This is a genomic window from Rhodococcus sp. 11-3 (assembly GCF_023704055.1).
GTDB lineage: Bacteria > Actinomycetota > Actinomycetes > Mycobacteriales > Mycobacteriaceae > Rhodococcus > Rhodococcus aetherivorans.
In genome coordinates, this window is record NZ_CP080406.1 from 3,064,160 (window position 1) to 3,525,532 (window position 461,373).

The 461,373-nt window shown below is 71.8% G+C and carries 367 protein-coding genes, 4 tRNA genes, 3 rRNA genes, 3 pseudogenes and 1 riboswitch (2 of these 378 only partly in view); of the genes and pseudogenes, 138 read left to right on the forward strand and 239 right to left on the reverse strand.

Going from position 1 to position 461,373, the window contains the following annotated elements:
* The 3 genes from KZJ41_RS14585 to KZJ41_RS14595 form a co-directional block, all read left to right on the forward strand.
* Positions 1–62, forward strand: partial view of a DUF3097 domain-containing protein gene (locus KZJ41_RS14585; RefSeq protein ID WP_065922569.1) — the 3' end only. Its footprint begins 760 nt before the window's first position; only the last 62 of its 822 coding nucleotides appear in the window; the start codon falls outside the window, past its left edge; its stop codon occupies positions 60–62.
* A gap of 62 nt (positions 63–124) precedes the next feature.
* Positions 125–556 (forward strand): NfeD family protein, encoded by a 432-nt coding sequence (locus tag KZJ41_RS14590; RefSeq protein WP_029543671.1) that lies wholly within the window; start codon positions 125–127, stop codon positions 554–556.
* The gene (locus tag KZJ41_RS14595) at positions 557–1,795 is read left to right on the forward strand and encodes an SPFH domain-containing protein (RefSeq protein ID WP_006939305.1); all 1,239 of its coding nucleotides are present in this window, start codon (positions 557–559) and stop codon (positions 1,793–1,795) included.
* Positions 1,796–1,807: 12 nt separating this feature from the next.
* Here the strand turns inward: KZJ41_RS14595 and KZJ41_RS14600 are convergent, their stop codons facing one another.
* Genes KZJ41_RS14600 through KZJ41_RS14610 form a run of 3 tightly spaced genes read right to left on the reverse strand, consistent with a single transcriptional unit; the run spans position 1,808 to position 3,625 of the window.
* Positions 1,808–2,350, reverse strand: a complete 543-nt coding sequence (locus tag KZJ41_RS14600) for a hypothetical protein (protein ID WP_006939313.1) — start codon at positions 2,348–2,350, stop codon at positions 1,808–1,810.
* Positions 2,347–2,928 (reverse strand): hypothetical protein, encoded by a 582-nt coding sequence (locus KZJ41_RS14605; RefSeq protein ID WP_161995982.1) that lies wholly within the window; start codon positions 2,926–2,928, stop codon positions 2,347–2,349. Before KZJ41_RS14605 ends, KZJ41_RS14600 begins: the two co-directional genes overlap by 4 nt.
* 31 nt (positions 2,929–2,959) lie before the next feature.
* On the reverse strand, positions 2,960–3,625 hold the full coding sequence (locus KZJ41_RS14610) for a TVP38/TMEM64 family protein (RefSeq protein ID WP_170914090.1): 666 nt from the start codon (positions 3,623–3,625) through the stop codon (positions 2,960–2,962).
* A 224-nt stretch (positions 3,626–3,849) separates the two neighbouring features.
* On the opposite strand from KZJ41_RS14610, the gene mutA reads away from it, so the two are divergent.
* Genes mutA through meaB form a run of 3 tightly spaced genes read left to right on the forward strand, consistent with a single transcriptional unit; the run spans position 3,850 to position 8,988 of the window.
* Entirely contained in the window at positions 3,850–5,715 is a 1,866-nt protein-coding gene (gene mutA, locus KZJ41_RS14615) for a methylmalonyl-CoA mutase small subunit (RefSeq protein WP_251549241.1), read from the forward strand.
* Positions 5,716–7,962 carry a methylmalonyl-CoA mutase gene (scpA, locus tag KZJ41_RS14620; protein WP_006939328.1) on the forward strand — a complete coding sequence of 749 codons (2,247 nt, stop codon included), beginning with the start codon at positions 5,716–5,718 and terminating at the stop codon, positions 7,960–7,962. It abuts the gene before it with no gap.
* Positions 7,963–7,968: 6 nt separating this feature from the next.
* The gene (gene meaB, locus KZJ41_RS14625; protein WP_006939329.1) at positions 7,969–8,988 is read left to right on the forward strand and encodes a methylmalonyl Co-A mutase-associated GTPase MeaB; all 1,020 of its coding nucleotides are present in this window, start codon (positions 7,969–7,971) and stop codon (positions 8,986–8,988) included.
* On the opposite strand, the gene KZJ41_RS14630 is transcribed toward meaB, so the two are convergent.
* From KZJ41_RS14630 to KZJ41_RS14655, 6 genes are all read right to left on the reverse strand, one after another.
* The gene (locus KZJ41_RS14630) at positions 8,933–10,363 is read right to left on the reverse strand and encodes a CoA transferase (RefSeq protein WP_029543678.1); all 1,431 of its coding nucleotides are present in this window, start codon (positions 10,361–10,363) and stop codon (positions 8,933–8,935) included. The two genes, meaB and KZJ41_RS14630, sit on opposite strands and share 56 nt — an antisense overlap.
* 21 nt (positions 10,364–10,384) lie before the next feature.
* Positions 10,385–11,329, reverse strand: coding sequence for a sulfite exporter TauE/SafE family protein (locus KZJ41_RS14635; RefSeq protein WP_006939331.1), 945 nt, complete (start codon positions 11,327–11,329; stop codon positions 10,385–10,387).
* A gap of 284 nt (positions 11,330–11,613) precedes the next feature.
* The gene (locus KZJ41_RS14640; protein WP_251549243.1) at positions 11,614–12,858 is read right to left on the reverse strand and encodes a trans-acting enoyl reductase family protein; all 1,245 of its coding nucleotides are present in this window, start codon (positions 12,856–12,858) and stop codon (positions 11,614–11,616) included.
* A 10-nt stretch (positions 12,859–12,868) separates the two neighbouring features.
* Entirely contained in the window at positions 12,869–13,255 is a 387-nt protein-coding gene (locus tag KZJ41_RS14645) for a DUF2784 domain-containing protein (RefSeq protein WP_006939334.1), read from the reverse strand.
* A 47-nt stretch (positions 13,256–13,302) separates the two neighbouring features.
* On the reverse strand, positions 13,303–13,701 hold the full coding sequence (locus KZJ41_RS14650; RefSeq protein WP_185712751.1) for a universal stress protein: 399 nt from the start codon (positions 13,699–13,701) through the stop codon (positions 13,303–13,305).
* 141 nt (positions 13,702–13,842) lie between these two features.
* Positions 13,843–15,285 carry an SDR family oxidoreductase gene (locus KZJ41_RS14655; RefSeq protein WP_006939337.1) on the reverse strand — a complete coding sequence of 481 codons (1,443 nt, stop codon included), beginning with the start codon at positions 15,283–15,285 and terminating at the stop codon, positions 13,843–13,845.
* Between the two features lie 146 nt (positions 15,286–15,431).
* On the opposite strand from KZJ41_RS14655, the gene KZJ41_RS14660 reads away from it, so the two are divergent.
* Complete coding sequence (locus KZJ41_RS14660) at positions 15,432–15,656, forward strand: PLDc N-terminal domain-containing protein (RefSeq protein ID WP_006939339.1); 225 nt, start codon at positions 15,432–15,434, stop codon at positions 15,654–15,656.
* A 76-nt stretch (positions 15,657–15,732) separates the two neighbouring features.
* Here the strand turns inward: KZJ41_RS14660 and KZJ41_RS14665 are convergent.
* Positions 15,733–15,818, reverse strand: a tRNA-Leu gene (locus KZJ41_RS14665).
* 225 nt (positions 15,819–16,043) lie between these two features.
* Positions 16,044–16,129, reverse strand: a tRNA-Leu gene (locus KZJ41_RS14670).
* Positions 16,130–16,242: 113 nt separating this feature from the next.
* Here KZJ41_RS14670 and KZJ41_RS14675 point away from each other — a divergent pair.
* Both KZJ41_RS14675 and KZJ41_RS14680 read left to right on the forward strand, forming a co-directional pair.
* On the forward strand, positions 16,243–17,604 hold the full coding sequence (locus KZJ41_RS14675; protein ID WP_050035234.1) for a M20/M25/M40 family metallo-hydrolase: 1,362 nt from the start codon (positions 16,243–16,245) through the stop codon (positions 17,602–17,604).
* 29 nt (positions 17,605–17,633) lie between these two features.
* Positions 17,634–18,167 (forward strand): YbhB/YbcL family Raf kinase inhibitor-like protein, encoded by a 534-nt coding sequence (locus KZJ41_RS14680; RefSeq protein WP_006939343.1) that lies wholly within the window; start codon positions 17,634–17,636, stop codon positions 18,165–18,167.
* Between the two features lie 110 nt (positions 18,168–18,277).
* On the opposite strand, the gene KZJ41_RS14685 is transcribed toward KZJ41_RS14680, so the two are convergent.
* The 3 genes from KZJ41_RS14685 to KZJ41_RS14695 are packed head-to-tail and all read right to left on the reverse strand — an operon-like array spanning position 18,278 to position 20,657.
* On the reverse strand, positions 18,278–19,348 hold the full coding sequence (locus KZJ41_RS14685; RefSeq protein ID WP_161995990.1) for a quinone-dependent dihydroorotate dehydrogenase: 1,071 nt from the start codon (positions 19,346–19,348) through the stop codon (positions 18,278–18,280).
* A gap of 41 nt (positions 19,349–19,389) precedes the next feature.
* Positions 19,390–19,650 carry a DUF5703 family protein gene (locus KZJ41_RS14690; protein ID WP_006939347.1) on the reverse strand — a complete coding sequence of 87 codons (261 nt, stop codon included), beginning with the start codon at positions 19,648–19,650 and terminating at the stop codon, positions 19,390–19,392.
* The gene (locus KZJ41_RS14695; RefSeq protein WP_050035236.1) at positions 19,650–20,657 is read right to left on the reverse strand and encodes a hypothetical protein; all 1,008 of its coding nucleotides are present in this window, start codon (positions 20,655–20,657) and stop codon (positions 19,650–19,652) included. The genes KZJ41_RS14690 and KZJ41_RS14695 overlap by 1 nt, the downstream gene beginning before the upstream one ends.
* A gap of 138 nt (positions 20,658–20,795) precedes the next feature.
* Here KZJ41_RS14695 and KZJ41_RS14700 point away from each other — a divergent pair, with 138 nt between their 5' ends.
* On the forward strand, positions 20,796–21,143 hold the full coding sequence (locus tag KZJ41_RS14700; RefSeq protein ID WP_050035237.1) for a hypothetical protein: 348 nt from the start codon (positions 20,796–20,798) through the stop codon (positions 21,141–21,143).
* Here KZJ41_RS14700 and KZJ41_RS14705 read toward each other — a convergent pair.
* From KZJ41_RS14705 to KZJ41_RS14725, 5 genes are all read right to left on the reverse strand, one after another.
* Positions 21,096–21,998 (reverse strand): heme ABC transporter ATP-binding protein, encoded by a 903-nt coding sequence (locus KZJ41_RS14705; RefSeq protein WP_050035238.1) that lies wholly within the window; start codon positions 21,996–21,998, stop codon positions 21,096–21,098. The genes KZJ41_RS14700 and KZJ41_RS14705 overlap by 48 nt on opposite strands.
* Positions 21,995–23,074: an iron ABC transporter permease gene (locus tag KZJ41_RS14710; protein ID WP_251549245.1), complete on the reverse strand. Its 1,080-nt coding sequence runs from the start codon at positions 23,072–23,074 to the stop codon at positions 21,995–21,997. Before KZJ41_RS14710 ends, KZJ41_RS14705 begins: the two co-directional genes overlap by 4 nt.
* Positions 23,071–24,081, reverse strand: a complete 1,011-nt coding sequence (locus tag KZJ41_RS14715) for a hemin ABC transporter substrate-binding protein (protein WP_006939356.1) — start codon at positions 24,079–24,081, stop codon at positions 23,071–23,073. The genes KZJ41_RS14710 and KZJ41_RS14715 overlap by 4 nt, the downstream gene beginning before the upstream one ends.
* Positions 24,078–24,752: a heme oxygenase (biliverdin-producing) gene (locus KZJ41_RS14720; RefSeq protein WP_006939358.1), complete on the reverse strand. Its 675-nt coding sequence runs from the start codon at positions 24,750–24,752 to the stop codon at positions 24,078–24,080. The genes KZJ41_RS14715 and KZJ41_RS14720 overlap by 4 nt, the downstream gene beginning before the upstream one ends.
* 108 nt (positions 24,753–24,860) lie before the next feature.
* Positions 24,861–25,799 (reverse strand): aldo/keto reductase, encoded by a 939-nt coding sequence (locus KZJ41_RS14725; RefSeq protein WP_029543698.1) that lies wholly within the window; start codon positions 25,797–25,799, stop codon positions 24,861–24,863.
* A 191-nt stretch (positions 25,800–25,990) separates the two neighbouring features.
* On the opposite strand from KZJ41_RS14725, the gene KZJ41_RS14730 reads away from it, so the two are divergent.
* The 6 genes from KZJ41_RS14730 (at position 25,991) to KZJ41_RS14755 (ending at position 30,969) form a co-directional block, all read left to right on the forward strand.
* Positions 25,991–26,836 (forward strand): undecaprenyl-diphosphate phosphatase, encoded by an 846-nt coding sequence (locus KZJ41_RS14730; RefSeq protein ID WP_170914091.1) that lies wholly within the window; start codon positions 25,991–25,993, stop codon positions 26,834–26,836.
* Positions 26,837–26,892: 56 nt separating this feature from the next.
* Positions 26,893–27,573, forward strand: a complete 681-nt coding sequence (locus tag KZJ41_RS14735; protein ID WP_006939362.1) for a histidine phosphatase family protein — start codon at positions 26,893–26,895, stop codon at positions 27,571–27,573.
* Between the two features lie 42 nt (positions 27,574–27,615).
* Positions 27,616–28,200 carry a DUF3090 domain-containing protein gene (locus KZJ41_RS14740; RefSeq protein ID WP_006939363.1) on the forward strand — a complete coding sequence of 195 codons (585 nt, stop codon included), beginning with the start codon at positions 27,616–27,618 and terminating at the stop codon, positions 28,198–28,200.
* Positions 28,201–28,204: 4 nt separating this feature from the next.
* Positions 28,205–29,008 (forward strand): SCO1664 family protein, encoded by an 804-nt coding sequence (locus tag KZJ41_RS14745; protein ID WP_050035239.1) that lies wholly within the window; start codon positions 28,205–28,207, stop codon positions 29,006–29,008.
* A 51-nt stretch (positions 29,009–29,059) separates the two neighbouring features.
* On the forward strand, positions 29,060–30,301 hold the full coding sequence (gene mshC / locus KZJ41_RS14750) for a cysteine--1-D-myo-inosityl 2-amino-2-deoxy-alpha-D-glucopyranoside ligase (protein ID WP_006939365.1): 1,242 nt from the start codon (positions 29,060–29,062) through the stop codon (positions 30,299–30,301).
* Between the two features lie 98 nt (positions 30,302–30,399).
* The gene (locus tag KZJ41_RS14755; RefSeq protein WP_251549247.1) at positions 30,400–30,969 is read left to right on the forward strand and encodes a transposase; all 570 of its coding nucleotides are present in this window, start codon (positions 30,400–30,402) and stop codon (positions 30,967–30,969) included.
* A gap of 447 nt (positions 30,970–31,416) precedes the next feature.
* Here the strand turns inward: KZJ41_RS14755 and KZJ41_RS14760 are convergent, their stop codons facing one another.
* Positions 31,417–31,602 (reverse strand): hypothetical protein, encoded by a 186-nt coding sequence (locus tag KZJ41_RS14760; protein WP_251549250.1) that lies wholly within the window; start codon positions 31,600–31,602, stop codon positions 31,417–31,419.
* 207 nt (positions 31,603–31,809) lie between these two features.
* Here KZJ41_RS14760 and KZJ41_RS14765 point away from each other — a divergent pair, with 207 nt between their 5' ends.
* Positions 31,810–32,454, forward strand: a complete 645-nt coding sequence (locus KZJ41_RS14765; RefSeq protein ID WP_251549252.1) for a hypothetical protein — start codon at positions 31,810–31,812, stop codon at positions 32,452–32,454.
* 719 nt (positions 32,455–33,173) lie between these two features.
* Here KZJ41_RS14765 and KZJ41_RS14770 read toward each other — a convergent pair.
* The 5 genes from KZJ41_RS14770 to KZJ41_RS14790 form a co-directional block, all read right to left on the reverse strand.
* Positions 33,174–37,325, reverse strand: a complete 4,152-nt coding sequence (locus tag KZJ41_RS14770) for a TIGR02680 family protein (RefSeq protein ID WP_251549254.1) — start codon at positions 37,323–37,325, stop codon at positions 33,174–33,176.
* Positions 37,322–38,692, reverse strand: coding sequence for a DUF2398 family protein (locus KZJ41_RS14775; protein WP_029543726.1), 1,371 nt, complete (start codon positions 38,690–38,692; stop codon positions 37,322–37,324). Before KZJ41_RS14775 ends, KZJ41_RS14770 begins: the two co-directional genes overlap by 4 nt.
* Positions 38,689–40,155: a TIGR02677 family protein gene (locus tag KZJ41_RS14780; RefSeq protein WP_006939368.1), complete on the reverse strand. Its 1,467-nt coding sequence runs from the start codon at positions 40,153–40,155 to the stop codon at positions 38,689–38,691. The genes KZJ41_RS14775 and KZJ41_RS14780 overlap by 4 nt, the downstream gene beginning before the upstream one ends.
* Before the next feature lie 183 nt (positions 40,156–40,338).
* Positions 40,339–41,376: a hypothetical protein gene (locus KZJ41_RS14785; RefSeq protein WP_232334189.1), complete on the reverse strand. Its 1,038-nt coding sequence runs from the start codon at positions 41,374–41,376 to the stop codon at positions 40,339–40,341.
* Positions 41,377–41,871: 495 nt separating this feature from the next.
* Positions 41,872–42,477, reverse strand: coding sequence for a helix-turn-helix domain-containing protein (locus KZJ41_RS14790; RefSeq protein WP_065922553.1), 606 nt, complete (start codon positions 42,475–42,477; stop codon positions 41,872–41,874).
* Positions 42,478–42,557: 80 nt separating this feature from the next.
* Between KZJ41_RS14790 and KZJ41_RS14795 the strand changes: the two genes are divergently transcribed.
* Together KZJ41_RS14795 and KZJ41_RS14800 are read left to right on the forward strand one after the other, a co-directional pair.
* On the forward strand, positions 42,558–43,577 hold the full coding sequence (locus KZJ41_RS14795) for an NAD(P)/FAD-dependent oxidoreductase (RefSeq protein WP_251549256.1): 1,020 nt from the start codon (positions 42,558–42,560) through the stop codon (positions 43,575–43,577).
* Positions 43,578–43,801: 224 nt separating this feature from the next.
* Positions 43,802–44,860, forward strand: coding sequence for a tyrosine-type recombinase/integrase (locus tag KZJ41_RS14800; protein ID WP_202917443.1), 1,059 nt, complete (start codon positions 43,802–43,804; stop codon positions 44,858–44,860).
* 6 nt (positions 44,861–44,866) lie between these two features.
* Here the strand turns inward: KZJ41_RS14800 and KZJ41_RS14805 are convergent, their stop codons facing one another.
* Entirely contained in the window at positions 44,867–45,952 is a 1,086-nt protein-coding gene (locus tag KZJ41_RS14805) for a hypothetical protein (protein WP_029543732.1), read from the reverse strand.
* A 365-nt stretch (positions 45,953–46,317) separates the two neighbouring features.
* Here KZJ41_RS14805 and KZJ41_RS14810 point away from each other — a divergent pair, with 365 nt between their 5' ends.
* Complete coding sequence (locus KZJ41_RS14810) at positions 46,318–47,214, forward strand: DUF4436 family protein (RefSeq protein ID WP_251549257.1); 897 nt, start codon at positions 46,318–46,320, stop codon at positions 47,212–47,214.
* Here the strand turns inward: KZJ41_RS14810 and KZJ41_RS14815 are convergent.
* The 4 genes from KZJ41_RS14815 to KZJ41_RS14830 all read right to left on the reverse strand — a co-directional run bounded on the left by KZJ41_RS14815 (position 47,201) and on the right by KZJ41_RS14830 (position 52,163).
* On the reverse strand, positions 47,201–47,536 hold the full coding sequence (locus KZJ41_RS14815) for a Rieske (2Fe-2S) protein (RefSeq protein WP_006931155.1): 336 nt from the start codon (positions 47,534–47,536) through the stop codon (positions 47,201–47,203). The two genes, KZJ41_RS14810 and KZJ41_RS14815, sit on opposite strands and share 14 nt — an antisense overlap.
* Complete coding sequence (nirB, locus tag KZJ41_RS14820) at positions 47,533–50,043, reverse strand: nitrite reductase large subunit NirB (RefSeq protein ID WP_050035254.1); 2,511 nt, start codon at positions 50,041–50,043, stop codon at positions 47,533–47,535. Before nirB ends, KZJ41_RS14815 begins: the two co-directional genes overlap by 4 nt.
* Positions 50,044–50,133: 90 nt before the next feature.
* Positions 50,134–51,273, reverse strand: coding sequence for an MFS transporter (locus KZJ41_RS14825; RefSeq protein ID WP_251549258.1), 1,140 nt, complete (start codon positions 51,271–51,273; stop codon positions 50,134–50,136).
* Positions 51,270–52,163 carry a PAC2 family protein gene (locus tag KZJ41_RS14830; protein WP_043801863.1) on the reverse strand — a complete coding sequence of 298 codons (894 nt, stop codon included), beginning with the start codon at positions 52,161–52,163 and terminating at the stop codon, positions 51,270–51,272. The genes KZJ41_RS14825 and KZJ41_RS14830 overlap by 4 nt, the downstream gene beginning before the upstream one ends.
* A gap of 51 nt (positions 52,164–52,214) precedes the next feature.
* On the opposite strand from KZJ41_RS14830, the gene metH reads away from it, so the two are divergent.
* From metH to hisG, 6 genes are all read left to right on the forward strand, one after another.
* Positions 52,215–55,784: a methionine synthase gene (gene metH, locus KZJ41_RS14835; RefSeq protein ID WP_029543737.1), complete on the forward strand. Its 3,570-nt coding sequence runs from the start codon at positions 52,215–52,217 to the stop codon at positions 55,782–55,784.
* Entirely contained in the window at positions 55,777–56,466 is a 690-nt protein-coding gene (locus KZJ41_RS14840) for an HAD family phosphatase (protein WP_065922552.1), read from the forward strand. Before metH ends, KZJ41_RS14840 begins: the two co-directional genes overlap by 8 nt.
* Before the next feature lies 1 nt (position 56,467).
* A complete protein-coding gene (locus tag KZJ41_RS14845; protein WP_006931162.1) occupies positions 56,468–57,328 on the forward strand; it encodes a rhodanese-related sulfurtransferase in 861 nt (286 codons plus the stop codon).
* A 2-nt stretch (positions 57,329–57,330) separates the two neighbouring features.
* Entirely contained in the window at positions 57,331–58,218 is an 888-nt protein-coding gene (locus KZJ41_RS14850) for a pseudouridine synthase (protein ID WP_251550973.1), read from the forward strand.
* A 77-nt stretch (positions 58,219–58,295) separates the two neighbouring features.
* Complete coding sequence (locus KZJ41_RS14855) at positions 58,296–58,559, forward strand: phosphoribosyl-ATP diphosphatase (RefSeq protein WP_003937712.1); 264 nt, start codon at positions 58,296–58,298, stop codon at positions 58,557–58,559.
* A gap of 150 nt (positions 58,560–58,709) precedes the next feature.
* Positions 58,710–59,573 carry an ATP phosphoribosyltransferase gene (gene hisG, locus KZJ41_RS14860; protein WP_006931171.1) on the forward strand — a complete coding sequence of 288 codons (864 nt, stop codon included), beginning with the start codon at positions 58,710–58,712 and terminating at the stop codon, positions 59,571–59,573.
* 22 nt (positions 59,574–59,595) lie between these two features.
* Here the strand turns inward: hisG and KZJ41_RS14865 are convergent, their stop codons facing one another.
* From KZJ41_RS14865 to KZJ41_RS14875, 3 genes are all read right to left on the reverse strand, one after another.
* Positions 59,596–61,392 carry an alpha/beta fold hydrolase gene (locus KZJ41_RS14865; protein ID WP_251549259.1) on the reverse strand — a complete coding sequence of 599 codons (1,797 nt, stop codon included), beginning with the start codon at positions 61,390–61,392 and terminating at the stop codon, positions 59,596–59,598.
* A gap of 90 nt (positions 61,393–61,482) precedes the next feature.
* Entirely contained in the window at positions 61,483–62,304 is an 822-nt protein-coding gene (locus KZJ41_RS14870; RefSeq protein ID WP_006931174.1) for a thioesterase family protein, read from the reverse strand.
* Entirely contained in the window at positions 62,301–63,182 is an 882-nt protein-coding gene (locus KZJ41_RS14875; protein WP_006931176.1) for a RecB family exonuclease, read from the reverse strand. Before KZJ41_RS14875 ends, KZJ41_RS14870 begins: the two co-directional genes overlap by 4 nt.
* A 70-nt stretch (positions 63,183–63,252) precedes the next feature.
* Between KZJ41_RS14875 and KZJ41_RS14880 the strand changes: the two genes are divergently transcribed.
* On the forward strand, positions 63,253–64,104 hold the full coding sequence (locus KZJ41_RS14880; RefSeq protein ID WP_029543751.1) for a tRNA (adenine-N1)-methyltransferase: 852 nt from the start codon (positions 63,253–63,255) through the stop codon (positions 64,102–64,104).
* Between the two features lie 35 nt (positions 64,105–64,139).
* Here the strand turns inward: KZJ41_RS14880 and KZJ41_RS14885 are convergent, their stop codons facing one another.
* On the reverse strand, positions 64,140–64,613 hold the full coding sequence (locus KZJ41_RS14885) for a nuclear transport factor 2 family protein (protein ID WP_050035259.1): 474 nt from the start codon (positions 64,611–64,613) through the stop codon (positions 64,140–64,142).
* A gap of 174 nt (positions 64,614–64,787) precedes the next feature.
* On the opposite strand from KZJ41_RS14885, the gene arc reads away from it, so the two are divergent.
* The 6 genes from arc (at position 64,788) to prcA (ending at position 70,550) form a co-directional block, all read left to right on the forward strand.
* The gene (arc, locus tag KZJ41_RS14890; protein WP_029543755.1) at positions 64,788–66,563 is read left to right on the forward strand and encodes a proteasome ATPase; all 1,776 of its coding nucleotides are present in this window, start codon (positions 64,788–64,790) and stop codon (positions 66,561–66,563) included.
* A 73-nt stretch (positions 66,564–66,636) separates the two neighbouring features.
* The gene (locus KZJ41_RS14895; RefSeq protein ID WP_050036364.1) at positions 66,637–67,077 is read left to right on the forward strand and encodes a nitroreductase family deazaflavin-dependent oxidoreductase; all 441 of its coding nucleotides are present in this window, start codon (positions 66,637–66,639) and stop codon (positions 67,075–67,077) included.
* 10 nt (positions 67,078–67,087) lie between these two features.
* On the forward strand, positions 67,088–68,581 hold the full coding sequence (gene dop / locus KZJ41_RS14900) for a depupylase/deamidase Dop (protein WP_065922551.1): 1,494 nt from the start codon (positions 67,088–67,090) through the stop codon (positions 68,579–68,581).
* A 138-nt stretch (positions 68,582–68,719) separates the two neighbouring features.
* A complete protein-coding gene (locus tag KZJ41_RS14905; RefSeq protein ID WP_003937722.1) occupies positions 68,720–68,911 on the forward strand; it encodes a ubiquitin-like protein Pup in 192 nt (63 codons plus the stop codon).
* Positions 68,908–69,774 carry a proteasome subunit beta gene (prcB, locus tag KZJ41_RS14910; protein WP_006931184.1) on the forward strand — a complete coding sequence of 289 codons (867 nt, stop codon included), beginning with the start codon at positions 68,908–68,910 and terminating at the stop codon, positions 69,772–69,774. The genes KZJ41_RS14905 and prcB overlap by 4 nt, the downstream gene beginning before the upstream one ends.
* Positions 69,771–70,550 carry a proteasome subunit alpha gene (prcA, locus tag KZJ41_RS14915; RefSeq protein WP_006931185.1) on the forward strand — a complete coding sequence of 260 codons (780 nt, stop codon included), beginning with the start codon at positions 69,771–69,773 and terminating at the stop codon, positions 70,548–70,550. The genes prcB and prcA overlap by 4 nt, the downstream gene beginning before the upstream one ends.
* On the opposite strand, the gene KZJ41_RS14920 is transcribed toward prcA, so the two are convergent.
* Entirely contained in the window at positions 70,538–72,055 is a 1,518-nt protein-coding gene (locus KZJ41_RS14920) for a phosphatase PAP2 family protein (RefSeq protein WP_373566435.1), read from the reverse strand. The genes prcA and KZJ41_RS14920 overlap by 13 nt on opposite strands.
* Positions 72,056–72,086: 31 nt before the next feature.
* On the opposite strand from KZJ41_RS14920, the gene pafA reads away from it, so the two are divergent.
* The 7 genes from pafA (at position 72,087) to KZJ41_RS14955 (ending at position 80,650) form a co-directional block, all read left to right on the forward strand.
* Entirely contained in the window at positions 72,087–73,445 is a 1,359-nt protein-coding gene (gene pafA, locus KZJ41_RS14925) for a Pup--protein ligase (protein ID WP_006931187.1), read from the forward strand.
* 66 nt (positions 73,446–73,511) lie between these two features.
* Positions 73,512–74,603, forward strand: a complete 1,092-nt coding sequence (locus KZJ41_RS14930; RefSeq protein ID WP_084648631.1) for a YafY family protein — start codon at positions 73,512–73,514, stop codon at positions 74,601–74,603.
* Positions 74,600–75,574 (forward strand): YafY family protein, encoded by a 975-nt coding sequence (locus KZJ41_RS14935; protein ID WP_050035262.1) that lies wholly within the window; start codon positions 74,600–74,602, stop codon positions 75,572–75,574. The genes KZJ41_RS14930 and KZJ41_RS14935 overlap by 4 nt, the downstream gene beginning before the upstream one ends.
* Before the next feature lie 95 nt (positions 75,575–75,669).
* The gene (tatA, locus tag KZJ41_RS14940) at positions 75,670–75,930 is read left to right on the forward strand and encodes a Sec-independent protein translocase subunit TatA (RefSeq protein ID WP_006945773.1); all 261 of its coding nucleotides are present in this window, start codon (positions 75,670–75,672) and stop codon (positions 75,928–75,930) included.
* Positions 75,931–76,016: 86 nt separating this feature from the next.
* Positions 76,017–76,976 carry a twin-arginine translocase subunit TatC gene (gene tatC, locus KZJ41_RS14945; protein ID WP_029543765.1) on the forward strand — a complete coding sequence of 320 codons (960 nt, stop codon included), beginning with the start codon at positions 76,017–76,019 and terminating at the stop codon, positions 76,974–76,976.
* Positions 76,977–76,985: 9 nt separating this feature from the next.
* Positions 76,986–79,715 carry an RNA helicase gene (locus KZJ41_RS14950; protein WP_029543767.1) on the forward strand — a complete coding sequence of 910 codons (2,730 nt, stop codon included), beginning with the start codon at positions 76,986–76,988 and terminating at the stop codon, positions 79,713–79,715.
* Between the two features lie 107 nt (positions 79,716–79,822).
* Positions 79,823–80,650 (forward strand): DUF4333 domain-containing protein, encoded by an 828-nt coding sequence (locus tag KZJ41_RS14955; RefSeq protein ID WP_006945769.1) that lies wholly within the window; start codon positions 79,823–79,825, stop codon positions 80,648–80,650.
* Positions 80,651–80,669: 19 nt separating this feature from the next.
* Here the strand turns inward: KZJ41_RS14955 and KZJ41_RS14960 are convergent, their stop codons facing one another.
* Complete coding sequence (locus KZJ41_RS14960; RefSeq protein WP_044476482.1) at positions 80,670–81,653, reverse strand: 5'-3' exonuclease; 984 nt, start codon at positions 81,651–81,653, stop codon at positions 80,670–80,672.
* 27 nt (positions 81,654–81,680) lie between these two features.
* On the opposite strand from KZJ41_RS14960, the gene KZJ41_RS14965 reads away from it, so the two are divergent.
* Entirely contained in the window at positions 81,681–82,811 is a 1,131-nt protein-coding gene (locus tag KZJ41_RS14965; RefSeq protein WP_006945767.1) for a Xaa-Pro peptidase family protein, read from the forward strand.
* A 6-nt stretch (positions 82,812–82,817) separates the two neighbouring features.
* Here KZJ41_RS14965 and KZJ41_RS14970 read toward each other — a convergent pair whose 3' ends face one another.
* Entirely contained in the window at positions 82,818–83,216 is a 399-nt protein-coding gene (locus KZJ41_RS14970; RefSeq protein WP_006945766.1) for a pyridoxamine 5'-phosphate oxidase family protein, read from the reverse strand.
* A 92-nt stretch (positions 83,217–83,308) separates the two neighbouring features.
* Here KZJ41_RS14970 and KZJ41_RS14975 point away from each other — a divergent pair, with 92 nt between their 5' ends.
* A complete protein-coding gene (locus tag KZJ41_RS14975; protein WP_251549263.1) occupies positions 83,309–84,055 on the forward strand; it encodes an SDR family NAD(P)-dependent oxidoreductase in 747 nt (248 codons plus the stop codon).
* Positions 84,056–84,064: 9 nt separating this feature from the next.
* On the opposite strand, the gene KZJ41_RS14980 is transcribed toward KZJ41_RS14975, so the two are convergent.
* Together KZJ41_RS14980 and KZJ41_RS14985 are read right to left on the reverse strand one after the other, a co-directional pair.
* On the reverse strand, positions 84,065–85,531 hold the full coding sequence (locus tag KZJ41_RS14980) for an NAD(P)/FAD-dependent oxidoreductase (RefSeq protein ID WP_251549265.1): 1,467 nt from the start codon (positions 85,529–85,531) through the stop codon (positions 84,065–84,067).
* A gap of 77 nt (positions 85,532–85,608) precedes the next feature.
* Complete coding sequence (locus KZJ41_RS14985) at positions 85,609–86,439, reverse strand: cobalamin biosynthesis protein CobG (RefSeq protein ID WP_006945762.1); 831 nt, start codon at positions 86,437–86,439, stop codon at positions 85,609–85,611.
* Between the two features lie 64 nt (positions 86,440–86,503).
* On the opposite strand from KZJ41_RS14985, the gene KZJ41_RS14990 reads away from it, so the two are divergent.
* Complete coding sequence (locus tag KZJ41_RS14990) at positions 86,504–86,935, forward strand: PPOX class F420-dependent oxidoreductase (RefSeq protein WP_006945761.1); 432 nt, start codon at positions 86,504–86,506, stop codon at positions 86,933–86,935.
* 98 nt (positions 86,936–87,033) lie between these two features.
* Here the strand turns inward: KZJ41_RS14990 and KZJ41_RS14995 are convergent, their stop codons facing one another.
* The 3 genes and pseudogenes from KZJ41_RS14995 to KZJ41_RS15005 all read right to left on the reverse strand — a co-directional run bounded on the left by KZJ41_RS14995 (position 87,034) and on the right by KZJ41_RS15005 (position 90,246).
* Positions 87,034–88,113, reverse strand: a complete 1,080-nt coding sequence (locus tag KZJ41_RS14995) for an ABC transporter ATP-binding protein (RefSeq protein WP_251549267.1) — start codon at positions 88,111–88,113, stop codon at positions 87,034–87,036.
* Between the two features lie 77 nt (positions 88,114–88,190).
* Positions 88,191–89,147 (reverse strand): annotated as a pseudogene (locus tag KZJ41_RS15000) (glycoside hydrolase family 68 protein); the annotation flags it as partial.
* A gap of 16 nt (positions 89,148–89,163) precedes the next feature.
* Positions 89,164–90,246, reverse strand: a complete 1,083-nt coding sequence (locus KZJ41_RS15005) for a LacI family DNA-binding transcriptional regulator (protein ID WP_231385907.1) — start codon at positions 90,244–90,246, stop codon at positions 89,164–89,166.
* 102 nt (positions 90,247–90,348) lie between these two features.
* On the opposite strand from KZJ41_RS15005, the gene KZJ41_RS15010 reads away from it, so the two are divergent.
* The 4 genes from KZJ41_RS15010 to KZJ41_RS15025 are packed head-to-tail and all read left to right on the forward strand — an operon-like array spanning position 90,349 to position 95,166.
* Positions 90,349–91,698 carry an ABC transporter substrate-binding protein gene (locus KZJ41_RS15010; protein ID WP_251549269.1) on the forward strand — a complete coding sequence of 450 codons (1,350 nt, stop codon included), beginning with the start codon at positions 90,349–90,351 and terminating at the stop codon, positions 91,696–91,698.
* Positions 91,695–92,642, forward strand: a complete 948-nt coding sequence (locus KZJ41_RS15015) for a carbohydrate ABC transporter permease (RefSeq protein WP_006945754.1) — start codon at positions 91,695–91,697, stop codon at positions 92,640–92,642. The genes KZJ41_RS15010 and KZJ41_RS15015 overlap by 4 nt, the downstream gene beginning before the upstream one ends.
* Before the next feature lie 2 nt (positions 92,643–92,644).
* A complete protein-coding gene (locus tag KZJ41_RS15020) occupies positions 92,645–93,469 on the forward strand; it encodes a carbohydrate ABC transporter permease (protein WP_029543784.1) in 825 nt (274 codons plus the stop codon).
* A gap of 47 nt (positions 93,470–93,516) precedes the next feature.
* Positions 93,517–95,166, forward strand: coding sequence for a glycoside hydrolase family 13 protein (locus KZJ41_RS15025; protein WP_006945752.1), 1,650 nt, complete (start codon positions 93,517–93,519; stop codon positions 95,164–95,166).
* 163 nt (positions 95,167–95,329) lie between these two features.
* On the opposite strand, the gene KZJ41_RS15030 is transcribed toward KZJ41_RS15025, so the two are convergent.
* The 3 genes from KZJ41_RS15030 to KZJ41_RS15040 are packed head-to-tail and all read right to left on the reverse strand — an operon-like array spanning position 95,330 to position 99,003.
* On the reverse strand, positions 95,330–96,697 hold the full coding sequence (locus KZJ41_RS15030; RefSeq protein WP_029543786.1) for a metallopeptidase TldD-related protein: 1,368 nt from the start codon (positions 96,695–96,697) through the stop codon (positions 95,330–95,332).
* Complete coding sequence (locus KZJ41_RS15035) at positions 96,694–98,205, reverse strand: TldD/PmbA family protein (RefSeq protein WP_006942490.1); 1,512 nt, start codon at positions 98,203–98,205, stop codon at positions 96,694–96,696. Before KZJ41_RS15035 ends, KZJ41_RS15030 begins: the two co-directional genes overlap by 4 nt.
* Positions 98,206–98,235: 30 nt before the next feature.
* The gene (locus KZJ41_RS15040; RefSeq protein WP_006942491.1) at positions 98,236–99,003 is read right to left on the reverse strand and encodes a TSUP family transporter; all 768 of its coding nucleotides are present in this window, start codon (positions 99,001–99,003) and stop codon (positions 98,236–98,238) included.
* A 111-nt stretch (positions 99,004–99,114) separates the two neighbouring features.
* On the opposite strand from KZJ41_RS15040, the gene KZJ41_RS15045 reads away from it, so the two are divergent.
* From KZJ41_RS15045 to KZJ41_RS15060, 4 genes are read left to right on the forward strand one after another with little or no spacing between them, the layout of a single operon-like run.
* Positions 99,115–99,663: an FxsA family protein gene (locus KZJ41_RS15045; RefSeq protein ID WP_006942494.1), complete on the forward strand. Its 549-nt coding sequence runs from the start codon at positions 99,115–99,117 to the stop codon at positions 99,661–99,663.
* Positions 99,664–99,682: 19 nt separating this feature from the next.
* Positions 99,683–101,293 carry an amidohydrolase gene (locus tag KZJ41_RS15050; RefSeq protein ID WP_006942496.1) on the forward strand — a complete coding sequence of 537 codons (1,611 nt, stop codon included), beginning with the start codon at positions 99,683–99,685 and terminating at the stop codon, positions 101,291–101,293.
* On the forward strand, positions 101,290–102,867 hold the full coding sequence (gene lnt, locus KZJ41_RS15055) for an apolipoprotein N-acyltransferase (RefSeq protein ID WP_006942498.1): 1,578 nt from the start codon (positions 101,290–101,292) through the stop codon (positions 102,865–102,867). Before KZJ41_RS15050 ends, lnt begins: the two co-directional genes overlap by 4 nt.
* Before the next feature lie 35 nt (positions 102,868–102,902).
* Positions 102,903–103,682 (forward strand): polyprenol monophosphomannose synthase, encoded by a 780-nt coding sequence (locus tag KZJ41_RS15060; protein ID WP_006942500.1) that lies wholly within the window; start codon positions 102,903–102,905, stop codon positions 103,680–103,682.
* Positions 103,683–103,742: 60 nt separating this feature from the next.
* Here KZJ41_RS15060 and KZJ41_RS15065 read toward each other — a convergent pair whose 3' ends face one another.
* The 7 genes from KZJ41_RS15065 to KZJ41_RS15095 form a co-directional block, all read right to left on the reverse strand.
* Entirely contained in the window at positions 103,743–104,168 is a 426-nt protein-coding gene (locus tag KZJ41_RS15065) for an Hsp20/alpha crystallin family protein (protein WP_006942502.1), read from the reverse strand.
* A gap of 174 nt (positions 104,169–104,342) precedes the next feature.
* Entirely contained in the window at positions 104,343–104,837 is a 495-nt protein-coding gene (locus KZJ41_RS15070) for a hypothetical protein (protein ID WP_168579671.1), read from the reverse strand.
* A gap of 110 nt (positions 104,838–104,947) precedes the next feature.
* On the reverse strand, positions 104,948–105,931 hold the full coding sequence (locus tag KZJ41_RS15075) for a diiron oxygenase (RefSeq protein ID WP_006931060.1): 984 nt from the start codon (positions 105,929–105,931) through the stop codon (positions 104,948–104,950).
* On the reverse strand, positions 105,918–106,769 hold the full coding sequence (locus KZJ41_RS15080; protein ID WP_373566481.1) for a prephenate dehydrogenase/arogenate dehydrogenase family protein: 852 nt from the start codon (positions 106,767–106,769) through the stop codon (positions 105,918–105,920). The genes KZJ41_RS15075 and KZJ41_RS15080 overlap by 14 nt, the downstream gene beginning before the upstream one ends.
* 53 nt (positions 106,770–106,822) lie before the next feature.
* A complete protein-coding gene (pabB, locus tag KZJ41_RS15085) occupies positions 106,823–108,922 on the reverse strand; it encodes an aminodeoxychorismate synthase component I (RefSeq protein ID WP_006931063.1) in 2,100 nt (699 codons plus the stop codon).
* Between the two features lie 8 nt (positions 108,923–108,930).
* Positions 108,931–109,296, reverse strand: a complete 366-nt coding sequence (locus tag KZJ41_RS15090; RefSeq protein WP_006931064.1) for a chorismate mutase — start codon at positions 109,294–109,296, stop codon at positions 108,931–108,933.
* Between the two features lie 247 nt (positions 109,297–109,543).
* On the reverse strand, positions 109,544–109,882 hold the full coding sequence (locus KZJ41_RS15095; protein WP_006931066.1) for an RNA polymerase-binding protein RbpA: 339 nt from the start codon (positions 109,880–109,882) through the stop codon (positions 109,544–109,546).
* A gap of 212 nt (positions 109,883–110,094) precedes the next feature.
* Here KZJ41_RS15095 and KZJ41_RS15100 point away from each other — a divergent pair, with 212 nt between their 5' ends.
* Entirely contained in the window at positions 110,095–110,427 is a 333-nt protein-coding gene (locus KZJ41_RS15100) for a hypothetical protein (protein ID WP_006931067.1), read from the forward strand.
* A gap of 28 nt (positions 110,428–110,455) precedes the next feature.
* Here KZJ41_RS15100 and KZJ41_RS15105 read toward each other — a convergent pair whose 3' ends face one another.
* Entirely contained in the window at positions 110,456–111,064 is a 609-nt protein-coding gene (locus tag KZJ41_RS15105; protein ID WP_006931068.1) for a hypothetical protein, read from the reverse strand.
* Positions 111,065–111,506: 442 nt separating this feature from the next.
* Between KZJ41_RS15105 and KZJ41_RS15110 the strand changes: the two genes are divergently transcribed.
* Entirely contained in the window at positions 111,507–133,553 is a 22,047-nt protein-coding gene (locus KZJ41_RS15110; RefSeq protein ID WP_251549271.1) for a non-ribosomal peptide synthetase, read from the forward strand.
* A gap of 223 nt (positions 133,554–133,776) precedes the next feature.
* Here the strand turns inward: KZJ41_RS15110 and KZJ41_RS15115 are convergent, their stop codons facing one another.
* The gene (locus KZJ41_RS15115) at positions 133,777–134,130 is read right to left on the reverse strand and encodes a VOC family protein (protein WP_006936832.1); all 354 of its coding nucleotides are present in this window, start codon (positions 134,128–134,130) and stop codon (positions 133,777–133,779) included.
* Between the two features lie 215 nt (positions 134,131–134,345).
* On the opposite strand from KZJ41_RS15115, the gene KZJ41_RS28515 reads away from it, so the two are divergent.
* The 4 genes from KZJ41_RS28515 (at position 134,346) to KZJ41_RS15135 (ending at position 138,989) form a co-directional block, all read left to right on the forward strand.
* A complete protein-coding gene (locus tag KZJ41_RS28515) occupies positions 134,346–134,714 on the forward strand; it encodes an HNH endonuclease (RefSeq protein ID WP_044475987.1) in 369 nt (122 codons plus the stop codon).
* Between the two features lie 1,148 nt (positions 134,715–135,862).
* The gene (gene soxR / locus KZJ41_RS15125) at positions 135,863–136,315 is read left to right on the forward strand and encodes a redox-sensitive transcriptional activator SoxR (protein ID WP_006936821.1); all 453 of its coding nucleotides are present in this window, start codon (positions 135,863–135,865) and stop codon (positions 136,313–136,315) included.
* A 123-nt stretch (positions 136,316–136,438) separates the two neighbouring features.
* Positions 136,439–137,470, forward strand: a complete 1,032-nt coding sequence (locus tag KZJ41_RS15130; RefSeq protein WP_006936819.1) for a tyrosine-type recombinase/integrase — start codon at positions 136,439–136,441, stop codon at positions 137,468–137,470.
* 145 nt (positions 137,471–137,615) lie between these two features.
* Positions 137,616–138,989 (forward strand): NAD(P)/FAD-dependent oxidoreductase, encoded by a 1,374-nt coding sequence (locus tag KZJ41_RS15135; RefSeq protein WP_251549273.1) that lies wholly within the window; start codon positions 137,616–137,618, stop codon positions 138,987–138,989.
* Positions 138,990–139,134: 145 nt separating this feature from the next.
* On the opposite strand, the gene KZJ41_RS15140 is transcribed toward KZJ41_RS15135, so the two are convergent.
* Positions 139,135–139,581, reverse strand: coding sequence for a PaaI family thioesterase (locus tag KZJ41_RS15140; protein ID WP_006936807.1), 447 nt, complete (start codon positions 139,579–139,581; stop codon positions 139,135–139,137).
* A gap of 213 nt (positions 139,582–139,794) precedes the next feature.
* On the reverse strand, positions 139,795–140,514 hold the full coding sequence (locus KZJ41_RS15145) for a hypothetical protein (RefSeq protein ID WP_006936805.1): 720 nt from the start codon (positions 140,512–140,514) through the stop codon (positions 139,795–139,797).
* A gap of 142 nt (positions 140,515–140,656) precedes the next feature.
* On the opposite strand from KZJ41_RS15145, the gene KZJ41_RS15150 reads away from it, so the two are divergent.
* The 17 genes from KZJ41_RS15150 to KZJ41_RS15235 all read left to right on the forward strand — a co-directional run bounded on the left by KZJ41_RS15150 (position 140,657) and on the right by KZJ41_RS15235 (position 164,829).
* On the forward strand, positions 140,657–142,075 hold the full coding sequence (locus tag KZJ41_RS15150; protein ID WP_029543814.1) for an iron ABC transporter permease: 1,419 nt from the start codon (positions 140,657–140,659) through the stop codon (positions 142,073–142,075).
* Positions 142,072–143,169 carry an iron chelate uptake ABC transporter family permease subunit gene (locus KZJ41_RS15155; RefSeq protein ID WP_006936803.1) on the forward strand — a complete coding sequence of 366 codons (1,098 nt, stop codon included), beginning with the start codon at positions 142,072–142,074 and terminating at the stop codon, positions 143,167–143,169. Before KZJ41_RS15150 ends, KZJ41_RS15155 begins: the two co-directional genes overlap by 4 nt.
* Positions 143,166–144,089 carry an ABC transporter ATP-binding protein gene (locus KZJ41_RS15160; RefSeq protein WP_050035281.1) on the forward strand — a complete coding sequence of 308 codons (924 nt, stop codon included), beginning with the start codon at positions 143,166–143,168 and terminating at the stop codon, positions 144,087–144,089. The genes KZJ41_RS15155 and KZJ41_RS15160 overlap by 4 nt, the downstream gene beginning before the upstream one ends.
* A gap of 9 nt (positions 144,090–144,098) precedes the next feature.
* Positions 144,099–144,521: a BlaI/MecI/CopY family transcriptional regulator gene (locus KZJ41_RS15165; RefSeq protein WP_006936801.1), complete on the forward strand. Its 423-nt coding sequence runs from the start codon at positions 144,099–144,101 to the stop codon at positions 144,519–144,521.
* A 17-nt stretch (positions 144,522–144,538) separates the two neighbouring features.
* Positions 144,539–145,492: a M56 family metallopeptidase gene (locus KZJ41_RS15170; RefSeq protein ID WP_006936800.1), complete on the forward strand. Its 954-nt coding sequence runs from the start codon at positions 144,539–144,541 to the stop codon at positions 145,490–145,492.
* A 70-nt stretch (positions 145,493–145,562) separates the two neighbouring features.
* On the forward strand, positions 145,563–147,014 hold the full coding sequence (gene gndA / locus KZJ41_RS15175; protein WP_029543818.1) for an NADP-dependent phosphogluconate dehydrogenase: 1,452 nt from the start codon (positions 145,563–145,565) through the stop codon (positions 147,012–147,014).
* Between the two features lie 42 nt (positions 147,015–147,056).
* Positions 147,057–147,926, forward strand: a complete 870-nt coding sequence (locus KZJ41_RS15180) for a DMT family transporter (protein ID WP_029543820.1) — start codon at positions 147,057–147,059, stop codon at positions 147,924–147,926.
* Between the two features lie 10 nt (positions 147,927–147,936).
* Positions 147,937–149,376, forward strand: a complete 1,440-nt coding sequence (locus KZJ41_RS15185) for a GuaB1 family IMP dehydrogenase-related protein (protein ID WP_006936796.1) — start codon at positions 147,937–147,939, stop codon at positions 149,374–149,376.
* Positions 149,377–149,690: 314 nt separating this feature from the next.
* Positions 149,691–151,067 (forward strand): hemolysin family protein, encoded by a 1,377-nt coding sequence (locus KZJ41_RS15190; RefSeq protein ID WP_029543823.1) that lies wholly within the window; start codon positions 149,691–149,693, stop codon positions 151,065–151,067.
* Complete coding sequence (locus tag KZJ41_RS15195; protein ID WP_029543826.1) at positions 151,064–152,149, forward strand: hemolysin family protein; 1,086 nt, start codon at positions 151,064–151,066, stop codon at positions 152,147–152,149. Before KZJ41_RS15190 ends, KZJ41_RS15195 begins: the two co-directional genes overlap by 4 nt.
* 91 nt (positions 152,150–152,240) lie before the next feature.
* Complete coding sequence (locus KZJ41_RS15200) at positions 152,241–153,131, forward strand: hypothetical protein (protein WP_006936790.1); 891 nt, start codon at positions 152,241–152,243, stop codon at positions 153,129–153,131.
* A gap of 117 nt (positions 153,132–153,248) precedes the next feature.
* Positions 153,249–156,353, forward strand: coding sequence for an AAA family ATPase (locus tag KZJ41_RS15205; protein WP_029543828.1), 3,105 nt, complete (start codon positions 153,249–153,251; stop codon positions 156,351–156,353).
* Between the two features lie 97 nt (positions 156,354–156,450).
* On the forward strand, positions 156,451–157,869 hold the full coding sequence (locus KZJ41_RS15210; protein WP_065922545.1) for an FAD-binding oxidoreductase: 1,419 nt from the start codon (positions 156,451–156,453) through the stop codon (positions 157,867–157,869).
* Between the two features lie 34 nt (positions 157,870–157,903).
* Positions 157,904–159,304, forward strand: a complete 1,401-nt coding sequence (locus KZJ41_RS15215) for an NAD(P)-binding protein (RefSeq protein WP_251549275.1) — start codon at positions 157,904–157,906, stop codon at positions 159,302–159,304.
* A 309-nt stretch (positions 159,305–159,613) separates the two neighbouring features.
* Positions 159,614–161,806: a malate synthase G gene (locus KZJ41_RS15225; RefSeq protein ID WP_029543834.1), complete on the forward strand. Its 2,193-nt coding sequence runs from the start codon at positions 159,614–159,616 to the stop codon at positions 161,804–161,806.
* 109 nt (positions 161,807–161,915) lie between these two features.
* Positions 161,916–163,670: a VWA domain-containing protein gene (locus tag KZJ41_RS28450; protein WP_084648630.1), complete on the forward strand. Its 1,755-nt coding sequence runs from the start codon at positions 161,916–161,918 to the stop codon at positions 163,668–163,670.
* 4 nt (positions 163,671–163,674) lie between these two features.
* Complete coding sequence (locus tag KZJ41_RS15235; RefSeq protein ID WP_029543838.1) at positions 163,675–164,829, forward strand: metallophosphoesterase; 1,155 nt, start codon at positions 163,675–163,677, stop codon at positions 164,827–164,829.
* 151 nt (positions 164,830–164,980) lie between these two features.
* Here the strand turns inward: KZJ41_RS15235 and gcvP are convergent, their stop codons facing one another.
* The 11 genes from gcvP to KZJ41_RS15290 form a co-directional block, all read right to left on the reverse strand.
* Positions 164,981–167,833: an aminomethyl-transferring glycine dehydrogenase gene (gene gcvP / locus KZJ41_RS15240; RefSeq protein WP_251549277.1), complete on the reverse strand. Its 2,853-nt coding sequence runs from the start codon at positions 167,831–167,833 to the stop codon at positions 164,981–164,983.
* Positions 167,834–168,003: 170 nt separating this feature from the next.
* Positions 168,004–168,098: riboswitch (glycine riboswitch) on the reverse strand.
* A 73-nt stretch (positions 168,099–168,171) separates the two neighbouring features.
* On the reverse strand, positions 168,172–168,798 hold the full coding sequence (locus tag KZJ41_RS15245; protein WP_006936775.1) for a MerR family transcriptional regulator: 627 nt from the start codon (positions 168,796–168,798) through the stop codon (positions 168,172–168,174).
* Between the two features lie 259 nt (positions 168,799–169,057).
* On the reverse strand, positions 169,058–169,531 hold the full coding sequence (locus KZJ41_RS15250) for a bifunctional nuclease family protein (protein ID WP_029543844.1): 474 nt from the start codon (positions 169,529–169,531) through the stop codon (positions 169,058–169,060).
* Positions 169,532–169,644: 113 nt separating this feature from the next.
* The gene (locus KZJ41_RS15255; RefSeq protein ID WP_050035286.1) at positions 169,645–170,382 is read right to left on the reverse strand and encodes a MerR family transcriptional regulator; all 738 of its coding nucleotides are present in this window, start codon (positions 170,380–170,382) and stop codon (positions 169,645–169,647) included.
* The gene (garA, locus tag KZJ41_RS15260; RefSeq protein WP_006936772.1) at positions 170,382–170,849 is read right to left on the reverse strand and encodes a glycogen accumulation regulator GarA; all 468 of its coding nucleotides are present in this window, start codon (positions 170,847–170,849) and stop codon (positions 170,382–170,384) included. Before garA ends, KZJ41_RS15255 begins: the two co-directional genes overlap by 1 nt.
* 174 nt (positions 170,850–171,023) lie before the next feature.
* Positions 171,024–171,428 (reverse strand): glycine cleavage system protein GcvH, encoded by a 405-nt coding sequence (gene gcvH / locus KZJ41_RS15265; RefSeq protein WP_050035287.1) that lies wholly within the window; start codon positions 171,426–171,428, stop codon positions 171,024–171,026.
* Between the two features lie 43 nt (positions 171,429–171,471).
* Complete coding sequence (locus tag KZJ41_RS15270; protein WP_044475986.1) at positions 171,472–172,212, reverse strand: DUF881 domain-containing protein; 741 nt, start codon at positions 172,210–172,212, stop codon at positions 171,472–171,474.
* Positions 172,213–172,216: 4 nt separating this feature from the next.
* A complete protein-coding gene (locus KZJ41_RS15275) occupies positions 172,217–172,573 on the reverse strand; it encodes a small basic family protein (protein ID WP_029543853.1) in 357 nt (118 codons plus the stop codon).
* A 5-nt stretch (positions 172,574–172,578) separates the two neighbouring features.
* Entirely contained in the window at positions 172,579–173,445 is an 867-nt protein-coding gene (locus tag KZJ41_RS15280) for a DUF881 domain-containing protein (RefSeq protein WP_065922544.1), read from the reverse strand.
* The gene (locus KZJ41_RS15285; RefSeq protein ID WP_006936765.1) at positions 173,442–174,059 is read right to left on the reverse strand and encodes a CDP-alcohol phosphatidyltransferase family protein; all 618 of its coding nucleotides are present in this window, start codon (positions 174,057–174,059) and stop codon (positions 173,442–173,444) included. The genes KZJ41_RS15280 and KZJ41_RS15285 overlap by 4 nt, the downstream gene beginning before the upstream one ends.
* A 76-nt stretch (positions 174,060–174,135) precedes the next feature.
* A complete protein-coding gene (locus tag KZJ41_RS15290) occupies positions 174,136–174,753 on the reverse strand; it encodes a CoA pyrophosphatase (RefSeq protein WP_006936763.1) in 618 nt (205 codons plus the stop codon).
* A 131-nt stretch (positions 174,754–174,884) separates the two neighbouring features.
* On the opposite strand from KZJ41_RS15290, the gene KZJ41_RS15295 reads away from it, so the two are divergent.
* The gene (locus tag KZJ41_RS15295) at positions 174,885–175,823 is read left to right on the forward strand and encodes a MoxR family ATPase (RefSeq protein ID WP_050036365.1); all 939 of its coding nucleotides are present in this window, start codon (positions 174,885–174,887) and stop codon (positions 175,821–175,823) included.
* A gap of 24 nt (positions 175,824–175,847) precedes the next feature.
* Positions 175,848–176,816 carry a VWA domain-containing protein gene (locus KZJ41_RS15300; protein WP_050035288.1) on the forward strand — a complete coding sequence of 323 codons (969 nt, stop codon included), beginning with the start codon at positions 175,848–175,850 and terminating at the stop codon, positions 176,814–176,816.
* Between the two features lie 604 nt (positions 176,817–177,420).
* Here the strand turns inward: KZJ41_RS15300 and KZJ41_RS15305 are convergent.
* The 44 genes from KZJ41_RS15305 to infC all read right to left on the reverse strand — a co-directional run bounded on the left by KZJ41_RS15305 (position 177,421) and on the right by infC (position 224,802).
* On the reverse strand, positions 177,421–177,636 hold the full coding sequence (locus KZJ41_RS15305) for an SMP-30/gluconolactonase/LRE family protein (protein ID WP_082120245.1): 216 nt from the start codon (positions 177,634–177,636) through the stop codon (positions 177,421–177,423).
* Positions 177,637–177,679: 43 nt separating this feature from the next.
* Complete coding sequence (locus KZJ41_RS15310; RefSeq protein ID WP_006936756.1) at positions 177,680–178,117, reverse strand: SRPBCC family protein; 438 nt, start codon at positions 178,115–178,117, stop codon at positions 177,680–177,682.
* Entirely contained in the window at positions 178,107–180,767 is a 2,661-nt protein-coding gene (adhE, locus tag KZJ41_RS15315) for a bifunctional acetaldehyde-CoA/alcohol dehydrogenase (RefSeq protein ID WP_006936755.1), read from the reverse strand. The genes KZJ41_RS15310 and adhE overlap by 11 nt, the downstream gene beginning before the upstream one ends.
* 261 nt (positions 180,768–181,028) lie before the next feature.
* Positions 181,029–181,102, reverse strand: a tRNA-Pro gene (locus KZJ41_RS15320).
* A gap of 83 nt (positions 181,103–181,185) precedes the next feature.
* Entirely contained in the window at positions 181,186–182,607 is a 1,422-nt protein-coding gene (gene der, locus KZJ41_RS15325; RefSeq protein ID WP_006936753.1) for a ribosome biogenesis GTPase Der, read from the reverse strand.
* Complete coding sequence (cmk, locus tag KZJ41_RS15330) at positions 182,604–183,266, reverse strand: (d)CMP kinase (RefSeq protein WP_044475988.1); 663 nt, start codon at positions 183,264–183,266, stop codon at positions 182,604–182,606. The genes der and cmk overlap by 4 nt, the downstream gene beginning before the upstream one ends.
* Before the next feature lie 17 nt (positions 183,267–183,283).
* On the reverse strand, positions 183,284–184,288 hold the full coding sequence (locus KZJ41_RS15335) for a pseudouridine synthase (protein WP_006936744.1): 1,005 nt from the start codon (positions 184,286–184,288) through the stop codon (positions 183,284–183,286).
* Between the two features lie 12 nt (positions 184,289–184,300).
* Complete coding sequence (gene scpB / locus KZJ41_RS15340) at positions 184,301–184,987, reverse strand: SMC-Scp complex subunit ScpB (protein ID WP_006936742.1); 687 nt, start codon at positions 184,985–184,987, stop codon at positions 184,301–184,303.
* Entirely contained in the window at positions 184,984–185,823 is an 840-nt protein-coding gene (locus tag KZJ41_RS15345) for a ScpA family protein (RefSeq protein WP_065922542.1), read from the reverse strand. Before KZJ41_RS15345 ends, scpB begins: the two co-directional genes overlap by 4 nt.
* Positions 185,824–185,826: 3 nt before the next feature.
* Positions 185,827–186,792 carry a ParA family protein gene (locus KZJ41_RS15350; RefSeq protein WP_006936740.1) on the reverse strand — a complete coding sequence of 322 codons (966 nt, stop codon included), beginning with the start codon at positions 186,790–186,792 and terminating at the stop codon, positions 185,827–185,829.
* Between the two features lie 100 nt (positions 186,793–186,892).
* The gene (xerD, locus tag KZJ41_RS15355) at positions 186,893–187,810 is read right to left on the reverse strand and encodes a site-specific tyrosine recombinase XerD (protein ID WP_006936739.1); all 918 of its coding nucleotides are present in this window, start codon (positions 187,808–187,810) and stop codon (positions 186,893–186,895) included.
* A gap of 4 nt (positions 187,811–187,814) precedes the next feature.
* Positions 187,815–188,444 (reverse strand): NUDIX hydrolase, encoded by a 630-nt coding sequence (locus tag KZJ41_RS15360; RefSeq protein ID WP_006936732.1) that lies wholly within the window; start codon positions 188,442–188,444, stop codon positions 187,815–187,817.
* Positions 188,445–188,450: 6 nt separating this feature from the next.
* Positions 188,451–190,217, reverse strand: a complete 1,767-nt coding sequence (locus KZJ41_RS15365) for a CTP synthase (RefSeq protein ID WP_006936731.1) — start codon at positions 190,215–190,217, stop codon at positions 188,451–188,453.
* A 159-nt stretch (positions 190,218–190,376) separates the two neighbouring features.
* Positions 190,377–191,327, reverse strand: coding sequence for a copper transporter (locus KZJ41_RS15370; RefSeq protein ID WP_006936730.1), 951 nt, complete (start codon positions 191,325–191,327; stop codon positions 190,377–190,379).
* On the reverse strand, positions 191,324–192,508 hold the full coding sequence (steA, locus tag KZJ41_RS15375; RefSeq protein WP_050035290.1) for a putative cytokinetic ring protein SteA: 1,185 nt from the start codon (positions 192,506–192,508) through the stop codon (positions 191,324–191,326). The genes KZJ41_RS15370 and steA overlap by 4 nt, the downstream gene beginning before the upstream one ends.
* 55 nt (positions 192,509–192,563) lie before the next feature.
* On the reverse strand, positions 192,564–194,354 hold the full coding sequence (recN, locus tag KZJ41_RS15380) for a DNA repair protein RecN (protein ID WP_050035292.1): 1,791 nt from the start codon (positions 194,352–194,354) through the stop codon (positions 192,564–192,566).
* A gap of 1 nt (position 194,355) precedes the next feature.
* Positions 194,356–195,300: an NAD kinase gene (locus tag KZJ41_RS15385; protein WP_006936725.1), complete on the reverse strand. Its 945-nt coding sequence runs from the start codon at positions 195,298–195,300 to the stop codon at positions 194,356–194,358.
* Positions 195,297–196,121: a TlyA family RNA methyltransferase gene (locus KZJ41_RS15390; protein WP_029543877.1), complete on the reverse strand. Its 825-nt coding sequence runs from the start codon at positions 196,119–196,121 to the stop codon at positions 195,297–195,299. The genes KZJ41_RS15385 and KZJ41_RS15390 overlap by 4 nt, the downstream gene beginning before the upstream one ends.
* A 1-nt stretch (position 196,122) precedes the next feature.
* Complete coding sequence (locus tag KZJ41_RS15395) at positions 196,123–196,347, reverse strand: hypothetical protein (RefSeq protein ID WP_029543879.1); 225 nt, start codon at positions 196,345–196,347, stop codon at positions 196,123–196,125.
* 55 nt (positions 196,348–196,402) lie between these two features.
* A complete protein-coding gene (locus KZJ41_RS15400) occupies positions 196,403–197,398 on the reverse strand; it encodes an HAD-IIA family hydrolase (RefSeq protein WP_029543881.1) in 996 nt (331 codons plus the stop codon).
* Positions 197,395–198,645 (reverse strand): M48 family metallopeptidase, encoded by a 1,251-nt coding sequence (locus tag KZJ41_RS15405; RefSeq protein ID WP_084648629.1) that lies wholly within the window; start codon positions 198,643–198,645, stop codon positions 197,395–197,397. The genes KZJ41_RS15400 and KZJ41_RS15405 overlap by 4 nt, the downstream gene beginning before the upstream one ends.
* 76 nt (positions 198,646–198,721) lie before the next feature.
* A 5S ribosomal RNA gene (gene rrf / locus KZJ41_RS15410) occupies positions 198,722–198,838 on the reverse strand.
* Between the two features lie 146 nt (positions 198,839–198,984).
* Positions 198,985–202,122: ribosomal RNA gene (locus KZJ41_RS15415) — 23S ribosomal RNA — on the reverse strand.
* Positions 202,123–202,415: 293 nt separating this feature from the next.
* Positions 202,416–203,937, reverse strand: a 16S ribosomal RNA gene (locus tag KZJ41_RS15420).
* The 16S, 23S and 5S rRNA genes sit together here, the layout of an rRNA operon.
* Positions 203,938–203,966: 29 nt before the next feature.
* Positions 203,967–204,119 (reverse strand): hypothetical protein, encoded by a 153-nt coding sequence (locus tag KZJ41_RS15425; protein ID WP_157127581.1) that lies wholly within the window; start codon positions 204,117–204,119, stop codon positions 203,967–203,969.
* Between the two features lie 282 nt (positions 204,120–204,401).
* On the reverse strand, positions 204,402–205,679 hold the full coding sequence (tyrS, locus tag KZJ41_RS15430; protein WP_029543887.1) for a tyrosine--tRNA ligase: 1,278 nt from the start codon (positions 205,677–205,679) through the stop codon (positions 204,402–204,404).
* 7 nt (positions 205,680–205,686) lie between these two features.
* On the reverse strand, positions 205,687–206,304 hold the full coding sequence (locus KZJ41_RS15435) for a DNA-3-methyladenine glycosylase (protein WP_006936476.1): 618 nt from the start codon (positions 206,302–206,304) through the stop codon (positions 205,687–205,689).
* Between the two features lie 2 nt (positions 206,305–206,306).
* Positions 206,307–206,540 carry a Trm112 family protein gene (locus KZJ41_RS15440; RefSeq protein ID WP_006936479.1) on the reverse strand — a complete coding sequence of 78 codons (234 nt, stop codon included), beginning with the start codon at positions 206,538–206,540 and terminating at the stop codon, positions 206,307–206,309.
* Positions 206,541–206,583: 43 nt separating this feature from the next.
* The gene (locus KZJ41_RS15445) at positions 206,584–209,547 is read right to left on the reverse strand and encodes an AMP-binding protein (protein ID WP_006936480.1); all 2,964 of its coding nucleotides are present in this window, start codon (positions 209,545–209,547) and stop codon (positions 206,584–206,586) included.
* 127 nt (positions 209,548–209,674) lie between these two features.
* Positions 209,675–211,096: an argininosuccinate lyase gene (argH, locus tag KZJ41_RS15450; protein ID WP_065923466.1), complete on the reverse strand. Its 1,422-nt coding sequence runs from the start codon at positions 211,094–211,096 to the stop codon at positions 209,675–209,677.
* 74 nt (positions 211,097–211,170) lie between these two features.
* Entirely contained in the window at positions 211,171–212,370 is a 1,200-nt protein-coding gene (locus KZJ41_RS15455; protein ID WP_006936483.1) for an argininosuccinate synthase, read from the reverse strand.
* A 59-nt stretch (positions 212,371–212,429) separates the two neighbouring features.
* Positions 212,430–212,945 carry an arginine repressor gene (locus KZJ41_RS15460; protein ID WP_006936485.1) on the reverse strand — a complete coding sequence of 172 codons (516 nt, stop codon included), beginning with the start codon at positions 212,943–212,945 and terminating at the stop codon, positions 212,430–212,432.
* An 11-nt stretch (positions 212,946–212,956) separates the two neighbouring features.
* Complete coding sequence (gene argF / locus KZJ41_RS15465) at positions 212,957–213,886, reverse strand: ornithine carbamoyltransferase (RefSeq protein ID WP_006936487.1); 930 nt, start codon at positions 213,884–213,886, stop codon at positions 212,957–212,959.
* Positions 213,887–213,890: 4 nt separating this feature from the next.
* The gene (locus tag KZJ41_RS15470; RefSeq protein WP_006936489.1) at positions 213,891–215,078 is read right to left on the reverse strand and encodes an acetylornithine transaminase; all 1,188 of its coding nucleotides are present in this window, start codon (positions 215,076–215,078) and stop codon (positions 213,891–213,893) included.
* Complete coding sequence (argB, locus tag KZJ41_RS15475) at positions 215,075–216,019, reverse strand: acetylglutamate kinase (RefSeq protein ID WP_065922540.1); 945 nt, start codon at positions 216,017–216,019, stop codon at positions 215,075–215,077. Before argB ends, KZJ41_RS15470 begins: the two co-directional genes overlap by 4 nt.
* Positions 216,016–217,272 (reverse strand): bifunctional glutamate N-acetyltransferase/amino-acid acetyltransferase ArgJ, encoded by a 1,257-nt coding sequence (gene argJ / locus KZJ41_RS15480; protein ID WP_043799640.1) that lies wholly within the window; start codon positions 217,270–217,272, stop codon positions 216,016–216,018. Before argJ ends, argB begins: the two co-directional genes overlap by 4 nt.
* Positions 217,269–218,342 (reverse strand): N-acetyl-gamma-glutamyl-phosphate reductase, encoded by a 1,074-nt coding sequence (argC, locus tag KZJ41_RS15485; RefSeq protein WP_043799637.1) that lies wholly within the window; start codon positions 218,340–218,342, stop codon positions 217,269–217,271. Before argC ends, argJ begins: the two co-directional genes overlap by 4 nt.
* Before the next feature lie 60 nt (positions 218,343–218,402).
* Positions 218,403–218,789 (reverse strand): PspA/IM30 family protein, encoded by a 387-nt coding sequence (locus tag KZJ41_RS15490; RefSeq protein WP_006936497.1) that lies wholly within the window; start codon positions 218,787–218,789, stop codon positions 218,403–218,405.
* 28 nt (positions 218,790–218,817) lie between these two features.
* Positions 218,818–221,307 carry a phenylalanine--tRNA ligase subunit beta gene (gene pheT / locus KZJ41_RS15495; RefSeq protein ID WP_065922539.1) on the reverse strand — a complete coding sequence of 830 codons (2,490 nt, stop codon included), beginning with the start codon at positions 221,305–221,307 and terminating at the stop codon, positions 218,818–218,820.
* Positions 221,308–221,360: 53 nt separating this feature from the next.
* Entirely contained in the window at positions 221,361–222,431 is a 1,071-nt protein-coding gene (gene pheS, locus KZJ41_RS15500) for a phenylalanine--tRNA ligase subunit alpha (RefSeq protein WP_006936501.1), read from the reverse strand.
* Positions 222,432–222,539: 108 nt separating this feature from the next.
* Entirely contained in the window at positions 222,540–223,352 is an 813-nt protein-coding gene (locus KZJ41_RS15505; RefSeq protein ID WP_043799626.1) for an RNA methyltransferase, read from the reverse strand.
* 55 nt (positions 223,353–223,407) lie between these two features.
* Positions 223,408–223,794 (reverse strand): 50S ribosomal protein L20, encoded by a 387-nt coding sequence (gene rplT / locus KZJ41_RS15510; protein ID WP_003937964.1) that lies wholly within the window; start codon positions 223,792–223,794, stop codon positions 223,408–223,410.
* A 64-nt stretch (positions 223,795–223,858) separates the two neighbouring features.
* The gene (gene rpmI / locus KZJ41_RS15515; RefSeq protein WP_006936506.1) at positions 223,859–224,053 is read right to left on the reverse strand and encodes a 50S ribosomal protein L35; all 195 of its coding nucleotides are present in this window, start codon (positions 224,051–224,053) and stop codon (positions 223,859–223,861) included.
* A gap of 89 nt (positions 224,054–224,142) precedes the next feature.
* Entirely contained in the window at positions 224,143–224,802 is a 660-nt protein-coding gene (infC, locus tag KZJ41_RS15520; RefSeq protein ID WP_029543898.1) for a translation initiation factor IF-3, read from the reverse strand.
* A gap of 357 nt (positions 224,803–225,159) precedes the next feature.
* Here infC and KZJ41_RS15525 point away from each other — a divergent pair, with 357 nt between their 5' ends.
* Positions 225,160–225,513, forward strand: coding sequence for a DUF1844 domain-containing protein (locus tag KZJ41_RS15525; protein ID WP_006936509.1), 354 nt, complete (start codon positions 225,160–225,162; stop codon positions 225,511–225,513).
* A 22-nt stretch (positions 225,514–225,535) separates the two neighbouring features.
* Here the strand turns inward: KZJ41_RS15525 and KZJ41_RS15530 are convergent, their stop codons facing one another.
* Positions 225,536–227,347: a pyruvate kinase gene (locus KZJ41_RS15530; protein ID WP_043799621.1), complete on the reverse strand. Its 1,812-nt coding sequence runs from the start codon at positions 227,345–227,347 to the stop codon at positions 225,536–225,538.
* A gap of 117 nt (positions 227,348–227,464) precedes the next feature.
* Here KZJ41_RS15530 and KZJ41_RS15535 point away from each other — a divergent pair, with 117 nt between their 5' ends.
* The gene (locus tag KZJ41_RS15535) at positions 227,465–228,181 is read left to right on the forward strand and encodes an alpha/beta fold hydrolase (protein ID WP_065923465.1); all 717 of its coding nucleotides are present in this window, start codon (positions 227,465–227,467) and stop codon (positions 228,179–228,181) included.
* 12 nt (positions 228,182–228,193) lie between these two features.
* Here KZJ41_RS15535 and KZJ41_RS15540 read toward each other — a convergent pair whose 3' ends face one another.
* Both KZJ41_RS15540 and uvrA read right to left on the reverse strand, forming a co-directional pair.
* A complete protein-coding gene (locus KZJ41_RS15540) occupies positions 228,194–229,282 on the reverse strand; it encodes a lipase family protein (protein ID WP_044475966.1) in 1,089 nt (362 codons plus the stop codon).
* Positions 229,283–229,382: 100 nt separating this feature from the next.
* Positions 229,383–232,316 carry an excinuclease ABC subunit UvrA gene (uvrA, locus tag KZJ41_RS15545; protein WP_065922538.1) on the reverse strand — a complete coding sequence of 978 codons (2,934 nt, stop codon included), beginning with the start codon at positions 232,314–232,316 and terminating at the stop codon, positions 229,383–229,385.
* Positions 232,317–232,489: 173 nt separating this feature from the next.
* Here uvrA and KZJ41_RS15550 point away from each other — a divergent pair, with 173 nt between their 5' ends.
* Complete coding sequence (locus tag KZJ41_RS15550) at positions 232,490–233,179, forward strand: MBL fold metallo-hydrolase (protein ID WP_006936519.1); 690 nt, start codon at positions 232,490–232,492, stop codon at positions 233,177–233,179.
* 134 nt (positions 233,180–233,313) lie between these two features.
* Here the strand turns inward: KZJ41_RS15550 and KZJ41_RS15555 are convergent, their stop codons facing one another.
* Complete coding sequence (locus KZJ41_RS15555; RefSeq protein WP_065922537.1) at positions 233,314–243,873, reverse strand: type I polyketide synthase; 10,560 nt, start codon at positions 243,871–243,873, stop codon at positions 233,314–233,316.
* Positions 243,874–244,387: 514 nt separating this feature from the next.
* Here KZJ41_RS15555 and KZJ41_RS15560 point away from each other — a divergent pair.
* From KZJ41_RS15560 to KZJ41_RS15575, 4 genes are all read left to right on the forward strand, one after another.
* Positions 244,388–245,770 (forward strand): aldehyde dehydrogenase family protein, encoded by a 1,383-nt coding sequence (locus KZJ41_RS15560; RefSeq protein ID WP_006936525.1) that lies wholly within the window; start codon positions 244,388–244,390, stop codon positions 245,768–245,770.
* A gap of 237 nt (positions 245,771–246,007) precedes the next feature.
* Positions 246,008–246,508, forward strand: a complete 501-nt coding sequence (locus KZJ41_RS15565; protein ID WP_065922536.1) for a DUF427 domain-containing protein — start codon at positions 246,008–246,010, stop codon at positions 246,506–246,508.
* A 304-nt stretch (positions 246,509–246,812) separates the two neighbouring features.
* Positions 246,813–247,268, forward strand: a complete 456-nt coding sequence (locus KZJ41_RS15570; RefSeq protein ID WP_080688533.1) for a universal stress protein — start codon at positions 246,813–246,815, stop codon at positions 247,266–247,268.
* Between the two features lie 239 nt (positions 247,269–247,507).
* Positions 247,508–248,152 carry a hypothetical protein gene (locus KZJ41_RS15575; RefSeq protein ID WP_006936531.1) on the forward strand — a complete coding sequence of 215 codons (645 nt, stop codon included), beginning with the start codon at positions 247,508–247,510 and terminating at the stop codon, positions 248,150–248,152.
* Between the two features lie 83 nt (positions 248,153–248,235).
* Here KZJ41_RS15575 and KZJ41_RS15580 read toward each other — a convergent pair whose 3' ends face one another.
* The gene (locus KZJ41_RS15580; RefSeq protein WP_198163413.1) at positions 248,236–249,075 is read right to left on the reverse strand and encodes an alpha/beta fold hydrolase; all 840 of its coding nucleotides are present in this window, start codon (positions 249,073–249,075) and stop codon (positions 248,236–248,238) included.
* 662 nt (positions 249,076–249,737) lie between these two features.
* On the opposite strand from KZJ41_RS15580, the gene KZJ41_RS15590 reads away from it, so the two are divergent.
* Positions 249,738–251,204 (forward strand): CHAD domain-containing protein, encoded by a 1,467-nt coding sequence (locus KZJ41_RS15590; RefSeq protein WP_065922535.1) that lies wholly within the window; start codon positions 249,738–249,740, stop codon positions 251,202–251,204.
* Between the two features lie 59 nt (positions 251,205–251,263).
* Here the strand turns inward: KZJ41_RS15590 and KZJ41_RS15595 are convergent, their stop codons facing one another.
* Positions 251,264–252,844: an MBL fold metallo-hydrolase gene (locus KZJ41_RS15595; RefSeq protein WP_232334187.1), complete on the reverse strand. Its 1,581-nt coding sequence runs from the start codon at positions 252,842–252,844 to the stop codon at positions 251,264–251,266.
* Complete coding sequence (locus KZJ41_RS15600) at positions 252,841–253,557, reverse strand: hypothetical protein (protein WP_006936541.1); 717 nt, start codon at positions 253,555–253,557, stop codon at positions 252,841–252,843. The genes KZJ41_RS15595 and KZJ41_RS15600 overlap by 4 nt, the downstream gene beginning before the upstream one ends.
* 1,041 nt (positions 253,558–254,598) lie before the next feature.
* Between KZJ41_RS15600 and KZJ41_RS15605 the strand changes: the two genes are divergently transcribed.
* Complete coding sequence (locus tag KZJ41_RS15605) at positions 254,599–258,069, forward strand: serine/threonine-protein kinase (RefSeq protein ID WP_065922534.1); 3,471 nt, start codon at positions 254,599–254,601, stop codon at positions 258,067–258,069.
* A gap of 339 nt (positions 258,070–258,408) precedes the next feature.
* On the opposite strand, the gene KZJ41_RS15610 is transcribed toward KZJ41_RS15605, so the two are convergent.
* The 23 genes and pseudogenes from KZJ41_RS15610 to KZJ41_RS15720 form a co-directional block, all read right to left on the reverse strand.
* Entirely contained in the window at positions 258,409–258,702 is a 294-nt protein-coding gene (locus KZJ41_RS15610) for a hypothetical protein (RefSeq protein WP_065922533.1), read from the reverse strand.
* 389 nt (positions 258,703–259,091) lie between these two features.
* Positions 259,092–260,288 (reverse strand): adenylate/guanylate cyclase domain-containing protein, encoded by a 1,197-nt coding sequence (locus KZJ41_RS15615; RefSeq protein WP_043799585.1) that lies wholly within the window; start codon positions 260,286–260,288, stop codon positions 259,092–259,094.
* Between the two features lie 327 nt (positions 260,289–260,615).
* Complete coding sequence (locus tag KZJ41_RS15620) at positions 260,616–260,897, reverse strand: hypothetical protein (RefSeq protein WP_050035304.1); 282 nt, start codon at positions 260,895–260,897, stop codon at positions 260,616–260,618.
* 154 nt (positions 260,898–261,051) lie between these two features.
* A complete protein-coding gene (locus KZJ41_RS15625; protein WP_065922532.1) occupies positions 261,052–261,270 on the reverse strand; it encodes a helix-turn-helix transcriptional regulator in 219 nt (72 codons plus the stop codon).
* 162 nt (positions 261,271–261,432) lie between these two features.
* Positions 261,433–263,009: pseudogene (locus tag KZJ41_RS15630) on the reverse strand (alkaline phosphatase).
* 482 nt (positions 263,010–263,491) lie between these two features.
* A complete protein-coding gene (nuoN, locus tag KZJ41_RS15635) occupies positions 263,492–265,141 on the reverse strand; it encodes an NADH-quinone oxidoreductase subunit NuoN (RefSeq protein ID WP_065922530.1) in 1,650 nt (549 codons plus the stop codon).
* Positions 265,138–266,772, reverse strand: coding sequence for an NADH-quinone oxidoreductase subunit M (locus KZJ41_RS15640; RefSeq protein ID WP_065922529.1), 1,635 nt, complete (start codon positions 266,770–266,772; stop codon positions 265,138–265,140). Before KZJ41_RS15640 ends, nuoN begins: the two co-directional genes overlap by 4 nt.
* Positions 266,772–268,790, reverse strand: coding sequence for an NADH-quinone oxidoreductase subunit L (gene nuoL, locus KZJ41_RS15645; RefSeq protein WP_084648627.1), 2,019 nt, complete (start codon positions 268,788–268,790; stop codon positions 266,772–266,774). Before nuoL ends, KZJ41_RS15640 begins: the two co-directional genes overlap by 1 nt.
* Before the next feature lie 122 nt (positions 268,791–268,912).
* Complete coding sequence (gene nuoK, locus KZJ41_RS15650; RefSeq protein ID WP_006930999.1) at positions 268,913–269,212, reverse strand: NADH-quinone oxidoreductase subunit NuoK; 300 nt, start codon at positions 269,210–269,212, stop codon at positions 268,913–268,915.
* Complete coding sequence (locus KZJ41_RS15655) at positions 269,209–270,015, reverse strand: NADH-quinone oxidoreductase subunit J (protein WP_170914106.1); 807 nt, start codon at positions 270,013–270,015, stop codon at positions 269,209–269,211. Before KZJ41_RS15655 ends, nuoK begins: the two co-directional genes overlap by 4 nt.
* A gap of 33 nt (positions 270,016–270,048) precedes the next feature.
* Positions 270,049–270,642, reverse strand: a complete 594-nt coding sequence (nuoI, locus tag KZJ41_RS15660) for an NADH-quinone oxidoreductase subunit NuoI (protein WP_029543953.1) — start codon at positions 270,640–270,642, stop codon at positions 270,049–270,051.
* A complete protein-coding gene (nuoH, locus tag KZJ41_RS15665; RefSeq protein ID WP_084648626.1) occupies positions 270,635–272,050 on the reverse strand; it encodes an NADH-quinone oxidoreductase subunit NuoH in 1,416 nt (471 codons plus the stop codon). The genes nuoI and nuoH overlap by 8 nt, the downstream gene beginning before the upstream one ends.
* Positions 272,043–274,514, reverse strand: a complete 2,472-nt coding sequence (locus KZJ41_RS15670; protein ID WP_065922528.1) for an NADH-quinone oxidoreductase subunit G — start codon at positions 274,512–274,514, stop codon at positions 272,043–272,045. The genes nuoH and KZJ41_RS15670 overlap by 8 nt, the downstream gene beginning before the upstream one ends.
* Positions 274,511–275,836, reverse strand: coding sequence for an NADH-quinone oxidoreductase subunit NuoF (gene nuoF, locus KZJ41_RS15675; protein WP_006931004.1), 1,326 nt, complete (start codon positions 275,834–275,836; stop codon positions 274,511–274,513). The genes KZJ41_RS15670 and nuoF overlap by 4 nt, the downstream gene beginning before the upstream one ends.
* A 1-nt stretch (position 275,837) precedes the next feature.
* Positions 275,838–276,701, reverse strand: a complete 864-nt coding sequence (nuoE, locus tag KZJ41_RS15680; RefSeq protein WP_006931005.1) for an NADH-quinone oxidoreductase subunit NuoE — start codon at positions 276,699–276,701, stop codon at positions 275,838–275,840.
* On the reverse strand, positions 276,698–278,011 hold the full coding sequence (gene nuoD / locus KZJ41_RS15685) for an NADH dehydrogenase (quinone) subunit D (protein WP_006931006.1): 1,314 nt from the start codon (positions 278,009–278,011) through the stop codon (positions 276,698–276,700). Before nuoD ends, nuoE begins: the two co-directional genes overlap by 4 nt.
* Complete coding sequence (locus KZJ41_RS15690) at positions 278,011–278,694, reverse strand: NADH-quinone oxidoreductase subunit C (RefSeq protein ID WP_231386022.1); 684 nt, start codon at positions 278,692–278,694, stop codon at positions 278,011–278,013. Before KZJ41_RS15690 ends, nuoD begins: the two co-directional genes overlap by 1 nt.
* Positions 278,695–278,804: 110 nt before the next feature.
* Positions 278,805–279,371, reverse strand: a complete 567-nt coding sequence (locus tag KZJ41_RS15695; protein ID WP_006931008.1) for an NADH-quinone oxidoreductase subunit B family protein — start codon at positions 279,369–279,371, stop codon at positions 278,805–278,807.
* Positions 279,372–279,438: 67 nt separating this feature from the next.
* Entirely contained in the window at positions 279,439–279,798 is a 360-nt protein-coding gene (locus KZJ41_RS15700; RefSeq protein ID WP_003937927.1) for an NADH-quinone oxidoreductase subunit A, read from the reverse strand.
* A 292-nt stretch (positions 279,799–280,090) separates the two neighbouring features.
* Entirely contained in the window at positions 280,091–280,513 is a 423-nt protein-coding gene (locus tag KZJ41_RS15705) for a response regulator transcription factor (protein WP_029543962.1), read from the reverse strand.
* Between the two features lie 178 nt (positions 280,514–280,691).
* Positions 280,692–282,494 (reverse strand): SulP family inorganic anion transporter, encoded by a 1,803-nt coding sequence (locus tag KZJ41_RS15710; protein ID WP_065922527.1) that lies wholly within the window; start codon positions 282,492–282,494, stop codon positions 280,692–280,694.
* An 82-nt stretch (positions 282,495–282,576) separates the two neighbouring features.
* Positions 282,577–282,936, reverse strand: a complete 360-nt coding sequence (locus tag KZJ41_RS15715) for a helix-turn-helix transcriptional regulator (protein ID WP_029543966.1) — start codon at positions 282,934–282,936, stop codon at positions 282,577–282,579.
* Positions 282,937–283,065: 129 nt separating this feature from the next.
* Positions 283,066–283,593 carry an SRPBCC family protein gene (locus tag KZJ41_RS15720; protein WP_065922526.1) on the reverse strand — a complete coding sequence of 176 codons (528 nt, stop codon included), beginning with the start codon at positions 283,591–283,593 and terminating at the stop codon, positions 283,066–283,068.
* 127 nt (positions 283,594–283,720) lie between these two features.
* Between KZJ41_RS15720 and KZJ41_RS15725 the strand changes: the two genes are divergently transcribed.
* The 3 genes from KZJ41_RS15725 (at position 283,721) to KZJ41_RS15735 (ending at position 287,748) form a co-directional block, all read left to right on the forward strand.
* Positions 283,721–284,833 carry a DoxX family protein gene (locus KZJ41_RS15725; protein ID WP_084648625.1) on the forward strand — a complete coding sequence of 371 codons (1,113 nt, stop codon included), beginning with the start codon at positions 283,721–283,723 and terminating at the stop codon, positions 284,831–284,833.
* Positions 284,834–284,999: 166 nt separating this feature from the next.
* On the forward strand, positions 285,000–287,240 hold the full coding sequence (locus KZJ41_RS15730) for an ATP-binding domain-containing protein (protein WP_157127618.1): 2,241 nt from the start codon (positions 285,000–285,002) through the stop codon (positions 287,238–287,240).
* Positions 287,241–287,334: 94 nt separating this feature from the next.
* A complete protein-coding gene (locus tag KZJ41_RS15735) occupies positions 287,335–287,748 on the forward strand; it encodes a DUF732 domain-containing protein (protein WP_232334186.1) in 414 nt (137 codons plus the stop codon).
* Between the two features lie 8 nt (positions 287,749–287,756).
* On the opposite strand, the gene KZJ41_RS15740 is transcribed toward KZJ41_RS15735, so the two are convergent.
* The 3 genes from KZJ41_RS15740 to uvrB form a co-directional block, all read right to left on the reverse strand.
* On the reverse strand, positions 287,757–288,209 hold the full coding sequence (locus KZJ41_RS15740; protein ID WP_006948093.1) for a universal stress protein: 453 nt from the start codon (positions 288,207–288,209) through the stop codon (positions 287,757–287,759).
* A 169-nt stretch (positions 288,210–288,378) separates the two neighbouring features.
* The gene (locus KZJ41_RS15745) at positions 288,379–289,251 is read right to left on the reverse strand and encodes a hypothetical protein (RefSeq protein ID WP_065922523.1); all 873 of its coding nucleotides are present in this window, start codon (positions 289,249–289,251) and stop codon (positions 288,379–288,381) included.
* Positions 289,252–289,261: 10 nt separating this feature from the next.
* The gene (gene uvrB / locus KZJ41_RS15750; protein ID WP_006948089.1) at positions 289,262–291,415 is read right to left on the reverse strand and encodes an excinuclease ABC subunit UvrB; all 2,154 of its coding nucleotides are present in this window, start codon (positions 291,413–291,415) and stop codon (positions 289,262–289,264) included.
* A 238-nt stretch (positions 291,416–291,653) separates the two neighbouring features.
* Between uvrB and KZJ41_RS15755 the strand changes: the two genes are divergently transcribed.
* Both KZJ41_RS15755 and KZJ41_RS15760 read left to right on the forward strand, forming a co-directional pair.
* On the forward strand, positions 291,654–292,247 hold the full coding sequence (locus KZJ41_RS15755) for a DUF3267 domain-containing protein (protein WP_050035313.1): 594 nt from the start codon (positions 291,654–291,656) through the stop codon (positions 292,245–292,247).
* A 49-nt stretch (positions 292,248–292,296) separates the two neighbouring features.
* A complete protein-coding gene (locus tag KZJ41_RS15760) occupies positions 292,297–292,809 on the forward strand; it encodes a DUF402 domain-containing protein (RefSeq protein WP_065922522.1) in 513 nt (170 codons plus the stop codon).
* Positions 292,810–292,833: 24 nt separating this feature from the next.
* Here KZJ41_RS15760 and coaE read toward each other — a convergent pair whose 3' ends face one another.
* Complete coding sequence (gene coaE, locus KZJ41_RS15765) at positions 292,834–294,051, reverse strand: dephospho-CoA kinase (RefSeq protein ID WP_065923460.1); 1,218 nt, start codon at positions 294,049–294,051, stop codon at positions 292,834–292,836.
* A gap of 216 nt (positions 294,052–294,267) precedes the next feature.
* On the opposite strand from coaE, the gene KZJ41_RS15770 reads away from it, so the two are divergent.
* Positions 294,268–294,483: a hypothetical protein gene (locus KZJ41_RS15770; protein ID WP_006948069.1), complete on the forward strand. Its 216-nt coding sequence runs from the start codon at positions 294,268–294,270 to the stop codon at positions 294,481–294,483.
* 169 nt (positions 294,484–294,652) lie between these two features.
* Here the strand turns inward: KZJ41_RS15770 and rpsA are convergent, their stop codons facing one another.
* On the reverse strand, positions 294,653–296,116 hold the full coding sequence (rpsA, locus tag KZJ41_RS15775; RefSeq protein ID WP_029543987.1) for a 30S ribosomal protein S1: 1,464 nt from the start codon (positions 296,114–296,116) through the stop codon (positions 294,653–294,655).
* A 221-nt stretch (positions 296,117–296,337) separates the two neighbouring features.
* Here rpsA and KZJ41_RS15780 point away from each other — a divergent pair, with 221 nt between their 5' ends.
* The 3 genes from KZJ41_RS15780 (at position 296,338) to KZJ41_RS15790 (ending at position 300,856) form a co-directional block, all read left to right on the forward strand.
* A complete protein-coding gene (locus KZJ41_RS15780) occupies positions 296,338–297,186 on the forward strand; it encodes a class I SAM-dependent methyltransferase (protein WP_065922521.1) in 849 nt (282 codons plus the stop codon).
* Between the two features lie 159 nt (positions 297,187–297,345).
* Positions 297,346–297,963 carry a TMEM175 family protein gene (locus KZJ41_RS15785; RefSeq protein ID WP_256997143.1) on the forward strand — a complete coding sequence of 206 codons (618 nt, stop codon included), beginning with the start codon at positions 297,346–297,348 and terminating at the stop codon, positions 297,961–297,963.
* A gap of 97 nt (positions 297,964–298,060) precedes the next feature.
* Positions 298,061–300,856, forward strand: coding sequence for an AMP-binding protein (locus KZJ41_RS15790; protein ID WP_065922520.1), 2,796 nt, complete (start codon positions 298,061–298,063; stop codon positions 300,854–300,856).
* Positions 300,857–300,868: 12 nt separating this feature from the next.
* Here the strand turns inward: KZJ41_RS15790 and KZJ41_RS15795 are convergent, their stop codons facing one another.
* The 5 genes from KZJ41_RS15795 to KZJ41_RS15815 form a co-directional block, all read right to left on the reverse strand.
* Complete coding sequence (locus tag KZJ41_RS15795) at positions 300,869–301,630, reverse strand: amino acid ABC transporter ATP-binding protein (protein ID WP_006941148.1); 762 nt, start codon at positions 301,628–301,630, stop codon at positions 300,869–300,871.
* The gene (locus KZJ41_RS15800; protein WP_006941147.1) at positions 301,627–302,613 is read right to left on the reverse strand and encodes an amino acid ABC transporter permease; all 987 of its coding nucleotides are present in this window, start codon (positions 302,611–302,613) and stop codon (positions 301,627–301,629) included. Before KZJ41_RS15800 ends, KZJ41_RS15795 begins: the two co-directional genes overlap by 4 nt.
* Positions 302,614–302,627: 14 nt before the next feature.
* Positions 302,628–303,491, reverse strand: coding sequence for an ABC transporter substrate-binding protein (locus KZJ41_RS15805; RefSeq protein ID WP_065923458.1), 864 nt, complete (start codon positions 303,489–303,491; stop codon positions 302,628–302,630).
* Between the two features lie 132 nt (positions 303,492–303,623).
* The gene (locus KZJ41_RS15810; protein WP_065922519.1) at positions 303,624–303,953 is read right to left on the reverse strand and encodes an antibiotic biosynthesis monooxygenase; all 330 of its coding nucleotides are present in this window, start codon (positions 303,951–303,953) and stop codon (positions 303,624–303,626) included.
* A gap of 49 nt (positions 303,954–304,002) precedes the next feature.
* On the reverse strand, positions 304,003–305,097 hold the full coding sequence (locus KZJ41_RS15815; protein WP_006941144.1) for an isocitrate/isopropylmalate dehydrogenase family protein: 1,095 nt from the start codon (positions 305,095–305,097) through the stop codon (positions 304,003–304,005).
* Between the two features lie 19 nt (positions 305,098–305,116).
* Between KZJ41_RS15815 and KZJ41_RS15820 the strand changes: the two genes are divergently transcribed.
* The 3 genes from KZJ41_RS15820 (at position 305,117) to trxA (ending at position 307,393) form a co-directional block, all read left to right on the forward strand.
* Positions 305,117–305,635, forward strand: coding sequence for a 2'-5' RNA ligase family protein (locus tag KZJ41_RS15820; protein WP_029544002.1), 519 nt, complete (start codon positions 305,117–305,119; stop codon positions 305,633–305,635).
* Between the two features lie 238 nt (positions 305,636–305,873).
* A complete protein-coding gene (locus KZJ41_RS15825; RefSeq protein WP_029544004.1) occupies positions 305,874–306,881 on the forward strand; it encodes a GlxA family transcriptional regulator in 1,008 nt (335 codons plus the stop codon).
* A gap of 140 nt (positions 306,882–307,021) precedes the next feature.
* Positions 307,022–307,393 carry a thioredoxin gene (trxA, locus tag KZJ41_RS15830; RefSeq protein ID WP_006941139.1) on the forward strand — a complete coding sequence of 124 codons (372 nt, stop codon included), beginning with the start codon at positions 307,022–307,024 and terminating at the stop codon, positions 307,391–307,393.
* A gap of 65 nt (positions 307,394–307,458) precedes the next feature.
* Here the strand turns inward: trxA and polA are convergent, their stop codons facing one another.
* Positions 307,459–310,185 (reverse strand): DNA polymerase I, encoded by a 2,727-nt coding sequence (polA, locus tag KZJ41_RS15835; protein ID WP_065922518.1) that lies wholly within the window; start codon positions 310,183–310,185, stop codon positions 307,459–307,461.
* Between the two features lie 260 nt (positions 310,186–310,445).
* On the opposite strand from polA, the gene KZJ41_RS15840 reads away from it, so the two are divergent.
* Genes KZJ41_RS15840 through KZJ41_RS15855 form a run of 4 tightly spaced genes read left to right on the forward strand, consistent with a single transcriptional unit; the run spans position 310,446 to position 314,581 of the window.
* Positions 310,446–311,732, forward strand: a complete 1,287-nt coding sequence (locus tag KZJ41_RS15840; protein WP_206530975.1) for a branched-chain amino acid ABC transporter permease — start codon at positions 310,446–310,448, stop codon at positions 311,730–311,732.
* A 5-nt stretch (positions 311,733–311,737) separates the two neighbouring features.
* Positions 311,738–312,727 (forward strand): branched-chain amino acid ABC transporter permease, encoded by a 990-nt coding sequence (locus KZJ41_RS15845; protein WP_029544009.1) that lies wholly within the window; start codon positions 311,738–311,740, stop codon positions 312,725–312,727.
* Positions 312,720–313,760: an ABC transporter ATP-binding protein gene (locus tag KZJ41_RS15850; RefSeq protein WP_065922517.1), complete on the forward strand. Its 1,041-nt coding sequence runs from the start codon at positions 312,720–312,722 to the stop codon at positions 313,758–313,760. The genes KZJ41_RS15845 and KZJ41_RS15850 overlap by 8 nt, the downstream gene beginning before the upstream one ends.
* Before the next feature lie 29 nt (positions 313,761–313,789).
* Complete coding sequence (locus tag KZJ41_RS15855) at positions 313,790–314,581, forward strand: ABC transporter ATP-binding protein (protein WP_037201731.1); 792 nt, start codon at positions 313,790–313,792, stop codon at positions 314,579–314,581.
* 62 nt (positions 314,582–314,643) lie between these two features.
* On the opposite strand, the gene KZJ41_RS15860 is transcribed toward KZJ41_RS15855, so the two are convergent.
* Positions 314,644–315,969, reverse strand: a complete 1,326-nt coding sequence (locus KZJ41_RS15860) for an ABC transporter substrate-binding protein (RefSeq protein ID WP_029544011.1) — start codon at positions 315,967–315,969, stop codon at positions 314,644–314,646.
* A 154-nt stretch (positions 315,970–316,123) separates the two neighbouring features.
* Positions 316,124–316,738, reverse strand: a complete 615-nt coding sequence (locus KZJ41_RS15865) for an ANTAR domain-containing response regulator (protein WP_006941125.1) — start codon at positions 316,736–316,738, stop codon at positions 316,124–316,126.
* A gap of 110 nt (positions 316,739–316,848) precedes the next feature.
* On the opposite strand from KZJ41_RS15865, the gene KZJ41_RS15870 reads away from it, so the two are divergent.
* Together KZJ41_RS15870 and KZJ41_RS15875 are read left to right on the forward strand one after the other, a co-directional pair.
* Positions 316,849–316,922: transfer RNA gene (locus tag KZJ41_RS15870), tRNA-Leu, on the forward strand.
* A 202-nt stretch (positions 316,923–317,124) separates the two neighbouring features.
* Positions 317,125–317,907, forward strand: a complete 783-nt coding sequence (locus KZJ41_RS15875; RefSeq protein ID WP_029544013.1) for a hypothetical protein — start codon at positions 317,125–317,127, stop codon at positions 317,905–317,907.
* 4 nt (positions 317,908–317,911) lie between these two features.
* Here KZJ41_RS15875 and KZJ41_RS15880 read toward each other — a convergent pair whose 3' ends face one another.
* Positions 317,912–318,232: a hypothetical protein gene (locus KZJ41_RS15880; RefSeq protein ID WP_065922516.1), complete on the reverse strand. Its 321-nt coding sequence runs from the start codon at positions 318,230–318,232 to the stop codon at positions 317,912–317,914.
* 52 nt (positions 318,233–318,284) lie between these two features.
* Here KZJ41_RS15880 and KZJ41_RS28455 point away from each other — a divergent pair, with 52 nt between their 5' ends.
* The gene (locus tag KZJ41_RS28455; protein WP_256997108.1) at positions 318,285–318,416 is read left to right on the forward strand and encodes a hypothetical protein; all 132 of its coding nucleotides are present in this window, start codon (positions 318,285–318,287) and stop codon (positions 318,414–318,416) included.
* Between the two features lie 14 nt (positions 318,417–318,430).
* Here the strand turns inward: KZJ41_RS28455 and KZJ41_RS15885 are convergent, their stop codons facing one another.
* The 10 genes and pseudogenes from KZJ41_RS15885 to acsA form a co-directional block, all read right to left on the reverse strand.
* Positions 318,431–318,814 (reverse strand): hypothetical protein, encoded by a 384-nt coding sequence (locus KZJ41_RS15885; RefSeq protein WP_084648622.1) that lies wholly within the window; start codon positions 318,812–318,814, stop codon positions 318,431–318,433.
* A 139-nt stretch (positions 318,815–318,953) separates the two neighbouring features.
* Positions 318,954–323,495 (reverse strand): cation-translocating P-type ATPase, encoded by a 4,542-nt coding sequence (locus tag KZJ41_RS15890; protein ID WP_232334184.1) that lies wholly within the window; start codon positions 323,493–323,495, stop codon positions 318,954–318,956.
* Positions 323,496–323,672: 177 nt separating this feature from the next.
* Entirely contained in the window at positions 323,673–325,460 is a 1,788-nt protein-coding gene (locus KZJ41_RS15895) for an ABC transporter ATP-binding protein/permease (protein WP_050035320.1), read from the reverse strand.
* Between the two features lie 409 nt (positions 325,461–325,869).
* Positions 325,870–326,310, reverse strand: a complete 441-nt coding sequence (locus tag KZJ41_RS15900; RefSeq protein ID WP_037200930.1) for a DUF4383 domain-containing protein — start codon at positions 326,308–326,310, stop codon at positions 325,870–325,872.
* A gap of 168 nt (positions 326,311–326,478) precedes the next feature.
* Complete coding sequence (locus KZJ41_RS15905; protein WP_065923456.1) at positions 326,479–327,240, reverse strand: GAF and ANTAR domain-containing protein; 762 nt, start codon at positions 327,238–327,240, stop codon at positions 326,479–326,481.
* Between the two features lie 97 nt (positions 327,241–327,337).
* On the reverse strand, positions 327,338–327,616 hold the full coding sequence (locus KZJ41_RS15910; RefSeq protein WP_006946663.1) for an acyl carrier protein: 279 nt from the start codon (positions 327,614–327,616) through the stop codon (positions 327,338–327,340).
* 9 nt (positions 327,617–327,625) lie between these two features.
* A complete protein-coding gene (locus KZJ41_RS15915; RefSeq protein ID WP_251549280.1) occupies positions 327,626–328,834 on the reverse strand; it encodes a dihydrolipoamide acetyltransferase family protein in 1,209 nt (402 codons plus the stop codon).
* A 9-nt stretch (positions 328,835–328,843) separates the two neighbouring features.
* Positions 328,844–329,818, reverse strand: a complete 975-nt coding sequence (locus KZJ41_RS15920; RefSeq protein ID WP_029544022.1) for an alpha-ketoacid dehydrogenase subunit beta — start codon at positions 329,816–329,818, stop codon at positions 328,844–328,846.
* Positions 329,815–330,750, reverse strand: a complete 936-nt coding sequence (gene pdhA, locus KZJ41_RS15925) for a pyruvate dehydrogenase (acetyl-transferring) E1 component subunit alpha (protein ID WP_373566482.1) — start codon at positions 330,748–330,750, stop codon at positions 329,815–329,817. The genes KZJ41_RS15920 and pdhA overlap by 4 nt, the downstream gene beginning before the upstream one ends.
* 80 nt (positions 330,751–330,830) lie before the next feature.
* A pseudogene (gene acsA, locus KZJ41_RS15930) lies at positions 330,831–332,668 on the reverse strand (acetate--CoA ligase).
* Positions 332,669–333,153: 485 nt separating this feature from the next.
* Between acsA and KZJ41_RS15935 the strand changes: the two are divergent.
* On the forward strand, positions 333,154–333,636 hold the full coding sequence (locus tag KZJ41_RS15935; RefSeq protein ID WP_029544028.1) for an adenosine-specific kinase: 483 nt from the start codon (positions 333,154–333,156) through the stop codon (positions 333,634–333,636).
* Between the two features lie 139 nt (positions 333,637–333,775).
* Here KZJ41_RS15935 and KZJ41_RS15940 read toward each other — a convergent pair whose 3' ends face one another.
* Together KZJ41_RS15940 and KZJ41_RS15945 are read right to left on the reverse strand one after the other, a co-directional pair.
* Positions 333,776–334,435: a uridine kinase gene (locus KZJ41_RS15940; protein ID WP_065922515.1), complete on the reverse strand. Its 660-nt coding sequence runs from the start codon at positions 334,433–334,435 to the stop codon at positions 333,776–333,778.
* Positions 334,436–334,500: 65 nt separating this feature from the next.
* Positions 334,501–335,454, reverse strand: coding sequence for an NAD(P)-dependent alcohol dehydrogenase (locus tag KZJ41_RS15945; RefSeq protein WP_065922514.1), 954 nt, complete (start codon positions 335,452–335,454; stop codon positions 334,501–334,503).
* An 80-nt stretch (positions 335,455–335,534) separates the two neighbouring features.
* On the opposite strand from KZJ41_RS15945, the gene KZJ41_RS15950 reads away from it, so the two are divergent.
* Positions 335,535–336,185, forward strand: a complete 651-nt coding sequence (locus tag KZJ41_RS15950) for a TetR/AcrR family transcriptional regulator (RefSeq protein WP_029544034.1) — start codon at positions 335,535–335,537, stop codon at positions 336,183–336,185.
* Between the two features lie 117 nt (positions 336,186–336,302).
* On the opposite strand, the gene KZJ41_RS15955 is transcribed toward KZJ41_RS15950, so the two are convergent.
* Together KZJ41_RS15955 and pyk are read right to left on the reverse strand one after the other, a co-directional pair.
* Positions 336,303–337,175: an acyl-CoA thioesterase II gene (locus KZJ41_RS15955; RefSeq protein ID WP_029544036.1), complete on the reverse strand. Its 873-nt coding sequence runs from the start codon at positions 337,173–337,175 to the stop codon at positions 336,303–336,305.
* Positions 337,172–338,593: a pyruvate kinase gene (pyk, locus tag KZJ41_RS15960; RefSeq protein ID WP_006947055.1), complete on the reverse strand. Its 1,422-nt coding sequence runs from the start codon at positions 338,591–338,593 to the stop codon at positions 337,172–337,174. The genes KZJ41_RS15955 and pyk overlap by 4 nt, the downstream gene beginning before the upstream one ends.
* Positions 338,594–339,069: 476 nt before the next feature.
* On the opposite strand from pyk, the gene KZJ41_RS15965 reads away from it, so the two are divergent.
* A complete protein-coding gene (locus KZJ41_RS15965; protein ID WP_006947052.1) occupies positions 339,070–339,492 on the forward strand; it encodes a MerR family transcriptional regulator in 423 nt (140 codons plus the stop codon).
* Between the two features lie 119 nt (positions 339,493–339,611).
* Here the strand turns inward: KZJ41_RS15965 and KZJ41_RS15970 are convergent, their stop codons facing one another.
* Positions 339,612–340,151: a Dps family protein gene (locus tag KZJ41_RS15970; protein ID WP_006947051.1), complete on the reverse strand. Its 540-nt coding sequence runs from the start codon at positions 340,149–340,151 to the stop codon at positions 339,612–339,614.
* A 425-nt stretch (positions 340,152–340,576) separates the two neighbouring features.
* Between KZJ41_RS15970 and KZJ41_RS15975 the strand changes: the two genes are divergently transcribed.
* The gene (locus KZJ41_RS15975; RefSeq protein ID WP_029544039.1) at positions 340,577–342,019 is read left to right on the forward strand and encodes a trehalose-6-phosphate synthase; all 1,443 of its coding nucleotides are present in this window, start codon (positions 340,577–340,579) and stop codon (positions 342,017–342,019) included.
* 146 nt (positions 342,020–342,165) lie between these two features.
* On the opposite strand, the gene KZJ41_RS15980 is transcribed toward KZJ41_RS15975, so the two are convergent.
* The 11 genes from KZJ41_RS15980 to KZJ41_RS16030 form a co-directional block, all read right to left on the reverse strand.
* Complete coding sequence (locus tag KZJ41_RS15980) at positions 342,166–342,315, reverse strand: hypothetical protein (protein WP_164528073.1); 150 nt, start codon at positions 342,313–342,315, stop codon at positions 342,166–342,168.
* A gap of 28 nt (positions 342,316–342,343) precedes the next feature.
* Positions 342,344–342,805 carry an SRPBCC family protein gene (locus KZJ41_RS15985; protein WP_006947046.1) on the reverse strand — a complete coding sequence of 154 codons (462 nt, stop codon included), beginning with the start codon at positions 342,803–342,805 and terminating at the stop codon, positions 342,344–342,346.
* Positions 342,806–342,849: 44 nt separating this feature from the next.
* Positions 342,850–344,343: a glutamate synthase subunit beta gene (locus KZJ41_RS15990; protein WP_065922513.1), complete on the reverse strand. Its 1,494-nt coding sequence runs from the start codon at positions 344,341–344,343 to the stop codon at positions 342,850–342,852.
* The gene (gltB, locus tag KZJ41_RS15995; protein WP_065922512.1) at positions 344,336–348,817 is read right to left on the reverse strand and encodes a glutamate synthase large subunit; all 4,482 of its coding nucleotides are present in this window, start codon (positions 348,815–348,817) and stop codon (positions 344,336–344,338) included. The genes KZJ41_RS15990 and gltB overlap by 8 nt, the downstream gene beginning before the upstream one ends.
* A 228-nt stretch (positions 348,818–349,045) precedes the next feature.
* Positions 349,046–349,897, reverse strand: a complete 852-nt coding sequence (locus tag KZJ41_RS16000) for a TM2 domain-containing protein (protein ID WP_006947040.1) — start codon at positions 349,895–349,897, stop codon at positions 349,046–349,048.
* Positions 349,894–350,964 (reverse strand): prolipoprotein diacylglyceryl transferase, encoded by a 1,071-nt coding sequence (gene lgt / locus KZJ41_RS16005; RefSeq protein ID WP_065922511.1) that lies wholly within the window; start codon positions 350,962–350,964, stop codon positions 349,894–349,896. The genes KZJ41_RS16000 and lgt overlap by 4 nt, the downstream gene beginning before the upstream one ends.
* Positions 350,961–351,770, reverse strand: a complete 810-nt coding sequence (gene trpA / locus KZJ41_RS16010; protein ID WP_006936959.1) for a tryptophan synthase subunit alpha — start codon at positions 351,768–351,770, stop codon at positions 350,961–350,963. The genes lgt and trpA overlap by 4 nt, the downstream gene beginning before the upstream one ends.
* On the reverse strand, positions 351,767–353,026 hold the full coding sequence (gene trpB, locus KZJ41_RS16015; protein WP_044475995.1) for a tryptophan synthase subunit beta: 1,260 nt from the start codon (positions 353,024–353,026) through the stop codon (positions 351,767–351,769). The genes trpA and trpB overlap by 4 nt, the downstream gene beginning before the upstream one ends.
* 124 nt (positions 353,027–353,150) lie before the next feature.
* Positions 353,151–353,960 carry an indole-3-glycerol phosphate synthase TrpC gene (gene trpC / locus KZJ41_RS16020; protein ID WP_006936963.1) on the reverse strand — a complete coding sequence of 270 codons (810 nt, stop codon included), beginning with the start codon at positions 353,958–353,960 and terminating at the stop codon, positions 353,151–353,153.
* A gap of 79 nt (positions 353,961–354,039) precedes the next feature.
* The gene (locus KZJ41_RS16025) at positions 354,040–354,729 is read right to left on the reverse strand and encodes a TIGR02234 family membrane protein (RefSeq protein WP_065922510.1); all 690 of its coding nucleotides are present in this window, start codon (positions 354,727–354,729) and stop codon (positions 354,040–354,042) included.
* On the reverse strand, positions 354,726–356,309 hold the full coding sequence (locus KZJ41_RS16030; protein ID WP_006936967.1) for an anthranilate synthase component I: 1,584 nt from the start codon (positions 356,307–356,309) through the stop codon (positions 354,726–354,728). The genes KZJ41_RS16025 and KZJ41_RS16030 overlap by 4 nt, the downstream gene beginning before the upstream one ends.
* Positions 356,310–356,367: 58 nt before the next feature.
* On the opposite strand from KZJ41_RS16030, the gene KZJ41_RS16035 reads away from it, so the two are divergent.
* Positions 356,368–356,838, forward strand: coding sequence for a peroxiredoxin (locus KZJ41_RS16035; protein WP_065922509.1), 471 nt, complete (start codon positions 356,368–356,370; stop codon positions 356,836–356,838).
* A gap of 3 nt (positions 356,839–356,841) precedes the next feature.
* Here KZJ41_RS16035 and KZJ41_RS16040 read toward each other — a convergent pair whose 3' ends face one another.
* On the reverse strand, positions 356,842–357,609 hold the full coding sequence (locus KZJ41_RS16040; protein ID WP_037200939.1) for a dioxygenase: 768 nt from the start codon (positions 357,607–357,609) through the stop codon (positions 356,842–356,844).
* 122 nt (positions 357,610–357,731) lie between these two features.
* On the opposite strand from KZJ41_RS16040, the gene KZJ41_RS16045 reads away from it, so the two are divergent.
* Entirely contained in the window at positions 357,732–358,790 is a 1,059-nt protein-coding gene (locus tag KZJ41_RS16045; RefSeq protein ID WP_006936970.1) for an NAD-dependent epimerase/dehydratase family protein, read from the forward strand.
* 79 nt (positions 358,791–358,869) lie between these two features.
* Positions 358,870–359,364: a MarR family winged helix-turn-helix transcriptional regulator gene (locus tag KZJ41_RS16050; protein WP_006936971.1), complete on the forward strand. Its 495-nt coding sequence runs from the start codon at positions 358,870–358,872 to the stop codon at positions 359,362–359,364.
* A 51-nt stretch (positions 359,365–359,415) separates the two neighbouring features.
* Here KZJ41_RS16050 and pepN read toward each other — a convergent pair whose 3' ends face one another.
* Both pepN and KZJ41_RS16060 read right to left on the reverse strand, forming a co-directional pair.
* Entirely contained in the window at positions 359,416–361,908 is a 2,493-nt protein-coding gene (gene pepN / locus KZJ41_RS16055; RefSeq protein ID WP_065922508.1) for an aminopeptidase N, read from the reverse strand.
* A gap of 85 nt (positions 361,909–361,993) precedes the next feature.
* Positions 361,994–362,173: a 2-hydroxymuconate tautomerase family protein gene (locus KZJ41_RS16060; RefSeq protein ID WP_029544072.1), complete on the reverse strand. Its 180-nt coding sequence runs from the start codon at positions 362,171–362,173 to the stop codon at positions 361,994–361,996.
* Positions 362,174–362,295: 122 nt separating this feature from the next.
* Here KZJ41_RS16060 and KZJ41_RS16065 point away from each other — a divergent pair, with 122 nt between their 5' ends.
* Entirely contained in the window at positions 362,296–362,445 is a 150-nt protein-coding gene (locus tag KZJ41_RS16065) for a hypothetical protein (protein ID WP_006936980.1), read from the forward strand.
* Between the two features lie 72 nt (positions 362,446–362,517).
* Here the strand turns inward: KZJ41_RS16065 and hisI are convergent, their stop codons facing one another.
* From hisI to hisD, 11 genes are read right to left on the reverse strand one after another with little or no spacing between them, the layout of a single operon-like run.
* Entirely contained in the window at positions 362,518–362,865 is a 348-nt protein-coding gene (gene hisI / locus KZJ41_RS16070) for a phosphoribosyl-AMP cyclohydrolase (protein WP_006936996.1), read from the reverse strand.
* Positions 362,862–363,635 carry an imidazole glycerol phosphate synthase subunit HisF gene (hisF, locus tag KZJ41_RS16075; protein ID WP_006936998.1) on the reverse strand — a complete coding sequence of 258 codons (774 nt, stop codon included), beginning with the start codon at positions 363,633–363,635 and terminating at the stop codon, positions 362,862–362,864. The genes hisI and hisF overlap by 4 nt, the downstream gene beginning before the upstream one ends.
* A complete protein-coding gene (locus KZJ41_RS16080) occupies positions 363,632–364,459 on the reverse strand; it encodes an inositol monophosphatase family protein (protein WP_006937000.1) in 828 nt (275 codons plus the stop codon). Before KZJ41_RS16080 ends, hisF begins: the two co-directional genes overlap by 4 nt.
* Before the next feature lie 4 nt (positions 364,460–364,463).
* On the reverse strand, positions 364,464–365,198 hold the full coding sequence (priA, locus tag KZJ41_RS16085) for a bifunctional 1-(5-phosphoribosyl)-5-((5-phosphoribosylamino)methylideneamino)imidazole-4-carboxamide isomerase/phosphoribosylanthranilate isomerase PriA (RefSeq protein WP_029544076.1): 735 nt from the start codon (positions 365,196–365,198) through the stop codon (positions 364,464–364,466).
* A gap of 50 nt (positions 365,199–365,248) precedes the next feature.
* Positions 365,249–365,596, reverse strand: coding sequence for a hypothetical protein (locus tag KZJ41_RS16090; protein ID WP_029544079.1), 348 nt, complete (start codon positions 365,594–365,596; stop codon positions 365,249–365,251).
* Entirely contained in the window at positions 365,593–366,228 is a 636-nt protein-coding gene (gene hisH, locus KZJ41_RS16095) for an imidazole glycerol phosphate synthase subunit HisH (RefSeq protein ID WP_029544081.1), read from the reverse strand. The genes KZJ41_RS16090 and hisH overlap by 4 nt, the downstream gene beginning before the upstream one ends.
* Before the next feature lie 10 nt (positions 366,229–366,238).
* A complete protein-coding gene (locus KZJ41_RS16100) occupies positions 366,239–367,378 on the reverse strand; it encodes an MFS transporter (RefSeq protein WP_029544083.1) in 1,140 nt (379 codons plus the stop codon).
* Between the two features lie 29 nt (positions 367,379–367,407).
* Entirely contained in the window at positions 367,408–367,563 is a 156-nt protein-coding gene (locus KZJ41_RS16105; RefSeq protein WP_006937015.1) for a hypothetical protein, read from the reverse strand.
* The gene (gene hisB, locus KZJ41_RS16110; RefSeq protein WP_029544085.1) at positions 367,563–368,195 is read right to left on the reverse strand and encodes an imidazoleglycerol-phosphate dehydratase HisB; all 633 of its coding nucleotides are present in this window, start codon (positions 368,193–368,195) and stop codon (positions 367,563–367,565) included. The genes KZJ41_RS16105 and hisB overlap by 1 nt, the downstream gene beginning before the upstream one ends.
* Entirely contained in the window at positions 368,192–369,316 is a 1,125-nt protein-coding gene (locus KZJ41_RS16115) for a histidinol-phosphate transaminase (protein WP_006937022.1), read from the reverse strand. The genes hisB and KZJ41_RS16115 overlap by 4 nt, the downstream gene beginning before the upstream one ends.
* A complete protein-coding gene (gene hisD / locus KZJ41_RS16120; protein ID WP_065922507.1) occupies positions 369,313–370,704 on the reverse strand; it encodes a histidinol dehydrogenase in 1,392 nt (463 codons plus the stop codon). Before hisD ends, KZJ41_RS16115 begins: the two co-directional genes overlap by 4 nt.
* Positions 370,705–370,834: 130 nt before the next feature.
* Between hisD and KZJ41_RS16125 the strand changes: the two genes are divergently transcribed.
* The 6 genes from KZJ41_RS16125 (at position 370,835) to KZJ41_RS16150 (ending at position 376,757) form a co-directional block, all read left to right on the forward strand.
* Positions 370,835–371,218, forward strand: coding sequence for a helix-turn-helix domain-containing protein (locus KZJ41_RS16125; RefSeq protein ID WP_029544089.1), 384 nt, complete (start codon positions 370,835–370,837; stop codon positions 371,216–371,218).
* 176 nt (positions 371,219–371,394) lie between these two features.
* Positions 371,395–373,083, forward strand: coding sequence for an alpha/beta hydrolase (locus tag KZJ41_RS16130; RefSeq protein WP_050035341.1), 1,689 nt, complete (start codon positions 371,395–371,397; stop codon positions 373,081–373,083).
* A gap of 84 nt (positions 373,084–373,167) precedes the next feature.
* On the forward strand, positions 373,168–373,584 hold the full coding sequence (locus KZJ41_RS16135) for a hypothetical protein (RefSeq protein WP_006941283.1): 417 nt from the start codon (positions 373,168–373,170) through the stop codon (positions 373,582–373,584).
* Between the two features lie 76 nt (positions 373,585–373,660).
* On the forward strand, positions 373,661–374,785 hold the full coding sequence (locus KZJ41_RS16140; RefSeq protein WP_050036371.1) for an alpha/beta fold hydrolase: 1,125 nt from the start codon (positions 373,661–373,663) through the stop codon (positions 374,783–374,785).
* Positions 374,782–376,092 carry a glycoside hydrolase family 1 protein gene (locus KZJ41_RS16145; protein WP_251549282.1) on the forward strand — a complete coding sequence of 437 codons (1,311 nt, stop codon included), beginning with the start codon at positions 374,782–374,784 and terminating at the stop codon, positions 376,090–376,092. Before KZJ41_RS16140 ends, KZJ41_RS16145 begins: the two co-directional genes overlap by 4 nt.
* 29 nt (positions 376,093–376,121) lie before the next feature.
* Complete coding sequence (locus tag KZJ41_RS16150; protein ID WP_065922506.1) at positions 376,122–376,757, forward strand: LysE family transporter; 636 nt, start codon at positions 376,122–376,124, stop codon at positions 376,755–376,757.
* A 7-nt stretch (positions 376,758–376,764) separates the two neighbouring features.
* On the opposite strand, the gene KZJ41_RS16155 is transcribed toward KZJ41_RS16150, so the two are convergent.
* From KZJ41_RS16155 to nadA, 5 genes are all read right to left on the reverse strand, one after another.
* Positions 376,765–377,061 (reverse strand): DUF2470 domain-containing protein, encoded by a 297-nt coding sequence (locus KZJ41_RS16155; protein ID WP_006941289.1) that lies wholly within the window; start codon positions 377,059–377,061, stop codon positions 376,765–376,767.
* 16 nt (positions 377,062–377,077) lie between these two features.
* Positions 377,078–378,481: a wax ester/triacylglycerol synthase family O-acyltransferase gene (locus tag KZJ41_RS16160; protein WP_084648621.1), complete on the reverse strand. Its 1,404-nt coding sequence runs from the start codon at positions 378,479–378,481 to the stop codon at positions 377,078–377,080.
* Between the two features lie 162 nt (positions 378,482–378,643).
* Complete coding sequence (nadC, locus tag KZJ41_RS16165; protein WP_006941300.1) at positions 378,644–379,513, reverse strand: carboxylating nicotinate-nucleotide diphosphorylase; 870 nt, start codon at positions 379,511–379,513, stop codon at positions 378,644–378,646.
* On the reverse strand, positions 379,514–381,112 hold the full coding sequence (locus KZJ41_RS16170) for an L-aspartate oxidase (protein ID WP_065923455.1): 1,599 nt from the start codon (positions 381,110–381,112) through the stop codon (positions 379,514–379,516).
* A 2-nt stretch (positions 381,113–381,114) separates the two neighbouring features.
* Positions 381,115–382,149 carry a quinolinate synthase NadA gene (nadA, locus tag KZJ41_RS16175; RefSeq protein ID WP_050035344.1) on the reverse strand — a complete coding sequence of 345 codons (1,035 nt, stop codon included), beginning with the start codon at positions 382,147–382,149 and terminating at the stop codon, positions 381,115–381,117.
* Between the two features lie 79 nt (positions 382,150–382,228).
* Between nadA and KZJ41_RS16180 the strand changes: the two genes are divergently transcribed.
* Complete coding sequence (locus KZJ41_RS16180; protein WP_006941309.1) at positions 382,229–382,933, forward strand: NUDIX domain-containing protein; 705 nt, start codon at positions 382,229–382,231, stop codon at positions 382,931–382,933.
* Positions 382,934–383,011: 78 nt separating this feature from the next.
* A complete protein-coding gene (locus KZJ41_RS16185) occupies positions 383,012–383,353 on the forward strand; it encodes a hypothetical protein (RefSeq protein ID WP_065922504.1) in 342 nt (113 codons plus the stop codon).
* 99 nt (positions 383,354–383,452) lie between these two features.
* On the opposite strand, the gene KZJ41_RS16190 is transcribed toward KZJ41_RS16185, so the two are convergent.
* From KZJ41_RS16190 to bioB, 4 genes are all read right to left on the reverse strand, one after another.
* On the reverse strand, positions 383,453–384,154 hold the full coding sequence (locus tag KZJ41_RS16190) for an MspA family porin (protein ID WP_006941310.1): 702 nt from the start codon (positions 384,152–384,154) through the stop codon (positions 383,453–383,455).
* Positions 384,155–384,421: 267 nt separating this feature from the next.
* Entirely contained in the window at positions 384,422–385,720 is a 1,299-nt protein-coding gene (locus tag KZJ41_RS16195; protein ID WP_251549284.1) for a patatin-like phospholipase family protein, read from the reverse strand.
* An 83-nt stretch (positions 385,721–385,803) separates the two neighbouring features.
* On the reverse strand, positions 385,804–385,998 hold the full coding sequence (locus KZJ41_RS16200) for a hypothetical protein (RefSeq protein ID WP_006941314.1): 195 nt from the start codon (positions 385,996–385,998) through the stop codon (positions 385,804–385,806).
* A 9-nt stretch (positions 385,999–386,007) separates the two neighbouring features.
* The gene (bioB, locus tag KZJ41_RS16205) at positions 386,008–387,021 is read right to left on the reverse strand and encodes a biotin synthase BioB (RefSeq protein ID WP_029544097.1); all 1,014 of its coding nucleotides are present in this window, start codon (positions 387,019–387,021) and stop codon (positions 386,008–386,010) included.
* A 132-nt stretch (positions 387,022–387,153) separates the two neighbouring features.
* Here bioB and KZJ41_RS16210 point away from each other — a divergent pair, with 132 nt between their 5' ends.
* A complete protein-coding gene (locus KZJ41_RS16210) occupies positions 387,154–387,816 on the forward strand; it encodes a TetR/AcrR family transcriptional regulator C-terminal domain-containing protein (protein ID WP_065922503.1) in 663 nt (220 codons plus the stop codon).
* 80 nt (positions 387,817–387,896) lie between these two features.
* On the opposite strand, the gene KZJ41_RS16215 is transcribed toward KZJ41_RS16210, so the two are convergent.
* From KZJ41_RS16215 to KZJ41_RS16230, 4 genes are read right to left on the reverse strand one after another with little or no spacing between them, the layout of a single operon-like run.
* A complete protein-coding gene (locus tag KZJ41_RS16215; protein ID WP_006946166.1) occupies positions 387,897–388,643 on the reverse strand; it encodes a succinate dehydrogenase/fumarate reductase iron-sulfur subunit in 747 nt (248 codons plus the stop codon).
* Between the two features lie 2 nt (positions 388,644–388,645).
* Positions 388,646–390,562, reverse strand: a complete 1,917-nt coding sequence (locus KZJ41_RS16220; protein ID WP_006946168.1) for a fumarate reductase/succinate dehydrogenase flavoprotein subunit — start codon at positions 390,560–390,562, stop codon at positions 388,646–388,648.
* Positions 390,563–390,620: 58 nt separating this feature from the next.
* The gene (locus KZJ41_RS16225) at positions 390,621–391,436 is read right to left on the reverse strand and encodes a hypothetical protein (protein ID WP_029544101.1); all 816 of its coding nucleotides are present in this window, start codon (positions 391,434–391,436) and stop codon (positions 390,621–390,623) included.
* Positions 391,433–391,717, reverse strand: a complete 285-nt coding sequence (locus KZJ41_RS16230; protein WP_065923454.1) for a hypothetical protein — start codon at positions 391,715–391,717, stop codon at positions 391,433–391,435. Before KZJ41_RS16230 ends, KZJ41_RS16225 begins: the two co-directional genes overlap by 4 nt.
* Positions 391,718–391,985: 268 nt before the next feature.
* Here KZJ41_RS16230 and KZJ41_RS16235 point away from each other — a divergent pair, with 268 nt between their 5' ends.
* Positions 391,986–392,138, forward strand: coding sequence for a hypothetical protein (locus KZJ41_RS16235; protein ID WP_006946171.1), 153 nt, complete (start codon positions 391,986–391,988; stop codon positions 392,136–392,138).
* Positions 392,139–392,173: 35 nt separating this feature from the next.
* Positions 392,174–392,602 carry a hypothetical protein gene (locus KZJ41_RS16240; RefSeq protein ID WP_029544103.1) on the forward strand — a complete coding sequence of 143 codons (429 nt, stop codon included), beginning with the start codon at positions 392,174–392,176 and terminating at the stop codon, positions 392,600–392,602.
* A 108-nt stretch (positions 392,603–392,710) separates the two neighbouring features.
* On the opposite strand, the gene KZJ41_RS16245 is transcribed toward KZJ41_RS16240, so the two are convergent.
* From KZJ41_RS16245 to KZJ41_RS16270, 6 genes are all read right to left on the reverse strand, one after another.
* Positions 392,711–393,160: an ATP-binding protein gene (locus KZJ41_RS16245; RefSeq protein ID WP_006946173.1), complete on the reverse strand. Its 450-nt coding sequence runs from the start codon at positions 393,158–393,160 to the stop codon at positions 392,711–392,713.
* A 148-nt stretch (positions 393,161–393,308) separates the two neighbouring features.
* Positions 393,309–393,698, reverse strand: coding sequence for an STAS domain-containing protein (locus tag KZJ41_RS16250; protein ID WP_006946175.1), 390 nt, complete (start codon positions 393,696–393,698; stop codon positions 393,309–393,311).
* A 62-nt stretch (positions 393,699–393,760) separates the two neighbouring features.
* On the reverse strand, positions 393,761–395,047 hold the full coding sequence (locus KZJ41_RS16255; RefSeq protein WP_065922501.1) for a PP2C family protein-serine/threonine phosphatase: 1,287 nt from the start codon (positions 395,045–395,047) through the stop codon (positions 393,761–393,763).
* Between the two features lie 245 nt (positions 395,048–395,292).
* Positions 395,293–395,988 carry a dethiobiotin synthase gene (gene bioD, locus KZJ41_RS16260; RefSeq protein WP_029544109.1) on the reverse strand — a complete coding sequence of 232 codons (696 nt, stop codon included), beginning with the start codon at positions 395,986–395,988 and terminating at the stop codon, positions 395,293–395,295.
* Positions 395,985–397,124, reverse strand: coding sequence for an 8-amino-7-oxononanoate synthase (locus tag KZJ41_RS16265; RefSeq protein ID WP_029544112.1), 1,140 nt, complete (start codon positions 397,122–397,124; stop codon positions 395,985–395,987). The genes bioD and KZJ41_RS16265 overlap by 4 nt, the downstream gene beginning before the upstream one ends.
* A gap of 129 nt (positions 397,125–397,253) precedes the next feature.
* Positions 397,254–398,534, reverse strand: coding sequence for an adenosylmethionine--8-amino-7-oxononanoate transaminase (locus KZJ41_RS16270; protein WP_029544114.1), 1,281 nt, complete (start codon positions 398,532–398,534; stop codon positions 397,254–397,256).
* A 103-nt stretch (positions 398,535–398,637) separates the two neighbouring features.
* Here KZJ41_RS16270 and glgX point away from each other — a divergent pair, with 103 nt between their 5' ends.
* Positions 398,638–401,037, forward strand: coding sequence for a glycogen debranching protein GlgX (gene glgX / locus KZJ41_RS16275; RefSeq protein WP_029544117.1), 2,400 nt, complete (start codon positions 398,638–398,640; stop codon positions 401,035–401,037).
* Positions 401,034–403,394 (forward strand): malto-oligosyltrehalose synthase, encoded by a 2,361-nt coding sequence (gene treY, locus KZJ41_RS16280; protein WP_065922500.1) that lies wholly within the window; start codon positions 401,034–401,036, stop codon positions 403,392–403,394. The genes glgX and treY overlap by 4 nt, the downstream gene beginning before the upstream one ends.
* Positions 403,395–403,473: 79 nt before the next feature.
* On the opposite strand, the gene KZJ41_RS16285 is transcribed toward treY, so the two are convergent.
* The 7 genes from KZJ41_RS16285 to KZJ41_RS16315 form a co-directional block, all read right to left on the reverse strand.
* Positions 403,474–403,719: a hypothetical protein gene (locus tag KZJ41_RS16285; protein WP_155951782.1), complete on the reverse strand. Its 246-nt coding sequence runs from the start codon at positions 403,717–403,719 to the stop codon at positions 403,474–403,476.
* Between the two features lie 698 nt (positions 403,720–404,417).
* Positions 404,418–404,675: a chorismate mutase gene (locus KZJ41_RS16290; RefSeq protein ID WP_006935401.1), complete on the reverse strand. Its 258-nt coding sequence runs from the start codon at positions 404,673–404,675 to the stop codon at positions 404,418–404,420.
* A gap of 133 nt (positions 404,676–404,808) precedes the next feature.
* Positions 404,809–405,600, reverse strand: a complete 792-nt coding sequence (locus KZJ41_RS16295) for an ABC transporter permease (protein WP_029544126.1) — start codon at positions 405,598–405,600, stop codon at positions 404,809–404,811.
* Entirely contained in the window at positions 405,597–406,382 is a 786-nt protein-coding gene (locus KZJ41_RS16300) for an ABC transporter permease (RefSeq protein WP_006935399.1), read from the reverse strand. Before KZJ41_RS16300 ends, KZJ41_RS16295 begins: the two co-directional genes overlap by 4 nt.
* On the reverse strand, positions 406,379–407,341 hold the full coding sequence (locus KZJ41_RS16305; protein ID WP_251549287.1) for an ATP-binding cassette domain-containing protein: 963 nt from the start codon (positions 407,339–407,341) through the stop codon (positions 406,379–406,381). Before KZJ41_RS16305 ends, KZJ41_RS16300 begins: the two co-directional genes overlap by 4 nt.
* 32 nt (positions 407,342–407,373) lie before the next feature.
* On the reverse strand, positions 407,374–422,133 hold the full coding sequence (locus KZJ41_RS16310; protein WP_251549289.1) for a non-ribosomal peptide synthetase: 14,760 nt from the start codon (positions 422,131–422,133) through the stop codon (positions 407,374–407,376).
* A gap of 134 nt (positions 422,134–422,267) precedes the next feature.
* A complete protein-coding gene (locus KZJ41_RS16315; protein WP_029544130.1) occupies positions 422,268–422,759 on the reverse strand; it encodes a TIGR00725 family protein in 492 nt (163 codons plus the stop codon).
* Positions 422,760–422,865: 106 nt separating this feature from the next.
* On the opposite strand from KZJ41_RS16315, the gene KZJ41_RS16320 reads away from it, so the two are divergent.
* Positions 422,866–423,768, forward strand: a complete 903-nt coding sequence (locus KZJ41_RS16320) for an alpha/beta fold hydrolase (protein WP_102799765.1) — start codon at positions 422,866–422,868, stop codon at positions 423,766–423,768.
* Between the two features lie 8 nt (positions 423,769–423,776).
* On the opposite strand, the gene KZJ41_RS16325 is transcribed toward KZJ41_RS16320, so the two are convergent.
* The 3 genes from KZJ41_RS16325 to KZJ41_RS16335 form a co-directional block, all read right to left on the reverse strand.
* A complete protein-coding gene (locus KZJ41_RS16325) occupies positions 423,777–424,397 on the reverse strand; it encodes an FHA domain-containing protein (RefSeq protein ID WP_006943787.1) in 621 nt (206 codons plus the stop codon).
* Between the two features lie 21 nt (positions 424,398–424,418).
* The gene (locus tag KZJ41_RS16330) at positions 424,419–424,739 is read right to left on the reverse strand and encodes a chorismate mutase (RefSeq protein ID WP_006943785.1); all 321 of its coding nucleotides are present in this window, start codon (positions 424,737–424,739) and stop codon (positions 424,419–424,421) included.
* A 106-nt stretch (positions 424,740–424,845) separates the two neighbouring features.
* A complete protein-coding gene (locus KZJ41_RS16335) occupies positions 424,846–425,835 on the reverse strand; it encodes a magnesium transporter (RefSeq protein WP_006943783.1) in 990 nt (329 codons plus the stop codon).
* 93 nt (positions 425,836–425,928) lie between these two features.
* Between KZJ41_RS16335 and KZJ41_RS16340 the strand changes: the two genes are divergently transcribed.
* Complete coding sequence (locus KZJ41_RS16340; RefSeq protein ID WP_082120248.1) at positions 425,929–426,336, forward strand: YchJ family protein; 408 nt, start codon at positions 425,929–425,931, stop codon at positions 426,334–426,336.
* A 32-nt stretch (positions 426,337–426,368) separates the two neighbouring features.
* Here the strand turns inward: KZJ41_RS16340 and KZJ41_RS16345 are convergent, their stop codons facing one another.
* The 3 genes from KZJ41_RS16345 to KZJ41_RS16355 form a co-directional block, all read right to left on the reverse strand.
* Complete coding sequence (locus tag KZJ41_RS16345; protein WP_006943781.1) at positions 426,369–426,599, reverse strand: DUF6480 family protein; 231 nt, start codon at positions 426,597–426,599, stop codon at positions 426,369–426,371.
* A 101-nt stretch (positions 426,600–426,700) separates the two neighbouring features.
* On the reverse strand, positions 426,701–426,952 hold the full coding sequence (locus tag KZJ41_RS16350; protein WP_006943779.1) for a hypothetical protein: 252 nt from the start codon (positions 426,950–426,952) through the stop codon (positions 426,701–426,703).
* Positions 426,953–427,802: 850 nt separating this feature from the next.
* Positions 427,803–428,861, reverse strand: coding sequence for an alpha/beta fold hydrolase (locus KZJ41_RS16355; protein ID WP_251549291.1), 1,059 nt, complete (start codon positions 428,859–428,861; stop codon positions 427,803–427,805).
* Between KZJ41_RS16355 and KZJ41_RS16360 the strand changes: the two genes are divergently transcribed.
* Positions 428,766–429,740, forward strand: coding sequence for an AraC family transcriptional regulator (locus KZJ41_RS16360; protein ID WP_051359257.1), 975 nt, complete (start codon positions 428,766–428,768; stop codon positions 429,738–429,740). The genes KZJ41_RS16355 and KZJ41_RS16360 overlap by 96 nt on opposite strands.
* A gap of 15 nt (positions 429,741–429,755) precedes the next feature.
* Here the strand turns inward: KZJ41_RS16360 and KZJ41_RS16365 are convergent, their stop codons facing one another.
* Positions 429,756–430,424, reverse strand: coding sequence for a TetR/AcrR family transcriptional regulator (locus KZJ41_RS16365; protein WP_251549293.1), 669 nt, complete (start codon positions 430,422–430,424; stop codon positions 429,756–429,758).
* 23 nt (positions 430,425–430,447) lie between these two features.
* Between KZJ41_RS16365 and treZ the strand changes: the two genes are divergently transcribed.
* The gene (treZ, locus tag KZJ41_RS16370; protein ID WP_161995589.1) at positions 430,448–432,259 is read left to right on the forward strand and encodes a malto-oligosyltrehalose trehalohydrolase; all 1,812 of its coding nucleotides are present in this window, start codon (positions 430,448–430,450) and stop codon (positions 432,257–432,259) included.
* 64 nt (positions 432,260–432,323) lie between these two features.
* Here treZ and KZJ41_RS16375 read toward each other — a convergent pair whose 3' ends face one another.
* On the reverse strand, positions 432,324–433,847 hold the full coding sequence (locus KZJ41_RS16375; protein ID WP_102799768.1) for an MFS transporter: 1,524 nt from the start codon (positions 433,845–433,847) through the stop codon (positions 432,324–432,326).
* Between the two features lie 94 nt (positions 433,848–433,941).
* On the opposite strand from KZJ41_RS16375, the gene KZJ41_RS16380 reads away from it, so the two are divergent.
* Entirely contained in the window at positions 433,942–434,478 is a 537-nt protein-coding gene (locus KZJ41_RS16380) for a TetR/AcrR family transcriptional regulator (protein ID WP_006943765.1), read from the forward strand.
* Positions 434,479–434,613: 135 nt separating this feature from the next.
* Here the strand turns inward: KZJ41_RS16380 and ilvA are convergent, their stop codons facing one another.
* The 3 genes from ilvA to KZJ41_RS28460 form a co-directional block, all read right to left on the reverse strand.
* A complete protein-coding gene (ilvA, locus tag KZJ41_RS16385) occupies positions 434,614–435,936 on the reverse strand; it encodes a threonine ammonia-lyase IlvA (RefSeq protein WP_037200948.1) in 1,323 nt (440 codons plus the stop codon).
* A gap of 115 nt (positions 435,937–436,051) precedes the next feature.
* On the reverse strand, positions 436,052–436,486 hold the full coding sequence (locus KZJ41_RS16390) for a nitroreductase family deazaflavin-dependent oxidoreductase (RefSeq protein WP_006943762.1): 435 nt from the start codon (positions 436,484–436,486) through the stop codon (positions 436,052–436,054).
* A 55-nt stretch (positions 436,487–436,541) separates the two neighbouring features.
* The gene (locus KZJ41_RS28460) at positions 436,542–436,673 is read right to left on the reverse strand and encodes a hypothetical protein (protein ID WP_255326746.1); all 132 of its coding nucleotides are present in this window, start codon (positions 436,671–436,673) and stop codon (positions 436,542–436,544) included.
* Between the two features lie 1,477 nt (positions 436,674–438,150).
* Here KZJ41_RS28460 and KZJ41_RS16395 point away from each other — a divergent pair.
* From KZJ41_RS16395 to KZJ41_RS16425, 7 genes are all read left to right on the forward strand, one after another.
* Entirely contained in the window at positions 438,151–439,824 is a 1,674-nt protein-coding gene (locus KZJ41_RS16395) for a thiamine pyrophosphate-binding protein (protein WP_065922498.1), read from the forward strand.
* Between the two features lie 20 nt (positions 439,825–439,844).
* Positions 439,845–440,501: a hypothetical protein gene (locus KZJ41_RS16400; protein ID WP_006943756.1), complete on the forward strand. Its 657-nt coding sequence runs from the start codon at positions 439,845–439,847 to the stop codon at positions 440,499–440,501.
* Positions 440,502–440,503: 2 nt separating this feature from the next.
* Entirely contained in the window at positions 440,504–441,559 is a 1,056-nt protein-coding gene (locus KZJ41_RS16405) for a 3-oxoacyl-ACP synthase III family protein (RefSeq protein ID WP_029544146.1), read from the forward strand.
* Positions 441,560–441,615: 56 nt separating this feature from the next.
* Positions 441,616–442,587: an aminotransferase class I/II-fold pyridoxal phosphate-dependent enzyme gene (locus KZJ41_RS16410; RefSeq protein ID WP_373566483.1), complete on the forward strand. Its 972-nt coding sequence runs from the start codon at positions 441,616–441,618 to the stop codon at positions 442,585–442,587.
* 10 nt (positions 442,588–442,597) lie between these two features.
* Entirely contained in the window at positions 442,598–443,998 is a 1,401-nt protein-coding gene (locus tag KZJ41_RS16415) for a cytochrome P450 (protein ID WP_168579741.1), read from the forward strand.
* 73 nt (positions 443,999–444,071) lie between these two features.
* The gene (locus KZJ41_RS16420; RefSeq protein WP_251549299.1) at positions 444,072–446,447 is read left to right on the forward strand and encodes an MMPL family transporter; all 2,376 of its coding nucleotides are present in this window, start codon (positions 444,072–444,074) and stop codon (positions 446,445–446,447) included.
* An 876-nt stretch (positions 446,448–447,323) separates the two neighbouring features.
* On the forward strand, positions 447,324–447,608 hold the full coding sequence (locus KZJ41_RS16425) for a chorismate mutase (RefSeq protein WP_251549301.1): 285 nt from the start codon (positions 447,324–447,326) through the stop codon (positions 447,606–447,608).
* Positions 447,609–448,376: 768 nt separating this feature from the next.
* Here the strand turns inward: KZJ41_RS16425 and KZJ41_RS16430 are convergent.
* Positions 448,377–451,205, reverse strand: a complete 2,829-nt coding sequence (locus KZJ41_RS16430; protein WP_251549303.1) for a LuxR family transcriptional regulator — start codon at positions 451,203–451,205, stop codon at positions 448,377–448,379.
* 1,857 nt (positions 451,206–453,062) lie between these two features.
* Positions 453,063–453,575: a transposase gene (locus KZJ41_RS28520; RefSeq protein ID WP_306430601.1), complete on the reverse strand. Its 513-nt coding sequence runs from the start codon at positions 453,573–453,575 to the stop codon at positions 453,063–453,065.
* Between the two features lie 431 nt (positions 453,576–454,006).
* On the opposite strand from KZJ41_RS28520, the gene KZJ41_RS16440 reads away from it, so the two are divergent.
* The gene (locus KZJ41_RS16440) at positions 454,007–454,234 is read left to right on the forward strand and encodes a hypothetical protein (protein WP_102799770.1); all 228 of its coding nucleotides are present in this window, start codon (positions 454,007–454,009) and stop codon (positions 454,232–454,234) included.
* Positions 454,235–454,286: 52 nt separating this feature from the next.
* Here the strand turns inward: KZJ41_RS16440 and dnaE are convergent, their stop codons facing one another.
* The 5 genes from dnaE to KZJ41_RS16465 all read right to left on the reverse strand — a co-directional run.
* Complete coding sequence (gene dnaE, locus KZJ41_RS16445) at positions 454,287–457,823, reverse strand: DNA polymerase III subunit alpha (RefSeq protein WP_029544158.1); 3,537 nt, start codon at positions 457,821–457,823, stop codon at positions 454,287–454,289.
* A gap of 101 nt (positions 457,824–457,924) precedes the next feature.
* On the reverse strand, positions 457,925–458,848 hold the full coding sequence (rarD, locus tag KZJ41_RS16450) for an EamA family transporter RarD (protein ID WP_006933438.1): 924 nt from the start codon (positions 458,846–458,848) through the stop codon (positions 457,925–457,927).
* A 46-nt stretch (positions 458,849–458,894) separates the two neighbouring features.
* Complete coding sequence (locus KZJ41_RS16455) at positions 458,895–459,458, reverse strand: LemA family protein (RefSeq protein ID WP_029544161.1); 564 nt, start codon at positions 459,456–459,458, stop codon at positions 458,895–458,897.
* A gap of 70 nt (positions 459,459–459,528) precedes the next feature.
* Entirely contained in the window at positions 459,529–461,307 is a 1,779-nt protein-coding gene (locus KZJ41_RS16460) for a DUF2207 domain-containing protein (protein WP_029544164.1), read from the reverse strand.
* A gap of 57 nt (positions 461,308–461,364) precedes the next feature.
* Positions 461,365–461,373: the end of a hypothetical protein gene (locus KZJ41_RS16465; RefSeq protein ID WP_081705100.1), read on the reverse strand. 621 nt of this gene lie beyond the right edge of the window; only the last 9 of its 630 coding nucleotides appear in the window; the start codon falls outside the window, past its right edge — the gene reads right to left on this strand; it ends in the stop codon at positions 461,365–461,367.

The following is a 461,373-nucleotide window of genomic DNA, read 5'->3' on the forward strand; positions in this document are numbered from 1 at the left end:
CGCCGCTGATCGGGGCGGTCGAGCGGCTCGTCGACTTCGTCACCGAGCCCACCGGGGACTGACCGCGCCGGGGCCGTGACCTGCGGAGCCACCCGCGATGTCCGATTTGTGGTTGGATGGCGTCGTGTCGGCATTGATATGGCTGATCGCCGGGCTGGTGCTCGCCGCCGCGGAGGCGCTGACGGGTGATTTCGTCCTGTTGATGCTCGGCGGCGCGGCCCTGGCCACCGCCGGGGTGTCCGCCGCGACGGATCTGCCGGTGTGGGCCGACGCGGTGGTGTTCGCGGTGTCGTCGCTGGTGCTGCTGGGCGGGGTGCGGCCGGTGCTGCGCCGGCGCTACGCCCTGCCGCCGGCGAAGGCGACGAACGTGGACGCCCTGCCGGGCAAGCAGGCACTGGTGCTCGAGGAGGTGGCCGCGCACTCCGGGCAGGTGAAGCTGGACGGTGAGGTGTGGACCGCGCGTCCGCTGGACGTCACCGAGGTGTATCCGCCCGGCACGACCGTGACCGTGATGCAGATCGACGGCGCGACGGCCGTCGTGTGGAAGGGGCCGTAGATGGAAGCGCTGATCGTGCTCGCCGTCGTCGTGGCGTTCGTGGCGCTGGTGGTCGTCAAATCGGTGGCGCTGGTGCCGCAGGCCGAGGCCGCGGTGATCGAGCGGCTCGGCCGCTACTACCGGACCGTGTCGGGACAGCTGACGTTCCTGGTGCCGTTCGTCGACCGGATCCGCGCCAAGGTGGACCTGCGCGAGCGGGTGGTCTCGTTCCCGCCGCAGCCGGTGATCACCCAGGACAACCTCACCCTGAGCATCGACACGGTCGTGTACTTCCAGGTGACGAATCCGCAGGCCGCCGTGTACGAGATCAGCAACTACATCGCGGCGGTGGAGCAGCTGACGGTGACCACGCTGCGCAACGTGGTCGGCGGCATGACCCTGGAGGAGACGCTGACCTCCCGCGATTCGATCAACGGGCAGCTGCGCGGCGTGCTCGACGAGGCGACCGGCCGCTGGGGACTGCGCGTGGCCCGGGTGGAGCTCAAGAGCATCGATCCGCCCCCGTCGATCCAGGAGTCGATGGAGAAGCAGATGAAGGCGGACCGGGAGAAGCGGGCGATGATCCTCACCGCCGAGGGGCACCGGGAGTCGGCGATCAAGACCGCCGAGGGCGACAAGCAGTCCCGGATCCTGTCGGCCGAGGGCGCCAAGCAGGCGGCCATCCTCGAGGCGGAGGCCGATCGCCAGTCGCGGATCCTGCGCGCCCAGGGTGACCGCGCCGCGAAGTACCTCGAGGCGCAGGGCCAGGCGAAGGCCATCGAGAAGGTGTTCGCGGCGATCAAGTCCGGTCGGCCGACGCCCGAGTTGCTCGCGTACCAGTACCTGCAGACGCTGCCGCAGATGGCGCAGGGCGACGCGAACAAGGTGTGGATGGTGCCGAGCGATTTCGGGGACGCCCTCAAGGGCTTCGCCCGGCACCTCGGTGCGCCGGGCGAGGACGGGGTGTTCCGGTTCGAGCCGAGCCCGGTCGACGAGAGGCTCCCGCGGCCGGAGGACGACACCGACGAGGTGGCCGACTGGTTCTCCACCGCGCGCGACCCGGAGGTCGCGCAGGCCGTCGCCGCCGCCGAGGCCGTCGCCCGCAAGCCGGTCGATCCGGCGCTGCACAACCCGACCGGCGCCGAACGCCGGGGCGGGGAGCCGGCCGCGTCCCCCGCGACGGCGTTGCCGCCGTCGGAGCCGATCACGGGCGGATGGGTGCAGCCGCAGCCGGGGCAGCGGCACGGCGAACCCCGGTGACCGGAGGGCCGTTCAGGTGAGCAGGCCCCGCCCGACCCCGCACACCGCGATCGCCCACAGCACGCTGGTGAAGGTGCCGATGATGAACTGCTCGGAGGCCTGGGGTTCGCGCAGTTCGGGGTAGCGGGCCAGGCCCTTGACGGCCAGCACGACGGCGATGCCCTCCGGCCAGCCGGACAGGATCGCGGCGGCGACCGCCGCCCGCTCGAGCAGGCCGATCACCCGACCGCCGCGCAGCGGCCCGGGCGGCGGTTCGGGGCCGGCCGGCGACGGCGACGGGGAGGGGGCCGGTCCCGCGTCGGGCTGGCGGCGGGCGATGCGGAACGAGGCCAGCACGGCGGGGGCGCCCCCGGTGACCGCCGCCAGGGTCGTGAGCACCAGGGTCGCGGCGAGGGCGACGCCGTGCACGGCGGGCGTGGCCGTCGCGGTGAGGGCGGCGCCGGCGAGCGCCGCCGTAGCGAGCCCGGCGACGAGCCACACCGGTGCGCCGCGGCGCAGGCTCAGGGCCGGAGCCAGCGCGGCGACGGCGAGCAGAACCAGGGTGACGACGGTCAACGGTCGGCCCTTTCCAGGAGGCGGCGGGCGAGGTCGCGGCCGGCCGGTTCGGCCTGCCAGCCGGCGGCGGCCAGGCGCTGCGACACCGCCTGGGTGCTGATGCCGAGCCGCGCGGCGGCCTCGGCCTGCGTCAGCCCGCCCCGGACGAGGTCGACGGCCTCGTGCCCGGCGTCGGACCGGCGGGTCACCAGCAGCGCCACCAGGGTGAGGGCGGCGTCCGCGTCGGCGGCCGCGGCGGTGTCCGAGCCCTCCACGGCGACCCGCGCGGGGGCGTTCTTGGCGCGGTCGACGGCGCGGCGGGCATGCTCGAACGCCGGTCCCCGGCCGGCGCGGGTCTGCGCCGGCAGGGGCTGCTCGACGGCGCCGGCGCCGATGCCGACGCTCCAGCAGCCGCGGCGGACGAGGTCGAGTGCGAGATCGACGACGACGGCCGGGTCGTCGGCGACGGCCTGGACCTCGTCGCCGGCGGTGCGTTCGAACGGGCGCAGCAGCTCGGCGTCGCGCAGCTCGGTGAGCAGGTCCGCGACCCGGTCGACGTCGCGACGGCTGCCGCGCTGGTCGACGGTCAACACGAACATGACTCAAGGATGCAGACTTGAATATGGAAAATCAAGGTTTCAGACTTGACCGGTCGGGCGCGGGGCGGGGCGCCGGGAGGCGCGACTCGAGCCACAGTCCCGACGCGCCGAGAGCGATGCACACCGCCGAGACCGCCAGCAATGCGGGATCGGTCCGTCCCGTCAGGGCGTCGCCGAGCAGCACCACGCCCACCGTGCCCGGCAGGATGCCGGCGACCGTGCCCAGCGTGTACGGGACCAGCCGCACCGACGAGACCCCGCAGCAGTAGTTGACCACCGCGAACGGCAGCGGCGCGATCAGCCGCAGCGACCCCACCGCGAGCCAGCCCCGGCGGGCCAGCCGCTCGTCGACCGCCTGCGCCGTCGGATGATTCAGGTGGGCCTCGACCACGCCGCGGCCGATCGCGCGCACCAGCAGCAGCGCCAGCACGGCGCTGACGGTCGTGGCGGCGACGGTCACCGCGATCCCGGTGGCCGACCCGAACAGCACCCCGGCGCTGAGGGTGAACACCGTCCGCGGGAACGGGGCCACGGTCACCACCGCGTGGATCAGGAAGAACAGCAGCGGGAAGAGCGGCCCGGCCGACTCGGCCCACGCACGCACCTCGGCGACGGACGGGTGGGGGAGCAGCACCGCGACGACCGCGAGCGCGGCCAGTACGGCGAGGGCACCGAGGATCCGGCGGTCCCGCAGCATCCTCGTCACGAACGGTCACGATACCGGGGCCGGGGGCCGGACGAGCGGTTGCCTCGGCACGCGGTAGATTCCTTAGGCGACGACATTATCGATCGCTAGGGAAACTGTGGTGATCCCCACAATAGGGCCGGCGTGTATGCGGCTAGCATCACATCGGAATCGGTTTAAGGTTTCCCACGGCCGTGTTCGGCGAGCCCGCCCGCTGCGTACGAGAGGACCCTCACGTGTCATTAGCTTCAGAAGCCGAGGACGCTGCGCGCGCCTATGCGCAGTGGCAGGAGGCGGTGGCGGGGGTGCTGGCCAAGTCCCGCCGCGTCGACCCCGCGGAGCTCGGACCGGAACCGCAGCGGCTGCTCGCGACCACCACCTACGACGACGTCGCCGTCGCCCCCCTCTACGGCGTGCGCGACGAGCGTCCCGAGGCGCCGTTGCCCGGCTCCTTCCCGTTCGTCCGCGGCGGTTCCGCGACCCGCGACGTCAACACCGGCTGGCTCGTCAGCGCCCGCTTCGGCGACACCGCCGGTGACGTGAACGAGCGCATCCTCGACGCCCTCGAGAACGGCGTCAGCGCCCTGTGGCTGCGCGTCGGCGCGGACGGCATCGCGATCGCCGACCTGCCCGCCGCGCTCGACAAGGTCCTGTTCGACCTCGCGCCGGTCACCCTCGACGCCGGCGCCGACACCGCCGCCGCGGCGGCCGCCCTCTACGCCCTGCTCGATGCGCGCACCGACGTCGCCGACCGCGGCGCCGTGCGCCTGCACCTCGGTGCCGCGCCGCTGACCAGCGCGTTCTCGGGTCGGGCCGACGTCACCGTGGCCCAGGCCGTCGAACTCGCCCACGCCGCCGCGGACCGCGCCGAGACCGTGCGGGCCCTCACCGTCGACGGCACCGCGTTCCACAACGCCGGGGCCGCCGACGCCGAGGAACTCGGGGCCGCCGTCGCCGCCGGCCTCGAGTACCTGCGCGAGCTGACCGGCAGCCGCCAGTCCGCGGCCCGTGCGCTCGGCCAGATCGAGTTCCGGCTCGCCGCGACCGACGACCAGTTCCAGACCATCGCCAAGTTCCGCGCCGGCCGGCAGCTGTGGGCCCGCATCGCGCAGGTCGTGGGCGCCGCCGAGGCCGGCCACGCCCCCCAGCACGCCGTCACCTCCGCCGCGATGATGACCCAGCGCGACCCCTGGGTGAACATGCTGCGCACCACCCTCGCCGCGTTCGGCGCCGGCATCGGCGGGGCGGACGCGGTCACCGTGCTCCCGTTCGACACCGCCCTGCCGACCGGTGTGCTCGGCGTGTCGGAGGCCTTCTCCGCGCGCATCGCCCGCAACACCCAGCTGCTGCTGCTCGAGGAATCCAACCTCGGCCGCGTCCTCGACCCGGCCGCCGGGTCCTGGTACGTCGAGGAACTCACGGCGCAGATCGCGGCCAAGGCGTGGGAGTTCTTCCAGCAGATCGAGGCGGCCGGCGGCTACCGCACCGCCCTCGACGACGGCCTGATCGGCGAGCGCATCGCCGCCACCCGCGCCCGCCGGGACTCCGACATCGCCCACCGCCGGACCGCGGTGACCGGCGTCAACGAGTTCCCGAACCTCGCCGAGGCCCCGCTGCCCGCGGAGACCGCCGACGCCGGCGCCGATGTCGCCCGGTACGCCGCGGCGTTCGAGGCGCTGCGCAACCGCTCCGACGTCCATCTCGCCGCGCACGGCACCCGGCCCAGGGCGCTGCTCGCCCCGCTCGGCCCGATCGCCGAGCACAACATCCGCACGACGTTCGCCGCGAACCTGCTCGCCTCCGGCGGCATCGAGACGGTCAACCCCGGCCCGCTGTCCGTCGACGACGACAGCATCGCCGCCGCCGTCCGCGACTCGGGCGCCACCGTCGCCGTCGTGTGCGGCACCGACAAGCGCTACGGCGAACAGGCCGCCGCCGCGGTCACCGCGCTCCGCGGCGCCGGGATCGGTACCGTCCTGCTGGCCGGGCCGGAGAGGGCCGTGAGCGAGACCACCGGCGCCGAGCGCCCGGACGGGTTCCTCACCGCCAAGATCGACGCGATCGCCGCGCTGACCGACCTGCTGACCACCCTGGGAGCGTAAGTGAGCATCGAACACGAGATCGGCAGCTTCGCCGACGTCCCGCTGACGGATCCGGCGGCGCCGGCTCCCGCCGCCCCCACCGAGGAGCAGGCCACGGCGCTCGTCGCATCGGTCGCCGCCGCCAACCACTACACGACCGATCAGGTGGTGTGGTCCACGCCCGAGGGCATCGACGTCAAGCCCGTCTACACCAAGGCCGACCGCGACCGGATCGTCGCCGAGGGCTACCCGCTGGGCAGCTACCCGGGCCTCGAGCCGTTCGTGCGCGGCCCGTACCCGACGATGTACGTCAACCAGCCGTGGACCATCCGCCAGTACGCGGGCTTCTCCACCGCCGCCGAGTCCAACGCCTTCTACCGGCGCAACCTCGCGGCCGGGCAGAAGGGCCTGTCGGTGGCGTTCGACCTGGCCACCCACCGCGGCTACGACTCGGATCATCCCCGCGTGCAGGGCGATGTCGGCATGGCCGGCGTCGCGATCGACTCGATCCTCGACATGCGGCAGCTGTTCGACGGCATCGACCTGTCGCAGGTGTCGGTGTCGATGACCATGAACGGCGCCGTCCTGCCGATCCTGGCGCTGTACGTCGTCGCCGCGGAGGAGCAGGGCGTCAAGCCCGAGCAGCTGGCCGGAACCATTCAGAACGACATTCTGAAGGAGTTCATGGTCCGCAACACCTACATCTATCCGCCCAAGCCGTCGATGCGGATCATCTCCGACATCTTCGCCTACACCAGCGCGAACATGCCGCGCTTCAACTCCATCTCGATCTCCGGCTACCACATCCAGGAGGCCGGTGCGACCGCCGACCTCGAGCTGGCCTACACCCTCGCCGACGGCGTCGAGTACCTCCGCGCCGGCCTCGACGCGGGCATGGAGATCGACAAGTTCGCCCCGCGCCTGTCCTTCTTCTGGGCCATCGGGATGAACTTCTACATGGAGATCGCCAAGATGCGGGCCGGCCGTCTGCTGTGGGCCGAGCTCGTCGAGAAGTTCCACCCGAAGTCGGCCAAGTCCAAGTCGCTGCGCACCCACTCGCAGACCTCCGGCTGGTCGCTCACCGCGCAGGACGTGTTCAACAACGTCGCCCGCACCTGCATCGAGGCGATGGCCGCGACCCAGGGCCACACCCAGTCGCTGCACACCAACGCCCTCGACGAGGCGCTGGCACTGCCGACCGACTTCTCCGCCCGCATCGCCCGCAACACCCAGCTGCTGCTGCAGCAGGAATCGGGCACCACCCGGCCGATCGACCCGTGGGGCGGCTCGTACTACCTCGAATGGCTCACCCACGAGCTCGCCAACCGCGCCCGCAAGCACATCGCGGAGGTCGAGGAGGCCGGCGGCATGGCCCAGGCCATCTCCGAGGGCATCCCGAAGCTGCGCATCGAGGAGGCCGCGGCCCGCACCCAGGCGCGGATCGACTCCGGCCGCCAGCCGGTGATCGGCGTCAACAAGTATCAGGTCACCGAGGACCACGAGATCGAGGTCCTCAAGGTCGAGAACTCCCGCGTGCGGGCCGAGCAGATCGCCAAGCTCGAGCAGTTGCGCGCCGACCGTGATCCCGAGGCCGTGCAGGTCGCGCTGGACGCGCTGACCCGCGCCGCCGGCTCGGCCGACGGCGGCCCGGACCACAACCTGCTGGCCCTGGCCATCGACGCGGCCCGCGCCAAGGCCACCGTCGGCGAGATCTCCGACGCCCTCGAGAAGGTGTACGGACGGCACCAGGCCGAGATCCGCACCATCAGCGGGGTCTACCGGGACGAGGCCGGAAAGGCAGGCAACATCAGCACCGCAACCGAACTCGTCGAGAAGTTCGCCGAGGAGGAGGGCCGCCGGCCGCGCATCCTCGTCGCGAAGATGGGGCAGGACGGTCACGACCGCGGGCAGAAGGTGATCGCCACCGCCTTCGCCGACCTCGGCTTCGACGTCGACGTGGGACCGCTGTTCCAGACCCCCGAGGAGGTCGCGAACCAGGCGGCCGACAACGACGTGCACGTCATCGGCGTGTCGTCGTTGGCCGCGGGACACCTGACCCTGGTGCCCGCGCTGCGGGAGGCCCTCGCCGAGGTGGGCCGCCCGGACATCATGATCGTCGTCGGCGGCGTCATCCCGCCCGGCGACTTCGACGAGCTGTACCAGGCCGGGGCCGCGGCGATCTTCCCGCCCGGCACCGTCATCGCGGACGCCGCGGTGGGCCTGCTGCACAAGCTCGCCGACCAGCTCGGTCACGACCTGGGAGCCTGACCCGGCATGGGCAGCACCCCGGTCGGCAGTCCCACCCGTCGGCCCGCGGTCGACGTCGACGCCCTCGCCGAGGCCGTGCTCGCCAACCGGCGGGCCGGCCTGGCGAAGGCGATCACCCTGGTCGAATCCACCCGGGACGACCACCGGGAGCAGGCACAACAGCTGCTGCTGCGCCTGCTCCCGGAGGCGGGCGGAGCGATGCGCGTGGGCATCACCGGCGTCCCCGGCGTCGGCAAGTCCACCTTCATCGACGCGTTGGGCATGTACCTGCTCGGCAAGGGCCACCGGGTGGCGGTGCTCGCGGTGGACCCGTCGTCGACCCGCACCGGCGGCTCCATCCTCGGCGACAAGACGCGCATGGCCCGGTTGTCGGTGCAGCGCGACGCCTACATCCGGCCGTCCCCCACGGCCGGCACCCTCGGCGGCGTCGCCAAGGCCACCCGCGAGACGATGGTGCTGCTCGAGGCCGCCGGATTCGACGTGATCCTCGTCGAGACCGTCGGCGTCGGGCAGTCCGAGGTCACCGTCGCGAACATGGTGGACTGCTTCACCTTCCTGACCCTCGCCCGCACCGGCGACCAGCTGCAGGGCATCAAGAAGGGCGTCCTCGAACTCGCCGACCTCGTCGCGGTGAACAAGGCCGACGGGCCGTTCGAACGCGACGCGCGGGTGGCGGCCCGGGAACTCGCCGGCGCGCTGCGGCTCGTGCACCCGCACGACGCGGTGTGGAAACCCCCGGTGATCACCATGAGCGGCCTGGAGGGCGCCGGCCTGGACACGTTCTGGGACACCGTCCTCGAACACCGCCGGGTGCTCACCGAGGCGGGCCTGTTCGAGGAGAACCGGCGCCGCCAGCTGGTGGACTGGACCTGGACCATGGTGCACGACCAGCTGCTGCGCCGGCTCGAGACCAACCCGCGGGTGCGTGCGCTCCGCGGCGATGTCGAACGCGCCGTGCGCGACGGCTCCCTCACGGCAGCCCTGGCCGCCCAGCAGATCCTCGACGCGTTCGACGCCGCACCCTAGACACCGGAGCCGGGGCCCAGGCCGCCGGATCGGCGCCCCACGCGCGGGCCGGGAACGGATAGTCCGGATACTCGGCGAGCGCGGGCCGGGCCGCGGTCACCGCCGCGTGCGTGGCCACGGTGCCCGCGCCGGGGCTCGCCGGCGTCGCCGGGTGCGGGTTGCGGCCGGGCGCCTGCAGCAGCCACGCCCCGGTGCGGGCCAGCGCGACCGCTGCGTCGCGGCCCCGCCCGTCCCGGAGCCGCGCGGTGAGCGCGTCGAGCACCCCGGCCGCGAGCAGGTAGCCGCTCGCGTGGTCGAGAGCCTGCACCGGGAGCACTCCCGGCGCGTCCGGGCGGCCCTCGACGACGGCGATCCCGGAGGCGGCCTGCACGATCGAGTCGAAGCCGCGACGGGGCGCCCACGGCCCGGACCATCCCCACGCGCACACCCGGCCGTGCACCACGCCCGGCCGGGCCTGGTGCACGGGTGCGCCGATCAGCGCGTCGAGCGCCCCGGGCCGGTAGCCGGTGAGCAGCACGTCGGCGTCGGCGAGCAGGCGGCGGCACGTCTCCCGGCCGCGGGCGGTGCGCAGGTCCAGCAGCGCGGTGCGCTTGCCCTGCCCGTTCTCGGCGTGCTGCCAGGCGATCTCGGGCAGCGCGGGCGGATCCACCCGCAGCACGTCCGCCCCCAGCATGGCCAGCGCCCGGGCGGCGACGGGGCCGGCGATCACCCGGGTCAGATCCAGCACCCGGATCCCGGTCAGTGGCCGCGCCGGATCGCCGCCCGGCCGGGTCTCGCCGGCACTGTCGGACCGGGCGAGGATCCGTACCAGCGGGCCCGCCGCCGCGCCCCGGCCCTGCGCGCTCGTGGCCCACTCGTGCTCGGTGCGCACCCGCACCGCGATCGCGTCGTGCGCGGCGGCCGCGTCCTCGACCGCCGCGGCGGGCAGCTGCCGGATCCGGGCGGCGCAGTCGTCCCGGCCCGCACCGTCCGGCAGGTCGAGTGCGCGGAGCAGACGCACGCGGTGGTGCGGGTAGTTGGCGTGGGTGCGCACCCACCCGTCGGCGGCGGCGAAGAACCCGGACAGTGCCGCGAACCCGTGAACGGGCCGGCCGGCCAGGCGCAGCATCCGGTCCCCGGCGAACGAGGCGGCGATGCGCTCCGGGTCGAGCCGCGCCCCCTGCGGCTCGAGTCCGCGGGTGTGGCGGTATCGGTCGGCGGCCGACGCGAAGGCCGCCACGGCCCCCGTGGCGAGGTCGCCCACCGGCAGCCGGGCGGCGAGGAAGTGCCCGGCCGGGGCGCAGCGGATGCCGGTGGCCGGGTCGGCCGGGACGTCGAGGCCGGCGTCGGCGAGGGCGGCGCTGTAGTCGTCGAGCAGGGCGAGGGGGCGCGTCATGCGCCGAGCCTAGAGCGAGGTTCAGCTCGTGCGGTCCGCGGCCGGCTCGCGCAGTTCGGGGCGGGCCGGCTCGAGGCGTTCGAGCGCACCGGCGGATTCGGCGCGGGTGAGCCGGGAGCGGCGCCACGAGACCGTGAGCAGCGCGATCCATCCGGCCACGATCAGCAGGTACAGCAGGGTGGAGGCCGTGCCGGAGATCTCGAACGCCGTGAACAGCTTCTGCGCGTTGGTCAGCACGATGACGCCGCCGACGGCGGTGCCGAGCAGGGTGGCCGGCACCCGGCTGACCAGCCATGCCGCGATCGGCGCGGCGATCGCCCCGCCCAGGGCGAGACCGGCCACGACGAGGAGGTTGCCGAGCGATTCCCGGCCGAGACCGACGAGGAAGCCGATGCTGGCGGCGAGCGCGACGAGGAACTCGGAGGCGCTGACCGAGCCGATCACCGTCCGCGGGGCCGTCTTGCCGCGGGAGAGCAGGGTGCTCGTGGTGATCGGCCCCCATCCACCGCCGCCGCTGGCGTCGATGAACCCGCCGAACAGGCCCAGCGGAGACAGGAACCTCGCCGAGTGCGGCGAGGTGCGGGCGTGCGCGACGGCGGGCGGCCGGACGGAGAACCGCAGCGCCACATAGACACCGATGGCCAGCAGGATCGTCGATGTCACCGGAATCGCGGCCTCGGTGGACAGGCTGGAGAGCACGGTGGCGCCGAGGAATGCGCCGACCGCGCCGGGCACGCCCAGCTTCGCGACCACCCCCCAGTCCACGTTCCGGAACCGCCAGTGCGAGGCGCCGGAGACGAGGGTGGTGCCGACCTCCGCGAGGTGCACGGCGGCGCTGGCGTGTGCGGGGCCGATCCCGCTGAAGATCAGGAGGGTGGTGGCGGTGACACCGAAGGCCATGCCGAGGGCACCGTCGACGAGCTGTGCGCCGATACCGACGAGCGTGAACACCAGGAGAGCGAACATGCAGAAGACTCCGACCACGAAGGAGCGAACCGGGGGAGGGTGGGCGGCGGACGCCGCTCAGCAACACTCCTGGTCGAAGCACGCGCCCCGTCGGGTGGGCCAGAACGCCATCAACGCGAGCAGGGTGGCCGGAGCCGCCGCGATGCTCGTCGCCTGCACGTTCGTGTCCCTTCGCCGGTCTGCTGTCCGCCGCGCTCGCGACGATCCGTCCGAGCATAGCCGGTCGTGCGCGGCGGCGGCATCTTCGGGCGGCGTGTCGCGCCCGGGGATGCCGCCGCGGCCGGTCACGGCAGGCGCCGGGCCGTGATCTCGAATCCGGCGGCGCGCAACCGGTCGGTGAGCACGTCCCCGAAGGCCGTCGCGGGGGTGAGCACCCCGCCGCCCGCGTGGAGACGGTCGCCGCCGAGGATCAGCGACAGCGCCGACTCGCCGAGCATCACCGCGGTCGCCTTGTACCCGGGATCGCCCTGGGCGGCGACGCGGGCGGTGTAGCGGGCGCCGGTGCTCGTCGTGGTGTACAGGTCGATGGTGAAGAAGCCGCGTTCGCGCGCCGACTCGGACGGGCCCTGCCCGGGCGCGGGCAGCACCTTGTCGAGCAGGAACCGGGTCGGGGGGAACGCCAGGCCCGCCACCAGCGCCCCGAAGCCGGCCGCGACACCGGTCGCCACAAGGGGCGACAACCGCGACGAGCCGACGTTCATCACCTCCCGGTAGCGGAACCGCGGCCCGTACGCCCAGCCGGTGAGCGCGTTGCTGCGGCGCACCACCCGCGTGTTGTAGGGGCCCATGAAGAACGGTGCGAGCCGGCCGGACAGCTCGGGGGCGACGGACTTCCCGTCGACGGTCGCCAGGTCGTTCTGCCGCCCGAGGTCCGGCTCGCGGGACCGGTCCGGCGACAGCGAGTACGGGGCGAGGGCGACCTTGCGGGCCTCGGCGTCCCGGCGCACCACGTCCACCTGGGTGCGCATCGAGTCGATCGTGCCGCCGCTGACGCCGCCCCGCATCGCACGCACCACCAGGGTCGTGTCGGTCAGGTCGCCGGCGCCGTCGGCCTGTACGGCCCGGTGCAGCGCGTGCACGCCGAGGTCGGAGGGGATCGAGTCGAATCCGCAGGAATGGACGATGCGGGCGCCGGTGCGGCGGGCCACGTCGTCGAACCGGTCGATGCTCTCGCGGTGGAACAGCACCTCGCCGGTGAGATCGACGTAGTCGGTGCCCGCCTCGGCACAGGCCTGCACCAGCGGCAGCCCGTACTTGGCGTAGGGCCCGACCGTCGTGACCACCACGCGGGTCCGGGCGGCGAGGGCGGCGAGCGACTGCGGGTCGCCGGCGTTCGCCGCGAGCACCGGCCAGGCCGCCGCGGCGGCGCCCAGCCCGGTGCGGATCCGTTCGAGGCGCTCGGCGGAGCGGCCGGCGAGCGCGATGCGCACCCCTTCGGGGGCGTGCTCGGCGAGGTAGGCGGCGGTGAGCCGGCCGACGAAGCCGGTGGCGCCGTAGACGACGATGTCGAGATCGCGGGAGGCAGTCATGCGCCACACCCTACTGCCGGGTAAGTCGGGATGCGACGCGGCTCACACGACGGCGCCGCAGCCACCAGCCGAGCCAGGACACCACGATCGTCACCGCCACCGCGGCCCGCACGAGCCCCACCGCCGATTCCGGGTAGATCACCCCGGTCAGGTAGTGGTCGATGAACCCGCTCGGCGGCAGGCCGGCGATCCCGGCGCGGCGCCGCGCCCAGTTCTCCAGATCGGTCAGCGGGCAGTCGAACCCGACGAGGACGGTGGCGAACCCCCACACCACCGCCACGACGTGCAGCACCAGCGTGCGGGGCCACCGCCACGCCAGGAAACCGCCGAACGTCACATACAGCAGGAAGGCCAGGTGCACGACCACGGTGACGTCGGCCAACAGCCGGTACGCCATGCCGCCAGCCTATCCGGATCGGGCGGGGGAGCGGCAGTTCCGGGCTTCTATCCTGCGTCCGCGTCGGTGCCCTTGACGACGAGGACGGGCACCGGCACCTCGAGCAGCAGCCGCTGCAGGCGTCGTTCCAGCAGGAACTTGCCGAGCGCGTTGCGGTCGCGGGTGCCCACCACGAGACGTTCCGCGCCGGACCGCTCCACCAGGTCGACGAGGGCGCCGACCGGGTCCCCGTCGTGCACCGCCGTCCGCAGCTCCCACCCGTCGGCGCCGAGGGTGGCGGTGACGTCCGTGCGGACCGACTCGAGTTCCCGCTGCCCGGACGGGCCGTCGTCGTCGACCGCGACGAGCACGAGGGTCGTGCCGTCGCTGTGTGCGGCCTCGCGGGCGGCCGTGGTGAGCGCGGCATGTCCTTCCGGGGTCGCGGCGTGGACTACGGCAACGGGCATGGGGTCCTCCGGGGGCGGCGGTGACGTGTGCCTTCCAGTATCCCCGTCCGGGGGTCTCCCTGGCCGCTCCCGGCGGTGTGGAACTGGTCTCCACCTGCGGGGACGTGTCGGATGGATCTCAGCTGCCGGGTGCCGGCGCGCTCACCACGGGGCCGGGCGGTAGTCCTTGAGGAAGCAGCCGTACAGGTCCACCCCGGCCTCGCCCTGCACGATCGGGTCGTACACGCGGGCCGCCCCGTCGACGAGGTCGAGCGGGGCGTGGAAGCCCTCGTCGGCCAGGCGCAGCTTCGTGTGGTGGGGCCGTTCGTCGGTGATCCAGCCGGTGTCGACGGCGGTCATGAGGATCCCGTCGGCGCGCAGGTCCTCGGCGCTGGTGCGGGTGAGCATGTTCAGCGCGGCCTTGGCCATGTTGGTGTGCGGGTGCCCGGCGCCCTTGTACCGGCGCCCGCCGAACTGCCCCTCCATCGCCGAGACGTTCACCACGTACGTGCGGCGGGCCGGGGACGCCGCCAGGGCCGGTCGCAGGCGATTGACCAGGATGAACGGGGCCACGGAGTTGCACAACTGCACCTCGAGCAGTTCGAGCGGCTCGACCTCGCCGACCGTCTGCACCCAGCTGTTGGTGTGCACCAGATCGGGCAGCAGGCCGCCGGCGTCGACCGCGACCCCGGCAGCGATCCGTGCGGGAGTCGCCGACCCGGCGACCAGCGCGAGCGAGGTGAGCGACTCGGCGGTCAGCTCGGACGGCAGCGACCCGGCCAGCGCGGCCGGATGGGCGTCCGAGGGTTTGCCGAAGGTGAGCACCTCCGGCAACGGACCCGCCGGCAACGGGCCGGACTCGGACTCGGCGAGGGCGGAGTACGCGCCGGGGGAGCGGCGCACGGTCTGCGCGGCGTTGTTGACGAGGATGTCCAGCGGGCCCTGCGCGGCCACGTCGTCCGCGAGCGCCACGACCTGGGCGGGGTCGCGCAGGTCGATGCCGACGATCCGCAGCCGGTGCAGCCAGTCGGGGCTGTCGTCCATGGCGGCGAAGCGGCGGATCGCGTCGTTCGGGAAGCGGGTCGTGATCGTCAGGTGGGCGCCGTCCCGCAGCAGCCGCAACGCGATGTACATGCCGATCTTGGCGCGGCCGCCGGTGAGCAGCGCCCGCCGTCCCGTCAGATCGGTACGGGCGTCCCGTTTCGCGTGGTTCTCCGCAGCGCAGCGCGGACACAGCTGGTGGTAGAACGCATCGACCCGGGTGTACTTGTCCTTGCACACGTAGCAGCCCCGCGGCCGGATCAGGGTGCCCGCGCTCGCCCCCGGTGCGTTCGAGCTCAGCGCGATCCCGGCCGTCTCGTCGTCGATGCGGGTGGGCGATCCGGTCGCCGTCGCCGCGAGCACCTGCCGGTCCGCGGCGACCTTGGCCCGGCGGGTCTCGTTGCGGCGCAACTGCTTGAGCTTTTTGAACATGCTCCCGACGGCGCGCTGCACCGTCACCGAATCCGGATGGTCGGCGTCGAGCTCGTCCACGAGGGACAGGACGCGGAGGCAGGTGGCGAGGTCGGCCGGGTCGATGCCCGACGCGTCGGTGTGCGAAGTCATGGGCCTGTTCGTCGTGTGGTGCGGTACCGACCGATGGTATCCGGCGGTGCGCGCGGGGCCGACCCCGCGGGACCTGTGGCCCTGCCCACGGCGCCCGAAACCTGGCAGGCTCGGGCCGGAAGGATCCCCGACCCCAGGAGACGACGATGACCGCACGGCGCCGCCCGAAGTTCCGCGACCTGTCCCCGTGGCAGCAGACGCTCGTTCTCACGCTCGCCTGCGTGCAGCTCTCGCTCGCGGCGACGGCATGGATCGATCTGGCGCGGCGCCCGGCGGACAAGGTCGCGGGCAGCAAGGCGAAGTGGGCTGCGATGATCGCCGTGAACTGGATCGGTCCGATCGCGTACTTCCGCCGCGGCCGGATCGGCTGAGCGGCTCCGGCGCCGCAACGGCGAAGGCCCCGAACCTGATCGGTTCGGGGCCTTCGCCGTCTGTCTCGACTCGGAGTGTCCGAGGGGGGACTTGAACCCCCACGTCCGTTAATAGGACACTAGCACCTCAAGCTAGCGCGTCTGCCATTCCGCCACTCGGACATGCTGATGCTCCCCGCTCCCGCGGGTGCCGTTTCAGCGTAACCCACCCGGGCGCGCGGTCCCAATCCGCTGGTCAGCGGCCCGCGTCCGGCCGCCCCGGCGTCCGGGGGGGAACGCTCCGGCGGTGCGCGCCGCCGGGCCCGACGGACGGCCGCGCGGCGCCGCAACGGCGAAGGCCCCGAACCTGATCGGTTCGGGGCCTTCGCCGTCTGTCTCAACTCAGAGTGTCCGAGGGGGGACTTGAACCCCCACGTCCGTTAATAGGACACTAGCACCTCAAGCTAGCGCGTCTGCCATTCCGCCACTCGGACCTGCTCCGCTCCCACTTCCGCGGGCGCTGTGAAAGAGTAACCCACCGCGTCGCGGCGCCCAAATCGCCCCGCCCACCTGCGTGTTTGCCGAGATCGATGGTAGACAGGGGACCGTGTCCACAACATCGAATCCCGCCCAGCCGGCCGGCGGATCCCGCGCCGAGGCCGAAGTCGTCGACCTGGTGTCGCAGCTGATCCGCTTCGACACCTCCAACACCGGAGACCTCGCCACCACCCGCGGCGAACGGGACTGCGCGATGTGGGTGGCGGCGCGGCTCGAGGAGGTCGGCTACACCACCGAATACGTCGAATCCGGGGCTCCCGGCCGGGGCAACGTGTTCGCCCGCCTGCCGGGTGCCGACCCGTCCCGGGGCGCACTGCTGCTGCACGGGCACCTCGACGTGGTCCCCGCCGAACCGGCCGACTGGAGCGTGCACCCCTTCTCCGGCGCCGTCGAGAACGGCTACGTCTGGGGTCGCGGCGCGGTCGACATGAAGGACATGGTCGGGATGATGCTGGCCGTCGCCCGCCGATTCAAGGCCGAGAACATCGTGCCGCCGCGCGACCTGGTCTTCGCGTTCCTCGCCGACGAGGAGGCCGGCGGCACCTACGGCAGCCACTGGCTCGTGCGGCACCGCCCCGACCTGTTCGACGGCATCACCGAGGCCGTCGGCGAGGTCGGCGGATTCTCCCTGACCGTGCCGCGCCGGGACGGCGGGGAGCGCCGCCTCTACCTCGTCGAGACCGCCGAGAAGGGCCTCGGCTGGATGCGGCTGACCGCCAAGGGCCGCGCCGGCCACGGCTCGTTCCTGCACGAGGACAACGCCGTCACCGCCCTCGCCCGGGCCGTCGCCCGGCTCGGCACCCACACCTTCCCGCTCGTGCTGACCGACTCCGTCGCCGAGTTCCTCGCCGCCGTCGCCGAGGAGACCGGACTCGACTTCGATCCAGCCTCGCCCGACCTCGACGGCACCCTCGCCAAACTCGGGTCCATCGCCCGCATCGTCGGCGCCACCCTGCGCGACACCGCCAACCCCACCATGCTCGACGCCGGGTACAAGGCGAACGTCATTCCCCAGACGGCGCAGGCCGTCGTCGACTGCCGCATCCTGCCGGGCCGGCGCGCCGAGTTCGAACGCACCGTCGACGAACTGATCGGCCCGGACGTCACCCGCGAGTGGATCACCGACCTCGACTCGTACGAGACCACATTCGACGGCGAACTCGTCGAGGCGATGAACGCGGCGATCCTGGCCCACGATCCCCTCGGCCGGACCGTGCCCTACATGCTCTCCGGCGGCACCGACGCGAAGGCCTTCGCCAAGCTCGGCATCCGCTGCTTCGGGTTCGCCCCGCTGCAGTTGCCCCCGGAGCTGGATTTCGCCGCGCTGTTCCACGGGGTGGACGAGCGTGTCCCGGTCGACGCGCTGCGTTTCGGCACCCGCGTCATGGAACACTTCCTGCTGCACGCCTGAGCACACCAGCACCCAGAGAAAGGACCGGTATGGCCCACGACCCGTACGCGCCGCTGCCCGACCTGCCCACGTTCGAGCTCACCAGCGAGGACATCACCGACGGTCGGCCGCTGAAGCCGGCACAGGCCAGCGGGATCTTCGGGGTTCCCGGCGGGCAGGACATCTCCCCGCAGCTGTCGTGGTCGGGCTTTCCCCCCGAGACCAAGAGCTTCGTCGTCACCGTGTTCGACCCCGACGCGCCGACCGCGTCCGGGTTCTGGCACTGGGCGGTGGCGAACATCCCGGCCTCGGTGACGTCGCTGCCCGCCGGCGCCGGCGACGACACCGGCTCCGGCCTGCCCGAGGGCGCGGTCACCCTGAAGAACGACGGCGGCCTGCACCGATTCCTCGGCGCGGCCCCGCCGGCCGGGCACGGCCCGCACCGCTACATCGTGGCCGTGCACGCCCTCGACGTGGACAAGCTCGACGGGGTGGGCACCGGCTCGACGCCCGCGTTCCTCGGCTTCAACGTGTTCTCGCACGCGATCGCGCGCGCGACGCTGCACGGCACGTTCGAGCAGTAGACCGCGTTCCGCGGATCGCCTCCGCACCGGAATCGGACAGGCACACCCGTCCGGACGGGTGTGCCTGTCCGGACGGGCGTGTCCCGGCCCGCCGATCCGGGCTCGGCGGATCAAACGCGGGCGTCCGCGCCGACCGCCTCGGCGACCGAACCGAAGCCCGCGGCCCGCACCTTGCGGGCGAGGCCCTTGTGGATGCGGCGCGCCCAGAACGGGCCGCCGTAGATGAAACCGGTGTAGCCCTGCACCAGCGACGCGCCGGCGAGGATCCGCTCCCACGCCTGCTCGGCGGTCTCGACGCCGCCGACCGAGATCAGCACCAGCCGGTCACCGACCCGCGCGTGCAGCCGGCGCAGCACCTCGAGCGAGCGCTCCGCGACCGGCGGACCGGACAGGCCGCCGGCGCCGATCTCCGCGATCCGGGCCGGGTCGGTGCGCAGCCCGTCCCGCCGGATGGTGGTGTTGGTGGCGACGATGCCCGCCAGCCCGAGCTCGACGGCGAGGTCGGCCACCGCGTCGATGTCGGCGTCGGACAGGTCGGGGGCGATCTTCACCAGGACCGGCACGTGCACGGTGTCCAGCACCGCCGCGAGCAGCGGCCGCAGCGACTCGACCGCCTGCAGGTCCCGCAGCCCGGGCGTGTTGGGGGAGGAGACGTTGACGACGAGGAAGTCGGCGAGCGGGCCGAGTAGCCGCGCGCTGGCGGTGTAGTCGTCGGCGGCGTCTCCGGGCGCGACGATCTTGGTCTTGCCGATGTTCGCGCCGATGGGGACGGTGTGCACGCGGGTGCGCAGGCGGTTCGCGGCCTCCCCGGCCCCGTGGTTGTTGAAGCCCATCCGGTTGATCAGCGCCCGGTCCGCGGGCAGGCGGAACAGCCGGGGCGCCGGGTTGCCGGGCTGCGCCTGGGCGGTGACGGTGCCGATCTCGGCGAACCCGAAGCCGAGGGGGCCCCAGGCGTTCACCCCGGCGGCGTCCTTGTCGAAGCCGGCCGCAAGGCCGAGCGGGGCCGGGAACGTCACCCCGAACACCGTGTTGCGCAGCACCGGATCGTCGACGACGAGGACCTTCGCGATCAGCGCCCGCAGCGGCGGGACCCGGGTCGCGAGCCGCATCGCCGTGAACGCGATGTGGTGGATCCGCTCCGGCGGCAGCAGGAACAGCAGTCGAAGGAACAAGCGATACACGTAACACTCCCTGCAGGCCCGGGCGGTGCCCGGGGTCGGCGTCAACGAACGGTGGGTTCGGGAACGTGGTGGCCGGTCTTGCGGCGACGCAGCAGCACCCGGCGGCTGCCGTCGGGATACAGCCGCACCCGCGTCAGCTCCCAGCCGTGGAACTCGGCCTGGATGGCGAGCCGCAGCGACGCGCTGACCCGGGACACGTCGCGCGGCAGCCGCAGCGGCACGTACTCGTACTCGTCGTTGCTGGTGTCCCAGCCCACCGGCAGCCGGGTCCACCGGCCGCCCACCTCGCGTGCCCCTGCCATCACACACCCCCGATCGGGATCCGCTGCAGTCCGTCCCCGGTCGCGGACCCGATCACCAGGACCGCGTCGGTGGCGTCGACCGCCACCGAGTTCGGTTGCCGCACCGTCGCGTACCGGCCCCGCTCCTGCGGAATCCCGGTCGACAGATCGTAGCCGATGACCTCGTTGCTGCCGGTCGAGGTGACCCACACGAGATCGTTCGCGGTGTCGTAGGCGACGCCGTACGGGGCGTTCGGCACCGGGTAACGCTGGCGCAGCACCAGCGGGTCGAGGGTGTACACATGCAGTTCCCCGCCGCGGGTGTCGGTCACCAGCACCCGGCCGAACGGATCGGTGGTCAGCTGCGTGGCGCCTTCCCCGGCGCGCAACGCCAGCCCCAGATCACCCTCGGCGACGTCGACCTCGGTCAGCGAGGTCTGGCGACGGTCCAGGGCGGCGAGCGACGTGCCCACCGCGGCGAGCGCGTCGACCGAGGCCAGGCCGGGGACGGTCTGCGTCGCACCAGACGGGTCGACGACGTGGGTGACACCGTCGGCGGTGCCCACGGCGAGGCGGCCGTCCGCCAGCACGGCCGCGGCGCGGGCGTCGCCGTCGACCGGCACCTCGGCGACGGTGCCCGCCCGCACATCCACCCGCGCGACGACTCCGGGACCGGGGGCCAGGACCTCGCCGTCGGCCCCGGGAACCACGGTCACGGCCGCGGCCGGCAGCGCGACCTCGCGGGGCGTCGCGGCCGGATCGGCGGCCCCGAGCAGCAGTAGCCGCGACCCGTCGTCGGTGAGCGCGGCGACCGTACTCGTGCCAGGATCGACGGTGAGGGCGTCGACGGCACGGCCCAGCGCCTGCACCGTTCCCGCCGGCGGGACGGCCGGCGCCGGAGCCACGGCCGGCGTGGCCGCGTCGATGGTGGGCAGGTTGTCGCCGCTGTTCGAGGAGGAACACCCGGTGACCAGCGCCAACGCGAACCCCACCGCCGCGGCGGCGCCACGTGCTGCCGGTCTGCCCATCGTCTCGCTCCTCGTACTCGTCCACGGTCGGTCCGGGGCGGCACCGTCGCCGGCCCCGCACCCGACCCCCAGTGTTCCTGATCGCCGCGGCGCCGCCGCAGGCGCCTCGCCCGCCCTCCACCCCGCGAGGAGACCGATGTGACCTGGCCCACCGGCTCGGCCGACGTGCCCGCCGACGGCTTCGCCGTCGAATACGTCAGCCCGGGCGTCCACGCGCACGGGTTCGGTCGCACCGACGAGGGACAGCCGTTCTCGTTCCGGGTGCGCCGCAAGACGCTGCGGGTGGAGGTGTACCGGCCCGCGGGCCGTGTCGCCGTCCCCACCGCGGCGGACGTGATCGCCCGGGCCCGGGCGTCGGTCGCGGAGATCGACCTCGCCGACGAACGCAGCGTGGTGGCGGCGGTGCGGGACACCGTCGCGCGCGCCCGGCCGTGCCGGTCACCGACGCTGCTCGACCGCGTGCTCGGGATGCTGCCGGGCCGCTGACCCCGCCGCACCCGCCTCGCGGTGCCGCGGCGGCCGGTGCGGCAGCACCAGCGGTGCGCCGGTCTCGGGATGGGCGTGGACCCGCACCGGGTAGTCGTACACGCGGGTGAGCAGCTCGCCGGTCAGCACCTGCGCGGGCGGGCCGTCGGCGGCGACGCGGCCCCGTTCGAGCACGCAGATCCGGTCGGCGTACGCCGCGGCCAGGTCCAGGTCGTGCAGCACCACCACGACGGCGGTGCCCGCGTCGGCGCGGGCCCGCACCACCTGCATCACCGTCTCCTGATGGCCCAGATCGAGCGCGGCGGTGGGCTCGTCGAGCAGCAGCGTCTCGGTGTCCTGGGCCAGTACCCGCGCCAGCGCCACCCGGGCCCGTTCGCCGCCGGAGAGCGCGGGGAACGGCCGGTGCGCCAGGTGCGTGACGTCGGCCTCGGTCAGCGCGGCTGCCACCAGGGCGTCGTCGTCCCGGCTGCGCCCGGTGCGCGCCCACGCCGCGCGACCCATCCGCACCACCTCCAGCGCGGTGAACGCGAAGCCGACGGCGTGCTGCTGCGGCAGCACCGCCCGTCGACGTGCCAGGGCGGCGGCCGAGAACTCCTCCAGCGGGCGGTCGCCGACCGCCACGCGGCCCGCGGCGACGGGATGGTCGCCGGCGAGCGCGGCCAGCAGGGTGGACTTGCCGGCGCCGTTGGGGCCGACGAGCGCGAGCACCTCCCCGACCCGCACCTCGAGGTCGACGCCGTCGAGGACGACGCGGTCCCCGCGGCGGACCCGCACCCCGGCGGCGCGCAGCGTCACCGCGCCGCGGCCGGCACGGGCCGGCACGTGCCGGTCCGGCCACGGCAGGCGCGGGCTCACGCCCAGCCTCCCTGGCGCGCCCGGGTGCGGCGCAGCATCCAGAAGAACACCGGGCCGCCGACCAGCGAGGTCAGCATGCCCAGCGGCAGGTCCGCGTTCTCCACCAGGGTGCGGGCGCCGAGGTCCGCGGCCAGCAGCACCACCGCGCCGCACAGCGCGGCGGCGGGGATCAGCACGCGGTGCGCGGGCCCGAGCGCGATCCGCATCAGGTGCGGCACCACGAGGCCGACGAACAGGATGATGCCGGTGAACGCGACCCCGGAGCACACCAGCACGGCGACGATCACGATGGCGGCCTGCCGCACCCGTTCGACGTCGACACCGAGATGCCGCGCGACGTGCTCGCCGAGGGCGAGCAGGTCCAGCTTCGGGGCGAGCACGACGGCCGCCGCGATCCCGCCCAGCGCCAGCGGCGCGACCACCACCACGACGTCCCACGTGGCCCCGCCCAGGCTGCCGAGCTGCCAGAAGACGATCTGGTCGCGGGCGGCGGGGGTGGCGACGAAGGTGAACAGGGCGATCAGGCCGCCGGCGAACGCGTTGACCGCCACGCCGGTGAGGATGACCGTCACCACCTCGGTGCGGCCCTCGGAACGCGAGAGCACGTACACCAGGCTCGTGGTCAGCAGACCGGTGGCGAACGCGGCGCCGGCCAGGGCCCATCCGGCGGTGAACGCGCCGCCGAGCACGATCGCGGCGCACGCGCCGACGGCGGCGCCCGCGGACACGCCGATCACGCCGGGCTCGGCCAGCGGGTTGGCGAACACCCCCTGCAACAGGGCCCCCGCGCAGCCCAGCGACGCGCCGACCAGGACGGCCAGCACCACCCGCGGGAACCGCACCTCCCACAGCGTGACCTCCCCGGCCGGGTGGGCGGGCAGCGGCCCCAGGTCGAGCCCGGCGCGGTGCAGCACGCTGCCGATCACCTCGGCCGGCGACGTGGGCACCTGCCCGAGGCACGCCGAGAGCACCGCCAGCACCAGCAGCGCGACCGTCAGGCCCGCGACCACCGCGGCGGTCCGGCCGCGGTGCGCGGCGGGCAGCCGGGCGGGCGCGGCGGTGTCGACGGCGCTCATGCCGGCGCGGCGGGGTAGAGCGCAGCGGCGAGCGCGGCGAGCACCCGCCCGGTGTCCGGGCCGAAGCTCAGCAGCACCGAGTCGGCCATGTCGACGACGTTGCCGTCGCGCCCGGCGGGGGTCTGCGCGACGCCGGGCAGCTGGGCGAGCCCCGCGGGTCCGCCGACGGAGGCGAGGCTCTCGGTCATGATCAAGATCACATCGGGGGCGGACGCGATCATCGCCTCGCTGGTGATCGGGGTGAACTCGGAGGTCAAGCCGGCGACGGTGCCCGCGTCTCGGCCACCGAGGGCCTCGACGAGCGCGTCGGCGCCCGACCCGGGACCGCCGAGCATCTTGATCGCCGACCCGCGCAGGTACAGGAACGCCACGGTCGGGCGGTCGCCGTCGTCCGGCACGGCCGCGCGGGCCGCGGCGATCTCGTCGTCGGTGCGCTGGGCCAGGGCCTCACCCGCCGCGGGCACGCCGAGGGCCCGGGCCACGAAACGGATCTGCTCGCCGACCGTCGCCAGCGTGCGGCGCGGGTCGACGAACACCACCGGCACGCCCGCGGCCCGAAGCTGCTCCTGCACCGCCAGCGGGCCGACCGACGTGTCGGTCAGCACCACCGTCGGGGCCAGGGCCAGGATCGCCTCGGCCGAGAGCCCGTGCCCACCAGGGGTGACATTGGGCACCTGCTCGACGGCGGGGAAACCCGCCGTCGACCGCCCCACCAGCCGGTCCCCCAGACCGAGGGCGAACACGGTCTGCGCGAGGGTGCCCGACCGATCGGCGGTGACGATGCGGGCGACGTCGGTGACGGTGACCTCGGCGCCGTCGACGCTGCGGACCGTCACCGGCAGCGCCGGGGCGGGAGCCTCGGTGATCGGCCGCGGGTTCGGGTCGTCCACCACCGCGGTGCGCGCCCCGGTCCCGGCACCCCCGGTCGGGGCGGCCGAACAGCCGGCGACGAGCGCGACGAGCGCGAGCGCCGCGGCGAGGAACGCGAAGAGGCCGCGCCGCGTCATGGCAGGGGAGGGGTCGTGCGGTACCGATCGAGGTCGGCGGCCAGGTCGGCGAACAGGTCGCCGTTGAGCCCGAACACGAGGTTGGCCTCGTCGATCACCGTGCGCTGCTGCACCTCGTCGAGCGGCGCCGCGTCCAGCTTCGCCCGGTAGGCGTCCTTGAACGGTTTGGGCTTGGGAATGTCGTCGAAGATGTAGAACCGCAGCCCGTCCCGGTCGAACCCGTAGGCCCGCTCGAGCATGCGCCGGATGATCTGGCCGCCGGACAGGTCCCCCAGATACCGCAGGTAGTGGTGGGCCAGGAACACCTCCGGCCGCGCCGCGGCCACCCGCTCGAGCCGCGCGACGTACCGCTCGGCCGCGGGCAGCGGCGCGATCGTCTCCCGCCACCGCGGGCCGAGCAGGAACGTCAGATCCGCCTCGAGCGCCGGGGTGCGCAGCAACGCGTCGTCCAGGAAGGGCCCGGCGATCGGGTCGCCGGCATGGCCCCGGCCCACCCGCTCGAGCGCCTCGTAGACGAACCACGACTGGGCGAGCAGCGCCGCGTAGCCCTCCCGGGTGAGCCGGCCGGCCAGCAGTTCGGTGACGAACTGCGCGTTCTCGGTGTCGCTGTGCGCCTGCGCCGTCTCGCGCCGGAGCCGTTCCGCGAACCCCGTGACCTCGATCGCGGTCATCGACCGGTTCCTCCTCGTGCCCGACGTCCACCGTCGGCGCACCCACGCCGACCTAGAAGACAGGCTAACCTGACCCGGCGGCGGATCCGGGGGGCGACGTGTCCGAGGTCACGCACTGACGTCGTCGAGCGCGGCCGCGATCGCGGCCGGCAACTCCAGCTCCTCGGCCACCAGCACCCCGGTCAGCTGCGCCAGATCCCGCGCGCCGACCACCGTGGACGCCACCGCCGGCCGGTCCCGCACCCACGCCAGCGCCACCGCCAGCGGCGACGTCCCGAGGCCGTCCGCGGCCGTCGCCACCGCCTCGACCACCCGCGCCGCCGGCTCGGTCAGATAGCTGCGCACCTCCTCGGTGTGCACGTCGTCGGCGCCGCGCGAGTCCGCCGGGATGCCGTCGCGGTACTTGCCGGTCAACACCCCGCCCGCCAGCGGCACCGCCGCGAACACCCCCACCCCGTGGTGCAGGGCCGCCGGGATCAGCTCCTCCTCGACCCCGCGCGCGAGCAGCGAGTACTCCACCTGCGTCGCCACCAGCGGCGCGTGGCGCGTCGCCACCGCCGCGGCCGTCGCCAGCTGCCAGCCCAGGTACCCACGCACCCCCACGTACCGGGCCCGGCCGCTGGTCACCGCGAACTCCAGCGCCGCCGCGACCTCGTCGACCGGCGTCCGCGGATCCCACGTCGCCACCTGCCACAGGTCCAGGTGGTCGGTGCCCAGCTCCCGCAACGTGCGGTCCAGCTGCGTGAGCAGGCCCGCACGGGAACAGTCCACCCGGCCCGCCCCGACCTTCGAGGTGTCGATGCCCGAGCTGCCGGACACCACCAGCTGATCCCGCGGCACCACGTCGTCGAGCAGCTCCGCCAGGATCCGCTGTGCCACCCCGTCGCCGTAGGCGGGGGACGTGTCGACCAGGGTGCCGCCGGCGTCGACGAACGCCGACAGCTGCGCCGCCGCCTCGTCCCCGTCCGTGCCGCGTCCCCAGCTCAGGGTGCCCAGACCGAGCCGCGAGACCCGCAGCCCGCTCGCACCCACCGTTCTGTGTTCCATATCCGCCCGCGCCTCGTGACCATCCGACCGACGGGGCCGATCCGCCGCAGCCGCGACCGCCGCCCCTGACCCAGCACCCTAGTGCCGCGAGGCCGCGAAAACCGTTCCGCCGCGCCGCGTACCCTCGCCCAGGTGAAAATCGACCCCACCCCCGGCGACCGTCCCCACGATCACCCGGAGGTCGCCGCGTGATCGGCGAATCCATGACCTGGCTCCAGACCCTCGTCCTCGGCCTCGTGCAGGGTCTGACCGAGTTCCTCCCGATCTCGTCCTCCGGCCACCTGCGGATCGTCTCGGAGATCTTCTTCGGCACCGACGCCGGCGCGTCCTTCACCGCCGTCACCCAGCTCGGCACCGAGGCGGCCGTCCTGGTCTTCTTCGGCAAGGACATCGTCCGCATCGTCGCCGCGTGGTTCCGTGGCCTCGCCCACCGCGAACACCGCAGCGACCTCGACTACCGCATGGGCTGGTACGTGATCGTCGGCACCATCCCCGTCGGCGTCCTCGGATTCCTGTTCAAGGACCAGATCCGCACCGGCGCCCGCAACCTGTGGCTCATCGCCACCATGCTCATCGTGTTCGCCCTCGTCATCGCCGCCGCCGAACGCTACGGCCGCAAGACCCGCAAGCTCGACGAACTCACCCTCCGCGACGGCATCCTCATGGGCAGCGCGCAGGCGCTGGCCCTGATCCCCGGGGTGTCCCGCTCCGGCGGCACCATCAGCGCCGGCCTGTTCCTCGGCCTGACCCGCGAGGCCGCCGCCCGGTACTCGTTCCTGCTCGCCATCCCCGCCGTCGTCGCCTCCGGCCTGTTCAGCCTCCCGGACGCGTTCGAACCCGCCGGGGAGGGCCTCAACGCCTCCGGCGCCCAGCTGTTCGTCGCCACCGCCGTCGCATTCGCCGTCGGCTACGCCTCGATCGCCTGGTTGCTCAGGTTCGTCGTCAACCACTCGATGTACTGGTTCGTCGGCTACCGCATCGCCCTCGGCGCCGTCGTCCTGGCCCTGCTCGCCACCGGCACCATCTCGGCCACCTGACCCCGGGACCCACGCCGGGCCCGCTCGTCGGGCGCCCGGCCCATTAGGCTGGCTTCATGACGGTCATCCTGCTGCGGCACGGGCGCTCGACGGCGAACACCTCCCGGGTCCTCGCCGGCCGCACCCCCGGCGTCGAACTCGACGAGATGGGCCACATCCAGGCCAAGGGCCTCGTCGACCGGCTCGCCGGCCTCACCATCGCCGAGATCGTGCACTCGCCGCTGCTGCGCTGCCGCCAGACGGTGACCCCCCTCGCCGCCGACCGCGGCCTGACCCCCCTCGTCGACGACCGCCTCGTCGAGGTGGACTACGGGCAGTGGACCGGCCGCGAACTCGGTGACCTGCTGAAGGAACCGCTGTGGAAGGTGGTCCAGCAGCACGCCTCGGCCGCGGTGTTCCCCGACGGCGAAGGCCTCGCACAGGTCCAGGCCCGCGCCGTCACCGCCGTCCGCGAACACGACGGCCGCCTCGCCGCCGCCCACGGCGGCGACGTCGTCTGGATCGCCTGCACCCACGGCGACGTCATCAAGGCCGTCCTCGCCGACGCGCTCGGCACGCACCTCGACGGCTATCAGCGCATCGTCGCCGAGCCCGCCTCCCTCAGCGTCGTCCGCTACACCGAGACCCGCCCGTTCGTGCTGCGCGTCAACGACACCGGCTCGGACCTGTCCGGGCTCGCGCCGCCGGCGCAACCGGCGCCCGTGCCGGGCGGGGAGGTCGGTCCCCGCGGCGGATAATGGGAGAGCGACACCGGATGGATTCGACAACGAGGAGGTGCGATGGCCCGCGCGATACATGTCTTCCGGACCCCGGACCGGTTCGTCGCCGGCACCGTCGGTGAACCCGGCGACCGGGTGTTCTACCTGCAGGCCGTGCACGCCTCCCGGGTGGTGAGCGTGATGCTCGAGAAGCAGCAGGTGCAGATCCTCGCCGACCGCATGGGCCTGCTGCTCGAGGAGGTGCACCGCCGCTTCGGCACGGACCTGCCCGAAGACGCGGACGTCGACATCAGTCCGCTTGTCACCCCCATCGACGCGGAGTTCCGCGTCGGGACCATGGGCCTGGGCTGGGACGCCGACAGCGGCAACGTCGTCGTCGAGCTGCTCGCCGTCACCGAGACCGAAGTCGACGAGTCCGTCGTCCTCGACGACGCCGAGGAGGGCCCGGACGCGGTCCGCGTCTTCCTCACCCCCCAGCAGGCCCGCGAATTCGCCGCCCGGTCCGAACTCGTCGTCGCCGCCGGCCGCACCCCGTGCCCGCTGTGCGGCGAACCGGTCGGCGGCGGCCACATCTGCGTACGCACCAACGGGTACCTGCGCACCGAGGGCTTCGACCCCGCCGCCTGGCTCGGCGAGGAGACCTGAGCCGGTGGGCAGCCCCGACGTCCGCACCGTGCTCACCGACGGCGAACTCACCGTGGTCGGCCGCGTCGTGCACGCCAGCAACGCCACCCTGGTGTGCGACGCCACCCTCGACGCGACCACCGTGCGCTGCGTGTACAAGCCCGTCCGCGGCGAACGGCCCCTGTGGGACTTCCCCGACGGCACCCTCGCCGGCCGGGAGGTGGCCTCCTACCTCGTCTCCGAGGCCCTCGGCTGGGGCGTCATCCCCACCACCGTGCTGCGCGAGGGACCCTTCGGGACCGGCATGGTGCAGCGGTGGATCGACACCCCCGACCCCGCCGACCCGCCCGGCCGCCTCGACCTGGTCGACCTGTGCCCGATCGACGCCGTCCCGCCCGGCTGGCTGCCCGTCCTGCGCGCCCGCGATCTCGACGGCACCGACGTCGTCCTCGTCCACGCCGACGACCCGCGACTGCAGCGCATGGCCGTGCTCGACGTGATCCTCAACAACGCCGACCGCAAGGGCGGGCACGCCCTCGAGGGCGTCGACGGCGGCGTGTACGGCGTCGACCACGGCATCTGCCTGCATCGGGAGAACAAGCTGCGCACCGTGCTGTGGGGCTGGGCCGGCAGCCAGGTCGACCCGTCGCTGCTCGTCGACCTGGACAAACTCGCCCGCGAACTCGACGGCGAACTCGGGCAGCGGCTGGGCACCCACATCACCGCCGGCGAGGTCGCCGCCCTGCGGGGCCGCGTCGGCGCCCTGCTCCGCCGCCCCGTCATGCCCCGCCCGGTCGGAGAGCGGCGCATCCCCTGGCCGGCGTTCTGAGGACCCGGCCTCCGTCCGGAGCCGCCCGCGCCCTCTACTAGGCTCGTGCGCATGCTGTCATGGTCCGACATCGCGCTCCCGTCCGTCCCCGGTCAGGGCCCCCCGCTCCGGCTGTACGACACCGCCGATCGCGCGGTCCGCCCCGTCACCCCGGGCCCCACGGCCACGATGTACGTCTGCGGCATTACCCCCTACGACGCCACCCACCTCGGTCACGCCGCCACCTACCTCGCCTTCGACCTGGTCCACCGCGTGTGGCGCGACGCCGGCCACGACGTGCACTACGTCCAGAACGTCACCGACGTCGACGACCCGCTGTTCGAACGGGCCGCCCGCGACGGCGAAGACTGGATCGTCCTCGGCATGCGCGAGACCGCCCTGTTCCGCGAGGACATGGAGGCGCTGCGCGTCCTGCCGCCCCGCGACTACATCGGCGCCGTCGAATCCGTCGGCGAGGTCGTCGAACTGGTCGAGAAACTCGTCGCCTCCGGCGCCGCGTACATCGTCGACGACGCCGAATACCCCGACGTGTACTTCCGCGCCGACGCCACCGAGCAGTTCGGCTACGAATCCGGCTACGACCGCGCCACCATGGAGCACTTCTTCGCCGAACGCGGCGGCGACCCCGACCGGCCCGGCAAGCGCGACCCGCTCGACGCCCTGCTCTGGCGCGCGCAGCGGCCCGGCGAACCGGCCTGGCCGTCCCCGTTCGGCGACGGCCGCCCCGGCTGGCACATCGAATGCGCCGCCATCGCCCTCAACCGCATCGGCAGCGGCTTCGACGTCCAGGGCGGCGGCAGCGACCTGATCTTCCCCCACCACGAATTCTCCGCTGCCCACGCCGAGGCAGTCACCGGCGACCGCCGCTTCGCCCGGCACTACGTGCACACCGGGATGATCGGCCTCGACGGCGAGAAGATGTCCAAGTCCCGCGGCAACCTCGTGTTCGTCTCCAAGCTCCGCGGCCAGGGCGTCGACCCCGCCGCCCTCCGCCTGGGCCTGCTCGCCGGGCACTACCGCACCGACCGCGCCTGGACCGATCAGGTCCTCGCCGACGCCCAGGCCCGCCTCGCCCTGTGGCGCGACGCCGCGGCCCTGGGCTCGGCCCAGTCCGCCGACGACACCATCGCGCGGCTGCGTCAGCACCTCGCCGACGACCTCGACACCCCCAAGGCCCTCGACGCCCTCGACGCCTGGGCCCGCTTCGCCGTCGACCGCGGCGGCGACGACACCTCCGCGCCCGTCGCGTTCGCGAACGCCGTCGACGCTCTGCTCGGCATCCCGCTGCGATAGAGCGCATCGAGTGTGCACATCTCGTCGCGACACGCCGAGGCGTAACGACGGGATGTGCACACTCGACTCTCTACCACCACGCGTTCCTGCTCACGCGGATGCTGGGCCGGATCGATGCGATCGACGCCGACATCGCCGCGGTCGACGAACAGATCGAGGCGCAGCTGGCCCCTTTCGCGCAGGCGGCGGCGCAACTGGATGAGATCCCGGGGATCGGGCCGGTGGCCGCCGCGATCATTCTCGCCGAAATCGGGGTGGACATGTCGCGGTTCCCGACCGCCGGGCACTTGTGCTCCTGGGCGAAGTTCTCTCCCGGTGTCCACTCCTCCGCGGGTAAGTCCAAGGGCAACGGTTCGACCGGGCACGGCAACCGCTACCTTGCCCGGGTTCTCGGGGAGGCCGCCGTGATTGCGGGCCGCACCGACACGTTTCTCGGTGCCAGGTATCGGCGGATCGCCAGACGACGAGGGAAGAAGCGAGCCATCGTCGCTGGCGGGCGTTCGATCCTGATCATTGTCTGGCATCTGCTCTCCGACGAGAACGCAGCCTTTGCCGATCTCGGTGCCGATCACTTCACCCGCCACCTCGACCCGGACAGACAGAAACGCAGTCACATTCGTCAACTCGAAGCCCTCGGGTACTCCGTCACCTTGACACCGGCCGCCTGACCCGCACCACGACACGCCCGCTTCCGCTCCGCTCGGCCGGGAGCTGGCACGTGTTCGCACCCGTGCGCAAGTCACCTCATTTTCGGATTAGGTGGAAGTTTCGGCCGCGGCGGACGCAGTTCCTGCCAGGTCGGGATCCACGCCGCCGCCGAGCGGGCGGGATCTTGTAGTCGATGGCGTTCGAGTGCCGCGCGCACGAGCGCGTCGATGCCGTGGACGTCGACCGCGTGCGCGATCATCGAGGCCTTCTCCGCGGTCAGGGTGTCGAACCGTGCTACGAGGCCGGCCCGGCGGCACGCCACGGCAGTTGCTCGATCTGCGGATGATGCTGCCGATGCGCCGTCTTCGCGGTGCGGGCTGGAAGCGTCGAGCGCGACGCAGCAGGTTCATTTCTTGGTTCAAGGGCGGTTCGGGTGACAGGGGTGTCACCCCGTGGCTGCTCAGCTGTCACCCCGTCGGGTGCACATTTGTCGCCCCGTGCGTGGGAGCGGGGCGACGATGTGTCGCCCGGCGCATCGTCAGGTTGTAACAGGTGGGGCGACGGTCCTCGCGAGCGATGGTGATGGCGACGCGCTGCTGGTCGCCGCGGGAGATGAGACCGAGCTGGGCGAGGGCGGCGAGGCAGCGTTGCACCTGCCGCCTCTGATGGCTTGACGCGGTCGTGCTAGTTGGATGCAGCGACTGCACTGGAGCGGTCTACGCGGTTGTCTGGTCAGCATCATGTAGTTTGCGGTGAACTGCATGCGTGTTCGACGGAGTTCGGAGGTCAATATGGTCCGTGCGCGCCGAGCAGGGGTCCATTTGCATACCGGTGCTCCCGCGAGCAAAGTACGTACGCCCGTGTGGGGTGTCCGAGACATCAAGAGTGCCGTCGTCGATCCGGATGCACCTCGAAAAAGTGCACCGCGAGCGCGGCCCGCGAAGTGCAGTTGGTGCGGTTCACCGAACGCTGTTACCGGATCCGATCCCAAACGTTGCAAACGTTGTGTCAAGCACGAACGCACCATCGTTACAGCGGAGAAGTATCTGGCCTCCAAGGGGCTGCGTCCGCTCAGTGGTTCCTTCGCTTCGGACAGCCCGGAAGAGGAACAGCACCGCAGATCCGCTGCGAAGGCACGTACCGCGCTCAACAATGTGCGTCGGCAACCGTCGAAGAAGAAGTCCGGCAAGAGCGCTGAGAAGTCTCGTTCAAGTCAACCCGAGGCCATGCGTACCGCCAAGGTGCCGGCGACCACCGGCACGACACCCAAGAAGAAGCCGACGAGGAAAACGAAGACTACGGGGAATGCGGTGATACCCGATCCGACGGACGACCGACGACTTCTCGCATCGGTGCAGTTGCGCGTTCGAGACGAAAAGAAGCAAGGCTACGACCAAACGGCGAGCGGTCGAGCGCGCCTTGCCGAACTCCGCGAAATGGAACGCAGATTGCAGCGCCGTCTTGCGAACCGAGGTGACAATTCCGGTGTGACGTATCGACACTGAGCAATGCACAAGAGTGCCGGCCGTCGTCGCTGTGTACCGCTGCCGTCAAGTGTTCTTCCTGGTCATCCGCGATACACGACGTCGCGCCGCACAACCGGTACATCTTGGCTTCATGTTCGGCGATCGACACTGGTCGATCTTTCCGGGGAGAGCGGTGCCACTGGTTCCGTCAGCGGCCCCTGCCCACCGAGCGCGTTACTCGCGGCCCTTGGGCGCCGGTGGATCGGTCCTGCACGACCGGCAGGACGAATTCTCGAGAGTCCGGTGCGGCCCGTATTCTGTCTTCGGAAACCATTGTGTCCCAATGTGTCCGAGACGATCACACGCCTGTCACCGGGCATCCCGGTGAGTGCGGACAGGCGTGTCAATGCGTACCGACCGGGCAGCTCTTCGGTGTGCCCGTCGCCTTTGATTCGAGAGCGTGCAGCGCCGGCGCCCGGTAGCGACAAAATTCTCCGAATCCGGCCCGGTGCTCCTCCGGTATCTGCCGCAGTCGGGAGCCCCGACTTGGGTGTCGGCGGGCCACCGGTCCGCGACGCGACACAACGTCACCGGCAAAATCCGACCACAGCGGAACATTCAAAAAAAGCCGAAAACGAGGCCACTTCCCTGGCTGAACCGCTCACGCAGCCCAGAGACAGGACCCGCCGCCCGGCGTATCCGAGCAGAGGTGGATACACCGACTCCCGCATCGATCCGGTAGGGGAGCGCCCGCACCCCTACGCGAACTCGAGCGCCCCCTCCACCGGCACCGGCACCCGCCGCGTGCCCGGCGACCCCAGCGCCGCCGCCAGATTCGACCCGTCGTGCTCGGCGAGCAACCCGCCCTCCGACCACACCAGCAGCGTCGCCCCGACCGTGTGCTCGGCCACCGAATGCGCCAGATCGTAGTGCGCACACGCCGGCACCCCGGCATACGTGATCCACAGGTCGTAGCCCGTCATGAACAGATCCAGGTCGAACTGCACGCTCAACCCGAGCAGCTCCGCCCGGCCGTTGTCGTCCACCCCGGCGAACGCCTCGTCCAGCGCCAGCAGCCGCGGCGCCTGCGGATCCGCCGAATCCAGCATCACATGCGCCGCCGCGAACAACGGCAGATGCAGCGACACCGACTGCTCACCCCCCGACAACGCCGAATGCCGCGCCACCGTCAGCCGATCCTCCGCGCCGTCCGCCCCGATCAACCCGAACGCGAACACCCGCCACCGCCGGTAATCCAGCGTCGTCGCCAGGATCTCCGGATACGACCGCTCCGGATGCGCCGCCCGTTCCGCCCGGATCCGCGCCGCGAAATGCGCCCGCACCCGCGCCAGCTCCTCCGGCCCCAGCGCCGACACCTCCCGGTCCAGCAGCCGGCACACCGCCCGTGCCTGATCGTCGAGATGATCGGCCGGCACCCACCGCACGCCCACCGTCGTACCCGACGACATGCGCCGCTGCCGCATCTCCGCCCCCATCCGGGCGATCAGCTCCCGCGCGTCCTCGGTGCGCTCGTGGATCTGCTGCGCCAGCCCCGCCAGCAGCGCATCCTCGAGGATGCGCCGCTCCGCGTCGGTCAACAGCAGCTCCTGCTCCCGCCGCGCCGCCCCGATCCGCACCGCGAACTCCGCCACCGACGAGAACCCCTGCTCGTCCTGCACCCGCACCACCGTCAACCCCTCCGGCGCATCCCACTGCAGCCGATAGTCCTGACCGGCCGCGGCGAGCTGACCGTCGAACTCCTGCAACGCCGCCGTCAACGCCGACCGGGCCGCCTTGCGGGCTCCGTCCCCGCCCTTGACCGTCGCCGTCGCCGCCGCCAGCGCCGCGTACAGCGCCCCCACCGCCGCGGGCACCGCAGGCACGTCCCCGCCCGCCCGGGCGAGCCGGTCCACCACCTGCTCCGGCGCCGGCCACGCCGCCGCCGACGGCCACCGCAGCTCCTCCGAGATTCCCAGCAGCGACAGCACGTCCGGCCGCGCATACGGCGCCAGCTGTGCGGCGTCGGCCCGCGTCTCGGTCAGCGCCGACCGCAGCGCCTGCTCCGCCGCGACGTGCGCCGCCTCCGCCTTCCCGAGCCGCTCGACCGCGTCGTCGTGCGCGCGGCGCGCGGCGCGCTGCTCCACCCGCGCCGCCTCGATCCGCTCGCGCGCCTGCGCGAGCTGCGCGTCGATCTGCTGCGCGTCGGCACCCAACGCCTCGCGCAGCGTCCCCAGCCGCTGCTGTTGCTGCCCCAGCGACTCCTCGGCCGTCACCGCCCGCTCGGCGGACTCCTCCGCCGCCAGCCGGGCGTCGTCGCGCCGCACCTGCGCCTCCCGCGCCCGCTCGGCCGCGGCGACGTGCTCACGCCGGGCGCGCAGCACCGCCTGGCCCTGCGACTCGAAGAACCGGATCGCCGCCGCCAGATGCTCGAGCTCGCGGGCCGTGTGCGGCGCCCGGTGCCGGGCCGCGACCGAGCGCACCCGCTGCTCCTTCACGGCGCACTCGGCGATCACCTGATCGAGGTCCCGGTCCGCCGCGGCCGCCGCCTCCCCGGCAGTGCGCAGCGCACCCGCGCACTCGCTGACCTTCCGCAGCGCCGCCAGCACCGCGCCGGTGCGCGGCACCGCCGCCGCGGCCCGCTCCAGCTGCGCGAGCCGTCCGTCGAGCTCCGCCCGCTCCGCCTCCGCGCCCGCCATCCGGTTCTGCGCCGCGGCGATCTCCGCGTCGAGCTCGGTCACCCGCAGGCGACGGCGACGGGCCCGCGCGGTGGCCCCGATGTACTCGACCTCCGCCTTCGTGTGCCGACCCAGCTGCACCCCCTGGCGGTAGCCGCCCCGCTCGTCGACGGCCGGGCCGGTCTCGTCCGTCACCGCATCCCGCACCGCGACGGACGCCAGCACCGCCCGCACCCGCTCGGCCGGCACCCCGGTGTCCGGCTCCACCACCAGCACGTCGGCCAACGTCCGGCCGGTGGGGCGCTGCGCCGGCGGCACCGGCATCAGCGCGACCGCCCCCGCGGGCACGTCCCCCGCACCGCCGCACACCCAGCCCGTCAGCAGGTTCGCCGCCTCCAGCGCGGCCTCGAGTCCCGCGGCCGCCTCCGCGCTCACGTCGTCCGCGAACCGCACCAGCCGCCACAGCGGCGCCCCCGACGGGTCCGACGACCCGGTCGGCCGCATCGGGAACGACGGGGGAGCGTCGTCGCGCTCGGCCTCGACCAGGTCCCGTTCGGCCCGCAACACCGCGATCCGCTCCCGCGCGTGCGTGATCTCCGCCTCCAGGCCGCGGCCGCGGAACCGCAACTCCTCGACCACCGGGGCCGTGCGCTCGGCCAGCGCCGCCGCCGGCGTCGCGGCCTCGTCGTCGCCGGCCGCCGCGATCGCCGCGGCCAGCGCCTCGACCAGCTCCTCCGGCAGGCCGAGCACCGACCACGTGTCCCGGTGACCGACCCACCACTCCCGCAACAGGTTCGACGCCTCCGCGCGGGCCAGCTCCACCACCGCGTCCGCCGTGGCCACCGCCGCCCGGGCCGACTCGAGCTGCGCCCGGCCCCGCTCGGCGGTCGTCTCGGCCCGCACCCGCGCCGCCGCCGCGCCCTCCGCGGCCGCCACCGCCGCCCGCACCGCCCGCACATCCGCGGCCCGCTCCTCCGCACACGCCGCCACCGTCGCCGCGATCTGCTCGCCCGGCGCGTCCTCGGCCGGCGGCGCCCACTCCACACCCGCATCCCGCGCCGCCGCGGCGAGTGCGTCCTCGGCGCGGCCCACCGCGGCCGCCGCGTCCGTCGCCGCGGCCGCGGCCCGCCGCGCCTCCTCGTCGCGCTGCGCCAGCTCCGCCCTCGCGCGCTGCGCCTGCTCCGCCTGCCCGGCCGTGGTGCGCTCGAGGTCCGCCACCACCTGCGCCAGATCGTCGAGCTGCTGCTTGCCCTCGTACGCGCTCGACCGCTGCAGCGCCTCGAGAGTCGCCCGGGCCTGCTCGAGGTCCCGCTCCGCGAGCTCGAGCCGCTCGTGGGCCTGCGCCCGCTCCGCGCCGGCCCGGTCGAACGCCGTCATCGACGCCGTCCACTCCGCACTCCCGCCCTCGACCGCCGCCAACCGCGCCCCGAGCCGGTCGACGTCGGCGCGGGCCTGCTGACCCAGGTAGGTCGCATACACCGCGACGAACCGCTGCGCCGCCTCGTCCGCCGCCGCCAGCGACTCCAGCGCGCGCGAGACCTCCTCCATGTCGGCGAACGACCGCGCCGCCTCGAGCACCAGCTGCTCGTCCAGCGGCCGCAACCCGTCGGTCAGCGCCTGCGACAACCCCTTCGGGTCCAGGTTCTTGGCCAGCTGCGGCCGGCGCAGCGTCAGGATCAGGTTGATCAGCTGGTCGTACCGCTCGATCCCGAGCCCGAACAACCGCGCATCGATCGCCGCCCGGTAGTCCACCGGCCGGTCCGTGACCGCGTCGGCCCCGACCTCCTCGATCAGCTGCCGTCGCGTCAGCGGGCGATCGGCCGCATCCAGCAGCGAGAAGTCCACACCGACCCGGCCGTCGACGACGAAATACCACCGCGTGACCTTGTCGTTGCCGCGCGCCGCCCGCATCCCGACCCCCACGGTCACCGCCTCCGGATCGTCCCGGCGGCCGCGGCAGAACTCCATCCACACATACGAATACGCGCTGTCCTGCCCCTGGTACAGCAGGTTGGACCGCATCGTGCGCTCCTCGCCGGCGAACGGGTTCAGCCGCCGCGGCTCGATACGCCCGTCGAACACGAACGGGAACAGCACCTCGAGCGCCTTGGTCTTGCCCGACCCGTTGGGCCCGCGCAGCACCAGCCGGCCGTCCGCGAACGAGAACTCCTGGTCCCGGTAGTCCCACAGATTGATGATCCCGGCACGTGTCGGCCGGAAACGGGCACTGCTCACGACATCTCCGCTTCGTTCGAATCCTCACCGGCCGGCGCGAGGCGCGGGTCGCGTTCGCGCACCGTCACCACCACTCCCCGGAACCGGGCCAGCGCCGGCAACGCCAGCACCCCGCCCGGCACCCGTGCCACCAACCGTTGCCGCTGCAACAACGTCACCGCCGCCTCCAGCAGGCCCGCCGGGTCGGCCTGCCACTGCGCGGCGAAGGTACGGCCGAACTCGTCGACCAGCTTCGCCGCCGTCTCCGCCAGCCAGCTGTCCTCGACCAGCGGATGCGTCGGCGCCGGCTGCTGCGCCGGTGTCGTGTCCGCCGGCCCGGCGCCGGCATCACCGGCCAGCGACGCGAACACCCCGGCCGCCGGAATCGCCGCGTCCAGTCCCGCCTCGAGTTCCGCCTCCGCATCCGCCGGCCTCGGCAACCGCACCGGTACCGACTCCGGATCCGACACCCGCGCACAGATCTCCCCGGCCAGCAACAACGCCACCTGCGGAACCGTTCCCACCCCCGGGAACCGCAGATCCGACATCCGCCCCGACGAATCGACCAGCGCGACGCCCTCCGCGCGCCGCTCGGCCACCAGCCCCGTCAGCAGCTCGATCCCCGCGGTCGTCCGTGGCAGCGCCAGCTGCAGCCGCGCGTCGTCGTCGAGTTCCTCGGCGTACACCACCGGTCGCTGCACCAGCGCCCGCCGTACCCGCCGTGCCACCTCGGCGGTGTCCGCGATCCGGTCCCCGTCGCGGCCGTCACCGGCGGCGAGCAGGCCCCGCACCGAGCGCAGGTGCTGTAGCGCGCGCGGCGGCCGGAACAGCGCCGCCACCACGGGCCGGTCGATGTCGTAGAGCGCCTCACCCCGGTCCGGATCCGACACCCAGCCGCCGGCGTCGCCGTCCGCCAGCGTTATCGCCCCCCGCGCGGCGAGCCACGCCACCGCGTCGACGAACGCGTCCCGGTCGGTCGCACGCTCGGTGGCCAGCTCCACCCCGGGCACCTGGCCGGCCTCGGACGCGACCTGCTCGGCCAGTTCCGACAGCGTGATCTGCCCGCCGGCGCGTCCCAGCGCCGCCAGCGCCAGCGCCAGGTAGGCGTACCGGCGACGGTCGAAGGGCCGGTCGGTGACCGTGCGCGCGCCGCCCCCGGGATCGAGCCGGTCCGCGACGGTGAACAACCGCGCGGTCGTCTCGGTCACCTCCAGCCGGTATCCGAACAACTCGAGCAGGTCCTCCCGCAGCTCCGTCGCCCACCGGCGCAGCAGCGGCAGCGCGGCCCGGTCCGGGTACTGCGCGGTCACCAGATGGTGCGACAGGATCAGGCGCGCCGCCCGCTGGTACGAATCCCGGTCGAGCGGCGAGATCCGCCGGGCCCTCACTGCACGCTCACCCGCAGCCCGTCCAGATGCAGCCGGCCCCGCGCCGTGCGTACCACCGTGCCCTCCGCGGCCGGGCTCAACGTCAGCCGCACCCCGTTCTGCGTGCCCGTCGCCCCCGGCACGGTGCCGCTGACCGGAACGCGCGCCGACAGTGCCGCGTCGAGCAGGCTCAACAGCACCTCGGTCTCCGGCTCGGACAACTCCCGCTCGTCCACGCCGCCCGCCGCCAGGGATCGCGCCGCCTCGGCCCGCGCCCGCTGCGCCGCCAGCTGCCGCTCCCGCAACCGCCGGATCCCGGATTCGTTGCGCTGCACCCGCGCCGGCGCCCCCGCCGACGGGGTGCGCCCGGTCTCGGCCAGCGTCCGGGCGATCGGGACGGGTGCCGCTTCCCACCACGACGTCGTCACCGGGATCGTCTCCGGGTCGGGATGCACGGCGGAGAAGTGACGCGGGCGGCCCAGGTCGAACACCGCTCCGAACAGCGCGTGCGCCGACTCCTCGCTCGGCGCGGCCGCGAACCAGCCGGCCAGGTGCCGCAGCTGCGACTCGCGGCTCACCCCGCCGCGCCGGGTCTCCGTCACCCGGCGCAGCAGCGCCAGCACCGCCGCGATCGCGCTCATCGTGCCCTCCCGCAACCGCTCCGACTCGCTCGGCACGTCCCCGGCGCCGACGAACCACCGCTCGAGGCCGCGCCATCGGGCTCGCCAGTCCGCCTGCCGTTCGGGTGCGGGCAGCAGCACCCGCTCGTCGTGCGCGGCGGCGAACCCCAGCATGCGGTCGATCCCCGTCTCCTGCACCCGTGCCAGCGCGGCCGCCAGCTTCGGTGCGTAGCGGGCCAGGTCCGTGCTGAACTCGCGCATGTGCGCCAGCACCGCATCCTTGTGCGCCAGGAACGACTCGGGCGTGACCTCGGTGGTGCGCACCAGGTCACCGAGCATCAGATAGAACCCCGCGGCCCGCTCGGCCATGTCCGACAACGTCGTGTCCAGCCGCGACAGCTTGCGATAGATGAGCTCTCCGTCCCCGGCCGCGTTCGCGGCCGCCAGCTCGGTCAGGTCGGCCAGCAGATCCGCCAGCGCGAGACGCGACAGCGACGCGTCCTCGCCGCGCGCCCGCAGCACATCCTCCACGGCCCGGAAGGCGTGATAACCGGCCCGGCCGAACTGATACACGTAGTGCCGGTTGCGGTACTCGGCCAGCGACGCCGCCCGGGTGCCGTCGTAGCTGCGCTCGAGCACACCCCAGGCGTGCAGCTGCTCGAGCAGCGGTGCGACGTCCTGGGCCGACAGCGCCGCCGCCGGATCCGCCGAGCCGGTCCGCTCGAGGATCGCCGCGACCTCGGCGGCGTGCAGCAGCACCACGTAGTTGGCGCGGGCGAGGTCGAAAGCACGCAGCACCCAGAGGTATTCGGCCCGCTTCTCGGCCGTCGCGAACGAGAACAACCGGAGCCGGTCGTGCTGCACCCCGGCCCCCGGATCGGTGGGCCCGGCGGGCGGCTGCGTTTCGTTCACCGTGACAGGGTAGGCGGGGGCGGCCCTCGTGCCGCGCAACCCCCGGTGCCGTGCGCGCCACACCCGGGCGGAGGTGCAGCCCGTGCCCCTCATGGGCGTCCGGCCGCCGCCGGGGTCGGGGATCCCGCCGCCCGGTCAGCTCTCGGCCGGCGCCGTCTGCGTCGTGTCCGCCTCGTGGCGGGACTCGGCCGCTGCGGCGCGCGCCGCGGTGAGGTCGACCCGTAGCCGATCCCGCTCGCCGCGCAGGTCGATGATCTCGGCCCGAAGTTCGTCGCCCCGGTCGCGGGCCGCGGTCTCGGCGGCCTGGGCGGCCGCCGCCGCGATGCGGGCCTCTTCCAGGGCGCCGCGCAGCTTCTCGACGCGGGCGCGTTCCGCGGTGAGATCGGTGTCGAGCCGGGCGGTGGCCGCGGCGGCCGTGGCTGCCTCTTTCTCCGCGGCGGCGCGGGTGTGCACCAGATCGTCACGCAGGGCCGCGAGTTCCGATTCGAGCCGGGCGAGCTGCTGTTGCTGGGTGGTGACGGTCGACCGGTACTCGGCGAGCTCCGCGGCGTGCGCGGCCGCGGTGGCATCGATGCGTTCCTGCCAGGTGCGCAGGGTGTCCGCGTGCTCCTGGGCCGCTCGCGTCGACTCGTCGCGATGTGCGGTCTCCAGTTCCCGGATCCGGGTGTCGTGCGCCGCGTGGGCGTCCGCCAGCTCCCGGTCGACGGCCTCGACGGCGGCCTCCGCGTTGTCGCGGTCCTCGGTCGCCTGGGCGAGTTGCTCGCGCAGGCGGGCGATCCTGGCCTCCGCGTCCGCCTTCACCTTCGCCAGTTCCGTGGTGGCCCGGTTCATCTGCGCCTCGAGCGCGTCCGGGTCGGTGAGCTTGTCGACGGCGGCGGTGATCTGCGCGGCGACGGCGCTGTACTGCTCGAGCGTCGTCGCGCTCAGGGTGCGAAGTGCGGCGACGGCGGACGCCAGGTTGGTGGCTGCTTCGGCCGGGCCCGGGGGAGTGGTCGGCTCGGCCAGCGAGGCCGCCTCCCTCTTCTGTCGTTCCCGTTCCCGGTAGGCCCGGACCCGGTCGGCGGCGGACGCGTACTTCCGCGGTCGTCCCGGCTTCGGGCGCTCGTCGGGTAGGGATTCGCCGGTGCTCGCTTCGCTCACGTAGTCCTCGTCTCGGGCAGTGGTTGCAGCCATATCTATCAGGTGGGGGAAGGGGCCGAAACACGGTTACGGAATCGGATCCATACGGAATAGATTAATTTACCGAATACTCCATCCCAGTCGCTTCTCGAGCGAAACCATCCGCCACACCCACAAGGAGAGGGGGCGTTCCGCCCGGGCCTTCGCGGGCCCGATATCGGACTCCGGAGTGTTCATCCGGGTTATCCGTACGTATCACGAAATGAAAATAATTATGAAATGAAATGAATTAAATATAGTAATGCCAGTTCAAGAGGTTAGTGAGGCGATGCGAAACTCGAAACGTTACGAGCAATCGGTCCAATCGTTGCTCGGGAGAGGCAGAGGTACGCACATATGCATGGGTTGGCTTGATCGTCATAACTCCCCCTTATGGTGAGTCAGGGGTGCGGGGGGTTCGAAAAGTGGGGAGGGTGCCGCGACGGACTCGGCGGTGGCCCGTCGGCCCTTCCTGGCCCACCGCCGGGGCGGGGCGCACCGGGTGCCCGGCTACGGATCAGTCTGGTGCGGAACGATTTTCGAGGCCGGTCGGGCACGAAGGTGCGCCCGTTCGCCCTGCTTGCCGAACAGGCTGTGGAACTCGACCGGTTCGGCATCGGCGGCGCCGAACCAATGCGGCACGCGAGTGTCGAACTCGGCCGCCTCCCCGGGCACGAGAACCAGGTCGTCCTCACCCAGGACGAGTCGCAGCCGTCCGTTGAGGACGTAGAGCCACTCGTAGCCCTCAGGGGTCTGGCGATCCGGTTCCCCGCGGCCGCTGTCGGCGGGGATCACCAGCTTGTACGCCTGGATGCCGCCGGCGCGCCGGGTGAGCGGCACCATGGTCATGCCGTGACGAGTGATCGGACGCAGATGAATGCGCGGGTCGCCGGTCGGTGGGGCGCCCACCAGCTCGTCGAGCATCACCCCGTGCACGCGGGCCAGGGGCAGCAACAGTTCGCGCGTCGGTCGGCGGGTGCCGGACTCGAGTCGGGACAGGGTGCTCACTGAAATGCCCGTCGCTGCCGAGAGATCGGCCAACGTGGTCTCGCGTTTGCGCGGCAGCGCGCGAAGCCGGGGCCCGACCGTCTCGAGCGCTCGGTCGAGGTCGTCCATGCCCCACGCTTTGCCATATCGGCAAACAACGTTGCGGGTTCTTCCCGTCGGCTCGCATAGTCGTCGTGGAGGTGATCGAGATGAGCGATCTGCTCGGAAACAAATACGACGTGGTGGTGATCGGCGGCGGGGCTGCCGGGCTGAATGCGGGGCTGATGCTCGCCCGGGCGCGGCGGTCGGTGGTCGTCATCGATGCGGGCGCCCCACGCAACGCTCCGGCTGCGGGCGTGCACGGATTGTTGGCCCGGGACGGGATCCCGCCGGCCGAACTGCTCGGCCGCGGCCGAGACGAGGTCCGCGGCTACGGCGGTGACGTGGTGCACGCGGACGTGACCGCCGTGACCCGCCGCGAGAGCGGGTTCGAGGTGACCCTGTCCGACGGCCGGGTGACCCGCGCCCGCCGGCTGCTGGTGACCACCGGGCTGGTCGACGAGCTTCCCGACGTGCCCGGGCTGCGGGCGCGCTGGGGGCGAGATGTGCTGCACTGCCCGTACTGCCACGGCTGGGAGGTCCGCGACCGGGCCATCGGTGTGCTGGCGAGCGGACCCATGTCGGTGCACCAGGCCCTGCTGTTCCGGCAGTGGAGCGCCGACGTCACATTCTTCACCCACATCGCGCCGGCGCCTGCCGCCGAGCAGGCGGAGCAGCTGGTCGCCCGTGGCGTCTGGGTGGTCGACGGCGAGGTGACCGCCGTGGAGATCGTCGACGACCGCCTCACCGGGGTACGGCTGAGCAACGGCGGGACGATCGCCCGGGAGGCGCTGGTGGTCGCACCGCGGATGGTGGCGCGCGCCGGTTTCCTCGCGGCGCTCGGCCTGCGGGCCGTGGAGCACCCGGCCGGGGTCGGAGAGCACATCCCCGCGGATGCAACCGCCCGCACCGACGTCCCCGGAGTGTGGGTGGCGGGAAACGTCACCGATCCGGCCGCCCAGGTCGGCGCGGCCGCAGCGGCGGGCGCGGCCGCCGCTGCCCAGATCAACGCCGACCTGGTCGCCGAGGAGACCCGCCGGGCGGTCGACGCCTACCGGGAACGGTTCCCGGCCCGGTCGCAAGCGCGCGTGCCCGAACCCGCGGAGGGTGACCCCCGCTGCGGCGTGTGAACCGCAACGGACCGGTCCCTCGCGCGGCGCGCCCGAGCCGGGCGCGCCGCGCTGATCGGCGTCGCCGAGGCGGGGTTTCCGGCCGAGGCGCGTATCGTCCGTTCCGCGAAGGCGGTCGACTCGGCATGAGGAGTGGTGTCACCGTGACGAATCAGTTGCCGGGCAACGCGTCCCTCGAGGCGTCGATCTCCACGCCGGTACTTCCCGCCGGGGTGGAGGAGGCGATGCGCCGACTCCGAGCCAAGGCCGCGTCGGACAACACCCGAGCGGCCTTGACCAGCGACTGGAGCAAGTTCGCCCGGTGGTGCGACGCCGTGGGCCACGTGCCGCTACCGGCGCCACCCGAACTCGTGGGCTGGTACCTGACCGAGAAGGCGGGCGAGCTTCGACCCGACGGGCGCTGGGCCTACGCCCCGTCGACCCTCGCGCGGTGGGTCGCGACGATCAACAAGGTGCACGCCCTCGCGGGCCTGCCGAAACCGGGACACCACGAGGCGGTGCGCGACGTGGTGCGCGGCATCCGGCGGACCCGTGCGACGCCCCCGGCACGCCGCACCCCACTGCTCACCGACGACATCCGTGCGATCGTCGGAGCGATGCGCGCCGGCGCCACCGAGTGGCCGGACCGCGTAGCCGAGCGCCGCGACTCCGCCCTGCTGCTGCTCGGACTGGCCGGCGCGATGCGGCGGTCGGAGCTGTCCGCCCTCACCACCTCCGACGTCGTCGCCCATCGGTCCGACGGGCTGTACGTGACGATCCGCCGATCGAAGGCGGACCGCGACGCGCGCGGACGCACCGTCACGCTTCCGTACGGCCGCGATCCGCGGACCTGTCCGGTGTGCGCCTACCGGCGCTGGCGCGAGGTGCTCGACGTGTGGGACGCGGACGGTGGGGCGGCGGTCCGGGAGCTGTTGACCGACGATCGTGCCGCCGGCGACGAGCACTGCTGCCGCGGTGTGGCGCCGGGGGAGGGGCGTGCCGAGCGGCCCCTGTTCCGCACGATCCACCGCACCGGTGCCGTCGGGAGCGGTGCCCTGAGCGGGCAGTCGGTGCACTCGATGATCCAGCGGCGGGCGCGGCAGGCCGGGTTCGCCGCCGAGGTGGTCGCCACGCTCGGCGGGCACAGCCTGCGCGCCGGGTTCGTCACCCAAGCCGTCCGCAACGGAGCCACGACTCAGACGATCATGACGCAGACGGGGCATTCCGACGAGCGGATGGTGGCGCTCTACAGCCGCCAGCACGCCGGACTCGTCGGCAATGCCGTCACCACGCTGGGCCTCTGACCGCGGTCAGGTGCGACCGACGGGTCGGCGCCAGGCGCTCTGGTCGGCGGTGAGCGCCGCCAGTAGGTGTTCGGCGGCGTTCAGGTTGCGGAACGGTCCGGCCAGCAGGTCTGCATAGACCTGGGACGGTGCCGCGAAGCGCAGGCCGTCGCGCCGCTGCATCCGCTCGAACACCACCGACGACCACGGCGTGGCCACCACGACGTCGGCTCCGCGATCGACGGGGCGCAGACCGAGTGCCTGGGCGAACGCATCCGGGTCGTCGGCGTACACCTCGAGAAGATCGGCGGCCGCGTAGTCGGTGGCGCCGAGGCCGGTGATCGCATAGCTCAGGTCGAGCGGTTCGGAGAGATCGGCCCGTACGGTGCCGACGCCGTCCGGTGCGGCGAACCCCCTTGTGGTACAGGGTTTGCGGTCCGCTGCCCAGGCTCGCAGCATCTTCTCCCAGTGCACCATGGTGATCGGACCGCGCGGAATGCGGCGGATCAGCTCCCGCTCCCCGAGTACCTCGACGACACGGTAGGTGGCGCCGGTGGAGGCGCCCGACAGCCGGATCAGTTCCGGCACCGACATCTCGCCGGTGAAGTCGGCAAGTGCCCGGACGACTCGCTCGGACGGTTCACCGGTGAGCACGCCCGACGGACGGCCGGGCCCGCGCCACGGGTCGGCGTCGGCGCCCCGGTTGCGCACCCAGATCGCCGGCCGGGACGCGACGAGCGTGAGATTTCCGGTCGCGTCGGAGTACGAGATGCCGTGCTGGTCGAGCTGGCGCCGCACCGGATCGGAAAGGTAGTGCGCGCACACGAATCCCCGGTCGGACTCGGACAGTTCGGCGGCGATGCGCGCGACGTCCCCGCTGAGCACTCCGCGGGACGCGATGACGGCGTACGACACCGACTCGCCGTCGGGTGCGGTCACGAGGATGCGCTCGGGGGCGGCAGGGGAGCGGGGGCGGTCGGACGTGGCAGTCCAGCCCAGGGGCAGACACGCTTCCACCACGGCGATCGAGCGACGGTAGATGTCGATGGGGCGCTCCGGGCGGGGCCCCAGCGCGCTGTCGACCGGTTCTGTGGGCTGGGCGGATGCTGTCATGTCTTCACAATAGGTAATCGGTACGACACGGAAGCTCTTCAATTCACGAACACACCGCCATCCGGCCGACCAGGCCAGGAGAGGAGACCGCGACACGCACCCCACCACGACATCTTGATCCGGAGGGCAACCCGATTCGATCGGGGGAGACGGAACGGCGGAACGGACGCGTGAGGAGAGGGTAGGGCCGCCGGCTGGGGTGAGTCGAGGGTTCCTGCTCTCGACTGGCGCTTTGTAGTATCCATATTCTGAGTCTGACGGAAATAAAACAAATACCGAAATCACCCTCACTTCACAACAAAACCGCACCCAAATACGCCAAGAACAAACGAGTCGGCAGCGGCCCAGCGGGCTACAGTCCGGGAATGCCTGCGCCACGTCCGAATCGCCCGTCTCGCCGGACTCTGCTGGTGTCGCTCGCGGTGGCGGTGACGACCGCATACCTGGGCGTACTCATCCTGTTCGGGGTGAGCACGCACGAGTCGCGGGAATGGCGGCCGGTGGACGTCGATGCCGACTCGGTGCTCGTGGTGGTGACGATGAAGTCGCTGCAGCCGACGGTCGACCGGGTGCATGCGGAGGTCACCATCTATCCCGGGGACTCGTTTCTCGATGCGAACGGGGCCACGCTCGCCGTGCCGCTGAGTGTGTTGCTCGTGCCGGCCGTCTCACAGTCGGAGTTGTTCTTCCCGGCCCATTCCGTGCCCGTCGGCTACCCGGTGGAACTGCTTGCGCGCGGCCAGGCGATCCGCTGGCCGTTCGACACCTTCGATGTCACGCCGGTCGTCGTGGAGGCCGATGTGGGGGAGGGGTCGGAGCGAGAACCGGTGCCATCGGACGTGTTGATCGACGGCCGCATCGACGGGTGGGCGATCGACCAGGGGACCGTCGTCGCCGCTCCGGAGCTCGGCTTTCCCGATGGCGTCGACGGCACCGAGGTGGTGTTCACGCGCACCGGAGGCACTCTCGTGTACGCGGCGATCCTGCTGCTGATGATGGTTGTCCTCGCGGTCCTGGCCGCGTTCGTCGCGGTACAGACGTTCCGGCGGCGCCGCGCGGTGGAGACCGACATGCTGGCGTGGATGGCGGCGATGCTGTTCGCGGTGGTGCCGCTGCGGGGCATCCTGCCGGGCTCACCGCCGATCGGGTCGTGGGTCGACGTGGCGGTGACCATGTGGGTGGTCACCGCCCTCGTCGCGGCTCTGACGCTGTACGTGTTCTGCTGGTGGCGCGACAGCCACCCCTCGCTCACCCGACGGTGACGACGATCCGCCCGTCGTGCACGCGCGCCGGGTAGGTGCGGACCGGGTCGATGCCGGGCGCGGTGCATCGGCCGGTGTCGAACACGAACGCGTACTGGTGCAGGGGGCATACGACGAGGTCGTCGTCGATCTGTCCGTCGGCGAGCGGTCCGCCCCGGTGCGGGCACACCGCGTCCAGGGCTCGGACGGCGCCGTCGCCGAGCAGGAACACGGCGATCTGCCGTCCGCCCACCGTGTACGTGCGGCCTTCGCCCGGGGTCAGGTCGGTCAACGCGCCGACCGCGTACTCCATTGCGGTGGTCCGGCTTTCGGTCGTGGTCATCGGACCGGCACCTGCGGCAGCGGGAGCAACGGCAGCGCGGGGCTGAACTGCGCCGGCGACTTCGGGGTGGTCCGTTCGAGCCAGGGGTCCCGGTATCCCGCCACGGCCGTGGCGACGCGTTCGTCGAGTCCGGTCACGATGTCCTCCTCGTCTCGGACCAGCAGTGCCTGGAGCCGGTCGATGCCGATGCGGGGCACGAAGTCGTAGGTCCGTTCGAGCCACTTGGCGTTCTCGCGGTAGTGCTGGATGAACCGGCCGGCGAGGGCGAGGACTTCTTCGCCGGAGCCGACGGTGGCGAGCAGGTCGCCCTTGCGGACGTGGGCGCCGGCGGCGCCGCCGACGTAGATCTCCCAGCGGCCGTCGCCGACCGCGACGACGCCGAAGTCCTTGCACAGCGCCTCCGAGCAGTTGCGGGGGCATCCGGCCACGGCGAGTTTCAGCTTGGCGGGTGTCTCGAGCCCCTGGAAGCGCTCCTCGAGCGCGATGCCGAGGGCGGTCGAGTCGCCGAGACCGAACCGGCAGAAGTCGCTGCCGACACAGGTCTTGACGGTGCGGAAGCTCTTGCCGTAGGCGTATCCGGAGGGCATGTCCAGGTCGGCCCACACCTTGGGCAGGTCCTCCTTGCGGATGCCGAGCAGGTCGATGCGTTGGCCGCCGGTGACCTTGACCATGGGCACGCCGTACTTGTCGGCGACGTCGGCGATGCGGCGCAGCTGGTCCGGGGTGGTGACCCCGCCCTTCATCTGCGGCACCACGGAGAAGGTGCCGTCGCGCTGGATGTTGGCATGGACACGGTCGTTGATGAACAGCGCACCCCGTTCGTCGACCCAGTCGGGGCCCCACACGGTACGCAGCAGCGACGCGAGCGGCATCTTGGCAGTGGCATCCTCGCGACCGCCGGTGGCGAGTTCGGCGAAGACCTGGGAGACCGCGCGCAGGTCGCGGCGGCGGATCTCGGCGATCAGGTCCGGTTTGGCGAGCGGGATGCACGGCACGTACCAGTTCGCGGCGGGGTCCTCGGCGAGGGCGCCGCCGGCGGCGCAGGCGACGATGTCGGCGACCAGGCCCTTGCACGAGCCGCAGCCCTTCCCGGCGCGGGTGCGGGCGCACACCTGCACGAGGGTGTCGGCGCCGTCGTGGACGCACGCGACGATGTCGCCCTTGCTGACGCCGTTGCAGTTGCACACCTGGGTCTCGTCCGGCAGATCGGCGGCGACGTCGGCGCCCTGCGGGTCGCCGAGGTCGAACAGCAGCACCGCGCGGTCCGCCGGGATCTCGAGCTTGCCGTCGAAGGCCTGGGCGAGGGTGGCGGCCTTGCTCACGTCGCCGAGCAGCATCGCGCCGACCAGCCGGCCGTCGCGCACGACGATGCTCTTGTAGATGCCGCTGCGCGGATCGTAGAACTGGACGAACTCGTCGTCCTCGTGCTCGGGTTCCTTGACCCCCATCGAGGCGACGTCGATGCCGGCGACCTTGAGCTTGGTGCTGGTGCGGGATCCCTGGTAGGCGGCGTGCGCATTCGCACCGGTGAGGTGCTCGGCGAGGACGACCGCCTGCTCCCATACCGGGGCGACGAGGCCGTACACCTCGCCGCGGTGCTGGGCGCACTCGCCGACGGCGTAGATGCTCGACTCCTCTTCGCAGCGCATCTGGTCGTCGACGACGATGCCGCGTTCGACGACGATGCCGCCGGCACGGGCGAATTCGGTGTTGGGGCGGATGCCGGCGGTGACCACGACCATGTCGGTGTCGACGACGGTGCCGTCGGCGAACTGCACGCCGGTGACCCGGCTGTGGTCGTCGCGCAGGACGGCGGTGGTGCGGGTACCGGTGTGGACGGTGATGCCGAGCTTCTCGATCTCGGTGCGCAGCACCCGGCCGCCGCGTTCGTCGAGTTGCTGGTTCATCAGGTGGGTGGGCGAGTGCACCACGGTGACGGTCAGGCCCTGGGTGCGCAGCCCGTAGGCGGCTTCGAGGCCGAGCAGGCCGCCGCCGACGACGACGGCGCGGACGTCGTCGTGGGCGTCGGCCATCTGCAGCATGCCGTTGGTGTCGGCGAGGGTGCGGAAGCCGAAGACGCCGCGGCCGAGCCGGCCGTCGGGTTCGCGCAGGCCGTCCATGTTGGGGAAGAAGGTGTTCGACCCGGTCGCGACGACGAGCAGGTCATAGGGGACCTGCCGGCCGGATTCGCACGTGACGACCTTGCCGAACCGGTCGAGGTGGGTCGCGCGGTCGCCGGCGTGGAGTGTGACTCCGTTCTCCCGGTACCAGCTCATGGGGTTGAGGACGAGTTCGGCGTCGTCGACGTCGGCCTGGCCGGCCAGCACGTGGGAGAGCATGATCCGGTTGTAGTTGCCGTACGGCTCGTCGCCGATCATCGTGATCTCGAACTGGTCCCGGCCGCCGCGCGCGAGGATCTCCTCGACGGTGCGGGCGCCGGCCATGCCGTTGCCGACGACGAGCAGCCGTCGGCGCGGGCCGTAGGGGTGCGACGCGGTTGGGGTCATGCGTCCAGGGTTGCCGGGGGCGGTGACGGATCGGCGGCACCGGGGTTACGCGGCGGTCAGGAAGTGCTCACCGCCGCCGGGGTGGGGGTGTCAGCCGGGGGCGGTGTCGCGGCGTGGCATCGCCAGCGGGGCGACGACGGCGAGCACGAGGGCGGGCACGACGAAGCTCGCGACCGGCGCCGCGGCATAGAGCGGCGTCAGCGCCAGCGGGGCGACGGCGCCGCCGGAGAACCGGAAGGCCTGCACCACGGAGACGGCGCCGCCGCGGTTGCGGCCCCGGGCGCCGAGGACCGCGGCGTTGACACCGACGAGCACGCACTGCGAGGCGATGCCGGCGACGAACCAGGCGGCCGCGACCAGCCACAGCAGTCCGGCGGTGCCGGCGACGACGACGAGGGCGGCGCCGGCGAGTGCGCCGAGCAGGACGGTGCGGCGGGCGCCGATGCGGTCGATGAGGGTGCCGACGCGGCGGGCGGTGAGGATGCCGGCGACCCCGAATCCGGTCAGGAGCAGGCCCCGCTGGGTGGGGGCCAGGCCGAAGACGTCCTCGGCGCGGAAGGCGAGCAGGAAGTTCAGGCCGCCGAGGGCGCCCCAGCCGAGCAGTGCGACGACACCGATGCGCAACACGTCGGGGCGCAGCGCGTCGCGCAGCCGCGGCGGCGGCTCTCCGGTGGGGGCGGTCAGCTGTTCGGGCAGCCCGATCACGGCGAGGACGGCGGCGGCGGCGGCGATCACGACGAACGCCCACCGCCAGTCGACCTCGGCGGCCAGGCCCCCGACGAGCGGGGCCGAGGTCTGCCCGGCGGCCTGCATCGCCCCGAACAGGCCCAGGGCGCGGCCCAGCCGCGCCCGCGGCACGATCGCGGCGAGCGCGGCAAGCAGCAGCGGGGTGGTGAAGGCGTTGGCGACGCCCTGCAACGCGCGGGACGCGAGCAGCAGCCCGAGGGTGGGGGCGAGCGCGGACGCCAGCGACGCGCAGGTGTAGGCGATGTACGCCGTGCGGACGGTGCGGACCCGTCCCCACCGTGCCCCGAGGGTGCCGGAGACGAGCATGGTCAGCGCGAACGGCCCGAGGTACGCGGTGAGCGTGCTCGCGGCCGCGCCGGCGCTCACGCCGGTGGCCGCGCCGATCTCCGGCAGCACGGACGCCACGACTCCACCGCCGAAGGGTCCGAGGAATCCTCCGGCGTAGAGGGCGGCACGCTGCAGCGAGGCGCGTGCCGCGCTCACTGGGTGAAGCCGCCGGGGCCCCGTCGCCGCAGGTAGCGTTCGAATTCGGCGGCGAGGGCGTCGCCGTCGATCTTGGCGATGACCTCGGAGATGTCGGATTCGGCGTCGCCGCGTTCCTCGAGGGCCCGCACGTATTCGGCGATCTCCTCGTCGTCCTCCGTCATCGCGGTGACGGTCTGTTCCCACTCCTCGGCGAGGATCGGCAGTTCGCCGAGAGGCACCTCGAGGTCGAGGACGTCCTCGACACGGCGCAGCAGCGCGACGGTGGCCTTGGGGTTGGGGGGCTGCGACACGTAGTGGGGGACGGCGGCCCAGAACGACACGGCGGGCACGCCGGCGCGGACACACGCATCCTGCAGGACCCCGGCGATGCCGGTGGGGCCCTCGTACCGGGAACCTTCCAGGTTGAAGCGTTTGGCGGCGTCGGTGCTGTAGGCGGTGCCGGTGACGGGGACGGGCCGGGTGTGCGGGGTGTCGGCGAGCAGGGCGCCGAGGATGAGGACGGTGTGCACGCCGATCTCGTCGGCGAGCTCGATGATGGCGTCGCAGAAGCTGCGCCAGCGCATGTTGGGTTCGATGCCGCGCAGCAGCACCACGTCGCGGTCGCTGCCGGGGGGCGAGCACACCGACAGGCGGGTGGCGGGCCATTCGATCTCGCGGGTGACGCCGTCGACGAGACGCACCATGGGGCGGTTGACCTGGTAGTCGTAGTAGTCCTCGGAGTCCAGTTCGGCGAACGGTTCGGCGTCCCAGATGAGCTCGAGGTGTTCGACGGCGCCGCTGGCCGCGTCCCCGGCGTCGTTCCACCCTTCGAACGCGGCGACCAGCACCGGGTCACGCAGGGTCGGCACGTCCGGTTCCGGGGTCTCGGCGAACTCGCTTGCACTCACCTGTCCAGCCTACGGCGAGAGCCGGACGGGCCGCCCACTAGTCTGGAACGCATGTCCACCCCATTGCACTCTGCCTTGCTCGATGCGCTTTCGCAGCGCGTTGTCGTGGGAGACGGGGCGATGGGCACGATGTTGCAGGCCGCGGATCTGAGTCTGGACGACTTCCGCGGCCTCGAGGGGTGCAACGAGATTCTCAACGACTCCCGGCCCGACGTCATCCGGGGGATCCACCGGGCGTACTTCGAGGCCGGGGCGGATGCCGTCTCCACCAACACCTTCGGCTGCAACCTGCCCAATCTCGCCGACTACGACATCGCCGATCGCATCCGTGACCTGTCCGAACGCGGCGCCCGCCTGGCCCGGGAGGTGGCCGACGAGATGGGTCCCGGCCCGGACGGCATGGGCCGGTTCGTGCTCGGCTCGATGGGTCCGGGCACGAAGCTGCCCACCCTCGGTCACGCCCCGTTCGCCACGCTGCGCGACGCCTACACCGAGTCGGCGTTGGGCATGCTCGACGGCGGCGCCGACGCCATCCTCGTCGAAACCTGTCAGGATCTGCTGCAGGCGAAGGCCGCGATCGTCGGCAGCCGCCGCGCGATGGAGCGGGCGGGCCGGCGCATCCCGATCGTCACCCACGTGACGATGGAGACGACCGGCACGATGCTGCTCGGCAGCGAGATCGGGGCGGCCCTGACGGCGCTCGAACCCCTGGGCATCGATCTGATCGGGCTGAACTGTGCGACCGGCCCGGAGGAGATGAGCGAGCACCTGCGGCATCTGTCCAAGCACGCCCGGTTGCCGGTGTCGGTGATGCCGAACGCGGGCCTGCCGGTGCTGGGAGCGAACGGCGCCGAGTACCCGTTGACGCCGGAAGAGCTGGCGGAGGCGCTGAGCGGATTCGTCGCCGAGTTCGGTCTGGCGCTGGTCGGCGGCTGCTGCGGCACCACCCCCGAGCACATCCGGCAGGTCGCCGAGGCGGTGCACGCGACCGAGCGCGCCGAGCGCGGCCCCCGGCCGGAGCCGGGCGTGTCGTCGCTGTACTCGGCGGTGCCGTTCGAGCAGGACTCGTCGATCCTGATGATCGGGGAGCGCACCAATTCGAACGGGTCGAAGGCGTTCCGGGAGGCGATGCTCGCCGGGGACCACCAGAAGTGCCTGGACATCGCGAAGGACCAGATCCGCGACGGCGCGCACCTGCTGGATCTGAACGTGGACTACGTGGGCCGCGACGGCGCCGTCGACATGGCGGACCTGGCGGGCCGGCTGGCGACGGCGTCGACGTTGCCGATCATGATCGACTCGACGGAGCCGGACGTGATCCGGGCCGGCCTCGAGCATCTCGGGGGCCGGTGCGCGGTGAATTCGGTGAACTACGAGGACGGCGACGGCCCCGGTTCGCGGTTCGAGCGGATCATGGAGCACGTCGTCGAGCACGGCGCCGCGGTGGTGGCGTTGACCATCGACGAGGAGGGCCAGGCCCGCACCGCCGAGCACAAGGTGCGCATCGCCGAGCGGCTGATCGCGGATCTGACCGGCAGGTGGGGGCTCGGCGAGGAGGACATCATCGTCGACGCCCTGACGTTCCCGATCTCCACCGGTCAGGAGGAGGTCCGCCGGGACGCCATCGAGACGATCGAGGCGATCCGCGAGATCAAGCGGCGGCATCCGCGGGTGCACTTCACCCTGGGCATCTCGAACGTGTCGTTCGGCCTGAACCCCGCGGCGCGGCAGGTGCTGAACTCGGTGTTCCTGCACGAGTGTGTGCAGGCGGGGCTGGACACGGCGATCGTGCACGCGTCGAAGATCCTGCCGATGGCGCGGATCCCGGACGAGCAGCGCGAGACGGCGCTGGATCTGGTGTACGACCGGCGGCGCGAGGGCTACGACCCGCTGCAGAAGCTGATGGCGCTGTTCGAGGGGGTGTCGGCGGCGTCGTCGCGGGAGTCCCGCGCGCAGGAGCTGGCCGCGCTGCCGCTGTTCGAGCGGCTCGAGCGGCGGATCGTCGACGGCGAGCGCAACGGGCTCGAGGCGGATCTGGACGAGGCGATGCAGACGACCCCACCGTTGGCGATCATCAACGACACGCTGCTGTCGGGGATGAAGACGGTCGGGGAGCTGTTCGGCTCGGGGCAGATGCAGCTGCCGTTCGTGTTGCAGTCCGCCGAGGTGATGAAGGCGGCGGTCGCGCATCTCGAGCCGCACATGGAGTCCACCGGCGACGAGGGCAAGGGCCGGATCGTGCTGGCCACCGTCAAGGGCGACGTGCACGACATCGGCAAGAACCTCGTCGACATCATCTTGAGCAACAACGGCTACGAGGTGGTCAACCTCGGCATCAAGCAGCCGATCGCGACGATCCTGGACGCGGCGGTGGACAAGAACGCCGACGTGATCGGCATGTCCGGGCTGTTGGTGAAGTCGACCGTGGTGATGAAGGAGAACCTCGAAGAGCTCAACCATCGCGGGGTGGCGGAGCGGTTCCCGGTGCTGCTCGGGGGTGCCGCGCTGACCCGCTCCTACGTGGAGAACGACCTGGCCGAGATCTACGAGGGTCAGGTGTCCTACGCGCGTGATGCGTTCGAGGGCCTGCATCTGATGGACCGGGTCATGGCCGTCAAGCGCGGCGAGGGCCCGGCGGCGGACAGCCCGGAGGCGATCGCGGCGCGGGAGAAGGCCGCCGAGCGCAAGGCCCGGCACGAGCGGTCGCGGCGGATCGCGGAGAAGCGTAAGGCCGCCGAGACGCCGGTCGAGGTCCCGGAGCGCTCCGATGTGGCCGCCGACCTCGAGGTGCCCACCCCGCCGTTCTGGGGCACCCGGGTGGTCAAGGGGGTGGCGCTGGCCGACTACGCCGGCCTGATCGACGAGCGGGCGCTGTTCCTGGGGCAGTGGGGGCTGCGCGGGCAGCGCACCGGGGACGGTCCCACCTACGAGGAGCTGGTGGAGACCGAGGGCCGGCCGCGGCTGCGGTACTGGCTGGACCGGCTGTCCACCGAGGGGATCCTGGCGCACGCTGCGGTGGTGTACGGGTACTTCCCGGCGGTGTCGGAGGGCGACGACGTGGTGGTGCTGGCGGAGCCGCATCCGGATGCCGCCGAGCGCTACCGGTTCACGTATCCGCGGCAGCAGCGCGGCCGGTTCCTGTGCATCGCCGACTTCGTGCGGTCGCGGGCGGATGCGCGGGCCGAGGGGCAGGTGGACGTGCTGCCGTTCCAGCTGGTGACGATGGGGCAGCCGATCGCGGACTTCGCGAACGAGTTGTTCGCGTCGAACTCCTACCGGGACTATCTGGAGGTGCACGGCATCGGTGTGCAGCTGACCGAGGCGCTGGCCGAGTACTGGCACCGGCGGGTCCGGGAGGAGCTGGTGCTCGCCGGCGGCCACACCCTGGCCGAGGAGGATCCGGCGGACGTGGCCGAGTTCTTCAAGCTCGGCTACCGCGGGGCGCGGTTCGCGTTCGGGTACGGGGCGTGCCCGAATCTCGAGGACCGCGTCAAGCTGGTCGAGCTGCTCGAACCGGGCCGGATCGGGGTGGAGCTGTCGGAGGAGCTGCAGCTGCATCCGGAGCAGTCCACCGACGCGTTCGTCCTGCATCACCCGGAGGCGAAGTACTTCAATGTCTAGTGCGGTGACCACGTCGACGCTGCGGGCCGTCCTGTGGGACATGGACGGCACCCTGCTCGAATCGGAAACGCTGTGGGACATCGGGATCCGGGAGCTGTCGCTGCGCCTGGGCGGGCCGATGGCGGACGAGACACGGCGGGCGACGATCGGGGCGTCGAGCGCGTTCGCATTGCGGACGGTGTTCGCGTCGCTGGACCTCGAACCGGATCCCGACGCCCTGGCCGCGGCGAAGACGTGGCTGTACGGGCGCATGGGGGAGCTGTTCGCGCAGGGGCTGCCGTGGCGGCCCGGGGCGCGTCGGACGCTGGGGGCCGTGCGCGCCGCCGGGCTCGGGTCGGCGCTGGTCACCAACACCGACCGGACGTTGTGCGAGTTCGCCCTGGACACGCTCGGGCGCGAGCACTTCGACCATTCGGTGTGCGGCGACGAGGTGCCGGCCGGCAAGCCGGATCCGGCTCCGTACCTGCGGGCGGCGCAGCTGCTGGGGCTCGAGCCGGCGCAGTGCCTGGCGGTGGAGGACTCGCCCACCGGGGCGGCGGCGGCGGAGGCCGCGGGCTGCACGGTGCTGGTGGTGCCGTCGCTGACGGAGGTGCCGACCTCGCCACGGCGGGTGTTCCGCGAGACCCTGGACGGGCTGACCGTCGCGGACCTGCACGCGCTGCACCTGCCGGGGGCGTGCTGAGGTGGCGATCCCGAAGATCGTGTTGTTCTATCGGTTCACGCCGCTGGCCGATCCGGAGGCGATCCGCTTGTGGCAGCACACCCTGGCGGCGTCGAACGATCTCACCGGTCGCATCCTGATCTCCGAGCACGGCATCAACGCCACCGTCGGGGGCGACATCGCCGACGTCAAGCGGTACGTGCGCGGCACCCGCGCATACGCGCCGTTCGCCGACGCCGACATCAAGTGGTCGGACGGCACGGGGCGGGACTTTCCGCGCCTGTCGGTGCGGGTACGGCCGGAGATCGTGACCTTCGGGGCGCCGCACGAGCTGAAGGTCGACGAGCACGGGGTGGTCGGCGGTGGGGTGCACCTGTCGCCGCACGGGCTGCACGAGCTGATCGGCGAGCGCGGCGACGAGGTGGTGTTCTTCGACGGGCGCAACGCGTTCGAGGCGGAGATCGGCCGGTTCCGCGGGGCGGTCGTGCCGGATGTGGGGACCACGCGCGAGTTCGTGTCGGTGCTCGACAGCGGCCGCTACGACCACCTCAAGTCACGTCCGGTGGTGACCTATTGCACGGGCGGGGTGCGCTGCGAGGTGCTGTCCGCGTTGATGCGCAACCGCGGGTTCGAGCAGGTGTATCAGCTCGACGGCGGCATCGTCCGGTACGGGGAGACGTTCGGCGACGACGGGCTGTGGGAGGGTTCGCTGTACGTCTTCGACGGCCGCACGAACGTCGAGTTCTCGGACGCGGCGGCGGTGTTGGGCCGGTGCACGCTGTGCCGGGCGCCGACCTCGCGCTACCGCAACCACCCGGACGTCAACGGCCGGGAGCTGAGCCTGGTGTGCGAGGCGTGCGTGCCGGACCCGGTCGGGCCCTGACGGTGGCTGCGTCGCCGCTGCCGGTACGCGACGGTCTCGGCCCGGACCGGCTGCGGCTGCCCGTCACCGATCCCGCCCCCACGATCCTCGGGTTCCTGCGCGGCGCCGAGCCCGGCGAGGACTGGCACCGCCACGTCGCGGCCGGTGAGCTCGTCGACGAGCACGGCCGGCCGGTGACCGCGCAGACCCGGTACCAGTCGGGCCGGTTCGTGTACTTCTACCGGGAGCCGCCGCCGGAGGTGCCGGTGCCGTTCCCGGTGACGGTCCTGCACCGCGACGAGGGGCTCCTCGTCGTGGACAAGCCGCACTTCCTGGCGACGATCCCGCGGGGCGCGCACATCCGGGAGACGGTGGTGGTGCGGCTGCGCCGGGAACTCGGGCTGCCGGACCTGGTTCCGGTGCACCGCCTGGACCGGATGACGGCGGGCGTGCTGCTGTGCACCACCGATCCGGGATTGCGGGGGCCGTACCAGCAGCTGTTCGAGCGGCAGCGGGTGCGCAAGGTGTACGAGGCGATCGCCCCGTACCGGCCGGGACTCGAGTTCCCCCGCACGGTGCGCAGCCGGATCCGTAAGCGGCACGGCGAGCTCACGGCCGTGGAGGAGCCCGGCGAGCCGAACTCCGAGACGCGGATCGAGCTGCTCGACCGGCGCGGGGACCTGGCCCGGTACCGGCTGCATCCGCGGACCGGGCGCACCCATCAGCTGCGGCTGCACCTGAGCTCGCTGGGGATACCAATCGTCGGGGACAACTTCTATCCGCGGTTCCGGCGCCGCGCGCCGGACGATTTCTCGGATCCGCTGCGGTTGCTGGCGCGGACCGTCGAGTTCGACGATCCGCGCACCGGGCGGCGCCGCCGGTTCGACAGCGGCCTCGCCCTCGAGTTCTGACGGTCCGGGCCGGGCGCCCGGGGCGGTCGCGGCACTGGGTGCGGGAGCACGCTGCGGTCATGAAACAATGAACCCCCGTGAAGACCTTCGATTCCCTGTTCGCCGAGCTGTCCGAGCGTGCCGTCACCCGTCCCGAGGGGTCCGGCACCGTTGCCGCCCTGGACGCCGGCGTCCATGCGCAGGGCAAGAAGGTGATCGAGGAGGCCGGCGAGGTGTGGATCGCCGCCGAGTACCAGAGCGACGAGCAGCTGGCGGAGGAGATTTCGCAGTTGCTGTACTGGGTGCAGGTGCTGATGGTCGGGCGGGGTCTGAAGCTCGAGGACGTCTACAAGCATCTGTGACGGCTCGCCGTCGGGCATCTGTGACGGCTCGCCGTCGGGCATGTGTGACGGCTCGCCGTCGGGCAGCCGCCCCGGGGCCGGCCGTCGTGCCCGCGAGACCTTCCGCCTGTTCCTTCCCTGCTCTTCGCACCGTTGCCGAAAGGACCGTCCATGCTGCGCGTCGCAGTTCCGAACAAGGGCTCGCTGTCCGAGTCCGCCGCCGAAATCCTGCGCGAGGCCGGATACCGGCGCCGCACCGACTCGCGCGACCTGACCGTTATCGACCCGGTCAACGACGTCGAGTTCTTCTTCCTGCGCCCGAAGGACATCGCCATCTACGTCGGTTCCGGCGAGCTCGATCTGGGCATCACCGGCCGTGACCTGGCGCTGGATTCGGCGGCGCCGGTCACCGAGCGGCTCGCTCTGGGGTTCGGGTACTCCTCCTTCCGCTACGCGGCGCCGAAGGGCCGGGACTGGAAGATCGAGGACCTCGCCGGCCTGCGGATCGCGACGTCGTACCCCAACCTGGTCCGCCGTGATCTGACGGCGCGGGGGATCGAGGCGACGGTCATCCGCCTCGACGGCGCGGTGGAGATCTCCATTCAGCTGGGGGTGGCCGACGCGATCGCCGACGTCGTCGGCTCCGGCCGGACGCTGCGCCAGCACGATCTGGTGGCGTTCGGGGAGTCGCTGTGCGACTCGGAGGGCGTGCTGATCGAGCAGGAGGGCGCGAGCCGCGGCGATTCGGCGCGCAACCAGCTCGTCGCCCGCATCGAGGGCGTGGTGTTCGCGCAGCAGTACGTGATGCTCGACTACGACTGCCCCAAGCCGGTTCTCGACGAGGCGGTGCAGATCACTCCGGGTCTGGAGTCGCCGACGATCTCACCGCTCGCCGACGACTCGTCGGTGGCGGTGCGGGCGATGGTGCCGCGCAAGGGTCACAACGCGGTGATGGATCGGCTCGCCGAGATCGGGGCGCGGGCGATCCTGGCGACGGACATCCGGTCGTGCCGCGCGATGCGCGGCGCCGAGTAGCCGCGGCCGAGCGTCCGGCGCGTCAGCGCCCGGGGCAGGTGCCGGGGGCGGCGATGCCGACGAGACGCTGTTCGGTCCAGGTGAGTAGTTCGGGTACGAGCGGGGAGTCCTCGGCGACGAGCCCGAGGTGGTCCCGGCCGGGATAGCTGCGGTAGTCCAGGGCCCAGTTCTCGGCGCAGCGGTCGCGCACGTAGCCGTCCTGCACGGCGGCGGTGACGAGGGAATCGGTGGCGCCCTGCGCGAGCAGGACGGGCACGGCCGTCGTGCCGGTGGGGACGTTCTCCGCGAGGCGGCGGCCGAGGGGTCCGGTGGTGGGGTCGGTGCGCAGCACGGACCGGTCGCGACTGAGCGAGAGTGCCGACAGGACCGAGACGTAGACGGCGGGTTCGGACAGGCACCTTGTCGCCATCTCGCGCACGAGGGTGCGGGCGGCGGGCCCGACGTAGGTGTCGCCGTCGACGTCGTCGTAGACCGCGGTGTAGGCGGCGAGGACGTACGAGGCGAACACGCTGCCACCGGGAACGGTGTCGAGTCCGGTGGTCAGCGCGACGGTGTCGCTGGCGGGGGCCATCGCGGCGATCCCGGCGACGGGTGTGTCCGGGGCGTAGGTGGGGGCGAGCAGCCCCGCCCACAGGGCCGCGTGCCCGCCCTGGGAGTGCCCCCAGACGACGGTGCGGTCGGCGAGGTCGAGGTGGTCGAGGCGGTGGGCCGCACGCACAGCGTCGAGCACCGAGCGTCCTTCGCCCTGCCCGATCAGGTACGGGTGCGGGCCTGCGGTGCCCAGGCCGACGTAGTCGGTGGCCACCAGGGCCCAGCCGCGGTCGAGGAGCGCGGACTCGGCGGGCAGGGCGCCGGCGCCGAGCGGGTCGTCGAGGAGGGTGGGCGCACAGGGTTCGGCGAAACCGGTGGTCCCGTGGGCCCAGGCGATCACCGGTCGAGGTCCGGGCGGGGCGTTCTTCGCGACCACGACCAGGGCGCTGGCCACGGCGGGCTGGTCGTCGTCGCGGGTGGTGGTGTAGAGGATGCGCCAGGCCTCGGCGCCGTCGGGGACGGCGCGGGTGAACGGTTCGGCGCGCAGCAGCGCGCCGGGATGATCGGGCATCCGGTGCGGTGCGGTGTAGAACGCGTCGACGACGGGGGAGCCGGCGCGGAGGCGGACCGCCACGCCGGCTGCGGCGACGGCCACGAGCAGCGCGAGAACCGCCACGGCCGGTCGCCGGTACCGGGCCGGGGTGCGGCGGGGCGCCGTCGGGGTGGGTCCGGGGGTGCGGTCGTCGAGGGCGGCGAGTCCGTCGCCGATGCGGGCGAGGCCGAAGAACACGGTGCGGATGCCGAACAGGAAGGCGACGACGAGGACCGTGACGTCGGGCCAGCGCCAGGCGAGGACACCGAACACGATGTCGGCGAGGCCGAGGACTGCGGTGGTGAGTCGCTCGTCGAGGTCGCCGCGGGCGGCGCGGACCAGACGCAGGGCGCCGCCGACGACGAGGGCGAGCGCGACGGCGGGGGCGAGCAGATCCAGGGCCCGGCCGAGCCAGGCGAGGACGGCGATGCCGAACCCGATCCAGGCGAGGGCGGTGGCGGTCGCCACCGCCCCGGCGTGGGAGCGGTACGCGGCGAGCAGGTCGGCGGTGCCGGCGGTGATCGCGGCCAGGCCGATGAGCAGGCCCAGCGCGGACAGTGAGGTCAGCGGTCTCGTCGTGAGCAGCAGGCCGAGCAGCAGGCAGACGAGTCCGAGGAGCACGGACGTCCACCACGGTGCCGTGCGCAGCGCGGCGGTGGCGGCGCGGGCTCTGCGGTGGGGACCGGTCGCGGGCATGTCGTCCTCCCCTTGGTGCCGACCGAAATGTCCGGTCGAGTGTGGCACGGTCCGCCGGCGCCCGCCCGGTGATCGGTGCCCGCGGCGGGGTCAGCGGGGGCGGACCTGCACGGTTTGCGCGATCCGTCCGACGGCGCCGTCCTCGTCGTACAGCACCCCGGCGGTCATGCCCACCCCGTCCGGGCCGGTGGACGTCTCGGCGCTGATGCCGACCCACTCGCCGACCGGTTCCCGGAACAGGTGCACCGTCAGGTCGGTGTTGAGGAAGGTCCAGACGGCGGGGTCGAGTTTGGAACCGACGCCGTTGGCGACATCGGCGACGGTGAACAGCCGCTCGACCGGGGTCGGGGCCTCGCCCTCGACGAGCGCCAGGTCGGTGCGCAGCCACGCCGCCGACGGCCCCGGCGCCCCGATCGGGGTGATCGTGCGCCAGTCCAGGGTGCGCACGAATCCGGTCTGCCAGAACGCCGAGCCGGGGTGTTCGACGACGCCCTGCGCCGGCGGCGGCAGCGGCGCGTCCGCGGCGTGGGCGACCTCGGGCAGGTCGGCGGTCTGCATGCGCCAGGCGGTGCCACGGGCCACCGCTCGGGGGGTGCCGTCCGGGCCGGCGGCCCACAGCTCGGCGACGACGAGTTCGACCTTGCGGCCGGGGCGGTCGATGCGGGTGCGGACCTCGATCTCGGTCAGCGGCACCGGGCCGAGCAGTTCGACGCAGATGCGGGTCAGTCGGGCGTCGGGGCGGCGGCCGCAGCGTTCGAGGGCGCGGGCCAGCAGCGCCGACGGCGGGGCGCCGTGCTGCATCGTCGGTGCCCACGTGCTGACCGTATGGGCGGTGGGCCGAAACCGTTCGACGGCAGTGCCCCCGTCGCCGGGGCCGCCGTCGATCGGCACGAAGTACGCCGCGTCGCTCACTCGCTCGTTTCCTCCTCTGGACGGGCCGCGCCGGCGGGCTCGTCCGGCCGGCCCGGATAGGGCGGGGCGGTGCCGCCGAATGCCGGGCACCGCACCCGATGATCGCACCACCGGCACAGCGGCCCCGGGTTGGGCTGGAAGTCCCGTGCGTCGGTCGCGGTGCGCACGGCCGCCCAGAGGGCGCGCACGGTGCCCTCGAAGCGGCGCAGTTCGTCCCCGTCGGGGGTGTAGTCGAGCACCTGTCCGTCCGCCAGGTACAGCAGCCGCAGCCGCGCCGGCACCACCCCGCGGGTGCGCAGCACCATCAGCGCGTAGAACTTCAGCTGGAACAGCGCCGCCGCCTCGCCGGTCTCGCGGGGTGCCCGGCCGGTCTTGTAGTCGACCACGCGCACCAGCCCCTGGGGGGAGATGTCGATCCGGTCGACGAAGCCCCGCAGCCGCAGCCCGTCGTCCAGTTCGGTTTCCACGCGCAGCTCGCACGCTTGCGGGGTGAACCCGGTGGGATCCTCGAGTGCGAAGTAGCGGGCGACGAGGGCGCGGGCCTCGGTGAGGAACCGGTCGCGCTCGCCCGGGCCGATCACGTCGGCGAGGTCGGGTGCCTCCTCGAGCAGCCGCTGCCACGCCGGTGCCACCAGCTCGCCGGCGGGTCCGGGCCGCCGCTCGGCGGCCGGCAGCGCGAACAACGCCTCGAGGGCTGCGTGGACGACGCTGCCGCGCAGCTGGGCCCGCGACGGGACCTCGGGGATCCGGTCGATCGCCCGGAACCGGTACAGCAGCGGACAGCGTTTGAAGTCGGCGGCGCGCGACGGCGACAGCGCTGGCGTCCGCGGGGCCGCGGGCCGGTCGTCGGTGGGGGGCGTCGTCGCGGCTGTGCTCACACCTGGCAGGGTATGGCCCGGGACCGACACGGTGTCGGTACCGGCGGAGCGGACGAAGGTGGATACGGCGATGGCAGCAGGTGGACTCGGGCGCAGCGGACCGTTCGAGGTCGGTGACCGGGTGCAGCTCACCGACGCCAAGGGCCGCAAGTACACGGTGGTGCTCGAGGCGGGCAAGGAGTTCCACACCCACCGCGGCGGCATCCTGCACGACGCGCTCATCGGCACGGACGAGGGCAGCGTCGTCACCTCCACCAACGGCACCCCCTACCTGGCGCTGCGGCCGCTGCTGACCGATTACGTGCTGTCCATGCCGCGCGGGGCGCAGGTGATCTACCCCAAGGACGCCGCGCAGATCGTGCACGAGGGCGACGTGTTCCCCGGCGCCCGGGTGCTCGAGGCGGGCGCCGGTTCGGGTGCGCTGACCTGTTCGCTGCTGCGGGCCGTGGGGCCGACCGGCCGGGTGATCTCCTACGAGGTGCGCGACGACCACGCCGAGCACGCGGTGCGCAACGTCGAGACGTTCTTCGGGGAGCGTCCCGGGAACTGGGATCTCACGGTGGGCGACGTCGCGGACTACGACCTCGACCGGCACGGTCCGGTCGACCGGGTGGTGCTGGACATGCTGGCCCCCTGGGACGCGCTGCCGACGGTGGCGAAGGCGCTGGTACCTGGTGGGGTGCTGATCGTGTACGTGGCGACGGTGACTCAGCTGTCGAAGGTGGTCGAGGCGCTGCGTGAGCAGACCTGCTGGACCGAACCGCGGTCGTGGGAGTCGATGGTGCGCGGCTGGCACGTGGTCGGCCTGGCCGTGCGTCCGGAGCATCGGATGCAGGGGCACACCGCGTTCCTGGTCAGCGCCCGCCGCCTCGCCGAGGGCACCGTCACACCGAAGCCGCAGCGCCGGCCCAGCAAGGGCTGACCGCTCCGGTCCGCACGGCGGCCGAGCCGCCCCGGTCACGAGCAGTTCAGCGACCCCATCGCCAGGACCTGGCAGGTGCTCTCGTCCGCCAGCCGCCAGGTGCCGTCCTCCCGCTCGAACGTCAGCGGCATCGGGGCGCCGCCGTGCGGACCGGTGACCTGCACGGTTGCCGAGACCGTGTCGTCGTCGACGGCGTTCACGGACTCGACGTCGGCGGTGAGCGGGTAGCCGGCGAGCACCCCGTTGAACTGCTCGAGCAGCGCGCCTCGGTCGTCGCCGTCCTCGACCACCACGGCCTTGTCCGCCGCCGACACCGCCGGGTCGAAGAACGTCGTCAGTACCGCTTCGAGCTCGCCCTCGGTTGCCGCGGCGGCGGGGTCGGCCGCGGACGTCGTCGCGGCGGAGGATGTGGGCGACCCACCGGCGGAGTCGTCGGCGGCGCAGGCGGGCAGCGCGGTCAGTGCGGCGACGGCGACGGCGGCAGCGGCCCGTCTGGTGCGAGTGGTCACGGGAATCCTTTCGACCCGGCAGAGAGAAAGGCAAGGCTAACATCGGTATCGGGGATTCGGGCCCGCGGCCGTGAGGAGTCCGACACGCATTCGCAGCATGCCGATTTCGCGTCGCACCACACAGTCGGCCGTCTGCCGGTAGCGTGGAAAGACCGATAGTGGAGGGAGTCGCACATGAGCTCGACAGAGAACCCGGATTCGGTTGCGGCGGCACAAGAACTCGAAGCGCTGCGCGCCGAGGCGACCGCCCTGCGGCGGCGGCTCGTCGAACCGTCCGAACAGGTCCGTGACCTCGAGGCCCGGATCGACTCCCTGACCGTGCGCAACGGCAAGCTGATGGACACGCTCAAGGAGGCGCGCCAGCAGCTGATCACCCTGCGCGAGGAAGTCGACCGGCTCGGTCAGCCCCCCAGCGGCTACGGGGTGCTGCTCGGCATCTACGACGATCAGACCGTGGACGTGTTCACCTCCGGCCGCAAGATGCGGGTCACGGTGTCCCCGAACCTCGAACCCGATGGTTTCGTCTCCGGCCAGACGGTCCGGTTGAACGAGGCGCTGACCGTCGTCGAAGCCGGCGGATTCGAGCGGGTCGGAGAGATCACCACCCTGCGCGAGGTCCTCGACGACGGCACCCGCGCCCTCGTCGTCGGACACGCCGACGAGGAGCGCATCGTGTGGCTGGCCGCGCCGCTCGCCGCCGCGGCCGCCGCGGCGGCCGGCACCGTCGAGGTGAGCGAGGACGCCGAGCCGTCGTTCAAGCTGCGGCCGGGTGATTCGCTGCTGGTCGACAGCAAGGCCGGCTACGCCTTCGAGCGCATCCCCAAGGCCGAGGTCGAGGACCTCGTCCTCGAGGAGGTTCCCGACGTCGACTACAACGACATCGGTGGCCTCGGCCGGCAGATCGAGCAGATCCGCGACGCGGTGGAACTGCCGTTCCTGCACAAGGACCTGTTCCGTGAGTACGCGCTGCGCCCGCCCAAGGGCGTGCTGCTGTACGGCCCGCCCGGCTGCGGCAAGACCCTCATCGCCAAGGCCGTCGCCAACTCGCTGGCCAAGAAGATCGCCGAGGCCCGCGGCGAGGATTCGAAGGAAGCGAAGTCCTACTTCCTCAACATCAAGGGCCCCGAGCTGCTCAACAAGTTCGTCGGCGAGACCGAACGCCACATTCGGCTGATCTTCCAGCGGGCCCGCGAGAAGGCCTCCGAAGGCACGCCGGTGATCGTGTTCTTCGACGAGATGGACTCGATCTTCCGCACCCGCGGCTCCGGTGTGTCGTCGGATGTCGAGACCACGGTGGTGCCGCAGCTGCTGTCCGAGATCGACGGCGTCGAGGGTCTCGAGAACGTCATCGTGATCGGCGCGTCCAACCGCGAGGACATGATCGACCCGGCGATCCTGCGGCCCGGCCGACTCGATGTGAAGATCAAGATCGAGCGGCCCGACGCCGAGGCGGCGCTGGACATCTTCTCCAAGTACCTCACCGAGGGACTGCCGGTGCACGCCGACGACCTCGCCGAGTTCGGCGGGCACCGCGGGGCGTGCGTGCGCGCCATGATCGAACGGGTCGTCGACCGGATGTACGCCGAGAGCGAGGAGAACCGCTTCCTCGAGGTGACGTACGCCAACGGCGACAAGGAGGTCCTGTACTTCAAGGACTTCAACTCCGGCGCGATGATCCAGAACATCGTCGACCGCGCCAAGAAGTACGCGATCAAGTCGGTACTCGAGACCGGCGCGCCCGGTCTGCGGGTGCAGCACCTGCTCGACTCCATCGTCGACGAGTTCGCCGAGAACGAGGACCTGCCCAACACCACCAACCCGGACGACTGGGCCCGGATCTCCGGCAAGAAGGGCGAACGCATCGTCTACATCCGCACCCTGGTCACCGGCAAGAACGCCAGCGCCAGCCGGGCGATCGACACCGAGTCGAACACGGGCCAGTACCTGTGACGCCGCGCCGGTGGGGTCGCCGCGTCCCGCGGCGGCCCCACCGGCGTGCGACGCGACCGGCAGGAGGCTGACCGTGCCGCTGCCCCGCGCCCTGGCCCGGTTCAACAGGGTCGTCACCAACCGGCTCGCCCGGCCGGTGGCCGGACACCTACCGCTGACGGCGGTGATCGAGCACCGCGGCCGGCGTTCCGGGCGCCGCTACCGCACCCCGGTGCTGGTGTTCGGTCGCGACGGCGGCTACCGCATCGCCCTGACCTACGGCCCCCGCACCGACTGGGTGCGCAACGTCCTCGCCGCCGGCGGCTGCACCCTGCACACCCGCGGCCGCCGCATCGACCTCGTCGACCCCGTGCTCGGCCGCGACCCGGCCGTGCGGTGGGCGCCGCCCGGCGTCCGCACGGTCCTGCGCGCGACCGGCTCGGTCGAGTATCTCGACGCCGCCGTCGCCCCGTCCGCCGCCCGCCCCGGTCCGCCCGCCCCGCCCGGCCCGGCCGGACCGGCACCGATCACCTAATCTCGACGTCATGCAGCGGATCATCGGCATCGAGGTCGAGTACGGGATCTCCTCACCCAACGAGCCCACAGCGAACCCGATCCTCACGTCCACCCAGGCGGTCCTGGCGTACGCGGCCGCCGAGGGGGTGCCGCGCGCCAAGCGCACCCGCTGGGACTACGAGGTCGAATCCCCACTGCGCGACGCCCGCGGATTCGACCTGGGCCGCTTCAACGGTCCGGCCCCCGTCATCGACGCCGACGAGGTCGGCGCCGCCAACATGATCCTCACCAACGGCGCCCGGCTGTACGTCGACCACGCCCACCCCGAATACTCGGCGCCGGAGGTCACCGACCCCCTCGACGCGGTGATCTGGGACAAGGCCGGCGAACGGGTGATGGAGGCCGCCGCCCGGCACGCCTCGAGCGTGCCCGGCGCGCCGCGCCTGCAGCTGTACAAGAACAACGTCGACGGCAAGGGTGCCTCGTACGGCACCCACGAGAACTACCTCATGGCCCGCGACACCCCGTTCTCGGCGGTGGTGGCCGGGCTGACCCCGTTCTTCGTCTCCCGGCAGGTGATCACCGGTTCCGGCCGGGTCGGCATCGGCCAGTCCGGCGACGAGGCCGGATTCCAGCTGTCCCAGCGCGCCGACTACATCGAGGTCGAGGTCGGGCTCGAGACCACCCTCAAACGCGGCATCATCAACACCCGCGACGAGCCGCACGCCGACGCCGACAAGTACCGACGCCTGCACGTGATCATCGGCGACGCCAACCTCGCCGAGATGTCGACCTACCTCAAGGTCGGCACCACTGCGCTGGTGCTGGACCTGATCGAGGCCGGGGTGGACCTGTCGGACCTGCAGCTGGCCCGGCCGGTCACCGCCGTGCACCACATCAGCCACGACCCCACGCTGCGCAAGACCGTCGCCCTGACCGACGGCCGTGAGCTGACCGGCCTGGCGTTGCAGCGGATCTACCACGAGCGCGTCGCGAAGTTCCACGACGGCACCGACGACAAGCGGGTGCGCGACATCCTCGACAAGTGGGCGATAATCCTCGACCTGCTCGAACGCGACCCCATGGAGTGCGCGCACCTGCTGGACTGGCCGGCCAAGCTGCGCCTGCTCGAGGGCTTCCGGAACCGGGAGGGCCTGGCGTGGTCGGCGCCGCGGCTGCACCTGGTGGACCTGCAGTACTCCGACGTGCGGCTGGACAAGGGCCTGTACAACCGGCTCGTCGCCCGCGGCTCGATGGAGCGCCTGGTCGCCGAGCAGGATGTGCTCGACGCGGTGCACACCCCGCCGTCGGACACCCGCGCGTTCTTCCGCGGCGAGTGCCTGCGCCGGTTCGGCGCCGACATCGCCGCCGCCAGCTGGGACTCGGTGATCTTCGACCTCGGCGGCGAATCCCTGGTGCGCATCCCCACCCTCGAGCCGCTGCGGGGCAGCCGCGCGCACGTCGGCAAGCTGCTCGACTCGGTGGATTCGGCGGCCCAACTGGTCGACGAACTGACCAGCTGACCCGTCCGGGCGGGCGCGACACGCGCGTAGTCGCGCGGAGTGTCGCATCTGCTCGGTAGGGTGGAGGTCCGAGCAGTCGGAGCTCGCACCGGCCGAGGCCGGAGCGGGCCCCACGAACGAACGAGGAGGTCGACCGCTATGGCTCAGGAGCGGACCACACGCGGTGGCGGAGGCGACGACGACGAGGTCGTCGGCGACGGCGGTGCCGGTCAGGAACGACGCGAGAAGCTCGCGGCCGAGACCGACGACCTGCTCGACGAGATCGACGACGTGCTCGAGGAGAACGCCGAGGACTTCGTGCGTGCGTACGTGCAGAAGGGCGGCCAGTGACAGCGGAGCGTTCGCCGATCCCGTTCCCCGTCCACCCGCCGCGCATGCCGTTCGGTTCCCCGCTGTCCTCGTTCTCCGACCACCTGCGCATGCATGCGCCGGAACTGCTGCCGGAGAACCGTCCCGGGCTGCGGGGCGCCGACGCGGACATCGCCCCGCACGGCACCACGATCGTCGCCGTGACGTTCGCCGGCGGCGTGCTCATCGCCGGTGACCGGCGCGCCACCATGGGCAACATGGTCGCCAGCCGCGACGTGGAGAAGGTGTTCGTCACCGACAGCTACTCCGCGGCCGGTATCGCCGGCACCGCCGGCCTGGCCATCGAACTCGTGCGCCTGTTCGCGGTCGAGCTCGAACACTACGAGAAGATCGAGGGTGTGCCGCTGACCTTCGACGGCAAGGCCAACCGGCTGTCGTCGATGGTGCGCGGCAACCTCGGGGCCGCGATGCAGGGCCTGGCGGTGGTGCCGCTGCTGGTCGGCTACGACCTCGAGGCCCCGGAACCGCAGCGCGCCGGCCGGATCGTGTCCTACGACGTGGTCGGGGGCCGCTACGAGGAGCGCGCCGGCTACCACGCGGTGGGCTCGGGATCGCTGTTCGCCAAGTCGTCGCTGAAGAAGCTCTACCGCGCCGACGCCGACGAGGCGGCCGCGCTGCGCACCGTCGTCGAGGCGCTCTACGACGCGGCCGACGACGACACCGCCACCGGCGGCCCGGACACCACCCGCGGCATCTATCCCACCGCGGTGGTCATCACCGCCGACGGCGCCACCGAGGTGCCGGAGCAGACCTTGTCGGCGCTGGCCCGCACCGTGGTCGCGGACCGCACCGTCGCCGAGCACGGGCAGGGAGGTGCGCAGTGACGCTGCCGTACTATGCGTCCGCCGAGCAGATCATGCGCGATCGCTCGGAACTGGCGCGCAAGGGCATCGCGCGGGGCCGCAGCGTGGTCGTGCTGATCTACGCCGACGGGGTGGTGTTCGTTGCCGAGAACCCGTCGAAGGCGCTGCACAAGGTCAGCGAGCTCTACGACCGCATCGGGTTCGCCGCGGTCGGCAAGTACAACGAGTTCGAGAACCTGCGGCGCGCCGGGATCGTGCACGCCGACATGCGCGGCTACTCCTACGACCGGCGCGACGTGACCGTGCGGTCGCTGGCCAACGCGTACGCGCAGACCCTGGGCACCATCTTCACCGAGCAGCCCAAGCCGTACGAGGTGGAGATCTGCGTCGCCGAGGTCGGCCGCGCCGACTCCGCCGACACCGCGCAGCTGTATCGCATCACCTACGACGGCTCGATCGTCGACGAACCGCAGTTCGTGGTGATGGGCGGGCACACCGAACCCATCGCCACCGCCCTGCGCGAGTCGTACCGGCCGGGTCTGTCCCTCGCCGAGGCGGTGCAGGTCGCGGTGCAGGCGCTGCAGCAGGTGCCCGCCGCCGGGGCCGAGATCGGCACCCGGGTGCTCGGCCGCGCCGAGCTCGAGGTGGCGGTGCTCGAGAAGCCGCGCCCTCGTCGCGCGTTCCGCCGCATCACCGGCGCCGCGCTCGACCAGTTGCTGCCCGGCACCGGCGAGCGGTCCGGCGACGACACCGGCACCACCGGGCCGGACGGGTCGGGGCCCGTTCAGGGTTCCTGATCGAGGGGCCGGTAGAGGGTGAGCTCGCCGGGGACGCTGCGGAACTCGAACAGCGCGCCCTCGGCGAGCACCTCACCGTCGGTGGCCAGGGCGACCCGGCCGCTGCGCACCCGCACCGACAGCGCCGGCGCTTCGCGCCGCACGTGGATCGGGGATCCGGCGAGGCTGCCGGTGACCGCGGCCGCGAGCAGCCGGGTCCGCGACCAGTGCAGGTCGGCCCGCAGATACCGCACGTCCAGGGTGCCGGTGTCGATGCGGGGCCGTGACATCGGCACCCGGTCGTCCGGCGCGTACCGGCCGCTGCCGACGAACAGCAACCACACCGCGGTGGGCACCCCGTCCAGCGACACCCGCAGCGGGCTCGCGGTCGCGAGGACCGCGGCCAGCGCCGCCGCCGCGGCCGGCCACTTGCCGATCCTCGGCTCCCACCGCTCACGCAGCCGCACCGAGTCCGGATAGCCGCCCACGCTGGCGGTGTTGACGAACACGTGTCCACCCCGGTCGGCACCGTCCGGGCCGGTGCCGTCCACCCACACCCGGCCGAGGTCGACCCGCAGCGCCTGCCCCCGCTCGACCGCGTGCACGGTCTGCTCCAGGTCGAGCAGCCCGGCGTCGCGGGCGAAGTGGTTCAGGGTGCCGCCCGGGAACACCGCCAGCGGCAGCCCGTGCGCGACGGCCGCGCTCGCCGCGGCTCGCACGGTGCCGTCCCCGCCGTGGACGCCGAGCGCTGCGGGGGTGTGCTCGGCGACGAACCGGTCCAGCTGGGCGGTGAACTCCTCGTCCGGGTCGAGGGTGACCACCCGTGCCTGGGGCAGCGCCGCCGCGATCACGCCCGCGTCGTCGTCGCGGCCGGCGCCGGGGTTGACCAGCACCAGCAGGTCCCGGCCCTGCGGCAGGGCCGGGGCCGGGCCGGGCGGGCCCAGCCGGGCGGGCTCGTCGGGGCGCACCGCCCACCAGCGGCGCGTGGCCAGGGCCACCGCCGCACCGACGGCGACGCCGGTGACCACGTCGGCCGGCCAGTGCACCCCGGTGTGTACCCGGGAGTAGGCGACCGCCGCGGCCACCGGCGCGAGCAACGCCCCCGTCACCGGGGATTCGAGGGCCATCCCGGTGGTGAACGCCGCCGCCGACGCCGAATGCCCGGACGGGAACGACGACGAGCGCGGCGTCGGCAGCGAGCGGCGCAGCGGGCCGTCCTGCCGGGCCGGGGGCCGGCGGCGCGGCAGCAGCGGCTTGAGCACCCCGTTGGCCAGGGCACTGGCCCCGGCCAGCGCCAGCATGCCGCGGACGGCGCCGCGGCGGGGCCGGCCGCCGATCGCGGCGCACGCCGCCGCGCAGCTCATCCACAGCCGACCGTGGTCGGCGGCGCGGCTCAGGCCCCGCAGCACGGGGTCGGCGGGGGAGGGACGCAGGGCGGCGCTGCCGGCGAACAGGGACCGGTCCAGGCGCGTCAGCGGGGCGGGAGCGAAGATCACGGGTACAACCGTAATCTCGTTGCGGCTCATGCTCGGTGGTTCCGCGCGGTACTGTCGAAGTGTGCAGCGACGAATCATGGGCATCGAGACGGAGTTCGGCGTCACGTGCACCTTCCACGGGCACCGGCGGCTGAGCCCCGACGAGGTCGCCCGGTATCTGTTCCGTCGGGTGGTGTCCTGGGGCCGCAGCTCGAACGTGTTCCTCCGCAACGGGGCGCGCCTGTACCTGGACGTGGGTTCGCACCCGGAGTACGCGACCGCCGAGTGCGACGACCTCCTCCAGCTCGTCGAGCACGACCACGCCGGGGAGCGGGTGCTCGAGGAATTGCTGATCGACGCCGAACAGCGCCTCGCCGAGGAAGGCATCGGCGGCGACATCTACCTGTTCAAGAACAACACCGACTCGGCCGGCAACTCCTACGGCTGCCACGAGAACTACCTCGTGGTGCGGGCCGGGGAGTTCTCCCGCATCTCGGACGTGCTGCTGCCGTTCCTGGTGACGCGGCAGCTGATCTGCGGCGCCGGGAAGGTGCTGCAGACCCCCAAGGCCGCGACCTACTGCCTGTCGCAGCGCGCCGAGCACATCTGGGAGGGCGTGTCGTCGGCGACCACCCGGTCCCGGCCGATCATCAACACCCGCGACGAGCCGCACGCCGACGCCGAGAAGTACCGGCGGCTGCACGTGATCGTCGGCGACTCGAACATGTCCGAGCCCACCACGATGCTCAAGGTCGGCTCCGCGTCGCTGGTGCTCGAGATGATCGAGGCCGGCGTGGCGTTCCGCGACTTCGCCCTCGACAACCCGATCCGGGCCATCCGGGAGGTCAGCCACGACCTGACCGGGCGGCGGCCGGTGCGCCTGGCCGGGGGCCGGCAGGCCAGCGCCCTCGACATCCAGCGCGAGTACCACGGCCGGGCGGTGGAGTACCTGCGCACCCGCGAACCCGATCCGCACGTCGAGCAGGTGGTGGATCTGTGGGGCCGGGTGCTCGACGCGGTCGAGTCGCAGGACTTCGCGAAGGTGGACACCGAGATCGACTGGGTGATCAAACGCAAGTTGTTCCAGCGCTACCAGGACCGCTACGACCTGGAGCTGTCCGACCCGAAGATCGCCCAGCTGGATCTGGCGTACCACGACATCAAGCGCGGGCGCGGGGTGTTCGATCTGCTCCAGCGCAAGGGGCTGGCGGCGCGGCTGACCGACGACGAGTCCGTCGACGCGGCCGTGCACACCCCGCCGCAGACCACCCGGGCGAAGCTGCGCGGCGACTTCATCGCCGCCGCGCAGGACGCCGGCCGGGACTTCACCGTGGACTGGGTGCACCTCAAGCTCAACGACCAGGCGCAGCGCACGGTGCTGTGCAAGGACCCGTTCCGCTCCGTCGACGAGCGCGTCGAACGGCTCATCGCCTCGATGTAGCGTGCCGCGGGTCGTCCGCGTCCGGTAACCGGGTCGGCCGGCGGGCGGGGGATTAGGCTGCACCGCGTGGCGAATTCCAAAGTCGAGCGGCTGGTGAACCTGGTCATCTGCCTGCTGTCCACCCGCCAGTTCCTCACCGCCGAGAAGATCCGCGCCTCCGTCGCCGGATACGACGAATCGGGCAGCGACGAAGCGTTCAGCCGCATGTTCGAACGCGACAAGAACGAGCTGCGCGACCTGGGCATCCCGCTCGAGACCGGCATGCCGTCGCGGTTCTCCACCGTCGAGGGCTACCGCATCAACCGCGACGCCTACGAACTGCCCGAGATCGAGCTGACCAGCGCCGAGGCGGCCGCCGTCGCGGTGGCGGCGGCGCTGTGGGAGTCGCCGGAGCTCACCTCCGCGGCGCAGGGCGCGCTGCTCAAGCTGCGCGCCGCGGGGGTGCAGGTCGATGCCGACCCGGCGGGCGCGATCACCGCGATGCCGACCCGCAGCCGCGGCTCCGAGCCGGTGCTGGGGCAGGTGCTCGCCGCCGTCGACACGCGCCGCGCGGTGCGCTTCCGGCACCGCAGTTCCCCGACCGACCCGTGGACCGAGCGCACCGTCGAACCGTGGGGCGTGGTCACCGTGCACGGCCGCTGGTACCTGGTGGGGTTCGACCGGGACCGGGGGGCGCCGCGCACCTTCCGGCTCTCCCGCATCGACGACGACGTCACCGCGTTCGGCCCCGCCGGGGCCGTGCGGATCCCCGACGGGGTGGACCTGCGGGCACACGCCCTGACCGCCACCACCTCCGGCGACGTGACCGGGCATGCCCGCGTATGGGTCGCGGACGGGCGCGCGTTCGAACTGCGCCGGCTCGGCACCGAGCACGAGCGCCGCGCGGTCGGCGACCGTCCCGGCACCGTCCTCGACGTGCCGGTGCGGTCGTGGGAGTGGATCGGGCGGGTGATCGCCGGGCAGGGCGCCGACGCGCTGGTGCTCGACCCGCCGGAACTGCGCGCGGAGGTGCGCCGCATCCTCACCCGGGTGCTGGCCACCACCACGACGGCCACCGTCGGTGCCGTCTCGAACAGCGGCGGCGGTGCCGTCTCGAACAGCGGCGGCGGTGCCGTCTCGAACAGCGGTGGCGGTGCCGACCGGGGGGAGAGCCGATGAGCACACGACTGTCCGGGCGGTTGACCCGGCTGCTGAACCTGGTGCCGTACTTCACGGCCCATCCGGGGATCAGCGCCGCCGAGGCCGCCCGCGATCTCGGGGTCACCCCGAAGCAGATCATGGACGACCTGAACCAGCTGTGGGTGTGCGGGCTGCCCGGCTACGGTCCCGGCGACCTGATCGACCTCTCGTTCTCCGAGGACAGCATCGTCGTCACCTTCACCGCCGGGATCGACCGGCCGTTGCGGCTGACGTCCACCGAGGCCACGGCGCTGCTGGTGGCGTTGCGGTCGCTGGTGGAGATGCCCGGCGTGGTCGACCCCACCGCGGCGCTCGGGGCGATCGCGAAGATCGAGGCCGCCGCCGGCACCGCGGCCGCCGCCGACCGCACGCCCGCCCCCGCGCAGCCCGTCGCCGAGGATCCGGTCGCGGCGACCGTGCGCTCGGCGGTGCAGCACCGCCGGGTGCTGCACCTGACCTACTACTCGGCCTCCCGCGATGCGGTGTCCGAACGCGACGTCGATCCGATCCGGATCGTGCTGGTCGGCGAACACACCTACCTGCAGGCCTGGTGCCGGGCCGCCGAAGGGGTGCGGCTGTTCCGGTTCGACCGCATCGACGCCGCCACCGAACTCGACGAACCGGCGGACCCGCCCGAACGGGCGCTGCGCGAGGACGACCACCTCGACCTGTTCGCCGGCGACCCGACGCTGCCGGCGGCCCGGCTGCGGATCGACCCCGGCTACGGGTGGCTGCTCGACTACTACCCGCTGACCGACGTGCGGGTGCACGACGACGGGGTCATCGACGCGGTGATGCACTACGCGTCGCTGGACTGGATGGCGCGGTTGACCGTCGGCCTCGGCGCGGGGGTCAGTGTGCTGGGTCCGCCGGAGCTGGTCGCGGCGGTGCGGGACCGGGCGCAGGCCGCCCTGGCCGCGTACGACGCCCCCGCCGGGAACGGGCTGTGAACCTGCTCCGAACTCGTCGTGAACGCCCCTGTGCGGCGCGCCGGTGCAGGGTCGGTCCGGTAGCATCGACGCCAGCAGATCAGTGGAGGTTGATAATGGGTGCAATGAGCCCCTGGCACTGGGCCATCGTCGCGATCGTCGTGATCATCCTGTTCGGTTCGAAGAAGCTGCCCGACGCGGCCCGCGGTCTCGGCCGGTCGCTGCGCATCTTCAAGAGCGAGGTCAAGGAGATGCAGAACGACGACGCGCGCCCCGCGCAGCAGCAGGCTCCGAGCCCGTTGCCGCCGGCCCAGCCGGCCCCGGCCCCCGTGGAGCCGCAGCCGCAGACGCCGCAGCCCGAATCACGTTCGGCCTGACCGTATTTCCCTGACCGGGGCATCCGTGCGGATGTCCCGGTCCTCCGCTGATCCCGGCGGCCGTGACAGGAGCTGAGAACCGCACCGTGCGCATCCCGTTCGATCCGCGTCGAAGCCGGCGCAAGACCAATCCCGACGGCACCATGTCGCTGGTCGAGCACCTCTACGAACTGCGCACCCGCCTGCTCATCGCCCTCGCCGCCGTGGTGCTCACCACGATCGTCGGGTTCGTCTGGTACAGCGCCGGCCTGTTCGGGCTCCCGAGCCTCGGCGAGATCCTGCGCGGCCCCTACTGTGATCTGCCGGCGTCCGCGCGCGCCGACATCAGCGCCGACGACAGCTGCCGGCTGCTCGCCACGGGACCGTTCGAACAGTTCATGCTGCGGCTGAAGGTGGCGCTGACCGCGGGCATCGTGCTGGCCTGCCCGATCTGGCTGTACGAGCTGTGGGCGTTCATCACCCCCGGCCTGTATGCCAAGGAACGCCGTTACGCGATCGGCTTCGTCGTCTCCGGCGCGGTGCTGTTCGTCGCCGGCGCGGTCCTGGCCTACCTGGTGGTCTCGCACGCGTTGTCGTTCCTGCTCACCGTCGGTAACGACGTGCAGGTCACCGCGTTGTCGGGCTCGGAGTACTTCGGGTTCATCATCAACCTGCTCGTGATCTTCGGGGTGTCCTTCGAGATTCCCCTCGTCATCGTCGCGCTCAACGCCGTCGGGGTGCTGAGCTACGCCAAGCTCAAGTCGTGGCGGCGGGGGCTGATCATGGCGATGTTCGTCTTCGCCGCCATCGCCACGCCCGGCCAGGACCCGTTCTCGATGCTGGCGCTGGCCGCGGCCCTGACCCTGCTGCTCGAACTCGCCATCCAGCTCGCCCGCCTCAACGACAGGCGCCGCGCCCGCCGCGACCGGGAACAGGGCTGGGGCGACCTCGACGACGACGAGAGCTCCCCGATCACGGCACCCACCCCGGTGCCCGCGCCCACCTCGACGGTGCCGCCCGGCCCCACGGCCCGGCCCGCGCCGCCCGACTACTCCGACACCCTCTAGCCGCCGCCTGTGACCGACTCCACCGACACCGGATCCACCGCGACCGCGCTGCCGCCCCGGCTCGCCGAATTCGCCGCCGAGCTGTCCTTCCCGCTCGATCCGTTCCAGGTGCAGGCCTGCCGCGCCCTCGAGGGCGGGCACGGCGTGCTCGTGTGCGCCCCCACCGGCGCCGGCAAGACCGTCGTCGGTGAGTTCGCCGTGCACCTGGCGCTGCGCGCCGGCAGCAAGTGCTTCTACACCACCCCGATCAAGGCGTTGAGCAACCAGAAGTACGCCGATCTCGTCGCCCGCTACGGCAAGGCCTCGGTCGGCCTGCTCACCGGCGATCAGTCCGTCAACCCGGATGCCCCGGTGGTGGTGATGACCACCGAGGTGCTGCGCAACATGCTCTACGCCTCCTCGACCACCCTGATCGGGCTGACCCACGTGGTGATGGACGAGGTGCACTTCCTCGCCGACCGGTTCCGCGGCGCGGTGTGGGAGGAGGTCATCCTGCACCTGCCCGAGGACGTGCGCCTGGTCAGCCTGTCCGCCACCGTCTCCAACGCCGAGGAGTTCGGCGACTGGATGGAGACCGTGCGCGGCGACACCACCGTCGTCGTCGACGAGGTGCGGCCCATCCCGCTGCACCAGCACGTCATGGTCGGCCCCCGCATCTTCGACCTGTTCGAATCCACCGCGCACCCGGACGCCGCGGACGGCACCGGCCGCCGCGGCGTCGTGGTCAACCGCGAACTCGTCGAGCAGGTGCGCCGCCGCGCCGCCCTCGACTCGACCGGCCGGTGGGGCGGTCCCCGCGGGCGCATCGGGTTCCGGCCGCTGCCGCGTCCGGAGGTCGTCGCCCGCCTCGACCGGGAGGGGCTGTTGCCGGCGATCACCTTCGTGTTCAGCCGTGCCGGCTGCGACGCCGCCGTCGGCCAGTGCCTGCGCGCCGGTCTGCACCTGGCCTCCGACGCCGAGACCGCGCAGATCCGGGCCATCGTCGACGAACACACCGGCGACCTGCCGCGCGCCGACCTCGAGGTGCTCGGCTTCCGGGAGTGGCGCGCCGCCCTCGAACGCGGCATCGCCGCCCACCACGCCGGCATGCTCCCGGCCTTCCGGCACACCGTCGAGGACCTGTTCGTCCGCGGCCTGGTGCGGGCGGTGTTCGCCACCGAAACCCTCGCCCTGGGCATCAACATGCCGGCCCGCACCGTGGTGCTCGAGAAGCTGGTCAAGTACAACGGCGAAACCCACGCCGAGCTCACCCCCGGCGAGTACACCCAGCTCACCGGGCGGGCCGGGCGCCGCGGCATCGACGTCGAGGGCCACGCGGTGGTGCTGTGGCAGCCGGGCCTCGAGCCCGCGGACGTCGCCGGGCTCGCCTCCACCCGCACCTTCCCGCTGCGCAGCTCGTTCCGCCCGTCGTACAACATGGCGGTCAACCTGATCGACGCGGTCGGCGCCGAGCACTCCCGGGCGCTGCTCGAACGGTCCTTCGCCCAGTTCCAGGCGGACAAGTCGGTCGTCGGCCTGACCCGCGGCATCGAACGCAACGAGAAGGCCCTCGCCAAGCTCCGCGATCAGCTCGGCGGCGAGGACGGCGACATCATCGACTACCTGCAGCTGCGTGAGGAACTCACCCAGCTCGAACGCCGACGCGAACGCCAGGCTCGGCAGGACCGCCGGCAGGCCGCGGTCGCGTCGCTGCTCGCGCTGCGCCGCGGCGACATCGTCGCCATCCCCGGCGGCCGGCGCACCGGACTGGCCGTCGTCCTCGAAACCGACACCGACGTCACCGACCCCCGGCCCCTGGTGGTCACCGCGGACGCCTGGTCCGGGCGGGTCTCGGCCGCGGACTTCCCGGCACCGGCCACCGCGCTCGGCAAGCTCCGGCTGCCCCGGCACGCCGACGCCCGCACCGCCCGGGCCCGCCGTGACCTCGCGTCGGCGCTGCGCAGCACCGGGATTTCCGCGCCGCGCCGCCCCAAGCACGCCAAGAACGGCGACACCCGCGAGATCGACGACCTGCGGCGGCGCCTGCGCCGGCACCCGGCCCACCAGCATCCCGACCTCGAGCGCCTCGCCCGGCTCGGGGAACGCTACAACCGGCTCGGCCGGGAGGTCGCACAGATGCGCCGCCAGTCCGCGGCCACCACCAACTCCCTCGCTCGCACCTTCGAGCGGATCGTCGCGTTGCTGACCGAGCGGGGCTACCTCACCGCCGGCGACGACCCGTCGACCACCGAGGCGGGGGAGCGGCTCGCCCGCATCTACAGCGAGAGCGACCTGCTCGTCGCCGAATGCCTGCGCCACGGCGTGTGGGCGGGACTCTCGCCCGCCGAGCTCGCCGCGGTGGTCTCGGCGGTGGTGTACGAGGCGCGCGTCGAGGAGGGCGCCACCGAGTACGGGCCCACCGGGCCGCTGCGCCGCGCGCTCGCCGACACCGTCCGCCTGTGCGGGCAGCTGCGCGCCGACGAGGTTCGTTTCAAGCTGCCCCCCACCCGCGAACCGGATCCCGGGTTCGTCGATGCCATCTACACGTGGGTGAGCACCCAGTCGTTGACGGAGGCCCTGATCGCCGCCGGGGCCGCCGGACGCGACCTGTCGGCGGGCGACTTCGTGCGCTGGTGCCGGCAGGTGATCGATCTGCTCGACCAGATCCGCACCGGCGCGGTCGACCCTCAGATCGCGAAGACCGCCGCCCGGGCGATCGGCGCGATCCGGCGCGGTGTCGTCGCGGTCGATGCGGCGTGACGACACCGCGTGTGGTTTGATACGCGCGCTGCCACACGGCTTTCTCGTGGTGGGTGGGGCGCTACGGCTACGGTAATTGGACACAGCGAAGGCAGGTGGAGGCGACAATGAGCGGTCCGCACGACCCGCAGGATTCCGACGATTCGACCAAGCAGTGGGCGCCGTCCCCCCCGCCGTCCTCCGGAGCCGAGCAGGGGCCGGCCCCGACGCAGGCGTTCGGCACGCCGCAGCAGGGGCAGCCCGCCGGCCAGCAGTGGGGCCAGCAGGGCCAGCAGACCCCCGGCCAGCCGCAGCAGGGCCAGCCGCAGTGGGGGCAGCAACCCGGCCAAGGCCAAACCCCCGGCCAGCAGTGGGGCCAGCAGCCCGGCCAGGGCCAGCAGTGGGGACAACCCCAGCAGGGTCAGCCCCAGTGGGGGCAGCCCGCCCAGGGCCAGCAGTGGGGCCAGCAGGGTCAGCAGACCCCCGGCCAGCCGCAGCAGGGCCAGCCGCAGTGGGGGCAGCAGCCCGGCCAGGGCCAGCAGTGGGGACAACCCCAGCAGGGTCAGCCCCAGTGGGGACAGCAACCCGGCCAGCAGTGGGGGTCGACCGGCGCGAGCCAATGGAATGCCGGTGCGCCGCAGCAGAAGTCGAAGACCGGGCTGATCGTCGGCCTGGCCGTCGCCGGGCTCGTGGTGATCGGCGCGATCATCGGCGCCGTGCTGCTCCTCGGCGGCAACGACACCCTCGACCCCGAGGCCGCGCAGGCCGGCGTCGAGAAGGTCCTTACCGAGTCCTACGGCGCCACCGACGTCTCCGACGTGCAGTGCCCGGACGGTGAAGAAGTCAAGGCGGGCAACAGCTTCGAGTGCACCCTCACGGTGGACGGCCAGTTCCGGTCGGTGACGGTGACCTTCACCGACGACGAGGGCACCTACGAGGTCAGCCGCCCCAACTGAGCGCGCCGGTCCGTCGCCCTCACCCCGCGGCCAACGCCGCGGTCAACCGGGCGACGGACCGCCCGATCCCCAGCTCCTGCGCCAGCCGCTCCAGCGCCTGCGGATCGACCGGGGTGGACGGCACCGTGTCCGGCCGCGACACCCGGACGGGGGCGTCGGTGGCGACCCGCACCACCGGCACCGCCGCGTCGAGATACGCGCCGGCGTCGATCAGCTTGCCGCGCACCCCCTTCGCCAGCCCCGACTCCGGGTCCACCGCTGCCGCGCGCAGCGCCGTCAGCGACCCGTACTGCAGCAGCAGGGTCGACGCGGTCTTCTCCCCGACGCCCTTCACCCCCGGCAACCCGTCCGACGGGTCCCCGCGCAGCGCCGCCAGCTCGGCGTAGGCCGCGCCGGCCCGCTCGGGTGGCAGCCCGTACCGCGCCGCCACCTCGGGCGGCCCGAACAGCTCGGCCTTGGCCAGGCCCCGCCCGACGTACAGCACCCGCACCGGCACCGAGCCGTCGCGCACCACCTGCAGCAGGTCCCGGTCCCCGCTGACCACCAGCACCGGATCCCGGGACTCGCCGGCGGCGAGAGTACCGATCACGTCGTCGGCCTCGAACCCGGCCGCGCCGGCGGTGGCGAGGCCGGCGGCGGCCAGCACGTCGGTGATCATCGGCACCTGCGACGGCAACGCCGCCGGCACCTCCTCGACGGTGCCGTCCGAGCCGGCGGCCACCCGGTGCGCTTTGTAACTCGGCACCGCCGCCACCCGGAACGCCGGCCGCCAGTCCAGATCCAGGCACACCACCAGCCGCGCCGGCCGATGCTTGGTGATCAGCGACGCCACCATGTCGGTGAACCCGCGCACCGCGTTGACCGGGCGGCCGTCCGGGGCGGTGAGCGACTCGGGCAGCGCGTGGAACGCGCGGAACCACAGGCTCGCCCCGTCGAGCAGCATCAACGGGCCGGTGGGGGGCACGGGGGCGGCGGACGCCGGCGTCGCAGTCACGACGATCATCCTGCCAAACGCCACTACGCTGTCCGCATGAATTCCCCCGCGCGCCGCTTCCCCGCCTCCGCATACGCCGACCGTCTCGCCCGGGCCGCCGCCCTCGGCCGCGACGCCGGCCTCGACGCGCTGCTCGTCACCCCCGGCCCGGACCTGCGCTACCTCCTCGGTTCGCGGGCGGAATCGTTCGAACGGCTCACCTGCCTGGTGGTGCCCACCGACGGCGCCCCCGCCTCCGTCGTCGTGCCGCGGCTCGAGCTGGCCGCCCTCACCGACTCCGCCGCCGCGGACCTGAACCTGCCGGTGCACGACTGGGTCGACGGGCAGGACCCGTACGCGCAGGTGGCGGCGCTGCTGCCGGAGCGCCCGCGCACCGCGGTCGCCGACGCCATGCCCGCCCTGCACCTGGTGCCGCTCGCGACCCGGTTCGCGGTGCCGCCCGTGCTGGCGACGGAGGTGGTGCGGCAGCTGCGCATGATCAAGGACGACGCGGAGGTCGAGGCGCTGCGCCGCGCCGGCGCCGCCATCGACCGGGTGCACGCGCAGATGGGACGGTGGCTGCGGCCCGGGCGCACCGAGGCGCAGGTCGCGGCCGACATCACCGCCGCGATCGTCGCCGAGGGCCACACCGAGGCCGCGTTCGTCATCGTCGGCTCCGGCCCGCACGGCGCCGACCCCCACCACGAGGTCTCCGACCGGGTCCTCGAACCCGGCGACGTCGTGGTCGTCGACATCGGCGGCCCGGTCGAGCCCGGCTACTACTCCGACTCCACCCGCACCTACAGCCTCGGCGCGCCCGCCGCGGACGTCGCGGCGAAGGTGGCGCTGCTCGAGGCCGCGCAGCAGGCGGCCGTCGACGCGGTCCGGCCCGGGGTCAGCGCTGCCTCGGTCGACGCCGCCGCCCGCGACGTGCTCGCCGCGCACGGCCTCGCCGAGGTGTTCGTGCACCGCACCGGGCACGGCATCGGGCTGTCCGTGCACGAGGAGCCGTACATCGTCGACGGCAACACCGATGTGCTGCGGCCCGGGATGGCGTTCAGCATCGAACCGGGCATCTACTTCCGCGGCGCATGGGGTGCGCGCATCGAGGACATCGTGGTGGTCACCGAGGACGGCTGCGAGCCGCTCAACCACCGGCCGCACGGCCTGACCGAGCTGCCGGGATGACCGGCCCTACCGGTCCAGCACCGAACCCATCACCCGTTCGACGGTGATCTCCACCACCACGCGGGTCGGGTTGGGCCGCGGCGGCCGGTACCGCGCGGTGTAGCGGCGCACCCCCTCGGCGACGGCCTCCGGGTCCGTGCGCACCCGGGCCGGACCCTCGAGGGTGAGCCAGCGGCCGCGCTCGACCTGGCTGACAGCGCCGTACCCGCCGCGCTCAGCGTTGAGCGCCTTCTGCGACGTCGCGTTGGTGATCACCCGCACCACCGCGGCGTCCGGGTCCCAGGTGAAGCCGACGGCCACCACGTGCGGGCTGCCGTCCGTGCGCAGCGTTGTCAGGGTGCCGAGATGGTATTCGGTGAGGAACTGCAGCGCGGCGTCGCCGAGCGCGGCGGGGGTTCGGGCCATGCCTGCGACGGTAGCCGAACTCGGCACCGCCGGACCCGCCCCGAACGGCCCCGCCCCGAACGGACCCGGCGCCGCCCGGGCACACTGGTGCGGTGAGCAACGAGCAGGGTTCGATCGTCGTCTTCGGGGGCCGCAGCGAGATCGGGGCGGCGGTGGCCGTGCGGCTGGCCCGCGGCCGCACCGTGGTCCTGGCCGCGCGCCGCGCCGGGGACCTCGAGCCGCAGCGCCGCGCCGTGCTCGACGCCGGGGCCGCCGCCGTGCACACCGTCGAGTTCGACGCCGACCGGCTCGACACCCACGAGCAGGTTCTCGCCGACATCCGGGCCCTGTACGGCCCGATCGACGTCGCGGTCCTCGCGTTCGGCATCCTCGGCGACCAGCGCCGCGCCGAACACGACGCCGCCCACGCCGTCGCGATCGTGCACACCGACTACGTCGCCCACGTGGCGCTGCTCACGCACCTCGCGGCGCAGCTGCGCGCCCAGGGTTCGGGCCGGATCGTGGTGTTCTCGTCGGTGGCGGGGGTGCGGGTGCGCCGGGCGAACTACGTGTACGGCTCCGCGAAGGCCGGCCTCGACGGATTCGCCACCGGCCTGGCCGACTCGCTGCACGGCAGCGGCGTTTCCCTGCTGCTGGTGCGGCCCGGGTTCGTGATCGGCCGGATGACCGAGGGCATGAGCCCCGCGCCGCTGTCGAGCACCCCGGACCGGGTCGCCGATGCGGCGGTGCGGGCGTTGCACCGCGGCCGCGGCGAGGTGTGGGTGCCGGCGGTGCTGCGGCCGGTGTTCTTCGGGATGCGGCTGCTGCCGCGCCCGATCTGGCGGCGGCTGCCGCGCTGACCGGAGCGGTCAGCGGCGGCGCGACTCGAGCAGCCGCAACCACACCTCGCCGACCGTCGGATATGCCGGTACCGCATGCCACAGCGTCTCGAGCGGCACCGCCCCGACCACCGCGACGGTGGCCGCATGCAGCAGCTCGGCCACGTCGGTGCCCACGAACGTCGCCCCCACCGCGGTGTCGGTCGCGCGGTCGACGACGAGGGCGGCGCGGCCGGTGAAATCGTCCCGGGCCAAAGCGGATCCGGCCACGGCGATGTCGACCTCGAGCACCTCGACGTCGAGGCCGTCGGCGCGGGCGCCGGCGGCGGTGCGGCCCACCGCCGCGACCTCCGGGACGGTGAACACCACCTGCGGCACCTGCCCGTGGTCGGCGCTCGCCCGGTAGCGCGGCGCGTCGAGGTCGCGGCCCTCGGCGCGGGCGGCGATCACGTCGCCGCACACCCGGCCCTGGTACTTGCCCATGTGCGTCAGCGCTGTCCGGCCGGTGACGTCGCCGACGGCGTAGAGCCAGCGTCCGTCCGTCCCGTCGACGGTCATGTGGTCGTCGGTGCGCAGCGGGCCGTCCCCGGCCACCCCGACCGCGTCGAGACCGAGGTGGGCGGTGGCGGGCCGGCGTCCGGTCGCGACGATCAGCTCGTCGACCTCGAGGTCGCCGCCGTCGTCGAGACGCAGCCGCACCGGGCCGCCGTGGAGGCGCCCCACGCCGGTGTCCGCGACGTCCGGGCGGGACACCTCCGCCACCGTGGTGCCGAACCGCAGCCGCACGCCGTGCTCGCGCAGCGCCGCGGCGACCGCGTCGCCGGCGAACGGTTCGGTGCGGGCGAGCAGCCGCTCCCCGCGCACCAGCATCGTCAGGTCCTCGGTGCCCAGCTCGCGCAGCCACGTGGCGACCTCGCAGGCGACGACGCCGCCGCCGACGATCGCGGCGCGCCGCGGCACCTGCTGCAGGTTCGTCGCGTCCCGCGACGTCCACGGCCGGGCGGCGCGCAGCCCGGGCAGGTCGGGGACGGCGGCGGTGGTGCCGGTGGCCACCACCACCGCGTGCCGTGCCCGCAGCCGGCGCGGCTGCGGGCCGTCGACGGTGACCTCGCACGGCCCGCTCAGCCGGCCGTGCCCGCGCACGACGTCGATCCCGGCGCCGCGGGCCCACTCGACCTGCGCGGCGTCGTCGCGGCCGCTGGTGAACGCGTCGCGGCGGGCGAGGACGTCGGCGACGTCGACGCCGTGCGCGGCGACCTTGGCGGCGACGCCGGGCATGTGCCGGGCCGCGCCGAGCACCTGCCCCGGTCGCAGCAGCGCCTTGCTCGGCATGCACGCCCAGTAGGAGCATTCGCCGCCGACCAGTTCGTGTTCGACCAGCACCGCGGTGCGGTCGCTGCCGGCGATCGCATAGTCGGCGGCATTCTCCCCGGCGGGCCCGCCGCCGAGGACGATGACATCGAACACGTCGGACTCGGAACCGGCACCGATGGTCATGACCTCACGGTAGGCCGCGCCCGGACCGCGCGACCCCGGAATGCGGCGACCCCGGAATGCGGCGGCCGCGGCGCGGATCAGCGCAGGGCGGGGGAGTCGGCGTCGAAGATCAGCCCCATCGGGGCGAGCACCCGCACCACCTGTTCGGCGGCCCACTCGTCGAGGTCGCACAGCAACAGCACCGGCCACGGCGTCACCACCAGGGGGCGGTCCACGGCCGCGAGGAACTCCGCCATCCGCGCCGGCAACACCGCCCCGGGCAGACCGCCGCCGAGGGTGACCGCCCCGTCGGGCTGGTCGAGCCATCCCACGGGCCGGGCCGGGGCCGGCGGGTGCGGCGCCGCCGGCTCCGACGGCTCCAGGCCCAGGGCCGCGAGGGTCGCGGCGACGCCGGCGCGGCGGGGCCGCTGCGCCGCCGCGACCAGCGCCTCGACGACGTCGCCGGGGGGCAGGCGCACCCCCGAGTCGGTGCCGTCGAGCAGCAGCGCCCACCGCCCGTCGGGCAACGCCAACGCCCCCACCTCGGGGGCCAGGGCCGCGATGTCGCCGGTGCCGTCGTCGATCCCGACGACGATCTCGCGGTCCGGTACGGTCCCGTCGAGGCGGTCCTGCACCCCGGCCAGCGTCTCCCACACGTCCACGTGCCCGCCGATGCGACCGGACAGCGGCGAGACGAGCAGGCGGTGCCGGTGCTCGCCGGGCAGGTCGAAGCCGTGACCGGTCAGCCGCGCGGTGAGCTCGGTGCGGTCCCCGCGCATCCCGAGGCCGCCGGCGGTGAGGACGAGGGTGCCCCCGGCGTGCTCGTGGGCGAGTTCGGCGAGGACCTGCAGCTGCGCCGCAGTCAGCCGGCCCCCCGGGAGGGGCACCTCGACCAGGTCGGCCACGGCGGGATCATGGGCATGCGGCATGCCCTCCAGGCTAGACGGCGCCGGTCGGCGCGCCGACGGCGCGGTTTTCCGTAGGGTGTGCCCCATGACCCCGACCTTCGCCGACCTCGCCGCCGCGAAGTACGTGCTGCTGACCACGTTCCGCAAGGACGGCACCCCGGTGCCGACCGCGGTGTGGGCGGCCGCCGACGCCGACCGGCTGCTGGTGTGGACCGTCACCGACTCCTACAAGGTCAAGCGGCTGCGCCGCGATCCGCGGATCACCCTCGCGGTGTGCGACGTGCGCGGCAACCCGCGCAGCGACGCGGTCCCCGGCACCGCCACCGTGCTCGATGCCGCCGGCACCGAGCGGGCGCGGGCCGTGATCGCCCGCAGATACGGGATCCTCGGGTGGCTCACGGTCAAGGGCAGCGTGCTGCGCCGCGGCCGCGCCGGCACCGTCGGCATCGCCTGCGCCGTCGACGCGGGCGCCACCGCTCCGGAGACGGGCACCCCGGCCCCCGGGCACGGCGGGTGACGGGAGCGCTGCGATGCCGCACAGCTGAGAGCGCGTCGGCGCACATCCGATGCCGGCGGTCCGGGGTGCGAGGCACGAAGCCCTCGACAGCTGTGCCGCTAGTGCGGTAGCCGGGCGCCGCCGGGGGTGGTGGCGAAGACGTGGGCGTGCGACGGGTCGATGCGGACGTGCACGACCTGGCCCTTCTCCGGTGGATTTCGCCAGTGGACCCTGGCCACCATTGGCTCGTGCCGTCCACCCACCTGAGTGCGTCCGAAGATGAACGCTTCCGAGCCGAGTTCTTCGACCACGTCGACCTCGAGTTTCAGTCCGCCGGAGTCGCCGATCTCGACGTGCTCGGGCCGGATCCCGAAGACAACCTCCCGGCCGGCGGCCGCCAGGGTGTCCCGCGGCACCGGAATCACCTGCCCGCCGAAGCGGATTCCGCCGTCGGTGACGGGCACGGTGAACAGGTTCATCGACGGTGAACCCATGAATCCGGCGACGAAGACGTTCGCGGGCCGGTGGTAGAGCTCGCGCGGTGACGCGCACTGCTGCAGCACCCCGCCCCGGAGGACGGCGACCCGGTCGCCCATCGTCATCGCCTCGACCTGGTCGTGCGTGACGTAGACGGTGGTCGTGCCCAGGTGGCGCTGCAACTGGGCGATCTGCGTCCGGGTCTGCACCCGCAGCTTCGCGTCGAGATTCGACAGCGGCTCGTCCATGAGGAACACCTGAGGCTGGCGGACGATGGCGCGGCCCATGGCAACTCGCTGCCGCTGGCCCCCCGACAACGCCTTCGGCTTGCGGTCCAGATACGCGCCGAGGTCGAGCATGTCGGCGGCCTCGGCGACGCGGCGGCGGATCTCGGACTTGTCGGTACCGTCGAGTTTGAGCGCGAAGCCCATGTTCTCCGCGACGCTCATGTGCGGGTAGAGGGCGTAGTTCTGGAACACCATCGCGATGTCGCGTTCCTTGGGTTCGGCGTGCGTGACGTCGCGGCCGCCGATGGTGATGCGGCCGCCGTCGACGTCCTCGAGGCCGGCGAGCATGCGCAGCGACGTCGACTTACCGCAGCCGGACGGGCCGACCAGGACGAGGAATTCGCCGTCCTCGATGTGCAGGTCGAGTTGGTCCACCGCGGGGCAGTCCGAACCGGGGAACAGTCGGGTCGCGTGGTCGTACGTGATGGTTGCCATGAGAAAAGAGAGTCCCTCCACCGGCAGGAACGTGCCGGACGATCCGAGTGAGGTGAGTGGTGTGGGTATCGGTGCTGTCAGGGCGTCGTGGTCGAACTGTCGGTACCGGTGAACGGCACGTAACTCGAGGAGGAGATGGTGCCGAATTGCGGTCCGTCGCCGTTGTCGAAGCCCCACGTCGTCCAGTTGCCGTCCCGTGTCCGCCGCATCTGCACCGCGTACAGGTCGGCGGTGTCGATGTTCGCCGCCTCGGTGATCTTCCACGGCCCGAGCGGGGACTGTCCTTCGGCGATCCAGGTCCCCGCTTGGTGCCCGGCGTGAACGCTGGTGTTCTTGGGCGCGCAGGAGAACACCAGGACCGGTTTCCCGTTGACGGTGTGTGCCTGCAGGACTTCCATCTCGCCGAATCCGGCGGGCGTCGAGAGTGGGGGGTGGATGTGCCAGTGGCTCAGGTCCTTGCTGGTGGCATGGCCGACGACGGCGCGGCCCTCGGGATCGCCGGAGTTGGCGCGGGCGGTGATCAGCATGTGCCACCGACCGGCGTGTTCGAAGACGTAGGGGTCGCGCCAGGCTTCGTCCGGCCAGGTGCCCTCGCCGAGGCGTTCGTACCAGCGGCCGTCGGCCTCGAGGACGAGGTCGGGGTCCTTGGTCCAGGTGACCAGGTCCGAGGAGGTTGCGCGGCCGATGCGTTGTACGAGGCCGTTCTCGGCCCGGCTCACGCCGGTGTAGAACATGCTCCAGCGTCCGCCGGTGTCGCGGACGACGGAGCCGGTCCAGGTCGCGAGGTCGTCGAACGCCGGGGCGTCGGAGGCCGCCACTGCGTCGGCGGTCAGGGTCCATTGCTCGCCGTCCCGCGAGGTCGCGTGTCCGATGGCCGCACGGTAGTGGCGGCGTTCGCGGTCCTGCAGGGCGCGCGAGGCGCGGAGGAAGAACAGGTGGTAGTCGGTGCCGTCGTCGGTCATCCAACTGTCCCAGACCCAGTGGTCGGGAAGGGCGAGGCGCATCAGGTCTCCTGGGGTGTTCGGCAATCGGGGCGCGACCGTCGTGCTCTCAGCGCGGAGAGTCGTCTGCGGTCGCCGCTGTCGGCCGCCTTCGGTCCGGCGCCGGTCCGGTGCTGGCGCGGACGGTGAGTGTCACCGGGGCCGTGACGGCGGTGGGTACGCCGCCGTCCGCGGTGGGGCTGGGATTCAGCGTTTCGAGGACCAGGCGGGCGGCGATCTCGCCCTGCTCGCGGACGGATTGGTGCACCGTGGTCAGGTCGGTGAGTGCGGCGAGGGGGTGATCGTCGATCCCGACCACGGAGACGTCGTCGGGTATCCGCAGGCCCCGGCGGCGCAGGGTTCTGATCGCGCCGAGGGCGAGTTCGTCGCTGTGCGCGAACACCGCCGTCGGGGCGTGCTCCGGGGCCGCGTCGAGAATGTCGGCCATCGCCGATGCGGCGTTGAGGCCGCCCCAGTCGACGTCGCGGATGAGAGCGTGATCGACCGCGATCCCGGCCTCGGTCAGGGCGTCGACGTACGCCGCCGAGCGGCCCGGGCGGGCCGGCCAGCCCGGCTGGTCCGGGTCGTGGGCGGCGATCATGGCGATGCGCCGGTGGCCCAGTTCCAGGAGATGGTCGACGGCCAGGCGGCCGGCACGATAGTCGTCGATGCAGACGTAGGGGTAGTCGGCGTTCTGCCCGCCGGCGGCGATGATGCTGACGCCCATCAGGGCGAGCCGTTCCTGCTCGTGCTGGTCGACCGGGAATGCGACCACCACGACGGCGTCGACCTTCCGGCGGGCGGGCAGCCGGGTGAAGAAGTCGTGGCGGTCGTCGGGGCCGCCGACCTGGTACAGCAACAGGTCGAAGTGGGCCGCGGAGAGCACCGTTTCGATGCCGCTCACCATCTCGCCGAAGAACCAGCGCTCGAGGTGGGGGACGGCCAGCGCCACCCGTCGTGTCGGGCCGCCGGCGAGGCGGACCGCATCCGGGGAGACGACGTAGTCGAGACGGCGGGCGGTGGCGAGTACCTTCGCCTTCGTCGCCGCGGACACACCGTACGAGTCGTTGAGGGCGCGTGAAGCCGTCGTCAGTGAGACCCCGGCCTCCCGGGCGACGTCGCTGAGGCTCAACGCTGCAGGTCGATTGGACACAAGCCCGATGGTAGACCGATCGACCTTGATTTCGGAAGCGCTTCCGACATACGCTTCGGAAGCGCTTCCGAAATGTGATGCGCATCTCAACGCGGAGGAGTTATGGACTCACACCACTCGACCCCGGCCCGGCGGGCACGCAGATTCGCCGCCCTCGCAGGCGCCGCGGTCCTGCAGACGGTGGTGGCGTGCGCGCCGCCGGGCAGCGGTAACACCGCGACCCTCCCGACCGACCCGGTGCCGGTGAACATCGATCTCGGCACCGACCCGATCGAGTTGACCCTGTACGACGGTGCGGGGTTGAAGAAGATCGACGAGGCCCTGATCGCGGCGTTCACCGAGCGCCATCCGAACGTGACCATCACCCCGCGCTACGACCCGGACGAGGTGCAGGCCGTCAACGCCCCCCGGGTGCTCGCGTCGGAGAATCCGCCGGACATCGCGCGGATCATCGCGCTGCCCGCCGCGGTAGCCAACCACCAGCTCACGGCCCTCGATCCGTGGGCCGACGCCTACGGCTGGAACACGCTTCCACCGGGGCAGAGTGCCATGTACCGGGTCGATGCGAACGGAATCCGCGGCACCGGCCCGCAGTACACGATGGCCAGCGGGTTCACGGTGACCGGGCTCTACTACAACAAGGAGCTTGCGAACCGGATCGGGATGGTCGAGCCGCCCACCACCGTCGCGGAATTCGAGCAGGCCCTGGCGTCGGCGAAAACTGCCGGACTGATCCCGATCATGGCCGGCAACAAGAGCGCGCAGGTCACCTTCCTGGTCCAGATGATGCTGAACAACGCCCTCGGCCCGGACGCGGTCAACGGCTGGGTCTTCAACGCGCCCGGCGCCACCCTCGACACCCCCGCCGCGGTCGACGCGGCCGCGGTGGTGGCCGGCTGGGCAGCGAAGGGCTACTTCCCCGCGGACACCAACGGCACCGACGCCACCGCCGCCGCCGGACGGTTCGCTGCGGGCGAGGCCCTGTTCTATGTCTCCGGGAACTGGGATGCCGCGCCCCTACAGGCCAAGATGGGCGAGAACGTCGGCTTCACCCTTCCACCCGCGCCCGCCGGGTCACCCGTGCTCGCCATGTCCGACCCGGTGTCGAACTTCGCAATACCCTCGGGGTCGGACGACAAGAACGCCGCCGCAGCCTTCCTGGACTTCCTCCGGTCCGACGCGGGCCGGCAGGTCGTGGTCGACGCCGGCTTCGCCCCGTCCGGTACCGGCCCGGTCCCGGCCACCGCACCCGGATCGCTGGGCGCCCAGATCCAGGCGGCCTTCGACATACTGGTCGCCGCCGACGGCCAGGTCCAATTCGTCCAGAACGCCACCAACGGCATGTCCGGCACCTGGCTACCGCAGGTCCAGATGCTCGTCGCCGGCCGAACCACGCCCGGCGAGATGATGGCCGCCGTCCAATCCGCATACGAGCAGGACCTCCTGAGATGACCTCCACCGCACACGCCCCCCAGACATCCCCCACCCGGGCGTTCCCGCATCCCGTCGCAACCCGGCCGGGGCGGGGCCACCGCGCCAAACGGGCCCTGACCGGATGGCTGTTCGTCCTGCCCGCCGCGGCGGTGTACACCGTCTTCGTCCTCCGGCCGCTGCTGAGCACCCTCTGGTACTCCCTCTACAACTGGGACGGCATCTCCGTCGGCAGCTGGGTGGGGCTCGGCAACTACCGCCGCGTGCTCACCGACCCGCAGCTGCTGTCCTCGATCGGGCACGCGTTCTTCCTCATCCTGTTCTTCACCGTCCTCCCGGTGATCGGCGGCCTTCTCGTCGCTGCCCTACTCCAGGAGATCCGCATACGCGGCCTCGGAACCCTCACCCGCACCCTGCTGTTCCTACCGCAGATCATTCCCGGCGCGGCCGCGGCGGTCGCGTGGGTGTGGATGTTCTCGACCAACGGCACCGTGAACCAACTGCTCTCGGCCGTCGGCCTGGGCGGGCTCACCCGCTCCTGGCTCGGCGACTTCGACTGGGCCCTGCCCGCCGTCGGCGTCATCGGCACCTGGCTCGGCCTCGGATTCTGCACCATCCTGCTGATGGCCGGCATCGGGAAGATCGACATCTCGATCTACGAGGCCGCCCGGCTCGACGGCGCCAGCTTCCTCAGCACCTTCCGATACGTCACCGTTCCAGCCCTGCGGGCCGAGATCGGGGTCTGCGTCACCGTCACCATCATCGCCGCCCTCGCCAGCTTCGACATCGTGTTCATGTCCACCCAGGGCGGACCCGGCTACGCGACCACCGTGCCCGGCGTCCTGATCTATCAACTCGGCTTCACCGAATCCCGGGTCGGTCTCGCCAGCGCCCTCGCTGTCGTCCTCACCGGCCTGATCCTGATGGTCATCCTGCCGATCCAGCGCTTCTTCAGAGAGAAATGATCATGAAAACCTCCGCTCGCCAACGGATTCCCGGACTCGTCCTGCTGCTCGGCACCATGATCTTCTCGATCCTGCCGTTGCTCAGCATGCTGTCGGCGGCACTGCAACCGCAGGGCACCGTCCCGCTCGGGCTGTCGTGGCCGTCGAACCCGCACTGGCACAACTTCCTCGACGCCTGGCGCGTCGCGGAGGTGACACCGCTGATGGTCTCGAGCATCATCCTCGTCGCCGGCGTCGTCCCCGTCGCAGCGCTGTTCGCTGCGATGGCCGGTTACGGGCTCGGGCAGCTGCACGTGCCCGGAGGCACCGTCGTCTTCCTGCTCCTGCTGCTGGGGTTGACTCTCCCGAAGGAGGCGACGATCGTGCCGCTCTACTACCAGCTGCGCGAGATGAACCTGCTCAACACCCGCCTCGGACTCATCCTGGTTCTCATCGGCACGTTCACGCCCTTCGCCGTCTTCTGGATGCGAGCCCATTTCCTGTCCATGCCGAAAGAGCTCACCGAGGCTGCGGCCCTGGACGGGGCGGGCCCCTGGCAGGCCTTCCGTCACATCCAGATCCCGCTCGCGGTCCCGGCGCTGGCCTCGCTGTGTCTGCTGCTGTTCCTGTGGACCTGGAACACCTTCCTGCAGGCCATTGTCCTCATCGACGACCCCGGTAAGCGGACCATGGCGGGCGCACTGCAGAACTTCGTCGGCCAATACTCGACCGACGTCGTCCTTCTCAACGCCGGATCCCTGCTGATCATGGCCCCGACCATCGTGGTGTTCCTGCTGTTCCAGCGCCACTTCGTCAAGGCGATGATCGCCGGCGCCGTCAAGGGCTGACCGTGCCCGCCCACACCACCACGCCCACACCACCCGCAGGGGAAACCATGCCCACATCACGACAGTGGTGGCACGACGCTGTCATCTACCAGGTGTATCTGCGCAGCTTCGCCGACGGCACCGGCGACGGCATCGGCGACCTCGCAGGGCTCGCCGAGCGCCTGCCGTACCTCGTCGACCTCGGCGTCGACGCAATCTGGATCACCCCCTGGTATCCGTCACCGATGGCGGACGGCGGCTACGACGTCGCCGACTTCCGCGACATCGACCCGCTCTTCGGCACTCTCGACGACGCGGACACCCTGCTGGCCGCCGCCCACGCTGCCGGACTCCGCATCATCATCGACCTGCCCGCCAACCACACGTCCGACACCCACCCCTGGTTTCGGGAGGCGTTGCGCAGCGCCCCCGGTTCGCGGGAGCGCGCCAGGTACTTCTTCCGCGCCGGCCGCGGCGACACGGGCGAACTCCCGCCGAACGACTGGATCAGCGCATTCGGCGGACCGGCCTGGACCCGCACCACCCGAGAGGACGGACAAGCCGGCCAGTGGTATCTGCACTTGTTCGCACCCGAACAACCCGACCTCGACTGGACCAACCCCGAGGTCCGCACCGAATTTGCTGACGTTCTGCGCTTCTGGTTCGACCGCGGCGTCGACGGCATACGCATCGACGCCGTGTCGGCGATGGCCAAGGTTCCCGGACTGCCGGATGCCGGCCACGCACCGGGAGCCCGGTTCGAATCCAGCACGTGGGTCGACAATCCGCACTGGGATGTCGACGAACTTCACGACATCCTGCGCGAGTTTCGCACCATCGCCGACGAATACGGCCCCGACCGCATGTTCGTCGCCGAGGCGATCGTCCGCAGCCCCGAACGTCTGGCCCGCTACGTGCGTCCCGGCGAGTTGCACACCGCCTTCAACTTCGACTTCCCCAGAGCCGGCTGGGACCCGGCAGCACTGCGCGAGGCCATCGACCGCAGCCGCGAGGCGCTCCGCGAGGTCGGTGCGCCGACCACCTGGGTGCTCTCGAGCCACGACGAGACTCGCCACCTCACCCGATTCGGGCGCGCCGAAACCAGCACACTGCCGATGACCCTGACCGCCGCCACCGACTCCGATCTCACCCTCGGCACCCGCCGCGCCCGCGCGGCGGCCCTGCTCATGCTCGCCCTGCCCGGCGGTGCCTACCTCTACCAGGGCGAAGAACTCGGCCTCGAGGAAGTCACCGACCTCCCTGCGGAACTGCTGCAGGACCCGACCTGGGAACGGTCCGGGCACACCATCCGCGGCCGCGACGGATGCCGGGTCCCGCTGCCCTGGAGCGGTGACCACCCACCCTTCGGGTTCGCCGCCGACCACGTCCAGCCGTGGCTACCCCAACCCGACAACTGGAAGTCGAAGACCGTCGCCGCCGAATCCGACGACCCCGATTCGATGCTCACCCTCTACCGCACCGCACTACGACTCCGACGCACACTGCCCGCCCTGCGCGATGACTCTTTCGGCTGGCAGCCGTCGGCCACCGATGCCCTCGTCTTCGACCGCGGACCGACGTTTCGGTGCGTCGTGAACCTGTCCCGTCAACCGGTTGCGATCGACCCGGACGCAACCGTCCTGCTCGCCTCCGCCGCCCTGACCGATGCCCGTTCTCTGCCACCGGACACCGCAGTCTGGCTGCGCACCAACCGATAGGGCCGTGACACAGCCACTCCATCGAAGAACTTGTCGGATCCGGCGGTGACCACATCGAACGAGCCTTCTCGCCCAATCCGCCCGATTTTCGGGGGACACTACGTCGAGCCCGTAGGTCGGCAGCCCGGCCCGGTTCCACCGCCCCCTGCCCTGAGCGCCGGGCTCAGCGAGCGCGGCTGACCGACGACATGTGGAAGTCGGGGACCCGCAGCGGCGGCATCGCGGTGCGGGTGAACCAGTCCTTCCATTCCCGCGGCAGGGTCCGCTCCGTGCGGCCCGCCTCGGTGGTGCGCCGCAGCAGATCCAGCGGGCTCTCGTTGAACCGGAAGTTGTTCACCTCCGCCGTCACCGCACCGTCCTCGACCAGGTACACGCCGTCGCGGGTCAGACCGGTCAGCAGCAACGTCGCCGGGTCGACCTCCCGGATGTACCACAGCGTCGTCAGCAACAGTCCCCGCTCGGTGCGGGCCACCATCTCGTCCACGTCGGCCGCGCCGCCGCCGGTCAGCACCAGGTTCTCCCCGGGCGCCGCCACCGGCGCCCCGAACTCGGCGGCCGCGGCCCGCGGGTACGCCAGCGCGTGCACCGCGCCGTCGCGCACCCAGTCGACCCGCCCGGCGTCCATCCCGTTGTCGAACACCGACACCGAGTTCGACGAGGCGGTGGCCGCGACGAACGGCGCGTACTCCAGGCCGGGGGCGGCCGGATCGGAGAACAGGGTCAACGGCAGCGCGGTGAGCCGTTCGCCGACGCGGGTGCCGCCGGGCCGCGACAGCGCGGTGTGCCCCTCCTCGGCGCCGCGGCCCTCCATCGACCACATCAGGTAGATCATCAGGTCCGCCACCGCCGACGGCGGCAGCAGCGTCTCGTAGCGCCCGGCCGGGAGGTCGACCGTGCGGCACGCCCAGTCCAGCCGCCGCGACAGCTCCGCGAGCAGGGACGGTGTGTCGACGTCGGTGAAGTCGCGGGTGCCGGCCCCGGCCCACGCGCTGGCCCCGTTCAGCCCGCCCCGCTTGCCGTTGATCTCCACCGATCCTTCCGGCTCGGTGAACCGGCGCCGCACCCCGCTGGAGGTGCCCAGCCAGGTCGTCGACACCCGGTGGTGGGCGAAGCCGTAGAGCTGATCGGCGCCGTCGAATCCCGCGGCGAGATCGTCGACGAGCCGCCCGAACACCGAGATGTCCGTCCCGGCCGCGGCGTCGGCCCAGTCGCCGGGCACGCCGTCGCCGCCGACGAGCGGCATCGCGTCCTCGGCCGGGGACGCCGCCGCGGCCGCCGCCCCCGCCGCCCGCACGGTCGGGGCGATGTCGGCCGGGTCGACGCTGCTCGACGTCACCACCCCGACGCGGGGGGTGTCGCCGCGCTGCACCGCGATCACCGTCCAGCTGCGCGAGCGCGAGATCCCGTTGGTGGTCATCGAATTTCCGGCCCACCGCAGCGACGCCTCGCCGGTGTCGGTGACCAGCACGATGGTCTCGTCGGCGGTCGAGCAGCGCAGCGCCCGCTCGAGCAGTTCCTGCGCCTCGATCATCGCCCGCCCTCCGCGCGTGTGTTGAGCACGTTCACCGACCGCAGCAGCGCCGACGGGCAGCCGTGGCTGACCGGGGCGACCTGACCGGGCTGGGCCTTGCCGCAGTTCACGGCGCCGCCGAGCTGCCAGGTCGACGGCCCGCCGACCGCCTCGAGCGACCCCCAGAAGTCCGTCGTGGTGGCCTGGTACGCCACGTCGCGCACCTGCCCGGCGAGTTCGCCGCCGCGGATCCGGTAGAACCGCTGACCGGTGAACTGGAAGTTGTAGCGCTGCATGTCGATCGACCAGGACTTGTCACCGACGACGTAGATCCCGTCGTCGACCCGGGCGATGAGGTCGGCGGTGGTCGTGTCGGCCGACGGGTCCGGCTGCAGCGATACGTTCGCCATCCGCTGGAGCGGTACGTGATGCGCCGAGTCGGCGTACGAGCAGCCGTTCGAGCGTCCCAGGCCCAGCCGCGGCGCGAACACCCGGTCGAGCTGGTAGCCCACCAGGATCCCGTCCCGCACCAGGTCCCAGGACTGGGCGGCGACCCCGTCGTCGTCCCAGCCGACGCTGGCGAGCCCGTGCGCGACGGTGCGGTCCGCCGTCACGTGCATGACGTCGGTGCCGTAGCGCAGCGTGCCGAGCCCGTCCGGGGTGGCGAACGAGGTGCCCGCATAGGCCGCCTCGTACCCGATGGCCCGATCGTATTCCGTTGCGTGCCCGACCGATTCGTGGAGGGTCAGCCACAGGTTGGTGGGGTCGATCACCAGGTCCGTCGGCCCGGCCTGCACGCTGGGGGCCGCCGCCTTCTCCGCCAGCCAGCCGGGGATCCGCTCCAGCTCCTCGTTCCAGTGCCAGTGCGCGTCGCCGGCCAGATACTCCCAACCCCGCCCCACCGGCGGGGCGAGGGTGCGCATCGTCTCGAACTCGCCGGTGCGCCGGTCGACGGCGGTGGCCTCGAGCTGCGGTGCCACCCGCACCCGCTGCTGGGTGATCGTCGAGCCGGCCAGGTCCGCGTAGAACGTCTGCTCCTTGACCTGCAGACAGCTCGCCGTCACGTGATCGACCCCGTCGGTGTCGAGCAGCCGCCGCGAGAAGTCCGTCAGCCGCGCCACCTTCTGCGCGGTGGGCACCGTGAACGGATCGACCTCGTACGGTGACACCCACACCGCGTCCGGGTAGACCGGTTCGTCGGCGAGCTCGACCCGTTCCCGGTTCAGCGCCCGCAACGCCCGGGCCACCTCGATCGCCTGCCCCGCGGTCGCCGCCGCGACGGCGGGACTCAGCTCGGCGTGCGAGGCGAACCCCCACGTGCCGTCGACCACCACCCGCACGGCCAGCCCCGTGTCGACACTGTCGACGGCCGCCTGCACGGCGCCGTCCCGCAGGCTCAACGACTGGCTGTGCACGCGATGCACCCGCAGGTCCGCGTGGGAGGCGCCCGCAGCGCGGGCGACGGACAGCGCGGCGTCCGCGAGCGCCCGCAGCGGCAGGGCGAGGAAGTCGGCGTCGACGGTGCTCACCCGCAACACCGTAGCGGCCCGTGCGCCGGCTCAACCGAACTGCTGCCATCCCAGCCGCACCACCATCACCAGCACCACGGTCAGCAGCACCACCCGCACGAACCCCGAGCCGCGCCGCAGCGCCGTCCGCGACCCGGCCACCGCGCCCGCGATGTTGCACACCGCCAGCGCCAGCCCCAGGGACCACCACACGTGCCCGGTCGCCGCGAAGTACACCAACGCCCCGAGGTTCGACCCGAGATTGATCACCTTCGCCATCGCCGCCGAGCGCACGAACTCGGTGCCGAGCAGCGTCGCGAACGCGATGATCAGGAACGTGCCGGTGCCGGGGCCGAGCAGCCCGTCGTAGAAACCGATCACCGCGGCCGCCAGCAGCACCACCAGCACCGTGCGCCGCAGCGTCGGGCGTTCGTGCGCCAGCGTCGTGCCGACCTGCGGTCGCAGCGTCACGAACACCGCGACCGCCACCAGCACCACCATCACGATCGGAATGAACAGGTCCCTGTTGATCCGCGAGACCGTCGCCGCACCCGCCGCGGCCGCGACTGCGGCCAGCGCCGCCGCCGGAGCCAGGACCGGCCACTGCAGCCGGATCCGACGGGCGAACGTCACCACCGCCGCGCCGGTGCCGCAGATGGCGGTGAGCTTGTTCGTCGCCAGCGCGGCCGCCGGCGTCAGTTGCGGGGCGACGACGAACAGTGCCGGCAACAGGATCAGCCCACCCCCACCGACGACGGCGTCGACCCACCCCGCGGCGGTCGCCGCCACCATCAGAACCGCCCAGTCGCCCGCACCCACGCGGCCATTCGATCACAGTGGTCGGGAGCAAAACCGCCGCGCCGTTCGTTGACCGGGTGTGACCGTCGCATCCGCATTCGTGCCGCCCCCGGCGCCTGGGAGGATCACCCCATGATCGCGCTGCTGTTCCTGGCCTACGTCGTCGTCGAGATCGGGGTGCTGGCCTGGCTCGGCTCCACCCTGGGCATCGGCGCGACGATCCTGCTGTTCCTCGGGGTGAGCGTCCTCGGCTACCTCGTCCTCGGCGCGCAGGGCCGGCGTGCCCTGCAGAACCTGGGCCGCGTCCGCAGCACCGCCGCCGACCGTGCCGGATTCGCCGGCGCCGCCGACCGTGCCCTCACGGACGGCGCCCTGATCGGTGTCGGTGCCGCCCTCGTCCTCGTGCCCGGCCCGGTCACCAGCGCCGCCGGAATTCTGCTGCTGCTGCCCCCGACCCGGGCCCTGCTGCGGCCCGCCGTCCGGGCCGTCGCCGCCCGCAAGGTGGCCGCGGCCGCCGCCCGCGGCGGCGGATTCCGCGGCGAACGGCTCGTGGTCGTCGACGGCGAGGTCGTCGAGCACACCGTCGTCGGCACCCCGCGCCTCGGCGCCGCGACACCCGGCGCGGGCACCGTGCTCGAGGGGGAGATCGTCGACCCCCCGCAGCGCCCGCACCTGCCCTGACGGGGCACACTGGGTAGCCGTGAGTTCCCCAGCCCCCCGCACCCAGCTTCTCGTCGGCGGCCGCATCTACAGCGCCAGCGCCCCCGACGCCACCTCGATGGCCGTCACCGACGGGCAGGTCGTGTGGGTGGGGGAGGACCGGCCCGGCCGCGCCCTGCACCCGGACGCCGAGACCATCGACCTTGACGGCGCGTTCGTCGCACCCGCGTTCGTCGACACCCACGTCCACGTCACCGCGCACGGCCTGGCCCTGACCGGCCTCGACCTGTCCGGCACCCCCTCCCGCGAGGACGCGCTGCACCGGCTGCGCGACCACGCCGCCCGGCACGCCGACGCCGTCGTCTGGGGCCACGGATGGGACGAGACCCGCTGGCCCGACCCCACCGCACCGACGACCGACGACCTCGACGCCGCCGCCCCGGGCCGCGCCGTCTACCTCACCCGCGTCGACGCCCACTCCGCGGCCGCCTCCACCGCGCTGCGCGCCGCCACCGACCTCGTCGGACTCGACGGCTACCACCCGCAGCGTCCGCTCACCGCGGCCGCGCACCACACCGTCCGCGCCGCCGCCCGCGCCCTGCTCACCCCCGCCCAGCGGGCCCGCGCCCGCGCCGCCGCCCTCGACGACTACGCGGCACACGGCATCGTCGCCGTCCACGAGTGCGGCGGCCCGGACATCGCCGGCCGCGACGACTTCGCCGAACTGCTCGCCACCGACCACGCCGTGCAGGTCCGCGGCTACTGGGGCGAGGCCGTCACCACCGCCGACCAGGCCCGCGCGCTCCTCGCCGCCACCGGCGGCCACGCCCTCGGCGGCGACCTGTTCGTCGACGGCGCCCTCGGGTCGCACACCGCGTGGCTCGCCGCGCCCTACACCGACCGCCCCGACTGCTGCGGCACCGCCTACCTCACCGTCGAGCAGATGGCCGCGCACCTGCGGGCCTGCACCGAAGCCGGCATCCAGGCCGGCTTCCACGTCATCGGCGACGCCGCCGTCGACGCCGCGGTGCAGGCGTTCGCGGCCGTCGTCGCCGAGCTCGGCGGCCCGGCCGTCGCGGCCCGCGGGCACCGGCTCGAACACCTCGAGATGGTCACCGCCGAGCAGACCGCCCGGCTCGGCGGCTGGGGCGTGATCGCCAGCATGCAACCGGCCTTCGACGCGCTGTGGGGCGGGCCGGACGGGCTGTACGCCACCCGCCTCGGCGCCGACCGCGCCGCCGGGCTCAACCCGTTCGCACCGCTCGCCGCGACCGGCATGTCGCTCGCCTTCGGCTCCGATGCACCGGTCACCGCGGCCCGGCCGTGGCCGATGCTGCGCGCCGCCGTGCACCACCGCACCCCGGGCAGCGGAATCTCCCCCCGCGCCGCGTTCGCCGCCGCGACCCGCGGGGCGTGGCGCGCCGGCGGGGTGCGCGACGGAGTCGCCGGCACCCTCGACCCCGGCGCGCCCGCGTCGTACGCGATCTGGGAGGCGGACGAGCTCGTGGTCAGCGCCCCGAAGGACAGCGTGCAGCGCTGGTCGACCGACCCGCGGTCGCGGGTGGCGCCGCTGCCGGACCTCGAGCCGGGCACGCCCGACCCGGTGCTGCTGCGCAGCGTGCACCGCGGCCGCGTCGTGTACGCACGGTGATCGGGCCGCGCGCCGCCGCCCGGCCGGTGGTGGCCCGCAGCGTCGCCGCCGTCGCGGCGGGGCTGCTGTTGTTCACGAGTTTCCCGCCGCGTCCGCTGTGGTTCCTCGCGCCGCTGGGCATCGCGCTGCTCACCACGATCCTGGCGGCGCCGACGCGGCGCCGCCGTGCCGGCTTCGGCTACGGCTACCTCGCCGGCCTGGGGTTCTTCGTGCCGCTGCTGCCGTGGGTCGGCGAGTACGTCGGCCCGCTGCCGTGGCTGGCGCTCGCGGCCGCCGAATCCGTGTTCGTCGGCCTGTTCGGGGTGATCGCGGTGCAGGTGCGTGCCCTGCCCGGTGCCCCGGTGTGGATCGCGGCCGGCTGGAGCCTGACCGAATACCTGAGGGCGAGCGTGCCCTTCGGTGGCTTCCCGTGGGGCCGGCTCGCGTTCGGGCAGCCGGACGGGCCGCTGGTCGGTCTCGCCGCGGTCGGCGGGGCGCCGCTGGTGTCGTTCGCCGTGGCGCTGACCGGCACCGGCCTGTGGGCGTGCGGCCGCGCCGGCCTGCGCTACGCCCGCGGGCACCGGGAGCGGTCACCGCTGCTGCGGGCCGCCGCGGTGACCGTCGCCGCGCCGCTGCTCGCGCTGGCGACCTGGCCGGCGCTGCCCGCCCCCGAGTCGGGCGAACGCATCGTCACCGTCGCCGCGATCCAGGGCAGCGTGCCGCGGCTGGGACTGGACTTCAACGCCCAGCGCAAGGCCGTGCTGAACAACCACGTGGCCCGCACCCTGGAGCTGGCCGACCGGGTCCGGGCCGGCACCGCGCCGCGCCCGGACGTGGTGATCTGGCCGGAGAACGCCTCCGACATCGACCCGCTGCGCAACCGCGACGCGGCCGCCGACATCGGCGCCGCGGCGGCCGCGGTCGGCGCCCCGATCCTGGTGGGCGCCGTGCTGGTCAACGGGGACGGCACCACCACCAACTCGGTGATCGTGTGGGACGCGGCCGGCGGGCCGGGGGAGCGGCACGACAAACGCATCATCCAGCCGTTCGGCGAGTACCTGCCGTACCGCTCGTTCTTCCGGTTGTTCTCCGACTACGCCGATCGGGCCGGGCACTTCGTACCCGGCGACGGCGACGGCACCGTCCACGCCGCCGGCATCCCGATCGGCGTGGCCACCTGCTACGAGGTGGCGTTCGACCGGGCGCTGCGGGACTCGGTGCGCGCCGGCGCGCAGCTGCTGGCCGTGCCCACCAACAACGCCACCTTCGGCGACACGGAGATGACCTACCAGCAGCTGGCGATGTCCCGGGTGCGGGCCGTCGAGCACGGCCGTGCCGTGGTGGTGGCCGCCACGAGCGGGGTCAGCGCGATGGTCGCGGCGGACGGTACGGTCACCGAGCGCAGCGCCCTGTTCGTGCCCGAGGTGCTGGTGGCGCAGGTGCCGCTGCGCACGACGGCTACGCTGGCTACTCGGCTCGGACCGATTCCGGAGCTCGTGCTCTGCGTCGGTGCCGTCGCCGCCGTCGGCGTGGCGCTGGTGCGCTCGCGCGGGCGGGGCACCACCGTGCCGGCCGCAGCCGGCACCGCGAGATGACCGGTCCACGGCCGGTTCGACAGGAAGGACCTTCGATGGCAGCGGCGACGCCGGCCGGGAACGACAGTGCGCCGAGCGCCCGGACCCTGGTGATCATTCCGACGTACAACGAACGCGACAACATCGGCCTGATCGTCGGCCGGTTGCACGCCGCGCTGCCGCACACGCACGTGCTGATCGTCGACGACGGCAGCCCGGACGGCACCGGGGACGTGGCCGATCGTCTCGCCACCGCGAGCGAGGGCCGCATCCACGTGATGCACCGCACGGAGAAGAACGGTCTCGGCGCCGCGTACATCGCCGGGTTCCGTTGGGGACTCGAGCGCGGCTACACCGTGCTGGTGGAGATGGACGCCGACGGCAGCCACGCCCCCGAGCAACTGCACCTGCTGCTCGAGCGGATCGACGCGGGCGCCGACCTGGTGCTGGGCTCGCGGTACGTGCCCGGCGGCACGGTCGTGAACTGGCCGTGGCACCGGGAGGTGCTCTCCCGCGGCGGCAACATCTACTCGCGGCTCGCGCTGGGGGTGAGGATCCACGACATCACCGGCGGCTACCGCGCCTACCGCCGCGAGGTGCTCGAGAAGCTCGATCTCGCCGCGGTCGCCTCGCACGGCTACTGTTTCCAGGTCGACCTCGCCTGGCGGGCCGTGCAGGCCGGGTTCACCGTCGCCGAGGTGCCGATCACCTTCACCGAGCGGATCATCGGCGAGTCGAAGATGAGCGGCAGCATCGTGCAGGAGGCCCTGATCAAGGTCACCGTGTGGGGTGTGCGCAACCGGTGGACGAAGCTGCGCGGTCTGCTGCGCCGCTGAGCAGCGGCCGGGGGGAGGGGTGGACGCCGACGGGCGTGCACCCCTCCCGGGTGCCGGGGCTCATTCGACGTTCTTGACCTCGATCTTCTTCCCGGCCTCCTGCTGCTCGGCGAGACCGATCGACACGGTCAGGATGCCCTTGGTGTAGGACGCCTCGACGTCGTCGTCCTTCGCACCCGGGGGCAGGGTCACCGAACGGCGGAACGAGCCGTAGTGGAACTCCGAGCGTCCACCCTCGGACTTCTCCTCGGTGCGTTCGGCCGTGATCTCGAGCTGCCCGGCGTTGATCGAGACGTTGATGTCCTTCTCGGGGTCGAGCCCGGGCAGTTCGGCCCGCAGGACGTACCGGCCGTTCTCGACGCGGTCCTCGACGCGGATGAGGTTGCCGCCGAGGGCGGGACGCAGGCCGGTGAAGGGGAAGGCGTCGAAGAACTCGGACAGGTCCGGGAACACCGAACGGGGACGGCGCGCTGGCACAGTGGACATGTCTGCTCCTCTCTGGGAGTCGGATCGATGGGGAGGTCGTTCCGACTCCATTCGACTCCTCTCGACGAGGTCCCGACAGGGCCGGAAGTCCCGGACCCGGCGGCGCCGAACGTTCGAAGAAGAGGTACTAGGGCAATCGATCGTTCGGCACCGAACAGGACCGCCGAACGTTCGTCAGGCCGGGTCCGCGGTGCGACGATCGCGTTCGCGCCGCAGCTCGGCGACCTGCACCTGCAGCTCGGCGATGTGCGCGCGCGCCTCGCGCAGCTGGGTTGCCCGCTCGTCGGCCAGTTCGGCGCGCACCATCGCCAGATCCGCCTCGAGTTCGGCGACGCGCTGCCAGGCCTCGGCCGCGGCCCGCAGCGCCTCGTCGCGTTCGGTGCGCAGCCGTGCCGCCTCGAAGTCCACCGCCCCCGTCCCCGCCGCCCGGGGGGCTGCCGGCACGGCGCCGATCCGGGCCGCCGCGGCCTCCGGTGGCCCCGGATCCGGTACCGCCGGGGGCGGCGCCGGATCCGGGGAGGGGGCGGCACCGGCGGGGGCGGAGGTCCGGCGTTGACGCTCGCGCCAGGCGCGCGCACGTTCGGCGCTGTTGGCGTACTGCTTGCGGCGGCCGCCCGTCGCCGGGGTCTCCCCGATCGGTGTGCCGCCCGACGAGGCTGCATCGCTCACGACCGCAGGTTACCAGGGCGAACACCTCCGAACGTTCGAAACAAACGTTCGGAGGTCACGAATGGGTCATCTTTGCGAACGTTCGAATCGTTCGTTCGGTTTCGGTCGTTCTACCAGGTGACGGACAGATCGTCGGCGACACCCAGGTCGGCGCACAACCGGCGGATCGCGCTGCAGTCCTGCACCACCCGCCGCGGATGCGGCGCCGCCGCGGTGTCCGCGAGCATCTCCCGCCCGCCCGGAACGCGCTCCGCCTCCACGATCGCCGCCCAGGTTCCCAGATCGCTGCCGGTGAAGGCCTCGATGCCCGCCGCCAGGGCCTCGACCAGCTGCGCCCGGTCGCCGGGCCCGAGATCGGTGAACACCATCTTCAGCAGCTCGGCCGCGAGGGAGGCGTGGCTGAGCTCGTCGCGCCGGTGCAGGGCCACCGTCGTGCGGTTGACCGGCTGCAGATCCTCGTCCTCGGTCATCAACCCGAGAAACGCGCTGATGGAGGTCTCGGCGACGGTGGTGAACGCCAGCCGGATCAGGGCCTGCGCCCGCGGATCCGGCGCCGCGTCGACTGCGGCGCGGTGCTCGCGCACGGTCCGGCACGGCGGCAGCGCCGACTCGGGCATCCGCCAGCCGCGACGCCGGCGGATCACCGCGCTCGCGTTGAGATGCATCAGGGTGTGGTACTGCTCGTCGACCATCGCCTGCAGCACCCCCGCGGTGACGGTGTCCGACGGTCCGACCTCGAAGAAGTCCGTCGTGATCAGCGCGAAGCCGGGGTTGACCACGTACTGCTCGATGTCCATGACGTTCTTGTTGTACGCGATCCACCCCCAGCCCCGCAGCCGGGCCCGGCGCTCCTCGTCCAGGGCACGGTACGCGGGGTGGGTGTGGAACGGCACGAGTTCGTCCGGGAAGTCCAGCCGGGTCGGATCGAACAGCTCGTCGAGATCGGGTTCGCGCTTCTTGACCGTGGCGCGCCGCCCCCATGACCGCGCCAGGCCCCGCACGACGGCGCTCTCGACGACGTCGTGCGGATCGTGGTCGGGCAGCGCGGGCGCGAGCAGCGGGCCCCGCGCCCCGGACAGATCAGGCTCGGCCATGGCGGCTCTCCGTTTCCTCCTGCGTCAGCTCCGCGAACAGTCCCGCACACAGCTCCCGATACCGGTCGGCGTCCGCGCCCAGCGGCGTTCCGGCCCGGGCCAGCAGGTCCGCGAACCCGGCCACCGAACCGGCGCCGACCACTGCGTCGAGTTCGTCGAGGGAGGCGCGCAGCGCCGCCCGGGCGGCGGCCGCGTGCGGATTGCCGGCCTGCACGTCGAGATACACCTCGGGCGCGCCGGCGGTGATCCGCGCGAGCAGCGCCCGCAGCAGCACGTGCGGCGGCGGTGCCGTCGCCCCCGCCACCGACGGGGACACGTCGAGCCGGCCCAGCGCCAGCCCGAACGCCAGAACGGCCGCGTGGGTGGCGGCCTGGGTGGCCGCCGCGACCCGGTCGTGCTCGTCCGCCGTCAGCCGCACCACCTGCGCACCCCACCGGCCCAGCGCCCCGACCAGCGACTCGACCGCCGGGCCGGGCCGGTGCTCGACCACCGCCACCGGCCGGCCGGCCATGCCCAGCGCCGGCGCGAACATCGGGTTCAGCCCCACGCACTGCGCGGACCACCCCGGCTCGCGCACGGCCCGCGCCCACGCCGACTTCACCGACAGCGTCTCGACGAGCACCGCGGCCGGCGACAGCAGCGCACCGAGCGGGGCGGCGGCGGCGAGTGCGGTGGTCTCGGGCAGGGCCAGCACCACTGCCGGAGCGACCCGGACCGCGTCCCGCATCGCCGCCGTGGGGGCGGTGACATCGCCGCGCAGCGCGGCCGGGTCGTCGCCGGCGGCCGGGTCGATCACCACCACGGCGGTGCCGTCGCGACGGAACGCCTCGACCAGCATCCGGCCGACCGCGCCGGCACCGCCGGCGACGACCACGGGACCGGCCGCGGCGTTCACGCGCGGGGGCCGTCCTCGGGCGACTCGTTCACCGACAGGGTGCGGCGCATCGCCACCGCCTTGACCATCGTCTCCTCGAGCTCGTCCGCCGGATCCGACAACGCGACGATGGCGCCGCCGATTCCGAACCCCACCTCGTGCTCGGTGGCGACCATGGTGCGGATGACGATCGACAGATCCGCCGCCCCCGTCGGGGACAGATATCCCAGCGCCCCCGAATACACGCCGCGGGGGCCGTCCTCGAGCTTGTCGATGATCTCCATGGTGCGCAGCTTCGGAGCCCCGGTCATCGACCCGCCCGGGAACGCGGCCCGCACGCAGTCCACCGCGGTCGCATCCGGGCGCAACGTGCCCCGTACCGTGGAGACCAGTTGGTGCACGGCCGCGTACGTCTCGACGTCGAACAGCTTCGGCACGTGCACCGAGCCGGGTACGCACACCCGCGAGAGGTCGTTGCGCACCAGGTCGACGATCATCAGGTTCTCCGACCGGTCCTTCTCGCTGTCGAGCAGGCTCTGCCGCAACGCCCGGTCCGCGTCCTCGGTGGTGCCGCGCGGCCGGGTGCCCTTGATCGGCTTCGACTCGACCACCCGGTCCGGGCCGATCCGCAGGAACCTCTCCGGCGAGGCGCTGAGCACCGACACCTCCGGGAACCGCAGCAGGGCGCTGTACGGGGTCGGGCTGAGTTCCCGCAGCGTCTCGTAGGTACGCAGCGGATCCACGCTGCGCTCCACGGTCGCCGCATTGGTCAGGCACACCTCGTACGTCTCGCCGCTGCGGATCTCGGCGATCGACTGGGCGATCAGCTCGAGGTACCGCTGCGGCTCGTGCCGCAACCGCACCTGCGGATCCTGCTCCGCCCGCACCAGCGGCGCCGTGGCCGGCGCCGTGGCGGACTCCGGCAGGGACTCGAGCACCGCGGCGGTCTCGTCGAACCACGCGGTCGTGGCCGGCTCACCGGTCCGCTCGCTCAACGCCAGCAGATAGCAGCAGCGCGCCTCGTGGTCGAGCACGACCGCGCGGTCGGCGAACACCATCGCCGCGTCCGCGATGGGGGACGTGTGCACCAGCTGGCCGCCGGTGTCGGCCTTGAGCTCGTACCCCAGGTAGCCCACGTACCCGAGAGCGAACGCGAACGGCAGGTCGTCCCGCCGGGCGACCGTGCGCTCGGCGAGGCGACGGTCGACGTGGTCGAAGAAGGTGGTGTGGAACTCGGCGACCGGTTCCCCGGCCCGCTGTTCGCGCACCAGGGTCTCGGCGACGCTGTAGGTGACGAACTCGGCGCGTGGTCCCGATCCGTCCCCGAGGATGGAGAACCGCGAGTTCGGCTCGGTGGCGGCACTGCCGTCCAGCCAGAAGCTGTGCGGGCCCTCGGCGAACAACGCTTCGAACACCCGCTGCGGGTCCGGGTTGTGTGCGATCCGGCGGCTCTCGAGCACCAGCGCCGGGGGCGGGGCCGTCGGCGCTGGCGGTAGGGCCGGCTCCGGCGGGTGGGGCCGGGCCGGGGTCGCGTCGCGGAAGTTCGCCAGCAGTTCGCGGCCGTACTCGGTGCAGATCGATTCGGGGTGGAACTGCACCCCCCACAGCGGACGGGTCCGGTGGGCGACCCCCATGAGCAGCCCGTCCTCGGTCCAGGCGACGGCCTCGAGCTCGTCGGGCACCCGGTCGACGACCAGCGAGTGGTATCTCACCGCCGCGAACGGCGAGGGAATGCCGGCGAACAACCCGGTGCCGGTGTGCCGGATCCGCGAGAGCCGTCCGTGCACCGGATGCGGGGCGCGCACCACGTCGCTGCCGAACAGGTTGCACAGGCCCTGGTGGCCCAGGCACACCCCGAGCACCGGCAGACCGGAGTCGAGCAGGGCGTGGGAGCTGATCCCGAAGTCGCGGGCCCGGTCGGGCCGCCCCGGCCCGGGGGAGACGACGACGTTGTCGAACCGGTCGAGGTCCAGGCACTCCCACGGGGTGTCGTTGCTGACGACCGTGGGCGCAACACCGTTGACCTCCGCAAGCAGGCTGTAGAGGTTGTAGGTGAACGAGTCGTAGTTGTCGATCAGCAGGGTGCGGATCGAACCGGCGGGCGGCGGCGCGGCCATGACCGGCCTCAGGTCCGGGTCTCGCGCAGCTCGGCCGACGCCGAGCCGGTGCCGTCGATGATGAGGTCCTCGACCCGGCACGCCTCCGCGATGAGCAGCGCGTACAACGAGTGCAGGAACTCGGGCGACATGGCGTTGCGGTGCGCGTAGGTCTCCGCGCGGTCGTGCACGACCTGCATCCGCCCCGGCTGCAGCATCGGGATGGCGTGCCGCTGTTTCAGGTGCGCGATGCGGGCGCAGATCCGCAGCCGGTCCCGGACGTCGTCGAGGAGCCGGGCATCGACGCGGTCGAGTTCGGTGCGCAGCCCGTCGAGCAGGCGGTCCGGCGTGGATTCGGCGGTGCCGCCGGCCCTGCGGTCGTTGCTGTTGTCCATTGCTTCTCGCCCCCTGTACCACGTCCCGAAACCCCAGTGGGTCATTCCGTTTCGCGTCGTCCGAGGTCGCCGGTCCGAGAATCCGGCCGGTGTTCGATCATGATGACACGCGCGCGAAGGCGCTGTCGGCGTTTGATCTTTTTGTGCCGTGCGCGCAACACGGCCGACCCCTGGGGGCCCGTGATACGCGATGCCGCCCCCGGGACGGATCCCGGGGGCGGCATCGTGAGGTGCCGGTGGGGGCGGGTCAGGCGCCCCGCCGCTTGGTCTTGAGCAGTTCGAGGCGCTCCTTGAGCAGTTCGTCGAGCTCGTCGATGGAGCGGCGCTCGAGCAGCATGTCCCAGTGGGTGCGCGGCGGCTTGACCTTCTTAGTCTCCGGTGCCGCGCCCTCGACCAGGGAGCCTTCCAGGCCGTTCTTGCAGATCCAGGTGCCGGGGATCTCCGCGTCGTCGGCGAACGGAACGTCGAACTCCTCGCCGTTGTCACAGCGGTAGCGGGCGATCCGCCGCGGCGCCAGATCGTGGTCACGGTCGGTCTCGTAGCTCACCGCCCCGAGCCGGCTGCCTCGCAGTACACGATCTGCCATGGTGGTGTCCTCTCTTGTGTGCTCCGCCCGGTGCGCTCGCCTCCGAGGGAAGCGAGCGTCCACAGTGCGGTCGACATCGGCGGATGCCGACCACTCTTGTCAACGCCCGCGCGGTCGAATCGGTTCCCGACCGCCCCGGGGCCGTGGGCGCGGGTCATTCTACCGGGCTGCCCCGGCCGCTCCGGCGCCGCGGGCCGGTAGGGTGTGCGGCCATGACCGGACGTACCCGTAAACCGGAGAACTGCCTCTGGTGCGGCCGGCCGGTCGCCGACGCCCCGCTCGGGCGCCGCCGCCGCTATTGCCGCCGCTCGTGCCGCCAGCGGGCCTACGAGCACCGCACCCTCGCCCGGGAGGCGGGCCTGCCGGAGGACGCGGTGGTCCTGACCGCCGACGAGGCGAGCGCGGTCGCCGACCGCGCCTTCGAGGTGCGGTGCGCGGCCGAGGACGTCGCGACCGCGGTGGGCGAGGGCGCAGGTCCGGAGGAGCTGGCGCCGCTGTGCGCCGACCTGGTGCGCCTGGCTCGCGCCGCCGAGCGGCTCCGCTGAACCGGGCTCCGCCGAGCCGGCGGCGGCCTCAGGCGAAGAACGCCCCCATCGTGTACACCACCTGGCAGAAGGTGCCGTCGACGTACTGCACGGAACCGAACAGTGCCGACAGCACCGGCCCGGTGCCGGTGTCGAGGGTCTTCGACAGCTGCGGCACCCCGCCGACGGTGTCGTCGAGGGTGGCCACGCCGCCGCGGAAGTTCTCCATGTTCAGCCATACGAACTTCAGGTCGGCCCGCGCCGGCAGGGTGGGGATCGTGGGGGAGACGAAGATCTTCAACTGCCCGATCTGCACGGGCGGCACCGCGTTGGGGCCGGGCTGGGCCCAGCCGGTGGTCATCGCGTACGGGGTGAAGCCGCCGCCGCAGCCGAGCCCGAACGTGGGGGCGGGCTGCATGAACGGCTGCGGCGTGTTGCGCGGCGGCGGCTCGAACAACGCCGGGGTGCGGGCCGCGTCGAGCAGGGACTCCACCGCCCGCAGCGCCTCGGGGGAATCCGCGGCGGCCGCCGCCCGCAGCGCATCCGGCGGCAATCCCGGGGGTGCCGGCTCCGCGACTGCGTGGGCGGGCACGGCCACGGCGACAGCCGCGGCTGCCGCGGCGGTGAGCGAACGAACGGTCCATCGACGCTGCTGCATCCAGAGCTCCTCGAGGATGGGGCGGGCACGGGCGACGGCGTGGTCGGCTCGACAATAGGGGGACCGGGGCCGCCGCGGGGCGTTTCCGGGGTCCGGTTCGAAAAGCGGTTACCGAAACTGTGATTCGAGCGCATCCGGTGACCGGATCGCGATCGAACGGTAACAAATCCTCGTCGATTCGCCGCGAGCGCCGCGACAGGTCCCCCCTCCGGTCTCGACTCGGGATCGATGCGGCCCGAGGGGTCGATTTTTCGGTCCGGTTTCGGGCCGAGACGTCGTCGCGGTGGTCTAGCTTGAGGGAGCGCTCCTGTCACACATTCGAGGGCGCGGACGATCGAAGGGGAAAGAGCTACAGCCACGTCGATCCGACCGAGGGGTTTTCCTGCACGGTGCCGGGGGGTGCCAGGACATCACTGGAATCACTTTCGTGAAGGGGAGTTCGTTGCAAGAGCGGCTGCACATTCCGCCCGGGGCCTTCCCGTTGTCCTCTGCCCAGCGCTCGATCTGGTTCGCACAACAGCTGGCACCCGAGGTGCCCGTCTGCATCGCCCAGTACGTCGACCTGCCCGGGGACCTCGATCTGGATCTGCTGCGCGAGGCCGCGCACGAGGCCGCCCGCGAGTTCCAGTCGCCGTACCTGCGGGTCGTCGAGGTCGACGGTGAGCCGTACCAGTACGTCGATCCCGACCTCGACCTCAGCGACATCCCGCTGCTGGACTTCTCCGATGCGCCCGATCCGATGGCCACGGCGCAGCAGTGGATGAACACCGATTACGCCACCCCGGTCGATCTGGCCGACGACTCGCTGGTGAACATGACGATCCTGCGGATCGGTGAGCGACGGCACCTGTGGTACAGCCGGATCCACCACGTCGCCCTCGACGGCTTCGGTGCCATGACGATGGTCAACCGGATCGCCGCGCTGTACTCGGCGGCCCACGAGGACCGCGTCCCCGAGCCACCCACCGCCGCCGACCTGCACGACCTCTACCAGTCGGATCTCGACTACCGCGGTTCGAACCGGTACGCGAGCGACCGGGACTACTGGATCGGGCGGGTCGCCGGGCTCGAGGACGGATCGACCCTGGCGCGGCGGGCGGTGCCGACCGCCGCGCGCAGCACCCTCGAGAGTGTCGCCCTGCCCGACGACCTGGTCGCCCGGTTGACCGACGCCGATGCCACGAGCGGATCCTCGGCCGCCGCGACGGTGGTCGCGGCGGCCGCGTGCTATCTCTCCCGGCTGACCGGCCGCGCCGACGTGATGCTCAATCTGCCGGTGTTCGCGCGCACCACCGCGGCGGCGAAACGCTCCGGCGGCATGCTCGTCAACACCGCACCGCTGCACATCCGTCTCGAGGACGACGACACCCGCGCCGACCTGGTGCAGCGGGCCCAGCTGGAACTGACCGGTGCGCTGCGCCACCAGCGGTTCAGCCTCGAGGACCTCCGCCGCGAGACCGGCACCGCCGGCCGGGCCCACAGCTACGGCGGACCGATGATCAACGTGATGCTCTTCCGGCAGGAGATCACCCTGGGCCCGGTCCGCGGCGAGTTCCACATCATGACCTCGGGTCCGGTCGACGACCTGCTGGTCAACATCTACCAGAGCGGCACCCCCGCGCGGACGTTCCTCGACTTCCGCGGCAACCCCAACCAGTACGAGCCGGACGAGCTGCGCGCACACCACGGCAGCTTCGTCGAACTGCTCGCCGAGTTCCTGCGGGCCGACCCGGACACGCCGGTCGCCCGCATCCATCGCGCGACCGCCGCCGTCGCCGAGCGCCTGCGGCGCGATGCCGACGTCGAGCGGTTCTGGCGTGCCGCCCTGGCCGGGGCGCCCGAGCACCTCGAGCTGCCTGCCGACCGCCGCCGCACCGGCCCGCGCGCCCCCACCGCCGCCCACCTCGAGGTGCCGGTCCCCGCCGCGCTCGGGGACCGGCACGTCGAGCTCGCCCGGCGTCACGGCGCCACCTCCACCGAACTACTGCACGCCGCCGTCGCGGTGCTCGTCGGCCGGCTCACCGCCGGCACCGACACTCTCGTCGGCGTCCCCGGCCCCGCCGGGGTGCTGCCGCTGCGGGTGCAGCTCGACGAGAGCGAGCCGTTCGCCGCGCTCCTCGGCCGGGTCACGGCGATACACGCCGCCGCGACCGCCCACGCCGACGTGCCGGCGGACCGGCTCGCCCGGACCTTCGACGGGCGGCACGTGCCGACCCTGCCGGTGCTGCTCGACAGCGGCGAGCCCGCCGAGGGCGGCGGGCTCGCACACGCCGAAGTCGCGGTGCACACCGCGACCGGCCCCGAGGGCACCCGCCTGAGGTGTACGTACGCCGCCGACCTTTTCGACGCCGATACGGCACGATCGTTCTGCGAACGTTTGCTGCGGATCCTCGACGCCGTCACCGCCGACCCGACGGCACCGATCGGGGACGTCGACATCGTCTTCCCCGACGAAGCCGCGGAGCTGAGCCCGGTCCGCGGACTGCCCGGCTCGTCCCCGCAGCTGTGGCCCGAGATCCTCGCCTCCGTGGCCGCGCACGTGCCCGACGCGACGGCCCTGGAATTCGAGGGCCGCACGATGACGTACGGGGAGCTCGACGCCTGGTCCAACCGGGTCGCCCGGGTGCTGATCGACGCCGGCGCCGGCCCGGAGACGTTCGTTGCCCTCGGCATCGCCCGGTCCCTCGAATCCGTGGCCGCGATCTGGGCGGTGGCCAAGTCCGGCGCCGCGTACATGCCGGTCGACCCCGCCTACCCGGCCGAGCGGATCGAGTACATGCTCGCCGACTCCGGAGCCGTCCTCGGCGTGACCACCACCGCCCACCGCGACGGCTTGCCCGCCGACGTGCCGTGGCTGGTGCTCGACGACGCGGAGTTCGTCGCGGCGCTGGACTCGGTCTCCGACGGGCCGCTGTCGGACCTCGACCGTCACGGCGCGCTGCATTTCGACCATCCCGCCTACCTGATCTACACCTCCGGGTCCACCGGCCGCCCGAAGGGCGTGGTGGTGCCGCACCGCGGGCTGGCGAACCTGTGCGCCGAACTGCACGGCCGGCACAGCCCCACCCCGCACTCGCGGGTCTCGCACTTCTCGTCGCCGAGCTTCGACGCCTCGGTGTACGAGTACATGACCGCGTTCGCGATCGGCGCCACCCTCGTCGTGGTGCCCCCGACGATCTACGGCGGCGAGGAACTGGCCCGCTTCTTCCGCGAGCAGCGCATCACCCACGCCTTCTCCACCCCCGCGGCGCTGGCCTCCGTCGATCCGGAGGGCGTCGCCGCCGAGTCGGTCACCGTCGCCGGCGACGCGTGCCCGCCCGAACTCGTCGCCCGCTGGTCCCGGGGCCGGCGGATGTTCAACGCGTACGGCCCGACCGAGTGCACGATCGTCGTCAACATCTGCGGTCCGCTCGCGCCGGCCCCCACGATCCCGATCGGCACCCCCGTGCGCGGCACGCACGAGGTCGTCCTGGACTCCCGGCTGCGGCCGGTGCCGATCGGCGTCGCCGGCGAGCTGTACATTGCCGGCCCGGGTATCACCCGCGGCTACCGCGGCAAGCCCGGGCTCAGCGCCGGCCGGTTCGTCGCCGACCCGTTCGGCGCGCCGGGGGAGCGGATGTACCGCACCGGCGACGTGGTGCGCTGGCGGCGCGACGGCGCCCTCGAATACCTCGGCCGGTCCGACTTCCAGGTCAAGGTCCGCGGCTTCCGCATCGAACTCGGCGAGATCGACGCGGTCCTGACCGCCCACGAGGACGTCGCGTTCGCGGTGACGATCGGGCACACCGCCCCGTCCGGCGACACCGTGCTGGTGTCCTACGTGCTGCCCGCGACCGGGCGCACCGCCGAACCCGCCACCCTCACCGCGCACCTGTCGCGGAGCCTGCCGGCGCACATGGTGCCCACGGCGATCGTCGTCCTCGACGAGATCCCGCTCACCCCGGTCGGCAAGCTCGACCGCCGCGCCCTGCCCGTGCCCGTGTTCGCGGCGGACGGCACCACCTACGTCGCGCCGTCCACCGACGCCGAGAGGACGGTGGCGCGGGTGTTCGCCGAGCTCCTCGGCGTCGACCGCGTCGGTCTCGACGACAGCTTCTTCGACCTCGGCGGAAACTCGCTGATCGCCACCCGTGTCGTTGCCCGCATCAACGCCGCCCTCGGCACCGACCTGGGGGTCCGGGCACTGTTCGAGGCCCCCACGGTGCGGACCCTCGCCGCCCTCACCGCCGACGTCGGCACGGGCACCCGGGTGCCGCTGGTCGCCGGGCCCCGTCCGGGGGTGCTGCCGGTCTCCGCGGCCCAGCAGCGGATGTGGTTCGTCAACCAGCTCGACACCGCCTCGCCGGCCTACAACATCCCGATGGCGATCCGGCTGCGCGGCCGGCTCGACCGGGACGCGCTCGTCACCGCCGTCACCGATGTGCTCGCCCGCCACGAGGCGCTGCGCACCGAGTTCCCGGCCACGGCCGACGGTCCCGTCCAGCGGATCCGCCCGGTCGAGCAGGTGCGCCTCGATCTCACCGCGACGACCGTCGCCGCCGAGGAGCTGCCGCAGCGTCTGGCCGCCGAGGTCACGGCCGGGTTCGACGTGGCGGTGCAGGTGCCGGTGCGGGCGCGGTTGTTCGCGCTCGGCGACGGGGAGCACGTGCTGGTGTTCGTGGTGCATCACATCGCGGCGGACGGGGCGTCGATGGCGCCGCTGGCCCGGGATCTGATGACCGCGTACGCCGCCCGCACCGGCGGCCGCGCCCCCGACTGGACGCCCCTGGAGGTGCAGTACGCCGACTACGCGCTGTGGCAGCGGCAGGTCCTCGGCGATCCGGCCGACCCGGATTCGCTCGCCGCCGCCCAGCTGCGGTACTGGCGCGAAACCCTTTCCGGCGCACCGGAAGTGCTGGCGTTGCCCACCGACCGGCCCCGCCCGCCGCAGCAGTCGTTCCGCGGCGCCACCGTCCGCTTCGAGGTCGGCGCCGAACTGTACCGGGCGGTCGGCGACCTGGCCCGCACGCACGGCGCCACCCCGTTCATCACGGTGCACGCGGCCCTGGCGGTGCTGCTGGCCCGGCTCTCGGGCAGCGACGACGTCACCGTCGGCACCCCGGTCTCCGGTCGCGGCGACCGCGCCCTCGACGATCTGGTCGGCATGTTCGTCAACACCGTCGTCCTGCGCACCCCCGTCACCGCACAGCACACCTTCGCCGAGCACCTGACCCACATCCGCGACCGCGACGTCGACGCCCTCGCCCACGCCGACCTGCCGTTCGACGCCCTCGTCGACGCCGTCACCGACCACCGATCCGAGGCCTACGCGCCCCTGTTCCAGGTGATGCTGGCCTTCCAGAACACCGAGTCCGCCCACTTGCGGCTGCCCGACCTGACCGTCGACGTCTCCGAAATCGACACCGGCACCACCAAATTCGACCTGCACCTGATGCTGGCCGAGGTCCCCGGCGACGACGGCGCCCCCGCCGCCCTCACCGGCGCCCTGTCCTACGCGACCGACCTGTTCGACGCCGGCACCGTCACCGCCCTCGCCGACCGCTTCGTGCGGCTGCTCACCGCCGTGACCACCACCCCGCACGTGCCCGTCGGCGACCTCGACCTGCTCGAGCCGGGCGAACGCGAGCTGATCCTGCGGCGCTGGAACGCCACCGACGCCCCCCGCGGCCCGCACACCCTCGCCGACCTGTTCGCCCGGCAGGCCGCCCGCACCCCCGACGCCGTCGCCGTCGTCTTCGGCGACGAGGCCCTGACCTACGCCGAGTTCGATGCCCGCACCAACCGGCTCGCCCGGCGGCTGATCGCCGAGGGCGTCGGCCCGGACCGCCTCGTCGGGCTCGCGATGCGCCGCTCGATCGAGCTGCTCGTCGGGATGTACGCGGTGATCAAGGCTGGTGGCGCCTACCTGCCGCTCGACCCCGACCACCCCGCCGACCGGCTCGAATACGTTCTGGGCAACGCCCGTCCGGTGTGCGTGCTCACCACCGCCGCCGACCGGACGGCGCTGCCCACCCCGGCCCCGATCCTCGAGGTCGATCGCCTCGACCGGACCGGCGCCTCCGACGCCCCCGTCGCCCCGGAGGAGCGCGCCGCCCCGCTGACGGGGGACCACCTCGCCTACGTGCTGTACACCTCCGGCTCCACCGGCCGGCCCAAGGGTGTCGCGGTCGCTCACGCCGCGATCGTCAACCGGTTGCGGTGGATGCAGCACGCCTACCCGCTCACCGCCGAGGACACCGTCCTGCAGAAGACACCGTTCACGTTCGACGTGTCGGTGTGGGAGTTCTTCTGGCCGCTGCAGACCGGGGCGCGCCTCGTCGTCGCCGCACCCGACGGGCACCGCGATCCCGCCTACCTCACCGCCGTCGTCGAGCAGCAGCACGTCACCGTGGCGCACTTCGTGCCGTCCATGCTCGCGGTGTTCGTCGCCGCCACCGACCCGGCCCGCTGCACGTCGCTGCGGTTGCTGTTCTGCAGCGGCGAGGCGCTGCCCCCGGCCACGGTCGCCGCCGCCCACGCCGCGTTCCCCACGGCGGACCTGCACAACCTGTACGGGCCCACCGAGGCCGCCGTCGACGTCACGTTCTGGGCCTGCACCGCCGACGACGTCGACGTCGTCCCGATCGGCGCCCCGGTGTGGAACACCCGCGTCCACGTCCTCGATGCGCGGCTGCACCCGGTTCCCGTCGGCGCCGTGGGGGAGCTGTACCTGTCCGGCATCCAGCTCGCCCGCGGCTATGTCGGGCGCGGCGACCTGACCGCCGACCGGTTCGTCGCCGATCCGTTCGGTCCGTCCGGCACCCGCATGTACCGCACCGGCGACCTCGTGTCCTGGCGCCGCGACGGCAATCTGATCTACCTGGGCCGCACCGATTTCCAAGTCAAGCTCCGGGGCCTGCGGATCGAGCTCGGTGAGATCGAGCAGGCGTTGCTCGCCGACCCGGCCGTCGCGCAGGCCGCGGTCGTGGTGCACCGGCACCCCGCCGGCGCCGCCGACGGCTCCGACGGGGTGCTCGTCGCGTACGTCGTGCCCGAACCCGGCCGGAACAGCGATACCGCGGCGAGCCGCGCATTCGATACCGCGGCCCTGCTCGGGGCCGCCGCGGCCCGGCTGCCCGGCTACATGGTGCCCGCCCACGTCGTCGTCCTCGATCGGTTCCCGCTCAACCCCAACGGCAAGCTCGACCGCAAGGCACTGCCCGCCCCGGACCTCATGGCCGTGCGGGCGGCGGAGCACGTCGCGCCGCGCACCCCGGTCGAGCAGGTCCTGGCCGAGGTCTTCGCCGGCCTGCTCGGGGTGGAGCGTCTCGGCGTGCACGACAGCTTCCTGGATCTGGGCGGCAACTCGCTGCTGGCCATGCGGCTGGCCGCGCGGATCGCCGCGGCGACCGGCACCGACGTGGGCGTGCGTGATCTGTTCGACGCGCCCACCGTCGCCGCCCTCGCCGAGCGGCTCCGCGACCGCGATGCCGCGGCGCGGCCCGCGCTGACCGCCGCCGCGACCCGGCCCCCCACGATCCCGCTGTCGCCGGCCCAGCAGCGCATGTGGTTCATCAACCAGTTCGACACGACCTCCCCGGCCTACAACATCGCCGTCGCGCTGCGTCTGACCGGGGAGCTGGACCTCGCGGCGCTGCGGGCCGCTGCCGCCGACGTCGCCGCGCGCCACGAGACGCTGCGCACCCGCTACCCGCTCACCGACGACGGCCCGATCCAGGTCGTGCTGCCGGTCGCGGTGGCGCAGCCCGACTTCACCGTCACCCGCGTCGAGACCGAGGACACGGTGCCCGCGCACATCGACCGGATCGTCGGCGCCGGGTTCGACGTCGCCACCGAGGTGCCGGTGCGGATCCGGCTGCTCACCCTCGCCGACACCGACCACGTGCTGGTCCTGGTCGTGCACCACATCGCCGCCGACGGGTTCTCGATGGGACCGCTGGGTCGGGATCTGATGACCGCGTACGCCGCCCGCGCCGGTGGTCACACCCCCGGCCGGTCGCCGCTGCCGGTGCAGTACGCCGACTACACGCTGTGGCAGCACACCGTGCTGGGCGACGAGTCCGATCCCGCCTCCACCGCCGCCCGGCAGCTCGCGTTCTGGCGCGACGCGCTGGCCGGGGCGCCGGAACTGCTCGAGCTGCCGTGGGACCGGCCCCGCCCGGTGCAGCAGTCCGGGCGCGGTGCCCGCGTGGCGTTCGAGATCGACGCCGACACCCACCGCGGCATGCTCGCGCTGGCCCGCGAGCACGACGCGTCGTTGTTCATGGTCGTGCATGCGGCGCTGGCGGTGCTGCTGGCCCGGCTGTCCACCAGCGACGACATCGTGGTCGGCACCCCCGTCGCCGGGCGCGGTGACCGCGCCCTCGACGATCTGGTCGGCATGTTCGTCAACACCGTGGTGCTGCGGGCCCGGGTGGACGAACGCGAACGGTTCGACTCGCTGTTGCGGCGGGTCCGTTCGGCGGACCTGGCGGCGTTCGGCCAGGCCGACGTCCCGTTCGAGCGGCTCGTCGAGGCCCTCGACCCGCCCCGGTCGACGTCCTACCCCCCGCTGTTCCAGGTGCTGCTCGAGTTCCAGGACATCGAGCGCCCCGAGATCGCGCTGCCGGGGGCGACGGCGCGGGTACTCGACCTCGATCCCGGCCTGTCCCCGTTCGACCTGCAGCTGTCGATCGCCGAGCGGCCCGGCGGCGGATCCGGCGTGCGGGCGGCGTTCACCTACGCCACCGACCTGTTCGACACGGACACGGTCGCCTCGTTCGCGGACCGGTTCGTGCGGATCCTCGACGCGGTCACCGCGGATGCGTCCGTGACGGTGGGGGACGTGGAGATCGTCACCCCGCGTGAGCTCGCCACCCTGGCCCCGGCGCGGGGCCGGCCCGCGGTTTCCCCGCAGCTGTGGCCCGAACTGCTGTCGTCGGTGGCGGCGATCGTGCCGGAGGCGGTCGCCCTGTCCTTCGAAGGCCGCACCGTCACCTACGGTGAGCTCGACGCCTGGTCCAACCGGCTCGCCCGCGTCCTCACGAGCCACGGGGTCGGACCGGAATCCTTTGTTGCCCTGGGAATTTCGCGTTCGATCGAGTCGGTCGCGGCGGTGTGGGCGGTGACCAAGTCCGGGGCGGCGTTCGTCCCCGTCGACCCCGGCTACCCGCCCGAGCGGATCGCCTACATGCTCGACGACTGCCGGGCCACCCTCGGCCTGACCACCACCGCCCACCGCGACGTGTGGCCCGCGGACGCGGTGTCGTGGCTGCTGCTCGACGACCCCGGCCTGCGCCGCCGCCTCGACGACGTCTCGCCCGCCCCGGTCACCGACGACGACCGCCGCACCCCGCTACGGTACGACCATCCGGCATACCTGATCTACACCTCCGGCTCGACCGGCCGCCCGAAGGGCGTCGTCGTCACCCACCGCGGCCTGACCAACCTCAACGCCGAAGTGCGCGAACACTTCTCGATCACCCATCGGGCCCGCGTCTCGCACCTGGCGTCGCCGAGCTTCGACGCGTCCCTCTTCGAGCTGACCAAGGCGTTCTGCGCCGGCGCCACCCTCGTCATCGTGCCGCCCAGCGTCTACGGCGGCGAGGAACTCGCCCGCATCCTGCGCGAGGAACGCATCACCCACGCGTTCGTCACCCCCACCGCCCTCGCGTCGCTCGATCCCGCGGGCCTCGACGAGCTGCGCGTGCTCGTCGTCGCCGGGGAGGCCTGCCCGCCGGAACTGGTCGACCGCTGGGCGCCGGGCCGCCACATGTACAACGGCTACGGCCCGTCCGAGGCCACCATCGAGACCAGCGTCAGCCCCGACATGCGCCCGGACACCACCGTCACCGTCGGTGGCCCCGCCATCGGCTTCCACGAGGTCGTCCTCGACGAACGGCTGCGGCCCGTCCCCATCGGGGTCGCCGGCGAGCTCTACATCGCCGGCGCCGGCCTGGCCCGCGGCTACCACCGCCGACCCGAGCTCACCGCGTCCCGGTTCGTCGCCGACCCGTTCGGGGCGCCGGGGGAGCGGATGTACCGCACCGGCGACGTGGTGCGCTGGCGCACCGACGGCACCGTGGAATACCTCGGCCGCTCCGACTTCCAGGTCAAGGTCCGCGGCTTCCGCATCGAACTCGGCGAGATCGACACCGCCCTCGCCGCTCACGACGACGTCGCCTTCGCGGTGACGATCGGGCACACCGCCCCGTCCGGCGACACCGCCCTGGTCGCCTACGTCCTGCCGGAGACCGGCCACCACGTCGATGCCGCCGCGCTGCGGGGGCACGTCGCCGGGCAGCTGCCGGCGCACATGGTGCCCGCCGCGATCGTCGTCCTCGACGAGATCCCGCTCACCCCGGTCGGCAAGCTCGACCGCCGCGCCCTGCCGGTACCCGACCTGTCGGCCACCGGCGAATACCGCGCCCCGGCCACCGACACCGAGGCCACCCTCGCCGACATCGTCGCCGAGGCCCTCGGCCACGAGAAGGTTTCCGTCGACGACAGCTTCTTCGACCTCGGCGGCAACTCGCTGATCGCCACCCGTGTCGTCGCCCGCATCAACGCCGCCCTCGGCACCGACGCCGGCGTGCGGGTGCTGTTCGAGGCCCCCACCGTGCGGACCCTCGCCGCCCGCATCCTCGACGACCACGCCGGTGGCACCCGCGTCCCCCTCACCGCGGGCCCGCGCCCCGACCGGATCCCGCTGTCCCCACCCCAGCAGCGGATGTGGTTCGTCAACCAGTTCGACACCGCCTCGGCCGCCTACAACATCCCGATGGCGATCCGGCTGACCGGCCGCCTCGACCGGGCGGCGCTCACCGCCGCCGTGCACGACCTGATCACCCGCCACGAAACCCTGCGCACCTGGTACCCGAACGAGAACACCGGCCCGGTGCAGCTGGTCACCGACCCCGCCCAGGCCACCCCCGACCTCGATCCGGTCCCGGTGTCCGCCGACGAGCTGCCGCAGCGTCTGGCCGCCGAGGTCACGGCCGGGTTCGACGTGGCGGTGCAGGTGCCGGTGCGGGCGCGGTTGTTCGCGCTCGGCGACGGGGAGCACGTGCTGGTGTTCGTGGTGCATCACATCGCGGCGGACGGGGCGTCGATGGCGCCGCTGGCCCGGGATCTGATGACCGCGTACGCCGCCCGCACCCGGGGACAGGAGCCGGCGTGGGCGCCGCTGCCGGTGCAGTACGCCGACTACGCGCTGTGGCAGCGGCAGGTCCTCGGCGATCCGGCCGACCCGGATTCGCTCGCCGCCCGGCAGCTCGAGTTCTGGCGCACCGCCCTGGCCGACCTGCCCGAGATCCTGTCCCTGCCCACCGACCGGCCCCGCCCGCCGCACCAGTCGTTCCGCGGCGCCACCGTCCGCTTCGACGTCGAGCCCGAGCTGCACCGCCGGCTCGCCGACCTCGCAGCCGCCCACGGCGCCACCGTGTTCATGGCCGTGCACGCCGCCCTCGCGGTGCTGCTGGCCCGGCTCTCCGGCAGCGACGACATCGCCGTGGGCACCCCCATCGCCGGCCGCGGGCACCGTGCCCTCGACGATCTGGTCGGCATGTTCGTCAACACCCTGGTGCTGCGCACCCCCGTCGCCCCCGGCCTGCCGTTCGCCGATCACCTCGAACGCACCCGCGAGGTCGACCTCGCCGCCTTCGGGCACGCCGACCTGCCCTTCGAGAGGCTCGTCGACGCCCTCGCCCCCACCCGCGCCACCGACCACGCCCCGCTCGTGCAGGTGGTCCTCGAATTCCAGAACAACGAACGCGCCCACCTCGCCCTGCCCGACCTGACCGTCGACGCCCTCGACGCCGACGCCCCCGTCGCCAAGTTCGACCTGCAGCTGACCATGGGGGAGAACCCGGCCGCCGGCACCGACCCCGCCGGCATGACCGGGGCCTTCACCTACGCCACCGACCTGTTCGACGCCGACACCGTCACCGCGTTCGCCGACCGGTTCCTGCGGGTCCTCACCGCCGTCACCGCCGACCCCGCCCGACCCGTCGGCGATCTCGACCTGCTCGACCCCGCCGAACGGCCCGCCGCCGCGCGACGCCCCGACCCCGACCGGCACGCCGAGACCCTCCCCGCCCTCTTCGCGCGGTCCGTCGCCGCAGCACCCGACACCGTCGCGATCACCGCCCCCACCGACCCGGCCACCCCGGCGCTGACCTACCGCGAACTCGCCGCGCGGGCCCGTCGCCTCGCCCGCGCCCTGATCACGCACGGCGCCGGACCCGACCGGCTCGTCGCCGTCGCCGTGCCCCGCTCGACCGACCTGATCGTCACGCTGCTCGCCGTCCTCGAGACCGGCGCCGGATACCTGCCCGTCGACGTGTCCTACCCGCCGGAACGGCTCGCGTTCCTCTTCGCCGACGCCCGGCCGGTCTGCATCGTCACCACCGGCGCCGACGCCGCCACCCTGCCCGCGGGGGACGCCCCGGTGCTGCTGCTCGACACCCAGGACACCGCCGCCCGGCTCGCGGAACTGCCCGACGGCCCGCTCACCGACGCCGACCGGCTCGGTGTGCTGCACCCCGACCACACCGCCTACGTCATCTACACCTCCGGCTCGACCGGCCGCCCCAAGGGCGTCGTCGTCCCGCACCGCAACGTCGTCACCCTCCTCGCCGAAACCCACGACAGGTTCGGATTCGACGAGCACGACGTGTGGACCATGTTCCACTCGTACGCCTTCGACTTCTCGGTGTGGGAACTGTGGGGCGCACTCGCCTACGGCGGCCGCCTCGTCGTCGTCGACCACCACACCGCCCGCTCCCCGGAGGCATTCCTCGACCTGCTGCGCCGCGAGCACGTCACCGTGCTCAACCAGACACCCACCGCGTTCTACCAGCTGATCGAGGCCGACCGCGCCGCCGGCGAGCACACCCTGTCGCTGCGCTACGTCGTCTTCGGCGGCGAAGCCCTCGACCTCGCCCAGCTCGAACGCTGGTACCGCCGCCACCCGGACACCGCGCCGGTGCTGGTGAACATGTACGGCATCACCGAGACCACCGTGCACGTGACCTTGCAGCCGCTGGACCGGCAGTTCGCCGCGACCGCCTCGGCCAGCGTCATCGGCGACGCCATTCCCGGCCTGACGGTGCACGTCCTCGACCGGCGGCTGCACCCGGTGCCGGCCGGCGTGATCGGCGAGATGTACGTCTCCGGCGGGCAGGCCGCCCGCGGCTATCTCGGCCGCCCCGCCCTGACCGCCGCGCGCTTCGTCGCCGACCCGTTCGGCGGGCCCGGCGCCCGCCTGTACCGCACCGGCGACCTCGCCCGCCGGCGCCGCGACGGCCGGCTCGAATACGTCGGCCGCAGCGACTTCCAGGTGCAGCTGCACGGTTTCCGCATCGAGCTGGGGGAGGTGGAGGCGGCGCTGCTGCGCTGCCCCGGCGTCGCCCGCGCCGTCGTGGTGCTCCACCGCGACGACCGCGCCGCCGACCGCCTCGTCGGGTACGTGGTTCCGGAGACCGCCGCGACCGTGGATGTGGCCGCCACGCTGAACCGGGTCGCCGGTGACCTCGCCGCCTACATGGTCCCGGCCACTCTCGTCGTCCTCGACACCCTGCCGGTCACGGCCACCGGCAAGCTCGACCGCAAGGCCCTGCCCGACCCCGACTTCGGGGCGCTGGCCACCGAGACCCGTGCCCCCGCCGGCCACCTCGAAAAGCAGCTCGTCGAGCTGTTCGCGCAGGTCCTCGGCCTCGAGACGGTCGGAGTGGACGACTCGTTCTTCGCGCTCGGCGGCGACAGCATCATGTCCATCCAGCTGGTCTCGCGCGCCCGGGCCGCCGGGATCGAGCTGACCCCTCGGGATGTGTTCGAACGCAAGACCCCCGCCGCGCTCGCCGCCGTCGCCACCCTCGGCGACGGCCCGGCCGTCCTCGCCGAACTGCCCGGCCGCGGCGTCGGCCCCGTGCCCCTGACCCCGATCGTGCGGTGGATGCTCGAACGCGGCGGCAGCATCGACCGCTACTCCCAGGCCGCGCTGCTGCGGCTGCCCGCCGGCCTGGACCGCGTCACCCTCGCGGCCACGCTGCAGACGGTGCTGGACCGGCACGACATGCTCCGCGCCCGCCTCGTCCCCGACGTGGACGACCCCGCCGGGGTCGGCCTGCAGGTCCGCGGTCCCGGCGCGGTCACCGCCGACACGCTCATCCACCGCGTCCCCGTCACCACCGCCGCCGACACCGACGACTTCTTCGCCCTCGCCGCCGCCGAACTCGACGCCGCCGCCGACCGGCTCGACACCGCCGCCGGAATCCTGCTGCAGGCGGTGTGGTTCGACGCCGCCGCCGGCTCCGGGCGTCTGCTGCTGGTCGTACACCACCTCGCCGTCGACGGCGTGTCCTGGCGCATCCTCGTTCCCGACCTCGCGGCCGCGTGGGCCGCCGCCCTCCACGGCACCGCGGTCGAGGAGCCCCCCGCCGGCACCTCCGTGCGGCGCTGGGCGCACGCCCTCGTCGAGGCCGCGCACCGGTCCGACCGCGTCGCCGAACTCGACCGCTGGACCGCGAGCCTCGACGGTGACGACCCGCTGCTCGGGGACCGTCCCCTCGACCCGGTCGTCGACACCAACGCCACGGTCCGCACCGTCTCCACCGACCTGCCCGCCGACGTCACCGCCGCGCTGCTGACCGCGGTGCCCGGCGCCTTCCACGGCACCGTCAACGACGGCCTGCTCACCGCCCTGGCACTGGCGGTCACCGCCTGGCGCCGCGACCACGGCACCGACGTGGACGACGTGCTGGTCGGCCTCGAGGGACACGGCCGGGAGACCGCCGTCGCCCCGGGCGCGGACCTGTCCCACACCGTCGGCTGGTTCACCACCATCCATCCGGTCCGGCTCGACCTGAGCGGTGTCGACCTGCCGGACGCGCTGCGCGGCGGCGACGCCGCCGGTGCCGCGATCAAGGCCGTGAAGGAACAGCTCGCCGCCGTCCCCGACCACGGCCTCGGGTTCGGCCTGCTGCGCTACCTCAACGCCGGCACCGCCGTCCGGCTGCGGACCCGCCCCGCCCCGCAGATCAGCTTCAACTACCTCGGCCGCCTCACCCCGGCCCTCACCGAAGCGGACACCCCGTGGCTGCCGGTGGACGCCTTCGACCGTGGCGGCGCCCAGAGCCCGGACATGCCGGCCGCCGCCGCCGTCGACATCAACGCCGTCACCGTGTCCACCCCCGACGGGCCGGTGCTGCGCGCCACCTTCTCCTACCCGCAGCACCTGCTCGCCGACGCCGACGTCGTCGCCCTCACCGACCGGTGGGCGGCCGCGGCCGCCGCCCTGGCCCGGCATGCCCGCGACCCGCACGCCGGCGGCCTGACCCCGTCCGACGTGCCCCTCGTCGCCCTCGACCAGCCCACCCTCGACCGCCTCGAACGCCACTACCGGGCGGCCGGGCACGACACCGGCCTGGCCACCGTGTGGCCCGTCGCCCCGCTGCAGGCGGGGTTGCTGTTCCACGCCCTGCTTTCCGCGCAGTCCGCCGACGCCTACGTCGTGCAACTCGTCCTCGACCTGCACGGCACCGTCGACCCGGACCGGCTGCGCCGCGCCGCGCAGGTGCTGCTCGACCGGCACCCCAACCTGCGGGCCGCGTTCGCCGACGACGGCTCCGGCGGCTTCGTCCAGGTCGTCCCCGCCCGCGTCGAACTGCCCTGGACGGTGCTGGACCTGACCGGCCTCGACGATCCGGACCGTCAGGCGGCGCGCCTGCTCGACGAGGACCGCCGCACCCGATTCGACACCGCCGTCGCCCCGCTGCTGCGCGCCACCCTCGTCCGGGTCGCCGCCGACCGGTACCGGCTGGCCCTGACCAATCACCACATCCTGCTCGACGGCTGGTCCACGCCGCTGCTGGTCAAGGACCTGCTGCTGCTGTACGCCACCGACGGCGACACCGCCGCCCTCGACCGGCCCCGCAGCTACGGCGACTATCTGCAGTGGCTGGCCGGGCAGGACCCCGACACCGCCGCGGACGCCTGGGCCCACACCCTCGCCGGTCTCGACGAGCCCACCCTGCTCGCCCCCGCGCACCGCCCCGGCCGCACCGCCGCGGTCTCGCAGGACCTCGACCTGGACCTGCCGTCCGGTCTCGCCGCGCGCCTCGACGCCGTCGCCACCGACCGCGGCGTGACCGTCAACACCGTGGTGCAGACCGCGTGGGCGCTCGTGCTCGGCGCGCTGACCGGCCGCCACGACGTCGTCTTCGGCGCCACCGTCTCCGGCCGACCCCCACAGGTCGCCGGCATCGAGTCGATGGTCGGGCTGTTCATCAACACCGTCCCCGTCCGGGTCACCGTGCGGCCCGCCGAGACCCTCGGCGCCCTGCTCGACCGGGTGCAGGCCGAGCAGGCGGCCATGCTCGACCACCACCACATCGGTCTGAGCGCCATCGAACGCCGCGTCGGCGCCGCCGCCGGCTTCGACACCCTCACCGTGTTCGAGTCCTACCCGGTGGACCGGGCCGGGCTGACCGAGGACACCGACATCGCCGGGATGCGGGTGGCCGGCATCAGCGGCCACGACGCCGCGCACTACCCGCTGAGCATCGTCGCGCACCCGGCCGGCACCGGCGACACCGCGACCCTGCACCTGCGGCTGAAGTACCTGCCCGAGGTGTTCGACCGCCCGGCCGTCGAGACCGTCGCCCGCCGCATCGAGCGGGCCCTGACCACCCTGGCCACCGATCTCGACGCCCCGGCCGCGGCCGTCGACGTGCTCCTCGACGACGAACGCGCCGTCCTCGCCCCGGTCCGCGGTCCCGCCGGCGGCACCACCCGCACCCTGCCGGAGCTGTTCACCGCGACCGCCGCCGCCCATCCGGACGCCGTCGCGATCGTCGACGGCGCCGCCCGGTGGACCTACCGCCGGCTCGACGAATGGTCCACCCGCGCCGCCCGCGTCCTGCTCGACCTCGGCGTGGGTCCGGAAACCTTCGTGGCCCTGGGGATTTCGCGATCGTTGCACTCGGTGGCCGCGATGTGGGCGGTCACCAAGACCGGCGCCGCGTTCGTGCCCGTCGACCCGAACTATCCCACCGACCGCATCGCCTTCATGCTCGCCGACAGCGGCGCCACCCTCGGCGTGACCACCGCCGCGCACCGCGACACGCTGCCGGACACCGCCCGCTGGCTCACCGTCGACACCGACGCCTTCGCCGCCCGGCTCGCCGACGCCTCGACCGACCCGATCGGCGACGCCGACCGCCGCAGCCCGCTGCGCCTGGACCACCCCGCCTACCTCATCTACACCTCCGGCTCCACCGGCCGCCCGAAGGGCGTGGTGACCACCCACCGCAGCCTCGAGAACTTCGCCCTCGACCAGCGCAGCCGGTTCGGCGCCGGCCCCGGCGCGACCGTCATGCACTTCTCCTCGCCGAGCTTCGACGCCTCGATCTTCGAATACCTGCTCGCGTTCGGTTCCGGTGCCACCCTGGCGGTCGTACCGCCCACCGTGTACGGCGGCGACGAACTCGCCCGCGTCCTACGCGCGCACGGCGTCACCCACGGCTTCATCACCCCCGCCGCCCTGGCCTCCCTGCCCCCCGACAACCTCGACGCCTTCGCCGAGCTCGCCGTCGGCGGCGAGGCATGGCCGTCGGAACTGCGCGACACCTGGGCGCCCGGCCGGCGCCTGGTCAACGCCTACGGCCCCACCGAAACCACGATCATGGCCGCCATCAGCGCCCCGATGACCGTCGCCGGCCCCATCACACTCGGCGGCCCGCTGCGCGGCGTCCGCGCCCTCGTCCTCGACGCCGCCCTGCGCCCCGTGCCCGCCGGTGTCGCGGGCGAGCTGTACCTCGGCGGCCTCGGCCTGGCCCGCGGCTACCACGCCCGCCCCGACCTGACGGCCGGCCGGTTCGTCGCGGATCCGTTCGGGGCGCCGGGGGAGCGGCTGTACCGCACCGGCGACGTGGTGCGCTGGACCGACGCCCTCGAACTCGAATACGTGGGCCGCTCCGACTTCCAGGTCAAGGTCCGCGGCTTCCGCATCGAACTCGGCGAGATCGACGCCGCGATGTGCAGCCACCCGGGCGTCGCATTCGCCGCGACCCTCGGCCACACCGCCCCGTCGGGGGAGACCGTGCTCGTCGCCTACGTCCTGCCCACCCCCGGACACGACATCGACGCCGACGCCCTGCGCGCGCACGTCGGCGACCGGCTGCCGGCGCACATGGTGCCCACCGCGGTCGTCGTCCTCGACGAGATCCCCCTCACCCCGGTCGGCAAGCTCGACCGCCGCGCCCTGCCCGCACCGGACCTGTCCGGCGGCAGCGGCGACTACGTCCCACCCGCCGACGCACTCGAAACCGCCGTCGCCGGGGTGTTCGCCGACGTCCTCGGCGTCGACCGGGTCTCGGTCACCGACAGCTTCTTCGACATCGGCGGCAACTCCCTCGTCGCGACCCGCGCCGCCTCCCGCCTCGGCGCCGCCCTCGGGGTCGACCTCGGGGTGCGGGCCCTGTTCGAGGCCCCCACCGTCCGCGCCCTCGCCGCCCGCCTCGCCGAAACCCCGGGCGCCGAACCCGCCATCGGCACCGGACCGGCCCGGCGCCCGCGTCCCGACCGCATCCCGCTGTCCCCGGCCCAGCAGCGCATGTGGTTCGTCAACCAGTTCGACACCAGCTCCCCGGCCTACAACATCCCGCTCGCGATCCGGCTGACCGGCCATCTGTCCGTCGCCGCGCTCGACACCGCCGTCCGCGACGTCCTGGCCCGGCACGAGAGCCTGCGTACCGTCTACCCGGCCGGCCCCACCGGGCCCGTGCAGCGGATCCTCGACGCCGACGACGTCGGCCTCACCGTCGACGTCGTGCCCGCCACCGAGGACACCGTCGTCGCCGCCGCCGGAGAGTTCGCCGCCACCGGATTCGACGTCACCGTCGACGTGCCGCTACGGGCGCGGGTGTACACCCTCGGCCGCGACGACCATCTCGCCGTCCTCGTCGTGCACCACATCGCCGCCGACGGCTTCTCCACCGCCCCCCTGGCCCGCGACCTGATGACCGCCTACCAAGCCCGCACCCGCGGCGACGCCCCCGCCTGGGCGCCGCTCGAGGTGCAGTACGCCGACTACACCCTCTGGCAGCTCGGCCGTCTCGGCGACGCCGACACCCCCGGCTCCCTCGCCGCCACCCAGCTCGACTACTGGCGCACCACCCTCGCCGACCTGCCCGAGGTCCTCACCCTCCCCGCCGACCGGCCGCGGCCCGCGCAACGGTCCTTCCGCGGCGACGTCGTCCGCTTCCCGATCGACGCCGCCCTGCACGACCGCCTGACCCGCCTCGCCCACGCCCACGGCGCCACCGTGTTCATGGCCGTGCACGCCGCCCTCGCGGTGCTGCTGGCCCGGCTCTCCGGCAGCGACGACATCGCCGTGGGCACCCCCATCGCCGGCCGCGGGCACCGTGCCCTCGACGACGTCGTCGGCATGTTCGTCAACACCCTCGTGCTGCGCACCCGCGTCCCCGGGCAGATCACCTACACCGACCTGCTCACCGACGTCACCACCACCGACCTCGACGCCTTCGCCCACGCCGACGTCCCCTTCGAACAGGTCGTCGACGCCGTCGACCCCGCCCGCTCCACCGCCCACGCGCCGCTGTTCCAGGTCTCCCTCGAATTCCAGAACACCGAACGCCCCCGCCTGGAACTGCCGCACCTGACCGTCACCGGCCTGCCCCTGGATCCGAAGGTGGCCAACTTCGACCTCGAACTGTTGCTCGGCGAGAACCACGACGACACCGGCGCCCCCACCGGCTTCGACGCCGCCCTCGTCTACGCCACCGACCTGTTCGACGCCGACACCGTCGCCGCCGTCGCCGACCGGTTCGTCCGCCTCCTCGACGCCGTCACCGGCGCCCCCGACACCCCCGTCGGCGACCTCGACCTCGTCACCGCCGACGAGACCCGCGCCCTGGTCCCCGCGCACGGCCCGCACACCCTCGGCACCCGGCTGTGGCCACAGATCCTCGCCGACGCCGTCGCCGTCGATCCCGACGCCCTCGCCGTCGTCGACGGGCCCCGCCGCGCCACCTACCGCGATCTCGACGCCCACTCGAGCCGCCTCGCCCGGATGCTCGTCGACTACGGCGTCGGCCCCGAGACCGTCGTCGCCCTCGGCCTGCCCCGCAGCCTCGACTCCGTGACCGCGCTGTGGGCCGTGACCAAGACCGGCGCCGCCTTCGTGCCCGTCGACCCGAGCTACCCCCGGGACCGCATCGAATACATGCTCGCCGACAGCGGCGCCGCCCTCGGCCTCACCGTCACCGCCCACCGCGACGGGCTGCCCGCCACCGTGCCGTGGTTCGCCCTCGACTCCGCCACCACCGTCGCCGAACTCGCGCCGTACCCGCCCGAACCCCCGACCGACACCGACCGCACCGCGCCCCTCGAACCCGACCATCCCGCCTACCTGATCTACACCTCCGGTTCGACCGGCCGGCCCAAGGGCGTCGTGCTCACCCACCGCGGCCTGTCCGACCTCGCCGTCGAGGAACACCTCCACCTCGACGTCCGGCCCGGCAGCCGCGTCTCGCACCTGGCCTCACCGAGCTTCGACGCCTCGGTGTTCGAACAGATGATGGCCCTCTCGGCCGGCGCCACCCTCGTGATCGTGCCCCCGACCGTGTACGGCGGCGACGAACTCGCCGACGTCCTGCACACCGAACAGGTCACCCACGCGTTCATCACGCCCACCGCGCTGGCCTCCCTCGACCCGGACGCCGTCGACAGCCTGGAGGTGCTCCTCGTCGCCGGCGAGGCGTGCCCACCCGAACTCGTCGCCCGCTGGGCCCCCGGCCGCCGCATGGTCGACGCCTACGGCCCCACCGAGGCGACCATCATGACCTCCATCAGCGACCCCCTGACCCCGGGCGAACCCGTCACCATCGGCCGGCCGACCCGCGCCTTCCACGCCGTCGTCCTCGACACCCGGCTGCGCCCCGTGCCCGTCGGCGTCGCCGGCGAACTGTATGTCGCCGGGCCGGGCCTCGCGCGCGGCTACCACGCCCGACCCGACCTGACCGCCGCGCGCTTCGTCGCCGACCCGTTCGGGGTGCCGGGGGAGCGGATGTACCGCACCGGCGACGTCGTGCGCTGGACCAAGGAGCACGACCTCGAGTACGTCGGCCGCTCCGACTTCCAGGTCAAGGTCCGCGGCTTCCGCATCGAACTCGCCGAGATCGACGCCGCACTCACCGGACACCGGGACGTGGCGTTCGCCCACACCATCGGCCACACCGCCCCGTCGGGGGAGACCGTCCTCGTCTCCTACGTGCTGCCCGCCCCCGGCACCGCCCCCGGCCCCGCCGACATCAGAGAGCATGTGTCGCAACACCTTCCGGCGCACATGGTGCCCACGGCCGTGATCGTGCTCGACAGGATCCCGCTCACGCCCGCCGGCAAACTGGACCGGCGCGCCCTGCCGGAGCCGGACTTCTCGGCGCTCGGCGGCGCCTACCGCGCCCCGGCCACGGACCTCGAGCGCACCGTGGTGGGGGTGTTCGTCGAGCATCTCGGCCTCGACCGGGTCTCGGTCGACGACAACTTCTTCGACCTCGGCGGCACCTCGCTGCTCGCCACCCGGATGCTGCCGGCGCTCGGCGAACGTCTCGGCCGTCCGGTCCCGCTGCAGTCGATCTTCGTCCATCCGACCCCCGCCGGCCTCGCCGCCCACCTCGGCGGCCCGCAGGAACGCACCGGCATCGACGAGGCCCTGCAGGTGCTCGTGCCGCTACGTGAAGGCACCGGCGCACCGCTGTTCTGCCTCCACCCGGCCGCCGGCCTGTCGTGGGCGTACGCGCCGCTCGCACAACGCATCGGCGGCGACCGGCCGGTCTACGGGCTGCAGCTGCCCACACTCAGCGGCGGCCCCGCCCCGGAGTCCGTCACCGCGCTGGCCCAGCGGTACGTCGAGGAGATCCGGCGCATCCAGCCCCACGGCCCCTACCACCTGCTCGGCTGGTCGCTCGGCGGCGTCGTCGCCCACGCGGTCGCCGTGGACCTGCGCCGGGCGGGGGAGCGCGTGGACACCCTGGCCCTGCTCGACAGCCACCTCAGCGTCCGGGGCGCCGGGTCGGTCGGGGTCCGCGACATGCTCCGCGACCTCGGCGTGCCGGTCGACGCCGAGCAGGACCCGACCTACGACCAGGCGTCGGCGCTCCTCGACGCCGCGCTCGGCGGCGGCACCGGCCTGACCGCCGCGCACCTCGAGCGGATCCACCGCGGCTCGGCCGCCGCGTTGCGGGCCGCCCGCCGGCACACGCCCGCCACCTTCGACGGGGACGTGCTGTTCTTCACCGCCACCCGGTCCGCGGCACCGGCGCCGGCGGTCGCGGCCTGGCACAACGTGGTGTCGGGGGAGATCCACCAGTACCGGATCGACTGCGACCACCACGAGATGGTGGCCCCGCACGCGGTCGAGGCGATCGTGCGGGTCCTGTCGGCGCGGCTGGCGGACACCGCGATCACCGGCGCGGGCCCGCGGGGCTGAGACCACCGCCCGGCACATCGGGGCGGACCGGATCGACCTCCCGGTCCATAACGTCAGAAGGCGACCGCGCTTGCGCGGCCGCCACGTCCCGGCGATCTCGCCCTCGATGAGCACTGCGCGCGGCCCTGACGAGCTGCCGCCGGCCCCTCCGGTCATATATCCGATCCGGCGCGTCGACCCAGAACAGGTCGGCACGCGGCGGGGACGTGGGGTCTGCGACCGATCACCGCCCGAGCGGGCTGTAGAAGACCAACCCGTTGCCCTTGTTGTCGTACACCACGGCGCGGCGCTCGTGCGCGTCGTCGTACGGGCCCTTCACGATGCCGCCGCCGGCTTCTTCGATGGCCTTCGCGGCGGCGTCCACGTCGGCGGTCTTGATGCCGACGACCACCTGGCCGTGGATCGGATGGTCGATTGCGGTCGCGAGTGCGAGGGTGACCCCGCCACCGTCGAGGGCCGCGAAATGAGCGCCGTCGCGGAACTTCAACGCCATGCCCAGGGTCTCGCTGTAGAACTTGATCGACTCGTCGAGATCGTCGGTCGACAGCACGATCATCTTCACTTCATGGCCGCTCACGAAAGTCCTCCTTCGGCGAATGTCCGGAAAGCCTAACGGGATCGACACCAGGGCAGCGAGAGTCGATCGTCCCTTCGAGCGCCGCCGGTCGACCCCTCCCAGTCCGATTTTTGTCACAGTGACGTATTAGGGTCGATGAATTTTGTGCGGCGCGAGGGGAGGGGAGGCGGTTCGAGGCCGGCGGTGTCGGCAGCGCCGCTGGTTACCATCGACGAGTGGACCGTGCCGCCAGACTCGTGCTCGCTGTCGACCGTCAGGGCGGCCGATGCCTGTGGTGCGGCAGACGGTTCGGGCCCCTGGTACCACCGACCACCGAACACCTCGTGCCGCGAGTCAAAGGCGGTCCCAGCATCGCCGCCAACGAGGCTGCCGCGTGCCCGCGGTGCAACGCGGATCGCGGACACATGGGCCCGATCGACTGGCTCGCACAGTGCCGACACCGACACGGATGGACCCCTCAGGCGAGTCTGCTGGCAACGCTGCTGACCGAGTTGAACCTCGAATTCGACAGCGCGGGTGGACATCGCCGCGCCAAGCGCTACCTGTCCGGCCAGCTGCGGCGTTGCCGACCCGGCGACCGCTGAGGGACGCTGACCGGGATTCACCCCAGCAATCGTCACTGTGACGAATTCCTTCGCGAGAGGCCCGCAGGGGGGCGAGGGCACGCCACGCCGGAGCACGTGGTCGATTGCTGATCCCGGGGTGGCATCCGGCCGCTCGGCGGCAGGCACGTCCGGGCTCTGGGCGGCGCGGTTCGGCAGCGAGCCCGCGATACAAAGTGCCCGACGTTGCGCCGCGACGCCGAAAGCCGAGCAGATGAACGTCGTCACGACGGGCAGGCTCGCGACATCCTCGACACCCGACCGGATCCCGCGTCGGCGAAAAGGCTGGTCACGGCCGGTACCCTTATTGCCGATAATCCACATTATGTCAACTAACGGATCGGAGAACTCCCCAGCCGGGATCGAATACAGTGCCGAGGTGGTCGACGCCCCGCGTCGCGACGGCGGAGGTGATCGAGCCGACGGCGGATTGGATCCGCTCCGGCAGCGACGCCCGCCGCCTCGGCAACGCCGGGAACGGCGGGAACGGCGGGCCGCCCCATGGAACGGCCGGTGCGCTGCTGCGACGTTCTTCGGCGCGACGGCCGATCGCCACATACGGGATCACGACGTCTCGCAGACGATCCGACCTGCCGTGAAGATATACCGCACGGACCCGTCCCGACGCCCCTGCGGCGCGCGACGTTCGGCATGGACGAGGCCTCCTCCCCGATGCCCGAGCACCCCGACGGCCGGGAATGTCCCGCGCCGCCGGCGACCGGCCGGCATGCCCGGCCCCACGGCGCACCGCGTCGATCCTCTCGTCGGGGTCGGCGCCGCACTCCTCGCCATTTATAATAACGATTATGATGGATAATCACCGTTATCCATCATGCGCGGCAGAGGTCGCGGCGGGTACGCTCCCCGGATGCCGGCGGAACGCCGCCGTGTGGGCAATCCCGGGGTCGCCGTCCTCCCTTGCGCCCCGGGCGCGACGAACCGGCCCGCCGTGCGGGCGAGCGCCGGGAAGGCAACCCTCGCGCTCGTCCCCGGGCGGCGATACGTCTCGCCCACCCCCTCCCGTCCCGGACCTCTCCCCGCACGGCACCCCCTTCCGCGTCGACGTAGATTCGGGTTCGACAGGTATGGTCGGTTCCGCCGGGCCGGCCCGGGGTACGGGAGGGACGTCGATGCGGCCGAGCGTGTGGTTGACCCCGGGCGAGCTGTCCGCCCGCTCCGGGGTGGCGGTGTCCGCGCTGCACTACTACGAGGCCCGCGGCCTGATCGACAGCAGGCGCACCTCCGGGAACCGGCGCACCTACCGGCGCGACACGCTGCGTCGCCTGGCGTTCATCCGGGTCGCCCAGGGCGTCGGAGTCTCCCTCGACGAGATCCGGGAGGCGCTCGATTCGTTGCCGGACAGCCGGGTGCCCACCGCCGCGGACTGGGCCCGGCTGTCGCGGCAGTGGCACGACCGGCTCACCGAGCGGATCGAGGCGCTCACCGCCCTGCGGGACAGTTTCACCGACTGCATCGGTTGCGGCTGCCTGAGCCTGGCCTCGTGTCCGCTGGCCAACCCCGGCGACGTGCTGGGAGCGCAGGGGCCGGGACCGCACCGGCTCGGCAGGTCCGTGCCCCGATAGGAGTCCGGCACCCGCGCCCCGCCTCGGGTCTCCACTCCCCTTTCCTGTTGTCACACCGTTCCCGTCGGTCCCGGATGTCACACTGGTATCGCACAGGTGTACGACCGGTACGTGAGGAGGGGCATGACGAGCCGGGTGGATCCGGGGTTGCTGGACTGGGTCGCCGCGTATCTCGAGACGTTGCAGACGGCGAAGCGGTCGGCGCACACCGTCAAGGCGTACCGACTGGATCTGCAGGCGGTGTGCGAGGAACTCGGCGTCAAGCTCTCGGTCGCCCCGGAGGACCTGTGCGTGCAGGACATCACGATCCGGGCGATGCGCTCGGCGTTCGCCGCGTTCGCGCGGGAGCGGCAACCGGCGTCGGTGCGGCGGGCCTGGTCGGTGTGGAACAGCTTCTGCAACTTCCTCGTCTCCGAGGGGGTGTCGGAGGGCAACCCGATGGCGTCGATCGCCCAGCCGAAGCGGCCGCAGCACACCCCGAAGTCGTTCACGCCCAAGGCGATCGGTCAACTCGTCGACACCCTCACCGTCGAGGCGCAGCGCCCCGCCGCCTCGGGCCGGGAGTGGCCTCAGCGCGATCTGGCGCTCATCGCGACCCTGTTGCTGACCGGCATCCGCTCGGAGGAGCTGATCCGCCTCGATCTCGGCAGCGTTCTCGGCGGCACCGAGGCGCCCGTGCTGCGGGTGATGGGCAAGGGATCGGTGGAACGGCGGATTCCGCTCGAGGAGAGCTGGACGGCGATCGTCTCCGGGTACCTCGAGGAGCGCTACACGCGGTTCCCCCCGTCCCAGCGGTCCCGGCGCGGCGACGACGAGACGCCGGCGGTGTGGGAGCGCTATCCCCCGTCCGATCCGTTGTTCGTCGGCGCCGACGGCCGGCGCATCACCCGCGGCACGCTGCAGTACCGGGTGCGGCGGATGTACCGGATGGCGGGCATCGAGGGTGAGCGCAAGCGGGGCGCCCTCGCGCACGCGCTGCGGCACACCTTCGCCACCAGTCTGGCCGACGGCGGCGCGACGATGGTGGAACTGCAGCAGTTGCTCGGACACCGGTCGCTGCAGACCGTGCAGATCTATACGTCGGCGACGGACGACGCGGTCCGGCACGCCGCGCGGCACAATCCGGTCTACGGGCTGCTCGACCGGCGCGAGTGAGGCCCGGCGCGCGGGGCCGGCCGGTGGCGGGACGCGTAAGCCTGTGGTGAGCGGGTATTGCTGACAGACTGGGGGCGGCGCGGGAGCCCCGTCGCTCGTCCCGCCACCGGTTGCCCGGTCGACCCGAGACATCGAGGAGCACGGAATGAGCATCCAGTCGGTTGAGCCACGTCGTCACCATGTCGTGGTGATCGGATCCGGATTCGGGGGCCTGTTCGCCACCAAGGCCCTCGCACGTGCCGACGTGGACGTCACCGTCGTCGCTCGGACCACGCACCACCTCTTCCAGCCGCTGCTGTACCAGGTGGCGACGGGCATCCTGTCGGTGGGCGACATCGCGCCCCCGACCCGCCTGGTGCTGCGCAAGCAGAAGAACGCGCAGGTGCTGCTCGGCGACGTCGAGTCGATCGATCTGACGCAGCAGACCGTCACGTCCCGGTTCCTCGAGCACGAGACGGTGACGCCGTTCGACAGCCTGATCGTCGCCGCCGGTGCCGGGCAGTCGTATTTCGGCAACGACCAGTTCGCCGAGTTCGCGCCCGGCATGAAGACGATCGACGACGCGCTCGAGCTGCGCGGCCGGATCCTCGGGGCGTTCGAGCAGGCGGAACTGTCCGAGGATCCGGCCGAGCAGCGGCGGCTGCTCACGTTCGTGGTGGTCGGGGCGGGCCCCACGGGGGTGGAACTCGCCGGGCAGATCGCGGAGCTGTCCCATCACACGCTCCGGGGCGCGTTCCGCACCATCGATCCGTCGTCGGCGCGGGTGGTGCTGCTCGACGGGGCACCGGACGTGCTGCCGGTGTACGGGGGCAAGCTCAGCGCCAAGGCCCGTCAGACCCTCGAGAAGCTCGGCGTGGAGATCCAGCTCAACGCGATGGTCATCGACGTGGACGCGACGGGCCTGACGATCAGGGAGAAGGACGGCACCGAGCGCCGGATCGAATCGCAGTGCAAAGTGTGGTCAGCGGGCGTGTCGGCGAGCCCGCTGGGCCGGCAGCTCGCCGAGCAGTCCGGCGCCGAGGTCGACCGGGCGGGCCGGGTCCAGGTGAATCCGGACCTGTCGCTGCCCGGTCACCCGAACGTGTTCGTCATCGGCGACATGATGTCGTTGGACAAGCTGCCCGGCCTGGCGCAGGTGGCGATGCAGGGCGGTAAGTACGCGGCGCGGCAGATCGTGGCGGGCCTGTCCGGTCACAGTCCGGCCGAACGCAAGCCGTTCAAGTACTTCGACAAGGGTTCGATGGCCACGATCAGCCGGTTCAGCGCGGTCGCGAAGGTCGGCAAGCTCGAGATCAGCGGGTTCGTCGGCTGGGTGGCCTGGCTGGGGATCCACCTGCTGTACCTGGTGGGGTTCTCGAACAAGCTGTCAACCCTGCTGTCGTGGGCCACGACGTTCCTGACCCGGGGCCGCAACGAGATGGCCTCGACGGAGCAGCAGGTGTTCGCCCGCAACGCGATCGATCGGCTGCAGCGGCACACCGAGGAGGCCGAACGCGGCAGCCGCCGCGCCGCGGGCTGAGACGCGGCAGCCGCCGCGCCGCGGGCTGAGACGCGGCAGCCGCCGCGCCGCGGGCTGAGACGCGGCCGCCGCCGCGCCGCGGGCTGAGTCGCGGCCGCCGCCGCGCCGCGGGCTGAGGCCGGTTCCGGCGGCCCCACCGCTGTGGTCAGCCCCCCAGGGCGTCGGGATCGAGGATGTTGGCGAGGCGCACCTGCCCGTGGGCGACGGTGCGGTCCTGTTCGTCGGTGATGGCGACCTGCCACAGCTGCTGGCTGCGCCCGCGCTGGATGGGGGTGGCGGTGGCGGTGAGCACACCCTCGCGGGTGGCGCGGATGAAGTCGGTGTTGTTGTTGACCCCCACCACCTTGCCGCGGTCGCCAAGCCAGATGCTGCCGGCAAAGCTGGCGACGGACTCGACGACCGCGCAGTAGACGCCGCCGTGGACGATGCCGAACGGCTGGTGCTGGGTCGGGGTGACGGTCCAGTGTGCGCGGACCCGGTCCGGGCCGAGTTCGGTGAACTCGAGGCCGAGGACGGAGCCGAAGCCGTTGTTGTGCTGTTCGGTGACGGCCGCGGGGTCGGTCAGGTGCTCCTGCGTGGGCAGATCGGTCATGTGTCACTCCGTCCGGGTCGTGCCAGCTCCCTGGCGCGGGCCCGGCGGCGGTCGCCGGGTCTGGAAGGGATGCTAGGACATCGCCGGTGGCACGCAGTGCCGGGACGAGCCGGCGGGCCTCGCGTCGTGGACGCGAGGCCCGCCGCGGGAAGGACCGGGAGTCTCTGCAGCCCTCAGGACTCCGGCGCGGTCCGGCGGTCGCAACACTCTCGACTATAGGGAAGGCTTGCCTAATTTGGCAAGCCCTCGGACCGGCAGGCCCAGCGTCAGGAACGCATCCAGCAGAAGCTGGCCGCGACGCGCCGCGACGGAGCGGGAGGTGCCGGCCAGCAGGGGAATCTGGGCCGCACCCGCCACGACGGCGCGGCCCAGGAGGGACCAGAACCGCAGCGCGTCGGTGGGGGCGCACAGTGCCAGCGAGGCGTGCGCGGCATGCAGCGCGGTGCCGGCCCGGTGGGCGGTCCACCGCGCGAGCGCCTCCTCGCACGGCAGCACGACGACCGTGTCGTCGGCGGCCGCGGGATCGTCGGGCAACACGCGCAGGGTGTCGTCGGCGACCGCGGCCCAGTCGATGCCTCCGTCGCTGTCCTGGTGGATCCACAGGTTGTCGAGTCCGGGGTCCCAGCAGCGCGCCTCGAGCAGGTAGGGGGCGAGCACCCGGCCCGCGACGACGTGGACGAGGGCGCCGGCCACCTGGTCGGCGGCGATCCGCGGGTCGGCGACATCCTCGAGCGCGCGGGCGTGGAGCAGCGCGATCCGCCGGTCCCGCTCGGCGTCGGCGAGCCGCCACCAGCGGCGGCGCGGCTCGTCGTCGATGCGGGCGACGGCGTAGACGCGCGGGGCGTGCGGCGTCAGCAGGCGCAGGCGGGCGTCCGTGTCCACGAACGCGCGGACCTGCGCTGCGGTGGATCGGGGTGGCAGCAGGGTTGTCATCCACACCTCCTGATCGGCGAGCTGCTGTGGTTAGGTAAGCCTAACCATTACATTACGGGCCGGCGGATGCAACCCGGAAGATAGGGTTCGGTAACCTAACCTCCGTTCGGCCGAGTTCGCGTCCCCCGAGGAGCCCGCCCCTGTGACCACCCTCCGCCCCCCGGACACACCGGCCTCCGCCGCTGTACCTCCCTCCCTGGCCCGACGCCTCGTCGCCGAGGCCCTCGACCTGGCCCTGCTCGCCGTTCCCGCCGGCATCGGCCTGCTGCTCGTGCAGGCACTCGCCGACGCCAACGGCGGCGGGCAGACCGACCGGGTCGTCTTCGGGGGCACCGCACTGGCCGCCACCGTCGGCCTGCAATGGTGGAACCGCGGGCACCGCGAGGGCAGCACCGGGTGCAGCCTCGGCAAGCAGTGGACCGGCCTGATCACGCGCGACGCCGCGGACGGCGGCCCGGCCGGCACGCGGCGCAGCCTGCTGCGGCGCGGCACCGAGGTCGTCACCGACCGCGTCGCCGCCGCCGCGGGCTTCACCCCCCGCGCCGCCGACACGAGCCTCGCGGCGCTCCGCCGTCGCCGGCTCCTCGGCCTGCTCGCCATCGGCGGCGTCCTGGGGGTGGTGCTGCTCGCCGGGATCGCCGTCGGCGCGCGACCGATGACCATCGCCGAGGTCGTCCACGCGCTGACCGTCGACGACGGCTCCGACACCGACGTCATCGTGCACACCCTGCGGATCCCGCGCACGGTCCTCGGACTCGTGGTCGGCATCGCACTCGGCGTCGCCGGCGCCCTCATCCAGGGCCACACCCGCAATCCGCTGGCCGACGCGGGACTGCTCGGCCTCAACGCGGGCGCCGCGTTCCTGGTGGTGCTCTCGATCTACCTGCTGGGCATGTCCACCCCCGCCCAGTACCTGTGGTTCGCCTTCGCCGGGTCCCTCGCCGCCAGCGTCGTGGTCTTCGGGCTGTCCTCCCTCGGCGGTGGCCGCGCCGGGCCGCTGAGCCTGGCCCTGGCCGGCGCCGCCGTCGCCTTCTTCCTGCAGGCCATGACGCATGCGGTGGTGCTGCTCGACCAGACCACCCTCGACGGATACCGGTTCTGGATCGTCGGCTCCGTCGCCGGACGCGACCTCGAGGTGCTGTGGCAGGTGCTGCCGTTCCTCGCGGCCGGGCTCGTCATCGCGGTGGCCAACACGCCCGGCCTCAACGTCCTCGGACTCGGCGAGGACGTGGCCCGCTCCCTCGGCACGAACGTCGTCGCGGCCCGCACCGTCGGCATCGTCGCCATCACCCTGCTCACCGGCGCGGCCACGGCGGCGTGCGGGCCGATCGCGTTCATCGGGCTCGTGGTCCCGCACGTGGCGCGGGCCGTCACCGGACCCGACTATCGCTGGCTGGTCCCCTATTCGGGCCTGCTCGGCGGCGCGCTGCTCGTCCTCGCCGACGTGATCGGCCGGATCGTCGTGCGGCCCGGCGAACTGCAGGTCGGCATCGTGCTCGCGCTGATGGGGGCGCCGTTCTTCATCGCCCTGGTCCGCCGGCGCCGGCTGGTGGCGCTGTGACCGCGCCCGCGACGACGCACCCCGCACCGGACCGGCCGACGGTCCCGTCCCGTCCGGCCCTGCGGCTCGGCCCGGTCTCGCTCGTGTGGCGCCCGCGCATGGTGGTCGTGTGCCTGGCGCTGGTGGTGGCGACGTTCCTGCTGCTGTGCGTGGGCCTCGGCCGGGGCGACTATCCGTTGTCGGTGCCGCAGGTGCTCGCCGTCCTGGCCGGCGGCGGGGAACAGCTCGACCGGTTCATCGTGCTCGAGTTGCGGCTGCCCCGTGGCCTGGCGGCGGTGCTCGTCGGCGCGGCCCTGGCCGTCTCCGGGGCGCTGACCCAGACGGTCTCGCGCAATCCCCTGGCCAGCCCCGACATTCTGGGCATCACGGCCGGGGCGAGCGCGGCCGCCGTCGCCCTGATCGTCGCCACCGGGTCCGGAGTGCTCGGCGGGGCGCTCGGCGCGCTCGGCCTGCCGCTCGCGGCGCTGCTGGGGGGCCTGCTCACCGCGGCGGCGGTGTACGTGCTGGCCTGGCGCGGCGGCGTCGAGGGCTTCCGGCTGGTGCTGATCGGCATCGGCGCCAACGCCCTGTTCGTCGCGCTGACCAACTGGATGCTCGTCTCGGCCGACATCAACGACGTCTCGCAGGCCCAGGTGTGGCTCACCGGGTCGCTCAACGGTGCCGGGTGGTCCCAGGTGGTGCCCACGGCGCTCGCGCTCGCCGTGCTCGGCGGCTGGCTCGTCACCGGCGCGTTCACGATGGGCGCGCTGCGGCTCGGGGACGACACCGCCCGCTCGCTCGGGGTGCGGCTGCAGACCCAGCGGGCGGTGCTGCTGCTCTCCGCGTGCGCGCTGGCCGGGATCGCCACCGCGGCGGCCGGCCCCATCGGGTTCGTCGCATTGGCCGCCCCTCAGGTCGCGTTGCGGCTGGTCCGCTCCCCCGGCCCGCCGCTGATCGCCTCGGCCCTGACCGGGGCGGCGCTCGTCGTCGCGGCCGACATCCTCGCCCGGACGGTGCTGCCGGTGGCCCTGCCCGTCGGGCTGGTCACCTCCGCGCTCGGCGGCCCGTTCCTGCTGTACCTGCTCGTGCGCTCCAACCGAAAGGTCTCCGTATGACCGGCATCTCCCGCGACATCGGCGCGCCCGCAGCCCAACCGGCGGCGGCCGCGGCGCCGCGGCTCGTCGCCGAGCACCTGGCCCTGGGCTACGGCGACCGGCTCGTCGTCGACGACCTGGATCTCACCGTGCCCACCGGCGTGATCACCACGGTGATCGGTCCCAACGGTTGCGGCAAGTCCACCCTGCTGCGGGCCCTGGGCCGGCTGCTGCGCCCGCGTCGCGGCACCGTGCTCCTCGACGGGCACGCGATCTCCTCGATGCGCACCCGCGACGTCGCGCGGGTGCTGGGGATGCTGCCGCAGGCCCCCGTCGCGCCGGAGGGCCTGACCGTCGCCGACCTCGTCGCACGCGGACGGCATCCGCACCAGTCGTGGCTGCGCCAGTGGTCCGCCGACGACGAGGGCGAGGTCGCCGTCGCGCTGGAACGCACCGGCATCGCGGATCTGGCCGACCGCCCGGTCGATCAGCTCTCGGGCGGGCAGCGGCAGCGGGCGTGGATCTCGATGGCGCTGGCGCAGGGCACCGACATCCTGCTGCTCGACGAGCCGACCACCTATCTGGATCTGGCGCATTCGGTGGAGGTGCTCGACCTCGTCGACCGCCTGCACTCGGAGCTGGGGCGCACCGTGGTGATGGTGTTGCACGATCTGAATCTCGCGATCCGCTACAGCGACCATCTCGTGGTGATGAAGGACGGGCGGATCGTGCGGTCGGGGGCGCCGGCGGAGGTGATCACCGAGGAGTTGCTGCGGGAGGTCTTCGCGCTCGACGCCGCGGTGATCGACGATCCGGTCTCGGACCGGCCGCTGATCGTGCCGATCGGCACCCGCCACGTCGTCGGCACCGCGGGCGGCCCGGCGGCCACGAGAACACGTACTACTTCGGGTAGTACGACACGTACGTCGGAGACCCGGTAAACTCGTGTCATGGCAGCACTCGGAGAACTCGAACGCGCAGTGATGGACCACCTGTGGTCCTCCACCGAACCCCAGACCGTCCGGCAGGTCCACGAGGCCCTCGCCGCCCGGCGCTCCCTCGCGTACACCACCGTCATGACCGTTCTCCAGCGCCTCGCGAAGAAGAACCTCGTCATCCAGCAGCGCGACGACCGCGCCCACCGTTACGTGCCGGTGCACGGCCGCGAAGAACTCGTCGCCAGCCTCATGGTCGACGCCCTGGATCAGGCCGACGAGTCCGCCGGCCGGGTCGCCGCCCTCGTCCACTTCATCGGGCGTGTCAATCCCGACGAGGCCGCCGCGCTGCGCGAGGCCCTCGCCGCCCTCGAGGCCGAGGAGGAAGGGCACGCCCGTCCCGCCGTCGCCGACCCGGGTACCGGTCGGGCGAGCTGACTGGCACACTCGGTGCCATGAACGCGACCACTGCGCTGGTCTTCGGCATCCTTGCGCTGCTGCTGGCAGGACCGGTACCGGCCCTGCTCAGCCGTGCCACCTGGCCGTACCGCAACCCCCGCGCCGCCCTGGTGCTGTGGCAGGCGGTGGCCCTCGCGGCCGTGCTGTCCGCGTTCAGTTCCGGCCTGGCCATCGCGTCGCTGCTGCTCGTCCCCGGCGAGGACGGCCGCCCCACCACCGCCCCGCTGCAGGAGATCGACGCGCTGGGCCTGCCCCTGTGGCTGACCTACGTGGTGGTCTTCGCCCTCACCCTGCTGATCGGTGCACGGTTGATGTATTCGATTCTGCGGGTCGGCGTCCGAACCCGCCGCCGCCGGGCCCGGCACCGCATGCTCGTCGACCTGCTCGACCGGCGCGACAGCGGCGCGTCGGTACGCCAGCTGTCCTACGTGCGCGTCCTCGACACCGCCGAACCCGTCGCCTACTGCCTGCCGGGCCTGCGGCACCGGGTCGTGCTCAGCGAAGGCACCCTCGACCACCTCGGCGACGACGAGATCCGCGCCGTCCTCGGCCACGAGCACTCGCACCTGCGGGCCCGGCACGACCTCGTGCTCGAGGCGTTCACCGCCGTCTACGAGGCGTTCCCCCGCTGGGTGCGGTCCAAGTCGGCGCTCGGCTCGGTGCAGCTGCTCGTCGAGATGCTCGCCGACGACTCCGCCGTGCGCGTCACCGGACCCACCCCGCTGGCCCGGGCCCTGGTGGCCTGCGCCGGCGCCCGCACCCCCCAGGGCGCCCTCGCCGTCGGTGGCCCCTCCACGCTGCTGCGGGTCAAACGCCTCGCCGAACCCGGACCGGACCTGCGCACCGCCGTCATCGCGTACGCCGCCGCCGTCGCGATCCTCGTCGTGCCCACCATCGCGGTCGCCGTGCCGTGGCTGACCGAACTCGGCCGCCTGCTGCGCGCCTGGTGAACCGGCGCCGGCCCCACCCGTAGCACGCCCCCGATTTCGATCCCGTCCGGGTTCGGGGGAAGCTGTACCCATGACCGTCGAACGCACCGAGAATCCCCGCGCCCAGATCGGCGTGACCGGCCTGGCCGTCATGGGATCGAACATCGCCCGTAACTTCGCCCGCCACGGCCACACCGTCGCGCTGCACAACCGCAGTGTCGCCAAGACCGACGCCCTGCTCGAAGCCCACGGCGACGACGGCGACTTCGTGCGCACCGAAACCATCGAAGAGTTCGTCGCCGCCCTGCAGAAGCCGCGCCGGGTGCTCATCATGGTCAAGGCCGGCGAGGCCACCGACGCGGTCATCGAGGAACTCGCGAACGCGATGGAACCCGGCGACATCATCATCGACGGCGGCAACGCCCTCTACACCGACACCATCCGCCGCGAAGCCGCACTGCGCGAACGCGGCCTGCACTTCGTCGGCGCCGGCATCTCCGGCGGCGAGGAAGGCGCCCTCAACGGGCCGTCGATCATGCCCGGTGGCCCCACGGAGTCCTACGAGGCCCTCGGCCCCCTTCTCGAGTCCATCTCCGCCCACGTCGACGGCACCCCGTGCTGCACCCACATCGGCCCCGACGGCTCCGGCCATTTCGTGAAGATGGTGCACAACGGCATCGAGTACGCCGACATGCAGCTCATCGGCGAGGCCTACAACCTGCTGCGCGACGCCCTCGGCTACGACGCCACGACGATCGCCGACGTGTTCTCCGAGTGGAACACCGGCACCCTCGAGTCCTACCTGATCGAGATCACCGCCGACGTCCTGCGCCAGACCGACGCCACCACCGGCAAGCCCCTCGTCGACGTCATCGTCGACGCCGCCGAGCAGAAGGGCACCGGCCGCTGGACCGTCAAGTCCGCCCTCGACCTCGGCGTCCCGGTCACCGGCATCGCCGAGGCCGTCTTCGCCCGCGCCCTGTCCGGCTCCCGCACCCAGCGCGCGGCGGCCCGCGGCCTGGCCTCCGGCGCCCTCGGCGACAAGCCCGCCGACGCCACACAGTTCACCGAGGACATCCGCCGCGCCCTGTACGCGTCGAAGATCGTCGCCTACGCCCAGGGCTTCGACCAGATCGCCGCCGGCAGCGCCGAATACGGCTGGAACGTCGACCGCGCCGCCCTGGCCACCATCTGGCGCGGCGGCTGCATCATCCGCGCCCAGTTCCTCAACCGCATCAAGGAGGCCTACGACGCCGACCCGCAGCTGCCCAGCCTGATCCTCGCCCCCTACTTCCGCGAGGCCATCGAAGCCGGCATCGACAGCTGGCGCCGCGTCGTGGCCACCGCCACCATGCTCGGCATCCCCGTCCCCGCGTTCGCCTCGTCGCTGTCGTACTACGACGGGCTGCGCGCCGAACGTCTGCCCGCGGCCCTCACCCAGGGCCAGCGCGACTTCTTCGGCGCCCACACCTACGAGCGCATCGACGCCGACGGCAAGTTCCACACCCTCTGGAGCGGCGACCGCAGCGAGATCCGCGCCTGACCGCGCCCGCACCGACGCCGACGTAGGGCATAGTTTGTGCCCATGAGCGGCACCGTCACGGCGTCCGTCGTGTGCGCGCTGGCCGCCGCGATCCTGTTCGCGGCGGCCAGCGTCGCCCAGCAGCGCTCCGCCGAAGCCGTCCCCGCCGGCGAGTCCCTCGTCGCCGCCCTGATCCGCAGCCCCCGCTGGTGGGCCGGGGTACTCGGTGACGGCGGCGGCTACCTGCTGCAGGTCGCCGCGCTCGCCCTCGGGCCGGTCCTGGTGGTCCAGCCGCTGCTGGTGTCGTCGCTGCTGTTCGCCCTCCCCCTGTCCGCGGCGTTCTCCGGGTCTCGCATCACCCGTCCCACCTGGCTGACCGCGGCGGCACTGTGCGCGGCTCTCGTCGTGTTCCTCGTCGTCGGCGACCCCACCGCCGGGGAGATCGACGCCCCCGGGCACGAGTGGGTGCTCCCGCTCGGCGTGGTGTGCGCCGTCGTGCTCGCCGCCACCGCGATCGGGCTGTTCGGCCGCGACCGCGGCACCCGGGCGCTGGCCCTCGGCGCGGCCAGCGGCCTGCTCTACGGGGTGGCGGTGGCGTTCACCAAGTACGTCACCGACCTGTTCGAGCACGGCCTGCGGCCCGTGGTCGGCGCCTGGCAGACCTGGGCCCTGGTCACCGCCGGCCTCCTCGGCGTCTACCTGCAGCAACGCGCCTTCCAAGCCGGCCCGCTCGCCGCATCCCTGCCGGCCGTCACCATCGGCGAGCCCCTCGCCGCCGTCTTCCTCGGCATGACCGTCCTCGACGAACGGCTCCGGGTGGACGGCCCGGGACTCGCCCTCGTCGTCGCCTCGGTCGGCGTGATGCTGATCGCCACGGTGGCGCTCTCACGCAGCCAGGCCCGGCTCACCGCACCCGCCGGCGCCGGCGCGTAACATTCGCCGGGTGCGCTTCCTCGACGGTCACCAGCCCCCGTACGACCTGACGTACGACGACGTGTTCCTCGTCCCGGACCGATCCGCCGTCGCATCCCGGTTCGACGTGGACCTGTCCACGGTCGACGGCTCCGGCACCACCATCCCCATCGTGGTCGCCAACATGACCGCCGTGTCCGGCCGCCGCATGGCCGAGACCGTCGCCCGCCGCGGCGGGCTCGTCGTGCTCCCCCAGGACCTGCCGGCCGGCACCGCCGCCGAGACCGTCGCGTTCGTCAAGAGCCGCCACCTCGTCGCCGACACCCCCGTCACCCTCGGCCCCGAGGACTCCGTCTCCGACGCCCTCGCCCTGCTGCCCAAACGCGCCCACCGCGCCGTCGTGGTGGTCGACGAGAACCGCCGCCCCGTCGGCGTCGTCACCGAGGCGTCCTGCCGCGAGGTGGACCGGTTCGCGCGGCTGCGGTCGGTCGCCATCCGCGACTTCGCCACCGCCCCCGTCGGCTCGTCCCCGCGGGAGGCGTTCGCGCTGCTCGAGGCCAAGCACGACCCGTTGGTTGTCCTCACCCACGACGACGGCACCCTCGCCGGGGTCCTGACCCGCACCGGCGCCGTCCGCGCCGGCATCTACAGCCCGGCCGTCGACGCCGACGGCGCCCTGCGCATCGGTGCCGCCGTCGGCGTCAACGGCGACGTCGCCGCCAAGGCCGCCGGACTGGTCGACGCCGGCGTCGACCTGCTCGTCCTCGACACCGCGCACGGGCACCAGGAGAAGATGCTCGACGCCCTGAAGCGGATCAAGGCGCTCGATCTGCCCGTCCCGCTCGTCGCCGGCAACGTCGTCTCCGCCGCCGGCACCCGCGAACTGCTCGACGCCGGCGCGGACATCGTCAAGGTCGGCGTCGGCCCCGGCGCCATGTGCACCACCCGCATGATGACCGGCGTCGGGCGCCCCCAGTTCTCCGCCGTCGCCGAATGCGCCCACACCGCCCGCGACCTCGGCGCGCACGTGTGGGCCGACGGCGGTGTGCGTCACCCCCGCGACGTCGCGCTCGCCGTCGCCGCCGGCGCCGCCAACGTCATGATCGGGTCCTGGTTCGCCGGCACCTACGAATCCCCCGGCGAGCTGCGCTACGACGAGACCGGACACCCCTACAAGGAGAGCTTCGGCATGGCCTCCAAGCGCGCGGTGGCCGCACGCACCGTCGACGACTCCGCCTTCGACCGCGCCCGCAAGGCCCTGTTCGAGGAGGGCATCTCCACCTCCCGGATCCGCATCGACCCGCAACGGCCGGGCGTGGAGGACCTGATCGACCACATCTGCTCCGGGGTGCGCAGCACCTGCACCTACGCCGGCGCCCGCACCCTCGAGGACCTGCACGAGCGGGCCGTGCTCGGGGTCCAGTCGGCGGCCGGCTTCGCCGAGGGACGGCCCCTGCCCACCGGTTGGTGACCGCGCCGCCGCTGCGGAGCCGGACACGGCCCGTAGAATGAGGCCTCACCGTGAAACGCCCGCCCCTTTTCGATGATCGGGCCCGACGAGAGGAACCCGGTGCCCGCGGCACCCACCACCACTTCGACAGGACCCCTGGCCACCGCGGCCGACGCGGAGTCCGACTCCGCCGGTTCGGAGGGCTCCCCTAGCGAGCCGGGTGACAAACCCGGCGGGACCTACTCGACACCGGAGCGCAGCTTCCATTCGGCACCGGAGCGGAGCTCCCGGTCGGCACCGGAGCGGAGCTCCCGGTCGGCACCGGGACGGTGCTGATGTCCGTCTTCCTGTCCATTCTCAGCCTGGTCGGCTTCATCGCCCTCACCGCGGGCACCGCCGTGTTCGTGGCGGCCGAATTCTCCCTGACCGCCCTCGAACGCAGCACCGTCGACGCCCACGCCCGCGACGGCGACCTGCGCGCGCGACAGGTGCAGCACGCCCACCGCACCCTGTCCTTCCAGCTCTCCGGCGCCCAGCTCGGCATCACCATCACCACCCTGATCACCGGCTACCTCGCCGAACCGGTCCTCGCCCGGTTTCTCGACCCGCTGCTGCGCGCGGCCGGGCTCGGCGCCGGCGTGGCCTCCGGCATCTCCCTGGCCCTGGCGCTGATCATCGCCACGTCGTTCTCGATGATCTTCGGTGAGCTCGTGCCGAAGAACCTCGCCATCGCGCGGCCCCTGGCCACCGCCCGCGCCACCGCGGGCCTGCAGGCCGGCTTCTCGCTGGTCTTCAAGTGGGCCATCGTCGGGCTCAACGGCGCCGCCAACCGGATCGTGCGGCGATTGGGCATCGAACCGGCCGAGGAACTGCGCTCGGCGCGCTCCCCGGAGGAACTCGGTTCCCTGGTCCGGGCCTCGGCGGAACGCGGCGCCCTCGACGAGAACACGGCGCTGCTGGTCGGGCGCTCGCTGCGCTTCGGGGAACGCACCGCCGAGGACCTCATGACCCCCCGCGTGACCATCGAGTCACTCGACGTCCACGACACCGTCCTCGACCTCATCGACGCCTCGTCACGCACCGGCTACTCCCGCTTCCCCGTCGTCGACGGCGATCTCGACGCCACCGTCGGCGTCGTGCACGTCAAGCACGCGTTCACCGTGCCCGCCCGGCGCCGCGCCCACACCCAGCTGCGCACCCTCGCCCGGCAGGTGCCCGTCGTGCCGTCCACCCTCGACGGTGACGCGGTCATGGAACGGGTCCGCTCCGACGGCATGCAGGTCGCGCTCGTCGTCGACGAGTACGGCGGTACCGCCGGCATCGTCACCATGGAGGACCTGATCGAGGAGATCGTCGGCGACGTCCGCGACGAGCACGACGAACCCGAGCCCGAGGCGCAGCGCGTCGAGCAGGGCTGGTCCTGCTCCGGGCTGCTCCGCATCGACGAGGTGGCCCACCTGACGGGATACCTCGCCCCGGACGGCGAGTACGAGACCCTCGGCGGCCTGATCCTCACCGAGCTCGGGGAGATCCCCGCATCCGGCGACGAGGTGCTGCTGCCGCACCGGCCCGGCGACGCCCATCACCGGTGGCGTGCCCACGTCCTCGAGATGGACGGGCACCGCATCGACCGGGTCCTGCTCGTCCCCGTCGACGAGCCCGCCGGCGAGGACGACCACGCACCGGACGACGAGAGGGGGGACCGGCGATGAACGACTGGCTCGCGGTGCTGCTCACCGTCCTGCTGCTCGCCGGCAACGCCTTCTTCGTCGGCGCCGAGTTCGCCCTCATCACCGCCCGCCGCGACCGGCTCGAAACCCTCGTCGGGCAGGGCAAGAAGAGGGCACGGACCGTCATCGACGCGGGCGAGCACCTGTCGCTGATGCTCGCCGGGTCCCAGCTCGGCATCACCATCTGCTCGATCCTGCTCGGCCGCGTCGGCGAACCGGCGATCGCCCACCTGATCGAACAACCCATGCATGCGCTCGGCGTCCCGGACTCCCTGCTGCACCCGATCGGCTTCGCGCTCGCCCTCGCGATCGTGGTGGTGCTGCACATCCTGCTCGGCGAGATGGTCCCGAAGAACATCGCCATCGCCGGACCGGAGCGGTCGGCGATGCTGCTCGTGCCGGCACACCTGCTGTTCATGAAGGTGGCCCGGCCGCTGATCGCCTTCTACAACCTGTGCGCCAACGTCAGCCTGCGGTTGCTGCGGGTGGAACCGAAGGACGAACTCGACGTCACCGTCACCGAGATCGAACTGTCCGAGATGATCGGTGAGTCCCGCTCCGAGGGGCTGCTGGACGAGGAGGAACACCGGCGCCTGACCAAGGCACTCGCGACGAGCGGACGAACCGTCGCCGACGTGACGATCCCCCTGTCCGGGGTCCGCACCGTTCCGCTCGGCCCGGCCGGCACCACCCTCGGGGCCGTCGAGCGGGCCGTCATCGAGACCGGCTACTCCCGGTACCCGGCGGAGACCCCGGCCGGGGAACTGGCCGGCTATCTGCACCTGAAGGACGTGCTCGACCTCGTCCGCGACGAGTCCGCGGGACCGGACACGATCATCGCGACCGCGGAGATCCGGCCGTTGCCGCCGGTGCCGGTCGACGCCCCCCTCGACGACGCCCTGTCGCTGCTGCGGCGCACCAGTTCCCACCTCGGCGGAGTCGTCGACGAGCACGGCAGGGTCATCGGCATCGTCGCGCTCGAGGACCTCGTCGAACAATTCGTCGGCACCGTGCGCGACACCACCCACCGGATCGCCGACCCGGGACCGGGACCCCGGACGTGAACCCCGCCCCGACCACCCCGGCGCCCGCCGGCCGGCGCAGCACCGCGATGGAATCATTGCAGCACCGATGCAGTCGTTACGGGCGGGAACCATGAGTGCGGTCCTGGCACCCGAGCAGTGGCTGCCGCGCCGGGAGCGGCACCGCCACCGGCTGACGGCGCTGCTCGGCCCCTACCTCGACCGGCGAGCGCGCGGCGCCACCCACCCGGTGATCGACTTCCTGTTCACCTACTACAGCTTCACGCCGTCCCAGCTCATGCGCTGGCACCCCGGCTTCGGATCCACCCTCACCGGCTCCGCGTCGGCGGAGTACGCCACCCTGCGGGGCTACCGGACCACCGGCACCGGGGTCACGGTCGACCCCACCCACCTGGCCCGGCGGCGCGAGACCGTCCGATACGTCGCCGGCCTGCTCGAGGCCACCGCATCCCGGCCCGCGCACTTCGGCTGCTTCGGTCTCCACGAATGGGCGATGCTCTACCGCACTCGGCCCGAAGACGTCCGCCACAGCTCCGTACCCCTGCGCCTCGGCCACACCGGCACCGACACCGTCGTCGAGTCGTTGCAGCTGCGCTGCACGCATTACGACGCGTACCGGTTCTTCACCCCGGACGCCGGCCCCCTCAACATCGAACCGCTCACCCGCGACGACCAGGTACGGCGGGAACAACCGGGCTGCCTGCACGCCGCCATGGACCTGTACAAATACTGCTACAAGCTCACCCCGCTGCTCGACACGGACCTGACGGTCGACTGCTTCGAGCTGGCCTACGCCGCCCGGGAACTCGACATGCGGGCCAGCCCGTACGACCTGAGCGAGTACGGCTACCCCCCGGTACCGATCGAAACACCCCGCGGACGAGCGGAGTACGTCCGCGAGCAGACGGTCCTGGCCGAGCGGTCCACCGCGCTGCGCGCGGCGCTGCTCGACCGGTGCCACCGGCTGCTCGACGCCGACCGGGAGCACGCCGGCCGCCGCTGAGCGGACACCGCCGCCTGCCCTCTCCCCGGGACGTCCCCGGCGCGCGACTCGGCACCCGCGACGATCGATATCCCTCCCCGCCGGGTCTACGCTGAAGTCTGGAGAGGCCACGACCCGATGCTGTACGTCTCCGTCCTGGGTGAGCAGTCGATCACCGACGACACGACCGGCGCCGTCGTGACGCGGTCCCCCCGCGGCACGACCCTGGTCGCCTACCTCGCCCTCCACGCCGGAGTTCCACAGCCCCGCCAGCTCATCGCCCCCCTGTTCTGGCCCGACTCGACGACCGCCCAGGCCCTGACCAACCTGCGCCGCGAACTGCACCACCTGCGCCGCGCCCTCGACGACGACCCGGCCGTCGGAGTGACCTCCCGGGATCTGTGCTGGCGCGACACCGAGACCAGCCGGGTGGACCTACGGACCTTCACCGTCGAGTACCACGCCGCCCTGGCGGCCGCGACGAGCGGCGACGACGAGGCGGCGCTGCGGCACGCCACCACGGCGCTCGCCGAATACCGCGGCTCCCTGCTGCCCGGCATGTACGACGACTGGATCCTCGAGGCCCGTTCGGATCTCGAACGGCACTGCGTCGACCTGTGCGATCTGCTGTGCCGGCTCCGGGCCCGCACCGGCGACCTCCCCGGGGCGATCGACGCCGCCCGCCGCCGGATCCACCTGCGGCCCCTGGAAGAGGGCGGATACCGCACCCTGATGCACCTGCAGGCCGAGCACGGCGACCGCGCCGCCGCGGTGAGCACCTATCACCGCTGCGCCGCCCTCCTCGAACGTGAACTCGGGGTGGCACCGGACCCGGCGACGCGCACACTCGCCGACCGCCTGCTCGCCCACGCGGCCCCCACCGCGGCCGCCCGCCCGACCGCCGAGCCGGCGGCCCGGCGGCCCGGACTCGCCGCCCCGGCACTCGTCGGACGCTCACGCGAACTCCGTCGGCTGCACGAGGCGTGGCGCACGGCGGCCGCCGGCCGCCCCACCCTCGTCCTCGTCACCGGCGGCGCCGGCGTCGGCAAGACCCGCCTGGTCGCCGAGATCGCCGACACGGCCCGCGCACAACCCGCAGTGGTGGCGAGCACCCAGTGCTTCGGAACGTCCGGACGGCTCGCCCTCGCCCCGGTCGCGGACTGGCTCCGCACCCCCGCGGTCCAGCCCACGCTCGCCGCGCTCGACCCGCTCTGGCGCGCCGAGGTCGACAGGCTCGTACCGTCCGGCACCACCCGCCCGGAACCCGGCGCCGGCCTCCGGGCGATGGTCGACGCCTGGCAGCGCCTCCGGTTCTTCGAAGGCCTGGCGCGGGCCCTGATCGGCGGCGGCCGCCCGGTCCTGCTGACCCTCGACAGCATCCAGTGGTGCGACCCGGAGACGCTGACGTTCCTGACGTTCTGCCTGTCCCTGACCCCCGACGCGCCCCTGATGGTGGCCGCGACAGCCCGCACCGACGACACCGACGAGAGCCGGGACCTCGAGCAATGGGCCGTCCGGATGCGGACCGCCGGTCTGCTCACCGAGCTGCCACTGCAGCCCCTGGGGGTCTCCGGCACCGCCCGCCTGGCCGAGGCGCTCGGCGGGTGCCCGCTCGACCTGCAGGACGCCGAACTGCTGCACGCGACCACCGGAGGCTTCCCGCTCTACATCATCGAAGCGATGCACAGCGGACCGGACCTCGCCCCCGCCGGCAGCCTGGCCGACGTGCTGCACGACCGGATCGAGCAGGTGAGCCCCGCCGCACGGGACGTCGCCGGACTCGCCGCGGCGGTAGGCCGCAACTTCACCCTCGACCTGCTCACCGAGGCCAGCGACCTCGACGCCGACGCCGTGGTGCGCGCCGTCGACGAGCTGTGGCAACGCAGAATCCTGCGACAGTTCCGCGACGGCTACGACTTCTCCCACGACCTGCTCCGCGACGCCGCCTACGCCCGGATCAGCCCGCCCCAGCGCTGGCTGCTGCACCGCCGTCTCGCGCAGAGCCTCGAATTGCTGCACGCCGACGACAGCGACAGCGTCTCGGCGCAACTCGCCGAGCAGTACGCCCGCGGGGGACGACCGGACCGGGCAGTGGCCTACTACCGTCGCGCGGCCGATGTCGCCTCGAGCACCTTCGCCCACACCGAGGCGATCCGACTGCACAAGAAGGCGCTCGTCATCGCCCGCACCCAATTCGAGGGGCGCAGCGCCGCCGTACAGGAACTCGCCGTCCGCGAAGCGATGGCGGCGCCGCTCAACGCCAGATACGGCTACTCCTCCCCCGAACTGCAACAGACCCTCGAGCGCTCGATCCGGCTGGCCGCATCCCTCGGCCGCAAGGACTCCCTCCTGGCCGGCCTCGTCGGGCTCTGGTCGTCGCGGTTCGTGCAGGGAAACATTGCCGGCGCCCACGAGGTGGCGACCCGCGCCCTGACCCTCGTCGACCCCGGCTCCCCGCTGAGCGGATCGGCCCACTTCGCATTCGCCGGTTCGGCGGTCGAGCTCGGCCGCCCCGAGGAGGCGCTCCACCACTTCGACCGCGCGGCCGCACTGACCCGGGGCGCTCCCTCGTTGACCGTCGGCACCCGGCCCGACGTGCACGGCAGCGCCTGGGCGGCACACGCCCACTGGCTGCTCGGCCACAACGACGCCGCACTGACCTGCTGCAACGAGGCCGTCCGGCTGGCCCGGACGATCGATCATCCGTACAGCCTGGCCGTCGCCCTGGCCTACAGCGGCATCACCCACCACCTGCGGGCAGACCCCGCCGCCCTCGACGTCGCCGTCGCGGAACTGACCGACCTGTGCGTCCGGTACGGATTCGCCTACTACAGCGAGTGGGCGCTGATTCTCGGCGGTTGGTCCCGCGGCGGCGAGGCCGGCCTCACGCAGGCGCGGCGCGGCATCGACACACTCCGAGCGGCCGGTTCGTTCGCCCGGATGCCGTACTGGCTCTCGCTGCTCGCCGACCTGTCGGTGCGGGAAGGAGATCCCGGCGCCGCCCGCGCCGCGCTCGATGCCGCCCTCGTCGCCGGACAGGCCCGCGACGACCTGTGGTGGCTGCCCGAGGTGATGCGGATGCGCGCGGCGCACGACGACCACGACGCCGCGATCGCGCGGCTGCGCGCCGCCGCCCGGACCGCGGCCGCCCACGGCAGTGCCGCCCTGCTCCGGCGCTGCGCGCGGGACCTCGCCGAACACGGCGTTCACCTGCCGCTCCCGGGAGTTCCCCCGGCCCCGTGACCGGCTGCGCGCACTCGAACGCTGCGCGAACGCCCCCTTCCTAGGGTCGACGGTACAACGCCCGCACCGGCGAGCGACCGACCCGAAAGGGACTCCCGTGACCACCATCTCGACCCGGTCGGCCGGCGCCGTGCCGTACGACGACCTGGCCGCGGCCCTGCGCGGCGACCTGATCACCCCCGGCGACACCCGCTACGACACGGCGCGTGCCGTCTACAACGGCATGATCGACAAACACCCCGCGGCGATCGCACGCTGCCGGGACGCCGCCGACGTCGTTTCCTGCGTCCGCTTCGGCCGCGCCCACGCCCTCACCCTGGCCGTGCGCGGCGGCGGGCACAACGCCGGCGGCCTCGGCGTGTGGGACGACGCGCTCGTCGTCGACCTGTCCCTGATGCGCAGTACCACGGTCGATCCGGCACACCACACCGTCCGCGTCGACGGCGGATGCACCTGGGGCGACGTCGACCACGCCACGGTCGCCTTCGGCATGGCCACCCCGTCCGGCTTCCTCTCGTCCACGGGTGTGGGCGGGCTGACCCTCGGTGGCGGCATCGGCTATCTCTCCCGGCGCTTCGGGCTGACCGTAGACAACCTTCTCTCCGCCGACGTGGTGCTCGCCGACGGCACACTCGTGACGGCCGACGAGAGCTCGCACAGCGACCTGTTCTGGGCGCTGCGCGGCGGCGGCGGGAACTTCGGCGTCGTCACCTCCTTCACCTTCCGCTGCCACGACATCGGCGAAGCCGGCATGATCGTCGGCGGCCCGGTGCTCTACGACCTCGCCGACACCGCCGACGTCATGCGCTGGTACCGGGAACTGCTGCCGGCGCTCCCGGAGGAACTCAGCGGCTGGATCGCGCTGCTCACCGTCCCACCCGCCGCCCCGTTCCCCGAGGACCTCTGGGGCCGCAGGTGCTGCGGCATCGTCTGGTGCTACACCGGACCGCACGCCAAGGCCGACGAGGTGCTCGAGCCCATCCGGACCTACGGCTCGCCGCTGCTGGTCGGCCTGCACGACATGCCGTTCACCGTGCTGCAGAGCGCATTCGACGCCCTCTACCCGCCCGGCCTGCAGTGGTACTGGCGGGCGGACTTCTTCGACGAGATCACCGACGCCGCGATCGACGTGCACTGCCGGTACGGGCAGCAGTTGCCGACCGGTCACTCCACCATGCACCTCTATCCCATCGACGGCGCCACCAGCCGCGTCCCCGAGGACGCGACCCCCTTCGCGTACCGGGGCGGCGGATGGGCGGGAGTCATCGTCGGCGTCGACCCCGACCCCGCCAACGCCGGCCTCATCACGCGGTGGGCCCGCGACTACTGGGAGGAACTGCACCCGACCTCCGCCGGCGGCGCCTACGTCAACTTCCTGATGAGCGAGGGACAGGACCGGGTCGAAGCCGCCTACCGCGGGAACTACGACCGGCTCACCCGGATCAAGCAGCGCTACGACCCGGACAACGTCTTCCACATCAACCAGAACATCCGGCCCGCCGCCCCCGACCGGTAGCCCGGAACCGCACCTGCGCGGAGAGGAACGGGACATGCCCACCCACAGGCTGGAAACGGACTATCTGGTGATCGGCTGCGGCGCGGCCGGCATGGCGTTCGCGGACGCATTGATCACCGACTCCGACGCGGACGTCGTCATGGTGGACCGGCGGCACGCACCCGGCGGACACTGGCAGGAGGCCTACCCGTTCGTCCGGCTGCACCAGCCGTCCGCGTACTACGGCGTCAACTCACTGCCGCTCGGTACGGACACCATCGACGACGTCGGCCCGAACCGGGGCATGTACGAGCAGGCGGGCGCCCCCGAGATCTGCGCGTACTACGACCGGGTCATGCGCCGGCGTCTCCTGGCATCGGGATCCGTGCGGTACTTCCCGATGAGCGAGTACGTCGGCGGCCACCGCTTCGTCTCCCGGGTCGCCGCCGACCGGTACGAGGTGACGGTCCGGAAGGCGCTCGTCGACGCCACCTACCTCGAGCCGGCGGTCCCGGCGACGTTCGCCCCGCCGTTCGACGTCGCCCCCGCCGTCCGCTGTGTCCCCGTGAACGCGCTCGCGCGGGTCGCCGAGCCTGCCGAGCGGTACGTCGTCATCGGCGCCGGCAAGACAGCGATGGACGCATGCCTGTGGCTGCTGCAGATGGGGGTGCCACCGGACGCCGTCCGCTGGATCAAACCGCGCGAGGCCTGGCTGCGCAACCGCTGGTTCGCGCAGGGCGGCGAACTGGTCGGCAACCTGATCGACGGACTCGCCCGGCAGATGGAAGCCGCAGCGCAGGCGACGAGCACGGACGACCTGTTCGCCCGGCTCGAGGCGAGCGAACAGCTGCTGCGCGTCGACGAGCGAGTCACCCCCACCATGTACAAGGGCCCGACGGCGAGCACCGCCGAACTCGCCCAGCTCCGGCGCATCGACGACGTCGTCCGCCTCGGGCACGTCCGGCGCATCGCACGCGACGAGATCGTGCTCGACCACGGAACGATCGGTACCGGGCCCGACCACCTGCACGTGCACTGTGCCGCCCCGGGCCTGAACCCGGCCCCGGCCGTCCCGATCTTCGAGGAGGGCCGTATCACGCTGCAACCGATCCGGACCGGGCTCATCCCGTTCAACGCCGCCCTCGTCGGATTCGTGGAGGCCACCGGCCGGGACCTGGCCGAGAAGAACCGGCTCTGCCCACCGAACCGGCTACCGGACGTCCCCCTCGACTGGATCCGCGGAACGCTCGTCGAGACGAGCGCCGAGTACGCGTGGTCGAAGGAACCGGACATGGCGGACTGGCTCGAGCGTTCCCGCCTCAACACGTCCCGGGGGCTCCGGCACCGCGCCGACCGGCCCCTTGTCCGGGAAGCGACGAGGCGATTCGGCACCCACATCCGCCCCGCCCTCGCCAACCTCACCGGACTGCTCGACGACGCCCGGCGGGCCGCGTGAGCGCCCGGCCGCCCGGCCCGCCCGGGCGGGCCGGGTTCGCGGGCCACCCCGTATGATCTGAGCGATTACGGCTACTCGCCGATCACGATCGAGACCGCTTCCGGGCGCGCACAGTACGCCCGCGAGCGGTCGGCGCTCACCATCGCGCCGCGGCCCTGGAGAGGAGCTGCTGAATCGATGTACCGCCCCGGCGGCGGGTCGAACCGACCTGCCCGAAACTACCGGCGGGTAACGTGAGTGCTGTTCGTCGTGCTGCCCGTCGGCACCGCCGACGCGAGCGCACAGGTCCCGGAAAGAGTGAGGCAGGTAATGACTGAACGCGTGCAAGTCGGTGGACTCCAGGTCGCCAAGGTGCTCTACGACTTCGTCGTCGACGAGGCGATCCCCGGCACCGGGGTGGACGCGGCCGAGTTCTGGGCCGGCGCCGACAAGGTGATCCACGACCTCGCCCCCCGCAACCGCGCCCTGCTCGCCGTGCGCGACGACCTCCAGGCGCAGATCGACACCTGGCACCGCGACCGCAAGGGCCAGCCGCACGACGCCGCTGCCTACAAGGCGTTCCTCCAGGACATCGGCTACCTCGTCCCCGAACCCGCCGACTTCCAGGTCACCACCGGTGGTGTCGACGCCGAGATCGCCACCACCGCCGGGCCGCAGCTCGTGGTGCCCGTCCTCAACGCCCGCTTCGCCCTCAACGCCTCCAACGCCCGCTGGGGCTCGCTGTACGACGCCCTCTACGGCACCGACGCCATCTCCGAAGAAGGCGGCGCCGAGAAGGGCACCGGCTACAACAAGGTCCGCGGCGACAAGGTCATCGCCTGGGCCCGCAACTTTCTCGACACCGCCGCCGCCCTCGCCACCGGATCGCACGCCGACTCCACCCGGTACTTCGTCGACGGGAAGGAGCTGAAGGTCGAACTCGGCGACGGCACCGTCACCACACTCGCCCAGCCCGAGAAGTTCGTCGGCTACCTCGGCGAGAAGGACGCCCCGACGTCCGTGCTGCTGCGCAACCACGGTCTGCACGTGGAGATCCAGATCGACCCCGAATCCCCGATCGGCAAGACCGATGCCGCCGGTGTCAAGGACGTCGTCCTCGAATCGGCCATCACCACCATCATGGACTTCGAGGACTCCGTCGCCGCCGTCGACGCCGACGACAAGGTCATCGGCTACCGCAACTGGCTCGGCCTCAACCGCGGCGACCTCGCCGAGGAGATCTCCAAGGGCGGCAAGTCCTTCACCCGCGCCCTCAACGCCGACCGCGTCTACGTCGCCCCCGACGGCTCCGACCTCACCCTGCACGGCCGGTCCCTGCTGTTCGTCCGCAATGTCGGCCACCTCATGACCAACCCCGCCGTGCTCGACTCCGAGGGCAACGAGGTCCCCGAGGGCATCCTCGACGCGCTGATCACCAGCCTCGCCGCCGTGCACGGCCTGTCCGTCGGCGAGGACACCGGGCCGCTCGCCAACAGCCGCACCGGCTCGATCTACATCGTCAAGCCCAAGCAGCACGGCCCCGAGGAAGTCGCCTTCACCACCGAACTCTTCGGCCGGGTCGAAGAGGTGCTGGGCCTGCCGGCCAACACCCTCAAGGTCGGCATCATGGACGAGGAACGCCGCACCACCGTCAACCTGAAGGCCTGCATCAAGGAGGCCAGCGAGCGCGTCGTGTTCATCAACACCGGATTCCTCGACCGCACCGGCGACGAGATCCACACCTCCATGGAGGCCGGCGCCATGGTGCGCAAGGCCGAGATGAAGAAGCAGAAGTGGATCCTCGCCTACGAGGACTGGAACGTCGACACCGGCCTGGCCACCGGCCTGCAGGGCAAAGCCCAGATCGGCAAGGGCATGTGGGCCATGACCGACCTCATGGCCGACATGCTCGAACAGAAGATCGGCCAGCCCAAGGCCGGCGCCAACACCGCCTGGGTCCCCTCGCCCACCGGCGCCACCCTGCACGCCACCCACTACCACCAGGTCGACGTGTTCGCCGTGCAGGACGAACTGAAGGGCAAGCGCCGCGCCACCGTCGACGACATCCTCACCATCCCCCTCGCCCCCAGCACCGACTGGACCGACGAGCAGAAGCGCGAGGAGCTCGACAACAACTGCCAGTCGATCCTCGGCTACGTCGTGCGCTGGATCTCCCAGGGCGTCGGCTGCTCCAAGGTGCCCGACATCCACGACGTCGCGCTCATGGAGGACCGCGCCACCCTGCGCATCTCCAGCCAGCTGCTCGCCAACTGGATCCACCACGGCATCGTCACCGCCGACGACGTCGTCGCCGCCCTGCAGCGCATGGCCCCCGTCGTCGACCGGCAGAACGCGGGCGACTCCACCTACCTGCCGATGGCCCCCGACTTCGACGGCAGCATCGCCTTCCAGGCCGCCAAGGAACTGATCCTCGAAGGCACCACGCAGCCCAGCGGCTACACCGAGCCGATCCTGCACCGCCGCCGCCTCGAGTTCAAGGCCGCCCACGGCTGCCGAGCCTGAGCCACGGCCCACGGCCCCCGATCCACCGGATCGGGGGCCGTGGCGTCTCACCGGCCGATCACTAGACTCCGGGAACGGCGGGGCAGGCACGACGACAGGCAGGAAACACGTGGGTCGACATCGCGGCACGGGCCGCGCCAGAGGCGTCAGCAAGGGCCCGATCATCGCCGTCGCCGTAGCACTCGCACTCGTCCTCGCCACCGTCGGCTGGTTCCGCCTGCGCGAACGCATCGACGCGCAGGCCACCGAAGCCGCGCATACCTGCGTCGAAGGCGACGCGCTCCTCGACGTCGCCGCCGATCCCGCCGTCGCCCCCACACTGACCACCCTCGCCGCCCGGTGGGTCACCGACACCCGCCCCGTCGTCCGCGACCACTGCATCGACGTGCGCGTCACCCCCGTCGCCACCACCCCGGCCACGACCGCCCTCACCGCCGATCCCCGCTGGGACCCCACCCTCGGCCCCCCACCCGCACTCTGGGTCCCTTTCAGCAGCGACGCCACCGCGCGCGCGGCACAGGCCCTCGACGGCCAGACCCGCTCCCTCGCCACCTCCCCGGTCGTGCTGGCCGTCCCGGCCGAGCTCGAGCGCGCCCTCAGCACCGCCGGCACCGGATGGCGCCAGCTGCCCTCCCTCCAGTCCGACGGCAGCACCCTCGCCGGCCTGGGCCTCGACGGCTGGGCCGGCCTCCGCCTGGCCCTGCCCACCGGCACCGACGCCGACGCCACCACTCCCGCCCTCGAGGCCGTCGCCGCCGCAGCCACCGACGCCGGAACCGGTCCCCTGACCGCCGAACAGGCCGCCTCCCCCGCAGCCACCTCCGCCGTCGGTGCGCTCGCGCTCGGCGCCGACGCCCTCGGAGACGGCGCCGGACCGACCACCGCCGCAGCCCTGACCACCCTCGCCGACGGGCCCGGCGCCGACGGGGCGGTGCACGCCGTACCGATCACCGAGCAACAACTGCACACGGCGGTCGCCTCGGGTGGCGCCGCCGGCCTCGTCGAATTCGTTCCCGCCGGCCCCACCCCCACCGCCGACTTCCCCGCCGCCGTGGTCGACGCCCCGTGGGTCGACGAGACCCTCTCCCGCGCCGCCGCCGAACTCGCCGGCCACCTCCGCGAACCCGACGCGGCCCGCGTCCTCGCCGACGCCGGCTTCCGAGTCGACGGCCAGCCCGTCCCCCGCACCGACGCGGTTCCCTTCCCCCGCATCGAACAGAACCTGAACCGCGCCGCCCCAGCCGTGGCCGACATCCTCCTCGACCACCGGCGCGCACCCGTCGCACCCCGCGCCACCACGATCCTCCTCGACACGTCCACGTCCATGGGAACCGTCGAGGGTGACGACACCCGTCTCGCCCACATCGCCACTGCCCTGGACCAGCACGTCTCCCGCTCGCCGGATGCCTCGACACTCGCCGTGTGGGTCTTCGCCCGCGACCTCGACGACACGACTCCGTACCGCGCCACGGTGGCGCGCGGCACCCTCACCGCGGACCAGCGCACCGCGCTGACCGCCGCCCTGACCGGTGCCGACACCACCGACGGTTCCGCCGTCTACCGGTCTCTGGCCGCCGCCTACGTCGACGCCGTCCGCAACCACACCCCCGGCAGGCCCAACTCCGTCCTCCTGATCACGGACAGTGCCAACGACGACGACACCTCCCGCCAACGCATCCTCGACCTCGTCGCCGCCGCCGGCGACCCCGATCGACCCGTCCGGATCGACGTCGTGGCGCTCGGCGACGACACGAACCGCAACACCTTGCAAACACTCGCCGACCGCACCGGCGGTGCGCTCGTCCCCGTCGCCACGACCGACGGACCCGATCTCGCCGCCGCCATCCGAAAGCTGATGTCCTGACACCGTGATCCGCCTTCTCGTCGCGGGGACGTTCCTCGCCCTCGTCACCTTCTGGCTCCACCGCCGTCTCGTCCGAGCCCCCGGCCTGCGCGGCCGCTCGGCAATCGCTGCGAACACCGCGCTCGGCGTCCTCCTCGTCGTCGCTCTGATCGGCGCGCAGAGCGGCACGTCGCTCGACCCGCGCTGGGCCCGCCCGTTCGGATTCCTCGGCTGGACCTGGCTCGGCGTCGTGCTGTACCTGGTCCTCGGCACGCTCCTGATCGGGATCGTGTGCCTCGCGGCGCGAGCGGTACGCCGTTTCCGGCGCGGCGACGCCCACCCCCCGGATCCCTCCAGGCGGCGCGCCCTGCAGATCGCGACGGGCACGCTGACCGTCGCCGCGGTCGCCGCGGTCGGCTACGGCACGGTCGAGGCCGCTCGGCCCCGGGTCGTGCACACCCGGATCCCGTTGCGCCGGCTTCCGGCCGGATTCGACGGGATGCGGGTCGCCCTCGTCACCGACCTGCACGTCGGCCCGTCCCGCGGCCGCGAATTCACCCGTCGCGCGGTGGACCTCGTCAACGCGCAGCAGCCGGACCTGATCGTTCTCGGCGGGGACCTCACCGACGGCACGATCGCGTTCGTCGGGCAGGATCTCGCTCCCCTCGCCGACCTGCGGGCTTCCCTCGGGGTCTACGGAGTCAGCGGCAACCACGAGTACTACGCCGACGACGCGCTGTCCTGGCTCGATTTCTGGGAAACCCTCGGCGTACGCACCCTCCGCAACGAACGAGTCGCCCTGGAGCGCGGCGGCGATGTCATCGATCTCGCGGGCATTCACGATTACTCGGCACCGGCCCCGAACGAAGCGGATCTCACCGCAGCGTTGCAGGGCCGCGATCCCGAGCGCTTCGTCCTCTTGGCCGCCCATCAGCCCCGGCAGGTGTTCGAGGCCCGCGACCACGGCGTCGACCTGCAATTGTCCGGCCACACGCACGGCGGACAGATGTGGCCGCTCGGATACGTCGTGCCTCTGCAACAGCCGACGGTGACGGGACTCGACCGGTTCGGCGACACTCTCGTGTACACCTCCCGCGGTACCGGCGCCTGGGGTCCGCCGGTACGGATTGCCACCCCTCCGGAAGTGGCAATCCTGGAACTGAAGACCTTCCCGGGCTGACCTTTTTGTCTGGGCTGTTTTTGTGCGGTTGTTTCGCGGTTGAGGTGGCGTGGGGTGTTGTTCGGTTATTTATAAAGTTCCGTTAGGCTCGGAATACTGTCCGTAGTCTTTCGGGGGCTGGGCTACCGACACCCAGCCCCCGAAAATGCGCTCAGCTGCTGTAGGCCTCCAACGGCGGGCACGAGCACACGAGGTTCCGATCCCCGTACGCCCCGTCGATGCGGCGCACCGCGGGCCACACCTTCGCGCGGCTCTGCCCCAGCGGATACACCGCGATCTCACGGCTGTAGGGGTGGGTCCACTCCCCGACCAGGCACTGGGCGGTGTGCGGTGCGCCGCGCAGTGGGTTGTCGTCCACCGGCCACTCCCCTGCCCCGACGCGATCGATCTCGCCGCGGATGGCGATCATCGCGTCGATGAACGCGTCGAGTTCGGAGAGATCCTCGCTCTCGGTGGGTTCGACCATCAGGGTGCCCGCGACGGGGAAGCTCATGGTCGGCGCGTGGAAGCCGTAGTCCGCCAGGCGCTTGGCCACGTCGTCGACCGTGACCCCCGTATCCTTCGTCAGGGGGCGCAGATCGAGGATGCACTCGTGCGCCACCATGCCGTTCTCGCCCGTGTACAGGACGGGAAAGTACTCGTCGAGCCGGCGCGCGATGTAGTTCGCCGACGCGATCGCCGTCAGCGACGCCCGCCGCAGGCCTTGGGCCCCCATCAGCTTGATGTACGCCCACGTGATCGGGAGGATGGAGGCCGATCCGAACGGCGCCGCCGACACCGGCCCACCGCCCCCGAGACCCGGTTCGGCCGGGTGGCCGGGCAGGAACGGCACCAGGTGCGCGCGCACGCCGATCGGCCCCACGCCGGGGCCGCCACCACCGTGCGGGATGCAGAAGGTCTTGTGCAGGTTCAGATGACTCACGTCGCCTCCGAACTTGCCGGGACGCGCCAGCCCGACGAGGGCGTTCAGGTTGGCGCCGTCGATGTACACCTGCCCGCCGGCGTCGTGCACGGCACCGCAGATGTCGGCGATCTCGTGTTCGTAGACCCCGTGGGTCGACGGGTACGTGATCATGATCGCGGCGAGACGTTCGGCGTGGTCGGAAATTTTCGCACGCAGATCGTCGAGGTCGACGTCACCGTTGGACCGGCACGCCACGACCTCGACGCGCATGCCGGCCATGACCGCGGAGGCGGCGTTGGTGCCGTGTGCACTCGACGGGATCAGGCAGGTGTCCCGATGCTCGTCACCCCGGCTCAGGTGGTAGTGGCGGATGGCGAGCAGCCCGGCGTACTCGCCCTGGCTACCCGCGTTCGGCTGCAGACTCACCGCGTCGTACCCGGTCACCGCGGCCAGCCACCCTTCCAGGTCGCCGATGAGCCGGCGGATGCCCGCGGTCTGCTCTGCAGGGGCGAAAGGATGCAGCGCCGAGAACTCGGGCCAGGTGATCGCCTCCATCTCGGTGGCGGCATTGAGCTTCATCGTGCACGAACCCAGCGGGATCATGGTGCGGTCGAGCGCAAGGTCCATGTCCGACAGGCGGCGCAGGTACCGCATCATCGCGGTCTCGGTGCGGTACCGGGTGAACGCCTCGTGCTGCAGGTACGCGCTCGTGCGCGCGAGCTGCCGCGGCACGGCGGGTGTGGCTGCGGCCGAGGTGTCCTCCGCCCCGAACGCGGCCAGGACCGCGGCGACGTCCGCGTCCCGGGTCGCTTCGTCGCACGAGATCCCCACGTGGTCCCCGTCGACGCGACGAACGTTGATGCCGGCCTCGAGAGCCGCCGCGACGACCGCGTCGGCGCGGCCGGGAACGCGGGTCAGCACGGTGTCGAAGAAGCTGTCGTGCACCACGTCGATACCGGCCGCCTTCAGCGACGCCGCGATACGGGCGGCCTGGCCGGCCACGCGGGTCGCGATCCCGGCCAGGCCCTCGGCCCCGTGGTACAACGCGTACATGGCAGCGAGCACCGCGAGGAGAACCTGTGCGGTGCAGATGTTGCTGGTCGCCTTCTCGCGCCGGATGTGCTGCTCACGCGTCTGCAACGCCAGCCGATAGGCCGGTGCGCCGTCCGCGTCGACCGACACACCGACGAGCCGGCCCGGAAGGTTGCGGGCATGGGCGGCGTGCACGGCGAGATAGCCGGCGTGCGGCCCGCCGAACCCCATCGGCACGCCGAAGCGCTGGGTGGTGCCGAAGCACGCGTCCGCGCCCTGTTCCCCGGGCGGGGTGAGCAGAGTGAGCGCCAGCAGGTCCGCGCCCACCGCGACGAGCGCCCCACGCTCGTGCGCCGCCCCGACGAGGGGGCCCGCGTCGAACACCCGGCCGGAGGCACCCGGGATCTGCAGGACGACGCCGAAGAACTCTCCCTCGGGCAGGCCGTCGTCGACGAGGTTCGCGGTGACGATCTCGATCCCCAACGGTTCTGTCCGGGTCGCCAGGACCGCGGCGGTCTGGGCGAACAGGTCGGCGTCCACGACGACCCGCGCACTCCTGGACTTGCGGTTGGCGCGCTTGAGCAGCGTCATCGCCTCCGCGGCGGCGGTCGCCTCGTCCAGCATCGACGAGTTGGCGACCTCCATACCGGTCAGGTCCGAGACCATGGTCTGAAAGTTGAGGAGCGCTTCGAGGCGCCCCTGGCTGATCTCCGGCTGGTACGGGGTGTATGCGGTGTACCAGGCGGGATTCTCGATGATGTTTCGCAGCAGTACCGGCGGGGTCAGCGTGCCGTAGTACCCCTGGCCGATCATCGATGTCGCGACGGTGTTCCGGCCCGCGAGTTCCTGCAGCGCCGTCAGTACCTCGTGTTCCGACATCGGCGCGTCGAGCGACTCGAGTCCGTCCGCGACTCCGTCGGCCCGGGCGTCGAGGATGCCGGCGGGCACCGCCTTGACGGCCAGCTCGTCGAGGGATTCGACGCCGATGACGTCGAGAATGCGGCGCAGTCCCGCCGCGTCGGGGCCGACGTGGCGGTCGGCGAAGGTGTACGTAGCGGCGTCGGTCATCGCGACTCCCTGAGGTCGGAGGTCCGCATCCGCGCAGGGGGTCGCACGGTGCGTGTCCTCCCCCTCTGTCGCGAGCTCGCCGGGGCGAGCGCCTGAGAGATTCGGTACCGGAGCGAGCCGGCCCTTTCCCCGTGGGCGGGTGGGTGCTCCCACCGCTTTCCAGAGACGTCGGTGCCCGCACGGTCCTCGATGCCTGAGAGATTGACGGGGAGGTGCTGCTCCTTCGGCGTCCGGAACAGGTCCGGAACTCTCCCGCACGGCGGCGACGTATCACCGATTCTAGGGCACGGGGACACCCGGGCAGCACCGAGGCCGCAGGTGTTTCGTGTGACGAGCGTCTAGCCGATCCGCCGATTGACACGTTCGCGACGGCGGGAGGCCAGTTCGTCCTCGGGACGCTGCTCGATGTCGCCGCCGTCCGCCCGCTCGGCCGGGAAGTCGGCGATGCTGCCCGTCAACTCCCGCATCGCGCCGCTCACCGCGATCCCGAACACGCCCTGTCCGCCCTGCAGTAAATCGACCACCTCTTCCGGTGAGGTGCACTCGTACACGGTGGTGCCGTCGGAGAACAGGGTGATCTTCGCCAGGTCCCGCACTCCGCGTTCCCGGAGGTGGTCGACCGCTACCCTGATGTTCTGCAGGGAGATGCCCGTGTCCAGCAGACGCTTGACGATCTTCAGGACCAGGATGTCCTTGAACGAGTAGAGCCGTTGGCTGCCCGAACCCGCCGCGCCCCGGATGGACGGAACGACCAGATTCGTCCGCGCCCAGTAGTCGAGCTGACGGTAGGTGATGCCGGCGATCTGGCAGGCGATCGGCACGCGGTAGCCGACGAGCTCGTCAGGCACCGAATCGTCCGGGAACAGACCCGGCTGCATCTCGTCGGCGTCGAGAGATGCCCGTGACGGGGCCTCGCGGTCGACGGCGTCGAAGCTGAGCTGCTGTCCCTGCGGCCGATCTCCCACTGTTGTGACTCCCTCTCGCGTGCACAGGCGTGCCCCGGAACGAACGACGGGCGGATCCCCCACCCCATCCGATCGTCGAGCGCCCGCTTGACCCACCGAGTCGATCCGTAGCGATTCACTCAGCGTACGCCCCGTGCGAAAAGTTGGGCAGCAACACGCCGACCGGACAACGATCTTCCGGTCCTGTACCACTCGTCGCAGAGCGCGCCCCGGCCACCGTGACCGGGAGTCGCGACAGAACCTCGGCGATGGTCGACGATCAGCCGTCCGTCGCCTTGAAGTCGTCGGGGGACACGGATTCGAGAAACTCCTTGAACTTCTCGACCTCGTCCTCCCGCTCATCCGGCATGACGAGGCCCGCTTCCACCAGCACCGGCTCCTCCACGAAGACCGGCGCGCCGATGCGCAAGGCTACAGCGACCGCATCGGAAGGACGGGACGACACGCGCAGACCACCGTCGAAGACGAGATCGGCGTAGAACGTCCCCTCTTTGAGATCCACGATCCGGACCTCCTGGAGGGTGCGGCCGAACGCATCGACCAGATTCTTGATCAAGTCGTGCGTCAGAGGCCGGACCGGCTCGACACCCTGCTGTTCCAGCGCTATCGCCGTGGCCTCCATCTGGCCGATCCAGATCGGCAGATACCGATCACCGTCGACCTCGCGCAGCAGAAGGACAGGCTGATTCTGCGGTTGCTCGACCCGAATCCCCACTACTCGCATCTCGCTCATCGAGCCGCCTCCCATCCCTGCTGTGCGTCGGTGGCGAACCGTCCGCCGATATCCCCCTGAATTCTAGTGCCAACGAGCCGCCGTCGTCAGAGTCGTTGCCACCGCTGCCACACTCACCGATCGAGAGCGCCCCGAACGGCCGCCTTGACGAGGCACGTGTGCATCGTCAACGACAACGCCGCCAATTCCCGCACCATTTCCTCGGCCCGGGCGCGCGCCCCGACGTCCCGGCCCTTCGCGACCGGACCGGCGATCTGCGCCACCAGGCCCGCCTCCCGGTCGGCCGCGAGCTTGAAGGCACGCAGGTGCCGGACCTCGAGGCCGAACTCGGCCATGGCCTTGGCGGTGCGAGCCAGTAGCACCGCATCCTCGTCGAAGAAGCCGGCCGCGCCGGGCACGATGAGCCCGGCGCGGATCAGCTCCGTGAGGAAGGACGATTCGATGCCCGCCTGCCGGCACAGGTCCTCCCGGCCGACCCGCACCTCCCGGTCCGTGCGCAGATCCTCCGGCGACACCTCGCCCGGCGCCACCGCCAGGGGCCGGGGCCGCTTCGGGCGGCTCTCCACCGAGCCCACCGTCGCGACACCACGGTCGATCGCCTCGAGCTGTTCCTTGATCACCTTCAGCGGCAGGTACTGGTCCCGCTGCGCGGTTAGCACGTACCGCAGGCGCTCGCAGTCCGCGATCGAGAAACGTCGATAACCCGACGGGGTGCGTTCCGGACTGATCAGTCCCTCGGATTCGAGGAAGCGGATCTTCGAGATCGTCACGTCCGGAAACTCGGGACGGAGCCGATCGAGCACGGACCCGATCGACATTCCCCCCGGTGACGGCTGGCGGGCAGCGGTCATCAGCTACCCGTGCCCTGCGAACCCCGCGGGCCGGTGAGGAACACCAGCCGGAACTTTCCGATCTGCACCTCGTCGCCGTTCGCGAGAACCGCCGAGTCCACCGGCTCGCGGTTGACGTAGGTGCCGTTCAGGCTTCCCACATCGACGACCTGGAACTCGCCCTCGTCCTGACGGAACTCGGCGTGCCGGCGGCTCACCGTCACGTCGTCGAGGAAGATGTCGCTGTCCGGGTGACGCCCGGCCGACGTCGTCGGCTGATCGAGCAGGAAACGCGACCCGGCGTTCGGGCCGCGCTTGACGACGAGCAGCGCCGATCCTGTGGGAAGCCCCTCGACCCCCGAGACGGGGGCCTCGGTCGTCCCCGTGCCCGCGCCGGTGGTATCGAGTTCGTTCAGGAAGTCGGCACGAAACACCGAAGTGGTTTCCGCAGGGGTTTCCTCGTAGCCCGCGTTGCCGTTCTCGCTCACCGTATCTCCTTATCCGTTCGACCCTTCGGGATCGCTCCCCCTGGGCCGCAGTTTCGTTCAGCCACGATCACTTCCGGTACGGACCCGCGCCCCGACCCGGCACACGCCTACCGTTGACCGTACCCTGCGCAACGTCCTTCGTGCAGGCAGACGCGGTCCCGGCCGGACGCGGCGTCAGTTCTGCGTGATCGCGCGGTACCCGTCCGCGTCGAGCGTGCTCGCCAGAGCGGCGTCGAGCTCGTCCTTGCTGCCGACCTCGAGGTCCACCAACCAGCCGGCCTCGTACGGGTCGCTGTTGACGAGCTCGGGATTGGCATCCAGATCCGGGTTCACCCCAACGACTTTCGCCGTGAGCGGCGCGTACACGTCGGAAACGCTCTTGGTCGACTCCACCTCGCCGAACGAGTCGCCCGCGGTGATCTCCGCTCCCGTCTCCGGCAATTGCACGAAGACGACGTCGCCGAGCTGTGACTGGGCGTAGTCCGTGATGCCGACGCGCGCAGTCGCGTCACCGGTTCGGCGAACCCACTCGTGCTCCGCCGTGTAACGCAGATCGGCGGGTGTTCGGAACTCACTCACGACAGGTCCTTTCGGGCAGCGACATTCGCGTGGAACGCCGGGTTCAATTACCGGGCTGAGAGTATTGTCGCGGCTCGATCTCCCGCAAGGCGGGTACCTCGACCTGCGGCGACTGTTCGATCTGTACCGACCCGCCCGCGCGCGCCACCGTGTCGACCACGCCGCCGGGGATGTTCAGAGCCGCCGCCAGCGTGGGCGCGTCCCCGATCGCGGCGACGGCGTAGGGCGCTGCGATCGATCGATCGTCGACGACCAGCGCACCGGCGGTGCCGCCCACCCAGGAGTCCACGCCGATACGGACGGCGGGGCCGCCGGTTCCGGCGACCTGGACGGCCTCCGCCCCCGCGGCGCGCAGCTCCTGGATCGTGTCGAGGAGGACTTCCGGTCCCACGCCGCGCCGAGGGTCGGCAATGGTCAAGATCACTCCCGGACCGGCCGCCGGGGCGGTACCCACCTGGATCTCCAGGGCCGAGAGGCGCTGCTGCGCCTCCGCGAGTGCGGCTTCGGAGCCGTTCCGTTCCAGGCTGGCCAGCGTCTGTTCCAGTGTGGTGATCTCCTGCCGCAGCTCCGCTTCGCGGCGGTTGAGGTTGTCGAGCACCACCAGCAGGTCGGCCGGCCGAGCGGAGTCGAGCGCGTCGCCCGAACCGGTGTTCCTGACCTGCGTGGCGATTCCCACGCCCAGCACCACCATGAGCAGCGCCGCCAGGGCGGAGAAGACGATCCGCGAGCGGCGCGCCGCGCCGCTCTCGGCCGGTTCGTGCCATTCGTGCTTGCCCTCATGCATCCGGCTACGCCCCGAACAGTCTGCGTCGCAGCGCGGATGCATTGCCGAAGATCCGGATACCGAGGACCACGACGACCGCGGTGGAGAGCTGGGTGCCCACCCCGAGCTGGTCGCCGAGCCAGACGATCAGTGCGGCGACGAGCACGTTGAAGGTGAAGGAGACGACGAACACCTTGGCGTCGAAGATCTCGTCCAGATAGGCGCGTAGTCCCCCGAAGACCGCGTCGAGCGCGGCGACCACCGCGATGGGCAGGTAGGGCTGGACCACGTCGGGCACCTGGGGGCTGAAGATCACACCCACGGCGATGCCCACGCCGAGGGCCAGCACCGCATAGAGGGCGTATCCGCGCTTGGTCGCCACAGTCTTCACCGCTCTCCCGTTTCCCGTGCCGATGCGACGTCGCGTACCGAGGCGCCCGGCAACGCGAGGTCCGTCGCCTCCGTGATGGTGAAACCTACCCCGTACAGCTGTTGCACCCCCGACATACGCAGGTAGGCGTCGCTGACGACGAAGCCGGTCTGCAGTTCGGCCGGTGACCCGACGGCGGCGACCGTGTAGGGCGAGAAGACCGGCTGGTTGTCCACGAGCATCGCTCCCCCGGCCTGCCGGACGGTGACACCGGGACCGACCCGTACCCCGTTGATCGCGACGGCCTCGGCCCCGCCGGCCCAGAGGGCGTTGACGACCGACTGCAGGTCGCGGTCGAGGATCACCGAGGTGCTGCGGGCGCGGTCCTTCTCCGCGGAGTCCGTCAGGTCGGGACGCGAGGTCGGATCGGCGAGGGTGACTGTGATGCCGGGGCCGCGCACGGGAGCCGCGGCGGCGGCCTCCTCGGCTCGGGCGAGCCGGTCGAGCACCGCCGCACCCTGTTCGTCGTCGGCGAGCACCTCGATGCGGCGCTGTTCCACCTGGGTGGCCACGTCGTCGCGGGTGGCCGCGAGTACGTCGTTGCGGTCCTCGGCGGTGCGGACGGTGGCGAGGATCTCGTTGCGTGCCTGGTCGGTACCGGATTCCCGCTCGATGTTCTGGGCGTAGGCCACTCCGAGGACGAGTCCGGCGAGCAGGCCACCGAGGACCAGCCAGAGCCCGATGCCGACCCGGGTCGGCCGGGCGTGGCCGGCGGCGCGGTCGTGCGCCGCGGCCGCGTAGCCGGGGTCGAGGTGGTCCTCGAGAAGCGCCTTGAGCAGCGACGGCACGGGGTTGCGGCGGATCTGCTCCCAGTTGCGGCTCATTCGGTGGCAGGCCCTCCCGGGGTGGGTACCGCACGGGCCGTCCGCACCGCCTGCGACAGGTAGAGCACGCCCGTCCACACGTAGAGGGCAGTACCCCAGAGGAGGGCGGCCCACCCCGCGGGCGCGAGGACGCCGGCCGCGGCGGGAAGCGCTTCCGCGGCCAGCAGGAGCGGCAACGCGAACATCAGCAGGAAGGTGGCGCCCTTACCCAGGTACAGCACCTCCGGGGGCGGCAGGCCACGGCGACGGTAGACGGCCAGGGTCGGAGCGAGGACCAGCTCCCGGCCGATCAGAACCACGGCGATCCACCACGGCACTATGCCGCGGGCCACCAGGGCGAGGAGGGTGGTGACGACGTAGAGGCGGTCGACGAGCGGATCCAGCACCGCGCCGAGCCGCGAGGCCTGGTCGAGCAGCCGCGCGAGCTTGCCGTCGGCCCAGTCGGTGATTCCGCTGAGCATGAGGACCGCAAGCGCCCATCCGTCGGCGTGCCGGACGAGGACCAGATAGAGGAAGATCGGGATGCCGACCAGGCGGACGACGCTCAACACGTTGGGGACGGTGACGATGCGGTCGGATCGAGCCGGCGCACCGGCCGTCGTCGCGTCGTTCATCGTCCGTCCTGTCGTTCGGGTGGGGTCGGTTCCGACAGCCTTGCACACACCTCGTCGCCGCCGGCCGGCCGACTCGTCACCTCCACGCGAACACGGGCTGTTCCAGGTCGTCGATGCGGGTGCTGCGACGGTGGAGCACGACTTCCCGGAACTGGTACACCACCGCCGCGGTGGGGGCGTGGACGAGATGTCCCCGGAACGGCCACTGGATCACCGGCTTGTCCGATTCCGGTATGGCGACGAACCGGGGTTCGCTGTCGAGCTCGGATGCGGTGACGGCATAGAGTGCGGCCACCTCGTCGGGGTTGGGCACGAGATCGTCGATCGCGGCATCCGCCCAGACGACGTACGGGGAGATGACGTAACCCGAGCGGGTGATGTAGTCGTCGAGGCGGCCGAGAATGCCGCCGGGGTCGGTGCGCAGGCCGAGTTCCTCGTGCAGCTCGCGCAGCGCGGCCACCTCGGGTGTCTCCCCGTCGTCGAGACGTCCGCCCGGCAGGGCGAACTGGCCGGGGTGCGCTCGCAGACGGGTCGGGCGGCGGGTGAGCGGCACGACAGGGTTGCCGTGCCCGTCGTCGAGTACGGCGACGACCACCGCCGCGTGACGCCGGCCTTCCAGCGGCAGGGAGCGGGGTTCGAACGCGGCGAGCGCCGACCCGATCTCGGTCGGGTCCAAGGGGTTCGGGACGGTCATTGCGTCGACATTAGGGGGTGGGGACTGCGATTCTGCGCATGGATCGCCGAATCGGTCCGCCCCGTGGGTCCACCCGGTGCATAGTTGTCCGAGGAAACGAACGGATCCCAGGGGTACACGAGGACGTGAGCATGCAGCGCACCACCCGACCGATGGCCGAGGTCCGCCGGGGAGTCGCGGACCGGGTGGTGGGCCGGGCCCGGGAAACCGACCTCCTGCTCGCTGCCATCGGCGCGGGGCGCGACGTGCTGCTCGAGGGGCCACCGGGCACCAGCAAGTCCACCCTGCTCGGCGCCATCACCGCCGAGCTCGGCAGTCCGCTGATGTTCGTCGAGGGGAACGCCGATCTCACGCCGGCACGCCTGGTCGGCTATCACGATCCGGCACGGGTGCTGTCGGAGGGCTACCACGAGGACAACTTCGTGCCCGGCCCGCTGGTGGCGGCGATGCGGGCCGGCGGGGTGCTCTACCTCGAAGAGTTCAACCGCTCGCCCGAGGACACACTGAACAGCCTGCTGACCGCGATGGCGGAGCGGCGGATCACGGTGCCGCGGGTGGGCACGGTCGAGGCCGATCCGGCGTTCCGCGTGGTGGCCTCGATGAACCCGTTCGACAACATCGGCACCGTCCGGTTGTCGATGAGCGTGCACGACCGGTTCTGCCGGCTGGCGGTGGACTATCAGGACACGCAGGCCGAACGTGAGATCGTCGTCCGGCGCACCGGGTGCGGGTCGGCGCGGCTCGTCGCCGACGCGGTAGCCCTCACCCGCGCCACGCGCGGGCACCCTGACCTGCGCGGCGGGTCCAGCGTCCGCGGCGCGATCGACCTGACGCTCGTCGCGATGCAGCTGATCGACATGCGGGACGTGCGCGGCGAGCTGCCGGACTCGGCCGACCCGCCGCGCGATCTGCCGCCGGCCTACACCGGCGCCGTGCTCGACGCCCTGCTGGTGGCTTTGTCCGGGCGGATCGCGGTGGACGAGGTCGCCGAGACCACACCCGAGGCGGTGTTGCGGGAGATCTGGCAGGACCACTTCCTCCTTCGCCCCAGCTCCGCGGCCCCCGGTTGAAGAGCCGTCCCCGCGGACGGCCCCGTGCACCGGCGCGCCCAGCGTCACTCCACCGGTCGGGGAAAGCCTTTCCGGCGCAAGCCGAAGCAGCTGTCGACGGTCCCGACGCTGTACGAGAACCGAGGCAGCGGCCAGGGTTTGGCGATGGTCGGCGGTCCGCATCGTCAGGGGCGCAGCCCCGGAACGGGTCCCGGTGCGGGTCCCGGGATGACCGACGAGCCGGCCGAGGTGCTGACACTGGGCGAACTCGATGCGTCGGGCCCTGCCGGCGACGCCGAGGTCCGACGCCGGGCCCGCGAGATCGCTGCGCGCCTGTCCGTGCCGCGCCCGCGGCACCGTCGCCTGCCTCGGCGGGGCGTCGGCAGACTGCGAACCCTGCCGTATCAGGACGGCGCCGAGGAACTCGATCTCGACCGCACCGTCGAAGTGCTCGCGGAGGACCCGCTCGCGCGGTCGACCGATCTGGTGATGCGGGACCGGATCCGCGACCGCCGGAAGGTGGTGCTGGTCGTCGACATCTCCGGGTCGATGCGCGGCGAACGCATCCGCACCGCCGCGGCCGCGGTGGGTGCCGTGGCCGGCGAGCTCGGCCACGACGATCTGGCGGTGGTGGCGTTCTGGTCCGAAGCCGCCGTGCTCAGCGCTCTCGGTGAGCCGGTCTCCCCGGCTCGGCTCGTGGACCTGCTGCTCCGGATCCCGAGCAAGGGTCTGACGAACGTCGGCTTCGCGCTCGAGGTGGCGGCGCGTCAGCTCCGGGACGTACCCGCCGACGAGGGACGGGTGCTGTTGCTGTCCGATTGTGTGCACAATGCCGGGCCCGATCCGCGGACCGCCGCCTCCCGGCTCTCTCGGCTCGACGTGCTCGCCGACATCTCCGGCGAACACGATCTGCTCACCGCCCGCGATCTCGCTCATGCCGGCCGTGGGCTGGCCCTGCCGATCCGGGGCCACCGCGACGTCGCTGCGGCCATCTCCCGCGCGTTCGGCGCCTGACTGTGCGCGGTGCCTCTTGGGGGGTTTCGGTGGGGAGCGTGGAGTCGTGATGAATTTCGGAAAATACTTCTGTTCCGTACTGGTCGGATAATGTAAGCCGGACTTGGGTGCGCCGAGCGGTCTTCTTCTTGAAATTATTGTGTTCCGTTTGCTTCGAATTCGGATGCGGCGGTGTCAGCGGGGGCCCGCGCCCCTCCCCTCTCGTGCCCGAGGGGGCACCGCTCGGAACGGGCGGGAGAACCGCGCCGTCGTGGCTCGCTCATCGCGCCCGGTCCACGTCCACGCACAGGATCGCCGAGTCGCTCAGGGGCTTCCCAGGTACAACCGCCCGGCATGCTCGACGACGCCCGTCACCTCGCCGAAGGGCACATCCCGGCACCCGAAGTCGTGCAGCAGGCGGCCGTCCTCCCCCACCCCAGCACCCAGGTCGTGCGAGCGGGACGAGCCAGTCGCGCCACCGGCAGCCGCCACAACGCCCGGCGTACCACGGGTCAGCTGCCTCCGAGCCGGTCGAGGACACCATTGCGGGGCGCAACCATCGCCACCCACATCCGGCCGCCGCGCGCCCGGGAGACGTTGTCCGGCATTCCCGGAAGGTTCGTCATCAGCGGCCGCGGGGCGTGGGGGCACGGACCGGCAGTCCGGTCAGGCAGTAACCGCCGGTTTCGGCGAACAGGACAGTGGATTCGTCCTCCGTGAGAGTGATGCCATTCGGGAAGTGGAGCCGGTCGAGTACGACAGGGACCGAACCGTCCGGGTCACGGCGCAGCAGCCGGCCGCTGCCGCGGTGCTCGGGCAGGGCGCCCACGTAGTGGTCCAGACCGTGGCGGGTGTGGACCGGGTGGGCCCCGCGCCGCCCGCGTTCAGCTCTCCAGGCGCTTCTTCAGACCGGTGAGCGTACTGTCGACCAGGCCCTTGATCACCCGATTCCGCAGGAAACCGGGCAGCGGCAGGTTGTGGTGGATGGTCAGCTCGTACGTGACGGAGGTGCTGGCCGGACCGACCGCGTCGAGTTGGTAGCGCCCTTCCTGCCCGGTCTGCAGGCGTCCTTGGAGCATCGACCAGCTCATGCCGTCGTCGCGGTGCCGGTAGGTCAGGGTGTAGCTGTCGGTACCGACGGTGGCCGACGCCTTGAACCGGGCGGTGCGCGGCAATCCGGTCTCCTCGTCGACCTCGAGCACCTCGGCCTCGAGGATCTCGGGGATCCACTCGGTCTGGCTCTCGAGGTCACGGATGGTCGCGAGCACGGTGCCCAAGGGCGCCTCGACCTGGACGGTCTTGGTGGCGCTGTCAGTGGGCATGCTCGCCGTCCCCGTAGTAGCCGAGCCGGAGCAGGGTGGTGATCTCGCTGATCAGCGGCATCCGCGGGTTGGTGCGGTTGCTCAGGTCCTGGAACGCGGTCATCGCCAGCTCCGGCAGGGCGGCGAGGAACTCGTCCTCCGCGATGCCGATCTCCTTCAGGGTGCGCGGCACCCCCATGCGGCGGAGCAGGTCCTCGACACCCTGGAAGAGCCGGCGGCGGCTCTCCTCGGGTTCGTGCCCCCCGAAGACGATCCGCCCGAGCTGAGCGTACTTCTCGGGCGCGACGTACGCGGAGTAGCCCGGGGCCGGCATGAACTTGGTCGGCAGGCTGGCGTTGTAGCGCAGGGTGTGGGGCAGGAACACGCCGTTCACCCGGCCGTGGGCGATGCCGAACCTGGCGCCGACGGAGTGCGCGAGGGCGTGGTTCGTGCCGACGAAGGCGTTCGAGAAGGCGAGTCCGGCAAGAGTGGCGGCATTGGACATGTCGGTGCGGGCGGACAGATCGTTCGGGTCGTCGTACACCCGCGGCAGCGCCTCGAAGATCAGGCGCGCGGCCTGGACACAGAACGCATCGGTGTAGGGCGAGGCGAAGATGGAGGCTACCGCTTCCAGCGCGTGGGTCAGCGCGTCGATGCCGGTGTCGACGGTCAGGGTGCGCGGCATCGAGAGGGTGAGCATCGGGTCCACCACCGCCATATCCGGAACCAGCGAGTAGTCGACGAGGGTCTCCTTGCGGCCGGCGACGGTGAGGACGGCCGCGGGTGAGACCTCCGATCCGGTGCCGGCGGTCGTGGGGATTGCCACCAGCCGCAGCTTGTGTGGATCCTGCGGGTATTCCGCCATGCGCTTGCGGGGGTCGAGGAACGGCAGCGTCAGCTCCGCGAGATCCTTCTCCGGGTGTTCGTAGAACAACCGGATCGCTTTCGCCGCGTCGATCACCGACCCACCGCCGATGGCGATGAGCAGGTCCGGCGGGTACCCCTCGAGCAGCGCAACGCCGCGGCGGATGGTGGCCTCGTCCGGTTCCGGTTCGACCTCGCTGAACACCTTGATGTGCTCCGCGCGCAGGTGGGCGCGGAGCTCGTCGACGACTCCCCGCTGTTCGCTCAACGCGTCGGTGACGACCACAACGCTCGTACACGGGACCTCGCGGAGGTTCTCGAGGGCACCGGCATTGAAGTAGGTGTTGGAGGGCACGCGGAACCACTGCGGCGGGGTGCGCCGGTGCGCGACGGTCTTGATGTTGAGCAGCTGCTGGTAGTTGACGTTCTCGGTGGTGCTCGATCCGCCCCAAGTGCCGCAACCCAGGGAGAAGGTGGGGGTGAGGTTGTTGTAGATCCCGCCGAGCGCGCCGACCGCGGTGGGGGCGTTGACGAGGATCCGTCCGGTGCGCACGGCCAGACCGTAGGCGTCGATGACCGCCGGATCGGTGGCGTAGATGGCGGAGGTGTGGCCGAGGCCGCCGTGTTCGGTGACGAGCACGGCGGCGTCGATGCCGTGCTGGACGTCGCGGGCGCGCACGAGACCGAGGACGGGCATCAGCTTCTCCTGCACCAGAGGGTGCGCGGCGAGCTGGTCGAGGTCGGAGGGCAACGGCGCCAGGAGCACCTTGACCGCTGGATCCACGGTGAAGCCCGCGCGGGCGGCCAGTTCGGGAGCCTGCTGGCCGAGAGCGGCGAGGTTGACCTTGTCGCCGCAGCCGAAGGCGAATTCGGCCACCGCGGCGGCCTGCTCGTCCGTGAGTACGTGCGCCCCCATCCGCTCGAACTCGGCGACGGTGGCGTCGTAGATCTCGTCGTCGATGATGCAGGTCTGTTCGGCGGGGCAGATCACGGAGGCATCGAAGGTCTTCGAGATGAGGATGTCGACGACGGCGCCCTTGATGTCGGCCGTGCGGTGCAGATAGATGGGGGCGTTGCCGGGTCCCACGCCGAGCGCGGGTTTGCCGGCCGCGTTGGCGAGGGAGACGATCTTCTGCCCGCCGGTGACCCAGATGAAGTCGACCCGAGGATGCTTGAACAGGTAGTGGGTGACCTCGTGGGCGGCGTCGGGAATGACCTGCAGCGCGCCGGGGGGCATACCGGCCGCTTCGGCTGCCGCACGCAGGATCTCGACCGTGCGTTCGCACGACCGCACGGCGAAGGGCGAGGGCCGGAAGATGACGGCGTTGCGGGTCTTTGCCGCGACGATCGCCTTGTACAGCACCGTGGAGGTGGGGTTGGTGACCGGGGTGATCGCCAGGACCACGCCGATGGGTTCGGCGACGCGGACGATGCTGCGCTCGACGTCCTCCTCGATCACGCCCACGGACTTCTTGTCCTTGAGGTAGTCGTAGAGGAACTCGGTGGCCACGTAGTTCTTGACGACCTTGTCCTCGAAGACGCCGAATCCGGTCTCCTCGATCGCCACCGATGCCAGTTCCGCGGCCGCCCGGATGCCGGCCTGCGCCATGGCTTCGACGATCGCGTCGACCTGTTGCTGGTCGAGGGTGCGGAACTCGGCCGCCGCGGTGGTCGCCGTGTCGACGACCGCGTCGATCTGCTCGTGCCGGACCGGGCCGGTGTCGACGGCGGGAGTCGCCTCCGCCGTGGCGGCGTCGCCGGTGCTGTTGGTGGCCTGGGATTCGGTGCCGATCCGGGTTTCGGTCATGTTGTCTCCTCGGACTGGAGATGCCCGTCGCGCCTCGGTGTGGCCGCGGCTCCTGTTCGCGACAGTACTCGCGGCTCGAGGTGTTGACTGCGGTCTTTGGACCCTGACCGTGGGCCTTTCGCGGAGCTGCCGCTGCCGCACCCTGGGCGGCTGGTTCCGGGGTGGGCCGGAGCAGCACGGCAGTCCTGGAACCGGGCCGCGGAGGGTGGCCCGCACGCGAACGAGGCGGTCCCGGTGAATTCGGGACCGCCTCGTCGTGGGTCGGGCTGACAGGATTTGAACCTGCGACCACTTGACCCCCAGTCAAGTGCGCTACCAAGCTGCGCCACAGCCCGTCCGCGCTCTCGTCGAGCGCTCGTTGAGATTACAACAGGGACGGACCGATTCACCAATCGCCTGGTCAGGACCGTTTCGGGTGCTACTTGCCGCGGCGGTCCCGTTTCTCGCGCACGCGCACGGAGATCCGCACCGGGCTGCCCTCGAAGCCGAACTCCTCGCGCAGCCGCCGCTCGAGGAATCGGCGGTAGCCGGCCTCGAGGAAGCCGGTGGTGAACAGCACGAACGTCGGCGGCCGGGTGCCGGCCTGGGTGGCGAACAGTACCCGCGGCAGGCGGCCGCCGCGCATCGGCGGCGGAGTCGCGGCGACGACCTCCTTGAGCCAGGTGTTGAGCCGGCCGGTGGAGATGCGCTTGTCCCAGGACTCGAGGGCGGTCTCCATGGCCGGCACGAGCTTCTGCACGGCCCGGCCGGTCTTGGCGGAGATGTTGACGCGCGCCGCCCACGGCACGCGCAGCAGATCGCGTTCGATCTCCCGGCTCAGCTCGTAGCGGCGATCCTCGTCGACGAGGTCCCACTTGTTGAAGGCGATGACGAGGGCGCGGCCCGCGTCGGCGACCATCGAGATCACCCGTTGGTCCTGCTCGGTGATGGGCTCGGAGGCGTCGATCAGCAGCACCGCCACCTCCGCGGCCTCGATGGCGCCGCGGGTGCGCAGCGAGGCGTAGAACTCGGCCCCGGAGGCGGTGTTGACGCGCTTGCGCAGGCCGGCGGTGTCGACGAACCGCCAGGTCTTTCCGCCGAGCTCGACGAGGGAGTCCACCGGGTCGACCGTCGTGCCGGCGACGTTGTGCACCACCGACCTTTCGTCGCCGGCCAGCTTGTTGAGCAGGCTGGACTTGCCGACGTTGGGCTTGCCGACCAGCGCGACACGACGCGGGCCTCCCCCGCCGGTGCCTTCGCGCGGGGTCTGCGGCAGCACCGAGAGCAGCTCGTCGAGCAGGTCCCCGGTGCCGCGACCGTGGGTGGCCGACACCGAGTACGGCTGCCCCAGGCCCAGCGACCACAGGGCGGCCGCTTCGGACTCGACGCGGTCGTCGTCGACCTTGTTCGCGACGAGCAGCACCGGCGTCTTGGAGCGGCGCAGGACCCTGGCGACCGCCTCGTCGACGGCGGTGGCGCCGACGGTCGCGTCGACGACGATCAGGATCGCGTCGGCTGTGCGCATCGCAATCTCCGCCTGCCGCGCGACGGACTGTTGCAGGCCCTTCGCGTCGGGCTCCCAGCCGCCGGTGTCCTGCACCATGAATCGGCGGCCGTTCCAGTTGGCCTCGTACGAGACGCGGTCGCGGGTCACGCCCGGCACGTCCTCGACGACCGCTTCGCGGCGGCCGATGATGCGGTTGACCAGGGTCGACTTGCCGACGTTGGGTCGTCCGACCACGGCGACGGTCGGCACGGGCACGAACTCCTCGAGTTCGTCGTCCCCGACGAGCTCGAGGTCCCAGTCCGCTTCCTCCGACCAGGTGCCGTCGCCGGCGAATTCCGTCACATCCTCGCTCACAGGGTCGCTCCCGTCTGCTCGGCGACCACGGCGGCGAGCGCGGCGATCACTTCGTCGATGTCCATGTCGCTCGTGTCGACGACGACCGCGTCGTCCGCCGCGCGCAGCGGGGAGACCGCGCGGGTGGAGTCGAGGTGGTCGCGGCGCTGCACCGCGGCGAGCACCGCCTCGTAGTCGTCGCCGCGGCCTTCGGCGATGTTCTGCCGGTTGCGCCGCTGTGCCCGGGCCTCGGCGGAGGCGGTGAGGTAGATCTTCACATCCGCGTCGGGGAACACGACGGTGCCGATGTCGCGCCCCTCGACGACGATGTGCCCGGCGTCGCGGCCGATGCTCTGCTGCGCTGCGACGAGGGCCCGACGCACCGCGGGGACGGCGGAAACGGCGGAGACGGCGCCGGTGACCTCGCCGCCGCGGATGATCTCGCGGACGTCCTCCCCGGCGAGCCGGATGTCCTCGACTTCCGGGTCGGTGCCGATCGACCAGGGCAGGGACGCGGTGGCGGCGGCGATGGCGGCGGGATCGGTCAGGTCCGCCCCCGCTCGCAGGGCGTGCAGGGTCGCGACCCGGTACATGGCGCCGGTATCGAGATAGGCGGCGCCGAGGCGGCGGGCGAGCCGCTTGGAGACGGTGGACTTGCCGGTGCCGGACGGGCCGTCCATGGCGACGATCAGGGAGCTCACAGGCCCACCGCCTGGTAGAGGCCGCCGACTTCCTTGCGGCCGAGCACCCGCAGGGTGCCGGGTCGCTGGTCGCCGAGCGCGACGGGTCCGATGTCGGTGCGCACCAGGCGGATCACGGGGTGGCCGACGGCGTCGAGCAGGCGGCGCACGATGTGCTTGCGGCCCTCGTGCAGTTCGAGGCGGACGAGGGACTGGCCCTCGTTTACCTGCAGGAGCGCGAAGGAATCGACCTTGGCGGGGCCGTCGTCGAGTTCGACGCCGGCGCGCAGCTGCTTGCCGATACCGCGCGGGAGGACGCCCTTGACGGTGGCGAGGTAGGTCTTGGTCACCTCGTAGGAGGGGTGCATGAGCCGGTGGGCGAGCTCGCCGTCGTTGGTGAGCAGCAGCAGCCCTTCGGTGTCGGCGTCGAGCCGGCCGACGTGGAAGAGGCGTTGTCCGGCGGCGACGCGTTCGGAGACGATGTCGCCGACGCAGGGGCGCCCGAGGTCGTCGGACATGGTGGACTGCCAGCCGCGCGGCTTGTTGAGCACGAGGTGGACGAGGTCCTTGTTGACGACGACGCGCACGCCGTCGACGCGGACGACGGCGTTCTCGGGGTCCACGCGCAGGCCCTGTTCGGTGACGATGGAGCCGTCGACCTCGACGCGGCCGGCGGCGATGAGTTCCTCGGCGGCGCGGCGGGACGCCACTCCGGCCTGGGCGAGGACCTTCTGCAGGCGCATGCCTTCGCCGGCGGGCAGTTGGGGGCGCTCGGCGGCGTGCTGGTGCCGGGCGGGTTTGGCGTTGCTGATCTTGGGGAGGGCCGCCGGGCGCTGGGCCTGGGGCTTGGGGGCGGCGGGACGGCCGCGCTTGTTGAGCGGGGTGTCGCCCTTGCGGTGTGCCTTCTTGGGCGTGGCCGCGCGGGCGGCGGGTTCGCCCCGTCGTTCGCGCGGGGGGTTCCCCGCGCGGGAGGTGGTCTTTCTGCGGTCCGGTGTGCCATCACGGCGAGCGGGCTTGTGCACTTTTTTCCTGTCTCAATCGGGATCGAACGGCGCGGGCGAGGTGGACTCGGTGCGCGGGTTCCTTCCCATTCTCGCAAATCGTGGGTCGGCCTCGAGACTTTCGCTGATGTCGTCGATCACATCGACGTCCGGGAGCAGCGGCGCGAGGGGCGGCAGGTCCTGCAGGGAGGCCAGGCCGAGGCGTTCGAGGAACAGTTCGGTGGTGACGTAGCGGGTGCCGCCGGTCTCGGGGTCGGTGCCGTCCTCGGCGATCAGGTCGCGGGCCAGGAGGGTGCGCATGACGCCGTCGACGTTGACGCCACGGACGGCGCTGACGCGGGCGCGGGTGACGGGCTGGCGATAGGCGACGACGGCGAGGGTTTCGAGGGCGGCACGGGTGAGCTTGGTGCGGGCGCCGCCCTGCAGGAGCCGTTCGACGTACGGGGCGTAGTCACGGCGGGTGTAGAAGCGCCAGCCGTCGCCGGCGTAGCGCAGGTCGATGCCCGAGCCGCGCGCGTCGAGGTCGGCCGCCATGCGGTGCAGGGTGGTCTCGACGCGGGTGGCGGTGACGCCGATCGCGTCGGCGAGCTGGGCGTTGGGGGCGGGGGTGTCGACGACGAGGAGCAGCGCCTCGAGGGCGGCGGCGAGTTCGTCGTCGGTCATCTCGAGCAGTTCGGCGTCGAGTCCGCGCGGGTCGGGGTCCGGCGTGTCGCTGCTCACCCGTAGTCCTCCTCGAATGTGGTGACGGCGTCGTCGTTCTCGCCGGTCCAGGCCACCTGGAGCGGCCCGAGCGGCTCGGGTTGGTCGAAGGTGACGGCTCGTTCGCGGTAGAGCTCGAGCAGCGCGAGGAACCGGGCGACGATCTGCAGGCTGTTGTCGCATTCGGCGACGAGTTGGCCGAAGGTGGCCCAGGTGCCGGCGCCGTGGGCGCGCAGCAGGGTGAGCAGGCGGGCGGCCTGCTCGGGGACGGAGACCCGGGGGGTGTGGAGGTGGTCGAGGCCGACGCGGGGTGGCGGCTTGGGCCGGAAGGCGGCGGCGGCGATCTCGGCGAACCGGGCCGCGTCGACGCCGAGGACGACCTCGGGCACCAGGTTCTCGTACTGCGGTTCGAGCGAGACCGCGCGTGGGTAGCGGCGCAGGGCGGCGGCTTCGAACTCGGCGAACAGGTCGGCGATCTGTTTGAAGGCGCGGTATTGCAGCAGGCGGGCGAAGAGCAGGTCGCGGGCCTCGAGCAGGGCGAGGTCCTCGGGGTCGTCGACGTCGCCGGAGGGCAGGAGGCGGGCGGCCTTGAGGTCGAGCAGGGTCGCGGCGACGACGAGGAACTCGGTGGTCTGGTCGAGTCCCATCTCGGGGCCGCGGGCGCGGGTGTAGGCGATAAACTCGTCGGTGACCTCGTGCAGGGCGACCTCGGTGACGTCGAGGCGGTGCTGGGAGATCAGGGTGAGCAGCAGGTCGAAGGGGCCCTCGAAGTTGCGCAGCCGTACCTGGAAGCCCGCGGGGGGCGGGGCGGGGCGGGCAGGGTCGGGCGCGGCCGGGCCGGGGGTGTCGACGGTCACGGGCTATCGGCCGGAGCGGTGGATCACTTCGCGGGCCAGGGCCCGGTAGGACTCGGCGCCGGCGGACTTCGGCGCCCAGGTGGTGATGGGTTCTCCGGCGACGCTGGTCTCGGGGAACCGGACGGTGCGGGCGATGACGCTGTCGTAGACGAGGTCGCCGAAGACCTCGACGACCCGGGACATCACCTCGCGGGCGTGCAGGGTGCGCGAGTCGAACATGGTCACGAGGATCCCGGCGAGGCTGAGCTTGGGGTTGAGCCGGTCGCGCACCTTGTCGACGGTGTCGTTGAGCAGGGCCAGTCCGCGGAGGCTGAAGTACTCGCATTCCATCGGGATGATCACCGCGTCGGCGCAGGCAAGGGCGTTGACGGTGAGCAGGCCGAGGGACGGCTGGCAGTCGACGAGGATGTAGTCGTAGCGGTCGAGGACGGGGTACAGGGCGCGGCCGAGGGCTTGTTCGCGGCCGACCTCGGAGACGAGCTGGATCTCGGCGGCGGACAGGTCGATGTTGCTGGGCAGCAGGTCCAGGCCTTCGACGCGGGTGTGCAGCAGTACGTCGTCGACGGAGACGCCGCGTTCGACGAGGAGGTTGTGCACGGTCAGGTCGAGGTCGTGGTGGGCGACACCGAGACCGGCGGACAGGGCGCCCTGCGGGTCGAGGTCGACGAGCAGGACGCGGCGGCCGTATTCGGCGAGGGAGGCACCGAGGTTGATGGTCGAGGTGGTCTTGCCGACCCCGCCCTTCTGGTTGCACATCGCGATGATCTTCGCGGGCCCGTGGCTGGGCAGCGGCTGCGGTTCCGGGACGTGCCGGCGGGGCCGGCCGGTGGGGCCGAGCTCGGCCTCGGGTTCCGCGGTGTGGGTGTGCTCCGGGCCGGCGTGTGCCGCGTCGGCGCCGGGGCGGCCGTGGAGCAGGGCGTGCTGTGCTGCCGGCGCTGTGTCCGCTGCGGGCGGTTGTGGTGTCCCCACTATCCCCTGCTCCCCCTGTCCTGCTCGCTCGGCTGTCGGATCAACGCTACCGCTTCGGGTGGTGCGATGGCGCCGTGGACACGCCCTGCCGTCGCGGGCGCTATCGGGCGCGGGGGTGGGCCCCGGCCCACACCTCGCGCAGCGCACCGGCTGTGACCTGCGTGTAGATCTGTGTGGTGGTCACCGAGGCATGGCCGAGCAGTTCCTGCACCACGCGCACGTCGGCGCCGCCGTCGAGGAGGTGGGTGGCGAAGGAGTGGCGCAGGGTGTGCGGGGAGACGGCGGCGGTGACCCCGGCGCGGGTGGCGGCGGTCTGCAGCACCTGCCAGGCGCTCTGCCGGGACAGGCGGCCGCCGCGGGCGTTGAGGAACAGTGCGGGGGTGCGGCCGGTGGCCAGCGCGGGCCGGCCCCGCACGAGATAGGCGTCGACGGCGGCCAGGGCGGGACGGCCGACCGGCACGACGCGTTGCTTGCCGCCCTTGCCGCGCAGGAGCACCGACCGGTTGGTGGTGTCGAGGTCGTCGACGTCGAGGCCGACGGCCTCGGAGATGCGTGCCCCGGTGGAGTACAGCAGTTCGAGCAGCGCCCGGTCGCGCAGGTCGCGCGGCCCGTCGGCGCTGGTGCCCGCGGAGCCGAGGATGGCCAGCACGTCGGCGACGGACAGGGCCTTGGGCAGGCGCCGGCCCGCGGCGGGGGGTTTGACGGCGCGGGCGACGTCGACGGGGGTGCGGCCTTCGGTGGTGGCGAAGCGGTGCAGTCCGCGCACGGCGACGAGGGCGCGGGCGGCGGAGCTGGCCGCGAGGGCGGGCCTGCCGCGGTCGGGGTCGCCTCGGCGCAGCGCGGTGACGAAGTCGCCGACGTGCTCTTCGCGGACGTCGGCGAGGTCGTCGATGCCGCGGTCGGTGAGGTGGTCGAGGTAGCGGGTGAGGTCGCGCCGGTAGGACGCCAGGGTGTTGGGGGCGGCGCCGCGCTCGACGGTGAGGTGGTCGAGGTAGGCGTCGAGCTGGCGGGCGAGCACCGCGTCAGTTCCCGTCGCGCTTGGTGCGCAGCAGGGCGCGGGGCCGGTCGGGCCACTCGGCCTCGGCGGGGCGCAGGGCGCCCGCGTCGCGGCGGGTGGCGGCGAGGGCGAGGATCCCCGACACGGCGGTGGCGTTGACGATCCGGCCGCCGAGCACCATGGCGACGGCCTCGTCGACGGGGACGCGGCGGATCTCAAGGTCCGCCTCCTCGTGTTCGGGGTCGGGCCGGTCGGCCTCGGACAGGCCCCGGGCCGCGTACACGCGCACGGCCTCGTCGGTGAATCCCGGCGAGAGGGCGAGGTCGACGAGCAGGTCCCAGCGGGCGGCGGCCAGGCCGGTCTCCTCGGCGAGTTCCCGGCGGGCCGCGTCGAGCGGGTCCTCGCCGGGCGCGTCGAGCAGCCCGGCGGGCAGCTCCCAGAGGCGGTGGCCGAGCGGGTGGCGGTACTGGTGGATCAGGATCAGCCGGTCCTGCTCGTCGACCGCGGCGATCGCGACGGCGCCGTGGTGTTCGACCACCTCCCGTTCGGCCTCGTGCCCGTCGGGCATGGCGACCCGGTCCACACGCAGCGACACGATCGCGCCGGTGTAGATCCGGCGCGTGGACAGCGTCCGGAACTCGTGTCGCTGCGTCACGGTCGGCTACTTGCCGCCGGCGGTGGCGTTCTCGGACGTGGTGACCACCGCGTCGCCGCCGTCCACGTCGACCTCGTCCGCGTCGTCGCCGTGCACGTCCACGGGCAGGCGCTCGGCGGCCTTGTACCGCAGCGCGGCTGCGATGAACGCGGAGAACAGCGGGTGCGGGCGGGTGGGGCGGCTCTTGAGCTCGGGATGCGCCTGGGTGGCCACGAAGAACGGGTGCAGGTCGGCGGGGTACTCGACGAACTCGACGAGATGCCCGTCCGGGGAGGTGCCCGAGAACCTCAGGCCCGACTTGGCGATCCGGTCGCGGTAGGCGTTGTTGACCTCGTAGCGGTGGCGGTGCCGCTCGGAGACCTGCTCGCCGCCGTAGGCGCGGGCGACGACCGAGCCCTTGGCGAGTACGGCCGGGTAGGCGCCGAGCCGCATCGTGCCGCCGAGATCGGCCTCGCCGGCGACGGCCTGCTCCTGATCGGCCATCGTGGAGATCACCGGATGGGTGGTGTCGGGATCGAACTCGGCGGAGTTCGCGTCGGTGATGCCCACCGAGCGGGCCGCCTCGATGACCACGCACTGCAGGCCCAGGCACAGGCCGAGCAGCGGGATCTTGCGGGTGCGGGCGTAGCGGATCGCGCCGAGTTTGCCCTCGATGCCGCGGATGCCGAAGCCTCCGGGGATCAGGACCGCGTCCACGTCGCCGAGCGCGGCCTGGGCGCCGGCCTCGGTCTCGCAGTCGTCGGAGGGCACCCAGCGGATGTCGACCTTGGCGCGGTGCGCGAAACCACCGGCGCGCAACGCCTCGGTGACCGACAGGTAGGCGTCGGGCAGGTCGACGTACTTGCCGACGAGCGCGACCCGCACGGTCTCACGCGGCTGGTGCACCCGGTCGAGCAGGTCGCCCCACACGGTCCAGTCCACGTCGCGGAACGGCAGGCCGAGCTGGCGGACGACGTAGGCGTCGAGTCCTTCGCGGTGCAGGACCTTGGGGATGTCGTAGATCGACGGGGCGTCGGGGCAGGAGATGCAGCCGTCGACGTCCACGTCGCACATCAGCGCGATCTTCGCCTTGAGGGCGGCGGGGACCTCCCGATCGCAGCGCAGCACCAGCGCGTCGGGCTGGATGCCGATGTTGCGCAGCGCCGCCACCGAGTGCTGGGTGGGCTTGGTTTTCAGCTCACCCGACGGGGCCAGATAGGGCACGAGGGAGACGTGCAGGAAGAAGACGTTGCCGCGGCCGACGTCGTGACGGACCTGACGGGCCGCCTCGAGGAACGGTTGGGACTCGATGTCGCCGACGGTGCCACCGATCTCGGTGATGATCACGTCGGGAACGTTGCCGTCCTTGTCGGGGCCGGCCATCGCCATGATCCGGTTCTTGATCTCGTCGGTGATGTGCGGGATCACCTGGACGGTGTCGCCGAGGTATTCGCCGCGCCGCTCCTTGGCGATGACCGTGGAGTAGATCTGGCCGGTGGTGACGTTGGCGGCGGCGTTGAGATCGCGGTCGAGGAAGCGTTCGTAGTGGCCCACGTCCAGGTCGGTTTCGGCGCCGTCCTCGGTGACGAAGACCTCGCCGTGCTGGAAGGGGTTCATGGTGCCGGGGTCGACGTTCAGGTAGGGGTCGAGCTTCTGCATGGTCACGCGCATGCCGCGCGCGGTGAGAAGAGCGCCCAGGCTCGATGCCGTCAGCCCCTTGCCCAGTGAGGAGGCGACGCCCCCGCTGACGAAGATGTGCTTGGTGGCGGTACGCGAGTGGCGTGACTGTGGCAAAGAAGCTCCCGTGACGTCTGGTGCAGGACTTCGGACTGATGACGGAACTGCTGGGGCCTGCACGACCCACGGAACTTCACGGTAACACCTGTCGTGGGTCCCGCGTGCACGACTCGCCCGGATCGGACGGGGATCACACCGTTCGCCGCGCCGCGCCCCTCAGCGGGCGGCGGTTCCGACGGTGACGGCGCCGGCGTTGGGGCCGGTTCCGTACCGGCCCGACACCCCGGCGAGCTGTTCCTGCAGCGCCAGCACCGTGGTGATGCGGCCGGATTCGCGGTCGACGGTGTCGACGGTGGACAGACCGGCCGACAGCGCCGCGTCGGCCCGCACCACCGCGACGGCCCCGTTGCCGACGGCGGCGCCGGGCCGCCCGGCCAGGACCGTGCCGGCACCGCGGGAGTCGAACGCGGCGGCGAAGCGGGCCAGCAGCGCACCGCGGTTGCCGCCGCCCTCGGCGCCGGCTCCCCCGTCGCCGGTGACGACGATGGCGGTCTGGGCGGGTTCGACGGTCCCGTCGTCGTACGCGACGAACCCGCCGCCCCGCAGCGTGGAGAGCGCGAGGTCACGTTCCTGGGGGGTGCTGCGCGGCTGCCCGCTCGCCGGCTCGACGAGCAGCACGGCTCCGAGCAGGTCCCCGGCCAGGCTGCCCTGATCCACGGCGCCGGTCTGCAACTGCACCCCGGCGGGGACGACGTTGGTGACGGTGGTGCGCAGCTGGTCGGCGCCGGCGGCGTCGACGAAGGGCTCGGTCAGCGAGATCCGGCCGGTCACGGCGGCGCCCGCCGCCTCGACCGTGCGGATCACCGCGTCCAGGTCCGCCGGGTCGGTGTCGGGAGTGGCGATCATGAGCACCGTGCGGCCGGCGAGCGCGTCGCGCACCACACGCCCGGACACCGCGGCGTCGAAACCGTCGGCCGCGTTGAGCTGCTCGGTGAGCACGTTGGTGCGGTCCTCGGCGTCCTGTAGCCGGCCCTGCAGTTCGGACCGGTCGTCGCGGAGCCCGGCGACGACGCTGTCCGACAGCAGCCCGGAGCCGAGGACGATGCCCACGGCGAGGGCGAGGAAGACCGCTGCGATCGAGATTGCGTGGTGACGCAACGAGATCACGCGGTCAGCCCCTGCACCCACACCACGAGACTGTCCCAGCTCTGCACGGCCCAGTCCACGACGTCGCCGCCGAGGTTGGACACGATCAACGCGACGATCACGGCGATCAGCGCGGCGAACACCAGCAGGGCGATCACCCCGCCGGAGACGCGGCTGCGGTAGAGGGTGGCGACGGCCTTGGCGTCGACCAGTTTCGGCCCCACCTTCAGCCGGGTCATGAACGCCGACGGGTTGCTGTCACGGCGGCCCTGGTCGAAGAACTCGTCGAGCGAGACGGTGCTGCCGACGGTGACGATGAGGGCGGCGCCGTGATGGTCGGCCAGCAGCAGCGCCAGGTCGGCGGGGGCGCCGGTGGCGGGGAACGTCATCGCGCCGATGCCCAGGTCCTGGATGCGTTCGAGACCGGGGGCGTGGCCGTCGTGATCGGCGGGCAGCACCACCTCGGCGCCGGACTTGAGGGTCTCGGTGCCGATCTCGTCCGGGTCGCCGACGATCAGATCCGGCCGGTATCCGGCCCGGACGAGGGTGTCGGCGCCGGTGCCGACGCCCACGAGGATCGGCGAATACTCCTTGATGAACGGCTTGAGGTTCTTCAGGTCCTGCTCGTGGTCCGGCCCGTCCGCGACCACCACCACGTGCCGGTCGCGCAGGTCCACGTCGACGTCGGGCACTCCGACCCCGTCGATGAGCAGCGGGCTCTCCGAACGGATGAACTCGATGGTGTTGCCCGAGAACGCCTCGAGGTGGTCGACCAGGCCGGTCTTCGCCTCGATCATGCGGTCGGAGATCTCGGTTTCGGTCTGCTCCTCGCCCTGGATCAGCAACCGTTCCCCGGAGTAGACACCGCCCTCGTGCAGGCGGACCTTGGCGCCGTCCTTGACCTTCTTGAACACCTCGGGACCGGTGTTGTCGATCAGGGCGATGCCGTTGGCGACGAGCACCTCCGGGCCGAGGTTCGGGTAGCGGCCGGTGATCGACGTCGAGGCGTTGACCACGGCGGTGACCCCGGCCTCGACGAGCGCGTCGGCGGTGACGCGGTCCATGTCGACGGCGTCGAGAACGACGATGTCGCCGGGACCGACCCGGCGCAGGAGCCTGGCCTGGTTCTTGTCGACCCGGGCAATGCCGCTCACTCCGGGCAACGTTTCGTTATTGCGTGACAGCAGCGCCGGCATCTTCATGGCATCGATGATGAACCCGGGCCGGGGCCGGGCAACGGAGGCGCGCCGGGCGGGATCAGCCTCGTCGTTCGGCGTGCGCGGTGGCGAGCAGTTCCTCGGCGTGGGCCCGGCCCGTCTCGGTGTCGCCGAGGCCGGCGAGCATGCGGGCGAGCTCCGCGACCCGCTCGGTATCGGTGAGCGCGCGCACCCCGCTGCTGACGACGCCCCCGGCATCGTCGACTTTGTCGACGACGAGGTGGGTGTCGGCGAACGCGGCGACCTGCGGCAGGTGGGTGACCACGATGACCTGATGGGTGCGCGACAGGCGGGCCAGGCGCCGGCCGATCTCGACCGCAGCCCGACCGCCCACCCCCGCGTCGACCTCGTCGAACACCATCGTGGCGCCGCGTTCGGACCCGGCCAGCACCACCTCGAGCGCGAGCATGACGCGGGAGAGCTCACCGCCGGAGGCGCTGCGCGCGATGGGCAGGGACCGGGCCCCGCTGTGCGCGGCGAGCCGGAACTCGACGTCGTCGACGCCCGAGGTGCCGGCGTGCAGCACCCGCCCGCCGACCTTCAGCGGTGCGGTGTCCTGCGGCCCCGCCTCCCGGTCCCGCACCTGCACGTCCAGACTCGCCCGGCCCATCGCCAGGCCGGACAACTCCTTGCTGACCGCCCTCGCGAGCTTGTCGGCGGCCTTCCTGCGGGCGGCGGAGAGGGCGGTCGCGGCCTCGGCGGCGGCGGCCGCCTCGCGATCGGCGCGCGCGGCGAGGTCGGCGACCGCATCGGCGGACACGTCGATCCTCGACAGCCGGTCGCGGGCCTCGCGAGCCCACTCGAGCACACCGTCGATGTCCGCGGCGTACTTGCGGGTGAGCGATTTCAGCTCCGCCTGGCGGTTCAGCAGCGTCTCGAGGGCCCCCGGGTCCGACGGCAGGTCCGACAGGTATCCGGACAGCTCGCCGGCGACGTCGGTGACCACCGCGATGGCCTCGTCGAGCCGGGGACCGAGCTCGCGCAGGGCCGGGTCCTCGGCCGCCTCGAGCCGCGCCCGCGACTCCCCCAGCAGATCCAGAGCCGCCGCGGCCACGTCGTCGCCGTCCCCGCCGGTGAGCGCGGCCTGCGCGCCCTGCGCGGAGTCTCGCAACGAATCGAGGTCGCCGAGCCGGCGCACCTCGGCCACGATCCGGGTGTCCTCCCCCGGCTGGGGGTCGACGGCGTCGATCTCGTCGAGCGCGAACCGCAGGCGGTCCGCCTCCTGCGCGAGCTCCCGGGACCGCTCGGTGCGTTCGCTCAGCTCGGCCCGCGCGGTCAACCACCGCTGGCGGTGCTCCTGGTACGCCGCCAGCAGCGGCGCGATCGCCTTGCCGGCGAACCGGTCGAGGGCGGCGCGCTGCTGGTCGGGCCGCAGCAGCCGCAACTGGTCGTTCTGGCCGTGCACGGTCAGCAGCGGATCGGTGAACTCCGACAGCACCCCCACCGGGACGCTGCGCCCGCCGAGGTGGGCGCGGGAGCGGCCGTCGCTGCCGACGGTGCGGACCGCGATGATGCTGCCGTCGTCGTCGCGCTGGGCGCCGGTCGTCTCGAGCAGGCGTGCCACTTCCCGCTCGACGTGGCTGGGCACCCCGCCCGCCGCGCTCGACCCGGCGTCGGCATCGATGCAGAAGCGACCCTCCACGACGGCGCGGGAGGCGCCGACACGGACGCGGGTGGGGTCGGCGCGCGCCCCCGACAGCAGGTGCAGGCTGGTCACGACCATGGTCTTGCCGGCTCCGGTTTCGCCGGTCAGGACGGTCAGCCCGCCGTGGAACTGGGCGCCGGCCTCGGAGATGACCCCCAGATTGTCGATCCGGATCTCGGCAAGCACCTCACAGTCTCCTTCCCCGCCAGCCCTTCACCGGAAGATCGAACTTGCGCACCATGCGGTCGGCGAACGGCGCCGAGTCCAGCCGCACCCACCGCACCGGGTGCTTGCCGCGCACCACCTCGAGTCGGCCGCCGGCGGGCAGGTCCAGGGTGCGGCGGCCGTCGCAGAACACCAGCCCGTCGTGGCTGCCGGCGAGGGTCTCCACGGCGATCAACGACTCCGGGCTGGTCACCATGGGCCGGGCGAACAGGGCGTGCGCGTTGCTGGGGATCACCAGCAACGCCTCGAGTTCCGGCCACACGATCGGGCCGCCGGCGGAGAACGCGTACGCGGTCGATCCCGTCGGGGTGGCGATCAGCACGCCGTCGCACCCGAACGCCGACACCGGCCGGCCGTCGACCTCGAGCACCACCTCGAGCACGCCCAGACGGGACTTGTTCTCGAGGCTGGCCTCGTTCAGCGCCCACCCCCGGTCGACGATCACGTCGTCGACCCGGATCGCGACGTCCAGCGTCATCCGCTCCTCGACCCGGTACTCGCGGCGCACCACCTGCGCCAGTGCCTCCTCGAGATGTTCGGCCTCGGCCTCGGCGAGGAAACCGATGCGGCCCAGGTTGATTCCGAGCACGGGCACCCCGGCGCGCTGGGCCAGTTCGGCGGCGCGCAGGAAGCTGCCGTCCCCGCCGAGCACGATCACCATCTCGCAGCCCCGGGCGGCGTCCGGTCCGGGTTCGACGATGCGGACCCGTCCGTCCGGGCCGGCGAGCGGACCCAGACCGGTGCTGGCGACCTCGTCGTCGAGCACCCGCAGCCCGATGCCGGCCTCGCCGAAGATCTTCGCCATGCGCTGCGCCGTCGCGGCGATCTCGACCCGCCCCGAGTGGGACACGAGCAGGACCTCGCGGGTCGCCCGCTCCGGGCCGGTCGCTGCACTATCTGCGGTCACTGGGGTCCTTCCTGCACGGCTCGTTCGACGAGTTCGACCACGTCCGCGCCCAGTTCGACCGGGCCGGGTTCCCCGGCGCGCAGCCACAGGAAGTACTCGACGTTGCCGGACGGGCCGGGCAGCGGACTGGCCACCACCCCGAGCGTACGCAGCCCCAGAGCCTGGGCCTCCCGGGCGACACCGAGGACCGCCTCGGTGCGCAGAGCCGCATCCCGGACGACGCCGCCGCTGCCGACCCGCTCCTTCCCGACCTCGAACTGCGGTTTGACCATCGGCAGCAGATCCGCGCCCGGAGTCACGCACCGCACGAACGCCGGGAGCACCAGCTTCAGCGAGATGAACGACAGATCCGCCACCACCAACTCGACCGGCCCTCCGATCGCGTCCGCACCGATGTTACGCACGTTTGTTCGATCGATCACGTGGACGCGCTCGTCGGACTGCAGCCGCCACACCAACTGGCCGTAGCCCACGTCGACGGCGACGACCTCGCGGGCGCCCTCGTGCAACAGGACGTCCGTGAAGCCGCCGGTGGAAGCCCCGGCGTCGAGGCACCGCCGTCCGGTGACCCGCAATCCCTGGGGGGTGAACGTCTCGAGGGCGCCGAGCAGCTTGTGGGCCCCTCGCGAGGCCCACGCCACCTCCTCGGCGACCTCCGTGACCAGCAGGGGCGCCCCCGGATCGACCTGGGTCGCGGGTTTCGTCGCGACGGTGCCGTTGACGAGGACCCGCCCAGCCGTGATCAGTTCACCGGCGTGCTCGCGGGACCGGGCGAGGCCCCGGCGCACCAGCTCCGCGTCGACTCGCGCTCGCCGGGCCACGTCAGATCTTGTCCACGGTCGCGAGCGCCTGGACCAGCAGGTCGTGCGCCTGTTCGAGCAGCTGCGCCTGCCGCGGGATGATCTCGGACGGATCGGGCTCACCGTCGGCGGTGACGTCGCGGGCGCGCGTGAGCAGACCCTCGACCTCGATATGGATCGACGCGGGATCCACGCCCGGATGGGGGCGTGGAAGGTGGTCGCCTGGGCGTGGAATCGACGTGCTCATCGTCGACCACGCTAGTGCATGCCGGTGACGAACCGGCACACCACGCAGACCCGACTCAGCGGGATATTCCCCACCGTGCCAGCAGGTCGTCCGCCGCCACGACCCGACCGAAACCGGGGTTGGCCCAGGCGACGTCGAGCACGGCCCGCAGCGCGGCCATCGGGTCCGCCGCGAACTCCGAAGCCAGGTGCACATCCCGTCCGTCGAACGACACCGCTCCCGGCTCGCGCGGTCCCACCCGCAGCGCGGCCGCCTCGGCGTCGAGACCGGCGAGCGAGTCGGCCACATAGGTGGGGCGCTGATCCTGCGGCGCCCGGAGCAGGTCCGCGACCGTGCTGACGCCGGTCAGCACCAGCAACGAATCGGCGCCCACGGCGTTCGCACCGGCGATGTCGGTGTCGAGCCGGTCGCCGACCACGAGCGGACGCGAGGCGCCGCTGCGCACGACGGCGTCCTCGAGCAGCGGCGCGGCCGGTTTGCCCGCCACCAGCGGCTCACAGCCCGTCGCCGACCTCAGGGCCGCGACCATGGAACCGTTCCCGAGCACCAGGCCCCGCTCGGTGGGCAACGTCGAATCGACGTTCGTCGCCACCCACAGGGCGCCGGAGCGCAGTGCGAGCGTCGCCTCGGCGAGGATCGCCCACCCGGTCTCCGGGGAGTGTCCCTGCACGACCGCCACAGGCTCGGCGTCCGCGGAACGCACCGGAGTCAGACCGACCGCGGCGACCTCGTCGACGAGGGCCTCGGTACCCACAACCAGCACCGGGGCGCCGACCGGGACCCGCTCGGCCAACAGCCGGGCCGCGGACTGGGAACTGGTGACCACGCTCGACTCGTCGGCCGCGAAACCGAGTTCGCGCAGGTGTTTGGCGACCTCCGCCGGGCGACGGCTCGCGTTGTTGGTGACATAGAACAGCCGCTCGGCACCCTCCGACAATGCCTCGCGGGCCCCGGGCACCGCCTCGGCGCCGCGGTAGACGGTGCCGTCCAGATCGAGGAGGAGTACGTCGTAGAGCGCCCGCAACGACGCGCCGCCGGATGTACCGGTCACTGATCCTCTCCGGTGAGCTCGGCGACGCGTTCCTCGGCGTCGGTGTCCCCCTCGAGATCCGCCGCGGCGGCGTTGAGGAACCACTTCAATCCGTCCTCGGTACGTCCCGCGGCCACGAGTGCATCCGCGTACGCATAGAACAGGCGCGCGGCGGACGGGCCGGTGCGCGAGGCATCCAGGTCCGGGGTCTGCAGGGTGACCACCGCCTGGTCGAACTGTCCCAGATCCATCCGGGCGCCCGCCACGACGATGCGCAGCTCGGTGGCCTCGTCGCCGGTCAGCGCCCGAGCCTCGTCGCTGCGGCCCAGCTCGATCGCGCGCTCCGGCCGGCCGAGACCGCGCTCGCAGTCCGCCATGACCGCCAGCAATCCCGGTCCCCCGGCCATTCGTCGGGCGGCCCGCAACTCGGACAGCGCCTCCGCCCATTCGCCGGCGTGGTAGGCCGTGATGCCCGCTGCCTCACGAACCACGGCGATACGGCCGGCGCGCTGCCGCGCAGCACGAGCGTGCGCCAGCGCCAGACGGGGATCGTCGTCGATCAGGCGGCCGGCCATGACCAGGTGCCGGGCCACTGCATTGGCGTTCGACTTGTCGAGACTCAGCAGGTCCCGGCGGATCGTCGGATCGAGGTCCGACGCTTCGACGTCCTCGGGCAGGTCCGGCTCGTCCGGCCGGGCTTCGCGACGCGGAGCCGGAGCACCCTCGCGGCCACGGCTCGGGCCGAATCCACCCTCGCCGCCACGGCGACGCGGAGCGCCCCCGTCTCGCCGTTCGGGTCCGTGGCCAGCACGGGACGTGCCCGTGCGCCGATCGTCACGGCCCCGATCGTCGCGCCGGTCACCGGTGCGCCGATCGTCCCGACGGTCGTCGTTTGTGCCTCGATGCGGGCGCTCGCTGCGGGAACGGTCGTCGCGGGAACGGTCGTCGCGGGAACGGTCGTCGCGCCGCTCACCGTAGGGCCGATCTCGCCGGTCCCCCGACGGGCGATCGCTGTGGGGTCGCTCCGAGCGGCTACTCCCGCGGGAGTCGTCCGCGGAGCCCTTCGCCGGCTCGCTTCGCCGTTCCCCGCGGAAAGTGCGGTCCTCGCCGCGACGATCCGGTCGGCCGGCGACTCCCTGCCGGCGATCCTCGCCGCGGGCCGGGCCCCGGTCGCCACCCTGGCGGCGCTCGCCGCTGTCTCCGCGTCCCGACCTGGGAGTGGACCCTCCACTCCGGAAGGATCGACGCTCACCATCGTTGTCGGACACAGAAAAATCCTTTCATGAAAAACCAGAAAAACCACGAGAGGGGACCCAACTGGTGGGTCCCCTCTCGTAAACGGGTGTTCGGCGGTGTCCTACTCTCCCACACCCTGTCGGGTGCAGTACCATCGGCGCTGGAGGGCTTAGCTTCCGGGTTCGGAATGGGACCGGGCGTTTCCCCTCCGCTATGGCCGCCGTAACTCTGTGAAACTGTCCACACTCCTTCGGAGTGAATGGAGTGAACGCCGCCCTCTTTCACGGGGGCTGCGCCCACTCGATTCCCCGAAGAACATGGTGAATCGAGTGTGTTGTTTCAGATACCGCACAGTGGACGCGTAGCTTCTTTGTGGTAAGTCCTCGGCCTATTAGTACCGGTCACCTGCATGCGTTACCGCACTTCCAGTTCCGGCCTATCAACCCGGTGGTCTGCCGGGGGCCTTACCCCCTCGAGGGGGTGAGAAACCTCATCTTGGAACAGGCTTCCCGCTTAGATGCTTTCAGCGGTTATCCCTTCCGAACGTAGCCAACCAGCCGTGCCCCTGGCGGGACAACTGGCACACCAGAGGTTCGTCCGTCCCGGTCCTCTCGTACTAGGGACAGCCTTCCTCAAGTTTCTAACGCGCGCGGCGGATAGAGACCGAACTGTCTCACGACGTTCTAAACCCAGCTCGCGTGCCGCTTTAATGGGCGAACAGCCCAACCCTTGGGACCTACTCCAGCCCCAGGATGCGACGAGCCGACATCGAGGTGCCAAACCATCCCGTCGATATGGACTCTTGGGGAAGATCAGCCTGTTATCCCCGGGGTACCTTTTATCCGTTGAGCGACACCGCTTCCACATGCCGGTGCCGGATCACTAGTCCCGACTTTCGTCCCTGCTCGACCTGTCGGTCTCACAGTCAAGCTCCCTTGTGCACTTGCACTCGACACCTGATTGCCAACCAGGCTGAGGGAACCTTTGGGCGCCTCCGTTACATTTTGGGAGGCAACCGCCCCAGTTAAACTACCCACCAGGCACTGTCCCTGAACCCGATCAGGGTCCGAGGTTAGAGGTCCAATACGATCAGAGTGGTATTTCAACAACGACTCCACCCACACTGGCGTGCGGGCTTCCCAGTCTCCCACCTATCCTACACAAACCGAACCGAACACCAATACCAAGCTGTAGTGAAGGTCCCGGGGTCTTTTCGTCCTGCCGCGCGTAACGAGCATCTTTACTCGTAGTGCAATTTCGCCGAGTCTGTGGTTGAGACAGCAGAGAAGTCGTTACGCCATTCGTGCAGGTCGGAACTTACCCGACAAGGAATTTCGCTACCTTAGGATGGTTATAGTTACCACCGCCGTTTACTGGGGCTTAAATTCTCAGCTTCGCGGAGTGAACTCCGCTGACCGGTCCTCTTAACCTTCCAGCACCGGGCAGGCGTCAGTCCGTATACCTCGTCTTACGACTTCGCACGGACCTGTGTTTTTAGTAAACAGTCGCTTCTCTCTGGTCTCTGCGACCACCCCCGGCTCACGGAGCAAGTCCGGTCACCGGGACTGGTCCCCCTTCTCCCGAAGTTACGGGGGCATTTTGCCGAGTTCCTTAACCACAGTTCTCTCGATCGCCTCGGTATTCTCTACCTGACCACCTGTGTCGGTTTGGGGTACGGGCCGTGTGAAAGCTCGCTAGAGGCTTTTCTCGGCAGCATAGGATCATGGAATTCGCCTCATTCGGCTACGCATCACCTCTCAGGCTGTGTGCGACACGGATTTGCCTGTGCCGCGCCCTACGGGCTTACACCGGTACAACCACTGACCGGCCCCACTACCTTCCTGCGTCACCCCATCGCTTGGCTACTACCACCGAAGGTCCCGTGCAGCAGGCTCTCGGCTCCCGAAGGAACTCGATCACCCTTTGGACGGTTAGTACCGATGATTCACCAGGGGCGCGTTCACACGGGTACGGGAATATCAACCCGTTGTCCATCGACTACGCCTGTCGGCCTCGCCTTAGGTCCCGACTCACCCTGGGCGGATTAACCTGGCCCAGGAACCCTTGGTCATTCGGCGGACGAGTTTCTCACTCGTCTTTCGCTACTCATGCCTGCATTCTCACTCGCGCAGCCTCCACACCTGGATCACTCCGGCGCTTCCCCGGCTGCACGACGCTCCCCTACCCACCCGCACCACTGCCGGACGATCCGTGGACCCTCCGGGGTGTTGTGCGAGTGCCGCGGCTTCGGCGGTGTACTTGAGCCCCGCTACATTGTCGGCGCAGAACCACTTGACCAGTGAGCTATTACGCACTCTTTCAAGGGTGGCTGCTTCTAAGCCAACCTCCTGGTTGTCTCAGCGATCCCACATCCTTTTCCACTTAGTACACGCTTAGGGGCCTTAGCCGGCGATCTGGGCTGTTTCCCTCTCGACTACGAAGCTTATCCCCCGCAGTCTCACTGCCGCGCTCTCACTCACCGGCATTCGGAGTTTGGCTGATTTCGGTAAGCTTGTGGGCCCCCTAGACCATCCAGTAGCTCTACCTCCGGTGAGAAACACGCGACGCTGCACCTAAATGCATTTCGGGGAGAACCAGCTATCACGGAGTTTGATTGGCCTTTCACCCCTACCCACAGCTCATCCCCTCAGTTTTCAACCTAAGTGGGTTCGGGCCTCCACGACGTCTTACCGTCGCTTCACCCTGGCCATGGGTAGATCACTCCGCTTCGGGTCTAGAACATGCCACTACAGACGCCCTGTTCGGACTCGCTTTCGCTACGACTACCCCACACGGGTTAACCTCGCGACATGCCACTAACTCGCAGGCTCATTCTTCAAAAGGCACGCCGTCACCCCCAGCAGACCAAACTGCTCGAAGGCTCCGACGGATTGTAAGCGCACGGTTTCAGGTACTATTTCACTCCCCTCCCGGGGTACTTTTCACCTTTCCCTCACGGTACTAGTCCGCTATCGGTCACCAGGGAGTATTCAGGCTTATCGGGTGGTCCCGACGGATTCACAGCAGATTTCACGGGCCCGCTGCTACTCGGGTATTCGAATCGACAGTCACCGCGTTTTCGTCTACGGGATTCTCACCCTCTACGACAGGCCGTTCCAGACCATTTCGACTAACACAGGCGATTTCTCACTGTCGGCCGGCGCGGCAGCACCGACACATCGAACCCCACAACCCCGAACACACAACCCCTGCCGGGTATCACATGTATCCGGTTTAGCCTCTTCCGTTTTCGCTCGCCACTACTCACGGAATCACATGTTGTTTTCTCTTCCTGTGGGTACTGAGATGTTTCACTTCCCCACGTTCCCTCCACACGCCCTATATATTCAGGCGCGGGTAACACGACATCACTCGTGCTGGGTTTCCCCATTCGGAAATCCTCGGATCACAGCTCGGTTGACAGCTCCCCGAGGCATATCGCAGCCTCCCACGTCCTTCATCGGCTCCTGGTGCCAAGGCATCCACCGTACGCTCATAAACACTTACAACAAAGATGCTCGCGTCCACTGTGCAGTTCTCAAACAACACACAACAACCGGTACCGGAAGAAGAAACAACCCCTTCGTTCCCGATCATCGTCGCTGACAAAACACTCGCGTGTTCTCTCAGGACCCAACAGTGCACCGATATAACCACCGCAGAAGGACACTCGGGTCCTTCCCGCGCGGTGATGACTGTCAGCGTTCCACCCATGAGCACCACCGGATTACGTGTGAATCCGAAATGGCTCTGCCCGCGGCGGAGTCACCTGTGTGACCCACCGACGGGAGTTGCTCCTTAGAAAGGAGGTGATCCAGCCGCACCTTCCGGTACGGCTACCTTGTTACGACTTCGTCCCAATCGCCGATCCCACCTTCGACGGCTCCCTCCCACGAGGGGTTAGGCCACCGGCTTCGGGTGTTACCGACTTTCATGACGTGACGGGCGGTGTGTACAAGGCCCGGGAACGTATTCACCGCAGCGTTGCTGATCTGCGATTACTAGCGACTCCGACTTCACGGGGTCGAGTTGCAGACCCCGATCCGAACTGAGACCGGCTTTAAGGGATTCGCTCCACCTCGCGGTATCGCAGCCCTCTGTACCGGCCATTGTAGCATGTGTGAAGCCCTGGACATAAGGGGCATGATGACTTGACGTCGTCCCCACCTTCCTCCGAGTTGACCCCGGCAGTCTCCTGCGAGTCCCCAACCGAATTGCTGGCAACACAGGACAAGGGTTGCGCTCGTTGCGGGACTTAACCCAACATCTCACGACACGAGCTGACGACAGCCATGCACCACCTGTACACCGACCACAAGGGAAACCCCATCTCTGGGGCGGTCCGGTGTATGTCAAACCCAGGTAAGGTTCTTCGCGTTGCATCGAATTAATCCACATGCTCCGCCGCTTGTGCGGGCCCCCGTCAATTCCTTTGAGTTTTAGCCTTGCGGCCGTACTCCCCAGGCGGGGCGCTTAATGCGTTAGCTACGGCACGGATCCCGTGGAAGGAAACCCACACCTAGCGCCCACCGTTTACGGCGTGGACTACCAGGGTATCTAATCCTGTTCGCTACCCACGCTTTCGCTCCTCAGCGTCAGTTACTGCCCAGAGACCCGCCTTCGCCACCGGTGTTCCTCCTGATATCTGCGCATTTCACCGCTACACCAGGAATTCCAGTCTCCCCTGCAGTACTCAAGTCTGCCCGTATCGCCTGCAAGCCCGCAGTTGAGCTGCGGGTTTTCACAGACGACGCGACAAACCGCCTACGAGCTCTTTACGCCCAGTAATTCCGGACAACGCTCGCACCCTACGTATTACCGCGGCTGCTGGCACGTAGTTGGCCGGTGCTTCTTCTGTACCTACCGTCACTCGCGCTTCGTCGGTACTGAAAGAGGTTTACAACCCGAAGGCCGTCATCCCTCACGCGGCGTCGCTGCATCAGGCTTGCGCCCATTGTGCAATATTCCCCACTGCTGCCTCCCGTAGGAGTCTGGGCCGTGTCTCAGTCCCAGTGTGGCCGGTCGCCCTCTCAGGCCGGCTACCCGTCGTCGCCTTGGTGGGCCGTTACCCCACCAACAAGCTGATAGGCCGCGGGCCCATCCTGCACCGGAAAACCTTTCCACCCCGGAACATGCATCCCGAGGTCCTATCCGGTATTAGACCCAGTTTCCCAGGCTTATCCCGAAGTGCAGGGCAGATCACCCACGTGTTACTCACCCGTTCGCCACTAATCCACCCAGCAAGCTGGGCTTCATCGTTCGACTTGCATGTGTTAAGCACGCCGCCAGCGTTCGTCCTGAGCCAGGATCAAACTCTCCGTTGAAGACTCACAATCAAACCCCGAAGGGCCGATCAGTCATAGACATCGAGCCAAATCACCAGCAAAAAACTCAAACCAGCAAAAAACACTGACCACCACAGACGGAAGAATGCGGCAGCCAGCAACAACCACCCCCCCGAAAAGAGAGGCGGTCGCACCAAAAATATTTTGGCACTGACATTCATCGGCACACTGTTGAGTTCTCAAAGAACACGCACACACCATCGCTCCGCGCCTTCGCGCCTTGCTCCGGGGCAACCGTTCTAGCCTAACACTCTGAACTCGCGGACGCAAACACTGTCTGCGATCTTCGTGTTGGCTGCTCGACCGATCAGGGCGCAACCGCTTTCCGTACCTCTCGGTCCGGGTCGGCGTCCGTGTCGCTCGAACGACGACAAAGTTACGCCACCGCTAACGGGCCGTCAAATCCGCAGGTCAGCGGCCCGTCGGCGGTGGCGGCAGTGCGCTCAGCCGCGTTCGACTCGCACGCCGGCAAAGTTGCGCTTGCCTCGCCGCAGGACAAGCCAGCGGTCGTGCAGCAGATCCGCGCTCGACGGGGTCCACTCCTCGGATGAGATCCGTTGGTTGTTCACGGAGGCACCCCCCTCCTTGATCGTGCGTCGGGCAGCGCCCTTGCTCTCGCACAGGCCGGTCGCGACGAGCAGGTCCACGATCGTGCCGGGCTGCCCGTCGTGCACTTCCGCGACGGAGGCCTCCGCCAGCGCGGCCGAGAGGGTCGCTTCGTCCAGGTCCGCCAACTCTCCACGACCGAACAGCGCCCGGCTCGCAAGTTCGACCGCCCGGGTGTTGGCCTCGCCGTGAACGAGGGTCGTCATTTCGGCCGCAAGGCGGCGCTGCGCCTCGCGCGCCTGCGGCCGCTCGGCCGTCGCCGTCTCGAGTTCGGCGAGTTCGTCCTGATCCAGGAACGTGAACCACCGCAGGTACTTCACGACGTCGGCGTCGGCGGCGTTGACGAAGTACTGGTACCAGGCGTACGGCGTGGTCATCTCCGGGTCGAGCCAGAGGCTTCCGCCGCCGGTGGATTTCCCGAACTTCTTGCCGTCGGCCGAGGTGACGAGCGGGACGGTGAGCGCGTGCACGGCGGCACCGTCGGTCCGTCGGTTGAGCTCGACGCCCGCGATGATGTTGCCCCACTGGTCCGACCCCCCCACCTGCAGCGTGCACCCGTGCTCGCGACGCAACTGCACGTAGTCGTTGGCCTGCAGCAGCATGTAGCTGAACTCGGTGTACGAGATGCCGTCGCCCTCGAGCCGGCGCTTCACCGTGTCGCGAGCGAGCATGACGTTGACGGAGAAGTGCTTGCCGATATCGCGGAGGAAGTCGACGACGCTGAGCGAGGAGGTCCAGTCGGCGTTGTTCACGACGATCGCGCTGGTCGGCGACTCGTCGAAGTCCACGAACCGCTCGAGCTGACCGCGGATGCGTTCGGCCCATTCGGCGACCGTGTCCGCCGAGTTCATGGTCCGCTCCCCTACCTCCCGCGGATCTCCGATCATGCCGGTAGCGCCGCCCGCCAGCACGATGGGCCGGTGGCCCGCTCGCTGGAAACGCTTCAGGGCCAGCAACGGCACGAGGTGACCGGCATGCAGACTCGGCCCGGTGGGATCGAATCCGGCATAGAGCGTGACCGGGCCCGCGGCGAGATCGCGGCGGAGTGTGTCGAGGTCGGTCGATTGGGCGATCAGTCCACGCCAGGTCAGTTCGTCGAGGATGTGCTCAGTCACCGCTCGATCATCCCATCCGACGGGGAGCGGCCGGCGCGCGCGGGCTGCGCCGGTACGCCGACACCCCCACGGCGCCGGGGATCCACAGCCGCCACGGTCGTTCGGCCGCGACACTGATGCCCACGCGTGGGCCCGACGCGACCCGGTCGACGTCACCCAGAGTGAGTTTCGCGGTTGCGCCATCGTCGAGCACATCGATCCCGTTGTCCGCCAGCGTCAATCCCAAGGCGGCCGCGAGGTTGCCGGGTCCGCGGGCAAGGTTCGGTGCGGGAGTCCCGGCCGTTCGCCGGGAACGGACGATCTCCTCCCCCGCGACTACTTCGGCACCTCGCAGCAGTACCGCCGCGGCCACTCCGTCGGGCCCCACGGAGATGTTCGCGCAGTGGTGCAGCCCATAGCTGCGGTAGATGTAGAGATGGCCGGCAGGGCCGAACATCACCGCATTCCGCGGCGTACGTCCCCGGTAGGAGTGCGCCGCCGGATCGGGCCAGGGACCGTCCTCGGGCCCGCCGTAGGCCTCGACCTCCGTGATCCGCAGGACCACCTCGCCCGCGCACAGCGTGGCGCCGAGGATCGTGTGCGCCGCAGTCAGCGGGTCGACCCCGGTGAGCCGCTCGAACGCCACGCTCAGTCCGCCACCCGGTCCTCGGTCCAGCCGGCCACGCCGCGCGCGACGAAGTCCTCGTGTTCGGCCTCGGTCACCGCTCGGGCCTCGTCGACGAGGAGGACGGGGATGCCGTTCTCGATCGGATACGCGCGGCGCAACCGCGGGTTGTAGAGAACCGAATCGTCCACGAGGAGCAGCGGCCCCTTGTCCTGCGGGCAGGCCAGGATGCTCAGCAGCGTGGGATCGACAGCCACGGTGGTCCTCTCGACGGTGGTGCGGGACTCGGACGGCCCCAGGCTACCGTGCGCCCGGTGCCGGACCTGTGCCGACGCCGGTGAATCTCGCCGCGACCGCTTTGGTGAACCGCTTGTAGGTTCCGGTCGCCGGGTCGGCGAACCACGACCGCACGGTCGGCTTCGGCAGGCCCCGCGCCGGCAGGTCACCGGACATCGGCCGATACGTGGGCCCGAGTGCGATGTGCGGCACGACATGGACCAGGTCGGGCCGTTCCGGAGCGGGAACCGCGTCGAGTGCCGCCGTGATCTCGGCGGCGCTCGGCGCGCGGTTCTCGCGCAGGGTGCACGCGGCCACGGCGACTTCGGTGTCTCCGGTGCGCACGCCGTATACGACGCAGAGATCGACCCGCGGGATACCGCCGAGGGCATCCACCACCGGCTGGCCGTACACCGGTCCGTGCGGGGTGCGGATGACACTGTGCTTGCTGTCGAGCAGCCAGTAGTCACCGTCCTGGTCTCGTCGGAAGAGGTTCTCGGTGGGCACCCACACGTCGCCGAGTTCGAACACTCCCCGCATGACGCCGGGCAGCGCTTCCGTCGACGCGCTGGGCCGGCCGAGCAGGAGGCCGACCTCGCCGGCGGCGCTCTCGCGGACGAAGCCCCGCGCGTCCTCCACCAGACGACCGGTGGTCGGGTCCCACGCCGCCAGGCGTGCCTCGGCGCTGCCGGGCAGCGGCCGTCCCTTGCATCCGATCTTGGCACCCGAGACGTTGGCCAGGACGATCTCGCCGTCGGTGGAGGCATAGAACTCGAGCACCTGGGCGGGAGCGAAGCGTTCGAGGGTCCGCCGCCACAGGCCGGGCGTCATGCCCGAGCCGATGAAGAGGCGGACGGGGTGGATCTCGTCGATGTGCAGTGCCGGGCTGTCGAGGACGTCCCGCATCATCGCCCAGGTGTAGGTGACGACGGTGACGCCGTAGCGGTGCACTTCCTCGCTGAAGCGGGCGGGGTCCAGGCCGTGGGACAGGGCTATGCGGCAGCCGCCGGCGAGCGCGCCACCGAAGCTGACCAGGAGACCGGACGAATGATGAAGCGGGGCAAGGCAATACACCGTGTCACCACGCCCCAGTGCGGCGGCGGTGGCGGTGCCGAAGGCCGAGAGCGCCCATCGGTGGTTGGAGATCTGACGCATCTCCAGGGTGTCGCCGCTCCCGGTGAACAGGAGGAAGGCGAGTTCGCGCGCGACGCCGGGGTCGGGCGCATACCAGCCGGGGAGTTCGACCGTGGTGATGTCGAGGTGTTCGAGATCGACGACGTCGGCGCCGGCCGGGATGTCCAGTTCGCGGATGCTGCCACCACCGAGGACCAGGGCCGGGATGCCGGTGGCGATCGCCTGCTGGAGGTTCTCGGGATCGGTGATGATCTTCTGGACGGCGCCCAACCGGATGGCCTCGTCGAGGTCGGGGCCGGGCGGGAGCAGGACCGACACCGCGCCGATGCGGGAGACGGCCGTGACCGCGGCCATCGCACTGGGACGGGTGTCCATGAGGACACCGATGTGGGCGGCGGGGCGGACACCGGAGTGCACCAGCCCGCGCACCACGTTGTCGATCCGCCGATTGACGTCGGCGAAGGTGTAGACGCGGTCCTCGTAGATGAAGCACTCGCGGTGCGGCCCCTTGCGGCACTGCTCCGTCAGGACGCCGGCGAGCGAGATGCGGGTTCGTGGCTGAATCTGTCCGAGCCGGGCCAGGCGCGGAAGGGCCCGGGCCGCCTCCCCCGACAGCTCCCGGGCCCCGCGCACCGTTTCGGAGGCCAGGTCGGCGATGCCCTTGCCGACCTCCACACCGACCTCGGCGATGGTGGCGACGGTGTGGGTGAGGCGGGCCGCGACGGACACCCCGGTCTCTCCTTCTGCGTGGAGCTCGGGGATCGCCATCCGGCCGACGCCGACCGGCCGGTCGCCGTGCCCTTCCCGCCACTGCACCCATTCGCCGACGGCGGGCCAGGTCTGCCGCGCCGCGGTGCCGCCCACGACGAGCCCGAAATGGCCTGCGCGCAAGGAGTATTCGAACACCTGAGCCCGGGGGGCGGCCTTGCGTATGCCGCGCACCGCGAGGGGCTGCCCGATGTCGTCCACCTCGCCGACGAACGCGAGGATGGGGCAAGTGATCTCGGCCAGGCTCACGGCCCGGTCGTTGATGACGAAGCCGCCGCTGACCATGCGGTTGTGCACGATGAACTGGCGAAGCAACTCGGCCACTGCAGGACCGGACCAGGCCACCCACCCCTCCGTGTCGAGGAAGCGGCGCTGAGGTTCGCGCGGCAGGAGGGCTTCCCGGTCGTGCAGCTGCATGAGGAACTCGATGCGCGAACGCACGGTCTTGACGGGGTCGAGGAACTGGAAGCCGGTCTTGGCCATCCACCCGGTGATGGCGAGCCGGTTGAAGACGTGGTCGGCGAGGAAGTCGGCGGCCCGGACGGCGACGCCCTCGGGAATCCCGAACGGCAGGGCGGCCAGGGTGTCCACGGGGCTGCCGAAGGTGATCAGGCTGGCGACGTGCCGACTGCGGCGGTAGGCCGCGGCCTGATAGCAGAACATGCCGCCCTGCGAGTACCCGGCCAGGTGGATGTCCCGGCCGGTGTATTCGTGCACGTGATCGATGATCTCGTCGAGGGCGATGATGTGGTCGGTGAGGGTGCGGTCCCACCCGCCTTCTTCCCGGTCCGGGGAGCCGAAGTCGACCACCCAGGGGTCGAGACCCATCGAGTGCAGGATGCCGACGGCTCCGGTATCGCGGGTGACGTCGTAGACGTCCGCCGACATCATCATCGGGGGGACCAGCACCACCGGAGCAGCATTCTCGGCGGCGTCGGATTCCGGGTAGTAGTGCCGCAGCCTGTACATGCCGGTCCGCTCGACGATCTGGAACGGCGACGGTGTCGCCCCCGTTTCCAGACCGCCGTGACGGACCACCTCGAGGCCGTTCTGCGCGGTCGCCACCACGCGCCGCAGGGGCCCCATCACCGATCCACCGCCCAGTGCCACGAACCTCTTCCCATCCGCCGAGTTCTGCGTGTGTCCACCCTGTCAGGAATGACAGCCTGCCACATTACGTCGAGGCGATGGCCCTGTTCACCGAGCGGGCCGGTCAGCTGCGCACCCAGTCCCGCAGCGCGCGAGCGGCGGCACGAACTCCGACGAGCTGTTCACCTACCCGGGCGCCCGCGGTGCCGCCGCGGGCGTTGCGGGAAGCGATGGAGCCCTCCACGGTGAGCACCTCGCGGACCTTCGGCGTCAGCGCGGGGTCGACCGCCGTCAGCTCGTCGTCGGTGAGTTCCTCGAGGCCGACGCCGCGCGCCTCCGCCGCGCGCACGCACGCCCCGGCCGCCTCGTGTGCGACGCGGAACGGGACACCCTGGCGCACCATCCACTCGGCGATGTCGGTGGCGAGGGTGAATCCGGCGGGTGCCAACTGGGCCATACGATCGGTGTGGAAGGTCAGGGTGGACACGAGACCGGTGATCGCCGGCAGCAGCAGCTCGAGCTGCAGGACCGAGTCGAACACCGGCTCCTTGTCCTCCTGCAGGTCCCGGTTGTACGCCAGCGGTTGGGCCTTGAGGGTGGCGAGCAGGCCGGTGAGGTTGCCGATGAGGCGACCTGCCTTGCCCCGGGTCAGTTCCGAGACGTCCGGGTTCTTCTTCTGCGGCATGATCGACGATCCGGTGGACCACTCGTCGGCGAGGGTGATGTAGCCGAACTCCGGGGTGCTCCAGAGGATGACCTCCTCCGCCATGCGGGAGAGGTCGACCGCGATCATGGCGAACACGAACGCGGCCTCGGCGGCGAAGTCGCGCGCGGAGGTGGCGTCGATCGAGTTCTCGGCGGCGGAGTCGAAGTTCAGTTCTGCCGCGATCGCGTCGGGGTCGAGGCCGAGGGAGGAGCCGGCGAGCGCTCCCGAGCCGTACGGGGACACCGCCGCACGCGCGTCGAAGTCCCGCAGCCGCTGCACGTCGCGCAGCAGCGGGTGGGCGTGCGCGAGCAGGTGGTGCGCGAGCAGTACCGGCTGTGCTGCCTGCAGGTGGGTCTTGCCCGGCATCACCGCGGCGGGATGCGCGGCGGCCTGGTCGGCGAGGGCGTCGACGACGGCGAGGACACCGTCGGCGATACGTCGCGCCGCGTCGCGCAGCCACATCCGGAACAGGGTGGCGACCTGATCGTTGCGGGAGCGGCCGGCTCGCAGCCGGCCGCCGACGTCGGGACCGACCCGCTCGATGAGCCCACGTTCGAGGGCGCCGTGGACGTCCTCGTCGGACTCGGCCGGGGCGAACGCGCCGGAGGCGACGTCGGCGCCGAGCCGGTCGAGGCCGTCGAGCATGGTGGCGAGGTCGGCCTCGCTGAGCAGGCCGGCCTTGTGCAGCACGCGCGCGTGCGCCTTGGAGGCCCGGACGTCGTAGGGGGCGAGCGCCCAGTCGAAGTGGGTGGACTTGCTCAGTGCCGCCATGGCGGCGGCCGGTCCGGATGCGAACCGGCCGCCCCACAGGGCGCCCTCGTTGGTGCCGTGACTCTGGATGCCTTCGGCATCGTGACTCTGGATGCCTTCGGCATCGTGACTCCGGATGCCATCGGCGTCGTGGGCGGTCATGACTACAGGCCCAGGTCCCGCTTGGCGGCGACCTTGGAGGACAGGCCGTGGATCTGGACGAAGCCCTTGGCGTTGGACTGGTCGAAGCTGTCGCCCTCGTCGTAGGTAGCGAGGTTGAAGTCGTACAGCGATTCGGCGCTGCGGCGGCCGTTGACGGCGATGTGGCCGCCGTGCAGGACGAGCCGGATGTCGCCGGAGACGTGCTCCTGGGTGTTCTGGACGAACGCGTCGAGCGCGTACTTCAGCGGCGAGTACCAGAGACCGTCGTAGACCAGCTCGCTCCAGCGCTCCTCCACGCGGCGCTTGTACCGGCCGAGCTCGCGTTCGAGGGTGACGTGCTCGAGCTCCTGATGGGCGTGGATGAGGGTGAGAGCGCCGGGGGCCTCGTAGATCTCGCGGCTCTTGATGCCGACGAGGCGGTCCTCGACCATGTCGAGGCGGCCGACGCCTTGGGCGCCGGCGCGGCGGTTCAGTTCCTGGATGGCCTCGAGCACGGTGACCGGCCGGCCGTCGATCGCGGTGGGCACGCCCTTCTCGAAGGTGATGATCAGCTCGTCGGGGGCCTGCCAGTTGAGGCTGGGGTCTTCGGTGTAGTCGTAGACGTCCTTGGTGGGGGCGTTCCACAGGTCCTCGAGGAAGCCGGTCTCGACGGCACGGCCCCACACGTTCTGGTCGATCGAGAACGGGGACTTCTTGGTGACGTTGATCGGCAGGTTGTGCTCGCCGGCGAAGGCGATGGCCTTCTCGCGGGTCCAGGCGTAGTCGCGGACGGGGGCGATGACCTCGAGGTCGGGGGCGAGGGCGCCGAAGCCGACCTCGAAGCGGACCTGGTCGTTGCCCTTGCCGGTGCAACCGTGCGAGACGACCGTGCCGCCGTGATCGCGGGCAGCCTTGACGATGTGCTTGACGATCAGGGGGCGGCTGATCGCGGAGACCAGCGGGTAGCGGTCCATGTAGAGGGCGTTGGCCTGGACGGTCGGCAGGCAGTACTCCTCCGCGAACTCGTCCTTGGCGTCGACGACGACGGATTCGACCGCGCCGCAGTCGAGGGCGCGCTGGCGCACGACCTCCATGTCCTCGCCGCCTTGGCCGAGATCGATGGCGACGGCGACGACCTCCTTGCCGGTCTCCTTGCCGATCCAGCTGATGGCGACGGAGGTGTCCAGCCCGCCCGAGTAGGCGAGTACGACGCGATCGGCCATTGTGTTTGTGCTCCTTCTTGATTGAACTTGCGTCTATCGGTGCTCGGTGCGCGATCGGATCAGGCCAGGGATTCGATCTTCGCGGCGAGGTCGGCTCCGGTGAGGGGCTCGCGCGCGATCACCGCGATGGTGTCGTCGCCGGCGATGGTGCCGACCACTTCGGGTAATGATGCCCGATCGAGTGCGCTGGCCAGATAGTGCGCTGCTCCGGGTGGGGTGCGGAGCACGGCGATGTTGCCGCTCGAGTCGGTGGAGACCAGCAGTTCGCCGAGGAGGCGGGAGAGCCGGTCGGTGCCTCCGGACACGCCGCGGACGGGGCTCCCGTCCTCGGGGACGACGTACACGCCGGGCCCGCCGTCGGCCCCGCGGAGCTTGACCGCTCCGAGCTCCTCGAGGTCGCGGGAGAGGGTGGCGTTGGACACCTCGATGCCTTCGGCGGCCAGCAGCGCGGCGAGTTCCGGCTGGCTGCGGATCGCGTGGGTGGCGACGAGCGCGGTGATCCGGGCCTGCCGGGCCGCGCGGGTCGGGGCCGCGGCGGCGCCGGCCGGTCCGGCGCCGCTCGACGGTTCGGCCACGCTGCTCACGGTTACCGTTCGCGCTGCTCGAGCAGCCACACGAGCAGCGCCTTCTGTGCGTGGAGGCGGTTCTCGGCCTCGTCCCACACCACCGACTGCGGTCCGTCCAGGACCTCGTCGGTGACCTCGTCGCCGCGGTGGGCGGGCAGGCAGTGCAGCACGACGGCGTTCGGGTCGGCGAGCGCGAGCAGCTCGGCGTTGACCTGGTACGGGCGGAAGGGACCGACGCGGTCGAGTCCGTCGTTCTCCTGGCCCATGGAGGTCCAGGTGTCGGTGACGAGGGCGTCGGCGCCGGCGACGGCGGCGCGCGGGTCCTCGGTGAGGGTGATCCGCGCGCCGGTTTCGGCGGCGCGGGCGCGGGCCGCGTCCACGACGGCGGGGTTCGGGACGAAACCGGCGGGGGCGGCGATCGTGACGTCGATGCCGGCGGTGACACCGCCGAGCAGCAGCGAGTGCGCCATGTTGTTGGCACCGTCGCCGAGGTAGGTCAGCTTCAGCCCGTGCAGCTCACCCTTGTGCTCGCGGAGGGTGAGCAGGTCCGCGAGGACCTGGCAGGGGTGGTACTCGTCGGAGAGGGCGTTGACGAGGGGCACGGTGGCGCCTTCGGCCATCGCCTGGAGCCGGTCCTGGCCGAAGGTGCGCCAGACGACGGCGTCGACGTAGCGGGACAGGACGCGGCCGGTGTCCTGCAGGGTTTCCTCGCGTCCGAGCTGGGTGGTGCGGCCGTCGACGACGACGGCGTGGCCGCCGAGCTGGGCGATACCCATCTCGAAGGAGAAGCGGGTGCGGGTCGAGTTCTTCTCGAAGATGACTCCGACGCCGCGCGGGCCCTCGAGGGGACGGGCCGAGAACGGGGCCTTCTTCAGGGCCGCGGCGAGGTCGAGGACCTCGCTCTGCTGCGCGGGCGTGAGGTCGTCGTCCTTGAGGAAGTGCTTCACCATGGGTCTAGTTTCCTTCCTGCTGGGCGGCGTCGAGCACGCAGGGCAGCGTCGCGACGAACCCGTCGGCCTGTTCCTGGGTGAGGATCAGCGGCGGCGCGAGGCGGATGACGTCGGGGGCGGCGGCGTTGACGAGATAGCCGGCGTCCCGGGCGGCCGCTTCGACGGCGGGTGCCTTGGTGTCGGTGAGGACGATGCCGAGCAGCAGGCCGGCGCCTCGGACGTGGTCGACGAGGGGGTGCCCGAGCGCTTCGATGCCGGTGGCGATGGATTTGCCGACGGCGTCGACGTGGGCGAGCAGGTGCTGTTCGTCGATGGTGCGCAGGACGGCGAGCGCGGCGGCGGCGCACACCGGGTTGCCGCCGAAGGTGGTGCCGTGCTTGCCGGGCTGGAAGAAGTCGGCGGCCGGTCCGGTGGCGACGACGGCGCCGATGGGCAGGCCACCGCCGAGCCCCTTGGCGAGGGTCATCACGTCGGGCACGATGCCGACGGCCTGGTGGGCGAAGAACGTGCCGGTGCGGGCGATGCCGGTCTGCACCTCGTCGAGGACGAGCAGCGCCCCGCGTTCGGCGGTGATGCGGCGGGCGTGGGCCAGGTAGCCCTCGGGGGGCACGACGACGCCGGACTCCCCCATGATCGGTTCGAGGAACACGGCGGCGGTGTTCTCGTCGACGGCGGCGTCGAGGGCGTCCGCGTCGCCGTAGGGGACGAATTCGACGCCGGGGGGCATGGGTTCGAACGGGGCGCGCTTGTCGGGCTGGCCCGTGAGTGCCAGGGCGCCCATGGTGCGGCCGTGGAAGGCCTTCTCGGCGGCGATGATCTTGGGGCGTCCGGTGAGCCGGGCGAGCTTGAACGCAGCCTCGTTGGCTTCGGTGCCGGAGTTGCAGAAGAACGCCCGGCCGGGGTGCCCGAAGTGCGCGAGGAGACGCTCGGCGAGTTCGACGACGGGTCCGCTGGCGTAGAGGTTGGACACGTGGCCGAGCGTGTCGAGTTGCGCGGTGACGGCCTCGCGGATGGCGGGATGGCGGTGACCGAGGGCGTTGACGGCGATGCCGCCGAGCAGGTCGAGGTACTGCTTGCCGTCGGCGTCGGTGACGACGGCACCGTCGCCGGCGACGAGGGCGACCTTGGGGACGCCGTAGTTGTTCATCAGCGACCCGGCCCAGCGCTGCTGGAGTTCGGAGGTGCCGGTCATGAGGTGCCTTCCTGGGTGGGTGCGGTCGTCCGGGGGTGGGTGGGAGTGACCATCGTGCCGATGCCTTCCTCGGTGAGGAGTTCGAGCAGCACCGAGTGCGGCTGGCGTCCGTCGATGACGTGGGCGGTGGGCACGCCGCCGCGGACGGCCCGCAGGCAGGCCTCCATCTTCGGGACCATGCCGGCGTCGAGGGACGGCAGCAGATCGGCCAGGGCGTCGGCGTCGATGCTGGTGGCGAGGGAACTGCGGTCGGGCCAATCGGTGTAGAGGCCCTCGACGTCGGTGAGGACCACGAGCTTCTCCGCGCCGAGGGCCTCGGCGAGGGCGGCGGCGGCGGTGTCGGCGTTGATGTTGTGGACCACGCCGTCGTCATCGGGGGCAATGGTGGAGACGACGGGGATGCGGCCGGCCGCGATGAGGTCGTGGACGGCGGCGGGGTCCACGGTAGTGACGTCGCCGACGAGACCGATGTCGGTGTCCTCGCCGTCGACGACGACCGTGCGGCGGGTGGCTGTGAAGAGGTGGGCGTCCTCGCCGGAGATGCCGACGGCGTACGGGCCGTGGGCGTTGATCAGGCCGACGAGTTCGCGGCCGACCTGGCCGAACAGCACCATGCGGACGACGTCCATCACCTCGGGGGTGGTGACGCGGAAACCACCGCGGAACTCCCCTGCCATGCCCAGTCGCTTCAGCATGGCGTTGATCTGCGGTCCGCCGCCGTGGACGACGACGGGATGGACGCCGACGGTGCGCAGGAACGCCATGTCGGCGGCGAAGGCGCGCTTGAGGTCGTCGTCGATCATGGCGTTGCCGCCGTACTTGACCACGACGATCTTGCCGCGGAACTTCTGCAGCCACGGCAGGGCCTCGGCGAGGACGTACGCCTTCTGGTGGGCGGTGAGCTGCGCGATGGGATCGGTGGCCATATCGGTTCCGGTCATGACGAGTAGGCCGAGTTCTCTTCGACGTAGCCGTGGGAGAGGTCGGTGGTGCGGATGGTCACCTCGGCGTCGCCGACGCCGAGGTCGATGTCGAGGGCGATGTCGGGGCCGGAGAGGTCGACCTCGCGGGCGCCGGGGGCGCCGACACCGTCGATGCACACCGGGGAGCCGTTGAACGTGACGGAGATGCGGTTCGGGTCGAGGTCGATCGGGGCGATGCCGATCGCGGCGAGGACGCGACCCCAGTTGGGGTCGGAACCGAACAGGGCGGTCTTGACGAGGTTGTCGCGCGCGACGGTGCGCGCGCCGACGAGGGCGTCCTGTTCGCTTGCGGCGCCGCGGACGGTGACGGTGACCCGCTTGGTGACGCCCTCGGCGTCGGCCATCATCTGCCCGGCGAGGTCGTCGCACACCGCGAGGACGGCGGCGTCGAGCTGTTCCTGGGTGGGGGCGATGCCGCTGGCACCGGACGCGAGCAGCAGCACGGTGTCGTTGGTGGAGGTGGACCCGTCGACGTCGAGGCGGTCGAATGTCAGCCGGGTGGCGGCGCGCAGGGCGCGGTCGAGCTGCTCGGCGGTGGCGACGGCGTCGGTGGTGACGACGCACAGCATGGTGGCCAGAGCGGGGGCGAGCATGCCGGCGCCCTTGGCCATGCCGCCGACGTTCCACTTGTCGGCGTGGTGCAGGGCCGCCTGCTTGGGCACCGTGTCGGTGGTCATGATGGCGTAGGCGGCGTCGGTGCCGCCGGAGATGCCGCCGGCGAGTTCGTGGACGATCTCCTCCACGCCGGCGAGGACCTTGCCCATGGGCAGCCGGTCGCCGATGAGCCCGGTAGAGCACACGGCGATCTCGCCCGCACCGGTCTCGGTGCCCCAGTTGCTGAGGGTTTCGGCGACCTTCTCCGCGGTGGCGTGGGTGTCCTGGAACCCGCCGGGGCCGGTGCAGGCGTTGGCGCCGCCGCTGTTCAGGATCACCGCGCGCAGGGCGCCGGAGGTGAGGACCTGCTGCGACCACAGCACGGGTGCGGCCTTGATCTTGTTGGTGGTGAACACGCCGGCGGCGGTCAGCTCCGGACCCTCGTTGAAGACCAGCGCGAGGTCCGGGTTGCCGGAGGCCTTGATGCCGGCGGGGATGCCCGCGGCGCGGAACCCGGCGGGCGACGTGACGCCCTGGGTGCGGATCAGGCGTCCGCCGGCGATGTCGACGGCGTCGACGTAGACGTGCTCGTCGGTGGAGTGTCTGTCGATGCTCACGGGGCGACTCCCACGGTGGACAGGCCGGCGGTCTCGGGCAGGCCGAGTGCCAGGTTCATGGACTGCACCGCCGCGCCGGCGGTGCCTTTGGTCAGGTTGTCGAGCGCGGCGATGGCGACGAGGACGCCGGCGTCGGGGTCGACGGTGACGGCGAGCTGCACGGCGTTGGAGCCGAGCACCGCACCGGTGGTGGGCAGCACCCCTTCGGGCAGCACCTGGACGAACGGCTCGTCGGCGTAGGCCTTCTCGTACACGGCCCGGGCCTCGTCGGCGGTGGCCGTGGTGGGGGCTGTGCAGGTCGCGAGGATGCCGCGGGGCATCGGCGCCAGCACGGGGGTGAAGGAGACGGTCACGGCGGCGTCGGTCAGGGCGGCGAGGTTCTGCTTGATCTCCGGCGTGTGCCGGTGCGCTCCGCCGACGCCGTAGGCCCGCACCGAGCCCATCACCTCGGAGCCGAGGAGGTCGACCCTGGGGGACTTGCCGGCGCCGGAGGTGCCGGACACGGCGACGACCTGGACCCTCGGCTCGACGATGCCGGCCGCGACGGCGGGGGCCAGGGCGAGGGTGGCCGACGTGGGATAGCACCCGGGGACCGCGATGCGGGTGGCGCCGATCAGGTGCTCACGCTTGCCGGGCAGCTCGGGCATGCCGTAGGGCCAGGTTCCTGCGTGGTCGCCGCCGTACCAGCGTTCCCAGTCGGCCGACTCGGACAGACGGAAGTCGGCGCCGCAGTCGATGACGACGGTGGTGTCGGGCAGTTGCTCGGCGATGACGGCGGAGTGGCCGTGGGGCAGGCCGAGGAACACGACGTCGTGGCCGGCCAGGGTGTCGAGATCGGTGGCGCCGAGGATGCGGTCGGCCAGCGGAAGCAGGTGGGGATGGAACTCGCGGAGCGTCGCGCCGGCGTTGCCGCCGGCGGTGAGCGCGCCGACGACGAGCCGGCCGTCCTGATAGGCGGGATGACCGAGAAGCAGGCGCAGGATTTCGCCGCCCGCGTACCCGCTGGCCCCCGCGACGGCGACCCGAATCGGTGACTGTGCGGTCGCCGTGAATTCCGGTGAGTTACCCATACGATTGATTATGCATCATCATGCAACTTCATTCATACGGGTGGGTCGGACCGGACCGGCTCACCCCTCGGCCAGCGAACGGCGGATCTCGGTCAGCTTGTCGGCGGCGGCCCGTCGGCGCTCGTCGAACTGTTCCTCGAGCGTGCGCCCCGCCGCGCTCTCGCGGGCGAGTTCCTCCGCACCGATCGCCGTGCCTGCGCGGCGTTCGATCTTCTCACGCACCGAGTCGAACGTGGGCACTCCGGCCGAGGTGTAACCGGCGGCCGCCCCCTCGGCGGGTGTCACGTCCGGCCCGACCGGGGACGGCGGGACGTCCGGCACCGACGGCGAGCCCGGTTCCGCCGGTGTCACGTCCGGGACCGACGGAGAACCGGGCTCGGCCGGGGTGACGTCGGGCACGGGCGCGTCCGGAGCGTCGGGGTCGGGGGACGACGGATCCGTGGTCATGCTCCCAGGCTACGTCCGCAGGCCCGGGTCAGTGCCGCAGTTCGGCACCGACGGCGGCGGACGCCGACGCGACGGCGGCGGCGCGGGCGGCGCTGGCCTCGTCCTCCGTGAGCGTGCGGTCTGCCGCCCGGAACCGCAGCGCGAAGGCGAGCGACTTGCGGCCCTCCCCGACCTGCGCCCCCTCGAACACGTCGAACAGGCGAATGTCCTCGAGCAGCTCGCCGCCACCCGCGCGCAGCGCTTCCTCGACGTCGGCGGCCGGGACCTCCTTGGCCACGACGACGGCGACGTCCTGCAGGACGGCGGGGAACGGGGAGACCTTGGGCGCCGGCAGCGACTCCATGATCGGCAGCGCGTCGAGGTCCAGTTCGAACGCGCACGTGCGGGCGGGCAGGCCGCCGCGCTCGAGCACCGCCGGGTGCAGCTCGCCGGCATGGCCGACGACGACACCGTCGACGAGCAGCTCGGCGCAGCGGCCCGGATGCCAGGGCAGGTACTGCGCCGCGCGGCGCTGCAGCCGCACACCGGCGGCGGCCGCGACGGTCTCCGCCGCGGCGAACGCGTCGGTCGCGTCCGCGGGCCGGCCCGGGCCCCACGGCCCGGCGGGCTCCCGCAGGCCGCACAGCACCGCCCCGACATGGACGGGCTGCGCGGGCAGCGATCCTTCGAGCAGCGCGATCTGCTCGTCGGTGGGACGCCGGTCCACCGGCAGCGGCGGCACGGGCCGGGTGCCGGGTCCGGGCAGGACGACCTGCGCGATCGCATAGAGCGACAGGTCGCGCTGGCCACGGGAGACGTTGCGGGCGAGCACCTCGAGCAGGCCGGGCAGCAGCGTCGTCGCCAGCTCGGGGCGGTCGGCCTCGAGCGGGTTGAGAACCTTGGTGGTGGTGCGGCGCGGGTCGTCGGCGTCGAGACCCCACGTGTCGAACACGTGCGCCGGCAGGAAGACGGGGGCGAGGACCTCGACGTGGCCGTCGGCGGCCAGGGCGCGGCCCACGGCGCGGCGGCGCTTCTGGCTCGGGGTCAGTCCGCGGCCGGCGGGGGCGGCGGGGAGCACGGACGGGATCTGCTCGAGTCCCTCGAGCCGCAGCACCTCCTCCACCAGGTCGGCCGGCTGGCGCAGGTCGGGTCGCCACGTGGGCGGCGTGACCACCAGCTGGCCGTGCCCGTCCGGGCCGACGCCGACCTCGACGCCACATCCGATCTGGGTGAGCCGGCGGGCGGCGGTGCCGGTCGGGTAGGCGACCCCGGCCATGCGGTCGGGCAGGTCGATGTCCATGCGGATCGAGACCGGCTCGACGGGGACCGAGATGTCGGTCAGGACCGGCTCGACGCGGCCACCGGCGATCTCCACGAGCAGCGACGCGGCCCGGTCCAGCGCCGGCAGCGCCACTTCGGGGTCGACGTTGCGCTCGAACCGCTTGCCCGCCTCGCTGACCAGCTTGTGGCGCCGCGCGCTCCGGAACACGGCCAGCGGATCCCAGGTGGCGGCCTCGAGGAGGACGTCGGTGGTGGTGCCGCTCACCTCGGTGGCGACGCCGCCCATGATCCCGGCCAGGGAGATCACGCCGGAGTCGTCGGTGATGACGACGTCCTCGGGGTCGAGGTCGCGTTCGATGCCGTCGAGGGTGGTCAGCTTCTCCCCCGCCTTCGCGCGCCGCACGACGAGCTCACCCTGGAGGGTGGCGGCGTCGAAGGCGTGCAGCGGCTGGCCGAGTTCGAGCAGCACGTAGTTGGTCACGTCGACGGCCGGGGAGATCGGGCGGATGCCGGACAGCAGCAGCCGCCGCTGCAGCCACCACGGGGACACGGCCTTGGGGTCGATGCCGGTGACCTTGCGGGCGGCGAAGCGGGTGGCGTCGGTCTCCGGCTCGAGCCGGATCGGGTAGGCCTGGCCGCCGTCGGCCGGATTGGGCACGACGTGCGCGGGGTCGGCGAACTCGAGGTCGAAGCCGCACGCGAGTTCGCGGGTCAGGCCCCGCAGCGAGAAGCAGTAGCCGCGGTCGGGGGTGATGTTCAGCTCGATGACGGTGTCGCCGAGGCCGAGCAGGTCGTTGGCGTCGGTACCCGGTTCGGCGGTGCCCTCCTCGAGGACGAGGATGCCGGAGTGGTCCTTGCCGATGCCGAGCTCGGCGACGGAGCAGATCATCCCGTCGGAGACCCTGCCGTAGGTCTTGCGGGAGGCGATGGCGAAGCCGCCGGGCAGCACCGCGCCGGGCAGCGCGACGACCACGAGGTCGCCCTCGGTGAAGTTGCGGGCGCCGCACACGATGCCGCGCGGGGCGTCTTCGCCCACCTCGACCTGGCAGAAGCGGATGGGCTTCTTGAACTCGGTGAGCTCGGTGATCTCGAGGACGCGGCCGACGACGAGGGGGCCGTCGAGGCGCGCGAGGGTGTCGACCTCCTCCACCTCGAGTCCGACCCGGACGAATCCCGCATCGAGTTCCTCGGCGGTGACGTTCCACTCGGGGGTGGCCCGCTGCAGGATCTCGGTCAGCCAGGACTGCGCTACTCGCACTTGTGCTCAGCTCTTTCGGTCGGTTCGGTGGTCGGGTCTCGGGTCGGGCGGCGTCAGCCCTGCACGCCGAAGGGCATGGTGAATCGGACGTCGCCCTCGACGATGTCGCGCATGTCGGAGATGCCGTTGCGGAACTGCAGGGTGCGCTCGAGGCCCATCCCGAACGCGAAGCCGGTGTACTCGTCGGGGTCGATGCCGCTCGCGCGCAGCACGTTGGGGTTGACCATGCCGCAGCCGCCCCATTCGACCCAGCCGGCACCGCCCTTCTTGTTCGGGAACCACACGTCCACCTCGGCGGACGGCTCGGTGAACGGGAAGTAGTTCGGGCGCATCCGGGTTCGGGTCTCGGGTCCGAACAGGGCACGGGCGAACGCGTCCAGGGTGCCGCGCAGGTGGGCCATGGTCAGCCCCTTGTCCACGGCCAGGCCCTCGATCTGCGAGAACACCGGGGTGTGGGTGGCGTCGAGCTCGTCGGTGCGGAAGGTGCGGCCGGGGCACACCACGTAGATCGGGATGTCGCGGTGCAGCATGGTGCGCACCTGCACCGGCGAGGTGTGGGTGCGCAGCACCTGCCGTGAGCCCTCCGGCGCGATGTGGAAGGTGTCCTGCATCGTGCGGGCGGGGTGGTCCGGCAGGAAGTTCAGCGCGTCGAAGTTGAAGTGCTCGGTTTCGACCTCGGGGCCCTCGGCCACCTCCCAGCCCATGCCGACGAACACGTCGGCGATCTGGTCGGAGATGATCGTGATCGGGTGCCGCGCGCCGGCGGGCCGGCGGTTGGCGGGCAGGGTGACGTCGATGGCCTCGGCGACGAGGACCGCGGCGTCGCGCTCGGCGAGGAGCTCGGTGCGGCGTTCGTCGAAGGCTGCGGTGACCGCGCCGCGGGCCGCGTTGACCCGCTTGCCGGCGTCGGCGCGCTGGTTGCCGGGCAGGCCGCCCAGGGCGCGCTTGGCGAGGGAGACGGGGGCCTTGTCGCCGAGGTGGTCGATCTTGGCCTGCGCGAGCGCGTCGAGGTCGGGGGCGGCGGCGAACGCGGCCAGCGCGGCCTGCGTGGACGCGGCGAGCGACTCCTCGCTCAGGGCGCTCGGATCGACTGCCGGCGGGGTGCCGCCCTCATTCTTGGCCACGACCGGTGCAACTCCTTCTTCGGGCGAACGGTGGGTGTGGTGCCACGTTCGGCGTCGAACGGATCGCGCCAGCGCAGCACCCAAATCCTAGGCGATGGCCGGGCCGCGCTAGGGCACGGCCCTGTCGGCGCGATGCTGCACGCGGGCGCTTGCGTACAGGCAGATCGACGCGGCGGTGGCAAGGTTCAACGATTCGGCGCGGCCGCGGATGGGGATGCGCACCCGGTGGTCGGCCCGCGCCGCGACCGCCGGGTCGAGGCCGTGGGCCTCGTTGCCGAACAGCCACGCCGTGGGGGCGGCGAGCAGCTCGTCGGCCTCGTCGAGATCGACCTCGCCGTCGGCGGCGGTGGCGAGCACCTGGAGTCCGGCGGCGGCGAGCGCGTCGAGGACGGTGCCGGTGTCGCGTTCACGGGCGAGCGGGAGGTGGAACACGCTGCCCGCGGAGGCGCGGACGCACTTGCCGTTGTGCGGGTCGACGCTGTCGCCGGCGAGGACCACCGCGTCGGCGCCGACCGCGTCGGCCACGCGGATGACGGTGCCGGCGTTGCCGGGCTCGGCGATCTCGACGGGCACGGCGAGCAGCCGCGGCGGCGGGGTCAGGGCCCGGGCGAGCGGCACGTCGAGCAGATCGCACACGGCGACGATGCCGGGCGGGGTGACGGTGTCCGACAGCCGGGCGGCCGCGCGCTCGGTGACGGTGGAGACCCGCACGTGTCGGCGCCGGGCGGCGCCGAGCAGATCGGGGTAGCGGGCGGCGGCGGCCTCGGTGACGAACACCTCGTGCACGACGGCGGTCGTGAGGGCCTCGCCGACGGAGTTCTCGCCCTCGGCGAGGAAACGGCCGGCCTTGCGGCGGTCGGAGGTGCGCAGGAGTTTGACAGCAGAAACGACCCGTGGGGTGCGCTCGGTGAGCGGGTCCACGGGTCGTTCCTGTGCTGGTCGGTCGTTCAGCGTCGTCTCGGCGTTCGCGCTGCGCTCAGGCGGCGTCGGCCGGCGCGTTGACGTCGGCGGGCAGCGCGGCCTTGGCCACGGCGACCAGGCCGGCGAACGCCTCGGCGTCGGAGACGGCGAGCTCGGCGAGGATCTTGCGGTCCACCTCGACACCCGCGGCCTTCAGGCCCTGGATGAAGCGGTTGTAGGTGATGTCGTTGGCGCGGGCAGCGGCGTTGATGCGGCTGATCCACAGCTTGCGGAAGTCACCCTTGCGCGCGCGACGGTCGCGGTAGGCGTAGGTCAGCGAGTGGAGCTGCTGTTCCTTGGCCTTGCGGTACAGACGCGAGCGCTGCCCGCGGTAGCCCTTGGAAGCCTCGAGGATCGAACGGCGCTTCTTCTGGGCGTTGACGGCCCTCTTCACGCGTGCCACTGATATGTCCTGTCAATCTCGGGGGGCAGTCGATCGCCCCCGGGGGTCGGTCGGGGAAAGAAGCTCAGATGCCGAGCATGCGCTTGACGCGCGGGGCGTCGACGTCGGAGACGGCGGCCTTGCCGTCGAGGCGACGCGTCACCCGGGAGGACTTGTGCTCGAGCAGGTGGCGGCGGCCGGCCTTCTGGCGCAGGATCTTTCCGCTGCCGGACACCTTGAATCGCTTCGCGGTGCCGCTGTGGGTCTTCGACTTGGGCATGGAGTCCTCAGTTCGTCGGGGATTTACTCGTGTTCGTCCGGCTTGCGCGCAGCGGCCGGCCGGGCGGTGAGCCCGGTCGACCGGCGGAGCTACGCGGTGCCGTCGCCTGCCGCGGGCTTGTCCGCGGCAGGAGCCGGCCTGGCGACGGAGGCCTGGGCGGTCTCCTGCGCCTTGGCGCGGGTCTTGGCGCCCTTGTGCGGGGCCAGGACCATGGTCATGTTCCGACCGTCCTGCTTGGGGGCGGTCTCGATGAAGCCGAGATCGGCGACGTCGGCGCCGAGGCGCTGCAGCAGCCGGAACCCGAGCTCGGGGCGGGACTGCTCGCGGCCGCGGAACATGATCGTCACCTTGACCTTCGACCCCGCCTCGAGGAAGCGCACCACGTTGCGCTTCTTGGTCTCGTAGTCGTGGTCGTCGATCTTCGGCCGGAGCTTCTGCTCCTTGATCACGGTCAGCTGCTGGTTCTTGCGCGACTCGCGCGCCTTCTGGGCAGCCTCGTACTTGAACTTGCCGTAGTCCATGATCTTGCAGACCGGCGGACGGGCGTCAGGGGCCACCTCGACCAGATCGAGATCGGCTTCGAATGCCAGGCGGAGTGCATCTTCAACACGCACGATTCCGACCTGTTCCCCACCCGGTCCGACGAGTCGGACCTCGGGAACTCGGATGCGTTCGTTGATGCGGGTCTCAGCGCTGATGGGGCCTCCTAGGTAGAGCGGTGCGGTCCGGGTGACCGCGCCGCAGCACATGGGGCCGACTTCCGACGAAAAACCCCGCCGACGGTGCTTGCGCACCGGGCGGGGTCCGAATACCGACCGGCCCGACGGACCCCACGACGCGAAGGCCGTGCGCTCTCGTCCCCCGATCACTCGGGGTGCACGCTCCCCGGATACCCCGGTGGGCGGCGGACCGGACCACTGAGCGAAGGTCATGACCAGGTCATGTGCCGCGCAGAGGTGGGAGTCGGACTCCACTTTGCTGCCCACGCGCAGAGCACGCGGACGGTCGTAACTCACAGCTTAGCAAACTTCGGGCCGTCGATCGAATCGCCGGCCGCGGCCCGACCCGCCCCAGCGGCAGCGAGGCGCGGGTGGGATCGTGGACCCATGACCGACACCCCCGATCCGACCGTGGCCGGTGACGTCCGGCACCTGGGCGAGATCCCGGCCGTCGAGGTGATCAGCCGCGCCGCCGTGATGCTCATGAGTTCCGCCGCCGAGAAGCTCGGCCTGGCCGACGAGGATCCCGAGGCCGGCACCCACCGCGACCTGGACGAGGCGCGCCGGGTGATCACCGCCCTCGCCGGGCTGGTCACCGCGTCCGTGGAGTACCTCGGCCCGCACGCCGGGCCGCTGCGCGAGGGGCTGCAGGCGCTGCAGCGGGCCTTCCGGGAGGCGTCGGCCTACCCGGACGAGCCGGGCAAGGGCCCGGGCGAGAAGTACACCGGCCCGGTCTTCTGACCCGGCCTCGGCCACCCCGGTCTCAGCGCAGCGGCACGCCCGGCTCCTCCCAGGCCCGCAGGCGCCGCAGCAGCGAGTCCTTCTTGCGTTGGTGGTCGGCCATCCGGCCCAGCACGTCGTCGAGGAAGCGCACCGCGTGGTCGACGTACGGGCCCTTGTTGAGCATCACGCACTCGGCCCGGCCCGACGCCGCGGCGTCGGTGATCTCCGCGCGCGACGGCCGGCCGGTCCGGGCGAGGGTGTCGAGGACCTGCGTCGCCCAGATCACCGGGACGTGCGCCGCCTCGCACACCCACAGGATCTCCTCCTGCACCTCGGCCAGCCGGCCGTAACCGGCCTCGACGGCGAGGTCGCCGCGCGCGATCATCACGCCGACCCGCGGCGAGTGCAGGGCCGCGAACAGGATGGACGGCAGGTTCTCGAACCCCGCCACCGTCTCCACCTTGAGGATCACCCCGAGCCGCGCGCCGCCGAGTTCGGCGAGCCGGTCCTGCAGGCGCGCGACGTCGGCGGCACTGCGCACGAAGGACAGGCTGACCGCGTCCGCGTGCGCGACCACGAACGGCAACCGGTCCAGGTCCTCGTCGGTGAGCGCCGGCAGCCGCAGCTCGGTGTCGGGCAGGTTGATGCCCTTGGCCGTCCCCAGCCGGGAGCCGCGCAGATCCGCGTCGGTGATGCGGATCCGCAGCCGCCCCGGAGCGGCCTCCTCGACGATCCCCCCGATCCGGCCGTCGTCGAAGAAGATCCGGTGCCCGATCCGGGTGTCCTCGAACACCCGGGGCAGGGTGCAGCCGATGCGGGGCGGGTGGGCGTCGGGGTCGGCGGGCGTGAGGTCCGGATCCAGGATCAGCTCGTCGCCGACGTGCAGGGTGAGCCGCCGTTCGCGCGGCGGGAGGGCCGCGACGGCGGTGGCGTCGCCGTGCGCGGTCAGCCGGGTGCCGGGCACGAGGTAGGCGGTGTCGGTCAGCTCGGTGCGCACGTCACCGGCGGCGGTGCCGGTGACGACCAGCATGCGCTTGGAGCCGCGGGTGTCGCGGAAGGCGATGCGGTCGCCGGGTCGGCGACGGGCCAGCCACAACTCGTCGGTGACGGGGACGACGACCTCGCCCGCGGCGGCCGCGGGGCCCGGGCGGGTGAGCCGCACCTGGACGGGTGCGACGGTGCGGCCGAGCGCGTCCCGTTCGGGTTTGGCGTGCACGACCGCGGGACCGGGCGCGACGGGGCCCGTGCGCAGCTTCGGGCCGGCGAGGTCCATGGTGACGGCGACGTGCCGGCCGTGGGCCCGTTCGGCGCGGCGCACGTGGTCGATCATGGCGGCCCACGCGTCCGGGCCGTCGTGCGCGCAGTTGATCCGGACGAGTTCGGCGCCGGCGCCGACGATCCGGTGGACGAGTTCGGCGTCGGTGGCCGCCTCGCTCGGCAGCGTCACCATGATGCGGGTCCGGCGGCCGCCGTGGACGGGACCGAGCAGTGCGGTGGCGTGGCGTTCGAGCAGGCGCTCGCCGGTGACGAAATCGACCGGACAGGGCCGGGCATCGATCTCGGGCAGGTCGGCGAGGCTGCCCACGGCCCGGCGCACCGCGTCGACGGAGGCCAGCACGTGGGCCTCGGCGCGCCCCAGGGACGAGAGCCCCCACGCGGCGAGGTCGGACTGCAGGTCGCGGATGTCCCGGCGCCGCAGGGCGACGTAGTGCGCCAGGTTCTCCGCGCCGGGCCGGTGAGCGGGGTGGGCCTGGGCCCAGCGCTCGTCGGCGTCCGCGGCGGCGACGAGCCCGTCCCGCAGCTCGTCGAGCGCGGCGGCGAGGGCCGCGAGGTCGCCGTGCGCACCGGTCATGCGCCCACCGTAGGGGCGCGGAGTTTCGCGGGGTTTGCGCCCGGTTGAACAATGTCGTTCCGGCAACGACCGTGTCGGTGACCCGCACCGTCGCCTGCATCCCCGAGGATGGGTGTCGTGGGCGCACACGTGATCCTCGTTCCCGGATTCTGGCTCGGCGCATGGGCATGGGAGGCCGTCGCCGAGGACCTGCGGGCGCGGGGGCACAGGGTCGACGCCCTGACTCTGCCCGGGCTCGGGTCCGTCCGGACCGACCGCTCCGGCATCACCCTCGACGACCACGTCGGTGCCGTCGTGGATGCGGTGGCGGGCGGTGCGATCGTCGTCGCGCACAGCGGCGCCGGCCCGGTCGCGTACGCGGCGTCGGACCGGGTCCCGACGGACGTGGCCCGCCTGCTGTACGTCGACTCCGGTCCGCTGCCGGATGCCGCTGCACTGCGACCGGATCTCGATGCCGCCGTGGCGGAGATCCCGCTACCGCCGTGGGCGGAGCTCGAAGCCGACGGCAACAGCCTGCACGGGCTCGACGACGCTGCGCTGCAGCGGTTCCGGGAGCGGGCGGTGCCGCATCCGGCCGGTCCGGCGCGGACTCCGCTCGCCCTGCACGACGACGCCCGCCTGAGGGTGCCGACCACCGTCGTGTGCAGCAGCTTCCCGTCCGGGGCGATCCCGCGGATGGCGCAGTCGGGGCATCCGGTGGCGTCCGAGCTCGGCCGGTTGACCGACGTGGAGTACGTCGACCTGCCGACCGGTCACTGGCCGATGTGGTCCCGTCCCGCCGATCTCGCGGCGGCGATCGATACGGCGACGATCGATACGGCGGGGCGCCGCTGACGCGGTCGCTCGCTACCGGCCCGCGGCGAACAGGTCCTCAACGAACGCTGTGACGTCGTCCAGGGACGCCCGCATCGTCTCCAGGTGGCCGACGGGATACGACCGGAACACGAACCGCTCCCCGGCCGCGGTCAGGTCGGCGACGAGCTTGAACGTGAACGGCGCCGGGGTGACGGTGTCCGTCAGGCCCTGGCCGAGGAACAGTGGACGGTCGTAGCCGCGGGTGGGGATCTCGAGCATGTCGCGGGCGGCCCGGACCAGGGCCGGATCGTCGGTGCGTCGCGCCAGCAGGTCGCCGATCGACAGATCCCCGACCTCGGCCGCCGCCTCCTGGTAGCACAGGTCCTCGAGCCGGGCGAGGACCTCGCGGCCCCGCGGGCTGAGGAAGCGGTCGACGTCGACGTCGGGGCGGGTCGCGCGCATCCCGGCCAGCAGGTAGGCGATGAACACGGTGGTGCCGGTCAGCGGCAGCGGCGGAAGGCGCGGGTCACCGAACGGCACGAGGTGCTCGATGTTCGACGGCACGCCCAGCGCGACGGCGCCGCGGTAGTCGAGCTCGGGTGCGTACCGGGTCGCGAGGGAGGCCGCGACCATCGCGGCTTGACCGCCCTGCGACTGGCCGAGTGCGACCCAGCGGGACCCGAGGGACGGTTCCACCGCCCGCGCGGCGCGCACCATGTCGATCAGGGCGTGGGCCTCCGACGGCCCGTCGAGGTAGGCGTGGAGGCCGGGGGTGCCGAGACCGGGGTAGTCGGTGGCGACGACCGCGTATCCCTGGGCGAGCCAGTGCGCCAGGTATCCGTTGTCGATGCGGCCGTCGACGGTGGGGGCGCACCGGTCCGCGATTCCGACCGCGCCGTGTCCCCACGACACCACCGGCCAGCCGCCGGTGGGCGCGGCGCCCGACGGCACGAAGACCGCGCCGGTGCTCAGGGCCGGCACCCCGCGCGGTCCGGTGGTGCGGTAGGTGAGCACCGACGCGGCGGACGCACCCGGCAGCCACCACTGCCGCGGCAACGGATCGACCCGGACGACGGTGCCCGGCGGGTCCGCCTCGCTGCCTGCGGGCCGGGCCGCCGCAACCCCGGCCGTGAGCAGCATCGCCGTCACGAGCGCGGCGACGATCCCGCGGACACGACCACCGGAGAACGTCCGTGCCACCCCATCCCCCTTCGCGGTCCGCGGCGCGTCGGCGCCGAGGTCAGCTCGCGGCCGCCACCTTCCGCGGCGCGCGCTTGCGCGCCGGCTTGCGGGCGGGCGCGGGCTCCTGGGCGACGGACTCGGCGAGCGCCTCGCGCAGGAACGTGCCGGTGTAGCTGCCCTCGACCGTCGCGACGTCCTCGGGCGTGCCCTGCGCGACGACGGTGCCGCCGCCGGAGCCCCCTTCGGGGCCCATGTCGATGATCCAGTCCGCCGTCTTGATCACGTCGAGATTGTGTTCGATCACGATCACCGTGTTGCCCTTGTCGACGAGCCCGTTGATCACGCCGAGCAGCTTGCGGATGTCCTCGAAGTGCAGACCGGTGGTCGGCTCGTCCAGCACGTACACGGTGCGGCCCGTCGACCGCTTCTGCAGCTCCGCGGCGAGCTTGACGCGCTGCGCCTCGCCCCCCGAAAGGGTCGGGGCCGGCTGGCCCAGGCGCACGTATCCGAGGCCGACGTCGACAAGGGTGCGCAGGTAGCGGTGGATCGAGGTGACCGGCTCGAAGAACTCGGCGGCCTCCTCGATGGGCATGTCCAGCACCTCGGCGATGGTCTTGCCCTTGTAGTGCACCTCGAGGGTCTCGCGGTTGTAGCGGGCCCCGTGGCACACCTCGCACGGCACGTACACGTCGGGCAGGAAGTTCATCTCGATCTTGAGCGTGCCGTCACCCGAGCAGGCCTCGCATCGGCCGCCCTTGACGTTGAACGAGAACCGGCCCGGCTGATAGCCGCGCACCTTCGCCTCGGTGGTCGCGGCGAACAGGGTGCGGATCTTGTCGAACACGCCCGTGTAGGTGGCCGGATTCGACCGCGGGGTACGGCCGATCGGCGACTGGTCCACCTGCACGAGCTTGTCGAGCTGGTCGAGCCCGTTGACGCGGGTGTGCCGGCCGGGCACCTGCCGCGCGCCGTTGAGCTTGTTGGCCATGACCGTCGCGAGAATGTCGTTGACTAGGGTCGACTTGCCGGATCCGGAGACACCGGTGATGGAGGTGAGCACGCCGAGCGGGAAGGCCACGTCGATGCCGCGCAGGTTGTTCTCGCGGGCGCCGACGACGGTGACCTGACGCTTGCGGTCCACCGGCCGGCGCTGCTCCGGCACCTCGATCCGCTGACGTCCGGACAGGTACGCGCCGGTGAGCGACTCGGTGCACTCGAGCAGTTCCTTGTAGGGGCCGGTGTGCACGACGCGACCGCCGTGCTCGCCGGCGTACGGCCCGATGTCGACGACCCAGTCCGACGCGCGGATGGTGTCCTCGTCGTGCTCGACGACGATCAGGGTGTTGCCGAGATCACGCAGCCGCGTGAGGGTTTCGATGAGCCGGCGGTTGTCGCGCTGGTGCAGGCCGATGGACGGCTCGTCCAGGACGTACAGGACACCGACCAGGCCCGAGCCGATCTGGGTGGCGAGACGGATGCGCTGTGCCTCCCCGCCGGACAGGGTGCCGGCCGCGCGGGACAGGGTGAGGTATTCGAGTCCCACGTCGAGCAGGAACCCGAGACGCGCCTGGATCTCCTTGAGCACCTGCCCTGCGATGGCCTCCTCCCGCGCCCCGAGGGTCAGGGCGTTCAGGAACTCGGCGCACTCGGCGATGGACAGGTCGGAGACCTCGGCGATGGACTTGTGTCCGTGCTCGCCCGCGGCGATCGTCACCGCGAGGATCTCCGGACGCAGCCGCGCGCCCTCGCACGTGGGGCACGGGATCTCCCGCATGTACCCGTCGTAGCGTTCCTTCATCTGCTCGGACTCGGTCTGTTCGAGCCGGCGGTGCAGGAACGGCATCACGCCCTCGAACTCGGCGTAGTACGACCGTGTCCGGCCGTACCGGTTCTTGTAGCGGACGTGGACCTGTTCCGGGCTGCCCTCGAGGATGGCCTTGCGGGCCTTGGCCGGCAGCTTGTTCCACGGGGTGGACATCTCGAAGCCCATGATGTCGGCGAGCCCGGACAGCAGCCGGGTGAAGTACTCGGAGGTCTGCCCCATCGACCAGGGCGCGATCGCACCGTCCTCGAGGCTGAGTTCCGGGTCCGGCACGACGAGCTCCGGGTCGACCTCCTTGCGGATGCCGAGGCCGGTGCATTCGGGGCAGGCGCCGTACGGGGAGTTGAACGAGAAGGACCGGGGTTCGAGTTCGTCGATGGACAGGGGGTGCCCGTTCGGGCAGGCGAGCGTCTCGGAGAAGCGACGCTCGCGGTCGGCGGCGTTCTCGTCCCGGTCCACGAAGTCGAGGACGACGATGCCCTCCGCCAGGCGCAGCGCGGTCTCGATCGAATCGGTGAGCCGCTGCTTGGCGCTCGCCTTGACCGCGAGGCGGTCGACGACCACCTCGATGTCGTGTTTCTCCTGCTTCTTCAGCTTCGGCGGATCGGTGAGGGGATAGACCACTCCGTCGACCCGCACGCGGGCGTACCCCTGCACGGTCAGCTGCTCGAACAGGTCGACGAATTCCCCCTTGCGGGTGCGCACGACCGGGGCGAGCACCTGGAACCGGGTGCCCTGCTCCATGTCGAGGACCTGGTCGACGATCTGCTGCGGCGTCTGCCGGGCGATCTGCTCCCCGCACTGCGGGCAGTGCGCCGTGCCTGCGCGGGCGTAGAGCAGGCGCAGATAGTCGTAGACCTCGGTGATGGTGCCCACCGTCGAGCGCGGGTTCCGGTTGGTGGACTTCTGGTCGATGGACACCGCCGGCGACAGGCCCTCGATGAAGTCGACGTCGGGTTTGTCCATCTGGCCGAGGAACTGGCGCGCGTAGGCGGACAGCGACTCGACGTAACGGCGCTGCCCCTCGGCGAAGATCGTGTCGAACGCCAGGCTCGACTTGCCCGACCCGGACAGGCCGGTGAAGACGATCAGGCTGTCACGCGGCAGGTCCAGGTCGATCCCCCGCAGGTTGTGCTCCCGCGCGCCACGCACGATCAGGCGATCCGCCACGCCACGTCCCTCCTCGTCGGATCCCCTGGACGGTCGGATCCGGTCGCATCTCGATTCACCGACGTCACGTCGCGCAACTCGGCCCTGGACCATGGTAGGCGCGCCCACCGACACGTTCCGGTTCCCGACCGCCGCGCACGCGGGCGACGGGCCTCGGCGGTAACGTGCCTCACATGTCGCAGCAGCCCTTGGTCATCGACGACGACTACACCGGCGAGGTCACCCCCGGCGGTCCCGCGCAGCGCCGCACCGTGCCCGGCGCGACCATCGTCAAGCTGTCCGTCGGACCCATGGACAACAACACGTACCTGGTCACGGATTCCGCCACCGGCAGATCTGTGTTCCTCGATGCAGCGAACGAGCCGGAGTTGCTGACCCGGTTCCTCGCCGAGCACGCCCCGAAACTCGAGCTGATCGTCACGACCCACCAGCACTGGGACCACTGGCAGGGCCTCGAGGCGGTCGCGGCGTCGACCGGGGTTCCCACGGCGGCGCACCCGCTCGACGCCGAGCAGCTCCCGGTCACGCCCGATCGGTTGCTCATGGAAGGCGACACCGTCGCCGTCGGCGAGCTCGGTCTCGAGGTGATCCACCTGTCCGGGCACACCCCCGGCTCGATCGCGCTGGTCCTCACCGAGGCCGGCACCGGACGGCACCACATCTTCACCGGTGACTCCCTCTTCCCCGGCGGCCTGGGCAAGACCGCGGACGCCGAGAAGTTCACCTCGCTGTACGACGACGTCGACACCAAGCTCTTCGGCCGCTTCGGTGACGACACGGTGATCTACCCCGGCCACGGCAAGGACACCACCCTCGGCGCCGAGCGCCCGCACCTCGCGGAGTGGCGCGAGCGCGGCTGGTGACCGGGTGGGCTGCGGGAGGCCGCCGTTCTCACGCGGCGCGTTCGCGCAGCTGCGACGGCGGCAGCTCGATGGCCGGGGCCGGTGTCCACTGCGCAGACCGCATCCCGGCGGTCACCGGGAGATTGCTCGTCGGCTCACAGACCCCGGTCGATGATGTCGAGGATCTCGTCACCGGTCGCGGCGTGAATCCTGTCCACCGTGTCGGCGCGGCCCCGCTCGGCTCCCGCGAGGTCGGCGAGCAGGGCTTCGAGCCGCTGCGCGACCGCCGCGCGTGCCTCGTCGTCGGCACCGAGGTCGGCGACGACCGCCTGCAGGCGGTCGATCCCGGCGACGGCCACCGACACCGGGTCCGGGACCAGCTCCGCGCGCAGGAACTCGGCGACGGCCCGGGGGCTGGGGTGATCGAACACCACCGTCGGCGGTAACCGCAGACCGGTCGCGGCACCGAGATGGTTGCGCAAGGCCACTGCCGCGAGCGAGTCGAAGCCGAGTTCCTTGAACGCCTGGTCGGGATCGACCGAGTCCGACGCGTCGTGGCCGAGGACTGCGGCAGCTCCGGCTCGCACCAGCTCCAGCACGAGGTGCCGCTGTTCGGGCACCGACCGGTCCGTGAGCCGCTGCGCCCACTCCAACGGCCCTGATCCGTTCGGTCCGGACAACGCCGACCCCGAGCCGGCCGCGCGCGGCCGCGCTTGCCGCACCAGTCCCCGCAGCGGAGCGGGAACGGACGTCGCGGCCGCACCGGGGTGCTCGAACCGAGCCCCTACCACGGCGGAGAGGTCGGACGCCAGGGCGCTGTCGAACAGGTCCAGGCCGTCGGCCTCGCTCATCGGAACCAGTCCGCTACGGCGGGCCCGGGCGAGATCCACCGCGCCGAGCCTGCCGGTCATGGCGCTCGGCGGTGCCCACATGCCCCACGCGATCGAGACCGCGGGCCGGCCGTGGGCTCGCCGATGCTGGGCGAGGGCGTCGAGGAACCGGTTCGCCGCCGCGTAGTTCCCCTGCCCGGGCGCGCCGAGCACACCGGCGAGCGACGAGAACAGCACGAAGGCGTGGACCCCGGCGGTCAGCCGGTGCAGGTGCCAGGCCGCGTCGACTTTCGGCCGCAGCACCGCGTCGAGCCGGTCGGGGGTGAGCGAGGTGAGGGTGGCGTCGTCGAGGACTCCGGCCGCGTGGATCACCGCGGTCAGGGGGTGCTCGGCGGGGATCCGGGCCAGCAGACCGGCCAGTGCCGCCGCGTCGGCGGTGTCGCAGGCGACGATGCGCACCTCGGCGCCCGCATTGCGCAGTTCGCGGCGTAGCCGGTCGCTTCCGTCGGCGTCGGGTCCGCGTCGGCTGGTCAGCACCAGATGCCGCGCCCCGTGCGTGCTGACGAGATGGCGCGCCACCGACCCTCCCACGGTGCCGGTGCCGCCGGTGACGAGCACGGTGCCGCGGGGGTCGAACAGCGGACCGGATCGCTGCACGGCCGGTATGCGCCGCAGGCGGGGCACGAGCACGGCCCGGCCCCGGACCGCGACCTGCGGTTCCCCGCTGGCCAGGGCCGACGTGATCGCCGTGTCGACGTCCGTCTCCCGGTCGAGGTCGAGCAGCACGAACCGCCCGGGGTTCTCGTTCTGCGCGGAGCCCACCAGACCCCACACGGCGGCGGCCGCGAGGTCGATGTCGACCCCTTCGCCCTCCTCGCCGGTGGCCGTCGCGTTGCGGGTGACGACCACCAGCACACTGTCGGCGAACTCGGCGTCGTCGAGCCAGTCCTGCAGCAGTCGCAGCGTCCGGGCGCACAGGTGGTGGGTCGCCTCCGGGCCCGGGTCGCCGTCGGTGCCGCACCCCACCAGCACCGTCCAGGGCCGCCCGTCGTCGGGCGTGGCTGCCCTCGCGGTGCGCAGCGCCGCCGCGTCGGGACAGCGCGACAAGCTCGATTCCAGATCCGCGGCGCCGAGTACCACCATCGGGCCGGGCGGCGGCTCGGACGGGAGGTCGTCGATTCGGGTCCATGCCAGGCGGTGCAGTCGCCGCGCGCCGGACGGGCCCGCGCCGTCCCCGTCGCCCGTCCGGGGCACCACGTGCAGCGCCTCGACGGTCAGCACCGGCGCGCCGTCGGCATCGGTGGCGTCGACGCGGTACCGCCCGTCCTCGCCCGTCGCGCACCGCACCGACACCGCCTGCGCACCGGTGCGGTGCAGCCGGGTTCCCGACCAGGTCAGCGGCCAGTCGTCCGGCCCGAAGACGGGGTCGAGCGCCGCCTGCAGCAGTTGCGGATGGATCCCGAAGCCGCTCGGGTCGACGCCGTCGTCGAGGCGCACCTCGGTCGTGGTGTCGCCCGGGAGCCGGTCCGGCTGCGCGGCGAGCACGTCGTCGACGGTCGCCGACGCGTTCCGCACCCAGGGGCCGTCGGCCGGTCCCATGTTCGACGAGACGGTGACGGTGCGCGCGCCGTCCTCATCGGCCGGTGACACGAGCACCCGGATCGGCAGCGACCCCGCGGCCGGCAGGCCCAGCGCGTGGTGCAGCGTGAGAGCGGCGATGCGGTCGCACCCGACGTGGTGGGCGGCGTGCAGGGTCAGCTCGACCAGGACGGCCGGTACCAGGGTCTGCGGAGCGTCGGTCGGCGGATCGCCGGGCTGCGGCGCCGCGAGCGACGAATCCCGGTGCCGGGACAGCGCTCCGGTGAACACGGTGGTGTCGTCGTCGAGGGTCACGGCCGCGCCGAGCAGCGGATGGTCCGCCGGGCTCAACCCCAACTCCGTCGGATCACCGCTGGTGCGTGCGGGCGCCGACGGCCAGAAGGAGCGACGCCGGAAGGCGTACGTGGGCAGGTCCACCCGGCGGCGGCCGGGCAGTACCCGATCCCAGTCGATCGCCAGGCCCTGCACGGACGCAGCGGCGACCGCCTCGACGAAGCCCCGTGCGTCGTCCCCGCGCCCGGGCAACGTGGCGATCGGGTGCGGGACGACCTCGGCGGCGTGAGCGGCCAGGGCCGCGCCGGGTCCGATCTCGACGCAGCGGGAGACGCCGAGTTCGGCGAGGGTGCGCATGCCGTCGTGGAAGCGCACGGCTCGGCGGATGTGCCGGCGCCAGTACTGCGGCGACGTCAGTTCCTCGGCCGTGGCGACGCGCCCGGTGAGAGTGGAGACGACGGGGATCGTCGGCGGCTGCGCCGCCGGCCGCGACACGACGGTGGTGAACTCGTCGAGGACGGGGTCCATCAGCGCCGAATGGAACGCGCGTTCGACCTGCAGCGTGGTGACCGCGATTCCCGCGGTGGACAGTTCGGCGGCGACGGCGTGCACGTCGGCTGCAGCTCCCGCGAGCACCACGGATTCGGCGCCGTTCACCGCGGCAAGGTCGACTCGGCCGTCGATCCGCGACCGGACGTCCTCCGGGTGGGCCCGGACGGCGATCATCGCCCCGGGGGCGGTGGCCTGCATCAGCCGTCCGCGCGCGGCCACCAGGGCGGCGGCGTCGGGCAGGCTGAACACGCCCGCGACGTGGGCCGCGGTGAGTTCTCCGATCGAATGTCCGATCAGGTAGTCGGGGGTGAGGCCCCATTCCCGCAGTAGTCGGTAAAGGGCGACCTCGACGGCGAACAGGGCCGGCTGGGTGTACTCGGTGCGGTCGAGTCTCGCGGCGGCTTCGTCCGCGTCGCCCCAGATCACCTGCCGTATCGGGGTGTCGACGTGCTCGTCGAGGGCGGCGCAGGTCTCGTCCAGGGCCCGGGCGAACACCGGGTAGGTGTCGTAGAGGCCGCGGCCCATTCCGATCCGCTGCGCGCCCTGGCCGGTGAACATGAATGCCGTCCTCCCGCGGGCGCTCGTCCCGGCGACGGCGTTGCCGCCTGCGCGTCCCTCGGCGAGGCGGGCCAGGCCGTCGCGTAGGTCGGCGAGCGTCTCGCCGGTCACGGCGGCGCGGTGCGTGAAGCCGGACCGGGTGGTGGCCAGCGAATAGGCGAGATCGGCCGGATCCGGCGGGGCCCCCGTGTCGAGGGCGTCCCTGTCGAGGACGTCCGTCAGCCGGGCGGCCTGCGCGCGCAGCGCCTCGTCGGTCTTGGCGGAGAGCACCCACACCAGGGGCGACGCCGACCGCGGCGGGGCCGCCGGTGCGGCGACGTCGGGCGGCTCCTCGAGGATCATGTGGGCGTTGGTGCCGCTGATGCCGAACGAGGAGACGCCGGCGCGGCGGGGGCGCCCGGTCTGCGGCCATGCCACCGCCTCGGCCAGCAGCGCGACCTCGCCGGAGGTCCAGTCGACGTGCCGGGTCGGGGCGTCGCTGTGCAGGCTCGGCGGCAGCACACCGTGTCGCATCGCCATCACCATCTTGATCACGCCGGCCACCCCGGCCGCCGCCTGGGAGTGGCCGATGTTCGACTTGACCGACCCCAGCCACAGCGGCCGGCCGTCGCGTTGCTGCCCGTAGGTGGCCAGCAACGCCTGGGCTTCGATCGGGTCGCCGAGTGTCGTGCCGGTGCCGTGGGCCTCCACCGCGTCGATGTCGGCGGGGTCGAGGGCAGCGTCGGCCAGCGCCTGCCGGATCACCCGTTCCTGCGACGGACCGTTCGGGGCGGTCAGGCCATTCGAAGCGCCGTCCTGATTGACCGCGGAGCCGCGGATCAGTGCCAGCACCCGGTGGCCGTGGCGCTGGGCGTCGCTCAGCCGCTCGAGCACGACCATGCCCGCGCCCTCGCTGAGCCCGGTGCCGTCCGCTCGATCGGAGAACGGTTTGCACCGCCCGTCCGGGGCGAGTCCGCGCTGGCGGCTGAATTCGATCAGCACGCCGGGGGTCGCCATCACCGTCGCCCCACCGGCCAGCGCGAGGGTGCATTCGCCGTCGCGCAGGGCCCGCGCCGCCAGGTGCAGCGCCACCAAGGACGACGAACACGCCGTGTCGACGGTGACCGCGGGACCGGTGAAGCCGAGCGAGTAGGCGATCCGCCCGGAGGCCACGCTGTTGCTGGTGCCCGTCATGAGGTAGCCCTCGGCGTCGGTGCTCCGCCGGGTCATGAGGTGGAATCCGTAGTCGCCGCCCATCATTCCGACGTACACGCCGGTGTCGGTGAGCCCGGGCGAGTTCGGCGGGATTCCCGCGTATTCCAGTGCTTCCCAGGCGCTTTCGAGCAGCAGTCGGTGCTGCGGATCCATCGCGACGGCCTCGCGGGGGCTGATCCCGAAGAACGCGGCGTCGAACCGGTCGGCGTCGTAGAGGAATCCGCCGGCCCGCATGTAGGTCGTGCCGCTGCGCTCGGGATCCGGGTGGTACACCTCGTCGAGGTTCCAGCCGCGGTTGTCGGGGTACGCGCCCACCGCGTCGCGGCCGTCGCGGACGAGGCGCCACAGCTCGTCCGGGCATGAGACCTGGCCGGGGTATCGGCAGGCCATCCCCACGATCGCGATCGGGTCGTCGTCGTGGCGCCGGCGCGCCGTGCGGGTCGGTTGCGGGGCGTCCTCGGGGCCGAGCAGCCGTGCCGCGATCTCGCGGGCGAGCGCGTCCGCGGTGGGGTGGTCGAACACCACCGTCGCGGCCAGCCGCACCCCGGTGGCCGTCGTCAGCTGGTTGCGTAGCTGCACCGCGGTGAGCGAGTCGAAGCCGAGTTGCTTGAAGGCCCGTTCCGGATCGATGGCCTCCTTCCCGTCGTGGCCGAGTACCGCCGCGACGTGCGTGGTGACGATTTCGAGGACCCGGGCGTGCCGCTCGGCGGGGTCGAGCGCCCGCAGTTCGTCGGCGAGGCCGGGGGCCGACGGGGCGGCCGCGGCGCGCCGACGGGACGTGCCGAGCACTCGGCGCAGGATCGGGGGGAGGGCCTCGCCGTCGGAGCGGCGGGCGGGCGCCGAGAGCCGTATCGGCACCGTCAACGGACGGTTCGCGGCGAGCGCCGCATCGAACAGGGCCAGCCCCGCTTCGGGGGTGAGGGTGTCTATGCCGGTGCGCTGGAGCCGATCCAGATCGGCCGCATTCAGATGGGAGGTCATCCCGCTGGGGCGGTCCCACAGTCCCCAGGCCAGGGACAGTCCCGGCAGTCCCTCGGCGCGGCGGTGCTGCGCGAGCGCGTCGAGGAAGACGTTGGCCGCCGCGTAGTTCGCCTGGCCGGCGCCGCCGAGCACACCCGCCGCGGAGGAGAACAGCACGAACGCCGCGAGACCGCGATCGCGGGTGAGCTCGTGCAGATGCCACGCACCGTCCACCTTGGGGCGCAGGACGGCGTGCAACTGGTCCGGAGTCAAGGTGGCGGCGGTGGCGTCGTCGAGCACCCCGGCGGCGTGGACGACACCCGACAGGTCGGGGACGGCGTCGAGCAGGGCCGCCACCGCGGCTCGATCGGCCACGTCGCAGGTCACGGCGCGGATCTCGGCGCCCGCCTCGGCGAACTCGGCGCGCAGGTCCGTCGCCCGCTCGCCGCGGACCGCGTGTCGGCCGGTCAGCACGAGCCGGCGCACCCCGTACCGCCGCACGAGGTGACGGGCGACGAGCCGGCCGATGGTTCCGGTGCCGCCGGTGACGACGACGGTGCCGTCGGGGCCGAACGGCACCGGATCCGCGGCTGCGTCGGTGGCGGTCGGCACCGCCGCGAGCACGGGCGCGAGGAGTGTCCCGGCGCGGACCGCCAGTTGTGGTTCGTCGCAGGCCAGGGCCGCGGACAGCACGGTGGGATCGGGCAGGTCACCGGGCGGCCGGTCCAGGTCCACCAGGGTGATCCGGTCCGGGTGTTCGTTCTGCACGGCACCGATCAGCCCCCACACGGGCGCGGCGCCGACGTCGATCGGTTCGTCGTCGGTGACCGCCACGGCGCGGCGCGTCGTCACCAGCAGTCGGGTCTCGGCGAGCCGCTCGTCGGCGAGCCAGGCCTGTACCGCCCGCAACGCCGCCTCCGCGGCGGCGTGCGCGCGCGTCGGCACGTCGGATTCGTCGTCCGGTTCCCCGGCCAGCAGCAGGGTGCGGCCGGCGGGATCGCCGCCGGTGAGTGCCTCCCCGAGCGCGGCGAGGTCCGCCGTCGGGGCCGCGCCGGCCTCGACCGGGATCCATTCCACGCGGTAGAGGCCGGTGCCGGTCGTGGCGGCCGGCGCCCGCGGACCTGCGAACGGCCGCAGCGCCAGCGAGCGCGCGGTCAGCACGGGCTTGCCGGCGGTGTCGTACGCGGCCACCCGGTACCGTTCGGGTCCGGCCGGGGCGATGTGTACGCGCAGGGCGGTGGCACCCACGGCGTGCAGTTGCACGTCGTCCCATGCGAACGGCAGTCGCAGGTCGCGGGCGCCGGCCTCGGCGGCGGCGAACGCGATCAGGTGCAGCGCCGCGTCGAACACCGCCGGATGGATCCCGTACCCGGCGACCGCCGCGGCGGGGTCCTCTCCCCCCAGGCGCACCTCTCCGTACAGGTCGTCACCGCGGCGCCACGCCGCGCGCAGGCCCCGGAAGACCGTCCCGTACCCGTATCCGGTCTCGTCGAGCGCGTCGTACAGACCGCTCACGTCGATCGGCGTCGCATCGGCCGGGGGCCACTGCCGGATCGGAACCTGCGCGGTGTGCACCGCGCCCGTGAGTGTGCCGACGGCGTGCCGGGTCCACGGTGTCTGCGCCGGGGCGTCCGCCGGGCGGGAGTGCACCGACACCGTGCGGTGCCCGGCGTCGTCGGCGGTGAGGACGGCGACCTGCACCGCGAGCTCCCCACCGGTGGGAACCGTCGCGGGCGTCTCGAGGGTGAGTTCCGCGAGGCGGCTGCAGCCGGCGCGATGCCCGGCGTGCAAGGCGAGTTCGACGAACGCCGTGCCGGGCAGCACCACGGTGCCGTCCACGGCGTGCTCGTTCAGCCACGGCAGTCGGTGCGGCGACAGCACGCCCGTGAACACCGCGCCGCGACCGTCGCCGAGTTCGACCGAGGCGGCGAGCATCGGGTGGTCCCCGGCATCCATGCCGGCTGCGGCGGCATCACGTTGCGGCGCGCCCCCGTCGAGCCAGTAGCGGCGATGCTGGAAGGCATACGTGGGCAGGTCCACCCACGGCCGGTGACCGGCGCGGCGAGCCCACCCGACCCGGTCCCACTCGATGTGCGCCCCGGACACGTGTGCCTCGGCGAGGGCGGTGGTGAACTGGCGCAGGCCTGCCCGGTCGCGCCGGAGGGTGCCGAGGGCGCGACCCGCGATGCCGGCCGCGTCCAGGGTCTCCTGCAGCGGCACGGTCAGGACCGGATGGCTCCCCGACTCGACGAACAGCCGATACCCGTCGCGGGCCAGAGATCTCGTCGCGTCCTCGAAGCGCACCGGCCGGCGCAGGTTCCGGTACCAGTAGTCGGCGTCGAGTGCGGTGCCGTCCATCATGTCCCCGCTCACCGTCGAGTAGAACGGGATCCGCGAACGCTGCGGGGTGATCGGGGCGAGAGCGTCGAGAATGGGCCTGCGCAGCACCGAGACGTCCGCGCAGTGGGAGGCGTAGTCGACGGTGATGCGCCGGGCCTGGACACCGTCGGCCTGCCACCGCGCGACCAGTACCTCGAGGGCGTCGCCGGGGCCGGACACGACCGTGGCGGCCGGACCGTTGATCGCCGCCACCTCGACGGTCCCGGCCCAGGGTTCGATCTGCTGCCGCACCGCGTCCGCCGGCAGACCCACCGACGCCATGCCACCGCCGCGCCGGGCCGATTCCGTGATCACCCGGCTGCGGGCCGCGACGACGAGCGCCGCGTCGGGCAGGGTCAGCGCGCCGGCGACGTGGGCGGCGGCGATCTCGCCCTGCGAGTGCCCGACCACGGCCGCCGGTTCGACGCCGTGTGCGTGCCACAGCCGCGCAAGACCGACCATCACCGCGAACAGCGCGGGTTGCACGACGTCGGCCCGGTCCAGGGCCGCCGGATCGCGGTCGCGGAGCACGTCGAGCAGCGCGAACCCGGTGTGCGGGGCCAGGGCGTCGGCGCACTCGCGCAGGCTGTCGGCGAACACCGGGGAGGACTCCAGCAGTTCGGTGGCCATGCCCACCCACTGCGCGCCCTGCCCGGGAAAGACGAACACCGGCCGGTCGCCCGCCTCGACCGCCACGCCGGTGATCACACCGGGGTCGGGGGCGCCTCGGCCGAGCGCGTCGAGACCGGACAGCAGGGTCGTCCGGTCGGTACCGAGCACGGCGGCACGGTGGTCGAAGGTCGCGCGGGAGGTCAGCAGCGGGCCGGCCACCTGGGCGGGTGTCAGCTCGGGGTGGTCGGCGACGTAGTCCCGCAGCCTGTGGGCCTGCGCGCGCAGCGCCGGTTCGGTGTGGCCCGACACGAACCAGGCCACGACGTCGTCCGATCCGTCGATCCCGTCGGTGGGCGCAGCGTCCGGCGGTGGGGCCGGCCGCTCCAGCACGACGTGGGCGTTCGTGCCGCTGATGCCGAACGAGGAGACCGCCGCCCGGCGGGGCCGGTCGGTCGCCGGCCATTCCCGGTTCTCGGTGAGCAGGGACACCGATCCGGCGGACCAGTCGACGTGGGGGGTGGGGCGGTCGACGTGCAGCGTTCTCGGCAGCACACCGTGCCGCATCGCCATGATCATCTTGATCACTCCGGCCACTCCGGCGGCTGCCTGGGTGTGCCCGAGGTTCGACTTCACCGAGCCGAGCCACAACGGCCGGTCGGGGGGCCGATCGCGGCCATAGCCGGCCAGCAGGGCGGACGCCTCGATGGGATCGCCCAGCGTGGTGCCGGTGCCGTGGGCTTCGACCGCGTCGACGTCGGCCGGGCCGAGTCCGGCGTCGGTCAGGGCCTGCCGGATCACCCGTTCCTGGGCCTGCTTGCTCGGGGCGGTCAGGCCGTTGCTGGCGCCGTCCTGGTTCACCGCGCTGCCGCGGACGACGGCGAGGATCCGGCGGTCGTTGCGCTCGGCGTCGGACAGGCGTTCCAGCGCGAGGATCGCGGCGCCTTCGCCCCACGCCGTACCGTCGGCCGCGGCGGAGAACGCCTTACAGCGCCCGTCGTGGGCCAGTCCACGCTGCCGGCTGAACTCGACGAACACCGCGGGCGTCGACATGACGGTCGCCCCGCCGGCCAGGGCGAGTTCGCACTCGCCGTTGCGCAGTGCCTGCATGGCGAGGTGGACGGACACCAGGGACGACGAGCATGCCGTGTCGACGGTGATCGCGGGTCCGTTCAGTCCGAAGCTGTATGCGACACGGCCGGAGGCGACACTCATGGCGGTGCCGGTGATGAAGTAGCCCGCGAGTTCCTCGGGCGGGGCGCCGCCCGCCCGTGCCGAGTAGTCGATTCCGGACAGACCGGTGAAGACGCCGATCTGCCTGCCGTGCACGGACCGCGGATCGATGCCGGCGTGCTCGAAGGTCTCCCAGCTCGTCTCGAGCAGGAGTCGCTGCTGCGGGTCCATCGCCAGTGCTTCGCGAGGCGAGATTCCGAAGACCTCCGGGTCGAAACCCGCTGCATCGTCGAGAAAGCTACCTTGCACCGTGTACGTCCTGCCGGCCTGCCGGCCCGTCGGATCGTAGAGATCCGCCGCTTCCCAACCCCGGTCCGTGGGGAACCCGGAGACGGTCTCCGAACCGGATTCCACCAGGTGCCACAGATCCTGTGGGGAGCGGACGCCGCCGGGGAACCGGCACCCCATCCCGACGACGGCGATCGGTTCGCGACTCACCCCCTCGACCTCGCGGAGCTTCTCCCGGGCCTGATAGAGCTCTGCGGTCACCCGTTTCAGATAGTCGAGGAGTTTCGCGTCATCGGCCATAATCGAGCTCCAATCCGAGAGCCGTCGTGCCAGCGCCGAGAACTCGATGGTATCCGCCGCCCCCACCCGGACACAGCGATCTGCTCGTGCGATCGTGACCGGTGCGTCGTGCGAGACGACTGTGGGCACGCCTCGGACGCATACCGTCCGGAGCGCTCGGCGACCTCCGAGGCCTTCCGATCGAGTTGCCCGTCGGGCTCCTGCCGTGCACTGAACACGTAATCGGCCGACACGTATCCGCAGGCACCAGCGGGTCCTAGACTGTGGCGATGGGCATCGCTCCGGATGTCGGGGCACCGCGTCGGCGCGGCACCGCCCGATTCGGTGCCACCCGCCGCCGCGGGCTCGGGCCACCGTCCGGGTGCCGCTTGCGCCGGCGCATCCCCACGACCCGCGCCCGAGGCCCTGTCGTCGACGACCTCGCCCCGGCCCCCGTGCCGCCGTCCGCCCATTCGCCGTTCCGCCGCGACAGGCCGACCGCACATCCACTCTCGACTTCCGCCTGGAGGACCACATGACCGTCACATCCACCGACACATCGACCGAACTCCTGACCCGACTGCGGAAGGCCTACGCGACCGGACGCACGCGCGATGCCGGATGGCGCATCCGCCAGCTCCGCGGCATCGAGAAACTCGCCGACGAGCGCGAAGCCGAGATTGCGGCCGCCCTGCAGGAGGACCTGGGCCGAAACGCGGTCGAAGCCTGGCTCGGCGACGTCGCTTCCACCCGGGCCGAAGCCGCCTACGCCCGCAAGCGGGTCCGGCGATGGATGCTTCCTCGACCGAAGTCCTTGTCGATCAACCAGTTTCCCGCACTCGGCTGGGTGCAGTACGAGCCGATGGGAGTGGTCCTGATCATCGCACCGTGGAACTACCCGGTGTATCTGACGCTCGGTCCGCTCGTCGCGGCAGTGGCCGCCGGAAACTGTGCCGTGATCAAACCGTCGGAGCTGGCCCCCGCCACGTCCGCGCTGCTCGCCCGGCTGATTCCGCAGTACCTCGACCCGGAGGCCGTCGTGGTCGCCGAAGGCGATGCCGAGCTCACCCAGAGCCTGCTCGCGCAGGGATTCGATCTCGCCCTGTACACCGGCGGCACCGAGGTGGGCCGCAAGATCATGGCCGCCGCCGCCCCGCAGCTCACGCCGGTGATCCTCGAACTCGGTGGCAAGTCTCCGGTCATCGTCGCCGAGGACGCCGATCTCGAGGTCACCGCGCGGCGCATCGCCTGGATCAAACTCCTCAACTCCGGACAGAGCTGCATCGCGCCCGACTACGTACTGGTCGAGCGGTCCGTCCGCGACGGGCTCGTCGACAAGATCGTCGACACGATCGCCCTGTTCCGCAGCGAGGAACCGCAGCCGGGGATGCGGGTGGTCAACCACCGTCACTTCGATCGGCTCGAGGCGTATCTGGAGTCCACAACCGGACGCATCGTCACCGGCGGCAGGTGCGATCGTGACACTCTCACCGTCGAACCGACCGCGATCGTCGATCCGGCACCCGACGACCCGGTCATGACGGACGAGATCTTCGGGCCCATCCTGCCGATCCTCACCGTCGACTCGGTCGACGCAGCCCTCGACTTCATCGGTGCCCGCCCCAAACCCCTTGCAGCGTACGTGTTCTCCAAATCCCTGAACACCCAGAAGAAGATCACGCAGCGAATCAGCGCGGGTGGCGTGGTGGTCAACCACGTCGGCATGCACGTCCTCGCCCCACAACTGCCGTTCGGTGGCGTGGGCGCCAGCGGAATGGGGGCGTACCACGGGCGCTACGGTTTCGAGGCGCTCAGTCACCGCAAGGCGGTGCTCGTCAAGCCGTTCCGCCCGGATCCGGCGATGAACTACCCGCCCTACACCCAAGCTGCGCTGAAGATCATGCGGCGCCTGTTCTGAGCGGTCCACCGACACCGTCGGGAGTGGAGGGCACCGGCACGGCCGAGGAGGGATCGGCCGGTAGCGTAGTGGACGGCCTCGACGACTCGGAACCGACGAGCCGCGCATTGCTGCGGTCCTGACTCGTCGCCCACGGACGCAGGGGCCGCAACTCGGTTACCCGGCACCCTCGGTCCCGACAGCCCCGGCCCCGCGGTCGTGCCCGTACCCTGGGGAGGTGACCACGAGGAGGTCGCCGTGACAACCCGTCCGAGACCCGTCGAACCTGCCGCCGGGCAGGAGTCGGTGTGGGACTACCCGCGCCCGCCCCGCGTGGAGACCTTCACCGGCTCGATCACCGTGGAACGGGGCGGCCGGACCATCGCGTCGAGCACGCGCGCCTGGCGGGTACTGGAGACCAGCCATCCGCCGACCTACTACCTTCCCGCCGACGCCTTCGCCGAAGGGGTGCTTCGGGAGACGCCGGGCTCGTCGTGGTGCGAGTGGAAGGGCAGGGCGAGCTACTACGACTTGGTGACCGACTCGCGGGTCGCGCCGAAAGCGGCATGGACCTACCGTGATCCCACCCCCGCCTTCCGCGCGATCGCCGGGGCCGTCGCGGTGATGGCCGCCCAGGTCGACCGGTGCACCGTCGACGGCGAGGAGGTCGTCCCGCAACCCGGCGGGTTCTACGGCGGCTGGATCACCAGCTCGGTCGTCGGCCCGTTCAAGGGAATCCCCGGATCGGCGGGCTGGTAACCGCTCCGCAGTACGTCGACGCCGATGCGTACCTGCGGGCGAGCGCGAGCATAGACTGGGTCCATGGGCATCGTTTCCGATGTCGATACGCACCGCGTCGGTACAGGGCACTCCCGCTGCGCGGTGGTCGAGTCCAGCTTTCCTTCCGGCACGAGCTTCGAGAGTTCACCCGGGCGGTCACGCACCGGCCCGCACGAAGCCGTACCACCCGGATGCGGCGGCGAACGACCGTCCCTCGGCGCCGCCTGCGTCGAGGATCCCGGCGCCGACCGTTCCGACCGCGCCGGGCAGGAGAGGAGTCGTCGTGACCGATGACGGAATGACCGGCCGCGTCGTGGTCGGAGTGGACGGTTCGGAGCCGTCGAAGGGGGCACTGCGCTGGGCACGATTCGTCGCCCGCTCGGCAGGGTTCGAGGTCGACGCCGTGGCGGCATGGGAGATTCCCTGGGCCGCCGCGGAAGGCTGGCCGAGCGATTGGGATCCGGAGCGGGAAACGTCCGGGATGCTGCACGAGACGGTCACCGGGGTCCTCGGGAGCGAGCCCGGCGTGTCCGTGCAGGAACTGGTTCGCCGCGGCGGAGCCGCGCGCGTCCTGCTCGACGAGAGCCGCGACGCGCAGTTCCTGGTGGTGGGAAGCCGGGGGCACGGCGGCTTCAGCGGCCTGCTGCTCGGTTCGGTCAGCGCCGCATGCGCCGAGCACGCACACTGCCCGGTGCTGGTCATCCACGGCGATACCCCGCCTCCGCCCGTCTCGCCCTGAGGCGATCGCGGCGACGATCCCGCGCCCCCGTCGCACCGCTGTCCCCGATCTGCCGGTCCGGTCGTTCCCTTCCCCGGATCGGTCCCCGCCGCGTGTTCTCGTCCCGGAAAACGCTGCGAACAGCACCCGGTGCGGCGGATGATCGAGAAACAGCGCCCGAGGGCGGTGGATCGTACGCGCGACCCTCCCGTTCCTGCGCGTGTCCGACTCGTTCGCTCGACCTTCGGGAGAGGCCCGCCATGAGACTCGGCATCCTCGTTCTCGCCGTCGGCGCGTCGCTGCTCGCCGGCACCGGTGTTGCAGCGGCCGCCGATCCGGCCGTCCTCGGCGGCGGTTCCGGTATCGTCATGGACGGCCGGAACTACTGCACCCTCACCACGATCGGCCCCGATTCCGGGGGCCGGCTGGTCGGATTCACGGCGGGGCACTGCGGAAACGCCGGGTCCACGGTCGCCTCGGAGGCCGATCCGGACGCCGGTGTGGTCGGCACGATCGCCTACACCGATGCGGACTTGGACTACGCGGTGATCGTGTTCGAGCCGGCGAAGGTGGCGCCCGTGAATCGGGTGGGAAACACGACGATCACGGGGATCGGGGGACCGGCGCAGTTCCCGGACATCGTCTGCAAGCAGGGCCGCACCACGGGGCATACCTGCGGGGTGGCCTACGGCGATGTGTTCGGTTCGGGGCAGACCTGGACGCAGACGTGCGTCGACCTCGGCGACTCGGGAGGTCCGGTGGTGGTCGGAACCACGCTCGTGGGCATGGTGAACGGCTATCTCAGCGTTGCCTGCCTCGGTCCGGAGGTCGGCACGAGCATGACGGCCGTCGTCGGTGACGCCGATGCGCGGGGCGGCGCCGGGGCGGGGTTCCGTCCGATCTAGGAGGCGCAGGTCGAGACGATGTCGCCCGGGTGAGGGGCGGACCTGTCGGACCGGCGGCCACGCACCCCGGGGGTTCTCCTCGGTCAGCCGACCTCGGCGAGAAAACGCTCCAGGATGCCGGTGACCCGGGCCGGGTCTTCCAGCGTCGAACTGTGGCCCACCCCGTCGAGTTCCACCAGTCGCGAGCCCGGGATCAGCGCGTGCATTTCGCGGGAGAGATGCGGCGGCATCTCGACATCCAGTTGTCCCGCGACGATCAGCGTCGGCACGCTCACCGCGGGGAGCTCGTCCCGGATGTCGGGGCGGACCATCATGCCGAGCATCGTGTTCGCCAGTGACGACCGGTCGGCCTGCGCCCACCGCCTGCGCCACGCCTGACGCTCGGGTTCCCGGGCGGGGTCGGTGCGGAACGGTGCGCCGTAGAGTTCCTTCTCGATGCCGCGCAGCACGAGGGCAGGTGACGGCCCGAGGAGCCGGGCCACGGCCGTCAGGGCCAGGTGCAGCGGGTACTTCGCGGGCGGGTGCGGGGTTGCGCCGGTGTTGAGCAGGGTCAGCGAGCGCACCTGGTCCGGTTCCCGCGCTCCGATGCGCATCCCGACGAAGCCGCCCATCGACAGCCCCACCAGATGCGCGGGTGCGAGGTCGAGCCGCCGGATCACGGTGAGCACGTCGGCGGTCAGTTGCTCGAGCTGGTAGCCGCTCCGGGCGTGCCCGGAGCGGCCCTGTCCCCGGAAATCGAGGGTGAGGCAACGGTATCGATCCCTCAGCGCCGCGATCTGCGCCTCGTACATTCGCCCGTCGAAGAAGAACCCGTGCAGGAACAGGATCGGCTCGCCCTCACCGCCGGTGTCCTCGCAGTACAGGTCGACGTCCCGCACCCGCAGGTACGACCGGCGCATGTCCGGAACTCGGGGCGTTGTCATGGCATGCTCCGTTTCGAGCTGTGACGGGGACCGTCGCGGAATGAGGTCGAGGATCGGTTCCGAGCACCGCCGGTGTCAAGGGGGGCCGCAGCAACCGCAGTGGCGCCGTGGATCCGTGTGCCCGCGATCTCGCGACACCACTTCAGCACGTGCAGTTGTGCCTCGGTCAGATTCGTGAAAGCCTGATCGGCCCAAGAGCTTCCGCGCACATACTGCACCGCGCGTTCGACCCGGGGTTTACGCTTCGGTGACCGCACCCGCGCCGGATCGGGCCGGGCCGTCCGGTCCGTCGCCGGCGTCGGCAGGGGCCTCGGTGCGACCGTCGCCGCATTCTCCGGCTGCGTCGACGACCGCGCCGGCGCAGCAGCGGTGGTGGTACCGGACTGGACTCGGGTGGTGGGCCGGTACGGGATCAGCCGTTTCGCGGCCGGTGCCCCGTCCCCGACGGCGGCCGGCACCGGCCAGTCCACCAGCCCGGTGCTGCCGAGGGCGGCCAGCGTCGCCGCGGCCGCCGGGGTCGAGTCGGTGACCAGACGAGCGGATGTAGCACGTATTCCCGGAGATCCTCGACCGTCGATTGGCCCACTGCCGAAGACCATCCTGCGGCGGGAACCCGGCGCGTTCACTGCCGAAGCCCGGCCGGATGCGACAGACTCGAAGTCATGGCCTCGTCCGCGCCCGCCCACACCACGTATCTCGCGTCGTCCCGGGGGGACCTGCCGCGATGGCAGGACATCCTGCCGAAGGCACGGCACGTCGAGCACCCCGGCCCCGAGCGCCACAGCATCTACCTCGACACCGACGACCGCGATCTGCGGCACTGGGACAGCGTCCTCCGGTACCGAAATCCCGGCCCCGACGACGAGCCCGGCTGGGAACTGGCCGTTCCCGGCGGCACGCTCGGTACCGAACTGCACCTCGCCTCCACCGACAGCGACCTCGTGCCCGACGAACTCACCGCGGCGGTGGCGGGCCTGACGGGCGGGCGGCCGCTGCGACGCTCGGTCACCCTCGGCATCGGCGAGCACCGGCACGAGTGGTACGACCGCAAGGACCGGCTGCTCGCGCAGATCATCGTCGAGACGGTCCAGGCCACCGTGATCGGCCGGGTGGCAACCGTCGAACAGTGGCACCAGCTCCACCTCGACCTCGGTACGGCGGCGACGAAGAAGCACCGCACCGCCGTCACCGCGGCCCTGGCCCGCGCCGGCGCCGCACCGGCCCCGCACCGCAGCGAGCTCGAGCACGCCCTCGCCGCAACCGACCCGGCCCCGGGCCCCCACACCCCCACCGGGAAGGCCCCCACAGCGCGGCGGATGCTCGGTGCCTACCTCGACGCCCAGATCGAGGCGATCGGCGCGGGGGACGTGTGGCTGCGCCGCGGTCTGGACCCGATACATCCCACCCGGGTCGGTATCCGGCGGCTGCGCAGCACCCTCCGGGTGTGGCAGGACCTGTTCGAACCCGCGCAACGCACCTGGCTCGATTCCGAATTGTCTTGGTATTCCGGGCTGCTCGGTCATGTTCGGGATCGGCAGGTGCAGCGCGCCCGGCTGGCCGCCGCGCTCGAGACACTGCCGCCGGAAGTGGTGATGGGCCCGGTGGCGTCCCGGCTCGACACCGATCTGCTCGCCGACGAGCGCCGCCACCTCGACGAGGTGCTGCGCGCCCTGGACTCCGACCGGTATCGCATGCTGCTCGCCGCGCTGGCACGCTGGCGCACGCAGCCACCGCTGACCGACCATGGGGACGGTGCGCGGGTGATCGAGAAGGCGGTGCGCACCGCCGAACGCACGGCCCTGAGCCGGGTGCGGGCCGCCGCCGACGAGGACGAGGCGGCGCCGAGTCGGGCCCGCAAGGCCGCCGAGCGGGCCCGCTACGCCGTCGAGTTGGCTGCCCCGCTGCTGGGCCGCACACGCGCGAAGCGCAAGATCGCCCGCTACACGAACATCCAGCAGGTCCTCGGCGAACATCGGGACAGCGCCGTCGCCACCGACCTGCTGCGCGAGTTCGGTGCCCGGGCCGGGACCACACCCGGGGAGAACGGGTTCACCTTCGGGTTGCTGTACGGGCTCGAGCTGCAGGCGGCCGAGCGGGCCCGTCGCCACGCCGCCGACCTGGCCACCTGAACGGCACCCCCTGGTCCGGTCGAGGCGGCGGCGCGCCTCGTCGAGGCTGCCGGCCTCGGTCACCGTGTGCACCACCGCGCCGATCCCCGGGAGCCGTCACTGCACCACCGCGGCGAGGGTCGGTCGATCCATGATCCGAGCAAGGTCGTGATCGACCTGGCGATGGCGACGACCGCCGCGATGCCGCACAGCACCCGCATGGCGGCGTATGCCGCGATGGGGGTCCGACCCCCGGCGGAGCACAGGGCGGGTGCTCGACGTCGAGCAGGCTGCGACGGTAGCCGGCCATGGGCCGCCAGGTCCCCCGGAGGTGGGCGAATGTCGGGGAACGCAGTACCGGGCGGGGCCGCTCTTCGGGTGACGGTCATCGCGGTGCTCTCGTCTGGTGGGCCGGCTGTCCGCTGTCGGTGACCCGGAACACCGGGTAGCGCGGTGCCACAGCCGCCAACTCTTCCCCGCAGCAAGTAGGCGCGGAGGAGGCCGGCCCGGTCGGCGACCGGCACCTCGACCAACGTGACAGCCCTGCGTCGGCGGCCGCGGGCCAGCACCGCGCGCCCGCCGGCGGCCCCCACGTTGCGGGCCCACTGGGACTGCCCGGCCAGCGACAGCAGGTACTGCTCGCCGTCGTGGTCCAGCAGCACCAGGTTGGTCCGGCGCACGACACCGGAGCGGCGCCCGGGAACCTCGAGCGTCACGACATATCGCGGGCTGAGCCGCAGCCGGGTCAACGCGTGACCCAGCCACTGCAGCCGGGCGTACACCAGCGGTGGGGGCCGATACCGGCCCGCTCCGCCGTACCGGGGTGCGGCCACAGCGACCCGGAGCGTGCGCAGCCCCCGGCGCAGCCGACCGGCCCGAGGCCGGTCCAGTTTCCGGGCCAGGTGGTGCAGTGCCTCGGCCGCTGCGGTGGCCAGCGGCAGCCCGTGCCCGGGAGCGAGCACCCGCGGCTCCAGCGCCGCCAGGGCAGCGACGGACCGCACCGCCGCCGGCTGGTCCCAGGTGGTGTACCGGGGTGGTCCGGCGAGCCGCCGCCGGCCGGTCAGCGTCCCGAGGACCGAGTTCAGGTCCACGGTCACCGCGGCGTCCCCGGCGATCAGCACGCCGTCGCTGCGTCGCAGGTAGGCCACGTGACCCGGGGTGTGCCCGGGAGTGTGCACCCATTGCCAGTCGGGCAGCGCCGGCACCACGCCGCCCGGCCCCAGCGGACGCACCACGTCGGTGAGGCTGCCCGCCTGTTCGATCCGGGCCCGAGTCCGCCGGGGCAGCAGCCGCATCAGCGGGATCACCACCCACCGGTCCAGCGGCATCGTGTACTCCGGCAGGTACCGGCCCGGGGCCATCGGCAGCTCAGCGGGGTGGACGTACACCGGCACCCCCCAGGTCCGGGCCAGGGCCCCGGCGGCCCCGGAGTGATCCGGGTGGAGGTGGGTCAGCAGAATCGCCGCCGGCTTCGTGCCCGTGCCGAACAGTGACTCCGCCGCCGCGGTGATGGTCTCGGCGCTGCCGGCCCAGGCCGCGTCCACCAACACCCACGTCGACCCCGACGCGATCAGGTAGACGTTGGAGGCGGCGGCGCTCCGGCCGGCCCGGAGCAGGTGGACGCCGGGGGCGATCTGGTGCGGTCGGGCACGGAAGGTCATCGGGTGCCCCTGCTGCGGTGGCCGCTGCCGGGTTGCGCGTGTGCGACGCCGCGCCCGGCCTCGAGCCGGTCGCGGGCCCGGGCCGCCGGCAGCGCCAGGATCACCCCGCCGAAGGCCAGCACCATCAGCCCGTACACCCCGGCAGGACTCGTCGAACCCCACACCGCGTGCATCACCAGAGTGCCCGGGACCAATCCCAGGTAGCCGACCACGCCGGCTCCCAGCGCCCACGGCCACATCCGTGCCAGGGAGCGCCTGGCTGCGCCGAAGTGCTGCGGGGATACGGCCGGCCAGGCTGCGCCCAAGCCCAAGACGATGCCCAGCAGGGGCGGCCCGAACCCGCCGCCCACGGCCAACAGCAGCAACGACAGCCCGAGCAGCAGCGGCCCTGCGTGCCGGCGGTGCACGCCGACGATCGCCCAGGCACCCAGCGCGGTCGCCACCACCACGGTGACGACCCCGGAGACCAGCAGGTCGGGGAGCACGGTCAGGGCGGGCTCGCCGCCGAGGGCCTCGAACGCCGCGTGCTCGGGCCAGGACCGGATCACCCACCCCGGCGGTGGGCCCGAGCCCTGAAGCATCTCCCCGACCCCGTGCTCGATGCCGGCCAGGGCGGCCAGCGCCCCGAACACGGCGACCACGGTCCCGGTGGCGGCACCCGGCCGGACCTGCTGCCGGCTGCCGCCGGACTCGGCGTTCTCTGCGGTGGTCACCCGAATCACCCCGGGGCGGTCACGGGGGCGCCGGTCGACTCGACTACGTATTCCGCGGAACCGGCTTCGGATGCAGTCATCTCTCACCTCGGATCCTCGAAGGTGTGCACGGCGCCCTTCTCCGACCGCGGTTGCGGTGGGTGCACCCACTGTAGGTGCGCATCGCGGCAGATCGGCACGAGATCTCGTGCCGATCTGCCGAAGAAGCCACACGACCCCAGAAACCGCCACTACAGGCGGCGAGCGGGAACGCCGCCCAGCTGCGGGCCGGTCCCGCCTTCCACCGCGGGAGTGCGGTGTGCGCAGGCGCGGTCATGACTGCCGCGGTGGGTGAAAGTCCAGTTCCTGCAGCGTGGTCAGGGAGGTCGACGGCAGGTCGGGGAAGCGAATCGCTCTCATCGAAAGAGCCATTGAGGTTCGACGTCGAGTTCCACACCCTCCTCGCACACGCCGCCCAGAATCCGCTGCGGGTGACGCTGCACGGTGCCCTCCGAGCCTCGAGCGGCGTCAAACCCGCCCGACGCCCGGACCCGGTCCCCGCCGGCCCCGAACTGCCGGATACACCATCGCCGGCCAAGACGAGGTGAACAGTCTTGTCCCCGGCTACCCGATCATCCTCGAGGACCCGTTCCGCGCCGAATCCTGGCGACAGACGAGGCCCCTCGTACCAGCTCCAGCTCTGGGGTGCGGCCAACACACCGACGTCGCCGCCGCGCGGCCAACCGCTCGCTGAGCGTCCGCTGAGAAGGCGGTGCGTCACGCGTATCGGCGAATGGCCAACCGGGGCCGACAACCGGCCGACAGCCGACTTCGGCGTCGCGGCCGACGCCGCCGCGACGCCGACGCGTAGGTCGACGAGTCGGGTTCTGCTGCCGCACAATGGTTCTCGGGGAACATGCGACCCCAGGCGTGGGTGCCCGCCGACAATGCCCACTCCCTCGATGGACAGGCCGCTGGTCGTCCGTTCGATCGCCCCGCCTCCGATCCCACGGGGATATGATCAGGGCATTCGACCAACCCCGGCTATGAGTGAGGCAGCCGATGGCCGAGAGCGATCCGCTGGCGACGCAGCGGGAGACCCCGCCGCGCATCGTGGCCGAACTTGTCGCGGCCGGGTTCGAGGACGTGCACGAGATCGGCCGGGGTGGTTTCGGCGTCGTCTACCGGTGTCGGCAGCCCGCCCTGGACCGCACCGTGGCGATCAAGGTGCTGACCTCGGAACCGGACCCCGACAACCTCGAACGCTTCCTGCGTGAGCAGCGCGCAATGGGGCGGCTGTCCGGCCACCCGAATATCGTCACCGTCCACGAGGTCGGCGCCACCGCATCCGGTCAGCCGTACATCGTGATGGAGTACCACCGCCGCAACTCGCTCGAGGCCCGGATCCGGGAGCAGGGCCCACTGCGGTGGGAGGACGCACTCGGGATTGGCGTCAAGATCGCCGGCGCGTTGGAGACCGCGCACCGCATGGGCATGCTGCACCGGGACGTGAAACCGGCGAACATCCTGCTCACCGACTATGGTGAGCCGCAGCTGACCGACTTCGGAATCGCTCGGGTCGCCGGGGCTTTCGAGACCGCCGCCGGCGCGGTCACGGGATCTCCGGCGTTCACCGCCCCGGAGGTGCTCGCCGGACAATCCCCCTCCCGCTCGGCGGACGTGTACGGGCTCGGCGCGACTTTGTTCTGTGCCATCACCGGGCACGCGGCGTACGAGAGGCGCCGCGGCGAATCCGTGGTCGCGCAGTTCCTACGGATCACCCGCGGGCCGGCACCTGACCTGCACGGCGGCACCGGCATCCCGGATGATGTCGGCGAGATGCTCGAGCGCGCGATGGACCGGGATCCGACCTCACGCACCGGCACCGCCGCCGCATTCGGCGAGCAGTTGCGTGCGGTCGAGGAACACCACGGGCTGCCGGTGGACGAGCTACCGGTGCCCGATGCCAGCGAGCCCACCGACCTCGGCGCCGCGCACCCCCGCGCCACGACCGGCACCGGCCGCCGGCGGCGGACCGGATCCGGCCGGCTGACCCCACCGGTGCCTGCCACGCGGCTGCGCCCACCGACGGCGACCCGCCCCCTGGTGGTCCGCGAGCGCCTGCTGCGGCTGCTGCGTGTGGGTGGGCGGCGCATCCTGACGGCCATCACCGCCCCGCCGGGCTTCGGCAAGACCACCCTGGCCGCACAATGGTCGCGCGAACTGGCCGACAACGGCGTCCAGGTGGCCTGGCTGTCCGTCGACAGTGACGACAACGGGGCCGTGCGGCTTCTGGCGCATCTGCTCGAATCCCTCCGACAGGTGCGGCCGGCCCTGGCCCAGGATCTCGGCGCGGTCCTCGAGGAGTACGGCGACGACGCCACGCAGTATGTGCTCACCGCGTTGATCAACGAAATCCAGGAGTCCGAGGAGCACGTCGCGCTGATCATCGACGACTGGCACCGAGTCTCCGACTCCGCGACCATCGCTGCGATGGCGTACCTGTTGGACAACGCCGACCCCAATCACCTGCAGATCATCGTGACCAGCCAGGCGCGCACCGGACTGCCGCTGAGCCGCATGCGGCTGCGCGACGAGCTGATCGAGGTGGACGCGGCCACCCTGCGGTTCGACCCTCCGGAGGTACGACGGCTGCTGGTCGAGCTGGCCGGACTCCGCCTGACCGACAACGACGTCGACGCACTGACCCGCGCCACCGGCGGCTGGGTGGCCGCGCTGCAGCTGGTTTCGCTGTCGCTGCGCGACAGCGACGATCCGGCAGAGCTGATCCGCGGAATCACCGGCCGCCACCATGTCATCGGGGAGTACCTCGCCGAGAACGTCCTCGACACCCTCGAACCCCGAATTCTCGAGTTCCTGCTCGCCACCTGCATCTGCGAATACGTCTCTGCAGAGCTGGCAACCGTGCTCACCGGAACGACTCGATGCCAGTCGTTGCTCGAGGAGATCGAGGACCGCGGCCTGTTCCTGCGCCGGATGGACGAGGACCGCACCTGGTTTCGCTACCACCACCTGTTCCGAGAGTTCCTGCAACGCCGAATCGAACGCGAGACCCCCGAACGCGTGACGCAGCTGCACCGCACCGCGGCCCAATGGTTCGCCGAGCACGCGATCATCCGCGACGCGGTGACCCACGCCCAGGCCGCGGGGGATCAGGAGATGGCCGTCGACCTGGTCGAACGGCACGGCGCGAGCCTGCTCGAGCACTCCCAGGTGACGTCCACGCTGGCGCTTCTCGACAAGCTACCCCCGGCGGTGCTGTCCAACCGCCCCCGCTTGCAACTGATGGTGGCATGGACCACGATCCTGTTGAACCGCGTTCGCCCCGCCGAACAGGCCCTCGAGGCCGTCGAATCCCTCCTCACCACCGCGCCTCTCACCGCCGACGAGACCGAGGACCTGCGAGCCGAAGTCGGGGTGGTGCGTGCCGTCGTAGCGGCCCGGTGCGACCGCTTCGACACCATCGACGAGCTGGTCCGCCCCAGCCTGGCCCGGGCCGACTCGCTCTCACCCTGGGTAGTGTCCGCGGCCGCGAACCTCGCCAGCATGGCCGCGATCTACCGGTTCGATTTCGACGCGACGGAGCGGCTTCAGGAGTGGGCCGCGCCATACCACGCCCGCAACCACGGGCCATACGCCCACATGCACAGCTATTGCTGCCTCGGCCTCGCCGCGCACGAACGACTCGACATCGCCACCGCCGAGGAGCGGTTCCGGCAGGGTCTGCGGGTATCCCGCAGCCGGGGCGACGGGCACTCTCTCGCCGCCCGACTCGCGGCGTCACTGCTCGGCGAGCTGCTGTACGAACAGGACCGCCTCGACGAGGCGGAACGACTCCTCGACGAGGCCTACCTGCTCGGCTACGAGGGCGGTGCCGTGGACTTCAAGGTGGCCCGGTACGCGATCGGCGCCCGGATCAAGGCGGTGCGGGGCGATCGCGCGGCGGCCGCGCAGCGCCTGGATGCGGGCGCTCGGGCCGCGCACACGCTGACGTTGCCCAGGCTGCGGGCCCGGATCGAGGAGGAACGCGTACGGTTGCGGCTGCCCCCGACCGCCGGCATTCCCCCGCGCCCCCCGATCGCCTATGCGGAGCGGCGCCGGCCGGTGCACGGGGTCGACGCGATCACCGCCCAACTCGACGAGACCGTCGCCATCTGGGCACTGCTCGACGACGACACACCGGCGGCGACGGAGTTGGCCTGCACCTGGGCGCAGGAATGGGTGGACATGCTCGCAGACGCCGGCCGGCCGCGGGCGCTACTGCAGGCACGGCGGCTGCTGGTCGACACCCTCGCCGCGGCCGACCGCGCCGACGAGGCCAAGGAGTTGCTCGCGACGATCACCGCGCAATGCGCCACGCTCGGCATCGTGCGCTACCTGCTCGACGGCGGGCCGCACCTGGTGGCGCTGCTCGCGGATCTGCGCGCGGCCTGGGAGGCCGGGCGGTGGCGAGACGAGTGGCCCTCGGTGCCCGACCGATTCTGGGACGCGCTCACCCCGACAGAACCGTGATGCCCCGCCCATGCGCTCATCGCATCGTCCACAACGTCAGCGGCGCCTCCACCCGCATCCCGCGGCCCCACTCCGACCGCGAGAGGGCGCGAACCTGCGGACCAACGCCCGGCCTCGTCGCGCCACCCGCCAGACTGGTCGATGCGTTGGTCAGAATCTGCCGCGCGGGGTGTTCGGCCGACGATCGGGTGTGCGAGAGGATGAAGCGTTCCTGACGCTCTCCGTCACGGTGCGTTGTTCGAGGTAAACCGCCGCAGTGGCCGAATCCGAATTCCGGCATTCTGCCCGATGCGGTCACCGATGCCGTGGACGCAGCGCACGGCCACATCCGGGCCCTGCTCATCCGTCGTCCTCCACGTGGGCGGGGATCGCTTCGCGGCCACCATGGTGGTCCTGCCGGAAGGGCTGTACTTCGGCCGGCTGGGCACCGACAGCGCCGACGACCTCGTCGACACGTATCCGGCCGGCACCCTGGCCCTGCCCCACGTGCGCGGCCGCGCCGCGTTCTCGCTTCCGGCGAAGGCCGTCGAGCACGCCGCACGCCAGGCCGGCGGCATCACCGCCGTCGACGCGCTCGAACACCTCCGCGAGACCGTCGGACCCGATTCGGACAGCCCCACGGTCGACGCGCATCTGGCGCAGCGCCGGTACCGGGTGGTGGTGCGCGCAGGGAAGCCGCAGACTCCGTCCACCACGGATACGGAGCCGGCGCACCGGTCGCCTGGAATCGGTGGATCGTCGAGGAACTACACACGATCCCGTCGAGCCGACTTGTCCACGCCGCTCCCCTCACCGGCGCGGTCCACCTACAGAAAAAACTCTGCGGCTCAATTACATCCGGTTGGTGAACATGGTGGATCTCGTCTACCTCGCCGTGGCAGCGGAAGTGCCGGCAGCAGACCTGCTGCAGCCGCGGCCCAATTATTGCCGGATGACCGGGGAACTCCGACTTCGCGGGCGGCCGCGGGATTGCTCCAACCGCGGGCGCAACTCACCACCCGATCCTCTATCGGGAGGAGCCGCTACGGGGAGTGCTCGAGTCCCGTCTCGCTCGGTGACCTTCGGACCGCATGGACCCGATAAAGCTCGTGCTCGCCGGCGAAGCCTTTCAGCGTGTACCTGCCCGCCGGCTCCGCGGCCACTGCCGCGCTGTCCAGCCGACGCATCGCCGCGACGTCGACAAGCACCTCGAGTGGTTTGGCGATCGAAGCGATGCGGCTCGCCCGGTTGAGCGGTCGACCGATCCAATCACCGGCACTGCGCACGGCAGTGCCCCATGCGATCCCGGCATGCAGCGGCGGAAGACCCTGCCGGTGCGCGGCAGCAAGGAGCTCCAGCACCACCGTGGCCAGACTCGTCGGGTCCGGGGACAGCAGCAGCACCGCGTCCCCGACGGTCTTCACGAACCGCACCGGCGGGGCCACCACATCCGTGGTCAGAGCATCGAGTCGATCGGCCAACTCGCCGAGCTCCGATGGCGACAGTTGCTCCCCGAGACCGGTGAACCCGACCAGATCGGCGAAGCACACCGCGACCTCGTGTGCCCCGGGATCACGGTGATCGACCGTATCGGCGTGGATCTGCTGACGCAGATACTGCCGAAGGCGCGTGGTGACGGCGCGACCGAGCAAGCGGGATTGAAACTCCGCGAACCGTCGCAGCTCGCGGGCATAGCGCAGTGCCATCTCGGGGTGATCGGCGTCGGCATCGAGCTGCCGCTGAATCAAGGACACGGTCGCGCCGGCGAGGGTCGCGGTATTTCTGCCCACAATCCGGGCGAACGCGAATAGGTCGGCGTCCGCGCCGCCGAGAGCGCGGTACTCGGCCAACAGCCGGGCCAGACGCAGGTCGTCCTCGCTGTAGTCCGCCGCCCCCGCGGTCGACACCCCACGGCCCATCGAGCGAAACCACCGCTCCACATCCGACCTGGAGAGGCCGGTCCGGCCCGAGATCTGTTCGATCGTGTAGGTGACCCCGCGGGGAGTCAACGCATCGTCGAACAGCAGATATCCCAGCTGGCCTCGCCGGGTGGCCTCGGTCAGCGCTGCCACGTTTGCGCCATGGTCGGCGAGGTGCAGCAGGACGCGGATGCGGCGTGCTCTGGCTACTCCCCCCAGCCCGTCCAGCAAGCCGGCCGCCGCGAACTCACGAACGCGACGTCGGCGGCGGCACAGCCGGGACGGCGCGGACAGCAGACGCCTCGCCAACGAAAGGAGCACTTCTGGATTGTCCCGGCTCGCGCCGCCTCCTGTCCCAGGAGTCTCGCGTCCATGACGACGACGTCGAAACGACCGGCGTCGGACATGGCCACTGCTGCCGCAAACGTCACTCGGTACCTCGGGGTGACCCGGATGCCCTTCAGGATCAGCACTCGGTACCGGTGCCTCACATGCAGCACACAGAACCCGGTCGGTCGATCGGGGCGGTCGCCTCGACGTCGACGAGCCGTGCCTGAACGCCGTGGGCGAGCGCACCGAGAATCCGGGGCACCGCACCGCCGAGGATGCGATCCCTCGCGCTACCGGCTCCGGCCGACGGCCGGTGCTCTAATTCCTCCCCGACTCACACGGCCGCAACCCCCGAAAAAGCCTGTCCGGGTCGAGTTCGGCGGCGGGGGGAACGACCACACCGATCGCCCGGGCCTCGGTCACCGCCCGGGCGAGCAACAGGCGGGCCTGCTCGTAGCGGCACCGAAGGTCCTCGGGCAACGCAACATGGCGCAGTGCGACTCCGGCGGGGACCTCGTCGAGCGCCTCTGCGACCAGGGATCGCACGATGAGAATTCCTGTCTGCACACCCTCGACCGCCCAGCGTTGTTGCCAATCCATGCCGACCGCCCTCGACTCGGCTCAGCACCGATTTCACCTGCCGCAATTATCCGCCCCACAAGTCCCTGTAGTCACGCCTCGAAACTGGGCATCGCCGTCGGCGTCGGTGCACATCGTCCGTAGCTGCTCGAGGGGGACCGCTTCCGCGAGGGGTCTACTCCGCTTCGGCAGTGAAGTACCCCGCCAGGCGCGCCTCCGCGAGAGCGCGCCTCAACAGATCCGTTGCCTGCACCTCCAACACCAGGCCGATATAGACGAGATCCACCATGTCGGTGATTCCTTCGCCTCGTTCCAGGCGCAGGATCGTGTGGTGGCTGACGCCGCTCGCCTTGGCGAGAGCGCCGTGAGTCAGGTGCCTGCGGAGTCGCTCCACTCGAAACTCCTCGGCAACCGGTCGCTGTGGTCGATTCCGCGGTCGTCGGGACAGATGACCCGGCCATGACTCGAACCTACGTCACCGAACGTGCAGGCGACAGAAGTGCGGCCGACGAAACGGGCCCGCCGCCGACCGGCCGAGGATCAGTGCTGAACCCCGTCAGGCCTCGGTGACACTGGGCTTCTGATCCTCGACAACAAAGCTGGCACGGGTGTGGATGGGCGCGCCCGGGCGCCGGACATAGGGAACGACGCGGAAGTCGTTTCGCCACACCTGATGATCCAGGGTGACGCGCACGTATCCACGCTGCGCGTTGAAGAACTTCATGTCGGGATTGGCGGCCAGCAGGCGGCGCCCGGTGTCGTTCATGTCGGCGCCGTCGCCAGCTGAGGTGATCGACGTTCCCGAGAATTCCGCCGCAACGACCGGTGATTCCGGATCGGCGTAGTCCCGGCGCAAGTCGGCGACGATGTTCTGGTGACGGTCCCCGGTGATCACCACCAGATTGCGGACGCCGCGATCCGCCGCAGCGCCGAGGACGGTGTTGCGATCGGCGACGTACCCGTCCCAGGAATCGGACGACACGACCGTCTCCGGCCCGGGATCGTTGTCGGTCTGGCCCATCGCCACCTGATTGCCGATGATCTGCCAACGGACCGCCGAGTCGATGAATCCATCGATCAGCCAGTCCCGTTGCGGTGCACCCAATATCGTGCGGTCGGTGTCGAGCCGGTCGGCGCAGTTCGCGGTGACGTCCTCCCCGCAGGCCTGCCGGTCCCGATATTGCCGTGTATCGAGCATGGTGATCTGCGCGAGATCACCGAAGCGATAGCGACGGTGCAGGCGCATCCCCGGCCCGGAGGGCCGCTGCGCGAGTCGCAGCGGCTGATGCTCGTACAGCGCCTGGAAGGCAGCGGCTCGGCGCCGACGGAACAGCGCGGAGATGCGATAGATGTCGATGCCCAGTCCCGGCGCATCGGCGGCCCAGTTGTTGTCGACCTCGTGATCGTCCATGGTCACAATCCAGGGAAAAGCTGCATGTGCGTCCCGCAGCGGCTGCTCCGCTTTGTACTGTGCGTAGCGCAACCGGTAGCCGGGCAGATCGACGGCTTCGTCACGGTCCACTCCCATCGACATTCCCTCACGGCCGCGCCTCCACCCGCGTTCGTAGATGTAGTCGCCCAGATGGACGACCAAATGAGGTCCTCATCGCTCATGTGCTCGTATGCGGTGTAGAACCCCGAACTCCACGATTGACAGGAGGCGAACGCAAACCGCATCCGCGAGGTGGGTTGTCCCGGAGCAGGGGCCGTGCGGGTCCGGCCCACCGGAGAGATCGCCGAGCCGGCACGAAACCGGTAGAAGTACCAGCGAGAGGGCTCCAAGCCGTGGATCTCCGGGTGCACGCTGTGGGCGAGTTCGCGCGTCGCGACAGCCGTTCCGCGCGTCACCACCTGCCGGAAGCTCTCATCGTGCGCGACTTCGTATTCGACGGTCACCGGATCCCACCCCATGCCGCCGCGCCCGCCGGGGGCAAGCGGGTCCGGTGCCAGACGGGTCCACAGGACGACACCGTCCGGTGTCGGATCTCCCGATGCCACACCGAGTACGAACGGGTCATCTCCTCGCCACCGCGGCGCCGGCAAGCGCGCGCTGCTCACCCCCGACGTACCCACCAGCACCGCAGCCGCTCCGGCCATACCGACTCGCAACACCTGCCGACGGGAGAGGGACATACACCACGGTATATCCCGGCTGCGGTCAGCGAGCCGGACGACGGGGTGCATCACTATCGAGACTGCTCCAGGCCCGCTTCGGCCGCCGGTGCCGCCCTGGCAGCCCGAACCTCACCCGCCTGCCCCCGCACCGGCGCAGTACACGTCGCTCGTCGCCCCCGGCCCCGATTGGCTGGCCGAGCGGCTGTGCGACCGACGGATCGTCCGGCTGACGGGTCGTCTCGACCACGCTCGCGCTGCTCGACACCTCCGGCGACGACCCGGTGCAGCTGTGGCCGCACGACGTCGAGCCCGACCGGCAGCAGTTGCGGGCACTGCAGCAACACCTCGCGGACGTCTGCCGGCGCCCCGTGGAAGAGATCGCCGAGAACATGCGCGCACACCGGATCCTGACCGCCGAGCAGGCCCGTGACTACGGCCTGATCGACGCGGTCGGCGGAAACCGGACGCCGCCGCGCCGCGACCGCCGGGTGACGCGGCGGTCAGCCGAGGAACACCGCGAAGCGATCCGCGAGATCGAGCAGCGGCTGCGGGAAGACGCCGAGCACCACCGTTATCACCGCCCCGGCGGCGACCGCGACGGTTGTCAGCACACTGGGCACCACGACCGTCGGGGCGTCGCGGTCCGGCTCGTCGAAGAACATCAGCACGATGACGCGCACGTAGAAGTACGCCGCGATCGCGCTGCTGACCACGCCGACGATCACGAGTGGAACGGCTCCGCTGCCCGCCGCCGCCCCGAACACGGCGAACTTGCTGACGAACCCGCTCGTGAGCGGGATGCCGGCGAACGCGAGGAGGAACAGGGCGAAGACCGCGCCGACGAGGGGTGAGCGCCGGCCGAGCCCCGCCCAGCGGGACATGTGGGTCGCCTCCCCGAGATCGTCGCGGACCAGGGTCACCACGGCGAACGCGCCGAGGGTGCTGAATCCGTAGGCGAACAGGTAGAACATCGTCGACGCCAGCCCCGCCCGGTCGGCGGCGATCAGGCCGGTGAGGATGAAGCCGGCGTGGGCGACCGACGAGTAGGCCAGCATCCGCTTCACGTCGTTCTGCGTCACGGCCAGCACCGATCCCGCCACCATCGTCAGGATCGCGACGCCCCACAGCAGGGGACGCCAGTCGTCGCGCAGCCCGGGCAGCGCCACGTAGAACACCCGCAGCATCGCGCCGAACGCCGCGACCTTGGTGGCCGCCGCCATGAAGGCGGTGATCGGTGTGGGCGCCCCCTGATAGACGTCGGGGATCCACGAGTGGAACGGCACCGCCCCGATCTTGAACAGCAGGCCCACCGCGAGCATCGCCGCGCCGATCAATGCCAGTGTGTCCCCGTCCGCGCGGCCCGCGACGGCGTCGGCGATGCCCGCCAACCGGACCGTGCCCGCGTAGCCGTACAGCAGCGCCACGCCGAAGAGGAAGAAGGCCGAGGAGAACGCGCCGAGCAGGAAGTACTTCAGTGCCGATTCCTGCGAGAGCAGGCGCTGCCGCCGGGCCAGGCCGCACAGCAGGTACAGGGGCAGCGACAGGACCTCGAGCGCGATGAACATCGTGAGCAGGTCGTTCGAGGCCGGGAACAGCAGCATCCCGCCGACCGCGAACAGCACCAACGGGAAGACCTCGGTCTGCGACATCCCCACCGCGGCGGCCTCGCGCTCGGCGAGGCTGCCCGGCACCGCGGACGCCTGCGGGGCGAATGCGTCGGCACCGCCGGCGCCCGTCGCCGCCGCCGCGCCCGGTCCCCCCGCAGTGGCGCCGCGGGCGCCCGGCTCGATTCCGCGTTCGGCGACGAGCAGCACCGCGAGGATCGAGACGAGCAGGATGGTGCCCTGCAGGAACAGAGTGGGCCCGTCGACCGCCACCGCGTCCACCGCGGCGGTGTACCCGGGCGCGGCCTCGGCGGAGAAGTCCAGCCCCGCGGCGAGCACGACGACGGCCACGAACGCGGCCACGAGACCGCCGAGCGCGAGCAGCAGCTGGCTCGCGTACCGGCCGCGGCGGGGAACGAACGCCTCGACGAGCACTGCGGCGACGGCCACCCCGAACACGATCAGCATGGGAGAGAGCGGGCCGTATTCGAGGTCGGGGGCCGGAATCGCCTGAGCGAGAACGGTGGTGCCGTCCGAGAGAGTCACCTGTGCGTCCCTCCGTGAGTGTCGGGCCCGGTCCCGCCGCCCGCGACGGGCTCGGCCGGCGCGGGCGGCGCCGGATCGGGCTGGTCGACCGTGACCAGGACCCGGCTCACCGCCGGGGTGATCACGTCGAGGGCGGGTTTCGGATACACGCCCAGGACGAGGAGCAACGCGATGAGCGGCACCACGACGGCTAGTTCGCGGGGCACCAGATCGGACACGTGCTCGTTGCCGTCGGTGACCGGTCCGGTCATCATGCGCTGGTACAGCCACAGCACGTAGATCGCCGAGAGGACGAGTGCGAGCACTGCGAACACGGCAGCGACCTGGTAACGCGGATACGTGCCGATCAGCACCAGGAATTCGCTGACGAACGGCGCCAGGCCGGGAAGGGACAGGGTCGCCAGTCCCGCGACGAGGAACGTGCCGGCCAGGACGGGGGCGACCTTGCGGACGCCACCGTAGGCGGCGATCGCGCGGGATCCCCGCCGGGAGACGAGGAACCCGGCGATCAGGAACAGCGCCGCGGTGGAGATGCCGTGGTTGACCATGTACAGCGTCGAACCGGCCTGCCCCTGGCTGGTCATCGCGAAGATGCCGAGGATGATGAACCCGAAGTGCGAGATGGAGGTGTAGGCGATCAGGCGCATCACGTCCGTCTGGCCGATGGCGACCGCCGCGCCGTAGACGATGCCGATCACCGCGAGCGTGACGATCACCGGCGCGAAGTACACCGACGACTCGGGAAACAGTTGCAGGCAGTAGCGCAGCATGCCGAACGTGCCGACCTTGTCGACCACGGCCATCATCAGCACCGCCCCGGCCGGGGTGGCCTGCACCGCGGCGCCGGGCAGCCAGGTGTGGAACGGCCACAACGGTGCCTTCACGGCGAAGGCGAACATGAAGCCGAGGAACAGCGCGTGGAGCACCACGGCGTCGGCGCCGAGACCGCCGCCGGTCACGGCGGCGACGATGTCCCGGAAGTCGAAGGTGCCGGCGCCCTGCCGGGCGGTGACCACGTACAGCCCGATGACCGCGGCCAGCATGATCAGTCCGCCGAACAGGTTGTAGAGCAGGAACTTCACCGCCGCGCGGGAGCGCTGCGTGCGATCCCCGAGACGATCCCCGAATCCTCCGATGAGGAAGTACATCGGAATGAGCATCGCTTCGAAGAAGATGTAGAACAGCAGCACGTCGAGGGCGGTGAACGACACCATCACCATCGCCTCGACCGTCAACATCAGCGCCATGTACAGCTGCGTGGTGCGCCGCGGCGCGGATCCCCGGGCGGTCGCGGCGGACTCGGCCTGTGTCGCGTCGTTCCAGCCCGCCAGCATCAGCAGCGGAAGCAGCACCGCGGTCAGCAGCACCAGCACGAGCGCGATACCGTCCACGCCCAGCGTGTATCGGGTGCCCAGGGCCGGAATCCACTCGTGGGATTCGACGAACTGGTACTGCTCACCTGCCGGATCGAATCCGACCGCCAGTGCGCAGGCCAGTACGAGCACCACGGCCGCGACCGCCAGCGCCGTCGTCTTGGCGAGGCTTCGCATGCCGGCGGGAAGCGCCAGCACGACGACGGCACCGACGAGCGGAACCACCCACAGGGTCGTCAACCAGGGAAAGTCGTCCACTACAGCCTCCCCAGCACCATCGTCGCGACCACGACGGCCGCGCCTACCAACATGGACAAGCCGTAGGACCGCACGAAACCGGTCTGCAGGTGCCGCATCCGGGCGGACAAGGCGCCGACCGTGGCGGAGATCCCGTCGACCGCGCCGTCGACGCCCTTGTCGTCGACGGTCACCAGGGTCGAGGTCAGGGACCGTCCGGGCCGCATGAACACCGCCTCGTTGACCGCGTCGCCGTAGAGATCCCTGCGGGCGGCGACGGTGAACACCGATACCTCGGCGGGGGCGACCTCGGGAATGTCGCGCCGAGCGTACTGCCGGTAGGCCACCGCGGCACCGGCGAGCACGACGGCGAGGGTGAGGGCGGTGGTCACCCACACCGGCAGCAGGTGTTCGGCCTCGTACGTCCCCACCACCGGCTCGAGCCAGTTCTGCAGCGCTCCCCCCAGGCTGAGCGCAGCACCGGCGCCGACCGAACCCACGGCCAGCACGATCATGGGCACCGTCATCACGGCCGGCGCCTCGTGGGGATGGACGTCGGCGGCCCAGCGACGCCGGCCGAAGAAGGTCATCAGCATCACCCGCGTCATGTAGAACGCGGTGATGCCGGCACCGAGCAGGGCGGCCGTCCCGAGGACGACGCCTTCGGCGCCGCCCGCTCCGAAGGCGGCCTCGATGATCTTGTCCTTGGAGAAGAAGCCGGCGAACGGCGGGATGCCGATGATCGCGAGGTAGCCGAGGCCGAAGGTGACGAACGTGACGGGCATGACGGTGCGCAGGCCGCCGTAGCGGCGCATGTTCACCTCGTCGTTCATCCCGTGCATCACCGATCCGGCACCGAGGAACAGTCCGGCCTTGAAGAAGCCGTGGGTGAGCAGGTGCATGATCGCGAAGGCGTACCCGGCGGGACCGAGGCCGGCGGCGAGGACCATGTAGCCGATCTGGCTCATCGTCGACGCGGCGAGCGCCTTCTTGATGTCGTCCTTGGCGCAGCCGATGACGGCCCCGAACAGCAGGGTCACCGCGCCCACGAGCACGACGGCGAGTTGCGCGGTGGGGGCGAGGTCGAAGATCGCATCGGACCGGACGATCAGGTAGACGCCCGCGGTGACCATGGTAGCGGCGTGGATCAGCGCCGACACCGGTGTCGGGCCTTCCATCGCGTCACCGAGCCAGGACTGCAGCGGCACCTGCGCGGACTTGCCGCAGGCGGCGAGCAGCAGCACGAGGCCGAGTGCGGTGAGCACGCCGTCGCTCGCACCCTCGGCCCCGCCGAAGACGTCGTCGAAGGTGACGGAACCGAACGTCGCGAACATGATCATCATGGCGACGGCCAGGCCCATGTCGCCGACGCGGTTGACGACGAACGCCTTCTTCGCGGCGGTTGCGGCGGACGGCTTGTACTGCCAGAACCCGATGAGCAGGTACGAGGCGAGACCGACACCCTCCCAGCCCACGTACAGGCCGAGGTAGTTGTCGGCGAGGACGAGCAGCAGCATCGCCGCAAGGAAGAGGTTGAGGTAGGCGAAGAACAACCGGCGCCCGGGAGCGGCGGAGCGACCCGACGCATCCGGAGCGGGGCCGGCGGAGCGACCCGACGCATCCGGAGCGGAGCCGGCGGAGCGACCCGACGCATCCGGAGCGGAGCCGGCGGAGCGACCCGAGGGGTCGGGGCCGTGTGCCATGTACCCGACCGAGTAGATGTGGATGAGTGAGCCGACGCCGGTGATCAGCAGCACGAAGCACATCGACAGCTGGTCGAGCTGGAGCCCGAAGTCGATCTGCAGGCCCGCGACCGGTATCCATTCGAAGAGGCTCTGGTTCACGGCACGGTCGGCGGCGTCGCGGCCGAGCATGTCGACGAAGAGGGCGACCCCGAGCGCGAACGAGGCGAGTGCCGTCGCGCATCCGAGCAGGTGTCCCCACGTGTCGCTGCGCCGGCCGGCCAGCAGCAGCACGGCCGCGCCGAGCAGCGGCAGCGCGGGCAGCAGCCAGACGGTGGACGAGATTCCGCCGTTCATGCCGGTCCGCCCGTCGGGGCGCCGCCGGCGCGGGCCGTCGTCTCGGGCGCGGTCGTCTCGGGCGCGGTCGTCTCGGGCACAGTCTCCTCCTCGTGCGTGTGCGGACGGGCTGTCCGGGGTCGTCAGTACTTCAGGAGGTTGGCGTCGTCGACGGACACCGAACGCCGGGCGCGGAAGATGGTCATGATGATCGCCAGGCCGACGACGACCTCCGCGGCGGCGACGACCATGGTGAAGAACGCGATGACCTGACCGTCGAGGTTGCCGTGCATGCGGGCGAACGTGACGAACGCCAGGTTCGCGGCGTTGAGCATGAGCTCGATGCACATGAACACGACGATCGCGTTGCGGCGCAGCAGGACACCGGCCGCACCGATGGTGAACAACAGGGCGGACAGGTACAGGTAGTTCTCGGGGTTCACCGCGATCCCTCCTCACCGGACGAGCCGCGTCGGGGTGCGTCGCCCGCGCGTGGGCCGGCTGCTCCGTCGGCGGACATCGCCCGCCGCCGGAGCACCTCGCTGACCGACAGGTCCGAGTACGATCCGTCGGGCAGCCGGGCCGGCACGTCGACCGCGTTGTGGCGGGCGTAGACCCCGGGACTCGGCAGCGGGGTGGCGCGGCCGCCGGCGCGGAAGCGTTCCTGCGACAGTTCCTGCTGGGTCTTGCGCAGCCCGAAGCGTTCCCGATGGGCGAGGACCATGGCGCCGATCGTGGCGGTGATCAGCAGGGCTCCGGTGAGTTCGAACGCCCAGACGTACCGTACGAAGATCAGCTCGGCCAGGCCGGCGATGTTGCCTGCGGCGTTCGCGTCGTCGAGGCCGGCGAACTCCCCGACGGCGGCGTTGCCGAGACCGCCGACGAGCAGCAGCCCGAATCCGAGGCCGGCCGCGATCGCGGCGACCCGCTGGCCGCGCAGGGTCTCGACGAGCGCGTCGGAGGAATCGACGCCGACGAGCATGACCACGAACAGGAACAGCATCATGACCGCCCCCGTGTACACCACGATCTGCACGACGCCGAGGAACAACGCGTCCTGGGCGATGTAGAACACCGCGAGGATGATCATGGTGACGGCGAGGAACATCGCCGAGTACACGGCCTTGGTCGCGGTGACGACGCCCAGTGCGCCGATCACCGCGAGTGTTCCGAGGATCCAGAACAGCACGGCCTCACCGGTGGACGTGCGGGTGAAGGCCTCGGCCGCCAGCAGCGCCGGAGTCATCGGGTCCATCGAGACCACTCCCCTCTCCGCCGGTCACGCCACATCGCGGCCGCCTCGCGGCTGCGTCGGTTCCCGGTCGGCTTCGACGGTTCCGTCGGCGGCCGACGTGGTGCCGGGCGCGGCCTCGGTCACCGTGCCGAGGTAGTAGTCCTCGTCCGTCGTGCCCGGGTACATGTCGTGGGGCGGGGCGGCCATGCCGGGCGCGAGCGGCGCGAGCAGCCTGGTCTTGTCGTAGATCAGGTCGGTCCGGTTGTCGTCGGCCATCTCGTACTCGTTGGTCATGGTCAACGCCCGCGTCGGGCAGGCCTCGATGCACAGCCCGCACCCGATGCACCGCAGGTAGTTGATCTGGTAGACGCGTCCGTAGCGCTCCCCCGGCGAGTATCGCTCGGTGTCGGTGTTGTCCGCACCCTCGACGTAGATGGCGTCGGCGGGGCACGCCCAGGCACACAGTTCGCACCCGATGCACTTCTCCAGTCCGTCGGGATGGCGGTTGAGCTGATGTCGGCCGTGGTAGCGCGGTGCGGTCGGTTCCTTCTGCTCGGGGTAGCGCTCGGTCTGGGCCTTGTGGAACATCGCCCTGAAGGTCACTCCGAATCCCGCGATGGGATCGAGGAAGTCAGGCATCGCGGTTCTCCTCGGTGGTCGGATCGGAACGGCGCCCGGCGCCGCCCTCGGCGGCTGCGGCGACGGGGGTGCGTCGCTGCCGCGGCGGCAGCGTCTGGCCGGGCAGCGGCGGGACGGGGAAGCCCCCGGCCATCGGGTCGAACGGCTCGGCGGTCGCCGCAACCGGAGGGGCCGCCGTCCCGCCGGGGGTCCCGGTGGGCCGGGGGCGGCCGGCGCGCATGCGGTTCCACATGAGCGACGGCACCGCCAGGGCGACGACGACACCCGCCGCGGCGAGGACGATCTGCCACCGGTCCAGGCCCTCCGTGCGCAGGACGCGGATCACGGCGACGACCATGATCCAGGCGAGCGCCACCGGAATCAGCACTTTCCAGCCCAGGTTCATGAACTGGTCGTACCGCAGCCGGGGCAGTGTGCCGCGCAACCATACGAACAGGAACAGGAATCCCCACACCTTGAGGACGAACCAGAGCAGCGGCACCCAGCCGGAGTTCGCGCCCTCCCACATGTTCAGCGGCCACGGCGCGCGCCAGCCGCCGAGGAACAGGGTGGTGGCCAGCGCCGAGACCGTCACCATGTTGACGTACTCGGCGAGCATGAACATCGCGAACTTCAGCGACGAGTACTCCGTGTGGAAGCCGCCGACGAGTTCGCCCTCGGCTTCGGGCAGGTCGAACGGTGCCCGGTTGGTCTCGCCGACCATCGCCGTGACGTAGATCAGGAACGAGGGCAGGAGCAGGAAGACGTACCAGACGCCGTCCTGGGCGGCGACGATGCCGGAGGTGGACAGCGTGCCCGACAGCAGGAAGACGGCCGCGAACGAGAGGGCCATCGCGATCTCGTAGGAGATCACCTGCGCCGTCGAGCGCAGACCGCCCAGCAGCGGGTAGGTGGACCCGGACGCCCAGCCGGCGAGCACGATGCCGTAGACGCCGATCGAGGTGGCCGCGAGGATGTACAGCACGGCCACGGACAGGTCCGTCAACTGCAGCGGCGTGCGCTGGCCGAACACGGAGACCACCGGCCCGAGCGGGATGACGGCGAACGCCATGAACGCCGGCACTGTCGCGATGATCGGCGCGAGGACGTAGATGGGTTTGTCCACGCCCGCGGGCACGATGCCCTCCTTCAGGGCGAGTTTGACGCCGTCGGCGAGGCTCTGCAGCAACCCGCGCGGGCCCACCCGGTTCGGGCCGACCCGCATCTGCATGCGCGCCAGGATCTTTCGCTCCGCAAGGATCGCGACGAGCACCGTCAACACCAGGAAGGCGAAGACGGCCACCGCCTTGACGACGACCAGCCACCACGGATCCTGACCGAACGACGCCGGATCGGGGTACCCGGACTGCGCCGACAGGGCACCGGGAACCGGCACCGCCGCGGCGCCGAACAGAACGGCGTCACTCATCGGTCACCTCCTGCGACCGGGCGTCGCCCCGGCGGATCCGGACGGTGTCCCCCACGGACGCGGCCAGTTGCCGATGCACCGCGCATCCCGGCGAATTGAGCGGCACCCACACGACCCGGTCGGGCATGTCGGCGATCGCCAAGGGCAGCGTGATCGAGCCCCGGTCCGTCGCGACGGTCACCGGATCCCCGGCGTCGGCGCCGATCTCGGCGGCGGTGACGGCGGACAGCCGGGCCACCGGCCGGCGGGCGGTCCCGGCGAGATGCGGTTCGCCGTCCTGCATCCGTCCGCGGTCGAGGAGCATCCGCCATCCCGCGAGCACCGCCTCACCGGGGCCCGGCTGCGGGCGGTCCCGCGGCGCGACGTCCGGCGGACCGGCAGGTGCGCCGTCCCAGGAACCCAGCGCCACGAGCTCGTCGAGAGCCGCCGCGGCGTCGACGAGGCCGAGGCGGACGCCCATCTCGTCGGCGATCGCGCCGAGGACCCGCTGATCCGGCAGGGCGCCGGTGTTGCGCAACGCGGCGGCGAAGGGGCGCGCCCGGCCCTCCCAATCGAGGAAGGTTCCCGGTTTCTCCATCGCGGGTGCGACGGGGAAGACGACGTCGGCCCGGTCGGTGATCGCGCTGCGCCGCAGTTCCAGGCTGACGACGAAGCCGGCGGCGTCGACCGCGGCGACGGCGGCGTGCGGGTCGGGCAGGTCGTCGACGTCGACCCCGCCGATCACCAGGGCTCCGAGCGTGCCCGACGCGGCGTCGGTGAGGATCTGCGCCGTGTCCCGGCCGGCGGACGGCGGCAGGTCCGGCACGCCCCAGACGGCGGCGACCTGGCGTCGGGCGTCGGCGTCGGTGACCGGTCGGGCGCCGGGCAGAAGTCCCGGCAGGGTCCCGGCCTCCAGCGCACCGCGTTCACCGGCCCGCCGCGGGATCCACGCCAGCCGCGCGCCGGTGTCGTCGGCGAGACGGCCGACGGCCGACAACGCCCCCGGCACCGCGGCCAGCCGCTCCCCCACCAGGACGACCGCACCGGGTCGGCGCAGGAGCTCGGCGGTGTCCGCTTCGTCCCGGTGTCCGGGCCGACCGGCGAGGCGGAGGGTGTCGAGCAGGTCCGGTTCGGCGCCCGGGACGGCCGGCAGGAGCCGGCCGGACAGCTTCTCGAGGCCACGGCTCGCGAACGGTGCGATCGCGCGCACCGCCAGCCCCCGCCTGCGGACCGCCTTGCGCAGCCGCAGGAACACGATGGGCGACTCGTCCTCGGGCTCGAATCCGGCGAGCAGCACCGCGGGGGCGTTCTCGAGGTCGTCGTAGGTCACGGCGCCGGCGCCGGGCCACCGCCCGGCGACCCGGGCCGCCAGGAATTGTGCCTCCTCCGCGGAATGCGGACGCGACCGGAAGTCGATGTCGTTGGTGTCCAGGCCGATACGCGCGAACTTGCCGTACGCGTACGCGTCCTCGACGGTGACGCGGCCGCCGACGAGCACGCCGGTACGGCCGCGCGCGGCGGTGAGTCCGCGGGCGGCGACCCGCAGGGCGTCGCGCCACGAGGCGGGTGCGAGCGTGCCGTCGTCGCCCCGGACCAACGGGGTGGTGAGGCGGTCGGGCTGGGTGGCGTAGGTGAAGGCCCACCGGCCCTTGTCGCAGTTCCATTCCTCGTTGACCTGCGGGTCGTCACCGGCCAGCCGGCGCAGCACCGTGCCGCGCCGGTGGTCGGTGCGCTGGGCGCAGCCGCTGGCACAGTGTTCGCACACGCTCGGGCTCGACACCAGGTCGAACGGCCGGGCGCGGAACCGGTAGGCCGCCCCCGTGAGCGCGCCGACCGGGCAGATCTGCACGGTGTTGCCGGAGAAGTAGGACTCGAACGGTTCCTTCTCGTAGATGCCGACCTGCTGCAGGGCGCCGCGTTCCATCAGTTCGATGAAGGGGTCGCCGGCGATCTGCTGGGAGAACCGTGTGCACCGGGCGCAGAGCACGCATCGCTCGCGGTCCAGGAGGATCTGCGAGGAGAGCGAGATCGGTTTGGGGAACGTGCGTTTGACCTCGGTGAAGCGGGACTCGGCACGCCCGTTCGACATTGCCTGGTTCTGCAGGGGACATTCGCCGCCCTTGTCGCAGACCGGGCAGTCCAGCGGATGGTTGATCAACAGCAGCTCCATCACGCCCTTCTGCGCCTTGTCGGCCACAGGCGACGTCAGCTGCGTGTGCACGACCATGCCGTCCGTCACCGGGGTTGTGCACGAGGCGACGGGCTTGCGCTGGCCCTCCACGTCGACCAGGCACTGGCGGCACGCGCCGACGGGTTCGAGCAGCGGGTGGTCGCAGAATCGGGGAATCTGGACGCCGAGCAGTTCCGCGGCGCGGATGACGAGGGTGCCCTTCGGGACGCTGATCTCGACGCCGTCGACGACGACGGTCACCAGATCGGGCGGGGTCGGCAGGCCGGTGGTGTCGTGGTTGGTGTGGACGCTCATCGCGTACCCCCGTCGTTCGGTCGGCCCGCACCGGCCCCCGCCATGAGGGTGGACAGGTGCGGGTCGAACGGGCAGCCGCCGTGCTCGAAGTGCGCCAGGTACTCGTCGCGGAAGTATTTGATCGACGACGTGATGGGGCTGGTCGCGCCGTCGCCGAGTGCGCAGAACGACCTGCCGAGGATGTTGTCGGAGAGGTCGAGCAGCTTGTCCAGGTCGGCTCCGGTTCCGTCGCCTCGCTCGAGCCGCCGCAGGATCTGCACCAGCCAGTAGGTGCCCTCCCGGCACGGTGTGCACTTGCCGCACGACTCGTGCGCGTAGAACTCGGTCCAGCGCAGCACCGCGCGCACCACGCAGGTGGTCTCGTCGAAGATCTGCAGTGCCTTGGTGCCCAGCATGGAGCCGGCCCCGGCGACGCCTTCGTAGTCGAGCGGGACGTCGAGGTGCTCGTCGGTGAAGAGCGGCGTCGACGAGCCGCCGGGGGTCCAGAACTTCAGCCGGTGCCCGGCCCGCACGCCGCCCGCGTAGTCGAGCAGTTCCCGCAGGGTGATTCCCAGGGGCGCCTCGTACTGGCCGGGTGTCGTCACGTGACCGGACAGGGAGTAGAGCGTGAAGCCCGGTGACTTCTCGGTGCCCATGGAGCGGAACCACTCGATCCCGTTGTGGAGGATCGACGGCACGCTCGCGATCGACTCGACGTTGTTGACGACCGTCGGGCGCGCGTACAGGCCCGCGACGGCGGGGAACGGCGGGCGCAGCCGGGGCTGGCCGCGTCGGCCCTCGAGGGAATCCAGCAGCGCGGTCTCCTCACCGCAGATGTACGCCCCGGCGCCGGCGTGCACGACGAGTTCGAGGTCGTAGCCGCTGCCGAGGATGTCGCGGCCGAGGAAGCCTGCGGCGTAGGCCTCGGCGACCGCGGCCTGCAGCCGGCGCAGCACCGGCACCACCTCGCCGCGGACGTAGACGAAGGCGTGCGCGGCGCGGATGGCGTACGCCGCGATGACGGCGCCTTCGACGAGCGCGTGCGGTGTGGCCAGCAGCAGGGGCATGTCCTTGCAGGTGCCCGGCTCGGATTCGTCGGCGTTGACCACCAGGTAGTGGGGTTTGCCGTCACCCTGGGGGATGAAGCTCCACTTCACGCCGGTGGCGAAGCCGGCGCCGCCGCGGCCGCGCAGGCCCGCCTCCTTGACGGTGGCGATCACCTCGTCCGGGGGCATGCGCAGTGCCTTGCGCAGGCCCTCGTATCCGTCGTGGCGGCGGTAGGTATCGAGTGTCCAGGACTCGGGCTCGTCCCAGTACCGGCTCAGGACAGGGGTCAACGGCACGTCAGCCTCCTTCGGATCGGGGTCCGGCGACCGGGCCCGGGTCGGAGGACTGGTCCGGCTCCGGCGCGGGGGCCCGCATGCCCCGCTCACGGGCGATGCGCAGGCCCGCGAGCGATGCCGCACCCGCGCTGCCGCCCGCCGCCAGGGCGCCGGGACGCTCGTCCGGGAACCCGGCGAGGATGCGGGCGGTCTGCCGGAAGGTGCACAGCGGTGCGCCCCGGGTGGGCGTGACGGGGCGGCCGGCGCGCAGGTCGTCGACGAGCGCGCGGGCCGAGTCCGGGGTCTGGTGGTCGAAGAACTCCCAGTTGACCATCACGACGGGTGCGAAGTCGCAGGCGGCGTTGCATTCGAGGTGCTCGAGGGTGATGGTGCCGGCCTCGGTGGCGTCGCCGGCGGCGTCCTCCGCGGTGCCGGCGGCTGCGGTGCGCAGCCCGAGGTGTCCCTCGAGCGCTTCGAGGATCTCGTCGCCGCCCATGATCGCGCACAGGGTGTTGGTGCAGACGCCGACGAGGTAGTCGCCGGTGGGCTCGCGCCGGTACATGGAGTAGAACGTGGCCACCGCGCCGACCTCGGCGCCGGTGAGCCCGAGCCGGTCGGCGCAGAACTCGACGCCGGCCGGGGTGATGTACCCGTCCTCGGACTGCACCAGGTGCAGCAGCGGCAGCAGGGCGGAGCGTGGCTGCGGGTAGCGGCCGATGATCTCCGCGGCGTCGGTCTCGAGGCGGGCCCGCACGTCCGCCGGGTACCGCTCGCGGGCGCCCGGCCGCACCAATCGGGTCCGCTCCTCGGGTCGTGGGCCGAATTGGATGAACACCGGGCCGGGGGCCGGGTCCGGCTCGATCGCTACTCGCTGCTCCTGCGTCAACGGTCCACTCCCCCCATCACGGGATCGATGCTGGCGACCGCGGCGATGACGTCGGCGACCATGCCGCCCTCGCACATCGCGGACACCGCTTGCAGGTTCGTGAAGGACGGGTCCCGGAAGTGCACCCGGTACGGCCGGGTGCCACCGTCGCTGACCATGTGCACGCCCAGTTCCCCGCGCGGGGACTCGACGGCGGTGTACACCTGGCCGGGTGGGACGCGGAAACCCTCGGTGACGAGCTTGAAGTGGTGGATCAGGCCCTCCATCGAGTTGCCCATGATCTTCCGGATGTGCTCCGGGGAGTTACCGAGACCGTCCGCGCCGAGGGACAGGTCGGCCGGCCACGCGATCTTCTTGTCCTCCACCATGACCGGCCCGGGTCGCAGGCGGTCGAGACACTGCTCGACGATCCTGATCGACTGCTTCATCTCGTCGATCCGGATCAGGTAGCGGCCGTAGGCGTCGCATCCGGTGTCGGTGCACACGTCGAACTCGTAGGTGTCGTAGCCGCAGTACGGTTGCGACTTGCGCAGGTCGTGCGGCAGGCCGGTCGAGCGCAGGACGGGGCCGGTGATGCCGAGGGCCATGCAGCCGGTCAGGTCGAGGTAGCCGATGCCCTGGGTGCGGGCCTTCCAGATGTGGTTCTCATTGAGCAGGTCCGCCATGTCCCGCAGCCGCCGGGGCAGCAGGTCGAGCAGGTCGCGGATCTTCTCGACCGCCCCGGCCGGCAGGTCCTGCGCGAGCCCGCCCGGACGGATGTAGGCGTGGTTCATGCGCAGACCGGTGATCGTCTCGAACACGTCGAGGATCAGTTCCCGCTCCCGGAAACCGAGGAACATCGCGGTCATCGCGCCGAGTTCCATGCCGCCGGTGGCCAGGGCGACGAGGTGCGAGGAGATCCGGTTGAGCTCCATGAGCAGCACGCGGATCACGGTGGCCCGTTCGGGGATCGCGTCGGTGATGTCGAGCAGCTTCTCGACGCCGAGGCAGTAGGCGGTCTCGTTGAAGAACGGCGACAGGTAGTCCATCCGGGTGACGAAGGTGACGCCCTGGGTCCAGGTGCGGTATTCGAGGTTCTTCTCGATGCCGGTGTGCAGGTAGCCGATTCCGCAGCGGGCCTCGGTGACGGTCTCGCCCTCGATCTCGAGCACGAGCCGCAGGACGCCGTGGGTCGACGGGTGCTGGGGCCCCATGTTGACCACGATGCGTTCGTCGCCGCGGTCGGCGGCCGAGGCGCGGGCGGCCTCGACGATGCTGTCCCAGTCCTCGCCGACGACGGTGTGGACCGGCCCCTCGGTGATGTCGGTCATCAGCTGTACGCCCTCCGCTCGTCGGGCGGCGGGATCTCCGCCCCGTGGTACTCGACGGGGATGCCGCCGAGCGGATAGTCCTTGCGTTGCGGATGCCCCGACCAGTCGTCGGGCATCTCGATGCGGGTCAGCGACGGGTGGCCGTCGAACACGATCCCGAAGAAGTCGTAGGTCTCGCGCTCGTGCCAGTCGTTGGTCGGATACACCCCGTACAGCGACGGGATGTGGGGGTCGGCGTCCGGGGCCGACACCTCGAGCCGGATGCGGCGGTTGTGGGTGATCGACATGAGCGGGTACACCGCGTGCAGTTCGCGGCCGGTGTCCTGCGGGTAGTGCGCCCCGTCGACGCCGAGGCACAGTTCGAAGCGCAGGTCCGGTTCGTCGCGCAACCGCCGGGCCACCTCGGGAAGGTGCTCGCGACGGACGTGGAAGGTCAGCTCACCGCGGTGGACGACGACCTTCTCGATCGCCGCCTCGACATCCACCCCGGACTCGGTGACGGCGGCGTGCAGGGCGTCGGCCACGTCGTCGAAGTACCCGCCGTACGGGCGCGGGGTGCTCCCGGGCAGGGTCACCGGGCGTACGAGCCGCCCGTAGCCGGAGGTGTCGCCGCTGCCGCGGACCCCGAACATGCCCGTGCGGACGCCGATCACCTCGGCGCCGCCGTCGGGCCGCGCCGGCAGCGTTCCCTCGGGGCCGGTGGTGGCCGCCCGGTCCACCGGCAGTGCGGTGTCCTGCGCGCGCGTCGCGGGATCCGTAGGGCGCGAGGACCGTTCGTTGTCGGAGGAGGAGGTCACCGGGCCGACCCCCGCACCTGGAGGGTGGGCACGACGGGCCGGGCGGCGGCCAGGGCCGCCTCCTCGGCGGCCTGCACGGCCTTCTCCCGGTCCACGCCGAGCGGCATCTGCTGGATCTTCTCGTGCAGCATCAGGACGGCGTGCAGCAGCATCTCCGGCCGGGGCGGGCACCCGGGTAGGTAGATGTCGACGGGAACGATGTGGTCGACACCCTGGACGACGGCGTAGTTGTTGAACATGCCACCCGAGGAGGCGCACACACCCATGGCCAATACCCATTTCGGCTCGACCATCTGGTCGTAGACCTGCCGCAGCACCGGGGCCATCTTCTGGCTGACCCGGCCGGCGACGATCATGAGGTCGGCCTGTCTCGGCGAGGCGCGGAACGCCTCCATCCCGAACCGTGCGATGTCGAACCGCGGCGACACGGTGGTCATCATCTCGATCGCGCAGCACGCGAGCCCGAAGGTCGCGGGCCACAGCGAACCCTTGCGCGCGAAACCGGCGAAACTCTCCACCGTGCTCAGCAGAAAGCCGCTCGGCAACTTCTCCTCGAGACCCATGTCCGACTCTTATCACTTTCGGTCGGTGTTCGAATCCATTACGGCACAATCCCATTCCCTGTCGCGGTCATTCCCAGCCGAGACCACCCCGCCGCCACTCGTAGACGTAGGCGACGGCGACGTTGAACACGAACAGCGCCATCGCGGCCAGCCCGAAGACCCCCAGGGCATCGAGGTGCACGGCCCACGGATAGAGGAACACGATCTCGATGTCGAAGATGATGAACAGCATGGCCGTCAGGTAGTACTTCACCGGGAACCTGCCGCCGCCCGGCGGCTGCGGCGTCGGGTCGATCCCGCACTCGTAGGCTTCGAGCTTGGCTCGGTTGTAGCGGCTCGGGCCGATCACCGAGGACACGACGACCGAGAACACCGCGAAGGCGACCGCGATCCCTCCGAGCACGAGGATCGGGATGTAGACGTTCATGGCGCCTGGCTCCTCTCCGTGCGAGCCGGCCACCCGCGCCGACCCCGTTGCCCTTGCCGACCTCCACCGGCCGCTGGGGCCGAACGATCACGATACGGAGACAGTGCCGTGAGTCACTTCAACCGCATCATTGTGATGTACGGCTCAGCCTACCGGCGCGGTGTCCCGCCGAGGCGGATACGACGCGGCGTGATTTCTCCGTTTCGCCCGACCCTTGCGGGGGTGCCGGGACGCCGGGACCGCCAGATCGCCCGGACCGTGGGCCGATGCCGGCGCCCGCTTCGCGCCGCCCTCAGGTGGTGCTGCGGCCGCGCAGCAGCGCGACGACCGTCTCCGCGAGGCGGAACGGGTCGAGAGGCCGCGGCACCGCGGCCTCGGCGCGGGACCAGTCGGCCAGCCACGCGTCGTCCGCCCGGCCGGTCAGCACGACGACGGGCGGGCACTGTTCGAGTTCGTCCTTGAGTTGCTTGGCGATCCCCATCCCACCGGCGGGGGCCGCCTCGCCGTCCAGGATCGCGAGGTCGATACCGCCGGCGTCCATGCGGCGGATCACCATCGGCTCGGTCGCCACCTCGACGAAGTCGAGTTCGGGGAGTTCGGGATCGGGTCGCCGGCCCAGCGCCCGGGTGACCTGCTCGCGCGTGTCGGCGTCGTCGCTGTAGACGAGAACGCGCAGGGCGGCAGGACGGCTGGTACTCGCGGTCGAGTCGGTCACGGAGCAGATGCTACTGGCCGGAACGGAGGGGCCCGGGAGGCGAGCCGCGGCACGCACGGCTCGCGGCCGCCTGCGCCCCGCCGGTCCCGCCGACGGCAGGCGACCGGTCCCCGTGCTCACCTGGCGTTACCGGGTGAGGAGAGCCAGGCTGCCACGAGGGCCGGTCACACCGCCGATTCTACTCGCCCGGAAGAGCTTCGGAATCTCCCGGCCCCTTCCCCTCGGAACCGGCGGCGGCCTGGGCGTACCGGTGTTCCGGCAGCACCAGCATGCGGGCGTACGCGATCGCTCGGGGCGTGGTCGCGAAGACGTGCCGCTCCTCGCTGTCCTTGGTGGTGAAGACACCCAGCGCGGACAGCGGCCGCAGGTGCTCCGGTTTGGCCCCGGAGATCAGGACCGTGATGTGCCGGTGCTCGAGCTTGGTGATGGCGTCCTTGAGGACGAGGGCGCCGGTGGCGTCGATGGCCGTCACCCGGGACATGCGCAGGATCACGACCTTGACGTCCGTGACGTCGGCGAGCTCGAGCAGGAATCGGTGGGCCGCGGCGAAGAACAGAGCGCCGTCGATCCGGTACGCGACGATGTGCTCACGCAACAGCTCGTGTTCCTCGGCGGCGTGATCCCCTTCCTCGTCGAGGGGAACCTGCTCGATCCGGGCGGACTTCGCGACCGCCCGCAGCGCGAGCACCGCAGCGAACCCGACACCGATCGCGACCGCCGTCACGAGGTCGAGGGCGACGGTGACCAGGAACGTCACCGTCATGACGATCGCATCCGCGCGGCTCGCCCGTGTGATCGCGACGATCGAGGCGGTCTCGACCATGCGCACCGTGGTGGCGAGCAGAACGCCGGCGAGCGCGGCAAGGGGGATCTGGGCGACGAGCGGCGAGGCGAGGTAGACGATCCCGGCGAGGATGACGGCGTGGGTGAGGGCGGACAGCCGGGACCGCGCCCCCGAGCGGACGTTGACGGCCGTCCGGGCGATCGCGCCCGTGGCCGGAACGCCGCCGAACAGGGGGGCGGCGATGTTGGCCAGGCCCTGCCCGAACAACTCCCGGTCCGGGTCGTGCCGGGTGCCGACGCTCATCGAATCCGCGGCGGTCGCGGACAGCAGCGATTCGAGGGCCGCGAGCGCGGCCACCGCGAGCGCCGGCGCGAGAAGCGACGTCAGCTCACCCAGGTCGAGGAATCCGAGGCTGGGGGCGCTGAAGCCGGACGGGATGGACCCGATCCGCGTGACGTTCAGATGGAACAGCTGTGCGACGACGGTGGCCACCACCACCGCGACGAGCGAGAACGGCAGCTTCGGCAGGTACCGGCCGCCGATCAGGATGGCCGCCGCGACAAGCACCGCCACGACCGTGGGCAGAAGGGACGGCTGGTCGACGAACTGCCGGGCGGCGTCGAACGCGCTCTGCCACACCTTCTCCCCCTCGGCGTGGGCGATGCCGAGCGCGGCCGGAACCTGCTGCAGGGCGATGACCACGGCGATCCCGGCGGTGAAGCCCTCGATCACCGGGGCGGGCATGAACCGCACCGCCCGGCCGATGCCGGCGAAGGCGAGGACGACGAGAACGACGCCGGCGACGAGTCCCACCGCGAGGACGCCGGAGGCGCCGTGCTCATGGAAGATCGGCACCAGGACGACGGTCATCGCGCCGGTCGGGCCCGACACCTGGAAGCGGGAGCCGCCGAACACGGCGGCGACCGCTCCCGCGACGACGGCGGTCGCGAGGCCCGCCGCGGCCCCGAGACCGGAGCTGATGCCGAAGCCGAGCGCGAGGGGCAACGCCACGAGGGCGACGACGAGTCCGGCGGTCAGATCGGCGCGGGGCGAGCGCAGGGCCGGTTTCCACTCGACCCAGCGCGGCATCAGCGCGGCGACCGACCGCGCGGCGCGAGCCACGACGGTGCCGGCTCCCGCCGCCTCTTCCTCGGTGCGCCCGGTCACCGCATCCTGCTGCTCTGTCGACATCGACATCGTGCCTCCACCACAAACAATAAATAAGCACTTAATAAAGTCTGCAATCAATGCGCGCGAAGCGCCCCGGTGCGCGACCGGCTCAGCGGCGCGCTCGGCCCGCCGGTTCGGCTACGTCGTCCTCGAGCAGCTCCGCCTGTCCGGCGACCACCCCCGTGAGGATGGCGCGGGCGACGCCCAGCAGTTCCGCGACCCGCGGCGACGTCAGCGCGTACGTCACCGACAGCCCCTCCCGGCGCGCGGTGACCAGGCCTGCGCGCCGGAGGATCGCCAGTTGCTGGGAGAGATTGGCGGGTTCGATCCCCACCTCGGGCAACATCTCGGAGACGGCATGCTCGCGCTCGCTGAGCAGCTCGAGGACGCGGATGCGCGCCGGATGTCCGAGCGTCTTGAAGAAGTCGGCCTTCATCCGATAGAGGGGCTGACGCGCCTGCGCGACCATCACCGTTCCCGTCGTCCGAGCCACCGCCGGCGGGCGATGCCGTTACTTGCGTAGTTTAGCAATCAAAGAGGTAGGGTGTGCGTGACATGCGACACACCGGACACCGACACCGTCGGCACCCGGCGCGGTTCAGGAACGCGCCGCACGCCCGAGCCGGGCGAGGCTCGCGGACATCTGCGCGGGCAAGACCCGCGGAAGCCGCACGCGACGCAGGTACGCGGTGTCGGTCACCGCGGACCAGTCGCACGTCTGGCTCACCGCAGCGCCCCCGGTCGTCCCGGTGAAGGACCACTCCCACCGGATGCCGAGCGGCGGCGTGTCCGGGTTGGCCGGCAGCCACGCCAGCAGCCGGTCGGGTTCGAACGCCACCACGTGGTTGACCACCGGATACGCGCTGCGCCCGGGCAAGTGCACCTGCGCGGAGAAGCGCCGGCCGACGGCGGTGATCGGGGGCTGCCCCGCGGGCACCTGCACCGTGCCCGAGCCGTCGATCTCGCTGTGCCGCAGCGGGTCCCGCATCACCCCGAACAGCGCCGCGGCCGACACCGGTATCGTGGCCTCGACCCGGACCGATGTCGTCGTGCGCACCACGCGCACCCCGGCCCCACCGATGTCGCCGCCCCCTGCCGCGTCTCCCCCATCGTTCACGCCGCACATCGTGCCACCTCGGCGCGCAATCGTTGCGCGGCGTCCGGAGCGTGATCCGGGTCGAACGCGCATATCGCGCCGGGCGGCGGGGTATGCGTGCAAAGGTGGAACCGCCACCGATCACGGGAGGAAGCACATGATTGTCCGCAGAATTGCCCGCCCCATGCTCGCGTCGGTCTTCGTCGCCGGGGGCATCGACGCGCTGAGAGACTCGTCCACCAAGGCGGCGGCAGCGCAGCCGGGACTCGACCGGGCGGTGGGCATGCTGCCCGACACGGTGACGCAGAAGCTCCCGGACTCGGTGAGCGAGAAGCTCACGAACGATCCGGAGACACTCGTGCGGATCAACGCGGCCGTGCAGATCGGGGCGGGTGCGCTGCTCGCGGTCGGGAAGGCACCGCGGCTGGCGGCTCTTGCCCTGGCCACCACGCTCGTGCCCACGACGGTGGCGGGTCACGACTTCTGGAACGTCGAGGATGCGGAGGCCCGGGCCATCCAGCGCACCCAGTTCCTCAAGAACGTCAGCCTGCTCGGCGGGCTGATCATCACCGCGGTGGACACCGAAGGCAAGCCGTCGCTGGGGTGGCGCGGACGGCGGGCCGCACGGCGCGCCCAGGAGGCCGTCGCCGGTGTCCTGCCTCATCAGGACGACGGCGCGGGCGATGCGGTCACCGAGAGCCTGCACAAGGTGGCCGAGCGGGTCCGGGTCCTGTCGGAGGAGGCAGCGGAGGTGGCCGGCACCGCCCGTGAGCGTGGAAGCCACCTGCTGGGCGTTGCCCGCGAGCGCGGACCCGAGCTCGCCGAGGTCGCCCGCGAGCGCGGCACGCACCTGCTCGACGTCGCCCGCGAACGCGGCCCCGAACTCGCCGACGTCGCCCGCGAACGCGGCACCGAACTGCTCGACGTCGCCCGCGAACGCGGCCCCGAACTCGCCGACGTCGCCCGCGAACGCGGCACCGAACTGCTCGACGTCGCCCGCGAACGCGGACCCGAACTCGCCGACGTCGCCCGCGAACGCGGCACCGAACTGCTCGACGTCGCCCGCGAACGCGGACCCGAACTCGCCGAGGTCGCCCGGGAACGGAGTTCGCTGCTGTGGGGCACGGCCCGTGAGCGCGGCCCGGAGCTGGCGAAGGTCGCCCGCGAGCGGGCGCTGACGGCGGAGGAGCGTTCCCTGTTGCTGGCGCAGCAGGCCCGTCACCGCGCCGAGGAGGCCCTCACCCGCGCCCGCCTGCAGTTGCAGCGCTGACAGCACGGTCCCGCACCCGGCGATTCTGCGCCGGTGCGGGACCGCCACTAGACTTCTTGGGCACTTCGTGGCGACGCACCCGCCGCCCGTCCGACCCCGAGGAGACCCCTTGCCGGCCGATGGCCTGTCCCACCCCGACCATGAGCGTGAGCAGGTCTACCTGTCGATGCTGTACGGCCACCTCGACTCCATGCGGGCCTACGCCAAGACCCGGCTGAGCCGGGTGCTGCTCGACACCGGCGGCACTCCGCAGGCCCGCAGCGAGCGGGAGTCCTTCACGCAGCTGTACACCGAGGACATCGCGAAATACGACGCGGCCGAGCACGGGCTGTGCTTCGGCCGGATCGACGTGCGCGACGGCGAGGACGGCGACGGGACCGAGGTGCGGTACATCGGCCGCATCGGCATCCTCGACGAGGCGAACGACTACGAGCCGCTGCTGCTGGACTGGCGGGCGCCGTTGGCCCGGCCGTTCTATCTGGCGACGCCGGCGGCGCCGGAGGGCGTGACGCGGCGCCGGCACATCCGGTCGCGCAGCCGCGCGATCACCGCGCTCAACGACGAGTACCTCGATCTCGACGCGGCCCAGGCGCACGACGCCACCGTCTCGGCGGGGGGTGTCGCCGGCGAGTCGGCGCTGCTGGCCGCGCTGAACGCCGCGCGGACCGGGCAGATGCACGACATCGTCGCGACGATCCAGGCCGAGCAGGACGCGATCATCCGGTCCGAGCACAAGAGCGTGCTCGTCGTCCAGGGCGGCCCGGGCACCGGGAAGACCGCGGTGGCCCTGCACCGGGCGGCGTTCCTGCTGTACACGTACCGTCGGCAGCTCGCGAAGAGCGGTGTGCTCATCGTCGGACCGAACTCGACGTTCCTGGACTACATCGGGCAGGTGCTGCCGTCCCTCGGCGAGACCGGCGTGTTGCTGTCCACGATCGGTGACCTGTACCCCGGGGTGCGCGCGAGCGTCGAAGACTCCCTCGAGGCAGGCGCCATCAAGGGCTCGCTCGGCATGATCGAGGTGCTGAAGAAGGCGGTGCGGGACCGTCAGGAGATCCCGACGACGCCGATCCCCCTGGTCTTCGACACCTACCGGCTGACCCTCGACCGCAAGACGGTCACGCGGGCGCGGGGCCGGGCCCGGTCGTCGCGCCGGCCGCACAACCTGGCTCGCCCGATCTTCGTCTCCGCGGTGGTGGACGCGCTCGCCGACCAGCTCGCGTCGATCATCGGTGCGAATCTGGTCGACGGCGGAAACCTGTTGAGCCGGGACGACATCGACGACATCCGGGCCGAGATGCGGGCGGACCGCGACATCACGGCGGCGATCGACTCGCTGTGGCCGCAGCTGAGCCCGCAGCAGGTGCTCGCGGAGCTGTTCGCGTCCCGGGAGCGGCTCGCGTCGGCGGCGCCGGAACTCGACGAGGACCAGCGCGCACTGCTGCTGCGCCCCTCGGCGACGCGGGTGTTCAGCGCCGCGGACGCGCCACTGCTCGACGAACTCGCCGAGTTGCTCGGCGTCGACGACGCGGCCGAGCGGGAGCGCGTCGCGCGGCAGTGGCGCAAGCAGATCGCCGACGCGCAGGGCGCCCTGGACATCCTGACGGGGTCGGCCCCGCAGGATCTCGAGGACGAGCTGGATCCGGAGATCCTGATGGCGTACGACCTGATCGACGCCGACCAGCTCGCGCAGCGACAGAGCCGCTCGAGCCACGAGACCACGGCCGAACGGGCCGCCGGGGACCGGACCTGGACGTACGGGCACGTGATCGTCGACGAGGCGCAGGAGCTGTCCGAGATGGCCTGGCGGATGCTGATGCGGCGCATCCCGAACCGTTGGATGACCCTGGTCGGCGACACCGCGCAGACCGGGGATCCGGCCGGCAGCTCGTCCTGGCAGCGGATCCTGGAGCCGTACGTGGCCAACCGGTGGAAGAAGGCCGAGCTGACCGTCAACTACCGCACGCCCGCGGAGATCATGGAGATCGCACATGCGGTCCTCGCCGAGATCGATCCGCACCAGGTGCCGCCCCGCTCGGTGCGCGAGTCCGGGTTCACACCGTGGGTCCGGAACGTCGACGCGGACGGCCTTCTCGAAGCCGTGCACGGCGCCCTCGCGGCCGAGGACGGCCCGGGCCTCACGGCGGTGATCGTGCCGCACGATCTCGCGGCGCAGTGGGCGCATCTGCGGTCGGATTCGGTGCGGGTGTCCACCGTGAAGGACGTCAAGGGACTGGAATTCGATTCGGTGCTGCTGGTGGAGCCGACCGCCATCGTGGCGGAGTCGCCTCGCGGGCTCAACGACCTGTACGTGGCGCTCACCCGCGCCACCCAACGGCTCGGGGTGCTGCACACCGGGGAAGTGCCCGAGGCACTGGCGGCGCTGGTGGCGCCGGCCCGGCTGTGACAGGTCACCGATGTGCCGTTTCACCGACTGCGCCGTTCGGCCGGGCGGTATGTTGCGGACGAACGTGCGACCGGTCGGAGCGGGAGGCGGGGCGGTGAGAGCGGTGTGGCCTCGGGGGCGCTGGGCGCGCATCCTGGCAGGGTTCGGGGTCCTCGCCACCACCGCGGGTTGTGCGGGGACCGCGGCCTCGGAGGACTCCGCGGCCGCCATCCCGGTCACGGTCCCGATGGCGGCCGCACCGGTCGAGGCGGAGGCGCTGGACGGGCCGGCCCTGCGGTTCAAGCAGGCCCTGGCCGAGGCCGGGCTGGCCGCCGGGGTGCCCGACGAGACGCTGGTGGCACTGGTCCGGGGGACGTGTGCCCAGCTGGCCGCCGGCCTGCCGGAAGAACAGATCCTCGGCTCGGTCCGGTCCGTCGCGGCCTTCGCGGCGTCCGTCTCGCGGGCGGAGTTGCAGGGCGACGACGCCGCCCGGTTCTACGTGGGTGCCGCCCGCGAGACCTACTGCTGATCGACGCGTCAGCGGACGGTGTGCACGATGAGCACGTCCGAGGTCGACTTGCGGGCCAGATCCGAGGGTACGGAGCCGAGCAACCGGCCGGTGAGGGTGTTCAGGCCCCGGTTGCCCACGACGAGCAGGTCCGCCTCCACCTCGTCGACCAGTTCGAGGAGCGAGTCGACGGGAGCCCCGACGACGGCCCGTTCGAGGACGTTCTTGGCGCCGGCTGCGTGGGCCTTCTCCCGGGCGGTGCGCAGGATGTCGTAGGTGGGCGCCGATCCGGTCACCTGGTAGGCGTCCTCACCGAGCACGTCGGCGGCGCGGGCGCTGTCCTTCGGATCCACCGGGTAGTAGGCGCACGCGATGACGAGACGGGCCTCGGCGTCACCGGCGAGAGCTGCTGCCTTCTCGACGGCGCGGTACGACGACTCGGAACCGTCGGTTCCGACGACTACGGTCCGGTAGGCGCTCATGCATTCCTCCATGAAATTGGTCGGGTTTCGCCGGCGGGCGACCGTCGTTGCGTCCCCCTTCCGACTGCTGCGTCGACAGTAGCGGCCGACCGGACGGGGTTGACGGCCTTTGGGGTGGATCCCACAGGGCCCGCCGCCGTGCGCTCGACGCCACTGACGACCGTTGACGTTACCGTGCGTCACCGTAACGCGGGCCGAACATCTGCGCGGGGAACACGCCGGACTCCACGATGGCGTCCCGCCACGGCAGCGCGAGCTCCGTCAGCCGGTCGGCCTTGTCTTCGCCCAGCGTCGCCCACGGCACCGCCGCGAGGTCGTCGGTCAGGTCCTCGACGAGTTCGCGGACCTCGAAGCCCTCGTCCGTGAGCGCACCGGAGCGGTCGAGCAGTCCGCGCGAGCGCAGCGCCGTCTCCGCGTCGGCCCACTCCTCCTTGCTCCAGCCGCGGCGCGCGCGGGCGAAGTCCTCGCTGAACCCGATCCCCGCGGCGGTGTGGGTGACGAGGGCCTCGATCCCGGTCAGGCCGGCGGTCTGCAACGCCGCGACGTGCCCGTCGCCCCGGTATTCGCGCAGCAGGGTCAGCGCGTGCCACAGGATCAGGTGCGGGGCGTCCGGCCACGGCAGGTCGGCGTGCCCCGCGTACAGCGGCCGGCCCTCCGGTCCCGGGACGGCCCGGGCGGCGCTCGCGGCGAGGTCCGCCGCCTCGCGCATCTCCGGCGAGTCCAGCACCTCGGGCCCGAGGATTCCGGCCAGCGACTCGTCGATGCCGCGCAGCCGGGCGGCCACGACGGCCTCCGGGGTGGCGAGCCGCCAGGCGTGCGGGATCGCGGACGCGACGAGACGGGGACTGAAGTTGTAGAAGGTGGCGGTCACGACGCCCGCCCCGACCGCCCCGAGCGCGGCGGAACGCGCCGCGAAGTACCGCATCCGGCCGGCCTCGAGGCCGGTGTCGCCGAGCGCGGCGTCCACTTCGGGGGCGAAGTACCCGACGGAGTGGATCAGTTCGAGGGCACGGGCGATGCGGCCGGCAGACTGTGGGTCCATGCCGCAGACGCTACGCGAGGCCGGCGGCGTCCATCCCGCGCAGTTCCTTCTTCAGGTCGGCGATCTCGTCGCGCAACCGCCCGGCCAGTTCGAACTGCAGCTCGCGGGCCGCGTTCATCATCTGGTCGGTCAGTTCCTGCACGAGGTCCGCGAGTTCGGCCCGGGGCATGGACTTCACGTCGCGGCCCTCGTAGACGCCGGCGCTCACGGCGCGACCGGATTCCCCCTGGGCGCGGCGGCCGCGGGAGGCGTTGCGGCCCGAGCCCCCGACCTCCACGGTGTCGTCGGCCTCCTCGTAGACCTGGTCGAGGATGTCGGCGATCTTCTTGCGCAGCGGCTGCGGGTCGATGCCGTGCTCGCGGTTGTACGCGATCTGCTTCTCGCGGCGCCGCTCGGTCTCCTCGATGGCACGCGCCATCGAGTCGGTGACCTTGTCGGCGTACATGTGGACCTCGCCGGAGACGTTGCGGGCGGCCCGGCCGATGGTCTGGATGAGGCTGGTGGTCGAGCGCAGGAACCCCTCCTTGTCGGCGTCGAGGATCGCCACGAGCGAGACCTCGGGTAGGTCGAGGCCCTCGCGGAGGAGGTTGATGCCGACGAGGACGTCGTACTCGCCGAGCCGCAGCTGCCGGAGCAGCTCGACGCGCCGGAGGGTGTCGATGTCCGAGTGCAGGTAGCGCACCCGGATGCCGAGCTCGAGCAGGTAGTCGGTGAGATCCTCGGACATCTTCTTGGTGAGGGTGGTGACGAGCACCCGCTCGTCCCGGTCGGCGCGCTCGCGGATCTCGTGTACCAGGTCGTCGATCTGGCCCTTGGTGGGCTTGACGACGACCTTCGGGTCCACCAGTCCGGTCGGCCGGATGACCTGTTCGACGAACTCGCCGCCGGCCTGCCCGAGCTCGTACGGGCCGGGGGTGGCCGACAGGTAGACGGTCTGGCCGATGCGGGCGGCGAACTCCTCCCAGGTCAACGGGCGGTTGTCGACGGCCGAGGGCAGCCGGAACCCGAATTCGACGAGGTTGCGCTTGCGCGACATGTCCCCCTCGTACATGGCGCCGATCTGCGGGACGGTGACGTGGGACTCGTCGATGACCAGCAGGAAGTCCTCCGGGAAGTAGTCGATCAGGGTGGCCGGCGCGGAACCGGCGGGACGGCCGTCGATGTGCCTCGAGTAGTTCTCGATGCCGGAGCAGAACCCGACCTGGCGGATCATCTCGAGGTCGTACTGGGTGCGCATCCGCAGGCGCTGCGCCTCGAGCAGCTTGCCGCGGTTCTCGAGGTCGGCGAGACGGTCCTCGAGTTCGGCCTCGATGTCGGTCACAGCCCGTTCCATCCGCTCCGGCCCGGCGACGTAGTGGGTGGCGGGGAAGATCCGCAGCGAGTCCACCTTGCGCACCACGTCCCCCGTCAGGGGGTGCAGGTAGTAGAGCGCGTCGATCTCGTCGCCGAAGAACTCGATGCGCACGGCGAGTTCCTCGTACGCGGGGATGATGTCGACGGTGTCGCCCTTGACCCGGAACGAGCCGCGCGTGAACGCCATGTCGTTGCGGGTGTACTGCACGTCCACCAGCAGGCGCAGCAGGGCGTCGCGGGGCACCTCCACCCCGACCTCGAGCGCGATGGAACGGTCCAGGTAGGACTGCGGCGTGCCCAGGCCGTAGATGCACGACACGGACGCGACCACCACGACGTCGCGACGGGAGAGCAGCGCGGAGGTGGCCGAGTGCCGCAGCCGTTCCACGTCGTCGTTGATCGAGGAGTCCTTCTCGATGTACGTGTCGGTCTGCGCGATGTACGCCTCGGGCTGGTAGTAGTCGTAGTACGACACGAAGTACTCGACGGCGTTGTGCGGCAACATCTCCCGCAGCTCGTTGGCGAGCTGCGCGGCGAGGGTCTTGTTCGGCGCCATCACCAGGGTGGGGCGTTGCACCCGCTCGATCAGCCACGCGGTGGTGGCCGACTTGCCGGTGCCCGTGGCGCCGAGCAGCACCACGTCCTTCTCCCCCGCCTGCAGGCGGCGCTCGAGTTCGTCGATCGCGGCCGGCTGATCCCCGGCAGGCTTGTGGTCGCTGACCACCTCGAACCGGCCCTCGGCCCGTTCGATCTCCCCCACGGGGCGGAACTCGGAGTGGGCGACAACGGGATGCTCGCTTGCGAACGCCATGGGAACCAGGGTAGGCGGCGGCACCGACAATGCCGATCGGCGGCGGCAGGGACCCGGTGCCTGGCCGCCGGGACACGGAGTCATCCGCCGGGACACGGAGTCATCCGCCGGGACACGGAGTCGTCCGCCGGGACACGGAGTCGTCCGCCGGGCATGATCGGTCGGACCGGCCCGCCCGTCCACCGTCGGCTCTCGTCGGACCGTCCGCCCGGGAGACCGCGAAATCCAGGGGGTACACGTGAACGCTCGCAACGACCCGAAGCCCGCGGTGGCGCCCCCACCGGACTATCGGGTCCACACCCGGCTGGACCTGAAGAACGACACGCGGGCGGCCGCGGCCGTCCGGACCGTCCTCGTCCTCACCGTCGCCGTGCTCCTCGGCGCGGCAGTGGTCCTGGGCCTGCCGCTGCGGAGCGGGTGGGGCACGGCGCCCACGGTCGTCGTCACCGTCGTGGCGTGCCTCGGCTACCTGGCGGTGCACGAACTGACCCACGGCCTGGTCTCCCGGATCCTCTCCGGCGTGCGCCCGACGTACGCGGTGCGGTTCCCCTTCCTGACGACGGGCAGCGACGCCTGGCTCACGCGGAACGCGGCCGTGACCGTCACGCTCGCCCCCGTGGCGCTGTGGGGCGCGGTCCTGGTGGCCTTGCTGTTCGCCGTGCCCGTCGACTTCGTCCTCACCGTCTTTGTCGTCACGGTGGTGAACTTCGCGGGGTCGGCCGGCGACTACGTCCAGGCCGGCGCGCTGTGGCGGCTGCCCGCCTCCGCGCTCGTGCAGGACAACGGGCACGAGACGACGACGGTGGTGCCGGCCGGGCCGGCGGGCCGGTAGGTCCGGCACCGGCGGGTTCGCCGGCCCGGACCGCAGTAACGTTCAGCCCATGTCCGAGGCGAAACTTCACCACGTCAAGGTCGAGACCTTCGATGTGGCCGCGCACACGAACGTCGACCCGAAGGGCATCGTGCGGGAGGTGGAGGTGTACCGGGTCGAGCGGTGGGGCCTGTACATGGCGCGGCCCGCCGACCACCCGCAGTTCGGGTATCTCGAGTCGTGGCTGCTGCCGGACCTCGGCCTGCGCGCGTCGATCTTCCACTTCCGGCCCGGTTTCGAACGCGACCAGGACCGGTACGTCGACGTCGGCGAGTTCTGGTGCGAGGGGAACGTGTGGCACTCGCGCGACCACTACCTCGATCTCGTGGTGCGCACCGGCCGCGACACCGCCGTCGAGGACGTCGACGAACTGCTCGCCGCCGCGGCGGCGGGACTGCTGGATCCGGGGACCGCCGAGCGCGCGGTGCAGCGGGCGTTGCGGGCGGTGGACGGCATCGCCACGCACGGCCACGATCTCGATGCCTGGCTGGCCGCGCTGGCCATGCCGGTCAGCTGGCGCTGAGCGGGTCCCGCCTCGGTCCGGGCGTCAGGCCGACCAGCCGGTCTTCTCTGCCCACTCCCAGGCACGCGTGTAGGCGCCGTCGAACCAGGGGGCCTTCTCCCCGGCGTAGACGGCGGCGGCCTCGGCCGGGTCGTGCCGGGCGGCCGCGTCACGGGCCGCGGCCTGCTTGATCTCGGCGAATTCGGCGACGGCCTCGGGGTTCGCGCGCAACCAGTCCCGCAGCAGCAGGGCGAACTGCTGGCCGGGCCAGCCCTGCACCCGCAGATGCACGTACGCGGGCCGACCGGGGTCGGCGCTGCCGTGCAGGCGCGCGCCCCACACGGCCGGGTCGGTCTCGCCGCCGGCACCGTACGACGGCCGCGGGTCGTCGTGGTCGACGTGGGCGATGCGGGGGAATCCGGCGCCGGCGAGGGGGTCCTCGAGTGCGTCCGCCGCGGCGAGGTCCGGCACGGTGATCTGGAGGTCGAGCACATCGACGGCGGCCAGCCCGGGCACGGCGGTCGAGCCGATGTGGTCGATCCGCACGGCGCCGCCCCCGGCGGCGAGCGCGAGCCGGCCGATCAGCCGCTGCGCCTGCCGGTGCCAGTCCGGATTCGGGTCGCGGAGCACCGGCGCCGGCTGCACGGGGGTGCGGCTGCGCAGGTTCGCCTCGAACGGCACGAGCCGCTCGGTCCACAGGGCGCGCACGGCCGCCGCGAGGGCGTCCCGGTCGCCGTTGTTGTCCAGCCAGACGTCCGCGGCCGCGCGGCGCTGTTCGTCGGTGGCCTGGGCGGCGATGCGGGCACGCGCGTCGCCCTCGGGCATCGCACGCAGTTCGACCAGGCGGCGCAGGCGCTCGCCGGCGTCGGTGTGCACCACGGCGACGAGATGGAACGCGGGCGCCATGCCGCCCTCGACGAGGAGCGGGATGTCCTGGACGACGATGGCGTCGGCGGGTGCGGCGGCGACCAGTTCGGCGGTGCGCGCCCCCACCCGGGGATGGGTGATCGCGTTGAGCACCGCCCGCGCCTCGTCGCTGGCAAAGGCCTTGGCGGCCAACGCCGGTCGGTTCAGGGATCCGTCCGGCAGCAGGATGTCGTCACCGAAGGCCGCGGCGAGTTCGGCCAGGCCCTCGCTGCCCGGCGCGACGACTTCGCGGGCGATGGTGTCCGCGTCGACGAGCACCGCCCCCAGCGCGACGAGTTCGTGGGAGACGGTGGATTTGCCCGCTCCGATGCCTCCGGTCAGTCCGAGTCTCAGCACGTCGAACAGTGTCGCATCACCGATCCGGGTGCCGGACACCGGCCGGTCGTCACACTGCAGTCACAACGGGGTCACGGACTGGTCGCGACCTGGGATTTCGTCGGCAACACGCCCATCTCACCCGCCTCGCCTGCCCCAGTATCATCGGCGCGTCGGATATCGTCGGACCGAGCGTCCGACCATCGTCATTACCCGCCCCACTCGAAAAGGCACCGCATGCGATCCTCCCCTCAGCTGCCCGGTCGGCATCGCCTCGGCATGGAGAACGGTGTTCACTGCATCCTCATCCCCGAGGTCGCCGCCGCGCTCGCCGAGCACCGGCGTAACTGGTTCACCATGCTGCTCAGCAACGCCCGCCACAGCCAGGCGGCGATCCGCAAGCGCGCCGCCGAACTGCCGGCCCAGTGGGCCAGCACCCCGGCGGTGAGCTGAGCACCTCCGGCATCCGGTCGGCGCGACGCCGAAGGCCGCGGCCCCGCGCCTCGAGGAGCGGGGCCGCGGCCTTTTCCGGGGGGACCAGCGTCCGGTGCAGGCTGTCTGCCGGCGCGGAAAACGCGAGGGGCCCCGCACCGGCAGGTGCGGGGCCCCTCGCTCGAACGTGTCAGGCGTTGCCGGACAGCTTCTCGCGCAGCGCGGCGAGCTGCGCGTCGCTGGCCAGCGAACCACCGGTCGACTCGGCGGTGCCGGTCTCGGCACCCGTCTCCGACGAGTAGTTGGTGCCGGAGACACCCGCGGCAGCCTCGGCGGCCTCGTCGGCAGCCATCTTCTCGATCTGCGCGGTGTGCATCTTGTGGCGACGCTCGGCCTCCGCGTAGCGGGACTCCCACTCCTCACGCTGCTTCTCGAAGCCCTCGAGCCATTCGTTGGTCTCGGGGTCGAAGCCCTCGGGGAAGATGTAGTTGCCCTGCTCGTCGTAGCTGTCGGCCATGCCGTACTTCGACGGGTCGAACTCGGCGTTGTAGTCCTCGTTCGCCTGCTTCAGCGACAGCGAGATGCGGCGACGCTCCAGGTCGATGTCGATGACCTTGACCATCGCGTCGTCGCCCACGGCCACGACCTGGTCCGGAACCTCCACGTGGCGCTCGGCCAGCTCGGAGATGTGCACCAGGCCCTCGATGCCCTCCTCGACGCGGACGAACGCGCCGAACGGAACGAGCTTGGTGACCTTGCCCGGGACGATCTGACCGATCGCGTGGGTCCGGGCGAACTGACGCCACGGGTCTTCCTGGGTGGCCTTGAGCGAGAGCGACACGCGCTCCCGGTCGAGATCGACGTCGAGAACCTCGACCGTGACCTCGTTGCCGACCTCGACGACCTCGGACGGGTGGTCGATGTGCTTCCAGGACAGCTCGGAGACGTGCACCAGACCGTCGACCCCGCCCAGATCGACGAACGCGCCGAAGTTGACGATGGAGGACACGACGCCCTTGCGGACCTGGCCCTTCTGGAGCTGGTGCAGGAACTCGCTGCGGACCTCGGACTGGGTCTGCTCGAGCCAGGCGCGACGCGACAGGACCACGTTGTTGCGGTTCTTGTCGAGCTCGATGATCTTGGCCTCGATCTCCTTGCCGACGTACGGCTGCAGATCGCGGACGCGGCGCATCTCGACGAGCGACGCGGGCAGGAAGCCACGCAGGCCGATGTCGAGGATCAGGCCGCCCTTGACGACCTCGATGACGGTGCCCTTGACGGCCTCGTCCTTCTCCTTGAGCTCCTCGATCGTGCCCCACGCGCGCTCGTACTGCGCACGCTTCTTCGACAGGATCAGGCGGCCTTCCTTGTCCTCCTTGGTGAGAACCAGGGCCTCGACCTCGTCGCCGACGGAGACGACCTCGTTGGGGTCGACGTCGTGCTTGATGGAGAGCTCGCGGGACGGGATGACGCCTTCGGTCTTGTAACCGATGTCGAGCAGCACCTCGTCGCGATCAACCTTGACGATGGTGCCTTCCACGATGTCGCCATCGTTGAAGTACTTGATCGTGGCGTCGATGGCGGCGAGGAAATCCTCGGCGGAGCCGATGTCGTTGACGGCTACCTGCGGCGAGGTGACGGTGGTGGAGGGCATGTGTTGAGTTGCTCCGGACGGGTTGGTGTCGGTTGATGAAGTTCGGTCGGACAAGCGGACCGCGCGCCGCGCGAACGCCACGCACACTCCGCCGCGGGCGCCCGCGCCGGATCCTTATCGGGCCACGGGCGGACACTCGCGATCATCAGGCTACGCGTCCCGGTGCTAGCTGGGCAAACCCGGCCCGGGCGCGGCGGGCCCGCGGCTCTACGCTGAACGACATGTCCGACGACCGTCACGCCCACGCCCAGTCCGTCCTGGGAGCCACCCGCGCAGGTCGGGCCCGCCTCGGCACGCGGGACAGTGAGCGCGCGAGCCGCACCTGGTGGGACGCCGACGCCGCGGACTACCACCGCACCCACGGCGAGTTCCTCGGCGTGGACTCGGCGGAGGGCGAGTTCGTATGGTGCCCGGAGGGGCTGCACGAGGGCGACGTGCACCTGCTCGGCGACGTCGCCGGCAAGGACGTCCTCGAGCTCGGCTGCGGGTCGGCGCCGTGCGCCCGCTGGCTCGCGGGCCGGGGCGCCCGGGCGGTGGGTCTGGACATCTCCATGGGGATGCTCGCGCGCGGGCTGACCGCGATGGACCGCGGCGGGCCGCGGGTACCGCTCGTGCAGGCCGGCGCGGAGGACCTGCCCTTCCCGGACGCGAGCTTCGACATCGCGTGCTCGGCGTTCGGGGCGGTACCGTTCGTCGCCGACTCGGCGCGGGTCATGCGGGAGGTCGCGCGGGTGCTGCGCCCGGGCGGGATCTGGGTGTTCGCGGTCAACCACCCGATCCGCTGGATCTTCCCGGACGACCCCGGTGAGCGGGGACTGACCGCGATGCTGCCGTACTTCGACCGCACCCCGTACGTGGAGGTCGACGAGGCCGGCGTCCCCACCTACGTCGAGCATCACCGCACCGTCGGGGATCGGGTCCGAGAACTCGTCGCGGCCGGCCTCGAGGTACGCGACATCGTCGAACCCGAATGGCCGGAGGGGCTCGACCGCGAGTGGGGCCAGTGGAGCCCGCTGCGCGGGGAACTGTTCCCCGGCACCGCGATCTTCTGCAGCCGTAAACCGGACTGACCCGCCCGCGACCGCCCGCCCGGCCGATCACCCGTCCGGCCGATGCCCGGTCCCCGCCTGTGTCATGGTCGTGGGGTGACGCCCGCCGAGGACGACTCCGGCGCACCGCGAGCGCCCCGCGCCGATCACCGCGACCCGCCGCGGCACGGCGGCCGGTAGCTGCCCACCACGCGGCTCGACGCGTTCTCCGACGGCGTCTTCGCGATCGTGATCACCCTGCTCGTCCTCGAACTGGACGTACCCGACTCCGCAGCCCGGCTGCTCGAGGACCTGCGCGCCGAGTGGCCCTCCTTCCTGGGATACCTGGTCAGCTTCGCCTTCATCGGTGGTGTGTGGGTCGCCCGCAGCAACCTCACCCGGTTGCTGCGGGCGACCGACGGGGTCTTCCTGCGCCTGAATCTGCTGCGGTTGCTGTTCGTGACCGTCCTGCCGTTCACCACCAGCCTGATGGCGACCCACCTGTCCGACGCGGCGCGAAGGTCGGCCACGGTGGCGTTCGGCCTGAACCTGGCCCTGGCGATACTCATGAGCAACGTGCTGATCGCCTACGCCGTGCGCAACGCCGACCTGACCGACGAGGCGGGCCGGGCCGAACTGCCGGCGCTGGCCCGGGAACGATGGTCGGTGGCGGTACTCATGGCCGCATCGACCCTCCTGGCGGCGTTCCTGCCGCAGCTCGCGGTGGCGTTCTACCTCGCGGTGGCGGTGCTTCTGCTCGTCGAGCCGTTCCGGCTTCTCCGGGTGCCCCGGCACCGAGCAGGCACCGGGTCCGCGTGAACCGGCACCCGGGGGCCTTCGGCCCTTCTGGTCGCCGGAGCGGCCGCCTATGTTGGGCAGCAGGACGACCCGTCCCTCCCACAGACGGGAGACGACCGTGAGCGAGCCTGCGACCCCGGGGCAGGACGATGCCCTGCTGCTCTCGGTGGTCCGGGATCTGGTGGCCGAGAGGTACACGGTCGATCGCGCGGCCGGCACACGGCTCGACAGCGTCTTCGATCGTGATCTCGGGCTCGACAGTCTCGCGGTCACCGAGCTGATCTCCCGCGTCGAGGATGCGTTCGGGGTGAGCCTGGATCATGGGGTGCTCGGCACCGTGACCACCCCGCGTCAGCTGCTGACGGCGGTGCACCACGCACCCGCGCGGGAGCGCCGCCGGCCGGTGCCCGCGCGACGGGCGGCGCCCCCATGCACCGACCGGACGCCGGACGCGACCGCGACCCTGACCGAGGCGCTCTCGTGGCACGCCCGCACCCATCCGGATCGGGTCCACCTGCGCATTCTCACCGAGGGACACCAGAGCGAGATCAGCTACGGCGAGCTGCATTCCGCGGCTGCCACGGTGTCCGCCGCGCTGCTCGCCCACGATCTCCGGCCCGGTGACGCGGTCGGCCTCATGCTTCCCACCAGCCGGGACTACTTCACCACGTTCACCGGCGTGCTCCTGGCCGGGGGCGTCCCGGTACCGGTCTATCCGCCGGCGCGTCCCTCCCAGCTCGCCGAGCACCTCCGTCGGCAGGTGCACATTCTCGACAACGCACGGACCCGTGTGCTGGTCACCGACCCGGAGGCCGCCCGCCTGGCCCGGTTGACGCGCGGCCAGGTGGAGACGGTGCGCCACGTCCTGACCCCGGGCGACCTGGCCGGCTGCGGGGAGGCGACCGGCGGACCGCGCGGCGCCGGCGACATCGCCCTGTTGCAGTACACCTCCGGCAGCACCGGCGACCCCAAGGGCGTGACCCTGACCCACGCGAATCTGCTCGCCAACATCCGTGCGATGGGCAAGGCAGCCGAGGTCTCCACCTCCGACGTCTTCGTCAGCTGGCTGCCGCTCTACCACGACATGGGCCTGATCGGCGCCTGGTTGTCCGGCCTGTACTTCGGGGTGCCGCTGGCGGTGATGTCCCCGCTGGAGTTCCTCGCCCGCCCGGCGCAGTGGCTGTGGGCGATCCACACCCACCGCGGCACCCTGTCGGCGGCTCCGAACTTCGCCTACGAGTTGTGCCTGCGCCGAATCGCCGACGCCGACGTCGAGGGGCTCGACCTCGGCTCGCTGCGCATGCTGTTCAACGGCGCCGAAGCCGTGAACGCGGACACCGTGATCCGGTTCGGCGAGCGGTTCGCCGCCTACGGACTCCGCCGCGAGTCCCTGGCCCCGGTCTACGGGCTGGCCGAAGCATGTGTCGGCCTCACCTTCCCGCCCGTGGGACGGGGACCGGTGATCGATTCGGTCGCCCGCGAACGTTTCCTGCGCACCGGCCGGGCGGCCCCCGCCACCGACGAGGACCCGAACCCGCTGCGCTTCGTCGCCTGCGGCCGGCCGATCCCGGATCACCGGATCCGGGTGGTCGACTCGGCTGCGAACGTGCTCGGCGACCGGCGCGAGGGCCGGATCGAGTTCCGCGGCCCCTCGGCCACCGCGGGGTACTTCCGCAACCCGCAGGCGACCAAGGCGCTGTCCCGGCACGGCTGGCTCGACACCGGCGACCTCGGCTATCTCGACGACGGCGAACTCTACGTCACCGGCCGCATCAAGGACCTCGTCATCCGCGCGGGCCGCAACCTGCACCCGGAGGAGCTCGAGCGGGCGGTGGGCGAGATCCCGGGACTCCGGAAGGGCTGCGTGGCGGTCTTCGCGACCTCCGCGCAGACCGCCGGCACCGAACGCCTGGTCGTGCTGGCCGAGACGCGCGAGACCGAGACAGCCACCCTGGACCGGCTCCGGGAGCGCATCGTCGGGGTCTCCGTGGATCTGCTCGGAACACCGCCGGACGACATCGTGCTCGCCCCACCCGGAACGGTGCGCAAGACCTCGAGCGGCAAGATCCGGCGTTCCGCCACCCGGCAACGCTACGAGCAGGGCGACGTGCGGGCCCGTCCCCGGCCGGTGTGGTGGCAGCTGACCCGCTTCGCGGTCCGCGGCGCGATCCCGAGCCTGCGGCGGGCGGCGCAGCTCGTCCGGACCGGTGCGTTCGCCCTGTGGTGCTGGTCGATGGTCCTCGCGGTCGGCCTGCCGACCCTGATCGCCATGGCGGTGCTGCCCCGCCTCCCGGCGCGCCGCGCGGCCGCGCGCAGGGCCGCCCGCGGTCTCGCCCGCCTGACCCGCACCCCGGTGACCGCGCAAGGGGCCGAGCATCTCGTGCGGCTGCCGAACTGCGTAGTGGTCGCCAACCACGCCAGCTTCCTCGACGGCATCGCGTTGTCGACGATCCTGCCGGGCCGCTACACGTTCGTGGCCGGGGAGGTCTTCGAGCGCAAGCCGTTCATCGGTTTCCTCCTGCGGCGGATCGGTACGCGGTTCGTCGAACGGACCGAACGTGAGCAGAGCGTGGCCGACGCCGATCGGCTGGTCGAGGAGGCACGCGCCGGGGGCCGCCTGGTGGTGTTCCCCGAAGGCGCGCTGTCGCCGGTGCCCGGGCTCCGGTCCTTCCACCTGGGTGCGTTCGTGATCGCCGCACGGGCGGGTCTTCCGGTGGTCCCCGTCGCGATCACCGGCACCCGCGCGATGATGTGGCCCGATCACGGCAGGATCATCCACCGCGGAGCGATCCACCTCGTCGTCGGCGAGCCGATCCTCCCGTCCGGAGACGGCTGGGACGCGGCCGTCGCGCTGGAGCGCGCAGCGCGGGCCGTGATCGCCGAACACTGCGGAGAGCCCGACAGCGGCCGCTGAGGGGCCCGACCGCTAGAGCAGCTTGGACAGGAACGACTGGGTTCGTTCGTGCTGCGGATTGCGCAGCAGTTCCCTGGGAGCACCGGCTTCGACGACCACGCCGCCGTCCATGAACACCAGTTGGTCGGCGACCTCGCGGGCGAAGCCCATCTCGTGGGTGACCACCATCATCGTCATCCCGCCGGCGGCGAGGTCCCGCATCACCGCGAGAACCTCGCCGACGAGCTCGGGGTCCAGGGCGGAGGTGGGCTCGTCGAAGAGCATGAGCTTCGGCTCCATGGCCAGGGCGCGGGCGATGGCCACGCGCTGCTGCTGGCCGCCGGAGAGCTGGGCCGGGTAGGCGTCGGCCTTGGCCGCGAGCCCGACCTTGTCGAGCAGTTCCCGCCCCAGCGCGACGGCGTCGGCGCGGCGCATCTTCTTCACCAGCATCGGCGCCTCGATGACGTTCTCGAGGGCCGTGCGGTGCGGGAACAGGTTGAAGTGCTGGAACACCATGCCGATCTCGCGGCGCTGCTTGGCCGCCGCCCGCGGGCTCAGCTCGTAGAGCTTGCCCCCGCGTTCGGCGTAGCCGACGAAATGGCCGTCGACGTGCAGGCGGCCGGCGTCGATGTTCTCGAGGTGGTTGATGCAGCGCAGGAAGGTGGACTTACCGGAGCCGGAGGGCCCGATCAGGCATGCCACGGTGCCGTCGGGCACGTCGAGCGACATGCCGTTGAGCACCCGCAGGGCACCGTAGCTCTTGTAGACCCGGTCGGCCTGGACCATCGGTGTCATCGGCGTTCTCCTCCGGGGATGTCGGGTGCCTGCGCCGCGCCGGGCTCGACGGGGACGGGCTTGCCCTGCGCGTCGGCGAGAGCCTGCAACTGCCGCGCGGTGAGCTGGCGGCTCAGGCCCTTCGAGTAGTGCCGTTCCAGGAAGTACTGGCCCACCATGAGCAGGCTCGTGATGGCCAGGTACCACGTGGCGGCGACCAGCAGCAGCGGGATGGGCTGGAAGTTGGCGCCGGAGATGTCCCGGGCGCGGCCGTAGAGCTCGAGGCTGTACGGCACCGCCGCGACCAGCGAGGTGGTCTTGAGCATGCTGATGAGCTCGTTGCCCGTCGGCGGAATGATCACCCGCATCGCCTGCGGCAGGACGGTGCGGCGGATGGTCTGCGACCACGACATGCCGAGCGCCACCGAGGCCTCCGTCTGGCCTTCGGGGACCGAGCCGATCCCGGCGCGCACGATCTCGGCCATGTAGGCGGCCTCGTTCAGCCCGAGGCCGATCACGGCGAACAGGAAGGCGGCGTTGATGCCCTGCAGGTCGATGTGCACGAACTGGTGCACGAACGGGATGCCGAGGTCGAGCTGCTTGTAGATCGAGGGGAACAGACCCCAGAACACCAGCTGCACGTAGACGGGGGTGCCGCGGAAGATCCACAGATACACCCACGAGACGGTCTTGAGCACCGGGTTCGGTGACAGGCGCATGACCGCGAGGAGCACGCCGAGGAGCACGGCGAGCAGCATCGCCAGCACGGTCAGCTGCACGGTCTTCCAGGCCGCCTCGGTGATGCGGCGGTCGAACAGGTACTGCGCGTACACGTCCCAGCGGTACGCCTCGTTGGTGGCGGCGCCGTAGAGGAACAGCGCCAGCAGCACGGCGACGACGATGCCGGCGATCCAGCGGCCGGGCCGGCGCAGCGGCACGGCCTTGATGGTTTCCGGTTCGGTCTGCGGTTCCGGTCCGGTGACGGATGTCGAGCGGTCGCTCATCGCACCCCTTTCGCTCAGCTCGTCGCCGCGTTGATCTGCGCGGTGTCGATGGTTCCTTCTTCCATGCCCCACCGCTGCGCGATGCGCGCGTAGACGCCGGAGTCGATGAGGTGCTGCATCGCCTGCTGCAGCACGGGTCCGAGGGGCGAGCCCTTCGCGACGACGAAGCCGTAGGGGGCGGCGTCGAACACGGCTCCGGCGGTTTCGAGCCGGCCGTCGCTACGGGCGATTGCGTACGCGGTGATCGGCGAGTCGGCCGAGAGGGCGTCGACACGGCCGAGGATGAGGGCGTTGGTGGCCTCGTCCTGGCTGTCGTACTTGACCTTGTCGATCGGCGGTTTGCCGGCGGCGACGCACGCCTCGCTCTTGGCGGGCACCTCGTCGATGTCCTCGTAGGTGGTGGTCTGCACCGCGACCCGCAACCCGCAGGCGTTGTCGGGGTCGACGTCGTCGCCGACGCGCTGGGCCCATTGCACGCCGGCGCTGTAGTAGGTGACGAAGTCGACGGACTGTTCGCGTTCCTCGGTGTCGGTGAACGACGACGAACCCATGTCGAACGTGCCGGCCTGGACTGCGGGGATGATGCGGTCGAAGTCGGATTCGCTGAACACCGGACGGACGCTGAGGACGTCGCCGAGGGCGTCGACGAGTTCGACCGCGAAACCGACGATGCGCCCGTCGTCGTCCTTGAACTCGTTCGGGGCGTACGGCACGTTGACGCCCACCTTCAGCTCGCCGGTCGCCGCGACGGGCGCCGGCAGCTGGTCGGCGATCGCCTCGACCCGTTCGGCGCCGACCGGTTCGCCGGGCGGCACGGTCGACTCGGTGTTGACGACGCAGCCGGACAGGACCGCGGCCGTCAGCAACGTCCCGAGCAGCCCCGCGACGAGGCGTCGGCGGCCGGTCGGTCCGGTAGGTGCTGGTTCGTCCACAACCGCACAGTATCCATCGGCGGGCCCGGATTACGGAATCCGCGCCGGACGGCCCTCGGTGTCGACGGCCGCACCTGCCTACCGGTCGCCGGCGGCGACCGGTACGTAGTTGCCGAGGTCGGCGACGACGCCGAGCTCGAGCCGGAACGCGGCCGGGTCGAACCCCCGGCGTGCGTGGCTCTCCTGCAGGGCCGCCCGGGCCCGCTGCAGTGCCGAGTGGTCCGCCCAGCGCACCACGGTGACGATGTTGTATTCGCTCGGGCCGGAGCACAGTTCGACGACGTCGTCGCCGTGGAACCCGGGCTGGGTACGCAGCTCGCGGTGCGTCTCGTGGACCGCGGCGAGGAAGGTCTCCCGTGCGGCCGCGGGCACGGAGAACTTGTCGATGCGCAGGATCTCGGTCGTCATGGCGGCCACGGTAGGACCTCGAGCCGACTCGAGGTCAAGAGCTGCGAGCTCAGCGGCGACGAGTGCGGGCGACGACGGCCTCGGTGAATTCGGCGGTCGAAGCGAGGCCGCCGAGATCCGCGGTGGCCACGCCCGCCTCGACGGTCGCGTCGACGGCGTGCTCGATCCGGCGGGCCGCGGCGGCGAACTCCGGCAGGTCGTGGGCGGTGCCGAGCCGGTCGAGGAGCATCGCGGCGGACAGGATCAGTGCCGTGGGATTGGCGCGGTTGCGGCCGGCGATGTCCGGGGCGGCGCCGTGTGCGGCCTGCGCCATGGCCTGGGTGTCGGATGCGTTGATCGACGCCGCGGTGCCGAGCGAGCCGGACAGTTCGCCCGCGAGGTCGGAGAGGATGTCGCCGAACATGTTCTCGGTGACGACGACGTCGTAGTCGGCACCGTGGCGGACGAGGTGGGCGGCCATGGCGTCGACGTGCTCGTCGTCCACCGTCACCGACGGATACTGTGCGCCGATCTCGCGGCAGACGTCCCGGAACAGGCCGGTGGTCAGGGACAGGACGTTGGCCTTGTGCACGATCGTGACGCGGCGGCGGCGACGGGTGGCGAGCCGGAAGGCCGTGTGGGCGATGCGTTCGCAGGCCGCCCGGGTGACGACGCCGACGGCGAGCGCGACGTCGGGGGTGGGCATGAATTCGCCGCTGCCGACGACCATGTTGCGGTCCGCGTAGAGCCCTTCGGTGTTCTCCCGCACGATGACGAGATCCATGCGCGGGGACACGGCGCGGACACCGGGCAGGGCGCGGGCGGGACGGATGTTGGCGTACAGATCGAACCGCTTGCGGATCTGTCCGCCCGGGGTGAGCTGCGCGCGGAACGGGTCGGGATAGGCGGCGCTGTCGTGCGGTCCGAGGATCCACGAGTTCAGGCCCGCGAGTGCGTCGAGGGTGGATTCGGGGGTGGGTGTGCCGTGGGTGGCGATCGCATCGGCGCCGAGCGGCAGCGGCACCCAGTCGATCTCCGGGCCGTGCACGGCGGCGACGGCGGCGTCGACCACCCGGCGGGCGGCCGGGACGATCTCGTGACCGATCCCGTCTCCTTCGAGCAGTCCGATGCGGTGCGGGGCGGGGATTGCGACGGCGTCGGTCATGCGGCAATCATTACCCACCATGGTGCAGTCGGTGGAACTGCTCCTCGACGACCGTCTGGATCAGGCGGTCCGCGAGGAATGGTCGCGGTTGCTGGACGTGGGACTGTCCAGTCAGGCCCGCAATCGGTCCGAGTCGAACCGCCCGCACATCACGCTCGCGGTCGCCGCGTCGATTCCGCCGGGCGTGGAAGGGGCGATGCGGGAGCAGATCACGGGCGAGCCGTTGCCGGTGCGGCTCGGGGGGATGGTGCTGTTCGGCTCGCGTACCGCGACGGTGGCGCGGCTGGTGGTGCCCACGGCCGAACTGCTCGAGCTGCAACGGATGGTGTTCGCGCTGATCGACGGTTGTCCGGGTGTCCCGGCGCACATCCGGCCCGGCGAGTGGACCCCGCACGTGACCCTGGCCCGCCGGGTGCCGCCCGGCCGGCTCGGATCGGCGCTGACGGCGACCCGAGCGGGCACCCGGGAGCTGACGGGCGTGTCGGCCGGCATCCGGCGGTGGGACGGCGAGGCGCGACGCGAGTGGCGGGTGGTGTGACGCCGCGCCGCCGCGGCCCGGTGCCGGGTCAGACGCGGTAGTCGCCGAACTGGGTTTCCTCGCGGTGGGTATCGGGCGTCCGGCCGGCCAGCGCCAGGGCGTCGAGCGCCACGAACACGACGAGGACGAACAGGAGGACGGTCATGGTCTCAGCCTGGTCCCCGGACCGACCCGCCGACAGCGGCAGAAACGACACGTATCGTCGATTTCCGGCCAACCTGGTGGCAGACTGGGCGGCATGCTGACGACGGTGGTCGTGCCGCTGCTGCCCCGCACCGAGGCCTTCGAACTCGGCGTCGCCTGCGAGGTGTTCGGCTTCGACCGATCCGACGACGGGCTGCCCGTGTACGACTTCAGCCTCGTCGCGGGCAGCCCCCGCCCGGTCACCACCCGGTTCGGGTACACGATCGACGTCCCCTACGATCTCGATCGCCTCGACGACGCGGATCTGATCGTGATTCCCGCCGGCGGCACCGGAATCGCCGACCTGGACGAGTCGTTCGTGTGCGGCGTCGCCGACGAGATCGCCGACCTGCAGCCGCTGTTCGCCAAGCTGCGGGCGGCGGTGGACCGTGGCACGCGGGTCGCGAGCCTGTGCACGGGAGCGTTCGTGCTGGGCGCCGCCGGCCTGCTCGACGATCGCCGCTGCACCACCCACTGGCGCCACGCCCCGCGGCTGGCCGAACGCTTCCCGGCCGCGAAGGTCGATCCGGACGTGCTCTACGTCGACGACGACCCGGTGTTCACGAGTGCCGGCACCGCCGCCGGAATCGACCTGTGCCTGCACATCGTCCGCAAGGAACAGGGCTCCGACGTGGCCAACGGCATCGCGCGCCGGATGGTGGTCCCGCCGCACCGCGACGGCGGGCAGGCCCAGTACGTCGCCATGCCGCTGCCCACGGCACCCGCCGAGACACTCGCACCCCTGCTCGACTGGATGACCGAGCACCTCGACGAGGATCTGCCCGTGGCGGCGCTCGCCGCGAAGGCGCACATGTCCGCGCGGACCTTCGCGCGGCGGTTCCTGGCCGAGACCGGGACGACGCCCGCCCGCTGGCTGCGCGATCAACGGGTCCTCGCGGCCCAACGGTTGCTCGAGACCACCGACCTGCCCGTCGACGTCATCGCCGACCGCGTCGGCTTCGGGACGGCCGCGGTCCTGCGGCAGCACTTCCTGCGCCTGCGCCGCACCACCCCGCACAGCTACCGTCGCACCTTCCGCACCGAACCCGCCCGCGTGCGGTGACCCACCGGGTGCCCACGGACGCGCTCGGAGCCGGCGCAGCAGGTATCGACGGGGGTATCGACGGGCAGAACGGGTACCCGCGGGAAGAAACGGTCGCGACACGACGTTGACGCGATCAGTACCCGACCGAAAGGATCCCCGTGGCCACCCAGACTCTCACGCAGCAGAACTTCGACGACATCATCACCGGTAACGACGTGGTTCTCGTCGACTTCTGGGCATCGTGGTGCGGGCCGTGCCGCTCCTTCGCCCCCACCTTCGAGTCGTCGTCGGAAAAGCATCCGGATGTCGTGCACGCCAAGGTGGACACCGAGGCCGAACAGGGCATCGCGGCGGCGGCGAACATCCGGTCCATCCCGACGATCATGGCGTTCCGCGAAGGCGTCCTCGTGTTCAACCAGGCCGGCGCCCTGCCCCCGGCCGCGCTCGAGGACCTCGTGACCCAGGTCAAGGCCCTCGACATGGATGAGGTGCGCCGCCAGATCGCCGAACAGAACCAGAAGCAGGGCTGAGCGACCCCGGGTGCGCACGTCCCGCCGCGACAGGGCGACGGGACGTGCGCACCGCCGTGTCGGGGTCAGTGCGCGGCGGCGTCCCAGCTGCGCCCGAAGCCGACCGAGACGTCCAGCGGAACCGACAGGTCGATGACCGAGGCCATCTTGTCCCGCACCAGCTGCTGCACCTGTTCGCGCTCGTCGGCGGTCACCTCGAGCACCAGTTCGTCGTGCACCTGCAGGAGCATGCGCGACCGCAACCCGGCCCCGCGCAGCGCCGCCTGCACGTCGATCATCGCGACCTTGATGATGTCGGCGGCGGTGCCCTGGATCGGGGCGTTGAGCGCGGCCCGCTCGGCGACCTCCCGGCGCTGACGGTTGTCGCTGTTCAGGTCCGGCAGGTAGCGCCTGCGGCCGTAGAGGGTGGAGGTGTAGCCGTCCTTGCGGGCCTGCTCGACGACGGCGTGCAGGTAGTCGCGCACGCCGCCGAAGCGGTTGAAGTAGGCCTCCATCTGTTCGCGGGCCTCTTCGGTGGAGATCTTCAGCTGCTGCGCCAGCCCGTACGCGCTGAGCCCGTAGGCCAGCCCGTACGACATCGCCTTGACCCGTCGCCGCAGCTCCGGAGTGACCTCCTCGATCGGCACCCCGAACGCCCGGGAACCGACGAAGCTGTGCAGGTCCTCGCCGGTGTTGAACGCCTCGATCAGGCCCTCGTCGCCGGAGAGGTGCGCCATGATCCGCATCTCGATCTGGCTGTAGTCCGCGGTGAGCAGCAGGTCGTAGCCGGGGCCGACGACGAACGCGTCGCGGATGTGCCGGCCCGCCTCCGTGCGCACCGGGATGTTCTGCAGGTTCGGCTCGGTCGAGGACAACCGGCCGGTGGCGGCCACGGTCTGGTTGAAGGTGGTGTGGATCCGGCCGTCGTCGGCGATGGACTTGACCAGGCCGTCGACCGTGGTCTTCATCTTCATCGCTTCCCGGTGCGCGAGCAGGTGCTCGAGGAACGGGTGCCCGGTCTGCTCGAACAGATTCTGCAGCGCCTCGGCGTCGGTGGTGTAGCCGGTCTTGGTCTTCTTCGTCTTCGGCATCCCCAGCTCGTCGAACAACACCACCTGCAGTTGCTTCGGTGAGCCGAGGTTGATCTGCTTGCCGATCACGTCGTAGGCGGCCGACGCCGCGGCGGCGACGTCCGCGGCGAAGCCGGACTGCAGGTCGTCCAACCGTCCGGCCTCGACCGCGATTCCGGTCGTCTCGAGGTCGGCGAGCACACCCAGCAGGGGCAGTTCCATGTCGGTCAGCAGGGCGGTGGACTCGATCCCCTCGAGCTCGGTGTCCAGGGCCGCGGCGAGGTCCACCACCGCCCGGGCCCGCAGAATCGCCGCCTCCGCGGCCTTCGCGTCGGCGGCGTCGGCGTCGTCGAGCAGCGAGAGCTGCTGCTCCCCCGACTCCTCCACCCGAAGCTCCCGCTTGAGGTAGCGCAGGGACAGGTCGTCGAGGTTGAAGGTGCGCTGACCGGGACGCACGAGGTAGGCGGCGAGGGCGGTGTCGCTGGTGACCCCGGCCAGCGTCCACCCGCGGCCCCGCAGTGCGTGCAGGGCCGCCTTCGCCTCGTGCAGCGCCTTGGGCACGGCCGCGTCGGCCAGCCAGGCGGCGAGCGCCGCCTCGTCCTCGGGCGTGAGGGTGGTGGTGCTCACGTACGCGCCCTCACCGTCGGCCGCGGCGATCGCCACGGCCGTGGCGTCGCCGCCGTACGGGATGCAGGAACCGAGCACCGCCATGCCGTGCCGCACGCCCGGCACGGCGTGCGCGGCGAGCCATCCGGCGAGCGTGCCCGGCTCGAGCACGCCGCCGCGCACCTCGAAGCCCTCCTCGGCCTCCGGCTCGACCGAGCTGAGGGTCGCGAACAGCCGGTCGCGCAGCACCTTGAACTCGAGGTCGTCGAACAGCCGGTGGATGCGGTCACGGTCCCAGGGGGTCAGGGCCAGCTGATCGGGGGTGTAGGGCAGGGCCATGTCCCGCACCATCTCAGTGAGCTGACGGTTGAGCAGCACGCTGGACAGGTGTGCGCGCAGGGCGTCACCGGTCTTCCCGCGGACCTCGTCGACGCGGTCGACGAGCTCGGTGAGGCTGCCGAACTCGCGGATCCATTTGGCGGCGGTCTTCTCCCCCACCCCCGGGATCGAGGGCAGGTTGTCGCTCGGATCCCCGCGCAGCGCCGCGAAGTCGGGGTACTGCTGCGGGGTCAGGCCGTACTTCTCCTCCACCGCCCCGGGCGTGAACCGGGTCAGGTCCGACACCCCGCGCCGAGGATAGAGGACGGTCACGTCGTCGGTGACCAACTGCAGCGAGTCCCGGTCGCCGGTGACGACGAGCACCCGGTACCCCTGGGCGGCGGCCTGCGTGGCCAGGGTCGCGATGATGTCGTCGGCCTCGTAGCCGGGCTCGGCCATCACCGGGATGCCCAGCGCCTCGAGCACGTCCTTGGTGATGTCGACCTGACCGCGGAACTCGTCGGGCGCCGAGCTGCGATTGGCCTTGTACTCGGGGTACGCCGCCGCCCGGAACGTGTCGCGGTTGACGTCGAAGGCCGCGGCGACGTGGGTGGGCTGCTCGTCGCGCAGCAGGTTGATGAGCATGGAGGTGAACCCGTACACCGCGTTGGTGGTCTGGCCGCTGTGGGTCTTGAAGTTCTCCGCCGGCAGGGCGTAGAACGCGCGGAACGCCAGGGAATGCCCGTCGAGCAGCAACAGGGTCGGTCGGTCGCCGGCGGTGGCGGCGGCGGGCGCGGAGGAGGTGGATGCACGAGTCACGGTTCCTCAGTCTAGGGACCGGCTCGGACAACCCGGGCCCCTCCGCGACCGTGCGCTCGGCGCGGCACCCGAAACAGAACAGATACGCGGCGGAAATCGCAGAGCCCCGTGGAAAGCGGTTGCAGCCGCTAAAGTCCGGTTCCACGACGCCGGTCCCCCGGCGCCGCGCTCGACGACCCGACGTGATCCGGAGGACCTGCGTGGCCCCATCCGTGCCGCTCCGGGGGCGACCACCGATACCTCGGCTCGCCCCGACGCTCCTGCTCCTGCTCGTCGCACTCGCGCTCGCCGGTGTCGGAGCCGGGGCGGCCTCCGCGCAGGAACCCACCCCACCCCCGGCGCCGACCACCACCGCGCCGCAGCCGAGCGAGGAGGTGCGGGTCAGCGGCAGTCTCAACAACGCCGGGCAGCGCCTCGGCGGGGTCACGGTCCGGGCCCGCGACGCCGCGGGCGCCGAGGTCGCCCGGGCCACCTCGGCGCCCGACGGGCGCTGGCAGATGACCGTACCCCCCGGCACCTACACGTTCGAGGTGGACGAGCAGTCCCTTCCCGAGGGGGTGAGCGTGCAGGCCGCCGTGCAGCGCGACGTCGCCGCCGGCCGGGCGAACACGGTCATCTTCTCGTTCGGCGAGTCGCGGTCCGGGTTCGCCACCTCGGGGTGGGAGACGCTGATCCGCACCGTCGTCGACGGACTGCGGTTCGGCCTCGTGATCGCGATCGCCGGGGTCGGGCTGAGCCTGATCTTCGGAACCACCGGCCTGACGAACTTCGCGCACGGCGAGCTCGTGACCCTCGGCGCGGTGGCCGCGTGGATCTTCAACGTCAGCCTGGGTATCCAGTTGATCCCCGCGACGCTGCTCGCGATCGTGGTGGGCATCGTCATCGGCCTGCTCAACAACGGGCTGATCTGGGCGCCCCTGCGGCGCCGGCGCACCGGCCTCATCGCACAGCTGGTCGTGTCCATCGGCCTGGCGATCTCGCTGCGCTACCTGATCCTCGCGCTGTTCTCCGACCGGGCCGAGGCGTTCGCCGACTATCAGGGCCAGCGCCAGCTGGAATGGGGTCCGATCGCGATCACCCCGGTGAACCTGGCCTGCATCGTGGTCAGCCTCGTCGTGCTGGTCGGGGTGGCCCTGCTCATCCAGCGCACCCGCATCGGCAAGGCGATGCGGGCGGTGGCCGACAACCGGGATCTGGCGGCCGCCTCCGGCATCGACGTCGAACGCGTCGTCCGGTTCGTGTGGGCCCTCGGCGGTGGGCTGGCCGCCCTGGGCGGCGTGCTCTTCGGCCTGTCCGAGCTCGGGGGCCGCGTGCAGTGGGAGATGGGTTTCAAGCTGCTGCTGCTGATGTTCGCCGGGATCACCCTCGGCGGCCTCGGCACCGCGTACGGGGCGTTGCTCGGCTGCGTCATCGTGGGCCTGCTGGTGCAGTTGTCGACGCTGGTCATCAACCCCGACCTGAAGTACATCGGCGGCCTGCTCGTGCTGATCCTCATCCTCGTCGTCCGGCCCCAGGGCATCCTGGGCAGCCGGGCAAGGGTCGGGTGACCGCCGTGGACATCGCTGCCGTTCTCCAGGTTTCCTTCGCCCAGTTGATCGGGCCGTCGGCGATCTTCTACGCGCTGCTGGCCATCGGGCTGAACCTGCACTTCGGGTACGCCGGACTGCTCAACTTCGGCCAGATCGGGTTCGCCCTGCTCGGCGGGTACGGCGTCGGGATCATGACCGTCACCTACGACCAGCCGCTGTGGCTCGGCATCCTCGTGGGCCTGGCCGCCTCGGCCCTGCTGGCCCTGGTGCTGGGCATCCCCACGCTGCGGCTGCGCGCCGACTACCTCGCCATCGTCACCATCGCCGCCTCCGAGATCCTGCGGCTGGTGTTCCGGTCCACCGCCTCGGATCCGGTGACCGGCTCGACGAACGGCCTGTTCGGGTTCGCCGGGCCGTTCACGCAGCTCAGCCCGTTCGACTCCGGGCGGCAGTACTCGCTGCTCGGGATGCGGTTCTACGGCGACGACCTGTGGGCGATGGTCGTGGGCTGGACCCTGGTGCTGCTGCTGTGCGGGCTGGTGTATCTGCTCAGCCACAGCCCGTGGGGCCGGGTCCTCAAGGCCGTCCGCGAGGACGAGGACGCCGCCCGATCGCTCGGCAAGAACGTGTTCGTGTACAAGATGCAGGCGCTGGTGCTCGGCGGCATGATCGGCGGGCTCGGCGGCGTCTTCAACGCGCTGCAGACCAAGTCGATCAACCCCGACTTCTACTCCACCGCGCAGACGTTCTTCGCCTTCGGCGCCCTGATCCTCGGTGGCGCCGCCACCGTGTTCGGTCCCGTGCTCGGCGCGATGCTGTTCTGGTTCCTGCTCACCGTTCCCGATGCCCTGCTACGCCAGTCCATCTCGGGCCCGGACCCGCTGCTGGCCCTGTCCGAGCAGCAGGTCGGGGCGATGCGCTACATCCTCCTCGGTGTGCTCATCGCAGTCATGATGGTGTTCCGGCCCCAGGGCATCCTCGGCAACAAGCGGGAGGTGCAGCTCGATGCCTGACGCGACCCTCTCCGCGGCGCAGCGCTCCGCGCTGTTCGACTCCGTGGCACGCGAGCCCGGCGCGGCCAAACCGGATCCGATCCTCGTGGTGGACGGGCTCTCCCGCACCTTCGGCGGCCTCAGAGCGGTCGACGTGGCGCACCTCGAGATTCAGCGGGGGTGCATCACCGGGCTGATCGGGCCGAACGGCGCAGGCAAGACCACGCTGTTCAACCTGCTCACCGGCTTCGACCGCCCCGACACGGGGACCTGGAGCATGGACGGAATGCCGCTCGGCGGCCTGCACCCGCACCAGCTGGCGCGCCGCGGGATCGTGCGGACGTTCCAGCTGACCAAGGCGCTGTCGAAGATGACGGTGCTCGACAACGTGCGGCTCGGCGCGACGGGCCAGCGCGGGGAACGGATGCTCGGTGCGCTGCTGCCGTGGATGTGGCACCGGCAGGAACGCGCCGTCACCGAGCGGGCTCGCGAACTGCTGGCGCGGTTCGCCCTGGACGCGAAGGCCGACGACCTGGCCGGCTCCCTGTCCGGCGGGCAGCGCAAGCTCCTCGAGATGGCGCGGGCCCTGATGACCGAGCCGACGGTGGTGATGCTCGACGAGCCGATGGCCGGAGTCAATCCCGCGCTGACGCAGAGCCTCCTCGGGCACATCAAGGCCCTGCGCGACGACGGGATGACCGTCGTGTTCGTCGAACACGACATGGACGTCATCCGCGACATCTCCGACTGGGTGGTGGTGATGGCCCAGGGCTCGGTGATCGCCGAGGCCCCGCCGGACCAGCTGTCCTCGAGTCCGGCCGTCGTCGACGCCTACCTGGGCAGCCACCACGACCAGGCGCTCGAGTTCGACGACGAGGGCAACCCCGTCGGCGCCACGGCCGCGCTCGCCGTGGCGATCGAGGAGGCCGAGGCCCACACCCTCGAGTCCGGCGGCGACCTGTCCGAACCGAGCGCCACCGTCCTCGCCGACATGCCCGGCGCGGCCGGGCAGCCCGAGACCGGTACCGAGCCTCCGACGCAGGAGAAGCCGTGAGCGAGACGCCCTCCCCCAGCCCGGCGCAGATGACCGCGGCCGAGCGCGCGGCCACTCCCGAGGAGCACGCCCGTCTCGCCGAGGGGGCGCTGGTGCGCGCCGACGACATCGTCGCCGGGTACTTCCCCGGTGTCGACATCCTGCGCGGCTGCAACTTCTTCCTCCGCGACGGCGAGATCGTCGGCATCATCGGACCCAACGGCGCCGGCAAGTCGACCCTGCTCAAGGCGCTGTTCGGGTTGATCCCGGTGCGCCGCGGCACGGTGACGCTGCGCGGCGACGACATCACCGCCGCGCCCGCGCACGTACTGGTGCGCAAGGGTCTCGGCTACGTGCCGCAGACCCGTAACGTGTTCCCGTCACTGACCATCGAGGAGAACCTCGAGATGGGAATCTACTTGCGGCCCAAGAAGTTCGAGGAACGTTTCGCGTTCGTCGCGGAGCTGTTCCCGCTCCTCGGTGAGCGCCGCAAGGTCAAGGCCGGTGCCCTGTCCGGCGGTGAGCGGCAGATGGTGGCGATGGGCCGGGCGCTGATGATGGATCCGTCCGTGCTGCTGCTCGACGAGCCGTCGGCGGGCCTGTCGCCGATGTTCCAGGACGAGGTGTTCATCCGCTGCAAGAAGATCAACGCCGCGGGGGTGTCGATCATCATGGTCGAGCAGAACGCGCGACGGTGCCTGCAGATCTGCGACCGCGGCTACGTGCTCGACCAGGGCCGCAACGCGTATACCGACACCGGGCCGAATCTCATGCACGACCCGAAGGTCGTCGAGCTGTACCTCGGGACGCTCGCGGGCAGCCAGGAGAAGAAGCGCAGCTGACGGGTGGACGACGGACGGGGCCGGGAACCGATCGGTTCCCGGCCCCGTCCGCGGGGTCGTCGCTACTCACCGACCACGATGTAGTCCTCGGTGGTGAGCCTGTTGTCCGGCCCGAACACCAGGTGCCCGTAGGACCCGATGCCGGGCTCGCCGGCGTCGGTGAAGTTGAGCCGGCCGGTGACACCGTCGTAGTCGATGTCCTGGCCCCCGCGCAGCAGATCCAGGCACTGCTGGTAGCTGGTGCACGTCGTGCCGTCCTTGGTGACGCTGTTGATGTTCGCGGCGATGTCCACCCCGGCGGTGGAGCCGGCCTGTTCCGCGGCGAGCGCCGAGATCACCACGGCGTCGTACGATTCGCCGGCATAGTTGAAGTCGATCAGCGCGGGATCGATGGCCTTGAGCCGATTCTGGAAGTCCGGGCCGACGTCCGTGAGCGGAGTGGTGCCGCGCATCGTGTCGACCAGCCCGGGCGCGACGGCCTCACCGAGGGCGTTGCCCATGTTTCCGTCCACGCCGTAGACGAGCATGCCGTCGGACGGCCCGATACCCACCTCGTGCATGCGGGTGAGGATCTTCGCGGACTCCTCGAACCCGATGATCGCCACGGCGTCGGGGCCGAAGTTCTTGATCTGGTCGACCTCGGCGTTGAACGACTGCGCGTTGGGGTCGTAGATGATCTTCTGGACCTGGTCCTCCGGCACGCCGGCCTCGACGAGGTTGTTCTGGGTGTTGGTGGCCAGGCCGGTGCCGTACGGGTCGTTGAGCGCGATGATCGACACCCGCTGGGCACCGTCGTCCGAGATCAGCTGCGCCAGGGCCTGCGCCTGCAGCACGTCGGTGGGGGCGGTGCGGAAGTACAGCCCCTTGTCGGGATAGCAGACGAACTGGTCGGAGGTGTTCGCCGGCGAGAACATCACCACCCCGGCGCTGGCGATCTTGTCGAGCACCTTCAGCGACACCGACGACGAGGCCGCCCCCACGATCACCTGCGTTCCCGCCGCGAGTTCCCGGTCCACCGTGGAGTTCGCGGTGTCGGTCGTGGTGTCGCCCGAGTCGCCGGTGATCAGCTCCACCGGCTGGCTCAGCACACCGCCGGCGGCGTTCACGTCGTCCACCGCGAGCCGCACCGCCGCCACCTCCGGGGGCCCGAGGAAGGCGAGGCTGCCGGTCTCGGGAAGCAGGGTGCCGATCTTCAGCGGGGTCGTCACCGGCGTGGCACCGGCGGTCGCCTGCGCGGGTTCGCAGTCGGTGGTCACGGTCGTCGCGGACGCCGCGCTGTCACCGGAACCGCCCGCGGCGGAATCGTCGCTGTCCGAGCTACAACCCGCGAGGGCGAGAGACGCTGCTCCGAACACCGCAGCGGCGCGGACGAAGGTCCGTCTGGCCATCCAACTCTCCTTCGATCGGCATGCACACCGTCCCGGATGCGTCACCGGGACGTGGCCAGAAACCTATCCGTCCCGCGCCGTCCGTGAACCCGGGCGAAATCCTTGTGACGCGACCGTTATCGAAGAATTAACGCCGGTGTGACGGGGAGCTCCGTCATCCCGCCGCGGCACCACCCAGCGTCTCGATGACCACCTCGGCGACGTGCTTCATCGTGGTGCGCCGATCCATTGCCGCCCGCTGGATCCAGCGGAACGCCTCCGGCTCCGTCATCGCATGCTTGTCCATGAGCAGGCCCTTGGCTCGGTCGACGAGCTTGCGGGTCTCGAACCGCTCGGTCAGCCCCGCCACCTCGCGCTCGAGTTCACGGATCTCCGCGAACCGGCTCGCCGCCACTTCGATGGCCGGAACGAGATCGGACTTGGAGAACGGCTTGACGAGATACGCCATGGCGCCGGCGTCCCGGGCACGTTCGACAAGCTCGCGCTGACTGAACGCCGTGAGGATGACCACAGGCGCGATGCGGCGGGCGGCGATCTCCGAGGCGGCGTCGATGCCGTCGCGCCGGGGCATCTTCACGTCCATGATGACCAGGTCGGGCTTCAGCTCCTCCGCCAGCTCGACCGCCCGCTGCCCGTCGCCGGCCTCACCGACGACCTCGTAGCCTTCCTCGCGGAGCATCTCCACCAGATCGAGCCTGATCAGCGCCTCGTCCTCGGCCACTACGACGCGCCGCGGCTGAGCGGGATTCTCGTGCGGGGCGGCTGTCATCGTCGGCCATCTCCTGTCGCTCGGGCGGCCCCCGCGGAGGGGGTGGAACGTTAGAAGGGTACCGGTGGTCGACGGCAGTTACCGATCTTCTACAGTGGTCTCCGCACGACGCCCCCGTATCCCAATTGGCAGAGGAAACGGATTCAAAACCCGTACAGTGTCAGTTCGAGTCTGACCGGGGGCACCCACAGTGCGCCGCCTCATCGGAGCGGCGCCCCGAGCGACCCGCGGGTCCCCGCCCCGTCGCCCTCTCGACCGGTGCGCCGCGCCGACGTCCGGGAACGCTGGTAAGGTGCCGATTTCGGTTGCGCCGGCCGGTGTTCCGGTCGGGACCACCGCCGACCGTTCCCGGGCCCTGCGGAACGCGGATCGAGATCGGAGAAGGCATGGGACGCGCCCTTCCCGTCGTGGCGGCCTGCGCGGCTGCGCTGCTCGCCCCGGCTCCGGGTGCGGCCGCGCACGTGCCGGACGATCGGATCGTGCTGCGCCCGGGCGACGGCATCACCTTCACCGCCGCCGATCCCGCGCCGGGTTGGTGCTCGGTCGCCGCGGTCGGCCACGACCGCGCAGGGCGGCTCGTCGCCATCACCGCCGGCCACTGCCGGCAGACCGGCTCGGCGGCCGTGTGGAAGGCCGGCGAGCAGAGCCGCGGGCCTGTCGGCACCGAGACCTCCGTCCACAGCCCCGGGTCGGTGGACTGGCTCGGAATACCGACCGACGCGGTGCCGGACTATGCGGTGCTCCAGCTCGACGAGACGAGGGTACGCGGCTCGAACACCTCGGCGCCGGACGCCGACGGCGAGGTCGTGGTGCTCGAGTCGATCGGCTCGCTGCCGGACGGCGACCAGGACATCGGCAGGCACTGCGCGGCCGGGCACACGACCGGGATCGCGTGCGGGCCCGCCCCGCTCGTCGACACGCTGGACGTCGCGGGCACCCGCGACGTGCTGGTGAACCCGAACTCGGTCAACTCGTGGCTCGTGATGCAGCAGGGCGACTCCGGCGGCCCGCTGGCCCGCACCGACACCCACGAGTGGCTCGGCCTCGCGGTCGGATACCGGCCGAACGACGTGCGCTTCGCGGTGTACCAGCGGGCCGACCGGATCATCGAGGACCTGGACGCCCGGGGCGGGATCGGCGCGGGATTCACGCTCGTGTGCACCCCGTGACGAGTCAGGTCGTCGCCTCCGCGGACGTCGTCGCCGTGCCTGCGCCGGCGGCGGTCGGCGTCCCGGGGCGGTGCGTCGCGGCCGCGGCACCGCGGTGGTTGTGCTCGGTGACCACTACCTGGCCCGCGGCGATGGCCACCGCCACCGGCCACTCGATCAGATCCAGCGCCACCAGCGCCGCCAGCCCGGCGAAGTAGGCGAGCTGGTCGGGCCGTGGGATCCCGACTCGGCCGACGAGGGGCAGGTGCACGGCGAAGCGTTCGGCGTCGCGGGCGAGCCGCGCCATCGTTCGGTGGGATTCCCAGAAGGACTGTTCGTCGGCCATTCTTTCCTCGCTCGTCAACTTCGGTTCACCTGACGTCCCTACCGTCGGGGGCATGTCGAACCCGATGGCCGCCGTGGGCCCGGATGCGGTGGTCGGCGCCGTGGTCCGGCTGCTCACTCCCCCGCTGTGCGAGCTGTACGCCGTGTTGATGCGCGCCGGCGTGGTGGTCGTGGTCGACGACTGACACCACCGGCCGAACTAGCTCGTCGCCACGGGGGGAGTCTTCCGTGCCGGCTGCGCCGTCGGTGCGGGTGCGGTGACCGCCCCGGGGGCGGCGGCGGTCGCGCCGGGACGCGCCGGGCCGGGGCGGGGCGCGAGGAGCCGGACGGCGAGCGCGCCTCCGCCGACGGCGACGACGACCGGCCATTCCACGAGCCCGGTGAGCCCGAGCGCCGCGAGGGTCAGCGCCGCCGCCGGGGTGGAGCCGGAGCCGCTGCTCACACCGGAGCGGGCGCCGTCGAGCGCACCGCGCACGCTGCCGACGAGCCCGCCGACAGCGGCGCCGCCGACGGCTCCCGCGGCGCTGGTGGTGGCGTACGCGGTGCGGGTGACCAGGTGGCCGGTGGTGTCCAGTAGCTGCATGGCACGTCCCTGCTCTGCTTTCGGTCGCCAGCGTGCGCGGGGTCTCGGCGGGACGGTGGCGCGGGGGTCTGCGGCGAGCTCGGCGCCTCGAGGAGCCGTCGTTCCCGGGGCACGGCGGCCGTGACGGTCGGACTCGCCCCTACTGTAGTCCCGATGTCGGCGAGAGCCGAGCGGTCGGCGCCGACGTTTTCCCGGAAGCGCCACCGGCATCCCGGGACTCGAGCACCGATGTCACCACCTCCCCGATCGCCGGCAGCCGGAGCGCGGCGGTCGGTGCGACGGCGGCGGCCACGGTGGCCGCCGCAGCGCACCCGAGTGCCTGCGTCCATCCGACCGGACCGACCGGCACGCAGCCCAGCAGCCCGCTGACCCCCGGCGTGCTGATCAGTGCGGCCATGGCGGCGAGCGAGCCGAGGACGGTGGCGACGACGAGGGGGCTGCGGGACTCGAGCAGTGTCTGCCCGAGCTGAGCGCCGACGAGCGCGACGAGCGCCACGGTCGACGCGCGCGGGTTCGAGCCCGTGACCCTGGCCATCGCCCACGCCGCGGTGGCCGCGGCCGCGGTCGTGGCGCCGCGGGCGGCCATGGCGTGCAGCAGCACCGACTCGTCGGGCCGGGGCGCGGGGCCGGAGCCGTCGGTGCGGGGGGTGCTGACGGCGAGGGCCGCCGCGGGCAGCGCGTCGGTGAGCATGTTCACCAGCAGCAGCTGGCGGGCATTGAGCGGCGAGCGGCCGGTGATCAGGCTACCGAGCAGCGCGAAGGCGACTTCGCCCGCGTTGCCGCCGAGCAGGACCGACACGGCGGCCTGGACCCGCTGCCACAGCACGCGGCCCTCGTCGAGCGCGTCGAGCAGGCCCGCGACGCGGCCCTCGAGCAGCACGACGTCGGCCGCGCCGCGCGCGGGGTCGCTGCCGCGGGAGGCCACGCCGATGCCGACGCTCGCGGCCCGGATCGCGGCGGCGTCGTTGGCGCCGTCACCGACCATGGCGCACACGTGTCCGGTGTGCTCGAGGGCCTGTACGATCTGCACCTTGTGCTCGGGGGACATCCGGGCGAAGACGAGGCGCTCCTCCACGGCTCGTTCCCGTTCGGTGTGCGAGAGTCCGTCCCATTCGGCACCGCTGAGCACCTGATCCGTCGTGACGGGCAGGCCCAGTTCGCCGGCGATCGCGACGGCGGTCACCGGATGGTCGCCGGTGACGAGCCGGACGGCGACGCCCTGCTCGAGCAGCGCGGGCAGCAGTCCGGCCGCGTCGGCCCGCGGTGTGTCGGACAGCCCGATGAGGCCGACGTGCCGCAGCCCGTTTCCGGACAGCTCCGCGAGGGCGTCGGGATCGTCTGCCGCCCCAGCGGTTTCGGCATCGGTCAGGTCGCGCTGTCCCACGGCGATGACCCGCAGTCCGTCGGCGGCCAGGGCGTGCACCCGCTCGCGGACGTCGGGATGGTCGTCGCCGTAGGCGCCGAGCATCATCTCCGGCGCACCCTTGACCGCGAGGCGGTTTCCGGCGATCGCAGCCGCGTAGGCCCGGCCGGACCGGAACGGCAGGTGGGCCGTCCGTTCGGCGGCCCGGTCCGCGACGGCGGCGGCGTGCGCGGACTCGACGATCGCGACGTCGGTGGCGTGCTCGGGTGGTCCCCCGTTTGCCGGAATGCCGGTGCGGGCGGCGCAGGCCAGCACGTCCTCCCGGGTGAAGCCGGGGGCGGGTTCGACCGCCGCGACCCGCAGGCGGTTCTCGCTGAGTGTGCCCGTCTTGTCGAAGCAGACGACGTCGACCCGGCTGAGGGCCTCGATCGAGCGGGGCGCCCGCACGAGGGTCGAGCGCTTGGTGAGCCGGCGGGCGGACGCGACCTGCGCGAGGGTGGCCACGAGCGTCAGCCCTTCCGGCACGGCCGCGACGGTGACCGCGACCCCGCTGGTCACCGCCGCGCGGACCCCGGTGCCGCGGAGCAGGCCCAGCGCGGCGACGAGGACGCCGCCGCCGAGGCTGACGGGCAGCGCCCGGCGGGTGAGGGTGCTCAGCCGTGCCTGCAGGCCCACCTCCCGGACCCGCGCGGGCGCCATCGCGGTGGCGCGACGGGTCTCGGTGGCCCCGCCCACCGCCGTCACGACCGTCACCGCGGTGCCGGTGAGCACGGTGGTGCCCGCGTAGAGCATGCAGGCGCGTTCGGCCAGCGGGGCCCCCGGCGTCGAGTCGCTCTGCTTGACGACCGGGAGCGACTCCCCGGTCAGTGCCGACTCGTCGACCTCGACCCCGTCGGCGTGGAGGATGCGCCCGTCCGCGGGCACGACCTCGCCGGGACGGACCTCGACGACGTGCCCGGGACGCAGCCGGGCCGCGGGGACTCCGACGTATCGCCTGCCGCCGCGTGGTCCGGCGACGCGGCGCGCGGGCGGATCCTGCACCGCCAGAAGCCTTTTCAGAAGTCGCTCGGCACGCAGGCGCTGGGCGGCCGAGATCGCGGCGTTGAGCAGCAACACCGATCCCACGAGCACGGCGTCGAGCGGCGAACCGAGCACCGCACTCGCCGCGGAACCGGTGGCGAGGACGGGGGTCAGCGGGTCGGACAGCTCGGTGCGTACCGCACGGGTGAAGTCGACGGCGGAGCCGACCGGGCGGGTGCCGACCCGCCGCACCACCCGCACCGCCCGCGTGCGGGTCCGCACCCGCCAGCCGGAATCCTCCGCGGGCAAGAACAACTCGTCCGGCGACGGCGCGGGGAGGAGCGCGCACACCTCGGCCACCGACAGCGCATGCCAGTCGTGGGCCGAACGCGGTGGCGGCAGCGGCGCGGCGAGCGCGGTGCGGGCCGCCGACGTTCCGGCCCACAGCCCGGCCGCGGCACCGGCGGTGACCGATTCCGGACCGGTGCCCGGCACACCGGGCAACATGAGCAGCGCTCCGAGGGCGGAGGCGTCGCGGGCGATCTCCACGCCGCGCCGGCTCGCGGTCCGGGCGGCCGGGAGCGCGTGCAGGATCCGCCACGCACCGGTGAGGTCGCGGACCATCAGGTCCGCCGGCCAGGGCGGCCGGCTGCCATCGCGCAGGACACCGATGCCCACGTCGGCCAGGGCGAGGGCCTGCGCCGCCTCGGCGGTGAGGACCACGACGGTGCCGCCGCCGCGCTGCAACCTCTCGACGATGCCGAGCAGTGCGGCGTCCATCGACTCGACGAGAGGTTCGAGGCGATCGAATCCGTTCCGCAGGGAGCCCGCCCCCTCGTCCTCGACGGAGACCACGACGATCCCGGCGCGCCGGGCGGCGGCGAGCACGGCGGACGCGTAGCGGTCGTGGACGGGACCGATCAGCACCCGCGCGTCGGCGGGAAGGTGCCCGGGCACGTCCGGCACGGCGGAGACGGGGTGCCAGCCGGGGGTGAGGACGCCGCGTTCGACCGCCGTCCGCGCCCGGTCCCACACCACGCTGCGGTCGCGGTCGGGCACGCCGTTCAGGCGCGTCACCGCGAGCCCGGGGGTGTACAGGGCGCGGGGGTCGACGACGATCGCGTCGACCCGGTCGAGGCGGCGCAGCACGGCCGGTCGCAGGGTCAGCACGCCGCGGGCGGCGAGCCCGCGCGCGAGGGTGGCGGCGAAGGATTCCCGCGCGGTGCGGGTGGCCTTGGGGACGGCGACGAGCGCCGCGGAACCGGCGGTGGTGGGTCGGCCGGTCAGGAGCCCGGCCGCCGCCGCGCCGGCGAGGCCGGCCCAGCCGGCACGGTCGGTGTAGCGCTCGACCGGACCGGCCGGGGGTTCGGTGGGACGGACCGGCCGGCGCGGGCAGCGGGCCGTGGCCGCGTGGGGGGCGAGGTCCGGTTCGAAGTCGCGCCAGGCGCGCCGCATCGCCAATGTCTCGCCCACGAGGACGGTCCGGGTGGCGGCCTCGACGGCGGAGGAGGCAGGCGAGAGGGTCAGGGTGTGCAGCACGGAGGTCCCGGCGGCCAGCAGCAGGTCGGCCCTGCCGGGGCCGAGCGCGGACTCGACGAGAGCGCGGATCCGCGGGTGGTAGTCCGACACCAGGACCGGAGCGGCTGCGCCGCCGTGCAGGCGCGGCAGGCGCAGGTAGCGCCCCGCCGCGGTCAGCGCCAGTCCGGTGCCGGCGGTCGCCGCGGACACGCCCCGCCGGACGAGCAGGACGTCGTCGCCCGGCAGCTCGTGCGGAACACCGCGGGGTGCGGTTGCGGCGCCCTCCGCTTCGGCGTGTTCGACGAGGCGCCGGAGCGTGCCGGCCGTCGGTCCGGCCGGGTCCGTGGACACCACGAGACGGCACCAGGGGCGGTGCAGTTCGGCTGTGGCCACGCCCGGTGTGTCCCGGATCGCGGCGAGCACCCGGTCGCCGAGCGCCTCCCCGTCCGGGCCGTCGAGGCCGCGGACCTCGATCCACGTTCGGGCACCGTTCGCTGCGCAGCGCCGGGCGGGGCGGCCGCCGGCCGCCTCCCGGGCGACGTCCGCGACGAGCTGGACAACGGCCGCGGGGGCGGGGGCCGCGGCGGCGGTGACGGGTGCGCGCAGCAGGGCCGCCCCCACGCCGGCCGCCGTGGCGGCGCCGACGATCGCGGTGTCGAGGGCGACGCCGGCACCGGCGGCCGCCACCCGCACGCCGGCCCGCAGGGCGGATCCGGGAAGGGCCACGAGGGTGGCGACCGAACCGCGCGGACGCCGCCGGTAGGAAGTGCTGTGGTGCATGGTGTCCTCCTCGGCTGCCGCACGAGCATCCCGGCTCGGGACCGGACACCGGGTGCCGACGCTCGGACATGCCCGCCGGCAGTCGCCGGCATCGAGGTCACCGCGCTTTCAGCGTAGTTCCGCCGTCGGGCGGTGGACACGTCTCGGGGTGATTCGCCCGGTGACCTCGCGTGGAGCTCAGCGGACGCTCTCGGTGACCGTCCAGCGACCCTCCCCCTGCAGTTCGAGCACCCGATCGTGGAAGCTGTCGAGGGTGCTGCGGTGCCCGACGCTGACGAGGACGCTGTCCGGCAGCGCCTCGCGCACGGTGCGATAGAGCGCGTGCTCGAGTCCCTCGTCGACGGCGGCGGTGGCCTCGTCGAGGAACACGGTCCGCGGCCGGGCCAGCAGCACCCGCGCGAACCCGAGGCGCTGCTGCTCCCCGGGGGACAACACGCGCGCCCAGTCGGTGTCGTCGTCGAGGCGTTCCCTCAGGTGCCCGAGGTGCACGCGTTCGAGCACCTCGCCGAGTTCCGCGTCGTCCCGTACGGGCGGACGAGGATACGACAGCGCTTCGCGCAGCGTCCCGAGCGGCACATACGGGTCCTGGGACAGGAACAGCGCGTCGCCGTCCGGGCGCGCGATCCGACCGTGGGCGTACGGCCAGAGCCCGGCGAGGGAGCGCAGCAGCGTCGTCTTGCCGCTGCCGGACGCGCCGCGGACGAGCAGCGCCTCGCCGGGGGACACGTGGATGTCGAGGCCGGTCACGAGCGGCCGGCCGGCCGGGGTCCGCACGTCGAGACCGCGCAGGTCGAGGGTGTCACCCTGCTCGGTCGCGACGAGGACGGGCAGCTTCGCGGACTGGTCGGTGGCGTCGACCAGGCCGTTGAGACGGATGGTGGTCGCCCGGAACGCGGCGAAGTCGTCGTAGGACTCGCGGAAGAAGGACAGCGATTCGTGGACCTGACCGAAGGCGTTGCCGGTCTGCATCACGTCACCGAGGGTGACCTGACCGGCGAACAGCCGCGGCCCCTGGATGAGAAACGGGAAGATCACCGCGATCTGGTTGACGGTCAGGTTGAAGCCGTCGAACTTCAGGATCCGGAACACGATGCGCCACCAGTTGCGGATCACCGCGGCGAATCGGCCCAGCAGGCCACCCCGCTCGACGTTCTCGCCGCGGTAGAAGGCGATGTTCTCGCCGTACTCGCGGACGCGGACCAGGGCGTAGCGGTAGGTGGCGCCGAGCTTCTCGTTGAGGAAGTTCAGCCGGATCAGCGGCCGGCCGATCCAGAACGCCACCGCGGTGGTGACCAGCACGTAGATGTAGACCAGGAACACCATTCCGCGGGGGATCTCGGTGCCGAACACGGTGATCGGGCCCGACAGGTCCCACAGGATGCCGGTGAAGCTGACGATGGACAGCACCGCGGTGACCGCCCCCATCGACAGGACGCGGGTGGTGGTGACGAAATCGGTGACGTCGACCTGGATGCGCTGGTCGGGGTTGTCCACCGGCTTGTCCACGAACCGGTCCCGGTAGAACGCCCCGGTGTCGAGCCAGGTGTCGACGAGCCGGTTGTTCAACTGGGTGCGCCAGTGGATGTCGAGGGTCTGACCGAGCAGGTACGCGACCAGGCTGCGCGCCACGTGGATGGTGGCGAGCACGGCGAAGACCCGCATGAACCGCCAGAACGCGGCCTCGTCGAGGTCCTGGATCGCGGTGTAGAAGTCGTTGTACCAGTACGAGAACAGCACGTTCATCCGCACCGCGAAGACGGTGAACAGCAGAACCAGGGCCACGAGTCCGAGCGGGCCGAGGCCCCGACGCGGATCGAAGTAGGGCCACGCGATGCGCCACCACTGCCGTCCCCAGTGGGTCGTTCGCGCGAGCAGCGCCACCACGACGACGAACACCACCGTTGTGATCACATACGCCTTCAGCGTCCACCAGACGCTGTCGACGAGCACACTTCCCCATTCCATCCGTCGCCGCTCCCGTCTCCCGCGCGATCGCGCGGTCCATGCGAGAGATTGTGGACCCCGCCCCGGGGTGCGCGACGCCGATTCCGCGACCGATCGTGGGGCTGCCCCCGCGGCGGAGCCGGTGGCCGGCGCGCGCCGGGCACCGGACCGCTGCTTCGTCACGGGTTCTGCGGGTATCCGACGGTCATGGAGGTTCTGGGCATTCTCATTCTCGTCGGGGTGGTCGTCTACGTGGTGGTCCAGCGTCGCAGGAGCGGGCCACGGAGGTGACCACGGCTCGGCCGGGCTCGCCGTGCGGTCGAGCCCGGCTGGGCCGTGCCCGCAGGACGGAACGATCCGCGGGTGCACACGAACGTCGCCGGTCCTCGCTCCTGGCGGCGAGGACCGGCGACGGGTCGGTGGGTGGCTGTCAGCGGGTGCCGGGCACGGTGCGGTGCGTCGTGGTCCGGCGGGTGAGCAGGAAGCCGAGGGCGATCATGGCGGCCCCGAGCACGAAGTGCAGCCAGTCGTCGGCGGAGTTGACCGGCACGAAGTTCGCCGAGCTGTCCTTGTCGATCACCAGTCCGTAGAGCCACAGCACCAGGTAGATGATGCCGCCGCCGATGAGGTAGGACCGAGCGGCACCGACCGTGCGGGCCATCGCGACGCCTGCCACACCGAAGAGCAGATGCACGATGTTGTGGAGGATGGAGACCTCGAAGATCCCGAGCAGCAGCGCCCCGGACTCGTGCCCGGCGAACGTCATGGTGTCGTAGTTGGTCGTGATTCCGGGAACGAACCCGAGAATGCCGACGAGGAGGAACACCACACCGACAGCGAGGGCGGCTGTCTGCACCGGTGTCCGGGTCATAGTTCGTCCTGCGTGCTCGGCCATGGCCGGCTCCTTTCGTTCGAACAGGTGACCGGAGCGGAGTGGCTGCGGCTGCCGGAGAGATACCTCCGTGGGCGTTCGTGAAACCTTGCCCGCGAGGATTTTCGTGGGACGGCGACGGGCCGTGCGTGCTGCCGATAGGAACGGTCACCGGTCCCGGGTCATCGGCCCCGGCCGCGGGTCGGTTCCGGCGGGGGTGAGCTGGGCGACCAGTCGGGCAGCGACGTCGCGCAGCTTGACGTTCTCGTGCTGGGACTGGCGCACCAGCACGGCGAAGGCCTCCTCGGCGGTCAGACCGCGCGCGGCCATGACGATCCCGACGGCGTGGTCGATGGTCGGACGCGAGCGCAGGGCCCGATCGAGTTGCGTGATCTCCGCCCGGGCCCGGGCACAGCGACGGGCCTGCCGCAGTGCGGTCTCCACGGCCGTCGTGAACACCTCCACCAGCGTCTCGTCCAGAGAATCGAACCCGTGGTCGTGTTCGCTGTAGAGGTTGAACGATCCGGCCGTCTCGTCGTCGATCCGCAGCGGCGCGGCCAGCGAACTCGCCGTCCCGAACCGTTCCGCGCGCTCGGCGAACGCCGGCCAGCGTCGCCGCATCTCGGCGCGGTCCGCGCGCACCACCTGGCCGGTCCGCACGGCGTCGAGGCCCGGGCCGGCGCCGGCGAGGTACTGGGCGTGGTCGAGTTCGTAGAGCAGCGGATTGCTGCAGGCCTCCGTCTCGGGGCGGCCGCCCCGCAGGACCGTCACCCCCGCCATGCCGGTCTCGGGCACGATCTTCACGACGTTGCCGACGAGCAGGTGCAGCAGCTCGGGCAACTCGTCGCCCTCGTCGAGCGCGGCGGACAGCCTGCGCAGCGCCACGACGATCTCCCCGACTCGTCCACACAGTGGATCGTTCCCGGCCATGTCCCCGTCCACGACTGCATCCCCGTCGGTCGTTCTTCTCACAGAATGCACCCGGTGAGACCGGCCGGGCACAGTTCTCGGGTCATCTGGTGCGGCCTCACCGCCCGAGGCGCTGCGCCAGGTATCCGACCAGGCCGTCGAGGGTGCTCAGGTGCGCGTAGTCCGCCTCGGGGATGTCCACCCCGAGCGACGAACGCAGTCCGATCAGCACGTTCAGCCAGTCCATCGAGTCGAGGTCGACCTGCTGGCGCAGCGGCCGGTCCCCCGCCAGTTCGATGTCCTCGATCTCGGGGGCGACGTCGGCGATCGCGGCGACGACGGCGGCGCGGATGTCGGCACGGGCGGTCTCGCCGGTATTGGTCTCGTCGGTGGTCACGATCTCACCTCACAGTCGTTCCGGGTGCTGGAGCAGTTCAGCGATCTCGGCCAGGAACAGGGCGCCACGCCGGCCGTCGCTGACCCGGTGGTCCGCGGCGAGGGTCGCGGTGACCACCGGGACGGGCCGCACCGCGTCGCCGTCGACCCACGGGCGCCGGGTCGGCTTGCCGAAACCGACCAGTGCGACCTGCGGCGGGTAGATCACCCCGTACACCGAGTCCACGCTTTCCTCCCCCAGGTTGGTCACGGTGACGGTGGGGTCGGACATCTCCGAGCTGCGCAGCGAGCCCGCCCGGGCGCGCTTGACGAGGTCGGCGAGGGCCGCCATGAGCTCGGGCAGGGCGAGGTCGGCGACGTCGTGGATCGCCGGGGCGATCAGCCCGCCCTGGCGCAGGGAGACCGCCACCCCCACGTGCGCGGCCGGGGCCGGGTGGAACTCGCCGTCGGTCCAGAATCCGCTCATTTCGGGGTACCGGCGGGTGGCCAGGGCGACCGCCTTGAGCAGCAGCGCCGCAAGCAGGACGCGCTCGGTGACCGGGCGTTGCGCGTTGTACTCGGTGAGCCAGTCGAGGGCCCGCGCGAGCGGGATCTGTTCCGACAGGTAGTAGTGCGGAATCTCCCGCTTGGAACGTCCCATCGCGGACGCGATGGCGCGGCGCATCTCGGCGGCCTTGTCGATCGGGGCCCTGGCCGGTGCCGCCGCGGCGGCAGCTCGTGCCGGCGCCGGCGCGGCGCCCGCACGAGCCGCCGCCCGATCGACGTCCTCGATCGTCACCGACTCCCAGGGTCCGGTGCCGGTCACGGTGTCGAGGTCCACGCCCAGCTGCCGGGCCTGCCGGCGGGCGGCCGGCGAGACCCGCCGCCGCGCGGCCGGGGCGGCCGGAGCGGGCGCCGGCGGCGCCTCGGTGACGGGGGCGGCGCCGCCGGCCGCGGCGACGGGGGCCACCACCGGGGCCTCGGCGACGGGCGGAGCGTCCTCCCCGGGCTCGAGCAGGGTTGCCATCACCGCGCCGACCGGCAGCGTGACACCCGGTTCCGCGACCAACCGGTGGACGACCCCGTCCCGCCAGATCTCGACCTCCACCTCGGCCTTGGCGGTGTCCACCGAGGCGATCACCTGGCCGCGCTCGACCGTGTCCCCGGGCGCGACGCGCCATTCGGTCAGGGTGCCCTCGTCCATGTCGGCGCCGAGGGACGGCAGGGTGAACTCGAACACGTCGCCTCCTCAGCTCTCGCCCATCAGGGCCTGCACGGCGGCGACGATCTTCTCCGGCTGGGGAATCGCCGCCTGCTCCAGGTGCCGGGCGTAGGGCACCGGCACCTCCTCGCTGCACACCCGCGCCACGGGTGCGTCGAGGTCGTAGAACGCCTCCTCGGCGATCCGGGCGGTCACCTCCGCGGAGAGGCCGACGCTGCGCCAGCCCTCGTCGACGACCACCACCCGGTGGGTGCGACGGACGGAGTCCACGACGGTGGCCGTGTCCAGCGGGCGCAGCACCCGCAGGTCGACGACCTCGGCCTCGATTCCGCTGCCCGCCAGGGTTTCCGCCGCGACGAGGGACTTGCCGACGGTGCCGCCGTAGGCGACGAGGGTCACGTCGCCGCCCGGCCGGAGCACCCGCGCGCTGTCGATGTCGACCGGTTCGTCGGGGTCGATGTCGGCGGTGGTGTTGTAGAGCAGTGCGTGCTCGAACACGACGACCGGGTCCGGATCCGCGAGAGCGGGGGCGAGCATGCCGCGGGCGTCCCGCACGGTCGCCGGGGCCAGCACCCGGATGCCGGGGATGTGCGCGTACCACGCCTCGAGGCTGTGCGAATGCTGCGCGGCCAGCTGCCGCCCGGCGCCGGTGGCCATGCGGATCACGATCGGCACGGAGAACTGGCCGCCGGACATGTGGCGCAGTGCGGCGGCGGTGTTCACGATCTGATCGAGGGCCAGCAGGCTGAAGTTGACGGTCATGATCTCGACGATCGGCCGCATCCCGCCGAGCGCCGCACCGATGCCCGCACCGACGAAGCCCAGCTCGGACAGCGGGGTGTCGCGGATGCGTTCGGGTCCGAACTCGTCGAGCAGGCCCTTGGTCACGGCGTACGTGCCGCCGTATCGCCCGATGTCCTCGCCCATGAGGAACACCCGCGGATCGGTGCTCAGGGCGTCGTGCAGCGCGGCGCGCAGGGCCTCGCGGTAGCTGAGTTTCACGGTGCCTCCCCGGCCGGTGTGGTCACGTCGCGGAGCAGGTCGGACTCCGGCTCCCAGGTGCCGGCCTCGGCGAAGGCGACGGCGTCGTCGACCTCGGCCACGGCCTGGGCGTCGAGCTGCCGGAACTGTTCCTCGGTGAGCAGAGTCAGCGCCTTCAGCCGCGCCGAGAACGTGTGGATGGGGCCGCGTTCCTTCCACCGTTCGACCTCGGCCTTGTCGCGGTAGAGCTCGGGGTCGAACATCGAGTGGGCACGGAATCGGTAGGTCTGGAACTCGAGGAACATCGGTCCGCCCGTGCTGCGGACGTGGGAGACCCCGGCCCGGGCCGTCTCGTGGACGGCGAGCACGTCCATCCCGTCCGTCCGGAGTGTGGGCACCCCGAACGCGGCGGCCTTGGCGCACAGGTCGGTCTGCGACTCGGACCGGGCCAGGGCGGTGCCCATGGCGTACAGGTTGTTCTCGCAGCAGAACAGCACCGGCAGCTGCCACAGGGCCGCGAGGTTGAGCGCCTCGTGGAACGCGCCCTCGGCCATCGCCCCCTCACCGAAGAAGCACGCGGTGACCCGCGGGATCTTCTGCATCTTGTCGGCCAGCGCGAGGCCCACCGCCAGCGGCAGGCCCCCGCCGACGATCGCGTTGCCGCCGTAGAAGCGGGTCGCGGCGTCGAACAGGTGCATCGAGCCGCCGCGCCCGCGGGAGCAGCCTTCCTGCTTGCCGAACATCTCCGCCATGATCGCGTTCATGGACAGCCCGTGGATCAGGGCGTGCCCGTGCTCACGGTAGGTGCCCACGACCGTGTCGCCCGGGTCGAGCGCGTGCAGCGCGCCGACCGCCACGGCCTCCTCCCCCACGTACAGGTGCAGGAATCCGCGGATCTTGCCGGCGCCGTAGAGTTCGGCGGCCTTCTCCTCCATCCGGCGGATGCGCAGCATGTCGGCCAGCAGCGCGAGCGCGAAGTCGCGGTCGTAGGGGAATCCGGCGGCGCCCCCGCCGGCCTGCTCGGTGTCGCTGGTCATCCGGCCACCTCCGGGGTCTCGAGCGTCGACGTGTCGCCTTCCGCGAGGCCGAGTTCGCGGGCCTTGAGCAGCCGGCGCAGGGTCTTGCCGCTGCGGGTGTGCGGCAGCGAGTCGACGAACGTGAGTTCCTTGGGGGCGACGGCCGCACCGAGCCGGACGCGGGCGTGCCCGATCAGCTTGCGGCGCAACGCGTCGTCGGGTTCGACGCCGCGCTCGAGGACGACGAACGCCTTCACCCGTTCGCCGAGGATCTCGTCCGGCACACCGATCACGGCGGCTTCGAGGACGGCCGGGTGTTCGGCGAGCGCGCTCTCGACCTCGAACGGTCCGATGAGATGGCCGGCGGACTTGATCACGTCGTCGGCGCGGCCGACGAACCAGAAGTATCCGTCGGCGTCGCGGCGCGCGAGGTCCCCGGTGAGGTAGAGATCGCCGGCGAAGCACTTGCGGTAGCGCTCGTCCTGGTTCAGGTAGCCACGGAACATCGACGGCCAGCCCGCCCGCAGCGCCAGTTCACCCTCGGTGTCGGCGGCGGTGACCTCGTGCACCGTGCCGTCCTCGTCGCGGCGGACGATCCGGGCGTCGACGCCGGGCAGGGGCCGGCCCATCGATCCGGGCTTGATGTCGAACGCCGGCGTGTTGGCGATCATGATGCCGCCGGTCTCGGTCTGCCACCAGTTGTCGTGGATGGGCAGCCCCAGCACCTCGGTGCCCCACCACACGGCGTCGGGTGCCAACGGCTCGCCGACGCTGGCGACGAACCGCAGGTTCGGGAACCGGTAGCGTCCCGCGACCTCGGGTCCGGCGCGCATGAGCATCCGGATGGCGGTGGGGGCGGTGTACCACACGCTGATCTGCTGGTCCTGCAGGATCCGGTACCACCGTTCGGCGTCGAACTCGGCTTCGTCGACGATCGAGGTGACGCCGTGCAGCAGCGGCGCGACGATGCCGTACGACGTGCCCGTCACCCAGCCGGGATCGGCGGTGCACCAGTAGATGTCGTCGGGATGCAGGTCGAGGGCGTAGCGGCCGGTGGCGTAGTGGGTGACGACGGCGCCGTGCACGTGCAGCGCCCCCTTGGGGGTGCCGGTGGTGCCGCTCGTGAAGTGCAGCAACGACGGGTCGCCGGCGGTGGTGGGTGTGGGATCGGCGGCCGGCTCGGCGGCGTCGAGCAGGGCCCGTAGGTCGAGGGTGCCGGGAACGTCGGTGGCGGCGGCTTCGTCGTCGCCGACGAGCAGCACGTGCTCGAGGGTCGGCACCCGGTCGCGCACCCCCGCGACGCGCCGGTGGTACAGCGCCTCCGTGGTCACCAATACCTGTGCGGAGCCGAGTTCGAGGCGGGTGAGCAGGGGTTCGGGACCGAAGGCCGAGAACAGCGGGGTGACGACCGTGCCGTTGCGCAGGGCACCGAGGACGGCGATGTACAGCTCGGGGATCCGGCCGGAGAACACGAACAGCCGGTCGCCCTTGCCGATTCCGAGGTCGCGCAGGACGCGGGTGAAGCGGCGGACGCGGTCTGCGAGGTCGCCGTACGACAACTCCGTGACGTCGATACGGCCCGTCGCGTCACCGGCACCGAGGAACCGGAGGGCGGGACGGTCCCGCAGCGGGCCGTCGGCGTGCCGGTCGACCGCCGACCAGGCGATGTTGCACCCCCCGCCCGGGGGCCCGGCACCTGCGCCGCCGCCTCGTCCCACGTGAACCGGGCACAGGTGGCCTCGTAGTCCGACAGGTTCGGCGGGACCCGCAGGTCGTCGGCCGTCTTGCGGATCACCGCGTCGCTGCTGGTCGTCACGGCCGCTCCCTCCGGTGCAGATCGCGTCGAGCCGATCATGCGCCGCCCGGAACGGCCGGCATAGGGGCATTGGTCCCTCGGGCATCCGCCGCACGGGCGTGCGGGTGCTGCCGCGGACCCGCACGGACACGACGGGGAGCCCTCCGGGCCTTCGACCGTCCCGCGTTGCCGGCGCGCGCAGCGGTGCATGCCGGTGTGACTCACGGTGACGGCGATCCTGCCGAGGACCCCGTCGACGCAGGCTTCGGCTTCGGGCAGCCCCACCAGCCGAAGCCCGCGCCGGCGTCGGTCGCTGACGCGGTGCGGGACCGGCTGGGCGAGAACACCATCCGGGATGTTGCGTGCCGAGAACCCGAGCCGGTCCGATCCCGGATCCGGCCCTGCCAGCGCCGCACCCCAGCCGGGTTCGGCAGATCCGCTCCGGTCCTCTCCCGTTCTCCCGTCGTTGCCCCCGGGTTGCCCAGCGGGGCAGACTGTCTGTCGACGCTGGCCTGCCGAGCCGCAGGGCATCCGAGGAGGCGATCGTGGAGCTGCACATCGTGGCGATCGACAAGCCCGACGACATGAACGTCGTCGTCGGGCAGGCCCACTTCATCAAGACCGTCGAGGACCTGCACGAAGCACTGGCCGGGGTGAGTCCCCACCTCCGGTTCGGAGTCGCGTTCTGCGAAGCCTCCGGACCTCGCCTCGTGCGCTTCTCGGGCAACGACGACCGGCTCGTCGAATTGGCCAGGCGCAACGCCCTGGCGGTCGGCGCAGGCCACTCGTTCTTCGTGTTCGTGGAGGACGGCTATCCGGTGAACATCCTGAACACGCTGAAGCAGGTACCGGAGGTATGCGGCATCTTCTGCGCCACGGCCAACGCCGTCGAGATCATCGTGGCCGAGACGGAGCTCGGCCGAGGCATTGCCGGGGTGATCGACGGGAACCCACCCCTCGGCGTGGAGACGAGCGCCGACGTCGCCGACCGCAAGGCACTGCTGCGCACGATCGGTTACAAGCTGTGACCGCCCGTGCGCCCCATGACGCGCACAGGGCCCCCGGGGGGAGGATGTAGCGCTCGTTGACCGGTCGAGGCTCGACGTCGGGGCCCGGTGTGCGTGCGATCGCCCGCCGCCCGGGATCGGGACCCACCCGCCGACCGGCTCATTGCCGCTGACCGGATCGCCGGTCCCCGTTCCCGGACCGGATCGCACCGGCGGCGTGCATCGCCGGGCGATCCGGATGGTCGTACCGCACGACGATGTCGGCCTCCGCGGCCGCGGCGGCGTCGTGCTCGAGCAGCGGCGGGATCGTCCAGCAGTCCTCGTCGGGCGTCAGCCGGCCCAACGCGGCCCGCGACATCGCCAGGTGCACCGCGACGTCGAAGGCGAGTCCGCGACCGAGCAACATCGGGCCGGCGACCACGAGCACCTGACCGTCGGGAGCGTCCACCCGGCGGGCACGAGCCGACCGGTCCCCCGCCTCGTCCCACAACCGCGGCAGCCATCGCTTCTTTTCGTGAAGTCCCCGAACGACTTCGCGGTCGAGCGCGCCGTAGTCGAACCAGTTCGTCCGGTAGCTCTCGTAATCGGTGCGTCCGTGCTCGAAACGGAGCGAGGCCGGGCGCACGAAGTCGTGGAGCGACAGCACTGCCGCCGGCCGGCCCTCGACGCGCAGGCGCGCGGCGACCTCCTCCGCAAGGTTCAGCGGTGCGGCCGCGTCGGCGGCAGAGATCCCGACGCACACCCGTCGGCGGTGCCCGGCTGCGCGTTCGGCGATGACGCCGGCCAGGTCGGCCGGGTTGATCGGGGTGAACATCGTCATCGGCCCAGTTTCCGCCATCGCAGGGCCACCCGCTCGACAGAATCCTCGGCTTCGGCGTGGTGCCGTCACCCCGCGGGCCGGACGATGATGTTGCCGACCTTGTGGCCGGAGTCCACTCGCGTGTGGGCCGATACGATCTGGTCGAGACCACCGATGTCGTCGGTGACGGCGACGAGCCGACCGGCGGCCGACAACTCCAGGAGGAACTCGACGTCCTCGGGTCGCTCGGGCGCAGCACCCGTCTTGACATCGACGCCGGGGCGCATGGTCTCCCACAGGTTTGCCACCGCAAGCAACAGAACGCCCCCGTCGGTGAGGAGCTTCCGTCCGGACGAGGGGGTGAGGTTGCCGACAGTGTCGAGTACGACGTCGAAGCGGTCGGTCAGGTCGGACACATCGGTGACCGTGTAGTCGATGACCTTGTCGGCGCCGAGGTCGGAGACGAGGCCGAGGTTGGCGGTGCTGGTGACGGCCGTGACGGTGGCGCCGAAATGCTTGGCCAGCTGAACGGCGTTGGTTCCGATCGCGCCCGACGCCCCGTTCACGAGCACAGAATCGCCGCGTCCCGGTGAGGCCTTGTCTCGCAGGAAGTGCAACGCGGTGGTCCCGCCGAAGAGCAGCGCCGCCGCATCCGGGTGAGTGACCGCTGCCGGTTTGCGAACCACCCGCTCCGCCGGGACCGTGACGTATTCCGCGTGCGCCCCCATTGCGAGTCCGGTCATGCCGCACACTTCGTCGCCACGGGTGTACCCGCCGGCCCTCGCGCCGACCGACTCGACGACACCGGAGAAGGTGCCGCCCAGGATCTTTCGCCTGGGCCGGAACACGCCGAACATCAGCCGGGCGAACGGGCCGAATCCGCGGGGGAAGCGGGCCGCGCGGATCCGCGAGTCCGCGGCCGTCACGGCCGCGGCGACGACGCGGACGAGGACTTCCGTGTCCCGGGGGACCGGAATGGGCACCTCCGCGACGCGGACGACGTGCGGTGGCCCGTACCTGTCGACGATTGCGGCCTTCATGAGCCCTCCCTTACGGATGTAAGTCTTGTCCGGGAAGACTAGGCTTACGCCTGTAAGTACGCAAGAGTCGTGAGGGAGACATGAACGAACGGCCGGGGCTGAGCCGCATCGGGATCATCGAGGCCGCGGTTCGCGTAGCCGACCGCGGCGGCCTCACCGCGGTGAGCATGCGCAACGTCGGCAAGGAACTCGGCGTGGAGGCAATGTCTCTCTACCACCACGTCGCCAACAAGGACGATCTGCTCGATGGGCTCGCGGACTGGATCTTCGCGGGAATCGTGCTGCCCGGACCGGGCGAACCGTGGCGGCCTGCGATGTTGCACCGGGCGACCTCGGCGCGGAACGTGCTCGCCCGGCATCCCTGGGCGCTGACCTTGATCGAGTCCCGCCGTTCGCCCGGTCCGTCACTCTTGCGGCACCACGACGCCGTGCTCGGTTGCCTGCGCACGAACGGCTTCCCGGTTGCCCTTGCGTCCCACGCCTTCTCGGTGATCGACGCATACGTGTACGGCTTCGTGCTCACCGAACTGAAACTGCCCTTCGCGTCGGCGGACGGCGCCGAGGAGTTCGCCTCGGAGATCGACGTGCCGGCCGACGCCTACCCCTACCTGGCGGAAATGGTCGGCGAACTGGTGATCGGAAAGGACTACTCGTTCGCGGACGAGTTCGACTACGGACTGGGGCTGATCCTCGACGAACTCGACCGCCGCCGTCGCCGGGTGGAGGAATGAGAAGCGCCCCACGCGGGACGAGGGACTGCGCGGCAGGCGGCGGACCGGGCGGTGACGGCGAGGGCGCGTGTGTCCGCGCCCCCGCGGCCGGCGGGGGCGCGGACACGGTCGCCCACGTCAGCCGCGGCGCGGGAAATGACGGATCAGTCCCTCCTGCACGACCGTCGCCACGAGTTCCCCCTCGAGGGTGAAGTAGCGGCCCGTCGCCAGCCCGCGCGATCCCGCCGCGACCGGGGACTCGGTGGCGTACAGAATCCACTCGTCGAACCGGACCGGCCGGTGGAACCACATGGAGTGGTTGACGGTGGCGGCGACGATCCGGTCCAGCCCCCAGGACAGCCCGTGGGTGGTGAGGATCGAGTCGAGCACGGTGGTATCGGAGCTGTAGGCCAGGGTGGCGGCGTGCAGGAGCGCATCCTCGGGCAGCGCGCCGTCGGCGCGCATCCACACCCGGTTGTGCGAGAGACGTTCCCCGGTGCCCTTGAGGATCCAGGCGGGGTCGTTGGCGTACCGCATGTCGATCGGCTTGAGGGCGTTGACGAAGTGCGGCAGGTGATCCTCGAACCCGGACAGGTGGTCCCCGAGCGGCGGCAGCACATCGGGGTAGGGCACCTCGGGAACGCTCACCGCATGTTCGAGCCCTTTGCCCCACCGCTGGAAGGCGGCGAGCATGACGAACAGCTCCTGGCCGTTCTGGGAGGCGGTGACCATGCGGTTCGCGAAATCCCGGCCGTCGCGGTGCCGGACCACCCGGTACTCGATCGGCGCCTTGACGTCGCCGCCGCGGATGAAGTGGGCGTTGAGCGCGTGCACCGGCCGGTCCCCGACCGTGCGGCCGGCCGCGATCAGGGCCTGAGCGACGAGCTGGCCGCCGAAGGTGCGGCTGCCCACCTGGATCGGGTGCTCACCCCGGTAGAGGTCCTCGTCGACCTGCTCGAGATCGAGCAGGTCGACGAGGACCTCGAGATCGGTCGCGGTGCGACGGCTCAATGGGTGTCCTTCTCCCCGATCCGGTGCACGTGGATCAGGTTGGTCGACCCGGAGCGGCCGGGCGGGGACCCGGCCACGATGACCACGAGGTCGCCGCGCTGGTACCGGCCGAGCGAGAGCAGCGCCGCGTCGACCTGCTGCACCATCACGTCGGTCGTGTCGACCGGCTCGACGGAGAAGGTCTCGGTGCCCCATGTCAGCGCCAGCTGGCTGCGGATGTGCGGGACCGGGGTGAACGCCAGCAGCGGCAGCCGGGTGTGCAGCCGCGCCAGGCGCCGCACCGTGTCGCCGGACTGGGTGAACGCCACCAGCGCCTTGGCGTCGAGCCGCTCGCCGATGTCGCGCGCCGCGTAGGAGATCACCCCGCGCTTGGTGCGCGGCACGTGGGTCAGCGCCGGCACCCGGGTGGGATCGGACTCCACGGCCGCGATGATGCGGGCCATCGTCCGCACCGTCTCGACCGGGTACTTGCCCACCGACGTCTCGCCGGAGAGCATCACCGCGTCCGCACCGTCGAGGACCGCGTTGGCGACGTCGGAGGCCTCGGCGCGGGTCGGCCGGGAGTTCTCGATCATCGACTCGAGCATCTGCGTGGCCACGATGACGGGCTTGGCGTTCTCGCGGGCGATCTGGATCGCCCGCTTCTGCACCAGCGGCACCTCCTCGAGCGGCATCTCGACGCCGAGGTCACCGCGGGCGACCATCACCGCATCGAACGCCAGCACGACCGCCTCGAGATTCTCGATGGCCTCGGGCTTCTCGAGCTTGGCGATCACCGGCACGCGGTGGCCCACCCGATCCATCACCTCGTGCACGAGCTCGATGTCGGCCGGGGAGCGCACGAACGACAAGGCGACGAAGTCCACGCCGAGCCGCATGGCGAACTCGAGATCCTCGATGTCCTTCTCCGACAGCGCCGGAACCGAGATGTTCATCCCCGGCAGGGACACGCCCTTGTTGTTGCTGACCGGCCCACCCTCGGTGACGCGGCAGACCACATCCCTGCCCTCGACGTGCTCGACGACCAGGCCGACCTTGCCGTCGTCGACGAGCAGGCGATCCCCCGGGCGCGCGTCGTCGGCGAGCTGCTTGTAGGTGGTCGAGACCCGGTCGTGGGTTCCCTCGACGTCGTCGACGGTGATCCGGACGATCTCGCCGGTATTCCACACCGTCGGCCCCTCGGCGAACCGGCCGAGGCGGATCTTCGGGCCCTGCAGGTCGGCGAGGATGCCGACGGCATGCCCGCTGGTATCGGAGGCCTCCCGCACGCGGCGGTAGTGGGCCTCGTGATCGGCGTGTTCGCCGTGGCTGAAGTTGAGGCGGGCCACGTCCATCCCGGCGTCGACGAGTTCCCTCAGGACCTCGGGGTCTGCCGTGGCCGGGCCCATGGTGCAAACGATCTTGGTGCGTCGGGTCACGCGGTCGAGCCTAGTACCCGTGCGGCGGTGGCGGAGCACAGCCGGTGCAGCGCCGACGCCGTGCCCGCTCGGCCGAGGGCCGACGTCCGGTTGCCCCGGGCATCGGTCCGGCCGTCCCCGTACCTCCGCCGGATGCGGCGCCCGATCTCGTCGGTGCCGGAGCGGCCCGCGGAACCCCCTGTGACGGAGACGGATCCGGCGGGGTGCGCCCGCGGCGCAGGACGGCACTCCCGTCCGGACGGCGGGGGCGGGGCACGGAAACGGCGCGGCATCGATCGCGGCCACCCCACGCGATGCATAAAATGTGTGTCATACAAGAGAGATATTCGTACCGGAGAGCCCGCTTCCCGGCGGTCCGGGTCCGCGCCGGCGTCGCCCGGGAATTGTCTCCGGCACGGAAGGTTTCCTGTGGCGATCGGGTAGATTCGGCACACCGGAGGCCATGGCAGCGAGGACACCGAACGAGGGAATCTGAAATGGAGAAAACGAGGAAGGAGCCGCTACCGCACTCCCGCCGCGGTGTCTACGGCATCTCGGTGGCCTCCGAGCTGTCCGGGGTCGATCCGCAGTCCATGCGCCTGTACGAACGCCGCGGACTGCTCAGCCCCGCGCGCACCGAAGGCGGCACCCGCCGCTACAGCGACGAGGACGTGGCGCGCCTGCGACGCATCGGCGAACTCCTCGCCGAGGGCATCAATCTGGCCGGCATCGCCCAGATCTTCCGCCTCGAGTCGAACCACGCCGAACTGGCGTCCCACAACGCACGTCTCGAATCCCACAATGCCCGGCTCGAATCGGACAAGGCTCGCCTGGAATCCGACAAGGCCCGGCTCGAGGATGCCAATGCGCGACTCGAGTCGGACAACGCGCGCCTGCGGGCGGACAACGGCAACAGCTGAGCGACCTCCAGCGGACACCCCCGGCCGCCGGACGGCGCGGGGTGTGCAATGCGCTGTCCGGCGACCGGTGATGTCTGCGCGCAGCGGCGGGCGAAGGACCCGGCCGGCGGCTCGCCCGCTCAGCGGGCTTCGTCCGCGGCCTGCCGTTCGGTGCGCGCGCCCTCGTGCGCGAGGGTTCCGGCCGAGTTCTCGAGATGTGCCCGGACGAACCACTGGAACTTCTCGAGGTCGCGCGTCTGCCCGATGAGCAGGTCCTCGGTGATCGGATCGATCTCCCCGACCTCCGAAATCGCCTTGCGGCAGTCCCCGATCACGCCGTCGTACACCAGGTCGAGGGCGGCGAGGTGGGCCTGGGCGGTGTCCCGCCCCACCGAGTAGTCGTCCCACGAGCGGTCCTTCTCGATCGCGCCCGCGGTCCCCTTCGGGGACGACCCGAGCGCGGCGATGCGTTCGGCGACGTCGTCGGCGAATCCGCGGACCGCGTCGACCTGCGGATCGATCATCTCGTGCACGCCGATGAAGTTCGGTCCCACGACGTTCCAGTGAACGTGCTTGAGGGTGAGGTGCAGGTCGTTGTAGGCGCTGAGCCGATTCTGCAGCACTTCGGCCACCCGGACGCCCTCGCTGTCGCTCAGGCCGGGGACGGTGAACTTCGCCATCTTCGATTCCTCCTACAGGCTCGTGTGTAGTACCTCCGCGGGCCGTCTCGCCGGCCCGCCGGTGTCGGCACGTAGGTGCCGGGCACCCCGCAGCCGGATTACCCCGGCACCCGGGCGCCGAAACCGCCGGCAAGCAAGCCCGTGCCACCCTCCGCGGGAAGGACATCGTCGATACCCTCCCCGTCGCACCGCACCGGGCCGGTGTTCCGCGGTAATTGCATCTTCCATTTGACAAAATTTCTATTGTGCGAGACAGATTATCTACCAGCGGGGTGCGGGGGCGTCGCTTCCCGGGATACCGAGCGCGGCGAAGTGCCTCCGCGCCCCGCCCCGAGTGATACACAAAAACTACTTGTCATAAGTACGAGTTCGACGGCAGTTGCCGGAGCGACCGGCCCCGGTGTCGAGCAAGGAGGCGCGACGCGATGACCGCAGCGGACCTGGTGGTGGTGGCCAATCGGCTCCCCGTGGACTACGACCCGTCGGCCGACGACGGGCGCGGCGGGTGGCGCCGCAGCCCGGGCGGGCTCGTCACCGCCCTGGAGCCGGTGCTGCGCGCCGCCGACGGCGCGTGGGTGGGCTGGCCCGGCGCCCCCGACGTCGCCTTCGATCCGTTCACCGAGGACGGCATCACGCTGCATCCGGTCTCCCTCACCGAAGGCGAGGTCGCCGGCTACTACGAGGGATTTTCCAACGCGACGCTGTGGCCGCTGTACCACGACGCGATCGTCGCTCCCGCCTACGACCGCACGTGGTGGCGGACATACGTCGCGGTCAACCGCCGCTTCGCCGAGGCCGCGGCCGACGCGGCCGCCCCGGGCGCGACGGTGTGGGTGCACGATTACCAGCTCCAGCTCGTGCCCAAGATGCTGCGCGACCTCCGGCCCGACCTGAAGATCGGCTTCTTCCTGCACATCCCCTTCCCGCCCACCGAGCTGTTCCTGCAACTGCCGTGGCGAACCGCCGTCGTGGAGGGCCTGCTCGGCGCCGACCTGGTGGGCTTCCACCTGCCCGGCGGCGCCCGCAACTTCCTGTTCCTGGCACAGCGGCTGCTCGGTCTGCACACGAGCGCGCACTCCGACCTGGACTCGTGCGTGGGCACCGTCGACGTCGGCGACCGGCGGGTGCAGGTCGGCGCCTTCCCCATCTCGATCGACTCGGCCCACTTCGCCGAACGCGTCCGGTCCCCCCACATCCGCGAGCGGGCCGCGCAGGTTCGCGAGGAACTCGGCAACCCCGAGACCCTGCTGCTGGGCGTGGACCGGCTCGACTACACCAAGGGCATCGACATTCGGCTCGAGGCGCTGCACGAGCTGCTCGACGAGGGCACCCTCGACCCCGAGAAGGTCGTCATGGTGCAGCTGGCCACCCCGAGTCGCGAGCGCGTGTCCGCCTACGCCCAGTTGCGCGAGGACATCGAGCGCAAGGTCGGCCACCTCAACGGCGAGTACGGGCAGCTGGGCCGGCCGGTGGTGCACTACCTGCACCGGCCCGTCGACCGAGACGAGCTCATGGCCCTGTACAGCGCGGCGGACGTCATGCTCGTCACACCCCTGCGCGACGGCATGAACCTCGTCGCCAAGGAGTACATCGCCTGCCGGACCGACGGCACCGGTGCCCTCGTCCTGAGCGAGTTCACCGGGGCGGCCAGCGAGCTGCGCCGCGCTCATCTGGTCAACCCGCACGATCTCGACGCCGTCAAACGCGCGATCGTCATCGCCGCCACCGAGGAACCGGCGACGGCGGCGCGCCGGATGCAGTCCCTGCGCACCCAGGTGCTCCACCACGACGTCGACCGGTGGGCCAACGCCTTCCTCACGGACCTGCGCGCGAGCGGATCCGGCGCCACCGCGGCCGCGAGCGCCTGAATCACAGCCGGGCGCGGGCTCGAAGCGGGGTCGGCGGCGCCGACGGAGGACGCCCTCGACCCCGGCATGCCGTGACCGTCGACAGCCCGTGCGACGGCGGAAGGGGCGATGCGGTTCGGCCGCATCGCCCCTTCCGGCCTCTGCGATCAGTCGTCGGTGGAGTTCTCGGCAGTGGGATTCTCGGCGATTTCCGGGGCGTGCTCCCGAGTCGCCATGCCGCCGTTCTTGCCCTCGTCCACCGGGCCGGGCCGGCCCCCCTTGGGCCGGTTGCCGTCGGTCGGCTTCTTCTCCGTCACGGGGTCTCCTTCGGTCGGAAGTCCACGGTCACGGGCCGGGACGATCGACCTCACCGCGCCATGCGCCGTCGGCGACGCCGCGTTCCTCGATGAACTGCTTGAAGTGCCGCATGTCGCTCTTCACGCGGCGATCGAGGAGGCCGAGCTTGTCGGCGACGTTCTCGAAGAAGCCCTCGGGGTCGATGTCCATCTGCGCGGTGACCCGCGTGGTGGTGTCGTCGAGCCGGTGGAAGGTGATCACGCCGGCGTGGTCCGGCCCGGCGTCGGACCTCCATGCGACGCGCTCGTCGGGATGCTGCTCGGTGATCGTGGCGTCGAACTCCTTCGTCCCGCCGGCGACCTTGACGACCCAGTGGGTGTGGGTGTCGTCGATCTGGCGGATCCGCTCGACGCCCTCCATGAAACGGGGGAACTCCTCGAACTGCGTCCACTGGTTGTAGGCCGTACGGATCGGGACATGGACGTCGACCGACTCGGTGATCGTGCTCATGACGCTCCTTTCCTGCGGCGACCGGTGCGCCGCTCCCGGGTGGCCTACCCGGGCGGCCGAGCCGGGAAACGCCGGGGGTCCAGATGCAGCGACCGGGGATGGACCGGCGCCGGCAGCGCCGACTCGCCCGTGAGGAACGCGTCCACACCGCGCGCCGCCGCGCGTCCCTCGGCGATCGCCCACACCACCAGCGACGCACCGCGGTGGGCGTCGCCGCACACGAACACCCCCGGGGCCGAGGTCTGCCAGCGCTCGTCGCAGTCGAGAGTGCCCCGGACGCCGGGGGTCAGGCCGAGGGCGTCGAGGAGCGGTCCGCGCTGGACCCCCTCGAAGCCGACGGCGAGGAGGGCGAGGTCGCAGGGAATCTCGAAGGGGTCCCCGAGGGGGAGGCGGCGCGCGTCGACCTCGGCCAGTTCGAGCGCCCGCACCCGCCCACGGGAACCGACGAAGCGCTGCACCGTCACTTCGAACCGGCGGGTCCCGCCCTCCTCGTGCGCGGGCGCCGTTCGCAGCACCCACGGCGCGAGCGGCCACGGCGTGACGTCCTCGTCGCGGCGTCCGGGCGGCCGGGGCCGATAGTCGAGCTGGGTGACGGAACGCGCGCCCTGACGCAGTGCGGTGCCGAAGCAGTCGGCGCCGGTGTCCCCGCCGCCGACGATCACCACGTGCCGTCCGGCGGCGGTGAGGGCCGCGGGCCCGTCGCCCTCGCACTCGTGGTTGGCGGCGACGAGGTACTCCATCGCGGGGTGCACCCCGCCGAGTTCCCGCCCCGGGACGGCCAGGTCGCGGGCGCGGCCGGCCCCGACCGCGAGGACCACCGCGTCGAAGCCGGCCCGCAGCGTGGCGACATCCGGGTCGATCCCGGCCTCGGTGCCGGTGCGGAAGACCGTGCCCTCGGCGCGCATCTGCGCGAGGCGCCTGTCGACGAGGGCCTTGTCCATCTTGAACGCCGGGATGCCGTAGCGCAGCAGTCCGCCGAGCCGGTCTGCGCGCTCGAGGACGGTCACGGCGTGTCCGGCGCGGGTGAGCTGCTGGGCCGCGGCGAGACCCGCCGGTCCGGAGCCGACGACGGCGACGGATCTCCCGGTGCCACGGGCCGGGGGGCGCGGCGGCACGCGGCCGTCGGCCCAGGCCCGGTCGGCGATCGCCCGCTCGATCCGTTCGACGGTCACGCCCGCGGTGTGGTCGTCCCGGGCGAGCACGCAGGCGGATTCACAGGGTGCCGGGCACAGCCGGCCGGTGAACTCGGGGAAGTTGTCGGTGGCGTGCAGCCGGTCGGCGGCCTCGGCCCACAGGTCACGACGCACCAGGTCGTTCCATTCGGGGATGAGGTTGCCGAGCGGGCAGCCGGTGCCGGCGCTGTGGCAGAAGGGGATACCGCAGTCCATGCAGCGGGCGGCCTGCTCCCGGATCGAGAGCGCCTCCTCGTCCGGGGGCTGCGCCCGGTGCACCTCCGCCCAGTCGCGGACGCGCTCGGCGGCGGGCCGGCGCGGCGGTTCGCGTCGGTCGTAGCGCAGGAATCCGCGGGGATCAGGCACCGTCGGCTCCCACCGGGGTGGGGCGCTCGCACGCCGCGGCGCGGACGCGGATCAGATCCTCGGGCACCACCGCGGTGAACCGGACCGCACTGCCGGGCCATTCGGCGAGGATCTCCCCGGCGACCGCCGATCCGGTGCGCGCGTGGTGGCGGGCGATCAGGTCACGCAGCGGAGCGAGGTCGCCGTCGTCGACGGGCTGCAGTTGCACGGAGGCGGTGTTGACGCGGCCGGGCTCGAGGTCGAGGACGTAGGCCAGCCCCCCGGACATGCCGGCGCCGAGGTTGCGGCCGGTGGCGCCGAGGATCACGACGCGGCCCCCGGTCATGTACTCGCAGGCATGGTCGCCGGTGCCCTCGCACACGGCGTCGGCGCCGGAATTGCGCACCGCGAAGCGCTCCCCCACCCGGCCGTGCAGGAACAACTCCCCGGAGGTGGCCCCGTACAGGACGGTGTTGCCGGCGACGATCTGCTCGTGCGGGTCGAACGGCGCGGCCGGGTCGGGGCGCACCACCACCCGTCCGCCGGACAGACCCTTGGCGACATAGTCGTTGGCGTCGCCGGTGACGGTGACGGTGATGCCGACGGGCAGGAAGGCACCGAGGGACTGCCCGGCGCTGCCGTACAAATCGATCCGCACCGTGTCGTCGCTCAGGCCGGTGGCGCACCGTCGACCGGCGGTCCAGCCGAGCAGGGTGCCGACGGCGCGGTCACGGTTGGTGACGGCGGCGGTGAGATGCACGGGACGGCCGTCGTCGAGGGCGGGGGCCGCGCGGGCGATGAGGTCACGGTCCAGCGGCGCGTCGGGCGGTCCGGCGGCGGGGCGGGTGCGGCGGCGCTGCGGGGGTGCCCCGAGGGCGTCGGCCGGCGGGGTGAACAGGGGTGCGAGGTCGAGTCCCCGGCGACGCCAGTGCTCGAGTGCCGCGTCGGGTTCGAGCAGGTCGACCCGGCCGACGGCGTCGTCGAGGCGGGACAGGCCCAGCGCCGCGAGCCGCCGGCGCACGTCCCCGGCGACGAACCGGAAGAACTGCTCCACGAATTCCGCTCTGCCGGTGAACTTCTCCCGCAGTTCGGGGTTCTGGGTGGCGATGCCGACGGGACACGTGTCGAGGTGGCACACCCGCATGAGGATGCAGCCGAGGACCACCAGGGGCGCCGTGGCGAACCCGAACTCCTCGGCGCCGAGCAGCGCCGCGATCATCACGTCGCGGCCGGTGCGCAGCCCGCCGTCGCACTGCACGGTGATGCGGTCGCGCAGGCCGCTCAGCACGAGGGTCTGCTGGGTTTCGGCGAGCCCGATCTCCCACGGGGTGCCGGTGTGCTGCAGGGCGGTGAGCAGGGCCGCCCCGGTGCCGCCGTCGTGGCCGGAGATCAGCACCACGTCGGCATGGGCCTTGGCGACGCCGGCGGCGACGATGCCGACGCCGACGCCGCTGACGAGCTTGACGTGGATGCGGGCCTGCGGGTTGGCGCACCGCAGGTCGTGGACGAGCTCGGCGAGGTCCTCGATGGAGTAGATGTCGTGGTGCGGCGGCGGGGAGATCAGTCCGACGCCCGTGGTGGCGTGCCGGGTACGGGCGATCCACGGGTACACCTTGTGGCCGGGAAGCTGGCCACCCTCACCGGGTTTCGCTCCCTGCGCCATCTTGATCTGCAGGTCGGTCGCGTCGGCGAGGTAGGCGGCGGTGACACCGAAGCGGCCGCTGGCGACCTGCTTGACGGCGCTGCGGCGCAGCGGGTCACCGAGGCGGTCGGGATCCTCCCCGCCCTCCCCCGAGTTCGACCGGCCGCCGAGGCGGTTCATCGCGACGGCGAGGGTCTCGTGCGCCTCACCGGAGATCGAACCGTAGCTCATCGCCCCCGTGGCGAAGCGGCGCACGATGTCCTCCACCGGCTCGACCTCGTCGAGCGGGATCGGATCCGCGGCGACGGTGCGCAACAGCCCGCGCAGGGTTCCGCCCGCGGCGGCGAGCCGGTCGATCTCGGCGCAGTACCGCGCGTAGACGTCCGCCCGCCCGGTGCGGGTCGCGTGCTGCAGCAGGAACACCGTCTCCGGGGTGAACAGGTGAGGTTCGCCGTCGCGTCGATACCGGTAGACGCCCCCACTGTCGAGAGCCGTTTCGGCGCACCGGTTCTCGAAGGCGGTCCGGTGCCGGCGACGGGCGTCGCGGGCCAGGTCGGCGAGGCTCGCGCCGCCCAGCCGGGAGACGGTGCCGGGAAGATACGCGTCCACGACCTCGCGGGCAAGGCCGACGGCCTCGAATGTCTGCGCCGCCGTGTACGAGGCGAGGGTGGAGATTCCGAGCTTGGCCATCACCTCGCGAACCCCGGAGACGACGGCGCGCCGGTAGTTCGCCGCGGCCGTCGCCGGGTCCGTGCCGGGGATGCGCCCGGCGGCCGCGAGTGAGCGCACGGTGTCGAGGGCGACGTAGGGGCACACCGTCGCGGCGCCGAATCCGACGAGCGCGGCCACGTGGTGGACCTCGCGCGCATCCCCGGATTCGGCGATCAGCGCGACGCGGGTGCGCCGCCGCGTGCGGACGAGGTGGTGGTGCACGGCGGAGACGGCGAGCAGGGAGGGGATGGGGACGCGGTCCGGCCCGCAACCGCGGTCGGTGACGATCAGGATGCCCCGGCCGGCGTCGATGGCGGCGTCGGCGGCGCGGCGCAGGTCCGCGAGCCCGGCGGCGAGGGCCTCGCCGGGGTCGCCGCCGGCCGCGAAGTGCGCGGGCAGGACCCGGGAGGCGAGGTCCGGGCGCGGCCCGTCCGGGCCGAGTGCCGCGACGGCGGCGAGTTCGTCGGTGTCGAGGACCGGGCCGGGCAGCACCAGTTGCCGGCACGACTTCGGGGACGCGTCGAACAGGTTGTCCTCCGGGCCGGCGACGCGCCGCATCGAGGTGACGACCCGTTCGCGGATCGCGTCCAACGGCGGGTTGGTGACCTGCGCGAACAATTCGACGACGTAGTCGTAGAGCAGCCGGGGACGCGGCGACAGCACCGCGGGGGCGATGTCGGCGCCCATCGAGCCGAGCGGTTCGGCACCGGTCGCGGCCATCGGTTCGAGCAGCACCTCGAGGTCCTCGCGGGTGTACCCGAACAGCCGGTGCGTCCGGCCCTGGTCGTGGTCCGGGGCGGGGTGCCCGCCCGGGCGGGGCAGATCCGCCAGGTCGATCTGCCCGTCACGCAGCCACCGACCGTAGGGGTGGGCGGCAGCGAGGGTGTCGAGCAGTTCGTCGGGCGGCACGATGCGGCCGGCGACGGTGTCGACGAGGAGCATCCGGCCCGGCTCGAGTCGGCCCTTGTGCACGATGTGTTCCGGTGGCAGGTCGAGGATTCCGGTTTCACTGCCGAACAGGACGCGGTCGTCGGCGGTGCGGCACCACCGGCCGGGTCGCAGCCCGTTGCGGTCGAGCACGGCACCGAACAGCCGTCCGTCGGTGAAGGGCAGGCACGCCGGCCCGTCCCACGGTTCGAGCAGCGCGGCGTGGAAGCGGTGGAAGGCGCGTCGCCGGGGATCGAGGTCGGGCTCGTTCTCCCATGCGGGCGGGACGAGCATGGTCACCGCGTGCGGCAGCGAGCGCCCGGCGAGGTGGAGCAGTTCGAGGACCTCGTCGAGGGAGGCCGAGTCCGACATGTCGGGGGCGCAGACCGGGAACAACCGGGTCAGGTCGCCGGGCAGCAGGCCGGTGCGCAGGAGTCCCTCGCGGGCGTGCATCCGGTTGCGGTTGCCGCGGATCGTGTTGATCTCGCCGTTGTGGGCGCTGTACCGGAACGGTTGGGCGAGCCGCCACGACGGGAAGGTGTTGGTGGAGAAACGGCTGTGCACGAGCGCGATCGGGCTGGCGCAGCGCGGATCGCGCAGGTCGGGGAAGAACGCCGGCAACTGCTGTGCCGTGAGCATGCCCTTGTAGACGACGGTGCGGGCGGACAGCGACGGGAAATAGACGTCGCCGGTGTGCTCGGCGCGGCGCCGCAGCGGATACACCCGCCGGTCGAGGTCCACGCCGGCGGGCCGGACGCCGCCCGTGCGGGGGGCGGCGACGAACAGCTGGCTGATGTGGGGTCGGCACGCTCCGGCGGTGCGCCCGAGGCCGGACGGGTCGACGGGAACCTCGCGCCAGCCGAGGATCTGGAGATCCTCCTCGGCCGCGAGCGCGTGGATCCGCCGTCGCGCCGTCGCCCGGCGCCGCGGGTCGCGGGGCAGAAAGCACAGGCCGGTGGCGTAGTACCCCGGCGGCGGGAGTTCGAAGCCGGTGACGGCGTCGAGGAGCGCGGCGGGGACCGCGAGGGTGATGCCGGCGCCGTCACCGCTGGCGGGTTCGCGACCGCAGGCGCCGCGGTGGCCGAGGTTGCGCAGCGCGGTGAGTGCGTCGGCGACGGTGCGGTGGGTGCTGCGGCCGCGCAGGTCGACGATCGCGCCCACGCCGCAGGAATCCGATTCGCGGTCGGGGTCGTAGAGTCCGCGGGCCTCGGGCATCCCGGAATGCCGCACCGGTCCACCTCCACGTCGCCGGTGTGGCGGCGACGTCGCGCGTCGTCGGATGGGCGGCCCCGACGGGGTCGCCACGACGGGCGTGCGCTGCGGTATGGGTGGCCGGACCAGTTCCGCCCGACGATCGAACCGGGGATCGGTCCCGGTGGCGGCCAGTCTACGCGCGCGACGGCCCGCCGCGCGAGAGGCGCGACCGGCCGTCGGGTGGGTGGGTCAGGGCCGCAGCGGGCGGCCGTCGGAGTCGCGGACGCTGCCGGTGAGCATCATGATCCCGTCGATGACGGACCACACCCAGATCACCGGGATGATCACGAAGCCGACCAGGAGGATGGTCAGCAGTCCGCCGATCCACAGCCCCAGGAGCTGGATGAGGCCGACCGCGGTGCTTCCGAGGTAGAGCCGCCCGACCCCGCAGATCCCGACGAAGGGCAGCAGCAGCTGCAACAGGCCCGCGGTGGTCTTCGACTTGTCGGAGTAGGGCTCGCCCGTCGCCGGATCCCGTCCGTACGGCGCGGAGGGATCGCCGTAGGCGCCGTAGCCGGTGGGACCGTAGCCGCCGGTGGGACCGTAGCCCGGCCCGCCCGGGGACGGGTGCTGCGGCCCGCTCTGGAACTGCGGGTCGGGGGCCCCGTAGACGGGTCCGCTGCCGGCGTACTGCCCGCCGGTCGGCGCCTCGGTCCCGCCGGTGTGTGCGGTGCCGTACTGCGCTTCGCTCGACGGCGGTGGATAGCTCGGCGTGGTGCCCCAGCCGGGACCGTTGCCCATTCCGGAGTAGGTGTCCCAGCCCGGTCCGGCCGTGCCCCATGTGGGCGCGGTCGACTCGGTGGTGGGCGGCGGAACGGACAGCGACGCCTGGGCGGTCGGATCGTAGTCGGCGGTGCCGCCGAACGTGGGCAGCTCCGCGGTGGGGGCCGGCTCGCCGCCCTGCGGCGCGGCGCTCGACCCGGCAGCGGGGGCGGCCTCGGCGTCGGACTGTTTGCGCAGGTCCGGTCCGGCGGACGTCTCGTCTTTCTTCCGCAGATCCGGGCCCGTGGGGTCCGGGGATCCCGCGTCGGATGTGGTCACGACTTGTCCCCTCCGTTCTCGCTGCGCCTACCTGTCTCGACCTTACCGCCGGCCTCGGCCGATGCCACGGGCCCGGATGCGCCGTCCCGCTTCTCGTCGTCGGCCGCCCCACCGTCTCCGATCCCGTCGCCGGTTGCGGTGGCATCGGCTGCAACTGCGGCTGCGGTGGCGCCGTGCGGGTGACGGGACTTCAGTTCCTCCGGCGCTTCGCGACCCTTGCGGGCGAAGACGACGTAGGCGACGGCGAGGACGAACACGATGGCGGAGGTGAAGGAATTGATCCGGATACCGGCGATCTCGGTGGCCGGGTCGGACCGCATGAGTTCGACGAAGAAGCGGCCCGCGCTGTAGCCGGCCACGTAGAGCGCGAACAGCCGGCCGTGTCCGATACGGAAGCGCCGGTCGACGAACACGAGCAGCAGCACGACGAGCAGGTTCCACACCAGCTCGTACAGGAACGTCGGATGCACCACCGCCGCGACCTGCCCGGTGGAGATCCCGTCGATCAGGTCCGGGCTGGTCTGTCCCGCGTCGTTGCGACGCTCGTAGATCTCGAGGCCCCACGGCACGGTCGTCTCCCGGCCGTAGAGTTCCTGGTTGAACCAGTTGCCGAGCCGGCCGATGGCCTGCGCCAGCAGGATCGCCGGGGCCACCGCATCACCGAGGGCGGGCAGCGGCACACCGCGGCGCCGGCACCCGATCCAGGCGCCGACGCCGCCGAGGGCGACCGCCCCCCAGATCCCGAGTCCGCCCTGCCAGATCTTCAGCGCGTCGACCGGGTCGGCGCCCGCGCCGAAGTACTTCTGCCAGTCGGTGGCGACGTGGTACAGGCGCCCTCCGATCAGGCCGAACGGCACCGCCCACACGGCGACGTCGAGGACGGTGCCCGGCTCGCCGCCACGGGCGACCCAGCGGCGGTCGCCCCAGAAGATGGCGACGACGATCCCGACGATGATGCACAGGGCGTAGGCCCGCAGCGCGATCGGCCCGAGGTACCACACCCCCTGCGGTGGACTGGGCAGATACGCCAGGACGGTAGCGGCGGCGGGTACGGCGGTGGAGGTCACGTGGCCACGCTAGCCGAGCGCACGCCCTCCGCGAGTTCCGTGGTGAGCGTGCGCAACGCGTCGGGGCCCTGCGCCACGGCGGCCACCAGCGCCGAGCCGACGATCACCGCGTCCGCGTAGGCGGCGATCTGCGCGGCTTGTTCCCGGGACCGCACGCCCAGGCCGACACCCACGGGGATCTGCGAGTGCTCCCGCACCCGGGCGACGAGTTCGGGCGCCATGTCGGAGACGGCGTCGCGGGCGCCGGTCACGCCCATCGTGGAGGTGGCGTAGACGAACCCGCGGCAGGAGTCGACGGTCATGACGAGGCGCTCGGCGGTCGACGACGGGGCGACCAGGAAGATGCGGTCGAGCCCGTGCCGGTCCGCCGCCGCGATCCACTGCTCGGCCTCGTCGGGGATGAGGTCCGGGGTGATGATCCCCAGTCCCCCGGCGGCAGCGAGGTCGCGGGCGAATTCGTCGATCCCGTACTTGAGGACGATGTTCCAGTAGGTCATCACGACGGCGTGGCCGCCGGCCGCGGCGACGGCCTCGACGACGCGGAACACGTCCCGCACCCGGAAGCCCGCGGTGAGCGCCTCGTCGGCGGCGGCCTGGATGGTGGGTCCGTCCATCACCGGGTCGCTGTAGGGGATGCCGACCTCGACGATGTCGCAGCCGGCCTGCACGAGCGCTTCGAACGCCTCGATCGAGCGCGGCAGGTCGGGGTATCCGGCGGGCAGGTAGCCGACGAGCGCGGCGCGGTTCTCGGCCTTGCATCGGGCGAAGACCTCACCGAGGCGGGACTGCGGCTGCTGGGCGCTCACTGCGCGGATCCTTCCGTCGTGTCGGAGGTGGCGGGGTCGGCGGGAAGGAGCCCGAACCACCGCGCGGCGGTGTCGACGTCCTTGTCGCCCCGGCCGGACAGATTGACCAGCACGACGGCGCCGGAGCCGAGTTCGCGGCCCAGCTTCAGGGCCCCGGCGACGGCGTGCGCCGACTCGATGGCGGGGATGATGCCCTCGGTGCGCGAGAGCAGCGAGAACGCCTCCATGGCCTCGGCGTCGGTGACGGGCCGGTAGTCGGCGCGGCCGATGTTCTTGAGGTAGGAGTGCTCGGGTCCGACGCCGGGGTAGTCCAGGCCGGCGGAGATCGAGTGCGACTCGATGGTCTGGCCGTCCTCGTCCTGCAGCAGGTAGGAGTAGGCGCCGTGCAGCGCGCCGGGCGTGCCGCCGGTGATGGTGGCGGCATGCCGCCCGGTTTCCACCCCGTCGCCGCCGGCCTCGAAGCCGACCAGGCGGACACCGGGGTCGTCGATGAAGGCATGGAAGATGCCGATGGCGTTGGATCCGCCGCCGACGCAGGCGGTGACGGCGTCGGGCAACCGGCCGGTGAGCGCCTGCACCTGCGCGCGCGCCTCGAGGCCGATGATGCGCTGGAAGTCGCGCACCATCATGGGGAACGGGTGCGGGCCGGCGGCGGTGCCGAAACAGTAGTAGGTGTTGTGGGCATTGGTGACCCAGTCGCGCATGGCCTCGTTGATCGCGTCCTTGAGGGTGCGCGAACCGCTGGTCGCGGCGACGACCTCGGCGCCGAGCAGGCGCATCCGGGCGACGTTGAGGGCCTGCCGCTCGGTGTCGACCTCGCCCATGTAGACGACGCAGTCGAGGCCGAGCAGGGCGCAGGCGGTGGCGGTGGCGACGCCGTGCTGCCCGGCACCGGTCTCCGCGATGACCCGGGTCTTGCCCATCCGCTGGGCGAGCAGGGCCTGCCCGAGCACGTTGTTGATCTTGTGCGAGCCGGTGTGGTTGAGATCCTCGCGCTTGAGCACGATCCGGGCGCCGCCGGCGTGTTCGCTCAGCCGCTTGGCCTCGTACACCGGGGAGGGCCGGCCGGTGTAGTCGCGCTGCAACCGATCGAGTTCGTCGAGGAATCCGTTGTCGACCCGCGCCTTGTCGTATTCGGCGGTGACCTCCTCGATCACCGCCATCAGCGCCTCGGGGACGAACCGGCCGCCGAAGACCCCGAAGTGGCCGCCGGGGTCGGGTTCGTGCGCGGTGTGCTCGGCCACTGCGGCGCTCATGCGGGGCAGACCGCGGCCCTTGGCGGAAAGTACGGGATCGTCTGTGCTCACCCGTCCAGTCTGCCCCAACGGCGGCCCCGGCCCGTCGCCGGGTCCGGCCCGTCGGCGCCGCGCCGGAATGCGGTCAGCGTGCGGGCTTCGGGCAGGACGGATGGGTGCCGGCGGTGACCAGTTCGGCGACCGCGTGGCGCGGGTCGCCGCTGGTCACCAGTCCCTCGCCGACGAGCACCGCGTCGGCACCCGCGCCGGCGTAGGTGAGCAGGTCGGAGGGACCGCGCACGCCGGACTCGGCGATCTTGACGACCTCGGTCGGCAGTCCCGGCGCGATGCGGGCGAACGTGCTCTTGTCGACCTCGAGGGTCTTGAGGTTGCGGGCGTTGACCCCGATGACGGTGGCGCCGGCCTCGAGGGCACGGGTCGCCTCCTCCTCGGTGTGCACCTCGACGAGCGCCGTCATGCCGAGAGATTCGACGCGGTCGATCAGCGACGTCAGCACGGGCTGCTCGAGCGCGGCGACGATGAGCAGCACGATGTCCGCGCCGTGGGCACGCGCCTCGTGGATCTGGTACGGGCCGACGATGAAGTCCTTGCGCAGCACCGGGATCCGCACCGCGCGCCGCACGGCGTCGAGATCGTCGAGACTGCCCTGGAAGCGGCGCTGCTCGGTGAGCACGCTGATCGCGCGGGCACCGCCGGCCTCGTAGGCCTTGGCGAGTTCGGCGGGGTCGGTGATGTCGGCGAGCGCCCCCTTCGACGGGCTGGCCCGCTTGACCTCGGCGATGACGGCGATTCCCGGCTCGAGCAACGCGGCCTTGGCGTCGATCGGCGGGGGCGCGGCAGCAGCGGCGGCCTTGACCGCGGCGAAGTCGAGGACCGCCTCCCGGGCGGCGACGTCGGCGCGCACCCCTTCGAGTATCGAGTCGAGAACTGTCATCGTGGCTCGAAGTCCTTTCGCCCCTGTCAATCCGATGTGAGAAAACTCATCGGAGTTTCTTGAAGAGTAGTGTGCGCGCTCACCGGCCCGTGCGGCGGGTCCCCGAATCGTCGGCGCCGCCCTCTCCCCCTCGATCGGCGGCCGGGTCGTCGGCGACGTCCACCGTGGGGTCCTCGCCCGCGTCGAGCGCGTCCCACAGGGTGCGTTCGGTGACCGGCTCGTCGGCGGTGTCCCGGCGGGTGGTGGCCTCGCGGCGGGCGGCCGGGCTGTCGTACTTCGACGACAGTCCGGCCTCGGCCCGCGGGGTGCGCCACAGCTGCACGGCGGCGGCCAGCGCGGCCACGGCGCCGGCGAGGGCGAGCACGGCCGGCCCGGCCGCGACGGTGAGGGAGGTGACCTCGGCGCGTGCGGGCAGCTCCGCGATGCGCGCCGCGGTCGCGTCGTCGGCGCCGCCGGCGAGCAGCCCCACCGCCGGGACGGCGGCGGCGACCGCGACGACCGCGACGAGCACGGCCAGTATCCGCAGCGCCCATCCGCGCACCGCGAACGACGCCGCGACGGCCGCCAGCAGCGTCAGCGCGAGCGGAGTCAGCGCCGCCGCCCAGGTGCCGCCGACGAGGGTGGTGACCCGGTCCTCGCCGAGGCCGTCGGAGGACGTGACGGTCACCCAGGTCAGGCGGCTCGCGCCCCACAGCGCGACGGCGCCGATCGCGAGCAGCAGCGCGGCGACCGCGCCGGCCCGCCGCCGGGGCGCGCGGGTGGCGCTCACCTGCGGTCCCCCTCGTACGGGGTGAGGGTGCCGGCCGCGGCGACGGCGGAGAGCACGGCCATGGCCTTGTTGCGGGCCTCGGTGTCCTCGTAGACCGGATCGGAGTCGGCGACGACGCCGGCACCGGCTTGCACGTAGGCGACGCCGTCCTTGACCAGGGCCGAGCGGATGGCGATGGCGGTGTCGGCGTCGCCGGCGAAATCGAGGTAGCCCACGATGCCGCCGTAGATGCCGCGGCGGGTCGGCTCGAGTTCGTCGATCAGTTCCATCGCCCGGACCTTGGGCGCGCCGGACAGGGTGCCGGCGGGGAAGCACGCGGTGACCGCGTCGAGGGCGTGCCGGCCCGCGGCGAGGCGGCCGGTGACGGTGGAGACCAGGTGCATGACGTGGCTGTAGCGCTCGATGTGCCGGTAGTCGTGGACCTTGACGGTGCCGGGCTCGCACACCCGCCCGAGGTCGTTGCGGCCGAGGTCGACGAGCATGAGGTGCTCGGCGTTCTCCTTCTCGTCGGCGAGGAGGTCCTTCTCGAGGAGGATGTCGTCCTCCTCGCTGGCGCCGCGCCAGCGCGTCCCGGCGATGGGATGGGTGGTGGCGACCCCGTCGGCGACGGTCACGAGCGCCTCCGGGCTCGAGCCCACGATGGAGAACGCCGTGCCGCCGGAGCCGTCGGGGACGTGCATGAGGAACATGTACGGACTCGGATTGGAGGCGCGCAGCATCCGGTACACGTCGATCGGCGCCGCGTGACAGTCGATCTCGAAGCGCTGGGACAGCACCACCTGGAACGCCTCGCCGGCCTCGATCTCGCCGATGAGCCGGCGCACGTCGGCGCCGAAGCTCTCGGTCGTGCGCTGGCGCCGATAGTCGGGGGCGGGCCGGGCGAACGTGGAGACGGTCGACGGGGCGGGCGCGGCCAGGGCCGCCGTCATCCGGTCCAGCCGGGCCACCGCGTCGTCGTAGGCCTCGTCGACGCGTTCGTCGGAGCCGTCCCAGTTGACGGCGTTGGCGATGAGCGTGATCGCACCCTCGTGGTGGTCGACGGCGGCGAGGTCGGTGGCGAGCATCATCACCGTCTCGGGAATCTGCAGGTCGTCGACGGCGTGCTCGGGCAGCCGCTCGATGCGTCGCACGACGTCGTAGCCGAGGTAGCCGACCATGCCGCCGGTCAGCGGCGGCAGGCCGTGCAGCCGCTCGGTGTGCAGCAGCTCCAGGGTCCGGCGCAGCACGTCGAGCGGGTCGCCCCCGGTGGGGGCGCCGGCGGGCACGTGGCCGTACCAGGTGGCCTCCCCGTCGACGACGGTGAGCGCGGCCGGGCTGCCGGCTCCGATGAACGACCACCGCGACCACGACCGGCCGTTCTCGGCGGACTCGAGCAGGAAGGTGCCGGGCCGGTCGGCGGCGAGCTTGCGGTACGCCGACAGCGGGGTCTCCGCGTCGGCGAGCACCTTGCGGGTCACCGGAACGACGCGGTGCTCGGCGGCGAGCAGCCGGAACTGCTCGCGGGTGGTGGTGGAGTCGGGTCGGCCGCCCTCGGTGAGGTCGGGGGCCGCTGCGGGGATGGTGGTGGGCTCGCCGGACATGGCGCCCATCATCCCAGGGCCTGCCGCGGCGGGCGCGGCCGCGGTAGCGTCGCCGGACATGAGAGCCGGTGACATCGCCCCCGATTTCACGTCGAGCGACCAGGACGGCCGTCCGCGGACGCTGTCCGCGCTGCTGGCGGACGGGCCGGTGGTGCTGTTCTTCTACCCGGCCGCGTTCACCCCGGTCTGCACGGCCGAGGCGTGCCACTTCCGGGATCTGGCGGCCGAGTTCGCCGCCGTCGGCGCCACCCGGGTCGGGATCAGCACCGACCCGGTGGACCGGTTGGGCGCGTGGTCGACGCGGCAGTCGTTCGACTACCCCCTGCTGTCCGATCCGGACGGCGCGGTGGCGGCGCAGTTCGGGGTGCGCCGGGGGCTGCTCGGCCGGCTCTCGCCGGTCAAGCGGACCACCTTCGTGCTGGACACCGACCGCACCGTCCTCGAGGTGATCGCCAGCGAGGTGCGCCCCGGCGTGCACGCGGACCGCGCGCTCGCGGTGCTGCAGGCCCGGCGCGCGAGCCGGGACTGACGGTCAGTCCACCTGGACGGAACGCTTGGCCAGGCCCATCCAGAACCCGTCGATCACCTGCCGGGGCGCCTGCTCCGGGTCGCTCGACGCGCCGAGGGTGACGAACAGCGGGGCGAAGTGCTCGATCGTGGGGTGGGCGTACGGCATGCCGGGCGCCCGGGTGCGGAAGTCGAGCAGGCCGTCGACGTCGCCGGCAGCGAGCCGCTCGGCGGCCCAGGCGTCGAACTCGGCGGACCAGCCGGGCGCGACGGCCTCGGGGCGCGGGTCGCGCAGGAACGGCAGGCCGTGCGTGGTGAAGCCGGAGCCGATGACGAGCACCCCCTCCTCCCGGAGCGGGCGCAGCCGCCGGCCGAGCGCGAGCAGGCGCTGCGGATCGAGGGTGGGCAGCGAGATCTGCAGGACCGGGATGTCCGCGTCCGGGTACATGACGGTGAGCGGCACGTACGCGCCGTGGTCGAGACCGCGGTGCGGCTGCTGCACGACCGGTTCGCCGTCGGGCATCAGCGCGGCCACCTTGCGTGCGAGGTCGGGGGCGCCGGGCGCAGGGTAGGTGACCTCGTAGAAGCGGCGGGGAAAGCCGCCGAAGTCGTACACGAGCGGGGTGCCGGTGGTGGTGGCACCGATGGTCAGCGGCGCGGACTCCCAGTGCGCGGAGACCACGAGGATCGCGGTGGGGGTCGGCAGGTCGGCGGCCCAGCGTTGCAGCTGCGCCACCCACGTCGCGCTGTCGACCAGGGGCGGTGCGCCGTGGCTGAGGAACAGGGCGGGCATGGGGCTCACACGGACTCCTAAGGTTGAAGCTTCAACAATACTACCCGATACAGCACCGGCACCGTCCGAAATGTTCCCGGCCTGCGGGGATGGATCGGCGCGGGCGCGGGTATCCGCCCCCCATGACCGGAACAGAGGGCCTGAAGGTGGTCGTCACGGGCGCGACCGGAAACGTGGGCACCAGCGTCACGGCGGCGCTCGGCGCCCAGGACGCAGTCGGATCGGTGGTCGGCATCGCCCGCCGCCCCACCGACTGGCGCTGCCGCAAGACCGAGTTCGTCGTCGCCGACGTCGCCGACGACGACCTGCACGAGCTGCTGCGCGACGCGGCGGCCGTCGTCCACCTCGCCTGGCTCTTCCAGCCCACGCACAAACCCGAGATCACCTGGCGCAACAACGTGCTCGGATCGATCCGGGTGTTCGAGACCGTCGCCGAGGTGGGCGTGCCCACCCTCGTCCACGCGTCGTCGGTCGGCGCCTACTCGCCGGGACCGCAGGACGAACGGGTCGACGAGCGCTGGCCCACCCACGGCTGGCCCGGCGCGGCGTACCCGCGGGAGAAGGCGTACCTCGAACGCTGGCTCGACACGTTCGAACTGCGGCACCCCGACATCCGGGTGGTCCGGATGCGTCCCGGATTCCTCTTCAAGCGCGAGTCCGCGACCGCGCAGCGCCGGTTGTTCGCCGGGCCGCTCCTCCCCGGCCGCCTCGTCCGGGCCCTGCCGGTCGTCCCCCGCACCGCCGGACTGCGGATGCAGGTCCTGCACACCGACGACGCCGCCGACGCCTACGTCCGGGCCGTGCTCCGGCCGGTGCGGGGCGCATTCAACCTCGCCGCCGAACCCCCCGTCGACGCCGAGGTCCTCGCCGAGATCCTCGGCGCCCGCACGGTGCCCGTCCCGCCGGCGGCGCTGCACGCGGCCGTCGCCGCGGCCTGGCACGCACGGCTCGCCCCCGCCTCCCCCGGCCTGGTCGACACGGTGCTGCGGCTGCCGCTCATGGACTGCACCCGCGCCCGCACCGACCTCGAGTGGATTCCCCGGTTCTCGCCGCGCGCCACCCTCGAGGAGTTCCTCACCGGGCTCCGCGACGGCGCCGGGCTGCCGACACCGCCGCTGGCGGAGGACAGCGTGGGCCGCCGGCTGCACGAGGTCGCCACCGGCATGGGGCAGCGCCCCTGACCGCCCGCCCCGACGGACGCCCGGCGTCCCGCGCCGGCCGTCCCGATAGGGTGGACGATCGAGAAAGGACGGTGCATCAGTGGGCTCCGCACAGATCGACGACACCGAGTGGCTGACCGCATCCCAGCAGCGGGCCTGGCGGAAGCTGGTGGCGCTGATCACCCGCCTGCCGGCCGCGCTGGACACGCAGCTGCAGCGCGACTCCGCGCTCACCCACTTCGACTACTCGGTCCTCGCCGAGCTGTCCGAGGCACCCGAGCGGCGGCTGCGGCTGTCCGAGCTGGCACAGCTGTCGAACGCGTCGCTGTCCCGGCTGTCGCACGTGGTGACCAAGCTGGAGAACGCCGGATGGGTGTGCCGCCGGAGCGTGCCCGGCACGCGCGGCTCGTACGCGGTGCTCACCGACGCCGGCATGACCAAGCTCGTCGAGGCGGCACCCGGTCACGTCGCGACCGTCCAGGCCCTGGTGTTCCAGGGCCTCGACGACGATCAGGTCGCCGCGCTGACCGACCTCGGTACCGCGCTGCTCACCCAGCTCGACAAGGGCATCGCCGCCGGCACCGGGAAGGCCTGACCGGGCAGGGTGCGCCCCCGCTGTGGCCGCGGCCGCGCACCCGTCGAACCCTCACCCGTTGAACCCCTGGGCCCGCAGATCGCGGGCCAGATGGTCGCGCTGCTCGATCACCAGGCGCCGCAACGCCGCCGGGGCGTCGGCGTGCGCGTCGAGCCACCGGTCGCACGGCCCGAGCGTGTTTCCGGCGGGGAACAGACCGACCACGATCCGGCGCGCGATCTCGATGCTGCGCTCGGACCACACCGCCCGGAGCGCGGCGAAGTAGTCGTCGTCGTACGGGGCGATCAGATCCCGGTGCGCCCCGGCCCGGAACCCCGCGATGGTGGCGTCGAGGTGCTCGTTCGACAGCGCCGTGTCGGAGAAGACCGCACTCCAGGCCTGCGCCTTGACCGCGGCGAGCGGTCGCGCGGCCAGGGCGCGCAGGTGCGCGGTCCGTCCGGAACCGGTGTCGTCGCGGGCGAGTTCGCCGTCGAGATCGGCCGGCTCCGCGTGCCCGGTCGCCGCCAGCGCGGTCCACATCTGCCAGCGCAGATCCGGGTCCAGCGGCAGCCCCGCGGGTGCCGGACCGGTGCCGTCGAGGATCGCGCGCAGGTCGGCGGCGTGGGCGTCGTCGACAGTGGCGGCCGCGGCGACCGCGCGGGCCCAGGCGAGCTGCTCACCCGATCCCGGGGTGGCGGCGCACACGGCCGTCCATGCCGCCTCGAGCCAGACGCGACGCTGCCGGGACCGGCTCGCGGCGGGCAGAAAGTGCTCGATCGCGTAGGGTGCGTTCGCCAGCAGTGCGGCCAGCAGGGCCGGATTCGGTTCGGCCACCGCGAATCCGCGGACCATGGACAGGTACCGCGCCGCGGTCAGCTCGCTGTCGCGGGTGGCGTTCCACAACGCCGACCAGATCAACCCCCGGGCCAGCGGGTCGACGACACGATCGAGCGAATGCTCCACCGTCTCCAGCGACCGCGGGTCGAGCCGCACCTTGGCGTAGGTCAGGTCGGCGTCGTTGAGCAGGATCAGCGGCGCGGCCGCCGACTCGATCGGTGTGCGCTCGGCCTCCAGGTCGACCTCGACCCGCTGCCGGCAGACCAGGTCGCCGGCCTCGTCGAAGTCGTAGTGGCCCACAGCCAGCCGGTGGGGCCGCGCCGGCGTCTGGACGATCGCGGACCGTCCCTCCCCCGCGTCCTCGAGCATCAGGGTCGACACGCCGGTGGTCTGCAACCAGGCGCGCGCCCACCCCGAGAGGTCTCGTCCCGAGGTCGCCGACAACTCGGTGAGCAGATCGGCGAGGGTGGTGTTCCCGAAGGCGTGCCGGCGGAAGTAGCGCCGTGCACCCTCGAAGAAGGCGTCCCGCCCCACGTACGCGACGAGTTGTTTGAGGACTCCCGCGCCCTTCGCGTACGTGATGCCGTCGAAGTTCAGTTTGGCGGCCTCGAGGTCGACGATGTCGGCGACGATCGGGTGGGTCGTGGGCAACTGGTCCTGCAGATAGGCCCAGGCCTTGCGCCGGTTGGCGAAGGCGACCCAGGCGTCGGTCCACTCGGTGGCCTCGGCACTGACCAGCGAGCCCATGTAGTCGGCGAACGACTCCTTGAGCCACAGGTCGTCCCACCACTTCATGGTGACGAGGTCCCCGAACCACATGTGGGCCATCTCGTGCAGGATCGTGTTCGCGCGGGCCTGGTACTGCGCGGCGGTGGCGGCTCCGCGGAACACGTACGCTTCGGTGAAGGTGACGCACCCGGGGTTCTCCATGGCACCGAGGTTGTATTCGGGGACGAACACCTGGTCGTACTTGCCGAACGGGTAGGGGTAGCCGAAGTGGTCGGCGTAGAAGTCCATTCCCTGCCGGGTCACTTCGAAGATCGTGTCGGCGTCGAGGTACCGCGCCAGGGAGGCGCGGCACAGCACGGCGAGCGGCACCGCGAGTTCGTTCCGGCTCCAAGAAGATTCGGCGTGGTGGTACGGGCCCGCCACGATCGCGGTGATGTAGGTGGAGATCGGCAGCGTCGGTGCGAACACCACCTTCTGCGCGTCGCCGATCGACTCGCGTTCGGCGACATGCTGATTGGACAGCACCTGCCATTTCGCCGGGGCGGACACGACGAACGTGAACGGCGCCTTCAGATCCGGCTGCTCGAAGCACGCGAACACCCGTCGCGCGTCCGCGGGTTCGTACTGCGTGTACAGGTAGGTCTGCCCGTCGGCCGGATCGACGTACCGGTGCAGGCCCTCACCGGACCGGCTGTACTCCGCGGCGGCGACGACGGTGACGACGTTGTGCTCACGCAGGCCGCTCAGCGCGATGCGCGCGCCGTCGTAGCGGACGGGCACCGGCTCGCCGTTGAGCACGACCGACTCGACGCCGGCGCCGAGGAAGTCGAGCCACGTCGCGTCCGCGGCTGCCGTGAACTCGACCGTCGTCGTGGTCGCGAAACAGGCGCTCCCGGCATCCGGGGCGCCGCGCAGGTCGAGTTCCACCCGGTAGCTGCGGACCGTCACCGCCCGGGAACGCTCGGCGGTTTCGGCTCGGGTCAGATTCGCGGACGCCATACGCCGATCCTGCCAGGATCCGCTCGCCGAGATCGACGGCCGGCAGCGCCCGTCGCGGGGCGCCCTGTCCCGGGGGCGGTGCACCTCACCCGAGCGGGACACCCCCGACGCCCCACTGCTCCCGCGGCACCTCGGTGATGGTCACCCACACCGACGTCGCATCCTTGCCGGTTGCCTCGGCGTAGGCCTTGGTCACCGCCTCGATGGTGGCGCGCTTCTGTTCGACGGTGAGACCGGGGGTCTGGCTGATCTGGATGAGAGGCATGGGGAGATTGTGCCGCACCGCCGACGGAGCGGGCACCGGGAGGTGTAACGAAACAATCCGGTCGGTCGATTTGGTTCACGACCGCCGTTCACGACCTGCCTCGCCTCTCGGAAGGATGCAGCATGGGATCCTCGGAACTGTTCACGGAGTTCGTCGGTTGGGCCGCAGAAGGTTTCCTCACGGACGATCCGATCCGGTCCGCCATCGGCACCGTCGTGTACCTCGGCCTGGGTCTCTGGAGCCTGCTCACCGGCGCGCCGATCGTCATCTGACGCCCGCGACACCGCCGGTGTGTCCTTTGGACGGCTGGAGCCGCCCAAAGGACGCACCCGCGCCGAAGGCGCCTACTCGCCGGCGAGCAGGACGTCGGCGTCGAAGCACGTGTGGGTGCCGGTGTGGCACGCGGCCCCGACCTGGTCGACGACGAGCAACACCGTGTCGCCGTCGCAGTCGAGCCGCACCTCGTGCACGTACTGGGTGTGGCCGGAGGTCTCGCCCTTGACCCAGTACTGGCCGCGCGAACGCGAGAAGTAGGTGGCGGTACGGGTCTCTAGGGTACGGGCGAGCGCCTCGTCGTCCATCCACGCCATCATCAGCACCTCGCCGGTGGCACGTTCCTGGGCGACGGCGGCGAACAGCCCCGCCTCGTTGCGCTTGAGCCGCGCCGCGATCGCCGGATCCAGCCTGCTCATCGCACCTCGATCCCCTCGGCGCGCATCGCCGCCTTGACCTGCGGGATGGTGAGTTCCCCGAAGTGGAACACGCTGGCCGCGAGGACCGCGTCGGCGCCGGCGTGCACGGCGGGGGCGAAGTGCTCGACAGCTCCCGCGCCGCCGCTGGCGATCACCGGCACGTGCACCGCGGCGCGCACCGCCTGGATCATCGGCAGGTCGAAGCCGGACTTGGTGCCGTCGGCGTCCATCGAGTTCAGCAGGATCTCCCCCACGCCGAGTTCCGCGCCGCGGCGTGCCCATTCGACGGCGTCGATGCCGGTGCCGCGGCGGCCGCCGTGCGTGGTGACCTCCCATCCCGACGGGGTGTCCTCCTCGCCGTCGGGCACGGTGCGGGCGTCGACGGACAGCACGATGCACTGCGACCCGAACCGCTCGGACATCTCGCGCAACACCTCCGGGCGGGCGATGGCGGCGGTGTTGATGCTGACCTTGTCCGCGCCGGCCCGCAGCAGCCGGTCCACGTCCTCGACGGTGCGGACGCCGCCGCCGACGGTGAGCGGGATGAACACCTGCTCGGCGGTGCGGCTGACCACGTCGAGCATGGTGCCGCGGTCGCCGCTCGACGCGGTGACGTCGAGGAAGGTCAACTCGTCCGCGCCCTGCAGGTCGTACGCCGCGGCGAGTTCGACGGGATCACCGGCGTCGCGCAGGTTCTCGAAGTTCACCCCCTTGACGACGCGGCCGGCGTCGACGTCCAGACACGGGATCACCCGGACTGCCAGGGTCATGGAATTCGGTCCTCCTCGGGGACGGGACCGGGAAGCGATCCCACGATGTCGAGTATCTCCTCGTGCACGCCGGGGGCGCCGGCGACCACAGAGCCGGAGCCGATGCGCCAGGGCTTGCCGGCGAAGTCGGTGGCGAGACCACCGGCCGCCCGCACCAGGGCCACGCCGGCGGCGTTGTCCCACGGGTGGTGCCCGAAGACGACGGCGGCGCCGAGCACCCCGGCCGCCGTGTACGCCAGGTCCACCCCGGTGGAACCGTGCATGCGCAGGCGCGACACCCGGCGGCTCAGCTCGGTGATGACCTCGAGCCGGCGCCGGCCCGGGATACGCCCGCGGCTGTCGATGTCGAAGCTGCCCACGCCGACCATCACGTCCGCCAGCGCCGCCGGCTGCAGCGGCGGCTGGGGACGACCGTTGCGCAGCAGCGGCCCGTCCGCGGCGGCCGCGAACCGGTCGCCGACGAACGGCAGCCAGGTCAGCCCGAGGATCGGGTCGCCGTCGCGGACGAGTGCGAGCAGGATTCCCGCGGTGGGCAGCCCGGCGGAGTAGTTGACGGTGCCGTCGATCGGGTCGAGCAGCCACACCGTGCCCGAATCGGCTTCGGGACCGCCGAACTCCTCACCGTGCACGGCAATGCCCGTGCGCCGCTCCAGTTCCGTGGAGATGCGCCGTTCGAGTTCGAGGTCGAGGTCGGTGGCGAAGTCGTTGGGCCCCTTGTTCACCGAGCGCGGCGCGCCGCGACCGGCGACGAAACGCTCCGACGCCGCGTCGAGCACCTCACCGGCGACGGCGAGCAGGCTGGACAGATCGGCGGGCGCGGTCATCGGATCAGCGTGAGACCGCGTCGAGGGCCTCGGTGAGCGTGAACCGGCCCGCGTACAGCGCCTTGCCGACGATGGCGCCCTCGACGCCCCGGTCGACGAGGCCGGCGATCGCCCGCAGATCGTCGAGGGCGGACACGCCGCCGGAGGCGACGACGGGAGCGTCGGTGGCTGCGCAGACCTGGGCGAGCAGATCGAGGTTGGGGCCGGTGAGCGTGCCGTCCTTGGTGACGTCGGTGACGACGTAGCGGCTGCAGCCGTCGCGGTCGAGCCGCGCGAGGACCTCCCACAGGTCGCCGCCGTCGGAGACCCAGCCGCGGCCGCGCAGGCGCCACTGCCCGTCGATGAGCTTGACGTCGAGCCCGACGGCGATGCGGTCGCCGTACTCGGCGATGGCGCGGGCGCACCAGTCGGGATCCTCGATGGCGGCGGTGCCGAGGTTGACGCGAGCGCACCCGGTGGCCAGCGCCGCCTCGAGGGACTCGTCGTCGCGGATCCCGCCGGAGAGCTCTACCTTCACGTCCAGTTCGCCGACGACCTCGGCGAGGAGTTCGCGGTTGGAGCCGCGTCCGAAGGCGGCGTCGAGATCGACGAGGTGCACCCATTCGGCGCCGGCGTTCTGCCACTCGAGGGCGGCGTCGCGGGGAGAGCCGTAGCTGGTCTCGCTGCCCGCCTCTCCCTGGACGAGGCGAACTGCTTCACCGTTGGCGACATCGACTGCAGGCAAAAGGACCAGGCTCACTGCGCCCATGCTAGTGGGTCGCGGCGGTCGCGGAGAACCGGCCCCGACGGTCACCCCGCACCGTCGCCGCGCGGCGTGTCGTCACCGTCGCCGCGCGGCGTGTCGTCACCGTCGCGGCGCGGCGTGTCGCTGCCGTCACGGCGCGGGGTGTCGTTGCCGTCGGGACCGAAGGCGCGGCGCGTCGTCCGGGTCGAGACGACGCCCATCGCGGCGATCGCGCCGGCCACGCCGGCGAGGGCGACGATCAACCCGACGACGGGCCCCGGTCGCAGCACCACGATGACGACGGTGGCGAGCAGGAGCACGCCCGTGGCGGCGCCCAGTGCCGTCAGCGCGAGCCGGCCGAGCGAGAACTCCGGCCGGGCCGGGTCGTCGCCGCCGGCCCCGCCGCGGTTCACAAACTGCCGACCCAATTGCGCAGCAGCTCGGCCCCCGCGTCGCCGGACTTCTCGGGATGGAACTGCGTCGCAGACAACGGGCCGTTCTCGACCGCGGCGAGGAACCGCCCGCCGTGCTCCGCCCAGGTCAGCGCGGGCGGGGCGAACAGCTCCGACGGCGGCAGCTCCCACTTCTGCGCGGCGTAGGAGTGCACGAAGTAGAACCGGGTGTCGCGGTCCATGCCGGCGAACAGCACGCTGTTGTCGGGGGCCTCGACGGTGTTCCAGCCCATGTGCGGCAGCACCGGCGCGTCGAGACGTTCGACGGTGCCGGGCCATTCGCCACATCCGTCGGTCTCGACACCGAATTCCACGCCCTTGTCGAAGAGGATCTGCATGCCGACGCAGATGCCGAGCACCGGACGGCCGCCGGCGAGTCGCTGCCCGATGATCCGGTCCCCGCGCACCGCCTTCAGTCCCGCCATGCACGCCGCGAACGCGCCGACGCCGGGCACGACCAGGCCGTCGGCGGCGAGCGCGACCTGCGGGTCGGCGGTCACCTCCACCTGCACGCCGGTGCGCGCCACCGCGCGCGTCGCCGAATGCAGATTGCCGGAGCCGTAGTCGAGGACGGCGACCTTGGTTGCGCTCATGGGCTCGATTCTATGGGGCCGCGGCGGGCCGCTCCGACGGCCCGGCGATCCGGGCGAGCAGCGGCAGGATCGGCACGAGCAGCGCGGCGGTCGCGAACGCGGCGGGATAGCCTGCGACGGTGGCGATCCCGCCGAGCAGCAGCGATCCGGCCCCGGTGCCCGCGTCGAAGCCGATGTTCCAGGCGGCGCTCGCGGCGCCGACATGGGCGGGCCCGGCGCGACGGAACGCAAGCATCAGGGCGTCGTTCTGCACGACGCCGAAGCCGAGGCCGAATGCCACCGCCGCACCGAGCAGGACCGCCGCGCCGCCGCGATCGTCCGCGGCGAGCGCGAACGGCACCATCGCCACGGCGGCCAGGCCGAGCCCGGCCGGCAGGAGCCGGCCCGCGCCGATCCGGTCCGCGACCGCACCGGCGCCGTAGCGACCGACGAGGGTGGACGCGCTGATCAGCGCCAACGCGAGCGCCACCTGGCCCGAGGCCGCGGGCACGGCGATCGACAGCAGCGAGGTGAGGCCGCCGTAGGCGACGGCACCCGCGGCGATCGCCACCGCCGGCAGGGCCAGAGCCCGCAGCGGCGTGCGGCTTCCGGCCGCGCCGGTCTGCCGGGTGACCACCTGCGGCAGGCGCGCGATCGCGACGAGCGCGAGCGTGGGCACCGCCGCGCCGAGCACGAACACGGGTGCGGTGGAGGCCCGCTCGGCGACCGCCAGTCCGAGCGGCAGTCCGACCATCTGCGCCGCGGCGATCGCGATGCCCTGTGCGCCGGTGGCGCGGCCGAGCAGCCGGGCGGGCGCGAGTTCGGCCACGAGGGCGGCGCTGGCCACGGTGATCATGCCGAAGCCGATCCCCCGCACCGCGGAGGTCGGCAGCACCACGGCCGGGTGCAGCGACAGCAGGAGCAGCAGCGACGGCAGGCCCAGCAGCAGGCATCCTGCGGCGAGCACGGGCCGGTAGCCGCGGGCCCGCACCAGGCGCGGCACCGCCGGTTGGGTGAGCACCGTCGCGCCCATGAACACCGCCGTCACCGCGCCGGCGAGGGTGCCGCTGCCGCCGGCGTCGGCGACGGCCCGGGGCACTACGGGCAGCAGCAGGGAGAACCCGGCGAACGCGCCCGCCGCCATCGCCCAGGCGGCGGGCAGCCCCGGCACCGCGAACAGGCCCGGCCGATCCGACGACGTCAGAGCAGCCTCAGCACACCGGCGATCGCGGCGAGCAGGGTCAGCGCCAGCAGCACCCCGGCGAAGAGGGTGTTGCCGCCCCGCCACGTCGACCAGGTGCCACCCGCGGCGAGGCCGGCGAGCATGAACAGGCCGTACGTCAGGACGACGTCCACTACAGGGTGCCCTTGGTCGACGGCACGCCGCTGACCCGGGGATCCGGTTCGACGGCCTGGCGCAGCGCCCGCGCGACGGCCTTGAACTCGGCCTCGGTGATGTGGTGCTGGTCGCGGCCGTAGAGCACGCGTACGTGCAGGGCGATGCGGGCGTGGAAGGCGAGGGATTCGAACACGTGCTTGTTGATCACGGTCGAGTACGGCACGCCGGGGTAGCCGCCGATCACCGAGTGCACCATGTAGTCCGGTTCGCCGGTGTGCACGCAGTAGGGCCGGCCGGAGACGTCCACCGCCGCGTGCGCGAGGGTCTCGTCCATCGGAATGAACGCGTCGCCGAAGCGGCGGATGCCCCGCTTGTCCCCGAGTGCCTGATTCAGCGCCTGACCGAGGACGATCGCGGTGTCCTCGACGGTGTGGTGCGCCTCGATCTCGATGTCGCCCTGGGCGCGCACGGTCAGGTCGAAGCTGGCGTGCTGACCGAGCGCGGTGAGCATGTGGTCGTAGAACGGGACACCGGTGGTGATGTCGGTGCGGCCGGTGCCGTCGAGGTTCAGCTCGACGACGATGGACGACTCCTTGGTGGCACGCTCGATCCGCGCGGTGCGCGGGGTGGGGGTGGTCTGCTCGCTCATCGCCCGTCCTCGATCTCGGTGGCGGCGAGCTTCTCGCTCACCCGTAGCAGTTCGTCGTTCTCGTGGGCCAGGCCCACGGTGGTGCGCAGGAACCCGGGGATACCGACGTCCCGGATCAGCACACCCTCGTCGAGGTAGCGCTGCCAGGTCGCGGCGGCATCGGCGAAGCGCCCGAACAGGATGAAGTTCGCGTCCGAAGGCACCACGTGGTAGCCGAATCGGGTCAGCTCGGTCGCGATGCGGTCGCGTTCGGCGCACAGCCGCGCGACCGAGCCGAGGGTCTCGTCGGCGTGCCGCAGCGCGGCCCGGGCGGCAGCCTGGGTGATCACCGACAGGTGGTAGGGCAGCCGCACGAGCAGCAGTGCCTCGACGAACGCGGGCGCGGCGGCGAGGTAGCCGAGCCGGCCCCCGGCGAACGCGAACGCCTTGCTCATAGTGCGCGAGACGATCACCTTGGCCGGGAACTCGTCGATCAGCGCGAGCGCGCTGGGGGCGGCGGAGAACTCGGCGTAGGCCTCGTCGACGATCACGATGCCGGGCGCGGCCGCGCAGATCGCGCGCAGCTCGTCGAGCGGGATGCTGTGCCCGGTGGGGTTGTTCGGGCTGGTGACGAACACCACGTCGGGTTGCTGCCGGCGGATCGCGGCCACCGACGAGTCGAGGTCGAGGGTGAAGTCCTCGCCCCGGTAGGTCGGCAGCCACTCGGTCTGGGTGCCGTCGGCGATGATCGGGTGCATCGAGTAGGACGGCACGAATCCCATAGCGGATCGGCCCGGCCCGCCGAAGGCCTGCAGGATCTGCTGCAGGATCTCGTTGGACCCGTTGGCGGCCCAGACGTTCTCGACGCTCACGCCCACCCCGGTCTGCCGGGTCAGGTAGGCGGCGAGGTCGGTGCGCAGCGCGACGGCGTCACGGTCGGGGTAGCGATGCAGCTGCGCGGCGGCCTCGCGCACCGACTCGGCGACGTCGTCGATCAGGGCGCGGGTCGGTGGGTGCGGGTTCTCGTTGGTGTTGAGCTGCACCGGCACCGTCAGCTGCGGCGCACCGTAGGCGGACTTGCCGCGCAGGTTCTCCCGCAGCGGCAGGTCGTCGACGGTGATGCCGGATCCCGGGGCGCTCACTGCAGGTCCTCGAAGCGCAGCCGCACGGCCTCGCCGTGCGCGGGCAGGTCCTCGGCGGTGGCGAGGGTGATCACGTGCCCTGCGACGTCCTCGAGCGCCTCGCGGCTGTACTCGACGACGTGAATGCCGCGCAGGAACGTCTGCACGCTCAGTCCGGACTGGTGCCGGGCGCAGCCGGCGGTGGGCAGCACGTGGTTCGAGCCGGCGCAGTAGTCACCGAGGCTGACCGGCGCCCAGGGGCCGACGAAGATCGCGCCCGCGGCCCGTACCCGCGCGGCGACCGCGGAGGCGTTCTCGGTCTGGATCTCGAGGTGCTCGGCGGCGTAGGCGTCGACGACCTTCAGGCCCTGGTCGAGGTCGTCGACGAGGACGATCCCGGACTGGCTGCCCGACAGCGCGGTCCGTACGCGTTCGCGGTGCTTGGTGAGCTCGAGCTGGGCGGCGACGGCGGCGTCGACGGCGTCGGCGAGCTCGGCGCTGGTGGTGACGAGGACCGACGCGGCCATGACGTCGTGCTCGGCCTGGCTGATCATGTCGGCCGCGACGTGGACCGGATCGGCGGTGTGGTCGGCCAGGATCGCGATCTCGGTGGGGCCGGCCTCGGCGTCGATGCCGACGACGGCGCGGCACAGGCGCTTGGCGGCGGTGACGTAGATGTTGCCCGGGCCGGTGATCATGTCCACGGGCGCGAGTTCGGCGTCGTCGACGGCGGTGCCGTCCGGTGTCACGACGGCGGTGCCGTCCGGTGTCACGACGGCGGTGCCGTCCGGTGTCATGTCGGTGCCGCCGTAGCTGAGCAGCGCCACGGCCTGGGCACCGCCGACGGCCCACACCTCGTCGACGCCGAGCAGGGCGGCAGCGGCGAGGATGGTCGGGTGCGGCAGGCCTCCGAAGTCCGCCTGCGGCGGGGACGCGACGACGAGCGACTCGACGCCGGCGGCCTGGGCGGGCACCACGTTCATCACGACCGACGACGGGTAGACGGCGTTGCCGCCGGGCACGTACAGCCCCACCCGCTCGACCGGCACCCAGCGTTCGGTGACGGTGCCGCCGGGCACGACCTCGGTGACGGTGTCGGTGCGGCGCTGGTCCTGGTGCACCGTGCGGGTGCGTTCGATCGCGACGACCAGCGCCGAGCGCACGGCGGGATCGAGTTCCTCGAGGGCCCGGTCGAGTTCGGCCTTCGGCACCCGCACGCGGTCGGGGCGCACCCCGTCGAACTTCTCGCTGTAGTCGAGGGCGGCGGCGGCGCCTCGGTCGCGCACGTCCTCGACCACGGGCCGCACCTGATGCAGCACCGCGTCCACATCCACTCCGCCGCGGGGCAGCGCGCCCCTCAGCTCCGCAGTGGTGGGGGTTCGACCACGCAGGTCGGTGCGGGCAAGCATGAGGTGTCCTCTCTCGCGAACGGGGGTCCGTTCCATTATCCGTGATGGCGGCGATCGCCCTCGACGGCAGTCCCCGAACGCGCCGTCCGTGCGCCTCGGGGCGGCCGGCGGCCGGACCTATGCTGACCACATGGAGGACGATGTGTCGCACCCCCCGACGTTGGGGGAGCTGATCCGCCGGCAACGTGAGCTCGCCGAGTTGCCCATGCGGCAGCTCGCCGCGATGGTGGGGATCTCGAACCCGTATCTGTCGCAGATCGAACGGAACCTGCGGGCGCCGAGCGAACGCGTGCTGCAGGCCATCGCCGAGCAGCTGCATCTGTCGGCGGATGCGTTGACGGCCGAGGCGGGGCGGCCGGATCCGGGAGAGTCCGCGGTGGTGCACGCGATCCGGGAGGATCCGGATCTGACGAACGCGCAGCGGCGGTCGCTGGTGGAGATGTACGAGGCGTTCCGGGAGGTGACCGTGGGTAAGCGGCGCCGGGGTGCGCGCTCCGACGACGATGCGGAGTGAGTAAGGTCACATCGGACGGCATAATGTGAGCCATCCTCAGGTTTCGGCTGGTGGGGCGCCGCGTCCCCGCCCGCCCGCCCCACGTGCAGCTCGCATGTACTTCGCGGTAAGATGCGCGACCCGGCACGCGGTGTCACCCTCGGGGCACACCCCTCTTCCCCATCTGGAGATGTCCCTTGCTCGACCACGTGCACAAGAAGTTGAAGTCGACCCTGGACCCGATCGGCTGGGGTCCCGCGGTGAAGTCGGTGGCCGGACGCGCCGTCCGCAACCCCCAGGCCGTCACCGCCGCCACGACGGAATACGCGGGCCGGCTGGTGAAGATCCCCGCGGCGGCCACCCGCGTGTTCAACGCCGACGATCCCAAGCCGCCGATGCCGCTCGACCCGCGGGACCGCCGTTTCTCCGACACCGCCTGGCGGGAGAACCCCGCGTACTTCTCGCTCCTGCAGAGTTATCTCGCCACGCGGGCCTACGTCGAGGAACTCACCGACGCCGGCGCCGGCGATCCGCTGCAGGACGGCAAGGCCCGCCAGTTCGCGAACCTGATGCTCGACGTGCTGGCCCCGTCGAACTTCCTGTGGAATCCGGGCGTGCTCACCCGTGCATTCGAGACGGGCGGGGCAAGCCTGCTGCGCGGCGCCCGATATGCCGTGCACGACGTGCTCAACCGCGGCGGCCTGCCGCTGAAGGTGGACTCGGACGCGTTCACCGTCGGCGAGAACCTCGCGGCCACCCCGGGCAAGGTGGTCTATCGCAACGACCTGATCGAGCTGATCCAGTACACGCCGCAGACCGAGCAGGTGCATGCGGTGCCGATCCTCGCCGCGCCGCCGTGGATCAACAAGTACTACATCCTCGATCTCGCACCCGGTCGCAGCCTCGCCGAGTGGGCGGTCCAGCACGGCCGCACCGTGTTCATGCTCTCGTACCGGAACCCGGACGAGTCGATGCGGCACATCACCATGGACGACTACTACGTCAACGGCATTGCCGCCGCGCTGGACGTGGTCGAGGAGATCACCGGGTCGCCGAAGATCGAGGTGCTGTCCATCTGCCTCGGCGGCGCGATGGCCGCGATGGCCGCCGCGCGCGCATTCGCCGTCGGCGACAAGCGCGTGACCGCCTTCACCATGCTCAACACCCTGCTCGACTACAGCCAGGTCGGGGAACTCGGGTTGCTGACCGATCCGTCCACGCTGGACCTCGTCGAGTTCCGGATGCGGCAGCAGGGCTTCCTGTCCGGCAAGGAGATGGCCGGCAGCTTCGACATGATCCGCGCGAAGGACCTCGTCTTCAACTACTGGGTCTCGCGGTGGATGAAGGGCGAGAAGCCTGCGGCCTTCGACATCCTCGCGTGGAACGAGGACAGCACGAGCATGCCCGCGGAGATGCACTCGCACTACCTCCGGTCGCTGTACGGCCGCAACGAGCTGGCCGAGGGCCTCTACGTGCTCGACGGACAGCCCCTGAACCTGCACGACATCACGTGCGACACCTACGTCGTCGGCGCGATCAACGACCACATCGTGCCCTGGACATCGTCGTACCAGGCGGTGAACCTGCTGGGCGGCGACGTGCGCTACGTGCTCACCAACGGCGGGCACGTCGCCGGCGCGGTGAACCCGCCCGGCAAGAAGGTGTGGTTCAAGGCCGTCGGGGCGCCGGACGCCGAGACCGGCTCGCCGCTGCCCGCGGATCCGCAGGTCTGGGACGACGCGGCCACCCGCTACGAGCACTCGTGGTGGGAGGACTGGACGGCCTGGTCGAACAAGCGCGCCGGGGAGCTGGTGCCGCCGCCGGCAATGGGCAGCGCCGCCCACCCGCCGCTCGAGGACGCTCCGGGCACGTACGTCTTCAGCTGAGGACTTGCGCGTTAGCATTCATCTTGCTAACCTGCTAACAGCGTCCTCCGAGGCGCCCTCACACACCCGAACGGAAGGTACGCCATGACCACCGCCAAGACCCCCGTCGACGCCGCTGTCGCCAAGACCACCGCCGACACCGCCAAGGCCAACGAGGCTGCTGCCAAGGCCACCGCGGACGCCACCGCCGCCGCTCAGAAGATCGCCGAGTCGGCCACCACCGCCGCGAACCAGGCCACCGCCGAGTTCACCAAGGCTCTCGACGAGAGCGCCGCCCGCCTGAGCGAGTTCAACGACAAGGTCGTCGACGCTGCCAAGCAGAGCGGCAACCTCACCGTCGACACCTACGAGCGCGCCGTGACCAGCCTGCTCGACCTGCAGGAGAAGATCGCCTCCGCCACCCCGATCGCCTGGGTCGAGGACCTCACCAAGGCGCAGGTCTCCTTCGCCCGTGAGCTCACCACCACGGTGACCACCACCGCACGCGATCTCCTCAAGTGATCGATTGTGCGTCTGTTCCGACGCGATCGCGTCGGAAGAGGGGCACCACGCACCGGGCGCCGGTTCAATGAACCCCATGAACGCCCTGCAGACCGTCGCGATCGCCGCCGCCCCGTTCCGTCTCGGGGCGGCGGCGATCGCCGGCTGGAGCACCTACCTGGCCACCCTGAGCCGACGCGGCGCGCACCCGCTCGACGTCGCCGGCGACATCGCCGACTGGTGGCGCGTGCTCACCGACCGCGAACCCCCGCGCTGGGCCCACCCGTGGCCCGTCGCGCACTCCTGGCCGCTCGCCCGGCTGCGTGACTGCAGCGACCCCGACGCTCCCGCCCCCGAGGCCGTCCCCACCCTGCTGCTGCCGCCGCAGTCCGGATCGCACTCGTGCATCGTCGACCTCTCCTCCGACCGCAGCCAGGTCTCCGCCCTGCGCAGCGGCGGGTTGTCGCGGCTGTACTGCCTGGACTGGGCGCCCGCCGGCCCGGTCACCGACGGCGCCTCCCTCGACGACCATCTCGCCGTCCTCGCCGAGGCCGTCGAACTGCTCGGCGGACGGGTCAACCTGGTCGGCGGCAGCCAGGGTGGCTGGCTCGCGGCGATGCACGCCGCACTGCATCCGCGGACCGTGCACAGCCTCACCGTCGCGGGGGCCCCGATCGACTTCCACGCCGACCGTCCCGGTGCCGGCGCCCTCGAACACGTGCCACGCTCGGTGTCCGCGTCCGTGCTGAACCTGTGGTACGACGCCTCTCGGCTGTTCGGGGTGCTGCCCACCGACCCGGTGAGCGAGGTCCAGCGCAGCCTCGAACTGCTGGGCCTGCTGAACGACCCCGACACCCTCGGACAGGCGATCGACGAACGACGGTGGTTCCTCTGGCGCCAGGAGATCCCCGCCGCATTCCGCACGTGGATCCTCGAGCACCTGTTCGTCGGCAACGACCTCGTCGCCGGGGCCGTCACCACCGCGGCCGGTCCGGTGGACCTGGCCGCGATCGAGTGCCCCGTGCACATCGTCCTCGGCCGGCACGACCTCGTGGTGCCACCGGGACAGGTCCTCGCCCTCGCCGACCACGTCAGCACACCCGCCGGCGACATCACGGTGCACGACGTCGACGCCGGCCACCTCGGCTTGTTCGTCGGCCGGCGCGCCCTCACCGAGCTGTGGCCTCGGCTTGCGGCCGGGATCGCCGCGCACTCCCGATGAGGACCGCCGACGCGGCGGTGCGGAGGGCCGCCGTCGCGGCGGTGCGGAGGGCCGCCGTCGCGGCGGTACGGAGGGCCGCCGTCGCGGCGGTACGGAGGGCCGCTGCCGCGGTGGTGCTGACGGCCGCCCTCGCGGCCGCCGCCGCGGCGGGGTCCTCCCCGCCCGCCCACGCCGCGGGAGACGGGTTCCTGTGGGGCGTGTCGAGTTCCGGCTTCCAATCCGAAGGCTCCCCGCCGGACAGCAACTGGACCAGGTACGCCGCGTCGGGCCGCACCCACGAACTCGTCGGCACCTCGGTGGATTTCCGTCACCGCTACCGGGAGGACATCGCCGCGGCCGCGGACCTCGGGGTGGACGTGTTCCGGTTCTCGGTCGAGTGGTCCCGCATCCAGCCCACCCCGCACGGCTGGGACGAGGCCGAACTGCGCTACTACGACGACGTCGTCGCGACGGTGCGCGGGCACGGCATGATCCCGATGATCACCCTCGACCACTGGGTGTACCCCGGGTGGATCGCCGACCGCGGCGGTTGGCGCGATCCCGCCACGGTCGGGGCATGGCTCGCCAACGCCGAGCAGGTCGTCGCCCGGTACGCCGGGCTGGGCGCGATGTGGGTGACGATCAACGAACCGACGATCTACGTCCAGAAGGAACTCGCCTTCGGCGGGATCGACGCTGCCGACGTCCCCCGCATGTTCGACGCCCTGGTCGCCGCGCACCGCTCGATCTACGCCCGGATCCACGAACTGGACCCGGGCGCGCGCGTGACGTCCAACGCCGCGTACATCCCCGGGGTGCAGACCGGACTCGACGCCCTGTTCGTCGACCGGGTCCGCGACACCCTCGACTTCCTCGGGCTCGACTACTACTACGGGGCCACCCTCGCCAACCCGAGCGCGATCCACGCGCTCACCGACGACTTCGCCTCGATCGTCCCGCATCCCGACGGGATGTACGAGGCGCTGATGCACTACACCCGCCGTTTCCCGGGGCTGCCGCTGTACGTCGTGGAGAACGGAATGCCCACCGCCGACGGGGCGCCCCGCGCCGACGGCTGGACCCGGGCGCGACACCTGCGCGAGCACGTCGACCGGATGCGCCGCGCCGCGGCCGACGGCGCCCCCGTCTTCGGGTACAACTACTGGTCGATCACCGACAACTACGAATGGGGAAGCTACACACCACGTTTCGGCCTGTATACCGTCGACGTGCGCACGGATCCGAACCTGACGCGCCGTCCCACCGACGGGGTCGACGCCTACCGGGCCGTCACCGGTGAGCCGTGGCCGGTGCCGGTGCCGGGCTGACCGGCCCGGCCCGGTCGTAGAATCGCCCGATGACCTGGCAGACGTGGGTGGCCCTGCTCGGCGCCGCCTGGGTGATCAGCCTCTCCCCCGGCGCCGGCGCGATCGCGTCCATGTCCTCGGGCCTCGCCCACGGACTGCGGCGCGGCTGGTGGAACATCGTCGGGCTGCAGTTCGGCCTGCTGCTGCAGATCGTGGTGGTCGCCGCCGGCGTCGGCGCGGTCCTCGCCGGGTCCGCGGCGGCATTCACGGTGATCAAGTGGTTCGGCGTGGCCTACCTCGTGTACCTGGGGGTGCGCCAGTGGCGCACTCGCCCCACCGAGGTCGACCCCGGCGCGGCGCCGGGACTCGGCTCGGCGCCGGCGCTGGTGGCGCGCGGGTTCCTGGTCAACGCGAGCAACCCCAAGGCGGTGGTGTTCATGCTTGCCGTGCTGCCGCAGTTCCTCGATCCCGCAGCCCCGCTGCTGCGGCAGTACCTGATCATCGCGGCGACGATGGTGACCGTCGACATGATCGTCATGACCGGCTACACGGGCCTGGCGGCGCGGGTGCTGACGCTGATGCGCTCGCCGCGCCAGCAGCGCATCACGGGCCGGGTGTTCTCCGGGCTGTTCTTCACGGCCGCCGCGTTCCTGGCCACCGTGCGCCGCGCGGCCGCCGCGGCATAACGGCCGGTCAGTGCGGCCGCGGCGCCACCCCGAGCCGCTCGCACGCGGCGTGATACAGGGCGACCACTGCGGTGCGGATCCCCGCCCGGTCGGAGACGGGCTCGAGCCACGGCACCCGCACCGTCGTCTCGATGCCGCCGACCTCGACGACCCACTCGCCGAACTCGGTGTGCACGCCGGTCATGCGGGCGGCGCCCGCCGTGGGTTCCGCGAACGCGCGGACCACGAGCAGGTTGTCGTCGGCGTGGTCGTCGTTCATGTGCCCGGTCACGGCCGCGACGACGGCGGCGTCGAAGGAAGTCACGCCGGCGAGCCTAGCCTCACCGATCGCCGTCGGCGCCCGCCACCCCGACGGTGCGTTCGAGCGCGGCGAGCTCGTCGTCGAGGTGCGCGATCAGGCGATCGAGCTGCGGGACGCTGCGGCTGCACGAGGTGAGCCCGAACGCGATCCGATCGTCGGTGCTGGTGCAGGTGATGTTCAGGGCCTGCCCGTCGACCGGCACCGACAGCGGGTACAGGGCGTCGACGCGGGCGCCGTTCCAGTACAGCGGCTCGACCGGGCCCGGCACGTTGGAGACGATCACGTTGAACGGCGGCCGCACCACGGCCCGGTTGCCGGTGAGCACCCCGACCGCGAGCGGAGCCATGCCGAGAGCGCTCGTGGCCAGCAGCGCGGTCTGGGACCGGCCCCGCATGGACTCCTTGCCGTCGACCATCGCGTCCCGGATGGCGGCCAGGCGGGCCGCCGAACCGTCGACGTGGGTGGCGAGCGGGCACATCAGCACGCCCACGTCGTTGCCGCCCTCGGTGGTCTTCCCGCGACGCAGCGACACCGGCACCATCGCGACGAGCGGATCGTCGGGCAGGGCCTCGTGGTCGAGCAGGTAGGCGCGCAGCGCTCCCGCGGACATCGCGAGGACGACATCGTTGACGGTGGCGCCGGCGGCCTCGGCGACGCGCCGCAGCCGCGTCAGCGACCAGTCGTGCGCGGCGAAGCGGCGGCCACCGGCGATGGACACGTTGAGCATCGTGCGCGGCGCCGTGAGCGACACCGCGCCGCCGCGGCCCCGCAGGGCCCGGTCCACGGTCCCCACCAGCGCGGGCACCATCCCGGCGGCCTCGTCGACGACGCCCCGCACGGCCCGCACGGTCATGCTCGGCAGGTCGAGCGCGGTCCCGACCGCGGAGTGCGGCGGGTCGGCGGACGGGAAGCGCGCCCAGGGCGGCGGCATGTCGGTGCGGTCCGCGTCGGAGCTCAGGGCCCGGTGCAGCAGCCGCATCGCGCCGACACCGTCGGCGAGGGCGTGGTGGATCTTCGTGTAGATCGCGTACCGCCCGTCGGCGAGGCCCTCGATCAGGTGCATCTCCCACAGCGGCCGGCTGCGGTCGAGGAGGGTGCTGTGCAGCCGCGACACCAGGGCGCGCAATTCGGCGATGCCCCCGGGGCGTGGCAGGGCGTCGCGACGGACGTGGTGTTCGAGGTCGAAGTGCGGGTCGTCCTCCCACGTCCACATCCCCAGGGTGGCGAGGGAACGGACCGCGCGCCGGCGCCACAGGGGCGCGACGTCGTCACCGGCGAGGGCCGCGTCGAACAGCGCGCGCAGGGAACGGGCGTCGCCGCCCGGCGGCGGCTGCAGCAGGATCAGCCCCCCGACGTGCATGGGATGCTCGCGCGACTCGCCGAGCAGGAACATCGAGTCGATCGGGGACATCGGCAAACGCATGCGAGGTCTCTCCGTTCCCCGGCGACGGGGAACTGGTTAGTGGCGGACCCCCTGTGACCCGCCGGACGCGCGCCGCCGCCGTGAGGTGCCTCACGGCGGCGGATACGTAGCCAGTTGTACGCGATCGATGCGGCCGGTGCCAAGCGCGGCCCCGGCGTGGCGTCACATGTCGAGACCGAGGTCGAGGACGGTCACCGAGTGGGTCAACGCGCCGACGGCGAGGTAGTCGACCCCGGTGCGGGCGTAGTCCGCGGCCACGTCGAGGGTCAGGCCCCCGGAGGACTCGAGGCGGGTCTGCGGCGCGTGCGTGTTGCGCCGTTGGACCGCGATCTGCGTCTGCCACAGCGGGAAATTGTCGAGCAGGATCAGCTCGACGTTCTCGGCGAGCACCTCGTCGAACTGCTCGAGGCTGTCGACCTCCACCTCGCACTCGAGGTCGGGGGCCTGGGCCCGCACGGCCCGCAGCGCCGCGACCACCGAACCGGCGGCGACGACGTGGTTGTCCTTGATCAGCGCGGCGTCGCCGAGACCCATCCGGTGGTTGACACCGCCGCCGACCCGCACCGCGTACTTCTGCAGCGCCCGCAGGCCCGGCAGCGTCTTGCGGCTGTCGCGGATCTTCGCGTCGGTGCCGGCGACGGCGTCGACCCACTGCGCGGTGGCGGTGGCGATCCCGGACAGGTGGCACATCAGGTTCAGCATGGTGCGCTCGGCGGTGAGCAGGCCCCGGGTGGGGGCCTGCACCGTGAGCACCGCCTCCCCCGCCGCGGCACGATGCCCGTCGACGGCCCGGTCGAGCACCTCATAGTCGCCGGCACCGAGGACCTCGTCGAGTACCAGCAGACCGATGTCGATCCCGGCGACGGTGCCGGGGCTGCGCGGCACCACCGACGCCGTGGCCACGGCGTCGGCCGGCACCGTGGCGGCGGTGGTCACATCCGGGCCGTAGCGCAGGTCCTCGTCGAGGGCGACGCGCACCAGCGCGAGCGTCTCGTCCCGATCGAGTCCGGCGGGCAGCTCGGTGCTGGCCATTCAGTGTGCTCCTGTGAGTTGTGGTGTGCGCAGCGTGATCTCGCCGTCGGCGTCGAGACGCGTCTCGAGGCTGCGACGCTGCGCGGGGTCGGATGCGGGATGGTCGTCGCGGGTGTGGCACCCGCGGCTCTCGGTGCGGGCGCCGGCCGCGAGGGTCAGGGCCCGGGCCGCGACGGTGAGCGCGGCGTCCTCGAGCGCCGCCGCGTCGGTGCACCGGCCGGTCGGGGCGGCGGTGAGGCCCGCCCCGGCGACGGCGAGCCCGGCGGCGTCGCGGACGACGGAGGCGTGCCGGGTCATCAGCTGCTGCAACGCCGCCCGGTCCGCGCGGGGCCGGACGGGCAGGTCGGCGTCGGCGGTCTCGACGCGCAGCCCCCCGCGCTCCTCGGCCGCGGCCAGACCGGCGCGCTCGCCGACGACGAGGCCCTCGAGCAGGCTGTTGGAGGCGAGCCGGTTGCCGCCGTGCAGGCCGGTGCGGGCGACCTCGCCCGCCGCGTACAGCCCGGGTACACCGGTGCGGCCGCACACGTCGGTGACGACCCCGCCGCACGAGTAGTGCGCGGCCGGAGCGACGGGAATCAGGTCGCGGGCCGGGTCCAGGCCCACCTGCGCCAGGGAGGCGGTGACGGTCGGGAAGCGCCGCGCGAACCCGTCCAGGTGCCGGGCGTCGAGCAGGACGTGGTCGTCGCCGAGCTCGGCGAGCCGGGTGGCGATGGCACGGGAGACGACGTCGCGCGGCGCGAGGTCGCCGAGGGGGTGCACCCCGGCGGTGACCGGGCGGCCGGCACTGTCCACGAGGCGGGCACCCTCGCCGCGCACGGCCTCGCTGACGAGCGGGCGGCGGCCGACGGATCCGGCCGCGAACAGCACGGTCGGGTGGAACTGGACGAACTCGAGGTCGGCGACGGCGGCACCGGCGTGCAGGGCCAGCGCGATACCGTCGGCGGTGGCGCCGGGCGGGTTGGTGCTGCACGCGTACAGCTGCCCGAGGCCGCCGGTGGCCAGCAGCACGGCCGGGGTGTGGACGACACCGAGGCCCCGGTCGTCGAGGACGAGCAGGCCGGTGACGCCGCGCGTGTCGGTGAGGACGCGGGCGGCGGCGGCACCGAAGAGCACCGGCAGTCCGGCCGCGCCCAGGGCACGCTGGATCTCGGCACCGGTGGCGTCGCCGCCGGCGTGGATGATGCGGCGGGTGCTGTGGCCGCCCTCGCGGGTGCGGGCGATGCCGCCGTCACGGCCGCGGTCGAACACGGCTCCCAGGTCGGTGAGGGCCGCGACGGCGTCCTGCCCGCCGGAGACGATGGACCGCACGGCCGTCTCGTCGCACAGGCCGGCGCCGGCGGCGCAGGTGTCGGCGACGTGGGAGTCGACGGAATCCGCCGGCCCCGGGGCGACGACGGCGATGCCGCCCTGCGCGTACTGGGTGGCGGTGTCGGTGGGGCCGCCCTTGCTGACGGTCAGCACCCGCAGTCCGCGCCGGGACGCGGCGCGGGCTGCGGTGAGGCCGGCCACGCCGCCCCCGACCACCACGAGGTCGGCGCGGGCTTCCCAGCGGATCGTGTCCCGCCGCTCCGCTCGACCCGCGCCGACGCCGGAGGACATCGTCACTCCCCGCCGCCGGGGTTGCCGATCGCGATCATCCGCTGCACCGACTGCCGGGCCCGCTCGGCGACGGCCGGGTCGACGTGGACCTCGTCCTTGCCCTCCTGCAGGCAGCGCAGCAGCGCGGCCGGAGTGATCATCTTCATGTAGGGGCAGGACGCGCGGTCGTTGACGGCCTGGAAGTCCACGCCGGGCGCCGCCTTGCGCAGTTGGTGCAGCATCCCCACCTCGGTGGCGACGAGGACCTGCTTGGCGCCGGTGGCGCGGGCCGCGTCGAGCATGCCGCCGGTGGACAGGATCTTGACCTTGTCGTCGGCGACGAAGCCCTCACCGGCGAGGTACAGCGCGGAGGTGGCGCAGCCGCACTCGGGGTGGACGAACAGCTCGGCGTCGGGGTGCGCCTTGGACTTGGCGGCGAGCTCGTCGCCGTTGATCCCGGCGTGCACGTGGCACTCGCCCGCCCAGATGTGCATGTTCTGCCGGCCGGTCACGCGCTTGACGTGGGCGCCGAGGAACTGGTCGGGCAGGAACAGCACCTCGCGGTCGGGGTCGATGGAGGCGACGACGTCGACCGCGTTCGAGGAGGTGCAGCAGATGTCGGTCAGGCCCTTGACCTCGGCGGTGGTGTTGACGTACGAGACGACGACCGCGTCGGGGTGGTCGGCCTTCCATTCGCGCAGCTGGTCGGCGGTGATCGAGTCTGCGAGCGAGCACCCGGCCCGCTCGTCCGGGATGAGGACCGTCTTGGCGGGGCTGAGGATCTTCGCGGTCTCCGCCATGAAGTGCACGCCGCAGAAGACGATGGTGTCCTCCTCGGCCTCGGCGGCGATGCGCGAGAGGGCGAGGGAGTCGCCGACGTGATCGGCGACGTCCTGGATGGCGGGCAGCTGGTAGTTGTGCGCCAGCAGCGTGGCGTTGCGTTCGCGCGCCAGTCGCCGGATCTCCTCGGCCCACTCCGGGGTCGCCTCGACGCCGGTGTAGCCGCCGGGTCCGTCCTGGATCGGGGTGTGCGCGCCCGCCCACGTCGTAGTGGTCATGGCCTGCTCCTTCGCCGTGCACCGGGCGGGCTTTGCCCGGATTTCCGTATTCGGGGGTTTTCGACTTAGGATCGAAAACATGACACATGGTAGCACCCTTCACGAAGTGCTCATCGTCGTGTTCCAGGTTCGCCGATTTCCGGACACCCAGGGCGGCACGAAGACCGAGCTCGGGGTGCTGTTGTGGCAGCGCGCCCTCGACCCGGAGGCGGGCACCTGGTCGCTGCCCGGCGGCCGCCTCCGCGACGACGAGGACCTCACCACCTCCGCCCGTCGCCAGCTCGCCGAGAAGGTCGACGTGCGCGAGGTGGCGCACCTCGAGCAGCTCTCGGTGTTCTCCGATCCGCACCGGGTGCCGGGACCGCGCACGATCGCCTCGACCTACCTCGGGCTGGTGCCGATCACCTCCGATCCCCACCTGCCCGAGGACACCGCCTGGCATCCCGTGTCGGACCTGCCGGCGATGTCCTTCGACCACGGGGTCATGGTCGAGAACGCACGCACCCGCCTGGCCGCCAAGCTCTCGTACACCAACATCGCCTTCGGGCTGGCCCCCGCCGAGTTCGCCATGTCCACGCTACGTGAGATCTATTGTGCGGCACTCGGATACCAGGTGGATGCCACGAACCTGCAGCGCGTGCTCAAGCGCCGCGACGTCCTGACCCCCACCGGCACCACCGCCCCGCCGGGGCGTGCCGGCGGCCGTCCCCCGGCACTGTTCCGCTTCACCGAGTCGCGCCTGCGCGTCACCGACGAGTTCGCCGCCCTGCGCCCGCCGGGCTGACGGTTGGTGTGGTTCTCTGTTTCGGTATCGGCAACTGCAGGACGGCCCGGCCGAGTGGACGGTGGCGGCGAGCGCGTAGTGAGCTACCTCGAGGAGGTCGGTGCCGGCAAACGCGCCGAATCCGCGGAGCCGCTCGTCGCGGTGGCACAGGGCTGCGGCGAGCCGGCCGAGCCGGTTCGGGGGCTCGGCGAAGAATCGCAGGCGCGCGTCGCGTTCACCGAGATGCTCGGCGCCGTCGCCGGCCGTTGGGGGCTCCGGCGGCAGACGGCGGCGTCGGCCGGCAGCGGGTGCCCGCAAGTGGGCCCGCTCGAAGGCCTGAGAGTCGTCCGGGCGGATGCGGACCGCGTCCCCCTCAGGGGCGACATCGAGAATCCGGTAGGTGTCGTCGATCAGCGTCATCGCCACGGCAGTGCACGGTAGAAGCTCGACGTCAACGCTCGGTCACACGCCGATGAGCATCGCCTCCGCCTCCGTCGGTGGTGACCCGCTGGGATCCAGGGCCACCACCGACGGAGCCCGTCAGTTGAGGCGCTGCGGGACGCCGTAGGTGACCACGGTGTCGTTGTTGGCGGTGATCGCGCGAGCGAACGGCCGGACCGTCACCGGCCCGACGGCACCGGAGACCGAGCCGTGCACGCCGGCGATCCGGACGGTGACCGAATCCCCGTCGAACTCGTGATCCTCGACGATGGCGACCTCGGTGATGCCGCCGGGGGCGAGTTCGACCTCGATCTCCTGCTCGGGAATGATCGAGCCGCCGATCGTCGCGCCGGTGCTCGCGTCGAGGCCCAGCGCGAATTCGGGTGCCAGTTCGACGTTGACGCCCACCTCGTTGCCGACCTCCCAGTCCAGGCTGGGGGTGAAAATGTGCACCACCGCACCGGGCACCGCGACCGGGTAGCCGATCTGATATCCGAGGGTGAGCTTGGTGCCGGTGTAGTCGGCGGCACCGGGCCCGGTGATGTTCACGGTGGCGGAACCGTCGTGGAAGAACTCGACACTGAGCGGGGAGCTGTCGAGCGGGAGAACGCCCTGGATGGAGGTGTCGGCCTGCAACACCTCGATCGCGTTGCCGTCCGCGAGGGGCAGCACGCGGGCGTTGTCGACGGCGGCGGTGGCGGCGCCCGGGCCGACGAGCACGCTCAGCGCCACGGCTGCGGTGAGCGCGGTGCCCCGGACGACATTCGGACGGAATCGGTTGCCGGAGAATCGGTGGACCATCGTGACGACCTCGTTCCTGGAGGGTGGGAAGCGGCGTGACCTCCGACACGCAGGCACAGCCTAGAAGCAGCGCACGCGATTTCGCCGGACGAACCGGGGCGCGGCGTGTCCTGAACGTGACGCCGCCACGGGCGCGCAGGCAGGATCCGCGCAGGCAGGATCACAGCACTCCGGCAGCGCCTGGTTCACACCGCAATGGCACCGACCGGCCGCTCATAGATGACAAGTTCCGCGAGAACCTACAGCGAGGTCCGGCACATGCCGGCCTTACGTATACCGGGCGTCGGCCGGGTACCGGGGGAAGCCGTCGCCGGCCGCGCGCCAGTCGGCCAGCCACCGCTCGGTGAGTTCCGTGCCCTCGGCCCGCAACGCCGCCAGGTGCCGCGGACTCCGGTCGAGTTTCGAGGCGTGGTCCAGCGTCCACGCCGAGTCCCGGCTCATCTTGATCGTGCGGACCACGACGGTCTTGCGGTCCGTCAGGGGCGGGGCGTCGTTGCCGTACTTGTCGATCCACCGGTTGACGGTGAGGATGTGGTCGAGTTCCTGGTTCAGCGACAGGTTGCCGGCCAGATCGTTCTCCCGGTCGCGGATCTCCTCGAGACCGACGCGCAACGAGGTCGGCGAGTACTCCTGCGGGTTGATCCGCACCACCCAGATCTCGTCGGGCTTGTCGTCGCAGGTCTCGGTGTCCAGCAGGTCCCGCACCGGCGGGTTCTGCGAATACAGGCCGTCCCAGTAGTAGCCGGTGCGCCGGACGGTGGTGCCTTCGTCCGCAGTGGGGAACTCGAGGTTCTCGATCGGTTGTGCGGGCAGCAGCTCGGGCAGCGTGCCCGACGCCGCCACCCCGTCGAGCGACAGGGCGCGTCGCATCCGCCACCGCGTCGCGCCGTACTGGTCGCGCTCCGGCGGGGGCTTGAGCCCCAGTTCCTCCAGGGTCTTGTCCGAGTCGAAGGTCTCGAAGTTGCCGCTGAGCACCTCGATCGCGCCGGCGATGACCCGGACATTGTTCTGGGCGAGGAGCTTCCAATCGACCGAGTCGAAGTCCGGGCAGAGCGAGGCGAGCAGGCCCTGGAATCCGAGGTACTCCGGGCGGGCACCCACCGATCCCAGGCCGAGCAGCCCGAGGCGGCCCGCCGCGGCGTACGGACTCGATTCGGGGAGGGCCACGCCCGCGGCCTTCCAGCGCAGCAGCACCTGCCCGGCCAGGTTGTGCAGCGTCTCGGCGGGGTTGGTCGCCGCGAACACGGTCCACAGGTGGTCGAGTCGTTCGACGGCCTTGTCGACGGTGCCGCAGTCCGGGTCGGATCCGTTGGGGGCCAGGCCGTACCAGGTCGCAAGCGCGCACAACGCGCCGGCGGACGTGCCGCTGAACGAGACCAGATCGAAGGAGGTGCCGCCGTCGGCGTCCCATCGCTGCTTGGCCCGCAGAATCGAGGTGAGCGCACCCCAGGTGAAGGCGACGTGCGTGCCTCCACCCTGACAGGCGATGGCAATCTTCTTGCGCCGCACGGACTGCACCGACACGTTGATCCTTCCGGAGGGGACGTCGCGCTGATTGTGTCGCATCTCCGGCCGCCTGTCCGCGCGGGCCCCGGGCGCGGCGGTCCCTCCCCGGCCGCACCCGCCACGGTCGGCGGGCGCGGCCACGCTCAGCGACGTTCCGTCAGGCTCGAGTCGAGCGTCCCGTGCCGGGAGCACCGGGCCCACCAGCCGTCGGGGGCGACCTGCACGATCATCCGGCGCCCGCACTGCTCGCAGAACCGGGGCGGCTCGAGACCGAGCCGGGCCGCGGCCGGGACCGGGGCGTTCTCGTCGACGGGCCGGCCGGTGAACGGGTTGAACACGCCGGCCTCCTAGAGGGTCTCGCCGAGCGCCTTGATCGGCATCTTCAGCTCGCCGAGCAGGTCGATGTCGGACTCGGCCGGCCGGCCGAGGGTGGTGAGGTAGTTGCCGACGATGACGGCATTGATGCCGCCGAGGATGCCCTGCTTGGCGCCGAGGTCGCCGAGGGTGATCTCGCGGCCGCCGGCGAAGCGCAGGATCGTGCGCGGCAACGCGAGCCGGAACGCGGCAACGGCCTTGAGCGCCTCCGCCGCCGGCAGGACCTCCAGATCCCCGAACGGGGTGCCCGGGCGCGGGTTGAGGAAGTTCAGCGGCACCTCGTCGGGCTCGAGCGCGGCCAGGTCGGCGGCGAATTCGGCACGCTGTTCGAGGGTCTCCCCCATGCCGAGGATGCCGCCGCAGCACACCTCCATGCCGGCCTCGCGGACCATCCGCAGGGTCTCCCACCGCTCCTCCCAGCTGTGGGTGGTGACGACCTGCGGGAAGAAGGAGCGGGCGGTCTCGAGGTTGTGGTTGTAGCGGTGCACTCCCATCGCGGCGAGCTGGTCGACCTGCTCCTGGGTGAGCATGCCGAGCGAGCAGGCCACCTGGATGTCGACCTCGTTGCGGATCGCTTCGACCCCGGCGGCGACCTGGGCCATGAGCCGCGCGTCGGGCCCCCGGACGGCGGCGACGATGCAGAACTCGGTGGCACCGGTCTTGGCGGTCTGCTTGGCGGCCTCGACGAGGCTGGGGATGTCGAGCCATGCCGAGCGGACCGGGGAGGCGAACAGCCCCGACTGGGAGCAGAAGTGGCAGTCCTCGGGGCAGCCGCCGGTCTTGAGACTGATGATGCCCTCGACCTCGACCTCGGGGCCGCACCAGGTCATGCGGACCTCGTGGGCGAGGCCGAGAAGATCCTCGAGCCGCTCGTCGGGCAGCTGCAGCACCTCGAGGACCTGCTCACGGTCGAGTCCCTCGCCACGCCCCAGCACCTGTTCGCGGGCGAGGGTGAGGATGTCGGCACGGGCGGGGGCCTGGGTCACGGTCGTCTCCTGGAGGGTGCGGGTCACGGCGAACTTGAACACCGTTCACTTGAACGCTGTTCAGGCTAGGGTGGCGGTGGTCTACTGTCAACGCGACGAATGGTCGGGAACCAGGTACGACGGGAGCGAACGGTGCAGTTGCGACGCGGCGACGTCCTCGACGGCGCGATGGCGATCCTCGACGAGTACGGTCTCGGCGACCTGACGATGCGCAAGCTCGCCACGTCGCTCGGCGTCCAGCCCGGGGCCCTGTACTGGCACTTCCCCAACAAGCAGACCCTGCTCGGCGCGATGGCCGACCGCATCCTCGACGGCGTCGACGCCCCGTCCACCGCCCCCGCCTGGGACGGCGCACTCACCGAACTCGCGCACCGCTTCCGCGCCGCACTGCTCGCCCACCGCGACGGCGCGGAACTCGTCGCCGCGACCTACGCGTCGCGCCTGACCACGTCGCGCGTGCGGGAGGCGTTCGTCGCGGCGGGCCTGCGGGCGCGGTTGTCCCGCGCCCACGCCGAACTCGCCGGGTACGCGCTGCTGCACTACGTCCTCGGCCACACCGTCGACGAGCAGTCCCGTCTGCAGCTCGCCGAACTCGGGGCGCTGACCCGCAAGCCCGTCTCGCCCGACGTGTCCACCGAGACCGCGGCCGGCTCGGACGACGACCTGCTCGACGGGGATCCGTCCGTGCGGTTCGACTTCGGCCTGACCCTGTTCGTCGACGGCATCCGCAGCCGCCTGCGCGAGGGCGATCCCGCTGCGTCGCGGCCGAATGTCACACCGGTGCAACCCACCTGAACGCATGTGACATTCGGCCACCAGGACGGACGGGGGTCGGCCGCGCGGTGGCCTGCTACCGGTGGGCCGAGCGGGTGGGGTCAGCGCCGGAACAGCTTGTTGCCGAGCCAGACGATCGGGTCGTACCGACGGTCGACGACGCGTTCCTTCATCGGGATCAGCGCGTTGTCGGTGATGTGGATGTTCTCCGGGCACACCTCGGTGCAGCACTTGGTGATGTTGCACAGCCCGAGTCCGTGCTCCTCCTGCGCGGCGGTGCGCCGGTCGGCCACGTCGAGCGGGTGCATCTCGAGTTCGGCGATCCGCATCAGGTACCGGGGACCGGCGAACGCCTCCTTGTTCTCCTCGTGGTCGCGCACCACGTGGCAGACGTTCTGGCACAGGAAGCACTCGATGCACTTGCGGAACTCCTGCGACCGCTGCACGTCGATCTGCTGCATCCGGTACTCCCCCGGCGCCAGGTCGGGCGGGGGCGCGAACGCCGGGATCTCCCGGGCCTTCTCGTAGTTGAAGGACACGTCGGTGACCAGATCGCGGACCACCGGGAACGTGCGCAGCGGGGTCACGGTGACCACCTCGTCCTCGGCGAAGACCGACATCCGGGTCATGCACAGCAGCCGCGGACGGCCGTTGATCTCCGCCGAGCAGGACCCGCACTTGCCGGCCTTGCAGTTCCACCGCACCGCCAGGTCGGGAGCCTGGGTCGCCTGCAGTCGGTGGACGATGTCGAGGACGACCTCGCCCTCGTTGACCTCGACGGTGTAGTCACGCAGTTCACCGCCACCGCCGTCGCCGCGCCAGATCTTGAATGCCGCCCGGTACCCCATGGCTACGGCCTCCGTCCCGGATGTTCCGCGAGTTCGTCGTCGGTGTAGTACTTGGCGAGTTCCTCGAAATCGAACAGCGCCAACAGGTCCGGTCGCATGGGCACCTGCTGTTCGGGTGCCACCGTGACATCCGGGATCGACTCGTCACCACCGTCCGTGCGGCACACGAGCAGCGTCCGGCGCCAGTTCGGGTCCATCGACGGATGATCGTCGCGCGTGTGCCCGCCGCGGCTCTCCGTGCGCAGCAACGCCGCCCGGGCCACGCACTCGCTCACGAGCAGCATGTTGCGCAGGTCCAGGGCGAGGTGCCAGCCGGGATTGAACTGCCGATGCCCCTCCACGGCGACGTTCCGGATCCGCGCCCGCAACGCGCCGAGGACGTCGAGGGCACGGGCGATCTCGTCGGCGCGCCGGATGATGCCCACCAGGTCCTGCATGGACTGTTGCAGCCCGGTGTGCAGGGTGTAGGGGTTCTCCGCCGTCGCGGGCTCGGCGGGATCGAACGGGGCCAGCGCCGTGCGCGCCGCGGCCGTGACGTCCGCCTCGGCGACGCGCGGGCGGTGCCCGAGGCCCTGCACGTAGTCGGCGGCGCCGAGGCCGGCGCGCCGGCCGAACACCAACAGATCCGACAGGGAGTTGCCGCCGAGCCGGTTCGACCCGTGCATGCCGCCCGAGCACTCGCCGGCGGCGAACAGTCCGGGCACGGACGCGGCACCGGTTTCCGGATCGACCTCGATGCCGCCCATCACGTAGTGGCAGGTGGGGCCGACCTCCATCGCCTCCGCGGTGATGTCGACGTCGGCGAGCTCCTTGAACTGGTGGTGCATCGACGGCAGCCGCCGGACGATCTCCTCGGCGGGCATGCGCGAGGCGATGTCGAGGAACACCCCGCCGTGCGGGGTGCCGCGACCGGCCTTGACCTCGGAATTGATGGCGCGGGCGACCTCGTCGCGCGGCAACAGGTCCGGGGTGCGGCGGTTGTTCTCCTGGTCGGTGTACCAGCGGTCGGCCTCCTCCTCCGTCTCCGCGTACTGGCCTTTGAACACCGGTGGGATGTACGAGAACATGAACCGCTCGTTCTCGGAGTTCTTCAGGACCCCGCCGTCGCCGCGCACCCCCTCGGTGACGAGGATGCCCTTGACGCTCGGCGGCCACACCATCCCGGTGGGGTGGAACTGGACGAACTCCATGTTGATCAGGGCGGCCCCGGCCCGCAGCGCGAGAGCGTGACCGTCGCCGGTGTACTCCCACGAGTTCGACGTCACCTTCCAGGACTTGCCGATCCCGCCGGTGGCCACGACGACGGCGGGCGCCTCGAACAGCACGAACCGGCCGGACTCGCGCCAGTACCCGAACGCACCGGCGATGCGGCCCTCGGCGTCCTTCAGCAGTTCGGTGACGGTGCATTCGGCGAACACCCGCACCCGGGCGTCGTAGTCGCCCGTGGCGGCGTGGTCCTCCTGCTGCAGGGACACGATCTTCTGCTGCATCGTGCGGATCAGCTCGAGGCCGGTGCGGTCACCGACGTGCGCCAGCCGCGGATAGGTGTGACCGCCGAAGTTGCGCTGGCTGATCCGGCCGTCGGGGGTGCGGTCGAACAACGCACCGTAGGTCTCGAGTTCCCACACCCGGTCGGGCGCCTCGCGGGCGTGCAGTTCGGCCATGCGCCAGTTGTTGAGGAACTTGCCTCCTCGCATGGTGTCCTGGAAGTGCACCTGCCACGAGTCGTGCGGGTTGGCGTTGCCCATCGCGGCGGCGCAACCGCCCTCCGCCATGACGGTGTGCGCCTTGCCGAACAGCGACTTGCACACGACCGCGACCCGCAGTCCGCGTTGACGCGCCTCGATGACGGCGCGCAGCCCCGCCCCGCCCGCGCCGATGACCACCACGTCGTAGCTGTGCCGTTCGACGTCCGCCATCCAGTCCTCCTTCGCTGCCGAGTCGGCCCGGGGCCGGCGCCCGGGCCGTCGTCGTGGCTCAGCCGACGAACCGCAGGTCCGAGATGGTGCCGCTCGCCACGAGCATGATGTAGAAATCCGTGATCATCAGGGTGCCCAGCGTGGTCCACGCCAGTTGCATGTGCCGGGTGTTGAGCCGGGAAACCGCCGTCCAGATCCGGTAACGCAGCGGGTGTTTCGAGAAGTGCTTGAGCCGGCCGCCGGTGACGTGCCGGCACGAGTGGCACGAGACGGTGTACGCCCACAGGAGCAGCACGTTCCCCACCAGGATGAGGTTGCCGAGGCCGAAGCCGAACCCGCCGCCGGAACCGTGGAACGCGACGATCGCGTCGTAGGTGTTGATCGCCGAGATGACGAGCGCGACGTAGAAGAAGTAGCGGTGCGAGTTCTGGATCAGCAGCGGCAGCCGCGTCTCCCCCGTGTACCGGGCGTGCGGCTCGGCGACGGCGCAGGCCGGCGGCGCCAGCCAGATCGAGCGATAGTAGGCCTTGCGGTAGTAGTAGCACGTCAGCCGGAATCCGAGCAGGAACGGCAGCGACAGGAACGCCAGGGGGATCCACATGGGCAGCTCGCCCACCCACGTCCCGAAGTGCCGGGCGCCGGGCACGCACGACGCGCTGACGCACGGCGAGTAGAACGGCGTGAGGTAGTGGTACTCCTCCACCCAGTACGCGGTGCGCACGAAGGACCGAATCGTCGCGTAGACGACGAAGACGGCCAGCCCGAGCGTGGTGAGCACGGGCGGTTGCCACCACCGGTCGGTGCGTAGCGTGCGCGCCGCGATCCGGGCCCGCGTCGAGGACCGGACGCCGGCGCCTGCCGCGGGGGCGCTCACCGCGAGCCGTGCAGGCCGCCGAGCCCCTCGTCGTCACAGTCGACGCCGCGGAAGATCTCGTCGTACGGGGTGTCGGGGATCGGAATCCGCTCGCCGGACGGCCGGGACGTCTCGCGCGGCGGCGAGGCCGCCAGATCCTGCGCGTCGATGTCGAGCCGGTCCACGTCGTTGATCAGGCGGCGCACCGCAGCGGCGTCGCCGTACCTCGACCGGAGCGAGGTCAGGCAGTGCCGAAGGTGACCGATGGTGCGGTGCAGTTCCTGCATTTCGGTGGTGGACATTCGTACCTCCGAGAGGGCGGTCGGCACGTCGACACCTGCCGACTCGATGTGACAGCTATCACAGTACGACATTCGCGCGGCAACACATGCGAATCCGGCGATCGGCGCGTAAACGCCCCGCCGGGCGGCCTATCCGCCCCGGATCCGGACATTTCAGTCCAGGAAATGTGAAATCTCTGCTACAGGTTTCGAAAATCCCGCATCCGGGAAAGCTTTGGTGCCAGTGTGAAAACAGCTCGCGCTGAAGAGAGTAAGGACCGAAACCGTCATGCAGACCACCTTGTTCGCCTCCGCCGCTTCCCGTCGCGCCACGGCCTCGGCCGGCTCGGCCATGAGTACCGAGGAGATCAAGCGCCGCATCGAGGCGATGTTCGCCGAACCACGCACCGACGAGCGGTCGGCGAGCACCGGGCGCGCATGAGGTCGACGACGTCGATGTGGAAAGCAGGGGATCAGATGAGTTCAGGATCGATCGAAGGGGTACCGGCCGGCGAACTGCTGATCGTCGGTGACTGCTCCCGGGTGCTCGACGGCGCCCGCGGTGCCGAGCTGCGGACGTGGGCGCGTCACCACGGACTCGGTTTCACCGACACCTTCGCCCCGGGCCGGGTGGTGTGCGCGATCGTCACCGAGGAGGTGCTCGACGGCGCCTGCTCTCCCGCCGAGGCGATGACGATGCAGTCCGTGCGCGCCGCCGGCATCCCCTGCGTCTGCGTGCACGACGCCCCCGAACGGATCCTCGAGGCACTCGTCGAACACGACCTGCTCGGCGACACCGTGACCCGGTCCCGCGGGGACGTCACGGTGCCCGCCGGGACCGTGTGCACCTCGGTGTTCGCCCTGAACGGTGACGCCGGGGCCCGCCGGGACCCGCAACCGGCCTGACTCCGTCCACGAAATCGACTCCGGCCCCGGCGCGTCGTGCGCCGGGGCCGGAGTCGTTCGGTCGACCAGCCGTCGGGCGAGCAGGAGACGCCGCCCCGGCGGCCCGGATCAACCCGAGAAGGCCGAGGCCTCCTGCGGCAGGTGCCAGCGCATCGCCACCACGGTGCCGTCGGAATTGACGGCCAGGTCGGTGTCCGCGGCCAGGTTCCGGATCAGCGTCAGGCCGTGCCCGCGCGAGCTCCCGGCGGTCGGCACGGCCGATTCCCGCCAGTGCCCGCGATCGGTGACGACGATCTCGACGCACCGGTCCTGAGGCGAGTACTTCGCCTCGAGGTCGACCGTGCCGTCACCGTCGGCGTAAGCGTGCTCCACCGCGTTCGCGAGCGCCTCGTAACTGGCCAGCAGCACATCCTGGCCACCGACCTCGGCGAGCCGCAGGCCGCTGAGCCACCGATCGAGAGCCTGCCGCAGCATCGTCACCTGCGAGGCCTCGGCGCGTACGCCGCGGTAGTACAGTCCGGTCGTCAGAAAGGCTGGTGCTACGCCTCGCGTCTGCATCCTCGTTCCCTCGTCGTCGACAGGTCCCCGACCGGTTCGTGTCCGGCGTGCCAGGTCTCCGCCCGGCGCATGCCTCCCTGCCGCCCTTGTCGGCTCATGCCTCCCTGCCGCCCTTGTCGGCTCATGCCTCCCTGCCGCCCTTGTCGGCTCATGCCTCCGTGCCGGCCTTGTCGGCCTGCAGGGCGGCCAGCGCCTCGTCGAGGCGGCTGTGGATCGGGAACACCTCGTCGAGCCCGAGCAGCGACAGGGGCCGCGCGGTGGCCGAGCCCTGCGCGACGACGGCGTAGGGGATCGTGCCGGCGGTCTTCTTCGACAGGTCCACCAGCACGGCGATGCCCACCGAGGCAAGGAAGTTGACGGCACCCAGGTCCACGATCAGACCCCGGCACTTGTCGTTACCCAGGGTGGCGACGGCTTCCTCCTCGAGCTGCGGGGCGCTGACCAGATCCACGTCACCGGCCACCGACAGCACCGCGATGTCGCCGCTCCACGTCTGGGATACGGCCATGATCGGCTGTTCGGAAGTCGCTTCGTTCATCTGTCCATCATGCAAGACTCTGTCCTCCTGTGCGATAGCGGGTCCGATCCGGGGATCGGAAGTCAACGGGGTACACCCACGGCGAGCAGGGCGATGTCGTCCTGCGCCCGCAGGCTGGGAATCAATTCGGAAAGCTCGGCGACGAGGCTGATCGGGGTGGCGTCCGGCACTCGCGCGGAGAGGAATGCGACGACGTTTTCCTCCCCGAAGATCTCCCGCCCGTCGGGGCGGGCCTCGGTGAGTCCGTCGGTGTAGAGCAGCAGCGTTTCCCCCGGCTCGAGGTCGACGGTGCACGCTCCGAAGCGGGCCTCGGGCAGCGCGCCCACCAGCATGCCGCGCACGCCGACCGCAGCGCAGACCGCCCCCGAGCGCCGCAGCAGCAGCGCGGGCGGATGCCCGCCGGTGGCGAGGGTCACCCGGGCGCCCTCGCGACCCTCGAGGTTCGGTTCGATGATCCCGAGCATCACGGTGCAGAACCGGTGCTGCTGCGGGTCGAGCAGCAGGACGGTGTTGAGTTCGGCCAGCGCCAGCCGCGGGTCGGAGAATCGCACGGCGGCCGCCCGCAGCGTGTACCTGATCAGCGAGGTGACCGAGGCCGCGACGGGCCCGTGCCCCTCGACATCCCCGAGGAAGAACGCCCACCTGTCGTCACCGAGGTGGAACACGTCGTAGAAGTCGCCGCCGACCTGCTGGGAGGACGCCGCATGGTAGTGGCACGCGAGCTCGATGCCCTCGATGGCCGGCAGCGACGGCGGCAGCAGGGTCCGCTGCAGGGTCGTGGCGAGTTCGGCGAGCACGTGCCGGTCGCGCTCGGCCTGCAGCCGCAGGTCCCGTTCGGCCCGGACGGTGGCCAGCGCCGACAACCGCAGCTCCAGCTGATCCATCACCACCGACGCGAGGTCCTCGAGGACGGACAGGTCCGCGGTGGAGACCTCCCGGGGCCGGGTGTCGAGGACGTTGACCGTGCCGAGCCGGTAGCCGTCCGCGGTGGTGATGGGGGCGGCGGCGTAGAACCGCACCCCCAGCTCGCCCTGGACGAGGGGATTCTGCGCGGTCCGCGGGTCGGTCCGGGCATCGGCCACCACATAGGGACGGTCGCAGAGAATCGCGGAGGCGCACAGGCCCGGGTCGCGGTCGATCTGCCGCACCCCCTCGAGGCCGTGGGCGGCCTTGAACCAGATGCGGTCCTCGTCGACGATCGTCACCGTGGCGATCGGGGTGCCGAACCAGGACGCAGCCAGTCGGGCGATCCGGTCGAACGTGCCGTCGGCCGGGGTGTCGAGAATGTTGTAGCGGGAAACGGCCCGCATGCGGGCAGTCTCCCACTGCTGGTGATCGAGCACCGTCATCGCCTGCGCTGTCTCCTACACCGACTTCCGGTCCTGCCTCGGTCGGTGAAACGCAGCAGTCGACACCCAACGCGACGAGCACTGCGTAGCACTGACGTAGGGACGCGTAGTCGGAACGCGTACCTCACAGGCACTACGGCTGGTGTCTCAACCGCATCGGACACCCTACCCGAACTCGCCGTCTTCGCACATTCGTTCACCTGCAGGAAACGTGCCGGGGCGCCGAGCGCGGGCCGCGACGGGCGTCAGGATCGCATCGGCAGCCCGGTCCGGTCGGCCGGCAGCCAGCGTGCGGCCTGCTCGCCGAAGGCCACGGCGTCGAGGGCACCACTGCCCGCCGGGATACGCCCGACGACGGGCACGCCGGTCACCTCGGGCAGGTCCTGCAGATTGCACCGCTCGGCCAGACCGGGCTGCTCCGGCCACGCGCCGATCACCAGGCCCGCGCACTCGACGCCGCCGGCCTGCAGCGCGGCGACGGTCAGCGCGCTGTGGTTCAGGGTGCCCAGGGCGGGGGCCGCCACCACCACGGTGGGGGCGCTCAGCGCGGCGGCGACGTCGAGGAGGGTGAACCCGTCCGCCCCCAGCCGGACGAGCAGCCCGCCGGCCCCCTCGACGAGCACCAGGTCGTACGCGTCCGCGAGTGCCCGCACGGCGGTGACGACGTCGGGCAGGTGCAGCGGCGGCCGCCCGCTGCGCCGCGCCGCGGTGTCCGGTGCGAGCGGCTCCGGGTAGCGGGCCAGTTCGACGGTGTGGACCCGGTGCCCGGTGAGCCGGGCGATCTCGGCGAGGTCGCCGGGTGCGTCGTCGGCGACGCCGGTCTGCGCCGGTTTGCACACGGCGACCCGCAGGCCCGCCGCGGCGGCCACGGCGGCGTAGGCCGCCGTGACGACGGTCTTGCCCACCTCGGTGGAGGTGCCGGTCACACACAGGACGGTCATGCCCGCACCCCGGCCAGCACGTCGGTGAGGACGCTTTCGATGCGGGCGAGCTCGTCGGCGCCGAGATTCGCGCGCGCGGTCAGCCGCAGCCGGGACGTGCCCTCGGGGACGGACGGCGGCCGGAAGCAGCCGACGTGGACGCCCCGGCTGCGGCACGCCTGGGCGGCGTCGAACGCGACCTGCGGGTCACCGAGGATCACCGACACCACCGCCGACGTGGGGGCGGCGACGCCGGTGATCCGGGCCAGGTCGGCGGCCCGTTCGAGCACGGCGGTGGCCCGTTGCGGCTCGTCGCGCAGCACGCGCAGCGCACCGCGGGCGGCGCCGACGGCCGCGGGCGCGAGACCGGTGTCGAAGATGAAGGTGCGGGCGGCGTCGATCAGGTGGGCCCGCACGCGGGTATCGGCGAGGACCACGCCGCCCTGCGAGGCCAGGGACTTCGACAGCGTGGCGGTGACCACGACGTCGGGTTCGCCGGCGAGACCCGCCTCGTGGACGAGTCCGCGGCCCCCCTCACCGCGGACTCCGACCCCGTGGGCCTCGTCGACGAGCAGCAGTGCGCCGTGCGCGCGGCACGCCGCATGCAGTTCCGGCAGCGGCGCGAGGTCTCCGTCGGCGCTGAACACGGAGTCGGTGAGCACGAGGGCGCGCCGCTCGGTGCGGGTGGCGAGGGCCGTCCGCACGAAGTCGACGTCGGTGTGCGGGGCGATCTGCACCCGCGCGCGGGTCAGCCGGCATGCGTCGACCAGGGACGCGTGGCAACCCGCGTCGGAGACCACGAGGGTGTCGCGGTCGGCGAGGGCGGTGACGGCGCCGAGGTTGGCGGCGTAGCCGCTGGCGAATACGAGGCCGGACTCGGCGCCGGTGAACTCGGCGAGTTCACGCTCGAGCAGTTCGTGCTCGCTGGTGGTGCCCGTGACGAGGCGGGATCCGGTGGCGCCGCCGCCCCACCGGCGCAGCGCGGCGGTCGCGGCGGCGAGGACCTCGGGGTGCCGGACGAGCCCGAGGTAGTCGTTGGAGGCGAGGTCGACGGTGCCCGGTGCCGGGGTGCGCGGATGCAGGGTGCGGCGCAGGCCCGCCGCGCGACGGGCGTCGGCGACGTCGTCGAGCCACTGGAGGCTGGCGAAGGCGGTCATGTCGGCAGACCATACCTGAACACTGTTCAAGTGACGCTCCGGGCGGCCGATTCCTCCCCGTGCGGTGGCTGCCGGCGGTGACCGCCGCCCCGCGAGTTCCCCGCTCGTGACCCGGCGTGCCGGGCCGGATCAGGCCCGGGCCGCCGCGCACATCCCCGCGGCGATCCTCTGCACGTCGTCGGCGCTGCAGACGTAGGGCGGCATCGCGTAGATCAGGTTGCGGAACGGGCGCAGCCACACTCCGGCCGCGACGGCGGCCGCCGTCGCGGCGCCCATGTCCACCGGCCGGTCCAGTTCGAGCACGCCGATGCCGCCGAGCACCCGCGCGTCCACCACGCCCGGCAGCTCCCGCGCCGGCGCCAGGCCCGCCTCGAGGCCGGCGGTCAGCGCGGCCACTTCGCCGCGCCAATCCCGTGACAGCAGCAACTCCACGGCAGCGACGGCAACCGCGCACGCGAGCGGATTGCCCATGAACGTCGGGCCGTGCATGATGCCGCCGCCCTCGCCCGCGCTGACCACTTCGGCGACGGCCGATGTGCACAGCACCGCGGCCAGGGTCAGATAGCCACCGGTCAACGCCTTGCCGACGCACATGACGTCCGGCGCGACGGCCGCGTGGTCGGCGGCGAACAGCTCCCCGGTACGGCCGAACCCGGTGGCGATCTCGTCGAAGATCAGCAGCAGCCCGTGTGCGTCGCACATCCGGCGCAGCTCGTTCAGATAGCGGGGGTCGTGGAAGCGCATCCCGCCCGCCCCCTGGACCACCGGCTCGACGATCACGGCGGCCAGCTCGTCCGTATGGGCTTCGAGCAGCGCTTCGAACTCGGCGACGTACGCCGGATCGAACTCGCGGGGCGGCGCCGGGGCGAACACCTGCCGCTGCAGCACGCCGGTCCACATCGAGTGCATGCCGCCCTCGGGGTCGCACACGCTCATCGGCGCGAACGTGTCGCCGTGGTAGCCGCCGCGCCACGTCATGAGCCGGTGACGTCCCGGCCTGCCGGCCGCGCGCTGATACTGCAATGCGAGTTTGACCGCGACCTCCACCGACACCGACCCGGAATCGGCGAGGAAGACCTTGTCCAGACCGTCGGGGGTGATCTCCACGAGCAGCTCCGCGAGCCGCGCGGCCGGCTCGTGGGTGAGGCCCCCGAACATGACGTGGCTCATCCGGCCCAGCTGCTGCGTGACCGCCGCGTCGAGGACCGGGTGGCGGTATCCGTGCACGGCGGCCCACCACGAGCTCATGCCGTCGACGAGTTCCCGGCCGTCGGCCAGCCGCAGCCGGGTCCCGTGCGCCTCGTCGACCACGAGCGGCGCGGTCGATGCAGGGACGGCTCCGTAGGGGTGCCACAGGTGCGCCGCGTCGAGCGCGGCGACCCGGTCGGGACTCAGACGACGAACGGTCACGAGGATCGACTGTAGGCGTCCCCGCCCCGGGGCCGATCGTCGCCCGTGCCGGGGAGGATCGCTCGCCCCGTACGCGACCGTCGATCCGGTTAGGGTTGCGGTCATGGAACCCACCGAGCCGAGCACGTCCACGGAGGCCCTCCCGGCCGACATCCCGGTGTGGCCGGGGAGCGCATATCCGCTCGGCGCGACCTACGACGGGGCGGGCACGAACTTCGCCCTCTTCTCCGAGGTCGCCGAGAAGGTCGAACTGTGCCTGATCGCCAAGGACGGCACCGAGACCCGCGTGCCGATCGAGGAGGTCGACGGCAACGTCTGGCACGTCTACCTGCCCACGGTGACCCCCGGCCAGCGCTACGGCTACCGGGTGCACGGCCCCTACGACCCGGCGCAGGGTCTGCGCTGCGATCCGAGCAAGCTGCTGCTCGACCCCTACGGCAAGGCCTACGACGGCGCGTTCGACGGCGATGCGTCCCTGTTCTCGTACGCGATGGTCGGGGCCGAGGACGCACCGTCCGAACCGGAGCATTCGGCAGGAGCCGAGGAGGCACAGTCGGCGCCGGAGCCGGCGGCCCGGGCCGCGGAGGACGCCGGCGCCGAGGCCGCCGGGGACACGACCGCCGACGAGGCGGACGACTCGGACGGGACCGGGTCCGGCGAGACCGAGGGCGACGGGACCGGGGACGACGGGGCCGGGGACGACACGGCGGCCGAGTCCGCCCCCGAGCCCGCCGCACCGGCGAATCCCGATTTCCCGCAGCTCGATTCGCTCGGGCACACGATGACGACCGTGGTGATCAACCCGTTCTTCGACTGGGCCTCCGACCGGCACCCGCGCCGGCCCTACTACGAGACCGTCATCTACGAAGCCCACGTGAAGGGCATGACCGCGACCCATCCCGGCGTGCCGGAGCAGCTGCGCGGCACCTACGCCGGACTGGCGCACCCGGTGATCATCGACCATCTGCAGAGCCTCGGGGTCACCGCGATCGAACTGATGCCCGTGCACCAGTTCATGCACGATCAGGTCCTGCTGGACCGTGGGCTGCGGAACTATTGGGGCTACAACACCTTCGGCTTCCTGGCCCCGCACCTGGACTACTCGTCGGCGAGCAACCCGAGCGGCGTCGTCGCCGAGTTCAAGGCGATGGTGCGCGCCTACCACGAGGCAGGCATCGAGGTGATCCTCGACGTGGTCTACAACCACACCGCGGAGGGCAACCACCTGGGACCGACCATCTCGTTCCGCGGCATCGACAACGCCGCCTACTACCGGCTGGTCGACGACGACAAGTCCTACTACATGGACTACACCGGCACCGGCAACAGCCTCAACGCCCGCCACCCGCACACCCTGCAGCTGATCATGGATTCGCTGCGCTACTGGGTGACCGAGATGCACGTCGACGGCTTCCGCTTCGACCTGGCCTCCACCCTGGCCCGCGAACTGCACGACGTGGACCGGCTGTCCGCGTTCTTCGACCTGGTGCAGCAGGATCCGATCGTCTCGCAGGTCAAGCTGATCGCCGAACCGTGGGACGTCGGCGAGGGCGGCTACCAGGTGGGGAACTTCCCCGGCCTGTGGACCGAGTGGAACGGCAAGTACCGCGACACGGTCCGCGACTACTGGCGCGGTGAACCGGCCACTCTCGGCGAGTTCGCCTCCCGGCTCACCGGCTCGTCGGACCTGTACGAGGCCACCGGCCGCCGCCCGAGCGCCTCGATCAACTTCGTCACCGCGCACGACGGCTTCACCCTCGCCGACCTCGTCTCCTACAACGAGAAGCACAACGACGCCAACGGCGAGAACAACATGGACGGCGAGTCGCACAACCGGTCGTGGAACTGCGGCGCCGAGGGCCCCACCGACGACCCGGAGGTGCTGGCCCTGCGGCAGCGGCAGAGCCGCAACATCCTGGCGACGCTGATGCTCTCCCAGGGCACCCCGATGATCGCGCACGGCGACGAGTTCGGGCGCACGCAGCAGGGCAACAACAACGTCTACTGCCAGGACAACGAGCTGTCCTGGATGGACTGGTCGCTCGCGGAGACGAACGCGGACCTGCTGGACTTCACCCGCAACGTGATCGCCCTGCGCCGGTCGCACCCGGTGTTCCGGCGGCGGCGGTTCTTCGAGGGCCGGCCGATCCGCAGCGGCGAGCAGTCCCGCGACATCGCCTGGCGCACCCCGGCGGGCGAGGAGATGACCCCGGAGGACTGGGACAGCGGGTTCGGCAAGTCGCTGTCGGTGTTCCTCAACGGCGAGGGCATCCACGAGCCGAACCAGCGCGGCGAACGCGTCGTCGACGATTCGTTCCTGCTGTGCTTCAACGCCCACGACGAGCCGATCGACTTCGTCACCCCCGACGGGCCGCACGCACAGGAATGGTCGGTGGCGCTGGACACGGACGTGCCGGACGGACTGCGCGAACAGGTCGTGACCGCCGGGGGGTCGGTGCGGGTGCAGGCCCGTTCGCTGCTGGTGCTGCGGAGGACCGCATGAGCCCGCGCCCGGTGTCGTCGACGTATCGGCTGCAGCTCACCGGCGACGGGACGACCTTCGCGGACGCGATCGCGCTCGTGGACTACCTCGAGGCGCTCGGGGTCTCACACGTGTACCTGTCCCCCGTGCTCAGCGCCGCGGCCGGATCGACCCACGGCTACGACGTGGTGGACCCGACCACGGTGTCGGCGGCGCTCGGCGGCCGCGCGGGCCTCGAGGCCCTCGCCCGCGAGGTCCGCTCCCGCGGGATGGGTCTGCTGATCGACATCGTGCCCAACCACGTCGGCGTCGGCGATCCCCGCGAGAACCCGTGGTGGTGGGACGTGCTGCGGCACGGCCGCGACTCGCGGTACGCGACCTACTTCGACGTCGACTGGGCCGCGGACAACGGCACCGACGGCCGGATCGCCCTGCCCGTGCTGGGTTCGGCGGCCGACGTCGAGGAGCTGACCGTCGACCGCACCGGCGACGAGCCGACGCTGGCCTACTACGAGCGGCGCTTCCCCGTCGCCCCGGGCACCGACGCCGGGACCGGAGCGGAAGTACATGCGCGGCAGGCGTATCGGCTGGTGCCGTGGGACAGCGGCCTGATCGGGTACCGCCGGTTCTTCACCGTCGACGACCTCGCCGCGGTGCGGGTGGAGGATCCCGCGGTGTTCGACGCGGTGCATGCCCAGGTGGCGTCGTGGATGGACGACGACCTCACCGACGGCGTCCGCGTGGACCATCCCGACGGCCTGGCCGACCCGACCGGCTACCTGCGGCGGCTGCGCGGGCTCGTCGGCCCGGACCGGTGGCTGGTGATCGAGAAGATTCTCGGCGACGGCGAACCGCTCGACCCGACCCTGCCCGTCGACGGCACCACGGGCTACGACGCGCTCGGCGAGGTCGGTGCGGTGTTCCTCGATCCGCGGGGCGAGAAGGACCTGAACGCGCTGTCACTCGACCGCACCGGCACCCCCGGCGACGCGGAGTGGCTGCACGCGCAGGAGAAGCAGATCAAGCGCGCGGTGCTGCAGACGGGGCTGGCGCCGGAGGTGCGCCGGCTGGTGCGGGCCGTGCGGCGAGATGCCGCCGATGCGACCTGCCCGGACGAGCGGCTGCGCGACGCCGTGATCGCGGTGGCGGCGGAACTGCCCGTGTACCGGTCGGACTATGCGTCGCTGGGCGGGATGCTGCCCCGCATCCTGGGTGACCGCGCCCGCGCCGACGCCGCGCTCGAACCCGCCCTCGAGGTGCTGGCCCGGGCCCTGGCCCGCGGCGGAGAGGCGGGGGCCCGGTTCGGCCAGGTGTGCGGCGCCGCGACGGCGAAGGCCGTCGAGGACTGCCTGTTCTACCGGGCGGCGCGGCTGGTGTCGCTGCAGGAGGTCGGTGGCCACCCGGGACGGTTCGGGTTGCCCGTCGCCGAGTTCCACCTGGCGTGGGCGGAGCGGGCGCGGCGGTGGCCGCGGGCGATGACGTCGCTGTCGACGCACGACACCAAGCGGGGCGAGGACGTCCGCGCCCGCATCGGGGTGCTCTCCCAGGTGCCGCAGCTGTGGGCGGCGTGCCTGTCCGAATTGGAATCCGTCGCCCCGCCGCCGGACGCCGCCACCGGGCTGTTCCTGTGGCAGAACCTGTTCGGCGCGTGGCCGCGCGACGGCGTGGTGACCGGGGAACTGCGGTCGCGGCTGCGCGAGTACGCCCGTAAGGCGTTGCGGGAGAACGGCTTGCGCACCACCTGGACCGAGGTGGACGAGGAGTTCGAGGGCGCGGTGGCGGCCTGGCTCGACGCGGTGTGCGACGGGCCGGTCGGCGCGTCACTGACCGAGTTCGTCTCGTCCCTGACCCCTCATTTCTCCGCCGATTCGCTCGGGCAGAAGCTGCTGCAGCTGCTCGGACCCGGCATCCCCGACGTGTACCAGGGCACCGAACTGTGGGAGGACTCGCTCGTCGACCCGGACAACCGGCGGCCCGTGGACTTCGCCACCAGACGCCGGCTGCTCGCACAGGACGCACCGCCGGCCGTGGACGACGCCGGCACCGCGAAGCTCGCCGTGGTGCGGACGGCGCTGCGCCTGCGCCGCGAGCGGCCGGCGAGCTTCGTCGGCGGGGCCTACGTTCCGCTGTCCGCGTCGGGGCCGGCCGCCGGTCACCTGATCGGGTTCGGGCGGGGCCCGGCGGCCGAGGAGGTCGACGTGGTGGCGCTCGCGTCGCGGCACACTGTCACGCTGGAGGAAACCGGGTGGGGCGACACGACGCTCGACCTGCCGCCGGGACTCTGGGTCGATCGGCTCACCGGGCGGCGGCTGTCGGGAACGGTGTCGCCGGCGGAGGTGTTCGCGGATCTTCCCGTTGCGGCGCTGGCCCGCGATTAAGAATTCTCCTCCTGGGGGTGGACGGCCCTCGGCCGGCGACGCCGGCCGAGGGACCCGGCGACCGGGACGAGCCGGCGGTTCAGCCCACACCGGTCGGCGGTGGCCCCGTGGGGGTCTCGAGGCCTGTGCGCCCTTGCGCGAGGAGGACGCGCGTCACCTTACGCAACAGCCATCCCTTGATCCCGGGAAGACTCGCGGCGATCTGCTCTTCGATGGCCAGCTTGTCGTAGTACGAGCGGAGCCGGTGGATCCGGGCCGACCCATCGAACTCGTAGACCGTGACCACCGGAGCTCGATATGCGATCCCCCGGTACGTCTGGGTCATCCGACCTGGGGTTACCCCAGGGTCGTGTGGCGGGAGGGGTCCCCCCTTCGGCGTGGCGTGGCCCGGACCGAGCGGTGCTTGTCACCGGTCGGGGCCACCGCCGAGGTACTGCGCGACAGGGGCGCTACAGCGTTGGTAGAGGAGCTGACGGAGGACGTCGTGGCAGTGTCGGCCTCGCTCTCCGGCAGGGGCAGGAGGTAACCGATGAGTACCACGGGAGATCGTCGGTCTGCCCGGAAAGCGAAAGCCCGTGCCGATCGCGCGTTGTGCCCGGTCGCGGTATCAGCCACCTTGGGGCTTCGGGTCGCTGATGTGGCGGAGGCGATGCGCGCCCACGCCGTCGCGAGGCCACTCGACGTCGCGACCGCCGGGCGCCGGCTCCGCGGCGCGGAGCCCATGCCGGACCGGGTCTGTCAGCTGCTCGCCCGCAAGGCCGTACGAGCAGCTCGGCGGTGCGCCGGCAACGGAGCCGGGCGTTTCGAGGAGGAGCATGCGAACCTGCTCCGGTCCGAGCGGGTGCACCGGCTCCTCGAATCCGGCAGGCGCCGACGCTTCGACGAGCCGGCGATGATCACGGTGCGGGACGTCGCCTTCCGGGCGGCGAGACCTTGCGCGCGGCGCGACGGCGGGCGATCTCTCGGACGGCGAGCGGGCGGCTCTGCGGATTGTGGGTGTGGACCCGGGACTGCCCCGCACCGCTAACGCAGGCGCAGCAGGACCAGGGCCAGGGCCGTGCCGTCCTCGCCGAGCTCCGCGGCGTATCGGCGGATCACGCTCATGTCGTGGGCGTGGGTGACGCGGGGCGCGCCCGTCCCGACCCGGAGCTGCCCGATCCGTCGTTCGAGCGCGATGCGGCGCCGCACCACGGCGAGGAGCTCGGCGTCGAGGCCGTCGATGTCGGCGCGCAGACGGGGCAGTTCGGAGTCGGTGGTGCCTGGTTCGGCAACGGCGGTCATGATGCCTCCCTTCGGGATTCGGTGTGTTCGCTGCATCGATACTCCCGCGCGGGCGCGGCGGGTAACAGCCACCCCAGGTGGCGGATTCGCCACCCCGACGGGGTCACTGTCACCGGCGCGCCGTCGGATCCGGTCACAGTGCCCGCCGGTAACCGCGGATCACCGGCACGGCGCACACCGCGAGCAGGGCGACCGACCAGGCCACGGTGCGCAACAGCGGCCCCTGGACGGCGCCACCGAGGGCGAGCGCCTGCATCGTCTCGACGGCACTCGTCATGGGCTGGTTGCGGATCACCGGCGCAAGCACCTCCGGGTACGCACCGATCGGCACGAACCCCGGGTTGAAGAACAGCATCAGCGTGCACAGCAGCGAGATCGATTCGATGACAACGGTTTTCGCGGCCATGAGCGCGGCCGCGGTGACCAGCGCGGCGAACGCCACCCCGAACAGCACCGGCACCGCCAGGAAGCCGATCGCGGCGAGCGGGCCCCGCTGGAAGCGGAAGCCGAGGACGAAGCCGGCGGCGACGATGACGACGGTGGTCACGGCGATGCGCACCGCCTCGGCGAGGAACCGCGACGCCAGCGCCGACGCCCGGTGGACGGGCAGCACCCACAGCCGCGCGGGCAGCCCGGCCGCGCATTCGCGGCCGAGCGTGACGGCGCCGGCCAGCGAGCCGAGCAGGGCGCTCATCACGACGACCATCGGCACCGTCCCATACAGGGCGTCGTGCCCGGCGAACGCCGAGACCTGCCGGCCGAGCACCGCCTCGAGCATGAGCAGCAGCAGCACCGGGTAGGCGAGGCTCTGCAGCATCGTCATCGGATCCCTGCGCCACCGGGTGAGCAGGCGCCCCGCCTGCAGCCAGGTGTGCCTGACGAGAGCGGGTACCGAGTTCTCGGGTGCGGTCACGGTGGTGCTCATCGCTGTCTCCGATTCGTGCGGGCCGCCAGGGGGACGACGACCAGAAGGATCCCGCCGAGCCACAGCAGCGTCGGCGTCAGCGCGGTGGCGGTGGCGGTGCCGTCGGCGAGACCGCGCAGGCTCGACGCGAACTGTGAGACGGGCTGGTTGCGGACGAACGGCTGGATCCAGGCCGGAAACTGGTCGATCGGGACGAAGCCGCAGGAGAGCATCCCGAGCACGAGCTGCGGCAGCATCAGTGCCTGGGTCGTGGCTTCCGGGCTGCGGAACAGGGTGCCGATCACGTCGGCGCCGAGCGTGAGGACCATCCCGACGGTCAGCGCGAGTGCGCAGAACCCGACGGCTGCGGCGGTTCCGGCGAACCGGAACCCGATCACGTGCCCGCAGCCGATCGCCGCCGAGAGCGACAGCGCGCACTTGACGGCGCTCGCGGACAGGCGCGCGGCGAGCGGCACGGCCGCCGCGATCGGCATCGTCGCGAAGCGGCGGTCGATGCCGTGCACCGCGTCGGTCGCGGCCAGGAAGGCGGCGGAGATCGCGGTGAAGGACACGGCTTGCAACGCGATCAGCGGCATCAGGAACTGCCCGTAATCGACGGTTCCGCCGGTGAACAGGGCGATCACGCGTTGCAGCGGCACGTAGAACCCGACGGTGAACACGAGCGGCGCGACGAGCGCGGTGACGAGTTCGCCGCCGCGGATCGCCGGGATCAGGGTGCGTACGGACAGCACCCACCACTGGTAGAGCGGCGAGGGAACCGGTGCGACGGTCGTCGTGGTCATGCCACCACCTCGAATCGCGGCCGGGCGGCGGTGAGGGCGAGGAAGACCTCGTCCAGCGACGGTTGCCGCAGCGCGATGTCGGAGACGGCGACGCCGTGGGCGGCGACGGCGGTGGCGACCTGCGCCAAGGTGCCGGCGCCGTGCGGCGCGGGGATCGTGACACGGTCGGCGGCGACCTCGATCGCCGCGGCCGGCGCGAACCGGCCGAGCACGTGCGCCACGGCCGGCACGTCGGCCACCCGCACCGGGACGACCTCGCAGAAGGTGGCGCCGACGCGCTGCTTCAGCTGGGCGGGGGTGCCCTCGGCGACGACGGTGCCCCGGTCGATGACGACGATCCGGTCGGCGAGCAGGTCGGCCTCCTCGAGGTACTGCGTGGTGAGCAGCGTGGTGACGCCCTGGGATTTGAATCCGGCGATCAGGTCCCAGACCCGTTGGCGGCTGCGCGGATCGAGCCCGGTGGTCGGCTCGTCGAGGAACACCACCTGGGGCGGGACGACGAGCCCGCAGGCGATGTCGATGCGGCGGCGCATGCCGCCGGAGTACTTGCCGACCCGCCGGTCGGCGGCGTCCTCGAGGTCGAATTCGGCGAGCAGTTCCCGCGCCCGGGCGCGAGCCGCGCGGCGCCGCAGCCCGAGCAGCCGGGCGAACAGGACCAGGTTCTCGAAGCCGGTGAGCATATCGTCGAGGGCGGCGTACTGGCCGGTGAGCATCACCGCGCGGCGCACCCCGGCCGCGTCGGCGACGACGTCGTGGCCGGCGACGACGGCGCGACCGGAATCCGGCCGCAGCAGGGTGGACAGGATGTTCACGGTGGTGGTCTTGCCGGCGCCGTTGGGGCCGAGGACGCCGAGGACCTCGCCGGCCTCGGCGGTGAAGCTCACGCCGCACAGGGCCGGGACCGGCCCGAAGCTCTTGGTGACGGCGTCGACGAGGACGGCTGGGGTCGAGGGGGACATGGTGCTCCGTTCGGAAGGGGTGGACTGCGGGATCAGGACGCGGCGAGGTACCGGTCGTCGCCGAGGTGCCGATCGAGCACCGCGGCCAGGGCGGGCACCGCGTCGGGTGCGGTCATCCGGTCGTGCTCGACGTCGAGCAGGTGGTTGTGCATCGCGCCGGTGACGTAGGGCCCCCAGCCGGCGAAGCCCCCGGCATGGTGCGTCTTGTCGGCCGTCGCGGTGACGAAGACGAGATCGCCGTCGTAGAGCGGCGGCCGGTACCCGGCGAGCAGCGATGCCGAGCCGTTGTAGGCGGCGGTCATCCGGTCGAGGTGACCGGCGTCGACGGGGGCCCCGGTGTGGGTCCGGATCAGCGCGGCGGCCTCGGCCGCCGTCAGCGCCGGATCGGCGTCGGGCAGGCCCAGCGACGAACCGAGGGTGGCGACGAGTTCGCCGACCGTCAGCGGTTCCGGCGCGGCAACGTCGCGGGCGATCAGGTCCGCGTCGAGCAGCGCGAGCAGCGCCACCTCCTCGCCGGTCTCGCGCAGCCGCGCGGCGACGGCGTGGGCGATGAATCCGCCGAGGGACCAGCCGAGCAGGTGGTACGGGCCGCTGGGTTGGACCGCGCGGATCTCGTCGACGTATCGCTCGGCGTACGCGGCGATCGTTTCCGGGGCGTCCTCGAGGCCTTCGAGATGCGGGGACTGCAGTCCGTACACCGGCCGTCCGGGGGCGAGTTGCGCGGCGAGCCCGGCGTAGCACCAGGCCAGTCCGGCCGCCGGATGCACGCAGAACAGCGGGGCGCCGTCGCCCTCGGTGCGCAGCGGCAGCCGCACCGCGAACGGTGAGTCCGGCTGCCCGGCGGTGTCCGCGGCCTCGATGCGGGCGGCCAGGGCCACCGGGGTGGGCGCCGAGAACAGCTGGATCACCGGCACGGTGGTCCCGAGGGCGGCGCCGAGCCGATCGCAGACCCGGGTGGCGTCGAGGGAGTTGCCGCCCAGGTCGAAGAACGAATCGTCGATCCCGACCTGCGCGAGGCCGAGCACCTGCGTGAACGCGGCGACCACCGCCTCCTCCGTCGGTGTGCGCGGAGCGCGCCCCGAGCCGGCCGCGAACACCGGCTCGGGCAGCGCCGCCCGGTCCAGCTTGCCCACCGGGGTCAGCGGCACCTCGTCGAGCACGACGACCGCCGCCGGCACCAGGTGTCCGGGCAGCAGCTCGGCCGTCCGGCGCTGCACCCGGGCCGGGTCGAGTTCCTGCCCCGGAGCCGGGAGCACGTACGACACGAGCACCTGGGCGCCGGACGGGCCGGGCCGCCCCACGGTGACCGCGTAGTCGACCTCGGGCAGTCCCGTGAGCGCCGCGTCGATCTCCCCGACCTCGACCCGCATCCCGCGGACCTTGACCTGATGATCACCCCGGCCGAGGTACTCGAGTTCGAGCCGGCCCCCGGCCCGCACCCACCGCACCAGGTCGCCGGTGCGATACATCCGCGCCCCCGGGACCTGCGGATGCGCCACGAACCGGCCCGCGGTCAACCCCGCCCGCCCGTGATAGCCCCGCGCCAGCCCGTCCCCGGCCAGGTACAACTCCCCCACCACGCCCACCGGGGCCGGCCGCAACCGCCCGTCGAGCACCAGCGGCGTCACTCCGCGCACGGCCGATCCGATCGTCACCGCCCGTCCCGGCGCCAGCGGTCCCGCCGTCGCCCAGATCGTCGCCTCCGTCGGCCCGTACAGGTTCAGCATCGTCCGCCCCCCGGCGAACCGCTCGACCAACTCGGCTCCGACCGCCTCCCCGGCCACCGCCAGCACCTCGACCGACGTCAATGCCGCCGGCTCCAGCGTCGACAACGCGGCGGGGGTGACGACGAGGTGGCTGACCTGGGCCGCGCGAAGCCGGTCGGCGAGTTCGGCGCCGCCGACCACCGTGGGCGGTACGACCACGAGCCGCGCGCCGACCGCGAACGCGGCGAGCTGTTCGAACACCGCGGCGTCGAAGCTCGGCGAGGCGATGTGCGCGATCCGGGCCTGCGCGGTCAGCGCCAGGGTTTCCCGCTGCGCGGCGACGAGGTTGCCCAGTCCGCGGTGGGTGACGGCGACCGCCTTCGGGGTGCCGGTCGAGCCGGACGTGTAGATCAGGTAGGCGGGATCGTCCACGTGCACGGCCGCGGCGCGCGGCCGCTGCGGGACGAGTGCGAGACGCGTGTCGGCGTCCGGGCCGTCGAGCACCAGCCACCCGACCGAGCCGGGCAGGCGGTCGTGGTGCGCGGTCACGGTGACGCCCAGGACGGCCCCGGAATCGGCGAGCATGTACTCGATCCGTTCCTGCGGGTGCCGCGGGTCGACGGGCACGAACGCCGCTCCGGTCCGTGCGACCGCCCAGACCGCGAGCACCGATTCGAACGATCGGGTCAGTGCCAGGGCGACGAGGGTGCCGGGACCGGCGCCGCGCGCGGTGAGCGCGTCGGCGAGCAGCGCCGCGCGGGCGTCGAGCTCGCGATAGGTGACCTGCCGGTCGTCGGTGACCACGGCGACGGCGTCGGGTCGCGCGGCCGCGGCGGCGTGCAGCAGCTCGGGCAGGGTCACCGGGGTGACGGGCTGCGGGCCCGCGCTGGTGCGCAGGTCGTCGGCCTCCTGCGCGTCGAGCAGGTCGACGTCGCCGATCGCGGCGTGCGGGTTCTCGGCGACCGCCGTCAGCAGCCGGCCGAAGCGGGCGGCGAGGGTCCGCGCGGTGCCGTCGTCGAACAGGTCGGTGGCGTAACCGAGCGTCACCTCGAGACCGGCGGGTTCGCCGTCGGCGGTCGTGCGTTCGCGCAGTGTCAGGCTCAGGTCGAAGGGTGAGGCCTCGTGGGCGACGTCCTGCAGCTCGATGCGCAGGCCCGCGACCTCGAGCTCCGGCTCCTCGAAGTTCGCCAGCGCGAGCGAGACCTGGAACAGCGGGTGGTGCGCGGTGGACCGGGCCGGGCGCACCGCCTCGACCACCTGATCGAACGGCAGGTCGGCGTGGGCGAACGCGGCCAGGTCGGCCTCGCGCACCTGCGCCACCAGGTCGGCGAAGGCGACGTCCGGCCGCACCGGGGTGCGCAGGACCACGGTGTTGACGAACATCCCGACCAGGTCGTCGAGTTCGGCGGCGCCGCGGCCGGCCACCGCGGTGCCCACCGCGATGTCGTCGCCGGCGCCGAGGCGGGACAGCAGCGCCGCGAGCGCGGCGTGCAGGGTCATGAACATCGTGGCGTGTTCGGTGGCGGCGACGGCCCGCAGCCGGGCGTGCACGTCGGCGTCGACGGCGAGGTCCACGTCGGCGCTCGCCATGGACTGCACGGCCGGGCGCGGCCGGTCGGTGGGCAGGGTGATGCGGTCCGGGAGCCCGGCGAGGGTCTCCACCCAGAATTCGCGCTGTTGCGCGGCCGTCGATTGCGGATCGGTCTCGTCGCCGAGGATGTCGCGCTGCCACAGCGTGTAGTCGGCGTACTGCACCGGCAGCGGCGCCCACGCCGGGGCCGCACCCGCGGTGCGGGCGGCGTACGCGGCGATCAGGTCCCGGGCCAGCGGCGCCACCGACACCCCGTCCGCGGCAATGTGGTGCAGCACCAGCACCAGCACGTGCTCCTCCGCGCCCAGACGCAGCACCCGGGCCCGCACCGGCAGGTCCACGGTCAGGTCGAAGCCGGCCCCGGCGAAGCCCGCCACGGCGGCATACACGTCGGCAGGTGCCTCGGTGAGGTCGAGGGGGACGCCGGCGTCGACGGCCACCTGGTGCGGGCCTTCCGCGTCGGCGGGGAACACGGTGCGCAGGCTCTCGTGCCGGTCGGTCACGTCCCGCCATGCCGTGGTCAGGGCCGCGGCGTCGAGGGGCCCGGACAGGCGCAGCGCCACCGGGATGTTGTACGCCGCGGAGGTGGGGTCGAGCTGGTTGAGCACCCACATGCGCTGCTGCGCCGGGCCGAGGGGCACGCGGGCCGGCCGGGGCCGGGCCGTGAGGGCGATCCGCGGGGCGGGACGCTCGAGCAGCCGCACGGCGAGCCCCGCGGGGGTGGGCGCCTCGAACAGGTCGCGCACCGCCAGGGCGGAGCCCGCGGAGTTCAGGCGGGCGACGACGCGGGTGGCGTCGAGGGAGTTGCCGCCCAGGTCGAAGAACGAATCGTCGATCCCGACCTGCGCGAGGCCGAGCACCTGCGTGAACGCGGCGACCACCGCCTCCTCCGTCGGTGTGCGCGGAGCGCGCCCCGAGCCGGCCGCGAACACCGGCTCGGGCAGCGCCGCCCGGTCCAGCTTGCCCACCGGGGTCAGCGGCACCGCGTCGAGCACGACGACCGCCGCCGGCACGAGATGGGCGGGCAGCAGCTCGGCCACCTGCGCCCGCAGTGGCTCGGCCTCGAGCTCGCAGCCCGGCGCCGCCAGCACGTACGACACCAGCACCGGCGACCCGGCCGGACCGGTCCGGCCCACCGTCACCGCATAGTCCACCTGCGACAACCCGGCCAGCACCGCGTCGATCTCCCCGACCTCGACCCGCATCCCGCGGACCTTGACCTGATGATCACCCCGGCCGAGGTACTCGAGTTCGAGCCGGCCCCCGGCCCGCACCCACCGCACCAGGTCGCCGGTGCGATACATCCGCGCCCCCGGGACCTGCGGATGCGCCACGAACCGGCCCGCGGTCAACCCCGCCCGCCCGTGATAGCCCCGCGCCAGCCCGTCCCCGGCCAGGTACAACTCCCCCACCACGCCCACCGGGGCCGGCCGCAACCGCCCGTCGAGCACCAGCGGCGTCACTCCGCGCACGGCCGATCCGATCGTCACCGCCCGTCCCGGCGCCAGCGGTCCCGCCGTCGCCCAGATCGTCGCCTCCGTCGGCCCGTACAGGTTCAGCATCGTCCGCCCCCCGGCGAACCGCTCGACCAACTCGGCTCCGACCGCCTCCCCGGCCACCGCCAGCACCTCGACCGACGTCAATGCCGCCGGCTCCAGCGTCGAGAGCACCGACGGCGTGAGGACCATGTGCGTCACCTGCTCGGCATCGAGCAGCGTGGCGAGTTCGGCGCCGCCGACGACGCCGGCCGGAACCGACACCAGGCAGCCCCCGGAGCCGAACGCGGCCAGTTGTTCGAAGATCGCCGCGTCGAAGCTCGGCGAGGCGAAGCCGAGGACCCGCGCGTCCGGTCCGACCGCGAGCGAATCATCCTGGGCGCGAACGATGTTCGCCAACCCGCGGTGGGTGACCGTGACGGCCTTCGGGGTGCCGGTCGAGCCGGAGGTGTAGATCAGGTAGGCGGCGTGGTCGGGATGCAGCGGCCGGGTCCGGTCCGCGTCGGTCAACGGCGCGGCGGATTCGGCGGCGGATGCGGCCCGCAGCGCCGGGTCGTCGAGCTCGAGCCAGGTGAGCGCGCCGGGCAGCGCGGACCGGTGCGCGGTCGTGGTCAGCCCGAGCGTGGCACCGCAGTCGCCGAGCATGTGCGCGATGCGCTCGGCCGGATACGCCGGGTCGACGGGCACGAAGGCGCCGCCGGCCTTGGCGACCGCCCACACGGCGAGCACCGACTCCGCCGAGCGGGGCAGCGCGAGGGCCACGCGCACGTCCGGGCCCACCCCGGCGGCGACGAGCAGGCGGGCGAGCCGGCCGGCGGCGGCATCGAGTTCCCGGTAGGTCCAGGTGGTGCCGTCGGCACGCACGGCCGGGCGCTCGGGGTGCGCCGCGGCGGCGGCCCCGAGCAGCGTGGGCAGCAGCCACGGCCCGACACCGGCGGGACCCGCCGTCGCGTGCAGGGCGGCGGACTCGGCGGCGTCGAGCAGATCCACGTCCCCGACGGGCACGGCCGGGTCGGTGGTGACGGCGGTGAGGAGCCGCACGAACCGCGCGGCGATCGTGCGCGCGGTGGCCTCGTCGAACAGGTCGGTGGCGTAGGTGAGGGTGGCGTCCAGCCCGGCGGGCCGGCCGTCGTCGCCGGTGTGTTCGCGCAGCTCGAGCCCGAGGTCGAACTGCGAGGAGCCACGCTCGACGTCCTCGACGGCGATCTCGAGCCCGTCGATCTCGAGGGTGGGTGCCGCGAAGTCGGCCAGCGCGAGGGAGACCTGGAACAGCGGGTGGTGCGCGGTGGACCGGGCCGGGCGCACCGCCTCGACCACCTGATCGAAGGCGACGTCGGCGTGGGCGAACGCGGCCAGGTCGGCCTCGCGCACCTGCGCCACCAGGTCGGCGAACGTGGCGTCGGGCCGCACCGCGGTGCGCAGGACCACGGTGTTGACGAACATCCCGACCAGGTCGTCGAGTTCGGCGGCGCCGCGGCCGGCCACCGCGGTGCCCACCGCGATGTCGTCGCCGGCGCCGAGACGGGACAGCAGCGCGACGAGCGCGGCGTGCAGGGTCATGAACACGGTGGCGTTCTCGGCGCGGGCGAGGCGGCGCAGCGCGGCGTGGACGCCGGCGTCCACGGTGAAGGCGACGTCGGCGCTCGCGCCGGACTGCACCGCGGGTCCGGGCCGGTCGGTGGGCAGGACGACCCGATCCGGCAGGCCGGCCAGGGTGCGGGTCCAGAAGTCCAGTTGCCGGGCGGTGGTCGAGTCGGGGTCGTCGGGCTCGCCGAGCACCTCGCGTTGCCACAGCGTGTAGTCGGCGTACTGCACCGGCAGCGGCGCCCACGCCGGGGCCGCACCCGCGGTCCGGGCGGCGTACGCGGCGATCAGGTCCCGGGCCAGCGGCGCCACCGACACCCCGTCCGCGGCGATGTGGTGCAGCACCAGCACCAGCACGTGCTCCTCCGCGCCCAGGCGCAGCACCCGGGCCCGCACCGGCAGGTCCACGGTCAGGTCGAAGCCGGCCCCGGCGAAGCCCGCCACGGCGGCATGCACGGCGTCCGCGGGGACGTCGACAAAGTCCGGACCGGTGGGCGCCGCGTCGACGATCACCTGGCGGGGGCCCTCCGCGTCGGCGGGGAACACGGTGCGCAGGCTCTCGTGCCGGGCGGTCAGGTCGCCGAAGGCGGCGGCGAGCGGGGCGATGTCGAGCCGGCCCCGCAGGCGCAGCGCCACCGGGATGTTGTAGACGCCGGACGCGGGGTCGAGCTGGTTGAGCACCCACATCCGGTGCTGCGCCGGGCCGAGGGGCAGGCGGGCCGGCCGCTCCCGTCGCCCGAGTGCGACGGCGGCACCGGTGCGGCCCGCGGCGCGGGTGGCCAGCGCCGCGGGGGTGGGCGCCTCGAACAGATCGCGCACCGCCAGGGCGGAGCCCGCGGTGGCGTTGATGCGGGCGATCACCCGGGTCGCGTCGAGGGAGTTGCCGCCCAGGTCGAAGAACGAGTCGTCGGCGCCGAGCCCGTCCAGGCCGAGGACGTCGGCGAAGGCGGCGGCGGCGGCGGTCTCGACCGGTCCACGCGGTGCGCGGGCCGGGCGCCGGCTGCGGCCGAAGTCCGGCTCCGGCAGCGCCGTCCGGTCCAGCTTGCCGACCGGGGTGAGCGGAACCTCGTCGAGGACGACGACCGCGGCGGGCACGAGATGGGCGGGCAGCTGTTCGCCGAGCCGGTCCCGCAGCCGGTCCGGGTCCAGCCCGCGGCCCGGCACGGGCCGCACGTAGGAGACGAGGACGGCCGAGCCGGTGGGACCGGGACGGCCGAGCGTGGCCGCGAAGTCCACGTCGGCGACGGCGGCGAGGGCCGCGTCGACCTCCCCGAGCTCGACGCGGATGCCGCGCACCTTGACCTGGAAGTCGGTGCGGCCCAGGTATTCCAGCACCGGGCCGCCGTCGGCGGCGCGGGTCCAGCGCACGAGGTCACCGGTGCGGTACATGCGCTCCCCGGGCCGTCCGGGATGCGCGACGAACCGGCTCGCGGTCAGCTGCGGACGGCCGTGGTAGCCGCGCGCCAGCCCGGGACCGGCCAGGTACAGCTCTCCGGCGGTGCCGAGCGGCACCGGCCGCAGCCAGCCGTCGAGGACTTCGGTTTCGGTGCCGGGCACACCGGCGCCGAGGGTGACGGGCGCATCGGCGGTGAGGGGGGCGACGGTGGCCCAGATGGTGGTCTCGGTGGGGCCGTAGAGGTTGAACATCGTGCGGCCGGGCGCCCACCGGCGCACCAGGTCGGTGGGGACGGCCTCACCGCAGACACCGACGACCCGCACGGTGTGCGCGGCGGCCGGGTCGAGGGTGGCCAGCACCGCGGGGGTGAGGACGAGGTGGGTGACGCCCGCGTCGGCGAGCCGGTCGGTCAGTTCGTCGCCGCCGACGACCGTCGGGGGTACGACGACGAGCCGGGCGCCGGCGGCGAACGCGGCGAGCTGTTCGAACACGGACGCGTCGAAGCTCGGCGACGCCACGTGCGCGACCCGTGCCGACGGGGTCGGCTCCAGCACGGCGAGCAGTGCGTCGACCAGGTTGCCGAGGCCCCGGTGGGTGACCGTGACGGCCTTCGGCGTCCCGGTCGAGCCGGAGGTGTAGATCAGGTAGGCCGGGTCGTCGAGCCGGGCCGGTGACGGCACCGCGGGGCCGGCCGGGGTGCGGCGGGCGGTCGCGGGATCGTCGAGCACCAGCCACGTCGTCGCGGAGCCGGGCAGCCGGTCCCGGTGGGCGGTGACGGTGACGCCGAGGCGGGCGCCGGAATCGGTGAGCATGTGCTCGATCCGGTCCAGGGGGTGGCGCGGGTCGACGGGGACGAACGCGGCGCCGGTCTTCGCGACCGCCCACACGGCGAGGACCGATTCGAGCGAGCGGGTCAGCGCGAGCGCGACCAGCGTGCCGGGTCCGGCGCCGTGCGCGGCGAGCAGCCCCGCCAGGGCGGCGGCCCGGTCGTCGAGTTCGCGGTAGGTGAGCTCGGCGGTGCCGGCGACGACGGCGACCGCATCCGGGTGACGGGTGGCGGTGCCGGCGAGGATGTCGGCGAGGGTGACGGCCCGGTCGCGGGCCGGCACGAATGGGGCGTCGACGCCGGGGGCGCCGAGCGCGGCGATGCGGCGGTCCGGGGTCCGGGCGAGCGCACCGAGCAGCTCCGCGCACCGCTCGAGGATGCGGCGCGCGACGCCGTCACCGACCGAGGCGGGGCGGTAGCGCACGCTCAGCTCCGGCCGGGCGCCCGGCTCGACGATCAGGCTCACGGGGTACGGGGTGGCTTCGGCGCCGGTGACGCCGAGGACCCGCATTCCGGCGCCGTCGGCGGTCGCGGACAGGGCGTCGCGGTCGAGCGGGTAGGACTCGACGACGGCGAGGGTGTCGAACAGTTCGGTGACGCCGGCCGCCCGGTGGATCTCGGCGAGCCCGAGGTGCTGGTGCTCGAGCAGCGCCGCCTGTTCGGCCTGGAGGCGGCGCAGCAGGTCGGCGCCGGTGTCGGTGGGCTGCAGGCGCACCCGCACCGGCACGGTGTTGACGAACAGGCCGAGCACGGCGTCCACGCCGGGCAGCTCGGGCGGGCGGCCGGAGACGGTGGAGCCGAACACCACGTCGGTGCGGCCGGTGAGCTCGGCCAGGGTCAGCGCCCACGCCGCCTGCACGACGGTGGCGAGGGTGACGTCGTGGGCGCGGGTGGCAGCGTCGAGGGCGGCGGCGGTTTCGGCGCTCAGCGCGACGGTGTGGGCGGCGCCGCCGGTGTCGGCGGGGTCGTCGTGCGGGGCGACGAGGGTGGGGGCGTCGATGCCGTCCAGGGCGCGGGCCCACGCGGTCCGCGCGGCGACGAGGTCCCGGCCGGCGAGCCAGGCCAGGTGGTCCCGGAACGACGGCGCCGGTCCGGGCACCGCCGCGCCCGCCGCGTAGGCGGTGAGCAGTTCGGCGACGAGCAGCGGGGTGGACCAGCCGTCGAGGACGAGGTGGTGGTTGGTCAGCAGCAGCCGGTACCGGTCGGCGGCGGTGCGGACCAGGTGGACGCGCAGCAGCGGCGCGGCGGCCAGGTCGAACCGGTCGGCGCGGTCCGCGTCGAGAATGCGCGCCAGCTCGCCGTCGGTGTCGGCACGGCCGCGCAGATCGGTTTCCCGCCAGGTCACGTCGGCCGTGCGGAGCACGACCTGGAGCGGGCCGGCGGCCGTGTCGCGGAAGGCGGCCCGCAGGCTGTCGTGCCGGTCGACCACGGACTGCGCCGCGGCGCGGAGCCGGGCGGGGTCCACGGTGCCGGCGAGTTCGAGCACGGTCTGCACGGTGTAGTCGTCGGGGGCGTCGGTGGCGGCGTACCCGGTGTGGAACAGCAGCCCGGCCTGCAGCGGGGACAGCGGCCACACGTCGGCCAGGCCTCCGCGGTCGCGCTCCCACGCGTCGATCCGGTCCTGGTCGACGGCGACCAGCGGGAAGTCGGAGGGGCTGTGACCGCCGGCGGCCGGGTCGCCGACGTGCCAGGCGAGCGCGGCGAGCGCGGCCACCCACAGCTGCGCGAACTCGTCGACGGCGTCCTCGTCGAGCAGGCCGGTCGCGTAGGTGAAGGTGGCGGCGAGGCCGTCGGCCTCGACGGCGGCGTCGATGTCGAGCACCGCGGGCAGCGGCATCTGCGGTTCACGGGTGGCGGCGGTGCCGAGCGGCAGCCACGGTCCCTCGACCGTGGTGTCGATGCGGCCGAGGAAGTTGAACGCGATCTGCGGGGCCGGATGCGCGGGCAGGGTGCCGGCGACGTACCGGAGCAGGCCGTAGCCGATGCCGTGGTCGGGAACGGCGGCGAGCCGTTCCTTGACCGACCGGATCGCCGCGCCCGCCGCGGCACCGCCACCGAAGGCGTCGTCGACGTCGATGCCGGTGAGGTCCACGTCGAGGGGGTGCACGGTGGTGAACCATCCGACGGTGCGGGACAGGTCGGCTCCGGGGACCGCCGCCTCCTCGCGGCCGTGGCCCTCGACCCCGACGAGCGTCGCGGGGGCGGTGCGGCCGCGGTTGCGGCGCCACCGCTCGGCCGCCAGGCCGAGCGCGGCGAGCAACGCCTCGGCGGTGCCGCAGTGGAAGCGCTGGGGCACGGCGGTCAGCACGGCGTCGGTGACCTCGGCGGGCACGTGCACGCGCAGCTGGGCGGAGGTGGCGACGGTGTCGCGCGCCGGATCGAACGGCCGCTCCCCCAGTGCCGGGTCGGGCGTCGCGAGAATCCGCTCCCACAACGGCAGTTCGTCGCTGCGGTCGGCCTCGGTCAGGCCGTGCGCCCACCGGCGCAGCGACGTGCCGACCGGGGCGAGGGCGGGCGCGGCACCGCCGGCGAGGTCGGTGTAGGCGGCGGCCAGGTCGGGCAGCAGGATGCGCCAGGACACCGCGTCCACGGCGAGGTGGTGGACGACGGCCACGAGCAGGTCGTCGCGGCCGTCGGGCGAGGCCAGCCACTCGAACTGCGCGACGATCCCGGCGGCCGGATCGAGTCGGTCCGCCGCGGCCTCCAGCGCGGCCGCGGCGGCGCCGCGTGGCTCGTCGACGGCGGCGCGGCGCAGCACCGCGTCGGCGGCGACCGCGCCGACGGGGAGCACCTCGAGCGTGCGGGCAGCGGTCAGCCGCATCCGCAGCGCGTCGTGCCGATCGAGCAGCGCCTGCACGGCCCCGGCCAGGTGCGCCGGGTCGGGATGCTCGGGCAGCCGGATCAGCACGGCCTGCCCGTACCGGTCGACGGGCCCGCCGCCGGCCAGCAGTTCGGCGACGATCGGGGTGGTGTCGACCGGACCGGTGCCGCCGCCGGGGAGTTCGGCAAGGACTGCGCCGGCTCCGGTGTCCGCCACCGCGACGGCGGCCAGAGCGGCGACGGTGCGGCGCTCGAAGACGTCGCGCGCGGTGAACCGCAGTCCGGCGGCGCGGGCGCGGGAGACGAGGGTGATCGCGACGATGCTGTCGCCGCCGAGGGCGAAGAAGCTGTCGTCGGCGCCGACTCGTTCCACGCCGAGCACCTGGGTGAACAGGGCGGCGATCACTTCCTCGCGGGCGCCCTCGGGGGCGCGGCCGGCGGTGGGGGTGCCGAAGTCCGGGGCGGGCAACGCGGCGCGGTCGATCTTCCCGACGGGGGTGAGCGGCAGTTCGGGCAGCACGGTGATCGCCGCGGGCACGAGGTAGGCGGGCAGGGTGTCGGCGAGTTCGCCGCGCAGGGCGTCGACGTCGACGGCGGCGCCGGCGTGCCCGACGACGTAGGCGGCGAGGACGGTCGCGCCGGCGGGCGTGGTGGCGCCGACGGTGACGGCCCGGGCAACGGTGTGGTGCCGGAGCAGCGCGGCGTCGACCTCGCCGAGTTCGACGCGGAACCCCCGGATCTTGACCTGGTGATCGGTGCGGCCGGCGAACTCGAGCGCGGCGGCTGCGCCGCCGGTGTGTCCTTCGGGCTCCCCTGGCAGCCCAAAGGACGCACCGCGCCAGCGCACCAGGTCACCGGTGCGGTACATGCGTTCTCCGGGCGCGTACGGGTCGGCCACGAAGCGGGCGGCGGTCAGGTCGGGGCGGCCGAGATAGCCGCGGGCGATCCCGGCGCCGGCCAGGTACAGCTCGCCGGTGACCCCTGCGGGCACGGGCTGCAGCCGGCGGTCCAGGACGAGGGCGCGCATGCCGCGGATCGGGGTGCCGACCCCGACCCGGTCGCCGCGGTGGTGCGGAGCCGCGAAGGTGGCGGTGACGGTGGCCTCGGTGGGGCCGTACGCGTTGAGGAACGCCCGGCCCACCGACCACCGATCGGCCAGGTCGGGCGGGCAGGCGTCGCCACCGACGACGACCGTGCCGATCTCGGGGTGGTCGTCGGGGTCGAGGGTGGCGAGCACGGCCGGGGTCGCGTCGAGGTGGGTGACTCGTCCGGCGCGGAGAACCTCGGCGAGCTCGGTGCCGCCATAGGCCTGCGGCGGCACCACCACCAGGGTGGCGCCGGCGGTGAAGGTCACCAGCAGCTCCTCGATCGAGGAGTCGAAGGCCGGCGAGTACAGGTGGGTGGCGCGCGAGCCGGCGGCGACGGCCAGACGCGCGCGGGCGTCGTCGGCGAGGTTCGCCAGGCCGGCATGGGTGACGACGACCCCCTTGGGGGTGCCGGTGGAACCGGAGGTGTAGACGACGTAGGCGGCGTGCTCGGGCCGCAGCGGGATTCCCCGCTCCGCGTCGGTGACCGGGCCGGCGTCCGCCGCCGTGACCGCGGCGACGGTCGCGGGGTCGTCCAGGGCGATCCAGTCGGTGTCGTCGGGCAGTCCGTCCCGGTGCGCGGCGACGGTCAGGCCGATGCGGGCGCCGCTGTCGCGCAGGACGTGCTCGAGCCGGGCCCGGGGGTGACCGGGGTCGACGGGCACGAACGCGGCTCCCGTCTTGGCGACGGCCCACACGGCCTGCACCGATTCGACGGACCGCGACAGCGCCAGCGCCACCGTGGTCTCCGGGCCGGCGCCGCGGGCGAGCAGCAGCCGGGCGAGCCGGTCGGTGGCGGCGTCCAGGTCGGAGTAGGTCACGGTGCGCGCACCGTCGATCACCGCGACGGCGCCGGGGTCGAGGGCCGCCCCGGCGGTGAGCAGGTCGGCCAGGGTGCGGGGCGGCACCGGATCGGCGCCGCGGGCCGGGACGAGGGCGGCGCGCTCGTCGTCGCCGAGCAGGTCCAGGTCGGCGAGACGCCGGTCGGGTGCGGCGGTGGCGAAACGGTGCAGGAACGCGAGGAACCGCCGGTGGTGCGCGGCGAGCTCGTCCCGGTCGTACAGGTTGGGGTTGGCCTGGAAGTCGAGGTGCGTGCTGTGGCCGCCCGGATAGAGGTTGACGAACAGGTCCTCGATGAGCCCGGAGGTGAGCACGTGGACCCGCCCGGTGAGCGCGCCGAGCCGGACCCGGTGGTCGAACAGCATGAGGTTGACCGAGGGGCCGAACCCGGCGGCGTGATCGCCGGTGAGACCGAGGTCGCGGGCGATGTCCTCCTGCCGGTACCGCTGGCGGCGCAGTGCCCCGGTCAGCTCGAGTTCCGCCGCGGCGATCACGGCGGCGACGGTGGCGGCGTCGGTGCGCAACCGCAGCGGCACCACGTTGGCGAGCATGCCCCCGGAGCGGCGCAGCGTGGCGGTGGTGCGGGCCGAGACGGGCAGGCTGAGCATCACCTCGTCGTGGCCGGTCATCCGGGCGAGGTAGGTGCCGAACGCGGCGACCACCAGCGGTGCGAGGCTCGACCCGCGCCGGGCCGCGGCGTCGCGCAGGGCCTGCTCGGTGTCGGCGGGCAGCTCCGCGCCGACCAGCAGCGGGTGCGCGTCGGCGGGGGCGGCCCGGCCGGCCAGCGACACGGGATCGCTCAGCCCGGCCAGGTGCTCGGTCCAGTACGCACGGTCGGCCTCGAACCGCGGGGAGCGGCGGTAGGTCTCGTCCGCGGCGACGATGTCGGGCAGCGCGGCGGTGCGCGGCGTGTGCACCGCGGTTCCGGTGACGGTGGCGGTGTAGAGCTCGGCGGTGCGCGCGACGAGGGTCATCGCGCCGACGCCGTCGAGGGCGATGTGGTGGATCCGGGCGTACCAGAACCAGCGGTCCTCGGCGATGCGGAGCACGGCGGTGACGGCGAGCCGGTCGGTGCACATGTCGACCGGGGCGGTGTAGTCGCGCTCCATCCATTCGCGGGCCGCGGCCACGGGATCGGCCTCGCCCCGCAGATCGACCACCGTCAGCCGCTCGCCGGTGTGCACGACCGTCTGGAACGGGTGGCCGTCCTCCTCGACGATGCGCAGGAAGCCGGTGCCGAACTCGCGTCCGACGGCACGGGCGGCACCTTCGAGGGCGTCGAGGTCGAGGTCCCCGGCGATGTCGACGTACTGGGCGATGTTGACGGGCGTGGCGCCGGCCAGGTGCTGTGCGAACCAGATCCCGCGCTGGGCCGCCGAGAGCGGGAACGCGCCGGCGGGCTGCGGGGCAGCGAAATGTTCTTGGGCGACCGGGCTTTCGTGCAACACGGGGGTACTCCTGACGACCGGTGGACTGTGCTGCTTCCACGGTCGTCCGCAGACCCCGGTGCCGATACCGACCCCAGCGGTGGGCGCGGCACCCGCAGGGGTGGTCGAGAATCACCCTCGGGTGCGAGAACTCCTCAGCCGGTCCAGCCCGCGGTGGGATCGCGCCGCCACAACAGGTCGTGGATGGCGTCGACGGCGTCCCCGGCGGAGGTCACGGCGAGCACCCCGGCGGCGGGCAGCGGCCACCCCCCGATCGAGATCACCGGGACGCCGGTGCGGACGGCGAGCGCGATCTCGCTGAGCGTGCCCCAGCTGCCGCCGACCGCGATGAGCGCCTCGCAGGTGCGTACCAGCAGGGCGTTACGCATCTCGCCGAGACCGGTCGGGATCGACACGGTGAGGTACGGGTTGGCCTCCGCGCGGTCGTCGCCGGGCAGCAGGCCGAGGGTGGTGCCGCCGGCCTCCGCGGCTCCGCGCGATGCCGCGGCCATCACCCCGCCCAGTCCCCCGGTCACGACGACGGCGCGTCGCGCCGCGAGCAGCCCGCCGACCTGACGGGCGATCCGGCGTTGTTCGGCCGTGGCCTCCGCGGGCCCGACCACGCCGACATACCGCTGCGCATCCATGACGCGATTGTCCACCACCCAGGGTGCAGAAGTGGCCCCCTGAGGTGAAATCCACCACCACCGGGGTTGCTCGCCCGGCACCGGCATCCGGCGGATCCTTGTCCGCATGTCCACCCTCCGCACCGAGCGTCTCGTACGCCGCCATACGGTGATCGCCGACGACGGCGTGCCGCTCGCGGTCCACGAGATCGGCGCGGCCGGCGCACCGCTCACCGCCGTGTTCGTCCACGGGCACTGCGGCCGCACGGAAACCTGGTCGCCTCTTCGGGATTCGCTGCTCCGGCGCCGCAGAGCGACGCTGCGGATGGTGTTCTTCGACCACCGCGGTCACGGCGCGTCCGGCACCGCCGGGCCGGAGACGTACACCGTCGAGCAGCTCGGGCGCGATCTCGCGGCGGTGCTGCGCGCGGTCTCCGCCGGTCCGGTGGTGCTGGTCGGCCACTCGATGGGCGGCATGACGATCCTGTCCTACGCCCGTCAACATCCGCACGAGATCGGCACCCGGGTCGCCGGGATCTGCCTGATCGGCACCGCCGCCGGTGATCTCGGCCGGTCGGGGCTCGGGCGGTACCTCGAGAGCCCCGCGGTCGAGTTGTTCCACCGCGCGGTGCAGCACGCACCCGGCGCCGTGCAGCACGCGCTGCACCTGGGCGGACGGGCGGTGCGGCCGCTGAGACGGGCGGCGCAGCGACGCGCCCCCGGTTCCCGGTGGGCGGCCCTGCTGGCGGTGCTCGCGAACGACACGCCGGTGGTGACGATGGCGGCGTTCCTGCGATCGTTCGCCGTGCTCGACGAATCCGCCGCGTTGGCGGTGCTCGCCGCGGTCCCCGCGCTCGTGCTGTGCGGGTCGGCGGACGAGTGGACCCCGTTCGAGCTGTCCGCCGGTCTCGCAGCGCGGCTGCCGCGCGCCGAGCTGGTGCGGGTCGACGGCGCCGGGCACTCGGTGATCGCCGACCGCCCCGCGGAGGTCGCGCGGGCCCTCGGCAGGTTGCTGCAGCGGGTGGGGTGAGCCGCAGGTCAGAGGTCGCGTTCGGTGATGACGCCGCTGTGCAATGCGAGCTCGGCGAGCCGGACCCGCTTCTGGTTCTGCGGCAGATCCTCGACACCGAACTTCGCGAACAGCGCCCGCAGATGCGTCTTGACGGCGTCGACGCTGAGGAACAGCTCGGTGGCGATGTCCTGGTTGGAGGCGGGGGTGGCGAACGCGGCGCCGTGCTTGTAGGGCCGGCACAGCGCGAGCAGGATTCCGCGTTGCGTCTCCGTGAGCGAACGCACCGTCGGCAGCTCCGACGCGACGCGGGTCGCCTCGTCCGGTCCGGCACCGATCTCCTGGAAGGTCAGTCGGATCGAGCCGATCCGGATGCTGTCGCCCTCCCGCAGGCGGCGGCGTCCGGTGATGCGTTCCCCGTTGAGGAACGTGCCGTTGCGGGAGAGCCCGTCGTCGAGGATGGTCCAGTGGGTGCCGATCCACTCCACGACGGCGTGCAGGCGGGAGACCTCGTTGTCGCCGGTGAACGCCACGTCGGAGCTCGGAGCACGGCCGATGGTGACGCGCGGCGACTCCGGCGACAGCTCGAACCGATGCTGCCGCCCCTGCTTGTCGACATACGACAGACGCGATTCGGTGACGACGCTCATCACAACCTCCAGGGCGCGGACTCAATCCTGCCCGTAGGTTGCAGCGTCGGCAAGGGGGTCGCGTCCCAACCGCAGCAGCGTCGCCGCCAGCGCCGAACCGTCCCGCCCCAGTGCCGCGGTGAACCGCGCGAGCACCGCCATCTCGCGACGCGTGTGCGCCGGCACCGTTCCGTGACCGGCGCGGCGCAGCCGGCCGGCGTGGTGCGCGAGACCGGTCCGGCGCCGGATCGCGGCGACGATCTCGGCGTCGACCCGGTCGATCTCGTCGAACACGTGATCCAGTTCGGCCGTGCCGGCGAGGGCGGTGGGGTTCGGGGTGAACGTTTCCGACGTTACGGTCACGGGGCCTCCACGGGATTGGCGGTCGGTCGCCCCATCGTGGCTCGGGAACGCCTTGTCCCCCAAGGACCCCTGGGGTGGGGAACACCCCACCCCTCAGCTCCACCCCTCAGCCGAGCAGAAGCGTCACCGCCACGAAGTAGATGACGATGGAGAGCAGGTCCTGGATCACCGTGGCGAGCGGGCCGGACCCGAACGCCGGGTCCTTGCCCAGCCGCTGCAGTGCCCACGGCAGGACCATCGCGACGGTGGTCGCGATGGTGCTGGCGGCCAGCACGGCCGATGCCACGGCGACCGCGAGATCCCGGTTTCCCGTCATGAGCAGCACCGCCGGCAGCATCGTCGCACCCAGCAGCGCCCCCACCGACAGGCCGGTCAGCACCTCGCGGCGCACGATCCGGCGGATCCCCACACCCACCGAGAACCCGCGGATGACCAGCGCCTCGGTCTGCGTACCGACCGCGTCCGCCAGGTACACGATGCCCGGCACGAAGTAGGCGACGGCGAGGTCGGCGTCGAGCTCGGCCTCGAAGACCTGCATCAGGCGGGCCGAGACCATGGCCCCGACCAGACCGACGACGAGCCACGGCAGCCGGTGCCACAGGCGTCGACGGATTCCCTCGACGCTCGAGGCCCGTGCCGCGTCCACCGAGTGCACGAAGCCGCCGAGCCGGGCCATGTCCTGGTCGTGCTCGTGCAGCAGCACGGCGAGCAGCTGCTGGGGCGCGATGAGACCGCGGAACCGGCCGCGGCCGTCCACGACGGCGAGGCCGGGTTCACCGTGCTGAACAGCCTTCCACGCGGCCCGTTCCTGCGCGGTGTCCGGACGCACCACCGGCGGATCCGGATCCATCACGTCGCTCATCCGGGTGGTGCCGGGGGCCGCCAGCAGCCGTTCGATCGTGACGAGACCGACGAGCACCTCACCGGCGAGCACGGCGACGACGGCGGCGCTGTCGAAACTGTGCTCCCGCATCCGGTCGAGCACCCCGGCAACCGTGTCGTCCGGCCCGGCAAGCGGGACGGCCGCGAAGCTGTGCCGCAGCGCGGTGCCGGGACTGCCCTGCTCCCATGCCTGTGTGTCGGCAGATTCGACCATGCCCCACCGTTCCTCCGGCCGCGCTCGTCCCGAGGTTCGATCGTGCCACGGCCGGCACCACCGCCCGATCCCGGCCGTGGCGATAATGTGCCGGTGAGTCCACGCGAGCGCGCCCCCCGACCCGGCCCCACCACACCCTGCCCGTGCGGCCGGGGCCTGCCGTACGGCGAATGCTGCGGGCCGTTCCTCGCCGGCGGGCACGCGCCCACCGCCGAACAGCTGATGCGTTCGCGGTACACCGCCTTCGCGGTGGGCGACGAGGCGTATCTGCGCCGCACGTGGCACCCCGGGACTCGCCCGGTGCGGCTGGACCTCGATCCGGCGCAGCGGTGGACCGGGCTCGAGGTGCTGCGCACGAGCGGCGGCGGGTTCCTGCACACGGAGGGAACGGTCGAGTTCCGCGCCCACTACAGGTTCGGCGGTCACGCGGACGTGCTGCACGAACACAGCCGGTTCGTCCGCGAGGACGGCCGCTGGCTCTACGTCGACGCTCTCGGCTGACCTGGCGGGCGCGGTTCGGTCGTTCGGCGTACTCAGTCGAAGAGGGCGAACGCGCGCGCCACGAAGAACGCCGCCACTCCGAGCACGATCAACGCGATGAGCAGGATCGCGAAGACGGGCATCACCCGGCTCGGGTTGGGTTGGGGATGCGACAGACCGGAGGTCTGTCCGGCATCGGGCGGCGTGTCCCCGGGCTGTACTCCCCCGCCGGCGTCGAGGCCGGGGGTGTCTTCCGGCTGAGGTCCGGGGTTCTGGGTACTCACGTGCGCTCCTGGTGTCGGCGGTGCGGGAACGGTGCCGAGAGCAGCGCCTCGGCCCCGACGACATACCCGGTTTCCGGCCGCGTAATCCTCGGGCGCGAGCGTCAGCCGAACGGTCCGGGCAGATGACGCGAGAACCAGACGGCCTCGCCGAGCGGCTCCGTCGCCGCGTCGAGGTGCCCGCTCACGTCGGTGAGAGCGTCGACGAGCCCGGTCACGGCGATCTCGTCGGCGAGCGGCAGGGACTCCCGGTCGAGTGCCTCGGCGGCCTCCACGATCGCGGCGATCTCGCGGGCCAGGTCGAACAGCTTGTCGCGAGTGGCACCGACCCGGGACGCGAAACTGGCGTGACTCATGGGGTCCTCTCGGGCAACGTCGTGGGTTCGCGGTCCCCGTCGCCGTCGAGGCGACGTATGTCACCGTCCGCCCCCGGGCGGGGCGCGGACGGTGAGGCCCTGTCTCAGCTCAACCAGCCGAACAGGTCGCGGAACAGATGCATGAACCAGTTGAACTCAGGTCGGAAGTTCCACATGACCGATTTCCTCCTTCCCTGCCTCGACGTCCCGACCCACTGTCTCGGATATCCGGCGGAATGTGATCCGAAACACATTCGAGCGCCCCACCGCCGGGACCCCTCACGATTCCGCCGGCCCGGCGGTCTCGGGGACGTGCAGCGGCCGGTCGTGGCCACTCGCGACGACCCGGGGCGCGAGCCCCGCGATCCGGGACATCGATTCGCGCGCGTAGGCCCGGTTCCACGTAGTGAGGCGGGGCGGACCGGACGTCCCGCGCCTGCGGCGCAGCAGGCCGGGGCAGCGAGCTCACGTCGACCGTCAGCACGGCGCCGCCGGTGATCGCCACCCGGCCGGACCTGCGGAACAACGCGAGGTGCCCCGGTGTGTGCCCCGACCGCACGAGGTAGACGTTGGCCTCGGTCAGGCCGCGGCCGGCCCCGAGCCGGTACACGCCCGCGGCGACCTCTTCCGGATGCGGCCCGTTCCGGGCGGTCGTTCCCGAGCCCGTGCCCGCCGCGGTGCGCCCGCGCCGGGAGGGCGCCCCGTCTTCGGTGCAATTCTCGGACGCGAGGAACCGCGCGGACCTGGTTCGGTAAATTCCATTTTTCCGTAGACCGTGGATTCCACATACCCGGTGCGCCGGTCTCCGCGGCGCACGCTGGGGCGCCACCCCGGCTGCCGCGGCGCGCCGTCACCCGCCGGATCGGTCCCGCCCGGCCGGGGCGAAGTGCTCCAAGAGATGCCTCGCGACCTCGTCCGGTTGCTCGAGCGCCACGGAGTGCCCCGCGGCATCGACCGTGACGTGCCGGCCTCCCGCGGCGTCGGCGATGTTCACCGACGAGATCGGCGGCGGGTAGGCGTGGTCCTCGCGGCCGGCGACGGCGAGGACCGGCACGCGGCAGCCGGCCAGCTCCTCGACGATCCGTCCGCGGTGGATGACGCCGTGGGCCGCGTCTCCGATGCGCGGCCCGAGCCGGGCGATCGCCGCGCGCCAGGTGCTCGTCATCGCGCTCTCCTGAGCGAGGCTCGAATCGCCGAACATGATGTACATGATCGTGTCGACGACGTCGGCCGTGCCGTGCTCGGTGAGGTGGCCGACCAGCGGAGCGAACTCGTCGAGCTTGTACTCCTCCTCCGCCGACGAGCCGAGTGCGGCGGCCGTGCGGAGCAGTTCGGGCCGTCGCGCGGCGAGCCGCAGCGCGACGAATCCGCCGAGGGAGTTCCCGACGACGTGACAGGGTGCGAGATCGAGATGCTCGATCAGGGCCGCGGCGTCCTCGGCGAGAACGTCGACCGCCAGTTCGTCCCGCGCCGCCGGGGCGCTCTCACCCTGCCCACGATGGTCGTAGGCGACCACCCGGTACCCGTCGTCGGCGAATTTCTGCACGAGCGCGTCGAACATCGTGTGATCGAAGAAGAGCGAGTGGCTGAACACGATCGGCACCCCGTCGCGCGGACCGACGTCGACGAAGGCGAGTTCCGTCCCGTTGACCGATGCTCGAAGCATGAGAAACCTCCTGGATCCGGGCCACCGCACCGCGCTGTGGCGCTCGTCACTACACTGCCGACGAGCGTAGGGAGCGGTCCGGTCGCAGCACTCGTCGATCCGCGCAGGACCCTGCCCGTCCCGCGCACGGCCGGTGAGGAGGTCACGGTGACAGCGGACTACCAGGTGCAGTTCACGACGACCCGCCGCGTGCCGCGGCGCGACCGCGCCGAGTTCTGGACCGACCACGTGCGGTTCAACCACGGCACCCTGGACTACTTCTTCCCCGCTCCGGGCGAGCGGTCGCCGGCCGACTTCGCCGGCGCCACGCACGTGCAGCGCTGCGGGAATCACCAGCTCGTCGAGTTCTGGTCCGATCGGATCACCTACGCGCGGACCGCGCGGCACGTCCGGGCGGACGACGACCGGAGCATGCGACTGTTCGTGCCGAAATCCGGCACCCTCACCGTCGCGCACGACGGGGTCACGCTGCCGGTGCCGGTCGGCCGCGCGGCCCTCGTGTCGATGGCCCGCCCCTTCGAGCTCCTCCATCGCGCGCAGACCCGGGCGTGGGTGCTCACCGTGCCCGAAGGGTGCCTGCCCGACCGTGCCGTCGCCGACGGGCCGAGCGTGCTCGACCTGCGCCGCGGCGTCGCGTCGGTGGCGGAGACGATGACGCGGGCGCTGGCCCGGGAACGGAAGTCGTTGTCCGGTCCCGCATTCGTCACGATCAGCGCGCGGGTGATCGAACTCGTGGCCGTCGCCCTGGCCGACCTGCGCGACGGCATCCGCCCGGGCGGCCTGGAGGCGGTGGCCGCGGCCGCCCGGGCCTACGTCGACGAACGTTCGGACGATCCTGACCTGACACCGGCGTCGATCGCGCGCGACCTGGGCTGGTCGCTGCGGCAGCTCCAGCTCGCGTTGCGGACGGCCGGCACCACGCCCGCCGAACTGCTCCGCAACCGGCGGCTGGACCGCGCCCGCAGCCGCCTCGAGGACCCACGCTGGAGCGCGGTCGCCGTGGGCGACATCGCGTTCGCCTCCGGCTTCGGATCGCTCAGCGCGTTCGGGACGGCGTTCCGTGCCCGCTTCGGGACCACCCCGCGGGCGGTGCGCGTCCCGGCCCCGGCGGCCTGGCCGTGAGGAGGCGGCACCGGCTCAGCGCAGCAGCGTCGCCCGCAGGGTCGCCGTGAGCCACGCCCGGTACTCGTCCACGTCCCAGCCGCAGTCGCGGCGCAGCAGCGCATGCACCTGCGGAGAACCCAGCGTGTAGAGCACGTGCGCCGCGTGATCGACGCTCACGTCGTCGCGCAGCAGCCCGTGCCGGTGCAGCCCGACCGCGATCGTGCGCGCGTTGTCCGCGGTGGCGCGGGCGTCCTCGTCGGCGAACCGGCGCATGTCCGGGTCCGCGCCCGACGACTCGACCGAGGTCATCAGCAGCCCGCCGGCCCGCTCGAGCAGGTCCGCGCCGTAACGGACCACCTGCTCGACAATGCGTTCGGCGTCCGATCCCGCCGGGCCGGAGGCGACCCGCCCCGGGCGCGAACGCTCGGCCGGAGCCGGATCGTCGCCGGCCGAGTCCGCGGACCCGCCCGCGACCGCGGCGTCGAGCGCCTCCCGGAACAGTTTGGACTTGCCGCCGGGGAACGCCGTGAAGACGGTTCGCACGGCGACCCCGGCCGTCTCCGCGATCTGCTTGACCGTGGTGCTGACGTACCCGCGATCGACGAAGAGCCGGGCGGCAGCGTCGACGACGGTCGCCCGGGTACGGCGCGCGGCCTCCTCGCGCAGCGGCGAACTGTAGGTCCTCTTGGCATGCTGGGACATCGATCTCAGCGTATCAGCATCGGTTGCATCGAAACTGCAACAGATTTCGGAGGCCTGCAGGCGCGACGACGACCGGGCATGCTGGTCGGGTGCATACCTTCGAGGTCTGGGCTCCGACCCCGCAATCCGTCCGGCTCCGCGTCGACGGCACGGACCACCCCATGCGCCGGGACGACGGCGGCTGGTGGCGCGCCGAGGTCGACGCCTCCCCCGGTGCCCGCTACGGGTACGTCCTCGACGACGACGAGACCGTGCTGCCCGACCCGCGCTCGCCGCGGCAACCCGACGGCGTGCACGGCCTGTCCCAGCTGCACTCGCTCGACGAGAGCGCCTGGACCGACGCGTCCTGGACCGGTCGGCAACTCGCCGGCGGAGTGGTCTACGAGCTGCACGTGGGCACCTTCACCGATGGCGGCACGTTCGACGCGGCCGTCGACCGCCTCGACGACCTCGTCGAGCTCGGGGTGGACCTCGTCGAGCTGATGCCGGTCAACGCCTACAACGGCACCCGCGGCTGGGGCTACGACGGGGTGCTCTGGTATGCGGTGCACGAGCCGTACGGCGGCCCGGACGGCCTGCAGCGCTTCGTGGACGCCGCCCACGCCCGCGGCCTCGGGGTGATCCTGGACGTGGTCTACAACCATCTCGGACCGTCCGGCAACTACCTGGACCGCTACGGCCCGTACCTGTCCGGCGGGCAGGGCACGTGGGGCGCATCGGTCAACCTCGACGGGCCGGACTCCGGCGAGGTGCGCCGCTACATCCTCGACAATGCCCTGCGGTGGATGCGGGACTTCCATATCGACGGGCTGCGCCTGGACGCGGTGCACGCACTGGTCGACCACACCGCCGTGCACCTGCTCGAGGAACTGGCCGTCGCGACGTACCGGATGTCCGCGCACCTCGGCCGGCCGCTGAGCCTGATCGCCGAGAGCGACCTGAACGATCCGAAGACGATCTCGCCCCGCGCCGCCGGCGGCTACGGCCTGCAGGCGCAGTGGGACGACGACATCCACCACGCCGTGCACGCCGCCGTCTCCGGCGAACGACAGGGCTACTACGGCGATTTCGGTTCGCTCGACTGTCTCGCCCGCACCCTGCGGCACGGGTTCTTCCACGCCGGGACCTATTCGAGCTTCCGCGGGCGCACGCACGGGCGCCCGCTCGACGTCGGGCGCATCCCGGCGAGCGCCCTGCTCGCCTACACGTGCACCCACGACCAGGTGGGCAACCGGGCGATCGGCGACCGGCCCGGTCACTACCTCGACCACGGTCAGCTCGCCGTCAAGGCCGCGCTGGTGCTCACCTCCCCCTTCACGCCGATGTTGTTCATGGGCGAGGAGTGGGACGCGAGTTCACCGTTCCAGTACTTCACCTCCCACCCGGAACCCGAGCTGGCCCGGGCCACCGCCGAGGGACGCCGGCGCGAGTTCTCCGAGCACGGATGGGACGCCGAGGACGTGCCCGACCCTCAGGATCCGGAGACGTTCCGGCGGTCGACGCTGAACTGGGCCGAGCGCGCCGAGCCCGGCCACGCGCGGGTGCTCGACTGCTACCGGCAGCTGCTGGCGCTGCGCCGCGAACGCGCCGAGCTGACCGATCCGTGGCTCGAGCACCTGCACGTCGACTACGACGAGGACGAGCGCTGGATCGTGATGCACCGCGGCGGCCTTCATGTGGCGTGCAACCTCGGGCCCGACCCGGTGACCGTGCCCTTCGGTGGTGCTCCCCTGGTGTGGTGGGAGCCGGTTGTGGTCAACCGGACCGGGTCCGCGACGCTCGTGCCGGGGCACTCGTTCGTCGTGCTCGACTCTGCCGTCACACCGCGGGTCTGAGGCCGCGCAGGGTCACCGCAGGCCGTAGGCCGCGCAGGGTCACCGCAGCCGGAGGCGCACAGGATCACCGCCGGCGGAGCATGCGCAGGGTCAGCGCGGCGGTGGCCGCCAGGATCACCGCCGTGGCGGCCGCGGCCCCGTGCGTGCCGGCGACGAACGCGGCCCGCGCCGACTCGAGCAGGGCCTCGGCCTCCGCCGCCGGGAGTCGTCCGGCCGCGGCCACCGCGCCGCCGAGGGTGTCGAACTCGTGGCCGGAGCCCGGAATCCCGAGCCGGGAACGGTAGACGGCCGTGACGACGCTGCCGAGCACCGCCACCCCCAGCGCGACACCGAGTTCGTACGCCGTCTCCGACACCGCCGACGCGGCGCCGGCCCGGTCCGCCGGGGCGGCCCCGACCACCAGGTCGGTGGTGAGGGTCAGCGCGACGCCGACCCCCACGCCGATGAGGGTGAAGCCGACGACGAACAACCCCGCCCCGCGGGTGGTGCCGAGAGCCAGCAACATCGCCGCACCCACGGCCGCGATGGCCAGAGCACCCGACAGGACGGTCCCGACGGGCAGGCGCCGCACGAGCCATGCCGCTCCGAGCGAGGACAGAGCGCTGGTCGCGGTCCCGGGGAGCATCAGCAGACCCGCCTGTAGTGGTCCGATCCCGAGCACCAGCTGCAGATACTGCGACCCGAAGAACAGCACCCCGGCGAGGGCGAAGATCGCCAGCAGATTCGTCAGTACGGCCGCGGAGAACTCGCGCCGCCGGAACAGAGTGAGATCGAGCAGCGGGTTCTTCGCGACCCGCTGACGGTGCACGAACGCCGCGGCGGCCGTCAGACCGCCGCCCAGCGCGACCAGCGCGGCGGCATGCGGGCCGTGCAGCGCCGTTTCCTTGACCGCGTAGACGATCGGAACCACGGCCAGCAGCGACAGCGCGGCCCCCGGCAGGTCGAAGCGGCCCGGGTGCGGATCCCGCGATTCCGGGACGAGGAACGGCCCGGCGAGGACGAGCACCGCCATGATCGGCAGGTTGATCAGGAAGACCGACCCCCACCAGAAGTGTTCGAGCAGCCAGCCGCCCACGAGCGGGCCGAGCGCTGCGCCGCCGCCGGCCATCGCGCCCCACACGCCGATGGCGACGGTCCGCTCCCGCGGGTCGGTGAACATGTGCCGGATGAGCCCCAGGGTCGCGGGCATGAGGGTGGCGCCGGAGATTCCCTGCAATGCACGCGCCAGGATCAGCATCTCGGGGCTCACCGCCCACGCCGCGACGGCCGAGGCCGCGGCGAAGCCGACGGCGCCGACCAGCAGGAGCCGGCGACGGCCGACGCGGTCGCCGAGCACGCCCATCGTCACGAGCAGGCCGGCGACGGCGAACGAGTACACGTCGATGATCCACAGCAGCTGCACCCCGCTCGGGGCCAGATCGGCACTGAGGAAGGGCAGGGCGAGGTCGAGAACGGTCGCGTCGACCGCGATCAGCAACACGGCACAGGCGAGTACCACCAGCCCCGCCCAGGTGCGCACACCCGCGGGCGCAGGCCCGGTCCCCGCGTCCGCCGGGCGGAGCCCCGGCATCTGCCCGGTGTTCGTCATCCGTCTTCCCTCCACACTGAACCGTCCAGCCGGTACAGAAATACGGTAGCACCGACCGTCCGGACGGTACAAAGACAATCGGTAGAATCGGCCCATGGCCTCCGACACCCGCGACCGCATCCTCGACGCCCTCGAACGCACCCTCGTCGACGTGGGGGTCGCCCAGGTGACGCTCGAGGGCGTCGCGGCCGCCGCGGGCGTCTCGAAAGGCGGCCTGCTGTACCACTTTCCGACCAAGGAGTCGATGCTCGCCGCGATGGTGCGGCGCCTCGGCGAACGGGGCGACGCCCGGCTCGCCGATGCCGTCGCCGGCGGCACCCCGGTCGCGGAGTGGTATCTCGCCGATCCGGACGAGACCGGCGACGCCGCGGAGATGGCCCTGTTCCGGTCCACGGTGGCGGCGCTGCGCAGTGCCGACGGCCAGCACGACGACGTGCAGCGCGCGGTGGTCGAGGTGATGCGCTCGTGGGACGAGGGCCTGCGCGCCGAGATCGACGATCCCGTCACCGCCGAGATCGTGCGCCTCGTGGGCGACGGCATCTACCTCGGTGCGATGCTCGGCCTCCCGAAGCCCGATCCGGAACTGCACAGACAGGTGGTCGCCCGCCTGCTCGGCTCCGCACACCCCTGATCGCCGGAACCGCCGCCACACCCGCACCGATCGGAATCACCCGGGCGGCGCACGCGGTTCACGGGCGCCGGCACACACCGGACGGGCGGGCCCGGCGGCGACAACACACCTCCCCCGCCGGGAATCCCGTGCGGCTCAGGTGAGATAACGGTAGGCCGGCGAGCCCGGCTCGAGCCGCTGCGCCTCGATCGGCGAGGCCGACATGCGCGCCAGCAGCGGCGACAGGCCGTCCGCCGCCCCGAGTTCGATGCCGACCAGCGCCGCCCCGAATTCCCGGTTGTTGCGCTTGACGTACTCGAACAGCGTGATGTCGTCGTCGGGTCCGAGCACCTCGTCGAGGAACCGCCGCAACGCACCCGGCTCCTGGGGGAAGTCCACCAGGAAGTAGTGCTTGAGGCCGCGGTGCACGAGGGAGCGCTCGATGATTTCCCCGTAGCGGGAGACGTCGTTGTTGCCCCCCGAGATCAGGCACACCACCGTCGAGCCCGGCGCGATGGTCAACCCCTCGAGAGCAGCGACGGACAGCGCGCCCGCGGGCTCGGCGATGATGCCCTCGTTCTGGTACAGATCCAGCATCGCGGTGCACACTGCACCCTCGTCGACCTGGGTCATCCCGAACGGCCCGGTGCCCAGACCGTCGTTGCGGAGCGCCGCGACCAGCGGCAGGTTCGCGTGGGAGACGATCTCGGCGCCGAGCCGGGAGACCACCGCGTACGGCACGTCGCCGACCCGCTTGACGGCGGCACCGTCGACGAACGGATCCACCTCGGGCAGGGTCACCGGTCCGCCCGCGACGAGGGCCGCGGTCATCGACGCCGCGCCGGCCGGTTCCACCCCGACGATGGAGGTGGACGGCGACTTCTCGTGCAGGTACGCCGCGATGCCGGCCAGACAACCGCCACCGCCGACCGGAACCAGCACCAGGTCCGGCGCCGCGGGCAGCTGGTCGAGCACCTCGCGGGCGATGGTCCCCTGCCCCGCCGCGGTGCGCGCGTCGTCGAACGGCGCGACCATCGTCGCGCCGGTACGCGCGACGTCCTCGGCGGCGGCGGCCGCCGCCGCGTCGAACGTGTCGCCCGTGGGGATGAGTTCGACGAAGGCACCGCCGTGCGCACGGATGCGGTCCCGCTTCTGCTTCGGGGTCCGGGTGGGCACGTAGATCCGGCCCATCACCCCCATCGCCCGGCAGGCGTAGGCCACACCCTGCGCGTGATTGCCGGCGCTGGCCGTCACCACACCCGCCTCGCGTTCGGCGGGAGAGAGCTGCGCCATGACGTTGTATGCGCCGCGCAGCTTGTAGGAGCGGACGCGGGTGAGGTCCTCGCGCTTGAGATAGACGTTCGCGCCGGTGAGGACGGAGAGCCGCTCGCTGTGCTCGAGCGGGGTGGGCGCGACCACCGCCGAAATTCGCTCCGCCGCGGCCTCGATGTCGGCCACGCTCAGGGCGGGCAGGTGCATCGGATCGGCGGCTCGCGAGGTAGTGGTCACCTACCTATGCTGCCACTGCCCGCCCGGAACCCCCAACGCGGGTTTCGTCACCCCGCCGGCCACACCCGGCTCCCGCGCTCGCGCGTCAGCGCGGTTCCAGGATCAGGAGCGGGATCTCCCGGTCCGTCTTCTTCTGGTACTCCGCGTAATCGGGGAAGGCCTCGACCGCGCGCCGCCACCACAGATCCTTCTCCTCGCCGTGGACCTCGCGGGCGGTCATGTCCCGGACCGTCGGCCCGTCACGCAGTTCGACGTGCGGGTCCGCCAGGACGTTGTAGTACCAGACCGGATGCTTCGGGGCACCGCCGAGGGAGGCGACCACCGCGTAGACGCCGTCGTGCTCGACCCGCATCAGCGGGGTCTTGCGCAGCTTGCCGGTCCTCGCTCCGCGGCTGGTCAGCACGACGACGGGCCGGCCGTTCAGGGTAGTACCCTCGGTACCGCCGGAACTCTCGTACAGCGCCACCTGGTCGGCGGCCCACTGGGACGGACTCGGTTCGTATTCTCCGGTGAGAGGCATGGCCCCGATTCGACCACGCCCGGCCGCCCCTCGCTGCCAAAACACGGCTCATCTGTCAAACCACCAGCGAAAAAGGGTCGCCAGGCAACCGACGTGCATTCAACGTCTCGACCAGCCGCCGGATCACTGGCTTCGGCTCGGACTCCCGATGCAGCCGCAACGCGCGTTCACGCAGTTGGCTGGGCACTTCCACATTCTCACGTGTATGGGTGCCAGAATATGATTAGCGTGACTAATTATCGGTTACATTGGCAGTTCGGGGCGTGGACACTCGAGAAGGACCGGTCTTGCTGTATTCGCCGAAGCGCGTCTGCCGGCCAGTCGGCCGCGACGATCGCGCCGACGGCAAGACGAAAGGATGCTGGTCCGAGTCCGTCACAACGGTGGCAACGTACTGATCGCATGGAAGCCCAACGGTTTCATTCCGGGGTGTCCGCGCACCGCCGCGCCTACCTGCGCAAAGGATGCAGGTGCGGGCCTCGACCTCACCGACCACGCGGTTGACCGGCGCCGGCGTGGGGCGACAGTCAGCCAGGTCGAACCAGTCCGAGAGGGACTCGAGCAGCCAGGGGTGTCGAGCAGACCGCCGACCAGCAGGACGGGCAGTCCTCCCGCCTCCAACGGTGGGGCCGTAACTCCTCGGACCAGGTTGTGTGACTGCTGCCGCTGCCGAAGGGCACGTGCCTCCTCGTACAGGGGCACGTGCAGCGCGGTGGCGAACCGGTCGGCCGCACGCAACAGATCAACAGCCATGTGATAACTCTTGCGTGGATGACCTCGGTCACTCGACGGGGAAATCCCTCGAACTCGCCGTCCACCCGCTCCGATCGGGGACAACCCGGCGCGTCCGGTCCAGGGTTTCCCCCGTCGCCGGTCACCGTGCCCGTGCCGAATGCTGTTCTACGTCAACCATTCGTGCCGGCGGCTCATCACCCGCCCGGCGCACACTGCGAGGGAGAACACCTTGACCAAGAACGTGTGTCGTGCAGCGGTGGCCGCCCCCAAGGCGATCCATCCCGTCAGGCTCGGCCCGCTTGCTCCCGCATCCGCGTCGATGTTCAGGGTGCCGGTCGTGGGCGGGTCGTGGGCGCGGCACTGTCACGTCGAGCGCCCACCTATCGGGAATCGGCAGGTCAGGTAGTCGACTACTCGTTACCGCCGCAGGACGAAGTGCGAGGCCTTCTGCACGGATGCTCTCCCCAGACCCGATATGGGACTTGCGAGTGCGTCGCAGGATGTGCCGATGAAGTGAGGGCGTCATGACCGAAGACGCAGCGATCGCCGAAGCCACGGGACGGTTCACCTCCGCCCGGCGCCGAAGCGGCTCGCCCGGCAGCGTGTCCGCCGTCGTCCGGTCCGGCCGCTGACTGCACGGTTCGTCCTGTCCCCACCCGTGGCATTTCCTCTCGGGGTAGAGATTTGCAACCTGGGGTGCCTACTGGGGGCAGCGGCGCCGGCACATTGTGGTAGGCGATCAGCTGCGCACCAGGCGGAGCGCAACGATGCAGAGATTCCGGGTAGGCCCGGCGCTCCCGAACCTGACCCCAGCCCCTACGTGTGGGGTCGCCCAAGGGCACCCGTGACGGTGACCCGATCGGGCCAGACCTCACCACATCGGGAAGCGACAAGAAGAGCAGGGACCGAAGTCCCGGGAGGAGCACGGCATGGTAACGAGCGGTCGAAGTCATGGACGCGAACAGCGGCGGGTCGTCGACTACCTGGTCGATGCGGTGGCCGCGCTGGGCGTGCGGAACATCTTCGGGGTGGACGGCGCCAACATCGAGGACCTCTACGACGCGGTCTTCGATGCCGACGTGGATGTGACCGGGGTGGTTGCCAAGCACGAGTTCTCCGCGGCCACCATGGCCGACGGGTACGCACGCTCGTCGAGTGGGCTCGGTGTTGTCGCCGCCACCTCGGGTGGTGGCGCGATGAACCTGGTCGCCGGACTGGCCGAGTCCTACACCTCGCGGGTGCCGGTGCTGGCCCTGGTCGGTCAGCCACCGACCACGTTGGAGGGCGGCGGGGCGTTCCAGGATTCCAGCGGCCGGGCGGGTTCGATCGACGCTGCGCGGTTGTTCTTCGAGATCTCCCGCTACTGCGCGCGGGTCGAGCGGCCCGAGGACATCGCCGAGCACCTGGAGCGGGCGGTGTCCGCGGCGCTGTGCGGTGGGCCTGCGGTATTGCTGTTGCCCAAGGATGTTCAGCAGGCCACCGTTACGGGGCCCCGGTTCACCCCGCCGACCCGCCGGGTGGTTCGCGATCACATCGGGCTGGCCCGGGTCGCCGAGATGATCGCCGCGGCCCGGCGGACCGGCAAGATCGTGCTCATCGTCGGCGATCAGGTGGCGCGCAACGATGCCCGCGCGCAGGTGCGGGCGTTGGCCGTCGCGTTGGACGCGGCGGTCGGGGTGGCACCGGATGCGAAGGATTGCTACGCCGCCGACGAGCATGGATTCTGCGGTGTGGCAGGCATAATGGGCCACGCCGAACTCGTCGACGCCGTGCAGCAGGCGGCGTTGTGCCTGCTGGTGGGCACCCGGATGCCGATGACCGCACGAGCCGGGCTCGACGGTGCGCTGGCCGGAGTGCCGGTGGCCAGCATCGGCGCCGAACCACCCTATGCGCCCACGGTGCACGCGGTGAGCATGGACCTCGGGTCGACACTGGACGAGCTCACGGCGCTGTTCGACGTCGACGGCGTACCGGAACCGGCAGGCCCGCAGGCCCTGACGACGCTGGAGGTACCCGACTCCTCGGGTCCGGGGCTGCGCTACCGCGAGGCCGTGGAGGCGATCACAGCGATGCTGCCGGCGGGAGCGGACGTGTTCGCCGACGCCGGGAACACGGGCGCATCGGTGGTGCATCATCTTTCGGTGCCCCGCGGCGGGCGGTTCGTGGTCGCCCTCGGGATGGGCGGCATGGGCTACAGCTTCGGCGCGGGGATCGGCTCGGCGTTCGCGCGGAACAGAAGGACGTTCGTGATCGCCGGGGACGGCGCGTTCTTCATGCACGGCCTGGAGATGCACACCGCGATCGAGCACGACCTGCCGGTGACATTCATCGTGTTCAACAACAACGCGCACGCGATGTGCGTGACCCGCGAGCAACTGTTCTACCGCGATCGATACAGCTTCAACCGATTCCGGCCGGCCCTGCTCGGCGAGGGGATCGCGGCGATGTTCCCGACGCTGCCGGCATTCGCCGCGCGAAGTGTCGGCGAGCTGACCGACGCGCTGGCACGCAGCGCGCACACCGAAGGCCCGTCGTTCGTAGCGGTGGACTGCGATCCCGACGAGATACCACCGTTCCTGCCGTTCCTGACCAGCCCCCGATAAAGAACCGAAGGAGAGAAATCGTGACCATCAGTCTTCCCGCTCTGAGCGACATCGCCGAGGATCTGATCCCGGGTGTGCTGCGGATCGAAAATTCCGACAAGGAGGCCACCACACCGATCATCGTGGACATGCTGCGGTCGGTGTACCCGCACGACCAGGTGTTCGGTCAGTTCTGCCCGGTCAACGCCTACATCGCGGCGCCGCCGCGTGAGGTGTACGAGTACCTTGCGGACACCCGGTGTCTGGAGGAGTGGACCTACAGCCTGCGCGGGTTCACCGAGACCGACGAGCCCGGGCTGTGGCTCTCCTACGACCGACTCGGCGACCAGACGAAATGCTATGTGCGCACCGTCGCGAACCCCGACGCGATGACGGTGGACTACCACTGCGCGTGGGACCAGGGCCGACACCTGTGGATGATCTATCTGATGCGGGTGGTCGATGCGCAGGTGGTGCTCAACAAGCCCGGATCGGTGGTGCTGTGGACCAACTGCCGCCACCCGTTCTACGACGAGAACCCTTACCCGGAGACGGCACCGGCGAACCGCCCGGTGTGGGTCGGCGACTTCTGGGACATGTTCTCCGCCGGACATCAGTTGGAGATGGACAACCTCAAGGCCATCTGCGAGTACCGCGCCACCCACGGTCTGCCGATCAAGCCGGAATGGATGAAATGAGCATGACAGTGCACGCACCGATGACAGCGGCCCGGCCCACGGTCAGCCTGGTCGACGTCGCCAGCTATCTACCGGAGAATCGGGTTCCCACCGAATATTTCACTCAGTTCTCCCGCTCGGACCGGATGGCGAAGAACGTCATGTTCCGCTCGCCGAAGTATCGGCACCACGTGGCCCGTGACGAGACTGCGGTGGACATGGTGGAGCGGGCGGTGGCCCCGCTGATCGACAGGCACGGCGCGGACACGATTTCGAACGTGGATGTGCTGCTCACCCACACCCAGCTGCCCGACAACCCGGTGCTCGGCTGCGGCCCGGAGGTGGCCCGCCGGTTGGGATTGCGCCCGGACTGGGTGATCGACGTGCACAACGGCGGCTGCGCGTCGTTCGTGCACATGATGGCGCTGGCCCGGACCATCCTGCAGAGCTCCGATGCGACCACGGCGCTGGTCGCCACGACCCAGAACAGTGCGGGACAGGTCTTCACCCAGAGCGAGATCCGAGGGTTGGCGCATGCCTCGGTCCCCGGCGACGGCTGCGGGGTCGGCCTGTTGACCAAATCCGACGACGCCCCGATCCTGGGCATCGAATGCCGCACCTATCCGGAGTTCGGTGGGGACATGACCTTCGAGGGAGTTCCGGTCTCCGATCGCAAGTACTGGGAGCCGGGCCTCGGGCAGGTCTGCGTGGGGTTCACCGAGTCCAAGATCACCAAGGTGTTCGCCCGCGGCAACCGGCTGGTGCCGGAGGTGGCGCTGGCGGTCTGCGATCGGATCGGCGTGCAATCCGCCGAGGTCGACACCTTCGTCACCAACCAACCCAACCGGCTGTTCCTGCGGAACTGGCGCGAGGCCATGCAGCTGACCCCGGAGCAGCACCCGGACACCTTCGACGAGTGCGGAAACCTTTTCGGCGCCGGCATTCCGGTGACGCTGGATACCGCCAACCGGGACGGGCGCATCGGCAACGGGTCACTGGTGGTGCTGGCCGGATTCGCCCACGCCGGCGACTTCGCCGGTGCGGCCGCCGTCCGATGGGGAGCGGGGCCGACGCCATGACCGGCGAGATCGCGGAGGCGACGACACCGTCGGCGGGGAGCGGCGTGACCAGGCCGATGCCCCACTTCGAGCTCGGGCTGAGCGAGAACCCGTTCCCGCCGTTGCCGTCGGTGCTGGCGGCGCTGTACGAACAGATGGCCCGGGCGAATCGATATCCGGAGTTTCTGCCGCAGCGGCTTCCCCGGATCATCGCCGACCGGGTCGGTGTGGACCCGGAGCAGGTGGCGGTCGGTTCGGGCGCGACGGGGGTGGCGATGCAGATCATGCAGGCCGTGCTGCGAAGCGGCGAAACCATGGTGTTCGCGAACCCGACGTTCGACGGTTATCCGATCATGGCCGACATGTTGGGCGTGGAAGCGGTGGCGGTACCGCTCGATCATGGTGGTCGCCAGGATCTGTGTGCGATGGGCGAGGCGGTCGACGACCGGACCGGGCTGGTGGTGGTGTGCCGGCCGCACAACCCCACCGGCACCCTGGTCTCCGCGGCCGACCTGGAGGTGTTCCTGTCCTCGATTCCGCGGCAGGTGGTGGTGATCCTCGACGAGGCCTACGTCGAGTTCATCGACGCCGCCGACGCGGTCGATGTGCTCGGCCTCATTCGCCGCTACCCCAATATGCTGGTGCTGCGGACGTTTTCGAAGGCATTCGGGCTGGCCGGGCTGCGCATCGGGTACGCATTCGGAGGGCGGGAGCTGGTGGCGCGGGTGCGGCGCCGGCAGCTGCCGTTCGGGATGAGTTGCGCGGCGGTGGCGGCGGTGACCGCCTCCTATGCGGCGGAGGACGAGCTGCGGGACCGGGTCGCGCGGATCACCGCCGAACGCGAACTCTTGTGGGTGGCGTTGCGGCAGAACGGGGTGCATGTTCCCCGCAGCCATGCCAACTTCCTCTACCTGAACGGGTCGCGCATCGCACCGGCGCTGCAGCGTGCCGGCATCGTGGCAAAACCCTACGCCGACGGCAGCGCCCGCATCGCGGTGGGCGATCCCGCCGCCGGCCGCGCGGTGCTGCGGGCACTGCAGGCGATCTGAGGGCCGCGGTATGTCGACGATGTTGCCGCGTGCCTCGCAGTTACGTGCGGCCGGGCGCGGTGCTGTTCGCACGCTCACCGCCGGGGCCGATCCCGATCGCTATTTCCGGTGGCGGCGCGACCGCGACGGTGACCCGTTCGAGGTCCGGTTTCCCGGCTTCACGCCGATCCTGTTCACCGGACATCCCGAGGGTGCCCGAGATATCTTCCGTGCGCCCGTCGATCTGGTCGAGCCCCCGACACCGAATCCGATCGCGCCGCTGGTCGGGGACGCGTCGCTGATCTTGATATCCGGAGAGCGGCACCGCCGGGAACGGAAATTGTTGACACCACCGTTCCACGGGCAGCGGATGCGGGCATACGGCGAGATCATCCGCGATTCGACCCTCGATGAGATCGCCGACTGGACTCCGGGACGCATCGTCGACTCGCGGTCTGCCCTTCGGGCCATCACCCTGCGCGTGATCCTGGAGGCGGTGTTCGGGCTCACCGGCGCTGAACGCCCGGCCGAATACATCCGGGTGGTCGCCGATTTCCTCGCCGCCTACACCGGCCCGCTGATGTTGGTTCCACCGCTGCGCCGCGGTGTGTTCGGACACGCGCCCTGGGATCGGTTCGTCCGCGCCCGCGACGAATTCGATGCGCTGCTGACCGAGGACATCGAGCGCCGGCGCGCGGACCCCGAGGACGGCCGGGTGGACATCCTGAGCATGCTGCTCGCCGCGACCTACGAAGACGGGTCGCGGATCGACGACGGCGAGCTGCGCGAGGAACTCCGCACATTGCTGGTGGCCGGGCACGAGACCACCGCGACCTCGGTGTGCTGGGCGTTGTTCCATCTGCACCGCCACCCTGAGGTCCGCGAGCGGGTGATAGCCGAGGTGCGGGACCTGGGCGCGACGGCGGCGCCCGAGGACCTCGCTCGGTTGCCGTACCTGGACGCGGTGTGCCACGAGACGCTGCGGTTACACCCGCCGGTGCCGATCGTGCTGCGCCGGCTGACCGGGCCGCTGCACGTGCGCGGCGTCCCGGTAGCCGCGGGCGCAACGGTCGGTATCGCCCTGCCGCTCCTGCATTCGCATCCGGATGTCTGGGAACGACCCGACCGGTTCGATCCGGAGCGTTTCGTCGGGCGGCACTACAGTCCGTTCGAATTCGCGCCGTACGGCGGCGCGCATCGACGGTGCATCGGGTTCGCCCTGGCGGAGTACGAGATGCCGATCGTGCTGGCGACCATCCTGTCGCGGGTCCGGCTGGCTCTGCCGGAGCGGGCCCTACGCCGGCCGCCGCCGGTGTCGGTCCCACACAACATCGCGACCGGGCCGCGAAGGCCGATCATGTTCGAAGTGTTGGGCCCGCGGCACCAGGACGACCGTTCGGACGGGTCGTCGGTCCCGCACGGTCCGGGGTGATGTCGAGCGCGGCGGCGCCCGGTGTTCCGGGCGGGGATGAATCCGATTGCCGACGATCGAGAGCAGGATCGAGATGAGCACCACCACCGACGGCTACCCGGCCGGGCCCGGGTCGCAACGCCCTCGCCATGGTGCAGACTGCGGCGCTCACGGCGGCGCCGGTAAACGCGACGACGAGCCGCGACACGCGGCATCGGAGGAACAACAGCTCACCACCGCGCACGGCAAACGATCGCGAAGGAGCGACGACGTCATGGTGACACGGCTCGCCACCCTCATCGTCGACCGTCCCCGCCGGGTTCTCGCCGGCGCCCTGGCCTTCCTGGTGCTCGCCGGTGTGTTCGGCACGGGTGTCTCCGCCGAGCTGAAGGTCGGCGGTTTCGACGACCCCGGCTCGGAATCGTCTCTGGCCGAGGCCTTCCTCGACGAGCGCTTCGGCGGCTCCACACCCAACCTGGTGTTGCAGGTCACCGCCCGCGCCGGCGATGTGAACAGCCCCGAGGTGATGGCCGCGGCGCAGCGGCTCGAGCGGCGGATCGCGGCGGAGCCGGAGGTGACCGAGGTCGGCTCCTACTGGACCACGCGGCTGCCGGATCTGCGCAGCACCGACGGCCGGTCCGGGCTGGTGCTGCTGCACGTCGGCGGCACCGCGGAGCAGGCCGCCCGGCACACCACGACGATCCTCGCGGAGCTGCCCGAGGACCCGGCGGTGCGGGTGGCGGCCGGGGGCAAGCTGGGGCTGACCGACGCCCTCGAGACCCACGTGGCGCAGGACCTGAAGCTGGCCGAATCGATCGCGCTGCCCGCGACGCTGCTGCTGCTGATCATCGTGTTCGGCAGCGTGGTGGCCGCGCTGCTGCCGCTGAGCCTGGGCGTGGCCTCGATTCTGGCGACGATGCTGGTGCTGTTCGTGCTGGCCCAGGTCACCGACGTGTCCGTCTACGCGCTGACCGTGGCCACGGCATTCGGGCTCGGCCTCGCCATCGACTTCGGGCTGCTGCTGGTGTCCCGGTTCCGCGAGGAGCGGGCCGCCGGGCATCCACCACGGGAAGCGGTGATCGAGTCGGTCGCGACGGCCGGCCGCACCATCTTGTTCAGCGCGGCCACCGTGACGGTGGCGATGGGCGGGATGCTCGTGTTCCCCATCTACTTCCTGCGGTCGGTCGGGTTCGCGGCGATGGCGGTGGTGGTGACGGCGGCCGTGAGCGCAGTGGTGGTGCTGCCGGCGATTCTGGCACTGCTCGGTGGGCGAATCGACTCGTTGGCGGTGCGGCGCCGACGCGACCGGCTGGCGGCGGATTCACCGTTCTGGCGTCGCACCGCGGCGGCGGTGACGCGCCGACCGGTGCGCGCCGCGCTGCCGGTGCTGATGCTGTTGCTACTGATGGGCCTTCCGGTCCTGCACGCCCGGTTCGCGACCCCGGACGAGCGAGCGCTGCCGGTCGATTCGGCCGCGCGTCAGGTCACCACCGCGATCCGGGACGACTATGCCGCCGACAGCTCGGACGCGGCGATCTTGGTGGCGCGCAACGACGCGGCGGCGCTCGAGCGGGTGGCCCGCGAGGTGTCCGCGCTCGACGAGGTGGCCCGGGTGGACGGCGCCTTCGGCCGCTACCAACACGGGATGCTGGTGGCCGGTCCGGGACCGCAGAGCGCGCGCTTCACCGCCGACGATGCCGGGTACGTGCTGGTCGAACCGACGGTGGACGCGCAATCGGAACCGGCCCAGGACCTGGTGCACGAGATCCGGGCGCTGCCGGCGGTGGCCGAGAACCGCGTTGCCGTCGGCGGCCCGACGGCGACGCTGATCGACAGCAATTCCGCGATCGCCGGCCGTCTGCCGTCGGCACTCGCACTGCTGGCCGTGTCGACCTTCGTGCTGTTGTTCCTATTCACCGGAAGCATGATCGTGCCGATCAAGGCGCTGCTGCTCAACGTGTTCGTGCTCATCGCGGTGATCGGCGCGATGGTGTGGCTGTTCCAGGACGGGCACCTGGCCGCGATCACCGGCGTGACGCCCGCACCGCTGAACATCGGCATGGTGGTGCTGCTGTGCTGCATCGCGTTCAGCCTGTCGGTGGACTACGAGATCTTCCTGCTCAGCCGGATCAAGGAGGCGCGCGACGGCGGGGCGGGCACCACCGAGGCGACCATCGAGGGCCTGGGGCGCGTCGGGCGGATCGTGAGCAGCGCGGCCGCCCTGCTCACCGTGACCTTGCTGTCCTTCTCGACCGGACTGTCGTTCATGCAGATGTTCGGGATCGGCACTGCGCTCGCCGTACTGATGGACGCCACACTGGTGCGCGGTGTGCTGGTGCCGGCGTTCATGCGGGTGGCCGGCGAGTTCAACTGGTGGGCACCGGGACCGCTGCGCCGACTGCACGCGCGGATCGGGGTGCGCGAGTCCCCGAGGTCGTCCGCTCCCGCAGGGTCGCGGCCAGGCAGCTGAACGTTCGGGTCGGCTGCGGCGTGCACGGGCTGCGCCACCAGCGGGGACTGTCCAGCGGCAGCGTGCCGAACAGCGTCCCCATCACGATGGTCCAGGCTGTCCCTGTGCCGCCGCGGGATTTCGCAGGCCGGGCACGCGAGCTGGGAGGACAGCGCGGTGGCGACCTGGTGTTCGACCACGGTGTCCTGCACCGCGGCGAACAGGTGCTCGGCCCAAACATCGCGGTCGAGGGTTTTCCCCGTCGCCGGTCACCGTGCCCATGCCGAATGATGTTCTCCACGTCAACCACTCGTGCCGGGTGCAACACCCGCCGAAACACACCACGAGAAGAACACCTTGAACAAGAAAGTGCTTCGCGCAGCGATGGCCGTTCCCGAGGCGATCCATCCCGTCAGGCTCGGCCCGCTTGCTCCCGCATCCGCGCCGTTGTTCAGCGTGCCGGTCGTGGGCGCCGTCCCGCCCGACGTGGCGAGGTTGCCGCGGAAACAGGAGTCGACTACTCGTTACCGCCACGCGGTGAAGTGCGACGGCTTCGTCAAGGATGCTCTCCCCATACCCGATATGAGACCGGCAAGTGCGTCGCAGAATGCGCCGATGAAGCGAGGCTTTTCATGATCGAGGACGCAGCGATCACCGAAGCCACGAGACGGTTCACCCCCGGCTCGTCGCCGAACAGGCTCGCCCGGCAACGTGCCCGCCATCGCCCGGTCCGGCCGCCGACTGCACGATCCGTCCCGTCCCCACCCGTGACCCTTTCCCTCGGTGTGGAGATTTGCAGCCGTCGGTACTTCGTGGAATCCATAGTGTCGGTCTCGGTTCCACGGTGAACCGCCGACAACCACCGACCTGATACGCGATAGTTGCCAGGAGCTGGAGATGAACCCACTTGCGTGCCCCCAATCGGACGAGCGATCGATCACAATCGAGTTCGACGAGCTGCACAACGAGATCGACCACATCGACGCGGAAATTCTCGCGGCGGTCGTCCGGCGCACGGAACTCTCTCGGAGAGTTGCCGCGGTCGAGCGGGCCTGCGGCGTCACCGGCACCCCGTACAAGCGCGACCTCGCGGTGATCCACCGCTTCGGAGTGCTCGGTAAGGAAGGCCACTCGCTCGGCAGCCTGCTGATCCGGCTGGCGCATCCGCGCAACCACCGCTGAACTTGCCACCCCAAACCCGACAAGAGGAGGACTTCCGATGAGAAACATCCGACTCAGAAACATCCGACGTGCCGGGTCGGTGGCAGCGGCAGCGGCGCTCGGTCTGCTGGCAGTCGGCACTGCGTCCGCGACCCCGCCGGTCGCCACACCCGAACCCGGCGGGGTCATCCGCATGGACCTGGCACCAGGGGAAACGTGGGAGTGCGAGGGATGGAGTCTCGAGCCGCCGTACCTACAAGTGGTCCCGGACTTCTACAAATTCGAGACCGGACCGAACCCGATCTTCTTCCGATACACACCCGGTACCCGAGCGTTCATCCAGTGCATCGGCACGGGTGCACCGTACTACTACGTCGGCCCAATCGTGACCGCCATCCCATAAGTTCGCGCACGCACTGTCAGCTTCGCTGATGGCCGGCTGCTGCGGATGATCTCGCCGCTCGTGCTCATCGATGTCCTCGATGAGCACGAGGCCCGGTTCTTCGGCCAGATCGGTGCCGCCGCCCTCGCGACCTACCAGCCCGGTACCGCAGGAACGGTGAGAGCGGCGCCCCTGCCCGAGGTGGCTGACGAGCTGACCGAGTGGGGTGTCTCGAGAAGGACGAGGTCCGTGCAGGTCGAAGGGCCGGAGCCGGTAGCGCGAAGCCGGGGCCGTCCCCCGCCTGGAATCGGGTGCTGTCCCGGCAACCGCGTCGCCAGGGGAGGCAGTCGAAGCGCCCTTGACGACGACCACGGGCGGGGTGGATCGCGTACAGCGCCCGGCGGTGATCACACGCAGTCCTTCACGCTGTCCCGGAAGGAGTTGGCGAGCTGCGTCCGGGAGCGGACACCAACCTTGCGATAAACCCGTCCCAGGTGCATCTCGATCGTCTTGACACTGAGGAACAGCTGCGTGGCGATCTCACGGTTCGTGCCACCGTTTGCAGCAAGCTGGGCCACCTCCAACTCCTGTGCGGTGAGCGCGTCGGCAACGCTTCCACTTCGCGCCTTGGCTGGTTGCCCGGCGGCGGTGAGTTCGGTGGCCGCCCGCGCCGCCCACAGGCGGGCCCCAATGCGCTCGAACCCGTCGAGTGAGCAACGAAGATGCTCGCGCGCGTCGCGCCGACGACCCGCCCGACGGAGCCGTTCGCCATAGCACAATCGCGTGCGGGCCGCATCGAACGGCGACGGGCACCGAGCGTGGAAGGCGAGTGCCCGCGAAAAGAACTCGTCGTAATCCCCATCGCCAGCTACCAACGCCATAGCCCGCCAGATCAAAGCACTGAGCGCCGGAGGCAGCGTCAACCCTGCGAATCCCCCCAGCTGATCTCGCATTGTGGCGCTGATGTCCGCACCGACCCGAACGTAGGCCTCGATGAGATCCAGGGACGAGACTCGCACCACCATCGGGTCGCGTACATCCGGCTCCGGGCCTCGATTGACCTCTTCGAGGTATGGAATCGCCCGATCGGGTCGGTTCAGGCTCAGCTCGAGCAGGCCCAATCCCTCCAGCGCCACGTGATGCATCACGCCCAAGCGGGTGACCTCACGCTGTCGCAGCGATTCTGCAGCATGAGCACGGCAGGACTGTTCGTCACCAACTTGCGCTTCGAGCAGCGCAAGGCAGCCCAGCGCCGGACACAGCGTGAAGACGTCACCGATACCGGCCGCCAGTTCGGCCGCCTCCGCAGCCGCGGACCGGCCCGACTGCAGCCGTCCTCGCCTACTGTCGGCGAGCGCTGCAACATGCAGCGCCAGCGGTAGATGGCCCAGCGCGCCGCTGCGCCGTAGCTGATGAAGCAACGGATCGAGGAACCCCCGCGGATCGATCTCCTCGCCGTACCAGGTCACACCACTGAGCGCGCCGACAAGGACCCACTCGATGTCGGGCTCACCTGCCGCAGGCTTCCGGGTCGACGCGGCCGCCTCCCGCATCCACCGCATGCCGTCCGACTCCTGGCCCATCAGTGTCAGAGCGTTCCCGATGACGGTCTTGCTCAGGAGTTGGGTGTTTCCGTCGGCCGGGGAAGCTGAGTGGGCGGCCTCCCGCGCGAGCGCACAGGCGCCCGCGGGATCACCCGCTGCCAGCGCTCCAATGGCAGCCGTGGCCCGCAACGAGGCCGCCCGCGCGGGGTCTACCTCGCTGACCGCAACCGCGCCGGCCTGCCACACCATGCGGGCGACGCTGGCCCGTCCCGTGTGAAGTTCAATTCGACCGCGCATGTCCGCGATGTCGGCATGCAGGACGGGATCGACCGTATACTCTTCGGACTTCCTCAGCAGTCGCAGCGCAGTGTCAAGCTGTCCCGCGGAGTGCGCCGCGTTCGCGGCGGCACAGAATCGGCGCGCCTTCGAGGGGCCGTCCCTGGAGAGTTCAGCGGCGCGCTCGAGCGCCAGAGCGGCGCCGGCATAGCCGCTGCGTCTCAGCGCATGGTCTGCAGCCTGTTCGAGGGCTCGAGCGGCGGCCTCGTCAGGCCCCAGAGCGGCCTCGGCGAGGTGCCAGGCCCGGCGTTCCGCCTGTGACGGCGCCGTCATGACGGAGGCAACAGTTCGGTGGAGTGCCCGTAATTGGCCCGGTGTCAGATTGGTCAGTACGGCAGTACGCAGCAACGGGTGCACGAAATGAACATCGGCGACCTCGACGGCGACCAGCCCGTTGTTCTCGAGCGATTCCAGCGCGGCACAATCTCCAGGTTCCGCCGCCAGCGCGGCGAGCACCACCTCGAGGCCATCACCGGCGGCGACCGCGGTGATGCGGAGCGCGTGCAGCGATGCACGGTCGAGGGCGGAGATACGCGGGCCGAAGATGCGTGATGCGGCGTTCTCCGCCGAGAATGGCGCTCGGAGCGGGTCGGTGCCGGTCAGCTCAGCGCGGGTGAGGGTGCCGCTGACCTCATGCAATGCCAGTGGGTTGCCTCCGAGTTCCGCGGTAAGCGCGCGCACGACCTCCTCGGCGGGTGCAGCCGCGAATCGGGCGGTGAGCAACTCCGCGGCGGAATCCTCGTCGAGCGCGCCGATGTTCAGCTGCTCGATGTCCGCGAAGCCTCCGACGTCGCGCGTGGCGATCAACAGCACGAGTCCCTCGGCCCGCAGTCGGCGTGCAGTGAAGGCGAGTGCCTCGGCGGTGGAGACATCCAACCATTGCGCGTCATCGACGAGCACGAGAGTCGGGGATCTCTCGGCCGTCGTCGCGAGCAACTGAAATGCCGCCGCGCACACAGCGAAGCGGTCACGGGGTCGTTCCGCGCTGAGCGTGAGCGCGCAGCGCAGGGCGTCCGCCTGAACGGCGGGCAGCGAACCGAGCCGATCAAGGACGGGCGTGAGCAATCGTCCTAGCGCTGCGAACGGGAACATGGTCTCCGCCTCGACCCCGCTCACGGACAACACTCTCAGTGTGCGAGCGCCGTCGCGGGCGTAGCGCAGCAGGCTTGTCTTACCGATCCCAGGATCCCCGGTGATGACGAGCGCGGCGCTCGCCCCCGTCAGGGGTTCCGCCAACAACTGATCAATTCGTGCGCATTCCGGCCGCCGCCCGAAAAGCACATTGGAATCGTTTGGGGTGCCGCTCGAGGCGTCGTCGAACACCCGATTGTGCCGCACCATGGTCGATTCGTGCATTGCTCCTTCTCGCTCCTTTATGAGTTCTAGGAAGTTTTCAAATCGACTCGATCAAGTCGTTCCCGGAGCGTTTTCGGTTCGAGAACTCCACCGGAATGGCAGCACCGTCACGCCAGCCGGATCGGTCCGCAACATCTTGTAGCAGTACATCCTTTCGCGGCCCACGGCCGGATATCCGAGCGGCCGCTCGAGGAGACCGTCATGCACGGATACCGACATCAATTGATGGACTTTGTTCGACATAGAGGCCGTTCGGACCTCCACATGGGGCCGTCCACCCAGGTCACGAGCGCGTAACCGACGTCGTCCACGCCTCCCCGATGGCCGTTCATTTGTTCCAAACTGAGATTTGCCTCCTTGTCTATCTTCCGCTCGCTCGACCACCCGGAAACCCACCCTGGGTGGGCAATCGATCCACCCTCGGTGTTCCGTGCGGTCCGGCGCAGTCGCCAGTGAGCGATGTCATCTCTGCCCGATCGTGTGCTGGCGCAGTCGCCACCAACGATTCGCAGCATGTTCATCCGACTCGCGCGTCGTACAATCTTGCAGATTGCGCCGAAAAACGGCGCGCTGTCCGGTGCACTACTCGCGCAGCGGGCGCACCGCTTCTGCCGAGGCGTTCCAGCACTCGATTCGAATTCGAAGATTATCGAGCTCATACATCAGTCAGTGATCGCCGCAACGGACTCCGATTGCACCGCGCGTCTGCTACTTCGTCCGCCGTGGTTGTTGTGCGCTGATCGAGTAGTTACTGCACCACCTGATCGTCTTAGCTCGGGAGACAGTAAGCCCGAGTAGTCGGCTACTCCATTCCCTGAGCTTGATTTTTGACCTGTGCGGTTTACACCGGCCGGTTCCTGCATGTCGGTTCTGACGCGTTTGCCCGCGTGGAAATACGGAGCGGGACGGGTGTTCTTCGAGCCGAAGGGTCGTCCGGGACCGGGCCGGGAGGGTCTCGGCGCACCGGCCGGAGTGGGCATCGTCCGGCAGATGCACCGACACCCGCGACGGACCCGGGCCAGGGTCAGCCGGCCCGGAGGCCGCGGTCGCTCCCAGGGTCGGCGCAGGTCCTCGGCCAGGGGCCGGGCGAGCCGCAGCTGGGCATGCGCCACGATGACGATCCAGGTCCAGCGATCGGCCGTCTCGGGACGGCGGATCGTCGGCGCAGTCCACTCCGACGCCTGCTTGAACTTCTTCGAAGGTGTGCACGAGGAAAGAAGCGGCGCAGAAACATCTGCCACAGTCCGTCGACGTGGTCACCTCCTACGGTGGGGTCCGAGTACCACAGCCATACCGGGGCCGGGTGCCGGTTCCGGGCAGATGGCCGACGGTCAGTGGGATTACCGTGCCCTCGACGATCGGCAGTGCTCCGGGATGCTCGGCCCACACCCCTTGGTGGATGAGCCTCGGGTTCAGCTGATTCCATGCGGAGGCCGTCGCCGTTCCGTACCGGCCGGTGACCGTGCTCGTGGTGGCCGCGGGTGTGGGCCAGCTGCTCAGGTCGGCGAACCGGAACTGCGGGCCGTGCCGGGGTGGCGCCGGTGCGGCCCGGCGGCAGCGCCGGGAAGCACGACACGCGGTCCCCGCGCATTCGGCCCAGGATCCACCCCGGAAGGTCGGTGAGGGCGACCGCCAGCCGAGGCAGGTCGTAACCAGCGTCGAAGATCAGGAGGATGTCCGGGTCACCGTCGCGGTGCTGCCCGGCCGCTCGCAGACGCTCGACCACGCTGCGCACTTGTCTTGCGGTGACGAGTGTTTCATCGTCGTCCGGCTGCAGGCGGACTGCGTCGAACACCGCCGTCCACGAGGTGCGACCCGGCTCGAGCGCGGCGACGAACGAGTACTGCCGGCCGGGGATCAGCTGCGCCCGTCCCGTGCCGCGCCCGTACACGTGGCGGAACGTACGCTGTGGGCTCGTCGGGCATCCGGGCGCGGCCAGGCCCTGACATCGACGGCCAACACGATCGCGCCCTCGCGGTCGCGTGGGATCGACTCGGCGGCAATCATGTTCCGTAGACGATCGATGTCGAATCCGCCCAGGCCGTCGTACAGGGCGCCGTGACCGCGACGGCGTTCGGGTGTCAGGGGCAACTTGACGAGGGTACGGACCGCACCGCCGGAACACAGCACCGCGTCAGTCAACTCGAACAATGCGTCACGACGAGTGGTCAGGCAGTCGTAGAACCGGCCCCGGAACGCCGCCAGGTCGATACGCGTATCGATTGCTCGGCTGCTCGCCGACGGCCCGCACGTCGGGCACACTGATGCCCACGGCCACCATGTGTCCTCGTCTCGGATGTTTCTGTGGAAGGAACCCCAAGATGATCGGGTGGTAACCGTCGCGAGTCGCCGCGACACGCCGAACAACACCGGCCCCTACAGTCGCAGCAGGTCGCCGAGGTGAAGAATCGAGCTCAGAGTGCATCCGAGAACGCTACGAGCCGGTGGCGAGGCATGTGAAGTGTGGGAACAGGTGAACTCCTGGTCAGTCAAGAGTGCTTACGTCACGACCCGACCAAGAGTTCACTGGCCATCATCGCTCATCGCGCCGTGCCCGTCATGCCCCACCCCGGACACGACCCCCGGACACCAGTGCGCGGTGTACCGTCGTCGTCGCTCACCGACGCCCAGTGGGCGCTGCTCGAGCCGCCCGTGCCGCCGCCGGGCAACATCGACGGCGAGGGCGACGACCCGACCGCCGGGACCCGGCGTCACCGCGCCGATCGGCAATGTTCGGTAGACCGAAAACAAGTCTGCGAGTAGCCTGGCGGACGGGTTCCCCGAGGCGCACGGAGGTCGAGATGACGACGATGGATTCGCCCACCCCCACCCGCCGCCGGCCCGCGTCCGTCGACGTGGCCGGAAGCGCATGGCCGCTGTACAAGCTCGAGGCACTCGTCGCGGCCGTCCTGGTCCTCCTGGCGCTGTTCGCGATCACCGCGGATGCGCAGACCGCCGTGCTCACCGCCGCCGCGACCGCCACCGTCGTCTGGTGGGCCCGCCTGCTGCACTACCGCCGCGACACCTGACCGCAGCGACACCCGACCGCAGCGTCGTCCGACTGCAGACACCGTCGGCGGGTCAGGTCGCCAGGCAGGCCGGCCCGAGCAGAGCCTTGAGATCCCCCATCAGCGCCGACGACGGCTCCACCCGCAGGCTGTCGTCCACCTTCAGCACGGTGACCTTGCTGCCGGAGATCAGCCGGACGTGCACGTCCGAGGTACCGGGGTGGCGGGTGAGCACGCTCTTGAGCGCCCCGACCTTGTCGGGGGTGCACAGCCGGGTCGGCATCGACACCGACAGCGGCTTGGCCACCCCGACCTGCGACAGGTCGGGCACGGCGAGATCGTTGGCGATCAACGAGATCCGGTCGTCGCGGATCGACACCCGCGCCTTGACCAGCACCACCGAGTCCTCGACCACGTCCATGCCGTACACCGAGTAGGACTGCGGGAAGAAGAGCACCTCGATGCCGCCGGCGAGATCCTCGAGCTGCGCCGACGCCCAGGTCAGACCGTTCTTGTTGATGCGGCGGTTCACCGACGCGAGGATGCCGCCCACGGTGACCTGGGTGCCGTCCTTGATCGCGCCCTCGAGGATGGTCGGGATCGCGGTGTCCGACTGCTGGGCGAGCACGTGCTCGACGCCGTTGAGCGGATGCCCGGACACGTACAGGCCCAGCATCTCCCGTTCGAGGGCGAGCTTGTGCTTGGTATCCCACTCCTCCTCGGGGATCTTCACGTTGAACACCGAGGTGACCGACTCGTCGGCGTCCGCGCCGCCGAACAGGTCGAACTGCCCGATCGCCTCGGCCTTCTTGGTGCCCATGACCGCGTCGATCGCGTCGGCATGGACCAGCATCAGGCCCTTGCGGGGATGGCCGAGCGAATCGAACCCGCCGGCCTTGATCAGCGACTCGGTGACCTTCTTCGAACATGCGAGCGCATCGATCTTGTTGAGGTAGTCGGAGAAGTCGGTGAACCGGCCCTTCTCCTCCCGCGCCCGGATGATGGACGCCACGACGTTGATACCGACGTTGCGCACCGCGCCGAGGCCGAACCGGATGTCCTCCCCCACCGACGCGAAGTCGACCCGCGACTCGTTGACGTCGGGCGGCAGCACGGTGATGCCCATCTTGCGGCAGTCCGACAGGTAGACCGCAGCCTTGTCCTTGTCGTCGCCGACGGACGTGAGCAGGCCCGCCATGTACTCGGCGGGGTAGTTCGCCTTGAGGTACGCCGTCCAGAACGAGACGAGGCCGTACCCGGCGGCGTGCGACTTGTTGAACGCGTATCCGGCGAACGGAAGCACCGTGTCCCACAATGCGGTGATCGCGGGCTGGGAGAAGCCGTTGTCGAGCATGCCCTTCTGGAAGCCGCCGTACGCCTCCTCGAGGATCTCCTTCTTCTTCTTGCCCATGGCTCGCCGTAGCAGGTCTGCCTGTCCGAGCGAGTAACCGGCCACCTTCTGAGCGATCTGCATGATCTGCTCCTGGTAGACGATCAGGCCGTAGGTGTCGGCCAGGATGTCCTTCAGCGGCTCCTCGAGCTCGGGGTGGATCGGCTTGACCTCTTGCCGGCCGTTCTTGCGGTCGGCGTAGTCGTTGTGGGCGTTCATGCCCATCGGGCCGGGCCGGTACAGCGCGAGCACGGCGACGATGTCCTCGAAGCCGGTCGGCTGCATCCGGCGCAGCAGATCGCGCATGGCGCTGCCGTCGAGCTGGAACACGCCCAGGGTGTCGCCGCGGGCCAGCAACTCGTAGGTGGGCGGATCCTCGAGCGGCAGCGTGTCCAGGTCGAGGTCGATGCCGCGGTTGTTCTTGATGTTCTCGATCGCGTCACCGATGACGGTGAGGTTTCGCAGACCGAGGAAGTCCATCTTCAGCAGGCCGATGGCCTCGCACGACGGGTAGTCCCAGCCGGTGATGATCGCGCCGTCCTGCGCCCGCTTCCACAGCGGGATGGCGTCCATCAGCGGCTCGGAGGACATGATCACCGCGCAGGCATGCACGCCGGCGTTGCGGATCAGGCCCTCGAGGCCGAGCGCGGTGTCGTAGATCTTCTTCACGTCCGGGTTGGATTCGATCAGCGCCCGGACCTCGGCGGCCTCCTTGTACCGCTCGTGGTTCGGGTCGGTGATGCCCGACACCGGAATGTCCTTGGCCATGATCGGCGGCGGCAGCGCCTTGGTGATCTGGTCGGCGATCGCGAAGCCCGGCTGGCCGAACTGCACGCGCGCCGAGTCCTTGATCGCGGCCTTCGTCTTGATGGTGCCGAACGTGATCACCTGGGCGACCTTGTCGTTGCCCCACTTCTCGGTCGCGTACCGCACCATCTCGCCGCGGCGGCGATCGTCGAAGTCGATGTCGATATCGGGCATGGACACGCGCTCGGGGTTGAGGAACCGCTCGAACAGCAGGCCGTGCGGGATCGGATCGATGTTCGTGATGCCCATGGCGTAGGCGACGAGCGAACCGGCGGCCGAGCCCCGACCCGGACCGACCCGGATACCCACCTCGCGGGCGTGGTTGATCAGGTCGCCGACGACGAGGAAGTACGCCGGGAAACCCATCTCGCAGATCACGTCGATCTCGTAGTCGGCGCGGCGCAGGTATTCGTCGGGCGCGCCGTTCGGGAAGCGGCGGTCGAGGCCGCGCATGACCTCCTTGCGCAGCCAGCTCGCCTGCGTCTCCCCCTCGGGCACGGGGAAGATCGGCATGCGGTCGCGGTGGGTCCATACCTCCTCGTAGGACTGCACCCGCTCGGCGATGAGCAGCGTGTTGTCGCACGCGCCGGGCACCTCGCCGTCCCACAGCGCCCGCATCTCCGCGGCGGACTTCAGGTAGTAGCCGTCGCCGTCGAACTTGAAGCGGGTCGGATCCGACAGCGTCTTGCCGGTCTGGATGCACAGCAGCGCCTCGTGGTTCTCGGCGGCATCCTTGGTGACGTAGTGGCAGTCGTTGGTGGCCAGCGGCGGGATGCCGAGCGTGCGGCCGATCTCGAGCAGGCCCTCCCGGACGCGGCGCTCGATGGACAGGCCGTGATCCATCAGCTCGAGGAAAAAGTTGTCCTTGCCCCAGATCTCCTGCCACTTCGCGGCCGCCTCGAGCGCCTCGCGGTCGTGGCCGAGACGCAGCCGGGTCTGGATCTCCCCCGACGGGCAGCCGGTGGTCGCGATGATGCCCTCGGCGTGGTGGGCGATGAGGTCCTCGTCCATCCGGGCCCACTTGCCGAGCTGGCCCTCGATGGAGGCGAGCGAGGACAGCTTGAACAGGTTCCGCAGTCCGGTGGCGTTCTCGGCCACCATCGTCATGTGCGTGTACGAGCCGGAACCGGAGACGTCGTCGGACTTCTGGCTCGGATCCCCCCACTGCACGCGCTTGGTGCTGAACCGCGACTCCGGGGCGATGTAGGCCTCGATGCCGATGATCGGCTTGATCCCGAACTTCGTCGCGGCGTTGTAGAACTCGCTGGCGCCGTACATGTTCCCGTGGTCGGTCATCCCGACCGCCGTCATCCCCAGCCGCTCGGCCTCCTTGAACAGGGGACCGACCTTCGCGGCGCCGTCGAGCATCGAGTACTCGGTGTGGTTGTGCAGATGAACGAACGAGTCAGCCACGCGTGCCTCTCCCGGAAGGTCTGTGAGCATCCCGAGTGTAGGCCTCCCCGGCGACGGGATCGGACCGCCACACCGGCGCCGGCGGCGAGTCGTGACCGGTGTTACTCCGGTGTACTCGAGGTGACCGGTTCGAGGCGTCCGCGCGCCGTGCGGGCCCGCAGAACGGCGTCGACGGTGAACACCGCCAGCGCGGTCCAGATCAGCCCGAAGCCGATCCACCGCGAGGCGGGCATGTCCTCGTGCAGCACCAGCACGCCCCACGCCATCTGCAGGCCGGGGGTCAGGTACTGCAGCATGCCGAGGGTCACCAGCGGCACCCGCTGGGCGGCCGCCCCGAACAGCAGCAGCGGCAGTGCCGTGACGAGCCCGGCCGACACGAGCAGCAGCGAGTGCCCGGCCCCGTGGCCGGTGAAGGTGCCGGTGCCGGTGACGGCGAGGAAGACCAGGTAGCCCGCCGCGAACGGCACGGCGACGATGCCCTCCCCCGTCAGCGACGTCCGCGGATCGAGCGGCACGATCTTCTTGACCACCCCGTACAGCGCGAACGAGAACGCCAGGGTCAGCGCGATCAGCGGCGGCCGGCCGTAGTCCACGGTGATCACCGCCACCGCGGCGGTCGCCACGAACAGGGCCGCGACCTGGGCGCGGCGCAGGCGCTCCCGGAAGAACAACACCCCGAACAGCACGCTGACCAGCGGGTTGATGAAGTAGCCCAGCGCGGTCTCGACCACCCGGCCCGACACGACGCCGTAGATGTACGTACCCCAGTTGACGGCGATGGCCACCGACGCCGCCGCGACCAGGGCCCACACCCGCACGCCCAGTCCCCGCAGCGAGCCGAGCCGGCCGAGCACGGCGAGCAGCAGCAGCATCGCCAGCAGCGTCCACAGCACCCGGTGGGCGAGGATCTCGACGGGTCCGGCGGGCTCGAGCAGCCCGAAGAACGCCGGGAAGAGTCCCCACGTCAGATAGGCGCCGAGCCCGCACACGATGCCGGCGTCGAAGCGCGATGCGGTGCTGCTCACCGCTCAACGGTAGGGCCCGGTGGCGCGACCGCGCGCGCCGGGTGGATCAGAACGACACGGTCGGCGGCAGTTCCGTGCCCGCCGGAGCGGTGTAGAACTCACGCTCGCGCACACCCGCCGGTCCCGCGAAGAACATCCACGGGATCGTCTTCAGCGACGTGTTGAGCCGGCCCGCGGCGTCGTTGTAGTACTGGCGGGCGAAGGCGAGCTGGTCCTCGGTCTCGCCGAGCTGGCGCTGCAGATCCAGGAAGTTGGCCGATGCCTTCAGGTCCGGGTAGTTCTCGGCGACGGCGAGCACGTCGAACACCGCCTTCTCGAGCCGGGCGTCGGCCTGGGCCTTCTCTGCGACCGTGCCGCCGGAAGCCGCCCGCGACGCGGCGGTGCGCGCGGCGGTGACCTCCTCGAGCACGCTCTTCTCGTGCGCCGCGTAGCCGCGCACCGTCGCCACGAGGTTCGGCACCAGGTCCGCGCGCCGGCTCAGTTGCACGTCGATGCCGCCGAGGGCCTCCTGGGCCAGCACGTCGGCGCGGCGCAGCCGGTTGAAGCCGACCACGAACACGGCACCGAGCACCACCATCAGCACGACGACGATCACGATTGCGGTCACCATGGAGCCGCCCTCCTTCCGTAGCCCGGCACCGGTGCGGACGCGCCGGTGCCTCGTTCACCGCGGCGATCGGTCACCACGAGCCGCCACCACCGCCGCCGCCGCCACCACCGCCACCACCGCCGCCCGACGACGAGGACTGCGACGCGGTGTACGCGCCGATCGACGACGACAGGGCCGACTCGAAGCTGTCGAATCCCCCGGTCCCCGAGGCGAATCCGTGCACTCCGACCGGATACGGGTACCACGCCGGCGCCGGCGGCTCGGACCCGGTGACCGTGCGGTACTTCTCCGCCCACCGGTCGGCCACGCCGAACGCGACCGCGTGCGGAATGTAGCGGGTGTAGAGGTCGCGTTCCGCCGAGAACCGGTAGCGGTCCTCGCTCGACGGGGTCACGAGCATGCGCCGGAACCCACCGGCACGCGACCACATCTCGCGGCCCTTCGCGGTGCGCCGCGTCCCCGCCTCCGGCCGCAACAGCTCCCATCCGCCGAACACGAACGCCGCCGCCGGCAGGCCCCACATGCTCGGCCACACCGGCACCGCGAACCCGACCACCGCGAGGACCAGCGCCAGCACCACCGCCGCCTTGCCGAGACGCTCGCGGGCCGACGGGGCCACCAGTCCCTCGGTGCGGGCCCAGATCCGGCACTGCGACGCCAGCTCCGTCGTCGCCTTCGACAACCGTTCCCCCGCCGACTTCGAGCCGTCGGCCCGCAGCACCGCGCCGGGGTACGAGATCTGCAGTGCGTCGCCGACCGCCCGGGTCACCGGGTCCGTCGCCGCCCACCTGTCCGCGGACGCGACGCCGCGGACCTCCCACACGTCGGACTTCTTCCCGCCGCCGGCGGGGCGCAGCTCGACCAGTTCCTCCTCTGCGGCGTACAGCAGCGTCGCCGCGAGCGGCGCGGGCCCGGGCCGCTCGGAGGCGAGGTAGACGGTCTGCACCGGTCCGAAGCCGTCGGGCGGCGAGTACAGCACCGGCAGGCCCGGCTCGGGTTCGCGGGCTGTCCACGCCCACCGGGCCGCGACGGCGAATCCGAGCAGGCTCAGCATCGCGACCACCGCCACGACCGGCGCCGACCGCCCGAGGATGGGATCCCAGGCGACCGGCCAGGGCACCGTGGCCCGGGCCGGGGCGTCGAGCCCGAGCCCGATGCGCACGTTCACCGCCGTCCGGGGTTCGAGCCCGGTCACCCCGACGGAGACGGTGTCGGTGCCGGCCCCGCCGAGGATGCAGGCCGCCCCCGACACCGCACATTCGACCAGGCCGGACGCCGCGGGCAGCCGCACCGTGATGTCGGCCCGGTCGATGGCCATCTCCCACCCGCCGGGAACCACGCTCCAGTGGAACACCGAGCCGACCGGGGCGGCCGTCCCCGCGGCCGTGTCGAACGTCGCGGCGGCGCCGCCCGGTGGGTCGAGGACCCCCTCGGTGGTGTACTCGATGCGATAGGTGTGGGTGCCCGGCTCCAGGTACACGTCGGGGTCCCCGATCTTCGCGACGACGAATCGGTGTCCCTGTTGCCGGCTCGTCTCGAACGGCTCGGGCGCGCCGTCGCGTTCGACGGAGACGATCTCGGGGATGTGGCGCACGTGCGGATCGGCGCCCGTGGTGACGTCCCAGTACCGGAAGATGCCGTGCCGGCCGGCCGGGAAGGCGACCGTGACGGTTTCGGTGGCGGTGAGCCCGCCGTCGGCCTCGACGGTGTAGTCGGCGGTGTAGTTCGTGATCCGCGCCGGATCCGACGCGGCGGATGCGTCGCCGGTGTCGAGTCCGGCGAGCAGCGGCCACAGCAGACCCGTCGCAGCGAGCAGCGCAACCAGGAGATACCCCAGAACCCGTGCCACCGCGCCACCGTACCCACCGGCGAGGCGTCTGTCCCGCCGATCCTGCGCGACCGGACCTCAGGGCTC

Coding starts and splice junctions, on each gene's coding strand:
- KZJ41_RS15015 (WP_006945754.1), top strand. CDS start 91,695: ATGACCTCCACCGCACACGCCCCCCAGACATCCCCCACCCGGGCGTTC.
- KZJ41_RS16365 (WP_251549293.1), bottom strand. CDS start 430,424: ATGTCCCAGCATGCCAAGAGGACCTACAGTTCGCCGCTGCGCGAGGAG.
- KZJ41_RS16240 (WP_029544103.1), top strand. CDS start 392,174: ATGAGTTCAGGATCGATCGAAGGGGTACCGGCCGGCGAACTGCTGATC.
- KZJ41_RS16255 (WP_065922501.1), bottom strand. CDS start 395,047: ATGACGGTGCTCGATCACCAGCAGTGGGAGACTGCCCGCATGCGGGCC.
- KZJ41_RS16300 (WP_006935399.1), bottom strand. CDS start 406,382: ATGACCACGACGACCGTCGCACCGGTTCCCTCGCCGCTCTACCAGTGG.
- argF (WP_006936487.1), bottom strand. CDS start 213,886: ATGGTGAAGCACTTCCTCAAGGACGACGACCTCACGCCCGCGCAGCAG.
- KZJ41_RS16350 (WP_006943779.1), bottom strand. CDS start 426,952: ATGAGTCACGCCAGTTTCGCGTCCCGGGTCGGTGCCACTCGCGACAAG.
- KZJ41_RS15900 (WP_037200930.1), bottom strand. CDS start 326,310: ATGACCCGGACACCGGTGCAGACAGCCGCCCTCGCTGTCGGTGTGGTG.
- nadC (WP_006941300.1), bottom strand. CDS start 379,513: ATGGCCAGCACCGAGCTGCCCGCCGGACTCGATCGGGACGAGACGCTC.
- KZJ41_RS15730 (WP_157127618.1), top strand. CDS start 285,000: ATGCTGTACGGCCACCTCGACTCCATGCGGGCCTACGCCAAGACCCGG.
- KZJ41_RS14970 (WP_006945766.1), bottom strand. CDS start 83,216: ATGGCCCGAACCCCCGCCGCGCTCGGCGACGCCGCGCTGCAGTTCCTC.
- gndA (WP_029543818.1), top strand. CDS start 145,563: ATGACCGTCGAACGCACCGAGAATCCCCGCGCCCAGATCGGCGTGACC.
- KZJ41_RS15020 (WP_029543784.1), top strand. CDS start 92,645: ATGAAAACCTCCGCTCGCCAACGGATTCCCGGACTCGTCCTGCTGCTC.
- KZJ41_RS15285 (WP_006936765.1), bottom strand. CDS start 174,059: ATGAACGACGCGACGACGGCCGGTGCGCCGGCTCGATCCGACCGCATC.
- bioD (WP_029544109.1), bottom strand. CDS start 395,988: ATGACCGTCCTGTGTGTGACCGGCACCTCCACCGAGGTGGGCAAGACC.
- KZJ41_RS16420 (WP_251549299.1), top strand. CDS start 444,072: ATGAGCACCACCACCGACGGCTACCCGGCCGGGCCCGGGTCGCAACGC.
- cmk (WP_044475988.1), bottom strand. CDS start 183,266: ATGGACGGCCCGTCCGGCACCGGCAAGTCCACCGTCTCCAAGCGGCTC.
- KZJ41_RS14785 (WP_232334189.1), bottom strand. CDS start 41,376: ATGGCTGCAACCACTGCCCGAGACGAGGACTACGTGAGCGAAGCGAGC.
- KZJ41_RS15945 (WP_065922514.1), bottom strand. CDS start 335,454: ATGAAGGCCGCAATCGTCGACAGGTACGGGCCACCGCACGTCGTCCGC.
- KZJ41_RS16245 (WP_006946173.1), bottom strand. CDS start 393,160: ATGCAGACGCGAGGCGTAGCACCAGCCTTTCTGACGACCGGACTGTAC.
- KZJ41_RS14990 (WP_006945761.1), top strand. CDS start 86,504: ATGACCCCGACCTTCGCCGACCTCGCCGCCGCGAAGTACGTGCTGCTG.
- treY (WP_065922500.1), top strand. CDS start 401,034: ATGAGCCCGCGCCCGGTGTCGTCGACGTATCGGCTGCAGCTCACCGGC.
- KZJ41_RS14795 (WP_251549256.1), top strand. CDS start 42,558: ATGAGCGATCTGCTCGGAAACAAATACGACGTGGTGGTGATCGGCGGC.
- KZJ41_RS16080 (WP_006937000.1), bottom strand. CDS start 364,459: ATGACCGCGCCCGCCGATCTGTCCAGCCTGCTCGCCGTCGCCGGTGAG.
- KZJ41_RS15670 (WP_065922528.1), bottom strand. CDS start 274,514: ATGAGCGTCCACACCAACCACGACACCACCGGCCTGCCGACCCCGCCC.
- pdhA (WP_373566482.1), bottom strand. CDS start 330,750: ATGCTGCGCATCCGCCGGATGGAGGAGAAGGCCGCCGAACTCTACGGC.
- KZJ41_RS15895 (WP_050035320.1), bottom strand. CDS start 325,460: ATGGAATGGGGAAGTGTGCTCGTCGACAGCGTCTGGTGGACGCTGAAG.
- KZJ41_RS14690 (WP_006939347.1), bottom strand. CDS start 19,650: ATGGCAGGGGCACGCGAGGTGGGCGGCCGGTGGACCCGGCTGCCGGTG.
- KZJ41_RS15145 (WP_006936805.1), bottom strand. CDS start 140,514: ATGACAACCCTGCTGCCACCCCGATCCACCGCAGCGCAGGTCCGCGCG.
- KZJ41_RS15090 (WP_006931064.1), bottom strand. CDS start 109,296: ATGGACAACAGCAACGACCGCAGGGCCGGCGGCACCGCCGAATCCACG.
- meaB (WP_006939329.1), top strand. CDS start 7,969: ATGGGCAGCACCCCGGTCGGCAGTCCCACCCGTCGGCCCGCGGTCGAC.
- KZJ41_RS15770 (WP_006948069.1), top strand. CDS start 294,268: ATGCGATCCTCCCCTCAGCTGCCCGGTCGGCATCGCCTCGGCATGGAG.
- KZJ41_RS15280 (WP_065922544.1), bottom strand. CDS start 173,445: ATGAGCCGCAACTGGGAGCAGATCCGCCGCAACCCCGTGCCGTCGCTG.
- soxR (WP_006936821.1), top strand. CDS start 135,863: ATGCGGCCGAGCGTGTGGTTGACCCCGGGCGAGCTGTCCGCCCGCTCC.
- KZJ41_RS15165 (WP_006936801.1), top strand. CDS start 144,099: ATGGCAGCACTCGGAGAACTCGAACGCGCAGTGATGGACCACCTGTGG.
- KZJ41_RS16060 (WP_029544072.1), bottom strand. CDS start 362,173: ATGCCTCTCATCCAGATCAGCCAGACCCCCGGTCTCACCGTCGAACAG.
- arc (WP_029543755.1), top strand. CDS start 64,788: ATGAGCTCGACAGAGAACCCGGATTCGGTTGCGGCGGCACAAGAACTC.
- KZJ41_RS15965 (WP_006947052.1), top strand. CDS start 339,070: ATGGAGAAAACGAGGAAGGAGCCGCTACCGCACTCCCGCCGCGGTGTC.
- KZJ41_RS15205 (WP_029543828.1), top strand. CDS start 153,249: ATGCTGTACGTCTCCGTCCTGGGTGAGCAGTCGATCACCGACGACACG.
- KZJ41_RS14805 (WP_029543732.1), bottom strand. CDS start 45,952: ATGACAGCATCCGCCCAGCCCACAGAACCGGTCGACAGCGCGCTGGGG.
- KZJ41_RS14960 (WP_044476482.1), bottom strand. CDS start 81,653: ATGATCGTCGTGACTGCGACGCCGGCGTCCGCCGCCCCCGTGCCCCCC.
- KZJ41_RS16380 (WP_006943765.1), top strand. CDS start 433,942: ATGGCCTCCGACACCCGCGACCGCATCCTCGACGCCCTCGAACGCACC.
- KZJ41_RS15985 (WP_006947046.1), bottom strand. CDS start 342,805: ATGAGCACGATCACCGAGTCGGTCGACGTCCATGTCCCGATCCGTACG.
- KZJ41_RS16375 (WP_102799768.1), bottom strand. CDS start 433,847: ATGACGAACACCGGGCAGATGCCGGGGCTCCGCCCGGCGGACGCGGGG.
- KZJ41_RS15950 (WP_029544034.1), top strand. CDS start 335,535: ATGAACGAACGGCCGGGGCTGAGCCGCATCGGGATCATCGAGGCCGCG.
- KZJ41_RS15880 (WP_065922516.1), bottom strand. CDS start 318,232: ATGGCCGACGAACAGTCCTTCTGGGAATCCCACCGAACGATGGCGCGG.
- KZJ41_RS15180 (WP_029543820.1), top strand. CDS start 147,057: ATGAGCGGCACCGTCACGGCGTCCGTCGTGTGCGCGCTGGCCGCCGCG.
- KZJ41_RS15250 (WP_029543844.1), bottom strand. CDS start 169,531: ATGAGCGAGATGCGAGTAGTGGGGATTCGGGTCGAGCAACCGCAGAAT.
- KZJ41_RS15940 (WP_065922515.1), bottom strand. CDS start 334,435: ATGACGATGTTCACCCCGATCAACCCGGCCGACCTGGCCGGCGTCATC.
- KZJ41_RS15860 (WP_029544011.1), bottom strand. CDS start 315,969: ATGGCCAGACGGACCTTCGTCCGCGCCGCTGCGGTGTTCGGAGCAGCG.
- KZJ41_RS14865 (WP_251549259.1), bottom strand. CDS start 61,392: ATGCCCGCGACCGGTCCCCACCGCAGAGCCCGCGCCGCCACCGCCGCG.
- hisB (WP_029544085.1), bottom strand. CDS start 368,195: ATGAGCGAGCAGACCACCCCCACCCCGCGCACCGCGCGGATCGAGCGT.
- KZJ41_RS15010 (WP_251549269.1), top strand. CDS start 90,349: ATGGACTCACACCACTCGACCCCGGCCCGGCGGGCACGCAGATTCGCC.
- KZJ41_RS15525 (WP_006936509.1), top strand. CDS start 225,160: ATGACCGACACCCCCGATCCGACCGTGGCCGGTGACGTCCGGCACCTG.
- KZJ41_RS15270 (WP_044475986.1), bottom strand. CDS start 172,212: ATGCATGAGGGCAAGCACGAATGGCACGAACCGGCCGAGAGCGGCGCG.
- KZJ41_RS15215 (WP_251549275.1), top strand. CDS start 157,904: ATGCCCACCCACAGGCTGGAAACGGACTATCTGGTGATCGGCTGCGGC.
- KZJ41_RS15080 (WP_373566481.1), bottom strand. CDS start 106,769: ATGCTGGTCGAGGCGTTCCGTCGCGACGGCACCGCCGTGGTGGTGATC.
- KZJ41_RS16190 (WP_006941310.1), bottom strand. CDS start 384,154: ATGGTCCACCGATTCTCCGGCAACCGATTCCGTCCGAATGTCGTCCGG.
- KZJ41_RS16030 (WP_006936967.1), bottom strand. CDS start 356,309: ATGTCCGGCGAGCCCACCACCATCCCCGCAGCGGCCCCCGACCTCACC.
- KZJ41_RS15425 (WP_157127581.1), bottom strand. CDS start 204,119: ATGAATGTCAGTGCCAAAATATTTTTGGTGCGACCGCCTCTCTTTTCG.
- KZJ41_RS16285 (WP_155951782.1), bottom strand. CDS start 403,719: ATGACCCAGACGTACCGGGGGATCGCATATCGAGCTCCGGTGGTCACG.
- KZJ41_RS16295 (WP_029544126.1), bottom strand. CDS start 405,600: ATGAGCACCACCGTGACCGCACCCGAGAACTCGGTACCCGCTCTCGTC.
- KZJ41_RS16335 (WP_006943783.1), bottom strand. CDS start 425,835: ATGGTCGAATCTGCCGACACACAGGCATGGGAGCAGGGCAGTCCCGGC.
- KZJ41_RS14840 (WP_065922552.1), top strand. CDS start 55,777: ATGTCTAGTGCGGTGACCACGTCGACGCTGCGGGCCGTCCTGTGGGAC.
- nuoL (WP_084648627.1), bottom strand. CDS start 268,790: ATGAACGGCGGAATCTCGTCCACCGTCTGGCTGCTGCCCGCGCTGCCG.
- hisF (WP_006936998.1), bottom strand. CDS start 363,635: ATGACCCTGGCAGTCCGGGTGATCCCGTGTCTGGACGTCGACGCCGGC.
- KZJ41_RS16230 (WP_065923454.1), bottom strand. CDS start 391,717: ATGTCCACCACCGAAATGCAGGAACTGCACCGCACCATCGGTCACCTT.
- KZJ41_RS15490 (WP_006936497.1), bottom strand. CDS start 218,789: ATGACCACGGATCCGTCGTCCCCCGACCCCGACGCTCCGGACGCGCCC.
- KZJ41_RS15800 (WP_006941147.1), bottom strand. CDS start 302,613: ATGAGCGACCGCTCGACATCCGTCACCGGACCGGAACCGCAGACCGAA.
- KZJ41_RS15760 (WP_065922522.1), top strand. CDS start 292,297: ATGTCCGAGGCGAAACTTCACCACGTCAAGGTCGAGACCTTCGATGTG.
- glgX (WP_029544117.1), top strand. CDS start 398,638: ATGGAACCCACCGAGCCGAGCACGTCCACGGAGGCCCTCCCGGCCGAC.
- KZJ41_RS15820 (WP_029544002.1), top strand. CDS start 305,117: ATGGTGCAGTCGGTGGAACTGCTCCTCGACGACCGTCTGGATCAGGCG.
- KZJ41_RS16390 (WP_006943762.1), bottom strand. CDS start 436,486: ATGCCTCTCACCGGAGAATACGAACCGAGTCCGTCCCAGTGGGCCGCC.
- KZJ41_RS16195 (WP_251549284.1), bottom strand. CDS start 385,720: ATGCGACACAATCAGCGCGACGTCCCCTCCGGAAGGATCAACGTGTCG.
- nuoD (WP_006931006.1), bottom strand. CDS start 278,011: ATGACCGACATCACCGAGGGGCCGGTCCACACCGTCGTCGGCGAGGAC.
- KZJ41_RS15095 (WP_006931066.1), bottom strand. CDS start 109,882: ATGGCAGATCGTGTACTGCGAGGCAGCCGGCTCGGGGCGGTGAGCTAC.
- KZJ41_RS15655 (WP_170914106.1), bottom strand. CDS start 270,015: ATGACTCCGGCGCTGCTGGCGGCCGAGGCCTTCACCCGCACGTCCACC.
- KZJ41_RS15030 (WP_029543786.1), bottom strand. CDS start 96,697: ATGATCGAGGCGCAGGAACTGCTCGAGCGGGCGCTGCGCTGCTCGACC.
- KZJ41_RS15170 (WP_006936800.1), top strand. CDS start 144,539: ATGAACGCGACCACTGCGCTGGTCTTCGGCATCCTTGCGCTGCTGCTG.
- KZJ41_RS14880 (WP_029543751.1), top strand. CDS start 63,253: ATGGCAGCAGGTGGACTCGGGCGCAGCGGACCGTTCGAGGTCGGTGAC.
- KZJ41_RS14605 (WP_161995982.1), bottom strand. CDS start 2,928: ATGTTCGTGTTGACCGTCGACCAGCGCGGCAGCCGTCGCGACGTCGAC.
- KZJ41_RS16040 (WP_037200939.1), bottom strand. CDS start 357,609: ATGCCCGCCCTGTTCCTCAGCCACGGCGCACCGCCCCTGGTCGACAGC.
- KZJ41_RS15580 (WP_198163413.1), bottom strand. CDS start 249,075: ATGACAACGCCCCGAGTTCCGGACATGCGCCGGTCGTACCTGCGGGTG.
- KZJ41_RS16220 (WP_006946168.1), bottom strand. CDS start 390,562: ATGGCGGACGTCGAACGGCACAGCTACGACGTGGTGGTCATCGGCGCG.
- KZJ41_RS14635 (WP_006939331.1), bottom strand. CDS start 11,329: ATGTTCGCTCTCCTGGTGTTCACGCTCGTCGGTATCGGCGCACAGCTC.
- KZJ41_RS16035 (WP_065922509.1), top strand. CDS start 356,368: ATGAGAGCCGGTGACATCGCCCCCGATTTCACGTCGAGCGACCAGGAC.
- KZJ41_RS16440 (WP_102799770.1), top strand. CDS start 454,007: ATGACGACGATGGATTCGCCCACCCCCACCCGCCGCCGGCCCGCGTCC.
- tatA (WP_006945773.1), top strand. CDS start 75,670: ATGGGTGCAATGAGCCCCTGGCACTGGGCCATCGTCGCGATCGTCGTG.
- KZJ41_RS16305 (WP_251549287.1), bottom strand. CDS start 407,341: ATGTCCCCCTCGACCCCAGCCGTCCTCGTCGACGCCGTCACCAAGAGC.
- KZJ41_RS16325 (WP_006943787.1), bottom strand. CDS start 424,397: ATGAGCGTCGTCACCGAATCGCGTCTGTCGTATGTCGACAAGCAGGGG.
- pepN (WP_065922508.1), bottom strand. CDS start 361,908: ATGGCGTCCGCGAATCTGACCCGAGCCGAAACCGCCGAGCGTTCCCGG.
- KZJ41_RS15610 (WP_065922533.1), bottom strand. CDS start 258,702: ATGCGCGTCGACCGTGGGGCTGTCCGAATCGGGTCCGACGGTCTCGCG.
- KZJ41_RS16405 (WP_029544146.1), top strand. CDS start 440,504: ATGACAGTGCACGCACCGATGACAGCGGCCCGGCCCACGGTCAGCCTG.
- KZJ41_RS15190 (WP_029543823.1), top strand. CDS start 149,691: ATGTCCGTCTTCCTGTCCATTCTCAGCCTGGTCGGCTTCATCGCCCTC.
- KZJ41_RS14980 (WP_251549265.1), bottom strand. CDS start 85,531: ATGACCATCGGTGCCGGTTCCGAGTCCGACGTGTTCGATGTCATCGTC.
- KZJ41_RS16180 (WP_006941309.1), top strand. CDS start 382,229: ATGACACATGGTAGCACCCTTCACGAAGTGCTCATCGTCGTGTTCCAG.
- KZJ41_RS16125 (WP_029544089.1), top strand. CDS start 370,835: ATGGAGGACGATGTGTCGCACCCCCCGACGTTGGGGGAGCTGATCCGC.
- KZJ41_RS16160 (WP_084648621.1), bottom strand. CDS start 378,481: ATGCGTTTGCCGATGTCCCCGATCGACTCGATGTTCCTGCTCGGCGAG.
- KZJ41_RS15890 (WP_232334184.1), bottom strand. CDS start 323,495: ATGCACCACAGCACTTCCTACCGGCGGCGTCCGCGCGGTTCGGTCGCC.
- KZJ41_RS15530 (WP_043799621.1), bottom strand. CDS start 227,347: ATGACCGGTGCGCACGGCGACCTCGCGGCCCTCGCCGCCGCGCTCGAC.
- KZJ41_RS14965 (WP_006945767.1), top strand. CDS start 81,681: ATGAATTCCCCCGCGCGCCGCTTCCCCGCCTCCGCATACGCCGACCGT.
- KZJ41_RS15550 (WP_006936519.1), top strand. CDS start 232,490: ATGTCGCAGCAGCCCTTGGTCATCGACGACGACTACACCGGCGAGGTC.
- KZJ41_RS15715 (WP_029543966.1), bottom strand. CDS start 282,936: ATGGTCGCGCAGGCGCGTCAGCCCCTCTATCGGATGAAGGCCGACTTC.
- KZJ41_RS16170 (WP_065923455.1), bottom strand. CDS start 381,112: ATGTCCTCCGGCGTCGGCGCGGGTCGAGCGGAGCGGCGGGACACGATC.
- KZJ41_RS14920 (WP_373566435.1), bottom strand. CDS start 72,055: ATGAGCCGCAACGAGATTACGGTTGTACCCGTGATCTTCGCTCCCGCC.
- KZJ41_RS15290 (WP_006936763.1), bottom strand. CDS start 174,753: ATGACCGTCCCGAACCCCTTGGACCCGACCGAGATCGGGTCGGCGCTC.
- KZJ41_RS15595 (WP_232334187.1), bottom strand. CDS start 252,844: ATGACCTTCCGTGCCCGACCGCACCAGATCGCCCCCGGCGTCCACCTG.
- KZJ41_RS16250 (WP_006946175.1), bottom strand. CDS start 393,698: ATGAACGAAGCGACTTCCGAACAGCCGATCATGGCCGTATCCCAGACG.
- steA (WP_050035290.1), bottom strand. CDS start 192,508: ATGAAGATGCCGGCGCTGCTGTCACGCAATAACGAAACGTTGCCCGGA.
- trpC (WP_006936963.1), bottom strand. CDS start 353,960: ATGACAGTTCTCGACTCGATACTCGAAGGGGTGCGCGCCGACGTCGCC.
- KZJ41_RS15470 (WP_006936489.1), bottom strand. CDS start 215,078: ATGACCGGCACCTCCGAACTCCAGCAGCGCTGGGCCGGGTCGCTGATG.
- pabB (WP_006931063.1), bottom strand. CDS start 108,922: ATGGCCGCGCCGCCGCCCGCCGGTTCGATCCGCACCCTGCTGATCGAC.
- KZJ41_RS14645 (WP_006939334.1), bottom strand. CDS start 13,255: ATGGCGTACCGGCTGTTGGCCGACGTCACCGTGGTCGTGCACCTGGCC.
- KZJ41_RS16415 (WP_168579741.1), top strand. CDS start 442,598: ATGTCGACGATGTTGCCGCGTGCCTCGCAGTTACGTGCGGCCGGGCGC.
- rpsA (WP_029543987.1), bottom strand. CDS start 296,116: ATGCCCTCCACCACCGTCACCTCGCCGCAGGTAGCCGTCAACGACATC.
- KZJ41_RS15540 (WP_044475966.1), bottom strand. CDS start 229,282: ATGCTGCTCACGGCCGGGGTTGCGGCGGCCCGGCCCGCAGGCAGCGAG.
- KZJ41_RS16065 (WP_006936980.1), top strand. CDS start 362,296: ATGGGATCCTCGGAACTGTTCACGGAGTTCGTCGGTTGGGCCGCAGAA.
- KZJ41_RS14955 (WP_006945769.1), top strand. CDS start 79,823: ATGAGCGGTCCGCACGACCCGCAGGATTCCGACGATTCGACCAAGCAG.
- KZJ41_RS14995 (WP_251549267.1), bottom strand. CDS start 88,113: ATGGCAACCATCACGTACGACCACGCGACCCGACTGTTCCCCGGTTCG.
- KZJ41_RS15740 (WP_006948093.1), bottom strand. CDS start 288,209: ATGAGCGCCTACCGGACCGTAGTCGTCGGAACCGACGGTTCCGAGTCG.
- KZJ41_RS15560 (WP_006936525.1), top strand. CDS start 244,388: ATGACCGTCACATCCACCGACACATCGACCGAACTCCTGACCCGACTG.
- KZJ41_RS15720 (WP_065922526.1), bottom strand. CDS start 283,593: ATGTGCGGCGTGAACGATGGGGGAGACGCGGCAGGGGGCGGCGACATC.
- gltB (WP_065922512.1), bottom strand. CDS start 348,817: ATGCCCGAGGCCCGCGGACTCTACGACCCCGACCGCGAATCGGATTCC.
- KZJ41_RS14755 (WP_251549247.1), top strand. CDS start 30,400: ATGCTGGGCCGGATCGATGCGATCGACGCCGACATCGCCGCGGTCGAC.
- KZJ41_RS14905 (WP_003937722.1), top strand. CDS start 68,720: ATGGCTCAGGAGCGGACCACACGCGGTGGCGGAGGCGACGACGACGAG.
- KZJ41_RS16290 (WP_006935401.1), bottom strand. CDS start 404,675: ATGACCGCCGTTGCCGAACCAGGCACCACCGACTCCGAACTGCCCCGT.
- KZJ41_RS15725 (WP_084648625.1), top strand. CDS start 283,721: ATGATTGTCCGCAGAATTGCCCGCCCCATGCTCGCGTCGGTCTTCGTC.
- KZJ41_RS14985 (WP_006945762.1), bottom strand. CDS start 86,439: ATGCCGCATGCCCATGATCCCGCCGTGGCCGACCTGGTCGAGGTGCCC.
- KZJ41_RS16135 (WP_006941283.1), top strand. CDS start 373,168: ATGACCACCGCCAAGACCCCCGTCGACGCCGCTGTCGCCAAGACCACC.
- KZJ41_RS15855 (WP_037201731.1), top strand. CDS start 313,790: ATGACCGCGGCCGAGCGCGCGGCCACTCCCGAGGAGCACGCCCGTCTC.
- KZJ41_RS16320 (WP_102799765.1), top strand. CDS start 422,866: ATGTCCACCCTCCGCACCGAGCGTCTCGTACGCCGCCATACGGTGATC.
- KZJ41_RS16145 (WP_251549282.1), top strand. CDS start 374,782: ATGAGGACCGCCGACGCGGCGGTGCGGAGGGCCGCCGTCGCGGCGGTG.
- KZJ41_RS15710 (WP_065922527.1), bottom strand. CDS start 282,494: ATGTCGATGTCGACAGAGCAGCAGGATGCGGTGACCGGGCGCACCGAG.
- KZJ41_RS15135 (WP_251549273.1), top strand. CDS start 137,616: ATGAGCATCCAGTCGGTTGAGCCACGTCGTCACCATGTCGTGGTGATC.
- KZJ41_RS15875 (WP_029544013.1), top strand. CDS start 317,125: ATGGGACGCGCCCTTCCCGTCGTGGCGGCCTGCGCGGCTGCGCTGCTC.
- nirB (WP_050035254.1), bottom strand. CDS start 50,043: ATGACCCCAACCGCGTCGCACCCCTACGGCCCGCGCCGACGGCTGCTC.
- KZJ41_RS14740 (WP_006939363.1), top strand. CDS start 27,616: ATGGCCCGCGCGATACATGTCTTCCGGACCCCGGACCGGTTCGTCGCC.
- KZJ41_RS15130 (WP_006936819.1), top strand. CDS start 136,439: ATGACGAGCCGGGTGGATCCGGGGTTGCTGGACTGGGTCGCCGCGTAT.
- KZJ41_RS15075 (WP_006931060.1), bottom strand. CDS start 105,931: ATGGCCGAGCCTGATCTGTCCGGGGCGCGGGGCCCGCTGCTCGCGCCC.
- KZJ41_RS15810 (WP_065922519.1), bottom strand. CDS start 303,953: ATGACGACCGAGATCCTGCGCATCGACAAGTTCTCCGTGCCCGCGGCC.
- KZJ41_RS16045 (WP_006936970.1), top strand. CDS start 357,732: ATGACCGGAACAGAGGGCCTGAAGGTGGTCGTCACGGGCGCGACCGGA.
- KZJ41_RS15885 (WP_084648622.1), bottom strand. CDS start 318,814: ATGCAGCTACTGGACACCACCGGCCACCTGGTCACCCGCACCGCGTAC.
- KZJ41_RS15100 (WP_006931067.1), top strand. CDS start 110,095: ATGACCGGACGTACCCGTAAACCGGAGAACTGCCTCTGGTGCGGCCGG.
- KZJ41_RS15605 (WP_065922534.1), top strand. CDS start 254,599: ATGGCCGAGAGCGATCCGCTGGCGACGCAGCGGGAGACCCCGCCGCGC.
- KZJ41_RS15850 (WP_065922517.1), top strand. CDS start 312,720: ATGCCTGACGCGACCCTCTCCGCGGCGCAGCGCTCCGCGCTGTTCGAC.
- KZJ41_RS14735 (WP_006939362.1), top strand. CDS start 26,893: ATGACGGTCATCCTGCTGCGGCACGGGCGCTCGACGGCGAACACCTCC.
- hisD (WP_065922507.1), bottom strand. CDS start 370,704: ATGCTTGCCCGCACCGACCTGCGTGGTCGAACCCCCACCACTGCGGAG.
- KZJ41_RS15975 (WP_029544039.1), top strand. CDS start 340,577: ATGACCGCAGCGGACCTGGTGGTGGTGGCCAATCGGCTCCCCGTGGAC.
- KZJ41_RS14790 (WP_065922553.1), bottom strand. CDS start 42,477: ATGGACGACCTCGACCGAGCGCTCGAGACGGTCGGGCCCCGGCTTCGC.
- KZJ41_RS15255 (WP_050035286.1), bottom strand. CDS start 170,382: ATGACCGCTGCCCGCCAGCCGTCACCGGGGGGAATGTCGATCGGGTCC.
- mshC (WP_006939365.1), top strand. CDS start 29,060: ATGCTGTCATGGTCCGACATCGCGCTCCCGTCCGTCCCCGGTCAGGGC.
- KZJ41_RS15065 (WP_006942502.1), bottom strand. CDS start 104,168: ATGTCCACTGTGCCAGCGCGCCGTCCCCGTTCGGTGTTCCCGGACCTG.
- KZJ41_RS16455 (WP_029544161.1), bottom strand. CDS start 459,458: ATGGTGACCGCAATCGTGATCGTCGTCGTGCTGATGGTGGTGCTCGGT.
- KZJ41_RS14710 (WP_251549245.1), bottom strand. CDS start 23,074: ATGAGCGCCGTCGACACCGCCGCGCCCGCCCGGCTGCCCGCCGCGCAC.
- KZJ41_RS16235 (WP_006946171.1), top strand. CDS start 391,986: ATGCAGACCACCTTGTTCGCCTCCGCCGCTTCCCGTCGCGCCACGGCC.
- hisH (WP_029544081.1), bottom strand. CDS start 366,228: ATGAGCGCAACCAAGGTCGCCGTCCTCGACTACGGCTCCGGCAATCTG.
- KZJ41_RS15865 (WP_006941125.1), bottom strand. CDS start 316,738: ATGACAGCCGCCCCGCACGAGAATCCCGCTCAGCCGCGGCGCGTCGTA.
- KZJ41_RS16395 (WP_065922498.1), top strand. CDS start 438,151: ATGGTAACGAGCGGTCGAAGTCATGGACGCGAACAGCGGCGGGTCGTC.
- rpmI (WP_006936506.1), bottom strand. CDS start 224,053: ATGCCCAAGTCGAAGACCCACAGCGGCACCGCGAAGCGATTCAAGGTG.
- KZJ41_RS15195 (WP_029543826.1), top strand. CDS start 151,064: ATGAACGACTGGCTCGCGGTGCTGCTCACCGTCCTGCTGCTCGCCGGC.
- ilvA (WP_037200948.1), bottom strand. CDS start 435,936: ATGCACCTGCCCGCCCTGAGCGTGGCCGACATCGAGGCCGCGGCGGAG.
- KZJ41_RS15455 (WP_006936483.1), bottom strand. CDS start 212,370: ATGGCCGATCGCGTCGTACTCGCCTACTCGGGCGGGCTGGACACCTCC.
- KZJ41_RS28455 (WP_256997108.1), top strand. CDS start 318,285: ATGTCGAACCCGATGGCCGCCGTGGGCCCGGATGCGGTGGTCGGCGCC.
- KZJ41_RS16425 (WP_251549301.1), top strand. CDS start 447,324: ATGAACCCACTTGCGTGCCCCCAATCGGACGAGCGATCGATCACAATC.
- KZJ41_RS15295 (WP_050036365.1), top strand. CDS start 174,885: ATGCAGCGCACCACCCGACCGATGGCCGAGGTCCGCCGGGGAGTCGCG.
- KZJ41_RS15555 (WP_065922537.1), bottom strand. CDS start 243,873: ATGGCCGATGACGCGAAACTCCTCGACTATCTGAAACGGGTGACCGCA.
- gcvP (WP_251549277.1), bottom strand. CDS start 167,833: ATGACCGACGCCGCTACGTACACCTTCGCCGACCGCCACGTCGGCCCC.
- hisI (WP_006936996.1), bottom strand. CDS start 362,865: ATGAGCAGGCTGGATCCGGCGATCGCGGCGCGGCTCAAGCGCAACGAG.
- KZJ41_RS15905 (WP_065923456.1), bottom strand. CDS start 327,240: ATGGCCGGGAACGATCCACTGTGTGGACGAGTCGGGGAGATCGTCGTG.
- dop (WP_065922551.1), top strand. CDS start 67,088: ATGCAGCGGATCATCGGCATCGAGGTCGAGTACGGGATCTCCTCACCC.
- KZJ41_RS15795 (WP_006941148.1), bottom strand. CDS start 301,630: ATGACACCGATGGTCCAGGCCGACCGGGTCTACAAGAGCTACGGTGCC.
- KZJ41_RS14595 (WP_006939305.1), top strand. CDS start 557: ATGGAAGCGCTGATCGTGCTCGCCGTCGTCGTGGCGTTCGTGGCGCTG.
- KZJ41_RS14695 (WP_050035236.1), bottom strand. CDS start 20,657: ATGGGCAGACCGGCAGCACGTGGCGCCGCCGCGGCGGTGGGGTTCGCG.
- KZJ41_RS16265 (WP_029544112.1), bottom strand. CDS start 397,124: ATGACCGCCTTCGCCAGCCTCCAGTGGCTCGACGACGTCGCCGACGCC.
- nuoH (WP_084648626.1), bottom strand. CDS start 272,050: ATGAGTGACGCCGTTCTGTTCGGCGCCGCGGCGGTGCCGGTTCCCGGT.
- hisG (WP_006931171.1), top strand. CDS start 58,710: ATGCTGCGCGTCGCAGTTCCGAACAAGGGCTCGCTGTCCGAGTCCGCC.
- KZJ41_RS15225 (WP_029543834.1), top strand. CDS start 159,614: ATGACTGAACGCGTGCAAGTCGGTGGACTCCAGGTCGCCAAGGTGCTC.
- infC (WP_029543898.1), bottom strand. CDS start 224,802: ATGTGCTGCGGCGCGGTCACCCGGACCGCACCGCTCTACCTAGGAGGC.
- KZJ41_RS14655 (WP_006939337.1), bottom strand. CDS start 15,285: ATGACTTCGCACACCGACGCGTCGGGCATCGACCCGGCCGACCTCGCC.
- KZJ41_RS15815 (WP_006941144.1), bottom strand. CDS start 305,097: ATGACCGACGCCGTCGCAATCCCCGCCCCGCACCGCATCGGACTGCTC.
- adhE (WP_006936755.1), bottom strand. CDS start 180,767: ATGACCGAAACCCGGATCGGCACCGAATCCCAGGCCACCAACAGCACC.
- KZJ41_RS15700 (WP_003937927.1), bottom strand. CDS start 279,798: ATGAACGTCTACATCCCGATCCTCGTGCTCGGAGGGATCGCGGTCGCC.
- KZJ41_RS16410 (WP_373566483.1), top strand. CDS start 441,616: ATGCCCCACTTCGAGCTCGGGCTGAGCGAGAACCCGTTCCCGCCGTTG.
- KZJ41_RS15695 (WP_006931008.1), bottom strand. CDS start 279,371: ATGGGTCTCGAGGAGAAGTTGCCGAGCGGCTTTCTGCTGAGCACGGTG.
- trpB (WP_044475995.1), bottom strand. CDS start 353,026: ATGAGCGCCGCAGTGGCCGAGCACACCGCGCACGAACCCGACCCCGGC.
- KZJ41_RS15620 (WP_050035304.1), bottom strand. CDS start 260,897: ATGGATTGGCAACAACGCTGGGCGGTCGAGGGTGTGCAGACAGGAATT.
- KZJ41_RS16315 (WP_029544130.1), bottom strand. CDS start 422,759: ATGGATGCGCAGCGGTATGTCGGCGTGGTCGGGCCCGCGGAGGCCACG.
- KZJ41_RS15060 (WP_006942500.1), top strand. CDS start 102,903: ATGGCAGCGGCGACGCCGGCCGGGAACGACAGTGCGCCGAGCGCCCGG.
- KZJ41_RS15745 (WP_065922523.1), bottom strand. CDS start 289,251: ATGGACCCACAGTCTGCCGGCCGCATCGCCCGTGCCCTCGAACTGATC.
- argB (WP_065922540.1), bottom strand. CDS start 216,019: ATGACCGGAACCGATATGGCCACCGATCCCATCGCGCAGCTCACCGCC.
- KZJ41_RS15160 (WP_050035281.1), top strand. CDS start 143,166: ATGACCGGCATCTCCCGCGACATCGGCGCGCCCGCAGCCCAACCGGCG.
- KZJ41_RS14640 (WP_251549243.1), bottom strand. CDS start 12,858: ATGACTGCCTCCCGCGATCTCGACATCGTCGTCTACGGCGCCACCGGC.
- KZJ41_RS14680 (WP_006939343.1), top strand. CDS start 17,634: ATGGCCCACGACCCGTACGCGCCGCTGCCCGACCTGCCCACGTTCGAG.
- KZJ41_RS14715 (WP_006939356.1), bottom strand. CDS start 24,081: ATGACGCGGCGCGGCCTCTTCGCGTTCCTCGCCGCGGCGCTCGCGCTC.
- KZJ41_RS16140 (WP_050036371.1), top strand. CDS start 373,661: ATGAACGCCCTGCAGACCGTCGCGATCGCCGCCGCCCCGTTCCGTCTC.
- KZJ41_RS14720 (WP_006939358.1), bottom strand. CDS start 24,752: ATGACCGCGATCGAGGTCACGGGGTTCGCGGAACGGCTCCGGCGCGAG.
- KZJ41_RS14650 (WP_185712751.1), bottom strand. CDS start 13,701: ATGCCCGTTGCCGTAGTCCACGCCGCGACCCCGGAAGGACATGCCGCG.
- KZJ41_RS16430 (WP_251549303.1), bottom strand. CDS start 451,205: ATGCACGAATCGACCATGGTGCGGCACAATCGGGTGTTCGACGACGCC.
- KZJ41_RS15445 (WP_006936480.1), bottom strand. CDS start 209,547: ATGGGGCCCCTGCGGCGCGTGGTGGCGACCGCGCAGAACGGCCTCGAG.
- KZJ41_RS15970 (WP_006947051.1), bottom strand. CDS start 340,151: ATGGCGAAGTTCACCGTCCCCGGCCTGAGCGACAGCGAGGGCGTCCGG.
- KZJ41_RS14935 (WP_050035262.1), top strand. CDS start 74,600: ATGAGCACACGACTGTCCGGGCGGTTGACCCGGCTGCTGAACCTGGTG.
- argC (WP_043799637.1), bottom strand. CDS start 218,342: ATGGGTAACTCACCGGAATTCACGGCGACCGCACAGTCACCGATTCGG.
- KZJ41_RS16215 (WP_006946166.1), bottom strand. CDS start 388,643: ATGGGGTACCGGGCGGCATTCAAGATCTGGCGCGGCGACGGCGGTGGC.
- KZJ41_RS15200 (WP_006936790.1), top strand. CDS start 152,241: ATGAGTGCGGTCCTGGCACCCGAGCAGTGGCTGCCGCGCCGGGAGCGG.
- KZJ41_RS15780 (WP_065922521.1), top strand. CDS start 296,338: ATGTCCGACGACCGTCACGCCCACGCCCAGTCCGTCCTGGGAGCCACC.
- KZJ41_RS16150 (WP_065922506.1), top strand. CDS start 376,122: ATGACCTGGCAGACGTGGGTGGCCCTGCTCGGCGCCGCCTGGGTGATC.
- KZJ41_RS15105 (WP_006931068.1), bottom strand. CDS start 111,064: ATGCAGCAGCGTCGATGGACCGTTCGTTCGCTCACCGCCGCGGCAGCC.
- nadA (WP_050035344.1), bottom strand. CDS start 382,149: ATGACCACTACGACGTGGGCGGGCGCGCACACCCCGATCCAGGACGGA.
- KZJ41_RS14610 (WP_170914090.1), bottom strand. CDS start 3,625: ATGCTGCGGGACCGCCGGATCCTCGGTGCCCTCGCCGTACTGGCCGCG.
- KZJ41_RS15590 (WP_065922535.1), top strand. CDS start 249,738: ATGGCCTCGTCCGCGCCCGCCCACACCACGTATCTCGCGTCGTCCCGG.
- nuoI (WP_029543953.1), bottom strand. CDS start 270,642: ATGCCTGACTTCCTCGATCCCATCGCGGGATTCGGAGTGACCTTCAGG.
- KZJ41_RS14810 (WP_251549257.1), top strand. CDS start 46,318: ATGCCTGCGCCACGTCCGAATCGCCCGTCTCGCCGGACTCTGCTGGTG.
- KZJ41_RS15045 (WP_006942494.1), top strand. CDS start 99,115: ATGATCGCGCTGCTGTTCCTGGCCTACGTCGTCGTCGAGATCGGGGTG.
- KZJ41_RS15575 (WP_006936531.1), top strand. CDS start 247,508: ATGAGACTCGGCATCCTCGTTCTCGCCGTCGGCGCGTCGCTGCTCGCC.
- KZJ41_RS14630 (WP_029543678.1), bottom strand. CDS start 10,363: ATGACGCGCCCCCTCGCCCTGCTCGACGACTACAGCGCCGCCCTCGCC.
- KZJ41_RS14800 (WP_202917443.1), top strand. CDS start 43,802: ATGCGCCGACTCCGAGCCAAGGCCGCGTCGGACAACACCCGAGCGGCC.
- KZJ41_RS15310 (WP_006936756.1), bottom strand. CDS start 178,117: ATGCCCACTGACAGCGCCACCAAGACCGTCCAGGTCGAGGCGCCCTTG.
- KZJ41_RS14815 (WP_006931155.1), bottom strand. CDS start 47,536: ATGACCACGACCGAAAGCCGGACCACCGCAATGGAGTACGCGGTCGGC.
- metH (WP_029543737.1), top strand. CDS start 52,215: ATGTCCACCCCATTGCACTCTGCCTTGCTCGATGCGCTTTCGCAGCGC.
- KZJ41_RS15825 (WP_029544004.1), top strand. CDS start 305,874: ATGCTGACGACGGTGGTCGTGCCGCTGCTGCCCCGCACCGAGGCCTTC.
- KZJ41_RS15025 (WP_006945752.1), top strand. CDS start 93,517: ATGCCCACATCACGACAGTGGTGGCACGACGCTGTCATCTACCAGGTG.
- KZJ41_RS14725 (WP_029543698.1), bottom strand. CDS start 25,799: ATGGAACACAGAACGGTGGGTGCGAGCGGGCTGCGGGTCTCGCGGCTC.
- uvrB (WP_006948089.1), bottom strand. CDS start 291,415: ATGGCGTTCGCAAGCGAGCATCCCGTTGTCGCCCACTCCGAGTTCCGC.
- KZJ41_RS15395 (WP_029543879.1), bottom strand. CDS start 196,347: ATGAGCACGTCGATTCCACGCCCAGGCGACCACCTTCCACGCCCCCAT.
- KZJ41_RS14660 (WP_006939339.1), top strand. CDS start 15,432: ATGACCGCACGGCGCCGCCCGAAGTTCCGCGACCTGTCCCCGTGGCAG.
- KZJ41_RS15140 (WP_006936807.1), bottom strand. CDS start 139,581: ATGACCGATCTGCCCACGCAGGAGCACCTGACCGACCCCGCGGCCGTC.